General features: G+C 71.4%; 425 protein-coding genes, 1 tRNA gene, 2 rRNA genes and 9 pseudogenes (2 of these 437 cut by a window edge). 218 read left to right on the forward strand and 219 right to left on the reverse strand.

Features of this window, described 5'->3' with window-relative positions:
* From H4696_RS00010 to recN, 8 genes are all read left to right on the forward strand, one after another.
* A 23S ribosomal RNA gene (locus H4696_RS00010) occupies window positions 1-2,730 on the forward strand (it extends 390 nt beyond the left edge of the window).
* A 69-nt stretch (window positions 2,731-2,799) separates the two neighbouring features.
* Window positions 2,800-2,916: ribosomal RNA gene (gene rrf / locus H4696_RS00015) — 5S ribosomal RNA — on the forward strand.
* A gap of 1,393 nt (window positions 2,917-4,309) precedes the next feature.
* On the forward strand, window positions 4,310-5,089 hold the full coding sequence (locus H4696_RS49640; RefSeq protein WP_249026795.1) for a tetratricopeptide repeat protein: 780 nt from the start codon (window positions 4,310-4,312) through the stop codon (window positions 5,087-5,089).
* Window positions 5,082-6,047: an HAD-IIA family hydrolase gene (locus H4696_RS00025; protein WP_086855724.1), complete on the forward strand. Its 966-nt coding sequence runs from the start codon at window positions 5,082-5,084 to the stop codon at window positions 6,045-6,047. Before H4696_RS49640 ends, H4696_RS00025 begins: the two co-directional genes overlap by 8 nt.
* A 17-nt stretch (window positions 6,048-6,064) precedes the next feature.
* Complete coding sequence (locus tag H4696_RS00030; RefSeq protein WP_043774930.1) at window positions 6,065-6,262, forward strand: hypothetical protein; 198 nt, start codon at window positions 6,065-6,067, stop codon at window positions 6,260-6,262.
* A 5-nt stretch (window positions 6,263-6,267) separates the two neighbouring features.
* On the forward strand, window positions 6,268-7,095 hold the full coding sequence (locus H4696_RS00035; RefSeq protein WP_086855723.1) for a TlyA family RNA methyltransferase: 828 nt from the start codon (window positions 6,268-6,270) through the stop codon (window positions 7,093-7,095).
* Window positions 7,092-8,018 carry an NAD kinase gene (locus H4696_RS00040; RefSeq protein ID WP_086855722.1) on the forward strand — a complete coding sequence of 309 codons (927 nt, stop codon included), beginning with the start codon at window positions 7,092-7,094 and terminating at the stop codon, window positions 8,016-8,018. Before H4696_RS00035 ends, H4696_RS00040 begins: the two co-directional genes overlap by 4 nt.
* 90 nt (window positions 8,019-8,108) lie before the next feature.
* Window positions 8,109-9,890 (forward strand): DNA repair protein RecN, encoded by a 1,782-nt coding sequence (recN, locus tag H4696_RS00045; RefSeq protein WP_169734779.1) that lies wholly within the window; start codon window positions 8,109-8,111, stop codon window positions 9,888-9,890.
* Between the two features lie 78 nt (window positions 9,891-9,968).
* Here the strand turns inward: recN and H4696_RS00050 are convergent, their stop codons facing one another.
* Window positions 9,969-10,115, reverse strand: a complete 147-nt coding sequence (locus H4696_RS00050; RefSeq protein WP_225955548.1) for a helix-turn-helix domain-containing protein — start codon at window positions 10,113-10,115, stop codon at window positions 9,969-9,971.
* A 76-nt stretch (window positions 10,116-10,191) separates the two neighbouring features.
* On the opposite strand from H4696_RS00050, the gene H4696_RS00055 reads away from it, so the two are divergent.
* The 4 genes from H4696_RS00055 to H4696_RS00070 all read left to right on the forward strand — a co-directional run bounded on the left by H4696_RS00055 (window position 10,192) and on the right by H4696_RS00070 (window position 14,580).
* Window positions 10,192-11,178, forward strand: coding sequence for a zinc-binding alcohol dehydrogenase family protein (locus H4696_RS00055; protein ID WP_086855720.1), 987 nt, complete (start codon window positions 10,192-10,194; stop codon window positions 11,176-11,178).
* Complete coding sequence (locus H4696_RS00060) at window positions 11,175-12,350, forward strand: DUF1266 domain-containing protein (protein WP_086855719.1); 1,176 nt, start codon at window positions 11,175-11,177, stop codon at window positions 12,348-12,350. Before H4696_RS00055 ends, H4696_RS00060 begins: the two co-directional genes overlap by 4 nt.
* A 98-nt stretch (window positions 12,351-12,448) precedes the next feature.
* A complete protein-coding gene (steA, locus tag H4696_RS00065; protein ID WP_086855718.1) occupies window positions 12,449-13,633 on the forward strand; it encodes a putative cytokinetic ring protein SteA in 1,185 nt (394 codons plus the stop codon).
* The gene (locus H4696_RS00070) at window positions 13,630-14,580 is read left to right on the forward strand and encodes a copper transporter (RefSeq protein ID WP_192781957.1); all 951 of its coding nucleotides are present in this window, start codon (window positions 13,630-13,632) and stop codon (window positions 14,578-14,580) included. The genes steA and H4696_RS00070 overlap by 4 nt, the downstream gene beginning before the upstream one ends.
* Before the next feature lie 4 nt (window positions 14,581-14,584).
* Here H4696_RS00070 and H4696_RS00075 read toward each other — a convergent pair whose 3' ends face one another.
* The 4 genes from H4696_RS00075 to H4696_RS00090 all read right to left on the reverse strand — a co-directional run bounded on the left by H4696_RS00075 (window position 14,585) and on the right by H4696_RS00090 (window position 18,341).
* Window positions 14,585-14,836, reverse strand: coding sequence for a hypothetical protein (locus H4696_RS00075; protein ID WP_086864731.1), 252 nt, complete (start codon window positions 14,834-14,836; stop codon window positions 14,585-14,587).
* Between the two features lie 22 nt (window positions 14,837-14,858).
* Window positions 14,859-16,124 (reverse strand): alginate lyase family protein, encoded by a 1,266-nt coding sequence (locus H4696_RS00080; protein ID WP_249027231.1) that lies wholly within the window; start codon window positions 16,122-16,124, stop codon window positions 14,859-14,861.
* A gap of 91 nt (window positions 16,125-16,215) precedes the next feature.
* Window positions 16,216-16,923 carry an aspartate/glutamate racemase family protein gene (locus tag H4696_RS00085; protein WP_192781958.1) on the reverse strand — a complete coding sequence of 236 codons (708 nt, stop codon included), beginning with the start codon at window positions 16,921-16,923 and terminating at the stop codon, window positions 16,216-16,218.
* The gene (locus H4696_RS00090) at window positions 16,920-18,341 is read right to left on the reverse strand and encodes an NCS1 family nucleobase:cation symporter-1 (RefSeq protein WP_086864715.1); all 1,422 of its coding nucleotides are present in this window, start codon (window positions 18,339-18,341) and stop codon (window positions 16,920-16,922) included. The genes H4696_RS00085 and H4696_RS00090 overlap by 4 nt, the downstream gene beginning before the upstream one ends.
* 139 nt (window positions 18,342-18,480) lie before the next feature.
* Between H4696_RS00090 and H4696_RS00095 the strand changes: the two genes are divergently transcribed.
* From H4696_RS00095 to H4696_RS00115, 5 genes are all read left to right on the forward strand, one after another.
* Window positions 18,481-19,161 carry a GntR family transcriptional regulator gene (locus H4696_RS00095; RefSeq protein ID WP_086864716.1) on the forward strand — a complete coding sequence of 227 codons (681 nt, stop codon included), beginning with the start codon at window positions 18,481-18,483 and terminating at the stop codon, window positions 19,159-19,161.
* A gap of 184 nt (window positions 19,162-19,345) precedes the next feature.
* On the forward strand, window positions 19,346-20,536 hold the full coding sequence (locus H4696_RS00100) for a S53 family peptidase (protein WP_086864717.1): 1,191 nt from the start codon (window positions 19,346-19,348) through the stop codon (window positions 20,534-20,536).
* A gap of 235 nt (window positions 20,537-20,771) precedes the next feature.
* Window positions 20,772-21,923, forward strand: a complete 1,152-nt coding sequence (locus H4696_RS00105; RefSeq protein WP_086864718.1) for an acyltransferase — start codon at window positions 20,772-20,774, stop codon at window positions 21,921-21,923.
* A gap of 90 nt (window positions 21,924-22,013) precedes the next feature.
* Window positions 22,014-23,714, forward strand: coding sequence for a CTP synthase (locus H4696_RS00110; RefSeq protein WP_086864719.1), 1,701 nt, complete (start codon window positions 22,014-22,016; stop codon window positions 23,712-23,714).
* Complete coding sequence (locus H4696_RS00115; protein WP_086864720.1) at window positions 23,711-24,340, forward strand: NUDIX domain-containing protein; 630 nt, start codon at window positions 23,711-23,713, stop codon at window positions 24,338-24,340. The genes H4696_RS00110 and H4696_RS00115 overlap by 4 nt, the downstream gene beginning before the upstream one ends.
* Window positions 24,341-24,400: 60 nt before the next feature.
* Here the strand turns inward: H4696_RS00115 and H4696_RS00120 are convergent, their stop codons facing one another.
* Window positions 24,401-24,892, reverse strand: a complete 492-nt coding sequence (locus H4696_RS00120; RefSeq protein ID WP_086864721.1) for a DUF1707 domain-containing protein — start codon at window positions 24,890-24,892, stop codon at window positions 24,401-24,403.
* A gap of 106 nt (window positions 24,893-24,998) precedes the next feature.
* On the opposite strand from H4696_RS00120, the gene xerD reads away from it, so the two are divergent.
* From xerD to H4696_RS00150, 6 genes are all read left to right on the forward strand, one after another.
* A complete protein-coding gene (gene xerD, locus H4696_RS00125; protein WP_169735183.1) occupies window positions 24,999-25,901 on the forward strand; it encodes a site-specific tyrosine recombinase XerD in 903 nt (300 codons plus the stop codon).
* 147 nt (window positions 25,902-26,048) lie between these two features.
* Complete coding sequence (locus tag H4696_RS00130) at window positions 26,049-27,020, forward strand: ParA family protein (protein WP_086864723.1); 972 nt, start codon at window positions 26,049-26,051, stop codon at window positions 27,018-27,020.
* A complete protein-coding gene (locus H4696_RS00135) occupies window positions 27,017-27,430 on the forward strand; it encodes a cobyrinic acid a,c-diamide synthase (RefSeq protein WP_086864724.1) in 414 nt (137 codons plus the stop codon). The genes H4696_RS00130 and H4696_RS00135 overlap by 4 nt, the downstream gene beginning before the upstream one ends.
* Complete coding sequence (locus H4696_RS00140) at window positions 27,430-28,332, forward strand: segregation and condensation protein A (RefSeq protein ID WP_086864725.1); 903 nt, start codon at window positions 27,430-27,432, stop codon at window positions 28,330-28,332. The genes H4696_RS00135 and H4696_RS00140 overlap by 1 nt, the downstream gene beginning before the upstream one ends.
* Window positions 28,329-29,189, forward strand: a complete 861-nt coding sequence (scpB, locus tag H4696_RS00145; protein WP_086864726.1) for an SMC-Scp complex subunit ScpB — start codon at window positions 28,329-28,331, stop codon at window positions 29,187-29,189. Before H4696_RS00140 ends, scpB begins: the two co-directional genes overlap by 4 nt.
* Window positions 29,176-29,928: a pseudouridine synthase gene (locus tag H4696_RS00150; protein ID WP_086864727.1), complete on the forward strand. Its 753-nt coding sequence runs from the start codon at window positions 29,176-29,178 to the stop codon at window positions 29,926-29,928. Before scpB ends, H4696_RS00150 begins: the two co-directional genes overlap by 14 nt.
* Here H4696_RS00150 and H4696_RS00155 read toward each other — a convergent pair.
* A complete protein-coding gene (locus tag H4696_RS00155; RefSeq protein WP_338078641.1) occupies window positions 29,907-30,737 on the reverse strand; it encodes an SAM-dependent methyltransferase in 831 nt (276 codons plus the stop codon). The two genes, H4696_RS00150 and H4696_RS00155, sit on opposite strands and share 22 nt — an antisense overlap.
* Window positions 30,738-30,804: 67 nt before the next feature.
* Between H4696_RS00155 and H4696_RS00160 the strand changes: the two genes are divergently transcribed.
* Both H4696_RS00160 and H4696_RS00165 read left to right on the forward strand, forming a co-directional pair.
* Window positions 30,805-32,646, forward strand: a complete 1,842-nt coding sequence (locus H4696_RS00160; RefSeq protein WP_225955550.1) for a Xaa-Pro dipeptidyl-peptidase — start codon at window positions 30,805-30,807, stop codon at window positions 32,644-32,646.
* 49 nt (window positions 32,647-32,695) lie between these two features.
* On the forward strand, window positions 32,696-33,649 hold the full coding sequence (locus H4696_RS00165) for a GNAT family N-acetyltransferase (RefSeq protein ID WP_086864730.1): 954 nt from the start codon (window positions 32,696-32,698) through the stop codon (window positions 33,647-33,649).
* Window positions 33,650-33,657: 8 nt separating this feature from the next.
* Here the strand turns inward: H4696_RS00165 and H4696_RS00170 are convergent, their stop codons facing one another.
* The 6 genes from H4696_RS00170 to H4696_RS00195 all read right to left on the reverse strand — a co-directional run bounded on the left by H4696_RS00170 (window position 33,658) and on the right by H4696_RS00195 (window position 38,762).
* Window positions 33,658-35,118 carry an NF041680 family putative transposase gene (locus H4696_RS00170; RefSeq protein WP_338078642.1) on the reverse strand — a complete coding sequence of 487 codons (1,461 nt, stop codon included), beginning with the start codon at window positions 35,116-35,118 and terminating at the stop codon, window positions 33,658-33,660.
* Between the two features lie 141 nt (window positions 35,119-35,259).
* Window positions 35,260-36,140, reverse strand: a protein-coding gene (locus H4696_RS00175) for an IS5 family transposase (RefSeq protein WP_420831550.1) whose coding sequence is annotated in 2 segments (ribosomal slippage) — window positions 35,260-35,765 and window positions 35,765-36,140 — 882 coding nt in all. Because the reading frame shifts where the segments join, the coding sequence is not laid out codon by codon here.
* Window positions 36,141-36,286: 146 nt separating this feature from the next.
* Window positions 36,287-36,649 (reverse strand): nuclear transport factor 2 family protein, encoded by a 363-nt coding sequence (locus H4696_RS00180; protein ID WP_158104450.1) that lies wholly within the window; start codon window positions 36,647-36,649, stop codon window positions 36,287-36,289.
* 24 nt (window positions 36,650-36,673) lie between these two features.
* Window positions 36,674-37,867: a cation:proton antiporter gene (locus H4696_RS00185; protein WP_086865354.1), complete on the reverse strand. Its 1,194-nt coding sequence runs from the start codon at window positions 37,865-37,867 to the stop codon at window positions 36,674-36,676.
* 7 nt (window positions 37,868-37,874) lie between these two features.
* Window positions 37,875-38,357, reverse strand: coding sequence for a cation:proton antiporter regulatory subunit (locus H4696_RS00190; protein ID WP_169735232.1), 483 nt, complete (start codon window positions 38,355-38,357; stop codon window positions 37,875-37,877).
* A 36-nt stretch (window positions 38,358-38,393) separates the two neighbouring features.
* Window positions 38,394-38,762, reverse strand: a complete 369-nt coding sequence (locus tag H4696_RS00195) for a DUF4267 domain-containing protein (protein ID WP_086865352.1) — start codon at window positions 38,760-38,762, stop codon at window positions 38,394-38,396.
* Window positions 38,763-38,853: 91 nt separating this feature from the next.
* Between H4696_RS00195 and H4696_RS00200 the strand changes: the two genes are divergently transcribed.
* The 6 genes from H4696_RS00200 to H4696_RS00225 all read left to right on the forward strand — a co-directional run bounded on the left by H4696_RS00200 (window position 38,854) and on the right by H4696_RS00225 (window position 47,953).
* A complete protein-coding gene (locus H4696_RS00200) occupies window positions 38,854-39,420 on the forward strand; it encodes a TetR/AcrR family transcriptional regulator (protein ID WP_225955551.1) in 567 nt (188 codons plus the stop codon).
* A gap of 92 nt (window positions 39,421-39,512) precedes the next feature.
* Window positions 39,513-40,217 (forward strand): (d)CMP kinase, encoded by a 705-nt coding sequence (gene cmk, locus H4696_RS00205; RefSeq protein WP_192782983.1) that lies wholly within the window; start codon window positions 39,513-39,515, stop codon window positions 40,215-40,217.
* Window positions 40,214-40,873 (forward strand): lysophospholipid acyltransferase family protein, encoded by a 660-nt coding sequence (locus H4696_RS00210; protein WP_192781961.1) that lies wholly within the window; start codon window positions 40,214-40,216, stop codon window positions 40,871-40,873. The genes cmk and H4696_RS00210 overlap by 4 nt, the downstream gene beginning before the upstream one ends.
* 16 nt (window positions 40,874-40,889) lie before the next feature.
* Entirely contained in the window at window positions 40,890-42,350 is a 1,461-nt protein-coding gene (gene der / locus H4696_RS00215) for a ribosome biogenesis GTPase Der (RefSeq protein WP_169735125.1), read from the forward strand.
* Between the two features lie 209 nt (window positions 42,351-42,559).
* The gene (locus H4696_RS00220) at window positions 42,560-46,450 is read left to right on the forward strand and encodes a Pls/PosA family non-ribosomal peptide synthetase (protein ID WP_086863646.1); all 3,891 of its coding nucleotides are present in this window, start codon (window positions 42,560-42,562) and stop codon (window positions 46,448-46,450) included.
* A 90-nt stretch (window positions 46,451-46,540) separates the two neighbouring features.
* Window positions 46,541-47,953, forward strand: coding sequence for a M1 family metallopeptidase (locus H4696_RS00225; protein WP_086863645.1), 1,413 nt, complete (start codon window positions 46,541-46,543; stop codon window positions 47,951-47,953).
* On the opposite strand, the gene H4696_RS00230 is transcribed toward H4696_RS00225, so the two are convergent.
* Complete coding sequence (locus H4696_RS00230; RefSeq protein WP_192781962.1) at window positions 47,950-48,639, reverse strand: hypothetical protein; 690 nt, start codon at window positions 48,637-48,639, stop codon at window positions 47,950-47,952. The genes H4696_RS00225 and H4696_RS00230 overlap by 4 nt on opposite strands.
* A gap of 303 nt (window positions 48,640-48,942) precedes the next feature.
* Here H4696_RS00230 and H4696_RS00235 point away from each other — a divergent pair, with 303 nt between their 5' ends.
* From H4696_RS00235 to H4696_RS00245, 3 genes are all read left to right on the forward strand, one after another.
* A complete protein-coding gene (locus H4696_RS00235; RefSeq protein WP_086863643.1) occupies window positions 48,943-51,234 on the forward strand; it encodes a glycosyl hydrolase family 95 catalytic domain-containing protein in 2,292 nt (763 codons plus the stop codon).
* A gap of 25 nt (window positions 51,235-51,259) precedes the next feature.
* The gene (locus tag H4696_RS00240) at window positions 51,260-53,530 is read left to right on the forward strand and encodes a glycosyl hydrolase family 95 catalytic domain-containing protein (RefSeq protein WP_086863642.1); all 2,271 of its coding nucleotides are present in this window, start codon (window positions 51,260-51,262) and stop codon (window positions 53,528-53,530) included.
* 69 nt (window positions 53,531-53,599) lie between these two features.
* Window positions 53,600-54,496: a peptidylprolyl isomerase gene (locus tag H4696_RS00245; protein WP_086863641.1), complete on the forward strand. Its 897-nt coding sequence runs from the start codon at window positions 53,600-53,602 to the stop codon at window positions 54,494-54,496.
* Here H4696_RS00245 and H4696_RS00250 read toward each other — a convergent pair whose 3' ends face one another.
* The 6 genes from H4696_RS00250 to H4696_RS00275 all read right to left on the reverse strand — a co-directional run bounded on the left by H4696_RS00250 (window position 54,497) and on the right by H4696_RS00275 (window position 61,385).
* Window positions 54,497-56,239: an FAD-dependent monooxygenase gene (locus H4696_RS00250; RefSeq protein ID WP_086863640.1), complete on the reverse strand. Its 1,743-nt coding sequence runs from the start codon at window positions 56,237-56,239 to the stop codon at window positions 54,497-54,499.
* On the reverse strand, window positions 56,236-57,987 hold the full coding sequence (locus H4696_RS00255; protein WP_086863639.1) for a maleylacetate reductase and hydroxyquinol 1,2-dioxygenase domain-containing protein: 1,752 nt from the start codon (window positions 57,985-57,987) through the stop codon (window positions 56,236-56,238). The genes H4696_RS00250 and H4696_RS00255 overlap by 4 nt, the downstream gene beginning before the upstream one ends.
* A gap of 75 nt (window positions 57,988-58,062) precedes the next feature.
* Window positions 58,063-58,935, reverse strand: a complete 873-nt coding sequence (locus H4696_RS00260) for a helix-turn-helix domain-containing protein (protein WP_086863638.1) — start codon at window positions 58,933-58,935, stop codon at window positions 58,063-58,065.
* 148 nt (window positions 58,936-59,083) lie between these two features.
* Window positions 59,084-59,881 (reverse strand): siderophore-interacting protein, encoded by a 798-nt coding sequence (locus H4696_RS00265; RefSeq protein WP_086863637.1) that lies wholly within the window; start codon window positions 59,879-59,881, stop codon window positions 59,084-59,086.
* Entirely contained in the window at window positions 59,881-60,762 is an 882-nt protein-coding gene (locus H4696_RS00270) for a PDR/VanB family oxidoreductase (RefSeq protein WP_192781963.1), read from the reverse strand. Before H4696_RS00270 ends, H4696_RS00265 begins: the two co-directional genes overlap by 1 nt.
* A gap of 2 nt (window positions 60,763-60,764) precedes the next feature.
* Window positions 60,765-61,385, reverse strand: a complete 621-nt coding sequence (locus H4696_RS00275) for an MSMEG_1061 family FMN-dependent PPOX-type flavoprotein (RefSeq protein ID WP_169734964.1) — start codon at window positions 61,383-61,385, stop codon at window positions 60,765-60,767.
* Between the two features lie 67 nt (window positions 61,386-61,452).
* On the opposite strand from H4696_RS00275, the gene H4696_RS00280 reads away from it, so the two are divergent.
* Entirely contained in the window at window positions 61,453-62,070 is a 618-nt protein-coding gene (locus tag H4696_RS00280; protein ID WP_192781964.1) for a TetR family transcriptional regulator, read from the forward strand.
* On the opposite strand, the gene H4696_RS00285 is transcribed toward H4696_RS00280, so the two are convergent.
* Together H4696_RS00285 and H4696_RS00290 are read right to left on the reverse strand one after the other, a co-directional pair.
* Complete coding sequence (locus H4696_RS00285) at window positions 62,060-63,328, reverse strand: right-handed parallel beta-helix repeat-containing protein (protein ID WP_086859344.1); 1,269 nt, start codon at window positions 63,326-63,328, stop codon at window positions 62,060-62,062. The genes H4696_RS00280 and H4696_RS00285 overlap by 11 nt on opposite strands.
* A 54-nt stretch (window positions 63,329-63,382) precedes the next feature.
* Window positions 63,383-63,811 carry an iron chaperone gene (locus H4696_RS00290; protein WP_086859342.1) on the reverse strand — a complete coding sequence of 143 codons (429 nt, stop codon included), beginning with the start codon at window positions 63,809-63,811 and terminating at the stop codon, window positions 63,383-63,385.
* A gap of 108 nt (window positions 63,812-63,919) precedes the next feature.
* Between H4696_RS00290 and H4696_RS00295 the strand changes: the two genes are divergently transcribed.
* Window positions 63,920-64,492, forward strand: coding sequence for a TetR/AcrR family transcriptional regulator (locus tag H4696_RS00295; protein ID WP_211299668.1), 573 nt, complete (start codon window positions 63,920-63,922; stop codon window positions 64,490-64,492).
* A 794-nt stretch (window positions 64,493-65,286) separates the two neighbouring features.
* Here the strand turns inward: H4696_RS00295 and H4696_RS00300 are convergent.
* Window positions 65,287-65,865, reverse strand: coding sequence for a LuxR C-terminal-related transcriptional regulator (locus tag H4696_RS00300; RefSeq protein WP_086859346.1), 579 nt, complete (start codon window positions 65,863-65,865; stop codon window positions 65,287-65,289).
* Window positions 65,866-65,889: 24 nt separating this feature from the next.
* On the opposite strand from H4696_RS00300, the gene H4696_RS00305 reads away from it, so the two are divergent.
* Window positions 65,890-66,870, forward strand: coding sequence for a histidine kinase (locus H4696_RS00305; RefSeq protein WP_086859338.1), 981 nt, complete (start codon window positions 65,890-65,892; stop codon window positions 66,868-66,870).
* Here the strand turns inward: H4696_RS00305 and H4696_RS00310 are convergent.
* The 3 genes from H4696_RS00310 to H4696_RS00320 form a co-directional block, all read right to left on the reverse strand.
* On the reverse strand, window positions 66,812-67,543 hold the full coding sequence (locus H4696_RS00310) for a polysaccharide deacetylase family protein (protein WP_086859336.1): 732 nt from the start codon (window positions 67,541-67,543) through the stop codon (window positions 66,812-66,814). The two genes, H4696_RS00305 and H4696_RS00310, sit on opposite strands and share 59 nt — an antisense overlap.
* A gap of 797 nt (window positions 67,544-68,340) precedes the next feature.
* Entirely contained in the window at window positions 68,341-69,147 is an 807-nt protein-coding gene (locus H4696_RS00315; RefSeq protein WP_086859334.1) for an NAD-dependent epimerase/dehydratase family protein, read from the reverse strand.
* Window positions 69,148-69,173: 26 nt separating this feature from the next.
* Complete coding sequence (locus H4696_RS00320; protein WP_086859332.1) at window positions 69,174-69,974, reverse strand: IclR family transcriptional regulator; 801 nt, start codon at window positions 69,972-69,974, stop codon at window positions 69,174-69,176.
* A 159-nt stretch (window positions 69,975-70,133) separates the two neighbouring features.
* Here H4696_RS00320 and H4696_RS00325 point away from each other — a divergent pair, with 159 nt between their 5' ends.
* The 7 genes from H4696_RS00325 to H4696_RS00355 all read left to right on the forward strand — a co-directional run bounded on the left by H4696_RS00325 (window position 70,134) and on the right by H4696_RS00355 (window position 80,469).
* Window positions 70,134-71,639 (forward strand): sodium:solute symporter family protein, encoded by a 1,506-nt coding sequence (locus H4696_RS00325; protein WP_086859330.1) that lies wholly within the window; start codon window positions 70,134-70,136, stop codon window positions 71,637-71,639.
* A 52-nt stretch (window positions 71,640-71,691) separates the two neighbouring features.
* Complete coding sequence (locus tag H4696_RS00330) at window positions 71,692-72,627, forward strand: 5-dehydro-4-deoxyglucarate dehydratase (RefSeq protein WP_192781965.1); 936 nt, start codon at window positions 71,692-71,694, stop codon at window positions 72,625-72,627.
* The gene (locus H4696_RS00335; protein WP_192781966.1) at window positions 72,627-73,883 is read left to right on the forward strand and encodes a glucarate dehydratase family protein; all 1,257 of its coding nucleotides are present in this window, start codon (window positions 72,627-72,629) and stop codon (window positions 73,881-73,883) included. The genes H4696_RS00330 and H4696_RS00335 overlap by 1 nt, the downstream gene beginning before the upstream one ends.
* A 4-nt stretch (window positions 73,884-73,887) precedes the next feature.
* Window positions 73,888-75,015, forward strand: a complete 1,128-nt coding sequence (locus H4696_RS00340) for an alpha-amylase family protein (RefSeq protein WP_086859053.1) — start codon at window positions 73,888-73,890, stop codon at window positions 75,013-75,015.
* Between the two features lie 15 nt (window positions 75,016-75,030).
* Complete coding sequence (locus H4696_RS00345; protein ID WP_086859052.1) at window positions 75,031-76,482, forward strand: aldehyde dehydrogenase (NADP(+)); 1,452 nt, start codon at window positions 75,031-75,033, stop codon at window positions 76,480-76,482.
* Between the two features lie 137 nt (window positions 76,483-76,619).
* A complete protein-coding gene (locus H4696_RS00350; protein WP_086859051.1) occupies window positions 76,620-78,971 on the forward strand; it encodes a polysaccharide lyase 8 family protein in 2,352 nt (783 codons plus the stop codon).
* A gap of 22 nt (window positions 78,972-78,993) precedes the next feature.
* On the forward strand, window positions 78,994-80,469 hold the full coding sequence (locus tag H4696_RS00355) for a flavin-containing monooxygenase (RefSeq protein ID WP_086859050.1): 1,476 nt from the start codon (window positions 78,994-78,996) through the stop codon (window positions 80,467-80,469).
* Here H4696_RS00355 and H4696_RS00360 read toward each other — a convergent pair.
* From H4696_RS00360 to H4696_RS00385, 6 genes are all read right to left on the reverse strand, one after another.
* Window positions 80,460-80,582, reverse strand: coding sequence for a 50S ribosomal protein L36 (locus H4696_RS00360; protein WP_086859049.1), 123 nt, complete (start codon window positions 80,580-80,582; stop codon window positions 80,460-80,462). The genes H4696_RS00355 and H4696_RS00360 overlap by 10 nt on opposite strands.
* Before the next feature lie 72 nt (window positions 80,583-80,654).
* Complete coding sequence (locus H4696_RS00365) at window positions 80,655-81,827, reverse strand: VWA domain-containing protein (protein ID WP_086859048.1); 1,173 nt, start codon at window positions 81,825-81,827, stop codon at window positions 80,655-80,657.
* Window positions 81,824-84,007 (reverse strand): DUF5682 family protein, encoded by a 2,184-nt coding sequence (locus H4696_RS00370; RefSeq protein WP_192781967.1) that lies wholly within the window; start codon window positions 84,005-84,007, stop codon window positions 81,824-81,826. The genes H4696_RS00365 and H4696_RS00370 overlap by 4 nt, the downstream gene beginning before the upstream one ends.
* Window positions 84,004-85,092: an ATP-binding protein gene (locus H4696_RS00375; protein ID WP_192781968.1), complete on the reverse strand. Its 1,089-nt coding sequence runs from the start codon at window positions 85,090-85,092 to the stop codon at window positions 84,004-84,006. The genes H4696_RS00370 and H4696_RS00375 overlap by 4 nt, the downstream gene beginning before the upstream one ends.
* On the reverse strand, window positions 85,089-86,480 hold the full coding sequence (locus tag H4696_RS00380; protein ID WP_192781969.1) for a DUF5691 domain-containing protein: 1,392 nt from the start codon (window positions 86,478-86,480) through the stop codon (window positions 85,089-85,091). The genes H4696_RS00375 and H4696_RS00380 overlap by 4 nt, the downstream gene beginning before the upstream one ends.
* Before the next feature lie 46 nt (window positions 86,481-86,526).
* Complete coding sequence (locus H4696_RS00385) at window positions 86,527-87,846, reverse strand: SWIM zinc finger family protein (RefSeq protein ID WP_249027265.1); 1,320 nt, start codon at window positions 87,844-87,846, stop codon at window positions 86,527-86,529.
* A gap of 91 nt (window positions 87,847-87,937) precedes the next feature.
* Between H4696_RS00385 and H4696_RS00390 the strand changes: the two genes are divergently transcribed.
* Window positions 87,938-88,447, forward strand: a complete 510-nt coding sequence (locus H4696_RS00390; RefSeq protein ID WP_086865162.1) for a PadR family transcriptional regulator — start codon at window positions 87,938-87,940, stop codon at window positions 88,445-88,447.
* Complete coding sequence (locus H4696_RS00395; RefSeq protein ID WP_086865163.1) at window positions 88,447-89,046, forward strand: GyrI-like domain-containing protein; 600 nt, start codon at window positions 88,447-88,449, stop codon at window positions 89,044-89,046. Before H4696_RS00390 ends, H4696_RS00395 begins: the two co-directional genes overlap by 1 nt.
* 126 nt (window positions 89,047-89,172) lie before the next feature.
* Here H4696_RS00395 and H4696_RS00400 read toward each other — a convergent pair whose 3' ends face one another.
* Window positions 89,173-91,239: an AMP-binding protein gene (locus H4696_RS00400; RefSeq protein WP_086862060.1), complete on the reverse strand. Its 2,067-nt coding sequence runs from the start codon at window positions 91,237-91,239 to the stop codon at window positions 89,173-89,175.
* 264 nt (window positions 91,240-91,503) lie between these two features.
* Window positions 91,504-92,433, reverse strand: a complete 930-nt coding sequence (locus H4696_RS00405) for a helix-turn-helix transcriptional regulator (protein WP_086862061.1) — start codon at window positions 92,431-92,433, stop codon at window positions 91,504-91,506.
* Window positions 92,434-92,517: 84 nt separating this feature from the next.
* On the opposite strand from H4696_RS00405, the gene H4696_RS00410 reads away from it, so the two are divergent.
* From H4696_RS00410 to H4696_RS00435, 6 genes are all read left to right on the forward strand, one after another.
* Entirely contained in the window at window positions 92,518-92,904 is a 387-nt protein-coding gene (locus H4696_RS00410; RefSeq protein ID WP_086862062.1) for a VOC family protein, read from the forward strand.
* Window positions 92,905-92,993: 89 nt separating this feature from the next.
* Window positions 92,994-93,743 carry a 3-hydroxybutyrate dehydrogenase gene (locus tag H4696_RS00415; RefSeq protein WP_086862063.1) on the forward strand — a complete coding sequence of 250 codons (750 nt, stop codon included), beginning with the start codon at window positions 92,994-92,996 and terminating at the stop codon, window positions 93,741-93,743.
* A gap of 33 nt (window positions 93,744-93,776) precedes the next feature.
* The gene (locus H4696_RS00420; protein ID WP_086862064.1) at window positions 93,777-95,105 is read left to right on the forward strand and encodes an MFS transporter; all 1,329 of its coding nucleotides are present in this window, start codon (window positions 93,777-93,779) and stop codon (window positions 95,103-95,105) included.
* Window position 95,106: 1 nt separating this feature from the next.
* Entirely contained in the window at window positions 95,107-96,978 is a 1,872-nt protein-coding gene (locus H4696_RS00425) for a helix-turn-helix domain-containing protein (protein WP_086862065.1), read from the forward strand.
* 110 nt (window positions 96,979-97,088) lie between these two features.
* Window positions 97,089-97,259: a hypothetical protein gene (locus H4696_RS00430; protein WP_158104351.1), complete on the forward strand. Its 171-nt coding sequence runs from the start codon at window positions 97,089-97,091 to the stop codon at window positions 97,257-97,259.
* A complete protein-coding gene (locus H4696_RS00435; protein ID WP_192781970.1) occupies window positions 97,256-99,439 on the forward strand; it encodes a TOMM precursor leader peptide-binding protein in 2,184 nt (727 codons plus the stop codon). The genes H4696_RS00430 and H4696_RS00435 overlap by 4 nt, the downstream gene beginning before the upstream one ends.
* Here the strand turns inward: H4696_RS00435 and H4696_RS00440 are convergent.
* Window positions 99,436-100,638 carry an extracellular catalytic domain type 1 short-chain-length polyhydroxyalkanoate depolymerase gene (locus tag H4696_RS00440; protein ID WP_086864508.1) on the reverse strand — a complete coding sequence of 401 codons (1,203 nt, stop codon included), beginning with the start codon at window positions 100,636-100,638 and terminating at the stop codon, window positions 99,436-99,438. The genes H4696_RS00435 and H4696_RS00440 overlap by 4 nt on opposite strands.
* Before the next feature lie 193 nt (window positions 100,639-100,831).
* Here H4696_RS00440 and H4696_RS00445 point away from each other — a divergent pair, with 193 nt between their 5' ends.
* Window positions 100,832-102,169 carry a 3-hydroxybutyrate oligomer hydrolase family protein gene (locus tag H4696_RS00445; RefSeq protein ID WP_086864510.1) on the forward strand — a complete coding sequence of 446 codons (1,338 nt, stop codon included), beginning with the start codon at window positions 100,832-100,834 and terminating at the stop codon, window positions 102,167-102,169.
* On the opposite strand, the gene H4696_RS00450 is transcribed toward H4696_RS00445, so the two are convergent.
* Entirely contained in the window at window positions 102,156-103,112 is a 957-nt protein-coding gene (locus H4696_RS00450) for a glycoside hydrolase family 6 protein (RefSeq protein WP_086864509.1), read from the reverse strand. The two genes, H4696_RS00445 and H4696_RS00450, sit on opposite strands and share 14 nt — an antisense overlap.
* A gap of 309 nt (window positions 103,113-103,421) precedes the next feature.
* Between H4696_RS00450 and H4696_RS00455 the strand changes: the two genes are divergently transcribed.
* Complete coding sequence (locus tag H4696_RS00455; protein WP_192781971.1) at window positions 103,422-103,820, forward strand: hypothetical protein; 399 nt, start codon at window positions 103,422-103,424, stop codon at window positions 103,818-103,820.
* Window positions 103,821-103,823: 3 nt separating this feature from the next.
* On the opposite strand, the gene H4696_RS00460 is transcribed toward H4696_RS00455, so the two are convergent.
* Genes H4696_RS00460 through H4696_RS00470 form a run of 3 tightly spaced genes read right to left on the reverse strand, consistent with a single transcriptional unit; the run spans window position 103,824 to window position 106,923 of the window.
* Entirely contained in the window at window positions 103,824-104,804 is a 981-nt protein-coding gene (locus H4696_RS00460) for a TolB-like translocation protein (RefSeq protein WP_086863526.1), read from the reverse strand.
* The gene (locus H4696_RS00465) at window positions 104,801-106,045 is read right to left on the reverse strand and encodes an MFS transporter (protein WP_169735117.1); all 1,245 of its coding nucleotides are present in this window, start codon (window positions 106,043-106,045) and stop codon (window positions 104,801-104,803) included. Before H4696_RS00465 ends, H4696_RS00460 begins: the two co-directional genes overlap by 4 nt.
* 5 nt (window positions 106,046-106,050) lie before the next feature.
* Complete coding sequence (locus H4696_RS00470; RefSeq protein WP_086863527.1) at window positions 106,051-106,923, reverse strand: alkaline phosphatase family protein; 873 nt, start codon at window positions 106,921-106,923, stop codon at window positions 106,051-106,053.
* A gap of 237 nt (window positions 106,924-107,160) precedes the next feature.
* Between H4696_RS00470 and H4696_RS00475 the strand changes: the two genes are divergently transcribed.
* Genes H4696_RS00475 through H4696_RS00500 form a run of 6 tightly spaced genes read left to right on the forward strand, consistent with a single transcriptional unit; the run spans window position 107,161 to window position 111,001 of the window.
* Window positions 107,161-107,409, forward strand: a complete 249-nt coding sequence (locus tag H4696_RS00475) for a hypothetical protein (protein ID WP_086863528.1) — start codon at window positions 107,161-107,163, stop codon at window positions 107,407-107,409.
* Window positions 107,406-108,338, forward strand: a complete 933-nt coding sequence (locus tag H4696_RS00480; RefSeq protein ID WP_192781972.1) for an FAD:protein FMN transferase — start codon at window positions 107,406-107,408, stop codon at window positions 108,336-108,338. The genes H4696_RS00475 and H4696_RS00480 overlap by 4 nt, the downstream gene beginning before the upstream one ends.
* Window positions 108,335-108,904, forward strand: a complete 570-nt coding sequence (locus H4696_RS00485) for a ferric reductase-like transmembrane domain-containing protein (RefSeq protein WP_086864934.1) — start codon at window positions 108,335-108,337, stop codon at window positions 108,902-108,904. The genes H4696_RS00480 and H4696_RS00485 overlap by 4 nt, the downstream gene beginning before the upstream one ends.
* The gene (locus tag H4696_RS00490) at window positions 108,901-110,031 is read left to right on the forward strand and encodes an NADH-ubiquinone oxidoreductase-F iron-sulfur binding region domain-containing protein (RefSeq protein ID WP_086864933.1); all 1,131 of its coding nucleotides are present in this window, start codon (window positions 108,901-108,903) and stop codon (window positions 110,029-110,031) included. Before H4696_RS00485 ends, H4696_RS00490 begins: the two co-directional genes overlap by 4 nt.
* The gene (locus tag H4696_RS00495) at window positions 110,028-110,222 is read left to right on the forward strand and encodes a ferredoxin (RefSeq protein WP_249027246.1); all 195 of its coding nucleotides are present in this window, start codon (window positions 110,028-110,030) and stop codon (window positions 110,220-110,222) included. The genes H4696_RS00490 and H4696_RS00495 overlap by 4 nt, the downstream gene beginning before the upstream one ends.
* 41 nt (window positions 110,223-110,263) lie before the next feature.
* Window positions 110,264-111,001 (forward strand): SIR2 family NAD-dependent protein deacylase, encoded by a 738-nt coding sequence (locus H4696_RS00500; protein ID WP_086864931.1) that lies wholly within the window; start codon window positions 110,264-110,266, stop codon window positions 110,999-111,001.
* A gap of 10 nt (window positions 111,002-111,011) precedes the next feature.
* Here the strand turns inward: H4696_RS00500 and H4696_RS00505 are convergent, their stop codons facing one another.
* Both H4696_RS00505 and H4696_RS00510 read right to left on the reverse strand, forming a co-directional pair.
* Window positions 111,012-111,305 (reverse strand): putative quinol monooxygenase, encoded by a 294-nt coding sequence (locus tag H4696_RS00505; protein WP_086864930.1) that lies wholly within the window; start codon window positions 111,303-111,305, stop codon window positions 111,012-111,014.
* Window positions 111,306-111,370: 65 nt separating this feature from the next.
* Entirely contained in the window at window positions 111,371-112,579 is a 1,209-nt protein-coding gene (locus H4696_RS00510; protein ID WP_086864929.1) for a glycosyltransferase, read from the reverse strand.
* A gap of 251 nt (window positions 112,580-112,830) precedes the next feature.
* On the opposite strand from H4696_RS00510, the gene H4696_RS00515 reads away from it, so the two are divergent.
* Window positions 112,831-113,154, forward strand: a complete 324-nt coding sequence (locus H4696_RS00515; protein WP_158104432.1) for an STAS domain-containing protein — start codon at window positions 112,831-112,833, stop codon at window positions 113,152-113,154.
* On the opposite strand, the gene H4696_RS00520 is transcribed toward H4696_RS00515, so the two are convergent.
* From H4696_RS00520 to H4696_RS00540, 5 genes are all read right to left on the reverse strand, one after another.
* Window positions 113,151-113,459, reverse strand: a complete 309-nt coding sequence (locus H4696_RS00520; protein ID WP_086864927.1) for a protease inhibitor I42 family protein — start codon at window positions 113,457-113,459, stop codon at window positions 113,151-113,153. The two genes, H4696_RS00515 and H4696_RS00520, sit on opposite strands and share 4 nt — an antisense overlap.
* A gap of 4 nt (window positions 113,460-113,463) precedes the next feature.
* Window positions 113,464-113,877 carry a hypothetical protein gene (locus H4696_RS00525; protein ID WP_143265431.1) on the reverse strand — a complete coding sequence of 138 codons (414 nt, stop codon included), beginning with the start codon at window positions 113,875-113,877 and terminating at the stop codon, window positions 113,464-113,466.
* Between the two features lie 9 nt (window positions 113,878-113,886).
* Window positions 113,887-115,017, reverse strand: a complete 1,131-nt coding sequence (locus tag H4696_RS00530; protein WP_086864925.1) for a C1 family peptidase — start codon at window positions 115,015-115,017, stop codon at window positions 113,887-113,889.
* A 138-nt stretch (window positions 115,018-115,155) separates the two neighbouring features.
* Complete coding sequence (locus H4696_RS00535) at window positions 115,156-115,446, reverse strand: hypothetical protein (protein ID WP_192781973.1); 291 nt, start codon at window positions 115,444-115,446, stop codon at window positions 115,156-115,158.
* A gap of 215 nt (window positions 115,447-115,661) precedes the next feature.
* Window positions 115,662-117,071, reverse strand: a complete 1,410-nt coding sequence (locus tag H4696_RS00540) for a serine/threonine-protein kinase (RefSeq protein WP_338078644.1) — start codon at window positions 117,069-117,071, stop codon at window positions 115,662-115,664.
* Between the two features lie 140 nt (window positions 117,072-117,211).
* Between H4696_RS00540 and H4696_RS00545 the strand changes: the two genes are divergently transcribed.
* Window positions 117,212-117,754 carry a DUF6069 family protein gene (locus tag H4696_RS00545; protein WP_086865111.1) on the forward strand — a complete coding sequence of 181 codons (543 nt, stop codon included), beginning with the start codon at window positions 117,212-117,214 and terminating at the stop codon, window positions 117,752-117,754.
* Window positions 117,754-118,170, forward strand: a complete 417-nt coding sequence (locus H4696_RS00550) for a nitroreductase/quinone reductase family protein (RefSeq protein ID WP_086865110.1) — start codon at window positions 117,754-117,756, stop codon at window positions 118,168-118,170. The genes H4696_RS00545 and H4696_RS00550 overlap by 1 nt, the downstream gene beginning before the upstream one ends.
* 21 nt (window positions 118,171-118,191) lie before the next feature.
* Here the strand turns inward: H4696_RS00550 and H4696_RS00555 are convergent, their stop codons facing one another.
* The 5 genes from H4696_RS00555 to msrA all read right to left on the reverse strand — a co-directional run bounded on the left by H4696_RS00555 (window position 118,192) and on the right by msrA (window position 123,739).
* On the reverse strand, window positions 118,192-118,995 hold the full coding sequence (locus tag H4696_RS00555; RefSeq protein WP_086865109.1) for an ABC transporter permease: 804 nt from the start codon (window positions 118,993-118,995) through the stop codon (window positions 118,192-118,194).
* The gene (locus H4696_RS00560) at window positions 118,992-119,960 is read right to left on the reverse strand and encodes an ATP-binding cassette domain-containing protein (RefSeq protein WP_169735206.1); all 969 of its coding nucleotides are present in this window, start codon (window positions 119,958-119,960) and stop codon (window positions 118,992-118,994) included. Before H4696_RS00560 ends, H4696_RS00555 begins: the two co-directional genes overlap by 4 nt.
* Window positions 119,961-120,038: 78 nt before the next feature.
* Window positions 120,039-120,548 (reverse strand): OsmC family protein, encoded by a 510-nt coding sequence (locus tag H4696_RS00565; RefSeq protein ID WP_086865108.1) that lies wholly within the window; start codon window positions 120,546-120,548, stop codon window positions 120,039-120,041.
* An 82-nt stretch (window positions 120,549-120,630) separates the two neighbouring features.
* Window positions 120,631-122,907 (reverse strand): M4 family metallopeptidase, encoded by a 2,277-nt coding sequence (locus tag H4696_RS00570; RefSeq protein ID WP_225955552.1) that lies wholly within the window; start codon window positions 122,905-122,907, stop codon window positions 120,631-120,633.
* Window positions 122,908-123,223: 316 nt separating this feature from the next.
* Window positions 123,224-123,739 carry a peptide-methionine (S)-S-oxide reductase MsrA gene (gene msrA, locus H4696_RS00575; protein WP_086865107.1) on the reverse strand — a complete coding sequence of 172 codons (516 nt, stop codon included), beginning with the start codon at window positions 123,737-123,739 and terminating at the stop codon, window positions 123,224-123,226.
* A gap of 303 nt (window positions 123,740-124,042) precedes the next feature.
* Between msrA and H4696_RS00580 the strand changes: the two genes are divergently transcribed.
* Window positions 124,043-124,426: an STAS domain-containing protein gene (locus H4696_RS00580; protein WP_086865106.1), complete on the forward strand. Its 384-nt coding sequence runs from the start codon at window positions 124,043-124,045 to the stop codon at window positions 124,424-124,426.
* Window positions 124,427-124,517: 91 nt separating this feature from the next.
* Here the strand turns inward: H4696_RS00580 and H4696_RS00585 are convergent, their stop codons facing one another.
* A complete protein-coding gene (locus tag H4696_RS00585) occupies window positions 124,518-125,384 on the reverse strand; it encodes a LysR family transcriptional regulator (RefSeq protein WP_086865105.1) in 867 nt (288 codons plus the stop codon).
* 87 nt (window positions 125,385-125,471) lie between these two features.
* Here H4696_RS00585 and H4696_RS00590 point away from each other — a divergent pair, with 87 nt between their 5' ends.
* Entirely contained in the window at window positions 125,472-125,921 is a 450-nt protein-coding gene (locus H4696_RS00590; RefSeq protein WP_086865113.1) for a nuclear transport factor 2 family protein, read from the forward strand.
* A 3-nt stretch (window positions 125,922-125,924) separates the two neighbouring features.
* Here the strand turns inward: H4696_RS00590 and H4696_RS00595 are convergent, their stop codons facing one another.
* Entirely contained in the window at window positions 125,925-126,230 is a 306-nt protein-coding gene (locus H4696_RS00595; RefSeq protein WP_086865104.1) for a hypothetical protein, read from the reverse strand.
* Between the two features lie 124 nt (window positions 126,231-126,354).
* Between H4696_RS00595 and H4696_RS00600 the strand changes: the two genes are divergently transcribed.
* Complete coding sequence (locus tag H4696_RS00600; RefSeq protein WP_086865103.1) at window positions 126,355-127,269, forward strand: hypothetical protein; 915 nt, start codon at window positions 126,355-126,357, stop codon at window positions 127,267-127,269.
* 66 nt (window positions 127,270-127,335) lie between these two features.
* Window positions 127,336-127,773 carry a L,D-transpeptidase gene (locus tag H4696_RS00605; protein WP_086865102.1) on the forward strand — a complete coding sequence of 146 codons (438 nt, stop codon included), beginning with the start codon at window positions 127,336-127,338 and terminating at the stop codon, window positions 127,771-127,773.
* Here the strand turns inward: H4696_RS00605 and H4696_RS00610 are convergent.
* Window positions 127,728-128,186 carry a hypothetical protein gene (locus H4696_RS00610; RefSeq protein ID WP_225955553.1) on the reverse strand — a complete coding sequence of 153 codons (459 nt, stop codon included), beginning with the start codon at window positions 128,184-128,186 and terminating at the stop codon, window positions 127,728-127,730. The two genes, H4696_RS00605 and H4696_RS00610, sit on opposite strands and share 46 nt — an antisense overlap.
* A gap of 15 nt (window positions 128,187-128,201) precedes the next feature.
* On the reverse strand, window positions 128,202-128,624 hold the full coding sequence (locus tag H4696_RS00615) for a hypothetical protein (RefSeq protein WP_086865101.1): 423 nt from the start codon (window positions 128,622-128,624) through the stop codon (window positions 128,202-128,204).
* Between the two features lie 109 nt (window positions 128,625-128,733).
* Between H4696_RS00615 and H4696_RS00620 the strand changes: the two genes are divergently transcribed.
* A complete protein-coding gene (locus H4696_RS00620; protein ID WP_086865100.1) occupies window positions 128,734-130,095 on the forward strand; it encodes an NAD-dependent succinate-semialdehyde dehydrogenase in 1,362 nt (453 codons plus the stop codon).
* 27 nt (window positions 130,096-130,122) lie between these two features.
* On the opposite strand, the gene H4696_RS00625 is transcribed toward H4696_RS00620, so the two are convergent.
* A complete protein-coding gene (locus H4696_RS00625; RefSeq protein WP_249027261.1) occupies window positions 130,123-130,929 on the reverse strand; it encodes a tyrosine-type recombinase/integrase in 807 nt (268 codons plus the stop codon).
* A 1-nt stretch (window position 130,930) separates the two neighbouring features.
* Here H4696_RS00625 and H4696_RS00630 point away from each other — a divergent pair, with 1 nt between their 5' ends.
* Window positions 130,931-131,260 (forward strand): alpha/beta fold hydrolase, encoded by a 330-nt coding sequence (locus H4696_RS00630; RefSeq protein ID WP_338064963.1) that lies wholly within the window; start codon window positions 130,931-130,933, stop codon window positions 131,258-131,260.
* Window positions 131,261-131,269: 9 nt separating this feature from the next.
* On the opposite strand, the gene H4696_RS00635 is transcribed toward H4696_RS00630, so the two are convergent.
* Window positions 131,270-131,620 carry a VOC family protein gene (locus H4696_RS00635; protein WP_086865098.1) on the reverse strand — a complete coding sequence of 117 codons (351 nt, stop codon included), beginning with the start codon at window positions 131,618-131,620 and terminating at the stop codon, window positions 131,270-131,272.
* Window positions 131,621-131,671: 51 nt separating this feature from the next.
* Between H4696_RS00635 and H4696_RS00640 the strand changes: the two are divergent.
* Window positions 131,672-133,064: pseudogene (locus H4696_RS00640) on the forward strand (IS1634 family transposase); the annotation flags it as partial.
* Window positions 133,065-133,255: 191 nt separating this feature from the next.
* Here the strand turns inward: H4696_RS00640 and H4696_RS00645 are convergent.
* Entirely contained in the window at window positions 133,256-134,362 is a 1,107-nt protein-coding gene (locus H4696_RS00645; RefSeq protein WP_086865097.1) for an FAD-dependent oxidoreductase, read from the reverse strand.
* A gap of 66 nt (window positions 134,363-134,428) precedes the next feature.
* Here H4696_RS00645 and H4696_RS00650 point away from each other — a divergent pair, with 66 nt between their 5' ends.
* On the forward strand, window positions 134,429-135,118 hold the full coding sequence (locus H4696_RS00650; RefSeq protein WP_143265449.1) for a TetR/AcrR family transcriptional regulator: 690 nt from the start codon (window positions 134,429-134,431) through the stop codon (window positions 135,116-135,118).
* On the opposite strand, the gene H4696_RS00655 is transcribed toward H4696_RS00650, so the two are convergent.
* Complete coding sequence (locus tag H4696_RS00655) at window positions 135,108-136,394, reverse strand: ABC transporter substrate-binding protein (protein WP_192781974.1); 1,287 nt, start codon at window positions 136,392-136,394, stop codon at window positions 135,108-135,110. The genes H4696_RS00650 and H4696_RS00655 overlap by 11 nt on opposite strands.
* Before the next feature lie 129 nt (window positions 136,395-136,523).
* On the opposite strand from H4696_RS00655, the gene H4696_RS00660 reads away from it, so the two are divergent.
* The gene (locus tag H4696_RS00660) at window positions 136,524-137,546 is read left to right on the forward strand and encodes a LacI family DNA-binding transcriptional regulator (RefSeq protein ID WP_086860096.1); all 1,023 of its coding nucleotides are present in this window, start codon (window positions 136,524-136,526) and stop codon (window positions 137,544-137,546) included.
* 102 nt (window positions 137,547-137,648) lie between these two features.
* On the forward strand, window positions 137,649-138,017 hold the full coding sequence (locus H4696_RS00665; protein ID WP_143265069.1) for a DUF742 domain-containing protein: 369 nt from the start codon (window positions 137,649-137,651) through the stop codon (window positions 138,015-138,017).
* Between the two features lie 6 nt (window positions 138,018-138,023).
* Here the strand turns inward: H4696_RS00665 and H4696_RS00670 are convergent, their stop codons facing one another.
* Complete coding sequence (locus tag H4696_RS00670) at window positions 138,024-138,854, reverse strand: alpha/beta fold hydrolase (RefSeq protein ID WP_086860079.1); 831 nt, start codon at window positions 138,852-138,854, stop codon at window positions 138,024-138,026.
* A gap of 21 nt (window positions 138,855-138,875) precedes the next feature.
* Window positions 138,876-139,505 carry a TetR/AcrR family transcriptional regulator gene (locus H4696_RS00675; protein WP_086860081.1) on the reverse strand — a complete coding sequence of 210 codons (630 nt, stop codon included), beginning with the start codon at window positions 139,503-139,505 and terminating at the stop codon, window positions 138,876-138,878.
* 32 nt (window positions 139,506-139,537) lie between these two features.
* Between H4696_RS00675 and H4696_RS00680 the strand changes: the two genes are divergently transcribed.
* The 8 genes from H4696_RS00680 to H4696_RS00715 all read left to right on the forward strand — a co-directional run bounded on the left by H4696_RS00680 (window position 139,538) and on the right by H4696_RS00715 (window position 149,057).
* Window positions 139,538-140,401 (forward strand): SDR family NAD(P)-dependent oxidoreductase, encoded by an 864-nt coding sequence (locus H4696_RS00680; RefSeq protein WP_086860084.1) that lies wholly within the window; start codon window positions 139,538-139,540, stop codon window positions 140,399-140,401.
* Window positions 140,402-140,609: 208 nt separating this feature from the next.
* Window positions 140,610-141,935 (forward strand): purine-cytosine permease family protein, encoded by a 1,326-nt coding sequence (locus tag H4696_RS00685; protein ID WP_086860086.1) that lies wholly within the window; start codon window positions 140,610-140,612, stop codon window positions 141,933-141,935.
* Between the two features lie 20 nt (window positions 141,936-141,955).
* The gene (locus tag H4696_RS51070) at window positions 141,956-143,497 is read left to right on the forward strand and encodes a hydantoinase/oxoprolinase N-terminal domain-containing protein (protein ID WP_086860088.1); all 1,542 of its coding nucleotides are present in this window, start codon (window positions 141,956-141,958) and stop codon (window positions 143,495-143,497) included.
* The gene (locus H4696_RS00695) at window positions 143,497-144,567 is read left to right on the forward strand and encodes a DUF917 domain-containing protein (protein WP_086860090.1); all 1,071 of its coding nucleotides are present in this window, start codon (window positions 143,497-143,499) and stop codon (window positions 144,565-144,567) included. Before H4696_RS51070 ends, H4696_RS00695 begins: the two co-directional genes overlap by 1 nt.
* The gene (locus H4696_RS00700; protein ID WP_086860092.1) at window positions 144,564-145,655 is read left to right on the forward strand and encodes a DUF917 domain-containing protein; all 1,092 of its coding nucleotides are present in this window, start codon (window positions 144,564-144,566) and stop codon (window positions 145,653-145,655) included. Before H4696_RS00695 ends, H4696_RS00700 begins: the two co-directional genes overlap by 4 nt.
* Window positions 145,655-146,365, forward strand: a complete 711-nt coding sequence (locus tag H4696_RS00705) for an SDR family oxidoreductase (protein WP_086860094.1) — start codon at window positions 145,655-145,657, stop codon at window positions 146,363-146,365. The genes H4696_RS00700 and H4696_RS00705 overlap by 1 nt, the downstream gene beginning before the upstream one ends.
* Window positions 146,366-146,386: 21 nt before the next feature.
* Complete coding sequence (locus H4696_RS00710; protein ID WP_192781975.1) at window positions 146,387-147,457, forward strand: DUF917 domain-containing protein; 1,071 nt, start codon at window positions 146,387-146,389, stop codon at window positions 147,455-147,457.
* A 118-nt stretch (window positions 147,458-147,575) separates the two neighbouring features.
* Window positions 147,576-149,057, forward strand: coding sequence for a PucR family transcriptional regulator (locus H4696_RS00715; RefSeq protein ID WP_086865455.1), 1,482 nt, complete (start codon window positions 147,576-147,578; stop codon window positions 149,055-149,057).
* Here H4696_RS00715 and H4696_RS00720 read toward each other — a convergent pair.
* The 3 genes from H4696_RS00720 to H4696_RS00730 are packed head-to-tail and all read right to left on the reverse strand — an operon-like array spanning window position 149,054 to window position 151,583.
* Window positions 149,054-150,757, reverse strand: coding sequence for a WXG100 family type VII secretion target (locus H4696_RS00720; RefSeq protein WP_192781976.1), 1,704 nt, complete (start codon window positions 150,755-150,757; stop codon window positions 149,054-149,056). The two genes, H4696_RS00715 and H4696_RS00720, sit on opposite strands and share 4 nt — an antisense overlap.
* Entirely contained in the window at window positions 150,757-151,071 is a 315-nt protein-coding gene (locus H4696_RS00725) for a hypothetical protein (protein ID WP_338078645.1), read from the reverse strand. Before H4696_RS00725 ends, H4696_RS00720 begins: the two co-directional genes overlap by 1 nt.
* On the reverse strand, window positions 151,068-151,583 hold the full coding sequence (locus H4696_RS00730) for a YbaB/EbfC family nucleoid-associated protein (RefSeq protein WP_192781977.1): 516 nt from the start codon (window positions 151,581-151,583) through the stop codon (window positions 151,068-151,070). The genes H4696_RS00725 and H4696_RS00730 overlap by 4 nt, the downstream gene beginning before the upstream one ends.
* A gap of 177 nt (window positions 151,584-151,760) precedes the next feature.
* Between H4696_RS00730 and H4696_RS00735 the strand changes: the two genes are divergently transcribed.
* Window positions 151,761-152,777, forward strand: a complete 1,017-nt coding sequence (locus tag H4696_RS00735; protein WP_086864955.1) for an aldo/keto reductase — start codon at window positions 151,761-151,763, stop codon at window positions 152,775-152,777.
* Between the two features lie 47 nt (window positions 152,778-152,824).
* Here H4696_RS00735 and H4696_RS00740 read toward each other — a convergent pair whose 3' ends face one another.
* The gene (locus H4696_RS00740; RefSeq protein ID WP_143265438.1) at window positions 152,825-153,289 is read right to left on the reverse strand and encodes a septum formation initiator; all 465 of its coding nucleotides are present in this window, start codon (window positions 153,287-153,289) and stop codon (window positions 152,825-152,827) included.
* A gap of 101 nt (window positions 153,290-153,390) precedes the next feature.
* On the opposite strand from H4696_RS00740, the gene H4696_RS00745 reads away from it, so the two are divergent.
* The 3 genes from H4696_RS00745 to H4696_RS00755 all read left to right on the forward strand — a co-directional run bounded on the left by H4696_RS00745 (window position 153,391) and on the right by H4696_RS00755 (window position 155,744).
* Complete coding sequence (locus tag H4696_RS00745; protein WP_086864957.1) at window positions 153,391-154,080, forward strand: response regulator transcription factor; 690 nt, start codon at window positions 153,391-153,393, stop codon at window positions 154,078-154,080.
* Window positions 154,077-155,348: a HAMP domain-containing sensor histidine kinase gene (locus H4696_RS00750; RefSeq protein ID WP_086864958.1), complete on the forward strand. Its 1,272-nt coding sequence runs from the start codon at window positions 154,077-154,079 to the stop codon at window positions 155,346-155,348. Before H4696_RS00745 ends, H4696_RS00750 begins: the two co-directional genes overlap by 4 nt.
* Window positions 155,349-155,420: 72 nt before the next feature.
* Window positions 155,421-155,744, forward strand: a complete 324-nt coding sequence (locus H4696_RS00755; RefSeq protein ID WP_086864959.1) for a hypothetical protein — start codon at window positions 155,421-155,423, stop codon at window positions 155,742-155,744.
* Between the two features lie 61 nt (window positions 155,745-155,805).
* Here the strand turns inward: H4696_RS00755 and H4696_RS00760 are convergent, their stop codons facing one another.
* The gene (locus H4696_RS00760) at window positions 155,806-159,072 is read right to left on the reverse strand and encodes a glucodextranase DOMON-like domain-containing protein (protein WP_086864960.1); all 3,267 of its coding nucleotides are present in this window, start codon (window positions 159,070-159,072) and stop codon (window positions 155,806-155,808) included.
* Between the two features lie 124 nt (window positions 159,073-159,196).
* Here H4696_RS00760 and H4696_RS00765 point away from each other — a divergent pair, with 124 nt between their 5' ends.
* Entirely contained in the window at window positions 159,197-159,607 is a 411-nt protein-coding gene (locus tag H4696_RS00765; RefSeq protein ID WP_086864963.1) for an ATP-binding protein, read from the forward strand.
* A 5-nt stretch (window positions 159,608-159,612) separates the two neighbouring features.
* Here the strand turns inward: H4696_RS00765 and H4696_RS00770 are convergent, their stop codons facing one another.
* The 6 genes from H4696_RS00770 to H4696_RS00795 form a co-directional block, all read right to left on the reverse strand.
* Window positions 159,613-160,335 carry a GAF and ANTAR domain-containing protein gene (locus H4696_RS00770; protein ID WP_086864961.1) on the reverse strand — a complete coding sequence of 241 codons (723 nt, stop codon included), beginning with the start codon at window positions 160,333-160,335 and terminating at the stop codon, window positions 159,613-159,615.
* Between the two features lie 520 nt (window positions 160,336-160,855).
* Complete coding sequence (locus tag H4696_RS00775) at window positions 160,856-161,158, reverse strand: STAS domain-containing protein (RefSeq protein ID WP_086864962.1); 303 nt, start codon at window positions 161,156-161,158, stop codon at window positions 160,856-160,858.
* Window positions 161,155-165,234, reverse strand: coding sequence for a SpoIIE family protein phosphatase (locus tag H4696_RS00780; protein ID WP_192781978.1), 4,080 nt, complete (start codon window positions 165,232-165,234; stop codon window positions 161,155-161,157). Before H4696_RS00780 ends, H4696_RS00775 begins: the two co-directional genes overlap by 4 nt.
* A 145-nt stretch (window positions 165,235-165,379) precedes the next feature.
* A complete protein-coding gene (locus tag H4696_RS00785) occupies window positions 165,380-165,802 on the reverse strand; it encodes an ATP-binding protein (protein ID WP_192781979.1) in 423 nt (140 codons plus the stop codon).
* Window positions 165,799-167,370: a PP2C family protein-serine/threonine phosphatase gene (locus H4696_RS00790; RefSeq protein WP_192781980.1), complete on the reverse strand. Its 1,572-nt coding sequence runs from the start codon at window positions 167,368-167,370 to the stop codon at window positions 165,799-165,801. Before H4696_RS00790 ends, H4696_RS00785 begins: the two co-directional genes overlap by 4 nt.
* Window positions 167,370-167,750: an STAS domain-containing protein gene (locus H4696_RS00795; RefSeq protein WP_086861682.1), complete on the reverse strand. Its 381-nt coding sequence runs from the start codon at window positions 167,748-167,750 to the stop codon at window positions 167,370-167,372. The genes H4696_RS00790 and H4696_RS00795 overlap by 1 nt, the downstream gene beginning before the upstream one ends.
* Window positions 167,751-167,918: 168 nt before the next feature.
* Here H4696_RS00795 and H4696_RS00800 point away from each other — a divergent pair, with 168 nt between their 5' ends.
* Window positions 167,919-168,302, forward strand: coding sequence for an STAS domain-containing protein (locus tag H4696_RS00800; RefSeq protein WP_086861680.1), 384 nt, complete (start codon window positions 167,919-167,921; stop codon window positions 168,300-168,302).
* A gap of 22 nt (window positions 168,303-168,324) precedes the next feature.
* Here H4696_RS00800 and H4696_RS00805 read toward each other — a convergent pair whose 3' ends face one another.
* Window positions 168,325-169,545, reverse strand: a complete 1,221-nt coding sequence (locus tag H4696_RS00805; protein ID WP_086861679.1) for a PP2C family protein-serine/threonine phosphatase — start codon at window positions 169,543-169,545, stop codon at window positions 168,325-168,327.
* An 82-nt stretch (window positions 169,546-169,627) separates the two neighbouring features.
* Here H4696_RS00805 and H4696_RS00810 point away from each other — a divergent pair, with 82 nt between their 5' ends.
* Both H4696_RS00810 and H4696_RS00815 read left to right on the forward strand, forming a co-directional pair.
* Window positions 169,628-170,347, forward strand: coding sequence for a histidine phosphatase family protein (locus tag H4696_RS00810; RefSeq protein WP_086861678.1), 720 nt, complete (start codon window positions 169,628-169,630; stop codon window positions 170,345-170,347).
* Window positions 170,348-170,351: 4 nt separating this feature from the next.
* Window positions 170,352-171,194, forward strand: a complete 843-nt coding sequence (locus H4696_RS00815; RefSeq protein WP_249027047.1) for an NAD(P)H-hydrate dehydratase — start codon at window positions 170,352-170,354, stop codon at window positions 171,192-171,194.
* Here H4696_RS00815 and H4696_RS00820 read toward each other — a convergent pair whose 3' ends face one another.
* Genes H4696_RS00820 through H4696_RS00835 form a run of 4 tightly spaced genes read right to left on the reverse strand, consistent with a single transcriptional unit; the run spans window position 171,195 to window position 175,239 of the window.
* On the reverse strand, window positions 171,195-171,914 hold the full coding sequence (locus H4696_RS00820) for an SDR family oxidoreductase (protein ID WP_086861676.1): 720 nt from the start codon (window positions 171,912-171,914) through the stop codon (window positions 171,195-171,197).
* Window positions 171,911-172,762: an oxidoreductase gene (locus H4696_RS00825; RefSeq protein ID WP_086861675.1), complete on the reverse strand. Its 852-nt coding sequence runs from the start codon at window positions 172,760-172,762 to the stop codon at window positions 171,911-171,913. Before H4696_RS00825 ends, H4696_RS00820 begins: the two co-directional genes overlap by 4 nt.
* A gap of 41 nt (window positions 172,763-172,803) precedes the next feature.
* Entirely contained in the window at window positions 172,804-173,622 is an 819-nt protein-coding gene (locus H4696_RS00830; protein ID WP_086861674.1) for a helix-turn-helix transcriptional regulator, read from the reverse strand.
* Window positions 173,623-173,631: 9 nt separating this feature from the next.
* Window positions 173,632-175,239 carry an alkaline phosphatase D family protein gene (locus tag H4696_RS00835; RefSeq protein WP_086861673.1) on the reverse strand — a complete coding sequence of 536 codons (1,608 nt, stop codon included), beginning with the start codon at window positions 175,237-175,239 and terminating at the stop codon, window positions 173,632-173,634.
* Between the two features lie 136 nt (window positions 175,240-175,375).
* Between H4696_RS00835 and H4696_RS00840 the strand changes: the two genes are divergently transcribed.
* Window positions 175,376-177,604 (forward strand): extracellular catalytic domain type 1 short-chain-length polyhydroxyalkanoate depolymerase, encoded by a 2,229-nt coding sequence (locus H4696_RS00840; RefSeq protein ID WP_086861672.1) that lies wholly within the window; start codon window positions 175,376-175,378, stop codon window positions 177,602-177,604.
* Here the strand turns inward: H4696_RS00840 and H4696_RS00845 are convergent.
* Both H4696_RS00845 and H4696_RS00850 read right to left on the reverse strand, forming a co-directional pair.
* Window positions 177,601-178,095 (reverse strand): methylated-DNA--[protein]-cysteine S-methyltransferase, encoded by a 495-nt coding sequence (locus H4696_RS00845; protein ID WP_086861671.1) that lies wholly within the window; start codon window positions 178,093-178,095, stop codon window positions 177,601-177,603. The genes H4696_RS00840 and H4696_RS00845 overlap by 4 nt on opposite strands.
* Before the next feature lie 16 nt (window positions 178,096-178,111).
* Entirely contained in the window at window positions 178,112-179,008 is an 897-nt protein-coding gene (locus H4696_RS00850) for a glycoside hydrolase family 16 protein (RefSeq protein WP_086861670.1), read from the reverse strand.
* A 324-nt stretch (window positions 179,009-179,332) separates the two neighbouring features.
* Between H4696_RS00850 and H4696_RS00855 the strand changes: the two genes are divergently transcribed.
* Both H4696_RS00855 and H4696_RS00860 read left to right on the forward strand, forming a co-directional pair.
* Window positions 179,333-180,505 (forward strand): glycoside hydrolase family 64 protein, encoded by a 1,173-nt coding sequence (locus H4696_RS00855; RefSeq protein WP_086861669.1) that lies wholly within the window; start codon window positions 179,333-179,335, stop codon window positions 180,503-180,505.
* Window positions 180,506-180,547: 42 nt separating this feature from the next.
* The gene (locus H4696_RS00860; protein WP_192781981.1) at window positions 180,548-180,760 is read left to right on the forward strand and encodes a hypothetical protein; all 213 of its coding nucleotides are present in this window, start codon (window positions 180,548-180,550) and stop codon (window positions 180,758-180,760) included.
* A gap of 396 nt (window positions 180,761-181,156) precedes the next feature.
* Here H4696_RS00860 and H4696_RS00865 read toward each other — a convergent pair whose 3' ends face one another.
* Window positions 181,157-181,672, reverse strand: coding sequence for an ATP-binding protein (locus tag H4696_RS00865; protein ID WP_249027264.1), 516 nt, complete (start codon window positions 181,670-181,672; stop codon window positions 181,157-181,159).
* A 245-nt stretch (window positions 181,673-181,917) separates the two neighbouring features.
* Between H4696_RS00865 and rho the strand changes: the two genes are divergently transcribed.
* The gene (gene rho / locus H4696_RS00870) at window positions 181,918-182,979 is read left to right on the forward strand and encodes a transcription termination factor Rho (RefSeq protein ID WP_086865125.1); all 1,062 of its coding nucleotides are present in this window, start codon (window positions 181,918-181,920) and stop codon (window positions 182,977-182,979) included.
* A gap of 4 nt (window positions 182,980-182,983) precedes the next feature.
* Here the strand turns inward: rho and H4696_RS00875 are convergent, their stop codons facing one another.
* From H4696_RS00875 to H4696_RS00895, 5 genes are all read right to left on the reverse strand, one after another.
* On the reverse strand, window positions 182,984-183,160 hold the full coding sequence (locus H4696_RS00875) for a hypothetical protein (RefSeq protein ID WP_169735209.1): 177 nt from the start codon (window positions 183,158-183,160) through the stop codon (window positions 182,984-182,986).
* 14 nt (window positions 183,161-183,174) lie between these two features.
* Entirely contained in the window at window positions 183,175-183,453 is a 279-nt protein-coding gene (locus tag H4696_RS00880; RefSeq protein WP_086865126.1) for a hypothetical protein, read from the reverse strand.
* 103 nt (window positions 183,454-183,556) lie between these two features.
* Window positions 183,557-183,757 carry a DUF3072 domain-containing protein gene (locus H4696_RS00885; protein WP_086865127.1) on the reverse strand — a complete coding sequence of 67 codons (201 nt, stop codon included), beginning with the start codon at window positions 183,755-183,757 and terminating at the stop codon, window positions 183,557-183,559.
* Window positions 183,758-183,824: 67 nt separating this feature from the next.
* Window positions 183,825-184,247 carry a hypothetical protein gene (locus H4696_RS00890; protein ID WP_086865128.1) on the reverse strand — a complete coding sequence of 141 codons (423 nt, stop codon included), beginning with the start codon at window positions 184,245-184,247 and terminating at the stop codon, window positions 183,825-183,827.
* A gap of 63 nt (window positions 184,248-184,310) precedes the next feature.
* The gene (locus H4696_RS00895; protein ID WP_086865129.1) at window positions 184,311-185,363 is read right to left on the reverse strand and encodes a C40 family peptidase; all 1,053 of its coding nucleotides are present in this window, start codon (window positions 185,361-185,363) and stop codon (window positions 184,311-184,313) included.
* Between the two features lie 417 nt (window positions 185,364-185,780).
* On the opposite strand from H4696_RS00895, the gene H4696_RS00900 reads away from it, so the two are divergent.
* Together H4696_RS00900 and H4696_RS00905 are read left to right on the forward strand one after the other, a co-directional pair.
* Window positions 185,781-186,611, forward strand: coding sequence for a peptidoglycan-binding protein (locus H4696_RS00900; protein WP_086865130.1), 831 nt, complete (start codon window positions 185,781-185,783; stop codon window positions 186,609-186,611).
* A gap of 77 nt (window positions 186,612-186,688) precedes the next feature.
* Complete coding sequence (locus H4696_RS00905; RefSeq protein ID WP_086865131.1) at window positions 186,689-187,507, forward strand: LLM class flavin-dependent oxidoreductase; 819 nt, start codon at window positions 186,689-186,691, stop codon at window positions 187,505-187,507.
* Here H4696_RS00905 and H4696_RS00910 read toward each other — a convergent pair.
* The gene (locus H4696_RS00910; RefSeq protein WP_086865132.1) at window positions 187,461-188,405 is read right to left on the reverse strand and encodes a threonine/serine dehydratase; all 945 of its coding nucleotides are present in this window, start codon (window positions 188,403-188,405) and stop codon (window positions 187,461-187,463) included. The two genes, H4696_RS00905 and H4696_RS00910, sit on opposite strands and share 47 nt — an antisense overlap.
* Window positions 188,406-188,490: 85 nt before the next feature.
* Here H4696_RS00910 and H4696_RS00915 point away from each other — a divergent pair, with 85 nt between their 5' ends.
* Entirely contained in the window at window positions 188,491-189,375 is an 885-nt protein-coding gene (locus tag H4696_RS00915; protein ID WP_143265452.1) for a LysR family transcriptional regulator, read from the forward strand.
* Window positions 189,376-189,912: 537 nt separating this feature from the next.
* Here the strand turns inward: H4696_RS00915 and H4696_RS00920 are convergent.
* Window positions 189,913-190,830 carry a LysR substrate-binding domain-containing protein gene (locus H4696_RS00920; RefSeq protein WP_192781982.1) on the reverse strand — a complete coding sequence of 306 codons (918 nt, stop codon included), beginning with the start codon at window positions 190,828-190,830 and terminating at the stop codon, window positions 189,913-189,915.
* A 73-nt stretch (window positions 190,831-190,903) separates the two neighbouring features.
* Between H4696_RS00920 and H4696_RS00925 the strand changes: the two genes are divergently transcribed.
* From H4696_RS00925 to H4696_RS00945, 5 genes are all read left to right on the forward strand, one after another.
* A complete protein-coding gene (locus H4696_RS00925) occupies window positions 190,904-191,833 on the forward strand; it encodes a DMT family transporter (protein WP_169735168.1) in 930 nt (309 codons plus the stop codon).
* A gap of 10 nt (window positions 191,834-191,843) precedes the next feature.
* Window positions 191,844-192,740, forward strand: coding sequence for an NAD(P)H-binding protein (locus H4696_RS00930; protein WP_086864463.1), 897 nt, complete (start codon window positions 191,844-191,846; stop codon window positions 192,738-192,740).
* Window positions 192,737-193,315, forward strand: a complete 579-nt coding sequence (locus H4696_RS00935; RefSeq protein ID WP_086864462.1) for a CPBP family intramembrane glutamic endopeptidase — start codon at window positions 192,737-192,739, stop codon at window positions 193,313-193,315. The genes H4696_RS00930 and H4696_RS00935 overlap by 4 nt, the downstream gene beginning before the upstream one ends.
* A 93-nt stretch (window positions 193,316-193,408) precedes the next feature.
* A complete protein-coding gene (locus H4696_RS00940) occupies window positions 193,409-195,190 on the forward strand; it encodes a glycoside hydrolase family 76 protein (protein WP_086864467.1) in 1,782 nt (593 codons plus the stop codon).
* 14 nt (window positions 195,191-195,204) lie between these two features.
* Window positions 195,205-195,816 carry a SecDF P1 head subdomain-containing protein gene (locus H4696_RS00945; protein WP_169735167.1) on the forward strand — a complete coding sequence of 204 codons (612 nt, stop codon included), beginning with the start codon at window positions 195,205-195,207 and terminating at the stop codon, window positions 195,814-195,816.
* Window positions 195,817-195,819: 3 nt separating this feature from the next.
* On the opposite strand, the gene H4696_RS00950 is transcribed toward H4696_RS00945, so the two are convergent.
* On the reverse strand, window positions 195,820-196,293 hold the full coding sequence (locus H4696_RS00950) for a MarR family winged helix-turn-helix transcriptional regulator (RefSeq protein ID WP_086864461.1): 474 nt from the start codon (window positions 196,291-196,293) through the stop codon (window positions 195,820-195,822).
* Window positions 196,294-196,375: 82 nt separating this feature from the next.
* On the opposite strand from H4696_RS00950, the gene H4696_RS00955 reads away from it, so the two are divergent.
* From H4696_RS00955 to H4696_RS00965, 3 genes are all read left to right on the forward strand, one after another.
* Window positions 196,376-197,017 carry an FMN-dependent NADH-azoreductase gene (locus tag H4696_RS00955; protein WP_086864460.1) on the forward strand — a complete coding sequence of 214 codons (642 nt, stop codon included), beginning with the start codon at window positions 196,376-196,378 and terminating at the stop codon, window positions 197,015-197,017.
* A gap of 124 nt (window positions 197,018-197,141) precedes the next feature.
* A complete protein-coding gene (locus tag H4696_RS00960; protein ID WP_086864459.1) occupies window positions 197,142-197,648 on the forward strand; it encodes a histidine kinase in 507 nt (168 codons plus the stop codon).
* A gap of 79 nt (window positions 197,649-197,727) precedes the next feature.
* Window positions 197,728-198,354: a response regulator gene (locus H4696_RS00965; RefSeq protein ID WP_086864458.1), complete on the forward strand. Its 627-nt coding sequence runs from the start codon at window positions 197,728-197,730 to the stop codon at window positions 198,352-198,354.
* Here H4696_RS00965 and H4696_RS00970 read toward each other — a convergent pair.
* Window positions 198,335-201,727: an indolepyruvate ferredoxin oxidoreductase family protein gene (locus tag H4696_RS00970; RefSeq protein WP_249027209.1), complete on the reverse strand. Its 3,393-nt coding sequence runs from the start codon at window positions 201,725-201,727 to the stop codon at window positions 198,335-198,337. The genes H4696_RS00965 and H4696_RS00970 overlap by 20 nt on opposite strands.
* A 151-nt stretch (window positions 201,728-201,878) precedes the next feature.
* On the opposite strand from H4696_RS00970, the gene H4696_RS00975 reads away from it, so the two are divergent.
* Both H4696_RS00975 and H4696_RS00980 read left to right on the forward strand, forming a co-directional pair.
* Window positions 201,879-202,325 carry an Lrp/AsnC family transcriptional regulator gene (locus H4696_RS00975; protein WP_086864456.1) on the forward strand — a complete coding sequence of 149 codons (447 nt, stop codon included), beginning with the start codon at window positions 201,879-201,881 and terminating at the stop codon, window positions 202,323-202,325.
* Window position 202,326: 1 nt separating this feature from the next.
* The gene (locus H4696_RS00980; protein ID WP_086864455.1) at window positions 202,327-203,058 is read left to right on the forward strand and encodes an N-acetyltransferase; all 732 of its coding nucleotides are present in this window, start codon (window positions 202,327-202,329) and stop codon (window positions 203,056-203,058) included.
* Here the strand turns inward: H4696_RS00980 and H4696_RS00985 are convergent.
* From H4696_RS00985 to H4696_RS00995, 3 genes are all read right to left on the reverse strand, one after another.
* Window positions 203,055-204,044 (reverse strand): hypothetical protein, encoded by a 990-nt coding sequence (locus H4696_RS00985; RefSeq protein WP_086864454.1) that lies wholly within the window; start codon window positions 204,042-204,044, stop codon window positions 203,055-203,057. The two genes, H4696_RS00980 and H4696_RS00985, sit on opposite strands and share 4 nt — an antisense overlap.
* Window positions 204,045-204,135: 91 nt before the next feature.
* Window positions 204,136-205,755 carry a thiamine pyrophosphate-binding protein gene (locus tag H4696_RS00990; RefSeq protein ID WP_086864453.1) on the reverse strand — a complete coding sequence of 540 codons (1,620 nt, stop codon included), beginning with the start codon at window positions 205,753-205,755 and terminating at the stop codon, window positions 204,136-204,138.
* A complete protein-coding gene (locus tag H4696_RS00995) occupies window positions 205,752-206,525 on the reverse strand; it encodes a cyclase family protein (RefSeq protein ID WP_192781983.1) in 774 nt (257 codons plus the stop codon). Before H4696_RS00995 ends, H4696_RS00990 begins: the two co-directional genes overlap by 4 nt.
* Before the next feature lie 116 nt (window positions 206,526-206,641).
* On the opposite strand from H4696_RS00995, the gene H4696_RS01000 reads away from it, so the two are divergent.
* From H4696_RS01000 to H4696_RS01015, 4 genes are all read left to right on the forward strand, one after another.
* On the forward strand, window positions 206,642-207,031 hold the full coding sequence (locus H4696_RS01000; protein WP_086865281.1) for a GntR family transcriptional regulator: 390 nt from the start codon (window positions 206,642-206,644) through the stop codon (window positions 207,029-207,031).
* Between the two features lie 136 nt (window positions 207,032-207,167).
* Window positions 207,168-208,022, forward strand: a complete 855-nt coding sequence (locus H4696_RS01005; protein ID WP_086857941.1) for an ABC transporter ATP-binding protein — start codon at window positions 207,168-207,170, stop codon at window positions 208,020-208,022.
* A complete protein-coding gene (locus tag H4696_RS01010) occupies window positions 208,010-208,969 on the forward strand; it encodes an ABC transporter permease (RefSeq protein ID WP_086857942.1) in 960 nt (319 codons plus the stop codon). The genes H4696_RS01005 and H4696_RS01010 overlap by 13 nt, the downstream gene beginning before the upstream one ends.
* A 94-nt stretch (window positions 208,970-209,063) precedes the next feature.
* Complete coding sequence (locus tag H4696_RS01015) at window positions 209,064-211,919, forward strand: RICIN domain-containing protein (protein WP_086857943.1); 2,856 nt, start codon at window positions 209,064-209,066, stop codon at window positions 211,917-211,919.
* Here H4696_RS01015 and H4696_RS01020 read toward each other — a convergent pair.
* Both H4696_RS01020 and H4696_RS01025 read right to left on the reverse strand, forming a co-directional pair.
* The gene (locus H4696_RS01020; protein WP_086857953.1) at window positions 211,916-212,761 is read right to left on the reverse strand and encodes an SAM-dependent methyltransferase; all 846 of its coding nucleotides are present in this window, start codon (window positions 212,759-212,761) and stop codon (window positions 211,916-211,918) included. The genes H4696_RS01015 and H4696_RS01020 overlap by 4 nt on opposite strands.
* 77 nt (window positions 212,762-212,838) lie before the next feature.
* Window positions 212,839-213,033, reverse strand: coding sequence for a hypothetical protein (locus tag H4696_RS01025; RefSeq protein ID WP_086857944.1), 195 nt, complete (start codon window positions 213,031-213,033; stop codon window positions 212,839-212,841).
* Window positions 213,034-213,231: 198 nt separating this feature from the next.
* Between H4696_RS01025 and H4696_RS01030 the strand changes: the two genes are divergently transcribed.
* Window positions 213,232-213,966: a sugar phosphate isomerase/epimerase family protein gene (locus H4696_RS01030; protein WP_086857945.1), complete on the forward strand. Its 735-nt coding sequence runs from the start codon at window positions 213,232-213,234 to the stop codon at window positions 213,964-213,966.
* Window positions 213,963-215,063 (forward strand): Gfo/Idh/MocA family protein, encoded by a 1,101-nt coding sequence (locus tag H4696_RS01035; protein ID WP_086857946.1) that lies wholly within the window; start codon window positions 213,963-213,965, stop codon window positions 215,061-215,063. The genes H4696_RS01030 and H4696_RS01035 overlap by 4 nt, the downstream gene beginning before the upstream one ends.
* Here H4696_RS01035 and H4696_RS01040 read toward each other — a convergent pair.
* A complete protein-coding gene (locus H4696_RS01040; RefSeq protein ID WP_086857947.1) occupies window positions 215,060-215,647 on the reverse strand; it encodes a TetR/AcrR family transcriptional regulator in 588 nt (195 codons plus the stop codon). The genes H4696_RS01035 and H4696_RS01040 overlap by 4 nt on opposite strands.
* 123 nt (window positions 215,648-215,770) lie before the next feature.
* Between H4696_RS01040 and H4696_RS01045 the strand changes: the two genes are divergently transcribed.
* Both H4696_RS01045 and H4696_RS01050 read left to right on the forward strand, forming a co-directional pair.
* Window positions 215,771-216,553, forward strand: a complete 783-nt coding sequence (locus H4696_RS01045; RefSeq protein WP_192781984.1) for a DeoR/GlpR family DNA-binding transcription regulator — start codon at window positions 215,771-215,773, stop codon at window positions 216,551-216,553.
* On the forward strand, window positions 216,550-217,743 hold the full coding sequence (locus tag H4696_RS01050; RefSeq protein ID WP_086857948.1) for an MFS transporter: 1,194 nt from the start codon (window positions 216,550-216,552) through the stop codon (window positions 217,741-217,743). The genes H4696_RS01045 and H4696_RS01050 overlap by 4 nt, the downstream gene beginning before the upstream one ends.
* On the opposite strand, the gene H4696_RS01055 is transcribed toward H4696_RS01050, so the two are convergent.
* Window positions 217,740-218,720, reverse strand: a complete 981-nt coding sequence (locus tag H4696_RS01055; RefSeq protein WP_086857949.1) for a cation diffusion facilitator family transporter — start codon at window positions 218,718-218,720, stop codon at window positions 217,740-217,742. The two genes, H4696_RS01050 and H4696_RS01055, sit on opposite strands and share 4 nt — an antisense overlap.
* Before the next feature lie 54 nt (window positions 218,721-218,774).
* On the opposite strand from H4696_RS01055, the gene H4696_RS01060 reads away from it, so the two are divergent.
* Complete coding sequence (locus H4696_RS01060; protein ID WP_086857950.1) at window positions 218,775-219,131, forward strand: ArsR/SmtB family transcription factor; 357 nt, start codon at window positions 218,775-218,777, stop codon at window positions 219,129-219,131.
* On the opposite strand, the gene H4696_RS01065 is transcribed toward H4696_RS01060, so the two are convergent.
* The gene (locus tag H4696_RS01065; RefSeq protein WP_086857955.1) at window positions 219,128-219,919 is read right to left on the reverse strand and encodes a MerR family transcriptional regulator; all 792 of its coding nucleotides are present in this window, start codon (window positions 219,917-219,919) and stop codon (window positions 219,128-219,130) included. The two genes, H4696_RS01060 and H4696_RS01065, sit on opposite strands and share 4 nt — an antisense overlap.
* Window positions 219,920-219,926: 7 nt before the next feature.
* The gene (locus tag H4696_RS01070; protein WP_086857951.1) at window positions 219,927-221,177 is read right to left on the reverse strand and encodes an amidase family protein; all 1,251 of its coding nucleotides are present in this window, start codon (window positions 221,175-221,177) and stop codon (window positions 219,927-219,929) included.
* Between the two features lie 94 nt (window positions 221,178-221,271).
* Between H4696_RS01070 and H4696_RS01075 the strand changes: the two genes are divergently transcribed.
* Entirely contained in the window at window positions 221,272-221,718 is a 447-nt protein-coding gene (locus H4696_RS01075) for a nitroreductase family deazaflavin-dependent oxidoreductase (RefSeq protein WP_225955554.1), read from the forward strand.
* On the opposite strand, the gene H4696_RS01080 is transcribed toward H4696_RS01075, so the two are convergent.
* A complete protein-coding gene (locus H4696_RS01080; protein ID WP_192781985.1) occupies window positions 221,715-222,494 on the reverse strand; it encodes a GAF and ANTAR domain-containing protein in 780 nt (259 codons plus the stop codon). The two genes, H4696_RS01075 and H4696_RS01080, sit on opposite strands and share 4 nt — an antisense overlap.
* Window positions 222,495-222,589: 95 nt before the next feature.
* Between H4696_RS01080 and H4696_RS01085 the strand changes: the two genes are divergently transcribed.
* A complete protein-coding gene (locus tag H4696_RS01085; protein ID WP_086860583.1) occupies window positions 222,590-223,207 on the forward strand; it encodes an HSP18 transcriptional regulator in 618 nt (205 codons plus the stop codon).
* Between the two features lie 198 nt (window positions 223,208-223,405).
* Window positions 223,406-223,576, forward strand: coding sequence for a hypothetical protein (locus H4696_RS01090; RefSeq protein WP_192781986.1), 171 nt, complete (start codon window positions 223,406-223,408; stop codon window positions 223,574-223,576).
* Here the strand turns inward: H4696_RS01090 and H4696_RS01095 are convergent.
* From H4696_RS01095 to mdlC, 3 genes are read right to left on the reverse strand one after another with little or no spacing between them, the layout of a single operon-like run.
* Complete coding sequence (locus H4696_RS01095; protein WP_086860585.1) at window positions 223,573-224,784, reverse strand: MFS transporter; 1,212 nt, start codon at window positions 224,782-224,784, stop codon at window positions 223,573-223,575. The two genes, H4696_RS01090 and H4696_RS01095, sit on opposite strands and share 4 nt — an antisense overlap.
* An 11-nt stretch (window positions 224,785-224,795) precedes the next feature.
* Complete coding sequence (locus tag H4696_RS01100) at window positions 224,796-226,223, reverse strand: benzaldehyde dehydrogenase (protein WP_086860587.1); 1,428 nt, start codon at window positions 226,221-226,223, stop codon at window positions 224,796-224,798.
* Window positions 226,224-226,225: 2 nt separating this feature from the next.
* Window positions 226,226-227,800: a benzoylformate decarboxylase gene (gene mdlC / locus H4696_RS01105; RefSeq protein WP_086860589.1), complete on the reverse strand. Its 1,575-nt coding sequence runs from the start codon at window positions 227,798-227,800 to the stop codon at window positions 226,226-226,228.
* A gap of 100 nt (window positions 227,801-227,900) precedes the next feature.
* On the opposite strand from mdlC, the gene H4696_RS01110 reads away from it, so the two are divergent.
* The 3 genes from H4696_RS01110 (at window position 227,901) to H4696_RS01115 (ending at window position 230,110) form a co-directional block, all read left to right on the forward strand.
* On the forward strand, window positions 227,901-228,791 hold the full coding sequence (locus H4696_RS01110) for a LysR family transcriptional regulator (protein ID WP_086860635.1): 891 nt from the start codon (window positions 227,901-227,903) through the stop codon (window positions 228,789-228,791).
* 133 nt (window positions 228,792-228,924) lie between these two features.
* Complete coding sequence (locus H4696_RS51440; protein WP_360772027.1) at window positions 228,925-229,002, forward strand: tryptorubin family RiPP precursor; 78 nt, start codon at window positions 228,925-228,927, stop codon at window positions 229,000-229,002.
* A 55-nt stretch (window positions 229,003-229,057) separates the two neighbouring features.
* Window positions 229,058-230,110, forward strand: a complete 1,053-nt coding sequence (locus tag H4696_RS01115; RefSeq protein ID WP_086860591.1) for a cytochrome P450 — start codon at window positions 229,058-229,060, stop codon at window positions 230,108-230,110.
* On the opposite strand, the gene H4696_RS49655 is transcribed toward H4696_RS01115, so the two are convergent.
* Entirely contained in the window at window positions 230,082-230,858 is a 777-nt protein-coding gene (locus H4696_RS49655; protein ID WP_225955555.1) for a cellulose-binding domain-containing protein, read from the reverse strand. The two genes, H4696_RS01115 and H4696_RS49655, sit on opposite strands and share 29 nt — an antisense overlap.
* Window positions 230,859-231,015: 157 nt before the next feature.
* Here H4696_RS49655 and H4696_RS01125 point away from each other — a divergent pair, with 157 nt between their 5' ends.
* The 6 genes from H4696_RS01125 to H4696_RS01150 all read left to right on the forward strand — a co-directional run bounded on the left by H4696_RS01125 (window position 231,016) and on the right by H4696_RS01150 (window position 236,523).
* Window positions 231,016-231,960 (forward strand): NmrA/HSCARG family protein, encoded by a 945-nt coding sequence (locus H4696_RS01125; protein WP_086860593.1) that lies wholly within the window; start codon window positions 231,016-231,018, stop codon window positions 231,958-231,960.
* Window positions 231,960-232,976, forward strand: a complete 1,017-nt coding sequence (locus tag H4696_RS01130; RefSeq protein ID WP_086860595.1) for a CE1758 family FMN-dependent luciferase-like monooxygenase — start codon at window positions 231,960-231,962, stop codon at window positions 232,974-232,976. Before H4696_RS01125 ends, H4696_RS01130 begins: the two co-directional genes overlap by 1 nt.
* 39 nt (window positions 232,977-233,015) lie before the next feature.
* Entirely contained in the window at window positions 233,016-234,722 is a 1,707-nt protein-coding gene (locus tag H4696_RS50615; RefSeq protein ID WP_192781987.1) for an AfsR/SARP family transcriptional regulator, read from the forward strand.
* A gap of 63 nt (window positions 234,723-234,785) precedes the next feature.
* Window positions 234,786-234,869, forward strand: a tRNA-Leu gene (locus H4696_RS01140).
* 140 nt (window positions 234,870-235,009) lie between these two features.
* Window positions 235,010-235,480 carry a hypothetical protein gene (locus tag H4696_RS01145; RefSeq protein ID WP_225955556.1) on the forward strand — a complete coding sequence of 157 codons (471 nt, stop codon included), beginning with the start codon at window positions 235,010-235,012 and terminating at the stop codon, window positions 235,478-235,480.
* Window positions 235,477-236,523, forward strand: coding sequence for a tyrosine-type recombinase/integrase (locus tag H4696_RS01150; RefSeq protein WP_086860597.1), 1,047 nt, complete (start codon window positions 235,477-235,479; stop codon window positions 236,521-236,523). The genes H4696_RS01145 and H4696_RS01150 overlap by 4 nt, the downstream gene beginning before the upstream one ends.
* Before the next feature lie 67 nt (window positions 236,524-236,590).
* On the opposite strand, the gene H4696_RS01155 is transcribed toward H4696_RS01150, so the two are convergent.
* The 5 genes from H4696_RS01155 to H4696_RS01175 all read right to left on the reverse strand — a co-directional run bounded on the left by H4696_RS01155 (window position 236,591) and on the right by H4696_RS01175 (window position 244,789).
* A complete protein-coding gene (locus tag H4696_RS01155; RefSeq protein ID WP_143265097.1) occupies window positions 236,591-236,950 on the reverse strand; it encodes a hypothetical protein in 360 nt (119 codons plus the stop codon).
* 439 nt (window positions 236,951-237,389) lie between these two features.
* Complete coding sequence (locus tag H4696_RS01160; RefSeq protein WP_211299690.1) at window positions 237,390-239,072, reverse strand: ThiF family adenylyltransferase; 1,683 nt, start codon at window positions 239,070-239,072, stop codon at window positions 237,390-237,392.
* A gap of 70 nt (window positions 239,073-239,142) precedes the next feature.
* On the reverse strand, window positions 239,143-240,315 hold the full coding sequence (locus H4696_RS01165) for a nucleotidyltransferase domain-containing protein (RefSeq protein ID WP_086860600.1): 1,173 nt from the start codon (window positions 240,313-240,315) through the stop codon (window positions 239,143-239,145).
* Between the two features lie 58 nt (window positions 240,316-240,373).
* A complete protein-coding gene (locus H4696_RS01170; RefSeq protein WP_158104312.1) occupies window positions 240,374-241,537 on the reverse strand; it encodes an SAVED domain-containing protein in 1,164 nt (387 codons plus the stop codon).
* 936 nt (window positions 241,538-242,473) lie between these two features.
* The gene (locus tag H4696_RS01175; RefSeq protein WP_086860604.1) at window positions 242,474-244,789 is read right to left on the reverse strand and encodes a vWA domain-containing protein; all 2,316 of its coding nucleotides are present in this window, start codon (window positions 244,787-244,789) and stop codon (window positions 242,474-242,476) included.
* Window positions 244,790-244,973: 184 nt separating this feature from the next.
* On the opposite strand from H4696_RS01175, the gene H4696_RS01180 reads away from it, so the two are divergent.
* Together H4696_RS01180 and H4696_RS01185 are read left to right on the forward strand one after the other, a co-directional pair.
* Window positions 244,974-246,581: a lipase family protein gene (locus H4696_RS01180; protein ID WP_143265099.1), complete on the forward strand. Its 1,608-nt coding sequence runs from the start codon at window positions 244,974-244,976 to the stop codon at window positions 246,579-246,581.
* Between the two features lie 1,039 nt (window positions 246,582-247,620).
* A complete protein-coding gene (locus H4696_RS01185; RefSeq protein WP_158104313.1) occupies window positions 247,621-247,830 on the forward strand; it encodes a hypothetical protein in 210 nt (69 codons plus the stop codon).
* Window positions 247,831-247,900: 70 nt separating this feature from the next.
* On the opposite strand, the gene H4696_RS01190 is transcribed toward H4696_RS01185, so the two are convergent.
* From H4696_RS01190 to H4696_RS01235, 10 genes are all read right to left on the reverse strand, one after another.
* Window positions 247,901-248,521 (reverse strand): response regulator transcription factor, encoded by a 621-nt coding sequence (locus H4696_RS01190; RefSeq protein WP_086860608.1) that lies wholly within the window; start codon window positions 248,519-248,521, stop codon window positions 247,901-247,903.
* Window positions 248,518-249,594 (reverse strand): sensor histidine kinase, encoded by a 1,077-nt coding sequence (locus H4696_RS01195; protein ID WP_086860609.1) that lies wholly within the window; start codon window positions 249,592-249,594, stop codon window positions 248,518-248,520. Before H4696_RS01195 ends, H4696_RS01190 begins: the two co-directional genes overlap by 4 nt.
* Window positions 249,595-249,709: 115 nt before the next feature.
* Window positions 249,710-250,777, reverse strand: a complete 1,068-nt coding sequence (locus H4696_RS01200; protein WP_158104314.1) for an LLM class flavin-dependent oxidoreductase — start codon at window positions 250,775-250,777, stop codon at window positions 249,710-249,712.
* Window positions 250,778-250,796: 19 nt separating this feature from the next.
* Window positions 250,797-251,576, reverse strand: a complete 780-nt coding sequence (locus tag H4696_RS01205; RefSeq protein WP_143265101.1) for a CPBP family glutamic-type intramembrane protease — start codon at window positions 251,574-251,576, stop codon at window positions 250,797-250,799.
* Complete coding sequence (locus H4696_RS01210; protein WP_086860615.1) at window positions 251,573-252,400, reverse strand: CPBP family intramembrane glutamic endopeptidase; 828 nt, start codon at window positions 252,398-252,400, stop codon at window positions 251,573-251,575. The genes H4696_RS01205 and H4696_RS01210 overlap by 4 nt, the downstream gene beginning before the upstream one ends.
* Entirely contained in the window at window positions 252,378-253,730 is a 1,353-nt protein-coding gene (locus H4696_RS01215) for a YcaO-like family protein (protein ID WP_086860617.1), read from the reverse strand. Before H4696_RS01215 ends, H4696_RS01210 begins: the two co-directional genes overlap by 23 nt.
* Window positions 253,723-254,763 (reverse strand): TOMM precursor leader peptide-binding protein, encoded by a 1,041-nt coding sequence (locus H4696_RS51075; RefSeq protein ID WP_143265102.1) that lies wholly within the window; start codon window positions 254,761-254,763, stop codon window positions 253,723-253,725. The genes H4696_RS01215 and H4696_RS51075 overlap by 8 nt, the downstream gene beginning before the upstream one ends.
* A 21-nt stretch (window positions 254,764-254,784) precedes the next feature.
* Window positions 254,785-256,011 (reverse strand): coproporphyrinogen-III oxidase family protein, encoded by a 1,227-nt coding sequence (locus H4696_RS01225; protein WP_086860620.1) that lies wholly within the window; start codon window positions 256,009-256,011, stop codon window positions 254,785-254,787.
* Entirely contained in the window at window positions 256,008-256,934 is a 927-nt protein-coding gene (locus tag H4696_RS01230; RefSeq protein WP_158104315.1) for a SagB/ThcOx family dehydrogenase, read from the reverse strand. Before H4696_RS01230 ends, H4696_RS01225 begins: the two co-directional genes overlap by 4 nt.
* Window positions 256,935-256,936: 2 nt before the next feature.
* Entirely contained in the window at window positions 256,937-257,485 is a 549-nt protein-coding gene (locus H4696_RS01235) for a VOC family protein (protein ID WP_225956102.1), read from the reverse strand.
* On the opposite strand from H4696_RS01235, the gene H4696_RS01240 reads away from it, so the two are divergent.
* The 6 genes and pseudogenes from H4696_RS01240 (at window position 257,484) to H4696_RS01265 (ending at window position 262,337) form a co-directional block, all read left to right on the forward strand.
* Window positions 257,484-257,876, forward strand: a complete 393-nt coding sequence (locus H4696_RS01240) for a hypothetical protein (RefSeq protein ID WP_143265104.1) — start codon at window positions 257,484-257,486, stop codon at window positions 257,874-257,876. The genes H4696_RS01235 and H4696_RS01240 overlap by 2 nt on opposite strands.
* A gap of 243 nt (window positions 257,877-258,119) precedes the next feature.
* Entirely contained in the window at window positions 258,120-259,025 is a 906-nt protein-coding gene (locus H4696_RS01245; RefSeq protein WP_086860640.1) for an ABC transporter ATP-binding protein, read from the forward strand.
* A gap of 1 nt (window position 259,026) precedes the next feature.
* The gene (locus H4696_RS01250) at window positions 259,027-259,767 is read left to right on the forward strand and encodes an ABC transporter permease (RefSeq protein WP_158104316.1); all 741 of its coding nucleotides are present in this window, start codon (window positions 259,027-259,029) and stop codon (window positions 259,765-259,767) included.
* A gap of 58 nt (window positions 259,768-259,825) precedes the next feature.
* Window positions 259,826-260,462 (forward strand): annotated as a pseudogene (locus H4696_RS01255) (radical SAM protein); the annotation flags it as partial.
* A gap of 183 nt (window positions 260,463-260,645) precedes the next feature.
* A complete protein-coding gene (locus tag H4696_RS01260) occupies window positions 260,646-260,924 on the forward strand; it encodes a helix-turn-helix domain-containing protein (protein WP_225955557.1) in 279 nt (92 codons plus the stop codon).
* Window positions 260,925-261,980: 1,056 nt separating this feature from the next.
* Window positions 261,981-262,337 (forward strand): hypothetical protein, encoded by a 357-nt coding sequence (locus H4696_RS01265; protein WP_086860627.1) that lies wholly within the window; start codon window positions 261,981-261,983, stop codon window positions 262,335-262,337.
* A 63-nt stretch (window positions 262,338-262,400) separates the two neighbouring features.
* On the opposite strand, the gene H4696_RS01270 is transcribed toward H4696_RS01265, so the two are convergent.
* From H4696_RS01270 to H4696_RS01300, 7 genes are all read right to left on the reverse strand, one after another.
* Window positions 262,401-263,498 carry a 3-oxoacyl-[acyl-carrier-protein] synthase III C-terminal domain-containing protein gene (locus tag H4696_RS01270; protein ID WP_143265105.1) on the reverse strand — a complete coding sequence of 366 codons (1,098 nt, stop codon included), beginning with the start codon at window positions 263,496-263,498 and terminating at the stop codon, window positions 262,401-262,403.
* A 2-nt stretch (window positions 263,499-263,500) separates the two neighbouring features.
* Entirely contained in the window at window positions 263,501-263,698 is a 198-nt protein-coding gene (locus H4696_RS01275; protein ID WP_086860631.1) for a hypothetical protein, read from the reverse strand.
* A gap of 106 nt (window positions 263,699-263,804) precedes the next feature.
* Window positions 263,805-264,278 (reverse strand): cupin domain-containing protein, encoded by a 474-nt coding sequence (locus tag H4696_RS01280; protein ID WP_086860633.1) that lies wholly within the window; start codon window positions 264,276-264,278, stop codon window positions 263,805-263,807.
* Between the two features lie 23 nt (window positions 264,279-264,301).
* Window positions 264,302-265,408 (reverse strand): hypothetical protein, encoded by a 1,107-nt coding sequence (locus tag H4696_RS01285; RefSeq protein ID WP_192781988.1) that lies wholly within the window; start codon window positions 265,406-265,408, stop codon window positions 264,302-264,304.
* Between the two features lie 141 nt (window positions 265,409-265,549).
* Window positions 265,550-266,314 carry a hypothetical protein gene (locus H4696_RS01290; protein WP_192781989.1) on the reverse strand — a complete coding sequence of 255 codons (765 nt, stop codon included), beginning with the start codon at window positions 266,312-266,314 and terminating at the stop codon, window positions 265,550-265,552.
* Between the two features lie 35 nt (window positions 266,315-266,349).
* On the reverse strand, window positions 266,350-267,219 hold the full coding sequence (locus tag H4696_RS01295; protein ID WP_225955558.1) for a L,D-transpeptidase: 870 nt from the start codon (window positions 267,217-267,219) through the stop codon (window positions 266,350-266,352).
* 82 nt (window positions 267,220-267,301) lie between these two features.
* Window positions 267,302-269,230 carry a S53 family peptidase gene (locus tag H4696_RS01300; RefSeq protein ID WP_086863545.1) on the reverse strand — a complete coding sequence of 643 codons (1,929 nt, stop codon included), beginning with the start codon at window positions 269,228-269,230 and terminating at the stop codon, window positions 267,302-267,304.
* A gap of 873 nt (window positions 269,231-270,103) precedes the next feature.
* Here H4696_RS01300 and H4696_RS01305 point away from each other — a divergent pair.
* Window positions 270,104-272,386, forward strand: coding sequence for an ATP-binding protein (locus H4696_RS01305; protein ID WP_158104393.1), 2,283 nt, complete (start codon window positions 270,104-270,106; stop codon window positions 272,384-272,386).
* On the opposite strand, the gene H4696_RS01310 is transcribed toward H4696_RS01305, so the two are convergent.
* Window positions 272,340-273,488, reverse strand: a complete 1,149-nt coding sequence (locus H4696_RS01310; RefSeq protein ID WP_249027163.1) for a cytochrome P450 — start codon at window positions 273,486-273,488, stop codon at window positions 272,340-272,342. The two genes, H4696_RS01305 and H4696_RS01310, sit on opposite strands and share 47 nt — an antisense overlap.
* 373 nt (window positions 273,489-273,861) lie before the next feature.
* Here H4696_RS01310 and H4696_RS01315 point away from each other — a divergent pair, with 373 nt between their 5' ends.
* Window positions 273,862-274,344 carry a hypothetical protein gene (locus tag H4696_RS01315; protein ID WP_086863542.1) on the forward strand — a complete coding sequence of 161 codons (483 nt, stop codon included), beginning with the start codon at window positions 273,862-273,864 and terminating at the stop codon, window positions 274,342-274,344.
* Window positions 274,337-275,554 (forward strand): hypothetical protein, encoded by a 1,218-nt coding sequence (locus H4696_RS01320; protein ID WP_086863541.1) that lies wholly within the window; start codon window positions 274,337-274,339, stop codon window positions 275,552-275,554. The genes H4696_RS01315 and H4696_RS01320 overlap by 8 nt, the downstream gene beginning before the upstream one ends.
* Window positions 275,555-275,580: 26 nt before the next feature.
* On the opposite strand, the gene H4696_RS01325 is transcribed toward H4696_RS01320, so the two are convergent.
* Window positions 275,581-276,219 carry a hypothetical protein gene (locus tag H4696_RS01325; protein WP_086863540.1) on the reverse strand — a complete coding sequence of 213 codons (639 nt, stop codon included), beginning with the start codon at window positions 276,217-276,219 and terminating at the stop codon, window positions 275,581-275,583.
* A 234-nt stretch (window positions 276,220-276,453) separates the two neighbouring features.
* Between H4696_RS01325 and H4696_RS01330 the strand changes: the two genes are divergently transcribed.
* From H4696_RS01330 to H4696_RS01370, 9 genes are all read left to right on the forward strand, one after another.
* A complete protein-coding gene (locus H4696_RS01330) occupies window positions 276,454-277,377 on the forward strand; it encodes a hypothetical protein (RefSeq protein WP_086863539.1) in 924 nt (307 codons plus the stop codon).
* A gap of 89 nt (window positions 277,378-277,466) precedes the next feature.
* Complete coding sequence (locus H4696_RS01335) at window positions 277,467-277,757, forward strand: hypothetical protein (RefSeq protein WP_225955559.1); 291 nt, start codon at window positions 277,467-277,469, stop codon at window positions 277,755-277,757.
* A 3-nt stretch (window positions 277,758-277,760) separates the two neighbouring features.
* A complete protein-coding gene (locus H4696_RS01340) occupies window positions 277,761-278,573 on the forward strand; it encodes a hypothetical protein (protein ID WP_225955560.1) in 813 nt (270 codons plus the stop codon).
* Window positions 278,570-279,973, forward strand: a complete 1,404-nt coding sequence (locus H4696_RS01345; protein ID WP_086863537.1) for a hypothetical protein — start codon at window positions 278,570-278,572, stop codon at window positions 279,971-279,973. Before H4696_RS01340 ends, H4696_RS01345 begins: the two co-directional genes overlap by 4 nt.
* Window positions 279,970-281,478 (forward strand): SCO6880 family protein, encoded by a 1,509-nt coding sequence (locus H4696_RS01350; RefSeq protein WP_086863536.1) that lies wholly within the window; start codon window positions 279,970-279,972, stop codon window positions 281,476-281,478. The genes H4696_RS01345 and H4696_RS01350 overlap by 4 nt, the downstream gene beginning before the upstream one ends.
* Window positions 281,475-283,013, forward strand: coding sequence for an ATP-binding protein (locus H4696_RS01355; RefSeq protein ID WP_249027162.1), 1,539 nt, complete (start codon window positions 281,475-281,477; stop codon window positions 283,011-283,013). Before H4696_RS01350 ends, H4696_RS01355 begins: the two co-directional genes overlap by 4 nt.
* Before the next feature lie 11 nt (window positions 283,014-283,024).
* Window positions 283,025-284,134: a C40 family peptidase gene (locus tag H4696_RS01360; protein WP_225955561.1), complete on the forward strand. Its 1,110-nt coding sequence runs from the start codon at window positions 283,025-283,027 to the stop codon at window positions 284,132-284,134.
* Between the two features lie 45 nt (window positions 284,135-284,179).
* A complete protein-coding gene (locus H4696_RS01365) occupies window positions 284,180-286,036 on the forward strand; it encodes a type IV secretory system conjugative DNA transfer family protein (RefSeq protein ID WP_086863534.1) in 1,857 nt (618 codons plus the stop codon).
* The gene (locus tag H4696_RS01370) at window positions 286,033-286,674 is read left to right on the forward strand and encodes a hypothetical protein (protein WP_086863533.1); all 642 of its coding nucleotides are present in this window, start codon (window positions 286,033-286,035) and stop codon (window positions 286,672-286,674) included. Before H4696_RS01365 ends, H4696_RS01370 begins: the two co-directional genes overlap by 4 nt.
* A 317-nt stretch (window positions 286,675-286,991) precedes the next feature.
* Here H4696_RS01370 and H4696_RS01375 read toward each other — a convergent pair whose 3' ends face one another.
* Window positions 286,992-287,918, reverse strand: coding sequence for a phosphotransferase family protein (locus H4696_RS01375; protein WP_249027161.1), 927 nt, complete (start codon window positions 287,916-287,918; stop codon window positions 286,992-286,994).
* A gap of 15 nt (window positions 287,919-287,933) precedes the next feature.
* Between H4696_RS01375 and H4696_RS49670 the strand changes: the two genes are divergently transcribed.
* Both H4696_RS49670 and H4696_RS01385 read left to right on the forward strand, forming a co-directional pair.
* Window positions 287,934-288,470, forward strand: coding sequence for a hypothetical protein (locus H4696_RS49670; RefSeq protein ID WP_211299779.1), 537 nt, complete (start codon window positions 287,934-287,936; stop codon window positions 288,468-288,470).
* On the forward strand, window positions 288,467-289,012 hold the full coding sequence (locus H4696_RS01385; RefSeq protein ID WP_192781990.1) for a DUF6262 family protein: 546 nt from the start codon (window positions 288,467-288,469) through the stop codon (window positions 289,010-289,012). Before H4696_RS49670 ends, H4696_RS01385 begins: the two co-directional genes overlap by 4 nt.
* A gap of 41 nt (window positions 289,013-289,053) precedes the next feature.
* Here H4696_RS01385 and H4696_RS01390 read toward each other — a convergent pair whose 3' ends face one another.
* Complete coding sequence (locus H4696_RS01390) at window positions 289,054-289,656, reverse strand: hypothetical protein (protein ID WP_086863531.1); 603 nt, start codon at window positions 289,654-289,656, stop codon at window positions 289,054-289,056.
* 6 nt (window positions 289,657-289,662) lie between these two features.
* On the opposite strand from H4696_RS01390, the gene H4696_RS51445 reads away from it, so the two are divergent.
* The 3 genes from H4696_RS51445 (at window position 289,663) to H4696_RS01395 (ending at window position 290,704) form a co-directional block, all read left to right on the forward strand.
* On the forward strand, window positions 289,663-289,965 hold the full coding sequence (locus tag H4696_RS51445; RefSeq protein WP_420831551.1) for a deazapurine DNA modification protein DpdA family protein: 303 nt from the start codon (window positions 289,663-289,665) through the stop codon (window positions 289,963-289,965).
* A gap of 7 nt (window positions 289,966-289,972) precedes the next feature.
* Window positions 289,973-290,200, forward strand: coding sequence for a deazapurine DNA modification protein DpdA family protein (locus H4696_RS51450; protein WP_420831493.1), 228 nt, complete (start codon window positions 289,973-289,975; stop codon window positions 290,198-290,200).
* Between the two features lie 69 nt (window positions 290,201-290,269).
* A complete protein-coding gene (locus H4696_RS01395; RefSeq protein ID WP_086863530.1) occupies window positions 290,270-290,704 on the forward strand; it encodes a histone-like nucleoid-structuring protein Lsr2 in 435 nt (144 codons plus the stop codon).
* 121 nt (window positions 290,705-290,825) lie between these two features.
* Here H4696_RS01395 and mobF read toward each other — a convergent pair whose 3' ends face one another.
* The 3 genes from mobF to H4696_RS01410 form a co-directional block, all read right to left on the reverse strand.
* On the reverse strand, window positions 290,826-295,940 hold the full coding sequence (gene mobF / locus H4696_RS01400) for a MobF family relaxase (protein ID WP_192781991.1): 5,115 nt from the start codon (window positions 295,938-295,940) through the stop codon (window positions 290,826-290,828).
* Window positions 295,941-296,299: 359 nt separating this feature from the next.
* The gene (locus H4696_RS01405) at window positions 296,300-296,521 is read right to left on the reverse strand and encodes a hypothetical protein (RefSeq protein WP_086865283.1); all 222 of its coding nucleotides are present in this window, start codon (window positions 296,519-296,521) and stop codon (window positions 296,300-296,302) included.
* A gap of 64 nt (window positions 296,522-296,585) precedes the next feature.
* Window positions 296,586-297,788 (reverse strand): hypothetical protein, encoded by a 1,203-nt coding sequence (locus H4696_RS01410; RefSeq protein ID WP_086865284.1) that lies wholly within the window; start codon window positions 297,786-297,788, stop codon window positions 296,586-296,588.
* Window positions 297,789-298,710: 922 nt separating this feature from the next.
* Here H4696_RS01410 and H4696_RS01415 point away from each other — a divergent pair.
* Window positions 298,711-299,271 (forward strand): hypothetical protein, encoded by a 561-nt coding sequence (locus H4696_RS01415; RefSeq protein ID WP_086865285.1) that lies wholly within the window; start codon window positions 298,711-298,713, stop codon window positions 299,269-299,271.
* 80 nt (window positions 299,272-299,351) lie between these two features.
* Here the strand turns inward: H4696_RS01415 and H4696_RS01420 are convergent, their stop codons facing one another.
* The 17 genes and pseudogenes from H4696_RS01420 to H4696_RS01495 all read right to left on the reverse strand — a co-directional run bounded on the left by H4696_RS01420 (window position 299,352) and on the right by H4696_RS01495 (window position 313,678).
* Complete coding sequence (locus tag H4696_RS01420) at window positions 299,352-299,810, reverse strand: hypothetical protein (RefSeq protein ID WP_086865286.1); 459 nt, start codon at window positions 299,808-299,810, stop codon at window positions 299,352-299,354.
* Window positions 299,811-300,068: 258 nt separating this feature from the next.
* A complete protein-coding gene (locus H4696_RS01425; RefSeq protein ID WP_086865287.1) occupies window positions 300,069-300,581 on the reverse strand; it encodes a single-stranded DNA-binding protein in 513 nt (170 codons plus the stop codon).
* A gap of 400 nt (window positions 300,582-300,981) precedes the next feature.
* Entirely contained in the window at window positions 300,982-302,034 is a 1,053-nt protein-coding gene (locus H4696_RS01430; protein WP_192781992.1) for a DUF4192 domain-containing protein, read from the reverse strand.
* Between the two features lie 57 nt (window positions 302,035-302,091).
* Entirely contained in the window at window positions 302,092-302,334 is a 243-nt protein-coding gene (locus tag H4696_RS01435; protein ID WP_086864805.1) for a hypothetical protein, read from the reverse strand.
* Window positions 302,335-302,522: 188 nt separating this feature from the next.
* Window positions 302,523-302,939, reverse strand: a complete 417-nt coding sequence (locus tag H4696_RS01440; RefSeq protein WP_086864806.1) for a hypothetical protein — start codon at window positions 302,937-302,939, stop codon at window positions 302,523-302,525.
* Between the two features lie 173 nt (window positions 302,940-303,112).
* Entirely contained in the window at window positions 303,113-303,358 is a 246-nt protein-coding gene (locus tag H4696_RS01445; RefSeq protein ID WP_086864807.1) for a hypothetical protein, read from the reverse strand.
* Entirely contained in the window at window positions 303,351-303,953 is a 603-nt protein-coding gene (locus tag H4696_RS01450) for a hypothetical protein (protein WP_143265417.1), read from the reverse strand. The genes H4696_RS01445 and H4696_RS01450 overlap by 8 nt, the downstream gene beginning before the upstream one ends.
* Before the next feature lie 54 nt (window positions 303,954-304,007).
* Window positions 304,008-304,361 (reverse strand): hypothetical protein, encoded by a 354-nt coding sequence (locus H4696_RS01455; RefSeq protein WP_143265418.1) that lies wholly within the window; start codon window positions 304,359-304,361, stop codon window positions 304,008-304,010.
* Window positions 304,362-304,372: 11 nt separating this feature from the next.
* On the reverse strand, window positions 304,373-304,972 hold the full coding sequence (locus H4696_RS01460; RefSeq protein WP_143265419.1) for a hypothetical protein: 600 nt from the start codon (window positions 304,970-304,972) through the stop codon (window positions 304,373-304,375).
* Between the two features lie 193 nt (window positions 304,973-305,165).
* The gene (locus H4696_RS01465; RefSeq protein ID WP_086864811.1) at window positions 305,166-305,876 is read right to left on the reverse strand and encodes a hypothetical protein; all 711 of its coding nucleotides are present in this window, start codon (window positions 305,874-305,876) and stop codon (window positions 305,166-305,168) included.
* Between the two features lie 16 nt (window positions 305,877-305,892).
* Window positions 305,893-306,876, reverse strand: a complete 984-nt coding sequence (locus H4696_RS01470; RefSeq protein WP_086864812.1) for a bifunctional DNA primase/polymerase — start codon at window positions 306,874-306,876, stop codon at window positions 305,893-305,895.
* On the reverse strand, window positions 306,873-307,823 hold the full coding sequence (locus H4696_RS01475) for a PP2C family protein-serine/threonine phosphatase (protein WP_192781993.1): 951 nt from the start codon (window positions 307,821-307,823) through the stop codon (window positions 306,873-306,875). Before H4696_RS01475 ends, H4696_RS01470 begins: the two co-directional genes overlap by 4 nt.
* 154 nt (window positions 307,824-307,977) lie before the next feature.
* Window positions 307,978-310,008: a ParB/RepB/Spo0J family partition protein gene (locus tag H4696_RS01480; protein ID WP_192781994.1), complete on the reverse strand. Its 2,031-nt coding sequence runs from the start codon at window positions 310,006-310,008 to the stop codon at window positions 307,978-307,980.
* A gap of 187 nt (window positions 310,009-310,195) precedes the next feature.
* A pseudogene (locus tag H4696_RS51455) lies at window positions 310,196-310,288 on the reverse strand (MYXO-CTERM sorting domain-containing protein); the annotation flags it as partial.
* A 220-nt stretch (window positions 310,289-310,508) separates the two neighbouring features.
* Window positions 310,509-312,686, reverse strand: a complete 2,178-nt coding sequence (locus H4696_RS51080) for a tetratricopeptide repeat protein (RefSeq protein ID WP_192781995.1) — start codon at window positions 312,684-312,686, stop codon at window positions 310,509-310,511.
* Between the two features lie 181 nt (window positions 312,687-312,867).
* Window positions 312,868-313,284: a hypothetical protein gene (locus H4696_RS01490; protein ID WP_086864170.1), complete on the reverse strand. Its 417-nt coding sequence runs from the start codon at window positions 313,282-313,284 to the stop codon at window positions 312,868-312,870.
* Between the two features lie 220 nt (window positions 313,285-313,504).
* Entirely contained in the window at window positions 313,505-313,678 is a 174-nt protein-coding gene (locus tag H4696_RS01495; RefSeq protein WP_158104410.1) for a hypothetical protein, read from the reverse strand.
* A gap of 9 nt (window positions 313,679-313,687) precedes the next feature.
* Between H4696_RS01495 and H4696_RS01500 the strand changes: the two genes are divergently transcribed.
* The 3 genes from H4696_RS01500 to H4696_RS01510 all read left to right on the forward strand — a co-directional run bounded on the left by H4696_RS01500 (window position 313,688) and on the right by H4696_RS01510 (window position 316,566).
* On the forward strand, window positions 313,688-314,353 hold the full coding sequence (locus H4696_RS01500; RefSeq protein ID WP_143265354.1) for a hypothetical protein: 666 nt from the start codon (window positions 313,688-313,690) through the stop codon (window positions 314,351-314,353).
* Window positions 314,354-315,235: 882 nt separating this feature from the next.
* Window positions 315,236-315,910, forward strand: a complete 675-nt coding sequence (locus tag H4696_RS01505) for a hypothetical protein (RefSeq protein WP_086864167.1) — start codon at window positions 315,236-315,238, stop codon at window positions 315,908-315,910.
* A gap of 155 nt (window positions 315,911-316,065) precedes the next feature.
* A complete protein-coding gene (locus H4696_RS01510) occupies window positions 316,066-316,566 on the forward strand; it encodes a DUF1905 domain-containing protein (protein WP_086864166.1) in 501 nt (166 codons plus the stop codon).
* Here the strand turns inward: H4696_RS01510 and H4696_RS01515 are convergent.
* From H4696_RS01515 to H4696_RS01545, 8 genes are all read right to left on the reverse strand, one after another.
* Window positions 316,563-316,919: a hypothetical protein gene (locus H4696_RS01515; protein ID WP_086864165.1), complete on the reverse strand. Its 357-nt coding sequence runs from the start codon at window positions 316,917-316,919 to the stop codon at window positions 316,563-316,565. The genes H4696_RS01510 and H4696_RS01515 overlap by 4 nt on opposite strands.
* A 4-nt stretch (window positions 316,920-316,923) precedes the next feature.
* Entirely contained in the window at window positions 316,924-317,160 is a 237-nt protein-coding gene (locus H4696_RS01520) for a hypothetical protein (protein ID WP_086864164.1), read from the reverse strand.
* 496 nt (window positions 317,161-317,656) lie between these two features.
* The gene (locus H4696_RS51085; protein WP_086864163.1) at window positions 317,657-318,841 is read right to left on the reverse strand and encodes a hypothetical protein; all 1,185 of its coding nucleotides are present in this window, start codon (window positions 318,839-318,841) and stop codon (window positions 317,657-317,659) included.
* Between the two features lie 655 nt (window positions 318,842-319,496).
* Complete coding sequence (locus H4696_RS01530) at window positions 319,497-322,214, reverse strand: ATP-binding protein (RefSeq protein WP_086865641.1); 2,718 nt, start codon at window positions 322,212-322,214, stop codon at window positions 319,497-319,499.
* Window positions 322,215-322,693: 479 nt separating this feature from the next.
* Window positions 322,694-322,816, reverse strand: a complete 123-nt coding sequence (locus H4696_RS50620; RefSeq protein ID WP_264086308.1) for a hypothetical protein — start codon at window positions 322,814-322,816, stop codon at window positions 322,694-322,696.
* Window positions 322,817-323,170: 354 nt separating this feature from the next.
* Window positions 323,171-324,610, reverse strand: coding sequence for a hypothetical protein (locus H4696_RS01535; RefSeq protein ID WP_192781996.1), 1,440 nt, complete (start codon window positions 324,608-324,610; stop codon window positions 323,171-323,173).
* Between the two features lie 271 nt (window positions 324,611-324,881).
* A complete protein-coding gene (locus H4696_RS01540) occupies window positions 324,882-325,577 on the reverse strand; it encodes a GP88 family protein (protein WP_158104452.1) in 696 nt (231 codons plus the stop codon).
* Between the two features lie 8 nt (window positions 325,578-325,585).
* A complete protein-coding gene (locus tag H4696_RS01545; protein WP_192781997.1) occupies window positions 325,586-326,800 on the reverse strand; it encodes an FAD-dependent monooxygenase in 1,215 nt (404 codons plus the stop codon).
* Between the two features lie 388 nt (window positions 326,801-327,188).
* On the opposite strand from H4696_RS01545, the pseudogene H4696_RS01550 reads away from it, so the two are divergent.
* Window positions 327,189-327,662, forward strand: a pseudogene (locus H4696_RS01550) (transposase); the annotation flags it as partial.
* 54 nt (window positions 327,663-327,716) lie between these two features.
* On the opposite strand, the pseudogene H4696_RS01555 reads toward H4696_RS01550, so the two are convergent.
* From H4696_RS01555 to H4696_RS01570, 4 genes and pseudogenes are all read right to left on the reverse strand, one after another.
* Window positions 327,717-328,105: pseudogene (locus H4696_RS01555) on the reverse strand (hypothetical protein); the annotation flags it as partial.
* A 1,133-nt stretch (window positions 328,106-329,238) separates the two neighbouring features.
* Window positions 329,239-329,478, reverse strand: a complete 240-nt coding sequence (locus H4696_RS01560; RefSeq protein ID WP_143265270.1) for a hypothetical protein — start codon at window positions 329,476-329,478, stop codon at window positions 329,239-329,241.
* A gap of 119 nt (window positions 329,479-329,597) precedes the next feature.
* Window positions 329,598-330,665, reverse strand: coding sequence for a site-specific integrase (locus H4696_RS01565; protein ID WP_086863184.1), 1,068 nt, complete (start codon window positions 330,663-330,665; stop codon window positions 329,598-329,600).
* Window positions 330,662-330,946 carry a hypothetical protein gene (locus H4696_RS01570; protein ID WP_143265271.1) on the reverse strand — a complete coding sequence of 95 codons (285 nt, stop codon included), beginning with the start codon at window positions 330,944-330,946 and terminating at the stop codon, window positions 330,662-330,664. The genes H4696_RS01565 and H4696_RS01570 overlap by 4 nt, the downstream gene beginning before the upstream one ends.
* Before the next feature lie 538 nt (window positions 330,947-331,484).
* On the opposite strand from H4696_RS01570, the gene H4696_RS01575 reads away from it, so the two are divergent.
* Window positions 331,485-331,973, forward strand: a complete 489-nt coding sequence (locus tag H4696_RS01575) for a DUF2690 domain-containing protein (RefSeq protein WP_158104380.1) — start codon at window positions 331,485-331,487, stop codon at window positions 331,971-331,973.
* 169 nt (window positions 331,974-332,142) lie between these two features.
* On the opposite strand, the gene H4696_RS01580 is transcribed toward H4696_RS01575, so the two are convergent.
* Together H4696_RS01580 and H4696_RS01585 are read right to left on the reverse strand one after the other, a co-directional pair.
* The gene (locus H4696_RS01580; protein ID WP_158104381.1) at window positions 332,143-332,286 is read right to left on the reverse strand and encodes a hypothetical protein; all 144 of its coding nucleotides are present in this window, start codon (window positions 332,284-332,286) and stop codon (window positions 332,143-332,145) included.
* Between the two features lie 99 nt (window positions 332,287-332,385).
* A complete protein-coding gene (locus H4696_RS01585) occupies window positions 332,386-333,579 on the reverse strand; it encodes an oxygenase MpaB family protein (RefSeq protein ID WP_086863187.1) in 1,194 nt (397 codons plus the stop codon).
* 224 nt (window positions 333,580-333,803) lie between these two features.
* Between H4696_RS01585 and H4696_RS01590 the strand changes: the two genes are divergently transcribed.
* Window positions 333,804-334,967, forward strand: coding sequence for a TetR/AcrR family transcriptional regulator (locus H4696_RS01590; RefSeq protein ID WP_086863188.1), 1,164 nt, complete (start codon window positions 333,804-333,806; stop codon window positions 334,965-334,967).
* Between the two features lie 70 nt (window positions 334,968-335,037).
* Complete coding sequence (locus H4696_RS01595; RefSeq protein WP_192781998.1) at window positions 335,038-336,069, forward strand: hypothetical protein; 1,032 nt, start codon at window positions 335,038-335,040, stop codon at window positions 336,067-336,069.
* Here H4696_RS01595 and H4696_RS01600 read toward each other — a convergent pair.
* Entirely contained in the window at window positions 336,014-337,198 is a 1,185-nt protein-coding gene (locus H4696_RS01600) for an epoxide hydrolase family protein (protein WP_086863190.1), read from the reverse strand. The genes H4696_RS01595 and H4696_RS01600 overlap by 56 nt on opposite strands.
* An 82-nt stretch (window positions 337,199-337,280) precedes the next feature.
* On the opposite strand from H4696_RS01600, the gene H4696_RS01605 reads away from it, so the two are divergent.
* Entirely contained in the window at window positions 337,281-337,850 is a 570-nt protein-coding gene (locus H4696_RS01605) for a CGNR zinc finger domain-containing protein (protein WP_086863191.1), read from the forward strand.
* On the opposite strand, the gene H4696_RS01610 is transcribed toward H4696_RS01605, so the two are convergent.
* Window positions 337,840-339,054, reverse strand: coding sequence for an amidohydrolase family protein (locus H4696_RS01610; protein WP_086863192.1), 1,215 nt, complete (start codon window positions 339,052-339,054; stop codon window positions 337,840-337,842). The genes H4696_RS01605 and H4696_RS01610 overlap by 11 nt on opposite strands.
* A gap of 92 nt (window positions 339,055-339,146) precedes the next feature.
* Between H4696_RS01610 and H4696_RS01615 the strand changes: the two genes are divergently transcribed.
* From H4696_RS01615 to H4696_RS01625, 3 genes are all read left to right on the forward strand, one after another.
* Entirely contained in the window at window positions 339,147-339,587 is a 441-nt protein-coding gene (locus tag H4696_RS01615; RefSeq protein ID WP_211299769.1) for a MarR family winged helix-turn-helix transcriptional regulator, read from the forward strand.
* Window positions 339,588-339,669: 82 nt separating this feature from the next.
* Window positions 339,670-340,473, forward strand: coding sequence for an endo alpha-1,4 polygalactosaminidase (locus tag H4696_RS01620; protein WP_249027137.1), 804 nt, complete (start codon window positions 339,670-339,672; stop codon window positions 340,471-340,473).
* Between the two features lie 90 nt (window positions 340,474-340,563).
* Window positions 340,564-343,638 (forward strand): glycoside hydrolase family 2 TIM barrel-domain containing protein, encoded by a 3,075-nt coding sequence (locus H4696_RS01625; protein ID WP_225955562.1) that lies wholly within the window; start codon window positions 340,564-340,566, stop codon window positions 343,636-343,638.
* Between the two features lie 3 nt (window positions 343,639-343,641).
* On the opposite strand, the gene H4696_RS01630 is transcribed toward H4696_RS01625, so the two are convergent.
* A complete protein-coding gene (locus H4696_RS01630) occupies window positions 343,642-344,430 on the reverse strand; it encodes a hypothetical protein (protein WP_086863195.1) in 789 nt (262 codons plus the stop codon).
* Window positions 344,431-344,717: 287 nt separating this feature from the next.
* On the opposite strand from H4696_RS01630, the gene H4696_RS01635 reads away from it, so the two are divergent.
* Genes H4696_RS01635 through H4696_RS01650 form a run of 4 tightly spaced genes read left to right on the forward strand, consistent with a single transcriptional unit; the run spans window position 344,718 to window position 350,473 of the window.
* Window positions 344,718-346,367, forward strand: coding sequence for an AMP-binding protein (locus H4696_RS01635; RefSeq protein WP_086863196.1), 1,650 nt, complete (start codon window positions 344,718-344,720; stop codon window positions 346,365-346,367).
* Window positions 346,367-347,335 (forward strand): phosphotriesterase family protein, encoded by a 969-nt coding sequence (locus H4696_RS01640; RefSeq protein ID WP_086863197.1) that lies wholly within the window; start codon window positions 346,367-346,369, stop codon window positions 347,333-347,335. Before H4696_RS01635 ends, H4696_RS01640 begins: the two co-directional genes overlap by 1 nt.
* 43 nt (window positions 347,336-347,378) lie before the next feature.
* On the forward strand, window positions 347,379-348,002 hold the full coding sequence (locus H4696_RS01645) for a TetR/AcrR family transcriptional regulator (RefSeq protein ID WP_086863198.1): 624 nt from the start codon (window positions 347,379-347,381) through the stop codon (window positions 348,000-348,002).
* Window positions 348,003-348,010: 8 nt separating this feature from the next.
* A complete protein-coding gene (locus tag H4696_RS01650) occupies window positions 348,011-350,473 on the forward strand; it encodes a hypothetical protein (protein WP_086863199.1) in 2,463 nt (820 codons plus the stop codon).
* 160 nt (window positions 350,474-350,633) lie between these two features.
* Here H4696_RS01650 and H4696_RS01655 read toward each other — a convergent pair whose 3' ends face one another.
* A complete protein-coding gene (locus H4696_RS01655) occupies window positions 350,634-351,290 on the reverse strand; it encodes a TetR family transcriptional regulator (RefSeq protein ID WP_476693032.1) in 657 nt (218 codons plus the stop codon).
* A gap of 73 nt (window positions 351,291-351,363) precedes the next feature.
* On the opposite strand from H4696_RS01655, the gene H4696_RS01660 reads away from it, so the two are divergent.
* Window positions 351,364-351,843: an SRPBCC family protein gene (locus tag H4696_RS01660; RefSeq protein WP_086863200.1), complete on the forward strand. Its 480-nt coding sequence runs from the start codon at window positions 351,364-351,366 to the stop codon at window positions 351,841-351,843.
* On the opposite strand, the gene H4696_RS01665 is transcribed toward H4696_RS01660, so the two are convergent.
* The 11 genes from H4696_RS01665 to fabG form a co-directional block, all read right to left on the reverse strand.
* A complete protein-coding gene (locus tag H4696_RS01665; RefSeq protein ID WP_086863201.1) occupies window positions 351,806-352,693 on the reverse strand; it encodes an alpha/beta fold hydrolase in 888 nt (295 codons plus the stop codon). The two genes, H4696_RS01660 and H4696_RS01665, sit on opposite strands and share 38 nt — an antisense overlap.
* 135 nt (window positions 352,694-352,828) lie before the next feature.
* Window positions 352,829-353,449: a hypothetical protein gene (locus H4696_RS01670; protein ID WP_086863202.1), complete on the reverse strand. Its 621-nt coding sequence runs from the start codon at window positions 353,447-353,449 to the stop codon at window positions 352,829-352,831.
* A gap of 170 nt (window positions 353,450-353,619) precedes the next feature.
* A complete protein-coding gene (locus H4696_RS01675) occupies window positions 353,620-354,270 on the reverse strand; it encodes a response regulator transcription factor (RefSeq protein WP_192781999.1) in 651 nt (216 codons plus the stop codon).
* Window positions 354,255-355,361 (reverse strand): hypothetical protein, encoded by a 1,107-nt coding sequence (locus tag H4696_RS01680; RefSeq protein ID WP_086863204.1) that lies wholly within the window; start codon window positions 355,359-355,361, stop codon window positions 354,255-354,257. Before H4696_RS01680 ends, H4696_RS01675 begins: the two co-directional genes overlap by 16 nt.
* On the reverse strand, window positions 355,354-356,466 hold the full coding sequence (locus H4696_RS01685; protein WP_086863205.1) for a sensor histidine kinase: 1,113 nt from the start codon (window positions 356,464-356,466) through the stop codon (window positions 355,354-355,356). The genes H4696_RS01680 and H4696_RS01685 overlap by 8 nt, the downstream gene beginning before the upstream one ends.
* 94 nt (window positions 356,467-356,560) lie before the next feature.
* Entirely contained in the window at window positions 356,561-357,655 is a 1,095-nt protein-coding gene (locus tag H4696_RS01690; protein ID WP_192782000.1) for an acyl-CoA dehydrogenase family protein, read from the reverse strand.
* On the reverse strand, window positions 357,652-358,836 hold the full coding sequence (locus H4696_RS01695; protein WP_192782001.1) for an acyl-CoA dehydrogenase family protein: 1,185 nt from the start codon (window positions 358,834-358,836) through the stop codon (window positions 357,652-357,654). Before H4696_RS01695 ends, H4696_RS01690 begins: the two co-directional genes overlap by 4 nt.
* Window positions 358,833-360,056, reverse strand: a complete 1,224-nt coding sequence (locus tag H4696_RS01700) for an acyl-CoA dehydrogenase family protein (RefSeq protein WP_086864005.1) — start codon at window positions 360,054-360,056, stop codon at window positions 358,833-358,835. The genes H4696_RS01695 and H4696_RS01700 overlap by 4 nt, the downstream gene beginning before the upstream one ends.
* Window positions 360,057-361,082, reverse strand: a complete 1,026-nt coding sequence (locus H4696_RS01705; protein WP_086864006.1) for a phosphotransferase family protein — start codon at window positions 361,080-361,082, stop codon at window positions 360,057-360,059. It lies immediately after the preceding gene.
* A 105-nt stretch (window positions 361,083-361,187) separates the two neighbouring features.
* Window positions 361,188-361,640, reverse strand: a complete 453-nt coding sequence (locus H4696_RS01710) for a MaoC family dehydratase (protein ID WP_086864007.1) — start codon at window positions 361,638-361,640, stop codon at window positions 361,188-361,190.
* Window positions 361,641-361,645: 5 nt separating this feature from the next.
* Window positions 361,646-362,407: a 3-oxoacyl-ACP reductase FabG gene (gene fabG, locus H4696_RS01715; protein ID WP_086864008.1), complete on the reverse strand. Its 762-nt coding sequence runs from the start codon at window positions 362,405-362,407 to the stop codon at window positions 361,646-361,648.
* 232 nt (window positions 362,408-362,639) lie between these two features.
* Here fabG and H4696_RS01720 point away from each other — a divergent pair, with 232 nt between their 5' ends.
* Window positions 362,640-363,032: a hypothetical protein gene (locus H4696_RS01720; protein ID WP_086864031.1), complete on the forward strand. Its 393-nt coding sequence runs from the start codon at window positions 362,640-362,642 to the stop codon at window positions 363,030-363,032.
* Here the strand turns inward: H4696_RS01720 and H4696_RS01725 are convergent.
* Window positions 363,029-365,119 carry an ATP-binding protein gene (locus H4696_RS01725; protein ID WP_086864009.1) on the reverse strand — a complete coding sequence of 697 codons (2,091 nt, stop codon included), beginning with the start codon at window positions 365,117-365,119 and terminating at the stop codon, window positions 363,029-363,031. The genes H4696_RS01720 and H4696_RS01725 overlap by 4 nt on opposite strands.
* Window positions 365,120-365,258: 139 nt before the next feature.
* Here H4696_RS01725 and H4696_RS01730 point away from each other — a divergent pair, with 139 nt between their 5' ends.
* Complete coding sequence (locus H4696_RS01730; RefSeq protein WP_143265347.1) at window positions 365,259-369,095, forward strand: nSTAND1 domain-containing NTPase; 3,837 nt, start codon at window positions 365,259-365,261, stop codon at window positions 369,093-369,095.
* A 7-nt stretch (window positions 369,096-369,102) separates the two neighbouring features.
* On the opposite strand, the gene H4696_RS01735 is transcribed toward H4696_RS01730, so the two are convergent.
* Entirely contained in the window at window positions 369,103-369,801 is a 699-nt protein-coding gene (locus H4696_RS01735; RefSeq protein WP_086864011.1) for an SDR family NAD(P)-dependent oxidoreductase, read from the reverse strand.
* 114 nt (window positions 369,802-369,915) lie between these two features.
* Between H4696_RS01735 and H4696_RS01740 the strand changes: the two genes are divergently transcribed.
* The gene (locus tag H4696_RS01740) at window positions 369,916-370,827 is read left to right on the forward strand and encodes a helix-turn-helix transcriptional regulator (protein ID WP_086864012.1); all 912 of its coding nucleotides are present in this window, start codon (window positions 369,916-369,918) and stop codon (window positions 370,825-370,827) included.
* On the opposite strand, the gene H4696_RS01745 is transcribed toward H4696_RS01740, so the two are convergent.
* From H4696_RS01745 to H4696_RS01755, 3 genes are all read right to left on the reverse strand, one after another.
* Entirely contained in the window at window positions 370,758-371,447 is a 690-nt protein-coding gene (locus H4696_RS01745; RefSeq protein ID WP_086864013.1) for a type 1 glutamine amidotransferase domain-containing protein, read from the reverse strand. The two genes, H4696_RS01740 and H4696_RS01745, sit on opposite strands and share 70 nt — an antisense overlap.
* Window positions 371,448-371,515: 68 nt before the next feature.
* Window positions 371,516-372,109 (reverse strand): TetR/AcrR family transcriptional regulator, encoded by a 594-nt coding sequence (locus tag H4696_RS01750; protein WP_086864032.1) that lies wholly within the window; start codon window positions 372,107-372,109, stop codon window positions 371,516-371,518.
* Window positions 372,110-372,181: 72 nt separating this feature from the next.
* Window positions 372,182-372,670: a cupin domain-containing protein gene (locus tag H4696_RS01755; RefSeq protein ID WP_086864014.1), complete on the reverse strand. Its 489-nt coding sequence runs from the start codon at window positions 372,668-372,670 to the stop codon at window positions 372,182-372,184.
* A gap of 60 nt (window positions 372,671-372,730) precedes the next feature.
* On the opposite strand from H4696_RS01755, the gene H4696_RS01760 reads away from it, so the two are divergent.
* Window positions 372,731-373,375 carry a TetR/AcrR family transcriptional regulator gene (locus H4696_RS01760; protein ID WP_086864015.1) on the forward strand — a complete coding sequence of 215 codons (645 nt, stop codon included), beginning with the start codon at window positions 372,731-372,733 and terminating at the stop codon, window positions 373,373-373,375.
* Between the two features lie 35 nt (window positions 373,376-373,410).
* Complete coding sequence (locus H4696_RS01765; RefSeq protein ID WP_086864016.1) at window positions 373,411-373,983, forward strand: TetR/AcrR family transcriptional regulator; 573 nt, start codon at window positions 373,411-373,413, stop codon at window positions 373,981-373,983.
* A gap of 61 nt (window positions 373,984-374,044) precedes the next feature.
* Here the strand turns inward: H4696_RS01765 and H4696_RS51095 are convergent, their stop codons facing one another.
* Together H4696_RS51095 and H4696_RS01775 are read right to left on the reverse strand one after the other, a co-directional pair.
* Window positions 374,045-375,631, reverse strand: a complete 1,587-nt coding sequence (locus H4696_RS51095) for a response regulator transcription factor (protein WP_249027184.1) — start codon at window positions 375,629-375,631, stop codon at window positions 374,045-374,047.
* Window positions 375,624-376,040, reverse strand: a complete 417-nt coding sequence (locus H4696_RS01775; protein ID WP_086864017.1) for a helix-turn-helix domain-containing protein — start codon at window positions 376,038-376,040, stop codon at window positions 375,624-375,626. The genes H4696_RS51095 and H4696_RS01775 overlap by 8 nt, the downstream gene beginning before the upstream one ends.
* A 148-nt stretch (window positions 376,041-376,188) precedes the next feature.
* Here H4696_RS01775 and H4696_RS01780 point away from each other — a divergent pair, with 148 nt between their 5' ends.
* Window positions 376,189-376,359: a hypothetical protein gene (locus H4696_RS01780; protein ID WP_158104406.1), complete on the forward strand. Its 171-nt coding sequence runs from the start codon at window positions 376,189-376,191 to the stop codon at window positions 376,357-376,359.
* Window positions 376,360-376,363: 4 nt separating this feature from the next.
* Here the strand turns inward: H4696_RS01780 and H4696_RS01785 are convergent, their stop codons facing one another.
* Both H4696_RS01785 and ligA read right to left on the reverse strand, forming a co-directional pair.
* A complete protein-coding gene (locus H4696_RS01785) occupies window positions 376,364-376,801 on the reverse strand; it encodes a hypothetical protein (RefSeq protein WP_086864018.1) in 438 nt (145 codons plus the stop codon).
* A gap of 80 nt (window positions 376,802-376,881) precedes the next feature.
* The gene (ligA, locus tag H4696_RS01790; protein WP_086864034.1) at window positions 376,882-378,873 is read right to left on the reverse strand and encodes an NAD-dependent DNA ligase LigA; all 1,992 of its coding nucleotides are present in this window, start codon (window positions 378,871-378,873) and stop codon (window positions 376,882-376,884) included.
* Window positions 378,874-378,947: 74 nt separating this feature from the next.
* On the opposite strand from ligA, the gene H4696_RS01795 reads away from it, so the two are divergent.
* On the forward strand, window positions 378,948-379,787 hold the full coding sequence (locus tag H4696_RS01795) for an LLM class F420-dependent oxidoreductase (protein WP_169735147.1): 840 nt from the start codon (window positions 378,948-378,950) through the stop codon (window positions 379,785-379,787).
* Here the strand turns inward: H4696_RS01795 and H4696_RS01800 are convergent.
* Genes H4696_RS01800 through H4696_RS01810 form a run of 3 tightly spaced genes read right to left on the reverse strand, consistent with a single transcriptional unit; the run spans window position 379,784 to window position 381,724 of the window.
* Complete coding sequence (locus H4696_RS01800) at window positions 379,784-380,239, reverse strand: peroxiredoxin family protein (protein WP_086864020.1); 456 nt, start codon at window positions 380,237-380,239, stop codon at window positions 379,784-379,786. The genes H4696_RS01795 and H4696_RS01800 overlap by 4 nt on opposite strands.
* 17 nt (window positions 380,240-380,256) lie before the next feature.
* Window positions 380,257-380,769 (reverse strand): RNA polymerase sigma factor, encoded by a 513-nt coding sequence (locus H4696_RS01805; protein ID WP_086864021.1) that lies wholly within the window; start codon window positions 380,767-380,769, stop codon window positions 380,257-380,259.
* Between the two features lie 58 nt (window positions 380,770-380,827).
* A complete protein-coding gene (locus H4696_RS01810; protein ID WP_086864022.1) occupies window positions 380,828-381,724 on the reverse strand; it encodes an MBL fold metallo-hydrolase in 897 nt (298 codons plus the stop codon).
* Window positions 381,725-381,806: 82 nt separating this feature from the next.
* On the opposite strand from H4696_RS01810, the gene H4696_RS01815 reads away from it, so the two are divergent.
* The gene (locus H4696_RS01815) at window positions 381,807-382,676 is read left to right on the forward strand and encodes an AraC family transcriptional regulator (RefSeq protein WP_086864023.1); all 870 of its coding nucleotides are present in this window, start codon (window positions 381,807-381,809) and stop codon (window positions 382,674-382,676) included.
* On the opposite strand, the gene H4696_RS01820 is transcribed toward H4696_RS01815, so the two are convergent.
* Window positions 382,673-383,257 (reverse strand): TetR/AcrR family transcriptional regulator, encoded by a 585-nt coding sequence (locus H4696_RS01820; protein ID WP_086864024.1) that lies wholly within the window; start codon window positions 383,255-383,257, stop codon window positions 382,673-382,675. The two genes, H4696_RS01815 and H4696_RS01820, sit on opposite strands and share 4 nt — an antisense overlap.
* 113 nt (window positions 383,258-383,370) lie before the next feature.
* On the opposite strand from H4696_RS01820, the gene H4696_RS01825 reads away from it, so the two are divergent.
* The 5 genes from H4696_RS01825 to H4696_RS01845 all read left to right on the forward strand — a co-directional run bounded on the left by H4696_RS01825 (window position 383,371) and on the right by H4696_RS01845 (window position 387,294).
* Complete coding sequence (locus H4696_RS01825; RefSeq protein ID WP_086864025.1) at window positions 383,371-384,210, forward strand: SDR family oxidoreductase; 840 nt, start codon at window positions 383,371-383,373, stop codon at window positions 384,208-384,210.
* Between the two features lie 26 nt (window positions 384,211-384,236).
* A complete protein-coding gene (locus H4696_RS01830; RefSeq protein ID WP_086864026.1) occupies window positions 384,237-385,469 on the forward strand; it encodes an acetyl-CoA hydrolase/transferase family protein in 1,233 nt (410 codons plus the stop codon).
* 357 nt (window positions 385,470-385,826) lie between these two features.
* Window positions 385,827-386,195, forward strand: a complete 369-nt coding sequence (locus H4696_RS01835; protein ID WP_086864027.1) for a roadblock/LC7 domain-containing protein — start codon at window positions 385,827-385,829, stop codon at window positions 386,193-386,195.
* A 36-nt stretch (window positions 386,196-386,231) separates the two neighbouring features.
* Window positions 386,232-386,597: a hypothetical protein gene (locus H4696_RS01840; protein ID WP_169735148.1), complete on the forward strand. Its 366-nt coding sequence runs from the start codon at window positions 386,232-386,234 to the stop codon at window positions 386,595-386,597.
* Window positions 386,598-386,625: 28 nt separating this feature from the next.
* Window positions 386,626-387,294 (forward strand): hypothetical protein, encoded by a 669-nt coding sequence (locus tag H4696_RS01845; RefSeq protein WP_086864028.1) that lies wholly within the window; start codon window positions 386,626-386,628, stop codon window positions 387,292-387,294.
* A 13-nt stretch (window positions 387,295-387,307) separates the two neighbouring features.
* On the opposite strand, the gene H4696_RS01850 is transcribed toward H4696_RS01845, so the two are convergent.
* Entirely contained in the window at window positions 387,308-387,964 is a 657-nt protein-coding gene (locus H4696_RS01850) for an SGNH/GDSL hydrolase family protein (RefSeq protein WP_086864029.1), read from the reverse strand.
* Window positions 387,965-388,154: 190 nt separating this feature from the next.
* Here H4696_RS01850 and H4696_RS01855 point away from each other — a divergent pair, with 190 nt between their 5' ends.
* Window positions 388,155-388,331: a CsbD family protein gene (locus H4696_RS01855; RefSeq protein ID WP_086864036.1), complete on the forward strand. Its 177-nt coding sequence runs from the start codon at window positions 388,155-388,157 to the stop codon at window positions 388,329-388,331.
* Between the two features lie 46 nt (window positions 388,332-388,377).
* Here H4696_RS01855 and H4696_RS01860 read toward each other — a convergent pair whose 3' ends face one another.
* Window positions 388,378-390,012 (reverse strand): beta-1,3-glucanase family protein, encoded by a 1,635-nt coding sequence (locus H4696_RS01860; protein ID WP_086864030.1) that lies wholly within the window; start codon window positions 390,010-390,012, stop codon window positions 388,378-388,380.
* Between the two features lie 370 nt (window positions 390,013-390,382).
* Here H4696_RS01860 and H4696_RS01865 point away from each other — a divergent pair, with 370 nt between their 5' ends.
* A complete protein-coding gene (locus tag H4696_RS01865; protein WP_086863725.1) occupies window positions 390,383-390,772 on the forward strand; it encodes an STAS domain-containing protein in 390 nt (129 codons plus the stop codon).
* Window positions 390,769-391,224: an ATP-binding protein gene (locus tag H4696_RS01870; RefSeq protein WP_086863726.1), complete on the forward strand. Its 456-nt coding sequence runs from the start codon at window positions 390,769-390,771 to the stop codon at window positions 391,222-391,224. Before H4696_RS01865 ends, H4696_RS01870 begins: the two co-directional genes overlap by 4 nt.
* Before the next feature lie 13 nt (window positions 391,225-391,237).
* Here the strand turns inward: H4696_RS01870 and H4696_RS01875 are convergent, their stop codons facing one another.
* Window positions 391,238-391,990, reverse strand: coding sequence for an ATP-binding protein (locus H4696_RS01875; RefSeq protein ID WP_086863727.1), 753 nt, complete (start codon window positions 391,988-391,990; stop codon window positions 391,238-391,240).
* Window positions 391,991-392,155: 165 nt separating this feature from the next.
* On the opposite strand from H4696_RS01875, the gene H4696_RS01880 reads away from it, so the two are divergent.
* Complete coding sequence (locus tag H4696_RS01880) at window positions 392,156-393,466, forward strand: lipase family protein (RefSeq protein ID WP_086863728.1); 1,311 nt, start codon at window positions 392,156-392,158, stop codon at window positions 393,464-393,466.
* 53 nt (window positions 393,467-393,519) lie between these two features.
* Here H4696_RS01880 and H4696_RS01885 read toward each other — a convergent pair whose 3' ends face one another.
* The 6 genes from H4696_RS01885 to H4696_RS01910 form a co-directional block, all read right to left on the reverse strand.
* Entirely contained in the window at window positions 393,520-394,689 is a 1,170-nt protein-coding gene (locus tag H4696_RS01885; RefSeq protein ID WP_086863729.1) for a globin domain-containing protein, read from the reverse strand.
* Between the two features lie 124 nt (window positions 394,690-394,813).
* A complete protein-coding gene (locus tag H4696_RS01890) occupies window positions 394,814-395,623 on the reverse strand; it encodes a carboxymuconolactone decarboxylase family protein (protein WP_086863730.1) in 810 nt (269 codons plus the stop codon).
* A complete protein-coding gene (locus H4696_RS01895) occupies window positions 395,620-396,855 on the reverse strand; it encodes an RNA polymerase sigma factor (protein ID WP_086863731.1) in 1,236 nt (411 codons plus the stop codon). Before H4696_RS01895 ends, H4696_RS01890 begins: the two co-directional genes overlap by 4 nt.
* Window positions 396,852-397,205, reverse strand: coding sequence for a YciI family protein (locus tag H4696_RS01900; protein ID WP_225956122.1), 354 nt, complete (start codon window positions 397,203-397,205; stop codon window positions 396,852-396,854). The genes H4696_RS01895 and H4696_RS01900 overlap by 4 nt, the downstream gene beginning before the upstream one ends.
* Window positions 397,206-397,406: 201 nt before the next feature.
* Window positions 397,407-398,108 (reverse strand): AfsR/SARP family transcriptional regulator, encoded by a 702-nt coding sequence (locus tag H4696_RS01905; RefSeq protein WP_086863733.1) that lies wholly within the window; start codon window positions 398,106-398,108, stop codon window positions 397,407-397,409.
* A gap of 136 nt (window positions 398,109-398,244) precedes the next feature.
* The gene (locus H4696_RS01910) at window positions 398,245-398,451 is read right to left on the reverse strand and encodes a hypothetical protein (protein WP_143265320.1); all 207 of its coding nucleotides are present in this window, start codon (window positions 398,449-398,451) and stop codon (window positions 398,245-398,247) included.
* Window positions 398,452-398,617: 166 nt separating this feature from the next.
* Here H4696_RS01910 and H4696_RS01915 point away from each other — a divergent pair, with 166 nt between their 5' ends.
* From H4696_RS01915 to H4696_RS02015, 21 genes are all read left to right on the forward strand, one after another.
* On the forward strand, window positions 398,618-399,190 hold the full coding sequence (locus tag H4696_RS01915) for a Pvc16 family protein (RefSeq protein WP_086863734.1): 573 nt from the start codon (window positions 398,618-398,620) through the stop codon (window positions 399,188-399,190).
* Window positions 399,187-399,906 (forward strand): hypothetical protein, encoded by a 720-nt coding sequence (locus H4696_RS01920; RefSeq protein ID WP_086863735.1) that lies wholly within the window; start codon window positions 399,187-399,189, stop codon window positions 399,904-399,906. Before H4696_RS01915 ends, H4696_RS01920 begins: the two co-directional genes overlap by 4 nt.
* A 15-nt stretch (window positions 399,907-399,921) precedes the next feature.
* Window positions 399,922-402,186, forward strand: coding sequence for a phage tail sheath C-terminal domain-containing protein (locus H4696_RS01925; RefSeq protein ID WP_086863736.1), 2,265 nt, complete (start codon window positions 399,922-399,924; stop codon window positions 402,184-402,186).
* A 19-nt stretch (window positions 402,187-402,205) separates the two neighbouring features.
* Window positions 402,206-402,664 carry a phage tail protein gene (locus H4696_RS01930; RefSeq protein ID WP_086863737.1) on the forward strand — a complete coding sequence of 153 codons (459 nt, stop codon included), beginning with the start codon at window positions 402,206-402,208 and terminating at the stop codon, window positions 402,662-402,664.
* Between the two features lie 10 nt (window positions 402,665-402,674).
* Window positions 402,675-404,156 carry a phage tail sheath subtilisin-like domain-containing protein gene (locus H4696_RS01935; protein WP_086863738.1) on the forward strand — a complete coding sequence of 494 codons (1,482 nt, stop codon included), beginning with the start codon at window positions 402,675-402,677 and terminating at the stop codon, window positions 404,154-404,156.
* Complete coding sequence (locus tag H4696_RS01940) at window positions 404,153-404,653, forward strand: phage tail protein (protein WP_192782003.1); 501 nt, start codon at window positions 404,153-404,155, stop codon at window positions 404,651-404,653. The genes H4696_RS01935 and H4696_RS01940 overlap by 4 nt, the downstream gene beginning before the upstream one ends.
* 11 nt (window positions 404,654-404,664) lie before the next feature.
* The gene (locus tag H4696_RS01945) at window positions 404,665-404,853 is read left to right on the forward strand and encodes a putative phage tail protein (RefSeq protein WP_086863739.1); all 189 of its coding nucleotides are present in this window, start codon (window positions 404,665-404,667) and stop codon (window positions 404,851-404,853) included.
* Window positions 404,850-405,512, forward strand: coding sequence for a CIS tube protein (locus H4696_RS01950; protein ID WP_086863740.1), 663 nt, complete (start codon window positions 404,850-404,852; stop codon window positions 405,510-405,512). Before H4696_RS01945 ends, H4696_RS01950 begins: the two co-directional genes overlap by 4 nt.
* Window positions 405,513-405,525: 13 nt before the next feature.
* The gene (locus H4696_RS01955) at window positions 405,526-406,719 is read left to right on the forward strand and encodes a phage late control D family protein (RefSeq protein ID WP_086863741.1); all 1,194 of its coding nucleotides are present in this window, start codon (window positions 405,526-405,528) and stop codon (window positions 406,717-406,719) included.
* Window positions 406,716-407,345: a phage baseplate assembly protein V gene (locus H4696_RS01960; RefSeq protein WP_086863742.1), complete on the forward strand. Its 630-nt coding sequence runs from the start codon at window positions 406,716-406,718 to the stop codon at window positions 407,343-407,345. The genes H4696_RS01955 and H4696_RS01960 overlap by 4 nt, the downstream gene beginning before the upstream one ends.
* Complete coding sequence (locus H4696_RS01965; protein WP_086863743.1) at window positions 407,342-407,746, forward strand: GPW/gp25 family protein; 405 nt, start codon at window positions 407,342-407,344, stop codon at window positions 407,744-407,746. Before H4696_RS01960 ends, H4696_RS01965 begins: the two co-directional genes overlap by 4 nt.
* Window positions 407,743-409,644, forward strand: a complete 1,902-nt coding sequence (locus H4696_RS01970) for a putative baseplate assembly protein (RefSeq protein ID WP_086863744.1) — start codon at window positions 407,743-407,745, stop codon at window positions 409,642-409,644. Before H4696_RS01965 ends, H4696_RS01970 begins: the two co-directional genes overlap by 4 nt.
* 169 nt (window positions 409,645-409,813) lie before the next feature.
* Window positions 409,814-411,853, forward strand: coding sequence for a putative baseplate assembly protein (locus H4696_RS01975; RefSeq protein WP_086863745.1), 2,040 nt, complete (start codon window positions 409,814-409,816; stop codon window positions 411,851-411,853).
* On the forward strand, window positions 411,850-413,766 hold the full coding sequence (locus H4696_RS01980) for a phage tail protein (RefSeq protein WP_086863746.1): 1,917 nt from the start codon (window positions 411,850-411,852) through the stop codon (window positions 413,764-413,766). Before H4696_RS01975 ends, H4696_RS01980 begins: the two co-directional genes overlap by 4 nt.
* Before the next feature lie 15 nt (window positions 413,767-413,781).
* A complete protein-coding gene (locus tag H4696_RS01985) occupies window positions 413,782-414,993 on the forward strand; it encodes a hypothetical protein (protein WP_086863747.1) in 1,212 nt (403 codons plus the stop codon).
* A complete protein-coding gene (locus H4696_RS01990; RefSeq protein ID WP_192782004.1) occupies window positions 414,990-417,008 on the forward strand; it encodes a hypothetical protein in 2,019 nt (672 codons plus the stop codon). Before H4696_RS01985 ends, H4696_RS01990 begins: the two co-directional genes overlap by 4 nt.
* Window positions 417,005-418,132 (forward strand): hypothetical protein, encoded by a 1,128-nt coding sequence (locus H4696_RS01995; protein WP_192782005.1) that lies wholly within the window; start codon window positions 417,005-417,007, stop codon window positions 418,130-418,132. Before H4696_RS01990 ends, H4696_RS01995 begins: the two co-directional genes overlap by 4 nt.
* Before the next feature lie 2 nt (window positions 418,133-418,134).
* Complete coding sequence (locus H4696_RS02000; protein WP_192782006.1) at window positions 418,135-418,653, forward strand: hypothetical protein; 519 nt, start codon at window positions 418,135-418,137, stop codon at window positions 418,651-418,653.
* Window positions 418,650-420,350, forward strand: a complete 1,701-nt coding sequence (locus tag H4696_RS02005; protein ID WP_192782007.1) for a hypothetical protein — start codon at window positions 418,650-418,652, stop codon at window positions 420,348-420,350. The genes H4696_RS02000 and H4696_RS02005 overlap by 4 nt, the downstream gene beginning before the upstream one ends.
* Complete coding sequence (locus tag H4696_RS02010; protein ID WP_338078646.1) at window positions 420,343-422,430, forward strand: ATP-binding protein; 2,088 nt, start codon at window positions 420,343-420,345, stop codon at window positions 422,428-422,430. Before H4696_RS02005 ends, H4696_RS02010 begins: the two co-directional genes overlap by 8 nt.
* Entirely contained in the window at window positions 422,423-422,719 is a 297-nt protein-coding gene (locus H4696_RS02015; RefSeq protein WP_086865725.1) for a hypothetical protein, read from the forward strand. Before H4696_RS02010 ends, H4696_RS02015 begins: the two co-directional genes overlap by 8 nt.
* An 11-nt stretch (window positions 422,720-422,730) precedes the next feature.
* Here the strand turns inward: H4696_RS02015 and H4696_RS02020 are convergent, their stop codons facing one another.
* Complete coding sequence (locus H4696_RS02020) at window positions 422,731-423,648, reverse strand: LysR family transcriptional regulator (protein ID WP_192782008.1); 918 nt, start codon at window positions 423,646-423,648, stop codon at window positions 422,731-422,733.
* Window positions 423,649-423,812: 164 nt separating this feature from the next.
* Between H4696_RS02020 and H4696_RS02025 the strand changes: the two genes are divergently transcribed.
* Window positions 423,813-424,793, forward strand: coding sequence for an Acg family FMN-binding oxidoreductase (locus H4696_RS02025; RefSeq protein WP_086863707.1), 981 nt, complete (start codon window positions 423,813-423,815; stop codon window positions 424,791-424,793).
* Window positions 424,794-424,799: 6 nt separating this feature from the next.
* On the opposite strand, the gene H4696_RS02030 is transcribed toward H4696_RS02025, so the two are convergent.
* Together H4696_RS02030 and H4696_RS02035 are read right to left on the reverse strand one after the other, a co-directional pair.
* Window positions 424,800-426,014, reverse strand: coding sequence for a GNAT family N-acetyltransferase (locus H4696_RS02030; RefSeq protein WP_086863708.1), 1,215 nt, complete (start codon window positions 426,012-426,014; stop codon window positions 424,800-424,802).
* 40 nt (window positions 426,015-426,054) lie between these two features.
* Window positions 426,055-426,975, reverse strand: coding sequence for a TerC family protein (locus H4696_RS02035; protein ID WP_086863709.1), 921 nt, complete (start codon window positions 426,973-426,975; stop codon window positions 426,055-426,057).
* Window positions 426,976-427,162: 187 nt separating this feature from the next.
* On the opposite strand from H4696_RS02035, the gene H4696_RS02040 reads away from it, so the two are divergent.
* The gene (locus tag H4696_RS02040) at window positions 427,163-427,462 is read left to right on the forward strand and encodes a helix-turn-helix transcriptional regulator (protein ID WP_086863710.1); all 300 of its coding nucleotides are present in this window, start codon (window positions 427,163-427,165) and stop codon (window positions 427,460-427,462) included.
* Window positions 427,463-427,469: 7 nt separating this feature from the next.
* Here H4696_RS02040 and H4696_RS02045 read toward each other — a convergent pair whose 3' ends face one another.
* Complete coding sequence (locus tag H4696_RS02045) at window positions 427,470-428,447, reverse strand: LacI family DNA-binding transcriptional regulator (RefSeq protein WP_086863711.1); 978 nt, start codon at window positions 428,445-428,447, stop codon at window positions 427,470-427,472.
* Between the two features lie 206 nt (window positions 428,448-428,653).
* Here H4696_RS02045 and H4696_RS02050 point away from each other — a divergent pair.
* Window positions 428,654-429,697, forward strand: a pseudogene (locus H4696_RS02050) (MFS transporter); the annotation flags it as partial.
* 97 nt (window positions 429,698-429,794) lie between these two features.
* Here H4696_RS02050 and nrfD read toward each other — a convergent pair.
* The 6 genes and pseudogenes from nrfD to H4696_RS02085 all read right to left on the reverse strand — a co-directional run bounded on the left by nrfD (window position 429,795) and on the right by H4696_RS02085 (window position 438,313).
* A complete protein-coding gene (gene nrfD, locus H4696_RS02055; protein WP_192782009.1) occupies window positions 429,795-430,754 on the reverse strand; it encodes an NrfD/PsrC family molybdoenzyme membrane anchor subunit in 960 nt (319 codons plus the stop codon).
* Entirely contained in the window at window positions 430,751-431,653 is a 903-nt protein-coding gene (locus tag H4696_RS02060; protein ID WP_192782010.1) for a 4Fe-4S dicluster domain-containing protein, read from the reverse strand. Before H4696_RS02060 ends, nrfD begins: the two co-directional genes overlap by 4 nt.
* The gene (gene fdh / locus H4696_RS02065) at window positions 431,650-434,925 is read right to left on the reverse strand and encodes a formate dehydrogenase (protein WP_225955566.1); all 3,276 of its coding nucleotides are present in this window, start codon (window positions 434,923-434,925) and stop codon (window positions 431,650-431,652) included. The genes H4696_RS02060 and fdh overlap by 4 nt, the downstream gene beginning before the upstream one ends.
* A 90-nt stretch (window positions 434,926-435,015) precedes the next feature.
* Window positions 435,016-436,400: pseudogene (locus H4696_RS02075) on the reverse strand (MFS transporter).
* Between the two features lie 66 nt (window positions 436,401-436,466).
* A complete protein-coding gene (locus H4696_RS02080) occupies window positions 436,467-437,573 on the reverse strand; it encodes an acyl-CoA dehydrogenase family protein (RefSeq protein ID WP_086865358.1) in 1,107 nt (368 codons plus the stop codon).
* A gap of 68 nt (window positions 437,574-437,641) precedes the next feature.
* Window positions 437,642-438,313, reverse strand: a complete 672-nt coding sequence (locus H4696_RS02085) for a TetR/AcrR family transcriptional regulator (RefSeq protein ID WP_338064972.1) — start codon at window positions 438,311-438,313, stop codon at window positions 437,642-437,644.
* A 114-nt stretch (window positions 438,314-438,427) separates the two neighbouring features.
* On the opposite strand from H4696_RS02085, the gene H4696_RS02090 reads away from it, so the two are divergent.
* Window positions 438,428-439,645 carry an oxygenase MpaB family protein gene (locus H4696_RS02090; RefSeq protein WP_192782012.1) on the forward strand — a complete coding sequence of 406 codons (1,218 nt, stop codon included), beginning with the start codon at window positions 438,428-438,430 and terminating at the stop codon, window positions 439,643-439,645.
* 3 nt (window positions 439,646-439,648) lie between these two features.
* Here the strand turns inward: H4696_RS02090 and H4696_RS02095 are convergent, their stop codons facing one another.
* The gene (locus H4696_RS02095; protein WP_192782013.1) at window positions 439,649-440,209 is read right to left on the reverse strand and encodes a class F sortase; all 561 of its coding nucleotides are present in this window, start codon (window positions 440,207-440,209) and stop codon (window positions 439,649-439,651) included.
* Between the two features lie 4 nt (window positions 440,210-440,213).
* Window positions 440,214-440,966, reverse strand: a complete 753-nt coding sequence (locus H4696_RS02100) for a choice-of-anchor P family protein (RefSeq protein WP_086863323.1) — start codon at window positions 440,964-440,966, stop codon at window positions 440,214-440,216.
* Between the two features lie 366 nt (window positions 440,967-441,332).
* On the opposite strand from H4696_RS02100, the gene H4696_RS02105 reads away from it, so the two are divergent.
* Entirely contained in the window at window positions 441,333-442,280 is a 948-nt protein-coding gene (locus H4696_RS02105) for a LysR family transcriptional regulator (RefSeq protein ID WP_086863322.1), read from the forward strand.
* 200 nt (window positions 442,281-442,480) lie between these two features.
* Window positions 442,481-443,335 (forward strand): LLM class F420-dependent oxidoreductase, encoded by an 855-nt coding sequence (locus H4696_RS02110; protein WP_086863325.1) that lies wholly within the window; start codon window positions 442,481-442,483, stop codon window positions 443,333-443,335.
* Between the two features lie 26 nt (window positions 443,336-443,361).
* On the opposite strand, the pseudogene tnpC reads toward H4696_RS02110, so the two are convergent.
* Both tnpC and H4696_RS51460 read right to left on the reverse strand, forming a co-directional pair.
* A pseudogene (gene tnpC, locus H4696_RS49690) lies at window positions 443,362-444,351 on the reverse strand (IS66 family transposase); the annotation flags it as partial.
* Window positions 444,344-444,784, reverse strand: a pseudogene (locus H4696_RS51460) (DUF6444 domain-containing protein); the annotation flags it as partial. The pseudogenes tnpC and H4696_RS51460, both read right to left, overlap by 8 nt.
* Window positions 444,785-444,945: 161 nt before the next feature.
* Here H4696_RS51460 and H4696_RS02125 point away from each other — a divergent pair.
* The gene (locus tag H4696_RS02125) at window positions 444,946-446,088 is read left to right on the forward strand and encodes an HNH endonuclease signature motif containing protein (protein WP_086863324.1); all 1,143 of its coding nucleotides are present in this window, start codon (window positions 444,946-444,948) and stop codon (window positions 446,086-446,088) included.
* A 91-nt stretch (window positions 446,089-446,179) separates the two neighbouring features.
* Here the strand turns inward: H4696_RS02125 and H4696_RS02130 are convergent, their stop codons facing one another.
* On the reverse strand, window positions 446,180-447,142 hold the full coding sequence (locus H4696_RS02130) for a zinc-binding dehydrogenase (protein ID WP_086863320.1): 963 nt from the start codon (window positions 447,140-447,142) through the stop codon (window positions 446,180-446,182).
* Between the two features lie 55 nt (window positions 447,143-447,197).
* On the opposite strand from H4696_RS02130, the gene H4696_RS02135 reads away from it, so the two are divergent.
* On the forward strand, window positions 447,198-447,959 hold the full coding sequence (locus tag H4696_RS02135) for an AraC family transcriptional regulator (protein WP_086863319.1): 762 nt from the start codon (window positions 447,198-447,200) through the stop codon (window positions 447,957-447,959).
* On the opposite strand, the gene H4696_RS02140 is transcribed toward H4696_RS02135, so the two are convergent.
* Together H4696_RS02140 and H4696_RS02145 are read right to left on the reverse strand one after the other, a co-directional pair.
* Window positions 447,943-448,290: a hypothetical protein gene (locus H4696_RS02140; RefSeq protein WP_086863318.1), complete on the reverse strand. Its 348-nt coding sequence runs from the start codon at window positions 448,288-448,290 to the stop codon at window positions 447,943-447,945. The genes H4696_RS02135 and H4696_RS02140 overlap by 17 nt on opposite strands.
* Before the next feature lie 84 nt (window positions 448,291-448,374).
* Complete coding sequence (locus tag H4696_RS02145) at window positions 448,375-449,301, reverse strand: LysR family transcriptional regulator (protein WP_086863317.1); 927 nt, start codon at window positions 449,299-449,301, stop codon at window positions 448,375-448,377.
* A gap of 82 nt (window positions 449,302-449,383) precedes the next feature.
* On the opposite strand from H4696_RS02145, the gene H4696_RS02150 reads away from it, so the two are divergent.
* From H4696_RS02150 to H4696_RS02160, 3 genes are read left to right on the forward strand one after another with little or no spacing between them, the layout of a single operon-like run.
* Window positions 449,384-450,082: a succinate dehydrogenase cytochrome b subunit gene (locus H4696_RS02150; protein WP_086863316.1), complete on the forward strand. Its 699-nt coding sequence runs from the start codon at window positions 449,384-449,386 to the stop codon at window positions 450,080-450,082.
* Window positions 450,082-452,004 (forward strand): fumarate reductase/succinate dehydrogenase flavoprotein subunit, encoded by a 1,923-nt coding sequence (locus H4696_RS02155; protein ID WP_086863315.1) that lies wholly within the window; start codon window positions 450,082-450,084, stop codon window positions 452,002-452,004. Before H4696_RS02150 ends, H4696_RS02155 begins: the two co-directional genes overlap by 1 nt.
* Window positions 452,001-452,747, forward strand: coding sequence for a succinate dehydrogenase/fumarate reductase iron-sulfur subunit (locus H4696_RS02160; RefSeq protein WP_086863314.1), 747 nt, complete (start codon window positions 452,001-452,003; stop codon window positions 452,745-452,747). The genes H4696_RS02155 and H4696_RS02160 overlap by 4 nt, the downstream gene beginning before the upstream one ends.
* Here the strand turns inward: H4696_RS02160 and H4696_RS02165 are convergent.
* On the reverse strand, window positions 452,704-453,528 hold the full coding sequence (locus H4696_RS02165) for an SGNH/GDSL hydrolase family protein (protein WP_086863313.1): 825 nt from the start codon (window positions 453,526-453,528) through the stop codon (window positions 452,704-452,706). The two genes, H4696_RS02160 and H4696_RS02165, sit on opposite strands and share 44 nt — an antisense overlap.
* Window positions 453,525-454,075: the end of an MFS transporter gene (locus H4696_RS02170; protein ID WP_086863312.1), read on the reverse strand. It continues 784 nt past the right edge of the window; only the last 551 of its 1,335 coding nucleotides appear in the window; its start codon lies off the right edge, out of view — the gene reads right to left on this strand; it ends in the stop codon at window positions 453,525-453,527. The genes H4696_RS02165 and H4696_RS02170 overlap by 4 nt, the downstream gene beginning before the upstream one ends.

Genomic DNA, 454,075 nt, shown 5'->3' on the forward strand with positions numbered 1-454,075 from the left:
GGCCGGAGTGGGTGAGAGCCCCGTACGCGAAAACCAGTTTCACCGATCTTGGTGGTGTTCCCGAGTAGCAGCGAGCTCGTGGAATTTGCTGTGAATCTGCCGGGACCACCCGGTAAGCCTAAATACTTCCTGAAGACCGATAGCGGACGAGTACCGTGAGGGAAAGATGAAAAGTACCCCGGGAGGGGAGTGAAAGAGTACCTGAAACCGTGTGCCTACAAGCCGTCAGAGCCTTTTGGGGTGATGGCGTGCCTTTTGAAGAATGAGCCTGCGAGTTAGTGCTGCGTGGCGAGGTTAACCCGTGTGGGGTAGCCGTAGCGAAAGCGAGTCTGAATAGGGCGATCCAGTCGCGTGGTCTAGACCCGAAGCGGAGTGATCTACCCATGGCCAGGGTGAAGCGACGGTAAGACGTCGTGGAGGCCCGAACCCACTTAGGTTGAAAACTGAGGGGATGAGCTGTGGGTAGGGGTGAAAGGCCAATCAAACTCCGTGATAGCTGGTTCTCCCCGAAATGCATTTAGGTGCAGCGTCGTATGTTTCTCCACGGGGGTAGAGCTACTGGATGGTCTAGGGGCCTTACCGGGTTACCGAAATCAACCAAACTCCGAATACCGTGGTGTTAGAGTACGGCAGTGAGACGGCGGGGGATAAGCTTCGTCGTCGAGAGGGAAACAGCCCAGAACACCAGCTAAGGCCCCTAAGTGTGTGCTCAGTGGGAAAGGATGTGGGATTGCCCAGACAACCAGGAGGTTGGCTTAGAAGCAGCCACCCTTGAAAGAGTGCGTAATAGCTCACTGGTCAAGTGGTCCTGCGCCGACAATGTAGCGGGGCTTAAGCACACCGCCGAAGCTGTGTCATTGACACAATAGATCCGCTTTCTCCCTTGAGGAGATTGTGTAGTCGTGTTGATGGGTAGGGGAGCGTCCTGCATCCAGGGAAGCGGCGGCGGAAGCCAGTCGTGGAGGGTGTGGGAGTGAGAATGCAGGCATGAGTAGCGAATGCAGAGTGAGAAACTCTGCCGCCGGATGACCAAGGGTTCCTGGGCCAGGCTAATCCGCCCAGGGTAAGTCGGGACCTAAGGCGAGGCCGACAGGCGTAGTCGATGGACAACGGGTTGATATTCCCGTACCCGAGCATGTGCGCCCATGACGAGGCGTTTGATACTAACCACCCAAAGCCACGGACTGAAGTCTTCGGATGGAGGTTTGTGTGTGGAGCGTGGGACCTGATTTCGTAGTAGTCAAGCGATGGGGTGACGCAGGAAGGTAGCTCCGCCAGGCGATGGTTGTCCTGGTGTAAGCGTGTAGGCCGGAACATAGGCAAATCCGTGTTCCATATAGGCTGAGACGTGATGCGTAGCCGTTTGAGGCGAAGTAGAGTGATCCTATGCTGCCGAGAAAAGCCTCTAGTGAGTGCATGCACGGCCCGTACCCCAAACCAACACAGGTGGTCAGGTAGAGAATACCAAGGCGATCGGGTGAACTGTGGTTAAGGAACTCGGCAAAATGCCCCCGTAACTTCGGGAGAAGGGGGGCCAAACATCCTGAAGCTTCTTGCAGGCTAGGGGTGGGTGGCCGCAGAGACCAGCGGAAAGCGACTGTTTACTAAAAACACAGGTCCATGCGAAGTCGCAAGACGATGTATATGGACTGACGCCTGCCCGGTGCTGGAACGTTAAGAGGACCGGTTAGCCTTTCGGGGCGAAGCTGAGAATTTAAGCGCCAGTAAACGGCGGTGGTAACTATAACCATCCTAAGGTAGCGAAATTCCTTGTCGGGTAAGTTCCGACCTGCACGAATGGCGTAACGACTTTCCGGCTGTCTCAACCACAGGCCCGGCGAAATTGCACTACGAGTAAAGATGCTCGTTACGCGCGGCAGGACGGAAAGACCCCGGGACCTTTACTATAGTTTGGTATTGGTTTTCGGTTCGGCTTGTGTAGGATAGGTGGGAGACTGTGAAGCGGTGACGCTAGTTACTGTGGAGTCGTTGTTGAAATACCACTCTGGTCGAATTGGGAATCTGAACCTCGGGCCATGATCTGGTTCAGGGACAGTGCCTGATGGGTAGTTTAACTGGGGCGGTTGCCTCCTAAAGAGTAACGGAGGCGCCCAAAGGTTCCCTCAGCCTGGTTGGCAATCAGGTGTTGAGTGCAAGTGCACAAGGGAGCTTGACTGTGAGACAGACATGTCGAGCAGGGACGAAAGTCGGGACTAGTGATCCGGCACCTCCTGGTGGAAGGGGTGTCGCTCAACGGATAAAAGGTACCCCGGGGATAACAGGCTGATCTTGCCCAAGAGTCCATATCGACGGCATGGTTTGGCACCTCGATGTCGGCTCGTCGCATCCTGGGGCCGGAGTAGGTCCCAAGGGTTGGGCTGTTCGCCCATTAAAGCGGCACGCGAGCTGGGTTTAGAACGTCGTGAGACAGTTCGGTCCCTATCCGCCGCGCGCGTAGGATACTTGAGGAAGGCTGTCCCTAGTACGAGAGGACCGGGACGGACGAACCTCTGGTGTGCCAGTTGTTCTGCCAAGGGCATGGCTGGTTGGCCACGTTCGGAAGGGATAACCGCTGAAGGCATCTAAGCGGGAAGCCTGTTCCAAGATGAGGTATCCCACCCCTTTGTGGGTTAAGGCCCCCAAGAGACCATTGGGTTGATAGGCCAGATATGGAAGCACAGTAATGTGTTGTTGAGTTGACTGGTACTAATAGGCCGAGGACTTGTCTACGAAGATGTTGCGCATCCACTCTACGGTTCTGAAACACCACGCTAGGTGCGTGTGTTGTTTTAGAGATGTTTCGGTGGTTTTAGCGTCAGGGAAACGCCCGGTCCCATTCCGAACCCGGAAGCTAAGCTTGACAGCGCCGATGGTACTGCAACCGAAGGGTTGTGGGAGAGTAGGACACCGCCGAACTTACCTTCCGTACGGCCCGTTAGGATAGCCAGTTGGCTGCCCTAGCGGGCCGTACGCGTATGTCCAGAACAAGATTTTTTCCATGGCAGGAGGCCAGGTGTCCGAGTTCGGTCGACGAGACTCAGCGGATGATGGGTCCGGCCGATCGGCACGCCGGGACGAAGGCTCCCGGGACCGGTCGGACGCACCCCGAGGGGACCGGCGCGGTGCGCGCCAGGACCGCGGCGGCCGCGACGGCGGACACCAGGGTCGGCCTCGCCGTGACGACCGCGGAGTCCGCGGTGGCGGCAAGCCCTTCCGCGGCGGCGACGGTCCCCGTGACCGCGACCAGCGCGGAAGCGGCGCAGGTCAGAGCCGCGAAGGCGCCCGTAACTTCAGCGACCGCGACGACCGTCGCGGCAGCTCCGGCAGCCGGCCGAGCGGTGGCGGCTACGGCGGCAACCGCGACTCCGGTGGGCGTGACGACCGCCGGGGCGGTGGCTACAACCGGGACTCCGGCCGACCCAGCGGCGGTGGCTACGGCAACCGCAACGCCAGTGACCGGGACGACCGTCGCGGCGGTGGGTACGGCAACCGTGACTCGGGCAGCCGCGACGATCGCCGTGGTGGCGGGTCCGGCAGCCGCGATTCCGGTGGCCGCAGTGGCGGGTATGGCAGCCGTGATTCCGGTGGCCGTGACGACCGTCGCGGTGGCGGCTACAACCGCGCTTCCGGTGGCAGTGATGATCGCCGTGGTGGCTACAACCGCAACTCCGGTGGCAGCGATGACCGCCGCGGTGGCGGCTACAACCGTGATTCCGGTGGCCGCGATGACCGCCGTAGTGGTGGGTACGGCTCCCGTGATTCCGGTGGCAGTGATGATCGCCGTAGTGGCGGCTACAACCGTGACTCTGGTAGCCGGTCGGGCGGTGGCTACGGCTCCCGCGACTCCGGCCGGCCGAGCTACGGTGACCGTGACTCCGGTGGCCGTGGTGGGTACAACCGCGACTCCGGTCGGCCCAGCAGCGGCGGCTACAACCGCAACACCGGCGACCGCGACGACCGCCGAGGTGGCTACAACCGCGACTCCGACCGGCCGAGCTACGGCAACCGGGACTCCGACAGCCGCGACGAGCGGCGGGGCGCTGGCTCCGGCAGCCGTGACTCGGGCGGGCGTGGCGGAAGCTACGGGAACCGGGACTCCGGTCGCCCGACCAGCAGCGGCAGCCGGTATTCGGATGGGCCCGCTCGCTCCGGCGGCGACCGTTCCGAGAACCGCTCCGACAACCGCAGCTCAGAAAGCCGCAGCTCCGACAACCGTGCCGCGCGGCCGCAGGGCAAGGCGTCCTACGGCGATCGCAAGCCGCGGTCCGGTGGGGACTTCAAGCGCCGGGACGACCGGGATGACCGGCCCGTGCGGGGTCCGCGGCCCAAGTTCGGTGCCGCGCTCGATGACGAAGCTCTGGCCAAGGAACTCCTCGAGGCGCCCGAGCTGCCCGAAGACATCGAGTTCTCCGACCTCGACGAGGAAGCCCGCCGCGAGCTGAGGACGTTGCCGAAGGGGCTGGCCGAGACCGTCGGGAAGCACCTCGTCGCCGCCGGGGGGCTGATCGACAGCGATCCCGAGGCCGCGCTCGAACACGCCAAGTACGCCAAGGCGAAGGCCTCGCGCGTGCCGATCGTGCGCGAGGCGCTCGGGCTCGTCGCCTACCACGCCGGCAACTGGTCCGAAGCCCTCTCCGAGCTGCGGGCCGTCCGGCGGATGACGCGGACGGATGACCACATCGCCATCATCGCCGACGCCGAGCGGGCGCTCGGCCGGCCGGAGCGGGCGCTGGACCTGGCGAAGGAGGCCGACACGGCGAAGCTGCCGAAGGCCATTCAGGTCGAGCTCGCGATCGTCGCCGCCGGGGCGCGGCGGGATCTCGGGCAGCTCGACGCCGCCGTCGTCTCGCTGCAGGGCGACGACCTCAAGGCCGAGAAGCGCGATCCGTGGAGCGCGCGCCTCTTCTACGCCTACGCCGACAACCTCGCGGCGGCCGGGCGCGAAGAGGAAGCCGTGCGGTGGTTCCTCAACTCGGCCGAGGCCGACGAAGAAGACGAGACCGACGCCGCCGAGCGCGCCGCCGAGCTGGCGAACGGGCCGAAGGACCAGGCCGCCGAGGAAGAGGACACCGAAGACACCGATGAGTGACGCCCTGCTCGCGGCCTACGACGCCGTCCTGTTCGACCTCGACGGCACCGTCTACCACGGCACCCGGGTGATCCCGGGCGCCCCGGAGACGATCCAGGCGGCCCGCGAGCACGGCACCCCCGTCCGGTTCGTCACGAACAACGCCTCCAAGGCGCCCGACGAGGTCGTCGCGCACCTCACCGGCCTCGGCATGCCCGCCGACGTCGGTGAGGTGCACACCAGCGCTCAGGCCGGCGTCGTCCTGCTCAAGGACCGGCTCGAGCCCGGCGCCGAGGTGCTCGTCGTCGGCACCGAGTCGCTCGCCGCCGAGGTCACCGGGGCAGGGTTGAAGCCGGTGCGGGAGAACGGTGACGACGTCCGGGCGGTCGTCCAGGGGCACTCGCCCGACAACACCTGGGCCGCGCTCGCCGAGGCCTGCCTGGCCATCCGCGCGGGCGCGCTCTGGGTCGCCTGCAACGTCGACGCGACCCTGCCCAGCGAACGCGGCCTGCTGCCCGGCAACGGCTCGATGGTCGCCGCGCTGCGGACCGCCACCGATGTCGAACCGCTGGTCGCCGGGAAGCCGCAGCCGCTGTTGTTCGAGACCGCGGCGCGGTCGGCGGGTGCCGAAAAGCCGCTCGTCGTAGGCGACCGGCTCGACACCGACATCGCCGGCGCGGTCGCGGCGGGCATCGACTCGCTCGTCGTGCTCTCCGGGGTCGCGACGCCGGAGCAGCTGATCAAGGCCGTCCCGGCCGAGCGCGGGACGTACCTGGCCAAGGACCTCACCGCGCTCACCGAGTCGCCCGAAGACCTGAAGATCGGGCCGCGGCCCGGGTGGTCCGTGACCACCCGGAACGGTGTCCTGGAAGCGACCGGCGACGGCGACGGCCTGGACCTGCTCCGCGCGCTGTGCCACGTGGCCTGGGAGACCGGCGTCACCGAACTCGGCGAGGACACGCAGGCCCGGCTGCACTGACTGCTACCGTTTGTGACGTGCAGGATCATCCGTACCCCGTGCCGGGCCCCCCGCCCGGTTCGTTCTCGCAGCAGACCGACCCGCGGGCCGGCATCGACGAAGCCGTCGCCGGCTTGGACGACCTCGACGCGTTGCCGCTCGCGGAGCATGTCGAGCGTTTCGACGCCGTGCACACCGAGCTGACGGTCGCCCTCTCCAGCATCGACAAGGTCTGACCACGGTGCCCAAGCGGGCGCGCCTCGACGCGGAACTGGTTCGGCGCGGCCTCGCGCGGTCGCGCGAGCAGGCCTCGGCCCTGATCACCGGCGGCAAGGTCACCGTGCGCGGCATGGTGGCCAGCAAGCCCGCCACCGGCGTGGAGACCGACGCGCCCATCGTCGTCAAGGACGAGGACGACCCCGGCTGGGCTTCCCGCGGCGCGCACAAGCTGCTCGGCGCGCTGGAGGCGTTCACCGACCTCAGCGTCGAGGGCAAGCGCTGCCTCGATGCCGGCGCGTCCACCGGCGGCTTCACCGACGTCCTGCTCCGCAACGGCGCCGCGACCGTGATCGCCGCCGACGTCGGCCGCGGCCTGCTCGACTGGCGGATCCGCACTGACGAACGTGTAGTGGTCATGGACCGCACCAATGTTCGCAACCTCTCTCCCGACGACCTCGGTGGCCAGGTCGACGTCGTCGTCGGGGACCTCTCGTTCATCTCCCTGAAGCTCGTGCTGCCCGCGCTCGCCGCCTGCGCGCGCGAAGGCGCCGACCTGGTGCCGATGGTCAAGCCGCAGTTCGAAGTGGGCAAGGACCGGCTCGGCAGCGGCGGCGTCGTCCGCGACCCCGAACTGCGCGCCGAATCCGTGCTCACCGTCATCGACGAAGCCGCGAAGCTCGGGCTCGCGCTGCGCGGGGTGACCGCGAGCCCGCTGCCGGGGCCGTCCGGGAACGTCGAGTACTTCGTGTGGCTGAAGAAAGAACACGTGGCCGAGTCCACTGTGGACGCGGTAGACAGGTCTGAGGCCGAGCGGCTCGTCCGAACCGCCGTCGAGGAAGGGCCCGCATGACCACCGAACGTGAAGTGCTCCTCATGGTCCACCCCGATCGCGAGGCGACGGGCGAGGCCGCGCGCGAGGTTTCGGCGCGCTTCGCCAAGGCCGGCATCCGGATCCGGGTGATCGAGCACGACGTCTGCGCGCTGATCAATCCCGACGAGCACGGCGTCGGCGCGACGTGCACCGTCGTCGACCCGGACGACAACCCGGCCGAGGGCGTCGAGCTGGTCTTCGTCCTCGGCGGTGACGGCACGCTGCTGCGCGCGGCCGAGCTGGCCCGCCCCGCCGGCGTGCCGGTGCTGGGCGTGAACCTCGGGCGCGTCGGCTTCCTCGCCGAGGCCGACTCCGACGCGCTGGCCGACACTGTGCAGCGCGTCGTCGACGGCGACTACCAGGTCGAAGAGCGGATGACCATCGACGTCACGGTCACCCACGGCGGCGAAGAGGTCGCCCGCACCTGGGCGCTCAACGAAGCCAGCGTCGAGAAGAGCACCCGCGAGCGCGTCCTGGACGCGCTGATCGAGGTCGACGGCCGCCCGGTGTCGGCGTTCGGCTGCGACGGTGTGCTCTGCGCCACACCGACCGGTTCGACGGCGTACGCGTTTTCGGCGGGCGGCCCGATCATCTGGCCGGACGTCCAGGCGCTGCTGGTCGTGCCGAGCAACGCGCACGCCATGTTCGCGCGGCCGCTGGTCGTCTCGCGGGACTCGGTGATCACCGTCGGGATCGACCCGGACGGCTCGTCGGCGGTCTTGACCTGCGACGGGACCCGGCACGTCGACCTGCCGCCCGGCGTGCGGGTGCGCGTCACGTGCGGCACGACGCCGGTGCGGCTGGTCCGGCTGTGGGACGGGCCGTTCACGGATCGGCTGGTCCAGAAGTTCTCGCTGCCGGTGAAGAGCTGGCGAGAGCGGCACGCGCGCCCCTGCGACTGACCGCCGCTTAACGATTCATTCGAACATATCGGCGACTCGCCGGGGTCCCGGGCGCGCAGAGTGTCGGTGGTGGCCGCTACGGTAGGCGGCGTGCTGGCCGAGATGCGCATCCAGGGCCTCGGAGTCATCGAGGACGCCCTGCTGGAACTGCACGCGGGCTTCACCGTCGTGACCGGTGAGACGGGTGCCGGGAAGACCATGGTCGTCACCGGGCTGCACCTGCTGTCCGGGGGCCGGGCCGAGGTGTCCAAGGTCCGGACGGGGATGCTCAAGGCGTTCGTCGAAGGGCGGTTCACCTACGCCGGCGTCGAAGGCGCCGAGCGGATCGTCACCGATTCGGGTGCCGACGTGGACGAAGACGGCAGCGTGATCGCGCTGCGGGCGGTCGCTGTCGACGGGCGGTCGCGCGCCCACCTCGGCGGGCGGTCCGTGCCGGTCGGCGTGCTCGCGGAGCTGTCCGAACAGCTGATCGCGGTGCACGGGCAGAACGACCAGCTCCGGCTGCTGCGCCCGGCCGAGCAGCGCGCGGTGATCGACCGGTTCGCCGGGGACGCCGTGGCGAAGCCGCTGGCCGCCTACCAGGAGGTCCGGGCGGAGTGGCTGGCGGTGATCGCGGAGCTGACCGAGCGCTCGACGCGGTCGCGGGAGATGGCCCAGCAGGCCGACCTGCTCAAGCACGGGCTCACCGAGATCGACGCCGTCGCGCCCGAGCCGGGCGAGGACGTCGGGCTCACCGAGCAGATCAAGCGGCTCGCGGCGGTCGACGAGCTGCGCGCGACCGCGACCGAAGCGCACGTCGCCGTTTCCGGCTCCCCGGACGGTGATCCGGACGCCCCGGGCGCGGCCGGCCTGGTCTCCGAGGCGCTGCGGCGGTTGTCGACGTCCGAGGACGCTGTGCTGCGTGAGCTGGCGCCGCGGCTGGAAGAGGCGTCGGTGCTGCTCGCCGACGTCGGGGCCGAGCTGGGCAGCTACGTCGAGACGCTGGACGCCGACCCGGCGCTGCTGGAGAAGGTCCTGGCCCGCCAGGCCGACCTCAAGCGGCTGACCCGCAAGTACGCGGCGGACGTCGACGGCGTGCTCGCCTGGGCCGACGACGCCCGGCGCCGCCTGGAGTCGATGGACACCTCGGAGGAGGCGCTCGCCGGGCTGGCGCTGCGCCGCGACCAGCTCGGGATCCAGCTGGCCGCGCACGCCGCCGAAGTGTCGGCGGCGCGGGAAAAGGCCGCCGCCGAACTGGCGGCCGAGATCACCCGTGAACTGTCCGGCCTGGCGATGGGCCAGGCGGCGATCGAGGTGACGGTCGAGCAGCGTCCCGCTGAGCACGGCGACACGCACGCGCTGACCATCGACGGCCGCGCGGTGCACGCGGGCGCGGACGGCGTCGACGACGTCGAGCTGCTGCTGCGGGCCCACGACGGCGCCCCGCCGCTGCCGGTGCACAAGGCGGCGTCGGGCGGTGAGCTGTCGCGGGTGATGCTGGCGATCGAGGTCGTCCTGGCCCACGCCGACACGGTGCAGACGCTGGTGTTCGACGAGGTCGACGCGGGCGTCGGCGGCCGCGCGGCGGTCGAGATCGGCCGCCGGCTGGCGCGGCTGGCGCGCACCCACCAGGTCCTGGTGGTCACGCACCTGCCGCAGGTGGCCGCGTTCGCCGACCAGCACCTGGTGGTGGACAAGGGGCACAGCGGCGGCGTGACGCGCAGCGGCGTGAAGAACCTGAAGCAGGCCGAGCGGGTCAGCGAACTGGCCCGGATGCTCGCCGGGATGGACAACGAGACCGGGCGGGCGCACGCGGAGGAACTGCTGGCCACGGCGGAGAAGGACAAGGCCGAGTTCACGCCGAAGCGGAAGCGGGCGGCGAAGAAGAAGTAGCGGTCAGCCCGGCGGTCTTGAATGAGTCATTCAGGACCGCCGGTGACCTGAATGACTCATTCAAGACACCGCGGGCGGTCAGTCGAGGCCCGTGGTGATGCCGCGGAACACCTCCGCCCGCACGACCAGCGTGGACCGGCGGTTCGCCGGGTCCGGCTCGCGGCGGGCGTAACCCGAGGACTCGAGGTCGTCCAAGATCCGGGTCAACCCGCTCGCGCTGTGCACGAGCGCTCCGCCGGTAGTTCGGCGTCGAGCATGCGCGGCAGCAACGGACTGTTCGCAGGCGAAGAAAGGACCCAGGATGCGCGCGGTGGTACTCCGAGAACCCGGTCCCGTCGAGAACCTCGAGCTCAAGGAGCTTCCGCTGCCGGAGGTGAAACCCGGCTGGGTCCGGATCGCCGTGAAGGCGTTCGGGCTCAACCGGTCCGAGCTGCACACCCGCCTCGGGCTGGCCGAAGGCGTCACGTTCCCGCGCGTGCCCGGGATCGAGGCCGTCGGGATCGTCGACGCCGGCGACGGCTTCGCACCCGGGCAGCAGGTCGCCACGATGATGGGCGGGATGGGCCGGACGTTCGACGGCGGCTACGCCGAGTACACCCTGGTCCCGCGCGAGCAGGTCATCCCGTTCCGCTCCGACCTGCCGTGGGAGGTCCTCGGCCAGGTCCCCGAGACGCTCCAGACCGCGTACGGCTCGCTCACCACCGGGCTCGACCTCGGGCGTGGCCAGACCCTGCTGATCCGCGGCGGCACCTCGGCCCTCGGCTTCGCGACCGCCACCTTGGCGAAAGACCTCGGCGCCACCGTCTTCGCCACCACCCGGCAGGCCGACCGCCTCGACGCCCTGCGCGACCACGGCGTCGACCACCCGCTGCTGGACGACGGGAACGTCGCGGAACAGGTCCGGGAGATCGTCCCGGACGGCGTCGACGCGGCGCTCGAACTTGTCGGGACGCCGACTCTGCCGGACACCCTGAACGCCACCCGCGTGCACGGGACCGTCTGCTTCACCGGCATGCTTTCCAACCAGTGGACGGTCAAGAATTTTTATCCGATCGGCTACCTTCCCGCCGGGGTGCGGCTGACCGCTTATGGTGGTGAGGCGGACGACCTGCCCGCCTCCGTCCTCCAGCGGTACCTCGACCGGATCGCGGCCGGCGAAGCCAGTCTCGGCCCGGCGAAGGTCTACCCGATGGCGGAGATCCGGCAGGCGCACGACGACCTGGAGCACAACCGGACGGCGGGCAAGCTCGTCGTGCTGACCGGCCGATCGGAGGGAGCCGCCCCGTGATCCTGCCGCCGCCCGCCGACGTCGAAGCCCAGCTCGCCGCCTCGCGGCGGGACGGCGACCTCGACCGCTACCTCGGGCTCCTCGCCGGCGAGGAGCTGTTCGTGCCGATCCGGCGGGTGGACGCCCGCAGCATCCTCGACGAGCGGGCGGAGACCTTCCCGAACGTCTACTTCGAGACCGGCGGCGACGAGTTCCTCCAGGTCTTCACCCGCGGCGCGCTGCCCGACTTCGGCCCGGACGTCGTGGCCATGAGCGGCGCGCTGGACTGGGCGGTCGACGGCGTCGGGCGGCACGAGCGGGTCGTGTTCAACCGCGGCACCCGCGGCGAGTGGCGGCTGGCGGGCGCGACGCTGCAGCCGTGGCTCGACGCGCACCTCGACGACGTCACGCCGCTGGAGGAGCAGGTCGAGCGGCTGATCACGGCGCCGTACGGGCACCTCGAGGGGCCGATCGCGCACGGGCTCGCCTGCGGCGCGCACCTGGCGGTACTGGAAGCGACGCCGTGGAACGTCCTCGACGCGCGCTTCCACGACTACGTCGCCGAGGTCCGGAGCCTGCGGGACTGGTGGAGCGTGCCCGATCCGCCGGAGTGGCGCACGACCATGACCCGGCTGATCGGCGACGGCTACGCGCTGACGCCCGGCAACCTGGTGCTCATGCTGCGCCTGCGGTTCGCCGCCGAGTACGGGCTGCCGGGCGGCGAGTTCGACCCGCTGACCTGGGCCGGGCTGGTTGACCGGTGGTGTGCGGAGAACGACGCCGCCGACCAGGCCGACGAGCTGCGCCACACCGTCCGCCGGGTGTCCCGGTACGAGCAGCGGTTCCGCGCCGACGGCCTGGTCGACGCGGACGGGTTCGTCACGACGGCGCTGTCCTGGGACGTCGGCCGGGCGATCGCGATCGCCCGCGCCGGGCTGGCGGCCGGCTACTGCGACGCGCTCACCGCCGAGCTGATGGTGCTCGAAGCCGGCTCGCTGGCGCGCCGCTACCACCAGTCATGGGCCGACCTGTCGGCCGGGTACGTCATGGGCCGGGTGCTGCACGCGGACGGGGACGACTTCGGCGAGTGGTACCCGGCGGCCGTGCGGGTCCACCACCAGCTCCTTCAGGACCCGGCGAGCCCCTGGCTGAACCTCGACTTCGGGTCGCTGTCGGAGGAGTCCGAGGCCTGACCCGCGCGGGGGATGGCGACGGGGCTCACCACAACGAGTCACAGCGGCTACGGCGTGGCGTACCTCGTCCCACGAGCAAATTTGTCACCATCGGCCACATGAAGCTCACCGGCTTGCTCACGCGGAACCAAGAACCCCTCCCGGGGATCACCGGGGTCGCCCGGGTCGACCGCCGCACCCGGGAGCTCCTGCGCCGGATCAGTCCCGGCGACATCGTCGTGCTCGACCAGCTGGACCTCGACCGCGCGACGGCCGACGCCCTGGTCGAGGCCGAGGTCGCCGGCGTGGTCAACGCGTCGCCCTCGATTTCCGGCCGGTTCCCGAACATGGGCCCGGAAATCCTCGTCGCCGCCGGCATCCCGCTCGTCGACTCGGTCGGCGGCGAGCTGCTGCGCTCGATCAAGGACGGCACGAAGCTGCGCTTGCTCGACGGCGTCGTGTACATCGGCGAGCGGCAGGTCGCCTCCGGCATCGAGCAGACCACCGAGAGCGTCGCCGACCAGATGATCGAGGCCAAGGCCGGGATGTCGACGCAGCTCGAAGCGTTCTCGGCCAACACCATCGAGTTCCTGCGCCGCGAGCGCACGCTGATCCTCGACGGCGTCGGCGTGCCGGAGCTGAAGGCGCAGATCCGCGACCGGCACGTGCTGGTCGTCGCGGGCGGCAACGGGCACGCCGAAGACCTCAAGAAGCTCAAGAAGTACGTCGCCGAGCACCGCCCGGTGCTGGTCGGGGTCGACGCCGGCGCGGACACCCTGCGCGTGCAGGGCTATCAGCCGGACATCATCGTCGGCGACCCCACCGGCATCGGCACGGCCACGCTGCGCGGCGGCGCCGAGGTCGTGGTGCCCGCCCAGCCCGACGGGCACGCCCCCGGCGTCGAGCGGATCCAGGACCTCGGCATCGGCGCGGTGACGTTCCCCGCGTCCGGCAACGCCGAAGACCTCGCGCTGCTGCTGGCCGACGCGCACGGCGCGAGCCTGGTCGTCACCGTCGGGTTCCAGGCGACCCTGCGCGAATTCCTCGACCACGGCCGGTCCGGTTCGAACCCGTCGACGTTCCTGACCCGGCTGAAGCTCGGCACGAAGCTCGTCGACGGGAAAGCGGTGGCGACGCTGCACCGCAGCCGGGTCTCGATCGGCGCGGTCGTCCTGCTCGTGCTCGCCGCGGTCGTGGTGGTCGCCGCGGCTCTGCTGGTGTCCGACGTCGGTTCGGTCTACCTGGACTGGCTCCGCGACACCTGGAATTCGCTCTTCGCCTGGGTCAAGGGATTGTTCACGTGATTTCGCTGCGCTACCACGTCGTTTCCATCGCCGCCTGCTTCCTCGCGCTGGCCGTCGGCGTCGTGCTCGGCTCGACCGCGCTGAACGGCACGCTGCTGTCGGGGCTCGCGGGGGAGAAGAAGGACCTCGGCAGCCAGGTCTCCGACCTCGAGGCGCAGCGCAACGCGCTCAACGCCCGGCTCGCCGACGCCGACGCGTTCGCCGGCTCGATGGGCCCGAAGGTCGTCGCCGGCGCGCTCGACAAGCGCTCGGTGGTGCTGGTGACCACCGAGGACGCGCGCCCGGCCGACCGGGACGCGCTCAAGCAGCTGATCGGCCAGTCCGGCGCGTCGGTGACCGGCGAGGTCCAGCTGACGGCGGCGTTCGCCGACCCCGACAAGGCCGACCAGCTCCGCGACGTCGTCACGCGGCTGCAGCCGGCCGGGTCGAAGTTCCCGACCGCGGGCGACTCCGGCACGCTCGCCGGCGCGCTGCTCGGCTCGGTGCTGCTGCTGGACAAGACCACCGCGAAGCCGCAGTCCTCGGGTGAGGAGCTCGCGGCCGCGATCGGCGGCCTCACCGACGGCGGCTTCGTCAAGGCAGGCGGGGACGTGAAGCCGGCACAGCTGGCGATCGTGCTGACCGGCGCCCAGTCGACCGGCGACGGCGCGGGCGACCGCGCGGCGACGGTCGCCCGCTTCGCCACGCAGCTCGACCGCTCCGGCGCCGGCACGGTGCTCGCCGGCGACGCCGGTTCGGCCGACGGCACCGGCGCGCTCGGCGTCGTCCGCGCGGACACCTCGGCGACGTCGATCCTGTCCACTGTGGACAACGTCGATTCCTCGGCCGGGCGGGTGAGCACCGTGCTGGCGCTGAAGGAACAGCTCGACGGCGGGGCCGGCCGCTACGGCATCGCGGGCAACGCGACCGCCCCGGCCCCCGGCGTCGGCACCCCCAACGGCAACTGAGCGGTCAGCTGACGAGCTCGTAGTCGTGCGAGGCGTTCTCGGCGGCGAGGCTGCCCAGATCCCCCTCGCCGCCCGGGTTGTAGGTGAAGTTCGACCCGCCGTAGTAGCTGTTGTAGTACAGGCAGAACTCGCCCTTTTCGCAGATGCCGTTGCGGGCCGTGGCCGCGTTCGCCGCGGGCGCGGCGGTGGCGAGCAGGGCGACGGCACCCGCGGCGGCGAGCGATGCCCGGACCAGGCGCTTTCCGGTGGTTCCCAAGGTGATCACCCGAACGGCCGAATCACTTCAGCGGCGGGTCCAGAGGGAAGCAGGAAACGCGCACCGGCCACGTGTCCCCGCCCGCGGGCAAGGGCATCTGCTTGAGCGCCGCCGCCGCGTCGGTGTCGTGTGCTTCCTCGGCCGCGGCGTGGAAGATGTCCGCCGCAATCGACTGGTCGAACACGCCGATCTGCTGGTGCGGCCAGGCTTCCGCGCCGTGCAGCGCGCCCGGGATCAGCTGGTCGACGACCTTCCGCAGCGTGACGCCGTTCGGGGCCTGGTACTTCCAGACGTCGACGCCGAGGTTCTTCCCGACCTCCGCCAGCCGGCCCCACGCGGTGAGGTTGAAGTTGACGTAGTGCCACGACATCGTGCGCGAGAGTTCGAGCGGCTGGCTGCCGTCGGCGGCGAACTGCACCGGGAACCGCTTCTGCTCCGCGTCGAGGACGATCTTCCGCGCCGCTTCGCGATGACCCAGGTACGCCGAGATCGTCGCGTTCTGCATGTCGAGGAACGTGCCGTGGTTGTTGGTGGCGGCCAGTTCCAGCTTCGCCTGCGGGCTGGTCTGCATCCAGGTGAGGTACTGGCCCAGCCACGCCTTGATGCCTGAGCGGTCCTTGCCCGTCCAGCCCGGCGCGCCGCCGTCGAGCAGCGCGAACGCGTCCATCAGCTGGCTGAACGACTGGGTCGAGTCGATGATCCCGGTGCCGCTGACGGTGGTGCGGCACGGCACGATCTGCGAGTACGTCATGTTCGGGTTCATCCGCGTCGCCGGGTCGAGGAACCACGTCCGGATGTCCAGCGCCGCGCGCTTCGCGTACTTCGCGTCGCCGGTGTAGTACCAGGCCAGCGAGAGGTAGTACATCGCGTCCCAGGCCCACATCCGGTACGTGTGGTCGGTGATCGCGTCCGCCTCCGGGTTGCGCTGGCCGTCCTTGTTGACGTACGGGCAGCCCTGCGGGTTCTCCGGCGTCTTCGGCTGGCTCGCCCACCAGTACGGCGCCTGGCTCAGGTAGTCGTGCTTGTCGCCGCTCGGGGGCGCGGACGGCTTGTCCAGGACCGACCACGGGCCGGCCGTCAGCGCGGTGTCCGCCTTGGCCAGCACGGCTTTCAGCGCGTCCCGCTGGGCCGTGGTCGCATGGCCGCTGCGGATCGCGTGCCGGATGTTCGCGAGCTTGGCGCCGTCGGTGACGACCGTGTGCGGTGCCGCCGCCGCCACCGCCGTCCCGCTCACCGGGACCAGGAGCATGCTCGCCGACACCACCAGCGCGCCCAGGACTTTTCGCACGTCGACCGCCCTTCGGGGACGTCAAAATCCCCACGTCGTCACCGGGCGGCGGTACGGCTGCAGGGATTCTGACCGGGCGGAGCGGCGGGTGTCAATCGGGCCAGGTGCGGCGCTTGTCCAGCGGCCGCGCGTACGAACCCGCGCGGCTCGTCTTGAGTCCCAAAGCCACGAGCGACTCCGCGAGCCGGACCGCCGCCGCGACGCCGTCGATGACCGGGATGTCCAGCATCGTCGCGATCTTCCGGTCCAGCCCGGTCATCCCGGCGCAGCCGAGCACGAGCACCTCCGCGCCGGCGTCCCGCGCGCGGCGGCCCGCGGTCAGCAACGCCGATTCCGTGCGGCGCTCGTCCGTCAGCTCCAGCACGCCGAGCCCGGCACCGGTGACCGTGACGCAGTTCTGCGCGACGCCGGCCGCGTGCAGGCTGTCCTCGATCAGCCCGCACGTCCGGTCCAAAGTGGTCACCACACCGTAGCGGCGGCCGAGCAGGCAGGCCAGGTGCGCGGCGGCTTCGGTGATGTCGACGACCGGGACGTCGAGCAGCTCGCGCGCGCCCTCGCGGCCGTGCTCGCCGAACCCGGCGAGCACGACGGCGTCGAACGGTTCTTCCAAGCCCCGCAACAGGTCCAGCACGGCCGCGGCGGACAGGAAGCTGTCGAGCCACCCCTCGGCCGACTCCGGGCCCCAGCGCGGCGTCCTGGCGAGGATCTCGGTGCCGGGACTCGCGGCCGCGCGGGCCCCGGCACCGATCTCCTTCGTCATCGCCTCGGTGGTGTTGCAGTTGGTGACGACGATCCTCATCGGTGCTTCCTCGAAACCGCGAAGTACAGCAGTGCCGACGATCCCGTGCCGATGAACCACGAGTAGGGCGCGGCCGGGGCGAAGAACGGCACCAGCGCGATCACCGCGGCCAGTGCGGCGGTCGGGAAGAACGTGACCAGGGCGCGCGGGTTCACCCGCGGGTAGATCCCGCCGTCGACGAAGAGCTGTGCGACGTCGACCTTGCCCCGCCGGATCAGGTAGTAGTCGACGATCATGATCCCGAACAGCGGGCCGAGGAACGCGCCGAGCCCGCCGAGGAAGTAGTTGACCACCGCCGGCGACGAGTAGAGTTTCCACGGCAGCACGCAGAGCGCGGCCACCGCGCTGATCAGCCCGCCGACGGTGAACGAGATCCGCTTCGGCCAGATGTTGGCCAGGTCGTAGGCGGGGGAGACGAAGTTCGCGACGATGTTGACGCCCATGGTGGCGACGGCGAACGTCAGCGCGCCGACGATCAGCACCGGCGTGTTGTGCACTTTGGACAGCAGCTCGGCCGGGTCGGTGATGGCCTCGCCGAACACCTGCATGCTGCCCGCGGTGACGATCACCGACAGCAGCGCGAACGCCGTCGAGTTGATCGGCAGGCCCCAGAAGTTGCCGCGCTTCACCGTCTTCTGGTCCGGGGCGTTGCGGGAGAAGTCGCAGAAGTTCAGCATCAGCGTGCCGTAGGTGGCCAGGATCAGCCCGGCCGCGCCGAACCATTGCCGGATCTGCTCGCCCGTCGAGAGCTGTTTCGGGCTGCTGGTCAGGGAAATGTGCCAGTTTCCGGCGGCGAGGATCCAGACGGCGAGCGCGATCATCACGACCCAGATGGCCGGCCCGCACCAGTCCTGGAACTTGCGCACCGACTCCATGCCGCGGGTCAGGATCAGCGCCTGGACCGCCCACAGCGCGACGAAGCAGATCCAGCCGAGCGCGTGCAGGCCGAGGAAACCGTGCTCGGTCAGCGGTTTCAGGCCCGGGTCGATGGCGAGCACGAGCAGCGTGATGGCCACGCTCGCGAGGTAGGTCTGGATGCCGTACCAGAAGATCGCGATGATCGCGCGGATCAGCGCGGGCAGGTTGGCGCCGAACGTGCCGAAGCTGATCCGCGCCACCACCGGGAACGGCACGCCGGTGCGCTGGCCGATCCGGCCCATCAGGTTCATGCCGAAGTAGATGATCACGAAGCCGAACAGCAGGGCGGTGAACACCTGCCACGCCGACAGGCCGAGCACGAACAGCCCGGCGGCGAAGGTGTAGTTGCCGAGGTTGTGCACGTCGGACATCCACAGTGCGAAGATGTCGTAGACCTTCCACCGGCGTTCCTTCGCCGGCGCGAGGTCTTCGTTCCAGAGCCGGGGATCCGGCGGCGGGCTGGTCTCTTGCTGGGATTCGGTGAGCGGGGCGGCGGTCAAAGCGGGCCTCCGATCGACGTGCAGCGACGGCGATTTGGGATACCAAAATTTGGCATCCCAAATATCACCCCGATGTCCGCCGCCGTCAACCCTCCGGCCCGTAAACTCTTGTTACGGGCGTGTTGAGGAGAGGGGACCGGTGACGACGGCGAGTGAGCGGCAACCTCTCGCGGCCACCCGCCAGCGGGTGCGCGACGAGCTGCGCGAACGGATCCTGACCGGCCGGCTCCGCCCGGGTGACCGGCTGGTCGAGCGCGAGCTGGCCGAGGACTTCGGCGTGTCCCGCGTCCCGGTCCGCGAGGCCATCCGCGCGCTCGAAGCCGAGGGGTTCCTCGTCGAGCAGTCGGCGCGCCGGATCGTCGTCCGGCAGCTGGCGCGAGTCGACGTCGAGGAGCTGTTCGACGTCCGGGAAGCCCTCGAAGGGCTCGCGGCGGGGCGTGCCGCCGAACGGGCGGGCGCGGCGGAGCTGAAGCGGCTCGAGCGGGTGCTCGCCGACGCCGCCCGCGCGACCGCCCGCGGCGACGCGGCCCGGATCACCGTGCTCAACTCGCGCTTCCACGACGAGATCGTCGCCATCGCCGGCAACACGCTGCTCACCACGATGCTGCAGCCCCTGCAGGGCAGGCTCCGCTGGCTCACGAGCCAGAACGAGCACTGGGCCGAACTGCTCGACGAGCACCGCCGGCTTTACGATGCCATCGCGTCCGGCGACGCGGACCGGGCGCACGCCGAAGCCGTCGAGCACGTGCGCGTGAACCGCGAGGTGACGCTGAAGTCCCTCTTCGGCGCGGCCGAAGCGGGGGAGCGCCCGGCGGGCTGACCGCTACTGGGAGTAGAGCGGAGGCGAAGTCCGGTTTGGCGGGGATTGCCGCCGCGCGCCCGGATTTTCCACCATTGGGAGCAACCGAGACACGACTTTGGTCTGTGTCACACGGCTGAACGGCTGCTTATTGTCTTCGCTCACCGGTCCCGCTGACCGGGTCCCCACCTCCCGGAGGTTCACTGTGCGTAGAGCGACAGTATTCGCCGCAGCCTTCACCCTGGCCCTGACCGCCGCCGGCGTCGCCGAGGCGGCACCCGCGCAGCACGGCCACGTCCAGCGCGTCTGTTCGGCCGCACCGGCCGGGTACGCGTCCTGCAACGCCTGGATCGACACCGACCACGTCGCCGCCGCGGCCGCGACACCGTCCGGGCTCGGCCCGGCCGACCTGCTCTCCGCGTACAACCTCGGCTCGCTCGCGGGCAGCGCGGGCGCCGGCCGGACGATCGCGATCGTCGACGCCAACGACGACCCGACCGCCTTCGCCGACGTCAACGTCTACCGCGCCCAGTACGGCATCCCCGCCCTGGCGTCCTGCACGCCGTCGTCGGTCGACGCGAGCACCACGCCGTGCTTCGCCAAGTCCGACCAGAACGGCGGGACGTCGTACCCGCGCAAGGACGGCGGCTGGGCGCAGGAGATCTCCCTCGACGTCGACATGGCCTCGGCGATCTGCCCGAAGTGCAACATCCTGCTCGTCGAGGCGAGCTCGGCCAGCATGGCCAACCTCGGGACGGCGGTGAACACCGCGGTCCGGCTCGGCGCCGAGGTGGTCAGCAACTCCTACGGCGGCGGCGAGTACTCCGGCGAGACGACCGACGAGGGCAAGTACTTCAACCACCCCGGCGTCGCGATCACGGTCAGCTCCGGTGACTCGGGTTACGGCGTCGAGTTCCCGGCGGCGTCGCGCTACGTCACCGCGGTCGGCGGCACCAGCCTGAAGAAGGCGTCGACCACCCGCGGCTGGAGCGAGACCGCGTGGAGCGGCGCGGGCAGCGGCTGCTCGGCCTACGTCGCCAAGCCGTCGTGGCAGACCGACAGCGGCTGCGCCCGGCGCACCGTCGCCGACGTCAGCGCCGTCGCCGACCCGGCCACCGGTGTGGCGGTCTACGACAGCACGTCCTACCAGGGCCGCAGCGGCTGGATGGTGTTCGGCGGCACGAGCGTCGCGGCTCCGGTCGTCGGCAGCGTGTACGCCCTCGGCGGCGTGAGCGGGGTCAGCGGCGCGAACACCGCGTACTCGCACACCTCCTCGCTCTACGACGTGAGCGGCGGCAGCAACGGCTCGTGCGGTGGCACCTACCTCTGCACGGCCGTCGCCGGGTTCGACGGCCCGACCGGGCTCGGCACCCCGAACGGGGCCGGCGCGTTCTGATCGTTCTCCTCGAAGGGCCATCACGTGGGTGTCGTCACGCCCGCGTGGTGGCCCTTCACGCTGAGCACTAACATGGTCACAGGAACGACGCATCCCGAGCGGGAGTGGCATATCCGACAGCCCGGCAGGGGCCGCCCAACAGGCGCCGCCCAGTGCCTTCATGGGAAATTCACAGAATGGGTGGCAAGTCTGACAACGTGAACCACGCCGACGACGGTGCCGGAACGGCGGCACGATGACGACTGCCCAGGCCACTCTCGAAGCTCCCGCCCGGCTCACGAGACCGGGCGGTAGAGCGCCTTACCTCCACCAGATCGACCTGTTCCGGCTCATCACGTTCGCCTGCGTGATCCTCATCCACGTGGTGGGCGCGACGAACTTCGCGCAGGACGTCGGTGCGAACGCCGTCGAGACGCCGCTGCACTTCACGCGTGAGGCGTTCTTCGCGCTGACCGGGTTCGTGCTCGTCTTCCAGAACCGCGGCCGCGAGATCACGCCGTCCGACTTCTGGCGCCGCCGACTGCCGCTGGTCGCCACCCCGTACCTGGCGTGGACGATGTTCTTCTGGGCGTTCTCGCTGGTGACCGGCACGCAGCAGCCGGACTCGCTCGAGGCGTCGATGCGCCTGCTGCTCAAGGACCTCGTCACCGGCGGCGCCTGGTACCACCTGTACTTCCTGCTCGTGACGATGCAGGTGTACCTGCTGTTCCCGTGGATCATGAAGCTGCTGCGGGCGACCGAGGGCAAGCACAAGTGGCTGCTGCTCGGCAGCGGCGTGCTGCAGGTCGGCGTGACGCTGTTCATGACCTACCAGCCGTTCGGCGTCAGCTACGAGACGATCACCCACCTGTACGCCACCGTGCTGCCGTACCAGTTCTACACACTGTTCGGCGCCGTGGTGGCCATGCACTTCGAGACCGTGCACGCCTGGGTCGGCCGGCACCGGCTGCTACTCGGCGGCCTGCTCGTGGCGGTGCTGGCCGGCACCGAGTGGTGCTACCTGCACACCGTCCACAGTGGAACGTTCCCGCAGGTGGCCAGCGACCCGTTCCAGCCGTACCTGATCCCGTGGTGCGTCACCGTCATCGCCGCGATCTACGCGTTCACCACCCGGTGGTCGGGCCGCCGCCGCGAGGGCAGCCGGGGCGCCCGCCTGGTGTCCTGGGCGGCGAACCGGTCGTTCAGCATCTTCCTGGTCCACCCGCTCGCGCTGGCCCTGCTCGGCCCGGCGATCCCGCACGTGGCCGAACGCTTCGGCGCGCCATGGCTGAGCCTGATCATCTACCTGGCGACGATCGCGCTGACGATCGTGATCGTCGAGGTGCTGCGGCGGCTGCCGGGCAGCCGCGCGCTCACCGGCCGTCCCCGGCTGAAGGTCGCGGCCTGAGTTGGCCCGACCGGGTGGTCAGGGGCACAAAAGACAGTTCGGGCATGTCACAGCGAGCGGATCCGCGGGCTTGGGATATGCTGGCGGCCCGTGGGACTTCAGTCACGGGCAACCAAGTACGTCTTTGTCACCGGAGGCGTCGCCTCCTCTCTGGGTAAGGGACTAACGGCTTCCAGCCTCGGTCAGCTCCTTACCGCACGCGGGCTTCGCGTCACGATGCAGAAGCTCGACCCCTATCTCAACGTCGACCCCGGGACGATGAACCCGTTCCAGCACGGTGAGGTGTTCGTCACCGACGACGGCGCCGAGACCGACCTCGACATCGGGCACTACGAGCGGTTCCTCGACCGCGATCTCGACGGCAAGGCCAACGTCACGACCGGCCAGGTCTACTCCGAGGTGATCGCCAAGGAACGCCGCGGGGAGTACCTCGGCGACACGGTGCAGGTCATCCCGCACATCACCGACGAGATCAAGGCCCGGATCACCGCGGCCGCGGTGCCCGACGAGACCGGCCAGGCGCCGGACGTCGTCATCACCGAGGTCGGCGGCACGGTCGGCGACATCGAGTCCCTGCCGTTCCTGGAGGCCTGCCGCCAGGTCCGCCACGACGTCGGCCGCGACCACTGCTTCTTCCTGCACGTCTCGCTGGTGCCGTACCTGGCGCCGTCGGGCGAGCTCAAGACGAAGCCGACCCAGCACTCGGTCGCCGCGCTGCGCAACATCGGCATCCAGCCCGACGCGCTGGTCTGCCGGGCCGACCGCGAGATCCCCGAGGACCTCAAGCGCAAGATCGGCCTGATGTGCGACGTCGACACCGAGGCCGTCATCGCCTGCCCGGACGCGCGGTCGATCTACGACATCCCGAAGGTGCTGCACGGCGAGGCGCTCGACGCCTACGTCGTCCGCCGCCTCGGGCTGCCGTTCCGCGACGTCGACTGGACGGTGTGGGGCGACCTGCTCGACCGGGTGCACAACCCGAACGAGGTCGTGCGGATCGCGGTCGTCGGCAAGTACATCGATCTGCCGGACGCCTACCTGTCGGTCACCGAGGCCCTGCGCGCGGGCGGGTTCGCCCACCGCGCCAAGGTCGAGATCGTCTGGGTCGCCTCCGACGACGCGCAGACCGCGTCCGGCGCGGCCTCCGTGCTGTCCGATGTGGACGGTGTGCTGATCCCGGGCGGGTTCGGCATCCGCGGCATCGAGGGCAAGGTCGGCGCGATCGAGTACGCCCGCACCCGCGGCGTGCCGCTGCTCGGCCTGTGCCTGGGCCTGCAGTGCATGGTCATCGAGGCGGCCCGGAACCTGGCCGGCATCGAGGACGCGGGCTCGTCGGAGTTCGACGAAAACACCAAGCACCCGGTGATCTCGACCATGGCCGACCAGCGCGACGTCGTCGCGGGCGAGCGGGACATGGGCGGCACCATGCGCCTGGGCGCGTACCCGGCGAAGCTCAAGCCGGGCTCGCAGGCCGCGAAGGCGTACGGCACCACCGAGGTCTCCGAGCGGCACCGGCACCGCTACGAGGTCAACAACGCCTACCGCAAGCAGCTCTCGGACGCGGGGCTCGTGTTCTCGGGCACCTCGCCGGACGACCACCTGGTCGAGTTCGTCGAGCTGCCCGCCGACAAGCACCCGTTCTTCGTCGGCACGCAGGCGCACCCCGAGCTCAAGAGCCGCCCGACCCGGCCGCACCCGCTGTTCAGCGCGTTCGTCAAGGCCGTGGTGGACCGCAAGGTCGCCGAGCGGCTCCCGGTCGAGCTGCCCGAGGCCCCGGTGGCGGCCCGGTGACCGCGCCCGGCGAGCACGAGTTCAGCGTCGCGGCCAGCCGGGACGTCCACATCGGACGGGTCGTCGGCCTCCGGATCGACGAGGTCGTCATGCCCGGCGGCGACACCGCGACCCGCGAGGTGATCGAGCACCTCGGCGCGGTGGCGATCGTCGCGCTGGACGAAGATCAGCAGGTCACGCTCATCCACCAGTACCGGCACCCGATCGGGCACCGGCTGTGGGAGCTGCCGGCGGGGCTGATCGACCACGTCGGCGAGGACCCGGTGGACACCGCTCGCCGGGAACTGGTCGAGGAGGTCGGGCTGGCCGCGTCGGACTGGGTGACGCTGGTCGACGTCGCGGCGTCGCCCGGGTTCACCGACGAGGTCGTGCGGGTGTTCCTGGCCCGCGGGCTGTCCGATGTGGAGCGTGACGTGCTCGGCGAGGAGGAGGCGGACCTGGTGATCCGCAAGTTCCCGCTGGCCGAGGCGGTGCGGATGGCACTGGCGGGCGAGCTGGTCAACGGCGCCACGGTGTCCGGCGTCCTGGCCGCGCACGCGGTGCTGTCGAGCGCGGCCCCGGCCCGCCCGGCAGATGCGCCGTGGGAGGACCGCCCAACGGCGTTCGCCAAGCGCAAGGAGTCCTGAGGAAGTCCGTGAATGCCACATTGAGGGACCTAGTGTCCGTGAATGTGGCATTCACGGACATCAGGGGCGCAGCGGGCGGCCTTCGGCGTCCAGGCCGCCGTTGGCGAGCAGCATGATGCCGTCGATGATCGGCCAGATCGCGCCGAAGCCGAAGGTGATCATGCAGACGAACAGCTGCAGCACGCCCAGCCCGATCTGGCCGGTGTAGAACCGGCCGACGCCGAACGGCAGGACGATCTGCAGCACCCCGGCCACCGTCTTCGAGCGGTAGGAGTAGGGCACCGGCTGCTGGGCGTACGGCATCGGCATGGGGACGGGCGGCGGCGCGTAGACCGGCATGGGCGACGGCGGCAGGCCGAAGAACCCCGGGTGGGGCGGCGGCAGGTCGCGGAACAGCGGCCGCAGCTCGCCCAGCGTGGCCGCCGCGTAGGCGTCGGTCACCCGGGTCTCGTACTCGTCCGGCGTGATGCGGCCCATGCCGAAGTGGTCGGCGAGCAGCCTCGCCGCTTCCTCCCGCTCGGCGGTGCCGATGCGGAGCGCGTCCGACTCCATGGAATCCAAGGTAACCGCGTGAAGCTGAGAACGGGGTTTCTGCCGGGTCACGAGCCCCGGGCGGCCTAAGGTGTCCCCCGTGGCAGGCGCGGGAAGCACGGCCGACGTGATCGCCGCGTACCTCGACCACCTGGTCGTCGAACGCGGGACCGCGCGCAACACCCTGGACAGCTACGCCCGTGACCTGCGCCGGTACGCCGCGCACCTGGACGGCGCGGGCATCGCCAAGATCGCCGACGTCACGGCCGCGCACGTCACCGGCTTCGGGGCCGCCCTGCGGGAGGGCGACGGCGAGCACCAGCCGCTGGCCGCGTCGTCGGCCGCGCGGGCGCTGGTCGCCGTGCGGGGCCTGCACAAGTTCGCCCACGCGGAGGGCTTCACCGAGCACAACCCGGCCCGCGAGGTCCGCCCGCCGACGCCGGCGAAGCGGCTGCCCAAGGCCCTGCCGGTCGACGACGTGCTCCGGCTGCTGGAGACCCCGCCACCGGACGGCGAACGCCCGCTGCGCGACCGGGCGCTGTTGGAGCTGCTCTACTCCACCGGGGCCCGGATCTCCGAGGCGGTCGGCCTCGACCTCGACGACGTCGACGACGCCGAGCGCACGGTGCTGCTCGACGGCAAGGGCGGCAAGCAGCGGCTGGTCCCGATCGGGCGGCCCGCGCTCGCCGCGCTGCACGCCTACACCGTCCGCGCCCGGCCGGCGCTGGCCGCGCACGGCCGGGGTACCGCGGCGCTGTTCCTCAACGCCCGCGGCAGCCGCCTCTCGCGGCAGAGCGCGTGGCAGGTGCTCAAGGACACCGCCGGCCGCGCGGGGATCGTGGCCGCCGTCTCGCCGCACACGCTCCGCCACTCCTTCGCCACGCACCTGCTCGAGGGCGGCGCCGACGTCCGCGTCGTCCAGGAACTGCTCGGCCACGCGTCGGTGACGACGACACAGGTGTACACGCTGGTCACGGTCAACACCCTGCGCGAGGTGTACGCGACGGCGCACCCGCGGGCGTTGGGCTAGACGGCCCTATAAACCGCAAAGGGCCTTCCCAGCCTGCACCGACGGTCGAGTGACATTGCCCCGTCGAGTCCGGCGCGTTGCTTTGCCGGGGCTCCGACTCCGCGCATAGGCTGCGGCGGACGCTGACGAACAAGGAGCTTTCGCGCCATGTCGACACCGAACCAGCCGGCCCCTTCGGCCGAGTCCGCCGGGTCGGCGGCGGCGAACCTCAGCCAGGCCACCATCGCCACGCCCGCGGTCCACGAAGGCGACGAACCGCAGGAGCGCAACGGCAAGAAGGTCAAGCTCGAGGGCATCGGGCCGACCGGCCGCCCGATCCGCGAGCACCCCGATCCGGCGCCGCTGGACAAGCACGGCCCGGCCAAGATCATGGCGATGTGCAACCAGAAGGGCGGCGTCGGCAAGACGACGTCGACCATCAACCTGGGTGCCGCCCTCGCCGAGTACGGCCGCAAGGTGCTGCTCGTCGACTTCGACCCGCAGGGCGCGCTCGCCGTCGGCCTCGGCATCCAGCCGCACGAACTGGACCACACGGTCTACAACGCCATCATGGAGCGCTCGGTCAGCGCCACCGACGTGCTCATGAAAACCCGCGTGGACGGCGTTGACCTGCTGCCGAGCAACATCGACCTGTCCGCGGCGGAGGTCCAGCTCGTCGCTGAGGTAGGGCGCGAGCACACGTTGTTACGGGTCCTTCGTCCGGTCATGAACGACTACGACTATGTTCTTGTGGACTGCCAGCCCTCGCTCGGCCTGCTCACGGTGAACGCGCTGACCGCCGCGGACGGCGTGATCATCCCGCTGGAGTGCGAGTTCTTCAGTCTGCGAGGCGTCGCCCTCCTGATCGACACCATCGAGAAGGTCCAGGAACGCCTCAACCCCAAACTGGACATAGTCGGGATTCTCGCCACCATGTACGACCCGAGAACCCTGCATTCGAAGGAGGTCATGGCTCGCGTGGTGGAGGCATTCGGCGAGACCGTGTTCGACACGGTCATCAACCGCACCGTGCGGTTCCCCGAGACGACGGTCGCGGGTGAGCCGATCACGACCTGGGCGCCCAAGTCGGCCGGCGCGGCGGCGTACCGCCAGCTGGCCCGTGAGGTGATCGCTCGGTGAGCAGGCGCGCTTCCCTGCCCGGAGCGTCGGAACTCTTCAGGATCACCTCCAGTCCCGCCCTCGACCTCCCGCCCCAGGCGCCACCCGCGCCCGCGGAGCCGGCCGAGAAGGCCAAGCCCGCGGGCACCGGCCGGACGGAACAGCTGGCCCGGAGCGCGGCCCCGCACGGGTCCGGCCGGACCAAGCACGACGCGAAGATCACCGTGTACGTCTCCGGGGACGAGCTCGTGGCCATGGAGCAGGCCCGGCTGACGCTGCGCGCCAAGCACGAGCTGGTCGTCGACCGCGGCCGGCTGGTCCGCGAGGCGGTCGCGGTGCTGCTGGCCGACTTCGACGCGAACGGCGAGGAGTCGGTGCTGGTGCAGCGGCTGCGGGTGGTCGGCTCAGACGGCGGCGAAACCGAGGGCTGATGGACGAGCCGGCACCGGCTCCGGAGGAACAGGTCCCCGAAGAGCACCAGACGGTGCACGGCGGGATGATCCCCGAAGGCGTCAACACCGAAGAACTGAGCACGTCGAAGTTCAAGGTGCGGCTGGCCAACTTCGAAGGGCCGTTCGACCTGCTGCTGCAGCTCATCTCGCAGCACCAGCTCGACGTCACCGAGGTGGCGCTGCACCGGGTCACCGACGACTTCATCGCGTACACGCGCGCGCTGGGCACCGAGTGGAACCTCGACGAGACGACGGAGTTCCTGGTCATCGCGGCCACGCTCCTGGACTTGAAAGCGGCGCGCCTGCTGCCCGCGGCCGAGGTCGAGAGCGAAGACGACCTGGCGTTGCTGGAAGCCCGCGACCTGCTCTTCGCCCGGGTGCTGCAGTATCGCGCGTACAAGCAGGTGGCGGCGCTGTTCGGCGAGCTGGAACAGGGCGCGCTGCGGCGGTACCCGCGGTCGGTGGCGCTGGAGGACCGGTTCGTCGGGCTGCTGCCCGAGGTGATGCTGGGCGTCACGCCGCAGAAGTTCGCGGAGATCGCGGTGGCGGTGTTCCGGCCGAAGCCGCCGCCGACGGTGTCGATCGCGCACATCCACATGGGCCGCATCTCGGTGCGCGAGCACGCGGCGATCCTGCGGGTGATGCTGGCCGAGCGCGGCCAGGCGACGTTCGGCGAGCTGGTCGACGACTGCGAGCACACGGTGGAGGTCGTCGCGCGCTTCCTGGCGCTGCTGGAGCTCTACCGCGAGGCGACGGTCCAGTTCGAGCAGAGCGAGGCACTGGCGGAACTGCACGTCCGCTGGACGGGCGGCTCGAAGGAAGAAGCCTCCGCGGCGGCCGAGCTGGACCGCGCCGCCGGAGACGAAGAGGAGTACGGGTGAGCCCCGAGAACGACGAAGCACCGGTCACGCCGACGGGCGAACCGGCCGAAGCCGCGGCGGAGCTGGCACTGGAGGAGGCGCTGTCCGGCGAGCCCGTGGACGAGGACGGCACGCCGGTGGAGCCCGTGGCCGAGCCGTCACTTTCACGTGAAAGTGACGCGCCCGAGGCTGGAGAAGGGGCCGCCGAGGAGACTCAGGCCGAGCCGGAGGCGGAGCTTTCACGTGAAAGTGACGCGCCCGAGGACGAGCCCGCCCCCGACGATCCCGAGTCCGACCTGGTCGCCAGCGGGGACATCAGCTTGCTGCCCGACGTCACCTCCGACGAAGCCCTCGAAGCCGCCCTCGAGTCGCTGCTGCTCGTCGTCGACTCGCCGGCCAGTGAGGAGCTGCTCGCCGAAACCCTCGAGCAGCCGAAGGCGCGGATCGTCGTCGCGCTGCGGACCATGGGGCAGAAGTTCACCGACCGGACCTCCGGGATCGACCTGCGGCGCGTCGGTGAAGGGTGGCGGTTCTACACTAGGGACGTCTACGCCCCGTTCGTGGAGAAGCTCCTGCTGGACGGCCAGCGGTCGAAGCTGACCAGGGCCGCGCTGGAGAGCCTCGCCGTGATCGCGTACCGGCAGCCGGTGACCCGGGCCAGGGTCGCCGCGGTGCGCGGTGTGAACGTGGACGGCGTGATCCGGACGCTGCTCGCGCGCGGCCTCATCGAAGAGATGGGGACCGACCCCGACACGACCGGCACGCTGTACGTGACGACCGAGCTGTTCCTGGAGCGACTGGGGCTGTCGTCACTGAACGACCTGCCCGCGATCGCTCCGTTGCTACCCGAAGTGGACACCATCGATGACATCCAGTGAGCACCCCGACGGCATCCGCCTGCAGAAGGTGCTGTCGCAGGCCGGGGTCGCCTCCCGGCGCGCGGCGGAAGACCTCATCGTCGCCGGCCGGGTCGAGGTGGACGGCGAGGTCGTCACCGAGCTGGGCCGCCGGGTGCACCCGGACGAGGCGGTCATCCACGTCGACGGCACCCGGGTGAACCTGCGCGACGACCTGATCTACCTCGCCCTGAACAAGCCCAAGGGCGTGCACTCGACGATGTCGGACGACCGCGGCCGCCCGTGCGTCGGCGACTACCTCGCCGGCCGCTACGAGGAGACGCCCGGGGTCGTGCACGTCGGCCGGCTCGACGAGAACACCGAGGGCCTGCTGCTGCTGACCAACGACGGCGACCTCGGGCACCGGCTGATGCACCCGTCCTACCGGGTGCTCAAGACCTACCTCGCCGAGGTCGACGGCCTCGTGCCGCGCGGGCTCGGCAAGGAGCTGCGCAACGGCTGGGAGCTGCCGGACGGCATCATCAAGGTCGACCAGTTCCGGGTGAAGGACATGCACTCCGGCAAGTCGCTCGTCGAGCTGGTGATCCACGAGGGCAAGAAGCACATCGTGCGCCGCCTGCTCAAGGACACCGGCCACCCGGTGCTCAAGCTGGTCCGGACCGCGGTCGGCGACGTCCAGCTCGGCAACCAGCGCGTCGGCTCGATCCGGCGGCTGACGAAGGGCGAGGTCGGCGCGCTCTACCGCAACGTCGAGCTCTGAAACCGGGCGGTGACGAAGCCGTCGAGCGTCTCGTCGCCCGGGCGGTCGTACTTCGCGGCCAGCTCGGCGTGGGACACGACGGTGGGGGACCAGCCGTGGCCGCGTAGCCACTCCGGCGCCTTGCCGCCGAGACCGCCCTGCCACAGCCGGGTGACGCGCTCGGCGCCCGGGGTGGCCTTGGCGCGGGCCAGCAGGCCGTCCCGCGTTTCGGCCGACCGGTGTTCGAACGATACGTGGCTCCCCGGCGCCGACAGCTCGGTCACGGTCGAAAGCAGCTTTTCGGCATCGTCGCGTGACAGGTAGACCAGCAGGCCCTCGGCGAGCCACGCGGCCGGGACGCTCGGATCGAACCCGGCCGCCCGCAGCGCGGCCGCCCAGTCGCCGCGCAGGTCGGCCGGGACCACCACCCGCTCGCACGACGGCACGGCGTCCTGGCGGGAGAGAACCTCGTCCTTGAACGCGAGGACTTCGGGCAGGTCGAGCTCGAACAGCCGCACACCCGGCGCCCAGCCGAGCCGGAACGCGCGCGCGTCGAGGCCCGCGGCGAGTACCACGACCTGCGCGCACCCGGCGGCCAGCAGGTAATCGTCGTAGAACCGGGTGCGGATCGCCACCTGCCGGGCGAAGAGCGCGCCGAGGCCACCCTGCGGGGTCTCGCCCGGCGAGATGGGCAGCAGGGCGCGCCCCGCAGCGTGGAAGGCGGCCGCGTACGGGTCGTCGAACAGGCGGTCCGGGCGGCGGCTTTCGTACGCGCGCAGCGCGGCGACGCCGACGGCGGTGACGCTCACGGCGGGCAGGGACTCCGTCACGATCTCCAACGTACCTCCGACTTTCCGCCGTGGTGCGCGCGTTCCCCGGCTCGCTAGCGTGACGGGCATGCGACTCGGAGTGGTGTGCGGAATCCTCGCGGTGCTCCTGTCCGGCGCGGTGGCCCCGGCGGCCGCGGCTCCCGCGGGGAGCGAACCGGTCTACGACTACGCGTCGGCGATCCGGGAGACCGTCTGGGTCGACATCGGCCGCGACGGCGACGGCGACGGCCGCTCCGACCGCGTCGCCGCCGACATCGTGCGTCCGTCCGGCGCGACCTCGGGCGTGCCGGTGATCATGGACGCCAGCCCGTACTACTCGTGCTGCGGGCGCGGCAACGAGAGCGAGCTCAAGACCTACGACAGCGCCGGCAAGCCGGTGAAGTTCCCGTTGTTCTACGACAACTACTTCGTGCCGCGCGGCTACGCGGTGGTGCTCGTCGACCTGGCCGGGACGAACCGCTCGGCGGGTTGCGCGGACGTCGGCGGCGCTTCGGACGTCGGCTCGGCGCGCAAGGTCGTCGACTGGCTCAACGGCCGCGCCACCGGCTACAGCGCGAAGACCGGCGGCAGCGCGGTGACGGCGGCCTGGAGCACCGGGAACGTCGGGATGATCGGGAAGTCCTACGACGGGACGATCGCCAACGGCGTCGCGGCGACCGGCGTCGCCGGGCTCAAGACCATCGTGCCGATCTCGGCGATCAGCTCCTGGTACGACTACTACCGCTCCGACGGCGCCACCTTCGGGTTCAACCCGGCGGGTCTCGCCCAGACCGTCGAAGCCCGCAACTCCGGGCAGAACTGCTCGGCCCAGAACCAGGTCCTCACCCAGGGCGCGACGGCGAACGGCGACTACGGACCCCTGTGGGCCGACCGGGACTACGTCAAGAACGCGGGCAACGTGCGCGCCAGCGTGCTGCTTTCCCACGGCGTCAACGACCTGAACGTCAAGACCATCCACTTCGGACAGTGGTGGGCCGGGCTGAACGTCGAGAAGAAGATCTGGCTGTCGCAGACCGGGCACGTCGACCCCTTCGACTACCGGCGCGCGGACTGGGTCGACCTGCTGCACCGGTGGTTCGACCACTACCTGCTCGGCATCGACAACGGCGTCCAGAACGGCCCGCAGGCGAGCGTCGAGCGGCAGCCCGACCAGTGGGTGGACCAGAGCGCGTACCCGGCGGCGAACGCGGTCGCGACCACGTTGCGGCCGGGGGCGTCCGGAACGCTGGGCACGTCGCCCTCGTCCGGCACCGCGTCCTTCACCGACAACCCGAACCTGGGCGAGGACACCTGGGTGACGAACCCGGGCAGCGCCGCGCTCACCTACTCGACCGGGACGCTGACGTCGGACGTCCAGGTGTCCGGGACCACGACGCTCACCGTGACGGCGACGCCGAGCACGTCGTCGGCGCGGCTTTCGGCGCTGCTGGTCGACCTCGGCCCGGCGACGATCCGCAACTTCGCCGGCAGCGGCGAGGGGATCAAGACCGGCACGACCGAGAACTGCTGGGGATCGTCCACGACCGGGGACGACGCCTGCTACCGGATCGCGTCGGCGGACGTGAAGAAGGTGAACTACACGATCCTCAGCCGGGGCTGGGCGGACCTCGCGAACTACGCTTCCCTTTCCCAGGAACAGGTTTTGACCCCGGGTACGGCGTACCCGATGACGTTCCGGCTGGCTTCGACGGACCACGTCGTGCCGCGCGGGCACGCGCTGGCGCTGATCGTCGGCGGCACGGACGGCAGCTTCATCCGCGGCCCCGCTCAGCCGGGCCGGGTGACGCTGGACCTGGCGCGCACGTCGGCGTCGATCCCGCTGACGGGCCTCCCGGCGGCGGCGACCACGCACCCGGCCCCGGCCGGCGGCGAGCACGTGCCGTCGGCGGGCCCGGCGGACCTGCGGTAGGCGGGAAAACCGCACGACAGCCCGGCTCCGCCGTGGCTACGGTCGGCGCATGCGCGCACTCACGTGGCGGCCGCTGACCGGCGCGGACGCCAGGGCGTCGGCCGACCTGCTCAACGCCATCGAGACCGTGGACCGGATCGGGGAGCACTACACCGAGGAGGACACGCTCCAGGAACTGATCGACCCGTACGCGGACCTGGAGCGGGCGAGCCTCGCGGTGTTCGACGGCGAGGTCATGGTCGGCTACATGAAGGTCCGCCACAAGGCGTCCGCCGAGGAAGTCCACCGGGTCTTCCTGGACGGCGGGGTGCACCCGGCCTACCGCCGTCGCGGCATCGGGACGGCGCTGGTGGAAGCGGGGGTGGCGGCGGCGAAGGTCGTGCACGCCCGGCACCACCCGGCGCTGCGGCTCGTGGTCGACGTCCACAAGGCCGAGCACATCGCCGGGGTGCCCGAACTCGTGCGCTCGCAGGGGTTCGCGCCGGCCCGGTACTTCCAGCGCATGGAGCACCCCCTCGGCGCGGCGGGCGAAGTCGTGTTGCCGGCCGGGGTGCGGATCGAAGGGTGGTCGCCGTCGGCCGACGAGGACTTCCGGGCGGTGCGGAACGCGGCCTACCGCGACTTCTGGGGCGCCGCGCCGATGCCGGCGGACCAGTGGCGGAACAAGATCGTCAACCAGACCTTCCAGCCGGAAGTCAGTTTCCTGGCGCGGGACGGCGGGACCGCGGTCGGCGTGCTGGTGACGATGTCGTGGGCGGCCGACACAGCGGCCACCGGCGTCCGCGACGCGCACTTCATGGTCGTGGGGACGCTGCGGGAGCACCGGCGGCGAGGGGTGGCCGGCGCGCTGCTGGGGCACGCGCTGCGGGCCGCCGCCGGGCTCGGGTACGACCAGGCCAGCCTGAACGTCGACTCTGCGGACCCGGCCGGGGCGTCCGGCGTGTTCGCGAAGGCGGGCTTCACGCCGAAGCAGCGGTACGTGCGCTGGGCCCTGGAGGTCTAGCTTGAGTTTTAACCTGTTTGGCGGGGTCGTGGGTTGCTGGACTTGGTTTTCTTGCCGTGTTTGGGTTTTTGCTTGTTCGTGCCGGTGACGGTGTGGACGTCGTGGCGTGTGGCGGGCTGCTGGTTGGGCAGTCCCGCGGGTCGTCCGGGGCCGGGCCGGGAAGGTTTCGGGACACGGGCGGGACAGGCCAGTTGTGGACGCAGGTTGCGAAACCCCCGTCGGATCCGTGCCGGGCTGAGTCGCTGGGCGGGGCGGGGTTTCTCCCAGGGGCGGCGCAGATCCTCGGTGAGGTCGCGGGCGAGGCGGAGCTGGGTGTAGGCGATCAGAAGAAGCCAGGTCCAGCGGTCGGCGGCGTCGGCTGAGCGCAGTTTCGGGGTGGTCCAGCCGAGGGTTTGCTTGAGCATGCGGAAGGTGTGCTCGATGTCGAACCGGCGCAGGAAAGCCTGCCAGGCCAGATCGACCTCGGCGACCTCGAGGCCGGTGCGGGAATGCCAGAGCCACACGGGTTTCGGGATCGCGCCGGAAGGCAGCCGCTGGACCTGCAGAAGGATGACGGTGCCGTCGAGGATGGGCAGGTCTCCGGTGTGGCCGGTCCAGGCGGTGCGGGAGGTGAGCTTGGGGTGCAGCCGGTCCCAGGCCCGGATCAGTGCTGGGCCGTAGAGCCGGGTCGTGGTCTCGATGGTGATATCCGGCTCGCCCCAGGTGGCCGGGTCGCCGAAGGCGAACTCGGCGCCGTGGCGGGCGGGGCGGCCGGGGCTGGGGCCGGGCCGCAACGGCGGCGCGGGACGGCGCAGCACCCGGTCCGACCGCATCCGCACCAGCACGACGACCGGGAGATCGGCCAGCACGTGCGCGAGCCGGGGTCCGTCGTAGCCGGCGTCGGCCACGAGCAGGATTTCCGGATCCCCTGGTGACCAGTGTCCGGCGGTGATCAGCCGGTCCACGACGTCGCGGATCTGGCGGGCGGTCACGCTCGCGGTGTCGTCTCCGGGCGCGAGTCGGACCGCGTCCAGCGGCGCGGTCCACGAGTGCCGCCCGCTCTCCAGAGCGGCGACGATCGAGTAGGGCCAGCCCGGCACCATGATGTGCTGGTCCTTGCCCCGGCCATAGGTGTGACACAGGATCCGTTGCGGGCTCGTGTGTGCTTCCGGGCGCAGCCAGCAGGTGACGTCCACCGCCAGCACCAGCCGCCCGTCCGCGGCACGAGGCAGCGACACCGTGGTCAGGGCGGTGCGTAACCGGTGGAAGTCGACCCGGCCCTGGGCCAGCGCGGCATAACCGCTGCCATGCCCGCGGCGATGCTCACCGGTCAGTGACAACTCCGCGACCGAGCGGACCGGGCCGTCCACGCACAACACCGCGTCGGTCAGCTCGAACAACGCGTCCGCCCGCCGGGGCAGACAACGGTAGAACTCCTGCCGCAACGCCGACAGCTCCCCGGCCGCATCGACGTCCCCAGCATGGTGCACACTGATCAACTGAAGCCTTTGGTTCGATCTTCCATCTGTCGCAAGAGGAATGATCGACCAAGGGCTTCACTCATGATCAACCAGGGTCTCACCCAGCCACGCAAACGTTAAAACTCAAGCTAGGGCCTGTATCGAAGTCGGTCAGAGCCATTCGTCGATAGCTGCGATGTGGATGGTGGCTTCGTAGCGGACGGCGAGTTTGTCGTATCGGGTGGCCACGGCGCGGTGGCGTTTGAGGCGGTTGATGCCGCACTCCACGGCGTGACGCTGCTTGTAGGTTTCGGGGTCGAAGGCCGGTGGCCGGCCGCCCTTCGACCCCTTGGCCTTGCGGTGCGCGTCTTGATCAGCTTTGCTCGGAATTGTCGCCTTGATCCCACGTTTGCGCAGGTGAGCCCGATTGGCCTTGGAGGTGTAGGCCTTGTCCGCCAGCACCCGGTCCGGCCGTGTGCGTGGGCGCCCGCCACCGGTCAGCCGGGGCACCCGGATACCACGCAGGACGGGAATGAACTGCGGGCTGTCACCACGCTGCCCGGCGGTCAGCACGATCGACAACGGCTTCTGCCCCTGCTCACAGCCCAGATGCAGCTTCGTGGTCCACCCACCGCGGGACCGGCCCAACGCATGATCGTCCGGCTCGGCGGTCACCCCGCCCGGCGACTCAGCTTGCAGATCCCCCTTTTACGCGCACCTGCGGCATGCTGATGCGCCCGAGTGATCGTGGAGTCCACGCTCACGTCCCAGACGATCCGCCCCGCCGCCTCGGCCAACGCCTGCAATGCGGTCAATATCCGCCTCCAGGTGCCATCACGCTGCCACCGCCGAAACAGCCCATACGCCGCAGCCCACGAGCCATACCCAGCGGGGATGTCCCGCCACGGCGCACCGGCACGCACCCGCCACCGGATCGCGTCGATCAGCTGCCGCTTGGTCCACATCGACGGTCGCCCGGGCCGCTTCGGCTCGGGCAGCAACGGCTCCAGCGCTGCCCACTGAGCGTCGGTCAGGTCGAACCGCCCCGCCACCGCTAGGGTGTCCACGAGGTCTCCGGTGTTCAGGTTCTTCTTGGTCGACGAACCATCTACCGGAGACCTCACCCATTCCCGGCCACCGACACGCTCAACGGCGCCGACTCCAGCTCAACCTGCCCGAAACGACTTCGATACAGGCCCTAGGTCGCGGCCCGCGTCCCTTGGTGGTGGAAGATCCGCCACTGCCCGTCGTCCTCGCGACGCCACAGCGAAGTGCGGTGAGAGCGCCGCCCGGCGCGCTCGGAGGTGTACTTCACCATGACGACGCCGTCCGCGACGAGCTGGCCGCGCATGTCCCGGACCTCGATCGGCTCGCCGTCCGCGGCCGATTCCGCCACGACGCGGAGGGCCGCGGCGTAGTCGAGTTCGCGGCCGGACGTGCCGAACTCGTGGAAGTCCGGCGCGAGCAACCGCGCGAACCGAGGGGCGTCGGCCCGGCAGTCGCCGCGCAAGGACTCGCGTTCGGCGGCGATCGCCGCCGCGATCTGGGCTTTTTCGTTCACGGCGTCGATCGTGGCAGGGCGGCTTCAGTTCGCCTCGGCCGGAGCCGTCTTCGCGGCCGATTTGCGTTGCAGCGCACGGGCGATCGGCTCGACGACCCGCGCGGCCGTCGGGCCGAGGATCGCCATCAGCAGGACGTACGCCGTGGCCAGCGCGGCCAGCTCGCCGTCGACCGCGCCCGCGGTCACCGCCAGGCCCGCGATGACGATCGAGAACTCGCCGCGCGCCACCAGCGCCGCTCCCGCGCGAGCGCGGCCCATCTTCCCGATGCCCTGCCGGCGCGCCGCCCACCAGCCGGTGCCGACCTTGGTGGCCGTCGTCACCACCGCCAGCACCACCGCCCAGCCGAGGACCGGCGGGATCGACGCCGGGTTCGTGTTGAGGCCGAAGACCACGAAGAACACCGCGGCGAACAGGTCGCGCAGCGGCTCCAGCAGGTGCGTCGCGTTCTCGGCCGTCGACCCCGAGATCGCGATGCCGAGCAGGAACGCGCCGACCGCGGCCGACACCTGCATCGCCGACGCGAGCCCCGCCACCAGCAGCGCCGCGCCGAGGACCTTGAGCAGGAAGACCTCGCGGTCGGGGCTGTCGACGGCGGCCGAGACGTACCGGCCGAACTTCAGCGCGATCACCAGCACCACGGTGATCACCAGCAGCGAGATCCCGACGGCCTCCATGCCGCCGAGCAGCGACACCCCGCCCAGCACCGCCGTGAGGATCGGCAGGTAGAGCGCCATCACCAGGTCCTCGAACACGAGGATCGACAGCACGACCGGCGTTTCGCGGTTGCCGAGCCGGCCCAGGTCGCCGAGCACCTTGGCGACGATGCCGGACGACGAGATGTAGGTGACGCCCGCCATCACCATCGCGCCGACCGGGCCCCAGCCCAGCAGCAGCGCGACCGCCGCGCCCGGGGCGGCGTTGAGGACGATGTCGAGCAGGCCCGCGGTCCAGGAGCGGCGCAGGCCGGTGAACAGCTCGGCCGCGGAGTACTCCAGGCCCAGCAGCAGAAGCAGCAGCACGACGCCGATTTCGCTGGCCAGGTGGGTGAAGCCGCCGATGTCGGTCAGCGGGATCAGCCCGCCGGAGCCGAAGCAGAGGCCGCCGAGCAGGTAGAGCGGGATGGGGGAGAGGCCGATCTTCCCGGCCAGGCGCCCGAGCGCGCCCAGCACGAAGAAGACCGCCCCCAGTTCGATCAGGGACAGCGCGGTGTGGTCCATCGGCCGCTCAGCCGTACTTGAGGATCTTGGCGGCGGCTTCGAGGCCCTCGCTCGTGCCGACCGCGACCAGCAGATCGCCCCCGGTGAGGGCGAAGTCCGGCGCGGGCGAGGGGTGCACCTGGCCGGCCCGCGCCACCGCGACCACCGAGACCCCGGTGCGCGTGCGCATCGCCGTGTCGCCGAGCGTCCGGCCGTCGAACGGGCCGGACGGTTTGATCGGCAGCTGCTTGGTGCTGATCCCCGGCAGGTCCTGGTGCTCCTCGGTGAGCTGCGCGACCAGCTGCGGCGCGCCGAGGAGGTTGGCCAGCGTGCCCGCCTCGTCCGCGGTCAGCGGGATCGAGGCGGCACAGGCGTCGGGATCGTCCGATTTGGACACGATCAGCTCGGTGTGGCCGTCCCGCTGGCTGACGACGCCGATGCGCCGACCGGTACGGGTGGCGAAGTCCTTGCGGACCCCGATGCCGGGCAGGGGAGTTACTTCGACGTTCACCCGACCACCGTAACCCACGTGTCCGATTCGCGGAGTTCAGCCGAGCAGCAGGAGCAGGGCCGCGACGACCATCACGGCGGCGGTCAGGCCGTGGACCCCGAAGGCGATGGCCTTCTTCCCGCGGTGGCGCAGGACGATCAGCATGTCGAAGAGGGGCCAGGCGGCCGCGGTGAGGAAGACCCAGCCCAGCGCGTGCGGGTCGCCGTAGATCACCAGGGCCAGCGGGACGAGACCGGCGCCGATGTCGCGGCCGCCCTTGACGTTCAAGAAAGTCTCGGCGTTTTCGGGGACCTCGGTGAAGCCGAAGCCCGCGGCGATCTTCGCCGGCGCGAAGAGGTAGTTGAGGCCCACGTAGATGATCCCGAGCGAGACGATCGCGACGAGGACGTAGCCGGTGACGAGCATGGTGTTCCCTCCAGTTTTCTAGCATCGCTAGGATTGCTAGCAACGCTAATCTAGCGGCGCTAGTTTGTCTAGCGGTGCTAGCCTGTGACCCATGACCCAGCGACAGCGGCGTGTGCGCGACCGGACCGAGCGCGGGCGGCGGATCGTCGCCGCGGCCAGGGAACTGGCCGAGGCGGAGGGCTGGGACGCGGTCACCACCCGGCGGCTCGCGGCGCTGATCGAGTACAGCCAGCCGGTGCTCTACAGCCACTTCCCCGGCGGCAAGGACGCGATCATGGCGGCGGCCGCGCTGGAGGGCTTCGCCGAGCTGGCCACCGCACTGGCCGGAGCGCGCGACGGCGGTCTCGCCGGGATCGCGGGCGCGTACATCGAGTTCGCCGACGCGAAACCGGCGCTCTACGACGCGATGTTCACGCTCGCGTCCGAGCTGCGGTTCGCCCAGGACGACACCCCCGAGGTGATGAAAGCGAACTTCGCGGAACTCCTCGCGGTCATCGAGCCGGTGGCGGGGGAGCAGAACGCCGGCCCGCTGACCGAGGTGTTCTGGAGCACGTTGCACGGCCTGGTGACGCTGGACCGTGGCCACCGGCTGTCCCCGGCGCACCGCGACGAGCGCCTGGCACTGGTGGTCGCCCGCTTCGGGGCGCGGGGCGACTGATCTCCTCCGCACCCCGCCCGGCAGAATGGGCACCGAAGCCGATCGAGTGCGAGAACGCGAGGAGAGTGCTGGTGACGGGAGCCCTACGTGGTGTGGTCGCTCTGGACGGCCCGTCGGGGACCGGGAAGACCACCGTCGCCCGCAAGCTCGCCGACCGGCTCGGGGCCGGCTACCTCGACACCGGCGCGATGTACCGGATGGTCACCCTCGCCGTGCTGCGCGCCGGCGTGGACCCGGCCGACCCGGCCGCCGTCGCCGAAGTCGCCGACCAGGCGGACTTCAGCATCGGGACCAGTCCCGAGCGCCCCGAGATCCGGCTCGGAGGCGAAGACGTCGCCGCCGACATCCGGGGCCCCGAGGTCACCAAGGCCGTCTCGCCCGTCTCCGCCGTGCCGCACGTGCGCGAGCTGCTGGTCGGCCGGCAGCGGCAGATCATCGACGACGTCGTCGGGCACCGCGGCGGGATCGTCGTCGAGGGCCGGGACATCGGCACCGTGGTCGTGCCGGACTCGCCGCTCAAGGTCTTCCTGACCGCCTCGGCCGACGTCCGCGCCTCGCGCCGGAGCACCCAGGACACCGCCGCCGGGCGGACGTCGTCGGTCGCCGACGCGCTGGCCAGCGTCGAGCGCCGCGACCACCTCGACTCGACCCGCGCCGCCTCGCCGCTGCGCGCGGCCGACGACGCCGTGCACGTCGACACCTCGGAACTGTCGATCGACCAGGTGATCGTCGCGCTGAGCGAACTGGCCAGCCGTCGTGGGCTGCTGGCGGGGTGCAACGCCGAGGTGGCTCGATGAGCGCTGACGGACTCCCCGAGGGATCCGTCGGCGCACTCCACGACGCCGGGCGGGTCTTCGCCCGGTACCATCTGCGGTCGGCCTTCCGGATCCGGGTGCACGGCCGCGAGCGCATGCCCGCCACCGGGCCGGTGGTCGTGATCGCGAACCACAGCTCGATGATCGAACCGCAGCTGATCTTCGGAATGCTGCCGCGGCGTTCGGCGTTCCTGGTCAAGGCCGAGCTGTTCAAGGGACTGGCCGGGAAGTTCCTGCTGGCGATCGGGCAGATCCCGCTCAAGCGCGGCGAGATCGACCGCAAACCGCTGATGACCGCGGTCGGCGTGCTCAAGGACGGCGGCGTCGTCGGGATCTTCCCCGAGGGCACCCGCGGTGCCGGGGACGTCGGCGCGGCCGAACGCGGCGCGGCCTGGCTGGTCCGGGCCTCCGGCGCGACCGTGCTCCCGGTCGCGACGCGGGGCACGCGCAAGCCGGCAGACGGCAAGCGGCGCTGGCGCCCGCGCGTGGACATCCTCGTGGGGGAGCCGTTCACGCCGAAGGTCGGACCCGGGAAGACCGGGCTCGACCAGGGCACCGAAGAGCTCCGCGGCGAGCTCGCGGCGCTCGTGAAGACTTTGGACGATTGGCGCAGCGAAAACGGATTCGCTACGCCATAAGGGAAATTGGGTAGTGATGGAAGAGCTGGACAGCGTCGGCGAAGTCGACGGCACCTGGTCGGAAGAGACCGAGTTCGCCGCGCTCGACGCGCAGATCGAGGCGGCCGAGCTGGCCGAGGAGGCCGCGCTCGCGCAGCCGGTGCTTGCCGTCGTCGGCCGCCCGAACGTGGGCAAGTCGACGCTGGTCAACCGCATCCTCGGCCGCCGTGAAGCCGTCGTGCAGGACGTGCCGGGTGTCACCCGTGACCGCGTCGCCTACGACGCCTACTGGGGTGGCCGCCGGTTCACCCTGGTCGACACGGGCGGCTGGGAGCCGGACGCGACCGGGCTGCAGGCCTCCGTCGCCGCGCAGGCCGAGCTGGCCATGCAGACCGCGGACGCGGTGCTGCTGGTGATCGACGCCTCGGTCGGCGCCACGGCCACCGACGAAGCCGTCTCCAAGGTGCTGCGCCGCTCGAAGAAGCCGGTGCTGCTGGCCGCGAACAAGGTCGACGACGACCGCCTGCTCGCGGACACCGCGTCGCTGTGGTCGCTCGGCCTCGGCGAGCCGCACCCGGTCAGCGCGCTGCACGGCCGCAGCTCCGGCGACCTGCTCGACGCGATCCTCAAGGCCCTGCCCGAGTCGCCGCGCGAAGGCGGCGCCGTGACGTCGGGGCCGCGGCGCGTCGCGCTGGTCGGCAAGCCGAACGTCGGCAAGTCGAGCCTGCTCAACAAGCTTTCGGGCGAGGAGCGCTCGGTCGTCGACTCGGTCGCCGGCACCACCGTCGACCCGGTCGACTCGCTGGTCGAGCTGGACGGCGAGACCTGGCGGTTCGTCGACACGGCGGGCCTGCGCAAGCGCGTCAACTTCGCCGCCGGCGCCGAGTACTACGCCTCGCTGCGCACCAAGACCGCGATCGACGCGGCCGAGGTCGCGATCGTGCTGCTCGACGCGGCCGAGCCGCTGTCGGAGCAGGACCTGCGGGTGCTGACCATGGTCGTCGAGGCCGGGCGCGCCTGCGTGCTGGCGTTCAACAAGTGGGACCTGGTCGACGAGGACCGCCGGCACGCGATGGTCCGCGAGCTGGACCGCGGCCTGGTCCGGGTGCCGTGGGCGGAGAAGGTCAACATCTCCGCGCTGACCGGCCGTTCGGTGCGCAAGCTGGCGCCGGCGCTGCGGACCGCGCTGAAGTCGTGGGACCAGCGGGTGCCGACCGGCCAGCTCAACGCGTGGCTGTCCGACCTGATCGCGGCCACCCCGCCGCCGGTCCGCTCGGGCAAGCAGCCGAAGGTGCTCTTCGCGACGCAGGCCGGCATCCGGCCGCCGACGCTGGTGCTGTTCACCACCGGCTTCCTCGAGGCGGGCTACCGCCGGTTCATCGAGCGCAAGTTCCGCGAGCAGTTCGGCTTCACCGGCAGCCCCGTTCGGGTGAACGTCCGCGTCCGGGAGAAGAAGGCGAAGCCGAAGGTCGGCGGGAAGGCCGCCCGAACCCGGTGATTTCCCCACGTGGCGGGCCCGCGTGAGGTCCGACACTCCCCTGTGACCCTGTGGACACCTTTTCGTCATCCGCGGGTATGGTGAAAGGTCGTTGCGGGCGCCTCAACCAGGAGAGCGAGCCCGGTTGAGGCTCCCGGAAGGTGAGTGGTGGGCTTGCGCGCCCATGGTTTGTCCTTGCACGTCTTCGGCACGGCCGAGGTGAGCGGTCGATGACCGTCACGATCGAACCCACCGGTTCCGCCGCGGTCACCGCGGCGCCGGCCCCGGTCGCCGACCGCGCCCTGTTCTGGTCGGGGCTCGGCGCGAGCGAGCGCACGCTGCTCGACATCGTCGCGGCGACCGCCGAGCTCCACCCCAACGCCGCCGCGATCGACGACGGCAGCACCACCCTGACCTACCGGCGCCTGCTCGAGGAGATCGACGCCTACGGCCGCCGCCTGCGCGGCTACGGCGTCGGCCTGGGCGACCGCGTCGGCATCCGCATCTCCTCCGGCACCGCCGAGCTGTACATCGCGATCCTCGCCACCCTGTCCGTCGGCGCCGCCTACGTGCCGGTCGACGCGGACGACCCGGACGAGCGCGCCGAACTGGTCTTCGAAGAGGCCCAGGTGGCCGCGGTCGCGACCGACGGCAAGATCAACGTCCACTCCACGCCGGGCGGCCGCGACGGCGTCCCCGGCCCGGCCTACGACGCCTGGATCATCTTCACCTCCGGGTCCACCGGCAAGCCCAAGGGCGTCGCGGTCACCCACGCGAGTGCCGCCGCCTTCGTCGACGCCGAGGCCGAGCTGTTCCTCGCCGACGAGCCGATCGGCCCCGGCGACCGCGTCCTGGCCGGGCTGAGCGTCGCCTTCGACGCCTCCTGCGAAGAGATGTGGCTGGCCTGGCGCCACGGCGCCTGCCTGGTCCCGGCGCCCCGCGCGCTGGTCCGCACCGGCGTCGACCTGGGGCCCTGGCTGGTCGCGCAGGGCATCACCGTCGTCTCGACCGTGCCGACGCTGGCCGCGCTGTGGCCCGCCGACGCGCTCGAAGACGTCCGCCTGCTCATCTTCGGCGGCGAAGCCTGCCCGCCGGAGCTGGCCGAGCGCGTCGCCGTCGAAGGCCGCGAAGTCTGGAACACCTACGGCCCGACCGAGGCCACCGTCGTCGCCTGCGCCGCGCAGCTGACCGGCGAGGGCCCGGTGCGGATCGGCCTGCCGCTGTCCGGCTGGCAGCTCGCCGTCGTCAACGACGAGGGGCAGCCGGTCGCCATGGGCGAGACCGGCGAGCTGGTCATCGGCGGCGTCGGGCTGGCCCGCTACCTCGACGCGGAGAAGGACGCCGAAAAGTTCGCGCCGCTGCCGTCGCTGGGCTGGCAGCGCGCCTACCGCTCCGGCGACATGGTCCGCGCCGAAGAGGAAGGTCTGCTGTTCCTCGGCCGCCTCGACGAGCAGGTCAAGCTCGGCGGCCGCCGCATCGAGCTGGGCGAGGTCGACGCCGCGCTGCAGGCCCTGCCGGGCGTGCAGGGTGCGGCCGCCGCGATCCGCCGCACCAAGGCGGGCAACCAGGTCCTCGTCGGCTACGTCGTCCCGGCCGCCGGTGTCCCGTTCGATCAGGACGAGTCCGCGACCCGGCTGCGCGAGCAGCTGCCCGCCGCGCTGGTGCCGCTGCTCGCCGTCGTCGACGACCTGCCGACCCGCACTTCCGGCAAGGTCGACCGCAACGCTCTCCCATGGCCACTGTCCACAGTGGAGGCTTCCGGGCTGACCCCGACCGAGACGTGGCTCGCCGAAGGCTGGGCCGAGATCCTCGGCGTCTCGGTCGACAGCCCGAAGGCGGACTTCTTCACCCACGGCGGCGGCAGCCTGACGGCCGCGCAGGTCGTGGCGCGCATCCGCACCCGGCACCCGCAGGTGTCGGTCGCCGACGTCTACGCCTACCCGAAGCTCGGCGCGCTGGCCGCGATGCTGGACGCGCTGAGCGGCCAGGCCACCGAACGTCGCGAGATCGCGCCGACCCCGCGCCGTGCCGGCGTGCTCCAGACGCTGCTGACGGTCCCGCTGATGGGCCTGGTCGGCCTGCGCTGGGCGACGCTCGCCGCCGCGCTGTCGAACGTCCTGTCGCTGCTCGGGTTCGCCTGGGCGCCGACGCTGAGCTGGGCGTGGCTCGGCCTGGCGTGGGTGGTGCTGTTCAGCCCCGCGGGCCGGATCGCGATCGCCGCCGGCGGTGCGCGAGTGCTGCTTTCCGGTGTCCGCCCCGGAACGTACCCGCGCGGCGGGAGTGTCCACTTGCGACTGTGGACGGCCGAGAAGCTCGCCGAGTTCTCCGGTGCGGACAGCGTCGCCGGCGCGTCCTGGATGACGACGTACGCGAAGGCGCTCGGCGCGCGGATCGGCAAGGACGTCGACCTGCACTCGCCGCCGCCGGTCACCGGCTTCCTCAAGCTGGGCCGCGGCGCCGCGATCGAGCCCGAGGTCGACCTGACCGGCCACTGGGTCGACGGCGACGTCGTGCACATCGGCAAGGTCCGCGTCGGCGCGGAAGCCCGCATCGGCGCGCGCAGCACACTGTTCCCGGGGGTCCGGATCGGCAAGGGCGCGGAGATCGCGGCCGGCTCGACCGTCCGCGGCGCCGTCCCGGCCGGGCAGCGCTGGGCCGGCTCGCCCGCCGCCCGCGTGGCCAAGGACGAGCGTGACGCGCTGAAGTGGCCGTCGAGCCGCCCGCCGCGGTCGCACTTCTGGGCCACCGTCTACGGTGCGACCTCCCTGGCGCTCGGCTTCCTGCCCGGCGTGGCCGCCCTGGCCGGCGTCGCCGTACTCGGCTACGCGATCGCCGGTGCGCCGACGCTGCTCGACGCGTTCACCCGCGCGCTGATCTTCGTGCCGGCCGCGACGGCCGCGTACTTCCTGGCCTACATGCTGCTCGTGCTCGTCGGCGTCCGGTCGCTGAGCATCGGCATGGTCGAGGGCTACCACCCGGTGCACGGCCGCGTCGCGTGGCAGGTCTGGGCCACCGAACGCCTGATGAGCATGGCCCGCGAAGGCCTGTTCCCGTTGTACGCCAGCCTGTTCACGCCGGTGTGGCTGCGGCTGCTCGGCGCCAAGGTGGGCCGCAACGTCGAGGCGTCGACCGTCCTCGCGCTGCCGAAGATGACCAAGGTCGACAGCGGCGCGTTCCTGGCCGACGACACCATGGTCGCCACCTACGAGCTGGGCCACGGCTGGCTGCACGTCGCCCCGGCCCGGATCGGCAAGCAGGCGTTCCTCGGCAACTCGGGGATGACCGCGCCCGGCCGTTCGGTGCCGAAGCGCGGCCTGGTCGGCGTCCTGTCCTCGACGCCCCTGAAGGCGAAGAAGGGCTCGTCGTACCTCGGCATGCCGCCGCTGCCGGTGCGCCGCGCGATCGGCGACGCCGACACCAGCCGCACCTACACCCCGGCGCTGCACCTCAAGGCGGCGCGGTCGCTGGTCGAGCTGTGCCGGATCATCCCGGTCATGTGCGGGGTCGCGCTGACCGTCACGGTCGCCTTCGGGCTGCTGTGGGCGGCCTCCGCATACGGCTTCGGCGTCGCGCTGCTGCTGGCCGGGCCCGCGCTGCTGGCCGCCGGGGTCGTCGCGGCGCTGACCGCCACCGTGATGAAGTGGCTGCTGGTCGGCAAGTTCCGCGAGATCGACCACCCGCTGTGGAGCTCCTTCGTCTGGCGCAACGAGCTGGCCGACACCTTCGTCGAGGCCCTGGCGGTGCCGTGGCTGATCGGCTCGGTCGGCGGCACCCCGCTGCTGACCGCGTGGCTGCGCACGATGGGCGTCAAGATCGGCCGCGGCGTCTGGCTCGAGACGTACTGGCTGCCCGAGGCCGACCTCGTCGAGCTGGGCGACGGCGCGACCATCAACCGCGGCTGCGTCGTGCAGACGCACCTGTTCCACGACCGGATCATGAGCATGTCGCGGGTCGCGCTCGGCGAAGGCGCGACGCTCGGCCCACACGGCATCGTGCTGCCGGGCGCGGGCATCGGCGCGCGCACCACGGTCGGCCCGGGCTCGCTGGTGACCCGCGGCGACGAGGTGCCCGCCGACACGCGCTGGCTCGGCAACCCGATCTCCGCGTGGACGGGTAAGTAGAAGGTCACGAAGTACCCACCTGGCTCGCCGGACTCACCCGTCCGTGCGAGCCTGGTTTGGTACGTCGGCACGAGGAAAGGTTCGGCACGGGTGATTGCGAAGGCTCCTGCTCCGGCACCCGGCGCGGACACCTCCGGTGATCCCTACCTCCCCGCCCACGGCAACGGCGGTTACCGGGTCCGGCACTACGACCTCACGCTCGACTACAAGGTCGCGCCGAACCGGCTGTCGGCCTCGGCCGTGATCACCGCCGAGGCGACGCAGGCGCTTTCCCGTGCCAGCTTCGACTTCGGCGAGTTCCGGATCAACCGCGTGCTGGTCGACGGGAAGCCCGCGAAGTACGTGAAGCGCGGCGCGAAGCTGCACGTGAAGCCGGCGAAGTCGATCGCGGTGGGTGCCGCGTTCACCGTCGAGGTCCACTACGTCGGCAACCCGCGCCCGGTGGGCAGCCGCTGGGGTGACGTCGGCTGGGACGAGCTGACCGACGGCGCGCTGGTGGCGAGCCAGCCGGTCGGCGCGCCGTCCTGGTTCCCGTGCAACGACCATCCCTCGGACAAGGCGTCGTACCGGGTGAGCTTGACGACGGCGTCGCCGTACCTGGTCGCGGTCACCGGCACGCTCGTCGAGCGGTCCACCTCGGCCAGCACGACGAAGTGGGTGTTCGACCGGCCCGAGCCGACCGCGACGTACCTGATGAGCGTGCAGATCGGCCGCTACGACGACGTCGAGCTGACCGGCCGCGGCTGGTTCCCGCACACGGGCGTGGGCCTGCGCCGGCTGAGCCTCGGCATCGGGCGCGCCAGCGGGCAGGTGGAGTCGATCTTCGAGACCGTGCCGCAGCGGGCCGCCGTGCCGCCGCGGCTGCGCCGGGCGTTCGACCGCGACTTCGGCAGGCAGGGCCGGATGATGGAGTTCCTGCAGCGGCTGTTCGGCCCGTACCCGTTCGCCGAGTACGTCATCGTCGTCACCGACGACGACCTCGACGACCCGATCGAAGCCCAGGGCATGTCGATCTTCGGCGCCAACCACGTCGACGGCCGCCGCACGTACGAGCGGCTCGTCGTGCACGAGTTGTCGCACCAGTGGTTCGGCAACAGCCTGACGGTGGCGGACTGGCGCCACATCTGGCTGAACGAGGGCTTCGCGACCTACGCCGAGTGGCTGTGGTCGGAGGAGTCCGGCGGGCCGTCCGCGCAGGCGCTGGCCCGGGACTGGCACGCGCGCATGAAGCTCAAGCCGGCCGACGTCCGCATCGCCGACCCGGGCGTGGCGCGGATGTTCGACGAGCGCGTGTACAAGCGCGGCGGCCTGACCCTGCACGCGCTGCGCGGGGAGATCGGCGATCCGGCGTTCTTCGCACTGCTGAAGGCGTGGGCGGTCGAGCACCGGCACGGGCTGGTCACGACGGGCCAGTTCGTGACGACGGCGGAGGCGTACGCGGGCCGGTCGCTGACCGCGTTCTTCACCCGCTGGCTGGATTCGACCGCGCTCCCGCCGCTTTAGGTCTCGCAGCCGAAGACCGAGCGGCAGACCGCGCAGCGGGCCCGCACCGAACGTCCGGCGGGCAGCCGGGTGCCGTGACCGCAGGCGGGGCAGGCGAACGCGACCTTGCCGCCGGCGAAGTGGTAGTCCGCGGCCGATCGGCTCAGCTCGCGGTCCCGCCGGTATCGCGCGCGGGCCGCGCGGCCCGCGCCCGACAGCGGGGGACGGGCGTAGTCCGCCAGTGCGCGGGTGTGGCCGAGCCGGTACGCCTCCGCCGCGGCGCCGGAGAACGGCCGGACCTCCTCGCCGAACGCCAATGCGCGCTTCGCCAGCACGTAGCCCATCTCCGGCGGGGACAGGTAGCCGACCCGGGACGTCGTCCGGCGGCGCGTGTAGCGGCCCTGCGTGACGTCGACGCGGTACGCCGCCGGCATCGGGTGGCCGAGACCGAGGTAGAGGGCCGCCGTGTCGGTCAGGATCTCGTGGCGGGCGAGGTCGGCGTGGCGGAGCCCGTGGCGGTGCAGGAAGACGTGCGTCACCTCGTGCGCGAGCACGGCCGGGATGTCGCGCGGGTCGTCCTGGTAGTGCGCGCCGAGGGTCACGAAGTACTCCGGGCCCGGGCCCAGCTCGACCTCGCCGACGTGCCCGCCGAGCGCGCTGAAGCCGACGATCACCCGGGCGTCGCCGATGCCGACGTGGCGGGCCATCGCCGCGGCGATCCGCTGGGCGCCGGTGAGCGGGTCGTGCTCCGGGGAAAGGGGCGGCCGGGCACGCGCCCCAATGTGGCATTGGGTGCGTCAGACGCACCGAACGCCACATTGGGTGCGCTGGACGCACCGAACGCCACATTGGGGCGCTCACTGGCACCGGGTTCCGGCGACAGTATTCATCGGATGTCTCTGCCGCTTTCCGGGTGAACAACTCTGGCCTTTTGGGGCACCCTCTGCAAGTATGGCCGCACGCCGCCGCTTGAACGCACCGAAACGTAGTATGAATTCGGAGGATGCTTCATGGACTCGATGTCCCGGCGGACGGTGCTCCGTGCTGCCTCGGTCGCGGCCGGGGCCGCTGCCTTCGGGGGTCTGTGGGCCCGGGCGGCGCCACCCGCGCTGGCCGCGGCGAACCCGCACCGCGACGTCGCCGCGGACGCGCGGATGATCTGGAAGCGGCTGCCGAAGAACTGGCGGGAAGGCCCGTTCCTGGCCAACGGCTACCTCGGCGCGCAGGTCTACGCCGGCCAGGCGCCGCAGGTGCTCAAGGTGATGCTGAGCCACACCCAGGTGCAGGACCAGCGGATCCAGTGGGAGGCCGGCATCGGCCTGTCCCGGCTGCCGATCGGCTACCTCACGCTCACCTTCGCCGGCGCGATCACCGCCGTCGACTGGACGCTCGACCTCTACAACGCCGAGCTGGGCGGCACCATCACCACGACGCAGGGCTCGGTCGCCTTCTCCGCGGTGGTGCACAACGACCTCGGCGTGCTGCTCGTCTCGACGACCCCGAGCGCGGGCGAATCCGGTGCGGCCTGGGCGTTCCAGCCGCTGGAGTCCGCCACGACGCGGACGGTCCGCAAGCCGCCCGAGTACGTCGCGAACCCCGCGCCCGAGCTCGCGGACGGGTACTGCGCGCAGCCGATGCTCGCCGGGGGCGGGTACACGACGGCGTGGCGGGAACGCGCGATCGGGGCCCGCCGGCTCCTCGCCGCGACCGTCGCCTACAGCTTCCCGGGCACCACGCACACCGCCGACGCCGTCGCGTCGGTCCGGAAAGCGCTTGCCCTGAATCCGGACTTCCTCCTCGCGCGCCACCGCCACTGGTGGAACGACTACCACCGGCGCAGCTTCGTTTCGGTGCCGGACAAGCAGGTGCAGCGGTTCTACTGGATCCAGCTGTACAAGATCGCGTCCGCCACGCGCGCGGACGGGCCCGTGGTCTCGGAGTGGGGCCCGTGGTTCCCCGAGGTCGGCAACAGCTGGACCGCGGTCTGGTGGAACCTCAACGTCCAGGTCACCTACCCGATCGTCAACAGCAGCAACCACCCCGAACTCGACGCCGTCACCGAGACCTTCCGGCGCGACCGCGCGAACCTCGAGGCGTCCGTGCCGCCCGCGTACCGCGACGGCGACACCTACGCGCTTTCGCACCCGGGCGACTGGCGCCTGCGCCCCGGCGGCACACGCTCGGTCGGCGTACCCGGGACGACGTCCAAGACCGACCAGACCGGGAACCTGTTGTGGGGCCTGCACAACGTCTGGCTGGCCTACCGCCACCACCTGGACCGGCGCGTGCTCCGCGACGTCCTGTACCCGACGCTGGCGAAGGCGCTGAACTTCTACCGCCACTTCCTGGTCACCGGTCCCGACGGCGCCCTGCACCTGCCGCTGACCCGGTCGCCGGAGTACGCCGACGCTCCGGACTGCACCTACGACCTGTCGCTGATCCGGTGGGCGGCCCGCACCCTCGTCGACACGGCCCGGATCCTGCGCCTCGACGAGCCGCGCGTGCCGATCTGGCAGGAGATCAGCGCGAAACTGGTGCCCTACCACGAAGATCCCGTCAACGGCGTGCTCATCGGCGACGGCGTCCCGCTGGCCGCGTCGCACCGGCACTTCTCGCACCTGCTGTGGTTGTACCCGCTGCGGGAAAAGGTCTGGGACAACCCCGCCGACCGGGACATCATGACCCGCACCTTCGACCACTGGGCCGCCGACCAGTCCGCCTGGCACGGCTACAGCTACGCGGCCGCGTCCTCGATGAAGTCCGTGATGGACTCGCCGGAAGAAGCGTTGCGGTACCTGAAGTTCTTCCTCGACCGCAACATCGTCGCGGACACCGAGCTGACCGCGAACACGATGTACCGCGAGGGCTCGAACTTCGCCATCGAAAGCCCGATCACGGCCGCGCAGTCCGTGGTGGACATGGTGCTGCAGGGGTCCGGGGGCGTGCTCAAGATCTTCCCGTCGGTGTCGGCGACCTGGCGGGACGCCTCGATTTCGGGGCTGCGCGCGGAGGGCGCGTTCCTCGTGGACGCTTCCCGGCGCGCGGGCATCACGGAGTTCGTCCGCGTGCAAAGCGAAGCCGGGGAACCCCTGGTCCTGCAGCACGGCATCACCGGGGACGTCGACGTCCGCGACGAGCACGGCAGGCACCTGCCGTGGCGCGCCACCGGCCCGGGCCGGATCTCGATCGGGCTGCGGCGCGGCGGCACCGCCGTCGTCACCCCGCGGGGCGGGCGGCCGGACTGCGCGCCGCGAGACGTTCCCGCCCTCGGCTCGGCGCCCGCGTGGGGCCTGCCTGACTGACACCTGCTTCGACGAGGAGGCCGGAATGGACATCACCCGCAGGACTGTGCTCGGCGGCGCGCTCGCCGGGCTGGCCGCCGCCGGGATCACGCCCGCGTACGCGGACACCCCCGGCAGCGACGACTTCGGCTGGGCCGGGTTCCTGGGCACCGCGGACCTGTACTGGCGGCGGCTGCCGAAGACCTGGTACGAGGGCCCGTTCCTGGGCAACGGGTTCCTCGGCTCGGGCATTTACGCCGAGCCGGGGCAGAACGCGATCCGCTTCAACGTCCAGCACAGCCAGGTGCAGGACCACCGGCCGGAGTTCGGCTCGCTCTTCGGCCTGGCCCGGCTGCCCATCGGGTACTTCACGCTGGAGCCGGTCGGCGCGATCACCGCGATCGACTGGCGGCTGGACCTCTGGAACGCCGAGCTGACCGGCAGGATCACGACCGCGGCGGGCAGCCTGAGCCTGCGCGCGATCGTCCACACCGGACAGTCGCTGCTCGCGGTCGAAGTCCGGCCCAGCGAAGGCGAACGGGCGTTCAAGTGGGTGTTCCACCCGGCGGTGGCGGTCAGCCCGCGCGCCGATCCGGTGTGGAACAAGCCGCCGCCGGCCGGCTACACCGCGAACCCGCCGGTGAACGTGAGCACCAACGGCGATGCCCAGCTCGCCGTCCAGCCGCTGCTGGCCGGCGGCGAGCACGTGACGGCCTGGCGGGAGGTGCCGCGCGGGGCCGCGCGCACGCTGTACACGTCGGTCGCGTGGTCGCACCCGGAGAAGACGTCGGTGGCGCGGGCGCTCGGCACGGTCCGCCGGGCGGGCGCGTTCCCCGAGCTGACCCGCGACCACCGGCGCTGGTGGCACGACTTCTACCGCGGCAGCTTCCTGTCCATTCCGGACACCCGGCTGCAGAGCTTCTACTGGATCCAGCTGTACAAGGTCGCGTCGGCGGCCCGGCGCGAGGCACCGGTGATGGCGACGTCCGGGCCGTGGCTGGAGAACACGCCGTGGCCGGCCACGTGGTGGAACCTCAACGTCCAGCTCGAGTACTGGCTGATCCACGGCTCCAACCACCTGGAACTCGACGCCGTCAGCCACACACTGGACAAGTACCGGGCGAACCTGACGAGCCAGGTGGCCGAGCCGTACCAGGCCGACTCCGCCGGCATCCCGCGCACGACCGACATGACCCTGCTCAACGGCGTCTCGAACGCCACCAGCGGGTTCCCCGTCGGCATCCCGGGGAAGGACACGCCGACGCCGGAGGTCGGCAACCTGACCTGGGCGCTGCACAACGTGTGGCTGTCCTACCGGCACACGATGGACCGCGAGCTGCTCGCCGGCACGCTGTTCCCGTTGCTGCGCAAGGCGATCAACTACTACCTGCACTTCCTCGCCCCGGGCCCGGACGGGAAGCTGCACCTGCCGCCGACGTTCTCGCCCGAGTACGGCGTCAACGCGCCGGACTGCAACTACGACCTCTCGCTCATCCGGTGGGGCTGCAAGACCCTCCTGCAGATCGCGCCCGGCGACCCGCTCGCGACGAAGTGGCGGGACGTCCTCGCGAACCTCGTGGCCTACCCGGCCGACGCGAACGGCTACATGATCGGCGCCGGGGTGCCGTTCGCGAAGTCGCACCGGCACTACTCGCACCTGCTGCAGATCTACCCGCTCTACGACGTCACCTGGGAGCAGCCGGAGCACCGGCAGATCATCGAGACGTCGCTGAACCACTGGGTGGGCTTCGAAGGCGCCCTGCAGGGCTACACGTTCACCGGGGCCGCGTCGATCTCGGCGCAGATGCTGCGCGGCGACCAGGCCGCGTTCTACCTCGGCGAGCTGCAACGCCGCTACATCCAGCCGAACACCATGTACAAGGAGTCCGGGCCGGTCATCGAAACGCCGCTCTCGGCGGCGAAGTCCCTGCAGGACATGCTGGTGCAGAGCTGGGGCGGCGTGCTCCGGCTGTTCCCCGCGGTGCCGTCGGCGTGGGGCGACATCGCGCTGCGGGACTTCCGCACCGAGGGCGCGTTCCTGCTCAGCGCGTCGCGGGCCGGCGGCAAGACGCGCTGGCTGAAGGTGCACAGCGAGGCCGGGGCGCCGTGCGTGCTGCGGCCGGGCATCGACGGCGAGCTCGCCGTGACGGACGCGCGCGGCCGGGCCCGCCGGTGGCGGCGGCTGGCCACGGGGGACGTCCAAGTCGAACTCGGGCGCGGCGAGGACGCCTTCGTTTACCGGAAGGGGGACAAGCCGGACTTCGGCGTCCGGCCGGTCACCCCCGGCGGGCCGAGTTCGCCCTGGGGCCTGCCGTGATCGCGCGTTCTCGCCCGGAAGGCGGCCCGTAGCGGCAGAATGGTGCTCTCGACGAGGGGAGCAGCGGGCATGAGCGAGCCGGGGGAGCGGTCCCAGCCGCACGGGCAGTGGCAGCCGCCGGTGCCGCCGAAGCAGTCGTCGGCGACGGCGATCGCGCTGGTCACGGGGTCCGTTGTGGTCGTCGTCGTGATGGTGCTGGCGTTCCTGGCCTGGGGCTACCCCGGCTTCCTGCGCAAGCCGGACGCCCAGGCCGGCGGTGGTTTCTTCACCGCACCGGCGTCGACGACGGCGTCGTCAACGCCGCCGGTCGCGGTCACTTCGCCGGTCTCGATCCCGGGCGGCCGGGCCGCGATGCCGAAGCGGACGAAACCGCTCGCCGACCCGGTGACCTGCGCGTTCACCCCTGACCCGGGCGCACCGGCCCCGAAGAAGGTCGCGCTCCCGCCGGACGGCCCGGCGCCGTCCTCCGGGACCGCCGACGTGCGGCTCGCCACGAGCGCGGGTGCCATCGGGCTGACGCTGGACCGCGCGCTGGCGCCGTGCACGGTGGTCAACTTCCTGAGCCTGGCGAAACAGGGCTTCTACGACGGCACGTCGTGCCACCGGCTCTCGGTGACGTCCGGGCTGCAGATGCTCCAGTGCGGCGACCCGGTCGGCGACGGGACCGGCGGCCCCGGCTACACGATCCGCGACGAGGTGTTCCCCGAGCTGACCTACGGCCGCGGCGTCCTGGCCATGGCGAAGACGACCCAGCCGGACACTGGCGGCTCCCAGTTCTTCCTGGTCTTCGGCGAGACGCGGATCCCGCCGGAGTACACGGTGTTCGGCAGCATCGACGACGCCGGCCTCGCCGTCCTGGACCGGGTCGCCCGCGGCGGCATCGACCCCGCGAAGCCGGGCATCGGCGACGGCAGCGGGCCCCCGAAGACCCCGGTGACGTTCACCGGGGTCACCACCACGCCGTGATCAGGGCCGGTCGAGGACCGTCCGCACCGCGCTGAGCAGGGTTTTCGCGGCGTCGGGCGACGCGGCCGCGTGGCGCCAGGCGACGTAACCGTCCGGGCGGACCAGCAGGCAGCCGTCCTCGTCGATACCGCTCAGCCGGGACCAGTCGCCGTAGGCGTCGCGGGCGCCGGGGTCGCCGATCCGGACGGCGCGCAGGTCGAAGCCCAGCTCGGCGCCCACCTTGGCCGCCGCGTCGCGCCATGGCGTGCCGGTCAGGCCGGTCAGCACCGTACACCGGCCGCCGCCGACGAGGTCCAAAGTGGACACCCGGCGGCCGTGGGAGCCCACCAGCCACGCGTGCGGCAGCTTCGCGCCCGGCTCGGTGCTCGGCCGGTGGAACAGCTCGGGGTCCCGCTCCGGTTCCGCCGCGACGCCGTCGGGCAGCACCGCGCCGGAGACGTACCGCTGGTCCAGCTCGACGCCGTGCGCGTTGAACTCGTAGTGCTTCAGCTCGATCGCTTTTTCCAGCTCACGACGTTTGCGCGCGCCTTCGGCCGTGGCCGCCAGGCAGGTCTCGAGCCCGGCCATGATGCCGTCGGCGTCGGTGTCGCCGGTGATGCCCAGCGCGGCGAAGATCGGCCCGAACTGCTCGCGGCTGAGATTGGCCCGGTCGACGATCTGCTTGCCCACTGGCGCCCGTTCGGCGCTGTAGCTGTCCAGCAGTCCTTCGCCGGCCTCGCCGCGCAGGACCATCGCGAGCTTCCAGGCCAGGTTGTAGGAGTCCTGGATCGACGTGTTCGAGCCGAGCCCGTTGGACGGCGGGTGCCGGTGCACGGCGTCCCCGGCGCAGAACACCCGGCCGGACCGGTACTCGGTGGCGTAGTTGTGGTTGACCGTCCACAGCGACGTCGAGGTGATCTCGACCTCGAGCTCCGGGTCGCCGACCAGGTCGCGCACCAGCCGCGTCGCCTCCTCGACGTCGACCTCCGGCGGGGCCTGCTCGATGTCGTAGCCCCAGGTCAGCAGCCATTCGCGCCACGGCCGGACCATCCGGACCAGACCCATCCCGATCCCGCCGAGGTGCGCGCCCGGCCGCATCACCCAGTACAGGACGCTCGGCCGGTGGGCCACGTACGGCGCGAGGTCGGCGGTGAACGTGATGTTCATGCTGCCCGCCTTGCCGGTCTGCCCGGCGATCGGCAGGCCGGCCTGCTCGGCGACGCGGCTGCGGGCGCCGTCCGCGCCGATCAGGTACTTGGCGCGCAACGTGAACTCGTCACCGCGGACGCGGTCGCGGAACCGGGCCGTGACACCGTCGCCGTCCTGGGTGAAGTCGAGGAACTCGGTGTCCAGCCGCAGTTTCGCGCCGCGCGCGGCGGCCTCGCTCACCAGGATCGGTTCGAGGTAGGTCTGCGGCAGGTCGATCATGTGGCACGGGCTGGCCGCGGCGTACTCCGCCGCCGACCGGTCGCCGGTGCCCCAGCTGGCGATCCGGCCGATCTCCGGCCCGGTCAGCGAGGTGCAGAGCACGGTGTCGCCCATCAGCTCCGGCGGGGTGCCGGCGGCGAGGGCCTTGTCCTCGACGCCGAGGTCGCGCAGCACCTCCATGGTGCGCTGGTTGGTGATGTGCGCGCGGGGCGTGTTCGCCGTCCAGCCGTACTTGGTGGCCAGCACCGTGGGTACGCCGTAGGTGGCGAGCAGCAGGGCCGCCGAGCCGCCGGCCGGGCCGCTGCCGACCACGATGACGTCGGTGTCGTAGCTCATTCGGTGCTCCCCTGGATCCGGAAGGTGAAGTCGAGCCGCTGCCGGGAGAAGTCGACGATCAGGCCGTCCTTGACGCCGAACACGGTGTCGGAGTCGAGGTAGTCGCCGCCCGCGACGAACAGCTGCGTGATCAGCGTGCGGTAGCCGGGCTTGGCGATCATGAAGTGCACGTGCGGCGCGCGGTAGGGGTGCCGCCCGACGGCGTTCAGCATCTCGCCGACCGGGCCGTCGGCCGGGATCGGGTACGCGCTCGGCACGATGGTCCGGAAGTTCAGCCTGCCATCGGCGTCGGTCCGGAACCGGGCGCGCAGCACCGGACCCTCCACTTCGGGCAGCTGGACGTCGTAGAAGCCGTCCTCATTGGACTGCCAGACGTCGACGATCGCTTCGGGCACGGGCCGGTCTTCGGTGTCGGTGACCCGGATGTCGGTCCACAGTGGAGTGCCGGGGAGGCCGTCCGCGATGTCGGCGCCCTGCGGCGTCTCCGGCGGGCCCTCGACGTAGAACGGTCCCAGCACGGCCGACGGCGTCGTGTCCGGCGTGCGCGAGTTGGTCAGGACGTCGACGACGCTGGAGACGCCGAGGGTGTCCGACAGCAGGATGAACTCCTGCCGGGTGTCGGTCGTGATGTGCCCGGCGCGGGTCAGGAAGCCGATCGCGTACTCCCACTCGTCCTGGGTGAGATCGGTGCGGATGGCGTAGCCGTGCAGGGTCTCGACGAGGTCGGTGAGGAGGGTGCGGACGCGGTCCGGCGCGCCGGCGAAGCTGGCGACGACCTGTTTCGTGAGCGCCTTGAGGCTCGGGCGCGCGGCCGGGCGGGTGCCGTGCAGGGCCTGGCGGAGGAGGTCGGCTTCGGGCTCGTCCTCGATGTCCGCTTCGGTGAGCCCGAGTTCGGCCAGCGAGTGCGGGATGGGGAGGCTCGCGGTGAGTTCGAAGACGTCGTCCGCGTCGTCGAGACCCTGGTGCGCCATGACGTACGGGAGGAGGACGGCGTGGGTTTCGGCGTGCGGCAGGCCGAACTTGCCGCCGAGGCGGTGGCAGAGCCGGTGGTGCAGTCCCATCTCGACGGCGTCGAGGCAGCTGCCCGCCAGCCAGGCGCCGCGGAGGGCGTCGGTCCGGGCGTCCACATCGGACGGATCGGCGGCGATGCGCGGCAGGGCGCTCGTGAGCAGCCTGGTCGCCTCCGCGGCGAGCAGGTCGGTCATCGGGTTGGCGTCGGGGGCGTAGCGGGCTTCGACGGCGTGGGCGAGCGCGTTGAGGCCGCTGGCCGCGGAGACGCTCACCGGCAGGTCGAGGGTCAGGCCGACGTCGTAGAGGACGGCTTCGGGCCGGACCTTCGGGGTCTTCTGCGTGGTCTTGCGGCCGTCGGTGGTCTGGCCGAGCACGGAGGTCAGCTCGGAGCCCGCGTACGTCGTGGGGACGATCAGCTGCGGCAGGTCGGTGTGGAGGGCGATCGCCTTGGCCAGCCCGGTGGCCGAGCCGCCGCCGATCGCGACGACGCCGTCGACGTCGTGCTCGGCGACGAGCTTGAGCGCGCGCTCGGTGACGTCGACGGGGGTGTGCATGGCGGGCTCTTCGAAGCGCGCGGCGAGCCGGGAGCCGAGCGCTTCGGCGGCGCGGTCGCCGTGCCGCGGCCGCCCGATCAGCAGGACGCGGGTGAGCCCGAGCCGGCCGGCTTCGGCGCCGAGGGTGTCGAGCGAGCCGAAGACCACCCGGACGGGGTTCGCGGCGTAGCTGAACGAGGTCATGCGGGGAGTATCGGACGTCCTGGGGGACGTGGTCCTGCACGTTCGTGCTGCCGGGCGGCACGAAACGCGCGTGTGTCAGCCCGCCCGGCGCAGGGCGGCTGGGGTCGTGCCGAGCTGGGCACGCAGGACCCGCGTCAGGTGTTCCTGGTGCGAGAACCCGCAGCGGACGGCGATCTCCGCGATCGGGGCGTCGCCGGTACGCAGCAGCAACCCCGCCTGTTCCACGCGCAGCCGCAGCAGGAAGCGGTGCGGGGGCAGGCCGGTGCGGGCCTTGAAGCGGCGGGAGAACTGGCTGACGCTCAACCCCGCGAGCGCCGCCAGCTCGGCCAGCGGGACCGGCTCGGCCAGCCGGTCCGCCATGAAGTCCCGGACCGTCGCGAACTGCCGGTCCGAGAGCCCGCGGCCGACGGCTTCCGGCACGGTCCCGGCACCGTGGCGGCGGACGAGCTGGGCCGCGACGAGCGCCCCCAGCTGGTCGGCGTAGGTGCGGGCGCTGGGTTCCCAGTCGCGAACGACGCCGTCGAGGCTCAGCACGAGCTGTTCGAGCAGGGGATCGGTGCTGCCCAGCTCCTCGGCGAGCCGGACCGGCGCGTTCTCCCCGGCGGCTTCCTGCACGGCGTCGTCGGCGAGGTAGACGTGCACGGTGTCGAGCTCGCCGCCCAGCTCGACGGACAGCTCCGCGTGCGAGGGCTGCAGGAAGAGCCCGCCGACGGGCATCCGCTTGCTCTGCTCGCGCGCGGTCCCGACGCCGCGGCGTACGGTCACCGGGCCGTCGAGGTGCAGGATCAGCTGGTGGCTGCGCGCGGCCCCGAACTCGGCGCGGTAGGGGCGTTCGCGCTGCCGGGAGACGTAGACGCGGTCCCAGCCGAGGCCCGCGCTGGTCCGGTCCGGGCGCACCCAGGGCAGGGCGAGGATGCCGTTGGTGTCGGCCAGCCCGAGTTCGCCCACGCCCGTCTCCTCGTCGTCGAGGCTGCTCGCGATGGTACGCCCGCCCTACTGCCAACGTCTTGAATGAGTCATTCAGGACCTCCGAAGACCTGAATGACTCATTCAAGACGTTCGGCGAGCCGATCACCGGCGGCCAACGCACCGCGGCTCACCCCGGCGCGGCCCGCCCCTGTCGCCAGTAGCCCAGGAACGCGATGTCCCCCTTCGCCCAGCCCCGCTCCCGCACCAGGTGACGGCGCGCCCCGGTGGCCAGCGCCGCCTCCCCGGCCACCCACGCATAAGCCGGTCCGGGCGGAAGGTCCGCAGCCACGAGCGCCGACAGAGCCAGCTCGCCCGGCCGGTCCTCCGCCCGCGCCCGGGGCAGCCACCGCACACGCACCCCCGCAGGCACCTCGACCTCCCGGACATCGGCCGCCGAAGGCACCTCCAGGAACACCTCCGCCACCAGCCCGGCAGGCGCGTGGTCGAGGATCGCCAGGATCGCGGGCACCGCGCTCTCGTCCCCGGCCAGCAGCTGCCACGGAACCCCGGGCGGCGGCAGGTAACTGACACCGAGGTCGAACACCCCGGCCGGATCGCCCGGGCGCGCCCGCCGGGCCCAGGAAGCCGCCGGGGCGTCGCCGTCGTGCAACGCGAACTCGATGTCGATCTCGCCGGGACGGGCTCGGCGGATCGTGTAGTTGCGGACCCAGGGGCGGCGGCTCTTCGGCAGCATCAGCACCTCGGCCATCCAGCCCTCGTTGTCCGGCGTCGGCATCCGCAGCCGGTCCTGGCCCGCGCGCGGGAAGAACAGCCGCACGGCCTGGTCGTGGCCCGCCGGTTCGAGGTCGGCGAGGTCCGGGCCGCCGAGGGTGATCGTGCGGAACGACGGGCTCGGCGCCGTGTTCGCGCGGACTTCGAGGGTGAGCATCCGCCGCGTCTTCGGGCGGCGCACCTTGGGGATCATCAGACGTCCAGCACGAGCCGGGGCGAGCGCGCCCGTGACACGCAGGCGTACATCCGGCCCTCGGGTGCGCCGATGTCGTCGCGGTGCTCGGGTTCGCCGTCCAGCACGGAAAGCTCGCAGCTGCCGCAAACCCCTTCGCGGCAGCCCGACGGCACCGGACGGCCGGCGTGGTTCAGCGCGTCGAGCAGGGATTCGTCGGCGGGGACGCGGATCGTGCCGCCGGACCGCGCGCACTCCACTTCGAACGGCGTATCGGGCCCGAACTCCCGCCGCGTGGGCTGGAAGCGTTCGGTGTGCACGCGCGGGAACAGCGCTTCGGCCGCGTCCACCATGGACGCCGGGCCGCAGCAGTAGACCTCCGCCGCCGGGAACTCCGCCGCCAGTGCCGCGAGGTCCGGGCGGCCGTGGCCGAACAGCCGCACGCGGTCGCCGAACTCGGCGCGGAGGTCCGCCGCGAACGGCATCGTGCTGGGCGAACGACCGGCGTACACCAGCGTCGCCGCGGGCCCGGCGGCGCGCAGCATCGGCAGGATCGGCGTGATCCCGATGCCGCCCGCCAGGAACAGGTATTCCGGCGCCGGCACGAGCGGGAAGTGGTTGCGCGGCGCGGAAACTTCGAGCGTCCGGCCCGGTTGCAGGAACAGGTGGACGTACTCCGAGCCACCGCGGCTGAGCGGGTCGTGCCGGACCGCGATCCGGTACGCCGAGAGGTCGGCCGGGTCCCCGCACAGGGAATACTGCCGGGTCAGCCAGTTCGGCAGCGCGAGGTCGATGTGCGCGCCCGGTTCCCACGCTTCGAGCGGCCCTTCGTCGCCGCGCAGGACGAGGGAAACGACGTCGTCGGCGACGCGCTCGACGCGGTCGAGGATCGTTTTCTGCATGGTCAGTACAGCTTCCGGTAGCCCTCTTCGAGCAGCTGCTCGAGGAGTTCGGGATCGGCACCCATCGCCTCGGCGGCGACCTCGCCCGCCGACGGCAGCTCCGCCGCCAGCGCCTGGCTCGCCGGATCCCACAGCCGCGAGCGGATCAGCGCGCGGCCGCAGTGGAAGTACACCTGCTCGACCTCGATGATGATGGCGAGCATCGGCTCCTTCGCTTCAGTGCGCATGCGGGCCAGGACGTCGGGCTCGTCGGTGACGTACGCGCGGCCGTTGACACGCAGGGTTTCCCGCGTGCCGGGGACGAAGAACAGCAGGCCGACGCCGTCGTTCTCGGCGATGTTGCGGAAGGAGTCCGCGATCTTGTTGCCGGTGCGGTCGGGCATGGCGAGGGTGCGTTCGTCGAGGACCTTCACGAACCCGGGGTAGTCGCCCCGGGGCGAGCAGTCGGCGCGGCCCGCGGCGTCGGCGGTGGCCAGCGTCAGGAACGGCGAATGGGCGATGAAGCGGCGGGCGTGCCGGTCGATGCGGTCGCCGATCTTGGCTTCGATCATCGCTTCGGGCTCGCCCAGCCGGGCGCGCACCTCGGCCATGGTGACTCGGCTCAGCGTGTTTTTGCTGGTCATGGCACAATTATGAGCAAATACTCAGATCCTGCGCTACTCGCTTTCGAGCAGCGCGCGAGGAGGGGCCGTGAGTTCGGCCGAGCGCCGCATCCAGCCACGTAAACAGCCGCGTCAGGTCCGCGCCGAGCTGACCCGGGAGCGGATCCTGACCGCGGCTGCTCACGTTTTCGGCGAGTTCGGCTACGCCGCGGGCACCACGAACCGCATCGCCGAGCACGCCGGCATCTCCATCGGCTCGCTGTACCAGTACTTCCCGAACAAGGACGCGATCCTGGCCGAGCTGCTGGTCCGCCACCTCGATAAAGGCACCGCCGCCACGGAACGGATCCAGCACGGGGAACTGCCCGCCTCGATCGAGGAGATCTTCCGCGTGTTCGTCCGCGGCGCGATCGAAACCCACCTCGGCGACCCGCAGCTGCTGCGCCTGCTCATCGAACAGGCGCCGCGGTCGAAGGAGCTGCTCGACAAGGTCGAGCGGCTGAAGCAGTCCCTGGTCTCCTACGTCCAGGAGCTGTTCGACCACCACCCCGAGGTCCGGGTCGCCGACACCGAGACGGCGGCCCGGCTCTGCGTCACCACGACCGAGCTCGTCGTCCACCAGCTCGTGGCCGACCGCGAGCCGGTGGACGCCGGGAAGCTGGAGAACGAGATGGTCGCGATGCTGACCCGGTACGTCACGGGGTGAACTGGTAGGCGCCCGCGTCGATCCGCGTGCCGATCGCGTTTCCGTCGACGTCGACGTCCGCGTACTTCGTCGTGCCGAGGCCGATCGCCGGGCTCGTCGGCTGCAGGATCAGGTTAGTGGCCGAGGTGAACTTCGGGTCGGCGACCTTGTCCGTGGTGCCCGGTGTGAACTGCCGCTGGCCGCCGTAGAAGACGTTGTGGTCGGTGGCGGTCCAGCCGGTGTCGGCGTACCCGACCTTCATGGCGGCCTGGACGACGTTCTGGGTGAGCTTCAGGGTCTGGTTCGTGCAGCCGCCGTAGCAGACGAAACCCTCGGATTCGGCGTTGCTCAGCCGGACCGAGTTGTTGCGGAAGACGGTGCCGGTCACCGGGCCGTTCTGGTCGTCGGCGCCGCGCGTCACGATGCCGCCGCGGGTCTTGGCGCCGAAGACGGCGTTGTATTCGTAGACGTTGTCGCGGGACACGCCGTCCGGGTCGCCGGCGTCGGTGCCGAGCTCGGTGAAGGACTCGTTGTCCTCGGAGATGTTGTGGTGGATGACGTTGCCGGAGCCGTAGAAGATCTCGACCGCGGCGCCGTCGAGGCCGCCGAAGTCGTCGCTCACCGCGATCGAGCCGCTGATCCGGTTCCAGCCGATGTCGGATCCGTTGCCCTGCACCAGGATCGCGAACGCGCCCGAGTCGTCGCTGCCGCCCGGCGTCACGACGGTCATGTGGTTGTTGTCGACGAGGTCGTTCTGCGTGACTTCGGTGCCGTCGGCGCTGGGGGCGATGTAGACGCCCGCGCCGGCGCCGGTGATGTAGTTCGAGAGCACCTTGTCGTGGTCCCCGCCGACTTCGACGCCCGCCCAGGAGCAGCGCCCGGCGTCCGCCGCGACGCCGACCTGCAGGTCCTGCACCGTGAGGTAGCTCCCCGGCAGGTCGACGCAGGCTTCTTCGTTCCCCTGGACGATCGGGCGCGCGCCGGTGCCGTAGGCGCCGATGGTCACCGGCGCGGCCGCGCTGCCGGAGCCGCGGACGGCGAGCCCGCCGCTCCAGGTCCGGCCGCGGCGCAGCAGCACGGTGTCCCCGGGGGCCAGGGTGGTCGCGGCGACCTTGGCGAGGGACTTCCACGGCGCCGACTGCGACGTCCCGGCCGCGGTGTCACTGCCGGCGGCCTGGTCGACGTAGTAGGTCTTCGGCGCGGCGGCCGCGTCGGTGGCGGTGAAGGCGGTGGCCGCGAGTGCGGCGAACACGCCCAGCGAAAGCAGCTTCTTCGACATGGCGCGCGACGCTAGGGCGGGCTTGTACACGCGGCGTACAAGCCCGGGCCCGGATCAGGCCACCGCGCGCGTCACCAGCTCGGCGATTCTCTGCTCCACCGCCGGGGTCACCGCGGTGAGCGCGAAGCCCGCCGCCCACATCTCGCCGTCGTCGAGGTTCGCCTGGTCGCTGAAGCCGAGCGTCGCGTAGCGGGCTTTGAACTTCTCCGCGCTCTGGAAGAAGCAGACGATCTTGCCGTCGCGCGCGTAGGACGGCATGCCGTACCACAGCTTCGGCTCGAGCACCGGCGCGTTCGCCGTGACGACGGCGTGGACGCGCTCGGCCAGGATCCGGTCCGCCGGCGCCATTTCCGCGATCTTCGCGAGCACGTCCCGTTCCGCCTGCGCCGCTTTGTCCGCCTGCGACGCGCGGCGCGCCGCGGTCTTGAGCTCTTTGGCGTGCTCCTTCATCGCGGCGCGCTCTTCGGCCGTGAACGTGGTCATGGCGGTACTCCTTCGCGTTATCGGCACGGATCGTGCCGTTGGGCGCCATCATGGACGCGGCCGCGCCGGGCTGTCAATGGCACGGCGCGTGCCGTTATGCTCCGGGGCATGGCCGAACCGCGACGCCGGGGCGCCGCCCGGACCGCCGAACTCCTCGACGTGACCCTCGAACTCGCCGCCGAGGCCGGCTACGCGGGCTTGAGCATCGAGGCGGTCGCCCGCCGGGCCGGGGTCGGGAAGCACACCATCTACCGGCGCTGGCCGTCCATGGCGGCGCTGCTGCTGGACGCGCTCGCCCGGGTCTGGACCACCGACCTGGACTACCACGACACCGGCGACGTCCGGGCCGACCTGCGCGAGCAGTTCCTGCGTTCGGCACCCGCGCTGGCCGCACCGCCGATCGGACCGGTGTACCGCGCGGTGATCGCCGAGGCACAGGCCGACGAAACGCTGCGGGCCACGCTGCACGAGCGGTTCTTGCGCACGGTCGAGGAAAGCACGCTGGCCCGGATCACCCGGGCGCAGGAAGCGGGGGAGCTCGTCGACGGCGTCGACCTGGCGTTCCCCGCGGAAGTCCTCTGCGGCACGCTCTACTACCGCTACCTGCTCTCCACCCGCGTCGCCGACGAGCAGACCGTCGACGCCCTGCTGGACATGTTCATGGCCGCGTACGCGCGTTAGCCAGCCGCTCGGCGGCCTGCGCGCGGACCGCCTCGCCGCACGCTCCTCCGCGGTGAACCGCCGGCCGCGGAAGTCCTGGTACGCCGCCAGGAAAGCCGCGGAGCTCGCGACCGGAGCCAGTGTCGTCGGCGAGTCGCTGGAGAACGTTCCGGAGGCCGCGCCCACGAGTGCCGCTTCCGGCTGCCACGCCAGGCTGTCCCAGTCGTGCACGGACCGGACCTCCTCGTCCCAGCGGAGGTTCTGGGCTTCGAAGTCGGCGTGGCCCAGCACGCACGGCAGGTCCGTGGCCAGCAACCGGGCGCGGGTCCGCGCCGCAGTTTCGACGACGTAGCCGGGCACCGCGCGCTGGGCCCGCTCGTCCAGGAAGCCGATCGGCGGCCACAAGCCCGGGCCGTCGTGGTCCCACCGCGCCCAGCGCGGGTTCGGCAGCGGCGGCGGGACGCGGACCTCGGCCAGCTCGGTCATCAGCCACGCGAACACCGCCGCGTAGCGCACCGCGATGTCCGGCGAGTCGCCGCGGAGCACCTCACCGCCGGGCCGGTACTCCTCGGCGTGCACGGCCAGCCCGTCCGCGAAGGTCACCGCGGTGAGCGGCCGGGGACACGGGAACCCTTGCGCGGCCAGGTGTTCCTGCGCGGCCACGCAGGACGCGGCCCGGCCGTCGTCCGCACGGGCCTTCACCACGACTTCCCGGCCGTCGGCCAGCCGGAGCCCGACGACGTCCGACAAGGACCGGCGCTCGAACAGCACCTCGGCCGGGGTGCTTCCCAGGCGCTCCGCGCACCACGACCCGATCACCGGTCCCTCGCCAGCAGCGCCGCCTGGGTGCGGCTCGTGACGCCCAGCTTGGCCAGCACGTTGCCGACGTGCACCTTCACCGTCCGCTCGGCGAGCCGCAGCCGGGCCGCGATGTCCCGATTGGACAGTCCTTCGCCGAGCAGCGCCAGCACGTCCCGCTCGCGCGGGGTCAGCGCACCGCCCGCGCTCAGCGCCGACGCCACCGCCGGGCTCAGCGCGGCCACGCCGTGGTGGGCGGCCCGGACGGCGGCCGCCAGCTCGTCGCCGGAGGAGTCCTTGAGCACGAACCCGGCCGCGCCCGCGTTGAGCGCTTCCCGGATTTCGCGGGGCCGCCCGACCGTGGTCAGCATCAGCACCCGCGGTGCCGTGGCCGGGAGCCGGCGCAGGACTTCGAGGCCGTCCATGCCGGGCAGGTACAGATCGAGCAGCACGACGTCGGCCTCGACGGCGGAGGCGAGCAGCTCCGGGCCGCTCCCGTACTGCGCGACGACGTCGAGATCCGGTTGCGCGCCGAGGATCAGCGCGATGCCCTCGCGCACGAGCGCGTGGTCGTCGACGACCTGGACCCGGATCATCCCGTTCACTCTACTGTCGGCCGCATGCGTCAGTCTTTCGTCACGACGGCGGCGGTCGCCGCGGTGTTCTTCGCCAGCGGGGCGTGGACGCCGCAGCAGGGGTGGCTCGCGGCCGGGCTCAGCGCGGTGCAGCTCGTCCCGCTGCTGTGGTCGCGCCGCGCGCCCGCGGCCGTGCTTGTGCTCGTCACCCTCGCCACGGCCGGGCACCTGCTGCTCGACCACCCGCGCAACACGATGTACGTGCCGGTGCTGCTCGCGCTCCACAGCACGCCCCAGCGGTGGCTCGCGGCGTCCGCGGCGCTCGCCGTCGGGGCCGCGGTGTTCCCGGCGAAGGGGCCGGTCGACGGCACGGTCCTCGCGGTGACGATCTGCGCCGTGGCGTGGCTGCTCGGCGCCGAACGCCGTCGTGCGCTGGCCGAGCGGGCCGAGCGTGCGGCCCGGCGGCTGCACGACACCCTCGCCCAGACCACGGCCGTCATGCTGGTGCAGGCGGAGACCCTGCGCGCGGTCGGCGACCTCACCGACGCCGACCGCGAGCGCCTCGACACCCTCCTGGCCGCCGGGCGCGGCGCGCTCACGCTGGTCCGCCGCACGCTCGACGACCTGCGCGACGACGCCGAACGAGCGCCCGACTTCGCCGAGGTGCTGGCCACGCTGCGCACCGCGGGGCTGGTCCTCGACCGCGACCCGGTACTGCCCGCGCTGCCGCGCCCGGTGCGTGAGCTGGCCGAGCGGTTCGTCGCGGAGGTCGCGGTGAACGCGTTGCGGCACAACGGTCCCGGCGTCCGGCTGCGGCTGGACGTCGAAGCGGGCGACCCGGTGAAGATCACCGCGCGCAACGCGCTCAAGGGAACACCGCGCCCGGGCGGCGGGTACGGGCTGGCCGGCCTCGCGCAACAGGCCGGCGGCGCGTTGTCCTTCGGCCCGCGCGACGGCGAGTGGGTCGTCAGCGTCGAGCTGCCAGCAACTCCGTCACGGTCACGAACCGGTAGCCGCGCTGCTTGAGCCGGTCGAGGATCGGCCCGATCGCCTGCCGGGTCTGCCCGCGCGCGGCGTACATGGCGTGCAGCAGCACGATCGACCCGGGCCGGACCTGGTCGACGGTCGTCCGCTCGACGGTCGCGGCGTCCGGCGTCCCGTCGGAATCCGGTTCGACGTCCCAGGTGACGGTCGTCCGGTCGTGCTCGGCGAGGTAGTGGGGGAGGGCGAAGAGCTTCTTGCCGTTCGGCGGCCGGAAGAGGATTTCGCCCGTGTAGCCGGTGGTGCGGATGAGGGCGTCGGTGGCTTCGACCTCGTCGGCGACCCAGGCCGGTGTCACGCCGATCATGCGTTCGTGGCTGAAGCTGTGGTTGCCGATCTCGTGACCGGCCGCGGCGATGGCGTGCGCGAGTTCCGGGTGGGCGGCGATGTCGCGGCCGATGAGGAAGAAGGTGGCCGGGACCTCGCGCTCGCGAAGCGTGTCGAGGATCGCCTGGGTACCGGCGGGATCGGGCCCGTCGTCGAAGGTGAGCGCGACGATCTTCTCGGTGGTTTCGACGCGGTTCACGAGAGTGCCGAAGAACTGGAAGGTCCGCGACTTCGACACCTCGAACAGCGTGACCGCGGCGGCGACGACGAGCACCAGCGCGCTCGCGACGACGACGGCCCACTTCCGCGCGCGGCGGGATCTCAAGATCATGAGTGCCACCCTGGCCCCGGCACCGGCCCCGGGGAAGCCGCCAAGGTACTAGTACCAAAGTCAGGTCAGCCCGGCCGATCCGGCTGCCCGCACGTCATGAACGGGTCGTTCACCTCGCCAGACGACATGAACGACCCGTTCATGTCGTCGGGTGCCGGGGCTCCGGCAAAGTCAGGCCGGAGGAGGCTGGCGATTCGCCCCAATGTGGCGTTCGGTGCGTTGAACGCACCGAACGCCACATTGGGTGCATCCGGGACCAGCACACCAGACCCAGCAGCCACATCGGTCACCGGCCGTACGTCATGAACGGGTCGTTCATGTCGTCGAGTGCCAGGGTCCCGGCAAAGTCGGATCAGCACGGCCGATCCGGCTGCCCGCATGTCATGAGCGGGTCGTTCACCTCACCAGACGACATGAACGAGTCGTTCACGACATCACGGCCGGGGTCCCGGCAAAGTCACGCGGCTGGGCCGCTCTGCCGTCGGTGACCAGCTCGCGCGACGTCTTGAATGACTCATTCAGGTCTTCGGAGGTCCTGAATGAGTCATTCAAGACGCTGGTGCAACGCTGCGGGCTGCAACGACGCGACTTTGCCGGAGCCCTGTCGTCGAGTGCGGTGAAAGGGTCGTTCATGATCTCGAGCCCGAGATCACGGGGGACCGCCCGCCCGAAGCCGGCCGGTCCGGCGACTTTGCCGGGACCCTGTCGCCAGACGACATGAACGGGTCGTTCATGACATCCCCGCGACGCCGGGCCGACCGCGGCCGCTCTGCCGCCGTGACCCGCACGCTGGAACGTCAGAGCGGGTTGAAGACGCCCAGGGGAGCGGTGCAGAACGGGCCGCCGACGTACTCCGCCGCCGCACCCGTCGGGGCGGGGCGGGAGGCGAGCTGGTCCGCGTACACCTCGGCGTCGTCCAGCGACTTGTAGCCCAGCGCCTCCGCCTCGGCCAGCGAGTAGATCCGGCGCGTGTTGTCCGAGACGCCCCAGATCAGCCGGTACCCGGGCGACGGCGCCGCCAGGCAGGCCTCGAACAGCCGGGCCCCGTCATCCGGGGACAGCCACGTCGTCAGGCCGCGCGGGCCCAGCGGCAACGGCGTCTCGAAGCACGAGCCGATCCGGATCACGATGACGTCCATGCCGAAGCGCGAGTGGTACAGGCTGCCCAGCGCTTCGATCGCCGCCTTGGAGACGCCGTAGTACGTGTCCGGGCGCGGGGACGAGTCCGCCGGGAGGTCCTCGTCGTTGCGGCGGAAGCCGACCGCGTGGTTGCTCGACGCCAGGATGACGCGGCTGATCCCGGCGGACCGCGCCGCCTCCAGCACCGTGTGCGTGCCGTTGATGTTGACGTCGAGCGTCGCTTCCCACGAGTTCTCGCGGCTGTGCCCGCCCAGGTGGATAAGCGCGTCGACGCCTTCGCACGCCGAAGCCATCGCCGCCGCGTCGGTCACCGAGGCCGTCACGATCTCCTCGGAGGCGTCCGACGCCGTCTGCGGGGCGACGTCGAGCAGGCGCAGCACCCGGCCTTCGCGCTTCAAGCGGGGGCGCATCAGGGTGCCGACGACACCCGCCGACCCGGTGATGAGCACACGCTGGTCCGTCATGGGGTTCCTCTCGGTAAGGGCGGCGGTCAGCGAATTCCGGCCCGGCGCAGCTGCTGCCCGAGCTCGGCGGTGGTTTCGGCGAGCAGCTCGCCGACGCGCCGCGCGTCGGCGTCGGTCACCTGGGAGATCGGCATCGAGCAGCTGATCGCGTCCGTGCCCGGGATCCGGTACGGGATCACCGCGGCGACGCAGCGGACGCCCAGCGTGCCCTCCTCGACCTCGGCGGCGTACCCGCGCTCGCGCGTCGCGGCGCACTCGGCGTGCAGGCCTTCGAGCGTGGTGATGGTGTTCGGGGTCAGCGCGGCCAGCGACGCCGGCATCAGCGCCTCGATCTCGTCGTGCGTCAGCTCGGCCAGCAGCGCCTTGCCCAGCGCGGTCGCGTGCGTGGGCAGCGTGCGCCCGACGCGGGAGACGAGGTGCGTGGAGCGCTGCGATTCGCGCGTCTCCAGGTAGACGACCTCGGTGCCGTTGCGGCGCGCGAAGTGTGCGGTGAAGCCGGTCTTCTCGCGGATGCGCTCCAGGGCTTCGGTGGCGAACGGGACGACGGCGTCGCGGTCGAGGTACGCCGTGCCGCAGATCAGCGCGCGGACGCCGAGGCGGTAGCGCGCGGTGTTGGTGTCCGCTTCCAGCCAGCCCGCTTCCAGCAGCGTCCGCAGCAGCCCGTGCAGCGACGAGCGCGGAAAGCCCGTGCGCGCGTGCAGGTCGGACAGCGACAGCCAGACGTCGTTCGCCGCGAACGTCTCGATGAGGTCGACGGCCCGGCGCGCGGACTTCACCCCCGACGATTCGGCGGGAGCACCCTCGGCCGTGTCCACCTTCTGCGGCATTTGTGCTCCTCCGTCCGGCCGTTGACTTGTGACTCCGGCCATATTAGCGTCCCGAACAACGTTCTTATGGATGAACATAATCACTATAACAGACTCCGTTCATGGATGTGAACATCTCCTTCGAGACCGCATCGACGTGGACGCGGAAAGGAGCCTGCGGTGCACGCACTCGACTGGACGATGGTCTGCGCGTACTTCGCGCTGATGATCGTGATCGGCTGGTGGTCGCACAAACGGGTCAGTGACGTGAAGGACTTCTTCACGGCCGGCGGCAAGATGCCGTGGTGGCTGGCCGGCATCTCGCACCACATGTCCGGCTACAGCGCCGTGCTCTTCGTCGCGTACGCGGGCGTCGCGTACACCAGCGGCGTCACCGTGTACTTCTGGGGCTTCGCCAGCATCGGCATCGGCGTGGGCATCGGCAGCTGGCTGTTCGCCGCGCGCTGGAACCGGTTGCGCTCGAAGCTCGGCGTCGCCTCGCCGCTGGAGTACCTGGCCAAGCGGTACAACGTGCCGACGCAGCAGGCCCTCGCCTGGAGCGGCAGCCTGCTGAAGATCTTCGACATCGCCGCCAAGTGGTTCGCCGTCGCGACCCTGCTGCACGTCTTCGCCGGGCTGGACTACAACCTCGGCATCCTCATCACCGGCGCGGTCACCCTGGTCTACTGCACCATCGGCGGCCTGTGGGCCGACGCGCTCACCGACTTCGGCCAGTTCGTCATCCAGGCCATCGCGGCGATCGTGATGATCGTCGTCGTCCTCGGCAAGCTGGGCGGGATCTCCGCGCTCTGGACGATGTGGGACAAGCTGCCCGAGAACCACGTCAACCCCGTCACGGCCAAGTACACCACCATCTTCCTGCTCGTCTACGTGCTGGTGAAGACGCTGGAGTACAACGGAGGCATGTGGAACCTGGCGCAGCGGTACATGGCCGCGCCGAACACCCACGAGGCCAAGCGCGGCGCGCGGCTTTCGTCGGCGCTGTACCTTTTGTGGCCGCTGGTGCTGATGTTCCCGATGTTCGCGGCGCCGCTGCTGATCCCGGGCATCAAGGACCCGACGCAGTCCTACGCCATCATGACGACGACGTTCCTGCCGCCGGGCCTGGTCGGCCTGGTGCTGGCCGGCATCTTCTCGCACACCATGGCGATGGTTTCCTCCGACGCCAACGCGATCTCCGCGGTGATCACCCGCGACATGATCCCGGCGATGTTCCGCCGCACCCGGCAGTGGACCGACGTCCAGGGCCTGAAGGCGGCCCGGATCACCACGGTCATCTTCGTCGCGCTGACCATGCTCGTGGCCACGCAGGCGCAGAACCTCGGCGGCGTGCTGCAGATCGTCGTCAACTGGGTCGCCGCGCTGATGGGCCCGATCTCGATCCCGCTGCTGCTGGGCATGCTGCCGTGGTTCCGCAAGTGCGGCCCGCGCGCGGCGCTGGTCTCCTGGGCGGGCGGCCTGATCGACTACGCCCTCTGCTACTACGTCTTCAACGCGAACCAGACCGTGCTGATCGCCACGCCGATCCTGGTCTCGCTGGCCCTGTACGTCGGTCTCGGCCTGCTCGCGCCCGAGCGCAGCGCGGCCGCCGATGAGATCGTCGACACCGTGAACGCCGACGACGACGTCGACCGCACGAAGGCGGGCACGGCCGTGCCCGCCTGACCGACGCCGGTCCACCCCCGGCCGCACCCGACAAACGGAGAGCAGAAAACAGATGGCACAGACCGAGATCGCGCTGGACGGCCTGCTGGCCTTCCCCCTCACCCCGTTCACCGAGGACCTCGAGGTCAACCTCGACGCGCTCGCGGAGAACGTGGAGAGCCACATCGCGGCGGGCGCCGGCGCCCTGTTCGTCGCGTGCGGCACGGGTGAATTCAGCTCCCTGTCGCCGGCCGAGCACGCCGCTGTGCTCGCGAAGACCCGTGAGGTCGCCGCGGGCCGGGTGCCGGTCTGGGTGGGTGCGGGCGGGGGTGCCGCCTCGGCGCGGGCGGGCGTCGCCCTCGCCGAGGCCGGGGGTGCCGACGGTGTCCTGCTGCTGCCGCCGTACCTGGTCACCGGGCCGCCGGCGGGCCTGGTCGACTTCGTCCGGTACGCCGTCGGCGACTCGTCGGTGCCGGTGATCGTCTACCACCGCGGCACCGGCGTGTACACCGCGCAGACGGCGGCGGCGCTGCTCGACATCCCCTCGATCGTGGGCCTGAAGGACGGCTACGGCGACGTCGAGGTGATGACCCGGATCGTCACCACCATCCGCGCGCTGGACACCGAGCGGGCCCGGAAGTTCTTGTTCTTCAACGGGTTGCCGACCGCGGAGGTCTCGGCCAAGGCGTACGCCTCGATCGGCGTCGCCCGGTACTCCTCGGCGGTGCACTGCTTCGCGCCGGAGATCGCGCACCGCTTCCACCGCGCGCTCGGCGAGGGCGACACCCGCGTGATGGACGCGCTGCTGACCGGCTTCTACCTGCCGCTGGTGGCGCTGCGGGACGAGACGCCCGGGTTCGCCGTGTCCATGGTCAAGGCCGCCGCCCGGCTGCGCGGCGACAAGGTCGGCCCGGTCCGGCCGCCGCTGGTCGAGCCGACGCCCGAGCAGGTCCGCCGGCTCGAGAAGATCGTGGAGGACGGCTTCGTCACGCTGAAGGCGCTGGGCTGATGAAGATCCTCGATGTGGTGCTGACGCCGGTCGCGTTCGCCGACCCGCCGCTGCTCAACGTCATGGGCGTGCACGAGCCGTTCGCGCTGCGCAGCGTCGTGCAGGTCAAGTGCGAGGACGGGATCGTCGGGCTCGGCGAGTCCTACGGCGACTCCGCGTTCCTCGGCGAGGTGCGCAAAGTGCTGCCGCAGCTGCGCGGCCACGACGTCTTCGACCTGCCCGGCCTGCAGCGGCTGGTCGCGCAGGCGTTGTCGGGCACGGTGCTGACCGACGCGCACGGGCTGATCGGCGGGTTCTCCATCCGCAAAACCGTGGCCAGCGTGTATTCGCTGTTCGAGGTCGCCTGCATGGACGCGCAGGGCCAGTACCTCGGCCGGTCGATCACCGACCTGCTGGGTGGCAAAGCGCGTGACGCCGTCGAGTTCTCGGCGTACCTGTTCTACAAGTACGGCAAGCACGTCGACGGCCGCGAGGACTCGTGGGGCGAGATCACCACGCCGGAAACCCTGGTGGGCTCGGCGAAGCGGATGATCGACGAGTACGGCTTCCGGTCGATCAAGCTCAAGGGCGGGGTCTACGAGCCGGCGCAGGAGGTCGAGGGCATCCGCGCGCTGGCCGAGGCGTTCCCCGGGCACCCGCTGCGAATCGACCCGAACGGCGCGTGGACGGTGGAGACCGGCATCCGGGTGGCCTCGGAACTCGACGGCGTCCTGGAGTACCTCGAAGACCCGACGCCGGGCATCGAGGGCATGGCGCGGGTGGCCGCGGAAGCGTCGATGCCGTTGGCCACCAACATGTGCGTGGTCAACTTCGGCGACATCGAGCCGGGCTTCCGGGCGCGCGCGATCGGCGTCCTGTTGTCGGACCACCACTTCTGGGGTGGTCTGCGGGCGACGCAGTCGCTGTCGACGACGTGCGAGAGCTTCGGCGTCGGCCTGTCGATGCACTCCAACAGCCACCTCGGGATCAGCCTGGCGGCGATGGTCCAGGTCGCCGCGGCGACCCCGCACCTGACCTACGCCTGCGACACGCACTGGCCGTGGAAGGTCGAGGACGTCATCGAGCCGGGCGTGCTGGAGTTCCGCGAGGGCGCCGTGGCGGTGCCGACGACCCCGGGACTCGGTGTGCGGCTGGACGAGGACGCGCTGGCGCGGCTGCACGAGAACTACGTCCGATGTGGACTGACCAAGCGGGACGACGTGACCTACATGCGCAAGTACGTCGCCGGGTTCGAGCCCAACACGGCGAGGTGGTGACCCGGTGAAGGTGACGGGATACGCCTACCCCTGGGACGTCCTGGAGCCCGGGTTCGCTTCGCGCGTCCAGGATCTGGGCGTCGACGAGGTGGCGGTGGCGCTGTCGTACCACAGCGCCCGCGCGGCGACGCCGTGGTCGGCTTCGCGGACGGCTGTGGTGGCGCGGCACGCGGCTTTCTACCGCCCGGTTTCGGACGGGTGGGGCGCACTGCGTCCGTCCACTCCGGACTGGGTGACTTCGGCGGACTCCGGGGGCGACGCCGTCCGGCTGCTCAACGAGGCCGGGATCCCGGCGGCTGCCTGGATCGTGCTGACCCACAACTCCCAGCTCGGCTACGAGCACCCGGACGTCGTGGTCCGCAACTGCTTCGGCGAGCCGTACCCGTGGGCGCTGTGCCCGTCGCAGCCCGCGGTGCGCGAGTACGCGGCGACGCTGACCGCGGAAGCCGTCGCCGGGCTGGAACTGTCTTCGGTGATCCTCGAAGCCTGCGGCCCGCTCGGCGCGGTGCACCAGCACCAGCACGAGAAGACCGACGGCGTCTGGGCGCCCGCGGTGGCCCGGCTGCTGTCGATCTGCTGTTGCGACGCCTGTGCGTCGTCATGGGACCTCGACGCCGACGCCGTCCGGGCGCAGCTCGTCGAGGAGGTCCGGCGCTTGATCGCGACCGGTGACCTCGGCGTCACGGCCGACGGTCTGCCGCCATCGCTGACCTCGATGCTCCTGCGGGTTCGGCAGGAAGCCACCGACGCCCTGCGGGCCGCGGTTTTGGCGACGCTGCCGGCGGGGATCCGGATCGTGTTGCACGGTGCCCTCGACCCGTGGGTCACCGGCGCGCTGCCCGGGCTGACGCCGTCCGCTGCGGACGACGTCGACGCGGTCGTATTGTTCGGCTGGGCGCCCGCCACGGGTGCCGAAGCCGTCGCCGCGGCTCGCGAGGCGTTGCCCGAGCGGGTCGCGATCGGCAGCTACATCACCGCGGTCGCCGCCGCCCCGGTGCCGGACATCGCCGCGTACGCCGGCGAGCTGGCCAAGGTGGGCGCCGCGGAGCTGCACCTGTACCACCTCGGACTGGCCGGTCCGGGTCGCTGGGGCGACCTGGACCAGGCCACCGCTGCCGCCCATGAGAACTGAGGAGCTGTTCCACCCATGAGCCAGGCCACCGACGCCGCCACGCTCGAGAAGATCCTGGCGGGGGCCGCCGCGGCCGCCCGTCCCGCCGCCGAGGCGACCCCGGCCGAGCGCGCCCGCTGGCTGGTCGCGGCTGCCGACGCCCTCGACGCCGCCGACGACCTCGTCCCGCTCGCCCACGACGAGACCCACCTGCCCGCCACCCCGCGGCTGGCCGGCGAGCTGAAGCGCACGACGTTCCAGCTGCGCCTGTTCGGCGAGGTGCTCACCGACGGCGAGTTCCTCGGCGCGACCGTCGACCACGCCGACCCGGACTGGCCGATGGGCCCGCGCCCGGACATCCGCCGCGTGAAGACGGCGATCGGCCCGGTGCTGGTGTTCGCGGCCAGCAACTTCCCGTTCGCCTTCAGCGTCGCGGGCGGCGACACGGCGTCCGCGCTCGCCGCGGGCTGCCCGGTGATCCTCAAGGCGCACCCCGGGCACCCGGAGCTGTCCGCGCTGACCGGCCGGATCGTGCGCGAAGCCCTGATCGGCGCCGGCGCGCCCGAAGGAATCTTCGACGTCATCTTCGGCCAGGAGGAAGGCGTCACGGCGCTGAAGGACCCGCGCATTTCCGCGGCGTCGTTCACCGGGTCCATCCCGGGCGGCCGGGCGTTGTTCGACATCGCGAACGCGCGGCCGCGGCCGATCCCGTTCTACGGCGAGCTGGGCAGCGTCAACCCGGTCGTCGTCACCGAGGCCGCGATCGCCGCGCGCGGGGAAGCCGTCGCGAAGGGGTACGCCGGGTCGTTCACCCTCGGCGCCGGGCAGTTCTGCACCAAGCCCGGACTGCTGTTCCTGCCGGAGGACCACGGCCTGACGTCGACTTTGCATGCGGCGCTGGACGGTGCCGCGGCCCAGCCGATGCTCAACGACCGCATCGCCGCCGGGTACGAGGCGAAGCTCGCCGCCCTGCGCGAGGTGCCGGGCGTCGACGTCGTGTCTTCGTCGGCTTCTTCGTCACCCGCGTTCACCCCGACGTTGCTGGCCACGACCGGCAAGCAGTTCCTCGAGGGCGGCCCCGCGGTGCACGAGGAGTGCTTCGGGCCGGCGTCGCTGATCGTCACCTACGCCGACCAGGCCGAGCTGCTGAGCCTGCTCGACGTCGTCGAACCGGGGCTCACCGCCACGATCCACGGCGAAGAGTCCGATGTGGACTGGTTGCGGCCGGTGCTGCCGGCGCTGGCCCGCATCGCCGGCCGGCTGCTGTGGAACGACTGGCCCACCGGCGTGACGGTGAGCTGGGCCCAGCAGCACGGCGGCCCGTACCCGGCCACGACCGCCCCGACCACGACATCCGTCGGCACGGCGGCGATCGAGCGCTTCCTGCGCCCGATCGCGTGGCAGGGTTTCCCGGACGCGCTGCTGCCCGAACCCCTGCAGGAGGCCAACCCCTGGCAGCTGCCCCGCCGCACCGACGGCTCCCGCTGACCCGCACTTTCACGTGAAAGTGCCGACCTGGCCCGTAGCTTTCACGTGAAAGCTACGGGTTGCTGCTCCACCACGCCGCCGCACAACTGAATCCCCGTTCCCCGTAAGCCGGAGATGTCTTCCTGGGAGGCATTGTCATGCCCTTGAACCGGAGAAACGCGCTGCGCGGCGGCGCGCTGGCGGCCGCTTCGACCGTTTTCCTGACCCGTCCCGCCTTCGCCGCGGCGGCCACCACTGCGCCCGCCACGAGTGGAGTCCCGGCGTCGACCGCGCCGATCGTCGCCGCCTACCGGCAGCTGCAGACCGGCATCAACCGGCCGTCGCCGGAACGTGCGGAGGCGCTGGCCAACCTCGGCCGCGTCGCGAAGGCGTACAACGCGAGCCTGTCGGTCGCCGGCGGTGGCGCTCCACTGTGGACGGACCTGCCGCTCGGCCCGGGCAGCGACTACACGACGTCGATGTACGCCCGGCTGCGCGCGATCGCCGTCGACTGGGGCACCCCGGGCGGTGCGCTGGCCGGCGACCCGGCGGTACTGGACCGGATCAAGGCCGCGCTCGAGCTGATCTACGCCAGCCAGTACAACGAAAACGTCGGTGAAATCGGCAACTGGTACACCTACGAGATCGGCATCCCGTACTACCTGCTGCACACACTGTCGGTGGTCGCCGACCAGCTGACGGCGGAGCAGCTGGCCCGCTACCTCGCGCCCGTGAAGCGGTTCGTCGGGAACCCGAACCGGCGCGCCAACAACGCGTCGGTCATCGAGACCGGCGCCAACCGCGCGGACAAGGCGCTGATCTCCATCGTGTCCGGCGCGATGCTCGGCGACACGGCGTGGATCAAAACCGGCATCGACGCGCTCACCGACGTCGCGGGCGGGGGCGCGGCGAGCGTCGTGGCGAAGCTGGACCGCGCGGCCGGTGACGGTTTCCACGTCGACGGCTCGTTCATCCAGCACGACACGATCCCGTACCCCGGCCACTACGGCATCGTGCTGCTCACCGCGCTCGCCGGCGCCATCCACGTCACGCAAGGCACCGAGTACGCGCTCCCGCAGCCGTTGAAGGACAAGATCTACGCGCTGGTCGCGGACAGCTTCGCGCCGTTCGTCTACGCGGGCGCGCTGATGGAGCCGGTGCGCGGGCGGATGCTGTCGCGGCAGGGGGAGACCGGTCACGACATCGGCCACCAGCTCACCGTCGCGACCCTGGTGCTGGCGCGGACGGCGTCCGGCAAGACGAAGACGGACCTGAACGCGCTGGCCGCGAAGTGGATCAAGGAAGGCGCGTACGCCCCGTTCCTGAAGATCCCCGACCCCGAGCGGTTCGCGCCCGGGCCGGACCTCGTGGCGACGCCGGGCATCGAGTTCGCGCAGGACATGCTGGCCTCGGGCGCGCGCCCGGCGCGGGTCGTCGCCACGCACCGGATCTTCGGCCAGCAGGACCGCATGGTGCACGTCACCGACGGCTGGTCGGCCTCCCTCGGCGTCAGCTCGACGCGGATCTCCCGCTACGAAGCCATCAACGGCCAGAACCTCAAGGGCTACCACGTCGGCGACGGCGTGCTCTACACGTTCCTCCCGAACGCCAAGGGGCACTACACCGACGCCTACTGGCCGACGGTCGACCCGCTGTTGCTGCCGGGCACGACCGAGAACGACGGCCCGGTCGACCCGAAGTTCGGCGGCGTGCCGGTCGGGCCGAACCCGCACACCGGCGGAGTCCGCTGGGACGCGCGCACCGGCGCCTACGCGTTCGACTTCACGTCCTGGGACGGCTCGCTGGTCGCGAAGAAGTCGTGGTTCTTCACCCCGGCCGGGATCCTGTGCCTCGGCGCCGGGATCACGAGTACGAGCGAACACGCCGTGCGCACGACGATTGAGAACCGCAACCTCGGCGAAGGCGGGCACGGGATCCTGCTGGCGGACGGCCGGCGCGTGGCCACCGACCTCGGCCAGGCGGCCGCACTGCGCGAACCGCGCTGGCTGCACCTGGAAGACGTCGGCGGGTACGTGGTCCTGGACGGCGCTTCGGTGACGGCGTTGCGCGAGGACCGGACCGGCGCGTGGCGCGACATCGACACCGGTGCCAACACCAAGGGCACCGCGACCCCCAACACGCGCCGGTACCAGAAGCTGGTGCTGGAGCACGGCGTGAAGCCGGCGGGCGCGACGTACGCGTACGCGGTGCTGCCGGGCGCGTCGGCGATCGGCACGCTGGCGGCGTCGTGGGCGTGGCGCGTGCGGGCGAACACCGCGACGGTGCAGGCCGTCCGGACCGGCGAGGTGCTGCTGGCGAACTTCTTCGCGGCCGGTTCGGCCGACGGCGTCAGCGTGTCCGGGCCCGCGTCGGTGGCGGCCGGGCGGGGGCAGCTGGCGGTGGCGGACCCGACGCAGACGCAGGACAGCGTCACGGTGACGGTGCACGGCAAGGCCGTGACGGTGCCGCTCCAGGGCACGTTCGGCGCGACGCGGGTCGTGCGGTTGTAGGGGCCCGGTTACGCTGCGAACCATGACCGGTGCCGAACACGTCGACGTCCTGATCGTGGGGGCCGGCCTGTCCGGCATCGGCGCGGCGTGCCGGCTCCAGGAGCGGCTGCCGGGCAAGACGTACGCGGTGCTCGAGGCGCGCGACACCATCGGCGGCACCTGGGACCTCTTCCGCTATCCGGGAATCCGGTCCGATTCGGACATGTTCACCCTCGGCTACCCGTTCCGGCCGTGGAAGGACCCGAAGGCGATCGCGGACGGGCCGTCGATCCTCGCCTACATCCGCGAAACAGCCGACGCGTTCGGAGTGAGTTCACGGATCCGGTTCGGGCACCGGGTGGTGCGGGCGTCCTGGTCGTCTTCGACGGCGAGGTGGACGGTCTCGACGGCGCACGGCGCCACGTTCACGTGCCGGTTCCTGTACCTGTGCAGTGGTTACTACTCCTACGACTCCGGGCACGTCGTCGACTTCCCGGGACGTGACGAGTTCGCGGGCGAGATCGTCCACCCGCAGCACTGGCCCGCGGCGCTGGACTACACGGGCAAGCAGGTCGTGGTGATCGGCAGCGGCGCGACGGCGGTGACACTCGTCCCGGCGCTCGCTGCCCGCGCTTCGCGGGTGACGATGCTGCAGCGGTCGCCGTCCTACATCGTGGCGCGCCCGGGCCGGGACGCGCTCGCCGACCGGATCCGCGCGCTGCTGCCGGAGAAGCTCGCGCACCGGGTGGTCCGCGGCAAGAACGTGGTCATGGGGACGCTGTTCTTCCAGCTGATGCGCCGCCTCCCGGACCGGGCGTCGCTGGCGCTGCGCAAGCGCGTGGCGGCGCAGCTGCCGGCGTCGATCCCGGTGGACCCGCACTTCGTCCCGTCGTACGACCCGTGGGACCAGCGGCTGTGCCTGGTCCCGGACGCGGACCTGTTCAAGGCGCTGCGGTCGGGCAAGGCGGACATCGTGACCGACGGGATCGCGCGGTTCACCGCGTCCGGGGTCGAGCTGACGTCGGGGCGCTCGTTGCCGGCGGACGTCATCGTGACGGCGACCGGCCTGCGCTTGGTGGCCTTCGGCGGGATCGCGCTGGACGTCGACGGCCGGGCGATCGATCCGGGGGAGCAGCGGGCGTACAAGGGGATGATGTTCGGCGGCGTCCCGAACCTGGCGTGGTGCGTGGGCTACACGAACAACTCGTGGACGCTGCGGGCGGATTTGACGTCCCAGTACGTGTGCCGGCTGCTCGCGCACCTGGACCGCCGGGGGTACGCGTACTGCGTGCCGGACGCGGCTTCGGCTTCTTCGGCGGGCCGGCCACGCCCGATCGTGGACCTGCAGTCCGGGTACATCAAACGGGCCGCCTCCGGCCTGCCGAAGCAGGGTGGGAGGCGGCCCTGGATGATGCGCCAGAACTACCTGCTGGATCTGGCTGACATGCGCTTGAACCGGCTCGACGACGGCGTGCTGCGGTTCGGCTCACGCACGACGGCGAGCGCGGCTCAGCCCTGACGCGCCTTCGAGCGCGGGTTGTCCTTGTTGATCACGAACACCCGGCTGCCGCGGCGGATGACCTGGGCGCCCTGCTGGCGGGCCAGCGAGCGGAGCGAGCTGCGGACCTTCATGGTGACCGTCCTTCCCGTGGGAACCGTCCCACACCCGGCTCAACACCGCCCGCGTCGGTTTGATTCCGCGACTCAGCTGGTCTCGCGCGCCACCCACCCCTGCAGGTCGTCGCCGCGGATGGCGGCGGCCATCAGCTCCGGGAACTGGTCCGGGGTGCACGCGAACGCCGGGACGCCCAGCTCGGCCAGCGCCGCCGCGTTCTCGTGGTCGTACGACGGCGCACCCGAGTCGGACAGCGCGAGCAGCGTCACCACCTGGACCCCCGCGTTCACCAGCTCGCCGACGCGGTGCAGCAGCTCGTCCTCGTCGCCGCCCTCGTAGAGGTCGCTGATCAGCACCAGCAGCGTGCGCTCCGGGCGCTCGACCAGGCCCTCGCAGTACGCGATCGCCCGGTTGATGTCGGTGCCGCCGCCCAGCTGGGTGCCGAACAGGACGTCGACCGGGTCGGCCAGGTGCTCGGTCAGGTCCGCCACCTCGGTGTCGAACGCGACGAACGACGTCCGCAGCGCCCGCATCGAGGCCAGCACCGCGCCGAACAGCCCGGAGTACACCACCGACTCCGCCATCGAGCCCGACTGGTCGACGGCCAGGATCACGTCCCGCTGCACCGCCTGCTGCCGCCGTCCGAAGCCGATCAGGCGCTCCGGCACGATCGTGCGCAGCTCGGGGGAGTAGTGCTTGAGGTTCGCGTGGATCGTGCGCGCCCAGTCGACGTCGCCCGGGCGGGGCCGGTGGGTGCGCGAGGCCTTGTCCAGCGCGCCCTTGATCGCCGCGCGGGTGCGCTCGGCGAGCCGCTCCTCCAGCTCCTGGACCACCTTGCGGACGACCTCGCGTGCGGTCTCCTTCGTCTCCTCGGGCAGCACGCCGTTCAGCGACAGCAGCGTGCCGACCAGGTGCACGTCCGGTTCGACCGCCGACAGCAGCTCCTTCTCCAGCAACATTCGGGTCAGCCCGAGCCGGTCCACGGCGTCGCGCTGCATCACCTGCACCACCGTGCTCGGGAAGTAGCGGCGGATGTCGCCCAGCCAGCGCGCGACCCGGGGTGCCGACGCGCCCAGGTTCGCCCCGCGCGGCCCGCCCGCGGCCTCCTCGTCCGGCTTGTCGTAGAGGGCGGCCAGCACCTGGTCGACCCCACTGTCCTCATCGGACAGCTGCGTGTCGGCCAGCCCCGAGCCGGGCCCGGCGCCCTCGCCGCCCAGCACCAGCCGCCAGCGCCGCAGCCGGTCATCGGTCTCCGCGCTCACGCGCCCACCCCCAGCAGTGCGGCGAGGACGGGCAGCACGCGCTCCGCCCGGTCCTCGTCCAGTTCGTCGGCCACCGGCGCGAGCCGGGCGGGACCGGTCAGGCCGGCCGCCCGGTGCCCGATCGCCCGTTTCTCGGGCCCGCTGAACGCGCCGAACGTCCGGCGCAGCAACGGAAGCACCTCGGTGAAGACCTCCGGCGGGATCGCCGCGAGCCACGCGTCGATCACCCGCAGCAGGCCTTCGTCGTGCACCAGCAGCAGCGCGCCGCCGTCGAAGAAGCCTTCGACGTACGCCGCCCCCGCCGACGGCGTGATGCCCGGCGTCAGCGCCCGGCCCAGCCGCAGCTCGATGTCGAGCGCGTCGAGGAGGCCGCTGTCGTGCAGGATCCGGGTGAGCCGCCCGGCCAGCAACGGCGGCAGCGACGGCCGTTCCGCGAGCCGGGCCAGCGCCGCCAGCCAGCGGTCCTTGGCGTCGTCGCCCAGCAGCGAGGTCGCGTCGTGCACGCCGTCGACCAGCGCGGCCAGCCGGGCTGCCGCGTCGTCGTCGATGCCGTGCGCCGCCGGGGGCAGGCCCGCGCAGATCCGGTCGAGCATGCGGTCGGCGACCGCGCGCAGCGCCGCGGTGTCCGTACCGCGCACGTTCCCGTAGCGGGTCGCCCTGGCCAGCGCGGGCAGCGCCGACATCAGCCGCGCGACGTCCGCGTCGGCCGCCGCCCGGGCGTCGAGCGCCGCGAGCGCCTCGGGCAACGCGTCCGGCAGGTCGGCGAGCAGGCAGTTCTCGACGGCCGCGGTGACCTCGTCCAGCGGTGGCGTGCCCTCGACGGTGCCGCGGACCGCCGCCGTGGCCGCCGAAGGCACGGTGGTGCCGTACACCGCCGCCGCGACCAGGTCGACCTCGAACGACGGTTCCCAGGCCAGCGCCCACGTCTCCCGGAACGTGCCCTTGTTCCGCCGTGCCGATGCTTCCCGGCTGCCCCACTCGATGCCGAGGATCCGCAGCCGGTGCAGCAGCTTCGACCGCTCGAGCCCGCCGGGCGTGCGCAGGTCGAGGTCGAGCTCCTTGACGATCGGATCCTTCTTGAGCCGCAAGCGTTTCGCCGTCGCGGTCAGGTCCGCGGCCAGCGGCGGCTGCGGCACCCGCTCGGGGACCTCGCCGAGCCGTTCGCCGACCACCAGCCGCCGGGTGACCAGCTCGACCTGCACCTCGTCCCCACCGCACAGCACCGACCGGGTGGCTTCGGTGACCTCGGCGAGCCCGGCCGACGACCGCCCGCGCAGCGCCGCGAGCGCCTCGGCCAGCCGGACGGCTTCGATGACGTGCGCGGTCGAGACCGGCAGGTCTTCTTCCCGCAGCACCCCGGCGACGCCGGTCAGCCAGCGGGTGGTGACGTCCTCGGCCGTCGTGAACAGGTGGTGGTACCAGCCCGGCGACCGCACGCCGGCGCCGTACCCGCTCGCGGTGGCCAGGCGCCCGTGCGTCCACGGCACCCAGGTGCACGCGACCTTCCGCTTCGGCAGTCCTTTGAGGACGGCCTGGTCGTGCGACGCCGGCGGCAGCGGGTCGGCCAGCGCGGGCACGTGCCACGCGCCGCAGACGACGGCGATGTTGTCGTAGCCGTCCTTGCGCGTGCGGCGCAGCACTGAGCGCATGTACGCCTCGCGCCGTGCTTCGTTGCCCTGCGGGGGTGCCTCGTCCTCCCGCACCGCGGTCATCGCCTCGGCGATCACGTCGAACGGGTTTTCGGTGTCGCGCCGGGACTCGACGACGTCGTCCCACCAGCGTTCCGGGTCGTCGTAGCCCCCGGCCGAAGCCAGCAGCGCCAGCGGGTCGACCGGCGGGCCGGCGTGCTCGTCCGGCCCCGCGGCGAACGTGTGCGCCGCCGGGAGGTCGCAGAACCGCACCGGGATCCCGGCTTCGCGAGCGTAGGCGAGCGCTTGCCATTCCGGGCTGAAGACGGCGAACGGCCAGAAGGCGGCGCGCGAGACGTCGTCGGTCGCGTACGCCAGCAGCGCGACCGGCGGGGCCATCGCCGGGTCTTCGGTCAGCTCGACCAGGACGTCGGCTTCGGGCGGCCCCTCGATCAGCACGATGTCGGGCTCGAGTTCGGCGAGCCGCGCCGCCACGGCCCGGGCGGACCCCGGGCCGTGGTGGCGGATGCCGAGCAGGTGGGTCGCCGTCACGAAATCTCCTGGCCGGCCCGGTAGAAGTCGGCCCAGCCGTCGCGCTCGCGGACCACCGTCTCCAGGTATTCGATCCAGATCGCGCGGTCGGCCACCGGGTCCTTGACCACCGCGCCGTGGATGCCGGCCGCGACGTCGTGCGGCCGGAGCACGCCGTCGCCGAAGTGCGCCGCCAGCGCGAGGCCGCCGGTGAGCACGCTGATCGCCTCCGCAGTCGAGAGCGTGCCGGACGGCGACTTAACCGCCGTGCGGCCGTCTTCGGTGCGGCCCGAGCGCAGCTCGCGGAACACCGTCACGACCCGGCGGATCTCGGCCAATTCGGCGGCTTCGACGGGCAGCTGCAGCGACTTGCCCAGCTCCGCGACCCGCCTGCTGACGATCTCGACCTCGGCGTCGGCGCTGTCCGGCAGCGGCAGCACGACCGTGTTGAACCGCCGCCGCAGCGCGCTCGACAGCTCGTTGACGCCCTTGTCGCGGTTGTTGGCCGTCGCGATCAGGTTGAAGCCGGGCCGCGCCTGCACCTCGGTGCCCAGCTCCGGGATCGGCAGCGTTTTCTCGGACAGGATCGTGATCAGCGAGTCCTGGACGTCGGCCGGGATGCGGGTCAGCTCCTCGAGCCGGGCCAGCTTCCCGTCCCGCATCGCGTGCAGCAGCGGGCTTTCGACGAGCGCGGCCGGGCTCGGGCCCTCGGCGATCAGCCGGGCGTAGTTCCAGCCGTAGCGGATCGACTCCTCGGACGTGCCCGCCGTGCCCTGCACCAGCAGCGTGGAGTCGCCGCTGATCGCGGCGGACAGGTGCTCGGACACCCACGTCTTCGCCGTGCCCGGCACGCCGAGCAGAAGCAGCGCGCGGTCGGTGGCGAGCGTGGCGACGGCGACCTCGATCAGCCGCCGCGGGCCGACGTACTTCGGCGTGATGACGGTGCCGTCCGGCAGGGTGCCGCCGAGCAGGTACTCGACGACGGCCCACGGCGACAGGTTCCAGCTGGGCGGCTTCACCCGGTCGTCGGCGGCGGCCAGCGCGGCCAGCTCGGCGGCGTGGTCCTGCTCGGCGTGCGGCCGGAGGACGGTGGCGGGGGCGGTCATGCGAGCTCCTCGTACATTTCGCGGCGGAAGTTCAGCGTCTCGGTGAGATTTCGGCGCCACGGCCCGGCGTCCATGGTCAGGCGGGTGGTGGCCAGCGGGTGGCGCAGGCACTGCGGCGGGACCGCCCGCGCGATCACGACGGCGGCGTGCGAAACCAGGCGGTGGTCGTCCTGGCGGGCGATCCAGTCGAGCAGGGCGGTGCCGAGCTCCTTGGTCCACGGCCGGGGCAGCTCGTGCACCAGCCGCGCGAACGACTCGACGGGCAGCCGGCTGATCAGGTGCCCGACCGTGGCGGCCTGACCCGCCGGGCTCAGCACGCCCAGCAGCGGCGGGGTGGCGCGCCCGCCGGGGTCGGCGCCGATCAGCGCCTTCGCCCAGGTCTCGTCGCCTTGCCGGACGGCCGCGGTGGCCCAGGATTCGCGCAGCACGGTGGCCGGGCACCCCTCGACGCTCATCCGCACCACCTCGGCCGGTGGCCCGAACTCGGCCCAGAAGGCCAGGGGAGCGGCCGCGACGAGGGTGCGCAGCCGGACGGTGCCCTCACCGCGTTCGCCTTGCGGCAGCGCGATTTCGAGCGCCCGGTTCCGGCGGCGGACCAGCGGGCGCAGCCGTTCGGCCATGCTTTCGCCGTACCGGGTGCCGGGCAGCCGCCCGAGCAGCTCGGCGGCGCGTTCCCGGACCGCGGCCGCCCGGTCGCTCAGCGCGGCTTCGAGGAAGGCTTCGTCCTCGGGCCGCACGTGCGCGGCGAGCACGCCGAGGAAGTCCGAGCGGACGTCGGCGGGCTCGCTCTTCCACGAACCGGTGAGGGCGGCACGGGCTTCTTCGGGGTCTTCGGTCAGCTTGGCGGCCAGCCAGCGGCGGCGCTGGGCGAGGCTGCCGTACTGCCAGACGTCTTGTGTGCCGGCGGTTTCCGCCGGAGCGGCCAGGAAGGACCAGTCCGGGTTCCGCTGCCCGAGCCAGGCCCCGACCGGCCCGGCGACCGCGACGAGCGGCCCCCGCAGCGCGGCTTTCGTCCGGGCGGCTTCGGCGAGCAGCGGGAGGGTTTCGGGCGGGACGCGGTAGTTCGTGCCGGCGACGATGCCGAGCCATTCGAGCAGCAGGTCGGGGTGACTGGCGGCGAGCAGCCGGGCCAGCCGTTCCCGGGCGAGCGGCGGCACGAAGGGCCGTTCGTCTTCGGCGGCGACCGGGAGCGGCCGCACGTCGTGGAGCGGCTGCCGCCCGGCGCGCCGGAAGGTGGTGAGGACGGCCGCGGCCGCGAGGAGTTGTTCCGCCGGGTCGGTGCGGGCTTCGGCGAGTGGCCGCACGGCGGGGGGCTGGCTCGACAGGTCGAGGGTGCGGCGGCGGGTGCCGAGGAGGGCGGTGCCGACGAGGTCTTCCCAAGCTTTCACGGTTTCACCGCCTTCCGGTGTGGGTGGGTTCGGGCCGGGGAAAGGTTCACAGCCGCACCGCCCGGTTTTCGTGCCAGCACGTCAACGGGCGCAAGCCCGCCTGGCTCCACTCGCCTGCCACCGTCAGGGGGTTGCCCGCCGACATCGCCAGCAGTGGCCACGGGAACGCGGACGGGACCAGGGGCAGCGCGGTTCCGTCCTTTTCGGACAGACACCAGCCACCCGCGTGTTCGGCGGGGGTCACCGAGGACAGCAGGACCGGCCAGCGCTCCAGCCAGGGGTCGGCGGCCATCGCCTCCGCGTACGCCGCCAGTGCGGCCGGGATCGAACCGCCCTCGGCGGCCGGGGCCGCGAGTGGGATGCCGCGCTCCACCACCATCGCGCGCAGCGGTGCCGCGCCCGGGTAGAACGCCAGTTCCGCCGTGAGCAGGTGACCCGGTGGCAGCGACGCGTCCAGCGGGCGGCCCGGCGGGGCGAACGACAACACCAGCGCGTCCCGGCCCGTGCCGCGGCCGCGCAGCCACGTGCGGCGGGTGAGCAGCCGGTCGTTCTCCTCGTCGGCCGCGCCGGTGATCAGCCATTCGTCCGACACGCGCTCGCCGGTCTCCAGGACGCGGGCCGTCTCCACCGAGAAGCCGAGCCGGGTGCGGACCGTCTCCGCCAACGGTGGCGGCAGCGAATCCAGCCGGCCGGCCGCGTCCGCCAGCAAGTACAACAGCGACAGCTCGGAGAGCAGTGCCTCCGGCCAGTCGCGGCGCCCGACGGTGCCGGCCGCCCGGCGCAGGCCGCCCGCGAGGCCGGACGCCTGTGCGTCGACCATCCGGGCCGCGACCGTGCGCAGCTCGTCGCCGCCGTTGCGGTCGAAGCCCGCGAAACCGGCGCCGATCCGGTCGGTCAGCCAGACCTTCAGCTCGGCCACGCCGCCTTCGACGCGCGCGGCACGTTCCCCCGCGCGGCGAGCGGCGGCCTCTTCGTCCTTCGGCCCGGCCGCTTCCGCGCGTTTCTCCGCCCGCCGGGCGCGATCGGCTCGCTCGGCCAGCCACGTGTGCACCCACTCCGGCGCGGGCCCGGTGTCGATCTTCCCGGCCGCCCACAGCATCAGCAGCCCCAGCGCGTGCTTGCACGGGAACTTCCGGCTGGGACAGGAACACCGGAACGCGGGCTCGGCGAGCTCGACGCACGTCTGGTACGGCTTCTTGCCACTGCCCTGGCAGAAGCCCCACACGGCGTCTTCGGACGCGCCCGCGCCCGACCACTTCGCCGGCGCCGCGAGCGCCCGGCCCGCCTTCTCCGACGCGGGATCCGGCGCCAGCCCGGCCACGCGTTCCGCGGTCCACGGCACCGCCGTCACCACCTGTCCCCCCACTGTTCTCCCTCGCTTTCCGGTACTCGCTGAAGCATGCCAGCACCCACCGACAATTTCCGGAAGCCGAGTATTCTAGTGCTAGGATAAGAGTGTGCTGACGGACGCGGAACTGACGGTGCTCGGCCTGGTGGTCGAGCGGCCGAGGCACGGCTACGAACTGGACGAAGTCGTCTCCGAACGCGGCATGCGCGAGTGGACGGCGCTCGGGTTCAGCTCGATCTACTACGTGCTCGGCAAACTCCGCGACCGCGGCCTGGTCGCCGAAGTCGAGCAGGACCGCGCGCACGCCAAGGCGAAGAAGACGTACACGGCCACGGACGCGGGGCGGCAGGCGTGCGCGGCCGCCGCGGAAGCCGCCATCGCCGAACTGCGGCCGGTGCACCCGCCGGTGCTCGTCGGGCTGGCGAACAGCCCGGCCGTGGCGCCCGGCCGGGTCGCCGCGGCGCTGGCCCGGCGGGCCGAAGCGGTCGGGGAGCGGCTGGCCGAAGTGCGGCGCGCGGCCGCGGCCCAGCCGGACGCGCCGCCGTTCGTCCGGGCGATCTTCGACTACTCGATCGCGCAGCTCGAAGCGGAAGCCACCTGGCTGGAGGGGATGTCCTGATGTCGTACGACCTCAAGAAAGAGCTGAAGCAGCTCTACGCGCCCAAGAACACCGACTGGGCCCTGCTCGACGTGCCCGAACAGCAGTTCCTCGCGCTCGACGGCCGCGGCAACCCGAACACGGCGGAGGCCTACAAAAAGGCCGTCGAAGCGCTCTACGCTTTCGCCTACACGATCAAGATGACGGCGAAGAGCGCCGGCGAAGACTTCGTCGTCGGCCCGCTGGAAGGGCTGTGGTGGGCGGACGACTACGCCGCCTTCACCGTGCGGGCCAAGGACTCCTGGCAGTGGACGATGCTCATCGCGCTGCCGCCGTGGATCGGTGAGGACGCCGTCGAGGAAGCCCGGGAAACCGTGCGGCGCAAGAAGAAGATCGACGCGCCGGTCCGCCTCGAAAAGCTGCACGAGGGCCGGTGCGCGCAGGCGCTGCACATCGGCTCGTACGACGACGAAGGCCCGCTGCTGGCCCGCCTGCACGGGGAATTCCTGGAGCGGCAAGGACTCGAGCCCGCCGGGCTGCACCACGAGGTCTACCTCGGCGATCCGCGCCGGGTGGCGCCCGCGAAGCTCAAGACCGTGCTGCGTCAGCCGGTGGGCTGACCGGCCGGTCCCCAAGCGCCCCAATGTGGCGTTCGGTGCGTCCAACGCACCGAACGCCACATTGGGTGCGTCTGACGCACCCAACGCCACATTGGGGTGTTCGGTGGGGCCTGGGGAGCCACGGCATCAGTACTCGGAGGTCGCCGGCCAGGTGTCGTCGTGCAGGAGGCGCTTGAGGATCTTGCCCGTCGCGTTGCGGGGGAGGTCCGGTACGAAGTAGACGTCCCGCGGCACGGCGAACCGGGCCAGCCGCTGGTGGATGTACGCGCGGATGTCCTCGGCGTGCAGCGAAGCGCCGCGCCGGGGCACGACGTACGCGGCCAGGCGCTGACCCCACTCCGCGTCCGCCACCCCGACCACCGCCGCGTCGTGGACGCCGGGCAGCGCGACCAGTGCCTCCTCGACCGGGCGCGGGAAGACGTTCTCACCACCGGAAACGATCATCTCGTCGGCCCGGCCGGTGACGAACAGGCGGCCCGCCGCGTCGAGGTAGCCGACGTCGCCGGTGGCCATCAGGTCCGCCGCGCGCGCCGGATCCGTGCCGTTCGTGTAGCCGTCGAAGAGCATGTCGTTGCCGACGAAGATCTGGCCCTCGCCGCCGGGCGGCACCGGCTTGCGGTCCTCGTCGAGGATGGCCAGGCGGGTGCCGAGCAGGCAGCGCCCGGCCGTCGTCGGGGCCGCGCGCAGGTCGGCGGGGTCGGCGATGCTCGCCCAGGACACCTCGGTCGAGCCGTAGAAGTTGTAGAGGACGTCCCCGAAGGTGTCCATGAACGACGTGACGAACGCGCCCGACATCGCCGAGCCGCTGCTCGCCACGATCCGCAGCGACGACAGGTCGTAGCGCGCGCGGACCCGTTCGGGCAGGTCCATGATCCGCTGCAGCATGATCGGCACGACGAACAGCGCGTCGCACTTCTGCTCGGCGATCGTCCGCAGCGTCTCTTCGGCGTCGAACTTGCGGGTCAGCGCCAGCGACGCCCGCAGCGCCATGCCGAGCTGCATCGCGGCGAGACCCCAGCTGTGGAACAGCGGCGCCGCCACGAGGATCCGGTCCGAGGCGCGCAGCGGGATGCGGTCGAGGATCGCCGCGGCGGAGCCCAGGCCCTTCGGCGTGGGACGGCGGGCGCCCTTCGGCGTCCCGGTGGTGCCGGAGGTGAGCACGACCAGCCGGCCCGGCCGCTCGACCGGCTTCGGCGGGTCGGCGGGCGCGGCGTGGATCAGCTCGTCGACGGTCGGGTAGCCGGCGTCGGCGTCCGGCCAAGTGCTGATCCGGGCGAAGTCGCCGGGGACGTTCGCGATGGTCTGCGCGAATTCGTCGTCGGCCAGCACGGCGGACGGCTTGTGCTCGGCGAGCACGTCCTTGACCGAAGCCGCGGACAGGCCGGTGTTCAGCAGGACGACGTCGGCGCCGAGCTTGCTGGCCGCTACGAACGACTCGACCATCGCGGAGTGGTTGCGGCACATCAGCGCGATCCGGTCGCGTTCGGCGACGCCGAGCTCGCTCAGCGCGTTGGCGAGCCGGTTGCTGCGCTCCTGGACCTGGCGGAAGGTGCGGAGGTTGCGCTCGTCGTGCAGAGCGGGCTCGTCGGGGACGCGGCCGGCCGCGGCCTGGTAGCCGCCCGCGACGGTGGCGCCCCACTGCGCGAGGGATTGGAGCTGGCGGGCCAGCTTGTCCGGCCGGGCGGGGCTGAGCACGCCGGCGCGCAGCAGCACGCTCGTGGTGCGCAGCTTGGTCGCCTTGTTGCCGTCGCGGTCGGCGTCGGGGTCGTACTGCCCGGCCAGGTGCAGGTCGAGCCGCCGGGCCAGCGCGCGGACGTCCTTCTTGATCGACGAGACCAGATCCAGGTACGCCGGCGGCAGCATCATCCGGACGAACAGCTCGGTCTTGCCGCCCGCCAGGGGTCTCAGCTCCAGGGAGACCCACGTGCCGTCGTCCGGGACGCCGCACCACACCACGTGCTCGCCCGGCCGGTACACGACGGCCTGCACCTGAGCCTCCAGCATCGGTCCCCGCTCGGGGACGATCCGGATCACGCCTTTCGGCCCCCGGCCGCGCGAGGCCGGTTCCTGGACCTCGCACCAGCTGATCTCCGGCACGAACCGCGCGTACCACTCCGGCGATCCGACGATCTGCCACACCACGTCCGGCGTGTGCCCGACCACCGCACTCGCCTCGACCACATCGTCACGCATCGTCTGCCCTCACCGCAGTGTCACCGAACACACGTTCAGGTCACGGAGGCGTCACAGTAACAGCAAACGGGTGATCACGGATACTCCGAACGGCCAGATACCGGTGAGTAACGGACACTCGTAGTAGGTCTTCCTAATGTCCATAGTGGACCGATTAACGGCGTTCACCGAGCATAGCGGGCAAACGGCGTTCAAGGGCGGGGTTCCGGCGCCGGCAACGGCGTGAGCAGGCCCGATACGGGCCGTGTCGGCGGCCTGCCGGAGTTATCGGGCATAACGGGCAACCAGCTCGGCGCCCAGGCGCGCCAGCTCCGCCCGCACCGGCTCCGGGCCCTCGACGTCGACGAGCGCGCCCCAGCCCGCCAGCTCCTGCGCGATCATGATCGGCGCGGGTGCCGCGACCCGCACCCGCACGCGGTCGTCCGGCAGCTCGGCCACCAGCTCGCAGTGCCGTCCGAACCGGTCCCGCATGACGCCGAGGTGGCGCCGGGCCAGCACCACGTCCGCGGTGAGCAGCGAACGGCGTGTCTCGACCTCCTCGACGACCTCCTGCCAGACCTTCGCCAGCTCCAGGTCCGTCGGCCGGTCCGCGGCCTCCTCGGTGGGGGTGGCCGCGGCGATCCGGTCGACGCGGAACGTCCGGCGGCCCTTGTCCGTGCCCGCGACCAGGTACCAGACGTCGTCCTTGTCGACCAGGCCCCACGGGTCGACCACGCGGTCGCGGCCGGTGTAGGTGAAGCGGACGCGGCGGCGGGCGATGACCGCGTCCCGCAGCAGCTCGACCATCGGCGGCCGCTCCTTCGGGCGCTCGCCCCAGCCCGCCTGGTCGACGACGACCGCGTCCGCCGCCGCCTCGGCGTCCGCCCGGAACGTGCCCGGCAGCGCGCCCATGAGCTTCCGCAGCGCCGACTTGACCTCCGGCGCGGTGGCCGCGGCCGGGCCGGCCAGGAGGAACAGGGCCTGCGCTTCGCGGGCGCTCAAGCCGGAGAGGTCGGTGCGCGCGCCGCCGACGAGCTGCCAGCCGCCACCGCGGCCGGGCTGCGGGTAGACGGGCACGCCGGCGGCTGACAGGGCTTCGAGGTCGCGGCGGGCGGTGGCGACGGAGATCTCCAGCTCGGCGGCCAGTTCGCCCGCGGTGACGCGGCCGCGGGTTTGCATCAGCAGGAGGGTGGCCACGAGGCGGTCGGCACGCACGGGGGAAGTGTCGCAGGAAAAGTGCTCACTCCGTGCGCACTTTCACTCCGCATGATGGCGCCACACCGCTTGAGAGGAGCAGTCATGCTGCGAGGAATGGCCACCGTTTCGTACTTCGCCGACGACCACGAGGCCGCGAAGGAGTGGTACGCGGAGTTCCTCGGCATCGAGCCGTACTTCCAGCGGCCCGGGTACGCCGAGTTCCGCGTCGGCGACCACCAGCACGAACTCGGGCTGATCGACCGGAAGTACGTCCCGGAGAGCCGGGGCGGGGCGAGCGGCGAGATCGTCTACTGGCACGTCGACGACCTCGAGGCGGCCGTCGCGCGCCTCCACGAGCTGGGCGCGAAGGAGCACGAGCCGATCACCGAGCGCGGGCCCGGCTTCGTGACGGCGTCGGTCGTCGACCCGTTCGGCAACGTCCTCGGCGTGATGAGCAACGCGCACTACCTGGCGATGCTGGCGCGCTGACAGGTGTGCGGCGGCACCATGGGATCTTCCCGGCTTGTAGCCGCCGCGCACATGGCCCGCGACGCGGGTCACGCTTACCGTTCCCGTCCATGACCAGCGATCTGGACGGACGCACCGCCCTCGTGACCGGCGGGGCCGGGGGCATCGGCCTCGCCTGCGTCCGCGCTCTCGCGGCGGCCGGGGCCAAGGTGCACGTCGTCGACGTGGACGCCGAACGCGCCGAAGCCGCCGCCACCGAAGCCGGGGGCTGGGCGCACGCCGCCGACCTGACCGACCCCGCCGCCATCGGCGCGCTGCCCGCCGAGGTCGACATCCTCGTCAACAACGCCGGCATCCAGCACGTCGCGCCGATCGAGGATTTCCCGCCGGACGTCTTCGCGCGCATCCAGGCGCTGATGGTCACCGCGCCCTTCCTGCTGATCCGCCACGTCCTCCCGGCGATGTACGCGCACGGCCGGGGCCGGATCGTCAACATGTCGAGCGTCCACGGGCTGCGCGCCTCCCCGTACAAGGCCGCCTACGTCGCCGCCAAGCACGGGCTCGAAGGGCTCTCCAAGGTCGCCGCCCTCGAAGGGGCCGCGCACGGGGTCACCAGCAACTGCGTGAACCCCGGGTACGTCCGGACCCCGCTGGTCGACGGCCAGATCGACGCACAGGCCGCGGAGCACGACATCCCGCGCGAGGACGTCGTCGCCGAGGTCCTCCTCCGGCGCGCCGCGATCAAGAAGCTCATCGAACCCGACGACGTCGCTTCCCTGGTGGTGTGGCTGTGCTCCCCGCGCGCCGGCCACATCACCGGGGCGTCCATCCCGCTCGACGGCGGCTGGACCGCCGCCTAGATCCCGCCCGACCACAAGGAAGTGGAGCCCGCAGTGAGCCAACCCCACCGATCGGCGATCGCCAAGATCGTCGGCGCGAGCCTGATCGGCACCACCATCGAGTGGTACGACTTCTTCCTCTACACCTCGGCCGCCGCGCTGGTGTTCAACAAGCTGTTCTTCCCGACCGCGGACCCGCTCACCGGCACGCTGCTGGCGTTCCTGACCTACGCGGTCGGGTTCCTCGCCCGCCCGATCGGCGGCCTGGTCTTCGGGCACTTCGGCGACCGGCTCGGGCGGAAGAAGCTGCTCATCGTCAGCCTGACGCTGATGGGTGGCTCGACCGCGCTCATGGGCGTGCTGCCGACGTACGCCTCGGCGGGCGTCGCGGCTCCCTTGCTGCTGACGCTGCTCCGTCTCGTCCAAGGCTTCGCGCTCGGCGGGGAATGGGGTGGCGCGGTCCTGATCGTCTCCGAGCACGGTGACGACCGCCGCCGCGGGTTCTGGGCGAGCTGGCCGCAGTGCGGCGCGCCGGGCGGCAACCTGCTGGCCACCGCCGTCCTGGCGATCCTGTCCGCGACGCAGTCCGACGCGACGTTCCTGTCCTGGGGCTGGCGGGTGCCGTTCCTGCTCTCGGCGGTGCTGCTGCTGATCGGGCTGTGGATCCGGCTGGCCGTCTCCGAGTCGCCGGTGTTCCTCGCCGCCCAGCAGCGGGCCGAGGAGCGCGACGAGAAGCACGTCCCCGTCGTCGAAGTCTTCCGCAACAACTGGCGCGAGGTGCTGATCACCATCGGCGCCCGGATGGCCGAAAACGTGTCGTACTACGTGATCACCGCGTTCATCCTGGTGTACGTCACGACCGGGCTGCACCTGCCGAAGGGCATGGGCCTGACCGCGGTCCTGATCGGCTCGGCCGTGCACTTCGTGACCATCCCGGTCTGGGGCGCGCTGTCCGACCGCGTCGGGCGCCGCCCGGTCTACCTGTTCGGCGCGATCGGGATGGCCGTGTGGGCCTTCGCGTTCTTCGCGCTGCTGGACACGAAGTCGTCGGCGGTGATCGTCCTGGCCACCACCGTCGGGCTGGTGCTGCACGGCGCGATGTACGGCCCGCAGGCGGCCTTCTTCGCCGAGCAGTTCCCGACCCGTGTCCGCTACACCGGGCTGTCGGTCGGCGGCCAGCTCTCCTCGATCGCGGCCGGGGCCGTCGCGCCGCTGATCGCCGTGGCGCTGTTCTCGGCCTGGCGCAGCACCGTGCCGGTGTCGCTGTACGTCGCGGGGATGTGCCTGCTCACCGTGATCGCGCTGCTGGCGGCCCGCGAGACCCGCGGCCAGTCGCTGCACGACGGCAGTGTCGAGGCGGAACAGGCGACCGTTTCGCCCTAGCATGACCGCCGTGACCGCACCTTCCGACGCGTTGCGCCGGCTGCTCGACCTGCTCGCCTCCGGGGCGAGCACCGAGCAGCTGGCGCACGTCGTCGTGGCGGCCCGCGCCGAAGGCACCCTCGGCGCGGGCGACCTGGCCGCGCTGGCCAGCGCGGGCGAGCTGGCCCTGCGGATCCGGGAGACGCTCGCCGAGCACCGGCGGCGCGAGGCCCAGCTGACCGCGTTGTTCGAGACCGCGAGCGAGCTCGCCGCACTGTCCGATCCGGACACCGTGCTGCGCTCGATCGTCCGCCGCGCGCGGGCCCTGCTCGGCGTCGACGTCTCCTACCTTTCGCTGAACCGCGAATCCGAGAACAAGACTTACGTCCGGGTCAGCGACGGCTCGGTGTCGGCGGAGTTCCAGCAGATCGTGCTCGGCATGGGGGAGGGCCTCGGCGGGCTGGTCGCGCAAACCGCGCGGCCGTACGCGACTTCGGACTACTTCAACGACGAGCGGTTCAAGCACACCCGCCACATCGACTCCGGCGTCAAGGACGAAGGCCTGACCGCGATCCTCGGCGTCCCGCTCGCGATCGGCCCCAAGGTGCTCGGCGTGCTGTTCGCCTCCGACCGCGCCACGCGGGAGTTCACCGCGGACGAAGTGGCCCTGCTGTCATCGCTGGCCGACCACGCGGCCATCGCGCTGGACAGCGCGAACCTCCTCGACCAGACGCGCCGCGCGGTCGCCGAGCTCAACGAGGCCAACGCGACGATCCGCGCGCAGAACGAGGCGATGGAACGCGCCGAGGACGCCCACGACCGGCTCACCGACCTGGTGCTGCGCGGCGGCGACCTGCCCGACGTCGCCGACGCCGTCGCCGGCGTGCTGCACGGCGACCTCACGGTGTACGACGCCGACGGCACGCTGCTGGCCAGTTCGGCGGCCCCGGCCGCGCTCGACCCGGCCGCGCTCGCCGCGGCCCGCACCGCCGGGCGCGCGGTGTCCACGAAGGACTGCTGGGTCTGCGCGGTGCAGGCCGGTCCCGAGCTGCTCGGCAGCCTGGTGCTGACCGGCCGCGCCGGGCTCACCGGCCCCGACCGGCGGCTGTTCGAACGCGCCGGCGTCGTGACGGCGCTGCTGCTGATGCTCCGCCGGTCGGTGGTGCGGGCCGAGGACGAGGTCCGCGGCGAGCTGCTCACCGACCTCCTGACCGCGCCGGACCGCAACCCCCGCGCGCTGCTGGCCCGCGGCCGCCGGCTGGGCATCGACCTGTCGGCGCCGCACGCGGTCCTGGTCGCGCACGCCGACGGCGGCTCGCGGCGGCGGGTGGCGAGCGCGGCCGCCCGGCACGCGACCTTGGTCGGCGTGCACGCGGAGGAGGTCGTGCTGCTCGGCGCGGGCGATCCGGACGAACTGGCCCGGCGCGTGGCCGCCGACCTCGGCGCGGCGACCGGCCGCCCGGTCACGGTGGGCGCGGCCGGCCCGGCGAGCGGCCCGTCGGCCATCGCGGACGCCCACGCCGAAGCCGCCCGCTGCGTCCGCGCCCTGCTCGCGCTCGGCCGCACCGGCGAAGGCGCGGCGATGGCCGGGCTCGGGTTCCTCGGCCAGCTGCTCGGCGACCGAGCGGACCTCGACGCGTTCGTCCGCCAGACCCTCGGGCCGGTCCTCGACTACGACGGGCGCCGCGGCACCGAGCTGGTCGCGACGCTGCGGGCGTACTTCGCGAACGGGGCGCAGCTCGCGCGCACGAAGGACGTCCTGCACGTCCACGTGAACACCGTCGTGCAGCGGCTGGAGCGGGTGGCCTCGCTGCTGGGCGAGGACTGGCAGACGCCGGACCGCGCGCTGGAGATCCAGCTGGCCCTGCGCCTGCACCGCCTCGGCTCGCGGTGATTTCTTCCAGCGTGCCGCGGACCAGTGCCATTGCGCCGGGCGGCCCTAGCGGGACGCGCCGCCACCGGGCACGGTGGAAGCCGACGGATGCCGAAACGATGGGGGTTCTCGTGAAGGAATTCGAAAGCGCGCTCGCGGCGGCGTTCGACGTCGTCCCGGCGGAAGCGACCGGACTGGCGATCGACCGGCTCGACGGCAGCCGGTCCACCGGGTCCCAGGCGCGGCTGTGCTACACCTGGGTGGCGGACCCGGTTCGTCCGTCGGTCAGCCCTTGTAGGTGACCGAACCCACCCCGCCGGTCGTCGGGTTCAAGCGGCACCTCAGTACCGCGGTGGTGCCCGGCGACGCGGTGTACGTGCTTTCCGAAGAAGGCGCGACAGCCCTGCGCGGGCCGCACCTGGAGTCCCTGGTCCCGTTGCTCGACGGCACCAGGGACTTCGCGGCCCTGCGCCGGGAACTGCCCGCCGGCGTCCCCGCCGACGAGGCCTCCGGGGTGCTGACGCGGCTCGCCGAAGCCGGGCTGATCGGTCTGCGGCCCGCGGTCTCCGACGCCGAATCGGCTTACTGGGACGCCGTGGACGGCGAAGCCGCGCACGGCCGGATCGCGCTGCGCGGCGCGGATCCCGCGACGGTGGACGTCCTGCGCGCGGCCGGGCTCACGGTGGCCGAAGACGCCGACCTCTCCCTCGTGCTGTGCGACGACTACCTGGCCGAGCATCTGTCCGATGTGGACGCCGAGCACCGGGCGTCCGGGCGGCCGTGGCTGCTGGCCAAGACCGTCGGGGCGCGGGTGTGGCTCGGCCCGTTCTTCACTCCCGGCGAGGGCCCGTGCTGGCACTGCCTGGCCGCCCGGCTCTGGGGCAACCGGCCCGCCGAAGCCCACGTGCGGGACGCGCTCGGCCTGCCCGGTCCGGTGCCGCGCCCGCGGGTTTCCCTCGCCCCGCTGACCGCGGTCGCGCTCAACCTGGTCGCGCTCGAAGCGGTGAAGTGGCTGGCCGGGCAGCGGTACCCGGACCAACGGGCGCTGTGGACGTTCGACAGCCGCGACCTGACCGGCGAACGGCACGCGGTGCGCGCCCGTCCGCAGTGCGTGTCCTGCGGAGACCCCGGCCTGGTGCGCGAACGGACGCGCCGGCCCGTGGTGTTCGAGTCCCGGCCGAAGTCCCGCACCGACGGCGGCGGGCACCGCGTGCTGCCGCCGGAACAGGTGCTCGACACCTACCGGCACCTGGTCAGCCCGCTGACCGGCGTCGTCACGGAACTGCGCCGCGACACGCGTGGCCCGGCCCTGTTCGCGTCCTACCGCTCCGGGCCGAACACCGCGCTGGGAAGGCGTGGGGCGGAGCGGCTGCGCACGGCGTTGCGCAGCGAGAACGGCGGTAAGGGCGTCACCCCGATCCAGGCCGAAGTCGGTGCGCTGTGCGAGGCCCTCGAGCGGCACAGCGGGCACTACGACGGCGACGAAGAACGGGTGCGCGCCAGTTTCCGTTCGCTGGGCGACAAAGCGGTGCACCCCGATACGTGCCAGCTGTTCCACGAACGGCAGTTCGCCGACCGGGCGCGCGGCAACGCGGCGCACGGGCCGTTCCAGTTCGTCGCCGAGCCGTTCGACGAGGACGCCGAGCTCGACTGGACGCCGGTGTGGTCGCTGACCCGCGGCGAGCACCGGCTGTTCCCCACCGCGCTGCTGTACTTCGGCGCGCCCGGGCCGCCGTCCGTGCTCGCCGACTCCAACGGCAACGCCGCGGGCGGCACCCTGGAAGACGCCACGCTGCAAGGGATGCTCGAAGTCGTGGAGCGCGACGCCGTCGCACTGTGGTGGTACAACCGCACCCGGCAGCCGGCGGTCGACCTGGACGCGGCAGCGGACCCCTGGGTCGCGGAGCTGCGCGAGGCGTACGCCGGGCTGGGCCGCGAGCTCTGGGTCCTCGACGTCACCTCCGACCTCGGGATACCCGTGTACACCGCGATCTCCCGCCACATCGGCGGGCCCCGCGAGGCGATCATGCTGGGCTTCGGCGCGCACCTCGACCCGGCGGTCGCCCTGCGGCGCGCGCTGACCGAGCTGAACCAGATGGTGCCCGCGATCCTCGACGGCTGGGACGGCGGCGACGACCCGGACGCGGTGCGGTGGCTGCGGGACGCGACCGTGGCCACCGAGCCGTACCTGCTGCCCGGCCCGGAGTGCGCCGCACCCGCGGCCGACGTCTCCTCGCCCGACCTGCTGGCGGACCTGAACCTGGTGCGGGGCAGGCTGGAGGACGCCGGGCTCGAGGTGTTCGTGCTCGACCAGACGCGTCCCGACATCGGCCTGCCCGTGGTCAAGGTGATCGTGCCCGGCCTGCGCGGGTTCTGGGGCCGGTTCGCGCCCGGCCGGCTCTACGACGTGCCCGTGCGGCTCGGCCGGCTGACCGAGCCGCACGGCTACGACGACCTCAACCCGATGCGGATCTTCCTCTAGCACTGCCCGTCGGCGATGACCCAGTAGCCCGGTGACGTCTCCTTCAGCGCGTGCGTAGTGAAGGTGTTCCACAGCCCCATGGCCTGGTTCGAGCCGTTCGCGTACGTCTGGCCGCCGCTCTGGTGCGCGCGCCCGGCCTGCGTGTGGGCGTAGTTGCTGGCGTTCACGCACGTCCCCGACGGCGCGGTGCTCGTCGTGGTGGTGGTCGGCGGCGCGGCCGTCGTCGTGGACCCGGATCCCTTGTCCAGCCCCCAGAACACGCCGGTGTAGTAGCTGGAGCAGATCCCGGCGAGGAAGTACGCGCCGGTGCTGCCGCACTGCGTCGTGCCGGTGCCCGGGTCGACGGCGGTGCCGTGGCCCATGCCCGCGATGGAGTACAGCTGGACCTTGTCCCCGTAGTTCGTCAGCGTCGTGCCGCCGGGCAGGGACTGGGTGCTCGTGGGCGTCTGGGAAACGCCGTGCACCGCCGTCCACTGGTCACGCAGCTCGGTGCCGTTGACCGGGTAGACGGTGTAGTCGCCGGTGCCCTGCCAGATCGCGACGCGCGGCCACGGCCCGCCGTAGCCGGGGTACTGCGCGGTGGCCTTCGCCGCCCACTGGGCCGGGCTCAGGTGCTGGTCGTTCTGCTGGCAGTTCGTCGCTTCGGTGACGCTCGTGGCGCACTGGGCCGGCAAGCCCGCGTTGATGCCGCCGCCGGCGAAGACGTCCGGGTAGGCCGCGAGCAGGTCCGCGGTCATCCCGCCGCCCGCCGACAGCCCGGTCACGAAGACGCGCGAGGTGTCCGAGCCGTGGTCGGCGACCGCCTTGTCCACCATGGACTTCACGGACGCGGCCTCGCCGTTGCCGCGGGTGTCGTCGGCGGTGGAGAACCAGTTGAAGCACTTCAGCGAGTTGTTCGCGGTCGACTGCTGCGGGAACACCACTTCGAACCGCCACCGGTCGGCCAGCGCGGGCCAGCCCGAGTGGGCGTAGTAGTCCGCCGCGCTCTGCGTGCAGCCGTGCAGGGCGACGACGACCGGGCGGCCGGTTTCGAGCCCGGCGGGCGTGTAGGTGTACATCGCCAGCGCACCGGGATTGGCGCCGAAGTTCGTCACCTGGACCAGGGACGCGGCGGGTGGATCGGCAGCGGAGGCCAGTCCGGTCGTGGTGAGGGCGGCGGCCGCGATCGCGGCCAGTCCGGCGAAGGCGAGCTTGCGCATGGTGAAGTCCTTCTCGTCGTTGAGAGGGTTTCCGACGACGCTAAGCCGGTCCGGGAGGTTCGGACCATGTGGCCGTCCACCACATCGCCCCGCGGATTCATGGTGACCGGCGGGGTGGCTCTCCGGCGGGGCACGCGCTTGAGTTCTGTCCCATCGACGAGACCGGAGGTGGGCCGTGCGGGGTTGGCTGAGCTTGGTGGTGGCGGGTGCGCTCGTGGCGGCGCTGCCCGCCCCGGCGTCGGCTTCGGCCGGGCGCTGCCGGGTCGACGTGCCGGGCGCGGAGAAGTCCGTGGCCGAGTGCCTCGACGACCTGACGACGACGGGCACGCTCGAGTCGGGCCACACCGTCGTGGCCGACTGGGCCGGGCTGACGTCGGCGGGGCTGCCGGTGCCGGGCCGCGTCCCCGGCGTCCAGGTCGACGGGTACTTCCCGGACTCCTCGACGTCGAACGCGAACCACGGCTGGAACCACGACTCCCAGTTCGTGCTGCGGCTGCCCGACCGCTGGAACGGCGGCCTCGTCGTCGCCGGCGCGCCCGGCGTGCGCCGCCAGTACGCGAACGACCGCGCGATCGGCGACCAGGCGCTGGCCGAGGGCTACGCCTTCGCCGCGACCGACAAGGGCAACACGGGCGCGGCGTTCTACACCGACGGCGGCCGGCCGGGCGACGCGCTGGCGGAGTGGAACACGCGCGTCACGCAGCTGACGGTGGCCGCGAAGGGCGCGCTGACGCGCCACTACGGGCGCCCGCCGGCGCGGACCCTCGCCGCCGGCCTGTCCAACGGCGGGTACCTGGTGCGGTGGCAGCTGGAGAACCGGCCGTGGCTCTACGACGGGGGCGTCGACTGGGAGGGAACGCTGTGGCGTGCCGATGGACCGAACTTGTTCACGTTCCTGCCGCCGGCGCTCCGGGCGTACCCGGCGTACGCGGCGGGTTCCGCCTCGGCCCACCAGTCCATTTTGGACGCGGGGTTCGCACCGGGGTCGGAATTCCTGTGGGACTACCACTACCGCGTCTACTGGGACCTGACCCAGCGGATCTACCGCGAGGAGGTCGACCCGTCGTTCGACGGCGCGCTGGAAGCCGGAACCCCGTTCTGCACCTCGGGAACGCCGTCGTGTGACGCGGACTACGCGTACTCTTCCCGGCCCGCGTCCGTGGCCCGGGCGGTGGAGCGGATCTCGCTGACGGGCCGGATCGGCAAGCCGCTGCTGACGCTGCACGGCACGCTGGACACGCTGCTGCCGATCACCCGCGACTCCGACGTCTACGACCGGATGATCACCGACGCGGGCCGCGGCGCGCTGCACCGCTACTACCGCGTCGAGGGCGGCAACCACGTCGACGGCCTGGTGGACCAATACCCGGACCGCCTGCGGCCGCTGGGCCCGTGCTTCCGGACGGCGTTCGACGCGCTGGCGGGCTGGCTGCGCGGGGTGCGCCCGCCGGCGTCGGCGACGATCGCCCGCCCCGCCGGAGCGACCCCGGCGGAGCTGGCGACCTCGTGCGACCTGGTCAATCGCCCTTGATCAGGTGGTCGGCCAGCACCGGGCTGAACGTTCCCGCCGGGATGCCCGTGCCGTACCCGCAGCTGCCGTCGGAGTCGCCCGGGACCTTGATCCACAGCTGCATCTCCGGGCCGCCGCCGAGCTGGGACGTCGCGCCCAGCTTGCGCTTCGGCGGGTTGCACCACTCGGAGTCCGTGCCGTGGCCGTTGCCGTTGCGGCTGGAGTCGACCACGAACGGCGCCGCGTAGCCGAGGGCCGAGCCGACCGCCTTGCCGTAGGTGGTCGACTCGGCCGTGGTGTAGAAGTTGGACACGTTGAGCACGAAGCCGTGGATGGACTGGACGCCCACCTCCTTCAGCCGCGAGGCCATCGTCGCCGCCGGGATCCAGGTGGCGTTGCCGCCGTCCATATAGGCCCAGGTGTTGGGCGCCTTCTGGGCGAACTGCGTCGCGGCGAACTTCAGCAGGTCGACGCGGTCCGTGCGGGCGGTGCCGGTCAGGCAGTCGAGCTGGGCGAGCGCGTCCGGCTCGAGGACGACGATCGCCGGCTTGCCGCCGATGCCGTCGGCGAACGCCGAGATCCAGTCGCGGTAGGCCTGCGGGCTGCCCGCGCCGCCGGTCGACTCGCCGCCGCAGTCGCGGCCGGGGATGTTGTAGGCGACCAGGACCGGCAGCTTGTCGGCGACGTCGGCGGCGTAGGTGTACTTGTCGACCGCGGTGCGGATGTCGCCGCTCCAGTTGCCGAACCAGCGGGCGCCGGGCTTGGTCGCGATCGACGTCTTGATCGGGCCCGCGAGGCTGTCGGCCGGGTGGTCGCGGACCCACACCGCCGGGTTGGAGTCCGGGTCGACGTAGAAGCCGTTGGTCTTCTCGAGGGGGTTGCCGTCCGCGGCGAGGGCCGGGGACGCGGGTGCGAGGCCGGTGAGCGCGAGCGTGGCGGCCACGAGCCAGGTCGAAATGCGCATTCCGCGAGTTTGCCGCGCGGGTGTACACGAGCTGTACAAAACAAAACTGAACCGGCTGTCCCGCGCGTCCGTACTACTGGGTGAGGGGCTGTTTCCGGCTACCCCGAAACCGGCCCTGACCTGCGGTTCCACTGCCGGATGGGTGACCGTCGTCCGGCCGCTTGCGGCAGTGTCGCCGCCTCGTTCATGATGGGGCTCCGGGGTCCGCGAAATCCGTTCACATCGAATAGCCAGGTGCCGGCCATGCTTCGGAATAACCGTCCGTCCGGAAGTGAACGCCATGCTGTTACCCGTCGCCGGGGCCGCCTGATGGCCGCCGACCTGCCCAGCCTCGCCATCGTGGCCGGCCTGCTGCTCCCGGCCCTGGCCGCCGCGGCCTGGGCGATCACCCTCGAGCGGCGCCCGCGCCGCGTCCCCGCCGAGCCGGACGACGAGCCGGACTGGACGGTGGCCGGCATCCAGGCCCGCCTGCGCTTCGAGCAGTCGGCGCGGCGGCTGGCGGAGGCGGGCACGATCGCGCTGCCGACCCTGCCGATCCCGCGGCAGACGGGCCGCGAGTCGTCGCTGGACGGCCTGCCCTGGCGGGTGCCCCGGACCCTGCCGCCCCCGCGCCCGGCCGGCCGCGTGCTCGCGCCGCAGTTCGCGTTCGCGGCCCCGGACAACGACCTCATGCGCCGCATCCTGGACGGCCTCCGCAAGCTGGACTGACCGCTACGACCCGAGCGCGGCCGGCGATTCCGCCTCCGGGATCAGCAGCCGGGGCGCGCCGGTGCCGTCGGCCGGCACCGACCAGACGTCGGCGTGGCCCGGCCCGCGCGCCACGCCGTAGCCGATCGTGTGGTCGTCGAGCCAGGCCGGCTGGTCGTCCACGCTGCGGGTCTCCGCCAGCGGCGTCACCTTCGAGGCCGCCAGGTCCAGCACCGACAGCCGCCAGCCGCGGGCCGGGTCGCCGTCCACCGCGGCCTTGAACGCCACCCGCGTGCCGTCCGGGGACAGCGACGGGCATTCGACGTTTTCCCGGATCGTGCGGATCGTGTGCGCGGCGAAGTCGCCCGCGACGAGGTACCGGTGACCCGCGGACGACATCGTCGCGTAGAAGTGGCGGTCGTCGGCGGTGAACGTGACGCCCCAGAAGTTGAGGTCGGCCGCCTGGTACGGCTTGCCGTCGAGGGTCACCGCGTAGTCCTCGAGCGTGCCGGCCAGGTCGCCGGTCGCGGTGTCCAGGATGCCGGCGCGGGTGGAGAACATGCCGCCGTTGTAGGAATCCCCGGTCACGAACACCGTCCACGCGAGCATCCGCCCGTCCGCCGACACGCGCGCCCGGTTTGGCAGCCCGACGAGCGGGATCTCGCGCTTGGACGTCAGTTGCGCGTCCAGCACCGCCAGCTGGTAGGTGGTCAGGTCGCCGTCCGGGCGCAGGCAGAGCCCGGTGCCGCCGGCGGCGTACACCCGGCTGCAGGACAGCGGCGAGACCGTCCGTGGGCCGCCCGGATCGGTGGTGGACACCGTCGCGATGTGCCCGCGGTCGGCGTCGGCCGTGCTGCGGAACAGCAGCCGCGGGCCGGGGGAGAGGCTGATCGCGCCGGTCGCGGTGACGTCGTGGCCGCGCGCGCTCGCGAACCCGACGTACGCGACCGCCGCACCGGCCAGCACGAGCACGCCGGCGACGGCGATCAGGATCCGGACCTTCATGCGGCAGCCTTCCGAGGGGAGAGGACGGCGAACGTCACGCCGATCGCGACGACCGCCGCGCCCGCGGCGACGCCGATCGCGAGCTCGGCGCCCCAGAACTGCCAGGCCAGTCCGAAGAGGACGGACGAGGTGAAGTACGCGAGCGCCTGGACGGTCTGCACGAGCGAAATCCCCGTGGTGCGCAACGACTCCGGCAGCAGCGGACCGGCCAGTGCCATCAGCACGCCGTCCGTCGCCGCGTAGAAGGTGCCGTACAACGCCAGCGCCAGCGCGAACAACGGCCACCCTGACACCGGCCCGGCCAGCAGCAGGTAGACGACGGCCAGCGCGCCGTACCCGCCGAGCACCACGGGCAGCCGCCCGATCCGGTCGGCCAGCGCGCCCAGCGGCGCGGCGAGCAGGAGGTAGCTGAGGTTGGTGCCCACCGCCAGCAGCGGGAACCAGCCGGTGGCGATGTCTTCCTTGTGCTGCAGCAGCAGGTAGACGAACCCGTCGCCGACCGTGGCCAGCCCGAGCACGCACGCCGCCACCAGCAGCCGTCGCACGCCGCTGCCGCGCAACAGGGCCGCCGCCGCGCGCGGGGAGACCGTCTTCGGATCACTGCGCGGGGTCCGGTGGTCGCGGACGAACAGCACCAGCAGCAGCACGCCGATCGCGGCGACGCAGAAGCTGACGACGAACACGGCGTCGAAGGCGTCGGGCTCGGCGGCGCCGACCGCGGCGAGCACGGCGAGCGCGACCAGCGGGCCGGCGAACGCGCCGACGCTGTCCATCGCGCGGTGCACGCCGAACGCCCGGCCGAGCAGCGGTTCGGGCGCGGACAACGTGATCAGCGCGTCGCGCGGCGCCGTCCGCAGGCCTTTGCCGGTGCGGTCGAGCGTGATGACCGCGCCGATCGCGGCGGCCGACGCCCCGGCGGCGAGCAGGCCGAGCTTCGCGACCGCGGACAGCGCGTACCCCGCGCCGGCCACGACCTTGCGCCGCCGGACCCGGTCGGCGACGTACCCGCCGACGATCCGCAGCAACGCCGTCGCGCCGGTGTAGAGGCCGTCGACCAGCCCGTACGCGGCGGGGCTGAGGTGCAGGCCGAGCACCAGGTAGACCGGCAGGATCGCGGTGACCATCTCCGAGGAGACGTCGGTGACCAGGCTGACCGCGCCGAGCGCGAAGACGTTCGCGCCGACCGCCGAGAGCTTGCCCTTCGCGGCGTGCTCTCGGCGGCCGATGGTGGAGAGGTACACGCGGGTTACTGCCAGACGTCGAGGATCGGCGACTTGCTCGCGGCGCCGCCGATGCCCGGCAGGCCGTAGGACGCCTCGATCGTGCGCAGCACGGTGTAGTGGTTGATCGATTCGCTGTAGCTGCCGACCTTGACGTTCGCACCGGTGAACGTGGTGAAGATCTGGTTCACCGACGTGCCGCTGTCCTCGTCGAAGGTGGTGATCAGCAGGCTGTTGTGGGTCTTGGCCCACTGCGCGTAGGCGTCGAGGTGGTTCTTCAGCCAGGTGTCGCCGGTGCTGATGCTGCAGTCGTGCATGTCGTTGCACATATCGGGCGTGACGAACGAAACGGTCGGGAGCTGGGTGAAGTCCGACGGGAAGCTCGAGAACCGGACATTGCTGGCGGCCGGGACGTTCGAGAAGTCGACCCAGCTGTTGTGCTTCCGGCGGTAGGTGCCGCTGGAGCAGCCGGTGTAGCCGTCGGACGGCATGGCTTCGGAGTAGCCGGTGAACGTCTTGCCCGCGCCGATCAGCTGCTGGCCGAGGTTGGCCTTCGCGCCGAGGTTCGCGGGGCAGCTGTCGTCGGTGACGCCCTGCGTCGCGCCCGAAAAGAGGGCGACGTAGTTGGGCTGGCTCGGGTGGGTGATCGCGAAGGAGTTCGTGAACTTCGCGCTCTGCGAGGCGAGGGTGTTGAAGTAGGGCGCGCTGGAACTGCCGTTGATCGAGGAGTACTTCTTGTTCTCGAACATCACCAGGACGATGTGGTCGAACGCCGGGACGGCCGCCGCGGCCGGCTGCACGGCGGGCTCCCCCTCCCGGGTGACGACCGCGGCCGTGACCGCGCCCGCCGTGACGAGCGCGGCGGCGGTGAACACGGCGGCGATCCGCTTGCGGATCATGGGGTCCTCCAGCGTGTGGTGGGTGCGGGCGCCTCATGATGCTCACGCCGGAGGACGGGTGCGTGCCGTGTCGTGGTCCGGTTGGTGAACACCAGGAAACCTTCGGCGGACAACGGAAAGAGTGGGTTAATGGCTTTCCGGTGTCAACCTCCTTTGGTAGGTGTCCACAATGGCCGGTCAGGGAGTTGACAGGTCGCTCCCAGCTCGTTCAAAGGAACGGCGCCGAAACTCGGTCACATGGACCACACGACGGCAAGCAGGACCGCTCACCGGGAACGGGGTCGCCGCAAGGCCGCCCTGGCCACGGCCGTGGCCGCCCTGCTGGGCGCGGCCGCCGCCGGCGCGATCGGCTTCGGCCTGTCGTCGGCGAACGCGGACACAGTGCAGAACACGACGACTTCGGGTGACCAGGAACAGCTGCAGGCCCCGGACAGCGGCCTCGGCGCCGGTTCCGGCTCCGCGCACACGGGCTCGGGTGCCTCGTGACGACCGCGGCGACGGCGTTCCGCGCCCTGGGCACGACGGCGGAGGTGGTGGTCACGGACCCGGCCCGGCTGAGCGTCGCGGCCGAGCTGCTGCACGAGGAGCTGGCCGCGATCGATCGGGCGTGCAGCCGGTTCCGGGCGGATTCGGAGATCTCGCGGCTGCACGAGCAGGCGGGGAAGCAGGTCCGGGTGGGGCCGTTGCTGGCGGAGGCACTGAGAGTCGCGCTGCGGGCGGCTCGGGTGAGTGAGGGGCTGGTCGACCCCACGGTCGGGTCGGCCGTGCGGGAGTTGGGGTACGACCGCGACTTCGCCGAGGTGGCGGCTCGTGAGTCCCGCTCGGCGCCGGGTCGGGACGATTTCGCCGCGCCGACACCCGCGCCCGGCTGGCACCGTGTCCTCTTCGATCCCGGGCAGCGCTTCGTCGTCCTGCCCCGTGGCATCCGCCTGGACCTCGGCGCCACCGCGAAAGCCCTCGCCGCCGACCGGGCCGCGCGGCGGATCCACTCCGTCGTCGGGTGCGGCACCCTCGTCAACCTCGGCGGGGACCTGCGGGCCGCCGGGCGCGGGCCGGTCGGCGGTTGGCAAGTCGCGCTGGCCGACGACCACGCCGGTGCCGTCGCCTCACCCGATGCCACCGTCGCGCTCCACCGAGACTTCGCCTTGGCCACCTCCGGGATCACCCGGCGGCGCTGGCGCCACGGCGGCCGGACGGTGCACCACATCGTCGACCCGCGGACCGGCGACGTGCCGGAATCCCGCTGGCGCACCGTGTCCGTCGCGGCAAAGTCCACTGTGGACGCCAACACCGCGGCGACCGCGGCGATCGTGCTCGGGACCACCGCACCGGACTGGCTGGCGCGGCGACGGCTCCCCGCGCGGCTCGTCGGGGTCGGCGGCGACGTCGTCACCACCGCGGGGTGGCCGTCGTGAGCGCCGCCGTCTGGTACTTCAGCCGCGCGACCGGGCTCGTCTCGCTCGTGCTGTTCACCGGCGTCGTCGTGCTCGGCGCGCTCGGCGCCGGCCGGTTCGCGACGCCCGGGTGGCCGCGGTTCACGATCGCCGCGGTGCACCGGAACCTCGCGCTGACCAGTCTCGCCTTCCTCGCCGCGCACATCGCGACGGCGGTGCTCGACGGCTACGTCCCGCTGGGCTGGCTCGACATCGTGCTCCCGTTCGGCGCGGGCTACCGGCCGTTCTGGGTGGGCCTCGGCGCCGTCGCGATCGACCTGCTGCTCGCGATCGTCGTGACCAGCCTGGTGCGGACCCGCTTGCCCGCGCGGGTGTGGCGCGCCGTGCACTGGCTGGCCTACCTCTGCTGGCCGGTCGCGCTGGTGCACGGCATCGGCCTGGCCGAGGACGACGCCGCGCGCGGCTGGATCGTCGCGCTCGACGTGCTGTGCGCGGTGGCCGTGCTCGGCGCCGTCGCCTACCGCGCCGGCGTGCAGCACGCCGATACCGAAACCCGCAAGCTCTCGCCGCTGGGAGGCACCCGATGAGCGTCCTGCCCCCGCACCGGCTCGACCTGGCCGGGCACCGGCGCCGCAACGGCGTCGTGCCCTGGGTTGCCTACCACGGCGACGACGGCCGCGACCGGCTGGTGGAAGCCGTCGAGGCGGCCGGCCTGCGCGGCCGGGGCGGCGGTGGCTTCCCGACGGCGGTGAAGCTGCGCGCGGCCCGGTCGCGGCGCTCGATCGTCGTCGCGAACGGCTGCGAAGGCGACCCGCTCAGCCGGAAGGACGCGGCGCTGCTGACGCTGGCCCCGCACCTCGTGCTGGACGGCCTGCAGCTCGCCGCGCACGCCATCGGCGCCGGCGAAACCGTGCTGTGCGTGCACGCGGGGAGTCCGGTGCTGCCGAGCGTCGCCGCGGCGCTGGCCGAGCGCGACGACCGCGTGCCGGTGCGGATCGCGGAGGTCCCGCGCCGGTACGTCGCCAGCGAGGAGAGCGCGCTCGTCCACTACCTGACGGCCGGCGACGCGCGGCCGCTGGGCAAGGAGCCGCGGCCCGCCGAACGGGGGGTGCGCGGCCGTCCGACGCTGGTGGACAACGTCGAGACCCTGGCGCAGCTCGCTTCGGTGGTGCTGCTCGGCCCGAGCCACTACCGCGCTGCCCGCACGGACCTGGTCACGGTGACCGGCGCGGTCCGCAACCCGGGCGTCTTCGAGCTGCCGTCGGGGCCGTCCCTGACGGCGGTGCTGGCCGCGGCCGGCGGCGAAACCGAGCCGGTGCAGGCGGTGCTCGTCGGCGGCTACGGCGGGACCTGGACGACCGACCTGCGGCTCGGGCTGTCAGGGATCCCGGCGGTGTACGCGCTGCCCGCGAGCGCGTGCGGGCTCGAGTACACGGCGAAGGTGCTGGCGTTCCTCGCGGCCGAGTCGGCCCGGCAGTGCGGCCCGTGCATGTTCGGCCTGCCCGCGATCGCGGCGGACTTCGCGGAGCTGGTGCGGGGCGGCCCGTCGGTGCCCCGGCTGGCCCACCGCCTCCCGCTGCTCACCGGCCGCGGCGCGTGCGCCCACCCGGACGGCGCGGCCCGCCTGGCGTCGAGCGCGTTGCGCACGTTCGGCGCGGACGTGGCCACCCACCAGGCCGGCGGCCGGTGCCGGGTGCTGGAGGGAGTGGCGTGAACCTCTCGGTGGACCCGATCGGCTGCCGCGGGCACGGCTTGTGCGCGGACCTGCTGCCGGAGCTCGTCCGGCTCGACGAATGGGGTTACCCGGTGCTGAAGCCGGGACCGGTGCCCCCGGAACTGACGGCGGACGCCCGCCGCGCGGCGAACGCCTGCCCCGCATTGGCTTTGCGGCTGAGGAAGGCGTAATCCGCTCGTCCGACGACGACGTACTGGCTAACCTCCGGACCATGGACCTCTACGACCGGATCCGCGGCGCCCGGCTCGTCGGTGTGCTCACCGGCGCCGGGATCTCGACCGCGTCGGGCATCCCCGACTACCGCGGGCCCGACGGCGTCTGGACTCGCTCGCCGAGTGCCGTCGACGCCTTCACGCTGACGAACTTCATGGCCGACGCCGCGGTGCGCGCGGAATTCTGGCGCACCTACACCGGCCACGCCGCCTGGCGGGCCGAGCCGAACGCGGCGCACCGCGCGCTGGCGGACCTCGACCGCTCGGGCACCGCCGTGCGCGTGCTCACCCAGAACGTCGACGGCCTGCACCAGCGGGCCGGGCTCGCCGCGCGCAAGGTCCTCGAACTCCACGGCAGCATGCACACCACGCGCTGCACCCGCTGCCCGGAGCGGCTGCCGACCCCCGAAGTGCTGGCCCGCGGCGAGGCCGACCCGCGCTGTTCCCGCTGTGGCGGGATCCTGCAGCCGGACATAGTCCTTTTCGGACAGATGCTGGACGGCGACCTGCTCGACCGCGCACGCGCCGTCGCGGCGGCGAGCGAGGTCTTCCTGGCCGTGGGCAGCTCGCTCCAGGTGGAGCCCGCCGCGTCGCTGTGCGCGGTGGCCGAGCAAGCCGGGGCGACGCTGGTGATCGTCAACCGCGACCCGACGCCGTACGACGAGACCGCCGACTTCGTGCTGCGCGGGGACATCGAGGTCGTCGTGCCGGAGTTGTGCGCCGCCCTGGTGCCCTGAGCACCCGCGCTCAGTCGAACGGGCCACCGGTCCGGGCGATGACGTGCTTGCGGACCCCGCCGCCCTCGAACGGCAGCCGTACCGAGGGTGGCGGGGCCGACGCCCGCCACTCGGCGAGGACCTCCTCCGACTCCCAGTACTCGAAGATGTTCACCCGCCCCGGCTCGACCGGGTCCGGTGAGATCGAGACGTCGAGGCAGCCGGGGTGCCGGCGCGCCTCCTCGACGATGCGCTGGTGGCCGCGGACGAAGCGGTCGCGGTCGGCCGGGGCGACGTGCACCGGTCCGGCGATGATCACGGTCATGCGGGCTCCTTTCCCGGAGTGCCGGTCGTCCGGCCGATGAACGGCGCCCCGGGAAACCGACACCCTCAGGCGGACGTGAGCGGCGCCGTCGTCAGCAGGTGACCCGCCGCCACGCTCGCCCCGTCCGCGCGGACCTCGCCCGCGAACACCCGCGCGCGCGTGGCCACCGAAGGACGCAACGCGACCTCCAGCGCCGAAGTCAGCGCCGCGGCGGTCGGCACGCCCGGCTCCGTCGCGGCGCCGATGCCCAGGGATCGGACGCGGCCGGCGAAGTAGTGCTGGTCGTACATCTGCGGCACCACCACCTGGGGCGCGCCCGCGCGGGCCGCCGTCGTCGTCGTGCCCGCGCCGCCGTGGTGGACGACCGCCGCCACGCGGCGGAAGAGGGCCTGCTGGTTGACCTCGCCGACACTGAAGCAGTCCGGGTGCGTGGCGGCCGTGGCGAGGTCCGCCCAGCCGCGGGCGATGACCGCGCGGCGGCCGTGCGCGCGGGCCGAGGCCAGCATCGCCTCGGCGAGCTCGCCCGGGGCGCGCATGCTGCCGAAGCCGAAGTACACCGGCGGCTCGCCCGCGTCGAGGAACTCCGCCAGCCCGGGCGGCAGCGGCCGCTCGTCCGGCCACAGCCACGCACCCGTCTGGACGACGTGGGCGTCGCCCGGTTCGGGCCACGGGGCCAGCGCCGCGTCGGCCGCCAGCCAGGGGCGGCCGGAGAACACGTGCTCCGGCAGGTCCGTGACGGGTGGCTGGCCGGCCGCCGCGCGGTGTTCGTTGACCCGCACGCCGAAGAATGTGTTCCAGCGGTCCGCGTCTTCGGCCCAACGGGCGCGGTTTTCCGCTTTTCCGGGCGACCGCCACGGCATCGGGGGCGGCGCGTGCAAATCCGATGGCAGGGTGATCGGGCAGAAACTCGCGTACACGTAGGCGGCGCCGCGCCGCTCGGCGATCGAGCGGGTGGCGAACTGCAGGGCACCGGCGGCGACGAGGACGTCGCAGCCCTCGGCCGCCACTGCGATCGTCTCGAACTGGGTCGTCACGGTGTCCTCGGCCGCCTTGCGGATCTGGTCCGGCGTAGGCGGAACCCGGTGCGCCGACGCGGTTCCGCGCAGGTGCGGGCCGATCGGCACGACGTCGAACCCGAGCTCGTCGAGCCAGTCCCGGAAGTCCGGCGGCACGCACAGCCGGACGTCCTGCCCGAGCGCTCTCAGTTCCGAGGCCAGCGCCACCACCGGCTGAACTTCGCCCCGCGAGCCGATCGTGGACAGCAGCACGCGCATGGAGAATTCCCCTCACTGGAAAATGGTGAGCCCGGATTGTGGACCCGCTCCCGGGCCTTGCCGCAAGCCCCGGGGTGCGCTATACAGTGAAATGGGGAGAGGGACGCGCGTGTCCTCTTCGAGTTCCGATCGTGCTGCTTCCGGTGTGCTCTCCCGGCCCGCTCAGCCTGCGCCCGCCCGGGCTCCTGACGTAACCTTTGATGACCGAACCCGGACCCGGTGAGGAAAAACCCGGTCGGCAGGAGGTCAGGATGACACTTCGCAGCGTGCTCCTCGGAGACGAGGTCATCTTGTCCGTCGACGGGGTCTTCGACGGCGGGTTGGCCCCCACCTACCACCAGGCGATCGAAGACGCCTTCGCCGCGGACGTCCGCCGGGTGGTGGTGGACCTCGTGCAGGCGACGGCGGTCGACGGCGGCGGCATCGCGGTCCTGGCCGCGACGGCGGCGGGCTGCGCCGCCCGCGAGACCCAGCTGATCATCGCGATGCCGCAGGGCGTCGAAGCCGTCATCACCGATCCGGCGCAGGTCAGGCTGCTCTTGCGCAGCTTCGAGCCCTGGCAGGACGCCGGTTAGCGGACCCGGACGGTGAGCCGGAAGCGGCGCAGTTCGCTGTCCGGCGCCCACGGCCGCGCGTGCCGGGCCACCAGCGTCGTCTCACCCGGCCCGTCCGCGTGCAGGACGAACCGGTGTTCGCCGGTGCCGCTGGCCCGGTCCGCCACCGGGTGGAGGGTCTCTTCGACCACTCGCAGCGGCGGTTCCGGGCCGTCGAGCACCCACTGGTAGCCGGTGCCCGCGTTCTCGGGCAGGCGCAGCTCCAGCCGCTCGCCGGGCGCGACGTCCGCCGCCGCGCCGTCGGCTTCGAGCGTGATCACCCGCACGGGTTCACCAGAGGTAGATCTCGTGGATCAGGCCGTCGGCGGCCTCCGGGTAGGTGACCGAGCCGGCGAGTTTCGCCGACGTGGCGAGCATCAACAGCGCTTCGTGCACGCTGTCGCTGTTCGTCGCGATGCGCCGCCAGCCGACGGCGTCGACGAAGGCGTACCCGTTGCGGTCGGCGTTGTTCGTCCAGAGGGCGAGCACCTTCTTGTTCGACTGCCAGGCCGCGGCGGTGGTGACCGCGGCGGCGGCCTGCGGGGCACCCGGCGGGCTCAGGACGGGTTCGGCGGCCGGCTCGGCGACGACAGCGGCCGTCGCCGCGTGCAGCTGGTCGGGGGTGAGGGGCTGGGGCGCGTTGTCCGGGCTGGCGGCCGGAGCCACTGCCGTCGGCGCGCTGGACGGGCTGGTCGATGCGGCCATCGCGGGCTCCTAGAAGACGTAGGTCTCGATGATCGTGCCGTTGTTGTTGAACGCGTTGACCGGACGGCCACCCTGCTTCGCGGCGATCAGCTCGATCAGCATCGCCTTGTTGATCACTTCGTCGTCGGCGGCCAGGTGCAGCCAGCCCATGTTCTGCAGGTACGCCCAGGTGTTGCGGTCCTGGTCGTTGCTCCACAGGCCGAGCACCGACGTCGAGCCGGTCCACGAGCGCAGGTTCACCGAGCCGACCTGCTCGACCTGCCAGGTCTCGATGCCGCATTCGCCGTAGGCGATCCGGAAGAAGCCGCCGTCGCCCCAGTTGGTGCTCCAGCTGTTCTTCGCGATCCAGCAGCCCTGGCTGTCGTCGTAGCCGACGAGCGACACGCAGTGGCCGCCGGCGAGCGCGCCGGTCACGTGCCGGTAGACGCCGGTCTTGTAGGAGAAGAAGTCCTGGTACACCAGGAAGCACGCGATGAGCGAGCCGCGCGCGGCCAGCTGTTCCTTCATCGCCGCGGGGTTGCCGGTCAGCGCCGTGTACGACGGCGTGGTCGCGAGCCGGTTCGGCCAGTCGGCGTTCAGCTTGGCGCCGGCGCGGTTGCGCGGGCTGTACGGGAAGTAGTCCTCGTAGGTGATGCCGACGTCGTGGCAGAACTTCAGCGCGCGCTCGGGCATCCAGCCGGTGTCGCAGGTCGCGCCGTCGTTCGCGCCGTGGGTGTAGAACAGGTGCGCTTCGGAGAGGTCCAGCTGCAGGCCGGGCTGGCCGCGGGTGAACGCGGCGACCGTCTCGATCGTGGCGGCGGTGCCGAAGGAAACGCAGGAACCGCAGTCGCCCTGGTCCTTGACCGGGGTGACGTAGTTGCCGCCGCCCGCGTTGCGGCTGTCGAACTGCGCGGCGGCGCCGGCCCCGGAAACGGCGGTGGCGCGGGCGGCTTCACCCTGGGCGAGGGATTTCGCCGTCGATTCCAGTTCCTGCCGTTCGGATTCCGGCGGGAGGGGAACACCCAGCCGGTGGCGGCGCTGGTCTTCTTCGAGGATGGTCATGGAGTTCTCGCCGGTGACCCAGGGATGGCCCTGCGCGGCGAGTTCGGTGCGGACCCGGTCGAGATCGACCGGTGACGCGGGGGTTCCGGGATCGGCCATGATGACTCCCCAATCTTCGACGCCTCACGCGGCGGTGGCCGTGCCCGACCGGTTCTACTCCCGCCGCGGCGGTGTCCACCAGGGAGGTCATCCTTTTGCCGAGGAGCAGTTTTGTGGCGACCGGAAAATGGGGACCGGTCAAGAAATCTCGACCGGATCGTCGTTTTTCGAAACCCATTCCCGGGTGATCAGTTCTTCGGCGAAGATGGTGTCGATCTTCCGGCTCGCGGTCCGCAGTTTCGCGACGCCCGCGCCGAGCGGCACGAGGGCGGCCAGCGCCGCCGGCGGCCAGACGACCCCGGCGATGATCAGGGCCGACGCCGCGAAAACCGCCCGGAGGGTGACCCGGTGCCACGCGGGACGGGGCTTGGCGTGCCGTCCTCGCGAGGGGTGGGGAACGGGCCGCGCGAGGGCAGCGTGGACACTCATCCAGACCTCCGGAATTCCGTGGAACCGGCCGGGCGGGGGATTCCCGGCGGTGGTGCCCGCTCGTTCGGCACACGGTGTGTGTCGAGGTGGGAGGCCTTCCGGTTACCGGTCGTTATTGCTTCGAGTCCGAATTCGGGAAATGTGGCTCACCGTTGTTTCGGACGCTTTTCGGCACCAGGGCCGTTCGGCCCGGATCCGCCCGCCGGACGTCCCGCTCAGGCGTTGTCGTGCCCGCCGGGCCCCTTGCCCTTGCCCCGGGTTTCGCCCTTCCCGGTCTTGCCCGGCTTGGTGGGCGGCGGGGCCGCGGGGGTGGGGGTCTCCTGGGTGACGGCGGCGGGTTCGAGCGACGGCGGGGTGACCGGCGGCGGCTGCGGGTCGGGGGTGCCGCGGTCGGCGAGCGGCGCGGAGGTGACGGACGGCGAGGTGGTCGCCGGCGTGGGTGGCTGGGCGGGGGTGGTGGTCCCGGTGTCCGGTTCGGTGACCAGGGTGGCGGCGAGCACGGCCACGGCGGCCACGGCGAGCGCCCCGCCGACGGCCATCCGGCGCCGGGCGGGCCGCGGGTCGGCCGGGGGCGCGGCGAGCGCGGCGGTCTCGGGGGGTGCGGAGTGCTCCGCCGAGGTGACGTCGAGTTGCTCGGGGGAGGCCGTGACCGCACCGGCCGGAAGGCGCTCGACCGCCTCGAGCCTGCGTCGCCACAACGGGCGGCGGACCAGGGCGGTCACCGGCGCCGGGGCGTGCAGCAGCCGCCGCACCTCCTCCGCCGTCGGGCGATCGCCCGGCTCCCGGCGGGTCATCCGGCGCAGCGCGTGCGCCAGCGAGCTGGGCACCTCCGCCGGGATGCGCGGCGGCCGGCTGAGCCGGGCCATCGCCGCTTCGACCATCGTGCCCGCGTACTCGCGCTCGCCAGTCAGGCACTCCAGGAGGATCAGCCCCAGCGCGTACACGTCCGCCGGCGGGCCCGCCGGCTCACCGCTGACCTGCTCCGGGGCCAGGTACGCCGCGGTGCCCGGAACGACGCCCGTGCCCGTGATGTGCGTCGTGTCCAGTGCGTGCGCGATGCCGAAGTCGCCGATCAGCGGGCCGTCCGCGGACAGGAAAACATTCGCCGGCTTCAGGTCGCGGTGGACGACGCGGCGGGCGTGGACGTGGGCCAGGGCCTCGGCGAGGCCGTCGGCCAGCGCCGTCACCTCCGCCGCCGGCATCGGCCCGCCGAGGAGGCGCTCCGCCAGGTTTTCGCCCTCCACCAGCTGCATCACCAGGTAGGTGCGGCCCTTCTCGCTCCCGCTGTCGAGCAGCGCGACCACGCCGGGGTGGCTGATGCCGGCCTGGATGGTCGTCTCGCGCAGCCGCCGCCGCTGGTCAACCGGCAGCGCGTCCCGGTCGTAGATCTTGACGGCGACCTCGCGGTCCAGCCGCAGGTCGTAGGCCCGGTAGACGCGGGCCGTGCCGCCGCTGCCGATCAGCCTGCCGACCTCGTAGCGCCCGGCCAGCAGGCCCGGCGGCCGTTCGTCGTCCGGCGCCCGGCGCGGGGTGGTGGTGAAATCGCCCAGCACGTAGCGGGCGCACGTGACGTCGTCCGAGTCGCCCGCCGTCGGGCGCCCCGTCATCCCGGCTTCGTCGGCCACGGGCGGCAAGTACCCCGATCCCGTGAACGGCAAACGTCGGAAGATCACGAAATCCCCGGACGTTCCGGCGCGGATCGCGGTGGGGGCCGAAACGGGGGACAATCGGGGGCGAGAGGCGCAGCCGACCTAGGAAGGCTCTGATGGCCGACTACTACGGGAACCAGCCCCAGGACGTCCGCCCGGGGATCGACGCGCGCCGGCTGTGGGCGGGTGGCGTCGCGACGGCGGTGGTCGCGGCCCTGCTCGCGGTGGTCGGGCTGCTGATCGCGCGCGGCATCTTCGAGGTCGAAGTGCTCGCCCCAAAAGGCGAGGGCGTCTGGGGCAACGCGAGCACCACGACGTACGCGCTGGTCGCCGCCGCGGTGGCCCTGCTCGCCACCGGGCTGATGCACCTGCTGAGCGTGGCGACACCGGCGCCGTCCCAGTTCTTCGGCTGGATCATGGTGCTCGTCACGCTGATCGCCGTGGTGCTGCCGCTGACCCTCACGGTCGCCCCGAGCGCGAAGATCGCGACGGCCGTGATCAACCTGGTGCTCGGCCTGGCCATCGCCGCGGTGGTGAACAGCATGGCGGCCAGCGCCCGGACCCTGCACCGGCGCCGCAGGCAGCAGAGCGCGGCCCCGCCGCCGACCCGGCAGCAGTGGACGCAGCAGGAGCCGCCGACCCAGTACTACGACCGCTGATGGACGTCCGGGAGACGAACCGCCGCGTGATCCGGCAGTTCCGCGCGGGCGGCGAGGTGGAGGGCATGCACCGCGAGCGCCTGGTGCTGCTGACCACGACGGGCCGCCGCACGGGCGAGCCCCGCACGGTCCCGATGATGGTCCACCACGACGGCGCCCGGCTGCTGGTGGTGGCTTCGAACATCGGCGCGCCGAAGCACCCGGACTGGTACCTGAACCTCGCCGACGACCCGCGGGTGAAGGTCGAGGCCGACGGCCACGAGTTCGAGGGCGAGGCGCTGCCGCTGCTGGGCGCGGACTACGTGCGGGCGTGGACGGAGCTGGAGCGGCACTACCCGTTCCTGGCCGAGCACCGGGAAAAGGCCCGGCAGGCCGGCCGGGTCATCCCGATCGTGGAACTGTCCGAAGAGGACTGAAGCAGTCCTCTTCGGACGGTCCTACTTGCTCGCCACCCGCCGGTAGCGGGCCGTGGCCAGCGGGGCGAAGACCGCGATGATCGCCACGCAGCACAGGATCGAATACAACGCCGCGTGCTCGGCCGGCCAGCCCGTCGGCGCCGGGCCGAACCGGTTGCCGAACAGGTCCCTGGTCGCGTTGATCACCGCCGTGAACGGGTTCCAGTCCGCGATCGCCTTGAGGAACGCCGGGAGGGTCTGGGTCGGGACGAACGCCGAGGAGATGAAGCTCAGCGGGAACATCCAGATCAGCCCGGCGCTCTGCGCGACCTCGACGCTGCGCGCCGCCAGGCCGATCAGCGCGCCGACCCACGACAGCGCCCAGGCGAACATCAGCATCACCAGGTAGCCGAGCAGCGCGTCCCAGAAGCTGCCGCGGATGCGCCAGCCGACGATCAGGCCGCACAGCGACATCACCACGAGCGCCACGACGCTGACCACGAGGTCCGACGTCGTGCGGCCGAGGATCACCGCGATCCGGGACATCGGCAGCGAGCGGAACCGGTCGATGATGCCCTTCTGCAGGTCGTTGGCGAAGCCGATGACGGTGAACGCCGAGTTGAACGCCACCGTCTGGGCGAAGATCCCCGCGATGAGGAACTCGCGGTACGCCGCGCCACCCGACTCGCCGCCGATCGCGTTGCCGAAGACGTAGGCGAACAGCAGCACGAACATGATCGGCTGCAAGGTCGCGGCCATCAGCCAGTCCGGGTTGCGGCGGACGTTCACCAGGTTGCGCCAGGTGATGACGCCGCCGTCCGAGATGCCCTTCGCGAGCGCGTTCACTTCGCGGCCTCCTCGGCGCCGTGACCGGTCAGGGACAGGAAGACGTCGTCCAGCGTCGGCCGGTGCAGGCCGACGTCCTGGACGGCGATGCCCTGGGCGTCGAGCCGCCGCAGGGCCTCGATGAGGGCCTTGGGGCCGGTGTCGACGAGGATCTCCGCGCGCCGCGTGTGGTCGTCGCCCGAGGGGTCGCCGGTGCCCACTTCGCGCAGCACCTCCAGCGTGGCGGGCAGGTCCGCGGGGGAGGCGATGACGAGTTCCAGGCGTTCGCCGCCGGTCTGCGCCTTGAGCTCGTCGGCCGTGCCGCGGGCGATCACCTTGCCGTGGTCGATCACCACGATCGAGTCGGCGAGCTGGTCGGCTTCTTCGAGGTACTGGGTGGTCAGCAGCACGGTCGTGCCGTCGGCGACCAGCTCCTTGATGACGCCCCAGGTGTCGAGGCGCCCGCCCGGGTCGAGGCCGGTGGTCGGCTCGTCGAGGACGACGACGGTCGGCTCGGCGACCAGCGCGCCGGCGAGGTCGAGCCGCCGCCGCATGCCGCCGGAATAGCCCTTGGCCGGCCGGTCGGCGGCCTCTTCGAGGGCGAACCGCGCGAGCAGCTCCCGGGCGCGGGAGCGGGCCGCCGCCTTGCGCCTGCCGTAGAGCCGCCCGACCATGTACAGGTTTTCGTAGCCGGTCAGGTTCTCGTCGACGGCCGCGTACTGCCCGGACAGCCCGATCCGGCGGCGCACCTGGTCCGGCTCGGCCAGGACGTCGTACCCGGCCACGTGCGCTTCGCCGGAGTCCGGGCGCAGCAACGTCGTCAGGATGCGGACGGTGGTGGTCTTCCCGGCGCCGTTCGGGCCGAGCAGGCCGAGCACGCGCCCGGCCGGGATGTCGAGGTCGACGCCGTCGAGCGCGCGCGTCGAACCGTAGGTCTTCACGAGCCCGCGTACCTGGACGGCGACGTCCGGTTCCGGCTGTGGCATGTCGGCTCCCCTTCCGGTGACACCGACAAGCTAGGCCACACTGTCCGCTTTGTCCTCCGGGTTTCTCCCGGAGAAGAGTCAGTTCGCCGAAAGCGTTACCGCGAATTCCGGCGGCGTCCGCAGGGACTGGAACACCACGCAATAGCGCTCGGTCAGCTTCTTGAGCGTGGCGAGCTGTTCTTCGGAAGCGTCCGTGTCGAGGTCGAACGACAGCCGGATCGCGCGGAAGCCCACCGGGGCGTCCTTCGCGACGGCCAGCGTGCCGCGGAAGTCGAGGTCGCCCTCGGCGCGGACGCGGCCACCGCGGACCTCGAGGCCCAGCGACGTCGCCACCGCCCGCAGCGTCACCCCGGCGCACGCGACGAGCGCCTCGAGCAGCATGTCCCCCGAACAGGCGAGGGTGCCGTCGCCGCCGGTCGCCGGGTGCAGCCCGGCTTCGACGACCGCGCGGCCGGTTTCGACCTTGCAGGAGATGCCGAGACCGTCCAGTTCGGCGTCGGCGTGCAGTGTCACGACCGCGCTTTCCGGGTTTTCGCGGTACTTGTCCTTGAGCGGGGCCTGGGTCGCGCGCAGTTCCTCGGTGTCCATGGGCCGATTCTGCTCCGGAAAACGCGGAAGCGGGGAGACCGGTCGCCCGATCTCCCCGCTTCGGCGGTTCAGTGTTTCAGTGTCAGCTCAGGGTCACGGCCACGTCGTCGATGACGAACGAGGTCTGCAGCGAGCTGTCTTCGGTGCCGGTGAACTTCAGCGCGAGGGTGCTGCCGGCGGCCGACGAGACGTCGATCGTCTTGAGCGCGTACCCGGACGCCTTGTTCAGGTTGGAGTAGCTGCCCAGCGTCGTGCTGCCGTTGGCGACGGTCAGCTTGTCGTAGGCGGTCGTGGTGGTGGTCTCCGCGGTGTCGATGTGCAGGTAGAACGTCAGGCTGGCGTGGCAGCCCGCCGGGATGCTCACCGACTGCGCGATCGACTCCGTGGTGGTGGAGCCGTAGCCGTCGAGCCAGGACGAGTAGGTGCCGCCGTGCGCGGCCTCACCCTGCGAGCCCCACTGGCCGATGGAGCCGGTGGTGCCGGTCCAGCTGCCGCTGCCCGATTCGAAGCCGCCGTTGACGATCTTCTGGCCGGAGCAGCCGCCGGTGGTGCCGACGGTCCAGGTGAACGACGCCGTGCCGGTCTTGCTCGCCGCGTCCGTCGCCGTCACCGTGACGTTCGAGGTGCCCGCGGTGGTCGCGGTGCCCGAGATCGTGCCGGTGGAGGAGTTGATCGACAGGCCGGCCGGGAGGCCGGTGGCCGACCAGGTGTACGGCGCGGTGCCACCGCTGGCCGACAGCGGCAGGTTCACCGAACCGCCGGTCGTGGTGGACTGGTTGCCCGGGTTGGACACGGTGACCGTGCCGGTCGCCGAGCAGGTCGGGTCGGCCGACTGGGCCGGCACGCTGATCGCGTCCCACGCCGCCTTGACGGTGTTGAACTCGGTGCAGCTGCCCGGGAAGAGGTTCTTCGCCGCGGTCAGCGTCCAGGTGCGGTACTTCAGGTACGAGCTGCTGGTGGTCTTGAGCAGCATCGCGTTGTAGAAGATCTTCATCGCGTTCTGGACGCCGATGCCGGTGATCGAGGTGTTGTTGCACGTGGTGCTGGTCGGCTGGCCGTTGGTCGGGTTGGTGCCTTCGGCCAGCAGGTAGAACCAGTGGTTGCCGGGGCCGGCGGACGCGTGCACCTCACCGTTGGGGACGGAGCTGTCGTAGCAGTTCTTGTCGCCCAGCGCCGAGGGGTTGTACATGTTGCGGATCGGGCCGGAGCCGACCAGGTTGACCGTCTCGCCGACGAGGAAGTCCGGCACGTCGCCGCCCGAGGGCTCGTTGGCGAACCACTCGGTCGAGGCGCCGAAGACGTCCGCGACGAACTCCTGGGTGCCCGCACCCGAGATACCGCCCGGGGTGTGGTCGTCGATGCCGTGGCCGTGCTCGTGCGCCACGACGTCGATCGAGCTGATCCACTGGCCGTTGGTGTTCTTGCCGATCTGGACCTGGCTGCCGTCGTAGTAGGCGTTCTGGTCGTTCAGGCCGACGCGGACCGGCCAGCCGCCGCCGTTGCCGTCGAAGCTGTTGCGGCCCAGCCACTGCGAGAGCATCTTGTTCTCGGTCTGGAGGGCGAAGAGCGCGTCGACGCAGCCGGTCTCGCGGCTGGTGGCGTTGCCGTTGCCCCACGCGTCGTCGGGGCCGCTGAACGTGGTGTTGTTGGCCGCGTCCTGGCAGGACTCGGTGGGGTGGTTCGGGTCCTTCATCGAGTACGTGCTGCCGGACACCGACGTGTCGAGGTGCACCGGGTTCGGGCGGTTGTACGCGCTGGTGCCGTCACCGTTCATGACGTGTTCTTGGGTCTTGAGCACCTTGCCGGTGGCGGCGTCGACGATGACGTCGAGCCGGCTCGGGCCTTCGGCGTCGCGGCCGACGACGGTGCTCTTCCACGCGAGGGTGGGCGTGCCGAGCGCGAAGACGACCTGCTGCGCCGGGCTCACGCTGTCCACCGCGGACAGCTGCTGCCGCGCGGTCGCCTCGGCCGCGGCCTTCGACACCTTGGCGGTGGTGGAGGCGAGGTTGATGGTCTGGTCCTGCGCGACGGAGGTGCCCAGCACCTGGCCCGTCGAGTCGGTCGCCACGACGAAGTCGCCGCCGACGACCGGCAGGCCCTTGTAGCTGCGCTCGTACGGGACGTACTTGAGCCCGTTGGTCGAGGAAATCGCTTTCTGGGCGAGGAAAACGTCGTCCGCGCTGGCGTGCAGCGCGGCCGGCTTGCTCGCGACCAGGCCGGCCGCCGCGTTGACGGCCAGGGTCTGGGCGTCGGCGGTGGCGTTCGGGGTGGCGGGCTGGGCCTGGGCGGCGGTGGTCGTGCACATCGCGGCTATCAGCGCGCCGCTCGCGGCCAAGACGATGGGACGTCTCAGGTGCATCGAAGGATCTCCTCCGGGCAGGGCGAACCGGCCCGGTACAGGCCGGGCCGAGAACGGGGGACGGGAAAAACGGTGCTGCTTGGCGGAAATCAGGATCCGGTGAAGAAGGCTCGCGAACAAGCGACTAACGTACGGTCTTATCTACGAGAGGCAATACTTCCCAAAAGGGACATTTGCCACCATTGGGATCTCTGGTCTTGACCGTCCACTCAGGACTGAAGGCGGATCACCGCCGTTCGGGTGATCTTTCCCGCGCCCGGGACGGCGAAAGGCCCCTCCGCCGGATCGGCGAAGGGGCCTTCGGCACCGCGGACCGTCAGGCGGTCTTCTCGCGCTTCGGGAGCTTCCAACCCGGGCGCACGAAGTGGCAGGTGTACCCGTTCGGAATGCGCTGCAGGTAGTCCTGGTGCTCCGGCTCGGCCTCCCAGAAGTCGCCGGCCGGGCTGACTTCGGTGACGACCTTGCCCGGCCACAGCCCCGACGCGTCGACGTCGGCGATGGTGTCCTCGGCGACGCGCCGCTGCTCGTCGTTCTCGAAGAAGATCGCCGAGCGGTAGCTCAGGCCGATGTCGTTGCCCTGGCGGTTCTTCGTCGTCGGGTCGTGCACCTGGAAGAAGAACTCGAGCAGGTCGCGGAACGTCGTCTGCGAGGGGTCGTAGACCACCTCGATGGCCTCGGCGTGCGTGCCGTGGTTGCGGTAGGTGGCGTTGGGGACGTCGCCACCGCTGTAACCGACCCGGGTCGAAACCACCCCGGGCTGACGGCGGAACAGCTCCTGCATGCCCCAGAAGCAGCCGCCGGCCAGGACGGCCCTTTCGGTTGACGTGGTCACGGCGTCACTCCTTCTCTTCGTGCGGTGCTTCCGGCTGGTACAACTTCCGCCGGTCACCGATGATTCCACGCCGGCATTACGGAAGCCTGACGTCCCCGGAGCGGTGATATCGACTGGTTGATATCGATGATATTTTCTGACGCTCCACAATGGACACTAGACCGGACGGCGGCGGCGGATTCGGCCGTCCGCCAGGGAAAGTCCAAGTGTGTACCGTTCGCCCGCTTCAGCGCGCCGCGACCGCGCCGCGGGTGGGACGATGAGCCGGGGCCGGCCTCCGACACGGCCCTGAGGAGGCGCGCGATGCGCGACCAAAACGGGATCGCCCCCGAACGGACCAGCGGTGTGCTGGTCGTCGAGGTGCGTGGCCAGCTCGACATCGACACGGTGCTGCAGTGGACGACCGTGATCGAAGCCACCATCTGCGAGCTGCCGGGGCCGCACCTGCTGGTGCTCGACCTCGGTGAGCTGGAATTCCTTTCCGTCCGCGGGATCCGCGGCCTGCTGCGGGCGTTCGAGCTGTGCTGGGAGCGCGGGATTTCGGGCTGCCTGATCGCCACCCCGGGCGGCGCGGTCGAGCGGGTGATCCGGCTTACCGGGCTGGCCGGACGGGTGCCGCTGTTCCCGCACCGCGTGGCGGCGATCGCCGCGTACCAGCCGACGGAGATGCGGTGGCTGCCCGGCTGAGGAGGGCGTGACTTCGTGGCGCCGGGCGGGTTTCCGCCCGGCGTCGGCGGCGCTTTGCCCGGTGGCGACGCGAGAGCACGCGCCACCCGCGTCAAGCGGGTTCGCGCACCAGTTCGGCCGCCGCCTCCGCGAACCCGCGTACCCGGGCCGTCGCCGTGGCGGCCGGCCAGATCAAGGCCCACTCGAGGCGCGGTGCGTCGGCCACCGGCACGTAAGCCAGGTCGGGCCGCGGGTAGTACCGCCGGATGTGGGCCCCGACCGGCAGCACTCCCGCACCCGCACCGGCCAGGGTGAGCAGCTCCTGCAGGCCTGCGCGCGCGTGGGTCACGGCATCCGGGGCGTGCTCGTCGAGCCACGGGTCCGGCAGCGCGCACCGCAGCACCGGCACGCGCGCCAGGTCCGCGACCGGCACCGAGTCCCGCCGGGCGAACGGGTGACCCGCCGCGACCGCCAGGAAACGCGTCTCCCGCACCAGCACCGGGCCGGTGACCAGGTCCGGCGCCGCCAGCGGGAGCCCGGCCAGCACGACGTCCACCTCGCCCTCGCGCAGCCAGGGCAGCACCTCGGCCGGCCGTACTTCGCGGAACTCGACGCGGCAGCCGGGCTCGCGCTGCCGGAAGCGCTCGGCCACACCGGCCAGGAGCTGCCCGCCGGCGGCGTCGCCGAACGCGACCCGCAGGGTGCCGGTGACCCCGCGGCCGGTCTCGATCGCCCGGTCCAGCGCCGCGCCGACCGCCGCGAAGGGCGGGGTGAGGTCGGCGACGAGCTGCCGGCCCACCGGCGTCAGTGCCACGCGGCGGCTGGTCCGGGTGAACAGCGGCACGCCGATCCGCCGTTCGAGCTTGCGGATCGTCTGGCTGACCTGCGCGGTCGAGACGTGCAGCCGCTCCGCCGTGCGGCCGAAGTGCAGCTCCCCGGCCAGCGTCAGGAACGTCTCGAGCTCGCGCCACTCCGGCATGCCCGCCCCCGATCGTGAAGTTTCGCTTCACGATCGTGGCACACAAGCGCGTTGATCGGTTCCGCGGGGCGGGCCAGCCTCGAGGGCATGACCACGGAAAACGACCGGCACGAGATCGTCGACGCGCTCTACCGCTTCGGCCTCGGCCAAGACCTCAAGGACCGCGCGTTGTTCGCGTCCTCGTTCGCCGCCGACGCGGAGCTGGACTTCCGGCCCGCGGCCGCCAAGTGGGGCGCGCGGCCGCCGCTGATGACCGGCCGGGACGCGATCGTCGACACGATCCTGGCGCTGTTCGAGGGGCGCGTCGACACGACCCACCAGGTGACCAACCCGCGTGTCACCGTCGACGGCGACACCGCGCGCCTCACGGCCCTGGTCGAGGCCCAGCACCTGCTGAGCGCCGACCACTCGACGCACGCGCTGCTCAAGAACCGCTACGACACCGACCTGGTCCGCGACGGCGACCGCTGGGTGCTGCGCCGGGTGGTGATCGAGAACGCCTGGTACACCGGCGACCCGGTGGCCATCTTCGGCTGAGCGCTACTCGCCGCGCATCGATCGGCGGATCTCGGCCAGCCGGTCCTTGGCCGCCTGGTCGCGGTCGGCGATCTGCTTGTCGAGGGCGTCCGCCGTGTGCTCGGTGCCGAGCCCGGCGACCTCGGTGGCACCGACGGACGTCGTGTACCGGTTCTCGATCTTGTCGCGCACGAAGTCGAAGCTGGGCACGCCGCCCTCGCTGTAGTCCGGCTCCGGCAGGGGCGGCGAGGGCACCGCGATCGCCGCGGTGGGGGTCTCGTCGACGATCTCGCCGTCCAGGACGTTCGGGTCGCCGTCGGGTGTGGTCATCTGCCGACTCTAGCGCCGGAGTGGGCACTCCCGCCGGTAGCGCAGTGGGTAATTCGGCCGTTGGGCGGCGCCGCGCGGTGCGCGATCGTCGACCCGCACAGCCGGTGTCCGGAGGGAGCAGACCATGAGTGCCGGGGCCTACCGCGCCGAAACCACGGAAATGGGGACGGTCGCCAAGGCGGTCGAGGAAGTCGGGTCGAGCTTCCATTCGGTGACCCGTGACCTGGAGGGCCTGGTGCTCGACGCGTTGTCGTTCGCCGGGATCGGGAGCGCGGTGGCCGCCGCGAACTCGGCGCTGCACTCGTCGCTGGGCAGCGCGCTGCAGAAGTTCCTGAGCCTGATCACGAACGTCAACCAGAACGTCCAGACGGCCGCGAACCGCTACAACGCGGCCGACTCCGACGTCGCGCAGGCCTACGGCGGCGGCCAGGCCCAGGCCGGCGGCGGGGGAGCGGCGGCCGCGGCGGCGCCGCAGCAGCTGGACCCGCGCGTGGTCGATTCGATCATGCGCTCGGAAGGCGCGACGGGCGAGCAGGGCGGCGTGCCCGAGGCGTACGGCTTCCGGCAGAACATGCACAACGGCTACGACCGGATCATCGCGGCGCGCGAGCAGTACGGCATCGGCAGTGCCGAGGAACGCGCGGTCGTCTCGGACCTGATGACGGCGAACGCGCGCACGGCCGGCGCGCTCAACTTCACCGACCCGGGCACCCAGGCCGCGATCATGTCCGGCGCGCACATGCGCGGCGCCGGCGGCGTGCGGGCGATCCTCAACCACATGGGCGGCGACGACATCGTGCGCAGCTCGCGGACGCTGAGCGACGCGACGATCCAGCACGTGCAGGGCCTGACGCCGGAGCAGTTCCAGCAGGAGTTCCGCGACGCCCGCGTCGAATACGACCGCCAGATCTACGGCGACACCACCACCCGCCAGGGCGGGCACACGCAAAACTGGTGGGACCGCTACGGAAACGGATTGACCCAGCGGTACGACCGCGAACAACAGGAATTCCTCCGGCTTTCGCAGCCGGCGAACTGATCGGTTCGAAGATCGGAAAACGGGGAACCCTACCTCCTGTAGCCGAACGACAACGGGAGGCACGCGATGAACCGGAGGATGATCGCACTACTGGGCGGGGTCGCCGCGATGGCGGGGACCGTGGCGTTCGCGGGAACGGCCGAAGCGGCGTCGACGCCGTGCGACGCCGACGCGAAGGCCTGCGTCCAGCGCAGTTCGAATACGGCGTGGTTGACCGACGGCGCCGGGAACGTCACCTACGGCGGCGTCCCGATCACCGTGGGGCTGGCGAAGTACCCGACCCCGCTGGGGAAGTTCCACGTGCAGTACAAGGACATCGACCACTACAGCAAGCAGTACAACGGGCCGATGCCGTACTCGGTGTTCTTCACCACCACCGGGGTCGCTTTCCACCAGGGCAGCCTGAAGGTGAAGTCCCACGGGTGCGTGCACCTTTCGCACGCGGCCGCGGTGACGTTCTACAACACCTTGCACCCGGGTGACGTCGTCCAGGTCGTGCCCTGATCCGTCGCTTGTGGACGGTTGAGGAGCGCACCCAGGACAGCACCGAACACCAGGTGATCGGCCAGCTGCGGCGCGCGGGGAAGCGCCCGCACGGCGGGGTAGGCCCGAGCGGCGACGCCTAGATCGAGCACGGCGATCGCCAGCCCGGCCACCGCACCGCGGGTGACGCCGCGGCAGCCGGCCGAGGCGAGCACGCCGGTCCACCCGGCGGCGACGAGAACGTGCGCGACCAGCCCGGCGGCGACGCCGGGCCGGTCGCGCCGGCCCGGGATGAGGGTGCCCGCGACGCGCGTGGCGGCGAGGAGGTCGCCGCCGGTGAGCAGCGCGTGCGCGGTCGACGGTATACCGCTGACCACGGCGGCGACGGCTCCGGCACGCACGACCCGGCGGATTGCTGCCTTGAACTCGTTCATGTCATCGGCCCGGCGTCAGCCGGCAGCGAGGTACGCCGCCACCCGGATCCGCAGCCCGCGGACGTGGGGGAGCGCGATGGCGAACGCCCGCGCCGGCCGGTATCCCGGCCACGGGTCGCCGTGCGTGCACGGACCCAGGAAGTACACGAAGCCGTCTTCGTCGTCGTAGCGGCCGGGCGACCAACGCTGGACCGCGCCCGGCACCCTGGCCTCCCAGTACGCGGGGTGCTTCAGCACGCGGCCGAGTTGCCGGGCGAAGCGGGGCAACTCGGCTTCCGCCAGGCCGAGGCCGCGGCCGCTCCAGACCCGAGGGGTGCGTTCCGGCGTGCGCGCGGGGCAGCCGAAGGTGACCTCGCCGCCCGCGTAGTGGCGGGTCCAGCGAGCACTTTCCGTTGCCAATGCGTCGAATTCGGGGCCGCCGGTGATCTCCAGCGTCATGGGAAAACGATAGGCGATCAAGCGCTCGAGAGTACCGCCGCGCGGGTGTCGATCACTGGTCCAATAGTGTATACAGTATGCAGTAGTCACGTCGGACCCGGAGGCCGCCATGTACTCAGTCACCGACCCCGCGACGGGTGAGCGGGTCGAGGAGATCCTGAACGCGACCGACGAGGAGGTCCGCGCCGCCATCGGCCGGGTGCACCGCGGGTACGCGGGCTGGCGGGCCCGGCACGTCGCCGAGCGGGCCGCGATCGTGCGCCGCGCCGGCGAGCTGTTCGCCGAACGCGCCGACGAGCTCGCCGCGATCATGACCCTCGAAATGGGGAAGCGGATCAACGAAGGCCGCGGCGAAGTCGGCGTCGTCGTCGACATCTTCCGCTACTACGGGGAGCGCGGCCCGGAACTGCTGGCCGACGAGCCGCTGCCGATCCGCGGCGGCGAGGCGGTGCTGACGAAGGAGCCGATCGGGCCGCTGCTCGGCGTCATGCCGTGGAACTTCCCGTGCTACCAGGTCGCCCGGTTCGTCGCGCCGAACCTGGTGCTGGGCAACACGATCCTGCTCAAGCACGCGTCGATCTGCCCGCGTTCGGCGGTGGCGATCGAGCGCGTGCTGCGCGACGCCGGCGTGCCCGAAGACGCGTACGTGAACGTCTTCGCGTCCAGCCGGCAGGTCCCGTGGATCCTCGCCGACCCGCGCATCCAGGGCGTCTCGCTGACCGGCAGCGAGCAGGCGGGCATCTCCGTCGCGGCCGAAGCCGGGCGGAACCTCAAGAAGAGCGTCCTCGAGCTCGGCGGCTCCGACCCGTTGATCGTGCTGGACACCGATGACCTGGACGAGACGGTCAAGATCACCGCGACGGCCCGGATGCGCAACTGCGGCCAGTCGTGCAACGCGCCGAAGCGCATCATCGTGCTGGGCGAGCTCTACGACGAGTTCACCGACCGCTTCGCCAAGCGCGTCGCGGCGTACTACGTCCCGGGCGACCCGGCGGACCCGGCGACCACGCTGCCGCCCCTGGCTTCCCCATCCGCCGCGGACGAGGTAGCCGCCCAGATCGACCGCGCGATCCGCGACGGCGCGACCTTGCGTGCGGGCGGCCACCGCATCCCCGGCCCGGGCGCCTACCTGGAGGCGACGGTCCTCACCGACGTGACCCCGGAAATGGCGGCGTACCACGAGGAAATCTTCGGCCCGGTGGCGTTGCTGTTCCGCGCGGAGACGGAGGAGGAGGCGATCGCACTGGCCAACGACACCCCGTTCGGCCTCGGCGCAAGCGTCTTCAGCACGAACCGCGAACGCGCGGCCCGTGTGGCGCGGAGAATCGAGGCGGGGATGGTGTACATCAACAAGTCCGGCGGGTCGGAGGCGGATCTTCCCTTCGGTGGCATCAAGCGGTCGGGGATCGGCCGGGAGCTGGGGCCGCTGGGGATCGAGGAGTTTATGAACAAGAAGCCCATCCGCCTCTGACCTGCTGCTTTGTTGCGTTCGGCCTCGTCAGGCTGTCTCGGAATCCTGGGCCGTCTGCTGCGGTCGGCGGGGCTTGAACACCCGGTTCGTGGCCGCCTGAGCCCGCTTGTGGCTCGATGGGACGAGGTGGGTGTAGATCCGGAGCGTGTATCCGGGGTCGTGGTGACCGAGGTACTCGGCGACTTCCTTGATCGACACGCCGTTGGCGAGCATCGTGGAGGCGAAGAAGTGCCTCATGGCGTGCATCCCGTCCCGGCGTTCGACGTAGTCGAGCCCCGCACTCGCGAAGGCCGGCCGCCAGACGTGGTACGCGAAGTTGGAGCCCTTGATCACGTTCCCGATCGGCTGCCCCGCGTAGACGCTGCGCTTGGTCGTCCGGGCGATCAGAACGCGCACGGTTTCGGGCCGGCCACCTGGTTCGAGCCAGGGGAGCGTCAGCGTGACCGGCTCGAAGGTGGCCATGTAGTCGTCGATGTCATCGAGCACGCCTTGCCCGAGCGGCACCACACGCGTCTTGCCGCCCTTGGGCGGAGAGAACACCGGCTGAGTGCCGATCCACCGGATCTGGCGCTGAACGTTGACGATCATCTCGTCCCGGTCGACGTCGTCCGGGCTGAATCCGAAGATCTCCATCTGTCGTAGGCCGAGCCCGGCCCCGAGCGGCACCGTGACGGTGTACTCGACGGGCAAGGCAAGCCGGACGGCGCGGACCCGGCTGTCCGGCCACGGGATGACCTTCCGCTGGACGGGCTTGGGCCGCTTGACGCTCTTCGCCCGGCACGGGTTCGCCCGGATCTTCTTGTCGTCGTAGGCCGCCTGGAGGATGGCGGACACGGTGTCGAACAGAACCGCGGATGAGCTGCTCGACAACCTGATGCTCTACTGGCTGCCCGGCACCGGTGCCTCATCCGCCCGGCTGTACTGGGAAAGCCTCCGGCAGGTCAACGAATGGATCTCCGGGTCGGCCGGCGCGCCGGTGACCGTACCCACCGGCTGTTCGGTCTTCCCCAAGGAGCTGCAGCGCCCGTCTCGGCGGTGGGCGGAGCGCCGGTTCCCGAACATCCGGTACTGGAACGAGCCCGGCAAGGGCGGCCACTTCGCGGCGTTCGAGCAGCCGGCGTTGTTCGTCGACGAGGTCCGGTCATTCTTCCGGCTGGTCCGCTGATGGTCACCCCTACTCGGTAAGCGGCTGGCTGAAGATCAACAAGTGCCCATCGGGTGTCCGTACGTTGAAGTCGCGCATCCCGTAGGGCCGGTCAGCCAGTGGCTCGACGATGTCGGCGCCGCGGGCGCGCAGCTCGTCGTGGCAGGAATCGACGTCGTCGACGACAACCGTCACCCTGGCCGGGCCGACGCTGCTTTCGGCGTACAGGTGGAACTCGGCGGTGTCGCGGATCACGGCCGCGTAGCTAGGCGGGGTCTCCCAGGTGAATATGGTGTCGAATCCGAGCGCGTCCGTGAAGTACGACCGCGCTGCCTGCACATCTCGGCACGGCAGCACGGGAATCGCCACCCGCATGACCATTCCGTCACCTTACCTGACTTTGGCTCAAGATCGCTGATCTTGGGTAGGGTGCTGGCTGTTGAGCTGCGGTTTCGTCGTGTGAACGGCGAAAATCTGCGCACTATCGTGCACTCCTCGCGTCGCGGGTCGCGGGACTCGAGCACATCGGCTCGGCGCATGACGATGCGGCGTTGGAGGCGCTCAAGGCGGTGGCGAGGCAGCGTCTGGCTGTTGGGCAGCCCGAGCTCGACTTTGGCCCGGACTTCGCGGCGTTGCAGGCCGGCAGTGGTGCTGGCACGGATCGTCGAGCCGACCAGCAAGCTGGACAGTCTGCGAGTGGTCGAGGAGGCAGGTTTCGACCCGCCGGCGTACGCGACCCTCAAGCGGCGTCTGCCCGCGTTCGCGAAAGAGTCCTGGCGGCAGAAGTCGGCCGCGGCGTGCGCCCGCACCGCTGATCCGGGGCCGGCGTCACTGGTTCTCCACGATGTGTCCACCTTGTACTTCGAGACCGATGCCGGGGACGGGTTCCGTGAGCCCGGGTTCTCCAAAGAACGCCGCCTGGAGCCGCAGATCACGATCGGGCTGCTCACCGACGCAAGCGGGTTTCCGTTGCTGGTCAACGCGTTCGAGGGCAACCGGGGCGAGACCACTACGATGCTGCCGACCAATCCGTGCGTTCATGGATGCCCACCAGCCGGCTGATGTCACGGTCGTGGCCGACGCCGGCATGATCTCTGCGGCCAACCAGCAGGCCATCGAGGCCGCGGGGTTGTCGTTCATGCTCGGCGCGCGGATACCCGACGTGCCGTACGTGGTCCAGGCGTGGCGCCACGAGCACCCGGATGAGCAGATCCCCGACGGGCACATCTTCACCCAGCCCTGGCCTGCCGGCCCCAAGGACCAGCGCCGCGACCAGATCATCCACTACCAGTACCGGGCGGACCGGGCTCGGCGCACCCTGCACGGCATCGACGAACAGGTCGCCAAGGCCGAGCAGACCGTCGCCGGCAAGACCGCGGTCAAACGCAACCGGTTCATCCAGCTCACCGGCGCCACCAAGAGTGTCAACCGGACCCTGGAAGCCAAGGCACGCGCCCTTGCCGGCCTCAAAGGCTACGTCACCAACCTCCCGGACGTCACCGCCGAGTTCGTGATCGACGCCTACCACCGACTGTTCCACATCGAGAAGTCGTTCCGAATGTCCAAACACGACCTACGTGCGCGGCCGATCTACCACCACAAGCGCGAGTCGATCGACGCGCACCTGACGGTCGTGTTCGCCGCCCTGGCCGTCAGCAGGTGGATCGAGCAGACCACCGGCTGGTCGATCAAGAAGTTCGTGCGCACCACCCGCCGCTACCGCACCATCAACATCCAGGCCGGCGAGCACACCCTCACCGCCGTCGACCCGCTACCCGACGACCTCCGCGATGCGGGGACGAGGAAGACGGGGGAGGGCTGCCACCAGGCCAGACAGACACAGCGGCGGCAGAAAGCCAGGCCGTCCACAGGCCGTCAGACGTCCAGACAGGCCCGGACGCGACCGGACCCAACAGACACAAAAGAGCAGGTCAGAGGCGGTGTGCCCAAGAACGTCCCCAGGCCCGTCGACCGCCTGGATAGTTCATGAACAAGAAGCCCATCCGCCTCTGACCCTCAGCTCGGCTGAAAGAACTCGAGCAGCCGCCGGCTGGCGTCGGGTGACATCAGCAGCTCCTGCATCTTCGCCGACATCCGCGCGGCCGCCCCCGTCCGCTCGTACATCTCCCGCTCGTACTCCCCGATCGCCGAAGGGAAGTCCGGCTGCGAAGCCAGCGCGAGACCCAACACAGCGCCGTCCAGCATCGCCATGTTCGCCCCCTCACCCACCGGCGGCATCAGGTGCGCCGCATCTCCGATCAGCGTCACGTCCGGCTTCGAAGGCCACGTGAGGCCGGGCGGAAGGGTCGTGATCGCGCGGGGAACAACCGTGTCGTCGCAAGCCTCGATCAGCGCCGTGATGCCGGGATCCCACCCGGGCAAGAGGTCGATCAACCGCGCGCGAGCCGCCGCCGGGTCGTCGAACGGGATGTCGCTCGTGGTGAACCAGTCCTCGCCGGTGTTGTAGAAGCTGATGCCGATGCGGACGCGGCCGTCGCCGTTGCGCTGGGCGGCGAGGGAGATTCCCTTGCCGAACACCCAGTAGTTGCCGCGGCCGACCATCGCCGCGAGGTCCGGGTGCGTCCGGTCGATGTCGGGGATGCCGAGCTCGACGACGTTCTGGCCGATGTGCACCGGGCGGGCGTCGGTGAGCAGGGCCCGCACCCGTGACTGCGCGCCGTCCGCGCCGACCAGCAGGTCGTACTCCGCGCTGCTCCCGTCGGTGAAGTGCACGACGCCGTCGCTCGCCGACGCGTACGCGTGGCCCCAGCGGACGACGCCGTCGGGGAGGGAGTCCAGGAACAGGTCGCGCAGGTCGGCGCGGTCGACCTCGGGGCGCAGCATCGGCGCGTCGTCGGGCGTGTCCTCCTGGAGCAGCAGGGTGCCGTCCGGTTCGAGGAGGCGCATGTCCTGGCCTTCGCCGCGGGCGATCTCGAAGAAGCGGTCGAGCAGGCCGGCTTCGCGCAGCGCTCGCTGGCCGGAATGGATGTCCAGCATGCCGCCCTGGCCGCGGGCCTCGCGCGACGGCTCCCGCTCGTACACGACGGCCTCGATGCCCTTGACGTGCAGCACGCGGGCCAGGGCCAAGCCGCCCAAGCCGGCTCCGACGATGGCGATGGTCATGGCTTCCTCCGATTCACCGTATCGATCGATACACTGTATCGCAGAGGGCGTTGTATTGTCCGCGGCATGGTGGTGTGGGAGCGGCCGGAGCCGCCGGAACGGCCGGTGCCGGCCCCGCTGAGCAGGGAATTGATCGTCCAGGCCGCGGTGCGGCTGGCGGACGCGGACGGCCTGGCGGCGGTGTCGCTGCGCAAGGTCGCCGCGGCGCTGGACGTCGGGCCGATGCGGCTGTACGGCTACATCGCCACCAAGGAGGAGCTGCTCGACCTGATGGCCGACGCGGTGCACGCCGGGATCCGGCCTACCGGGGACGGCTGGCGCGAGGTGCTGTGCTCGCTCGCCGAAACCACCCGGCAGGCCGTCCGGCGGCACGAATGGTTCGCCGACCTGATCGGCGGGCGGCCGTCGCTCGGGCCGAACGCGCTGGCCAGGGGAGAGGCGGTGATCGCCGCGATGGACGGCGTCGACGTGGACGACGTCATGCCGATCGTCTCCGCGGTCGACGCCTACGTGATCGGCGCGGTGCGGCGCGAGACCGCCGAACGCCGGGCCGAGCGCACCTCCGGGCTGGACACCGAGCAGTGGCAGCGGGCCTACGGGCCGTACCTGCAGCGGACCTTCGCCACCGGCCGGTTCCCCGCGCTGGCCACGGTCATCCGCGACGCCGCCCACCTGGACGCCGACGAGACCTTCCGGATGGGCCTCGGCTTCCTCCTCGACGGCATCGAGGCGCGCCTGGCGCGGGCTAAGGGATGATCCCCCGCGAGGCCAGGGCATCGGCCAGGCGCTCGCGCAGTTCCTGAGCCGTGGCCTGGACGTCGATCTCGGCCGGGGGTGACAGGACCTTCGACATCACCGTCGAGAGGTTCTGGTACGCCGGCGTCAGCGGGCGGACCGCCGCGTCCGTCAGTGCCGCCTGGATGTCGTCCTTCATCGGGTACTGCTGGGCCATCGTCGGGTTTTCCTTGGCGTCGGCCGGTTTCGCCGCGTCGAGGGGACTGGTGTCGCGGTAGATCGACGCGATGCTCGGCGGGATACCGTCGACCAGTGCCTGGTACTTCTGGCTCGCCGTGTTCCGCAGGCACAGCGCCGCCTCGAACGCCTCAGGCTTGTGCCGGGAGTACGTGCTGACCGCGAGGTTGAAGCCGCCGATGGTCACCCGGCTCGGCTGCCCCGGGGTCACCGAGGGGTAGCGCGTCCACTTGAAGTGCGCCAGCTCCTGCGGCTTTTCCTTGGCGTAGGAGGCGTAGACGAACGGCCAGTTCAGCTCGGTCGCCGCGTGGCCGCGCTGGAAGGCCTGGCGGACGTCGTCCTCCTTCTGGTTCGTCAGCGACGGGTCGGTGACCCCCGCCGTGGTGAGCCGCTTGAGGAGTTCCAGCGCGCGCACCGCGCCGTCGTCCATCACGACCGAACGGCCGTCGTCGGACAGGATGTGCCCGCCCGCCGAGGCGACCAGCGTGTTGTAGAAGACGACCAGGCCCTCGTACTGCGCGCCGGTGAACACCACCTGGTACGGCTTTCCGGCCGCTTTCAGTTGCTGCGCCTGCGTAATCAGCTCGTCGAAACTCTTCGGCGGCGACGGCGTGATCCGGTCGTCGTACCAGAGCAGCTGGGCGTTGGTGTTCTTCGTGGCGCCGTAGAGCTTTCCGTTCCACTTGGCCGTGGCCAGCGGGCCGGGCAGCACGTCCCGGGTGGCCGCGGCCGCGTTCGCGCCGGTCCATTCCTCGGCCCAGCCCGCTTCGGCGAATTCCGGCACCCACGTGACGTCGAGGCCGAGCACGTCCAGCGAAGCGTCGCCCGCGGCGAGCCGGCGGACCATCTGCTCGCGCTGGCCGTCCGCGCCGCGCGGCAGTTTGTTGTAGACGATCTTGTACTTGCCGCCGGCCGCCGCGGTGCAGCGGTCGACCACCGTCTGCAGGTGGTCCTCCGGCGAGATGTACAGGTTGATCGTCAGGCCCGCGGCCGAGGAGCACGCGGCGAGCGCGGTGCCGGCCAGCACGGCCGCGCCCGCGAGGGGGAGGAGCTGGCGCATGTCGGCCTCCTAGCCGGGCAGCGACGCGCGATTGCAAGCGCTTGCATCGATGATTAGCCTTGATCAAGGCAGGTGTCAATGCCGGCAACACGGATGGTTGCAAGCGCTTGCAACGGAGGGGCGGTGCCGATGCCGGAGAAGCTCGACGACGTCGCCCGGCTCGCCGGGGTCTCGGCGGCCACCGTGTCTCGGGCGCTGCGCGGGGTTCCGGGCGTCGCCGAACGCACGCGGATCCGGGTGCGGGCGGCCGCCGCGCAGCTGGGCTACGCGATCTCGCCCGCCGCGTCGAGCCTGGCGACCGGCCGCACCGGGACGGTCGGCGTGCTCGTCCCCTACGTCGACCGCTGGTACTTCTCGCGCCTCATCTCCGGCGTCGAGCGGGTGCTGCGCGAGGCCGGGATCAGCCTGCTGCTCTACAACCTCGGCGACGACGCGGGCCGCGCGCGGTTCTTCGCCGACCTGCCGCTGCGCCGCCGGGTCGACGCGGTGCTCGTGCTTTCCCTGCCCCTTTCGGCGGCCGAACGCGAGCTGCTGCTGGGGCTCGGCGCCCCGCTCGTCACGGTCGGCACCGAGGAGCCCGGCGCGGACTCGGTCGGCATCGACGACCACGCCGCGGCGGTGAGCGCGATGCGGCACCTGGTCCAGCTCGGGCACCACGAGATCGCGTTCATCGGCGAGGACGACCCGGTCCCGCTCGGGTTCACGACGCCGGTGCGGCGGCTCGCGGCCTATCGCGAGGTCTACCGCGCGGTGTGCCGGGAGGACGGCCGCGAGCCGGACCCCGCGTTCGAGACCGGCGGCGGCTTCACCGTCGCGGGCGGCGAGCGGGCGATGGGTGTGTTGCTGGGCCTGCCCCGCCGGCCGACCGCGGTGTTCGCCGCGTCCGACGAGATGGCGTTCGGGGCGCTGCGGACGCTGCACCGCGCCGGGTTGCGGGTGCCGTCGGACGTCTCGGTGGTCGGTTTCGACGACCACGACCTCGCCGACCTGCTCGAGCTGAGCACCGTGGCGCAGCCGGTGGCGGAGCTCGGGGAGCGGGCCGGCCGCATCCTGCTCGCCAGATTGTCCGGCGGAAAAATCGCGACATCGCCCGCGATTGTCGCGACGCACCTGGTCCTTCGGGGTAGTACTGCGCCGCCGCCAGGCCGTTGATCAGCGGTTTTTCCGGCACTACTCTGTTCGGTCGATTGCGGGAGAGTGGATCACCCGGTCAAATAATCGCCGACAAGGATTAATCGCCGTGAGGAGCTGGCTGTGCACTGGGGGTCCGTGCTCGAAGAAGGCGGAGCGGGGATGGTCCGTCCGTACTTCCGCACCCATGGCCGCACCCGCCCGACCCGCGACCTGCCGGTGGAGACGCTCGTCTCGATCACGCAGCGGGGGCGGGCGGTGGTACGGGGGAGCACGCAGGAGGAGACGGAGATCTGCGCGCTGCTGCGGACTTCGCAGTCGGTCGCGGAGGTCGCCGCGCGGCGCCGGATCCCGCTGGGGGTGGCGCGGGTCCTGCTCTCGGACCTGGCGGACCGGGGGATCGTCGCCGTGCACACCGCCCGGAAGGGGTCGGGGAACCGGCCGAGCCTCGAACTGATGGAGCGCATCCTCCACGGCCTGAGCCGGTTGTAAGCGCTCTCAGGCGGTCGTGAACTCCCGCACCAGGCGGGCGAACTCCTCGGGCCGGTCGAGCGGGAGCAACGTGTAGCTGTCCTCGACCAGTGCCAGCTTTCCCTTGGGCAGCAAGGCGGTCAGCCGTTCGCCGTGCTCCGGCGGCATCACGCGGTCCTCGCGGGCCCACACCACCAGCACCGGCCGGTCGAATGCCGGCAGCCGCTCGGCCACGTCCACCAGGATCCCCGGTGCCGCGGCGAACTCCCGCAGGACGCGAACCGTGTCGCGGCGGATGCCGGCGTCGGCGAGCAGTGGCCGGATCCAGCGTGCGGCAACGGCGTCACCGCGTTTGGTGAGCCGGCCGAACGCGATCGGCAGCCGGCGCACCGCACGCAGCCGCAGCTGCTGCATGAACACCCCGAACAACCCCGGCGACAGCTTTCCGGCCAGGAACAACGTCTTTCCGGTCAGTCCCGGCGGGAAGTTGTCGAACGCGTCGCACGACGCCAGCACCACCCGGCTGACGCGCGGAACCCCGTCGGCCATCAGCAGTTGCACCAGCGCGCCGCCGGTGTCGACGCCGACCAGGGTCACCTCGCGCAGGTCGAGGCCATCGAGGAAGTCCGCCAGCAGCCCGGCGATCCCGGGCAGCGACAGGTCCGCGCCGGAACGCATCGGCTTCCGGTGCGCGCCCAGCGGCAACGTCGGGACCACGCACCGGTGACCGGGCAGCGAAGCGACCGGGCCGTCCCACAGCGAGCCGTCCATCAGCAGGCCGTGGACGAACACCACGACCGGGCCCGGCCCGCCCGTGTCGGTGTACTCGACGGTGCCCGCCGCCAGCTCGATCCGCATGCCAAAAGTGAACCACGCGGTTCACAACGTGTCGAGGGGTGCCGCTTCTTCCCGTTCGACCGCGCGCAGCAGCGCCTCGAACCCCGCGGCCGCGCCCGCGCCGTCCGAGCTGGTCAGCAGGTCGACGAGGAACCCGCGCAGGGTCGCGAGGATCATCGACGCGACCTCGTGCTTGCGCCGCTCGGGCCAGCCCGCCGGGCAGAACGAGATCAGTGTCGGGAGGTACTGCTGGGACGCGCCGTGCCCGAGCGCCGCGTACCGGCCCGGGTCGTACATCGCCAGGCCCATCGCCTGATCGAGCACGCGCCGCAACTGCGTCTCCTCGTCGCGCAGGCTCACCCAGGCGGCCCGGACGCGGTCGCTCAGCGTCGCCGGTTCCGCCGCGATCGCCGCCAGCGCGTTGCCGATCCTTCGCTCGCGCAAGGCGAAAACCGCCTGCCGGAGCAGGTCCTCGGCGCTTTCGAAGTGGTAGAGCAGCACCTTGTGGGTCGTGCCGGCCGCCCGTGCGGCGCGCCGCAGCGAGAAGTCCACCAGCCCGTTCTCGGCGACGTCGTCGGTGATCTTCGCCAGCAGCTCCCGGCGGCGCGCCTCGCCGCGGGGCGACCCCGCCGATCGCCGGTAGCCGGCCCGTTCCCCGGTAGCGTTCTCCACGGAGGACAGCTTGGCACGGGGAGGGGACGTCGATGCGGGTGCTGGTGACCGGGGGCAACGCGGGGATCGGGTATTTCGCCGCGGAGCAGCTGGCCTCGGCCGGCGCGGAAGTCGTGCTCGGCAGCCGTGACGCGGCGAAGGCCGCGGCCGCGATCACGTCGATCCGCTCGCGCGTCGCCGGGGCGCGTGTCACGCACCTCCGGCTGGACCTCGCCGACCTGGCCCAGGTCGCCACCGCCGACCCCGGCGAGCTGGACGCCGTCGTCGCCAACGCGGGGGTCATGCTCGACCACCCGCCCCGCCGCGAGACCGCCGCCGGCCACGAGCTGATGTTCGGCACCAACCACCTCGGCCACTTCGCGCTGATCGCCCGGCTGATGCCTGTGCTGGCGCCGGACGCACGCATAGTCACCACCGGCAGCTTCGCCGCGAAGTCCGCGAAGCTCGACTTCGCCGACCTCCAGAGCGAACGTGGCTACGTCCCGAAGCGCGCCTACGAACGGTCCAAGCTGGCCCAGATGCTCTTCGCCCTCGAACTCGACCGGCGGCTGCGGGCGGCGGGCTCGAAGCGGCTCAGCGTGCTCGCCCACCCCGGTGGCGCGCTCGACTCGCTGACGCCGTCGCGGCCGCCGGTGCACACGCGCACCGCGGGCCAGTGGCTGCGCGGCCGGCCGGCGGGAGTGCTGCTGCAGGGCAAGGACGCCGGTGCGCGGCCCGCCGTCCGCGCGGTGCTCGGCCCGGACGTCGCCGGTGGGCAGCTGTGGGGCCCGCGGGTGTTCGGCCTCCGTGGCCGGCCGAAGCTCGAAGAGCGCTGGGCGAACCTGACCGACGACGCGGCCGCCGGGCGGCTCTGGGCGGAAAGTGTCACGCTGACCGGACTGGACCCGCTGGCCTGAGTGCACAGCTCTGAGGCTCAGGCTGTGCACATCGCACGGTGACGCCGTCGGGACCGCTGCTTACGGTGCGGGGAACCGTTCCCCTTCCGCCAGTTGCCAATCCGACCGGAAGTAGGCCGACCGTCGAGCGGCACGTAACCGTTGCTGCGAAAGTCATCGGCCGTGGCTGTAGTCGGATTGGCAACCAACAACACAGTAGGAGGTCGGCGTGGCCTCAACAGTCGGTGTCGATGACTATGCCCTCACCAGAGTGCCGGACCACGCCCGGTACTCGTGGTGGTCGGTCGCCGTCCAGCGGTTCGGCCAGGTGTCCGCCCTGTCCCAGTTCCTGCTCGGAGCCACCGTCGGCTTCGGGATGAGCTTCTGGAACGCGGTGCTGGCCTTCACGCTCGGCTCGGTCATCCTGGAGCTCATCACCATCCTCGTCGGCGTCATCGGCGTCCGCGAGGGCCTCTCGACGTCCATGATCGCCCGCTGGACCGGCTTCGGCCGCGGCGGCTCGGCGCTCATCGGGCTCGCCATCGGAATCAGCCTCATCGGCTGGTTCGGTATCCAGTCGGCAGTATCCGCGCAGGGGCTCGTCGCGCTCATCGGCGGCCTGCCGGAGTGGGGCTGGGCGCTGCTGTTCGGCCTGCTCGTCACCGCGATCGTCGTGCGCGGCTTCCATTCCATGGCCTGGACGGCCTACCTCACCGTGCCGGCGTTCCTGATCCTCGTCGGCTGGTCGATCATCTCCGAACTGACCCGCCACGACCTCGGCTCGCTCGTGTCCTCGGCCCCGCCCGGCCCGGCGCTGAGCCTGCTGCAGGGCACCACGCTGGTCGCCGGCGGCTTCATCGTCGGCGCCGTCATCACCCCGGACATGACCCGCTTCAACCGGTCCACTTCGGACGTCGTCAAGCAGACGCTCGTCGGCATCACCCTCGGCGAGTACGTCATCGGCCTGTCCGGCGTCCTGCTCGCCCACGCCGTCGGCAGCGCCGGCATCACCACCATCGTGACGTCGTCGGTCGGCTGGATCGGCCTGCTCATCGTCATCGCCGGCACGATGAAGATCAACGACTGGAACCTGTACTCGTCGGGACTCGGCGTCGTGAACTTCATCGGCACGGTGTCCGGGCGCAAGGCCCACCGCGGCTTGGTGACCGCCGTGCTCGGCGTCGCGGGCAGCCTGCTCGCCGCGGCCGGGATCCTGGCGAAGTTCACCGACTTCCTCACCGTGCTGGGCGTCGCGTTCCCGCCGATCGCCGGGATCATGGTCGCCGAGTACTTCGTCGTGAAGAAGTGGCGCGGAGACCTGGAAGCCGCGCGGGCGCGGGGAACCGTGCCCGAGGACGCGCCGGTGTGGGTGCCCGCCACCCTCGTCGTCTGGATCGCCGCCGCGCTGTTCGGCGAGTTCGTCGACTGGGGCCTGCCGAGCATCAACTCGCTCGTCGTGGCCTTCGTCCTCTACGTCGTCGCCGGGAAGCTCGGGCTCGTGCGGGGGATCGGCAGCAGCCGGACCGCCGACGCCGAACCCGCTCCCGCCGTCTAGTCCACAAAGGAGAAAGATTCGTGCGCATCGGCATCGACGTCGGCGGCACCAACACCGACGCTGTCCTGCTCGACGGCCGTCAGGTGCTCGCCTCGGTCAAGACCAGCACGACCGCGGACGTCACTTCGGGCATCGTCGCCGCGATCGACGGCCTGCAGCGGCAACGCGCGTTCGACCCGGCGGCGGTGCGGGCGGTGATGATCGGCACCACGCACTTCATCAACGCCCTCGTCGAGGCCCACCGGCTCGCGCCGACCGCGGCCGTGCGGCTGAGCCTGCCGGCCGGGGCGTCGCTGCCGCCGATGGTCGACTGGCCGCAGCGGCTCGTCGACGCGGTGTCTGGGCGCAGCTACCTGGTCCACGGTGGACACGAGTTCGACGGGCGGCACATCGCGGAGCTCGACGAGAGCGAGCTGCGCAAGGCCGCCGACGACATGGGGGAGGCCGGGGTGCGCAGCGTCGCCATCACCTCGGTCTTCTCCCCGGTCAACGCCGAGTTCGAGGCCCGCGCGGCCGAGATCATCGCCGCGCAGCTGCCGGACGTCGCGATCTCGCTGTCCCACGAGATCGGCCGGATCGGGTTGCTGGAGCGGGAAAACGCGACGGTGATCAACGCGGCGCTGCGCGAGCTGGCCGCGCACATCGTCGACGGGCTGGCCGCGTCGGTCACCGGCGCGGGCATCACCGCGCCGCTCTACCTGAGCCAGAACGACGGCACGCTGATGGACGTCGACTTCGCCCGCCGCTACCCGGTGGCGACGTTCGCGTCCGGGCCGACGAACTCGATGCGCGGCGCGGCCGTGCTGTCCGGTTTGGACACCTGTGCGGTGGTCGACGTCGGTGGCACCACTTCGGACGTCGGCGTGCTGCGGCAAGGCTTTCCGCGTGAGGCGACCACCGACGTCAGCGTCGCGGGCATCCGGACCAACTTCCGGATGCCGGACGTGCTGTCGATCGGCATCGGTGGCGGCAGCCGGGTGCGCGGGAACGTCACCGTGGGCCCGGACTCGGTCGGCTACGAACTGACGTCGAAGGCACTGGTCTTCGGCGGGGACACGCTCACCGCGACCGACATCGCGGTCGCCGCGGGTCGCGCGGAGATCGGTGATCCGTCGCTGGTGTCGCATTTGGACCGTTCACTGGTGCGGGCCGCGCTGGACAGGATCGCCGCGGACGTGTCCGATGTGGTCGAACGGATGCGGACGTCGGCCGAGCCGCTGCCGGTGGTGGCGGTCGGCGGTGGCTCGGTGCTGCTGCCGGACGAGCTGGCCGGCTGCGGCGAGGTGCACCGGCCGGAGAACTACGCGGTGGCCAACGCGATCGGCGCGGCCATCGCGCAGATCGGCGGCGAAGTCGACCGCGTCTACGTGATCGAGCCCGGCCGGCGGGAAGCCGTGGTCGACGAGGCGAAGCAGGAGGCAGTCGACCGCGCGGTCGCCGCCGGTGCGTCGCCGGCGTCGGTCGGCATCGTCGACTTCGACGAGGTGCCCATCCCGTACCTGCCCGGCAACGCCACGCGCATCCGCGTCAAGGCCGTCGGCGACCTGCAGCTGGGGGCGTGATGCGCGAGATCACCGAACACGACCTCGACGACATCGCCCGCGGTGCCGCCATCCTCGGCACCGGCGGCGGTGGCGACCCGTACATCGGCAGGCTGCTGGCGCTGTCGGCGGTCCGCTCGCACGGTCCGGTGCCGCTGGTCCCGCTGGCCGAGGTGGGGGACGACGCCGTCGTGCTGCCGGTGGCGATGATGGGCGCGCCCACGGTGATGGTGGAGAAGCTGCCCTCGGCCGAGCAGGTGGGCCTGGCCGCGCGCACGCTCGCCGGCTACCTCGGCAAGGAGCTGACGCACATCGCGTGCGCCGAAGCCGGTGGAGTCAACTCGCTCATCCCGGTCGTCGCGGCCGCGCAGCTCGGCCTGCCGCTGGTCGACGCCGACGGCATGGGCCGCGCGTTCCCCGAGCTGCAGATGGTACTTCCCACACTGTATGGAATCCGCGCGACTCCGATGTCGATTGCCGACGAAAAGGGCAACCGCGGAGTATTGGATACCATCGACAACCGGTGGGCGGAGCGCCTGGCGCGGTCGGCGACGATCGACATGGGCTGCTCGGCGATGATCAGCAACTACGCGATGTCCGGCGGGCAGGCGCGGGAGTCCCTGGTGCCGGGCACGCTGAGCCTGTGCGCGGAGCTGGGCGCGCTGGTCCGCGCCGCGCGCGCTTCGCACGAGGATCCCGTCGCCCGGGTCGTCGAGCGGCTCGGCGGGCGGCGGCTGTTCACCGGCAAGGTCGTCGACGTCGCCCGCCGGACGGTCACCGGTTTCGCCCGCGGCGAGGCGAAACTGTCCGGAATGGACGGCGACAGTGGTGCGGAACTGGTGCTGCGCTTCCAGAACGAGCACCTGGTGGCCGAGCGCGACGGCGTCGTCCAAGCGTCGGTGCCCGACCTGATCTGCACGCTGGAGCGTGAATCCGGCGAGGCCGTGACGACCGAAGGGCTGCGGTACGGCCAGCGCGTCACCGTGATCGCCGCGCCCGCCGACCCGCGCTGGCACACGCCGGAGGGCATCGCGCTCGCCGGGCCGCGGTACTTCGGCTACGACATCGACCCGATCGGGGTGGCCGGGTGAGCTGGATCCTGACCGAGGACGACCTGCCCGACCTCGCCCGCGGCGCCGCCGTGCTCGGCACCGGCGGTGGCGGCGACCCGTACGTCGGGCGGCTGCTCGTGCGCGAGGCCATCCGGGAGCACGGGCCGATCACCGTCCTCGACCCGTCCGAAGTGGACGACGACGCCCTGGTGATTCCGACCGCGCAGATGGGCGCGCCGACGGTGGTGCACGAGAAGCTGCCCAACGGCGCCGAGCCCGTGCTGGCCTTGCGGACGCTGGAAAAGCACCTCGGGAAGCGCGCGGACGCGACCATGCCGATCGAGTGCGGGGGCATCAACTCGATGATCCCGCTGATCGTCGGCGCCCGGCTCGGGCTGCCGGTGGTCGACGCCGACGGCATGGGCCGGGCGTTCCCGGAGCTGCAGATGGAAACGTTCGGTGTATACGGTATCCCGGGCTCGCCGATGGCGATCGGCGGCGAACGCGGCGAGACGACCGTGATCGACACCGGCGCGGACAACAAGCGGATGGAATGGCTGGCCCGCGGGATCACCATCCGGCTCGGCGGGGTCGCGCACATCGCCGAGTACGCGATGAGCGGCGCCGACGTGAAGCGGACCGCCGTGCCGCAAACGCTTTCGCTGGCGCTGACCGTGGGTCGGACGATCCGGGAAGCGCGTGAGCGCAACGAGGACCCGGTCGAGCGGTTGGCGTCGGCGTTGCGCTCGACGCCATACCAGCACCTGCGGGTGCTGTTCCGCGGCAAGGTGTCCGATGTGGAGCGCCGCACCGAGGCGGGCTTCGCGCGCGGCCGGGCGGCGGCGGTGTCGTTCGACGGTGCGAGCAAGCTGGAGATCCTGTTCCAGAACGAGAACCTGCTGGCCACTGTGGACGGAACCGTGCGGTGCGTGGTGCCGGACCTGATCTGCGTCCTCGAGTCGGCCACGGCCGAGCCGATCACCACCGAAACGCTGCGCTACGGCCAGCGCGTCACCGTGGTCGGCATCTCGACCCCGCCGCTGATGCGGACGCCGGAAGCGCTGGCCACCTTCGGCCCGGGTGCGTTCGGGCTGCCACACGAGTTCGTCCCCGTGGAGGAGATCTGATGAGCTTGGCCGGGAAGCACGTCGTGATCATCGGCGGCGGCTCGGGCATCGGGCGGGAGGTGGCCCGGCGGTCCGCCGCGGCCGGGGCTTCGGTCCACCTCGGCGGGCGGACCGCGGAGAAGCTGTCGGCGGCGGCCGAGGACATCGGCGGGACCTGGCAGGTCGTCGACAACACCGATCAGGACTCGCTGGCCGCGTTCTTCGGTGCGCTCGACCGCGTCGACCACCTCTTCACGCCCGGCGCGTCCTACACCGTCGGGCCGCTGCGGGAGCTGAGCGATTCCGACGCGGCCAGCCCGTTCGTGATGAAGTTCTGGGGCCAGTACCACGCCGTCAAGCACGCGGTCCCGAAGCTGGCGCCCGATGCGTCGATCGTGCTGATGTCCGGCGCGGCGAGCGTCCGGCCGCCCGGCGCCGCGCCCGCGTACGTCGCCTGCAACGCCGCCGTCGAAGGGCTCGGGCGGGGGCTCGCGGTCGAGCTGGCGCCGGTCCGGGTGAACGTCGTCGCGCCGGGGACCATCGACGGCGACCTGTGGGCCGGGCGGCCCGCGGACGTCCGGGAGGCGAGCTTCGACCAGTACTCGCGTGACACGCTGCTGCACCGCGTGGGGAAGGAGTCCGAAGTGGCCGACGCGGTGCTGTACCTGTTCGGCAGCACGTACACCACCGGGTCGACGCTCTACCCCGACGGTGGGTACGCGCTGCGCTGAGCTCGTCTACTGTGGTCAGTCATGCGCATCGCCGCCGGTGACGTGGCCGCCCTCGAACGCGGGGTGGCCCTGCTCGGGTCCGGGGGTGGCGGGGACACCGTCACCGCCGCCGTGCTGCTGCGCCGGCTGGTCGAGGGCGGTCGCTCGCTCGGTGTTTCACCGGTGGCCGAGCTGTCCCCGTCAGCCCGGGTGGTGCCGGTCGGCGTCGTCGGCGCGACGGCGGCGTTCACCGAGAAGCTGCCCGGCGGCGACGAGTTCGCGGCCGCGGTGGCTGCCGTCGAACGCTGGACCGGCGAGCGCGCCGACGCGCTGATGTCCATCGAGATCGGCGGCCTCAACGGGCTGCTGCCGCTGGTGGTGGCCGAGCAGCTCGGGCTCGCCTACGCCGACGCCGACCTCTCCGGCCGCGGCCTGCCCCGGCTCGACCAGTTCTCCGTCGCCGCTACCGGCCGCGGGATCGCGCCGGCCGCGCTGGCCGAACCCGGCGGTCAGGTGGTGGTGCTGGCGGCCGGGTCCGACGCCGTCATCGAGCGGGGGACCCGCGCGTTCCTGGCCGGCTCCGGCGGCTGGGCGGCGTTCGCCCTCGCGCCCATCCCGGCCGGGGAACTGGCCGGGTGCGCCGTATTGGGCACGACGAGCGGCGCGCTGGCACTCGGCCGCCGCGTGCTGGCCGCGGGGGAGAGCCCGGCGCGCGAGGCGCTCGAAGCGGCGTTGGACGGCTCGGTGCTGGCCCGCGGCCGGGTCCTCGAAGTCGCGCGGCACGTCGGGCCGGGGCAGCACGGCAGCCCGGGTTTCGGCCGCGGCAGCGTCACACTGGCCGACCACCGCGACGGCGCGCTGCTGCGGCTGGAAATGGAGAACGAATACCTGCTGGCGCTGCGAGACGGCGCACCGGTGGCGTCCACCCCGGACGTGCTGTCGGTGCTCGACCACCGCACCGGCGTGCCGGTGTCGTGCGACGCGATCCGCGCCGGCGTGGAGGTCGACGTGGTGCGCCTGGCGGCGGCGCCGTTCTGGACCGACCCGCGCTGGCTGCCGGTGGTGCGCCCGCGCGCGTACGGCATCGACTGCGACCCGGTGGGCCTCCCGTGACCGGCCACCCCCGAGCGCCCCAATGTGGCCTTCGGTGCGTCAGACGCACCGAAGGCCACCTTGGGTGCGTCAGACGCAACCAAGGCCACCTTGGGGCGCTTGAGAACGGAGGGCTCCCGTGAGCTTGCGGCGGGTGCTCGCGTTGCCGGGCTGGGCGGAGCACGTCCGGGTGGTCGCCGGCGCGGCCGGGCTCGACCGTCCACTCGCGACGGTTCAGGCCACTTTGGACGCTTCGCGCGTGCCGGCGGCGGGGGAGCTGACCGTCGTCGTCCGGCCGGTCGCCGGGACGGACTGGCGGATCGACGCCCTCCTGCGCCGCTGTGCCGACGCCGGGGCGGCCGCCGTGCTGCTGCCCGGCGCCGCTCCGCTCACCGCGTCGCGCCTGCTCGCCGATCGCCTGGCCGTGCCGCTGCTGGGCACGGAAGCCTCGCCGCTGGACCTGCTCGTCGAAGCCCGGCTGCTGCTCGCGGCACCCGAACTGGACCGCGCCGGCCTGCTGCTGGCCACCCACCGCGCGCTCGGCGACCGGCTGCGGCCGCCCGAAGAGGTCGTCGCGGTGCTGCGGCGGCTGCTACGGTCCCCGGTCGCGGTGCTGGACGACCGCGGGGCGCCGCTGGCCGGCGAAGTCACCGGGCGCGTCCGGCTCGACGAGCCGGTTCCGCAGCGCACCGAGCTCGACGACGGCGTGCTGGTGGCCCACCCCGTGCTGCTGCAGCGGCCGGCGCTGTGGCTGGCGGCCGAGCTGCGGGGGACCGAAGCCGCCCGCGCCGACGTCGTCCCGCCCGCGCTCGCGGTGGCCGCCGGCGTGCTCCAGCGCTGGCTGCTGGCCAACCGGCTGGAGCTGGAGCGGGACGCGCGGTCGCGCACGGCGTTGCTCGGCGACCTGCTGCGCCTGGACACCGAGCCCGGCGCGGACCTGCGCCGCCGGGTCGCGGACGCCGGGTGGCGGCTCGGCGGCTGGCACGTCGGGCTGCACATCGGCGTCCCCGCGGCGGTCGACACGGTGGCCCGCACCCAGGACGTGGTGCGGGCGCTGCGGGCGGAGGACGTCGAGGCGGTGGTCGTCGAGCACGACGACGGCTGGACCGGCTGGGTCACCTTCGACCACGAGCCGACCGCGGCCCGGGTGCGGTCGCTGGCGACCCGGCTGCAGGCCGCGCACCGGACGCTCCGCCTGGGCGCGCACATGGGCGTCGGCCGTCCGCACGCGCGCCCGGAAGGCCTCGCGGCGACGCTCGCGGAAGCCCGCGACGCGGCCCGGCTCGCCGCGACCCGGCCGGAAACCGGGCACTTCCTGCACGTCGACCAGCTCGGCATGGCCCAGCTGCTGCTCGAGTGGACCCGCACGGACACGTTCGAGCCGGCCGCGCGGGCGCTTATCGCCCCGCTGCTGGACGCCCCGGGCGACCTGGTCCGCACCCTGGCGGCCTACCTGGACGCGGAGTCGTCGCTCGCCGAGACGGCCACGGTGCTGGGCGTGCACCGCAACACCGTGGCCGCGCGGGTGGCGCGGATTTCGCAGCTGCTCGGCGTGGACCTGTCCCGCCCGGACGAGAGGCTGGCCCTGCACCTCGCGTCCCGGGCGGTGACGCTCGACTAGTCATCGTCCCCGCCGCCGGTGACGTTGCCGATGCTGGCCGGCACGCCCTTGATCATGTCGACGACGGTCTTGCCCGCCAGGCCCGACTTGCCGAACCACGGGTCGGTCATGACCTTGATGGCCGACTCGAACTTTTCGGCGCCTTCCTTGCCGAAGAGCTTCCCCAGCTCGTGCACGGAGAAGTTGCTGATCTTGTCGAACTTTTGCATGATCTCGGGCGTCACACCGTCCACTTGGGACAGCTTGTTCTTGATGACGTCGGTCATCTGATCGGTGAACGGCTTGTGCGGCTTGGGATCCGGGGTCGGAGTCGGGTCCGGTGTGGACGACGAGGGCGCGGGTTCCGGCTTGGGCTCGGGAGTGGTGTCGGGCTTCGGCTCGGGCTTGGGTTCCGGTGTGGCCGAGGACGGCGCGGGTTCCGGCTTCGGCTCGGGGGTGGTGTCCGGCTTGGGTTCGGGCTTGGGGTCCGGGGTGGCCGACGATGACGAGGGCGCGGGTTCCGGTTTCGGTTCGGGCTTGGGCTCGGGAGTGGTGTCGGGCTTCGGCTCGGGCTTGGGTTCCGGTGTGGCCGACGACGGCGCGGGTTCGGGCTTCGGGTCCGGTTTCGGTTCCGGTGTGGTGTCCGGCTTGGGCTCGGGCTTGGGTTCCGGCGTGGCCGAGGACGGTGTGGTCTCGGGCTTCGGCTCGGGCTTGGGTTCCGGTGTGGTGTCCGGCTTGGGCTCGGGCTTGGGCTCCGGCGTGGCCGACGACGGCGCGGGTTCCGGCTTCGGCTCAGGTTTGGGGTCCGGCTTGGGCTCGGGTTTGGGCTCCGGTTTCGGCTCCGGCGTCGCCGAAGACGGCTTGGGCTCGGGCTTCGGGTCCGGCTTCGGCGCCGGGGTGGGGTCCGGCTTCGGGGTGGGCGTCGGGGTGAGGCTGCTCGACGGGGGCTTGACGGCCGCCAGGTCGTCGCCCGCCTTGCCCATCTTCGTCAACGCCTGCAGCAGGTCGCCGAGCTTCTTGGCGAGCTGGGCCAGCTTCGCGCCGATCTTGCCGAGCGCCGTGGCCACCGTGCCGATGGTCGTGCCGATGAAGATGGCGATCGACGCGCCGAACGTCACCGGGGCCAGTGCCGCCGCGATCAGGGCGCCCTTGATGATCGTCGCGAGGAGCATCGCGATCAGGTCGCGGAGGATGCCGCGGAAGGCGCCGACGATGCCGCCCGCGATCTTCATGTTCTTGCCGGCCTGGTCGAGGTACCAGCCGAGGGAACCGAGCTGCTCGGTGACCGCGTCCATGTCCTTCTTGAACTGGTCCGCGGCGTTGCCGCTCCACTCCTTCAGCAGCGTGTCGAGCGCCTGCTGGTGCTGCGCCGACCACTCCTCGAGCTTCTTCTTCTCCGCGGTAAGCGCTTCACTGGCCGCCGCGATGCCGATCGGGTCGCCCATCAGGATGTCCAGCGGCCAGCGCAGGATCGTGATGTGCTCGATGAGCCAGCCGATCCCGGCCGTGAGCAGGCTGCCGATCGGGTCGAGCACGAGGCCGATCGTCTCCAGCGCCATGCCCGCCGAGCCGATGCCGATCGCGACCTTGTCGTTTTCCTTGACGGCCTTGTCGAGGCCGATCGCCGCTTCGAAGAAGCCCGCGCCGGCCGACGCGTTGTCGCTGTTGAACAGTTCGGAGCCGTGGAGGCTGACGTCCTTGCCCTGGTAGTCGTCGCCCACTAGTCGAACCTCACGATCGAGTTCACGGCGTCCTCTTCACCCGACTGGTAGCGCTTCGCGGCCTCGGTGACCTTGTCGGCGAACTCGCCGATGGTCTTCGAGTAGGCGTCGAACTGGTGCCGTGCCTTGTCCGTCCAGGTGCTCGCGCCCGCGGCCATCAGCTGGCACGCCGGGTTGATGCCGAACATGCCGGGGTCGCAGACCATGCCGCCGACGAGGTCCGACGTGCTCTTCAGGTTGCTCTGCAGCTCGTCCAGGTGCTTGCCGAAGTTGGCCAGGGGCTCCGAAGAGACCTTGAAGCCGCCGCCGCTCACCAGGGGTTCGATTCGTCGTCGAGGTGGTCGTCGGCCGGGGGACGGCGACGCGGGGCGGACGGCGGTGCGGGCGGGGCGGCCGGGCGCGGCGGCGCGGGCGGCGGGGTCCGCTCGGGCTCGGCCGCGTTCTCGGGCGCCGCGAAGTCGCCGTCCGGCGGCGGGTCGGGCGGCAGGAAGGACCGGACCATGTCGGTCGACTCGCCGTCGCCGTTGATGGTGGCGAAGGAGTCGGCGACGGCGCGGGCGGTCTGGCGCTGGGCGTCGCGCACCGCGCCCATGATCGCCTTCGTCAGCCGCGCCGGGCCCAGTTCGCACGCGCGGTGCCCGAGCTCGAGGTTCGTCAGGGCGCCGTTCGGGGCGAGCGTCACGGTGACCGCGCCGTCCCGGGTGCGGACCGTGGCCCCGGCCGCGGAAATCGCTTCGTTCAGCGCCGCGGCCTTCGACTGCATTTCCCGGACCTGCCGCTCGAGCAGCAGCTGGAAGTCTTCACCTGGCCCCAAGTTCGGTTGCACGAATTCGACTCCTCGAGGAAGGGGTGCGGGCCGGCGCCCTTGATCCGGCCAGGCTAGCGCACACCGGACGTTCATCCGGTGCTAGCCGGGGATATGCCTGGATGACTCCCCGAAGTTGCCCGCGAATGCCCCCGATCGGGTTGACCCGGACCGCGCTCCGGGTTGCACGATCGAGTCATGACCGAACTGGACGACTACCGGCCGCTGGGCCGTTCCGGGCTGCGCGTCTCGCCGCTGGCGCTGGGCACGCTGACCTTCGGCACCGGCCCGCTCTGCGCCGATGACGACACCGCCCGCAAGGTCTTCCGCGCCTACACCGAGCGCGGTGGCAACTTCGTCGACACCGCCGACAACTACAGCGCCGGCCGCAGCGAGGAACTGGTCGGCGAGTTCCTCCGCGACGTCGTTCGCGACGACGTCGTGCTCGCGACCAAGTACTCCGGCCCCGACTTCCGCGACGGACGGCCGCACTCCGACCCGCGCCGCCGCAGCAACGGCCGCAAGAACATGGTCGCCTCGCTGGAAGCGTCGCTGCGCCGGCTCGGCGTCGACCACGTCGACCTGTACTGGCTGCACATCTGGGACGGCTGCACCCCGGCCGAAGAGGTCGTGGCGGCGTTCGACGACCTCGTGCGCGCCGGCAAGATCCGCGCGGCCGGCCTCAGCGACGTCCCGGCGTGGTACGCGACGAAGGCCGCGATGCTCGGCGGGCCGCCGGTGACGGCGCTGCAGCTGGAGTACTCCCTGATCGAGCGCGCGATCGAGGCCGAGTTCGTGCCGCTGGCGCGGGAGTTCGGCATCGCCGTCCAGCCGTGGGGCGCGATCGGCGGCGGCTTCCTCACCGGCAAGTACACCCGCGACGGCGACGGCACCGGCCGGCTCGCCGTCCCGGGCGACGCCGGTTTCCGCGCCCTGCCCGAGACCCGCTGGGCGGTGCTGGACGCGGTCCGCGCGCTCGCGGCCGAGGTCGGCGCGACCCCGGCCCAGGTGGCGCTGCACTGGGTGACGCGCCGCCCGTCGATGCCCGCCCCGCTGATCGGCGCGCGGTCACCCGAGCAGCTGGCCGAAACCCTGGGCGCGCTGACGCTCGAGGTGACCGACGCCCAGCTCGACCGGCTGACCGAGGTGAGCGCGCCGGAACTGCCGTTCCCGCACGGCATCCTGGCCCGGCTCAACGCCGGCCTGCCGGGTTGAGATCGCGCGTCGCATGCCCGGCCGGCGGCGAACTTAGGCGCGTTGCGCTAGCCGCGGCCGTGGTGGCCGTCGTCGGCGACTGTTTCGGCGTGCGGCTCGCCGTCGCGGCAGGACACGAGCACCACGTTCTCGGTCCCGTCGTTCTTGAACTTCACCGACGCGGTGGCGGCCGGGCCGCGGGCGACGTCGTCGGCGCGGAAGCCGGGCGCCGGGCTCCACGACAGCAGCTCGACCCGGTTCTCGGTGCACTTCGCGACGAGGCTGCCGCCGGGGACGGTCAGGCCACGCGGTTCCGGTGCGCCCGGCGAGGTCGTCGTGGCCGGCGGGACCGGTGCGGAGGTGCTCGCGGGCAGCGTTTGCAGGGCGCGGGCCACGTCGTCGGCCGAGAGCGGCTGGTTCTGGGGGCCGAGGATGCCCGCGCCGACGACGTCGAGGGCCACCGTGCCGACGCCCGCGGTCGCGGCGGCGGCCAGCAGCCAGCCCGCCGCTATCAGCACCCCACGCCGCTTCATCCGTCCACTGTGCCATCCGGGCGGGTTAAAGCGCGGCTAAGCCGCCCTTAGCGTTCGCCTGGAGCCCGGCGAAGCGGCTTCGCGTGTGTAGCCTCCCGAAGATGGCGACCGTGCTGCTCGTCGAGGACGACCCGACCATCCGCACGGCCGTGCTGCGCGCGCTGACCGAACGCGGGCACGCCGTGACGTCCGCGCCGACCGCGATGGCCGGGCTCCAGGCCGCCGTCACCGACCGGCCCGACGTCGTGCTGCTCGACCTGGGCCTGCCCGACCTCGACGGCCGCGAGGTGCTGCGGATGGTCCGGGCGGTCAGCGCCGTGCCGATCATCGTGGTCACCGCCCGCGGCGCCGAGGAGGAGATCGTCCGGCTGCTCGACGCGGGCGCCGACGACTACGTGGTCAAGCCCTTCGGCGGTGCCCAGCTCGACGCCCGGATCCGCGCCGTGCTGCGGCGCAGCGAGCCGGAGGAGCCGACGGCGCCGGTGGTGGTCGGCGGCTTGAGCGTGGACGCGCGGACCCGGCAGGCGTTCCTCGAGGGCGAACCGCTCGACCTCACCCCGCGCGAATTCGACCTCCTGCACTACCTCGCGAGCCGGGCGGGGACCGTGGTGAGCAAGCGCGAACTGCTCACCGACGTCTGGAAGCTGCCCTACGCCGGCGCCGACAAGACCGTCGACGTCCACCTTTCGTGGCTGCGGCGCAAGCTCGGCGAGACCGCGCAGGAACCGCGGTACCTGCACACCGTGCGGCGGGTCGGCGTCCGGCTGGCCGAGCCGGGGGCCGGCGCGTGAGGAAGCGGCTCGCCGTTCTCGTCGCCGCCGCGATGAGCCTGGTGCTGGTGGCGTTCCTGGTGCCGCTGGCGATCCTGCTGAAGTCGGTCACCGCGGACCGCGCGGTCACGGCCGCCACGGCGAAGGCCCAGTCGCTCACGTCGCTGGTGGCGACGGCGAGCACCGCGGCGCTGAGGCCGGCGGTCGACCAGCTCAACACGGCCGCGGGCCACCCGGTGACCGTGTTCCTGCCCGACGGCACGGTGCTCGGCGCGCCCGGCCCGCGCACGCCCGGGGTCACGCTGGCCGCGGCCCAGGGCAGCAGCCTGACCGTCGAAGGTGACGACGGCCGGGAGATCCTGGTCGCCGTCCAGGGACTGCCGCGGGGGACCGCGGTCGTGCGGGCCTTTGTGGACCGGGCGGAGCTGACCCGCGGACTGGGCGCGGCCTGGCTGGTCCTGGCCGGGCTGGGGGTGCTGCTGCTGGCGCTCGGGGTGTTCGTCGCCGACCGGCTGGCGCGTTCGATCGTGCGCCCGGTCCACGAGCTCGCGGCGGTTTCGCGCCGGCTCGCCGACGGCGACCTCGACGCCCGCGCGCGGCCCGGCGGCCCGGGGGAGGTGCGGTCGGTCGCGGCCGCGTTGAACCTCCTGGCCGCCCGGATCCGCGACCTGGTCCGGCAGGAACGCGAAGCGGTGGCCGATATCTCGCACCGCCTGCGGACGCCGTTGACCGTGCTGCGGCTGGACGCCGAGACGCTGCGCGACCCCGAGGAAGCGGACCGGATCACCGGCCACGCCGAAAGCCTGGAGCGCCAGGTGACCGCGCTCATCGACCAGGCGCGGGCGCGGGACGCGGCGCCGGGGGCGTGCGACGCGGCGCTGGTCGTCCGCGAACGGGCGGACTTCTGGGCGGTGCTGGCCCAGGACCAGGAGCGCGCGGTGACGGTGGCGGTCGACCCGGGGCCACTGCCGGTGGCGGTCGGGGAGCCCGAGCTGGCGGCGTGCCTGGACGCGTTGCTGGGCAACGTTTTCGCGCACACCCCCGAGGGAACGGCCTATGCGATCCGGCTGTCGGCGACGCCCGCGGGCGCCCGCCTGGAGGTCTCGGACGAGGGCCCGGGCTTCGACGAGGTCCCGCGCGGCGAGAGCGGCGCCGGCTCGACCGGGCTCGGGCTCGACATCGCCCGCCAGACGGCGCGCGCGTCCGGCGGCACGTTCAGCGTGACCCGCGCGCGGCCGCACGGCGCCCGGATCGCGCTGGAGCTCGGTGCGGCGTTAGGGATGCCTTAAGGTGCGGGCAGCGCGCCGCTAGCGTCCGGTGCGTGAAGCTCTTTTCGTTGACAGGAAACGAAAGGAACGCACATGCGCAAGATCCTGGTGATCGCCGCGGCCGGTGCCGCGCTCGCGGTGGGCGGCACGACGGCGGCCTTGGCCCAGTCCGGTGCCGACGACGGGCGTCCCACGACCACCAGCCCGTCAGCGGTGGCGTCGATGACCTCGACTTCCGCGACCACCACAGAATCCCGGCCCGCACCGAGCACGTACCCGACCCGCGCGCACGACTTGGGCGACGACCACGGCGGGCGGACCGCTGAGCCCGGCGACGATCGCGGCCGGGGCGCGGAAGCGGGTGACGACCACGGTGGTCACGGCGACGACCACGGGCGCCACGGCCGCGACCACTGACCCGAATACGCGCGCCCGGCCGGTCCACAGTGGACCGGCCGGGCGCGCGTCCGCGAAACCCTCAGCCGACCGGCACTCCGCGGATGGCGACCGGGCCGCGGGTCGGATCGAGCTCCGCCGCCTGCTCCACCCCGGCCGGCGTGAGCACGTCGAACGCCTTCGGGGCCGTGGCCGGGTCCGCCGCGCACACCGGGGCCGTGCCGCCCGCCGGGCAGAGACCGAACGTGTACTGCCCGGCCGTCGGCGTGAACGGGCGCGCCTGGTCGGGGGAGTTGCCGTCCTGGCCGGTGAGCACGACCGCGAACGTCCACCCGGCCGACGGCGTCCCGAACGCGGACTTCGCCACGCTGACCGTGATGTACCGCGTCGCCTGCGAAGCCTGCACGGACGGCGAAGCGAGCGAAGCGCCCGAAGCGTCGACGAGCGCCGGTTCGGCGAAGCCCTGGACCTCGAGGCGCCGGCTCCACGCGTCCTGCGGCGCGATCGTGTACGCCCGGCTCGGGAACGGCGGCGCGGTCGACGTCGCCGTCGCGGCCGGGTCGTGCGCGTAGATCGTCAGCAGCTGCGCGCCCAGTGGTGAGCCGAACGTCGGCGACAGGTCGCGGAGCTGGGCGCGGAACACCAGGTTCGCTCCCGAGTCGATGACCTGGAAGCGCTGCAGGTCGAACGCGCCGGCGTGGAAGTCGCCCGCCGTCGGGTAGGTGTACGTGCCCGGGCCGTTGTCGTCGCCGTCCGGGTCGGCGGTGTCGAGCAGGACCGTGCCGGTGACGAAGTCGGAGCTGATCGTCTTCTGCGCGTACCCGGTGCCCGCGCCGGTCGCGGCCGCCGTGACGACGTTCGCGCCGAGCGGGGTCGGCACGGTCGCGCCGAACGTCCCGGCCGCCGACGCCCGGACCGACACCACCGAAGTCGTCCCGGCGTCGGTGGCCGACACCGCGAGGTCGACCCGGCTGCCCGCCGGTGCGGTCCCGGTGACCTCGGCGGTCGCGGTCGACACGGACGCGGGCGCGTCGAGCGTCACCGGCAGCGCCGCGGGCGGCGCGTGCGTGACGTACCGGGCGCGGACGTCGGCGGGCTGCTCGGGCAGCCGCCCGTCGTCGAGCGCCCTGGCCAGCCGCACCGACTGCGACTGCGCCCAGCTCAGCGGCGCCACCGAACCGACCGACTGGCCCGGGGTGAAGCCGATCGACGCCGTCCGCGGGTCCGTGCCGTACGGCGACGCGGGCAGCGCCGGGTTCTCCCAGATCTGCTCGGGGATCAGCCCGGTGCCCCCGGTCTGCGCCCGCATCGCGCGCAGCAGCGCCGCCGCGCCCGCCCGGTCGCCGGTCTGCACGGCGTGCTCGCCGCGCTCCCCGGCCAGCACCGGCCACAGGTGCCCGGACCCGGTGTTCGTCGAGGGCCACGGCGCCCCGGTCGGGCCGCAGTTCGTCGGATCCGGTTCGTAGCAGTCGCCGTAGCCGTCTTCGCTGCCCGCCGCCGACGTGCCGTAGCGGTACCAGCCCGGCCCGGCGGGGGTGTCCTTCTTGATCACGCGGTCCACGACGGCGAGCGACGCGGCGATGTCCGGGTCGTTCGCGGGCAGCACGCCGAGGCGCGGCAGCTCGAGGAACCCGGCGTCGACGACCGCGCGCTGGTCGGCGTCCACCGAGCCGTTGCCGAGGTTGTAGATCCACTCGGAGTTTGGGTCGCCGTTCTTGGTCAGCCGCAGGAAGTACCGGCCGCCGTACGGGCCGTTCGACGTCACGGTCCAGCCCTTGATGCTGCGCTGGAAGTGGTCGGCGGTGGCCCGGTAGACGTTCGCGCGCGCCGGGTCACCGTTGCGGTCGGCGATGACGCCCGCGGCGACGAGCCCGGCGATCTCGGCGGCGATGGTCGAGGGGGAGTACCCGCCCTGTTCTTCCCAGCGCTCCGAACCGAACGCCGGCCCGTGCGCGACGACGAAGTCCGCGGCCGCGCGGATGTGATCGGTGTGCAGCGTCCGGTCGCGGTCCAGTCCGGCCTGTAGCGCCATCAGGATCGGGTACGCGCTCTCGTCGAGCTGGTCGCCACCGGAGTCGGGCGCCTTCTTGCCGTTGAGCAGGGAGTTGCGCGGGAACCGGCCGTCCGGCTGCTGCTGGCGGGTGAACAGCCAGCGCACGCTCGCCCGCGCCGTTTCGCGGTCGCCGGCCGCGAGCAGGCCGGAGAAGCTCTCGTAGAGGTCGCGGGCGAAGATCTCGCGGTAGGACCCGAAGTACACCGGCTTGCCGCCGGGCGCGTCGCCCGCGGAGACCGCTTGCCCCCACGGGCTGCCGAGCGACGCGACCACCGCGCCGGGGAACGTCTTGTCCTCACTGGCTTTCAGCACGTTGACCGACTGCAAGTACGCGTCGGAATCCCGGCCGCGCACCGGGATCAGCCCGTTGTCGTAGTCGCGCCACTCGCGCGCGTACTGGCGGTAGCTCTGGTCGAACGGCGTGCGCAGGCTCGCCCCGGCCGTGGCGACGGCGGTCCGCGCGTCCGCGCCGAACCCGAGCACCAGCACGGCGGGCCGGTACGGCTGAAGGTCCAGCTGCGCGGTCTGCACGACGTTCCCGTTCACCGCTGACGGCGTCGTATCGGTGAGCCGGTGGTCGCGGTCCAGCTGCGCCAGCCCGTCGCCGGTGGTGCCGGCGAACCCGCTGGACGTCGCCAGGAACCGGCGGTCGGCGCGCAGCGCGGCGGCCAGCGGCGTGCCGTAGTCGCGGGCCGGGGCGCTGGAGACGGTGTTCGCGTCCGCGCTGACCAGCGCGCTCGTCGCCGCGTCGACGGTGGCGGTGTCCCCGCCGCCGTTGGCCGGGCCGCCCCCGCCGTTGCCGTTGATGCTCGCGTCGTACCGGACGTAGACCTTGAGGTCGTTGCCGGAACCCCGCAGCGGTTCGAGGCGGGTGCGGATCAGGACGCCGGTGCGGGCCGGGTCGGCCAGGTACTCGGTGACCAGCCGGTACCGGCCGCTGCGCGGGGTCGACGTCACCTCGCAGGCCATCCCGCCCGCGGTGGTGCGGACCGTGTAGGTCATGTCGCGCGCCTGCAGATCGGTGAAGCTGCGCCCGTCGGTGACGGCGAACTGCAGCGACTCGACGTTCGTGTTGTCGATCACCGGGGCGTAGACATCGGACAGCACGCCGCCCGCCACCGTGAACCACGCCTTGCTCGCCGTGTTCCGCGCGGTGCCGAGGCAGTCCTTGCGGGCCAGGCCGAAGTGCGAAACCGCACCCGGCCCCGGCGCGGGGGCCGCGGCGGCCACCGGGGCGGACAGCAGGGGCGCGGCCAGCGCCGCGCACAGCACCACGGACCACGTCGACCGAGTCATCCGCCCATCCGATCACGGCGGGCGCACCACGCACCAGGGCCGAACGCAGCAGCGAAAACCGTTACCCGTGATTGAGATACCGAACCGGTGGGTAGCAAACCCACAGTCCCCCGGGGAGGTGAACGTGGAAGAGCTGGGATCGGACGGCTGGCGGTACCGCGGCACTATTTCGCCACGGACGTTGCCGAGCCTGCGCCGGCACCTGGTCTCGTGGTTGCGGCGGCGGGCCGGCGAGGAGGTCGGCAGGCAGGCCGACGACGTCGTGCTGGCGTGCTGGGAAGCGATGGCCAACGTGCTCGACCACGCCTACGGCGGCCGGCCGGGACTGATCGACGTCCGCGCCAGAGTCGACGAGGAGGTGCTCGTCATCACCGTCGCCGACCAGGGCCGCTGGGAGTCGATCACCGAGCGTGACGATGGCGGCCGGGGCTTGCGCCTGATCCAGGCGCTCGTCGACGGGCTCGACCTCCGCTCCACCGACGACGGCACCGTGATCACGCTGACCTGGCCGTTCCCGGTGCGCCGCACCGCCTGAGCGGCTCAGCCGGCGGACAGCTCTTCGACGAACCGGGCCGCGACGTCCCGCAGCTTCACGTTGGTGTGCTGGGATTCCGTGACCAGCCGCTTCATCGCGTCGTCGGCGCCGATCCGGTGCACGGCCATCAGGATGCCCTTGGCCTGCTCGATCACCGCCCGCGTGCGCATCGCCGCTTCCAGCTCGATCGCCTGTCTTCGGGCTTGGCGGTACCGCCGGGTGGTGCGCAGCCCGAACGAAACGATCGTGGTGTAGAGCTGCAGCAACCGCGAGTCGGTCTCGGCGAACCCGTGATCGCCGTAGCCGAAGAGGTTGAGCGCGCCGGAGAGGTTCTCGTCCACCCGCAGCGGCGCGGCGAGGTAGCTGCCGACGCCGAGCGCGCGGGCGTGCGTGGTGAACGACGGCCACACGACGTCCGCGGCGACCAGCGGCAGCCGCACGATCTCCCCGGTCGCCGCGGCCCGCAGGCACGGGCCTTCGCCAGCGGCGTACTGGAACCGGTCGATCTCGACGGCGCGGTCGTCGGTGGACGCCACGGTCGCCGGCTCGCCGTCCCTGATCGCGGTGATGCTGGCCATGTCGGCACCGGGCACGGCGCGGACGGCTTCCGCGCAGACGGCGTCGAGTATTTCGGCTTCGGCGGGTTCGGACTCCAGCGCGCCGGTGAGCCCGGCCATGGCGGCGGTCAGTTCGTCGAGGTGCTCCGGCGGGAGCGGTTCACCGGTCACGCGATCATCTCCCGTCCCGGACGGCGGTGGGTCGAGCGCACCGCTGCTGCTTCAACGGAACGGCGAAACCTTACCCGCGGGCGGTGCGCCTTCCGCAACACCCGGCGCGCGGCGATGCCGTGAACGGGTCTTTCCTGACGTGGGAGGCCAGGGCCGCGGCAAAGTCGCGCGGCCAGGTCACTCCGCCGCCGGCGACCCGCTCGCCCACGTCTTGAATGACTCATTCAGGTCTTCGGAGGTCCTGAATGAGTCATTCAAGACGCCGGCGCACCGCTGCGGGCCGCACCGACGCGACTTTGCCGGGCCCCTGACGTGGGAGGCGGTGAACGGGTCGTTCACGGCGTGGGACCGCGGAGACCGGCCCGCGGGGAGAAGTGCGGTGAAGCGGTGGTTCCGGCCCGGCGCTCGCTGCTGAACGTCGTGGGTTGGCGCCGGGAACCACCTCACGCCGGCCGGCGTGACAACCCACCCCGCGACCGTCGCTTCGAGTCACGTACCCCGTGCGGAGCGGGTCAACCCTTCAGCGGACAGTCACCTTCGCGACCTGGCCGAGACCGGACACCCGCAGCACGCGTTCGAGCAGCCGCGGGGCGATCAGGCGCAGGTCGTGCGCCTCGGTCCGGTCGAACAGCACCGCGATGCCCGCGCTGTCGAGGTAGGTCACCCCGGTGAGGTCCACGGTGATCGCGGTCCCCTCCGCCAGCTCGCGGTCCAGGGCCGCGCCGAACTCGGCGGCGTTGCTCATGTCGATTTCGCCGGTGACGCTCAACGTCCGGTCGCCGTCGTCGCCCCGACCGGCGACCAGGGTGAGAGCCGTCGTCACGAACCGATTCTCCATTCCAGCGTGACGGTGGTGCCTTCGGAATCGTGCCGGACGGTGACCGCGTCGGCCAGTGCTTCCATCATCGGCATGCCGCGGCCGCGCAGCACCTGGTTGTCCGGTGGTGGCTGCTTCCAGCGGCCGTCGTCGGTGACCACGACGACCAGGTGGGAGCCGGTGAAGCGGGCGGTGAGGTGCGCGATGCCGCCCGTCGCGCCGGGGTAGGCGTGCTCGGCGGCGTTGGCGCACGCCTCGCCCGCCGCGACGAGGACGTCCTGGGCGAGTTCGGTCTCCAGCTCCGTGGTGGCGAGCCACGCGCGCAGCCAGGTGCGGGTCGAGGCGAGGCTGTCCGGGTGCGCCTCGAAGTCGAGCGTCAGCGGGGGCACCGACCGGCGGTAGAGCAGCAGGGCGACGTCGTCTTCGTAGCCGTCGTCGGGCCGGAGCCGGCCCATCAGGGTGGCCGCGAGGTCGGTCAAGTCGGCCTCTCGCACGTCGTGGGCCACTTCGGTGGCCCGGGTGATGCCGTCGTCGAGGGATTCGCGGCGGCGTTCGACGAGCCCGTCGGTGTAGAGCATCAGCAGCGAGCCGACCGGGACGACCGCGGTCGCTTCCGGCCGCTCCGCCTCGACGCGCACGGCGAGCGGCACGCTGCCACCCGCGTCGAGGAACTCCGACGAGCCGTCGCCGTGCACGAGGGTCGCGGGCGGGTGCCCGGCGCTGCTGTAGGTCAGCGCGCCGGTGGCCGGGTCGAGGACCCCGCAGAAAACGGTGGTGCACAAGGCACCCGGCAGCCGGTCGGCGAAGCGGTCGAGGGTGTTCAGGGTGTGCGCCGGGCCGTTGGCCTCCAGCAGCAGCGCCCGGCAGGCGCTGCGCAACTGCCCCATCACCGCGGCCGCCGTGAGTCCCCGGCCGACGCAGTCGCCGACGACGATGCCGATCCGGTCGCCGCCCAGCGCGATGACGTCGTACCAGTCGCCGCCGACCTCCAGGGGCGGGGTCGCCGGCTCGTAGCGCACCGCGAAGCCGTCGGGGAGCCGGGCCGGGCCGAGGATCGAGCGCTGCAGCGCGATCGCGACCTCCCGCTGCCGGTCGTCGCGGTGCGCGCGGCGCAGGGCGTGCGCGAGCGTCCCGGCCAGCAGCGCCAGCAGCGTCCGGTCTTCGGTGCCGAGGATGCGGCCCCGCGCGGGCTCGACCCAGAGCGTCAGCCGGCCGCCGGGGTGGTCGACGGAGGTGCCGGCCCCGCCGTCCACCGCCGTCGTGTGCAGCGCCGGGAGCGAGCGGAGCCGGTCGAGCGTCTCGCGCAGCGGCGCGGCGAGACCGGTCCAGCCGTGGTCGCGGGGGTCGGTCGAGGTGAGCTCCGGGACGCCGTCCCGCGGCCAGGTCACCGTGAGGACTCGCTCGGCCGACCACAGCTCGCGCACCAGCTCGAGCGCGACGCGGAGCACCTCCGGCACCCCGCTGACCCCGGTGAGGCGCTGGTTCATCGCGGCGAGCGCGTTCTCGCGCTGCACGGCGTAGCGCTCGGCCGTGACGTCCCGGACCGTGCCGACGAGCCGGCGTCGGCCCTCGTCGTCGTGCAGCGCGTTGTAGGCGATCGCGGCCCACACCCGGTGCCCGTCGCTGTGCCGCAGCGGCGCGACGAAGCTGCCCGCCGGCGAGTCCCGGACCCCGGCGAAGGCTTCGGCGACCTGGCGGTGGGCTTCGGGATCGGCGTCGGGGTCCGGCCACCACGGGAACGGCTCGCGGTAGGGCAGTCCCTCCGGGCCGGCGCCCAGCACTTCGGTGAACGCCGCGTTGATCTCGACGATCCGCCCCTCGGCGTCGCTGACGAAGAAACCCTCCTGCAGGGACTCGATCAGCGCCGCGCGCCACCGGGCGTGCTGCGACCGCAGCCGCGCCAGCTGGATGGTCGTGCGGACGCGGGCGAGCAGCTCCCGCGCCGAGAACGGCTTCACGAGGTAGTCGTCGGCCCCGGCGGCCAGCCCGTCGACGGCGGCCTCCTGCCCGGCCCTCGCCGAGAGCAGCAGCACCGGCACGGCGGCGGTGCGCGGATCGCCCCGCAGCTCGGCGAGCAGGCCGAGGCCGTCCAGCCGGGGCATCATCACGTCGCTGATGATCAGCTCGGGCGGCTCGGCGGACGCGGCTTCGAACGCCTCGACGCCGTCCCGCACGGACGTGACCGCGTAGTCGTCCCGCAGCAGCCGCACGAGGTAGTCGCGCATGTCGGCGTTGTCGTCGGCGATCAGCACGCGGGCGCCGGTCGCCGCGGCCGGCGCGGGCGTCGCGCTCCGGTCCGCGTCGGGCAGCCACCGCAGCGCTTCCTGCACGTACGGTTCCGCGGTCTCGGTGGCGATACCGGCCACCATCTGTTCCGCGGCGAGCTGGTCGGCAGGCAGGTGCCGGGTGCCCAGCGGCAGCCGGATCCGGAACGTCGTCCCGGCGCCGGGCTCGCTCTCGACGTCGATGGTGCCGCCGTGCATGCCGATCAGCTCGCGCACCAGCGCCAAGCCGATCCCGCTGCCCTCGTTCGAGCGGGCCCGCGCCGACGGGATCCGGTGGAACCGCTCGAACAGGCGCGGCAGCTCGGCGGCGTCGATGCCGGTCCCGGTGTCGGACACGGCGACCACGGCGTGCTCGCCGTCGAGGGCGGCCGTCATGCGGATCGCGCCCTCGAAGGTGAACTTGACCGCGTTGGACAGCAGGTTGAAGACGACCTTCTCCCACATCCCGCGGTCGACGTGCACCGGCTCGCCGATCGGGCGGCAGTCCACTTCGAACGCGAGCCCCGCCCGTTCGGCCGCGGCGCGGAAGAGGCTCGCCAGCTCCGCGGTGAACGCCGCCAGGTCCACCGGCTCGAACCGGGCCTGCATCCGGCCGGCCTCGATCCGGGAGAAGTCGAGCAGGTTGTTCACCAGCCGGCCCAGCCGCAGCGCGTTGCGGTGGATGACGGCCACCTCTTCGCGGATCCGCTCGTCGGCTTCGTCCAGCGCGTCCCGCAGTTCGGCGGCCGGGCTCAGGATCAGCGTGAGCGGGGTGCGGAACTCGTGGCTGATGTTGGCGAAGAACGTCGTCTTCGCCGCGTCCAGCGCGGTCAGCTCCTCGGCCCGCTGCTGCTGCAGCCGGTAGGCGATCGCGCCGTTGATCAGGGCCGCCGTCTGCTGGGCGACCAGGCCCAGGAACGTCCGGTAGGACTCGTCGAGCGCGCGCCCGGCGCTCGCCGCGAGCACGATCACCCCGATCGCGGCGTTCCCGTGGTCGCCCAGCAGCGGCAGCACCACGGCCTCGGTCGGCGGCGTGGACCAGCCGCCGGACGGCAGCTCGCCGACTGCCGCGTCCGACACCGTCCGCGGCACCCCGTCGGCGAGCACTTCCTCGAGCGGCCAGTCGGCCGGACGGCCCGTTCCCCCACCGCCGTCGGTGACCGCGATCCGCTCGAGCTCGCCGTCTTCGCCGCGGACGTGAACGGCGGCGTACGGGACGTCGGCGCCGGCCCGCCCCAGCACGGTGGCGACCAGCGCGCAGGCCTCACCGACGGTGCGGACGCCCCCGGCCTGGGCGCCCAGCTCGCGCAGCGTCGCCATCCGGCGCTCGCCGATCACGCGCTCGGTCGTCTCGGTGACCGCGGTGAAGACCCCGCGGACCGCGCCCTCGTCGTCGTGCACCGGGCTGTAGGAGTACGTCCAGTACGTCTCTTCCCAGTAGCCGTGCCGGTTCATCGGCAGCAGCAGGTCTTCGGACCAGGTCGCCTCGCCGGTGGTCATCACGCTGTCGAGCATCGGGCCGATGATGTGCCAGATCTCGTCCCAGACCCGCGCGCCGGGCTTGTCGAGCGCGGGGTGCTTGGTGCCGAGCAGCGGCAGGTAGGCGTCGTTGTAGAGGAACCGCAGCTCCGGTCCCCACCAGACGATCATGGGGAAGCGCGAGGTGAGGCAGATGCGGACCGCCGTCGTCAGGCTCGCCGGCCAGCCCGCCGGGTCGCCCAGCGGGGAGGAGGCCCAGCCGAAGTCCCGCATCCGGGCGGCCATCCGGCTGGTCCCGGGAAACACGGCGCGGTGGCCGGATTCTTCACCGACGCTCATCACTCTCCCGGTTCACGCGGCCCTGGACGAGCCTACTCGACCGGGGTATGCCCAGCTGGGTACGAGTTGACGCGTCCGGGTGGGCCGGTCGCGGGTGAGGTGGGTCGCAGCGTGGCCGACGGGGCTTCGGCCGGCCGGTGCCCCCTCAGCCCCCGTCGAGCAACCAGGTCATCGTGACCGTCGTGCCGTCCTCCCGGTGCACCTTCGCGCTCTGGTCGGCGAGCGAGTCGATCAGCAGCAGGCCACGGCCCCGCAGCCCGTTCGTCGCCGCCGGTGGCCGCCAGGTGCCGTAGTCCGTGACCGTCACCGTCAGCCGCCCGGCCAGTGCTTCGGCCCAGACGTCGATCGGGCCCAGCTCGCGGTCGCGGTAGGCGTGTTCGGCCGAGTTGGCCATCGCCTCGTACCCGGCCAGCACGATGTCCTCCTGCCGTTCCTCGCTCAGGCCGAGCGCGCGCAGCCACTCGGTCAGCGCCTCGCGCAGGTCCGGCAGGCGGCCGGCGATCGCGGGGGTTCGCCGGTGGAACGACGCCGCGGGGGCGGGGGCTCCCGGGGGGAGGGGGTCCGTCACGGGGTGTCCTCTCCGCGGTGGCGCACGTGGACGACCGCGATGTCGTCGTCGTGCCGTCCGCGCGTCAGTTCCTGGACGAGCTTGTCCCACGCCGTTTGGAGGTCGGCCGCGGCCAGCAGGGCGGGGATACCCGCCAGCAGCCATTCGATGCCGAGCGTGAGGTCGCGGGTGCGGCTCTCGACGAGGCCGTCGGTGTAGAGCACCAGATCCGCGCCGGGCGGGAACCCGGTGGAGCGCTGGGGGAAGGCCGACCCGACGCCGAGCGGCTGCGCCAGTGCCTCGCCGATCTGCTCGGGCGGCTCGCCCGGGCGGATCAGGATCGCGGGCAGGTGGCCGGCGTTCGCGTAGGTCAGCGTGCCGTCGGCCGGCCGGTGGACCGCGTAGAAACAAGTCACGAAGCTCTCGCCGAACAGCCCGGCGGTGAGGTCGGAGACGTGGCGCAGGACCTCCGACGGCGGCAGCTCGAGCCGGGCGTAGCAGCGGATCGCGGTCCGGACCTGGCCCATCACCGTCGCGGCCGTGATGCCGTGGCCGACGACGTCGCCGATGACGAACGCCGTCCCGCCGGAGGGCAGCCGGATCACGTCGAACCAGTCGCCGCCCACCTTGGTGCCGGTGACCGCCGGCAGGTAGCGGGTGAACACGTCGAGTCCCGGCGTGGGCGGGGCGACCGGCAGCATGCTGCGGGACAGCTCGGTGGCCAGCGTGCGCTCGCGTTCGTAGAGGCGGGCGTTGTCGAGCGCGATGGCCGCGTACGCGGCGATGCCTTCGGCGAGGTACTCGTGCCGGGCGGTGAACCGGTCCGGTTCGGGGTGGCCGAAGAAGAACCCGCCCAGCACCTCGCCGGTGGTCGGGCTGAGCGCCGGAACCGCCAGGTAGCTGCACACGGGCAGGTGCCCCGCCGGCATCCCGTGGTACGGCGCGTTCTTCCCGAACCGCGCGTCCTTCGTGATGTCGGGGCTGCGCACGGTGCCGGCGCCGTCGAACGTCGGCGCGAAGACTTCGGTGTTGCGCGGCATCGGGAAGCGCGTGAACTTCTCCCGCGGCACGCCCGAAATCGTGTACAGCGTGTAGGACTCGCCGAACTCGTCGACCAGGTTGTAGAAGAACGCGCCGAAGCCGGCTCCGGTCGCCTTCGTGGCGGCGTCGGTCGCGTCCTGCACGATGCGGTCGATGTCGAGCTGGGCGGTGAGCTCGCGGCCGGTGGAGTGCAGCGCGTCGAGCACCACGGCTTCACCCCGCAGCCGCCGGACGGTGGCGGCCAGGTCCGCGGTGGCGGCTTCGACGGCGGCGGCGACGAGCGCGGGCAGGTCCCCGACGCGCTCGGTGGTATAGACCACTGTGCCGTGGTCGCCGTCGGCGACGGCGATCGCCCGCGTGATCTCTTCGCCGGGCAGCAGATCCGCCAGCACCGCGCGGTCGGTCACGGCCACCGCGGCCCGGCCGCCCAGCACCGCGCGCGCTTCGGCGGGGCAGAGCGGCCGGATCCCGGTGGCGGCCGGGGAGCCGCCGACGAACGCGCGGCGCACGGCTTCCAGCACGGCTTCGGACCGCGCACCGGACGGCATCAGCGCGCCAGTGCTTCGGACAGTGAGGGGTAGATGACGAGTTCGTCGGTCAGCCGGGTCAGTTCGAGCGGGCGCAAGGTGATGCGGCCGCTGGCGACCACCCGCAGCGGGGCGGCCGCGGTCTGCCCGCGGTGCGCGCGGACGAGCTCGGCCATGCCCGCCGACGCCAGGAAGGTGACGCCGGTGAGGTCGATGACGAGCAGCGCGGGGCGCGACCGGGTCGCACGTTCGGCCAATTGGCGGAGTTTCGGTGCCAGCGCGAGGTCGAGCGCGCCTTCGACGCGCAGCACCGCGGTGCCTTCGCGGTCCTCCAGCACCACCGATCCCGCCGGACCGATCGTGTCGCCGAGTGCGTCCCCGGTCACGTCTCTTTCGGCCATGGCGCCCATCTTGCCTGTTCGCGGGCTTGCCCGAAAGCCGACCGGGCACTGGCGCGGCGGAGTGGCGCGCGGACGGGCATGATTGACACCGGTTGAGCAGACAGCCTTCGTGATCACGCACGCCCGCCGGACACCCCGGTGGCGTTGCCGAAGGCAGGAGTACGTCCCATGACGGAGCACACCCATACCGGAACCGCGTCGGCCGCCGTGTCGTTCGGGGAATTCGGCATCGCCCGGACGGACCAGGATGGTGCCGTCGTCCTCGAGGTCTCCGGGGACGTGGACACGACCACGGCGCCCGCGCTCGTGACGGCCGCGGACGAGGTGCTGGCGGCGGGACCGCCGGTGTTCGTGGTCGACCTGACCCGCGTCGAATTCCTCGCTTCCCCGGGCTTGACGGCCTTGCTGATGATCCACCGCAACGCCGCCGCGGGTACTTCGGTGCGGATCGTCGCGTCCGGCCGGGCCACCCTGCGCCCGATCCAGCTGACCGGACTCGAGGACAGCCTCTCGCTGTTCCCGACCCGGGAAGCGGCACTGGCCGGGTCCTGACCCGCGTCGTCCCGGTCGCGCTTCAGCCGGCCGGGACGGCCACGCGCTGGATGGCCAGCAGGGCGACGTCGTCCTGGGCCGCCTGGCCGCCGATCAGCACGGCCATGACCTGCGCGCAGAGCCGCTCGGGCTCCCCGGCCCGCACGGTGTCCGCCAGCACCCGCATGCCGGTGTCCACCGGCCGGTCCCGGCGTTCCACCAACCCGTCGGTGTAGAACGCCAGCACGCTGCCCGGCGGCAGGCCGATCACGGCTGTCCGCCGTTCGGGCTCGCCGATCGTCAGCCCGATCGGGGGGTCTGGCGGCACGTCCACCAGCCGGCCCGGTTCACCCGGTACGGCCAGCACCGGGGGCAGGTGCCCGGCCAGCGACAGCGTCACGGCTTCGCGGCCGGGGCCGATGATCCCGTAGGCCACCGTGGCCATCGCCCCGTGCTCGAAGTGGTTGGCCTTGCGGTCGAGCTTGGCGAGCACCTCGGCCGGGCTCTCGCAGTCGAGGGCGTAGGCGCGCAGGGCGCTGCGCAGCCGTCCCATGATCACGGCCGCGTCGAGGCCGTGGCCCGAGACGTCACCCATCACGACGCCGATCCGGTCGCCCGGGAGGGTGAACAGGTCGTACCAGTCGCCGCCGAGGCCGGTTTCCGCGCCGGGGACGTACCGGGCGCCGAAGGCGAGGCCCGGCACCTCGGGCAGGGTGCTCGGCAGCAGGCTGCGCTGCAGCGCCATGGTCGCGCTGCGGTTCTCTTCCCGGGCTTCCACCTGGATCGCCGTCGCGAGGCGGTCGGCGAGCAGCTGCATCATGGCCACTTCGGGCTCGCCGAACTGCCGTTGCCCGACCGATCCGACGTGCAGCACCCCGACGAGCTCGCTGCCGGCGAGCATGGGCACGCCGAGCATCGACTGCAGTCCCCGTTCCCACAGCAGGGAGTTCACGACGGTGGTTTCGTCGATGTGGTCGAGGAGCACCGGGACCCGCTCGAGCGCGACCCGGCCGGCGAACCCCTGCCCCACCGGCACACGCACACCCTGGTGGACCTCCTCTTCGATGCCGGCCGCCGCGAACGCCACGAGCTGACGGCCGCTGGGCTGGTAGCGCAGCACGGTCGCCGTGTCGACGGCCAGGACCTCGCGCAAGCGCTGCAACGTCTCGGTGATCACCTCGGCCAGCGCGAGGTGGGCGGCCGGAGCGCCGATGATCGTCTCCAGCTGCTGCAGCCGATCGTGGGCGTCGAGACTTCGCGACATGGAAGGACCCTATCCGTCACCCCTTCGCGGGCCTAACCATCCCGGGTTTCGGCGGCGGGTTTCCCGGGGTAGTCATCCGGTCGTGAGCGTCGACTTGGAGTGGGTGGCCGTGCTGCGGCACGGGCAGAGCACCGGGAACGTGGCCCGGGAAGAAGCGGAGTCGGCCGGGGCGGACGTGATCGACATCGCCGAGCGCGACGCCGACGTCCCGCTGACGGAACTGGGCCGGGAACAGGCCGGGGCCGCGGGGGAGTTCTTCGCCGAGCGCCCACCGGATCTCGTGGTCACGTCCACTTACCGCCGCGCGTGGGACACCGCCCGGCTGGCCACGCCCCACGGGATCCCGATCGTGCCCGACGAACGGCTGCGCGACCGCGAACTGGGCGTCCTGGATCTGCTGACTTCCCACGGCGTCCGCGAGCGGTGGCCCGACGAACTGCGGCGCAAGCGGCGGCTGGGCAAGTTCTACTACCGCCCGCCGGGCGGTGAGTCCTGGGCCGACGTCGTGCTGCGGCTGCGTTCCCTGCTGAACGAGCTGAGCGCGGAGCACGCCGGAAAGCGCGTTCTGCTGGCGGCGCACGAGATGACCGTCTTCGGGCTGCGCTACCTCCTCGAAGGCCTGCCGGAGCCCGACCTGCTCCGCGCCGCCGACGCGACCGAAGTCCCCAACGGCTCGGTGACGTCCTGGGAGCGCGACCGCGACGGCGGGTTCACCATGGTGCTCGCCCAGGAGGTCGGCCACCTGCACGCCACCGACACCCCGCCGACGGCGGACGACGATGCCGCGCGACAGCTTTCCTGAGCCGGTGCCGATCAGCCCGGCCCTGGTGCGGGACCGGCGGATCGGCACCGGCGACCGCGGCACGGTGCTCGTCGTCGGCGGTGCACGGACCGTGCCGGGCGCGCCCGGGTTGTCCGGCACCGCCGCCCTGCGCGCCGGGGCGGGCACGCTCCAGCTGGCGGTCGCCGAACGCCACGCGAGCGCGCTCGGCGTCGCGGTGCCCGAGGCTTCGGTGATCGGGCTGCCCGAAACCGCTTCGGGCGCGATCGCCGCCGACGCGGCCGAGCAGCTGGCCGACGTCCTCCCGGGCGCCGGGTCCGTCGTGGTCGGACCCGGCCTGACCGGCGCCGAGGAGACCGAACAGCTGCTGCGGCGGCTGGTTCCCGCCATCGCCCCGGACGCGCGGGTGGTGCTCGACGCGTTCGCGCTCGGCGCGCTGAGCCGGGCGCCGGAGCTGGCCGAGCCGCTGGCGGACCGGCTTCTCCTCACGCCGAACCGGGTCGAAGCGGCCTTCCTGGACGGCTGCGAGGAAAAGGACGTCGACGACCTGGAGACGGCGGTGCGGATCGCCCGCCGCTACCGCGGGGTGGTGCTGCTCATGGGTGTGGTCGCCGCTCCCGACGGCCGCACCTGGCGGGACGGCAGCGGCCACGTCGGGCTCGCGACGTCCGGCAGCGGGGACGTGCTGGCCGGGCTGACCGGCGGGTTCCTCGCCCGGGGCGCCGGCCTCGACCAGGCCGCCTGCTGGGCGACGCACGTCCACGCCGTGGCCGGCCAGCGGCTGATCCCGGCCACCGGCAGCACCGGCCTGCTGGCGCGGGAGCTCGTCGCGGAGATCCCGCGGGTCATCGCCGAGCTGGAGCGCTGATCACCGCTGCGCGGTCGGCCGCACGACGATCTCGTTGACGTCGACGCCGTCCGGCTGCCCGATCGCGTAGGAGATCGCGCCGGCGATGGTGTCCGGCGCCATCGTCACCGCGCGGTAGGTGCGCATCGCCTCCCGCGCGCCCGGTTCGGTGATGGTGTCGGCCAGTTCGGACCCGACGACGCCGGGGGAGACCGTCGTGACGCGGATGCCGGGATCGGCTTCGAGGCGCAGGCCTTCGGTGATCGCCCGTGCCGCGTACTTGGTGCCGCAGTAGACCGCGGCCGTCGGCACCACTTCGTGCGCGCCGGTGGAGGCGATTGTCACGAAGTGCCCGCCGCCTTGGCGCCGGAAGTGCGGCAGGGCCGCCGCGATCCCGTGCAGCAGGCCCCGGATGTTCACGTCGATCATCCGGTCCCACTCCTCGACGTGCAGGGAGTCCAACCGCGACAACGGCATCACGCCCGCGTTGGCGACGAAGACGTCGAGCCGTCCGTGCGCTTCGACGGCGGCGTCGGCGAACGCGGCGACCTCGGCGCGGTCGGTGACGTCCAGGCGGTGCACGTCGGCGGTGCCGCCGGCGTCGTGGATCTCCTTCGCCAGCGCGGTCAAGCGGTCTTCGCGCCGGGCGCCGAGTACGACGTGGTGGCCTTCGCGGGCCAGGCGCAGCGCGGTGGCGTGCCCGATGCCGCTGCTGGCTCCGGTGATGAGCACGGTCTTCATGCGGTTTCCTCTCCGGGGAAGTCGGCGCCGAGGGTGGTCTCGCGCCAGGTGTCGAAAGTGGACTTGAGGGTTTCGAGCCGGGCCGTCGCGATGGTGTAGGCGGCTTCGCCGAGCAGGAGCCGCAGCGGGGGTTCGGCGGCGCCGACGGCGGTGAGGATCGCTTCGGCCGCGCGGACCGGGTCGCCCGGCTGGTGGCCGTACGTCGCCGTGGTCGCCGCCCGGCGCGCCCCGGCCGTCTCGGCGTAGTCGTCGATGCGGATCGCCGACTGCCGCATCGACGGGCCGGACCAGTTGGTGCGGAACGCCGCGGGCTCCACGATGGTCACCTTGATGCCCAGTGGCGCCACTTCCGCGGCCAGCGACTCCGACAACCCCTCCACGGCGAACTTCGTCGCGTGGTAGTAACCGGTGGCGCCGAAGGCGGCCAGGCCGCCGAGCGACGACACGGTCACGACGTGCCCGCTGCGGCGGGCCCGCATGCCGGGCAGCACCGCGCGGGTGACGTCGGCGAGGCCGAACACGTTGGTGTCGAACAGCTTCCGGATCTCCTCGTCTTCGCCTTCTTCGACCGCGGCGAGGTAGCCGTAGCCGGCGTTGTTCACGAGGACGTCGATCCGGCCGAACGTCGCTTCGGCCCGCTCGACGGCGGCGGTGACCTGGGCGTGGTCGGTGACGTCGAGCGGCAGGGCCAGCGCGCGGTCGCCGTGGGCCGCGACGAGGTCGGCGACGCTCGCCGGGTCGCGGGCGGTGACGACGGCCGGTCGGCCGCGGTTGAGCACGGCTTCGGCCAGGGCGCGGCCGAGGCCGCTGGAGCAGCCGGTGATGAACCAGACCGGGTTTTCGGGCACGACGAAGTACTCCGTCCATTGTGGATTTCGGAAAGGGTGTTTCAGGAAGCGGCGAGGCTGCCCAGGAGGGCGAGTGCCGCTTCCGACGGGCTGCCCGGCTCGGCCTGGTAGACGACCAGCTGCTGGCCGGGCGCGCTGTTGACGGTCAGCGCCTCGTAGCTCAGCACGAGCTCGCCGACCAGCCGGTGGTGGAACCGCTTGGTTTCGCGCGTCTTCTGCCGGATGTCGTGGCGGGCCCACAACCGGCGGAAGTCCGCGCTCTTGACCGACAGCTCGCCGACCGTTTCGATCAGCCGCGGGTCGTCCGGGTCGATCCCGGCCGCCACCCGCAGGCCGCCGACCGTGTTGACGGCGACGCGCTCCCAGTCCGGGTAGAACTCGCGTGCGTCCGGGTCGAGGAACACCAGCCGGACCAGGTCGCCGCTGTGCGTGTGCCCGGCGAACAGCGCCTGGCCCAGCGCGTTGTGCGCGAGCACCTCCAGGCAGCGGCCGAGCACCAGCGCGGGCGTGTCCGGCCAGCCGTCCAGCAGGCGCAGCAGGTTCGGGCTGACCTGCTCCCGCCGCTGCGGGCGCCGGCGTTTCGGCGCCGGCTGAGCCAGCCGGTGCAGGTGGGCGGTGGCGTCCTCGTCGAGGGCCAGCCCGTGCGCGAGCGCGTCGAGGACCTGCGCCGACGGGTTGCGCTCCCGGCCCTGTTCGAGCCGGATGTAGTAGTCGGTGCTGACCCCGGCGAGCACCGCGACCTCTTCGCGGCGCAGCCCCGCGACCCGGCGCGGCCCGCCCGCGGGCAGGCCGAGCTGCTCGGGGCCCACCTGTTCGCGGCGGGCCCGGAGGAATTCTCCGAGCGGGTTCTCACCGGGCATGATCCGAGGCTAACGCCGATCGGCGGGACCTGGGTGGCCGCGCCGCACCCACCCTCGGGTGAGCGGGACGGGCTTCCCCTCCGCCTCGGGCCGCAGCAGCGTGGCGGTGGCTTCGCGCCCGTCGACGTCGAGGGTCATCACGGCGTTGCCGAAGTGCGGTCCCGACACGCAGCTCCAGGTCAGCGGCGCGGGCGGAACACCGATGCGGCGGGCCAGCCCATCGCTCAGCCGGGTCAGCCCGCGTGCCCAGCCGGCGCGGAACAGCCGGTTCATGTACCAGGGCACGGTGTTGTGCACCGGCGAGCAGGTCAGCTGGTGCACCGGCGCCCCCGGCAGGTCGGCCCGCGCGACGTACGCGTGGTGGACGTCGCCCGAGAGCACGTTCACCGACGCGACGCCCCGGTCCGCGACGCCGGTGATGAGCGTCGCCAGCCGGTCGAACGAGTCGCGGAACGCCGGCCAGTGCTCCAGGTCGGCGAGCTGCCGGAACCACTCGCTGACCCGGCCGACCACCCCCGGCCGGGCGCAGAGCCGCTCGTTGACCGACTGCGCGGCCGACAGCGCGGTCGGCAGCAGCCACGGCAGCGACGTGCCGATCAGCAGGTGCTCGAAGTCGCCGGAGGCCTGCTCCTCGATCCAGCGGAACTCGTCCTCACCGACCATCGAGCGGGTGCCCCCGGCGAGGATCCGCCCGGCCCGCGAGTCGATGACCAGCAGCCGGACCGGGCCGAAGTCGCGCCGGTAGGACCACCGCGTGCCCTTGGCGCCGTCGGCTTCGGCGTCGGCGCGGTCGGCGAACTCGCGCAGCAGCCCGGCGTTGTCCTCGCCCGAATCGATCACCTGCTGGTAGACGTCGTCCTCGGCGAGCTCGTCCGGGCCGAGGTTGCCCAGGTGCTGGTAGACCCAGTAGGAGACCAGCGCCCCGCGGATCCGCTCCGGCCACCACGACGTCGCGGCCATCTCCTCGCGCCAGGCCTGCGAGGTGTTCCAGTCGTCGCGGACGTCGTGGTCGTCGAAGATCATCGACGTCGGCACGGTCGAGAGCAGCCAGCGCACCGCCGGGTCGCACCAGGCTTCGGAGTACAGGTGGCAGTACTCCTCGAAGTCGGCGACCTCGTTCCCCGGCGGCTTGCCGGTGTCGCGCCGCTTCGCGAGCCATTCCCGCGTCGCGTCGGTGGTTTCGTCGGCGTAGACCTGATCGCCCAGCAGGAGCAGCGATTCCGGCCATTCGGCCTCGTCGAGCCCGGCCATCCGGTGGGCGTACGCGGCGAGCGCGTCCGGGCCCAATGCGTCCTGCTCCCGCGGCTTGCGGCAGGAGCCGAAGACCAAGCGGAACCGCGGATCGCCGGGTCTCAGCGTCCGGATCCGGCTGGGTGGCAGCGTGCTGTCGGGTTCGGGCCAGACGAGTTCGCCGTCGAGCCGCACTTCGTACGGTGTGCTCCGCCCCGGTTCCAGGCCGGTCAGCACGACGAGGGCGTAGTGGTGCCCGGCGACCTCGAACGTCCGCGCGGCCGCCTCGGCGACCCCGACTTCGCACGGGCCGTCCGTCTCCACCCAGATCGTCGCGGAGTCGGCGTTCACGTGCCGCAGCAGCGGTCCCAGGAGCAGCTCGGTCATGCCGGAATCCTCGCAGCAGTCCCGCTCTCCGGCAGTTCGAAAGACCGCGAAACATTCCGATAATCGTTGACCGGTCCCGGACGGCGAACGAACGATCGTCACAGCTGCGCCCCGTCCCCCGGAAAGGATTCGTCGAGTGCGAAGACTCTTCACCGCCCTCCTCGCCGCCGCGCTGTCGATCGCCGCCGCCATCGTGCTGGTGATCTCGGCGCAGCCCGCGTCGGCGGCCACCTTGACGCGCGTCACCGATTTCGGCAGCAATCCCAGCAACCTCAACATGTACACCTACGTCCCGGACCGGCTGGCGGCCAAGCCGGCGCTGCTGGTCGCGGTCCACTACTGCACCGGCTCGGCGTCCGCGGTGTTCAACGGCTACGCCCGCGACTACGTCACCGCGGCCGACCAGTACGGGTACGTCATCGTCTTCCCGGAAGCCACCCGCAGCGGCCAGTGCTTCGACGTCTCGTCGCCGCAGGCGCTGACCCGGGGCGGTGGCAGCGACCCGGTCGGCATCCTGTCGATGGTGAACTGGGCCAAGCAGCGCTACAACGTCGACCCCGCCCGGGTCTTCGTCACCGGGTTCTCCTCGGGCGCGATGATGACGAACGTGCTCGCCGCGGAGTACCCGGACGTGTTCGCGGCCGGCTCGGCGTTCATGGGCGTGCCCGCCGGCTGCTTCGCCACCACCGACGGGTCGAGCTGGAACAGCCAGTGCGCGAACGGCCAGCTCAGCAAGACCGCGCAGCAGTGGGGCGATCAGGCCCGGCAGATGAGCGGCGGGCGCAGCGGCCCGTTCCCGCGGATGCAGCTGTGGCACGGCACCGCCGACGACACCTTGCGCTACCCGAACTTCGGCGAGGAGATCAAGCAGTGGACGAACCTGCAGGGCGTGAGCCAGACGCCGTCGTCGAGTGACGCCCCGCAGTCCGGCTGGACGCGCACGCGCTACGGCGGCACCGGCGTCCAGGCGCCGGTCGAGGGCATCAGCGTGCAGGGCGCCGGGCATTCGCTGCCGCAGAACGGGATGGTGGCGTACGCGATCGCGTTCCTCGGCCTGAACAGCGGCGGTACCTCGACGACGACGACCACCTCTCCGCCGCCGGCGGGCAGCACGCTCGGCAGCGCGGCGAGCGGGACCGGCCGGTACTTCGGCACCGCGGTCTCGGCGGGCAAGCTCTCGGACAGCGTCTACACCGGAATCCTGAGCCGCGAGTTCTCCATGATCACGCCGGAGAACGAGATGAAGATCGACGCGACCGAGCCCGCGCAGGGCCAGTTCTCGTACGGCAACGCCGACCGGATCGTCAGCCAGGCGACGAGCCAGGGCGCCCGGATGCGCGGGCACACGCTGGCGTGGTACAGCCAGCAGCCGGGCTGGATGCAGGGCATGGAGGGATCCGCGCTGCGCTCGGCGATCCTGAACCACATCACCCAGGTCGCGACCCACTACCGCGGCAAGATCTACGCCTGGGACGTCGTCAACGAGGCCTTCGCGGACGGCGGTTCGGGTGCCCGGCGCGATTCGAACCTGCAGCGCACCGGGGACGACTGGATCGAGGCGGCGTTCCGCGCCGCGCGGGCGGCCGACCCGGGCGCGAAGCTCTGCTACAACGACTACAACACCGACGACTGGACCCAGGCGAAGACCCAGGCCGTGTACCGGATGGTGCAGGACTTCAAGTCCCGCGGCGTCCCGATCGACTGCGTCGGCTTCCAGTCGCACTTCAACCCGAACAGCCCGGTGCCGTCGAACTACCGGACGACGCTGCAGAACTTCGCCGACCTCGGCGTCGAGGTGCAGATAACCGAGCTGGACATCGAAGGGTCGGGCACCACGCAGGCGGACAACTACCGCACGGTCACGAACGCCTGCCTCGCGGTGACGCGGTGCGCCGGGATGACCGTGTGGGGCATCCGGGACACCGACTCGTGGCGGGCGTCCGGCACGCCGCTGCTGTTCGACGGCAACGGCCAGAAGAAGGCCGCCTACACCGCGGTGCTCGACGCGCTGAACGGCGGCACCACCCCGCCGCCGACCACCACGCCGACCACGCCCACCACCACGCCGCCGCCGACGACCACGACCCCGCCGCCGGGCGGGTGCACCGGGACGTACCTCAAGACGGCGGAGTGGAACGTCGGCTTCAACGGCCAGGTGACGGTGACCGGCTCGAACAACTGGGTCCTCACGATCACCTTCCAGGCGCCCCAGAAGGTCATCGGCAGCTGGAACTACACGGGCACCTGGGACAGCACCGGGTACGTGCTGACCGCCCGGCCCAACGGCAGCGGCAACGTCATCGGGTTCACCGTGCAGCACGGCGGGAACCTGACGGCGCCGACCGTGACCTGCGCCGTCGGCTAGAACAACCGGCCGACCTCGGCCGCGGGCGGTTCTTCCAGGCTCAGGAGGAACCGCTTGCGGTCGAGGCCGCCGGCGTACCCGGTCAGGCCGCCGCTCGTGCCGACCACGCGGTGGCAGGGCACGACGACGCTGATCGGGTTCCAGCCGTTGGCGTTCCCGACCGCCTGCGCGGCGCCGGGATCGCCCAGCTCGGCGGCCAATTGCCCGTACGTGCGGGTCTCGCCGTACGGGATCTTGGTGAGCAGGGCCCAGACCTGCTTCTCGAACGCGGAGCCGCGCGGCGCGAGCTCGAGGTCGAACTCGCGCCGCGTGCCCGCGAAGTATTCGCCGAGCTGCCGCCCGGCGTGCTCGAAGCCGTGGTCGTCCCGGGGACCGAGGTCGGTGATCCGGGGCGTGCGCAGGTGGCCGTCGAAGTACAGGCCGATCAGCGCGGCGCCGTCGCCGACCAGGGTCAGCGGTCCGATCGGTGACGCGAGGACGGCGTGCTTCATGGCGCCCAGCCTACTGTCAGCCCTGGCTGGTCCGGACCGACAGGGAGTCGACGCTCATCTCGGCGCCCGGCGTGATGTCGGCGGACGGGCTCGTGCAGCCGCAGACCTTGTTCGGGTACGAGCCGCCGATGGCGACGTCGAAGATGACGAAGAACCCGTGGTCGACGGCGGCCTTCCAGGTCTCGGCGGACACCTGGTTCTGCTTCACCGCGAACGTCTGCGTGCCGTCGAGGGCGAAGCGCAGCTCTTCGGCGTTCGCGTCCCGGCGGTCCACGACGACGGAGTAGGTGTGGTAGCCGTCCTGGCAGCCGGGGCAGTCCTGCAGGTCGCTGGTGATGCCGTCGGGGTCGTGGCACTCGCCCTGCCATTGTCCACAGTGGAATGTCGTGGAGTGCTTGCTCAGCGCGTTGACGTCCTCCATGATGTCGAGCTCGCCGATGCTCGGCCAGTTCGTCGCGCCGACCGGGCGGGCGTCCGCGCCCATCGCCCAGAACGCGGGCCAGTAGCCGAGCCCGCTGGCGGGGGAGGGCTGCTTCAGCGTCGCGCTGATCTCGAGCTGACCGCCTTCGGGGGCGGCGAAGTCGGTGCGCTGGGTCTCGATGCGGCCGGAGGTCCAGTTGCCGGCGGCGTCGCGCAGCGGCTTGATCGCCAGGTGACCCTGTCCGTCGTGGTAGACGTTCTCGGTCGAGTCGGTCGCGGTCTCGATTTCGCCGGTGCCCCAGTTCGCCGCGCCGCCCGGGTAACCGGTTCCCTTGTCGTAGAGCCAGTCCTGGGTGTTCAGCCCGGTGCCGGCGGCGCCGTCGAAGTCGTCTTGGAAGACGGTGGTCCAGGTCTCCTCGGCGTGCGCCGGAGCGGCCGAGGCGAGGAATGACAACGTTGCCAGCACGGCGGTGAGCCGCTTGACGGTGCGCATGGGATCTCGCTTCCTGAGGGGAACGGGGCCGTCCACGACCTGCGAGGCCGTCCACTGTCGCCGCCGGTCCGCGACCGCGTCAAGGGGTGTGCCCGGAAGTACCCGGCACCCGGTACCCGCGGGCACACCCGCGCGAGTCGCGTTTGGAATTCGCGGCGGCCGGGCACCGCGCGGGCCCGGTGACACGGTGGTCTGGACCTTCTTTCGAAGGGTTGCCAGGTAACGAAACCGGGGTCATAGTTTGTTTACGTCCACAACGAATCCTGCGCACCGCCCTCGGATGTCCTTTATGGACTCCGCCGTCTCCTCAACGTGGAGGACACCATGATCTCCCGGCGCTCGTTCCTCGGTCTTTCGGCGGCCACGCTCGCCACGGCCACGGTGCTGCCCCTCGCGCGGTCAGCCTACGCCGCGACGCCCGACACGTTCAGCCTCAAGCTCGTCAACAACTCGGGTTCCGGCACCGCGTACGCCTACGTCACGGGCACGACCCCGGACGGCAAGCTGGTGCTGCTGCGCGCCGACGGCACGCCGTACTACCCGGCGTCGCCGAGCGCGCCGACGACCCCGCTGCCCGAAGACTGCGCGATCCCGATCGGCTCGGGCGCGCAGGTGACGGTGCCCAAGATGGGCGGCGCGCGCATCTACGTCGTCACGGACGCGAAGCTGGACTTCTTCCTCGACCCGGGCCCGAACCTGGTCCACCCGAGCTTCCTGAACTCCGGCGACGCCAACTACGGCAAGAACTGGTCGTTCAGCGAGTTCACGTTCAACGACACGCAGCTGTTCGCGAACATCAGCTACGTCGACTTCGTGGGCATCCCGATGGGACTGTCCTTGACCACGACCGGCTCCGGAACCTCGACGGTCCAAGGCTTGCCGGCGGGTTCGGTGGACCAGATCGCTTCCGCGCTGACCGCACTGGGCGGCGAGTGGCCGGGCCTGGTCCAGACCGGCGGCGGCGGAAACCTGCGCGTGCTGTCGCCGCACCACCACGCCTCCCAGTTCGGCGGTTACCTCGACGCCTACATCGACCAGGTGTGGGCGAAGTACGAGGGCACGGACCTCGTCGTGGACTCCCAGAACCCGGCCGTCGGCAAGTTCACCGGCCGCGTCTCGGGCGGCCAGCTGGTCTTCGGCACCGAGTCCTTCGCCAAACCGGCGACGGCGGACGTGTGGAGCTGCGACAGCGGCCCGTTCGCCCTGGCCGCTGGCGCGAGCGACGCGCGCAAGGCCATCGTCCCCCGCCTGGCGGCCGCCCTGAACCGCACGACGTTGCTGGCCAACCCCAACCAGCCGACCGACGAGGACCCGGCGAAGTTCTACGCAGGAGACACGACGAACCACTACGCGCGGATCGTCCACTCGAAACTCCCGGACAACCGCGGCTACGCGTTCCCGTACGACGACGTGAGCCCGGGCCCGGACTTCAGCGGAGCGGTCTTCGCGGGCGACCCGGACGTGCTGACGATCACAGTGGGTGCCACGCATGGCTGAGGCAGTGCGAAAACTGTCGGTCGTGGCGGCTAGCCTCACTGCATGAACACGGACGACGCGACGGTCCCGGCGCACCAGCTGACCAAGGGCCAGTGGTTCTGGCACGAGCCGGCGCCGGGACTGCCCGCGTGGCAACTGCAGGTGACGTCGGCGGAGCTGGTGGAGGATTCCGTCGAGATCTTCACGACGGATGATGAGCGCGAGCTGGTGTTGTACCCGAGGAACCGCCTGGTCCGGCTCGCTAGGGCGGCTTGAGGGAGGTTTTAGGGGGAGGGGGCTCCTGGGGGAGGGAAGCCTGGCCGCGCCCGTAGGGTCGGTTGGCCGGGTTTCGCGCCGAACCGCGCTGGTGAAGCGGTCGGTGCAGGGGGAGCTGTGCTTGCCCGCTGCTGGCCGTGCGCCAATGGCAGCGCCAACTCACTTGCCGCGAGCGGCGGAGTTCTTCACTGAGCTGGGGATGTGCCGGAGCCTGGGTGCCGACTCGCCCAGTCGGGTGCGCGCGCCGCTGTAATCGCGAGGTTTCAGCCAAGTCTCGCTGAGTGAGCCGGGCCTCGGCGCCACTTAATGCGCTCCCAGCCCTCCGGATACAAGCTCGCCGGCCCGCCTCGGTGTCGGGGTCTTCCCCCACCTCGGCGAGCCGGCGATGAGCCCTGCTCAGCTTGCGTCGCGCAGCGAGACCGGGCGCCACGTCATCCGGACCGTCGTTCCCGTGTCTCCCGTGTCGATGTCGGACTGGTCCGTCACCTTGTCGATCAGCACCAGCCCGCGGCCGCCGGAGGTGCGCAGGCCCGCGGTGCGGGGGCGGGTCGCCGGGATTCCGCAGCCCGTGTCGGTCACTGTCACCGTCACCGTGTCGCCGGTGCGGGTGGCCTGGAGGCGGGCCCAGCCGTGGCCGCCCGGGTAGGCGTGGGCCGCGACGTTCGCCAGTGCTTCGTACGTGGCCAGGATGATGTCGTGCGTGCTCTCCGCATCGAGCGGGAGCTCGCCGAGCCAGCGGGTCAGCTTGCGGCGCAAGTCGGCCATCTCGTTCGGCAAGGCCGGCGCCAGCTCTTCGAACGGCGGGACGACCACGGCTTCGGCGCCACCGCGCGCAGGGGCCGTGGTCCCGGTTTGGTCGGCGTCGGCGCTCTCGCCGGTATCGACGCCGGTGTGCGGGGTATGTCGATACACGATCCACTCCCATCGTCAGCCGCTTTCCCCCATGTCGGCGGGCTTCTCTTCAGAGCTACCCACCGCGACGGGGTCTTACCCGTTGTGCTTCGTGAAATGTCTCGCTACAGTGAAGTCGCACCTCGCGGATGCCGGCCCCCAGGCCGCCCGGAGGAAGCTCCCGGATCCAGGCCGCTCGGCCTCTTTCCTCATTCCCGGCCCGCGCCGTTCCGCGCGTCGGGCCTGCACCTCATCAGGAGACAACCATGCCTTTTCACGGAATCCTTGACCTGTCCGGAAAAACCCCGCTCGTCCGCCGCGGCTACCGCCATGCGCCCGACGATGTCGCGATCCCGCTTTCCTTGGTGAGCAAGCACAAGCTGCGCGCCGGCGACGAAATCACCGGTACCGCCGAAGAAATCATCAGCGTCGACGGCGTCAGCCCGGACGAGCCGCGTCCGCACTTCGCCGATCTCGTGCCGCTGCACCCGGAAGAGCGGCTGCTGCTCGAAACCACGCCGTCGCGGCTGCTGCCGCGCGTGATCGACCTCGTCACCCCGCTCGGCAAGGGGCAGCGCGCGCTCGTTGTTTCGCCGCCGAAAGCCGGGAAAACCACTGTGCTGCAAGAGATCGGGCACGGCATCGCGACCAACCACCCGGACTGCCGGCTGCTCGTGCTGCTCGCCGACGAACGCCCGGAGGAGGTCACCGAGCTGAGCCGGACCGTGCGCGGCGAAGTGATCGCCTCCACCTTCGACCGGCCGCCCGCCGAGCACGTCGCGGTGGCGGAACTCACCGTCGAGCGGGCGAAACGCCTGGTGGAGCGCGGCGAAGACGTCGTGCTGCTGCTCGACTCCCTCACCCGGCTCGGCCGCGCGTACAACCTTTCGGCCCGGCCCTCCGGTCGCACCCTTTCCGGCGGCGTCGACGCGGCCGCGCTGCAGCCGATGAAGCGCCTCCTCGGCGCCGCCCGCAACGTCGAAGGTGGCGGCTCCCTCACAGTCGTCGCGACCGCCCTGGTGGAAACCGGTTCGCTGGCCGACACGGTGTTCTTCGAGGAGCTTAAGAGCACCGGCAACGCCGAACTCAGGCTCGACCGCAAGGCCGCCGAGCGCCGGGTTTTCCCGGCGGTCTACATCCCCGCGTCCGGCACCCGGCGCGAAGAACTCCTAGTCACCCCGGGCGAACTCGCCGCGATGCGCGAAGTGCGCCGGGCGCTGTCCGGCCCGCACGGGATCGAGCAGCTGCTGGAGCAGCTCCGCAAGACGGGCTCCAACGCCGAGTTCCTGCTCCGCGTGATGGGCGCGGCCGCGCCCAAAGCGGCCTGACCGCTCAGCTTTCGCGCCGCTCCCGCAGTTCGCCGATCACTTTCTGCCCGACGCCACGGGCTTCCTCCGCGCTGTCCGCCGGTTCACCTTCCCCTGACTCGTAGAGATCATCGTCCGCCCGGCCGGGGTCTTCGGTTTCCGGTCGCGCGATTTCGGGTTGCTGCTCGTTCGGCTGGGACATCGGTGAACCCCCGCTCATCGAGGTGGCTGATAGGGAGTGGCGGGCGGGTAGGACGGCCGTTCGGGCCCGCGGTTCAGGGTGGCGACGAGAAAACCGAACCCGACGACGCTCACGACGAGCGCCGCGGCCCCCGGCGCCGCAACCCACCACCCGACGCCGGTGGCGGCCACGAGCCACGCCGCGACGAGGGTGCGCTTGGCGGTGAGGGGATACGGCTTCGGCAGCTCTCGTACGGCTGCCACGCCGAGCACCAGCAGCCCGGCCAGAGCGACGATCAGCACGATGGCGTACACGGGGATGTCCTCCTTCGGGGTGGTCGGGCATCTGCATGGAGAAATACCCGCGAAGGGGCACGGCACGCCGTGTCGTCCGGCACACGAAGCCCGAGCCGGGAGCTCAGCTGCCCCGGCCCGTGGCCTGCTGCAACGCGTCGATCCGGGCCGAAGCCTCCGCCTTCGTCAGGTTCTCCGGCACTTCTTCGCCCGCTTCCTGGGCCAGCGTCTGCAGGTACGACTTCTGCGGCCCGGTCATCGGCTCGTCGCCCGTCGTCCAGTCGCTCGGGTCCTTCTCCGGGTTGGGTTCGACCTGATCCGTCATGACTCCTCCGATTCGAACACTTGTTCGTCTTGGTTCGACTGTAGCGCGGGGGTCCGACAATCGCCGCTCACAGGGCGGCCGGCGGGGTGCTCGGGGCGCCCGCTTCGTGACCCGGCCTGCCATGGGTCCGGCGGTCGTCCTTCATCTGCTGTTCGTGCAGGTGGCGGCGGCCTCCGGTCAACGACTCCAGCAGCGAACGCTCGAGGTCGCGGCAGGCCGTGTAGTACCCGTCGTCGTACTCCTCGACGATCTGGAAAGTCCACCGATCGGGTAACACGTTGAGCCCGATGAGCTCCTCGGAGATCCGCCGCGCCCAGTCCTCGTGGCCGGCCTTCTCGAGCTGCTTCACGGCGTCGCCGAGGGCCAAGTCCGCGCTGCCCGTCAGCTGGTGGAACGAATAGAGGTGCCCGCGGGCGCGCTCGATCGTCTCGAGGGCCTCGGTGACCTTGCCGACGGCTTCGACGGTGGCGGCGTCAGGGTTCTCGACCATGACGCGAAAGTGCCCCGTTCCGGGATTTCTACACTTCCCGGAACGGGGCACCCCGCCGCAAACTCAGGCCGTCGGCCGCGTGGCTCCCGCGTACTGGCTCATCAGCGGCGAGATCTTGACGACGTCGCCGCTCGTCGGCGCGTGGACCATCTTGCCGTCGCCGATGTACATCCCGATGTGGGACACCGGCGAGTAGTACGCGACCAGGTCGCCCGGCTGCAGCTGGCTGCGCGACACCGGGGTGCCGAAGCCCGCCTGGGCCGAAGACGTCCGGGGCAGGCTGATCCCGGCCTGCTTGTACGCCCACTGCATCAGGCCCGAGCAGTCGAACGTGCTCGGCCCGGTGGCGCCCCAGACGTACGCGCTGCCGAGCTTGCTCAGCGCCGCGTTGACCGCGGCCTGCGCCGCCGCGGTGGGGGCCTTGACGTTGGGCGCGGAACCGCCGGTGTCCTTCTGGGCGGCCTTGTCGGCGCTGCTCAGGCTCCGGCTCTGCGCCTCGATCTGGTCGATCTGCGCCTGCAGGTTCTTCTTCTTGCCCTCGATGTCCGCCGCCAGCTTGGCGGCGGCGTCACGGGCGTCCTGCGCGCGCTTCGCGGCGTCGGTCGCCGCCTTCTCGGCCGCGGTGGCCTTTTCCGCCGCGCCGCTGAGGTTGTCCATCGCGGCGTTCTTGTCGGTCGCGATGACCTCGAGCGCGGCCGAGCGGTCCAGGAAGTCCTGGGTGGACGTGCCGGCCAGCAGCGCCGACAGCTTGTTCAGCTGGGCACCGCTGGTGAACGACGCGCCGGCGAACTTGTCCACCTGCGTCTGGTACTTCTGCTTGGCCTCGATCGCCTGGGCGCCGGCGTCCTTCGCGGCCGTGACGTCGGCGTTGGCCTTGTCGAGCTGGCCCTGCTTGGCGGTCAGGTCGTCCTGGGCCTTGAGCAGGTCCTCGTTGAGCTTCTCGGCCTGTGCCGCGAGTTCGCGGTACTTGGCCAGCGCGTCCGAACCCGCGGGCGGGGCCTGGAGGACGGGGATCGGGGCGGCGGTGGCCGGGGGCTGGGCCATGGTGACGACAGTGATCACCGAGGCCGCGGCGAGGGCACCTGACACCACGCGCTTTACGGGATGCGTACGCATTCTCGCGCGGGTCTCCTTTGCTGTTCGGCCGCCGTCGGGTCCGGACGGGCGAGTCGGGGGCCTCGCCCGGGCGCGCTCTGCCGCAACAGGGAGAGCGCGCGGTGGGTGTCCGGTACCCGGCAGGGGGTATCGGCGGCGATCTCGCGTCGCCGTCCATCGACGACCGGGGGCCGCGAGATCTCGAACAGGTTACGAAAGGAACACGGCAGCGTCCAGAGGGGCCCCCTCAAAACTCTCCGTGACGACGTGAAACACGGCTGGACCAGTGGGTCTGGAACACCGTGTGGCGGGGATTACACGTCGTGACCGCGATTTCTTACCCTACCCCCCCAAGGGTATGAGCCCGATTTGTACGTCCCTTGTACCGGCGAGGGTGATCCTCCTGGCCGAAGAGATTCCGACCAGTGGAGGACAGGGATGTTCACGAAGGCCGCCGTGTTGACGGCGCTCACCGCCGCGGCGTTCGCCGTGGCCGCACCGGCTCAGGCCGAGACCGCGGTCACGACGGCGCTACCCACGGCGAACATGGAGGCCGTGCTCAAGGCGGCCCAGATCGACCCGCGCCGGGCCGACGACACCCAGACGCCGGGCGCGCACGACAGCGTCCTGCTCGTCGAGCAGGCGCTGCAGGCGAAGGGGCTCCTGGCGAGCACCTACGTCGACGGCTACTTCGGCACCACCACGATCACGGCGTACTCGCAGTACCAGAAGTCATTGGGCTACACCGGGATCGACGCCTCCGGCCTGCCGGGCAAGACGTCGCTGGAGACGCTGGGCGAAGGCCGGTACACGGTCACCAACCCGGTTTCGGCGGGCAGCCACGTCACCTACCACGGCGTCACGCTCAACACCCGCACCAAGGCGATGCTCGTGGCCGCCGAAGGCCTCTTCGGTTCGTCGGTCAGCCTGACACAGGGCTCGTACAACCCGGGTGGCGTCGACGCTTCGGCCGGGACGCACGACGGCGGCGGCGCGATGGACATCTCGGTGTCCAACCTGTCGTCCACGAGCCGGACGAACCTGCTGAAGGCGCTGCGCAAGGTCGGGTTCGCGGCCTGGCTGCGCACCCCGGACCAGGGCTTCGCCTACCACATCCACGCCATGGCGATCTCCGACCCGGACCTGTCGTCGGGTGCCCAGCACCAGACCGGCGACTACTACCTGGGCATGAACGGCCTCGCCGGCCGCGGCGCCGACGACGGCCCGGCGGTCACCAAGGTCACGTGGGAGGAATACCAGCGCGGCTGACGCCGGGCGCCCGGTCGTGGTGGCACGGCCGGGCGCACTGGTGGTTTGATCGGAAGGACCGACACAGGGGGTTTCCGATGGCAGGCAAGGCGTTCCGGTTCGGCGTGGTCGCGGCGGCTCAGGAAGGCGGCGCGAAGTGGCGCGAGACCGCCCTGCGTGCCGAAGCGCTCGGCTATTCGACGCTGCTCTCGCCCGACAACCTGAACCTGCCGACCCCGACCGCGGCGCTCGCGGCCGCCGCGGCGGTGACGACCGACCTGCGTGTCGGGTCCTTCGTGCTGGCCAGCCCGCTGCGCACCGCGCGGGCGGCGGCTTGGGAAGCGCACAGCCTGACTGCCATCACCGAAGGCCGGTTCGAACTCGGCCTCGGCACCGGGCTCCCGTCGATGCGGCAGCAGGCGGAGGAACTGGGCCTGCCCTACGGCTCGGGCCAGGAGCGGCTCGACTCGATCTCCGAGACCGTCGACCACGTGCGGCGGCTCGACGGCGACGCGCACACGCCGGTGATGATCGCCGCGGGCGGGCCGAAAGCGCGGGTGCTCGCCGCGAAGAAGGCCGACATCGTCACGCTCGCCGGCGGTCCGCTGACCACCCGCGAAGAAATGGCCGGCCAGATCACGGAAATCCGCGCGGCGGCCGGTGAGCGCGACCTCGAGATCGCGATGAACATCTGGGTGGTCGGCGAAGAAGTGCCGCCGTGGATCCGCGGGTTCATCGGGGTCGACGCCGAAACGCTGATCGCGCACGACTCGCTCGCCATGCTCCGCGGCAGCGCCGACGCGATGGTCGAAGAGCTCGAACGGCGCCGCGAAGAACTCGGCGTCTCCTACTTCAGCGTCAACGGGGCGTTCACCGAGCAGTTCGCGCCGCTGGTTGCGCGGCTGGCGGGGAAGTGAGCGTCGCGGGGTCGGTGTTGGCCCCGCAGAGCAGGACGGCGACCCGCTCGCCCGGCGCCGGCCGGTAGGCCCCGGTGCGCAGGGCGGCGAACGCCGTCGCCCCGCCGGGTTCGACGGCGAGCCGGTAGCGGTCCCACAGCGCCGCGCGGGCGTCGAGGATCGCGGCGTCGTCGACCAGCACCGAGCCCACGTCCGAGCGGGTGGCGACCGCGAACGCGATGTCGCCCAGCCGCGAAGCGCCGAGGGAGTCGGCGGCGACGCCGGACACCTCGACCGCGACCGGTTCGCCCGCGGCCAGCGCCGCGTTCAGCGTCGGGGCCGTCCGCGGTTCGACGCCGACCACCCGCGCCCGGCCCTCGACCGCGGCGGCGATGCCCGCCAGCAGCCCGCCGCCGCCGACCGCGACCAGGATCGTGTCCAGCCCGTCGACGTCTTCCAGCAGTTCCAGGCCGATCGTCCCCTGCCCGGCGCAGATCTCCGGCTGGTCGTAGGCGTGGCAGAAGAGCCCGCCGGAGTCCGCCGCGTGCTTCACGGCGGCGTCGTAAGCGTCGGCGTACTTGTCGCCGACCAGCTCGACGGCCGCGCCCAGCTCACGCAGCTTCGCGACCTTCACCGCGGGCGCGTTCCTGGGGACGTAGACCCGGGCGGCCACCCCGAATTCGCGGGCGGCGTGGGCGACGGCGAGCCCGGCGTTGCCGCCCGAGGCGGCCACCACCCCGGCCGCCGAGAGCTCGCCCGCCGCGATGATCCGGTTGAAGGCGCCCCGCGCCTTGAACGACCCGGTGTGCTGCAGCTGCTCCAGCTTGAACCACACGCCGTCGTCGGCGAGGACCGGCGTCCGGCGGACCCGGCCCCGGATCCGCGTGGCCGCCACTTCGACATCCGCAGTGCTGATCATGGGTCCAGCATGCGCGCCGGCCCGCCGTAAGCACCAGCGACGTCTCCTATGCTGGCATCAGCGGAGCTGATGGCTGGAGGTCGCGGTGCTCGACGCCCATCGCCTGGCCGTGCTGGCCGAGGTCGCGCGGGCCGGCTCGATCGCCAGAGCGGCCCAGCGGCTCTCCTTCACGCCGTCGGCCGTCTCGCAGCAGCTGGCCAAGCTCGAGCGCGACGTCGGGGCCCGCCTGCTGCACCGGCACGCCCGCGGCGTCACCCTGACGCCGGTCGGGGAGGCGCTGCTCGGGCACGCGGAGACGATCGTCGGCGAGCTGCGCACCGCCGAGCGGACCGTCCGCGCCCTGCTCGACGAGCAGCCCGCGCAGCTCGCCGTGGGCACGTTCGCGAGCGCGGGCAGCACGCTCGTGCCCGCCGCGCTCGCGGACTTCCGCCGCGACCACCCGGCGGTGGCGCTGCGGCTGCTGGACCTGGAGCCGCCCGACGGGTACGGCCTGGTCAGCTCGCGCGACCTCGACCTGCTGATCACCCACCGCTATCCCGGGGCGCCGCTGCCCGATCCCCGCGGGCTCACGCGGACGCTGCTGCGTTCCGAGCGGTTCCGCCTGATCCTCCCGGCCGGCCACCCGAAGGCGAAGGCCAGCCGGCTCACCCTGCGCGCGCTGGCCGGCGAGGACTGGATTTCCGGCAGCCCCGGCGTGCCCAACCGCGTCTGCCTGGACCAGCTGGCCGACGCCGCCGGGGTCGTGCTGCGGGTGGCCTACGAAACCCGGGACTACCAGGTCGTCCTGGCACTGGTGGAGGCCGGGCTCGGGATCGCGTTCGTGCCGGAGGGCGTGCTCGGCAGGCTGGGCCCGGCGCGGATCGAGGTGCGCGACGCCGCCGACGCGCGGCCGACCCGCGAGATCTTCCTGGTGCACCACCGGCGTCCCGGCCCGCTGGTGACCGAGATGGTGGCGCTGCTCGGCCGTTAGGGGGCGGCGCGCGGTTCCGGATGCCCCCAATGTGGCGTTGGGTGCGTTGGACGCACCGAACGCCACATTGGGGGCGTACCCGCTGGTCACCCTCGCCTGACTTTGCCGGGCCCTAACGCCGGATGCCAGGGCCCCGGCAAAGTCGGGTCAGCACGGCGGATCCGGCGGTCTTGCACGTCATGAAAGGGTCGTTCACCTCGCCTCACGTCAGGGTCCCGGCAAAGTCCCGTCGGTGCACTCCGCAGCGTTGCCCCAGCGTCTTGAATGAGTCATTCAGGTCTTCAGAAGACCTGAATGACTCATTCAAGACGTGGATCGAGCGGGTCACGGCGGCAGGGTGGCCGCGGGCGGCTCGGCGTCGCGGGATGTCATGAACGGGTCGTTCATGTCGTCTGGCGAGGTGAACGACCCGTTCATGACATCCCCACGACGCCCGGCAGACCGCTCGACCGCGACTTTGCCGGGCCCCTGCGCCGGATGCGATGAACGGGGTCGTTCATGACGTCCGGACCGGGATCACGGCGAAACTCTCGGTCGTTAGGGGCGGCCGGTGGGCTCGAAGCGCGCCGATGCCGCCCGCAGCGCGTCCAGACAAGCCCGCACCGCGCCGCGGTCCTCCTCGCCCGCGCGGCAGATCGCGAAGATCGTCCGGTTCAGCGCCGGGCGCGTGGTCAGGATGCGGACACCGTCGGGAAGCCGGTCGCGGGCGAGGCGGGGCACCAGCGCCGCGCCGATGTTGCCCGCCACCAGGGCCAGCTGCGTCGGGTAGCTGCCGACCGTGCAGCTGATCCGGGGCTCCAGGTGCTGGGCGCGCAGCACCTGCGTCAGCCACTCGTGGCAGCCGGACCCGGCGCTCCAGGCGATCCACGGCACGTCGTCCAGCTCGGCCAGGTCGACGGCCTTGCGGTGGGCCAGCCGGTGCCCGGCGGGCAGCGCGAGGTCGGCGACGTCGGCGAACAGCGGGATGGCGGTCGCCGACGGCGGGATCTCCGTCGGGCGGTCCGCCCAGCTCTCCACCACGGCGACGTCGAGGTCGCCGGACACCACGCGCGGGATCGTCTGCTCGGCCTCGCCTTCGTGCAGCGTCACCACCAGCCCCGGGTGCTGGGTGGAGAGCGTGGTCAGCGCGGGCGGCAGCAACGCGTGCACGGTCGTCGGGATCGCGCCGATCCGCAGCGGCCCGAAGACGTCCTCGCGCAGCAGCTCCAGGTCCGCCTTCGCCTCGGCGACCTGCGCGAGGATCCGTTCGGCGTGCCCGGCCAGCACCTGGCCCGCCTTCGTCAGCCGCACACCGCGGCCGTGGGGTTCCAGCAGGGTCTGGCCCGCCTCCCGTTCCAGCTTCGCCAGCTGCTGCGACACCCCCGACGGCGTGACGTGCAACGTCGCGGCCGCCGCGGCGACCGAGCCCTGAAGTGCGACAGCGTGCAGCGCGCGCATCCGCTCGAGTCCGAACACGGTAGTGATGCTACCGAATTCCGCGAAGGAACATTCGCTTGTCCTTGACAGTCGTGACCCGCACGCTGGAGGGGTGACCACGACCGCGTCCCGCCCCACGACCACCGCACCGGCGTTCACCAGCCGGTTCGACCCGCGGCTGCTGGCCGCGCTCGGCAGCTTCTGCATCTCGCTGTCGTCGGTCTTCATCAAGGTCTCGCACACCAGCGGCAGCACGAGCGCGTTCTGGCGCTGCCTGCTGGCCCTGCCCGTGCTGGTGCTGCTCGCCGCCCGCGAACGGCGGAAGGCGGGCACGGTGAACCGCCGCGTGCTCCTGCCGCTGCTGGCCGGCACCGGGCTCGGCCTCGACTTCGTGCTGTGGGGCGAGGCCATCCCGCGGGTCGGCGCCGGCATCGCCACCGTGCTGCTGGCCGTCCAGGTGATCATCGTGCCGCTGCTGGCGCTCGTCTTCCTGCGTGAACGGCCGTCGAAGCGCTTCCTCGTCGTGGCGCCGGTCCTGCTGGCCGGCGTGGTGCTGGCCGGTGGCTTCGCCGGTTCCGGCTCGTTCGGCCCGGACCCGGTGACCGGCGCGGTCTTCGCGTTGCTGGCCGGCGCGGGCTACGCGGTCTACCTGTTCCTGATCCGGCTCAGCGGCGCCAAGGGCACCCAAGCGAACTCACTCGCGCTGGCGACGGTTTCGGCGGGCCTGGTGGCCTTCGTGGCCGGCGTCCCGACCGGCACGCTCGACCTGACCCCGCCCCCGGCGGCGTTCGGCTGGCTGGTCGCGCTCGCCGTCGTCGGCCAGCTGATCGGGTGGATCCTGATCTCCGCCGCGCTGCCCCGGATGTCGGCCACCACCGGCGCGACGCTGATGCTGCTGCAGCCGGTCGGCGCGGTGCTGCTGGGCATCGTCCTGCTGGGTGAGGCGCCGAGCGTGCTGCAGCTGATCGGCTGCGCGGGCGTGGTCGCGGCGGTGTGCATCGCCGGTAGCGGACGATCTGCGCGCGAACGGCGTCCCGGCTAACGTCGCGGGCATGCGGATACTGGTGGCCGGTGCGTCCGGTTTCGTGGGCGGCAAGCTCTGCCCGGCGCTGGAAGCGGCCGGGCACGAGGTGCTCGCGATGACCCGCCACCCCGCGAAGTACCAAGGGGCCGGGAAAGCCGTGCGCGGCGACGTCGCCGACGTCGGTTCCCTGCGGGACGCGCTCAAGGACGTCGAAGCCGCCTACTACCTGGTGCATTCACTCGACAGCGCGGACTTCAAGCGCCGCGACGCCGACGCCGCCCGCGCCTTCGCCCGTGCCGCGGGCGACGCGGGGGTCCGCCGGATCGTCTACCTCGGCGGGCTCGGGGACGACGACGACACGCTCTCGGAACACCTGGCCAGCCGCCGCGAGGTCGAACGGCTGCTGGGGGAGACCGGCGTGCCGGTCACCGTGCTGCGCGCCGGGATCGTGATCGGCCACGGCGGGACGTCGTGGGAGCTGACCCGCCAGCTGGTCGAGCACCTGCCGGCGATGGTCACCCCGCGCTGGGTGAGCACGCGCACCCAGCCGATCGCGATCGCCGACGTCGTGCGCTACCTGGCCGGCGTCCTCGAGCACCCGGAGGCCGAAGGGAAGACCTTCGAAATCGGCGGCCCGGAAGTGCTGGCCTACCGGGACATGCTGCAGCGCGTCGCGGCGATCGAAGGCAGGCCGCTGCTGATCCTGCCGGTGCCGCTACTGTCTCCGCGCCTGTCGTCGTACTGGCTGTCGCTGGTCACCGACATCGACGTGCCGACCGGGCGGGCGCTGATCGACTCGATGACCAACGAGGTCGTCGTCCGCGACGACGCGATCCGCCGGATCGTCGAGTTCGAGCCGCTGGGCTACGACGAGGCCGTGCTGCAAGCGCTGGGCGAACGCGCGAAGAGCAGGCGGACCGCGTGAGACGGGGGTTCCTGGCCGCCGTCACGGCCGCCGGGTCCGGGCTGCTCGGCGCGTCACTGGCCAGCCGCCCCGGTTCGCGCCGGTTCCACACGCTGACGGCGTCGGTCGCGGCGACCTGGTTCGCCGGGGCGGGCCGGGTGCCGCGCGGCCGCCCGGACGTCGTCCAGCCGCTGGTGGTGGGTGCCGGCGCGTTCGGCGTCTTCTACGGCTGCGCGCTGGTGGCCCGGCACATCCCGCCGCTGCGCCGCGCGATCACCGGCGTGCTCGACCACGCCCACCGCGGTTCGACGCCGTCGGTGGCGGTGACGGCGCTGGTCACCGGCGTGGCCGAGGAAGCCTTCTTCCGCGGTGCGCTCTACGACGCGTTCGGGGCGCGTGGCGCCACCGCGGCGTACGTCCTGTCGACCACGGCGACGCGGAACCCCGCGCTGGTGCTGGCCTCCGCCGTGATGGGGGCGCTTTTCGCCGCGCAGCGCCACCGCGCGGGTGGCGTGCAGGCCCCGATGCTGACCCACGTGGCCTGGTCGGCGCTGATGCTCGCGGCGATGCCGCGGCTGTTCCCGCCGGAGGACTAGACCACCGTTGTCCGGAACCGGACAGAATCCTTCGCCGATCGGCCCCGGTGTTCTTATCCTGAAAAGAACTCCGGTGCGTGGAGAGGGATGTCGATGCGGACATTGCTCGTGCTGCTGCTCGTGTTCGGTTCCCTGTCCCCGATACCCGCGACCGCGGCGATGACGGCCGCCGCCGTGTGCGTCACCTCGTGCGACACCCTCGACCCGTCCCGGGCCGCGCGGGAGAGTTTTCCCTTGCCGGACAAGGTGCTCAACGGGCGCGTGCTGCGGCTGCACGCGTCCGACCCGGACGGCATGGCCTGGGCGAGCATCGACAACGGCGTCGCCGGCGACGCCGTCTGGCTCGACCGCTCGTGGGACGGTGGCGCCACCTGGGAAGGCTTGCTGGGCAAGGCGAGCATCCCCGGTTCGTGGACCGGCACCCGCACCCTGATGTACAACCTCACCGATCCGGCGCACCACCGCCGCGGCCTGGTCCGCGCGTGCGGCGACGCGCAAGGCGTCGGCTGCACGGCCTGGATCTACCCGGACGTCTGCGACAGCGCGTGCGACCGGAGCGCCCCGGCGTCCGGGGACAGCCAGCCGGTCGCGCCGGCGACGCTCTTCGGCCGCACGATCCGGCTCCACTTCGACGGCCGCGGGATGGCGTGGGCCGGGATCGAAGCTGGCGGCGCGGGGGACGAGATCTGGCTCGACCGCTCCTGGGACGCCGGCGCGAGCTGGCCGGACGGCTCGTCGCTGGGCCGCACGAGCACCCCCGCGGGCGCGGCCGGCACGCACACCACGGCGTTCGCTACCCGCGATCCCCGCGGCCGGCTCTACGGCGGCGCGGTGCGGGCGTGCGGCCGGGAAGCCACGCACGCACAGGGCAGCTGCACGGCCTGGGCGCGCCCGGCGACGACCCGCGCGGCCGGCGCGCTCGACGCGCTGATGTGGTCCTACGAGCCCTACACCGCGTGGTGGCCGTCGAGCTGGTGGAACTCCGCGGTCGCGGTGACGGCGGTGGCCGACGCGGGCGGGTTCGACACCGCGCTGGCCCGCACCTTCGACGTCAACCGGGTCGCTTTCCCTGCCGGGGCAAGGAGTTCGGACCCGATCGACGGGCACTTCGTCAGCCGGGCGATCGACGACAGCGCGTGGTGGGGCCTGGCCTGGATCGCCGCCTACGACCGCACCCACGACCCGCGGTACCTCACCGAGGCGACGACGATCGCGGACTACGTCCACGGGTTCTGGGACACCGGCACCTGCGGCGGCGGGGTGTGGTGGGACCGCGAGCGGACGTACAAGAACGCCGTCACCGCGGGGTTGTACCTGCGGCTGACCGCGTCCCTGCACCTGCGGATCGCCGGGGACACGGTGTGGGGCCAGCGGGCGAGGACGGCGGGGGACTGGTACCTCGGCAGCGGGCTGGTCAACGCGTCCGGCCTGGTGAACGACGGCTTGACGGCGTCGTGCGCGAACAACGGCCAGACGGTCTGGACGTACAACCAGGGCCTCGGGATCGGCGGGCTGCTGGAGCTGTGGCGCGGCACCGGCGTCCAGTCCTATTTGGACGCGGCGAAGCGGCTCGCGGACGCGGCGATGACGCGGCTGACGTCCGGCGGCGTGCTCGTCGAGTCCTGCGAGACGGGTTCCTGCGACGACAACCAGAAGCAGTTCAAGGGCGTCTTCATGCGCTACTTCGGCGACCTCGCCGCGGCGACGGGCTCGGCGGCCTACCGGGCGTTCGCGCGGAAGCAGGCCGACGCGCTGTGGGCGGGCGACCGGGACCCGCTGAACCGGATCGGGCTGCGCTGGACCGGGGCCACGCCGAACGCGGCCGACTGGCGCACGCAGGCGGCCGGGCTGGAAGCGGTGCTGGCGGCCGGGTAGCCCGGCACGCCAGAATGAGCGGCGTGCGGAACCTCCTGCTCGCGGCCGTCGCCGTGCTCGCCACCGGGTGCTCGCCCGAGGTCGCCGGGCACGCCGCGCCCACCGGCTTCGTCGTCAAGGACGGGACGGTGCTGCGGTTCCGGCCGGTGCTGGCCGAGGCGCCACCGGGACCGGCGGCCGGTCCGGCCGCCGGGCGGCAGAGCACCGATCCCGCCGCCCAGCAGGCCGCCGTGCAGGGGTTCGACTGCGCCCAGGGCAAGCCGGATCCGCTGGACGGCCGGGACGATCCGGCGCTGCCGCTGGTCAGCTGCGACCGCGTGCAGGGCACCAAGTACCTCCTCGGCCCCGGCTTCCTCAGCGGTGCGGACGTGAGCCGGGTGGACGCCGCGCTCGACCCGGCGACGGGCAGCTCGGTCATCAACCTCAGCTTCACCGCCAAGGGCGCGCAGACCTGGGCCGACTGGACCGCCCAGAACGTCGGCAAGCAGGTCGCGATGGTGCTCAAGAGCCGCGTCCTGACCGCGCCGACCGTCCAGTCGGCCATCGCCGGCGGGGAAACGCAGATCAGCGGGAAGTTCACCCTGCCGGAGGCCCGGCAGCTGGCGAAGGACATCGCCGGCGGCTGAGCCTCAGCAGGTCGCGATGTTTTCGGTGCAGGCCTGCGTCTCGGACTTGTTCGTCGCCTGGTGGAGCAGTTCGTAGAGCTGCTCGCGCTGGTCGTCGCTCAGCGCGTGGAACACCTCGTCCTCGACCGCGGCGAGCGCGAACTCGGCACGGACGAGCAGCTTCGCGCCGACGTCGGTGAGCTCGACGACGTGCCGGCGCCGGTCGACGGGGGAGCGGCGCCGCTCGATCAGGTTCTCGGCTTCGAGGTCGTTGAGCAGCCCGACGACGTTCGTGCTGTCCATTTCCAGGATCTTCGCCAGGTCCTGCTGCGAGCTGCCGCCCAGGTCGCGCAGGACGGTCAGGGCGATCAGGTGACGCGGCCGCAGGCCGAGGGGCTTGAGCACGGAATCGCTGCGGGTCTGCAGCCGCCGAGTCAGCTGGCCGAGCAGCGCCCCGCAGCGGTGGGGCGGCTGGTTCACGACCGGCAGCGACGTCATGCGCCCAGTATATGGCCGGTTCAACGGTCGGTGTGCTATTAATGGTTTGTCTTACACCAACGATCTATGGGCGGCTAACGACATGGCGCATCTCCTCCACATCGACTCGAGCATCCAGGGCGAGCGCTCGGTGAGCCGCCGGCTCAGCGCGCGGGCCGCGGCGGCGTGGCGCGCGGCGCACCCGGACGGCACCGTCACCTACCGCGACCTGGGCGCGCACCCGTTGCCCCACATCGATTCCGCGAGCGGCATGGCCGGCATGGTGCCGCCGGAGCAGCGCACGCCCGAGCAGGCGGCCGCGTGGGCGCGGACCACCGAGCTGGTCGGCGAGATCAAGGCGGCCGACACGGTCCTGCTGGGCCTGCCGCTGTACAACTTCGGCGCGCCGAGCAGCGTCAAGGCCTGGGTCGACCACCTGATCGCCCCGGGACTCTCGGTCGACCACGAAACGCAGACCGGCCTCCTCGGCGGCCGCGAGTTCATCGTGCTGGCGTCCCGGGGCGGCGGGTACGGCGAGGGCACGCCCCGCGAAGGCTGGGACCACGCCGAGCGGTGGCTCCCGCACGGCGTCTCGCTGACCGGCCTGGAGCCGCGCTTCATCACCGCGGAGCTGACGCTGGCCCACGTCAACCCGGCGATGGCGGAGCTCATCCCGCTGGCCGACGCGAGCCTGGCGACGGCGGAGCGCGCGATCGACGAGCTCTGGCTCCCGGCCCGCGTCTGACCGCCCCCGCTCACCTGGGGACCCGGCGGCGGCGACGCCGGAGGCGGGCGGTACCGTGCCGCCGCGGGCGGGTTGGCATGTTGCGGCACCCGCGGAGGCCGCACCTGGGTGAGGAAGGTCAGGTTTGAGCGCGCACACCTCCCAGATGGACGACATCCGGCTCGTCGCGCAGCCCAGCGCGCTGCCGGTCACCGAGCTGTTCGTCCGCCTGATTCTCACCGACTGGTCCCTCCGGCCCATGCTGGAGCAGACCACCGCGGCCGCCAGACGGCTGGTCGAGGCCGTGATCGAAGCCGGCAACCCGAAGGCGCCGCCCTTCGTGACGCTGCGGCTGCGGCTGAGCGCCGAGGTGCTGCTCGTCGAGGTCGACGACGACGTCCCCGGCCTGCCGGAACCGAAGGCGGGCCCGGGCGAACGCGTCGGCGTCGAACACGGTGTCGGCGGCGCCCGCACGACCTGGTGCGAGCTGGCCCTCCCCGGCGGGATGAACGCGCGGCAGGTGCGCCTGCCGCGGCGGCAGGACCGCCGGACCCTGGTCGACGAGCCCGTCTCCGGCGACCCGGTGGCCGCGGACCCGCAGGTCCTCGAGCGCCTGCTGACCCGGCTGAGCGGCTGGTCCGCCGACAGCTGACCGGCATCGCCTGAACACTTCGGGCCGCCCATCCGTGCATCAAGGCAGGGGAGGGCGTGAACCGGAGGAGGCTGCCGCCGTGCGCATCGTGATCGCGGAGGACGACGCCCTGCTGCGGGAGGGGCTCGTGCTGCTCCTGCGCAGCGAGGGTTTCGAGGTGGTCGAGGCCGTCGACCACCCGGGCGACCTGGTGGCGTCGGTCGTGGCGGCGGCGCCGGACCTCGCCGTCGTCGACGTCCGCCTGCCGCCGACGTTCACCGACGAAGGGCTTCGCGCCGCCCTCGAAGCGCGCCGCCGCGTACCGGGGCTCGCGATCCTCGCGTTGTCCGCCTTCGTCGAGGACGGCTACGCGGGCGACCTCCTGGCCGCCGGCGGTGGCGGGGCCGGGTACCTGCTCAAGGAGCGCGTCGGCCGGCCCGACGAGTTCCTCGACGCACTCCGGCGCGTCGCGGCCGGCGGCACCGTGCTGGACCGGGACGTCGTAGCGGTCCAGCTGGCCCGGCACCGTCCCGGCGATCCGGTGGCCGCGCTGACCGACCGCGAACGCGAGGTCGTCGCGCTGCTGGCCGAAGGACACTCGGTGCCCACGATCGGGCGCCTGCTGGGCATCGGCACCACCGCCGCTCGGCAGCACGCCGGGGACGTCAGCGCGAAGCTGCGCGTCCCCGGTCAGGCCACCGCGATGCTCAGCTATTTACGAGCGTGAGCAGTTCCGCCTGCTTCTCCCGGTACCGGGCCACGTTGGCCAGCTTGACGTCTTCGTAGCCCCGCACCAGATCGGGCAGCTCCGCCAGCGCGAGCACCCGGGAACGGTCCACATCGGACGCGCGGAACGCGGTCAGGATCGTGGCGCGGTAGTCCTCGACCAGCTCGCGCTCCACCCGCCGCACCTGGGCGCGGCCGAACGGGTCGAGCCGGGTGCCGCGCAGCTTGCGCAGCGCGTGCAGCAGCCGGAACGCCGGGCGGAACCACGGGCCCAGGCTGATCTTGCGCTTCATGCCGAGCGCGCGCAGCACCGGCGGGTGCAGCCGGTAGGCGTACTTGGTGCCGTCGCCGAACTGCTCGGCCAGGCCGTCGGTGAACGCCGGGTCGAGCGACAGCCGGGCGACCTCGTACTCGTCCTTGTACGCCATCAGCTTGTACAGGTGCTTCGCGACGGCCTCGGTGATCTCCGTCGGCCCGTCCTCCAGCACCCGCACCCGCTCGACGAACTCGGCGTACGCGCGGGCGTACCGCTCGTCCTGGTAGGCGACCAGGTCCGGGATCCGGACGTCCAGCAGCCGCGCCAGCTCCGAGCCGGGCTCGGCGTGCACCAGCTTGCGCGCGGACGGCTGCGCGACCGGGCGCGCCGGCGCCGGGGCCGTCGTGAGCGCCTCGGGCTCGGCCACGAGCTGACGGCCGCGGCGGAACGCCTGCAGGTTCGCCTTCACCGCGGTGCCGTTCAGCTCGATCGCGCGCTCGATCACCGCCGCGGGCAGCGGGATCGCGCCGGTCTGGTAGGCGGCGCCCAGCTGGAGCACGTTGGCGAACTGGTCGTCGTCGAAGAGCTCCTCGGCGAGGCCGCGGGCGTCGAGCGAAACCGTCCGCGCGGCCGCGGCTTCCAGCGGCGCGAGGACACTGCCGGGGGAGGGGAAGGAGACCGTCGTGTCGACGACCATCCGCCCGGTCGGGACCTCGGTGGTCGACACGACCGCGGTGGTCCGCTCGGCGTCGGCCACGGCGAGGTTCACCGCGTCCGCGCCGACGAGCGCGTCGCACGCCAGGTAGAGGTCGCACTCGCCGGCGGCGAGCTTCGGGGCCTGCTCGACCGGTTCCGCCGTCACCTTGAGGTCGGAGACGACGGCGCCGCCCTTCTGCGCGAGCCCGGTCTGGTCGAGCGTGCGGACGTGCCGCCCGTCGATTACCGCGGCCGTCGCGAGGATCTGCGTCACGGTGACCACGCCGGTGCCGCCGATGCCGGTGATCCGCACGGTGAAGTCCGTTGTGGACACCGGGGGCGCGGGCACGGCGTCGGCGGCCAGCTCGGTCAGCTTGCGCCGCTGCTTCTTCCCGGTCGGCACGACGGTGACGAACGACGGGCAGTCCCCGGCCAGGCAGGAGTAGTCGACGTTGCACGAGGACTGGTGGATCGTGGTCTTGCGGCCGAACTCCGTCGCCACCGGCTGCACGGACAGGCAGTTCGACTTCGTCCCGCAGTCGCCGCAGCCTTCGCAGACGCGCTCGTTGATGACCACGCGGGTCGTCGGGGTCGTCTGCTTGCCACGGCGGCGCTTCCGGCGCTTCTCGGCCGCGCACTCCTGCTCGTGGATCAGCACGGTGACGCCCTTGACGGCGGCGAGTTCTTCTTGCGTAGTCAGGAGTTCCGCGCGGTCGCGCACCTCGACACCGGCGGGGAGCTTGCGGCGCCGCAGCTTCGCCGGCGCGTCGCTGGTGATCACGACCCGCTTCGCGCCCTCGACGAGCAGCAGCTCGGCGACCTTCTCGACGGGCAGCCCGCCGACCGCGTCCTGGCCGCCGGTCATCGCCACGGCGGAGTTGTAGAGCAGCTTGTAGGTGATGTTGACGCCGGCCGCGACCGCCGCGCGCACCGCGAGGCTGCCGGAGTGGGTGAAGGTGCCGTCGCCGATGTTCTGCACGAAGTGCTCGGCCTCGACGAACGGCGCCATGCCGATCCACTGCGTGCCCTCGCCGCCCATCTGCGTCACGCCGAGGACGGTGCCGACCTGGTCGGGCTCCATGAACAGCGCCATGGTGTGGCAGCCGATGCCGCCGCCGACGAGCGTGCCCTCCGGGACCTTCGTCGACGAGTTGTGCGGGCAGCCCGAGCAGAAGTACGGCGTCCGCGCGAGCAGCGGCACCGAGATGCGCTCGCGACGGCGGCGGGTTTTGAAGGCGTCGACCGAAGGAATGCCCCCGGGCAGCCGCCGGGCCAGCCCGGCGGCGATGCCGTCCGGGTCCAGCTCGCCGAGCTCGGTGAACAGGGTCCGGCCGTCGCGGTCCTTCTTGCCGGTGACCGCGGGGGCGCCGGGAACGCCGTAGAGGACCTCCTTGAGGGCGGTCTCGACGAACGAGCGCTTCTCCTCGACGACGACGATTTCCTCGAGCCCGTCGGCGAATTCGCGGACGATCGCGGGTTCGAGCGGGTGGATCGCGCCGAGCTTGAGCACGCGGATGCCGTACTTCGCCAGTGCGTCCGCGTCGAGGCCGAGCGCGCGCAGCGCCTGCTGGAGGTCCAGGTAGGACTTGCCGGCGGAGACGATGCCGATCCGGTCGGCGGAGCCGCGCGCGGTGATGCGGTTGACGCCGCTCGCGCGCAGGTACTCGGTGACCAGCGGCAGCCGGACGGTGAAGAGGCTGCGCTCCAGCTCGGCGAGGCTGGTGCCGAGCAGCCGGGACGTCGGCGTGTGCCGGTAGGCCCGCTCGATCTCCGGAGCCGTCCACTGCGGACTGACGGTGGCCGTGCCGGACGCGTCGGCGACGTTCGCGACGACCTTCAGCGACGTCCACACGCCGGCCGCGCGGGACAGCTCCACCGCGTGCATGCCGAGGTCGAGGACGTCCTGGGAGTCGATGGGGTAGAAGATCGGGATCGCCAGGTCGGCGAGGGCGAGCTCGGACGCGCAGGGGACGGTCGAGGACTTCGCGTTCGGGTCGTCGCCGACGAGTGCCACGGCGCCGCCGCGCGGGTCGGTCCCGGCCAGGTTGGCGTGGCGGAGGGCGTCGGAGGCCCGGTCCAGGCCGGGGGCCTTGCCGTACCAGAAGCCGGTGACGCCACGCTGCCCACCGGCGCCGGCGACGAGCTGGCTGCCCATCACCGAGGTCGCGGCCAGCTCCTCGTTGAGCCCGGGCCGGTGCACGACGTCGTGCTTCTCCAGCAGCGTCGAGCGGCGGCCGAGCTCGAGGTCGTACCCGGCCAGCGGGGAGCCCTCGTACCCCGAGACGAAGACGGCGGGGTCGCCGCCCTGGGCGCGGTCGTGCCGGACGCGGTCGAACAGCAGCCGGACCAGGGCCTGCACCCCGGTCAGGTGCACGGTTCCCGCCTCCCGCAGATAGCGGTCCTCAAGCGTGAACGTCTCCACGGCGCGGCTCCTCTCGATGTGCTTCCGGGCACAGTGCGACGCCGGCCACAGCGACGCAACAGGCGTTGGCGTTTCGCGACTCTATACGCAAACTTCGAGGCCTCCACGCGCCGGCTGGCTCGGATTTTTGCGCGGAGTTACGCTCCTGCGCATGCCCGAAGAGCTGCTCGACGCGACCGACCACGAGATCCTCGGCCTGCTGCGCGAAGACGCCCGCCGCACGCTGTCCGACATCGCCGGCCGCGTCACCCTCTCCACGGCCGCGGTCAAGCGCCGCATCGACCGGCTGCGCGAGACCGGCGTTATCACGGGCTTCACGGTCCAGGTCGACCACGCGAAGCTGGGCTGGGGCATCGAGGCGTTCACCGAACTGCGCTTCGTCGGCAACACGAAGGTCGCGGAGATCCTGCGCACGACGACCCGCATGCCCGAGGCCCAGGCGGTGTTCACGATCGCGGGCGACCCGGACGCGCTGGTGTGGCTGCGGGTGCGCGACATGGCCCACCTGCAGAAAACGATCGACGAGATCCGGCGGCACCACCAGGTGACCGGGACGAAGACGCTGATCGCGCTGGAATCGTGGTCGCGGGGGAACTGACGTGCTCGTGACACTGGCGCGGCGGCCGGACCTCGCCGAGGCCGTCTACGCCATCCCGTACCCGCCGGGCTCGCCGTCGTTCATGGCGGGCAGCCTCGCGAGCCTGCTGGTGCGCGGCCGGCGGGTGGCGCGCCGCTGGCCGCACCTCGTCGTGGCGCTGCTGGACGGCGACCGGCCGATCGCGCGCGGCGTCATGGTGCCGTTCCGCGGCCGCGGCCCGCTGCCCGCCCGCGGCTGGGACGAGGTCGCGGTGTGGGCCGCGGAGGACGCGCTCGACGACGTCGTGCCGGACACCGCGTGCGCGCTGGAGATCGCCGTCCACCCGGAGCACCAGGGCCGCGGCCACGCCGGCACGGTGCTCGTCGCGATGCGTGAAGCCGTCGCGGCGGCCGGACTGGGGTCGCTGGTGATCCCGGTCCGGCCGCCGGACAAGGCGGCGGTGCCGTCCAAGCCGATGCGCGAGTACGCGGCCGAGACCCGTGCGGACGGCCTGCCCGCCGACCGCTGGCTGCGCACCCACGTCCGGGCCGGCGGCCGTATCGAGGGCGTCGCGCCCTGTTCGGCGACGGTCCAGGCGCCGCTCGAGGACTGGCGGCGCTGGACCGGGCTGCCGTTCGACCGAGACGGCGTCGTGCCGGTCTCGGGCGCGCTCGCCCCGGTGTTCGTCTCAGTGGCCCAGGACATCGCGGTCTACGTCGAGCCGAACGTCTGGGTGTCGCACCCGGTCGGTTAGCCCCGCAGCAGCACGCCGGACGTGCGCTCCCGCTCGAAGAAGAACTCCGGCCACTCCAGCCCGTCCGGCGGCGCCTGGATCGCGGCCGCCCGCCGCCGCAGTTCGTTCAGGTAGCCCGTGTCCAGGATCGCCCGCGCCGACAGCGGTTCACGCAGCAAGGTGTCCGCCGGTCCTTCGTACAGATACGCGTCCACGCCCGGATATCCCCGGGTGCCCGGCGGGTAGTCCCGGTTCACCGGGAAGTACGTCGTCTCGAGCCCGCCCAGCCAGGAACCCCGCAGCGGCACCAGCGCGGGCCACGATCCCAGCCGCTGTTCGAGCCGGGCGTTGTCCGCGGTGAACCCGCGGTGATCCGCGACGACGTACGCCGCGCCGGGGTGCGCGCGCTCCAGCCGGGCGACCGCGCCGCTGCCGCCGTCGTGCGTCAGGTGCCCGAGGCCGAACAGCATCAGGGCCTTCCGGTTCTTCTGCAGCACCTGCGTTTCCACCACCGAAGCGATCGTCGCGTCGCGGTCGAGGAACGGCTCCAGGTCCGCGGGAGCCTGGACGCGGCTCCAGTCCACCGGCGGGTCGCACGCCAGCACGCGGATCTTCCGCGCGGCGGGCAGCGTCGTGTTGACCTGCCGCACCAGCGCGAAAAGCTGCTCGTAGAACGTCGAGAACCCACAGCTCGGCTGGGTCGTGTCGCGCCAGACCCGGCTCACGTCGGGGATGTCGCCGCCCGCGATGTAGTCGTCCAGCAACGGCTGCAGCCGCGAGTTGCCGCATTCCACGGCGATGTCGTTCACGCGGCCGGGGAAGCGCGGGTCGCGGACGAGGTCGAACAGAAACGTCCCGACGTCCGGGCTGGACTTCGCGACGATCGCGTGGTCGTCGAACGCGGCGAGGAAGGCGCCCGCGGCGTCGGCGGGCGGCCGGGACTGGCCCGCGTCCGCCGGCGCGGCGAACAGGGTGACGGCCGCCAGGACGGCCAGGAAGAGTCGCATCAAGGCTCCATGACTAGTTCCCCCACTGTCCTACGACTGTAGGACAACTCGGCCAGCATTCAGTCAGGGCCGGGCCGTTGTCAAGGCCGGGTCAGTGCCGGAACGCCTCCGCGAGCCACCACGAACCGCCGTCGTCGGCGATCTTCGCGTCGATCACCAGCGGCGCGGTCCGCGGTCCGGCCAGCCAGTCACGCACCGCGGACAGGTCCCCGGCCGACCGGACCGTGACCCCCGTGCAGCCGAAGCCGCGACCGATGGCGGCGAGGTCGGAGTCGGGGAAGCGGACCGTCGTCATGTCGGCGTCGCCGAAGTGGTGGATCTCCGCGCCGTAGGCCGCGTCGTGGTAGACGACGACCACCAGCGGCAGCCCCAGCCGGACCGCCGTGTCCAGTTCGGACAGTGCCATGTGGAACCCGCCGTCACCGGTGCCCAAAACCGGCAGCCGGTCCGGGCGGGCGAGCGCCGCGCCGATCGCGGTGCCCAGGCCCAGCCCGATGCTCTGGAACGCCTGTGTGAAGCAGAATCCCTGCTCGTCGGGCACCGAGAGGTAGGCGCTCGGGTAGCCCATGAAGTTGCCCGAGTCGATCGAGACGATCCGCTCCGCCGGCAGCAGCTCGTCGAGGAGCTTGCTCAGCGTCCGGGGGTCGATGCGCCCGTCGCCGGACAGGTCCTCGTGCTCGACGTCGTTCCAGCGCCCGGCCGCGATCCGAGCGGCGACCTCTTCGGTGCGATAGCCCTGGCGCTCCTTCGCCGCGGCCAGCACCTCCACCGCGGTGGCCGCGACGTCACCGACGACGCCGAGGTCGACCGGCCGGTGCGCGCCGAGGGCCGCCTGCTCGACGTCGACCTGGACGAGCTTCGCGTGCGGGCTGAGCAGCTTGCCGTGCCGGGTCGTCCACATGTTCAGCGCGCAGCCCCAGCCGACGACGAGGTCGGCGCCCAGGATCAGCTCGGCGGTGGTCGGCGACGCGAACCCGCCCGAGATGCCCAGCGCGAACTCGTCACCGTGGAAGAGCCCGTGCGCGACGGCGGACGTCGCCAGCAGCGCGCCGCACCGCGAAGCCAGTTCCCGCAACGGTTCCCGGCTGCCGCGGGCGCCGCGGCCGGCGATGAAGACCGGCCGTTCGGCGGCCGCGAGGAGGTCCGCGAACGCGGCCACCGAAGCGGCGTCCGGCCGCACCGCCGCGGGCCCCGGGATTTCCGGCAACGACGGCGAAGGAGGCGCGGGCTCGGCCTGGACGTCGAGCGGGAGGTTCAGCACGACCGTCCGGCGCTGCTGCCGCGCGGTCCGGAACGCCCGCACGGTGTCGGCGACCGCGCTCGCGGCCGAGTGCACGCGCTCCGGCACCGCGCCGACCGCCGCGGCCAGGCCGTCCTGATCCACGCGGAAGTTCGACAGCACCGACGCCCCCGCGGAGTCGGCGGTCAGCACGAGCATCGGCGTCCGGCTCTTGGCGGCTTCGGTGATCCCGGTGACGGCGTTGGTCAGCCCGCAGCCCTGGTGCAGCGACAGCACCGAGACCTTCCCGCTCATCCGCGCGTAGGCGTCGGCCATGCTCGCCGCACCACCCTCGTGGCGGGCGGCGACGAACCGGACGCCGCCCGCGCGCAGCGCGTTGGTCACCTCGAAGTTGCCGCTGCCCACCACGCCGAACGCGGTGCCGGCGCCGAGTTCCGCGAGGGTCCGGCCGACGAGTTCGGCGACGTTCACCGCTCCACCAGCGCCAGCACGCGGGCCGGGCTCCCGGAGCCGCCGACGATCGGCAGCGGCGAGACCACCAGCAGCGTCCCGGTCGGCGGCAGCGTGGCCAGGTTCTGCAGCTGCGTCAGGCCGTGCTTCCCCGCGCCCAGCAGGAGTTCGTGGCACGGGAACATCGGCTCGAGCCCGGGCGCCTGTCCCGCGTCGGTCCCGACGGTCTCGACGCCGAGCCCGGTGATCGGCGTTTCCTCGGCGAGCCACCGCGCGCACTCGGGCGAGACGCCGGGGGAGTGCGACCCGGCCTCGTCGGCGTTGAGGAAGCGGTCCTGGTCGTCGCTGCGGGTGTCCCAGCCGGTGCGGTAGAGCAGCCAGCCGCCGTCGGGCAGCGGCCCGTGCTCGGCCGTCCACGCGCGGACGTCGTCGATCGAGAGCAGGAAGTCCGGGTCCTGCGCCGCCTGAGCCGAGAAGTCGAGGACGACCGCGGGCGCGACCAGCGTTTTCAGCGGGACCTGGGAGACGTCGTGACCGTCCTTTCCGGACACCCAGTGCACCGGGACGTCGAGGTGCGTGCCGGTGTGCTCGCCGGTGTGGATGTCGTTCCAGTACCAGCGCGGCCCGCGCTCGTCGTAGCGGCTGATCTCTTCGAGGCGGAAGGGGATGGTGTTGGCGAACGGCTCCGGCAACTGCAGGATCGGCGTGCTCGAGCTCAGGGGCGCGGTGAGGTCGACGATTTCGACCGCCCCCGAGGTGATCGCCTTGCTCAGCCCGTCCAACAACGACATGCCTGCCTCCCGGTGCCGGTGTGCCTCTCGATCGAGACCCTATGCCCGCGCGGGCCGCCTTGACAGCGCCGCGCTTCCCGGTGTTGTCTTACTGCCGTAGGACAGTAGGAGGTCCGGTGATCGAGTTCGTCCTGGACGGCCGTTCCCGGGTCGCCACGTACATGCAGCTCGTCGTGCAGGTGAAGCAGGCACTGCGGGTCGGCCTGCTGCGCCCCGGCGACCAGCTGCCGAAGGTCCGCGACGTGGCGCAGGAGCTGGCGATCAACCCGAACACGGTGCTCAAGGCCTACCGCGAGCTGGTCCTGGAGGGCCTCGCCGACGGACGGCCGGGGGTGGGCACGTTCGTCACGGGCGACCTGGCCGGGCCGTCCCTGGGGGCGCAGGCGCACCTGCGGGACGAGCTGGTCGCTTGGCTGGAGCGCGCCGAAGCGGCGGGGATGACGCCGGACGACATCGCGGCGCTGATCGAGACGACGATGCGCGGGACAGCGCTGCCGCGCGGGTAGCAAGCGCCCCAATGTGGCGTTGGTTGCGTCCAGCGCACCCAATGTGGCGTTCGGTGCGTCAGACGCACCGAACGCCACATTGGGGCGCATAGCTGGCCGTCGACGACACTGGGACGCGCGACACTAGGGGAGCCGGATGGAACTTGCGATCGAGACCCGCGCACTGGGCAAGCGGTACCGGCGCACCTGGGCCCTCCGGGACTGCGACCTGACCGTCCCCGCCGGGCGGATCGTCGCCCTCGTCGGGCCGAACGGCGCGGGTAAGACCACCCTCCTCCACCTGGCCGCCGGGCTGCTGCGGCCGGATTCGGGCGACGTCCGCGTGTTCGGCCACCCACCCGCCGCCGCGCTGCCCGACATCGGGTTCGTCGCCCAGGACACCCCGCTCTACCGGGACTTCACCGCCGCCGAGCTGATCACCATGGGCGGCAAGCTGAACCGCCGCTGGGACGCCGCCGCGGCGTGGGAACGGCTCGCCAGTGTGCCGCCGGACCGGCCCGCGGGCAAGCTCTCGGGCGGGCAGCGCGCGCAGGTCGCGCTGGCGCTCGCGCTGGCCAAGCGGCCACGGCTGCTCCTGCTCGACGAGCCCATCGCGAGCCTGGATCCGCTGGCCCGCCGCGAGTTCCTCCGGACGCTCATGGGCGCGGTGGCCGAGGACGGGACCACCGTGCTGCTCTCGTCGCACCTGCTGACCGACCTCGAACGCACCTGCGATCACCTGATCGTGCTGCAGGACGCCCGCGTCCGGCTGGCCGGGCCGGTCGACGAACTGCTCGACGCGCACCGCACGGTCGTCGGCCCGCGGGCCGGCAGCGACGAGATCGCGGGCGTCGCGCAGATCATCCGCGCCCACCACTCCGCCCGCCAGGCGACGCTGCTGGTGCGCCGCGCGGGGCCGATCGATCCACTGTGGACAGAGCACGAAGTGGGCCTGGAAGACCTGGTGCTCGGGCACCTCGGCGCGGCGGAGGTGCCCGCGTGTTCTGGCTGACCTGGCGCCGCCACCGCAGGCCCGCGCTGTTCACGCTCGCCGTGCTCGGCCTGCTCGCCGCGGTCGTGGTGCCGACGGGACTGGCGATGCGCGCGAAGTTCGACGGCTACGGCCTCGGGTCGTGCCGCGCGGCGCTCGGCACCGCGTCGATGATCACGCAGACCGAAGCGGTGGCGCAGTGCGAGAGCCTGAGTCACCAGTTCCAGCGGGAGTTCGGGAACCTGCAGTTCGTCGCCGTCCTGTTCGTGGTCCTGCCGGCGCTGATCGGCGTGTTCTTCGGCGCACCATTGGTGGCCCGCGAGGTCGAGCAGGGCACGCACCGCCTGGTGTGGACCCAGGGCGTGAGCCGGCTGCGGTGGGCGCTCACGACGTTCGGCCTGACCGGCGCGATCACGGCGGTATTGGCGGCCGGGTACGCGCTGGGCGTGTCGTGGTGGTTCGAGCCGCTGGTCACCGCGAGCACCGGACGGCTCGCGTTCCTCGCGTTCGACGTCCAGGGGATCGTGCCGGTCGCGTACACGCTCTTCGCGCTCGCGCTCGGGATCTTCGCGGGGACGTACTGGCGGCGCGTGGTGCCGGCGATGGCGCTCGCGCTGGCCGGGTACGCGGTGGTCCGCGTCGCGGTCGAGGTCCTCGCGCGGCCGCGCTACCTGCCGGCGCAGGTGCGGACGTTCTCGCCGGCAGGCACGCAGACGCCGAACCCGGCGTCGGGCGACTGGATCCTGGCCCAGAGCGTCCGCGACGAGGTGGGGCGGGTCGTGCTCCCGAAGGCCCAGCTCGGCCCGTGCCCGGCCGGGCAGTGCGCCGCACCGGACACGGCCAACTGGCTGGAATTCCAGCCGGGGGACCGGTTCTGGGCGTTCCAGGGCATCGAAGCCGGCATCTTCGCGGTGCTGACGGCGGCGCTGGTCTACTTCGCGATCCGCCGCGTCCGCACCATCGCCTGATCCGCCGGCACCGACGAACGGCGGATTTACAACGTTGTATCAACGGGGTAAGAACTACTTTTACAACGTTGTAACGACGAGCGGAGGCCGTCCCGTGTCGCTGAGCCGCAGGCAGTTCGTCACCGGAGCCGTCGCCGCCACCCTGCTGACCGGCGCGAACGCGCCGAACGCCGTCGCCGGGGCGCTGCGCTGCCGGAAGGTCGCCCCGGCGAAGGGTGGTCTGTACACGCCGAACGCCGCACCCCTGCGGCCCGCCGCCTTCCTCAAGCTCCCGCCCGGCGCCGTCACCGCCCGCGGCTGGCTCGCCGGGCAGCTGCGGCTCCAGCTCGACGGCCTCTGCGGGCACTATGCCGAGACGTCGCACTTCCTCGACTTCGCGACCAGCGGCTGGGTCCACCCGGAGCGCGGCGGCTGGGAGGAAGTGCCCTACTGGCTGCGCGGTTACGTCGACCTCGCCGCGGTCACCGGGGACGCCACCGCGAAAGCCACCGCCGCCCGGTGGATCGGCGCCATCCTCGCCACCCAGCAGCCCGACGGCTTCTTCGGCCCGGCCGCCCTGCGCACCGCGCTGAACAACGGCCCGGACTTCTGGCCGTACCTGCCGCTGCTGCAGGCGCTGCGGTCCTGGCAGGAGTACACCGGCGACGCGCGGATCGTCCCGTTCCTGACCCGCTTCTTCCGCTACATGAACGCCCAGGGCAAGAGCGCGTTCGACTCCAGCTGGGTGTCCGTGCGCTGGGGCGACGGCCTCGACAGCGTGTTTTGGCTGTTCAACCGCACCGGCGACACCTTCCTGCTCGACCTCGCCGACAAGATCCACGGCTACGGCGCGAGCTGGGTGAACCACCTCCCGAGCCTGCACAACGTCAACATCGCCCAGGGCTTCCGCGAACCGGCCCAGTACGCGCTGCGGTCCGGCGACGCGAGCCTGACCCAGGCCACCTACGCGGACTACGACACGGTGATGGCCACCTACGGCCAGTTCCCCGGCGGTGGCTTCGCCGGCGACGAGAACGCCCGGCCCGGCTTCGGCGACCCGCGGCAGGGCTTCGAAACCTGCGGGATCGTCGAGTTCATGGCCAGCCACCAGCTGCTCACCCGGCTGACCGGCGACCCGGTGTGGGCCGACCGCTGCGAGGACCTGGCCTTCAACTCGCTGCCCGCCGCGCTCGACCCGGACGGGCGCGCGGTGCACTACATCACCAGCGCGAACAGCGTCGACCTCGACAACGTGCCCAAGAGCGAAGGCCAGTTCCAGAACGGCTTCGCGATGCAGGCCTACCTGCCGGGGGTCGACCAGTACCGCTGCTGCCCGCACAACTACGGCATGGGCTGGCCGTACTTCACCGAAGAACTCTGGCTCGCCACCCCGGACAACGGGCTCGCCGCGGCGATGTACTCCGCCAGCAGCGTTACGGCGAAGGTCGGCGACGGCACCGCCGTGACCATCACCGAAGACACCACCTACCCGTTCTCCGAGCAGGTCACCTTCACGGTCCGGACGCCGAAGCGGCTGGCGTTCCCGCTCTACTTCCGGATCCCGGCCTGGTGTGCGGCACCGCGGCTCACCGTCGCGGGCGCGCCGGTCGCCGCGGCGGCCGGGCCGGCGTTCGTCAAGGTCGACCGGACCTGGGCGAACGGCGACGTCGTCACGCTGACGCTCCCGCAGCGCACGACCCTGCGGACCTGGCAGGCGAACCACGGGTCGGTGTCGGTCGACCACGGGCCGCTGACGTACTCGCTGAAGATCGGCGAAAGCTACGAGCGGCTCGGCGGGACCACCCAGTTCCCGGAGTACGCGGTGCACGCGACGACGCCGTGGAACTACGGTCTGGCCCCGGACGCGGCGCTGACCTTCGCCGCGGCCGGCGGCGCGCTCCCGGCCAACCCGTTCACGCCGGACGCGGCGCCGGTCAAGATCACCGCGTCCGCGCGGAAGATCGCCGAGTGGACCGCGGACGACCAGGACGTCGTCACGCCGCTGCAGGCGTCACCGGCCCGCAGCGAGGCCCCGGTGGAGACGGTCACGCTGATCCCGATGGGCGCGGCACGGCTGCGGATCACGGCGTTCCCGACCGCTTCGCCGGACGGCCACCCGTGGCTGCCCGGCGGCGGGGGAGCGGGCTTCCGGATCGTCAACCGCAACTCCGGCAAGGTGCTCGGCGTCGATCAGATGTCCACAGCGGACAGTGCGCGGGTCGTCCAGTTCGCCGACAACGGCACCGACGACCACGTCTGGCACCTGGTCGCGAACGGCGACGGCTGGTACCGGATCCGCAACCACCACTCGGGCAAGGTGCTCGGCGTGGACCAGATGTCCACAGCGGACAGTGCGATCGTCGTGCAGTTCACCGACAACGGCACGCTCGACCACCTGTGGCAGCCGATCGACAACGGCGACGGCTGGTGGCGGCTGAAGAACCGCAACTCGGGCAAGGTGCTCGGCGTCGATCAGCTGTCCACGGCGGACAGCGCGCAGGTGGTGCAGTTCGCCGACACGGGGACCGCGGACCACCTCTGGCGGCTGGTACCGGACGGACAGGTGCGGATCGAGAACCGCAACTCCGCCAAGGTGCTCGGGGTCGACCGGATGTCCACGGCGGACAGCGCGCGGGTGGTGCAGTTCGCCGACAACGGCACGGCGGACCACCTGTGGACGTTCGAACCCACGGCGGCCGGCTGGTTCCTGATCCGCAACGTCAACTCGGGCAAGGTGCTGGGTGTGGATCAGATGTCCACAGCGGACAGTGCGATCGTCGTGCAGTTCACCGACAACGGCACGCCCGACCACGAGTGGCGCCTGCGCGACGACGGCAGCGGCTGGTTCCGGATCGTCAACCGCAACTCCGGCAAGGTGCTCGGCGTCGACGTGATGTCGACGGCGGACAGCGCGCAGGTGGTGCAGTTCGGCGACACCGGGACCGCCGACCACCTGTGGCGGCTGCGTTAGCGCTTGACGCCGACGATCCCCGCCACGCACTTCGCCGAACCCGACAGCGGGGTGAGGCGGGGCCCGTCCGGCCACCACTCGTCGCACACGGCCAGGCCCGGCTCCGACGTGGCGTTGGGCTGGACCAGCTCCAGGCCGGGCAGCATCGCTTCGATCTCGGCGCGGGTGCGGAACCGGCCGGCGCCGAGCGGGCCCTGGACGAGGATCTGCTCGATGCGCTTGGCGATCTCGGTCAGCTCCGGCACCTCGGGGTCGAAGAAGTGCGAGAGGACCACGTAGGAGCCCGGGGCGAGCGCGTCGATGTACTCGCGCATGACGTCGACGGCGCCGTCGCCCTCGAAGTGGTGCATCGTGCCGACGTGCAGCAGCGCGACCGGCTCGGAGAAGTCGATGTGCCGCCGCACGTCCTCGTTTTCGAGCACGGCTTCCGGCTTGAAGATGTCCGCTTCGACCATGTGCGTGAAGTCGTTCTCGACGAGCAGCGCGCGGCCGTGCGCGAGGACCACCGGGTCGTTGTCGACGTAGACGACCGTGTGGTCCTTGTCGATGCGCTGGACGATCTGGTGGGTGTTCTCCGCCGTCGGCAGGCCGGACCCGCAGTCGAGGTACTGCCGGATGCCGGTCTGCGCGGCCAGCATCCGCAGCGCGCGGTTGTGGAAACCGCGGTTGCCGCGGGCGATGTCGACGGCTTCCGGGACCGCGGTGCGGATCTTCTCCATCACCACGCGGTCGACCTCGTAGTAGTTGTTGCCGCCGAGGAACCCGTCGTAGATCCGCGCGATGCTCGGCCGGTCGGGGTCGACTCCCACCGGCTTCTGGCTCGGGGACAGGGTCTCGGACATGGCGACCTCGCAGGACTTCGGCGGGTGGCGGTGCGCCACCCAGCGTAGTAGGTCGCGTCCAGGGGGTGAAGACGAGGTCAGCCGCTCGGGCGGAGCCGCTGGTCCGGGATGTCGTCGCGGGCGCGCTCGGTGCGTTCCCGGCGCAGCCGCGCGAGGTGCTGCTCGATCCGGCGGTCGAGGTCGCGCGCGGCCTCGGACAGTTCCGTCAGGTCGCGACGGGACCACGGGTGGCCGATCGCCCCCGTGTCCACTTCGTCCCCTGCCCTGTCCACTTCCGGTACCTCCCGCGTCGGTTCGTTCCGCCCGCTCACCGGCGTTACTGCCCCAAGTGAGGCAGGTCAAAACACGGGCCGCAGTGACGTCGGGCACGCCGTGCCGCCGTCCGGTGGACCGCGGGCCGATTTTCTGGTGCCAATTCTGACCAGGTGGTAGAAATTGGGCAGAGCCCACCGTGACTTCAGGAGCTGGGGATGAGCGACCTTTCCGTGCAGCTTTATTCGGTCCGCGACGCCTTCGCGGCCGATCCCGCCGACACCCTGCGGCGGCTCGCCGCGATCGGCTTCACGCAGGTGGAGCCGTACGGAGTCGTCGAAAACGCCGAAGCCCTGCGAGCCGGGCTACCCGCCAACGGCCTGACCGCGCCGACCGCGCACGCGCGCCTGCTGGGCGCCGACCAGGCCGCCGTCTTCGCCGCGGCCGCCGAGCTGGGCATCGGCCTGGTCATCGACCCGCTGGTCAAGCCCGAGCAGTGGCAGGACCCGGCCGACATCGCGGCGACGGCGGACGCGCTCAACGCCGCGGCCAAGCTCGCGGCCGAGCACGGCGTGCGCGTGGGCTACCACAACCACTGGTGGGAGCTGGAATCCCGGATCGGCGGCCGCAGCGCGTTCGAGGTCTTCGCCGACCAGCTCGACCCGGCCGTCGCGCTGGAGGTCGACACCTACTGGGCCACCGCCGGCGGCGAGGACGCCCCCGCCCTGCTGCGGCGGCTCGGCGACCGGGTCCGCGCGATCCACGTCAAGGACGGCGGCCTCGCCACCGACGCCACCGGCCAGGTCCCGGCCGGGCAGGGCCGGATACCGATCGCCGACGTGCTGGCCGCGGCGCCGGACGCGCTGCGCGTGATCGAGTTCGACGCCTACGACGGCGACCTGTTCGAAGCCGTCGCCGCCAGCCACGCCTTCCTGACCGGCGCTGGCCGGTGACCGGCGGCCCAGTCGGCGTCGGGTTCGTCGGCGCCGGCGTCATCAGCGGTACCTACCTCGAAAACCTCACCGGTTTCCCGGACGTCCGCGTGCTGCGGATCGCCGACCTCGACACCGGGCGCGCGGCCGCCCGCGCGGCCGAGTACGGCGTGCCGCGGTCGGGCACGGTGGCCGAGCTGCTCGCCGACCCGGACGTCGAGCTGGTGGTCAACCTGACCGTGCCGGTCGCGCACGTCGAGGTCGGGCTCGCCGCCCTCGAAGCGGGCAAGCACGTCTGGGCGGAGAAGCCCCTCGCCCTGGACCGCGAGACCGGCCGCAAGCTCCTCGATCGGGCACGGGAGAAGAACCTGCGCGTCGCCAGCGCGCCCGACACCGTCCTCGGCGCCGCGCTGCAGACCGCGCGCCGGGCCGTCGACGCGGGCCGGATCGGCCGTCCCCTGACCGCGCTGGCGCTGTTCCAGGTGCCGGGCCCGGAACTGTGGCACCCGGCGCCGGAGTTCTACTACCAGCCGGGTGGCGGGCCGCTGCTCGACATGGGCCCGTACTACCTGACGGCGCTGGTTCACCTGCTGGGCCCGGTCCGGCGCGTCACCGGGGCCGGCGGGCGGGCGCGCGACACCCGGGTCGTCGGGTCCGGGCCGCGGGCGGGGACGGAGTTCCCGGTGCTGGTGCCGACCACGGTCACCGCGCTCGTCGAGTTCGAGCGCGGGTCCGCCCAGCTGGTGCTGAGCTTCGACTCGGCGCTCAAGCGGGCCGGGGTGGTCGAGCTGACCGGCACGCTCGGCACGGCCGTGCTGCCCGACCCCAACCGCTTCGACGAGCCGACCCGGCTGCACCTGCTCGGGCACGAGGAACCGGAAGAGCTGGCGGCGGCCGGGCACCCGGCGTCCCGCGGCACCGGCGCGCTGGAGCTGGCGCGGGCGATCCGGGCCGGGGTGCCCGAACGCGCGTCCGGCGAGCTGGCCTACCACGTGCTCGACACGATGCTGGCCATCGACGAGTCCATGACCCGCGGGCAGAGCGTGGAAGTCGGAAGCAGCGTCGAGGTCCCGCCGCTGCTGCCGCCGGGCTGGGACCCGTACGCGAAGACCCTCTAGAACGGGACGGTGAGCAGGTTCCGCAGGTAGAAGCGCAGCGAGCCGACCAGGTCGACGTCGCCGGGCACGGTCAGCCACTGCACCTGGAGGCCGTCCATCAGCGCGATGAACGTCAGCGCGGCCAGTCCGGGGTCGACGCCCGCCCGCAGCTGGCCGCGGGCCGCCAGCACCTCGAACGACTCTTGCACGCCTTCGCGGGCGGCCCGGTAGTGGCGCTGGAAGTAGCCGTGCGCGGGGTGGTCCGGCGCGACCGCTTCGGCGGCCAGCCGCGAGTAGAGGTCGACGATCCCGGGGTGGCGGACGTTGTGCTCGGCGAGGGCGACGAAGTGGCGCAGGACTTCCAGCCCGGGCGGGACCTGCAGCTGCTCGCGCTCGGAGTCGTCGGCGTCCCGGCGTTCGAGCACGGCGGCGAGCAGGGCTTCCTTGGTGGGGAAGTGGTAGAGGAGGCCGGCGTGGGAAATGCCGACGCGCTTGGCGATCTCGCGCAGCGAGGAGCCGTGGTAGCCGAGTTCGCCGTACGCCGCGGCGGCCGCCGTGATGATGTCCTCGCGGCGGATCCGGCCCTTCAGGTAGCCCCCGGTCACGGGGTCGCGGTGGTCTCGGCGGCGTGCACGGCACCATCATGCCGCAGCGGTGTTTCGCACAACCGGCGTGCGCGTCCGAACAAATCGATGGTGCGAACGAATGGGACTTGCGAGCATCGCGAGGTGAAGAGCGCGGAACGGCACCGGGTGATCGTGGAGCGGCTGCGCGACGCCGACCAAGTGGGCGTCGCCGAGCTGGCCGCGGCCACCGGCGCGTCGGAGATGACCGTGCGCCGCGACCTGGACAACCTGGCTTCGCATGGGGTGCTGCGCCGGGTGCACGGTGGCGCGGTCCCGGCGTCCCCGTCCGGCGTCGAGCCCCCGTTCGCGGCCCGGGCCACGGCCGCCGTCGCGGCGAAGCGGGCCATCGCGGCCGCGGCCGCGGAGCTGATCCGCGACGGCGAGACGATCGTCCTCGACAGCGGCACGACAGCGCTGGAAGTCGCGCGCCTGCTGCGTGACCGGCCGGTGACGGTGCTGCCGCTGTCCCTGCACGCGGCCCGCGAGCTGGCCGACGCACCCGGCGTCCGCCTGCTGCTGCCCGGCGGCGAACCGCGGCCGGGGGAGCAGGCCCTGGTCGGCCCGCTGACGCTGGCTTCGCTGCGCGCGTTGCGGTTCGACGTGGCGGTGCTGAGCCCCTGCGCGTTCGGCATCGAGGACGGGCTGACGGCGTTCGACCTCGCCGACGCGGAGGTCAAGCGGCAGGCACTGGCGGTGTCGGCGCGGGCGATCGTGCTCGCCGACGGCGCCAAGTGGGGCCGCGCCGCGCTCGCCCACGTCTGCCCCGCCGAGCGCCCGGACGTCGTGATCACCGACCCGGGCGCCCCCGAAGACCAGCGCGCGGCGCTGACCGAACGCGGCGTGCTGGTGCACGTCGCCGTCCCCACGACCACGGAGGGCCGATGACGACCGCCCCGCCCCGCCCACGCGCCGCCCGGTTCGCGACGTTCATGTTCTTCGGCCTCAACGGGTTCGGGATGGGCATGTGGGTGGTGCACATCCCGAACGTCGAGCGCGCGACCGGCATCTCGCACACCACCCTGGGCGCGCTGCTGCTCGTGCTCGGCGGCGCCGCCTTCGCCGGCATGCAGGTGTCCGGCCCGCTCGTCGACCGGCTCGGCCACCGGCGGCTCGTGCCCGCCGCGGGGGTGTTCCTCGGCCTCGCGCTCTGCACGCCCGGGTTCGCGGGCTCCTGGTGGACGCTCGGGCTCGCCCTCGCGCTGTTCGGCTTCGGCAACGGCGCCATCGACGTCGGCATGAACGCGCACGCGGTCGTCGTCGAGCGCGCCTACCCGCGGCCGATCATGGCGGCGTTCCACGCGATGTGGTCGATCGGCGGCGCGATCGCCGCGGTCATCGGCGCCGCGACGCTCGGCGCGGGCGTGCCCACCGGCGTCACGCTCACCGCCACCGGCGTGCTGTGCGTCGTGCTTTCCGTGGTGTCCGCGCGGTTCCTGATGGAGCCGTCCGACGCGCCGGCCGCCGTCGCGGAATCCGAAGCGGAGCCGGTCGCGCGCCGCCGGCCCCCGGGTCGCGTGGTCTGGCTGCTCGGCCTGCTGGCGCTCGCGCTGATGCTGTCCGAGGGCGTCGCGAACGACTGGGCCGCACTGCACATGGAAAAGGTGCTCGGCACCTCGGCGTCCACGGCGGCGTTCGCGTACGGCGCCTTCGCGGTGGCCATGACGACCGGCCGGTTCCTCACCGACCGCGTCGCGGCCTGGGCGGGACCGGCGGCGATCGTCCGCTACGGCGCCACGCTCGCCGCGGTCGGCCTGACGATCGCCGCTGCGGCCCCGTGGGTTCCGGTGTCCCTGGTCGGCTGGGCGCTGTTCGGCCTCGGTCTGTCGGGCGGCGTCCCGCAGCTGTTCACGGCGGCGGGCAACCTGGACACCCGTGCGTCGGGCGCGCTGATGGCCCGGGTGGTCGGCCTCGGCTACGTCGGCCTGCTGGCCGGCCCGGCGGTGATCGGCGGCCTGACCCACTGGCTGCCGCTGAACGTGACGTTCGCGCTGCCGGTGATCCTCTGCGTGCTGGCGGCGCTGTTCGCCGGGGTGCTCAGCCCGGAACCGGAGCCCGCGGAGCAGCCCGTCGGCTAGTGGTGGTGGGCGACGGCGTCGTGCGCCCGCTCGGCCCCCGCGCTCGGCTCGGTGTGGATCACCACCGCGGCCAGCCGCGGGATCGTGTGCACCAGCCGGTGTTCCACCCGGTGCGCCAGCGCGTGGGCGGCTTCGACGGTCAGGTCCGCCGCCACCGTCACCGCCAGCTCGGCCCGCAGCTGGTGCCCGATCCACCGCATCCGCAGGTCCCGGGTACCGAGCACGCCCTCGACGTCGCGGGCGGTGCGCTCGGCCAGCTCGACCGACGCGGGGTCGACCGCGTCCAGGAGCCGCCGGAACACCTCCTTCGCCGCGTCGCGCAGGACGAACAGGATCGCGACGGTGATGCCGAGCCCGACGATCGGGTCCGCGATCGGGAACCCGAGCGCCACCCCGGCCGCGCCCGCGACGACCGCGAGCGACGTGAAGCCGTCCGTGCGCGCGTGCAACCCGTCGGCGACCAGCGCGGCCGACCCGATCTCGCGGCCGACCTTGATCCGGTAGCGCGCCACGATCTCGTTGCCCGCGAACCCGATCACCCCGGCCGCGGCGACCACCCAGGGGTGCCCGACCGGCTCGGGCTGGAGCAGCCGCACGACGGATTCGTACCCGGCGATCGCCGCCGAAGCCGCGACGACCAGCACGACGACCACTCCGGCGAGGTCCTCGGCCCGCCCGAGGCCGTAGGTGTAGCGCCGGGTCGCGGCCCGGCGCCCGAGCAGGAACGCGATGCCGAGCGGCACGGCGGTCAGCGCGTCGGCGAAGTTGTGGATGGTGTCGCCCAGCAGCGCCACCGACCCGGTGACCAGCACGAGCCCGAGCTGCGCGACGGCGGTGACGAACAGCGCGGCGAAGGACCACACGAGCGTCCGCACCCCGCGCCGGCTCGTCTCGAGGGCGTGGTCGACGCGATCGCTGCTGTCGTGGCTGTGCGGGCGCCACCGCGAGTGGCGGTGGCCGTGGCCATGTCCGGTCATGGTGGCAGTCTATCTGCGCAGGCACGCAGATACGCAAGTAGTAGGGTTACCGCCATGCACGCGTCGCTGCCGGAGTTCGACATGCCCACCGAAGAGCAGGTCCACCTGGCCGCGGAGTCGTTCCGCCTGCTCGCCGACCCGACCCGCATCAAGGTCCTGTGGGCGCTGCTGCAGGGCGAGTCCTCGGTGGCCTGCCTGGCCGAACTGGCGGGCGCGGCCCCGACGGCGGTGAGCCAGCACCTGGCGAAGCTGAGGCTGGCGGGCCTGGTGAAGGGCCGCCGCGAGGGCACGTTCGTCTACTACTCGGCGGCGGACAACCACGTCCGCGGGCTTCTCGCGCAGGCGCTGCACCACGCGGACCACGTGGACCGAGACATCACGACCGGCGACCACGCCCACCACCCGGCCTAGCCGATCGGCTCCTGCAGCTCCGTCACCCAGCCCGCGGGGTCCTCCGGGCAGTCCAGGTACAGCTCCCGCTGCGCCCCCGCCGAAGCGAAACCGTGCTCGGCGGTCCACCGGACCACCGCCTGCCAGCTCGGCAGCACGCCGTCGATCGCGCCGCGGTGCACGAGCGTCGCCGCGCGCGTGGCCGGCAGGTCCGCCACCGTCAAGCCGTTGAGGTCGCCTGTGCCGATCGACGCCGGAATGGCCGCGTGCACCACGACCTCGTCCTCCGCGCGCTGCTCGTAGTAGCACGTCAACCGACCGGCCGGGGTCACGTCCGCGGTGGCCAGCCGGCGGCCGAGTTCCGCGCACAGCGGGCGGACCACCGGGCCGATCGACTCCGGCGCGAACCCCGCCGCGGTCCCGGTCAGCTCGACCACCCGCATCGCCGGCAGCTGCTTGACCACGACGTCGGGCGCGTCGATCGTCCGCAACCGCGCTTCGACCCGCGCGAGCCGCGCCGCCCCTTCCGCCAGCGAGGCTTCCAGCTCCGCCCGGCGCAGCTTGAGCATGCCGCGGACCTGGTCGGCCGTGACCTCGTCGGCCAGCAGCGTCGCCACCTGCTCGAGCGTGAAGCCGAGGTCCTTCAGCGCGACGATCCGGTTCAGCCGCGCCAGCTGGCCGGCGGTGTAGCTGCGGTACCCGGTCGCGGGGTCGACGCGGGCCGGGCGCAGCAGCCCGAGCGCGTCGTAGTGGCGCAGCATCCGCACCGAAACCCGGCCGTGGCGGGCGAAGTCGCCGATCGAGAACACCACCCGATCATTCCCCAGGCGGGGTGAAGCCGCCGACGACCGCCGCGGCGAGGTCCGCGAACGTGATCGCGGTGTCGTCCTCGTGCGCGGGGCCGACGACCTGCAGGCCCACCGGCAGCTCGCCGCCGGCCGGCGCGCTCACCGCCGGCAGCCCGGGCAGCGACGCCTGCGCGATCCAGAACGGCTGGTCGGCGTAGCGGTCGCCGAGGTCCCGGAACGCCGTCGTGAAAACCGCCGGGCAGAGGAAGACGTCGACGTCCCGGAAGTACCGGTCCCACGCCGCCGTGAACGCCAGCCGCCGCCGCTCCTGCTCGCCGGCGCCGTCGAGGCCGCCGTTCGCGAAGAACAGCTCGACCTGGAAGCCGAACGCTTCGGCCTGGCCGACGGGATCCACGCTCTCCGGCCAGCCTTCGCGGATCTCGACGCCCGCGCGGGCGAGCGCGTCGACGGCGTCCGACAGGGCCTTGCCGACGTCGGCGGTCACCGGGCAGGCCGGGTCGTCGAGGACCACGCCGGCGCGGAAGTCCGCGAGCCGGGTCCGGCGGGACGGTTCGAGCTTTCGGGACGCCGTCACGCCCAGCGCGAGCCGGAGGTCCGCGGCCGACCTTGCGAGCGGCCCGACGGCGGATGGGAACTCCCGAGTCGGCGCCGGCGCGCCCGGTGGCTGGAACCCTTGCAGGGAAACGGTTCCCGGGGTCGGCTTGAGGCCGTAGACGCCGCAGTACGCCGCCGGGATCCGGATCGAGCCCGCCAGGTCCGAGCCGTAGTCCAAAAAGGACAATCCGGCGGCGAGGGCGGCCGCGGCGCCGCCACTGGAACCGCCGGGCGTCCGGGTGCGGTCCCTCGGGTTGAGCGTCCGCCCGTAGAGCGGGTTGGCGGTCTGCCCGAAGTCGGCGAGCAGGTGGTGCGCGTTCGTCTTCCCGACGACGATCGCGCCCGCGGCCCGCAGCCGTTCGACGACCACGGCGTCCCGGTCCGCGCGGTGCCCGGCGAACGCGGGCTCGCCCCACGTCGTCGGCAGCCCGGCCACGTCGAAGGCCTCCTTGACGGTGATCGGCACGCCGTGCAGCGGCCCGGTGGCGGCACCCCGATCGGCCGCCGCGGCCGCTTCCAGCGCGGCTTCGCGATCGGTGACGACGACGGCGTTGAGGTCGTCGGCGTCGATCCGCGCGAGCAGCCCCTCGGTGAGTTCGCGGGACGAAAGCGCGCCGCGGCGGATGCCGGCGGCCACCTCGGTGGCGGTGCGGAAGAACGTCATGCCTCCGGAGTACGACCTGACACGGTGTCAGGGTCAACCACTGTATGAGTATCAGATCATATGATACTCGTATGAAATCGTGTACGGTCGGAGCATGACAACAGCGCAGAGCTACCGCCGGATGGTCAACGCCGGCAACAAGATCGTGGTCGGGCTGCAGCGGCTCGGCGTCGCCTTCGGCCCGATGCAGCTGCTCACCGTGCCCGGGCGGCGCACCGGCGTCCCGCGCACGTTCCCCATCGCGGTGCTCCCCATCGACGGGCACCGCTACATCGTCCAGGCGTACCCGAAGGCGGCCTGGGTGGCGAACGTCCGGGCCGCGGCGGCGGTCACGCTCACCCGGGGCCGCCGGACGTCCACCGTGCGGCTGGCCGAGCTGCCCGTCGAGGAGCGGCGGCCGATCCTGCGGAAACTGGTCGAAACGAGCCCGCCGAGCGTGGGCAAGCGGTTCGTGACGACCGGGCTCGCCGACGCGTCGACGCCGGAAGGGGTCGCGGCGGCGGCGGACCGCATCGCCGTCTTCCGCGTAGAGGCGGCCTAACCGCGTTCCAGGACGCGCAGTAGCCGTTCGGCGGCCTCACGGGCGGCCGCGCCCGGGCGGATCGTGCGCTCGCCGTCCGGCTGCGGCGCCGGTGCCCCGGCGAGCAGTTCCACCAGTGCGACGGCGAGTTCGCGCACCTTGACGTTCGACTCCTGGCTCGCCCGGCGCAGGGTGGTCCAGGCTTCTTCGGGTTCGCAGCGCCGCAGGGCGATGACGATCCCCTTGGCCTCCTCCAGCGCGGCGCGCGACTGGAGGAGGTCCAGCATCTGGTTCATCCGGTCCGGGTGGGCGGCTTCGGTGACGACGAAGGCCACGGCGGCGAGCCGCTGGTGGCGCCGCAGGACGTCCAGCGTCTGCTCGGTGGCCGGGCGGTCGAGCGCCACGGACAGCACCAAGGTGCCTTCGGCGTCCCAGGCCACGGGCAGCGCCGCTACCCCGCGCACGCGCGGCCAGTCCGCGGCCGAGCCGGGGTGGTGCTCGAGCAGCCCGCTCAGCGTGAGCGACGGCCAGCGCTCGTCGGCGCAGACGTCGGCGGTCACGACCGGCCGGCCGGTGCGCCCGGCGGTCGCGACCGGGCCGCCGAACCCGTTCAGCTGCGCGGGCACGAAGACGGCCGCCAGCCCGTGGGTGGCGGCCACCCGCGGGAGTTCGTGGTCGTGGTGCACCGACACCGCGGCGCCGAGCGTGCCGGGCACGTCGGCGGCGATCCGTTCCAGCAGCTCTTCGAGCAGAGCGGTCGCCCGGACCTGCTCGCCCGTCGTCGTTCGGGGACGCAACGCTACCCTCCGTGAAGGGGTCGAACCTTGCCTTCCTCTGTTCTAGCATGTCGTCTTAATGACGACAAGAAGAGCGTCGTCGAAAGGATGACGAGATGGACGCGCCCGATCCCGCAGACGCGGTACGCCGGATCCACGACGTGGTCGCGGCCGCCCGCGCCGGCACCGCGAGCCAGGACCGGCTGCTGGAGGCGTTGACGGGGCTGCGCCTGCTGCGGGAGGAACTGGCCGGCTGGGAACCGGAGCTGATCACGGCGGCCAGGGGAGCGGGCGCGAGCTGGGTGGCGCTGGCGCCGGCACTGGGCGTCGCGAGCCGACAAGCCGCGGAACGGCGCTACCTGCGGCTGCAGCCGTCGGACACGGGTGAGCGGACGGGCGAGGCCCGGGTCGGCGCGGAACGCGACCGCCGCGCGGGCGACCGCGCGGTGGCCGACTGGGCCCGCCGCAACTCGGCCGACCTGCGCCGCCTGGCGGGCCAGGTCAGCGCCCTCGGCGGCCTGGGCCCGGCGGCTCAGGAAAGCGCGGACCGCGTCGGCGCCGCCCTCGGCGACGACGACCCGGCGACGCTGCTCCCGCCCCTGGCCGCGGCCCAGGCTCACTTGGCCGACGAGCACGCCGGGCTGGCGGAGCGGGTGGGGGAGATCACGGAGCACACCGACCGGCTACGCCGCGACGCCGCTGGCAACCGCCGGTCCCGCGGAGGTCTTGAATGAGTCATTCAGGACCTCCGAAGACCTGAATGACTCATTCAAGACGTCGGCGAAGCCGCTGCCGAGCGAGCCGCCGCACCTCCCCGGGGCCGAGGCGCACGCCCGTCCGGCGCTTCGCCGGGTTTGTCCGACCACCCGCCCGGCGAACGACGGCTGGCTCGGCGGTGTCTGAGACCGCGCCCGAGCGGGTACCAGCGACGCATGGACGACACTCCCGACCGCACGGAAACCCGCGCCGAGCTGCTGCCCGAAGAACAGGCCGTCGAGAGCGAGGACCCCGAGGGCCAGGCCCGCGAGGTCCTGCGCGACTCCGACCGCCGGACCGAGCACCCCGAACCCACCATGCGCCGCCGCCCGGAAGAAACGGCTTAGACCGGGACCGGCTCCGCGGCTCGTGACTCCCCGCGCAGCGCCAGCACCGCACCCAAGCCGAGCGCGGCCACCACGGCGAAGAAGTAGAACCCCCACGGGTACGCCACGCCCGCGGTGACCAGCGCACCGGTCACGAACGGGCCTAGGATCGACCCGAGCCGCCCGATCGCCGACGTCAGGCCCAGCGCCGTGCCGCGCAGCCGCGCCGGGAACACCTGGGCGACGTACCCGTAGATCAGCACCTGCGCGGAGAACACGAACACGCCGGTCAGCAGCACGACCGTGTTCAGCAGGAACGCGTTCGCGATGCGCAGGCTCAGCGCCGCCAGCAGCACCGCGCCGGCGCCGAACCAGATGCGGGCGATCGGGCGGATGCCGAAGCGGTCGGCGATCGTGCCCGCCAGCACCAGCCCGAGCACCGCGCCGATGTTCAGCACCAGCAGCAGCGTGATCGACGTCGAGATCGGGTAGCCCGCGGTCCGCATCAGCTGCGGCAGCCACGTGTTGAGCCCGTAGACCAGCAGCAGTCCCATGAACGAGCCCGTCCACACCGCGATGCTGACCCGCCGGAAGCGCGCGCCCAGCAGGTCGCGCAGCCCGACGCGCTCGGCCGCGGGGTCCTCCCGCGAAGCCAGGTAGGCCGCGGATTCCGGCAGCTTCACCCACATCAGCGGCACCACCAGCAGGCCGACGGCCCCGCCGCCGTAGAACAGCCAGTGCCAGTCGCCGGCCACCACCAGCGCGAGGACCGACGTCAGCACCGCGCCGACGTGGTAGCCGGTCATCGTGAACGTGCTCGCGCTGGCACGCCGCCGGGCGGGCAGGTTCTCCGACATCACCGTGAGCGCCACCGGCATGCACGCGCCGAGGCCGAGACCGGCGATGAACCGGAAGATCCCGAACATCGCCACGTTCGGGGCCAGCGGCGTCAGCAGCGTGAACAACGAGAACAGCAGCACCGAGCCGATGAGCATGCCGCGGCGGCCGAAGCGGTCGGTGAGCGGGCCGAGGCAGGCCGCGCCGACGGCCACGCCGATCAGCGACACCGTCGCGACCAGCGTCGCACCGGCCGCGGTGAAGCCGAGGTAGCCGCTCTTGAGCAGCGTCGGGATGGTGGCGCCGAGCGCGACCAGGTCGTAGCCCTCGAGCAGGACGGTCAGCCAGCAGAGGACCGCCGTCCACACGGGACGGACGGGAGACGTCGTCATTGCCGTTCTCCTTAGAAGGGGTAACCCGCGATGTCCGCGCGGACGGTCAGCCACTGGGTTTCGGTAAAGGCCTCGATGTTGGCCTTCGCGCCGCCGAAGCGGGAGCCATTGCCGGAGTCGCCGACGCCGCCGAACGGGGCGGTGGGCTCGTCGCCGACGGTTTGCTCGTTGATGTGCACCTTGCCCGAGCGGACTTCCTCGGCCAGCTTCATCGCGGTGCCGACGTCGCCGAGGATGCCGACCGACAGGCCGTACTCGGAATCGTTGACCAGCCGCGCCGCCTCGTCGAGGTCGCGGTAGGCGCGCACCGGCGCGACCGGGCCGAAGATCTCTTCGCGCCACGCCGGGGTGTCGTCGTCGAGTCCGAAGAGGACGGTCGGCGGGTAGTACGGCGCGTCCGGCTTGCCGCCGGCCAGGACGCGGGCGCCCGCCGCGACACTCCGGTCGACGACGTCGGCGACGTGCGCGAGCTGCCGGTCGTCGATGATCGGGCCGAGCGCCACCTCGCCGGTGGCCGGGTTCCCGACCGGCAGCCGCCGCGCCTTCTCCGCCAGCGCTTCGACGTATTCGTCCACTTGGGACTCGTGGACCAGGTGCCGTCCGGTGGTCATGCAGATCTGGCCCTGGTGCAGGAACGAGCCGAACGCGCCGGCGGAGGCGGCCTTGGCGACGTCGGCGCCCGGCAGCACGACGAGCGCGTTGTTCCCGCCCAGCTCCAGGTGCACGCGCTTGAGCGAGCGGGCGGCGGCCTCGCCGACCTTCCGCCCGGCCGCGGTGGACCCGGTGAACGACACGACCGACACCTCGGGCGCGTCGACCACCGCGGCGCCGACGGCGGCGTCCCCGGGCAGCAGGTGCAGCAAGCCTTCCGGGAGGCCGGCCGCCTCGAAGACGCGCACGATGCTGACCCCGCCGGACACCGCGGTCCGCAGGTCCGGCTTGAGCAGCACGGCGTTGCCGAGCGCCAACGCGGGCGCGACCGAGCGGATCGCCAGGATCAGCGGGAAGTTGAACGGCGAGATCACCGAGACGACACCGCACGGCTGGCGCCGCGCCAGCGACCAGCGGGGCTCGCCGGTGCTCAGCACCTCGCCGAGCGGATGCGTGGGCAGGGCCGCGGCCTCGAAGCAGATCCCGGCCGCCATCTCCGTTTCGATCCCGGCTTTGGGGCGCGTTGAACCGGCCTCGCGGACGATCCAGTCCTGCACCTCGGCGGCGTGCGCCTCCCACAGCTCGCCGGCCCGGCGCAGCACCGCGGCGCGCTCGGCAGGCTTGCGCCGCGCCCAGTCGCGTTGCGCCTTCGCCGCAGCCGCCGCCGCTTCGGCGACGTCCTCCGGTGTCGCGATGCCCACGCCGCCCAGGGTTTCCCCGGTGGCCGGTTCGACGACCGCGTGGGTCCCGCCGCTGCCGCGCACGAACTCGTTGTCCAGCAAGGTCATGATCACTCCGGTGTGGTCGGTTCGGTGTCGACCTGGATCAGCCGCGGGCCGTCCGGGGTCGACTTGAGCTGGTCGAGCAGGTCGCCGGCATCGGTGACGGTGGTGGCCGGGACGCCGTAGCCGGCGGCGATGGCGGTGAAGTCCAGCCCCGGGATCTCCGTGCCCGGCACGTCCGGCGTGCCGAGCAGCTCGCCGAACCACCGCAGGGCGCCGTAGACGCCGTTGCGCAGGATCACGAACGTGACCGGGACGCGGTAGTGCGCGGCGCTCCACAACGCCGTGATGCCGTAGTTCGCCGAGCCGTCGCCGATGACGCCGACGACCGGGCGGTCCGGGCTGCCCATGGCGACGCCGACCGCGGCGGGCAGGCCGAACCCGAGCCCGCCGGCGGCCGGGAAGAAGTACGAACCCTCGCGGCGCAGGTCCATTTGCCGCCACCACGCCGAGTTCGTCGACGTCGATTCGACGACGTACCGGGTGTCGTCGGTCTGGGTCTCGCGCAGCGCGGCGAAAACCTGTTCCGGGTGCAGCGCTTTCGCGCCGGTCTTGGGCTCCGGGTTCGCGGCGAACTCGCCGGCCGGGGGCCGGGCGGGCAGCTTCGCGAGCAGCGCCTCGATGACCGGGGCCGGGTCGGCCACGAGCGCTTCGCCCATCGGGGCGCGGGCCGCGGCGCCGAAGTCGTCGGTCACCTGGATCAGGCGCGTGCCCTCCGGCAGGTACTCGCCGGGGACGTGCTGGTGGTAGCGGAACACCGGCGCGCCGAGCACCAGCACGAGGTCGTGCCCGGTGAACGCGGCCGAGATCGGCGCGATGCCGGCGGGCAGCACGCCGCGGAACAGCGGGTGCCGGTTCGGGAAGGGCAGCCGGTGCGGCGACGGTGCCACCCAGGTCGGCAGGCCGAGGTGCTCGGCCAATGCGACGGCGCGGTCGAACAGGCCGGTCGCGTCGACGTCGCCGCCCAGCACCAGCGCGGGGTTCTGCGCCCCGGCCAGTGCCGCGGCGAGCTCATCGAGCTGGGCCGGGCTGGGCGCGAGTCCCCTTTGGACGTTCCGGTTCAGCGTCGCGGCGGCGTTGGCGGGCAGTTCGGCGGCCCAGTCGTCGTAGGGGACCGACAGGTAGGTCGGGCGCCGGTGCAGCTCGGCCTCGAACACCGCCTGCGCGAGCGACCGCGGGACGTCTTCCGCGCAGCTCGGCTCGCCGGCCCAGCCGACCAGCGGCCGCATCAGCTGCGTGGCGTCGACGTTGGCGAGCATCGCCTCGAGCCCGATGGCCGACCGCACCTGCTGGCCGGCGGTCAGCACCAGGGGCGAGCGCGAGTAGACGGCGTTGGTCAGCGCGCCCATCGCGTTGCCCGACCCGGCGGCGGCGTGCAGGTTGACCAGCACCGGGCGGCCGGTCGCCTGGGCGTAGCCGTCGGCCATCCCGACGACGGCGCCTTCGTGCAGGCCGAGCACGTACCGGAAGTGCGACGGCAGCTCGGCCAGGAACGGCAGCTCGTTGGAGCCGGGGTTGCCGAAGATCGTGGTCAGGCCACGGCGGTCCAGGAACTCGTGGGCGAGCCGGCGGGCGGTGGGCATGGCGCGGGTCCTCCTCGGGCGGGTTGGACCAGACCCTAGGGAGGCCACCGGGTTGTGCTCCAATAAATGTTGCCGTGGTCGTTCATAGATGGGATCGATGATGCGGGACTTCGACCTGAACCTGGTCCGGACGTTCGTGCTGCTCTATGAGACCCGCAGCGTGACCGCCACGGCCGAGTCCCTGCACGTCACGCAGCCGACGATCAGCTACAGCCTGCAGAAGCTGCGGCGCCGGTTCTCCGACGAGCTGTTCCGCCGCAGCGGCAGCGGCCTGGTGCCCACGACGACCGCCCGGGCGCTGTACGAGCCGCTGCACAGCGCGCTGTCCGGGATCGAAACGGCGGTCAGCGGCGCCTGGTCGTTCGACCCGGCTTCGGCGCGGGCCGCGTTCACGCTCTGCCTGTCGGACCTGGGGGAGATCTCGCTGCTGCCGCGGCTGATGGCCGCGCTGCCGTCGCGCGCTCCCGGCGTGACGCTGACGGTCCGTCCCCTCGACGTCGACCGCGCCGCGGACCAGCTCGGCCGCGGCGAGATCGACGCGTTCATCGCGTCCCCGCTGATCAGCTCGCAGCGCGTGGCCCGGATCCCGCTGTTCTCCGAGGGCTACCTGGGGATGGTCGCGTTCGACCACCCGCGTCTGCAGTCGCGGGTCGACTTCGCGTCGCTCGCCGCCGAGCGCCACGTGACGGTGTTCGGCCCGACCGGCCACGACGGCCCCCGCCGGGCCCTGGAGGCGCACGGCCTGCTCGACCGGGTGGTGCTGGAGGTGACCCGGTTCGCCGCCTTGCCGTACCTCGTCCAGGACGGCGAGCTGGTGGCGATGGTCCCGCGCCTGGTGGCGGAGATGTTCGCGGCCGAGCACCGGGTCCGCCTGTTCGACCTGCCGATGGACGTCGAGCCGGCGCAGGTTTCGGTGTACACGCGGCACACGCACGCGCGCAGCCCGGCCCAGCACTGGCTTGTGACATTCATGCGCGAAGTGCTCAGCTGATTTAACACGCATTTTTCTTGGCGCCCATTTCCCGCCGAAAGATCTGGGCCGAACGTGTACTGCTTGGTGCGGAACCGATCCAGCGCTGCCTAGGGTCGATCACGGTCCTGGAACCGAACTAGGGAGGAATCCGGTGAAGCTCGTCCGGCTGGTCAAGAAAGCGCTTCCCAAGAAGAGCCTGAAGTCGTACGCCTGGTACGGCTGGATCTGATCACCCGGCCGGTCCCGGTCACCGGGACCGGCCCCTTCCCGAGGAGTCCCGGAACGTGGTCATCGCCCGCGCGTCCCGCACGGTCGTCTTCGCCCCTCGTCTCGAGCAACTGCTCGCCACGCACATCGGTGACGGCGTTTTCCGGCTCGAACCGGACACCATCGGGATCGCGGACCCGGAAACGATGGACGGCGTGCTCCGGGCTCGTCCGGCCAACGCCGAGGAACGGCCCACCTTCAAACCGGTGCTGGGCCGCGGCGTCACCCGCACCGAGTCCGCCTCGCTGATGCAGGCGCTGGGCGCCGACGTCCGTGCGGCGTTGAAGCGTCCCGCCGACCGGCCCGATCTCACCGGCACCTGGCCGGACGTCCCGCACGACTACCTGCGCCGGTTCGTCTTCGGACCCGAACTGCGCCGCTTCCGCGTGCTCGTGGACCGCCGCCTGGAGCTGACGCCGAAGCTGACGTGGTCGGCGGTCACCGCGGGCGCCGCGCTGGTCCGCCCGCCGGCGCCCGGCACCCCGCTTTCCACGCTCGCGCGCCAGGTCGTGGCCGCCGAGAGCCTGGCCGAGCGGCGCTTCCGGATGTACCTCTACCGCCGGGTCGCCGGGCCGATCTGCTTCACGGTGGCGGCCCTGGTCACCAGCGCGGTGTGGCTCGGCGCGCCGTTCGACGACGACGTCCCGAACGAGTACGTCATCCACGAGGCGCTGCGGCTGCTCCCGCCGTCGTGGAACATCCTGCGCGTCCGCTCGCCGGAGTTCGCCGCCGTCGACCCGCGGATCGGGGCCGGGGACGACGTCCTGCTGCTGCCGCTGCTGAGCCACCGGTCCCCGGAGCTCTGGGAGGCTCCGGCCGAGTTCCGGCCCCGGCGCTGGGCCGGGCTCGACCCGGACACCCACCCGGGGTACCTGCCGTTCGGGCACGCGAACGAACGCTGCTGGGGCCGGCACCTGGTGCTGCCGCTGGCGAGCAGGCTGCTCGACGTCGTCCGCGCCGAAGGCCTGGTCCCGGACCCGCGCCGGACCCGGGCCCGCGTCGAGCTCGACGGCCTGCTGGAGCCGTCGGGCGTGCGGGTCGTCAGGCCGGGGAGCAGCGGGCGCCGTTGAGGGCGAACGCGGCGGGCGCCGGGTTGCCCTGGCCGGAGGCGCCGTTGAAGCCGAAGCCGACGGTCGCGCCCGGGGCGAGGGTGGCGTTGTAGGACGCGGCGGTGATGGTGACCCGGTCACCGTTCTGGGCGAAGTCGCCGTCCCAGCTGTGGGTGACGTGCTGGCCGGCGGTGAACGTCCAGGTCAGCGTCCACGGCGAGCGCGTTTCGCCGCTCTTGTTGGTGACGGTGACGTTCGCGGTGAAGCCGTCGTTCCACTGGTCCGTGACGGAGTAGCGCACGGTGCACAGCACGGGCGTGGCGGTCGGGGTCGGAGTCGTGGACGGCGGCGCCGTGGTGGCGGACGCGGTCTGCCGCAGCACGGTGGGGATCGGCGTCGGAGCCGGCTTCGGCACCGGTGTCGTTGAGCGCGGGGTGGTCGTCGCGGGAGCGAGCGAGTCCGCCACCGTCGCCGTCTGCCGTCCCGGTGCGCTTTCGGACGTCACCGCGATGAGCACCAGGCTGCCGACCACCACGGCGGCGCCGCCGAGCGCGGAGATCCACCGGATCCGCCGCCCGGCCCGCTGCTGGTGCGCCGCGGCCTCGCGCGCCCGCTGCTCGAGGCGCTCGCGGTAGCCGTCACCGGTGTCTTCCTCGCGCGCGGCCGAGGTTCCGGGCGCCTCGCCGAGTGATCGCGGGGTCGCCCCGGTTTCCCGGAGCAGCTCGGCGACGGAGATCTCCTCGTCGCGTCGACGGCCGGTGCGCGCCATACCCGGAACCTCCCGTTCTGCGGCCCGACCGGCGAATCCTAGGAAGCCGGAGCGGCCTTGTAAACCACGTGCACGCCGCGTGCACGAGACGGTGACACGGCGGGAGTTCCCTGGGGTCGTGGCCGGATCAGCCGGCCGGGATCCCAGGAGGTTTCCGATGTCCGAGAAGAAGATCATCGCTGTCGTCGGCGCGACCGGGCAGCAGGGTGGCGGGCTGGCCCGCGCCATCCTCGACGACCCGGAGCAGCGGTTCGCGCTGCGTGCCCTCACCCGCAACCCGGACTCCGACGCCGCCCGCGCGCTCGCCGCGCGCGGAGCCGAGGTCGTCGCCGCCGACCTCGACGACGAAGCGAGCCTGACCAAGGCGTTCGAAGGCGCGTACGGCGCCTACCTCGTCACCGCGTTCTGGGAGTACAACTCCGTGGAGCGCGAACAGCGGCAGGCCCGCGCGATGGCCGGCGCCGCGAAGGCGGCCGGGCTGCGGCACGTGATCTGGTCGACCCTGCCCGACACCCGCCTCCACCTGCGCGACGAGGACCGCACGCCGACGCTGCACGGGCGCTACAAGGTGCCGCACTTCGACGGCAAGGCCGAGGCCGAGGCGTTCTTCGTCGAAGCGGGCGTGCCCACGACGTTCCTCTCGACGACGTTCTACTTCGAGGCCTTCGTGGACTTCTTCCGCCCGGTCCGCGACCCCGACGGCGTCCTTGCGCTGCACCTGCCGATGGCTAGCGGGCGGCTGCCGGGCATCGCGGCCGAGGACATCGGGCGCACCGCGTTCGGCGTCTTCGCCCGCGGGCCGGAACTCGCGGGGGAGACGATCAGCATCTCCGGCGAGAACCTGACCGGCGAGGAGTACGCGGCGGCGTTCGCGAAGCAGCTCGGCACCGACGTCGCCTACCGGCCGATGGCCGTCGAAGACCTGCGCGCTTCGGGCGCGCCCGGCGCCGACGACCTCGCGAACATGTTCTTCTACTACGCCGAGCACGAAAACGTGTTCGCCGGCGCGCGCGACCCGGAGGCGGTGCGGCGGCTGAACCCGCGGCTGCAGGACTTCGCCGGCTGGCTCGCCGACCACCGCGACGCTTTCGGAGAGCTGTGATGGAGTTCGGGATCTTCGGGGTCGGGGACATCGCCCCCGACCCCCGGACCGGCCGGGCGCCCACCGAGCACGAGCGGATCAAGCGGATGGTCGAGCTGGCCGTCCGCGCCGAGGAGGCCGGCCTCGACGTCTACGCGACGGGGGAGCACCACAACCCGCCGTTCGTGCCGTCGTCGCCGACCACGCTGCTCGGCTTCATCGCGGCGCGCACCAGCCGGATCACGCTGTCGACGTCGACGACGCTGATCACCACGAACGACCCGGTCAAGATCGCCGAGGACTACGCGATGCTGCAGCACCTCGCCGACGGGCGCCTCGACCTGATGCTCGGCCGCGGCAACACCGGCCCGGTCTACCCGTGGTTCGGCAAGGACATCCGCGACGGCATCGCACTGGCCGTGGAGAACTACGCGCTGCTGCGGCGGCTCTGGCGGGAGGAGGTCGTGGACTGGTCCGGGCGGTTCCGGACGCCGTTGCAGGGCTTCACGTCGACGCCCCGGCCGCTCGACGGACGGCCGCCGTTCGTCTGGCACGGGTCGATCCGCAGCCCCCAGATCGCCGAGCAGGCGGCGTACTACGGCGACGGTTTCTTCCACAACAACATCTTTTGGCCGGTCGACCACACCCGCCGCATGGTCGAGTTCTATCGGGAGCGCTTCGAGCACCACGGCCACGGCTCAGCTGACCAGGCGATCGTCGGCCTCGGCGGCCAGGTGTTCATGCGCCGCCGCTCCCAGGACGCGATCGAGGAGTTCCGCCCGTACTTCGACCACTCGCCGATCTACGGCCACGGCCCGTCGCTCGAGGAGACGATGGTCCAGACACCCTTGGCCGTGGGCAGCCCGCAGCAGGTCATCGACCGGACCATGCGGTTCCGCGAGGACTTCGGCGACTACCGGCGGCAGCTGTTCAACATCGACGGCATGGGCCTGCCCCACGAGGTGGCGCTGGAGCAGATCGACCTGCTGGGCGCGGAGGTGGTCCCGGCCCTGCGGTCGCCGTCGCGGGCCGCGTGACGGGAATACCGGTCCGTCGCCAGGGGTTCACCCGGCGTGATGCGGTACGAGCTGCTGGGCCCGGTCCGAGCGTGGCGCGACGACGTCGAGGTGGAGCTGGGCCCGCCCCAGCAGCGAGCGGCGCTGGCGGTGCTGCTCCTGCAAGGCGGCACCCCGCTGTCCCCGTCCCAGCTGGTCTCGGCCCTCTGGAGCGGCGCCGAGCCAAGGGCCGCGATCGGCATGGTCCGCTCGTACGTCTCCCGCCTGCGCCACGCGGGAGTCCCGATCGTGTCGTCGGCGGGCGGCTACGCGCTGACCGCCCCGGCCCTGGACCTGACGGAGTTCCAGCGCCTGCTCGCCGCGGCCCGCGCCGGCGCCCCCGCGGCTCCGACCTTGCGCCAGGCCCTCGCACTCTGGCACGGAACCCCGCTGTCCGGCCTGAACGGCGACTACGCGGAGGCGGAGCGCGTACGCCTGGCGGAGCTCCGCCTGACGGCCCGCGAAGACCTGGCGGCGGCCGACATCGCCGAGGGCAGGCACGCGGAGGCGGCGGTGGACCTGGCCGACCTGATCGCCGAGCAGCCGTTGCGCGAGCGTCCCCGCGAGCTGCAGATGCTGGCGCTGTACCGCTCGGGCCGTCAGGCGGAGGCGCTGGCGGTGTTCACCCGCACGCAGCAGCTCCTGGAGTCCGAACTGGGCTTGTATCCGGGGCCGGAGCTGAAGGAGATGCAGCGCCGGATCCTGGCGGCGGACCCGTCGCTGGCTTTGGTATCGACGGGCCCTTCCCAGCTACCCCCGCCACTCCCGGAGTTCACCGGCCGCACCGGCGAGCTGGCGACGCTGGTCGCGAGCCTGAAGCCGTCGTCGTCCTCGGTCCCGGTCCTCGGCATCGAAGGCCTGGCGGCGATCGGCAAGACAACACTGGCGGTCCACGCGGCGCACGAGGTAGCCGAGTCCTTCCCGGACGGCCGCCTGTTCGTGGACCTGTCGGCGTCCGAGGACCCGCTGGCGGAGCTGCTGCGCGGCATCGGAGTCTTCTCGCTGCCACCGTCCCCCAGCGAACGCGCGGCTCTATGGCGAGCCCGGACGACCGGCCTGAAGGTGCTGGTCGTCCTGGACGACGCCCGCACGGAGGAGGAGATCCGCCCCCTCACCCCAGGCCCAGCCGGCCCGGCCCTGATCATCACGGCCCGCCGACGCCTGTACGGCCTGCCCCACACCCACTGGACCAAACTGGGCGGCTTGACCCCGGCCGATTCCCTGGCGCTGCTCGAGCGCCTGATCGGCCACGAGCGCGTCGCCCACGACCTCCCGGCGTCACAAACGCTGGCCGCCCGAACGGCGGGCTTCCCCCAGGTGATCCAGGCGGTGGCAGCGAGACTGGCCGCCCGCCCGGCGTGGACGATGGCGGAGGCCCTGACCCGCCTGGGCCGCCCGGCCCCAGGAGCCCCGGTGACGCCCCCGGAGTGCTGGGCGATCGAGAAGCCGTACGAGTCGGCCCTGTCCCAACTGACCCCGGCCCAATCCCGGGCGTTCAGCTTGCTGGCGTCTCCGACCCCGCTCTCGGTCGCCACGGCTGCCTCGGTCTTGGAACTGCCTTTGGCTGACGCCGCGGTATTGCTGGAGTCCCTGGTGGACGCCCACTTGCTGGAGCCGTTCGGCACGGACCGCTACCGGTACGAGGAACCCCTGCTGACGTTCGCCCTGGCCCGATGGGCTGAATCGATGCAGGCGGCTGAAACTTGCCGATCTTGCCAGAGGGGGTGAGGTGGTGGATGTGCACCCCCCTGAACGAGGGGGCGGGGTGGCCGTATACTCTTTCTTCAGCAGGTCCGAGTGGCGGAATGGCAGACGCGCTAGCTTGAGGTGCTAGTGCCCTTAACGGGCGTGGGGGTTCAAGTCCCCCCTCGGACACAAAAATACGGGATATCTCCCGCACCGCAGAGTAACAGGCCCGCCACGGCGGGTCTTTCTGGCGTTCAGCCCCAGCCGGTCTCGGCTACGCTGATCTTGACCGTGCCCTCCCCGCACGACCGCTGCCGGGGAGGTGTGTCATGACCGGCCTCGTGCAGCCGCTCGCCCTCCCAGCCCGCACCCGAGCAGCTGAGCCGAGCCCGGGACCGGCCAGAGCGCTCATCCCACTGCCGGTCCCCGCGCTGCCGGATCTGGCAGCCACGGGGCAGCGGCGGTTCTCCACCGCGCTGCTGGACACCTCCGGCCGGATCCAGGACCGAAGCATCGTGACCGCCCTGGACTGGAAACCGGGGGACCGGCTGCTGATCACCCAGATCCGCTCGTCCGCGGTGATCTGCCGGCGCGGCGACGGGATCTTCCGGATGACCACCAAACCCTATGTCGTGCTGCCCGCCCCGGTCCGCCACGGCTGCGGCGTGCTCGCCGGCAGCCGGGTCCTGCTTGTGGCCGACCTGGCCCAGGACGTCCTGGTCGTGCACCCCGAACACGTGGTCCACGCGATGCTGCGCGACTTCCACGCCTCCCTCGCCGCTGGGGAGGCGGACCGATGACCGAGACCACGACTACGAACCCCGCTGACCTCGAGGCCGCGCGGCTGCTGCTTGAGCGCCTGGGTGTCAACCCCGCCGACCTGCTCACCGAACCGGCCGAGGACAGCGACCACGAGCCCGTCCCGACGATCAACGAATGGATCCCCGTCGTCGCCGGCCTCGTCTCGGCCAGCACCGCCGCCTCCTACGGCTCCTACTGGAACAAGGCCGAAGCCGCGTGGGACGGGCGCCGGATGGACACCATCACCGCCAGCGAGATCAAGACCCAGGCCGAGATCGTGCGCCGCACCGCCCGGGTCCGCCGCAACTCCCGCGGCGGCCGCAACGCCGCCGAGAACTTCATTGCCGCCATCCGCTGCCTCTACAAGCACCTGGTCAACGACAAACGCATGGATGACCGTGACAACCCGGCCACGCGCGTCACCAAACCACGGCGCAACCCCTCCACCCGCCGCGGCCTGGCCGCCGCCCGGCTGGCCGAGCTCTCCGACGTCGTCGCCAGCACCGGCAACGACCCGGAGCTCGACGCCCTGATCTGCCGGTTGCACGTCGAGACAGCCTGCCGCCGCGGCGGCGCACTGAGCCTGCGGCCGCGAGACCTCGACCAGCAGCAGTGCCTCATCCTCCTGCGCGAGAAAGGGGAGACCGAACGCTGGCAGCCTGTCTCACCCACCCTGATGCGGCACCTGGTCGCCCACAGCGACGAACGCGGCGACGGCGACCGCAACGGGCAGCTGCTGCGCTATGCCAGTGGCAAGCCGATCACCGGCCGCCGCTACGACTACATCTTCAATCGCGTCCAGAACGCACTCGACTGGGCCAGGGCCATGGGCGTGTCCGTGCACTGGCTTCGCCACACCACCCTGAAGTGGGTCGAACGCCGCTTCGGCATCGGTGTCGCCCGCGCCTACGCCGGTCACGCCGAAAGTGGTAGTGACTCGAGCACCACGACCTACATCAAGGCCGACATCACCGAAGTCGCTGCCGCCCTGTCGGCCCTGACCGGCGAGCCACACCCACTCGCACTCGATACCGCAACTTGAGCAGAACTGCGGGGTGTTCACGCCGTCGTCCTGACGTGAACACCCCGCAGCTTGGGGGCCTCGGAGGTCAGGGGAGTGAGCTCGGTTCCGGCTGCAGCGTGGCGTGGTAGGCAACCACCATGTCGTAGAGCCGCCGCTGCGAGTAAATGACCAGGAGTTGATGCTCGACCAGTGCAGCGAGGAGCACCTGTTCCCCCGCGCGTACTCGGCACTGAGACCGGATCCGCGCAGGCAAAACCAAGTTCAACTTCGTCGGCACACGCCGCTCGGCGCCAGGATCCGCACTCACCACGATCAAACCAGAGCGCACGTCGTAGCGAACTGGCGTGCCTGCAGGCCATCCCAACTGAAAGACTGCAGGTTTCGACGCCACGGCGCCCGAGGCATCCACCCGCGTCAAGGCGAACCCTACGGTCGAGGAGTCCATCAACGGCTCAAGTCGAGGAACGGGGAGCGGTCTGACCTGTGAACCCGGTCGCCGCAGCGGGGGTATCGCAAGTGTCTCGACGATTCGCTCGGCGGGCTTGACTACGTCACAGGTCGTTGTGAGGGCGATCTCCGAGAGTGGTAATGCGCTTTTAGAAGGCGCAGGAAGGCCGGTGGCTTCCGATGATGTTGACATGAACCCTCCACGCACTTACGGGGGAGGGGCTTTGGTGTGTTTCGGACCTGCACCTTGTCCAATTGTGCAGGATGAATAGATGACCGGCAACATAGGCCGTCTCGGCTCGGAGCAGACTGGAGGTGTCGAGTGTTCGAGCTGTGGAGTGCCCTAGATTGCAGGCGCTCACCGAAGCTGCCGTGCTCCTCGCCGTCGCGCTGCCCTGCCTCACGCAGAGCTGCTTAAGTGACCTTGTGTAGAGGCCTCACCACGCGGCCAGGTATACGTGGCTTGGAGCCGTGCCAGCTGTGTGCGGAAGCCTGATGAGGTGAATGCCGGACTCGGTAGTTCCGATGTGACGAGCGAGCAGGTTGAGGAGTGTCGCCGCTGTCGCGGCCAGGTCCGTGGCCGATCCGTGAAATGTGGGCACCGAGCATCCTCGCGTCGGAACCAATTCTTCGCCCGGAGCCGGGTCGCGCCAGAAGACCTCGTATTCCTGAAGATCATTCCGCTTTGCGACTTGCGCGCCGGCCGCGGTGTCGAGGTCGGTGAAGGTACGCGGTGAGCCAGGGGCGCGAACGATCATCAGCCCTCGTGTCGCGGAGGCGTTGTCGGTGGCGACCTGACAAATGAGCGGCTGACTCGTGTCCGTGACGCACCGGATCAGACTGTCGAGGAACGTCGCCACCGTGTTGGATACCGTCGCGTCGATGAGCACGTCGCAATCGGGGTGGGTGTGATCCATGCCGTAAGGGACGAGGCTGCTGTGCGGGGTCACGATGAGCTCGTCCGAGATGAGGCGAAGGCGGTCGGCGAGCTTTTGGGCTTTGTTGCCGCCAACGTCGTTCTCAACGTAGTTCTGGCGGACCAGTAGTCCGCCGGTGATGTCTCCGTTGTCGCGCAGGGTGATTCTCTTTGCGCCGGCGCGTGCGACGAACTCGGCGATCCAGCTGCCCAGGCCGCCGCAGCCCCAGATCTCGACGCTCAGATCCTGGAACGCGGCCATGGGGCGCGTGGAGTCCCTGCGGGTGACTACTTCCGGCCGTTCGTCGGAGATCATGCACCACTCCATTCGGTCGTCGCTGGGTATGCGGCTGATCAGGTCGGTGACGAGTGGTCCGTGCTTCCTGACTTCGCTTCTGAACTGATCGGCCAGGTGGGTTGGCACGCGACCTCCAATGAGGTGGTACCGACCGCCGTCGTCTCGCCGCTCGGGAGCGGCGATGATCAGGTACTGCGGAGTGCCCGGCTTGTTCCTGGCGGCGGTGTGGGCCAGCGCGGTGGCGACGGTGTCGGCATAAACGTGTGCGGTGCAGGCAATCGCATCGAGGACTTCCGACACGGTATGTCCGGCTCCGTACACGAGGTGGTTGTCCAACACAACGACCAGCGCCAGGTGATCGGCGCCGTGGAGGAGCTTCCAACCCGCTAGGTCCAGTCTGTCCTGCGTCCGCGCGGATAGGCCCGCGTGAAGCATCCTGCGGCCGATCGGATTGAAGCTCTGGCGCGCCACAATCATAGGAGTACCGGGCGTATGGTGCAGCACGCCACCGACCGGGTGGTACATGGCATCGTTGGCGTCGAACGCACCACCGGCGGCGTTGACGAACCAGTCCCACAGCCGATTGAGAAAGCCGCGTACCCCGATGTCCGGATGCCACTCACGGGTGGGGTCGAGGTAGACGCACAACCGTCGGCCCTCGAGCACGTGTGCGTGGCCAACGAACCGATCATGATCGACCCATACGTCTGGAGGAATGATGGGAAATCCCGGGCCGAACCTCATGATCAGCTCTTCGTGGTCGCGCGAGACCGGCATACCACCCGGCCGGGTCGTCAACTCGTTGACGGCCAAGCGGATGCGGACCCCCAGTGCGCCGTCCCCGGCGGGCGGATAGGTCTCTGCGATCTTGAGTAGGGACCGGTGCTCAGCCGCGACCTGGCGCAACTCTCGGAGGGCATCCTGCTGGCCCCGGGTGTAGGTAGTCCGATCTCCTTTCCGGCGACTCATGGCGCGGTCAGCCGGCGCGGCCCGAGCGTGTGCGTACGGCAGGAACCTCGCCGAACCGGCCGGTCGACTTGCCTGATGCGGCAGTCGTCACTGCCAGTCCGGCGGATGCGGTGCGCGCTGCCGCAATGACGTTCGGATTCTTGTTCTCGAGTCCCATGCGCTGCGCGGACTTCAGCAACAGTCCTTCATCGAAGGCGCCGCCGAGGCTGCCGATAACGCTGGCTGTGTCGCGTCGGGTTGATCGCGTGGCTTCGGTAAGAGTTTGGCGCAGGCTGCCCAGCCACGAGTGGAACTTCTCCCGTCGCTCGTTGGGCTCGTTCCACTTGTCGGCAAAGTTCTCGAGCCTGTGCGCTGGGTTAGGAACCCACCACTTGCCGTCGCGATTCTCGATGTGCGCCGGCATGTCATTCACCGCGTTGATGGCCGCCGTGAAGAGATCCTCTTCTCCTTGGTAGGCCCACGCGGCCAACGTGGTGATCAGAACCGAGGGCGGGCGGTCACCGATGTCCTTGGCGAAGTAGCGGTAGCAGTGCCACTTGAACACCTGCACCATCCGCTGCAGCGTGGACCTTTCCGTCCACATCGGTACCATCGCGACACCTGCGGCGCGGGCCTTGACCTGCAGTTTCCGGTGCAGCTCCTCCGAGCGTCCCTGGAACCAGTCGGAGTAGCCTTTGGGGTTGCTGTACTGCCAGAAGTGGCTGTTCGTGTCAGTGAGCCTGATACTGGTCGGCGGCCGCTCGTCGTCCGGAATTGCCGGGAGCACGTCTAGGTGAAAGCCCAGGTCGGGGTAGGTCAACGTCCATGCGCGGCGGCCTGCAACGCACAATGCCGGGCCGTCCCCATTGCCTTCTTCCGTCTTAAAGCCGTCGTAGGCTTGGAGCAGTTCCCCGACCTCGGTCTTCAGCTCATCTTTCGTGGTGTCGTCCTTCGAGACGTCCTTGTGACACACCAGGTCGATGTCGTACTCGGTGTTCGACGTGGGCGGCTTGATAACGGTCCCGATCCGGAAGGAACCTTGCGGATACACGGACCACTCCGCGCCGCCGCTGAGCACCAGGAAGTTGCCGACGTCCTCGTACCGCTCGACCGCAACGGAATGGAGTTTCGGCGGGATGTCGAGGATGTCAGCGGCGCCGGTGAAGAGTAGGGAGATCGTCTCCTCGACGGGAGGCGGCATGGCGATTGCTCCGTTCGGACAAAGGGATGAAGTGGGGACGCTCAGGACCCCGAAAGGTTCAGCTGGGACCGCGGCCGTCAGCTGATCGGGTGGTGATCGTGTACTGATATGTGCCGTCTCCGAGCCGGTCGAAGATCCGCAGCGGGGGATGAGCCGCATGCATCAGGTGTCTGCCGATGGACACCGCCGCCGTCGCGGGTACGGCCGGGAAGATCGAAATCTCGGACGCGCCAGGATGATCAGCCTCGATTGTGGACAACAGGTGGCGCCAGCACTGGGAAAAGTCGTCCAGGCATCGTTGGGTCTTGATTAGCTCCACGACGGGAAGCTCGACCGGCCGGAGCTCGTACACTGTGTACGCCTCGTCGATTTCCGCCGGGAGACGGTCGAAGTCGATCGACCCCGACACCGAGAACACGACGGCGACCTTCGCCATGACGGTGCCAGTGCATTTGGCCGTGTAGGTGAACTCCACCGGGTCCGCCGTGTCGTCCCAGCCCCAGGACTCCACACCGTCGCGGCGCTTCGGGTACAGCTCGGTCTTCACAGTCTCGTCGAGCATCGTGCCCAGGACCACTAGGATCGGGATCCGCGCGACGGCGAACACGGACACGCTGTCCACGGCCTCGCGGTGAACGTGGTTGCGCAGGGAAGCGAGCTGATGCTCCAGCTGCGCACGCGCCATGATCCAGAACTCGGGCGCGCTCTCCACCTCGCCAGGTAGTCGGCGGAGGTCGACCTCGAACTCGTCCGCGCCATTGAGCAGCGTCCAGTCTGGAAACTTATCCCTGGCCAGGAGCGCCTTGTTGATGCTCTGCCTGCTGACTTCGACGGCTTTGCCGTGCAAGGTGCTGACGACACGCAGCACCGTCGTCCGGTTGCTCTCACGGAGCCCGGTCAGGCTCTTGATTTGACGCTCGTGCGTGCGCTTGAGCCTGCGCAAGGTCTCGGTGTCGTAGATGTCCCACAGGCTCAGAGTGTCGACGACGTGGTGCTGGTCATAGCAGAGCAACATCAGGTTTTCGGGGGTGTTCCGCTGGTTCGGAGGTAGGTCGGCGTCACCGCGTGGAGAACCCGACGCGGTCGACCAGCCGACAATATGCGCTAGCTGGCCGACGGACACGTCCTGTCCGGTCCACTCCTCGGCCAGCAGGTAGCGGTTGCAGATTGTGCACCGACCGCCCGCGGCCGTCCACACATAGCGAGCAATGGCCTCGCTCACGGTGCGGGTCTCGCCGTGGGGGCCTACAACGCGCGTCGACGAGGAGCGCTTCCGGGGCCGGGCGGTCATCATGTCGGCCTCCAAGCGCTACTTGCCTTTACTGTCGGCACAAGTCTGCACGACACCACCGACAATTTCGGACGCGACCGGCCGGCTGCCCGATGGAACGAGGTCGGTATAGGTAACTGTGTAGGGCGGATGGCGTTGCGGGCGTGCGGCGATACGATGGCGGAGGTGTCGCTGACAGCCGAGTGAACAGCGGCCCGGCCTCGGCGAGGATCAGCACGTAGACGGTGATGACAGGCGCGATCCCCGCCCTCGCGGTACCGGCGGAGGCCGTGGAATCGTCCCTGGATCAGGGCGTGCCCGCGCGGAGGTGCCCACGCAGGGCGGCTACAGCCAGTACACGATGAACTGCGACATCGCGGTCGTCGACACCAGTGCGAACGGTCTCTGTGCCCAGGTGAAGGTCCTCGCCAACATCCGGACCCACCATCCCTCGTGTCCGGTTACCCTGCGATAGCTGGAAATAGTTGGTCAACTGTGTGTCCCCAGGCAGGATTCGAACCTGCAACACCGACCTGAGGAGGGTGGTCGGCGGCAGCGACTATGGCCTCTACCTGCAACTATGTCCTCATGAGTGTCGCTGCGCGCACCTGTAGCCCCGCTAGTTGACCCTGTTTCGCGTCACGTCTGACGTCACAGAAAAATCGGTCGAGGGCCCGTGCGTGTCGTGCTCGTCGCGCACGCGACGGGCACGAGTAAACGGCTACTTACTGGGACTTGGGGGTGTCGTCGTTCCCAACGTGTATCGGTTGCGGCTCGCCCAGGTTGCTGAGGTCGGCGGCGAGGTTGTTGGCGGAGAGGAGGGTGGGCCGGCCCGGTGAGTGCCACACACAGAAGCCGTCCGGCGATCACTCGCCGGACGGCCCGGGTTCAGGTGGGTCTCGGCCGGGTCTGTGCCACGATCGAGGCCAACGGCAGCAGGGCGAACTCGGGGACTCTGGCCCAGCCCGGATCAGTCCGCGTCAGCCAGTCGTCGGCGACGAGTACGCGGCAGCCGAGGTCGAGCAGGGCCTGCGTCTCCTGCTGTGCGTCGATACGGTATGGGCAATCTCGAGCGGCGTGCGCCGGAGCGTCCGTCAGCACAAGGACCGATTGCGGGCCGATGTCGGTGACGAGCTCCCGACAACGCCGCATCGCGTCTTCGAGAGCTTCTTCGATGTCCCAGCCGTTCCCCAGCGGCAGGTCCTCCGCAGCGTTGAGAGCATCGGCGAGGGCGGGAAACGGTCCGAGCGAACAGAGGAGGAAGGGTTCGTTACCGGCGTGGTCGGCGTAGGCGATGACACGAAATTCGTCGTAGGCAGCGTCGAGCACGCCGTCGAGCAGTGATTCCTGCGCCCGAAGGAGCCGGCCTGCCATGCTCTTCGTCCGATCCACGACAAGGACGAGGCCGGGGGGCGGTGCGTGCATGGTGCGGCCCGGCGGGGTGATCACTTCCCGGATGGTGTTCGAGAAAGCCTCGGGAACGTTGCCCGGCCGGAACTGCTCGGCGAGGCGGACTCGCGCCCACGCGTTGCCGTATTCGGAGTCGGGATCACTTTCCTGGCGGTAGTCGCAGTGGTTGACGACCCAGGTCACCTCCGGTCGCAGGCCCGTCGCATAGCGGTCGGCGACGCCCAGGGCGGTCGAAGAGCGGGTCTCACCAGGGTGGCTGCCGTGCGGCATCTTGATGCGGTCCTTGGCCTCGACGACGACCAGTTCCCGGCGGTGCGGCCGCGGGGTCGACACGGTGACGTCCGGTGTCAGCTCGCCGTCCGCAGTGCGGCACCGGGGCTCGTGCCACACGTCCAAGGTCAGGCGCGGCTCCCTTCGGTGCTTTAGGCGGCAGGCCGGTTCGTCCGCGGCTCCTTGCGACAGCACCCACACCCCGTCTGGTCCGGGAGCACCGACCAGGTGCGGCACCCAGCCACCTTGTTCGCAAACGTCGATGGTGGTGCAGAGCACCCATACCTCGTAGAGCAGGTCCCTCTGGCGCCAAAGCGGGAGATTGAGGAATTCTTCGAAGGACTCCAGGAATTCAGTTACGTCAGCGGTTCCGGTCGGGCGGAAGACCTCCGAAGCCAGCCAGTCGGCTGCTTCGCGGGCCGCGTCGGCCAGCGTGGCAAGCCAGGCGGTGAGAGCAGCCGGATCGGCGAACTCAGGCTCGAGCTGTTGACGAGAGCGGGGTCTCGACCGGCCGCGGTGCCATTGCGCGACGAAGCCGGCCAGGGCACCCACCGCCGTCCCATGACGATTTGTTGCCTCCAGGGCAACCGGCTGCAAGTCATAATCGAGGCCCAGGTCGAGGCGGCTTTCGACGTCCGTGACCGAGGCCGGCTCCGCTTCGGTGGTGATCACCCGCGAGGTCCGGTAGCGCTCGACCTCCAATTCGACCCGTCGGGCAACGTCGTCCGGCCGATCGGTGAGGAACAGTTCGTTGGTAAGGTTGGGGGTGTCCGTCGGCAGGAGATCGATGTGGGCAAGGTGGATTCGGACGACCCACCGGGCGACCGAGACCAGCCGTTCCCCGGCCGCGGTGGCGGCTGCCAGGGCATCGGCAGCGCTTTCCCAGCCCGCTGGGGCGAGGGCAGGTTCAAGGTGGGCGTCGTCACCGGCCATGCGAGAGGCGACCTCGGGCCGGATCCAGGCAAGTGCTAGCAGACCATCCAGGAGCCGGATTCCGCTACTCGAACTGATCGGCCAGCTTCCGTAGAAGGCACCGTTGTCGACCACGGTGAACGATCGCAGCGCATCGTGGTCGATGCGGCCGATTTCGAAAGTCGTGAGGCGTTGCTCAAGTTTTCGTATCCGCTCGATGAACTCCGGGCTGATGACCAGTTGTTGCTCGTCCACGTCGGCTCGCTGGAGCCGGAAGGTTTCATTCGTCCCGCTGGTCGTCGCGGAATAGCGAGTCAGGTAACGGTAGATCTCGTCGATCATGGCGACGAAGCGGCCACCGCAGCGCATGACTTCGTTGAGCAGAGCGCCCGCTGTAGGTGCGGCGTCGGCCAACTGTTCCGCGGCCGCCTTCCGGAGAAAAGCGGCCCGGTTGGGCGTTTGCCGTGGGACCCTGCGGTCCAGGGCGGCGAACGTCATCCCGAACGCCGAGAACAGGTCGTCAATAACGTCCCGTTCGTTCTTGCCGGTGCCTAATTCCAGAGCCTCGACGACTAAAATGGCCAATTCTTCGCGAATCTGTTCGTCGCTCATGGAGCGATGATAGCCTTGTTTTTGTCCTCGGTACCGGTGAGTGCAGCTGGAGGGCCGCATGGTGGCGGATGAAGGGGCGTACGTCGCGCGCCGCGGACTCGACGTCCCAGCGGAGGCGGCGTGGCAGGTGCTGAGCACCCGAGTTGGAATGCGACGCTGGCTCGCTGATCCGTCCCATCCAGGCATGGAAGTCGGTGCGCCTTTTCCCCGCAAAGGGAGTGTGTCGGGGCGAATCGAGGGTGTCGGGCCGGGTGCCGTCTTCCAGGTATGTTTCCCCGGAGGTGAACGGGCCTCTCTGGCAATCCGAGCCGACCGCAAAGGCAGCGAACTCGTCGTGACCGCTCAGGGTGGCGACGGCGCCGCGGCCGAGGGGTGGTCCGCCGTCCTGACCGGAGCCGAATACCTGATCGACGAGGTGCGCAAGCGTCGCCGTGCGAGACAGGCCGTTGTGGTCGTCCACGGGATCGGGAGCCAGCGACCGATGGCGACCCTCAGGCGGTTCACGGACGCGCTAGTCAGCCCCGGTGAGATGTGGAGCAAACCGGACCGGGTTTCCCGGTCGTACGAACTGCGGCGACATCAGTTGCGGCGCACGCACCATCGACCTCGCACGGACATCTTCGAGCTCTACTGGGCGGACAAGGTTCCCGGGACGAAGCTTAGGCACATTACCGCGTGGCTCCGTTCGTTGATGCTGCGCCGGCCGGCCGACATCAGCCGTCGGCTGCGCCCGGTTTTCTACCTCTCCTACGGTGTGCTCCTCACGTTGGTGATCGCCGCTGTGCTGCTGGTCATCGCTGTGGGTGTCGACGGGGTGAGCCGGCTTTTTTCCGATGTGGCGGGTCTCGCGAAGATCGGCTGGGTCGGCCTTCTGTTGTCGGTCGGCGGCGCCGCGGTGAACGCGGTGATCATCTCGACTCTCGGTGACGCGGCCCGGTATTTCGACGACGCACCTGACAACATCGCCGTCCGTCAGTCCATCCGCGACAGTGGGATGTCGTTGCTGCGCAGGCTGCACACGGAAGGGAGGTACGATCGGATCGTCATCGTGGGACATTCCTTGGGCAGTGTGATCGGCTATGACCTGATCTGCCGGTACTGGCTGGAGGTGCACCGGTCCCACGGTCGGCCGCTGGTTGTCCGGCAAGCTGCTCGGAAGGAGTTCACCGGTTGGCTCGGCAAACCGATCGCCACGCAGGGCGAGTCGGACGGCTACCGGAAGGCGCAACGTGATCTCTGGTGCGAGTACCGCCGGTTGGGTCAACCTTGGCTCATCACGGATCTAGTCACCGTGGGCAGTCCGTTGACCTATGCGGATACGTTGATGGCCCGGTCGCCGTATGAGCTACGTACTCGAATCGCCCAGTTCGAACTGCCGGTGTGCCCGCCTCGGTGCGCTGGCGACGAGCTCACCATGGACGAGAAGTACCTCGTGGACGGGCACGTGCGGTCGATCAAGGTGCTGACATCCGGAGCGCCATTCGCGGTGGTGCGCTGGACGAACCTGTACTTTCCGGCGCGATGGCTGGTCTTCGGGGATCCGATCGGTGGTCCGCTGGCGTCGGTTCTGGGCTGCGGGATCAAGGACGTCTCGGTGACGACGTCACCCTGGGTCCGCCGCCGGACACCGTTGGCGCACACGGCCTATTGGCGCCGACCGGCAGGCGACGAGAAGGCCGGGGCCACGCGAGCACTGCTCGAAGCGATCGGTCTGGATTCGGGCCGATGGCTCGATGAGCACGTGAACCGGATGCCGTGGGAGTACTCAGTCGCAGAGGAGACCGGTCCGTGATGTCAGGCGTAGTGACAGTCGTGATCCGGAGAGCGGCAATCAGGCCGGGGCGTCTAGAGCAATTAGCGTGCAGGGCCGCGAACTCCGTGAGCCAGTGCGTGACCAGCAGTGCCGGCCGACCTTTCGCCGTCTCCACGACGTCGGCCACCAACGCCGACGAAGGGAACGGGCATCGCGCCGTGCTGCGGTGCAAGAGGTGGCTGCGTACCTTGCTGACGAGGACGCGGATGACTAGAACTTCACCGACGCCGCCGTCCGTGGGACGTGGTGATGGCAGCGTGGAGCCTGGCCGCGCTGGCGGCATCAGCTGTCACGGCCCTGGGGGAGGCAACGGGTCGTACGCCATTCGAGGCGTTGCGCTCGATCGATGGCGGTAACGTCGACGAGGATTCACGCCGACTACAGCGATCACGAGCATGCCGACTGATCGCGCCGTTGTCCCTCAACTGCGACAGTGAGCATCCGTACGTCGCTTCGGCCATCCGCTTCTCGGCGTGAGCGGACGTTCGCCGCGCTGCTTGCCTGGCTGGCCGTGGGGCCTGGAGGGGACGGCTTGGTGCCGCGTAATGACTCTTATGCGCTACTGCTGAAAGCGGTCCAGGTCAGACCGGACTGGTAGTGGGTACCATTGTGGTATTGAGGAGTCGGTGCTGGCGTAGTGCGGTCATCGTAGGCGCCCTCGACCCGGGCAGTTTCGAACTTGGGACACCTACTTTAGGAGAGTGGGTGACGGTGCCGACTAAGGCCTCTACCAGCAACTATAGCCTCAGGGTTGTGTCGCATGACGCCACAATTCACACGGCTGAACACGGTTTCGGGTCACGAAATGGGTCACGCGAGGGACGCCCTAAGTGTGTTGTAGAGCACAGAGTGCGAGGGCGTGTCGGTGTCAGTACGTGATCGGTTTGGGCGCCGGGACCGTGGAGCTTCTCCCGGTCTGGTCCTGGGCCCCGGTGATGCGCGACGCGATGGTCGGATAAGGGCCGGTAGGCCGTTCCCCAGCCGATGCATCGGCCATGCTCAGCCACGGGAGGAGGTCTTGGTCGCCCTCGTGCTTGCCGACACCGTGCTTGTACGGCCGGTGCGTCGGCTCCGGGACGGAGACCTCGCGGTCGAGGCGGGCGATGAGGAATGCGCGCTTGCGGATCTGGGGTACGCCGTACTGCTCGGCGGAGGTCTTGCCGGTCGCGACGTGATAGCCCTCGCGCCGGAAGATCTCAGCTCTGCGGCGGCTGGAAGTTGCGGGTGACGGTTGAAGGTCGGCCGGGGTCTGCCCGTCGCCGGCGCTTGAGACCGCGGCGGTCGCGCGAGCCGGCGGCTCAGATCCAGCCGCGGTCGCGCGCCAGCTTGGCCGCCAGGTGCCGGTTGCTGGTTCCGGTCTTGGCGATGGCCCTGGACAGGTAGTTGCGCACCGTGCCGGGCGACAGCGCCATCGACGAAGCCATCTCGGCCACGCTCGCAAAGCGCAGCGTTGCGGTGAGCACGTGCGCCTCCCGAGGGGTGAGCGGACTGCGCTCGTGAACCAGCGCGAGCACGGACAAATCGTGGTCGAGGGCAGGTTCCCCGCGCATGACGGAAACGATGGCGTCACGCAGTTGTTCGACCGTGACCGACTTTTGCAGGAACCCGGCCGCTCCGGCGTCGAGCGCCCGGCGCAGTTGCGCCGCATCACCCTGCGCGGTGAGCACTATCGCCTTGACGTCCGGATGGGTCCGCGTGACGTGCCGGATCACCTCGATCCCGTCGGCGAAGGCCGGGGTGGGCGACAGCACCCGGTCCACGAGCAGCACGTCCGGGCGCAGCCTGGCGGTCTCGGTCACCGCTTCGGCGCAGGTGGCCACCGACCCGACGATGTGGAGTTCGGGCTGCAGGCCGAGAAGCATGGTGAACGCATCCCGGACGAGCGCGTCGTCTTCCGCCAAGAGGATCCGGACGCTCATGCCGGCAGCCGCACAGTCAGTGTGGTGCCCGAACGGCGAGAGCCGAAGTCGAGGGAGCCACCCGCGGACTCGACCCTGCGGCGCAACCCCGTCAGTCCCGCGCCTTCGGAAGGGACGGAGCCGCCGGTACCGTTATCCTCGATGCGCACCTCATGGTGGCTCGCTGTGTTCGCGAACCGTATCTGGCAGAGGTGCGCACCGACGGAGTGCTTCACCACGTTGGTGAGCCCCTCACGGACCACCCACCGCAGCACCTCGACGCCGGCTGGCGGCTGGCCGAGCAGCACCATCTCGATCCCCCTGGCGTGCAGCAGCCCCGCTCCCGCACGCAGTTCGTCGTGGATGTCGGCGCGCTGGTCGCCGTTGATCACCTCACGAACTCCGCGCAGGGCGTCGCGTGCGTCGGCGGACGCAGCAGCCAGTGCCGAGCGCACGTCCCCGTCCGCCTCGGCCGGCAGCCGGGCGGCAGCGACGTCGCAGTTCAGCGCGATGCGCACCAGGTCGTGGCTGAGGCTATCGTGCAGTTCGGCGGCCAACCGCAGCCGCTCTGCGTCGCCGGCGAGCCGTCGTACGTCGTCCTGGGCCGTATGCAGGTCGACGTAGACGCGGAGCACGCCGATCACTCCGGTCAGGACGACCGCGAACCCGGCGAGCATCAGCGCGAATTCACCCGTCCTGGGCAGGTCGTGCCCCTGCACCCGGGCAGCGACGAACACGCCGGCGAACACGGCGGCGGCGGCCGCCGGCCTGGCCGGACCACGCAACGAGAGCAGCAGTCCGGACAGCAGGAAGAACGGAGCGGTGTACAGCCACCTGTCGGTCAGCACCGGGGTCAGCGCGATCGATCCGATCACCACGCCGCCGAGGGCCACCGGGGCCGCGGCCCGCTGTGGCGGCGGGATGGAGACCCAGCAGACGCTCGCGGTGCACGCCGCGACCACCAGCGCCAGCGGCACTCCGACCAGAGTCCGCGGAGACGACCAGCCCAAGGAGGTGATCGCCCCGATCACCGGGTCCGCCACGGTCGCGGTGGACAGCACGGCGGCCAGCCTTGCGGCGGCCAGCCACCGCAACGGCCGGTCTCCGTTCCCCGCGCTCCCCACACCGGAAACGATACGCAGCGCAGGAGGAGGTAGTACAGGTCAGCAAGGTGACAAGGCGTGGTCACCTGCGTAGATGGGGTCTCGTTCAGGGCACCGGCACCCCCGCGACCGACGGGAGGACCTGTTCGCAGAACCGGACCACGCTGCCGCGTGCGGTGACCGGGTCCACCGCGCCGAAGTCCACCTGCCACAGGAAGCCGTCGACGTCGAGCACCTCGGCGATCGCGTGTACCCGGTCCACCACCTCCGCGGGGTCGCCGACAACGGCGCTGCCGGTAGTCCGGAACCGCTCCGGGGTCATCGCCCGGATGGCGCGTTCCATCCCGGTGTACCCCCGGTAGTCGGTGGAAACGGTCGTGCCCCACGCCGCCGCCGATGCTGCCCACACGGCGAGGTAGTGGCGCAACAGCGGATCCGCGACTTCGCGGGCACGAGCCGTCGTATCAGCCACGAAGAGCGGAAGGCTGGCCAGCACCCGAGGCCGGTGGTCGTGCCCGGCGGCCAGGTGGCTCTCCCGGTAGACCGCGATGTGGTCGGCCATCTCCTCGAGCGGAGTCAGCGCCGGGGTGACCAGCAGGCCGAAGCCCCGTTCGCCGGCCCAGGCGAAGCTCGACCGCGACCGGACCGCCGCTATCCACACCGGTGGGTGCGGTCGCTGTACCGGCCGTGGCAGGGTCGTGGCGTCGCGGAAGGCGAAGTGCGGGGTGGCGGCGCTGACCCCCTCTCGGGTCCACAGCTCGCACACGGCGGTGACGGTGTCGACGAAGCGGTTGCGGCTGCCGTCCATGGGCACGCCGAAGGTCTCGAACTCGTAGGGCAGGTAGGCGCGGGCGAAACCGACGTCGAGCCGGCCGCCGCTCATCGCGTCGACCATCGCCGTCTCCGAGGCCAGCTGGACTGGGTGGTGGAAGACGGGCAGCAGGCAGCCGGTCAGCAGCCGGATCCGGTCCGTGCGGGCGGCGACCGCCGAAAGGAAGGCCAGCGGGCTCGGGCAGTACCCACCGTAGTGACGCAGGTAGTGCTCGGTGATCTTGACGTGGCTCAGCCCGGCCTGGTCGCCCAGGGCGCTGAGCTCCAGGAGCATCCGGAAGTAGTCCGGGGCGGGCAGGTCCGTTTCCCGAGCGTCCGGCAGGTACGACAGCCCGTGTTGCATGGCACACCTCCGCGAGCGGTCAGAGGACCGCGAAGAAGAAAAACACGACATGAGCGACCACCAGCGGCGCGACCGCCGGGACCGCCCAGAACACCAATCCGTGCACGATCCCCATGACGACGCCCCCGACGACCGGGAACAGTGCTGCCTGCCAGGAGGACATGAAGAAGGCCTGCATCACCACGAACAGGGCGATGGAGGTGCTCAGGGCGACGGCGGGCCCGGCGTCGCGCAGCCAGGTCAGCGCAATCGCCCGGAACACCGTCTCCTCGGAGGCCACCTGGGTGCCGGTGAGCAGGACGGCCACCGGCAACGGCAGCACCTTGAGCGTGACCAGGTGGTGGCGGATCCACCCGCCACGGGAACGGCCGAGCCATGAGCGCAGCCCGGTGCCCTGCTCGTCCTCGGTGCTCCCGAGGTGTGCTCCGGTCCGCGCCGGGAGCCTGGCGGCTAGGGACACTTCGATGACCGCCCGGCAGAGCAGCGACCCGAGCGCCAGCTCTCCGACGCCCAACAGGGCGCCGAGAGCCAGCAGGTCCGGCCGATCGGCTCCGGAGAGGACGACACCCGGGCCGACCCCGGTCACCAGGACCAGTAGCACGACCAGCAGCACATGGCTGAGGCCGGCGGCGGCCAACTCCAGCACGGCGGTCCGCTGCGCGACGTCCAGTTTCCCGGCCTTCGCCCGTGTCCGCTTGGCCAGGGTGCCCGCTGCCTTGAACAGCGCGGTCTTGCCCAGCCAGTAGTAGCCGATGACCACCGCGACGAGCACGAGGACCCGGACCGCCACCGGAGTCACGCCGCCCACCTCCCCTGGCCGGCGGGGGTCACCCGCGGTGTGGCGCGGTGGTAGCGCCAGACGGAGACGTTGAACAGGACGTGGGCAACGACGGCGGGGAGCACCGTCCCGGTCGCCAGGACCGCGATCGTCGTCAGTGCGGCCAAAGGCAGCTTCGCCAGCACCTGTCCCCACCCGAAGAACACGTGAGACACCGCGAACGCCAGCTGTGCTCCCAGAACGCACAGCACCACGAGGAACGTCCCCGTGGCTTGCCGGCCGAGCGCCACCAGCACCCCGCGGAACATCAGCTCTTCTACGACCGCGACAGCCACCAGCAGCCACAGCTGCACCCGCAGGTCCGACGCGGTGGGGGCGAAGTCGTTGCGAGCCTCGATGAGGCCGGTGCGACGAGTGCGGGCGGCGGCCGAACCGGCCGCGATCCCGGCCGGGCGAGCCTTGGCCGAGCGCAGCTCCAGCGACCGCCGTTCCCGGACCGTGTGTTCGGACCGCACGCCCCACCAGGCCGTGATCCGCCGATCCACCGGCACGATCAGCAGACCCAGCCCGGGGCCGAGCACCGCCCCGAGCGCCAACCGCCACCAGGACAGGCCGGCCGGCGCGAGGATCGACGGTCCGGTCAGGGCCAACCCGCCGAGCACCACCACCGACCCGGCCGTGCAGTGCAGTCCCAGCATCGGGAACCGGCGCAGAGCCGGCCAGCGGGTGTGCACGTGTGCGGCCAGGGTGACGCCCGCACTCCCGAGCACCACGACCGTCGCCAGCAGGAGAACGCGGGTGTCGGCCGGGATCGGCAGGCCGTCAGGGGAAGGGATGCGGGTCATGGCGGGCGAAGCCCCTGTAGGCGGCGAACCGCGGGTGCGCCGCGGCCGGGGCGCTCGGCAGCGGCAGGGTGAGCAGGTCCGGACTCCAGAACCGGCTCACCACGAACCCGAGGCAGGCGATGTCCGTCGTGGTGAGGTCCGCGGCGAACAGGCGCTTGCCGGTCGCGTGGAACGCACTTACCAGAGCCCGGGCTTGTTCGCCGGGGGACGCCTCGGCGTCCGGCGGCAAGTCGCCGGGAGCGGCTTCGTCGGAGTCGCCGTACCGGGCTTCGACGGCCTCCGAGCCGCGCGGGGTGGCGGCCAGGACGACATTGCTTTCGAGATCGAAGATCCCGTCCTCGGCCGCCGCCCGGCCGTCCACGCCATCCCGCACCGCCGCCCAGGTGGCGAGCGCGCGCACTCCCGCCGCCTCCAGGAAAGCCTTGTACATGGCCGGCTCCAGCGCTCCGTCCACACCGAGGCCGACGACGACGGCCGGTAGCCGTCGCTCGGGTTCGCGGAGCAGGCAGGCGATGGTGAACCCGGGCAGGTCCGGGCTGGGCAGCAGGTGGAATTCCGGCTGACCGCCCAGCGGGTGGCAATGCCTGCCGACCAGCCGCCACAGCGCCGCCGTGCGGGTGTCGCGACGCAGCCGCACCGAACGGGTGCGGCCGTACCAGTGGCCGATCGCCGCGTCGATCTGCGCCATCTCCTGTAGTGAGCCCAGCGCCGCCCGGTCGGGGTCGGTGTGGGCGGCGGTTCCAGTGGTGACCGCCGGCTGCAGCCACCGCTCGCCTTCGACGTCACGCACGACGTAGCCGACAGTGGTGAGCTGGGCGGGCACCCACGTGTCCGCCCCGGTGCGCAGATCCACCATCCGCGACCAGCCGAGCGGCGAACTCCGGTCGGCGGGGGAGAAGGGGAACGCACCCGACGCGAACTGCTCCGCGGTGTAGAGGCGGTGGGTTTCGACCGGGAAGTGCGGTTCGCCGCCGAGGTCGGCTGCGGTGCAGAAGCGCACCGGGTGGCGGCCGCTCACCGGCGCGACGAATCCGGCGTAGCGCTCGCAGACTTCGCCCAAGGTGCGGATGTACGACTCGAAGGGCCGGACTCCGTACCCGCCGATGTGGTAGCTGCCCAGTTGGGGTTTGGGCTGGTCACGCAGGACGTGCACGCCGGTCAGGTCGCCACCGGAGACGATCATCCGCGGCGCCAGCGGAGCACGGGCCAGGAATCCGAGCTGGGGCATCAGCCCGCACAGGGGGGAGTGCATCCGGGCGCGCAGCCGGGCGGTCTGCGCGTCGGGCGGCTCGACCAGCCGCAGCCCGGACTCGGTGCGCGTCTCAGGCATCGACCCACCGCCGCACGTCGAAGTACAGCTCCGTGCCGTCGCGCTCCGGCACGGCGCCGCAGGACGGGCAGCCGGGCAGGCGCAGCACTTCGGAGTAGGCCACCTCCATCGAGGGCAGGTAGATCCCGAGCACCTTGCCGACGGTGCTGGTCGATCCGGTGACTGCGAAGTTCACCGCCTCCAGTGCGGTGTGGCTCGCCACCAGCGAGGTCAGCACACCGAGGCCTTCGGCCGCGGTCCCGGTGACCTCCTGCGCCTTGGCCAGTGCCTGCTTGTACCGCTGGTAGCTGGCCGCTTCGCGCAGGTTCATCACCACGCGGGTCTCGAAGCAGGTGAAGCAGGCCGAACTGTCCGGGACGAAGGTTGGGCCGACCAGGAGTAGCGGACCGTCCACCGCGGACTGCAGCCACGGCGTGCCCAGCGCCAGTGCGAGCCGGTTGAGCACCGCGAGCCGCAGGGGGTGCACCGCTTCGGTGGCGTGGACCACCATGGAACCGCGCCAGTCCTCGAACCGCTCGACCAGCCGCTCGAAGGCAAGCCCGTCCTCCAGAACCTCCAGTGAGACCCGGTCGAGCAGCTCCAGCTGTTCGGTGTGCGCGCCCGGCCCGGTGATGGACAGCTGTTCGTGCCCGCCCAGCAGGGTGGTGACCTGACCGGCCACGGATGTGTCACCGAGCACCCGCACCTCGCGGAAGGCGGGAGCCTCGACCGTCGTTCCCACCGTGCGTTCCAGGTAGGCGTCGAGCGCGGTCGAGGGGCGGCGTTCGAGCACGGAGAGCTGGTCGAGGTGGTCGATGAGCGCCTCCAGCTCGGTGCGCGTGACTCCGGCTTCCTTGGCCAGCTCCGCGCGCTCGCGGGTGCCGTCGAGACCACGGACCAGCGTGGCCAGTCGGCCCCCGCCGCTGTGGTCGACCAAGGTGAAGGACTGCGGGTTCCACACCCCGGAGCGCAGCTCCACGGTGTTGGCGTCGTGCGGGATCACTGAAAACGTCGGCTTGATCCGGACGGTGCGACTATTGCGACGGCCGAACACGGCTTTCCTCCTTGCTCTGGTTCAGCCCATGAGGGCCGCGGCGGTGGCGGACAGCTGGGCCCGGCCCTGTTTGGGTGCGTTGAGGTACTGCAGATCGATGAAGGCGTCCGCGATCTCGGTGCTGGGGAGCCGGATCCCGCGCTCGTCACGGACGACGGTGGTGACGGACTCGAAGAACTCCAGCAGCGAGCGGCACGCCGGTTCGGCCATGATCTCGTCGAAGTCCCGGCCGGTGCGTGCCTGCCACCGGGCCCGTTCGGCGCCCTCGAAAGTGGTCAGCGACTGGTAGAGCAAGCGCGGGGCGATCGCCGCGGAGGACAGCTCGTAGTCCTCTTCGAACGACAGTGGATCCCGGTTGTAGTCCAGCAGTCTGCCCCGTGCGTGTGACAGGTAGCGGCCGCCGACCACGGACGTGGCTCCGGATCCGAAGCCGGCCCAGTCCGAGCGCAGCTGGAAGTAGGTCAGGTCGGAGAAGCACTGCCGGGAGCCGAAGTGGCTCATGGCGTATTCCGGGAACCCGGCGCCGACCAGCAGTTCGGCTCCGGCGGCGTAGCCGCGGCGCTGCTCGTCCCGATCGATGGTGCGCCCGCCGCGCCCGAGCTGGCGGCGCATCACGGTGCCGTGCGCGGGCCGATACGGGTAGAGCGCGACGTGGGTGATCGGCAGGTCCAGCGCGGCCCGCACCGACTCGGCCACCTCGTGCGCGGACTGCCCGGGGAAGCCGCAGATCAGGTCGATGCTGATGTCGTCGAACCCGGCCTCCGCCGCCCAGCGGACCGCAGTGCGGGCCTGGCCGGCGTCGTGGCTGCGGCCCAGGGTGCGTAGGCGCGCCGGGTCGAACGACTGCACCCCGCTGGAGAGGCGGGTGAAGCCGGCATCGCGGAAGGCCGCCAGCTTGGCCGGGCTCAGAGAGTCCGGACTGCACTCGATGGTGGATTCCTGGAGATCGCGGAACGTGAAGACCTCGCGCAGCGCCGCCCCGAGCCGGGCGATCTCGTCGGTGGTGAGGATGCTCGCGGTGCCACCGCCCCAGTACTGGATCGAAGGGGTGTAGCCCTGTTCGCCCAGCGCGCCACCGCGCTCGGCGATCTCCCAGCACAACGCGTCGAGGTGGCGGATGCGCGGCTGGTCGGTCTCGCGCAGCAGCAGCTCCGAGGTGGGCACCTCGGTCACCCAGTCGCAGAAGTGGCACTTCGACCGGCAGAACGGGATGTGCAGGTAGACCAGCAGGTCCGCGTGGGCGCTCATTCCGGCCGCCCTACTATCACCGAGTGGACGGCGGCGCGCATCGTGCCGTCCACGCCGAGGGCCGTGTGCAGCGGGTCGTCGAGGAAGCTGGCGCAGTCGCTCGACCCCAGCCCCAATGCGGTGACGGCGAGGTGCATGTTCTGGGCGATCGCGCCGGCTTCGTGCAGGGCGAACCGCAACCCGCGCGGCCCGTACTTGCGCATGCTGCGCCACGGGGTGGCCACCATGACCACCAGCGCGGCGGCGGTGTCGAGGCCGATGGCGGTGCCCGGGTGGTCGAACGCCTCCAGCACTCGGTCCATTTGCCCTCGGTCACCCTCGCGGACGAGCAGGTCGCGCACCGGCTGGTAGCGGTAGAGGCCGGCGGGCAGCCCGGTCACGTCGAGCGCGGCGACGTGCAGGGCGATCGGGTACAGCCCGCCGCCGCTGGGGGCGGTGCGGAACCGGAAGGTTTCATGCCCGCCACGCAGCAGCTCGACGTCCGCCTCGGCGGTGACCCCGTCGGCGATGCGCAGCAGGGTGCCCAGCTCGGCCAGCGACACGGGGTCGCCGCTGAACCCGCGGACGCTGCGCCGCCGCAGTGCGGCTTCGTCGAGCTGCATCGTGACCGGTAGCCGCTCGGGCAGATCCACGGTGCGGCCCGGCGGTACCGGGTCGTCGTCGAGCTGGGCCAGCACGGTGACCATCATGTCGCCGAAGTAGTCCGAAGTGGACAGTTGACCGTCCCGGTCGTGCGCCCGCAACCTGCTTGCCAGCAGGAACTCCTCGGCGATGCGTTGGGCGGTCGCGTTCTGGTCGACGCCGAGGTTGTCGAAGCGCAGCTGGTGGGTGCGCACGCCCACGGCGCGCAGGTCCGGCGTGACCGGCCGGTAGGCGTTGAGGCCCAGGCTCACCTGGGCGAAGCCGGTTTCGTGTTCGGTCATGGTCATCTCTCGAACAGCTGTGTCGTGGCGGGGATCCGGCGGCCGAGCGCGATCTGCTGGTCCCTGAGCTGATCGGCTGTCACCGGCCGGGCGTATTCGCCGAGCGCGAAGGTCGCGTGCGCCCACCGGTTGAACTCCACCACCCCGAGCCGGTTGCCCTCCGGGTCGTTCAGGCTGGCCCCGCGGCCCATGCTGTCTCCCGCTTCGCCCCGGTAGAACGGGCTGTCGCGGAACTGGTCGCGGAACTCCTCGCGGATCCGGTGGGGCAGCGGAAGGTCGTAGGGACCGGCCACGACGGTGCCCCCGGCGGCCTTCCAGTCCTCGAGCGCCCGGTCGAGGTCCTCGACGTGGAACATGACGGTGACGCCCTCGCCCGGAAAATGCCTTTTGTTCACCGTGAGCAGGATTCCATCGCTCGAAACCGGTGCGTGGAATGACACCTCATAGGACAGCGAACGAGCCATCGTGAGTCCGAGGAATTGTTCGTAGAATTTGATGCCCGTGTCGACGTCGTCGACCGGGACGTTTATGATCACAGGTTTGGGAATCATGGATTTCACCCCTTGGGAGCGCCGGCGCCTGGTCTGCTCGCGCGGGCGTGCTCGGATAGAATCGGCGCCGCGGCCGCTGTCCGGGCGGGTGCTCTCCGCCCGGACAGCGACCGCGTCACCTCAGACCGGTCAGGCGACCGGTCGCACCACCGCGCCGCAGGACGACGACGTGCAGCCTGCGCAGCAGGAGGATGCACCCGGCACCACGACGCCGAACGCGCTCGCGTCGGCCGAGGCCACCAGGCCCGGCTGGAGTGCGGAGCTTCTGTGCTCCACGACCGCCACGCTCTCGATCTTCATGGTTGATCAGCCTTCCTTTCCGGTATGTCGAAATTGCGAAATTGATCGCGTGCAAGAGCGGATATCAGGTTGCGGGTTGGAATTTTTCTGACCCCCATGTCATGCTTTTGACTGCATGGCGCCGAAGTTCGCCCGTGAACGCCCTAGAAGCATCTTCGCGTCCGAAGTCGGGGTCAATACTCCACGCAGCTGAAGATTTGTCCGAGGTCACGGCCCCAATGGTGACAAGTGTCATCGTATCTTGGTGACACGCCCGCACTATCGGATGGAATCCGCTGTTCCTAGGCTGGACGTCGTCATCGGAGAACCCACTGGGGCGAAGGTGGAGCAGCTGATGTCCTACTCCGGCGCGGCCCTGCGCGTACGCGACATCCACGTGACCTACGATCGCGGCCGTGTCACCGCGCTGCGGGGCGTGAACCTGGACGTGCGGCACGGCGAACGGGTCGCCCTGCTCGGCCCCAACGGGGCGGGCAAGTCGACGCTCACCCACGTGATGCTGGGCCTGCTGGCTCCCACCGCGGGTGAGGTGCAGGTGCTCGGAAAGCGGCCGCGCGCAGCCGTCGACGCCGGGGAGATCGGTGCGATGCTGCAGGAAACCGGGCTGATGCGCGAAATCCGGGTCGGTGAACTGGTCAAGCTCGTCACCGGCCTCTACGGCGGGCAGCGCAAGCCCGCCGACGTGCTCGCCGAGGTCGGGCTCGAGGACCTGCCCAAGCGCTCGGTGTCCGCGCTGTCCGGGGGGCAGCGCCAGCGCCTTAAGCTGGCCTTGGCGCTGGCGGGCGACCCGAAGTTTCTGTTCCTCGACGAGCCGACCGTCGCACTCGACGTCGAGGCCCGCCGCCGCTTCTGGTCGGTGTTGGCCACGCGCGCCGGGATCGGCATCACAGTCCTGTTCACCACGCACTACCTTGAAGAGGCCGAACAGAACGCCGACCGGGTCGTGGTCCTGCGCGAGGGACTGGTTGTCGCCGACGGCACCGTCAACGCCGTCCGGTCCACAATGGCCGGTCAGCGGATCACGTTCCACGCGAACCCGGTTCCCGACCAGGAAGTGCTGGAGGGCCTGCCCGGCGTCCGGACCGCGGAGGTGCACGACGACAAGGTCGTGCTCAACTCCACGAACAGTGATGCCACCCTTCCCGCGCTCTACCAGGCCATCGCCGACGTCCGTGATCTCTCGGTCACCGCCGCCTCGCTGGAGGATGCGCTGGTCGAGCTGTTCCAGAAGGAGTCCTGACGTGCTGCGCTACGCCCGAACAGATGCGCTGTGCTTGGTCCGCAGCGTTTATTTCCTGGTGTTTTCGGTGGTGTTTTCGGCGGCGTTCTACCTGATGTTCACCGTGGTCGTCCGCGACGCCCTTTCCAGCAGTCCCGGTTTCGCGCGCGACTACATGCTCGCCATGTCGGTCTCCGGTGCTTTCTTCGGCGCGCTCAACGGCGCCGGCATCCGGCTGGGCATGGAACGCGGCGACGGGTGGAGCAGGCAGGTGCTGCTCACCCCGCTCACCAGCCGGTCCTACCTGGCCGCCAAGGCGATCACCGCGTGGCTGCTCACGCTGCCCGCAATGGCTTGCGTGTTCCTCATCGGCGCCATGGTCAACGACGTCTCGCTGGCACCCGTTCGCTGGCTGGCCGCCGCCGGCACGCTCTGGCTGGCCAGCTTGGTCTTCGTCGCCGCCGGGCTCGTCGTCGGCCTGCTGGCGGCCGGCGAGAAGGCACAGTTCCTGGCGCTCGCCGTGTTCTTCCCCTTGGCGATGCTCGGTGGCCTCTGGTTCCCGATCGACTCGTTCCCCGGCGTGCTGAAGGCCATCGCCGACTACCTGCCCACCCGGGCGATCTACCAGCTGGTCGAGCTGGCCTCCGGGGCCGTCTCCGGCTCGCCGGCCACCCCCCTCCTGGTCCTGGCCCTCTGGCTGGCGGCGCTCTCGGCACTGGCGTTGTCCCGCTCCCGCCCGGCGACGCTGCTGGCCGTTGGCTGACCCGTCGTGCGGTGGTCGGCGGCCTGACCTGGTCAGGCGAGGCTAGCCCTGAGGGACGATGACCGAGAACCAGGCACCCAGGGCGTACCAGATCCGCACCTTCGGCTGCCAGATGAACGTGCACGACTCCGAGCGCCTCGCCGGGCAGCTTGAGGACGCCGGGTACGTCCCGGTGAGCGCCGGGTGCAAGCCCGACCTCATCGTGTTCAACACCTGCGCCGTGCGGGAGAACGCCGACAAGAAGCTGTACGGCACCCTCGGGCACCTGCGTCCCGACAAGGTCGCCAACCCCGGCCTGCAGATCGCCGTCGGGGGTGTCTCGCGCAGAAGGACCGCGGGGAGATCGTCAAGCGGGCGTCGCGGGTAGATCGTCTTCGGGACGCACAGCATCGGGTCGCTGCCGACGCTGCTCGAACGCGCTCGGCACAACGCCGAGGCCGAGGTCGAAAACCTCGAGTCGCTCGAGACCTTCCCCTCGACGCTGCCCGCGAAGCGTGAGTCGTCCCACGCGAGCTTGGGTGTCCGTTTCGGTCGGGTGCAACAACACCTGCACCTTCTGCATCGTGCCCGCGCTGCGCGGCAAGGAACGCGACCGCCGGCACGGCGAGATCCTCGCCGAGGTCGAGGCCCTCGTCGCCGAGGGCGTGCTCGAAGTCACGCTGCTCGGCCAGAACGTGAACTCCTACGGCATTAAGCCCGCCCGATTGTCAGTGACTTCTGCGGAGGATTTCGTCGTGACCTGTCGGGCGAGCGAGACGTGTCGATGTCGCCGCGGTCGTCGGGCCAGTTGACGAGTTGATGTTTCTGGCGGATGCTGGAGCTAGTGGTGTCGATGCCGGGCGGTCACCTGGACCGCCGTCACCAGCCTCTCCCTTGCCATGAAGCACCGGAGGTTTGTGATGTCCGAATCTACTGCGAGCGCGCCGCGTTTCTTGACTGTTGGCCAGGCGGCAACGCTGCTGGGCGTTTCTGCCATGACCATCTACCGCGCTATAGATGAAGGGGCTTTCCCGGCGATTCGAACGCGAGGGCGCATCTCGATACCCGCGAAGGCAATCGACGCGATGGAAGAAGTCGCAGTCTCGGAAATGAGGGCGGTCGACGCCAGTGAGTTCACACTGCCGGTGATGAGCGGCGTCGATGCTGCCGGCAAGTGAAGGCTCTTCTTTGGGGCGCTGGCAGCCGATCTTAGTGGCCGCAGTTCTCAGGTTGCGGTTAAGCGCGAATTGGTTCCTGTCGCGCTGATGCTGGGTTCGCAGCCTGAGGGTGTCGGCCTGGCCGTGGGTGGGGGTGTACAGAGTGGGGGAAGTTAATTCCCTGTCACGAGCGACAGCTGCGCCTTCGCCCATAACGAACGCGTCACAATCCATTTCTCCTCCGGCGTAGTGGTGTACCCGTTTAAGGATGCCCAATTTGAGTGCGGCGTCTCGTGCTCGGCGAACGGTCTTAGGATCGAGACCGGCGCGCTCGGCCCAGTGGCGAATCGAGATGGAACCCCGTGTCGCGAGGACTGCGTACGCGAACGCATCGAGAACCGCACGCAAGCTACTGATCCGGACGCCGGCGATCGTGTTGGTCCGCACTATCGTGCTGCTTCCGTACGACAACTGCTTGTCCAATGCTGAATGAAGCACGGCGCGGACGTGTCGTAGCTGACGAGGTGACGGGTCGTTTTGGTGGTCACCGGCCTGACCTGGTTCAAGGCGTCGTCGTCGCGGCCTGCTTTCGGTCGCCTCGCGAAGTGCGGGTAACCAGCGGCTGCGGCGCCAGACGTCTCTTCCGACGTGGGCGGCCTGCGTTGGGGATGCTTGGCGGAAAAGGTCCCAGGCCTGCTGCTCGGTGAGGCGGCCTTCGGCGGCGGCAATCGTGGTGGCGGGCGCCCAGAACCAGCGCCGCCAGGCTTGCCGCCCGATCTCGCGGGCCTTGGTGCCGGCGAGGTTGGCGAATGCCCAAGCGTGCGCCGTAGCGTGGCCGGCGCGGGCGAGCGCGAGGGCGTGGCCGTACTCGCGTTCGGACCTGCTGCCACCGGATGCGCCCCGTCGACGCGCTGGTCTTGGAGCCCGCGGGGCCCTGGCCGGGACGAGATCCGGCACGTCGCTGGTCGTCAACGTGCAGCTCAGTATCGGGCTGGGCAACGCGTGTCGATGTGGTGAGGAGGTGAGCCGGAGGGTTGAGCGGACGGTGGCGGAGACGTTCTGCCAGGTGGCAACCGCGTGGACGACGCGCTGCAGTTCCTCGCGGAGGCACGGCGGCGCCTTAATCACGAGGTGGGTGTGGCCCGGGCGACCGGAGGAGCGCCGGAGCCAGGGCAGCCCATGGCGGTCGACCCAGAGGAGCAGCTGTTCGGCGACGACCTCGCCCGCGTCGGCACCAGCGCCGGTGTCTTCGGGGTCGATGTCGATGGCAATGAGGGGCTGGCGGAGCGTGCCGACGATGGCTCGCGCGGCGCCGTCGGTGTTGAGGATGGCGGCTGCGGCGTCGAGGCGGTGGGTGATCGTGTGCGCGCGGTTGTCGGCGTCGATGACGATGAACGGCGCTCGGAAGAGTGCCTGGTCGAGGCGCGACGGTAGGTAGGTGTCGGGCATGGGAGTCCTCGGGAGTTCGGCCTGGACGGGGCCAGGCGCTGGCGCTGGTTAGCGCGGGACGTCGGCCGGAGTGCGCCAGGGCCAGCGCAGGGGCGGGGCGAGGACGGCGAGGCCTGGTGCCGCGGTGTCGATGCGGAGGATGGCGGCGGTCCAGGTCATCCCGATGCCGATGCCGAGGAGGGCGACGTGGTCGCCGGGGGCGACGGCGCTGCGGGTCAGGAGGTGGGTGAGGCCGATGATCTGGTCGTTGGGTCCGATGTGGCCCCATTGGTCGCCAGCGTGGCAGAGGGTGCGGTCGGCGGTGATGCCGAGCGGTTGCAGGCACTGGGTGTCGAGCAGGTGTCGACCGTAGTGCGGCAGCAGAATCCAACGCAGCTGGTCGAGGTCGAGCTGGGCGTCGCGGAGCGCTTCGTCGACGACGGCGCGGACGCCCTCGTGGTTGCGGCGGATGACGGAGGCCGCGCCGACGAGGGCGGTGTATTGGCGTTTGCGTTCGCGGATGCGTTCGATGCCGAGCTCGGTGGTGCCGGCGGGGGCGAAGTGGTGGTTGCCGCGGTGGAGTTGTTCGAGGGTGGGGTCGGTGTAGGAGCTGGTGGCGAGTACGCGGGCGAGGCCGGGCTGGCGGCCGAGGATGATGGCGGAGCCGCCGTCGCCGTAGGCGATGCCGTGGTCGGCGGTGAGGTGGTCGAAGGCGGGTGGGCCGAAGGTTTCGCCGCCGGTGAGCAGGACGGTGGCGAAGTCGGGGCTGCCGGCGAGGACGCGGGCGGAGATGTCGATGCCGCCGACGAGGCTGTTGCTCATGGCGTTGAGCTCGCTGGCGATCCCGCGGCAGGCGGGCAGGCCGAGGCGGCTGCGGACGTAGGCGGCGCGGGACCAGAAGTCGATGCCGCGGCTGCCGCGCCAGATTGCTGTGTGGAAGTGCAGGTCGGGCACCGGGAGCGGGCCGGTGGTGGTCATGGCCATGGAGGCGAGGGCGTTGCAGCCGGCGCGGACGGCGAGGTCCATGCCGGTGCTGTCGCGGGCGATCGAGACGGCGCGTTGGCTGGTCGCTCCGTGCGGTGTCTGGCTGGACTCGAGGTCGTCGACGGCGACGATTTCGCCGAGCGCAGCGCCGACGCCGCGCAGATGCAGGTTTCGCCAGCGCATCGTCAGCACCGGCCCAGCTGGTTCGAGTGTGCCGGGATGTCGGCGTGGTCGGCGACGATGGCCTCGACCGAGCAGTAGTAGGCCCGCAGGTGCTGGCGGGTGATGCCGGCGCAGGCGGCGATTTCGTCGAGCGTGAGCGGCCCGCCGGGTGGCGGGTCGGCGAGTAGGTCGCGGGCGGTGTCGGTGATCCAGGTTCGCATGACGTCTTCCTGATCGAGCCGGTCGTGTGGCACGCCAGGTGACGGGAGGCGCCGAACGGGTCTGGTCGGCGGGTGGCGTGATGCTGGATGGAGGGCGAGTGCAGGGTCAGGTGCGGCGGGCGCGGCCGCTGCGCCGGGTGAGCAGGGCCTCGTGGTGGGCGCGGCGCAGGTCGGGGATCTGGTCGCGGACCGCGTGGTCGAGTTCTGGTATCCGGTGGACGTCGGTGTCGAAGCCTGGGTCGGTGCGGAACACGAGGGCGAGGACGGAGGCGTTGTTGCTGAGGTTGACCACCGCGTACGGCAGGGTGGCGGGGATGTAGACGATGTCGCCGGCCTGCGGGTGGAAGGGTTGCATGGCGTTGCCGGAGAGGACGGCGACGTGGCCGCTGATGATCGCGATCGCGCTCTCGGTGGCATCGTGACGTTGCGGGGCGAGGGTGGTGGCGCTCGGTAGATGCATCCGGCCACCGGAGAGCGCGCGGGTGGGCACGGTTCCGGTGCGCAGGATCGGGGTGAGGGTTTCGGCTTCGCCGGCCAGATTCCCGGCCGTGGACGGTATCGGTGTCGTCGTGGCGTCCATCTCGACAGTCCTTCCAGGCGGCTTTAGCGGGCGGGGGTGTCGGTGGTGTGGTGGGCGAGTTCGCAGGCGAGTTCCGCGTTGGCGACGGCGTCGGGGACGAGCCGGCGGCCGTGCCCGCACGCGGCGGCCACTGCGAGGACGGGCCGGTCCAGTTCGGTCTCGACCAGCCGGAGCGCGGTGCGGGAGTTTTTGGGGTGGGTTTCGTCGACAAGGCCGGCGATGACGTCGATGTCGCGGCGCAGGTGCTGCAGCGCCCGGTAGAACCGCGGATCCGTCGACGGGGCCTGGGTGCCAGTGCACATCGGGATGTGCGCGGCGGGCATCGGGATCCGCAGCCGGTGTAGCTGTTTGTGCAGCGCGTTGAGGAACTGCACCGCGGGCACGAGGTCGGTCAGCGCGAACAGGGGTTGGTGGCCGAGGTCGCCGTGGCAGAGGTGGATCCGCCACGTCGCCTCGCGCGGGCCGTCGGCGAAGACCCGGGCGACCTGCTTGGCCAGCGCGCGCACGGCGGCCGGCCACAGGGGCCGCGGGGTGCGGTCCAGCGTGGCGAGCACGGCGGGGGTCTCGAGTTGGAAGACGACCTGGCTGCCGTGCTGGCGGTGGATGGTGTGGACGTCGTCGAGCACGGCCTGGCGGAACACCGGCAGGTGCGTGACCGCGGCGCCGGGGCTGCCGAAGGTGAACAGTGCCAGGTCGTAGGGGTTCGGGATCGACACCTGATGCGGCGGGAGATCGCGGTCGTCGTGGAGCTGGGCGCGGGCGGCCATGACGGCGTCGGTGTGGACGGCGCGGCCGAGGGACAGGTCGTCGGATTCGAGCCAGCGGCCGTGCTTGAGGCGGTAGGTCGGCATGTCGTCGTAGTCGGCGGAGGCGCCGGTGCGGACGGGTTCGAGGGCGTCGACGGCGGCGAGGCCGTCGAGCCAGTCGATGATCCACCGCGGGTCCGGGTCGCATGGCAGCCCGCTCAACGTCGTGTCGGGGGTGTGGTCGAGGAACCACTGCATCGTCGCGCGGTGGTCGCCGGTCAGGACGGCGGGCAGCGATCCGACGAAGTGCACGGCCCGCACGTCCTCGCGTGTGGCCGAGTCGAGCTGGTCGGTGCTGGGGTGGCTGAAAACGAGCGTGGACATGGAGCTCTCCCCTGTTCGGCGAGTGGGTGTGTGGTGGTGCGGGCGTGGGGAGGGCGCCCGGCGGGGACATGGGAGTGGGAGGTGCGCGGGCCCGCGATCGAGGGTTGAGATGGGGCGCGGGCCCGCGCGGTCTGGTGGTGATCAGCCGGTGACGGCGACGTGGCCGGGCTTGGGCTGCGGCTTGGGCGCGGTCCGGTCACCCGGGTTGTCGCCCTGCTGGTGCCGATCACCCGGCTGGCCAGGCTTGCCCGGCCGGGACGTCCCGGGTGCGCCGGGCTTGTGCGTCGGGGCCGGGCGGGTGCCGGTGGGCGGGTTGCCGGTCGGCGGCGGCGGGGTTCCGGCGCCGCAGCTGACCGTCGCCACCGTCACCGTGATCGCCGTGCCGGGGGTCGGCTTGGCCGAGGTCGGTCCGCCCGATCCGCCCGTGCGGGTGGGGGCGGTGCTGGTGGTGACGGTAATGACCCCGGCGGTGCCGTGCCCGCCGCCGGTGACCTTGAGGTTGCCGCTGCCCGCCTTGGGGGCGCTGGTGGTGATCGAGCCGTTGCGGCAGGTCGCGGTGAACGGCCCGACCGTGGTCCCGCCGACCCGCACCGACGCGACGTGGGCCTCGGCGAACCCGGCGCCGGCTTGCAGACTGATGCCGCTGGCCACGACCGCGCCGCTCGGGGTGGACACCGAGCCGCCAGCGGTCTTGATCGCGCCGCTGCTGGACACGCTCGGCCGGGCGGTGAGGTGTTCGCCGCCGGAGACGGAGATCCCGCTCGCCATCGACGTCGCCGCCGCGGCAGCGGCGAGAGCGGGTGGCGCGGCGGTCGCCGGGGTGCAGCTGGAGACGAGGGTGGTGAAGGTGCCGATGAGCAGCGCGCCGGCTCCGGCAGCGATGAGGGCAGTACGAGCGGTATTCATGACTGATCTCTCCACAAAGTGTTGGCGCGATGGGATTAGCGGATGGCGACCGGAGTCCCGATGGGCACCGGGTCGATGGGATTGGTTAAGGTGGCGAGGGCGTCGGCGGGGACGCGGATGCATCCGTCGCTGGACGGGCGGCCGAACACGTCGGTGGTGGGCCAGCCGTGGATGCCGGTGGTGCCGGGCCCGCCGCCGTAGGTCGAAAAGGTCGCCGAGTGGATTCCGAGCGGGAAGATCACCGGGCTGAACTTCTGCTTTGCATCCGTCATCGAGGCCAGGACGAACGTCCGCCCCGCCGGGGTCGGTGCCGCCGCGGTGCCGACGCCCACGCTCCAGGTGCCGATCTGCTGGTGGTCGCGGTAGAGCGTGAGCTGGAAGGCGGCCCGGTCGATCACGATGCGGTCGGTTGTCGACTTGATGGTGAGCGTGCTGTCCTGAGTGGACAGCCAGCCGGTGGAGCCGTTGGGTCGTGACGGCAGCAGCACCTGCACCCAGCCGGGCTCGTCGGCGATGACCGGCACCCAGGTGTCGGATCCCAGTTGCGTAGTCGGCAGGACGGCGATGGCCGCTCCGCCGGGCTGGTCATACACCGGCACCGGCACGGTCGGATTCACGAGCTGCCCGTCCGGGACCTCATCGGCGGTCACGTCTTGCGGAGCGGCCGGGATGGTGCTGAAGGTGCTGGCCTCCGGCAGCCCCGCGAGATTCGGGATCGCCCTGGCGGCCACGACCGGGGCGTGCAGTTCGACGCCCAGCTCGACCGGGTCGGCGCCGCGAGCGCCGTCGAGCGCGGGCTGCGATGGTGCGAGCAGCGCGCCCGCGGTGGCGACCAGCGCGATCCCGGCGAGCCAGAGCGCGAGCACCCGCCACCGGTTCGGCGCCGGCTGTGGCATCTCGGACATGAAACGGTCCTTCCTCAAGGTCGATGGAGGCCGCGGCGATCCCGCCCGCGCTCGAGCGGGACCGCCACGAAAAGAGCTGGGGCTACTGGGAAAGCGCGTCGATGAACCCGCCGGCGGGTGTGCCGAGGCCGGTGACGTTGTCCCAGCCGGGGCCGCTGCGCAGGTGCTGCGGGCGGGCGTCGAAGTCGATCAGGTAGCTGCCCTGCCCGCCGGGGACGGCGACGCCGCCGAAGGCGTGCATCATCGGCGTCCACACCCCGGCCTTCTGGGGCATGACGTCGGCGATCGCGCTCGACCCGCGGAGGCTGTAGAGGACGGGGGTGAGCAGCCCGGCCCGCGCGGTGCCGGAGCGGGCCTGCTGGGCGTCGACGACGAGCCCGGCGATCAGCGGTGAGGCCAGTGAGGTACCGCCGTAGGAGCCGATCCCGAACTGGCCCTTGACGGTCTGCCCGACGAGCATCCCGGTGTAGGAGTCGGCCAGCGCCGCGATGTCCGGCACCGCCCGCTTCCCACCTGCGCCGGGGACGGCGCCGGCCTGCCAGTCCGGCGCGTCGTAGAGGGCGGAGCTGCCACCGCCTGAGCCGGATGCGAACGGACCATCCGCATCCTTCTGCGGCGCCCAGCTGTTGCCGGACTGGGTGTTGCCGCTGTTCTCCCATCCGGTCAGCACCTTCGGCTGGTTGTTCTGGTCCAGGCCGACGCTGGTCCCGCCGACCGCGACGACCCAGGGGCTGGAGGAGGGGAAGCTGGTGGTGGGGTGGCCGACGGGGCCGGAGTTGTTGCCGGCGTCGCCGGTGGACACGGTGATGGTCTGGCCCTGGATCGATGCCTGCAGCGCCATGCTGTTGAACTGGTCTCGCGCCGCCTGGGGCAGGGAGCGTTCGCCGTCGGCGTTGCCGTAGCTGTTGCTGATCACGTCCACGGCGTTGTCGGTGACGGCCTGGTTGAACGCGTCGTAGATACCGGTCCCTTTGCAGGTTTTCCCGGCGTAGTAGCGGATCTTCGCGCTCGGGGCGATGGTGTGGGAGGCCTGCACGTCGAGGGTTTGCTCGGCGTTCCAGCCCTCGGCGCCGCATTCCTGCGCGTCGGTGAATCCGCCCTGCGGTAGCACGGCACTGTACTGCCCGGCCGCCAGCGGCGGGACGCCGAGTTGGGCGGCGGCGTTGTTGGTGTCGGCGACGATGGTGTCGGAGTTGTAGGCGCCGACGACACCGATCGTCGTACCGGCACCGGTTTTTCCGTTGTCCAGCTTGTACATGGCGCGGACCTGCGTGCCGGTGTAACCGCACAGCGAGTTGGACTGGAAGCCGGCCGGGTATTTCTGCGGGACGTCGGTGTTGTTCTGCTCGCCCCACCAGCGCGCACAATGCTGCTCCGCTGCCGCGGCTGCCGTAGCGGTGGGGCGGGTGTGCTGGGGCTTGAGCAGGGCGGCGCTGTCGTCCAGGCCGAGCACCGCGGTGATCGAGGAGCGCAGGGAGGCCGGCACGGTGACTGGCGATGCCGGGGCCGTGAGAGTGCGGATCGCGCCGTCGACGCGGGTCCGGAACGCGGCGATCCTCGTCCCGAACGCGGCTTCCAGCGCGGTGGTCGGGGCTTCGGCGTCGACGAAGTGCCGGTTGGCGCTGACCCCGGTCACACGCAGCCCCTGCGTGCCCAGCCACTGCGACACCTGGTCGACGGCATCCTGCGTCGGGGCGAATCGGTCCAGGAACGCCTGTGAGGACAGGAACTTGCCATGCTCGGCGCTGCCCGGTGTCGCCAGCTGTGCGGCGAGGCGTTCGGCGCCGGGCTGGTCGCGCAGCGCCAGGGCGACCTGGATGTGCCGGACGGTGTTTCCGTTGCTGCGGGCGACTTCGGTGTGTGGGGTCGCCCAGGACGGGGTGCTCCCGGCGATCGGCGCACGGCCGCCGGTGTCGCTCGCGGGGGTGTCGGGTGCCGCGACGGCGGTGGCCGCGGTGGAGGCGAGTAGGGCCGCGGACGCGGCGAGGGCATGCCAAAGACGGCTGTGCATCGAGGTTTCTCCTTGTATTAAAAGGGAAACGCCATCCAGCGGTCTGCCCGTCGAGTGACGGGGTGCTGGGGCGTGCCTCGTGCCGCAGCCAGGAATACGCGAGGTGGGCTGAGCGGAGACTTCGGATGATGTGGACCGGCCGTGCGGGCCTGGTCATCGTGACGGTCGCGGTGCGACCGGAGAGGGATCTACTTCGGAGGTTGTCGTCGGATCGACACGCCACGGCGGTCCGCGGGCCATAACGTGGAATGATGATGATCTGAGCACGTGTCAGTCCTAACGTGTCAGCCGACCGTGCCTGCACCACGCCTCGCCCGGCGTGAACACGATCCGCCTTGCTGAAACGAACAATAACCAGTTCTCGGCAAAAGTCAACGTGTGTGTCTGTCGATCGGACGTCTTTGTACGCCTAACTGGACTTCTCTCGACTCATGTTGCAGAACGTGTGTAATTAGGTGCTTCTGGTGATCTTCGCTGTGTAGCTGTTTTCGGCCGATCGACCGAAACACACATAGCTACTGAGCGTAGTCGGAGTGCTGCGACCTGGTTGTTGACGATTAACCCGATTGAGTGTTCCCTCGGTTAACGCTTGAGGGGCGCGGTGCTGCCCGTGGTACGAAACATGACACGGAGCGCGGCATGCCTAGGGTGAACGCGTTTCTCGCCGGCGAGGGGCTGGTGCGGGCGCTGATCGGTGCCCGTGACGAGCAGGGACGGTACGAGGAGGAGCAATGCTGGAGGCGCAAGTCGCGGCGGCAAGCATCACGATCACCACCGGCGTGACGCGCTTGCATCATGGCGCGTAGACCATCACCGAGTACCGGTTTGCCGGGCGCGGCCTATCCCACGACACTCATCGGCCAGTCACGCAAGGTGATCGAGGTTGAGGGCTATCTCGACGAAGGCATCCCTGTCGTGACGATGACGGGCAGTGGCGGAGTCGGAAAAACGCGCATGGCCGGAGAAGTCTTCTGGCGGCGACGCGATAGCTACGACGCGGCGGCCTTCGTTCGCCTCGCCGAAATGAGCGACGAGGCAGAAGGCGAACCCGCGATCGAGCGAATCTGCAACTTGCTACTCGCAGACTTACGCGTCGCGAATCACCAGCCTGACGCTCAACCCTTGGACGTCCTGATCGGGTTCCTGCGTGACCGACGCGTCTTGCTCGTGCTGGACAACTGCGAACAACTACTCGGTCCTGTCCAAGAACTCGTGGACCTGCTGATCAACCAGGCGCCACAGCTGCAGATCCTCGCGACCAGCCGCGCCTGGCTGCAAATTCACGGCGCGCGGATCGTGCACATCAATCCACTTCGCGTCCCGGAGGAGAACGCCGACCGCGCCGAAGCCGAGGACTGCGACGCGGTCCGGTTGCTGCAAGACCGCGCCGCCCTGGCTGGGCGGCCGCTGACCGCGGACGACGACTGGTCGGTCATCGTCGGGCTCGTGCGCTGGTCCGACGGGATTCCGCTGATCCTCGAACTCGTCGCGGCCCAGCTGAGCACCGGACGGTCTCCCCGCGTGGTGTTCCAACGGCTGGAGGGTGGGTTGTCCCTGCGGTATGCCCCGGGCACCCGCGGAGTCCAGACGCATCATCTGGCCCTGGACGTGGCGATCGGCGAGTCCTGGAAGCTGTGCTCGGAGGTGCAGCGGCGGGTGTGGGCCCGGTTGACGGTGTTCACCGGTGGCTTCACCCTCGAGGCGGCCGAGCAGGTCTGCGCCGACGCCGCCGTCGATCGTGCCGAGATCCTCCCGACCCTGGACTACCTGGTCCAGCACTCGATCATCGAAGGCGCGTCCGCGGAGGGTCGGTACCGGCAGCACAACTATCTGCGAGAGTACGGCCGGCGGTGCTTGCGGCATTTCGGCGACCAGGACGCGATCGAGGAACGCCTCTGCGCGTGGGTCGCCCAGCTGGCGCGGGACGCGGCTGACGGCTGGTTCGGCCCGGACGAAATGTGCTGGCTGACCGGGGTCAACGCCGAGTCCGGCAACATCGCCACGGCGGTGACGTGGTGCGCCGAACGCGGGCAGGTGGAGCGCGGGCTGACGATCATGGTCGACCTGCTGCGCACCGGCGCGCCGTACTTCTTCGCCACCGAGATTCCCGTCTGCCGCCAGATCGAAAAGCTCCTGCGGGCGAGGCCCGCGAAGCCGTCACCGGTGCGAGTCTCTGCGCTGGCGATGGTCGGCTGGATCTGGATCGCACTCGGCGCTCGCGACCGCGGCAAAGCCCACCGCGACGAATGCCTCGATCTTGCCCGGCAGCTCGGCATGGAGAACGCGCCAGCGGTGCAATTCGTCGACGGCACCTACGACGCGCTGGCCCTGGGACGGCGCAGCGGCTACGCGAAGCTGGACGCGGCCCGGGAAGGATTCCGCGCGGCCGGAGCGCACGGCTCGGAATACATGGCGGGGCTGTTCCACGCCCTCACCGCCGGCTTGCTCGGCCCTGGCGAGGAAGCCGACCGGATGTCGCAGTGGTGCCTCGATGAGGCCCACGCCAGCGGCGCGGAATGGGCGATCACTTGGGCGGAATGGACCCGCGGACTGCCCGAAGGATCCCGGCCGCAGGCCAGCGCCCGCAACGCACTGCGCGCGCAGGTGAAACTCGGCGACCTGTGGGGACCCGCGTGGGGCGTGGAAGAAGAAGCCCGCAAGCGGGTACTGGCCGGTGACTACCTCGGCGCGGCGTACCTGTATGGCGGGTCGGACAGCCTGCAGTCCCGCCACGGCGTCCGGTTCAACGGCCTACCCGGGTTACGCCATCACCGCGACATCGCGATCGACGCGATCATCCACGGCACCGCAGGAGAGGCAGGCATCGGCGAAGAGGCATTCGAGGCGGCACGAGCTGCCGGCGGCCGGTGGCGCGACGACCGCATCGTGGCCTTCGCCCTCGGCGACACCGACCCCGCCTCGCCGCCGCTGACCGAGCGGCAGTGGCAGATCACCCGCCTGGTCAGCGACGGGAAGTCGAATATCGAGATCGGCGCGGTCCTGCACAATTCGGCGCGCACGGTCGAAGGCGACCTGACGAAGATCTACCGGCAACTGAACCTGCGCGGCCGTACCGAGCTCGCCGAGTGGTATCAGGCGTACGTGGCGGCTAGCGACGGCTCCACTGCACCGGAAGCGCTTCCACACCGCGAATGACCCCGAAGGTACGCCGCACGGCGGCGTGTGGCTGAAGCTGGACATCGGGGAGCGCGCGCAGCAGCTCCTCCAGCATGACCCGCAGCTCGACCCGAGCCAAGTGGCGGCCGAGACAGCGGTGCTCACCGGCACCCCACCCCAGGTGCGGCGTCCGACCGCGCGCGCGGTCGAGCCGGAACGCGTCCCCCTGGTCGAAGTGGCGTTCGTCGCGGTTGGCGCTACCCCAGGCCAGCAGCAGCCGATCCCCAGGTGAGAGCGGCATCCCGCCCAAGTGAGTGTCGGCGGTGACGGTGCGGCCGGTGGCCGCGACGGCCGGCTCGTAGCGGACCAGCTCCTCGACGAACGCCTCCAGCAGCCCGAAGTCGGCCACGATGCGCTCGCGCAGCGCGGGATCCTCCAGGAGCTGCAAGATTGCAGTGGCGCAGGCGTCAGCGGTGGTCAGGTGCCCGGCCGCGACCATCAGCATGGTCATCTTGACCAGCTCGTCCTCGCCGGCGGCGTGTCCATCGGCCTCGGTCATGACCATGCGCGAGAGCAGGTCATCGCCGGAGTAGGCACGGCGTTCGCGGATCTGCCCGAGCAGGAAGTCGGCGTACACCCGGCCGATCTGCTGGGCCTCGGTCAAGGTGCCGGTGCCGTAGAGCGCGCGGACGTGCTCCGAGAGCCACGCCCGCTCCATCTCGGCCAGCCCGAGGACGCGCCCGATGACCAGGGGCGGCACCTGCTGGGTGAAGGCGGCGACCACGTCCGCCGCCCCGTGCGGGATCAGTTCCTGCAGCGTCTCACGGCAGATCGCCCGCACGTACTGCTCCTGAGCCGCAGCGGCCGCCGGGGTGAAGAAGTTCGCCAGCGCGCGCCGCCACCGGTGATGGTGCTCCTCGTCGGTCTCGAACATCGGTGCCACCGCCTCCCGCATCTCGGTGACCACCGCCGCCGCGCCCAGCCCGTCGACGTAGGCGCTGAACCGTGCCGGGGCCTGTGCGGCCTCGCGGATCTCGTCGTACCCGGTAACCAATACGAACCCACCCAGCTCACCGCTGCGCGCGACCGGACACCGCCGCCGGATCGCGCCCAGCGTCTCGTACGCCGTCGCGGCTGTCACGGGATCGAGATGGTTGAACCCCCGTGCTAACGCCGTCGGATCGGTGACAGTCCCGCGCGTCGGCGCGTCCCCCGAATTCAGCACCATGACTTCCTGACTAGTCGTTCGCAGACCGCGAAATCAACCCTCCACCAGGAAGGAATACGGCCCGTGCGGGAAATGTGCGGACCCGCAACGACCGCAAACACCCCCGCATGACCCCCGCAATCGAAGACTGCGGGATCCGGCGGGCGCATCCGGGCGTCTGAGGTCTATCGCGTCCGTCAGGATGGCGGCAACGCGCTGACCTGCTGTGATGAAGATCCATCGCGGCAAGGGCTGACCAGGGGGCCGGTGGGGACCGGCTGGATCGACAACATCCAGGGGAGAAAAGTTGAATTACACAAGAAACGAGGACGAGGAGTTCCGCCGGCGCTGCGAGAGCCTCATCGCCACGCTGCCGATTCGGTACCCGTTCGAGCTACGCGCCTTCCTGAAGGCCGTCGGGAAACAACGAGAAATGACCGTGGTCCTGGGGCGGATGCTGACCGGGCGCAGCGGGACCAGCGGCCTGCTGGTGCGCATGCGGACAGAGTGCCTGCTCGGGGTCGCGGCTGCTGCCGTCCCGACGCACGTCTACCACATCGTCTTCCACGAGGTCGGGCACTGGGTGCTGGAGCACCCGGGCGACTACGTGTGCAGCCGCCGCACGGGCACCGGCAGCCAGCGGGAGCTCGAAGCCGAGCAGTTCGCCCACCAGCTGCAGGCGCACGTGCGGGCCGGGACCGCACGTCACCGCGACCGCCAGCTCCCGCCAGGCCGGACGGCCCTGCGCGCCGCCTTCGGGGCCCGTCGCCACCTGTGTGCCGATGGCTGACGCGGTCACCGTCCTCTGGTACGGCGCCGCCGCTGCGGGCGTAGCGGAATCGGCTCGGAAGATGTTGGTCAACCGCGGTGTCGGCTACACCCTCAGCCGCCATCTGTTGACGGCCGGCACCTCGTGCATGGCGCTGTCGATGGCGGCCGGTGACCCGATGACCTTGGACTGGGCGGACGCCCTGACTGGGCTGCACAATGTCGCGATCGTCGTTCACCACGTGCTCGGGATGCTGGCGATGGTCTTCGTCGCCGCGTTCCTGCATACGCTCGGGCGGCTGCGCCTTCCCATACCCGGCGTGGTCTCGATCTTCGTGGTCTGCGCCGCGGCGATGGTCACCTTGTACGTGCTGGCCGGCGCGCACACGTCCTTCTTCGCCTCGCCCCGCAACCCGGCGCTGCCTTCCCAGCTCTACAGCGCGATCTACCTGGGCTACATGGTCGGCTGGCTGGCGCTGCTGCTGCTCGGGCTGACCGTGGTGGCCGCGGGCGAGGTGGCCGGGGTCCGCGGCGGCGTTGCCTTGGCCCAGCTGGGTATCGCGGTGTCGCTCGTTGGATTGTGCTGGCGCTTCGGTGGCGCTATCCGGTTGCTGGCTACCCCGGACCATCTGCCCCGGGGCAGCCACTTCGGGGTATTCACTGACGCCGCTGGGCTGCTGCTGTTCATTCTGGGCTCGCTCTTCGCCGCGGCGACCCGCTCGGTGTTCGACCGGCGCGACCGGCGCCGCACAGCACGCCAGGACGCCGCGATCGAACGCCTGTGGCGACGGACGCGGATTCTGCTGGCCAGCCGCCGCCGGCCCCCGTTGACTCAGCCCCAGAAGCTGGTCGAAATCGAAGACGCGCTGCTCGTCGTGGACCAGCTGATCGACTCTGCGACGCGCCGCGCGATACGGCGCGACCTTCAGGACCTCGCACCTGTCTGCGGCATGGACATCGAACCGATGGCCACCGCTGTCGAGATCGAGGTCGCGATCGCCACCCTCGTCGCGCACTTGTCGCACCCGTCGAGGAGGCACCTCCGCGAGGGCAGCACCGACGATGCCGAGGATGCGGAGGTGTGGTGGCCGGAAACCGAGCGGCTGCACGTCGACGACGGCGCGCGACTGGTCTGGTTGGCTGCTGCCGGTGACTCGTTGAGCGACTGCTGGGTGCAACGGCTGGCGACGAAGGTGAGACCGAGTCAGTCCGCCGCCCGCAGCCGGGCGTGATGGCGGGGTGCAGGGCCACCGGACCGTCAGCCAGGCCGACCATGGCGGGCGGTACGAGCGATCCGCTCCAGCACCTTCAGCAACTGCTGCTTGTCCGCCTCCTGGGCGCCGTCGAGGTAACTGGTGATGCTCCGGGCGTTGACACCGATCCCGCCGAACTCGGTCATCAGCTCATGGGCCCTGCGGTCGGTCTCGTCGTAGGGCAGCGCAAACTCAGCAGCCGCAACGTTGGCGTAGAGCAGCTTGTGATGGATTCGCCAGAACTCGGCCAAGGCATCGTTAATCTGCGGGCGTGCGTTCTCCCGGATTCCACCCTTGAAGTTGTGGAGGGCTTGCTTGGTCAAGGTCAACCCGCTGCGGGCCTGCACCCATCGTGCGACCAACGGGACCCGGGCAACGAAGCTACGGAATCCGGGCGTCTCGTCGGCGGCCAGGCGGGCGATCTCGTCGGTCTCGACAATGGGCTCACCGTCGAGCACGTAGTAGGTCGACTCATGGTCGAACAGGTACGTCAACCGCTCGGCGAAGGTGTCCAGAGTCAGCAGGTCGAGGGTGAGTTGCTGCTGGGCGGCGTAGGAGCGGTGCGGGATCGGCGAGTCCAGGTACTCGGGCGAGGTCGATTCCCAGCTGTCGAAGACCGGCTCATCCTCATACCGTCGTCCCACACCGCACCCCACCCATTTTCGTGACCATCTGGGTCAGACTTCGCCGCGATGGACCGTGTTTGACACATCGCAAGTTCCGTCTACCATCGAATGCAAAGAGCCACACTCGTTGCGAGTATCTTCGGTTTACTGAGGGAAAGCAACCCACGCCACCCCGTACAGGGGGTTGGAGCACGGTCCCGCTGTGACCGCCGCACCCTTCACCGGCGCACCACCGCTGAGGGGAGGCCCGTCATGATCACATCCGAGAACCTACCCGTGGACGTTCGCTCCGGTGTGGACGCGCCGGAGACCGAGCCGCGGGCCACGCCCGCGGAGGACGCGGTCGAGGTGCTCGACTGGTCGCCATTCGGCCGGATCGTGCCGATCCTGGCCGCGTCGCCCGGGGCCGGAGCCACGAGCACCGCTGTCGCGATCGCCGATGCGCTCCAGCTGGCGGGCCGCTCGGTCCTGCTCGTCGACGCGGGCGATCCGGTCCGCTCGGGACTCGGACGTGCTGCGCGGGCCGACGGGCCGCGCAGGGACGGGCCCGGTTCCGCGGCCGGCGTCCGGTTCTCCCGGCGGGCGCGGGCGATCCTGGCGCGACTCGATGTCGCGGAGACCGCCGGAGAGCCGGTGTTGTTCCCGCCGCCGCCGTACTGGCATCCCGGCGGCGGCCGGGGTGTGGACGTGACTGTGGTCGACGTCGGCCACGACCCGTGGCGGCTGGCCTCCGATCCGACGCTCGGGCCAAGGCAGTGGCTGCGGGTCGGCAGCCCGTCACCGATTCCGGCATTGGTGGTGCGGCCCACCGTGCCCGGACTCGCGCACGCCGAACAAGTCCTGGCCCGCTTGGCGCCGTGGGTGCGCGCGGGCGCAGTCACCCCGCCCACGCAACTGCTCGTCGTCGGGGCTCGCCGCTGGCCGAAGGGAGTTGCGGGTACCGCGGGGCGCCGCACCAGCGTTCTGCTACCTGACGCGGTGTTCTTTCCCCACAATCGCGAGATCGCCACCCATGGCATCACCGAGGACGTGACACCCTCTTCGCTGCGGACGCCTGCCGACCGCCTCCTCCGTTACTGGCGGGTGCTGCCGCCGCGGACACGCCGCCTAAGCCCTCGATGGCCATCTCCTGCCGGCGGGCGTGATGGCCGTATCGCCGAGCGCGACACCGGCTGAGACCAGCCCGCCGCGCAACTAAAGAACTTCAACGCCCTCCCACTTGACCCGCCTGACGTGACGTCGGGCGGTGCGATGTGGAGGGCGCGATGTCCGCGCACATTGTCATCGACTGGCTCGTCCAGATCCCCAATCCGACACCGGTGCCGCCCCCGGTCGGCGGCGACAAGATCCTGGGGCTGCTCAACAACGTCAAGTGGGGCGCGGCCGTCGCGCTGATCCTGGGGTTCTTCGTCGGGCTGATCGTCTGGGTCGGCGGCCGCTGGGTCGATCACCACCGTGCCGGGAAAGTCGGCGTCGTCATGATGCTCTGCGCCGTCGCCGGCGCGATCCTCTACGGCATCGGCTGGTCGCTGATCAACTCGTTCGCGGGCGGCTGAGCCATGTTCACCACCACCGAATCGTCGCGCGCCCGCAGGCGAACGCGCCGCCTGATCATCGTCGTCCTGCTCGTCGCCGCGGTCGCCGTGGTGCTGGTTGCCCGGCGGGCAACGGCACCACCGTCGTCCCCGCCGGCAAGAACTTCGCCCGGCGCCGCGCCGTCGCCGACACCCACGGCGCCGGTCGACGAGGCGACGGCGCTAGCCACCCGCCCCATGCTGACCCTGCCGCCCGAAGCGGCCCTCCCGCACGAACTGACCGCCGCCACGGCCGGGCCGCCGATCACCGTCGCGCGACCGGCGCCGATCGCGAACCGCCTGATCTCCGACGGCTTCCCGGCGACTGCGGAAGGCGCGTTGGGCTGGCTGACCGACTTCAACGAGACGGCGCTGCGCGGCGGTGACCCGGCCACCTACCTGCGGGCCTACGGCGAGTCCGCGCTCCCGCACGCCCCGTCCCCGCAAGGCAACGGCCTGCTCGCGCTGCTCACGTCCTTCCGTGACGAAGCCGGCATTCGCGCTGGTGAACTCGAGCCTGGCCTGACCGTGACCTACGAGGTCACGCAGGGACTGATCAAGGGCACCGCCGACGAGGGCCGGTTCGCGGTCGTCTGCACGCTCGGGCAGCTGAGCTTCGACTACCAGGGTCAGAGCACGAGCATGGGCATCGGCGACTGCCAGGCCTTGCGCTGGACCGGGTCCGCCTGGCGCATCGCTCCCGGCGCCCGCGCGGCCTACGCCGCCTGCGCGTGGCCGGGCAGCACCGAATCGGTCGCAGCCGGCTACCGTCCCCTGACCCGGGAAGGTGCCCGGTGAGCCCGCTGGATCTGCTCGACACGCTGGGCGGCCTCGCCGGCAAGGCGGTCAGTGCGACCGCTGCGGGAATCTTCGAGCCGCTCATGAAGGCCACCTGGGCCTCGGCCTTGTTCATCCTGCGTACCGCCTTCGAGCTCGTCGACCAGTTCTCCCTCTTCACCGTGTCCACCACGGACGGACCGGTGTCGATCCTGTGGCCGATGACGCTGTGGATCTCCGGTGCCATCGCGCTGGGCATGTTCTTCTGGCAGATCATCACCACCGTCCTGCATGGCGGCCGCGGCTTCGTCCGCCTCATCACCGGGCCGATCCAGTACGGGATCGCCCTCGCGGTGACCGTCGGCGTGGTCGCGGCGTTCCTCGCCGCCGCCGACGGCCTGACCGAAGCGGTCCTGTCCACGGGGCTGCAGGTAGGGAACTTTCGTGACGCGCTGACCATGACCGGGTTCACCGACGCGCTGTCCGATGAGGTCAAGAACATCGTGCTCGGCTTGGCCGGAGCTTTCGGGGTGATCCCCGCCGGGCTGGGGTTTGCGGTCGAGGCGGTGTTCCGCGAGGCCACGATCTACGTCGTTGTCGCCACGGTCCCGATCGCCGCGGCCGGCCTGGTGGCCGAGGTGACCGCACGGTGGTACTGGAAACTCGTCCGCTGGGGCCTGGTCGCCATCGTGATGAAGCCCGCGCTGGCGTTCGTGCTCGTGCTGGCCGTCGCGATCGTCGGCGGCGCACAAGGGCTGTCCGGGCTGCTGGCCGGCATCGGGGTGCTGTTCCTCGCGCTGTGTGTCCCGTTGGTGCTGTTCAAGCTGTTCGCCTTCGTCGACCCCGACTCCGACCCGCAAGGCGCGTTCCGGGACAAGCTATCCGATGCGGGTCTGGACTCGTATGGCGCCAACAGCGTCGCCGGGCGCATCGCCGGGGCGTTTGCGAACAAGGCCCGCACCGAGCGCGCTGACGACAGCGGCGACGGCGGAGGCGAGGACGGTGGCGATGGCCAGGAGCAGGCTAACGTCGACCGCTTCGACCAGGCTGCGGCCGAGGACGACACGACCGCCGGGCCGATCGACGCGACCGGTGACGAGCACACCTCCGGCGACGCGGCGGGGGCCGGCACCGCTTCCGGTTCCGGTGGGGCGGAAGTCGGCGTGTCCAGCGGCGGTGACGGAGACTCAGGAACTGATCCGGCAGAGCCGTCTGTCCCCGAGACTGGCGGTCCTGGCGCGGCGAGCGTGACGGGGGCCGTCGACGACGGCGATGGCGATATCGGCCAGTCACCACCTCCGGACCCGCCCGGCGATACCGGACCGCCGACCCCGCCGACCCCGAAGCCCGACAATGGGCCGCGACCGGACGACGGCGGGGCCGCGGCCGGCGAAGCCGAGGAAGCGGCGGTGCTGCTGTGAGCGCGGCCGCCCGGATCTACAAAGGACTCTCGCGAAAGGAGCGCGCGGGCTGGATCATCGGCTTGACGCCCGTGCAGGCGTTCGTCTGCGTCGGACTCGCCGTCCCGGTGATCCTCGCGCTGGCCGCTGGACGTTTCGGCCAGGCGCTGGTCCTGGGCGGGCTGTGCGGCACGGCCGCAGCGCTGGTGGTCGTGCCCGTGCGCGGGCGTCCGGCGCTGCGCTGGCTTGGGCATCTGCTGCTCTACCGCACGGGTATTGCGCTGGGGTGGTCGCGGTGGCAGTCGCGGGCGGTCGCCGGGCAGGTCGAGGACCTGGATGAGCCGGATCTGCCCGGGGTGCTGGCTCGGCTGCGGTTCCCGGACGGTCCGCCGCTGCGGGATGTGGGCCGGGTGTGCCTGATCCACGACACCGGCGACGGCCGGTGGGGCACCACCGCCCGGCTCACCCACGCTGGGGTCGGGTTGCTGTCGGACGCCCAGTGCGAGCGGCTGGCCAACCGGCTCGGGAACCTGCTGCTGTCGATCGGGCATCGCGAGGTCATCGACCGGATGAGCCTGCTGGTGCGGACCGTCCCCGACGACGGCGCTGACTACCAGGCATGGCGCGCCGCCCACGACGTCCCAGGTGCTCCCGCGCTCGCGCGGCAGGCGAGTGAGGAGCTGGATCGGCTGGTCGGGGCAGTGTCGGTGCGGCACGAGGTGTTCGTGACCCTGTCCGGCACGGAAGGCGCCCTCCGTCGCCCGGCTGCCGCGGCTGGTGGCGGGGTCGCTGGCCGGGCCGCGGTGCTCTACCGCGTCCTGGACGGGCTCGAGGACAAACTCAAATCCCTCGGCGCCACAGGGGTGAAGTGGCTCTCGGGTCCGGAGCTGGCGGTCGCGGTCCGCACCGGGTTCAACCCGGCCAGCGCCGCCGGCCTCGCCGCGCGCCGCCATCGCGCGGGCACCGAGGCGGGAGTTCGGTGGGCGACCGCGGGCCCGGTGCATGCACCAGCACCCTCGGCGCGGGCGTACTACCACGACGGCTTCGCCACCGTGTCCTACTCGGTGCTGATGCCCGAGGCCGGGACGATATTCGGGTCACTGGGCGGGCTGCTGGCGGTCAAGACGGCCGGGGAGCGCCGTAGCCTGGCCATCCACTACGAAACGCTGTCCCAGCATCGGTCCCGCAAGGCTGTGCGCCGGTTGCGGTTCCGCACCGGCGCCATGCGGGACTGGAAGTCCTCCAAAGGCTTCAACTCCGGCGCCGCCGAAGCCCGCGAAGCCGGCGGCGCGCGGGCGCAGGAGCACGCGGTCGCGGCCGGGCACGGCATCGTCCGCTTCGCCGTCGCCGCGGCCGTCACGATCCCCGACACGTGGAACGTCGAGGACCACGCGGCCAAGCTGGAGAACGACATCGCCGGCCGCTTCCAGCTGCTGCGGATGGAGCTGGCCCAGGACGCCGGGTTTGTTGCTGCTGTCCTGCCGGTCGGTGTGGGACTGCCTCGGCTTCGGGGTGGGTCATCGTGAGCCACCGCACCGACGAGCGGACCGCTGCGGAACTGCTTGCGAGTTTCGGGCCTGCGCTCAGCACGCGACCGACGGGCCGTCGACGTCCGGACGGCCGTTGCGCGCGCGTGAACCGGCGAGTTGCGCCGCGGCGGGGGTTCGCCCGGCCCGGGTGCGGCTGGTCGCCGGTGGCGGCGCCGCTGCAGGTCTATCAGGCCGGCACGCACGTGCTCGGCGGGTTGTTTCCGTTGCTGGCGGCGAGTCCGCTGCCGGCGGTTGGAGCGCGTATGGGCTACGACGTCCACTCCGGCGGCGCGTTCTACCTGCATCCGGTCGAGTTCGTTCTGCGCTCGATCTGCACCAACCCGAACGTGGTCTTGTTCGGCGAGCCCGGCCGCGGAAAGTCCTCCACGGTGGTGGCGTTCCTGCTGCGGATGATGCTCACCGGCGTCCGCACCCTGATCTCCGGCGACGTCAAAGGCGAATACACCCCGCTGCTGCACGCCCTCGGGGTCACGCCGATCATGCTCGGCCGCGGCAGCAGCGCCCGCCTCAACGCCCTCGACCTCGGCCCCCTGGCCGCCTGCTGGGACGCCTGGTCGACCGAGCGGCAGCGCGACGAGCTCGACGGCGTGCTGGGCCGGTGGGTGCAGCTGCTGGTCGCGCTCGCCGAAGCCCAGGGCTACCGGCCCACCGTCACCGACGAAGCCGCGCTCTCGGCGGTGCTGCGGCAGCTCCTCGGTGTCAGCGACGGCTACACCCACCTCAAGCCCATCACGATCCCCGATGTCCACCGGATGCTGTCGGACCCGGATGACCAGCTGTGGCAGGAACTGCGCTTCGCCGGCCGCCGCCAGTTCCTCGACCACCTCCGGTCAATCACCGACGCACTGGCCAACCTGATCAGCGGCCCACTGGCCGGTCTGTTCGACGCCCCCACGAACTTCACCGTCGACTGGAACGCCCCCATCCAAAGCCTCGACCTCTCGCAGCTACGCACCCGCGGCGACCAAGCCGTCGCCGTCGCACTGACCTGCCTGGGCTCGTGGTCGTCGCTGGCCACGGATCTGCAGGAGGACGGGGAGCTGCGGATCGTCGTCCGGGACGAGATCTGGCGGCAACTGCGCCTCGGCCTGCGCGCGGTACAGGCGGTGGACAGCGAACTGCGGCTCTCGCGCGCGGAACGCAAGATCCAGGTGTTGGTCAGCCACAAGCCCGGTGACTTCCTCTCCGTCGGTGCCACCGGCTCACAAGAGGTCGCCATCGCCCGCGACCTGCTGGCCCTGTGCTCGATTCGTGTCCTGCTTGGACAGTCGACTCGCGTGGCGAGTGAACTGGCTGATGTTCTTGCACTGTCGGATAAGGAACACGAAGCCACCACGGGCTGGGCCAACGACCGGCAAGGCCGCGCGCTCTGGAAGATCGAAAACCGGACCGGGCTCAAAGTCCAGACGGTGCTCAGCCGGATCGAGCGGCAGGTCTTCGACACCAATTCCCAGTTGGTCCGGCGGCCGAATCCGCCGGCGCACAGCGATCTCGTGGAGATGTCGTCGTGAGGCCACACGGGATGGTTGCTGCAGTTGCCGGTGCGCTGGTCGGCCTGGTGATGCTGCCGATTCTCGCCCTGGCCCTGATTGTTGTGCCCGCGGTGACCGCGACGGTCGTGCAACTGAGCGGCTGCGAACAGGGCGGTCCCGGCGGCGGCTCGGTCGTGGTCGACCGTCAGCAGCTGGGTGCCGGCGAGATGGACGTCGCGCGCACCATCGTCGACGTCGTGCAGCAGCGCCGGCTGCTGCGGCGGGCCGCGGTCCTCGCGATCGCGACGGGGATGGTGGAGTCGGGGTTGCGCAACCTTGACTACGGTGACCGCGACTCGCTCGGGGTGTTCCAGCAACGCCCGAGCCAGGGCTGGGGCACCCGCGAGCAGATCCTCAACCCCGTCTACGCCACCGGCCGGTTCCTCGACGCCCTGATCGCCCTGCCCGGCTGGGACACCATGGCCCCGGGCCGAGCCGAGCAGGCGGTGCAGCACAGCGGCTTCCCGGACCGCTACGCCCCGCGCGAACCGGCCGCGGCAGCGATCGTGGATCGCTTCTGGACCGGGCCCGACAACCCCGCCCCGCCGGCGCCACCTGGCGGCGCTGACGTCGTCCAGGCGAAGACCCTGTGCCCGGACCAGGGCGGATCGGATGTCCCTCGCGACCCGGGCCAGGTCGATCCGACGAAGCTGCCGCCAGGGTTCACCTTGCCGGACGATGTCCGCCAGCGCGCTGCGGTCGGGTTCGCCCTGGGCCAGCTCGGCAAGCCCTACGTGTGGGGCGCGAAAGGCCCGGACGCCTACGACTGCTCCGGGCTGATGCTCGCCTCCTGGGCCGCGGCCGGTGTCGGGATTCCCGCCGGGACGGTCAGCCAGGTCCACGCCGGGCACGCCGTCTCCTCGCTGGATCAGGTGCAGCCCGGGGATCTGCTGTTCATCCCTGGCTCGCTGGGCACCGCGCAGGTACCGCGGCATGTCGGGATGTACGCCGGACACGGGCTGATCGTCAACGCCTACGACACCGGCACCGGCGTCATCCTCGAACCGCTATCGGCCTGGACTTCGAAGATCGTCGCGATCCGCCGGATCGCCGACCCGAGTTCGCCCTCCCCGCCACCGGGAGGGAGCCCACTCCGATGAACGTCGCTGTGTTGCTGCTCTCCCGCTGCCCGGGAGGAGCGGCCGATGCCGCGCACACGCACCGACACCCTCAATCTCGACCGCGACGTCGCCCTGATGGGCCTCGCGGTCGCCGCCTTGACGATCCTCTGCGCGCTCGGCGCGATCGTCGTCATCGCCGCTGTCCTGGTCACCGGCTTCCACGCCGGCACCTGGAGGTGGCCGCCAGTCACCACGTGGCCTGGCTTCGCGCTGACGGCCGCCTTCCACGCCGCTGATCCGGGGCCGGCGTTGCCGGTCCCGTGGTCGGCCGCAGTCAGCGACCACCAGTTGGCGTTCTACATCTGGTTCACCACGGTCACTGTGCTCACCGCCGGCTTCACCGTCGGTACGGCGATCCCGGTCTGGAGACGGGTCGCACCGACGGATGCCGGACACGCCACCCGCCGGGAGCTGGCGAGGAACCTGTCGGTCGCCGCTGCGCGCGCGACGGCGGTGTGGACTCGGGGAGACCTCAGCGACGAGCAACGCCGGACCGCGCCGGTCGAGGAGATCGCGGTGCCGCTGCACCGCGGGCCCCTGCGCCAGCAACTGGTCACATCGCTGGAAACCCCGACCGGCACGATCGCCCCGACCCGCTCGGGCAAGTCGAGGACCGACCTGGTGCACAAGGTTCTCGCCGCCCCGGGTGCGTTGGTCGCTTCCACGACGAAGAACGATCTCGCCGAGTGGTGTCTGCTGGCCCGCACCCGCCGCCCTGCTGCCGGGCCGGTGCTGGTGATCGACGCCACCGGAACGCTGTCCTGGCCCGCACACGCGCGCTGGTCCCCGGTCACCGGCTGCGCCGACCCCGCCGTCGCGCTGCGGCGGGCGGAGACGCTGATCGAAGCGTCCTCGCTTGGGCTGGAGAACGTCGGCGGCAACGACAAGGTCTTCCGCGGCCGCGCCACGATCGTCATGCAGGCGTACCTGCTCGCCGCAGCCATGTACTACCGGACCGTCGATCACCTCGTGCGGTGGTCGATTGCGAAACCCGCAGACCGGGAGCCGGTCGAGCTGCTGGAGCAGCAGTATCCGCAGCTGGCGCAGAACCTGGAATCGGAGATCGGGATGGTCGCCGAGACCTCCGACGCGGTCTGGATGAGCGTGAGGCGTGCGATCGAGCCGTTCATGAACCCCGCGGTCCGCTACTTCGCCACCCCCAGCCCTAGCGAGGAACTCGACATCGACGAGTTCCTGCGCCGCCGCGGCAGCCTGTTCATCATCGCCGGGGAACACCAGGCGCCGCAGGCCCGGCCGGTGTTGACCGCGCTGGTTGAGCAGATCCTCACCACCGCTCAGGACACCGCTCTGCGCTGCGATCGCCGTCGGCTGGAACCACCGGCGACGGCGATCCTGGATGAGTTGTTCGCGGGGACGCCGGTGCCGCGGTTGCCGGCGATCATCGCCGACTCCGCCGGTCGTGGCGTGCTGATCCACTGGTCCGCGCAGTCACGCTCGCAGCTGGATGAGCTCTATGGCGAGCCGGGCCGGCTGCAGCTGATCGACAACACGCTCACCTTGACCGCTTTTCCGGGGTTGAAGGACGATAAGACGCTGGAGTGGCTGTCCACGCTGTCCGGACAGCATCGCCGCCGGACCCATCAGCACCACAGCGACGGACTGTTCAGCGTGGGCCGCGGCGCCAGCGGCGAGGAGACCGTCCCGACGTTGCGCGCCGGCGACATCCGCACGCTCGACCGCGGCCGGGTGCTGATCCTGCACGGCAACCTCCGCCCCATCCTCGGCCGCACCGTCGACGTCGAACACCGCCCGGACTGGCCCCAGCTGCAAGCCGACGTCGCCGCGATCCGCTCCGGGAACGCCGCCATCGCTCCTGACGGCCTCCCGCTGGTGCTGCCGGGTGTGGGGGATCTGCGATGAGCGACGACGACATCGCCGAACGCCCCGACGACGAGAATCGGCAGCAGCCGCGGTCGCTGGATGACCTCGACGAGGTCGTCGCCGGGTTGGAGACGCTGGCACAGGCCCTGGGCCGGCAGATCGAACAGCTGACGAAGAAACTCGCGGAGCTGACCGATGAGCCGGAGAGCGATCCGCGACTCGCACGGTGGCTGACGTTCCGGCCGCCGGACGCGGCCGAGGACAAGCAGCACCGCGAGGAAACACCGCTGTTCACGATCGCGCACTTCGTGCAGTACTACAACGAGACCTACGTCGGCAATCCCGGCACCCGCGCGGTCGCCATCCCCGATTGCTGGCTTGACCATCCCGGACTGGTGGCCGAGATCGCCACCCTCGCCTACACCTGGCGAGAAGCCCACCTGGGCAAGAAGGCCACCGCCCGCGATGCGCAGTACTGGCACGACCATTGGCGCCCCGGCTTCGCTGAGCGCATGGCTACCGAATGGGTCCATCAACGCTGCCGCTCCGACGGCCACAAGACCGCCGGCGCACCGGCTCGCCCCGATCGCTTCACCCTCGAACATCGCGAACGGGAGGCACGGGCAGCGGCAGAGGTCGGCGTCGACGACCCGCTGACCGTGCCCGGCCGGCCATGATCGCTTACGCGCCTCCGGTTGCGGACGCGCGAATCGAGCCCCCGGTTCGTACGTGTGTCGGTGGTTGCGCTGTACATCGCGTGCGTCGTCAGCGCGAACTGGCTGATTTCGGCAAGTCCAGTGGGCCCCGGTTCGGCACTCTGATTGGCCCCACTTCGTTCGCGTACTTCTGCTGGTAGAGCTGTGCGCCGGGGATGGCGACATGGTGGGCGAGACCGTGGGATGAACCGACAGCCGTCGTGGGGACCGTTCGTGCTGCGCTGACACCCCAGGATGGTCGGGCCATCAGGCGCAGCGCGGGGGTCTCGGGCTGTCGGCTACTGATCCTCGGCGTCGAGCTGGCGCAGTGCGGTGCTGAGGAATGCGTCCCGCCGTTGTCCGAGGAGGTCAGCGTCAAGGTCTGTTCTGCCCTGGTCGTGGAGAGCCGGAACGCAGAACGCCATGTCGGCCAGGGTGCCTAACGCCGCGACGACGTCCCAGTAGGCGACCCGCTCGGCTCGTCGGCCGGCTGCGCGCTGCCAGCCCTCCAGGACCTGCTCGGCGGCGGGTAGCCCGAACATCAGCGCAGCGTCGAAGCGTGCACCGCTGAGGTCGATTCCGGGCGATCCGGCGCCGGCGCAGTCCCAGTCGACCAGGCCGGTGCAGCGGTCACCGGACCAGAGAGTGTTGCCGAACCACAGGTCGCCATGCACGAAGACTGTCGGGCCGCCGGGCGCGGGCAGCTGTTCGAGGCGTTCTTCCGCAGCCGTCAGCAGCGCGGTGGTGCCCTTTTCGCGGCGTTGGGTCGCGAAGTCGACGTCCGCGATCGAGCGGGTCCGCAGCGGCAGCGCAGCCCGGGGCGCCAACGGAACCGCCTGCAGTGCGGCGGCTGTGGCTCCGAGGTCCTGGAGCCGCTGAGTGGAGGCGACTGTCGGGATCCGGCTGTGTCCGGGCAGGACGGTGGTCAGCACTGCTAGGGCGCCTGTTGCGGAACCGTCGAGATCGGTGGCGATCAGCCTGGCCGCGGGCAGCTGGTGGCTGCCGGCGACCTGCAGTGCCGCGACCTCGGTGGCGAACCGCTCGCGATGGTCGGGATCAGCGGGGTCCCCGAGTCGCAGCACGGCCGCCTCGACCCGACCAGCCGGTTCGAACGTCAACAGCCAAGGATTGGCTCCCTGGCGTAGGCCGGTGACTGCGGTCGCTTGTGCGCCGCCTCCCACCGCGTCGCTCACCCAGCGCCGGACCTGCTCGGGCAGTTCGTGCACCGTGATCACACCCCCGTGTCGCACCTGATACCGAGCGACCACGATGACACGGGCACCGCCGACGATCTCGTATGCCGGGCCGTGGGCATGGCATACGGCTCGTCGAAGATCAGTTCGACGGTATCAGCTGGCGCGGTTGGTGCGTCGGCGCTTGGTGGTGCGCAGCCGGAAGGACTCGGTACTCGTTCCGGCGGCGGCTCCTGCCCCTACCGGTTCCGGTGCGTCGTCTGCGACCATTTCCGCACCGACGTCTCCTACCTGCCCGATCTCAAGGCATACCTGCACGACCTGCTCCAAGATCGCGAGCGAGTGCTCGCCGCGGTCGACCTGGAGCAGTGGGCCAAGACCGAGGCCATGCCTTCCCATGCCGAGATCCGTCGGTTGCAGGACCTCATCCACCGTGTCGAGCAGCACCTCGGCGAGCTTGCCCCCGAGCAGCGAGCCGAGATCGACAACGCCACCGCCGTGGTTCGGCGAGCCCGGCAAGTCGTCAACCTCGGCGTCCCCCGTGTCCGGCCCAGCAACCCCGACCTCCGATTGGAGAGGCCATGACCGCCTCCGCCCTCGGCACAGCCCGACAAACCCACAGTGCCCGCTGCCGCCAGCGAGTCATCAAGGCGCTCAACGAGGCCGTCACGGCTGGCGAGGAGATCAGCATCTCGGCTATCGCCCGCCGAGCTGGTGTCAACCGCAGCTTCCTTTACAACCACCAGGATCTGCACGCCACTGTCCTTGCCAAAGCCGCCGAACCACCCGCCACCACCGCCGGTGGCCCAGGGGTCAGCAGGACTTCCCTCATCGCCGACCTGGGCAACGCCCACGACCGCATCGCTCGGCTCACCACCGAAAACCAGCACCTGCGGAACCGGCTGTCGGAAGCCCTCGGCGAGCAGGTCTGGAAAGAGACCGGCCTCGGCGGTCCCACCGACATCCAGCAACTCCAACGTCGGATCACTGAACTCGAACAGCACGCTGTCGAACTACGCCGCCAACTGTCCGACCGCGACGACGAACTCGGCGCCGCCCGCGCCGCCAACCGCAATCTGATGATTCGTCTCAACAGGAGCACTGCGGACACGGGAGGCAATCCGTGACACAAGAATCCCACCCGAGCGGAGGTCTGGATGCGAGCGCCTCAGCACACACATTCGAAGGTGAGCTCGCTGTTCACCGGAGTCGCGGTCCACAGGGCACGGCCGAGTGGCTGTCGTTGCACCTGGGCATGCACCTCAGCCAACGCCGCAGCTCGCAGCGGGCCGATTGGGTCGAACCTAAACCCTGTGTCAGCATCTCCCCGTTCGAGCTCAAGGGCGATCAGTGCAGGCTCGTCGTCAACGGCAATTGCCAACTCGACTTGCCAGAGTTCCGGCTGCCAGTCCGGACTCCTCCGGTCGTCGACGTCGGCCACGGCAAGTTGCCTGGTCAGCGCTACGTGGAGACGATTGTCGCCCCAGGATCGTCGACCCCATTGAACGATGAAACCATCACCGTCTTCGTCGGCCGGCGCGACCCCGACGATCTCCGTTTGCGCGAAGTCGACGAACGCGCGCCACGCAGCCTCGACATCGGTTGCCGCTGTCGGCTCGACACCGTGCTTCCGCAGGATCTGCTCAAACGCCTCAGACGCAGTTCGCCATGCAATCGGCATAGCGAACAGTACCAACGGCACCTCAGATACAGCCGGGATCACCCGCACCTTCAACCAACAGCTCACTCTGAGCCGCAACACCACGTTCACTTGCTCATGAGGCACGCACCGCCAACGCACCCCTCCAATGACTTGAACCACACATGTTGGTCAACTACCGTCTCACGTCGACGGCCTCTGAACTGGCACGACGCAACGGGTGATCTTCGCCGATCGAGCGGGACCCCCAGGGAACCGGTCTTGCAAGGTCAGTCCATCGCGGACTATCACCGCTGCGCCGACCTCTCCGGGCGCCGAGGCGTCGACTTCGCCGCAGCTGCGCTGGTGGGAGTGGGCAGCATCTGCAGGCGCCAACACCGCCGGAGTCGAGTCGATCCTTCGTTCGCTGGCGCAGCGTGACTATCGGTTGCGCGCCTTCGGCGCAAAAACGCTGGGCTTGGCACGCTATGCCGGCGTCATCGCCAGCAGTGACTCGCTCGCGTGGTCTTTCGCCGCGCGATGGCAGCCACCGCTGTCGGAATGCCACGGTCACCCTCGATGCAACAGCTGTGTAAAGTTCGCGCTCCGCTGGCGAAGCAAGGTTCTGGAAACGGCCGGCGCTCCCGACAAATTCGTTGGCGGAGGCTTCAGTTAATGTTGCTGAGTTATAGTGGCTAGGCCCGGCGTATCCCGTTCGCGGCTGGAGCTACTGGAGGTCCCCGATATGGCGCAGAAAGTTCTCGTGGAAATGGTCGACGACCTCGACGGTGAGGTGGCCAACCAGACGGTCCCGTTCAGCCTCGACGGCGTGAGCTACGAGATCGACCTGTCCGACGCCAACGCGGCCGCGCTACGCGACGAACTCGCCCGCTACATCGCAGCGGGGCGACGCATCGGCGGCCGCAAGGTGCGGCTTGCCGCTGGGGAGTCCACCCGCGTGAAGAAGCCTGGCACTGCGGCCGAGGATCGCGAGCGGTCACGCCAGATCCGTGCGTGGGCCAACGCCAACGGCTACACAGTCTCCGAGCGCGGCCGTCTGTCGGCCGAGATCATCGAGGCATTCGACGCCAACGACGGCCAGCCCATCGCCGTCGAGGAGCCCGCACCGGTAGCGCGGAAGCGGGCTCCGCGCAAGAAGGTCGCGGCCGCGAAGAAGTAACTGTCGGCCAGCCGACGACGCTGAACTTGAACCCGGAGAAGAATTCCGGGAGAACGACGTCCGGCGAAGACGGCCACGTGCTCGATTCGTGGCTGCCTTCGCCGGACCGTCTGTCGGTGGCTCAGTAGCTCAGTCCGTGGTGAGAGCTTTCGCCGTAGCTGTGGTCGTGGCCGTCGACCAGTTCGTCTTCCAGTTCGGTGCGCCGTGTGGCAGCGGCGGCGTCTGCTTCGCCTTCCTCGTCCTCTTCCTTTTCGGCGGCGAGTTCGGCGTAGAACCGTGCGGCATAGGCGTCGGCGGCGTCGCGCCGCGATTCGCGGGTCAGCATCACGTCTGATGCGGCGTCTTCGTGGTCGGGTGTGGTCATGAGGTGCCTCCACTGCTGGGTGATGTCCCGCCATGCGTCGGCGCGAAGGTCGTTGCCGGCGGGTTGGTTGCCGAGCGGGGAGGTAGCATCCGCGGTCGTGATGCCGTAAGTCTCACGGTACGCCGCGGCGAGCCCAACGACCTGATCCCACTGCTGCGCGAGCGCAGCATCGTCGGGGCGGGCACCGAAGCGTGCGAGCCACGGCGGTTGTTCACGCACGACTTGATCCCGCAGCTGGTCGGTTCGCGCGGTGATCTCTGCGTTCATGGTCGCCAGCCGCTCCAGCGACCCGCGGTAGTTCGCCGTGTGCGCGAGATCAGGTCGGGCCTGCCACGGTAGGGCGGAGTGGTGCCCGGTGCCTGCGTCGTGCTGGCGCACGAGCGCGCTGACGAGCGCAATACCGGTCTTGCGGGGGGCGGTGTGTTCGGCGCCGGTCGTTGTCGCGGCGGTCTGGCGGGCGGCGTCGGTGAGTGCGGTGTCGGGGTCGAGTCCCCGGGTGGCGCCGCCGGCGGCGTGGCGCCACACGACGCCCCACTGCTCCTCGGTGACTACCGCGTCCGGCAGGTGCGCGGCGACGATCTGCTGCCAGCGGCCGATCTGCTCGTGGGTTGCCGGGGCGATCCGGGCGGGCGCATCGTGTGTCCGGACATGGTCGTTGATCCGCTTGGCCAACACCGCGGCCGGGTCCTCGGCCCAGCTGAATCCCCGGTCGTCGACCAGGTCACGAACGAGCCGGTCGGCTTGCCACCCGCGGTCCTGGGCGTTGGCGAGCGCGTTCAGCGCGGCCGGTTCGGCACCGGCGTTGACGGCGTCGGGGACGTAGCGGGCGAGGACGTCGAGGTAGCGGTCCTCATCACCATCACGAGCCAGCAGCTCGTAGCGGCGAAGCAGCACGTTCAGGGGCTCGAGGACGACGCGTTCCTCGACCTGCTCGAACTCGGCGAACACCTCGTCCAGCTCGGTCGTTTGAGCCGCGGTGCGAGGCTGCGTGGGTGCGGATGGCGCTGGCACATGCGATTGGCCGAAGGATTCCCAGCGTTCTGTGAGGGTGCGCCAGGCGTGTGCCCTCGCCCCGCGGCTGTCGGGCTTGGCGCCCAGCGGAGCCTCGCCGTCGATGCGGAACGTCTCGCGGTACGCGGCGGCCAGGCCGACCAGGTCGTCCCAGGCCTCGGCGGCGATCGGGTTGTCCGGTCGCGGCCCGAGCCCCGAGACCCATTCCGGCTGCTCGCGGATCACTGCGGAGCGCAGGTGCTCGACGCGGTCGGCGATCGCGCGGTTCATCTCGTGCAGGTACTGGGCGTGTCCGGGATGGTGGCGAACGTGGGCGAAGTCGGGGCGAGACAGCCATGGAACAGCGCGCACATGGGCCTCTCCGCGCTCGCCCCGGCGGTCCAGTTCGGCAGCGAGTGCGGCGTCGGCGTAGCGGTCATCCGGCATTGGATCCGGCACTGCCGGGCGTGCGGCCAGCTGGTGTGCGACGACGGTCAGGGCGGCGTCGATGTTGAATCCGACGGCCAGCGCACCGGCGGCGCGGTGCCAGATCGTGTCCCATGCCGGGTCTTCGACGGCCACGTGCGGGGCGATCGCGTCGACGATGCCGCGCCAGCGAGTGATATCCGCGGGTAGCGGCGGTGCAGTTGGTGAGGGTGGCTTGCGGTGTTCAAGGTGCTTTCTGATCCGGTCTTGCAGTGCGGCGCCCGGGTTGTCGGCGTCGTCGAGGGACTGGCGCCAGCGCATCACGGCAGAGACGAGCGGGTCGGGTTCCCAGCCGAGGTCGTGGGCGTTACGCAGCGTCTGGATCAGCGCCGGCTCACTGTCGAGATCCAACGTGGACGGAGCCCGGTGGGCGAGGATGGCGCGGTAGCGGTCCTCGTCGCGGTAGGTGGCGGTGTAGTTGTAGCGCAGCACCAGCGTCCCCATCGACACCGCCTCGTCCTGCGCCTCCCGCATCGTCTCGGTCGCCGAAACCTCGGCGCCGGAATGGTTCAGCACCCCGGTCAGCACCGACCGCGGGGACACCGGTTCGGGGGTTTCGCGGTGCTGGTCGATGACGTGGTGGTGGGTGACGACGTACAGGTAGTTGCCGAGCATGGCGCGGGTGATGCCGGGGTAGAACTGCTCCCGGGTCATCGTCGGTGGAACCAGCAGGTGGGCGTTGCCAGTGCTGGTCATGCCCTGCACCCTGTTGATGGTGGCGGCGTAGGCGAGTTCGACGTGCGCCTGGACGTACCCGGCCGGCAACGTGATCGCGGCCTTGTGCACCCGGTGCTGAACCGTGATCTTGCCGCTGGCGTGGACCGCGGTGACGGTCCAGACGTCACCGTTCTTGACAAAGTCCTTCCCCCCGAACAGCGACAACAGCCGCTGGTTGTGGCGGGTGACGACCCAGTCCCCGACGCTCGCGGTGGTGGCGTCGTGTAGCTCCACCTCACAGCCACGGTCGACGGCGCCCTGATTCAGGCGCCGTTCGCGGGCGTCGATGTTCAGCGCGACGGTGTCTTCGTTGGTCGGCACGATCAGCAGCGACTGCACGCCGGCGTCGAGATCGGCCTGCCAGTTGGCGCGGGCGGCGTCGCGCATCCTTTCCAGCGACCCGTCACTGACCCGGCCCGACTCGAAGTAGTACTTGAGCCCCTTGGGGTTCCAGGCCCGGATCTGCAACGACGCCGCGGCTTGTTCCTTCCGGTCGTCGCCGCGGAACCGCACGATCTCCCGGAACCGCACCGCGCCGACGTCGTGGGCGATCAGCCGGATCGCGCCCCCGGCTTCAACCGCGGCCAGCTGCGCGTCGTCCCCGATCAGCCGCACGTCCGCGCCGTTCTTGAGCGCGTATTTCACGGCTTTGTGCAGGGTGTGGGTGCCGGCCATCGCAGCTTCGTCGACGATCACCAGGTCCCCGGCTTCCATCGGGAACGCGCGGTGGGCGAACCCGATCCTCAGTGCGGTGGTCAGCTGGTGCAGCGTGTGCGGCTTCGCTCCGATCGATGCACCGAGCTCTTGCGCCGCGCGGGCTGACGGGCCGAAGGCGTAGACGCGGTGGCCGGTGCGCCGCCACGCGGTGGCCAGGACCTTCATCGCCGAGGTCTTCCCAGCGCCTGCCGGGGCCAAGGCGAGCTGCAGGCGCCGTCCGGAGCGGGCGAACTGGCGCACCATCTCCGTCTGGCCAGCATTGAGCTTCTGGCCGGCGAGGGCCTTCTCGACGGTGTCGACGCGGAGTCGGTGCCCGCCGCCGCGGTGGGCCCAGGCGACCAGGTCGCCTTCGGCGGCGAGGGTGGCGGTGGTGGTGTAGCGGGTGGAGCGGTGTTCGACGAACACTGACTCGCCGTCGCGGCGCCGCAGGGAGGCGGGTTCGTTGACGACGGTCGGGCCGACGACGGCGAGGGTGTCGGGCTGGGCGAGGATGGTGTCGACGACGTCGTCGACGAGTTGTTCGCGCTTGTCGACCGGCACCGTGAGGTGCGCGGTCTGGCGGTGGGCTTCGGCGGCGAGGTTCCACCACGAGAAGTGGCTGTAGTTGTCCGACACGACATCCCGTGTCGCCTGGGCGATTTTGGCGATGTCGAATGCGTCCGGCTCCGCGCGTCCGCTGAGGAATACGCGGTCGGCGAGCGTGTCCAGAACTTTCGCGGGCACGATGCTCAGCGCGTGCTCGCGCCACGCCTTGAGATGTTCCGGCAGCGTCTTGGGTGGCTGTTTGCCGGGCCGGTTGTCGTACTGGGCCGCGCGGTCGATGGCGAAGATGTCCTTCGGTGTCGGCTCCTTCCCGTGCTTGGCGGTGAACTCGACGATGCGCTTGGCCCGGGCGGCTTCGAACTGGCGGTGGCGCTGGGAGAACAGCTTCACCAGCTCGACCGGGACGGCCTCGAGCTGCCAGACCGGGCGCTTCATGTCGACGCCTTCGGCGCCGCGCTGCACCCAGTTGGCTCCTTGTTCGCGGAACAGGTCGCGTAGGCGGTTGTCGAAGTACTCCGACGAGGTGACCGTCGCGGCGAACATGGTGCGCAGGTCGAGAGCAGTCCATTCCCCGTCGTCGCTGCGTTGCACCTTCGAGGAGATCAGCACGTGGAAGTGCAGGTGTGGGTCGCCGGCGCGGGAGTCCCAGTGCTCGAACATCGCCGCGGTGATCCCGTTGACGTCGACCTGGGCCTCGCCTATGTTCCCGCGGCGGGTGTAGGCGATGTTGCGTTCCATGTAGGTCACGGTGTCCAGGGCTGCTTGGCGGGCCATGCCGACGATGCGCTTCCGTCCGTCCGGTGACGCCGCCGCCCATGCGATGGAGAGGGTCTTGTCGTAGCTGAACACGGCCTCGACTCCGGAGACCGCGGACTTGAGGTTTCGTTTCTGCTCGGACAACCATCCGTTCAGCTCTTTGTCGTCGGCGGGACTGTCGCCGTCGTGGGCTGTGCGGTAGGCCTGCAACTGCACGCCGCGGCGGATCTCGGCGCGTGTGGCCGCGGAGATCGGCGCACCGATCGGCCGCCCCTGCAGCCGGTTGTGGTCCTTGTACGCCTGCGATACCTGCGAGCGCAGGTGATCCAGCGCGGAGTACTGCGGGAATCGCCGGCCCAGCCGGGTCGCGTTCAGCGCTTCCTCTGCGGTGGCGCCGCCGGTGATCATCTCGGCTTCGATGGCGTCGGCGTTCGGATGTCGGCCTTCGCCGAAGAGGGCGTTCATCTGGGCAGGGGTGACTGCGCCGGAGAGTCCTAAGTGCTCTGCTCCGGCGCCGAACCATTGGCCTGCCGGGTAACCACGGGAGAGGTAGTAGTCACTTAACAGCTCGCCGGGTGCGAGCTCACGGCTGCGATCGGCGCACGCCACCGTGTTCGTGAGGTACTCATGACCACCAGGGCTCAGCTTCCGCAAGCCCATCATGTCCACACCAGACTACGCCGAAAAGGCGAAGGCGCCCACCTGGTTCAGAACGTCTGCAAGACGTGCTGTGTGCGGGGTAGGGGGCAGGTTGGGTGAGGTGGCGGCGGTGGCGTGGTCGGCGGGGTGAGTGGGCGGCGGGGTGGTGTGGGGCTGGGGTGTGGTGGTGGGCGGGGTGCGGTAGGCGGGTGGTGTTGGTGGTGCGTGAGGGGTGGTGACCGATTTTTGGGTCGAGCGCGGGCGCCTGCACTAAGGCGCCCCGGGCGCCGTCTGCCGGCGCCCGCGCGGTCCATAGGTTGTGCCGACACAGCAAAGCGGCCGCCGATCGTAAGATCGGCGGCCGCGCCGTGTGTGGACGGTCGCTAGCTCGGGCTCGATCGCGAGAGGTGGTCCAGCTCGCGGCGGATGGCAGCGGCAGACACGACCTCGACCACGTCGCCCTTCGCGGTCGTGAGGGGCCGGACGTCGCGCGCGAGTAGCGCGCGCAGGAATGCGGCGACGGCGGCGGGCTCGTCGGTCGGGATCATGTCGGCGGCGGCTAGCTCGCGGTCGAGGTCGGCAAGGAAGTCGTGAAAGGTGCGCACGGTGGCGGCTCCTAGTCTTGGCGTGGACGGGGGCACCCGGTCCGGGTGCCCCCCCCGCTGGTGGTCAGGCGACGGCGGCGAGTTCGCGCGACGGCGCGAACGTGCACAGCGGCGGCATGTCCCGGTCCCGGCACATCTCGCACCGGTCATCGGTGCTGTGGGCGCGCTGTTCACTGGGGGTGCGTTCGAGGTTGCACGCCACGCACAACCCGCCGGGCGTGACCGGGAGCAACGCAAGCGCGTAATAGTCCTCGTCGGTCATCGGCTTGCCGCTCAGCTCGCCGAGGATCTCGCTGGTGTCGTCGATGTCGCCGTGCCGCCGCCGCTCGCCTTCGTAGGCGTCGACGGTGCTTTCGTTCTTGCGGACCAGACCGGCGGACGGGATCGCCTGCTCCACCTCGCGCCACTGCTCGTCGTAGTCGGGCTCCGCCGCGCTGTCGACGTAGCGGCGCGCGGCGCGCTGCTCGATCGGCTCGTGTCGGGCGGCAATCCGGTGGGCGGGCACGGTCGTGGTGTGCTCGCCTTCGGCCGGGCGCTCGGCGGCTTCGGCTTCCTTGCGGCAAGCGTCGGAGCAGTACCGCAGTTCGGGGAGTCCGGCGAGGTTGCCGTCACAGTTGCCGCACCGGCGGATGTCGCCGGACTCGGCTTCGGCGGCCTGCTGCCGGGCAGCGGTGCGGGCGCGCGCGTGGGCGGCGCGGGCCTTGCTCGCGTACACGCACGTCATCACCAGGGTGCGCATGTCCTCGGCGAGGATGGGCCACAGCTGGTGTGCGGTGTGGATGGCTTCGACGATGGCGGGGTGGGTAGCGCTGGGGTTCTTGAGCAGCGTGGCGCACGTGGTGAACGCGTGCTGCTGGGTGCCGCCGGTGGCGGCGTTGAGCCACCGCAACCCGTTGAGCGCGTCGGCGATCCGCTTGGGCTGCTCGCGCAGCATTGCCGTGACGTCGTTGACCTCGGTCACGGCGACGGCGCGGCGGGTCTGGCTGGACCAGACGCACTGGTGGAACAGTTCGCGCTCGGTCTCGCCGTAGCTGTCCCACTCGGCGTGAGCCGTGCGCACGGCGGCGAGAACGTCCCCACTGAGCGCAGCGTCGGTGTTGAGCAGTGTGGCGCACGCGGCGAGGATCGCGGGCGGGTTCTCGCCGCTGTCGGTGAACACCTTCCGCAACTCTTTCAGCGCGGACCGGACGCGCGGCGGTCGCGCCTGCAACGCCTCTGCGGCGCGGGTGAGGCTCGGACGGTGCTTGGGGTGAATGGTCGAAACCATGATATCCAACTTTCGTGTATTTGATTTGCGGAGGTGTTCGGGTTTGCCGTCCCGATCACCTTGCGATTTCGATATTACCCGGTTCCTGTGGTCTATTCCACTCGAAATAGCGTTTCTGGCCGAGTATTTAAGCGAGTTCTAGCGATGGACTGAGTCGTCTAATCTTATTTGCTTGCTGGATGCCTGTATGTCGTGCACGCGGCTTGCTGGCGGTGTCTGTGCACCTACTGAGGCTGCTGCTTGGTGTAGTAGAAGCCGCTGCGTGCTGAGTGGGTGGTGGGTGGCCCCGAAGTGACCAGGGCAGGCCCCCGGCCTGCCCTTAATGCCTGACCTAGGGAGTAGGGGCCCCAAATACAAGGGTGGGGCCTCAAGCTATTTTTGGCCACGCTTTTCGGTCAAAAATAGCTTGGGGTGCCCTTGTATTTGGGGGGACGACCGATACAATTTCGGGGCCACCCACCACCCGCGGACGCAACGAGAACACGGAAAGGTTCCCACTGCCGGTGTGCTGTCGGCGCGGACACCTGACCGGCTGTGACGGCGCGTCCTGCGGGTGCGCAGTGTGGCCCGTGGCCTGCGGGTATGCTCCTCGTAGCGCTCTGTGGGCTCGTGTATGCCCTGCGGTGGAGCGTCAGCGGGCCGCCGCGAGTTTTGCCGCTCGCCACTTCGGTGGCGTGGCCCTTCGGGGCTGCTGCGGCGGTACCGCGCCCTCCTCTTCGCCGGCCGGTCGTCGTCGTCAACGCGGCACACGCGGCCGGTCGGTTCGTCGGCGGCGTGAGCGCTGCGTCGCCGATGCGGCGCGGTGGCGGCGCGGCCGCAGGTAGCCTGGTGAGCAGTACCGCTGCCCTCCCCGCGCGGGAGGTGAGTCATGGTTGAACGTCAAACAAGAGGCTCGAGGCGGAGGCGTCGCTCGTCGGCGACGTTGGAGCGGCTGGAGGCGGCGCGGCGCCGCCGCGCCGAGCAGCTGGAGCGCGAACGCCAGAACGAGGCGCGAGTGGATGCGGCGCTGGGGCCGTTCGCGGAAGCAGTGACGGCGATCGAGGCGGTGGAGCGCCGGCGCGAGGACCGGATCGCCGCGCTGGGGGCTCAGCTGGATCGGAAGGTAGCGGAGCTGGACCAGCAGCGCGCGGTGAAGGTCGCGGAGTTCGAGCGGTCGGCTGAGCAGGTCCGTGCTGATGCTGAGATGGAGATCGGCGAGTGGCGTGCGGTGATGGCGACGTCGGTGGCGGAGATCCGCGCGGCGGATGTCGGGGCGGCGGAGACGGCGGCACTGCTGGGAATCTCGACGAAGGCGGTCACTGCGTTGTCGCGTAGTGCGGCAGCAGCGTCGAACGCCGGCGGCCAGAAGAGTGACGCGGACCCCACGCGCGCCGCAGCAGTGGACGCGGCAACCTCGGGTGACGAGCAGGCTGTTGAGGCCCCCGTGGACGAGCAGGCCGAGCCGCCCAAACGAGATTCAGAGGCAGACGTTCCGGCAGATTGATTCGGGCTGGTCCGGCCGGGCACGAGAAGAGGGGCGGTGGCACCGTCAGGTGCCAGCGCCCCTCGTGTGGTGTCGGCTGGTCAACGCGTCACGGTCGGCAGGTCGGCCTGCTGTTGGGCGACGCGCCGGGCCTGGCGGGCGAGGACGAGGCGCTTGCGTCGCTGGTAGTAGACGATCACCGCGGCGACGCCGCTGCAGAACGCGATTCCGAAGGCCCATTGGCTGGCGGTGCTGCCCTGTTCGGCACCGGGGAAGTGCCCGATGAACAGGAAGCCAGGCAGGGTGAGGGCGCCGACGATGGCGCCGAGGCGGTAGCGGTGGGCGAGTTTCGGCTTGATGCGGTTGCGGCTGAGGTAGGCGACGCCGCACCCGAGGAGCGCACCGAACAGCACGGCGCCGGGAAGAGCGAGCAGACCGGCGGGGTCGGTGAAGGGCGTGACGAGGAGTCCGATGTAGCCGAAGGGCTCGATGCCGAGGTAGAAGCCGGTGCCTCCGGCGAGGACGAGCCCGGGGATCGTGACGCCGTAACGATTGCTCATTCTCCGAGCGTAAAGCGATCCCAGGCCCCGACAGGGTGATTTCCGACCCCGGGTATGCAGCCGCCGCTCGCGCGCGACACGGCGCCGTGTCGTCGTCCCGGGTTTGGTGGGCGACGTCGTGTTGTGGGTGACGGGCATGGCGACCTCCGGGGCGCGGTTTTGTGGCATGGGAAAGGCTGGGGCGAGCCGTCAGGCTTGCCCCAGCCTCCCGGGGTGGTGCCCGGCCGGAGGGGAAGGTCCGGCCGGACACCGGGTTCATCAGAACGGCGGCACGTCGCTGAACCCGCCGCCCGCGGTCGCGCCGACCAGCTGTCGCCCGGCGTCCGCGCTCCACGGGTCACCGGCCGGGGGTGCGCCGGTGGGCGTGCTGGTCGCCAGGTCCGGGTTGACCTTGCCCGACCCGTTCTTCGCGTTCTTGGTGACCTCGGCGGTGGCGTAGCGCAGCGACGGGCCGATCTCGTCGACGGTCAGCTCGACGACGGTGCGCTTCTCGCCTTCCTTCGTCTGGAAGGAGCGCTGCTTGAGGCGGCCCTGGACGACGACGCGGGCGCCGCGGGTCAAGGACTCGGCGACGTTCTCGGCGGCCTGCTGCCAGATGGTGCAGCGCATGAACAGCGCCTCGCCGTCTTCCCACTCGCCGGTGGCGCGGTTGAAGGTGCGCGGGGTGGAGGCGACGGTGAAGTTCGCGACGGGTGTGCCGGCCTCGGTGAAGCGCAGCTCGGGGTCGGCGGTGAGGTTGCCGCAGAGGGTGATGGTGGTGTCGCCGGCCATGGTGGCCTCCTTGGGCTTGTTGGGGTGTGGAACGCGGCGCAGCCTGAGCACGCGGCGGCCGGGGGTCGCCGTGAGGCGACGTCCCCGGCCCTGGCTCATCCGCCCGGCGTGAACCAGCCGACAGCTCGGCCGGCGACGGGGTTGGGCAGGTGGAGGGGCTGGTTCGCCCGGGCGGATCGGGTCGGGCTTCGGGGACGCACTGCCCCCGGCCGGGGTGTGCTTACCTTCGGGCGATCCACGACCCGGCGAGCCTGGCGAGGCCACCGTCGGTGATCCCCACCCGCCGTCGTGCCACAGCCCGCGGCGACCCCCGAGCACGTGCGGCAGGAGTTCGGTCTTCGGGCTGCTGCCGCAACCGGCGCACTACGGGAGCGGCGCGATCGGAGTGGCGGGGTGGGCGTCATGTCTGGTCGATCGCGGGCTCGCTGAGCAGGGTGCGGCGAGCGTCGGCGCTGCCGTTGTGGATCACCTCGTGGACTTCCGACGGCGGGACTGCGAGGTTGAGCAGGTGTGTGAGCAGCCTCATCAGGGGCTGCCGGGGGTCGGCGTGCTCGAGCGCGATCCGCGCCCCGGTCCCGTCACCCCGGAGGTAGGCGTGCACCGCGACGACGGTGGCCAGCTTCCCCGCGAGGGGAACGCAGCTGTGACGCCACAGGTGCAGGACCAGGTTCTCGGCGGCCAGGCGTGCCGCGTCGTCGGGAACGGCGAGCAAGGCGTCGCGGAACGGCAGCGTGGCGAAGGTCGCGGCGAGATCGACGATGTCGGCGTCGTCGGCGGGCAGCTCGCCGCGGATAGCGGCGCGGATCGCGGTGTCCGCGCGGGTGAGCCGGGCAGCCGCGGTAGTGGGGTGCTGTTCGTCGAGGGCCACGTTGGTGGTGGCGGCGGCGATGCGGGAGCCAAGACGTGCGCGGAGGGGTTCGGGTGCGGGGGTGAACCGGGCCGCGACGTCGTCCCGGCTGGCGGCGATGGTGTTCCCGGCGGCGACGGCGGCCGCCGCGGCCGCCGCGGCGGCTGTGGTCGCGGGGTCAGGCAGGACGCCGGTGCGGTCTGCGTCGAGGTAGGAGCGCCAGCGGGCGCCTTCGGCGATCGCCGGTACGTGCACGACGTCGACGTCGGTGAAGCCGTGTTCGGCCAGCTGCTCGATCACGCTGTCGACGTCGGTGCGCTCCGGAAGCGACCCGTCGTCGGCGTTGTCCTCGTCGACGGTGCGGACGACGATGCCGATGACGCAGGAAACGGTCAGGTTGCCGCATTGCCGGTTGAAGTGCCGCGCGCAGTCGTCGGCGTGTCCGGTGAGGCGGGTGAGGTCGATCCGGGCGAGCGGGCCGGTGGTGACCGACCCATCGTCGTTGGCGAGTGCGGTGATCAGCACCAGGGAGTCGTCGGGGAAGAAGCCGAGCAGCGCCGGGAGGCTGGCGACGACGGTCGTGGTGCTGGCGATCGTGAGGGACATGAACGTCCTTTCTGAAAAGAAGGGAGCGAGGGCTGCAAGCGGGGACCGGGGCGTGGATCAGCGGCCGAGTTCGGCGCGCAGCGTCTGTGCGGCGGTGTGGGCGATCCAGGGCGGCGACGGTCGCCGCACGTCCCGGCCGGAGGCCGGGATGAATCCGTTGACCGCGACGCTCCAGAACTCCGGCCAGGGTGCGGCGTCGGTGCGTTCGCTGCGGTAGATCACGCGCACGTCCTGGCCGTCGCCGCAGCGGGCGTGCGCGGTGATCCGGATCGCGACCCGCATCCGGTTGCGGCGCTGCACGGGCTCGTCGTAGATCAGCGAGACCGGTGTCGCGGGTAACGCGCGGCAGAGCTCGACGAGGACGCCGCGCGCGAGGTTCCAGGCGCCGTAGTCGTCGAGGCTGCCGCGGTGGGGGGATGTTGCAGGTGACCGACTCGGGCAGCACGTAGGAGCGGCTCCAGTTCTACGGGGTGAACCACAACTGAGGCTCAGGCATGGTCGGTCACCGCCGTGTTCGCCTCGGCGAGTGCGCGGTTGAGGCACGTGCCGGTGAGGCGGCGCCGCTGTTCCTGCAGCTGTTCGGGCCAGGTGTGGGCGTCGGGTTCGAGGACGTTCCAGGCGGCGGTGAGGGCGGCGTCGGTGCAGAGCCCGTCGGGACCGAGGTAGGGGTAGACGGCTTCGACGACCCGGCAGGCTTCCACGACACCGGAGGGGAAGCAGGTGTTCCAGACCGCGGTGATGAGCGCGGTCTTGTGCCGCCGGGTGCGAGCGAGGCCGTCGAGCCAGGTCCGGGGTTCCGGCGGGAGCCGGCGGCCGCCGAGTTCTGTTTCGATCAGTCGGCAGGCCTGCTCGAATGCCGAGTCGCGGTTGTCCGACGGTGCGGTGTGGACGGTCGATGTGGTCACTGGGTGCCTCCGGGTCGGGTGCGGGTGAACCCGTCCTTCCCGAGCACGCCCGCGGTCCTCGGGCGCCTACTTACGCACGCGACGTGGCGGGAGAAGCCGGCGCCCGAGGGCTCGGGTGTGCTGTGCTGTCGGTGGTCGTCCGCACAGACCGGAGTGCCTGGCCGCAGCAACGATCAGGGGCCCGCCGACCGGCCGCCGTCGCCGAGATCCACCTGGTGTTCCAGCGCCTGGTCAGCCCGGCGCACGAAGGCGAGCAGTTCGGCCGGAGTGCCCTCGACGGTGACCACCGTGTCGTTGTCGTGATCGGTCAGGACGAGGGCGAAGTCGCCGTCGGCGAGCACTTCGAGGCCGGCCTCCTCACCTGGGCGCGCCAGCGTGACGTCGCATTCCGCCGGGATCCCGGCATAGTCGTTACTCATCGTGGGTCTCCTCGGAGTCGCTGTTGTGGGCCGGTGCTGCGGACGGATCCGCGAGTGCCCGGTGCTGGGCGCGGATGTCCCGCAGCGCCTGCGGATCGGGTGTGGGACAGGCGTTGGCGACCACGTAACGGATCACGGTGTCGACCTGCAGCGGATCGTCGGTCGCCAGAAGGGCCAGCGCGGCGTGCGTGGTGTCGTCGAGGTATCCGGCGGCAGCGTCGTGCACCTGCCACACCCACGTTTGGAAGGTGTACCGGCCGTCGGCGTCGGGCCGGATGCGTTCGACGGCGGGGCCGCTCGCCGGATCGCGGTCGTCGTCGAGTGCGTCATCGTCGATGACGATCAGGTCGTCGCCGTCCCAGCGGAAGCGCAGATGGTCGGAGGTGGCTTCGACGGTGATGGCGACCCATTCGGCGACGACACGGCGAAACCGCGGTGTCACTGCGTAGTAGCGGCGGCCGGTTTCGTCGGTGGCCGCCAACTGCGGCTCGCAAAATTGTGCCGGGAAGTAGGGCTGGTCGTCGCCGCACACCAGTCCTTCATCGATGCGAAGAACGTCGGTGGGGAGGCCGTGCGGCGGGACGTCGTCGGGCATCGGGTTCACCTGCCTATGTCTCAAGTAGACGTAACGGAGCTCGTTTCGCGGGTGTCAGGTGCAGTCCAGGCCGCATCGGCGGCACAGCAGCGCGACACCGTCGGACGCCGTGCGGTCGTCAGGGTCAGGCTGTGGGGTGCCGGTGGCGTCGAACCAGAGCCCGGCGGAGGTCCGCTCGTCGCAGTCCTCCGGGCGCCCGATCGGCCAGGGCCGGTTCGGCACCTCGATCACGGTGCGGCCCGGGTGGACGTACTCGCGGGCCATCTCGTCGCGTCCGTGCCAGCGGACCGGTTCGCCGCGGCGGCGCAGGACACCGAGTGCGCGATCTGCTGTGGCGTCCGCGGCCCGGTGAGAAAGGGCGGACTCGGCAGTGCGGCCAAGGGCATCGGGCAGCAAAGCTGGAAACATCAGATTTCCTTTCAGCGGGCGCAGAATGCGCGGTGGACGGCGCGGACGAGCGCGAACCGAGAACGGCACCACCGGCAGAAGACCGTGGTGGGGTAGCGCAGTTCCGGCGGTGCCGGAGCCGGACCGGGCAGGCGCGCCGGGATGGATGTGCTGTCGCAGCGGGGATCCCATGGGGTGTGGTGGGTGCCGCGTTCGCCGCTGGCCCAGCGCGCGGTGATTGACCAGGTCGGTGCGGTCAGGTCGCCGTCGCGGAAGCGGATCTCGATGGATTCGACGAGGTACCAGCGATGCCAGTACCCGCACCAGTAGGTGTCGCCGACCCGGCGCGGGCCGATCGCGTCGAAGACCTCGCGCATCCGCTCGCGGTGACGCTGTAGGCGGGCGTGCGCGGCGTCGAGCGTGCGCAGGTCCTCCGGCGGCGGTGACCACAGGCAGTCACACGGCTGCGGGTACCACACTGCGGAATCGTTGGAATCCCACGGCTGGTCAGTGTCGTCGCTGACCGGGTACTCGCCGTTGCCGCCGCACTCGCGGCAGCCGGCGAGGGCCCATAGCCTGCGCAGGTGGGTTGTGCGGTATCCCTCGGGAACGTGGATTGTCGGCTCCGTCATGCGCGCCTCCGTGAACGCTCGGTCCCCGGCGGGCGAGGCCGCGGGGGAGTGAACGGGGCCTCGCGAGCACGGCGTGGCCCGGGCCGACGACCGCCTGACGGTGGATCGGCACCTCGGCGAGGCCCGGGCCGCGCTGTGCTTTTCTGGTGACCGGGCGCGCCGCGCGGCGTTCCCGGCCCCAGTCGAGCGCCGGCTACTTCTCCTGTATGGCGGCCAGGATCGGGACGAAGTGGGCGCAGACCACCGGTTGGCGTTGCCCGGCCGCGGCGATCACGATGTCGATGGCGTCGCGCAGGCAGGTGCGCACGGCGTGGTGACTGGGGCGGCGCGTCGGGTGGTGATGGACCACGACCGGGTCGAGGGGCCGTAGGCGTTCGCGGTGTCGGCCGGCCCGGTCGAGTTCTTCGACGCTGGAGAGGGTGGCGACGAACCCGATGTCGGGCTGGAAGGCGATGTGCAGCCTCGCCCAGGGCAGCCAGCCGTCGACGGAGGGACGGCCGAGGTTCCAGTGCACGGTCGCGGTGTGGCCGTCCCGGTGAACAACAGGGTGGGGGTCCGGGTCGATCGCCGAGACGATGACCGGGTCAGCCGGCGCGGCTGGTTCGGCGTCCTGCGGGCGAACGTCGGTTTTGTGGATGGTGAAGCCCGAACCGGGGCGCTCGCCGATGATGGCCAGGTACATGCCCTGGTCTTGCACGACCGTGCCCGGCTGGTGCTTTCCGTCCCAGGCGAAGTCGACGCGGTCGCCTTCGGCGTAGCGGTGCTGAAGCGACGGCAGCCAGCCCGCAGGGATCAGGTGGGTGGGGATGAGGGCCTTTTCCAGGTCGGTGCTGTCGGGTTTCCGTTGCCAGAGCCAGGTGAGGGTCGGTGTGGTGTCCGGGGTGGACGGTGCGGTGGCGGGCATGGCGGGGTTCCTTCGGTCAGCGGCTACCGGGCTGCGGGTGGAGTGCGAGGCGATCGGTGAGTACGCGGGGGTGTTCTCGGCCGGCGGCGATGCCGTCGCGGATGGTGGTGGCCAGCTCGGCGGCGTCGAAGTCGGCGACGCCGAGGTGCCGCCGGGCGGCGTTGGTGAGGTGGTGGGTGATCGCGGCTGCGGTGATCCAGCCGTTGCCCAGGAGTTCGCCGAGTGCTGCTGCGGCGGCGTAGACGGTGATGTGGCGGTGGCCTTCGGTGGCGGTGGTGACGTTGCGGCACTCGGCGGTGAGGGCGGCCTGGACGTAGGCGGTGACCCGGCGGCTGGTCGCGGGCAGCGGTGACGGCGGATGCGTATCGGGCAGCGGTGCCGGTGGTGGGGTGAGGGCGGTGACGAGCCAGCCGGGCAGGACCGCGACCGGAAGGTCCCAGGCGATGGCGTAGGGCACCAGGCCGCCGTGGACGACGGCGAGGGATCCCGGGGCGGCGACGAGCGCGCCGGGGCCGCGGGTGTCGACGTGCCAGCCGAGCCCGCGCCCGCGGGCGCCGACAGTGCTGCGCAGCCGCGACCCGGGCGGCCGGGCGAAAAACCTGTGCTCACCGCCGCGCGGGGTCGCGACGGTGAACGTGTCCACCGGGTCGGGTTCGCCGGCCTGCTGGGCGAGCAGGGCGAGGACGTCGCGGCCGTGGGCGATGCCGCGGCGAGCCCAGTGCATGGGGATCGGTCCGTGGGCGGCGTCGAGATCGAGCACGAGCAGACCTGCTGGTCCGCAGGCGATGCCGACGTTGTGGATCGGGTGGCGGAGCCACCACCGGCGGATGCGGTCGGGATCGCAGGTGGCTCGCTGCTGCCAGTCGGCAATGGCGGGCCGCTTGCTACGCGGGGCGAGCGGGAACACCGGCCACCCGCGCCCGGCGGCGCCCAACGCGGCCGCCAGCAGTTTGTTGGTGGCGGGGATGAGCGCCGGCGTCGGCGGAGTCGTGGTGGTCATGGCATCAGCTCAACCGGGGCCGGGATGGGGTCGATGACCATGGCGGCGGCGTTGTCGGTGCCGCCGAAGTACCGCGCGGCGAGCGTCAGCCGGTTCGCGCACGCGGCCGGATCGCTGAACGTGCGGCACGCGCGGACGAGGGAGGCGTGCGGGACGGGTTTGTGGACGCCGTCGCTGGTCAGCAGCAACCGACGGCGCGGCCCGGTCGTGGTGACGCGGCCGAGGGAGTACTGGTCGGCGGTGGCCACGGAGCTGGTGACGACGTTGTCCCGCCGGGCGGCCAGCTCCTCGAGGTGCTGCGGCCGGTCCTGGTAGCGGTCGGCGAGGTTGGTGCGCAACTCCTGTCCTTGGGTGTGGTCGATGGTGAGCTGAGTGAGGACGTCGGTGTCGGGGTCGTATTCATAGGCGCGGCAGTCTCCGACCCACGCGATGTCCCAGCCGGCGCCGCGCTCGGGCGGGAGCGGGGCGGCGACGACCATGACGGTGTCGCCGGGGTGGACGGCCGCGAGGGTGCCGGTGGCGGCGAGCAGCCCGACGACGGCACCGCTGCCGGCGGCGGCGTAGGCGGCGGTGGCCGCTGCGCTTGCGGCGGCGTGGGCGGCGAGCAGGTGGTCGCCGATGCCGTCGGCCAGGGCCCAGCCCTGGCGGGCTCCGGCGAGGGAGACGTGGGTGCCGGTGGCGTCGGCCTGGTGGGCGCGGCCGCCGATGCGCAGCGCCGTCCCGGGCAGGAAGGTGGGGTGGTCGGCGGCGAAGCGGCGGTGGTGGCGGGCCAGGGCGCGGGCGTCTCGGTGGGATTCGGCGATCTCGGCCCAGCCACATCGGCAGGTGGCGTGCGTCCAGCACGGGCCGGGCGGCAGCGGGGCGTGGGGCCAGACGGGGTGGTGCCCGGCGGCGTAGGTGCTGGTGCGGTGGATGTGGTCGAAGACCGGCGGAAGGTGCGGATGCATCGAAGGAACTCCGTTCACGCGCGGGGGCTCGCGGCGAGCCCGGCGGGAAGCGAGGACAACGGGACGGGGCGGGAAGCTGGGGCGGGCCCGGCGGCGGCAGCGCGCGGGCCCGCCCCCGGCGAGGAACCGGATGCGGCGAGGCGAGGGGGCCGGGCTAGACCGCGGCGCCGATCAGCTCCGCCTCGGCCTCGGTGCCCTGCTCGACCGGCTCCTGAACGGTCCCGGCGGAGTCGTCGTCATCGGTGGGACCGGTCGCGATGTCGCTCTGGCCGTCCGTGACCGCGGGGTCGACGTCGCCGACCACGGCGGTGAGGTCGTCGGCGGGGTCCTCGACGTCGGCGTGCTCGGAGCCGTCGCCGTCCGGGGCCCCGGCACCGTCGGCCTCGTCACCCCCGGCGGTCGTGCCGCCGTCGCTCGTGGGGTCGGTGGCGAGGTCGCCGAGCTGCGCGGCGATGACCTCCTGCTCGGTGTCCGGGTTGATCACCTTCCGCTCCACGTCGGAGGCGGGGTAGCCCCAGCTGATGATCGCGGCCATGTACGCCTGCGCGGAGCCCCACGGGCTGCGCCAGGTGTTGCGGGAGAGGTCCGCCTCGATCGCGCAGAGGGTGAGGAACAGGTCGTAGAGGGTGGCTTTCCCCGCTGTGGGGGCCTTGGCGACCTTGTCGGTCAGGTCGGCGAGCGTGGCCCCGTCCTGCAGACCGAACAGCGTCCTGGCCAGCGGGTGGTTGCGTTCGAACGCGCGCCGCAGCGCGTAGCCGCCGTGGGCTTTCTGCAGCGCGAGGAACAGTTGCGCGCCCTTGGGTGCGGTGCTGCGCTGCACCAGCGCGGCCAGCCATTGCCGGCGCGGTCCTGCGGAGGCGTCCCAGTTCTTGTTGTTCTGGATCACCCACTTGCGAATGATCCGCGCCTTCTGGCGCTCGAGTTCGGCGGCGGCGTGGGCGGCACGGGCTGACGCGACCCCGTCGGCCTGCTCGGCTGCCTCCTCGTCGTCGGACGATTCGTGGTCGTCGGATGTGCCGGTGCCGGTGGGCACGAGGGTGAAGTCCGCGCGGCCGGCCGGGGCGTGGCTGAGGGCGTGGCCGTGGGCGAGGAAGTCGGCGCAGCCGTAGACGGCCACCGGGATCTGGTTGCCCTGCTCGTCGTAGTGGTCGGTCTCGATCCAGGCGCCGTGCCCCGGGCAGGACGCGTGGTCTTCGGCGGTCAGCTCGGTGTGGGGCTCGTGTTCGGGGGTGGGGCGCAGCCGGTCCAGCGAGCGGGCGTCCCCGGTGTTGTCGGGCAGGCTCTGGTCGAAGATCGTGACGCCCGCGGTGGTCAGTTCCTCGGTGAGGTCCTCGGTCAGGGCCGCGAGCCGCTGCTTGTCCGCGCGTTCGGTGCGCTTGCGCGCGGCGAGCTGGGCGAAGTTGTTCGGCGCCGTACGCGCGGTGAGGATGAGCTCGTTCGCCGTGTCGGTGTCGCCGGCCTCGTCGAACTCGGCGATCACCGCGGCCTGCAGCAGGTCGAGGTCGTAGCGTTCGGTGGCTTCGAGCGCCAGCTCGCTCTGCCCGGCCTGCAGGACCTTCTCGACGTAGGCTTTGCCCTGCTTGCCCAGCGCGAGCTTGCGGGCGATTCCGGCGGGCTTGAGGTTGAACGCGGCGAGCTGCTGGAAACCGCGGGCCTTGTCGGCCAGGGTGAGCCCGCGGCGGACGTCGTTCTCGATCAACTGGCGGACGATCCGCTCGATGGTGGCCTTGCGTTCGTCGGCCGGCGGCGGGGTCTTCATCCAGATCGGCAGCTTGATGCCCGCTGCACGGCAGTTGTTGCGGCGGCGCTGGCCTTCGGTGATCATGATGATGCCGGTGTCGTAGTCGCGGTAGCCGTTGACCGCCATCACGATGCCGTGGGCCCTGACGTTCGCCGTCGTTTCCTCGTCGGCCTCGGCGTTGTCGGTGCGCACGTTCTCTGCGTTGAGCACCTCGTCCGGGTCGACCCAGACGATGGTGTCGATCTCGGCGTCCCACTGCGCGTGCAGCGCCGCGCGGTCGGTGTCGGACAGCTCGTCGAGCGGCGTCTCCTCGACGTCGGTCGAGGACGTGTCGTTGTCGGCGGTGGGGACACCGTCCAAGTCGGACGGGTGGAGGTCGGTGTCCGGTGTGGCCGTCAGCTTGTTGGTGTCGCGCTGGGTGGGCAGATCCATCGTGCTGGTCACGAACGGGCTCCTTCACACGGCCGGCCGGTCACCGGAGATGAATCCGGTGACCGGCCGCGAACCCCGCACCGCCTTCTTCTCCATCACCGCGTCGCGGTGGAGAAGAAGCGGAGTGCGGGTGTCCCGGTCGGGACGCACTCGCCCGAGCGGGGCCGCCCGCGTCGGCGGCAAGCCCGCCCCGTCCTGCTCATCCGCGCCAATGTCGTGATCGGGCGGGCTTCCGCCGATGCCAGGCTCCGCTAGAGTGCGTCGGCCCGACCGAACACCCACACCCGCCTTCTCACCGCAGTAAGACTCTTGTGATTGAGCGCTTAAGTTAGCCAGTGGAGAACGGTTGTTGGCCAGTCGGGTGGTCAAGCTGCCCCGGTGCTTCCTGCCATCCAACGCTCTGTCATGCCGATGAGCGGACCACATCTGACGCAACTCTATGGCATCTTTTCGGCTATTGGCCGACTGAAGAATATGACCAGGTTCCTGCTGCGTTTAACTCTTTGCGCTGTTTAGACCAGACGTGCGAGCCACCCACGGGTCGCTTCCTGGGAGTACCGGTCTCCGATACGTTGATAAAGGGTCAACGCCCGACCGAACAACTCCCGTGCGCGATCGTTGTCCGACTCGCGAAACTCCAGCTCGCCGAGGCTGTGCAGGCAGTTGGCCTCACCCAACACGGAGCCGACACGCTGGTAGAGCGGTAGCGCCTCACCGAACAGCTCCCGTGCGCGATCGTTGTCCGACTCGTGAAACTCCAGCTCGCCGAGGCTGTGCAGGCAGTTGGCCTCACCCAGCACATCTCCGACACGCCGGAAGAGCGGTAGCGCCTCACCGAACAGCTCCCGTGCGCGATCGTTGTCCGACTCGCGAAACTCCAGGCTGCCGAGGTTGCGCAGGCAGTTGGCCTCACCCAGCACGGAGCCGACACGCTGGTAGAGCGGTAGCGCCTCACCGAACAGCTCCCGTGCACGGTCGTTGTCCGACTCGTGAAACTCCAGGCTGCCGAGGTTGCGCAGGCAGTTGGCCTCACCCAGCACGTCGCCGACACGCCGGTAGAGCGGTAGCGCCTCACCGAACAGCTCCCGTGCGCGATCGTTCTTCCCCCGTGTGGTGTACAGCGTCCCAAGGGCTGAGGCGGTGTCGGCTCGGGTGCGTGGCTCGAGGTCGGAGCCAAGAGCCTCCCGGGCGAGCTGGTCATCGCCGAGACCGGTGAATCGTTGAAATACCAGCAGCCCTCGCACCAACGATGCAAGGTCAGGATCGTGGGGCAGCCTGGCTTGGACCACCTCCACGAGGTTGGTGAACTCAGGCACCACCGTATCCACTGTCCGAGCACCGGCCGGGCCGCCAACCCCGCCGGCCAGCTCGGCAAGGGCCTGCACACGCGCGACGAGCTGAGCCAGCGCTGCCGGCTCCGGCGGGTGGTGCACGGCTATGTGGCGGCGGATCGGGGCCAGGCAACGCTGCCGCGGAGGATCACTGTGCAGCAGTGCCCGGCTGCCCAGTTCGACCACGCCCGCAGCGAGTTCGTCGGGCAGGTAAAGGCCCGGCCGGTCTCGTGGCCAGCCGTCGGGCAGCAGCGCCGCCAGCGACAGCGCGGTGCGGGCGTCCGGGCCGAGCCGGTCCCAGGACAGTTCGATCGACACCGGCAAGCTGGAAGTCCGGTCCGGATGGCTGGCGTGGGCGATCAGGTCCGTGCGTTTGGTCCGCCAAGCCGACATCAGCGTGCCCAAGCCGACTTCGGTGCGAGCCAGGGTGGCCAGCAGCGTGATCGCCAGCGGCACCCCGTCCAGCTCCGCCACCAGCAGCTCGACCATCGAATCGCCGCGATGCCGGTCGCCGGCGACCGCGGCGAACACCTCGAGTGCGGCGGCGGAGGAAAGCGGCCCCAGCACGATCTCGGCCATGCCGGTCAGACCGACCGGGGCGCCCCCACCGCGGTAGCCGACGCCCAACACCGCGGCGTCGGCGCGCACCTGCACGACCAGCTCGGCCGCGCCCGCAGGGTCGGCGTCCGAAAGTGTCTCGAAATTGTCCAGTACCAGCACACAGGGCGTCTCACGCAGGAACGACAACACCCGATTCCGCAGGTGCTCACCCGGAACGACGCCGAGCGCAAGAGCCATCTTGTCCACCACGGCACTGGCCGACTCGGCGCCGTCGCAAGACACCACGAACCGGCGTGCCCCGTAGGAGGTGATGATCGCCGGGTCAGTGATCGCGCGGCCGAGCACCGTGGACTTCCCGATTCCGGGCCCGCCGGCGATCACCACCGACCGGCCCGCGGTCCACGCGGCCACCACGTCCGCCACCTGGGTGTCACGGCCGACGCACAGCTCGACCGTCGGTGGTGGCAGAGGCTCAGCAGGCGAAGCCAGCGCAGGTAACCACACATTTGCGCCCGGTCCGGCGACGATTCCGCCAGGCCTGGCCACCAGATTGTGGTCCCCGACGACGTTGCCGTCGCCGGCTGTGACCGCGCCGCCGATGCTCCCGGCTTGCAGCACCAGCTCGGTGTTCGCCAAGTCGGTAATGGAGTTCGTCACCGGCGCGGCTCCTGCCGCGGGCGGAGGCTCCGCGTGCCCGGCTCGCAGCAGGCCATAGGCCGACAACCCCAGCCCCAGCACACCGCACACGGCCCCGACCACGCTGCCGATCTTGTCCGCGGTCTCCAACCCGACCCACACGGCGCCACCACCGGCCGCAGCCGTCGCAGCGCCCGCAGCAACCCAGGGAACCCAGCGACGGTGAGACACACCGACATCATCGTCCATCACTTCCCCGACGTAACGCCCCTACACCCCGAAAGCCAAGAAACCACCAGCATCCACCCCAACGCACTCTCATACCGCCGAGCGTGGGCTCCAGTCAGTCCCAGTAGTTGAAGAGCACCTCACCCACATCGGCCGGAGCCCAGTACTTTAGGTCGGCCGGGTCATACCCCGGCCACGTCCGCGCGTCGAACGGTCCGGCCAGATCGGCGGGCGTCAGTACCCGGAGCGCCGAGAACTCCGCCAGCACGGCGACCAGTTCAGGAGCGTCGACGAACGTCAGCGGCCCCGCGTCGACCGCCGTCTCATCGATAGCCCGTGGCTCGGCAACCGCCACGACCGGCTCGATCCGGTCCCTGGTGCACACAATCGACAGGCGGTAGCCGCCGTACTCGAGGACGCCCTGGTGGAAGTTCGGCGTAACACCGTCGGCAATCCGGAACTCGACGACCCGGCCGCCGGTGCGCCGGGCCGCTTCGTGGCACGCCCGGCGGAACTCGCGGAGGTAGATCATCGCGCGACCGTACCGGCTCAACGAAAGTGCACATGACGAATTTTCGGGCCGCCGGCCCCGTGCCGAGCGTGGAACCGCGTAGCCAGCGACGCACGCACATGCCGATGATCGGACGGCGCCGCGTCGCGGGGGATCGGTGCTGCTCGCCGCTACGGGACGACCGGCTTGTGGTTGCCAGGTCACGACCGCCGGAAAAGTGGGGCGTGCCACCTCGGACGGTTCATTGTCCGGTGATCGCGAAACTGCCGTCGAGCTTGGCCACCAGGTTCACCGCCAAGCCGGGGGCGAGGTCGTGTGCCCATCGGGTGGCCGCGTCCAGGAAGCCAAGGAGGTCCGGGCGACGCACCCACGCCGGAGACTCTCCCCGCGGCGCGCGACGGAGCTCGATCAACACTTCCGGAGCATGCCCGATCACAAGCCCGGTTCACCAGCAAGACAGGTCCAGTACGGTCGGTTCGAGCGGACCCTGATCACACCTGTTGATCACCAAAAGCGCCGAGAACGACGACCATCCGCGGTCAGCTGGCACCACCAAAGCCAACTGACCGAGCCGCGATCGCTCACGCCGCTGCATAATGGCGCAATGCTGACGACGTTTCGGCCACGATGGGTGTTGGCCTGGTTCTCCGCTGTCGTGAGCGGGGTCGCCGGAGGCGTCGTGGCGTTCGCGGCCCGCTTCGCGATGGGGTTGGTGTGGTCCGACGATCGGGTAGCCGGTCCCGTGGGTGCCATGGTGGTGGCGGCGGGCCTAATCGTGCTGCTCGTCTTGGTGCGGGTTCGCCGGCGACGGCTCAGCGTCACCGAGAGCGGCCTTGTCGCGCATCGAGATGGATACCGAGTCAGCGTGCGCTGGGACGATTTCGAGCAGGTCGTCACTAAACGGATGGGACCGTTCACGATCGACGTGCTGACCTTCCGCGCCGGTCACGTCGAACCGTCGTCGCGGCACCCGGTTCCGCGGAAGGTGTTCGCGGTTGGCGCGGACCGCATGATTCAGATCGGTGCTTACGACGTGCGTTGGCGTGACGGCCTGGTCGGACAGATGACGGCGCGGGTGACCGATCGGTAGTCGCCTGACGCAGGGCTGCCGAAGGCAGAGTGCCGGCCGCGCAATGAGGACGGCTACAAGCCCGACGGTTTCGCGCCGGCGGTCTTGACGAGCGGTACTCCGCACCGGTAGCTCCCCGGGCCGGCAGGCCAACACGAGACAAGGCGGCGTCTCCCCTCGCCCCTCCTGCACCGCTCTGCCCGGCGGCACCGACGCTGTTTACCGGCCAAGGGCGCCAACAGCCGCGGCCGGGGCGTCATCACCGGTTCCAGCGGGGCGGACCAGCGGGCGAGCACGATCAGTAGCGCCAGTTCGAAGACTGCCATCACTCGCTCCACCAGCCCGGTCGCCACGGCCGGCAGGTGCTCGCTGAGCAGGACGTTGGCGTCTACTCCGAACTGATCACCTGGCCACCACGCAGAAGGCAACCCGGACAACAAGATCAACCTCTTCGATAACGCCGGATTCGTGGCGCCGGTGGCATGGTCGGCCTGTGCGGCGCGCCGTGTCGATGCGTCAGCTCTCACACGAGAGCACCGTCTTCGGGGCGATTGCAGTCGACATAAGTACCAGGACCCACCGCTGATTCTGACCGGTGCCAACGGACTGACACCTTGCGCGGCCACCCGATCGCCGCGCCGAGGCACAACAAAGACCGCGCCAGCCGCGCGTCGTACGCAAGAACTGGCCGATGCGAACCGAGAATGCTCCTCGGCGCCAGCGAGCCCGCAGGCCTCACTTCGCCGGCTTGACCGCGACGCCGACGTGGGCTCAACGCCTGTTGCCGCACCCATCACGTCCGAGAAAGAGCACTCGATGACCAGCCCTGACAGCACTCCCCGACTCGCCCACACGGACCCCGGAACCTCGACAGGGACGAGGTCGGCCAGTACCCACTCCACGATGTGGCGCCGGGCCAGTCTCGGGCTGGTCACAGTCGTGATACTGGCCGCGACCGCGGGCTGCAACCTCGGCCACGCAGCCACCACCGCACCCACGAACTCCGCGAACCCCTCGACCGTGCCCGGGTCCGGATTGCCGGCCGGGGACGAGTCCGCGTCGATGCCCGCGCCGGGCGCCTGCAAGCTGGGCAGCCGGGACGGCCAGCCACTACCCGACCCGAACTGCACCCCCGGCGCGGTAAACCCCACAGTCAACCAAGCCAACATCGACGACACCATCTGCAAGTCCGGCTGGACCAAAACCGTGCGGCCCCCGACGTCGAGGACGAACCCGATGAAGGCCGCCTCCGCCCGTTCCTACAACGTCCCGCCCGGCGAGAAAGGCGAATACGATCACCTGGTCAGCCTCGAACTCGGCGGCGCCCCCGATGACCCACGCAACCTCTGGGTCGAACCCGGAACCATCCCCAACCCCAAGGACGCCGTGGAGAACAAGCTCAACCAGGCCGTCTGCTCCGGCCTGATCTCGCTGGTGACCGCACAGAAGGCGATCGCCGCGGACTGGGTGACCGCCTTCGACGACACCGGCCTGCGCGTAGCCGGCGGCAAAGTATGCCTGCGCGACAACCCAGCCAAATGCGTCACCAGCCGACACGGCGACCAGGACGGCAACTAAGACAACAGCGACACCAACCCACAACCCCCGGTCCGGTCAGGGCAATCGAACGTCCGAAATTGCCGATGAGAAGCCGTTCACCGATTCACGTGCACAGAACCTTCTTGGGTGCACCGAACCACTCGCGTGGCTGCGATCGAGACGACCATGCGACGATGACGGCCGTGAACCCGCAGCAGTTCCGCGCCGTCATCGCCGCCGGTCCGCGCAACCACGCGGTCATCGCTGTGCCATTCGCCCCGGACAAGACGTGGGGCGCCAAGGCCGACCATCCCGTGGGCGGCACGATCGAGGGTAGGCGGGTCCGCGGGAGACTGTCGCCGATCGGCGGCGGATGGCAGTTGACCATCACGCCGATGTGGCTGCGCGACACAGGCGTCACGATCGGCACCGAGGTGACCGTCGAGCTGGCCCCGGAAGGTCCCCAGCGGGAGGACCTCGCCGACGACATCGCCGACGCACTGTCCGGCAACCCCGCCGCCGCTGCCTTCTTCGACACGCTGGCGCAGTTCTACCGCAAGGCCTACCTCAGCTGGATCGATGCGACCACCCGCCGTGATTTCGGCAAGTCGAACTGGCCCCGGTTCGGCACTCTGATTTGGCCCCACCGCGGGCGACACGTTCAGACGCGTTCGCTGCCCGCTGCGACCGTCTAATGTGCGGTATCTCCCGAGGCAGGGGGCAACAGTTCGCGCCAGCGGCGCTCCAGCTCCTGCCGCGCTGGGGCGGCGATCTCGTCGTCGCCCGACAGATGCCAGTAGTTGGCTCGACGTTCGGACAGCTCGGCTAGCCGGAACCGGGTGAAGAACTCCTCGCCCTCCCCGGTGAGGAAAACCGTGGATGCCTCCGGACCGGCTGGATCGGAGGGCTGCTCGGAGACCAATCCGAGCCTCAGTGCGGCGTCGAGGTGTTCAGAGAGTCCGAGCAAGCTCCCGAAGTGCGCTGTGATGTCCCCATCGGGGCGTGCGGCGCCCTTGATGATCGCCAGGACGTGGGTCGGGCTCAACACGTCGTCACTCTCCGGGGTCCATCGCAGCAGCCGCAGAGCGGGCCGCTGAGGTTAGAAGCGGGGGGCAGGCGGTTGGTGCGGGGCCGAGCGATGACTCGAGGCTGGTGAAGACGCGGCCGTCGGCGAGCTGGAACTCGATGTAGTCAGGTTCGTGGAAGGCGGTCACCGTGGCTGGACTGCCTTCGGGCAGATTGAGCTCAGGTTCGTCGTCGAGGAACACGACCTGGTCGCCAACGTTCATGCGCTCATGATGCCAGGCTGGCGGGCTGTGCTGGGCGGGAGTCAGCTCGCTCGTGGGGTGCGGCGGCGTTTGGTGGTGCGCAGCCGGAACGACTCGGTGCCGGTCTCGATGATCGAGGCGTCGAACGTCAAGCGATCGACTCAGCTAGTGCCCGAACCGACAGGCCTTCCACCCGGGCATCCCGCCGGATCAGCGCGAACAACTCCACCCTGGACACCATCCCGGCTCCCACGCGGACGGCCCCTCACCGGCACTGTCCACCCAGGACCCTCAACTCGACCCACCGACTCGCACGTCACGAGCAGGAATTCGCCCGATCGGTGGGGCCCGCCGCTGTGCAACGTGAAGGGGTTGCACCCCGCGGGTGGAGTTCGTCGCAACACAGGTCAGCACGCAGACCGGCACCCACATATCTGGGCGCGCGCCTACCAAGATGCCCGGTCGTCATCAGTTCTCCCGCACTCGATGCGTGCGGACGTCGAGCCGACGGGCACGGCTACCAGCGGCGCCACTCGACCGCGCGGCCGGCCCACGTCTGCGGGTCCTGGGCGAGGCCGACCACTACGTCGTGGTCGTTCATGCCGATCGCCGCGCTGTAGTCGGCTCCCGGAATCGCGCCCAGGTCGGACACCCGCCCGGCCGGATCCCAGAACGCGGCGTGCTCTGCGCGGCCGGCGGTTTCGGCCTGGCCGATAATCGCGCCATGATCGTTGATGGCACGGGCCAGGCTCCGGCTTCCGCCGGGCAAGGTCCCCAGGTCCGTGGGATGGTCGTGGCGATCCCAACGGATCACGTGCGTCACTGTGCTGGGCACCTCGAACGCCGCAGTAGCGACGATCACCCCGGCTGCGTTCATTCCGGCGGGAACCGTGGATTTTGTGCCGAACGGCTGCCCGAGATCGGTCAGCTGCCCTGACCGGTTCCAGTAGACGGTGTTGTGGCAGTCGCATGAGGCTTGGTCGGGGCGGTCAGCGATGCCCAGGATCTTGCCCGATCGCGAGATCGTCTCAGCCCAGTTCAGCCGGCCACCGAGATCGGGTAACACGGTGATGCGGCCGTGCCGATCCCAGGTCACTGCGCGGCTCTGCCCGGGTTCGAGATCGGCGCCACCGGTCACCAGTCCAGTGTCGTCGATGTCCGAGGCTGAGCTGGAGACCGATCCTGGCAGCGAATCCAGTTCGGTGATCCGGCCCGGGCGTTCCCAGCGAACAGCACGGCTCTTGCCATCGAGATCAGCACTGGCACCGACATGGGTTCCGGCCCGGTTGGCCGCTCCGACGAAGCTGAACCTGCCGCCGAGGGAGGGCAGGACGACGACGCGTTCTCGGTCCCACAGAACAGCACGTGTGACCCCGTCGGTGTCGACCGCTTGCCCCACCACCGTCCCGTTCTCGTCGATCCCCGCCACCGTGGTCGTGGTATCCGATACCGTCGGCAGTTCGACAATCCCACCTCCGGGCGGCCACTTGACCGGCAGTGCCTCCGGCCCGCCGCCCGGCCGGTTACCGAAGTAAACATTGCCAAAAGCGGTGCCGTCGTCGGCGACCACCAGCGCGGCGCTGCTCGTGGTGCCGGGCAACTCCGGTAACTCGAGCAGCCGCCACGCCGGGATCGCCCCGGCATCGGCGCTGCCGCTGCTCAGCCCGCTGACGGCCGCAGCTGCAACGACAGCAACAGCCACCCGGACACGGACCCTCCATGCGCACGTACGTTGTCGTACGGACACGATCCCTCCCTACGTCTGGGCACCTTTCTCCAAGCTGACAGAAAATTCAGGCTCAGGAATAGGGAACAAAGTCCCTTTCCGGCAAGGGCGTCGCTGCCGCCTCGAACCTTGGACACAGCCGTACGCCAGTCTCGGGCACCGCGATACGCTTGGCCGGAATCGCAACTGCGCAGTTGCGTCTGGATCCCTTCCTTGATCGCGTTGACCTTGTCAGCTAGTCAGAAGTGCGGTCATTTTGAACAGCACCAAGAGTCGTGTTTTGCGACCCGGGCGCATCATGCAGCTGCCGATCGTCGACCTTGACTCGATCCCGGTGTTCGAGCCCTCGGTCGCGGCGAACATCGTTGTGATCTCCACCCGTGGACCGGCTCTGCGACGAGGCCAGCACGATCCCGGACCGCCGTAGCTGCGCCCGATCCCCGGGCCGACCTCGCGATATTGCCCAGTCGCTGCGCTTCAACGGGCTCCAACGGCCGCGCAAACACCCAGGCGCAGGTGCCATGACTCACCTGCAGCGGCAAGCCTCGCGGTCACCAGCCCAAATGTCCACGCGACACGATTACAACGTCAACCTTCCTTGCCAAGGCGCTAGGTTCGCGTGCAGGTCAAGTCAGGGCTTGACTTGGACGTCCTGGAGGCGCTGGCGAACCTCGGCGCCCCGGTAGGGATAGCCGGTCTCGTCATAGACAGCGGCCGCTTCCTGCCATGAAACGATCGCCTCTGCGGTGTGGCCAAGGTCGTACAGGCAGGCGGCGAGGATGACCAGCGGTTCCGCGACGGTCTCATCGCGGTGAAGCGGTATGCTTCGACCGATGGCAATTGCATCCCGGCACAACGCAACGGCCTGCTCCAGGTCTCCTAGTTCTTGCCGGATGCGCGCCAATTGTGTTAATGCCCACGCCTCGCCATCGAAGTCGTCGGCTTGGCGACGCAAGCGAAGATTCCGTTCGGCGTACTTGAGCGCGAGGCGAAGATGACCAAGGCCGAGGTGGGCTGTACTGAGCGCGCCGTTCACCAAGGCTTCCATGCGGGTAGTCCCGACCTCCCTGGTGAGAGGCAACGTCCGATTGAGCCACCGCAAGGCTTCGGCAAACTTTCCCTGCTGGACCAGCAGATTACTGTGTCCGTGCAGAGCTTTGGCAAGCAATCCGCGGTCGTCCAGTTGCTCGGCCAGTGTGACCGCTCGATCGAAGTCGATCCGGCTCTTCTCCCACCGCCCTGAATACGTCTCCGCTTCTCCGCGGATGAGGAGTAGAACCGCTTCTTGAACACGGTTACCGACTCGTTGTGCAGCGGCGATCCCGGCGGTGTAGCAGTCTATTTTTCTATCCCCAGCGCCTGAAGCGAGGAAGCGGCAGGCGTGGGCCAGGGGGACGGTGTGGTGATCGAGCTGGCGATCGGCGGCGTGCTGCAATGCGGCCAAGATGTTGGTGCGTTCGCTGGTGAGCCAGGCCCAGGCCTCATCGTGGCTTGAGAAGCTGTGCGGGTGGCTGGGTTCGGCCACAACCGCCGGCATCTGTGTTCGCAGGTGGAAAAAGTACTGGTCGGCGGTGCAGACGGTGTGGGTGTACCAAGCCAGAAGGGATTCAAGCGCCTGATGCCGGTCGCCGGAAGTGTCGTGGTGGTGGGCTTGGCTGGCGGCGTAGGCACGCAGTAGGTCGTGGAATCGGTACCGTCCACCCGCGGCGGGTTCGATCAGGTGAGCACTCACGAGAGCGGCCAGTAGCGGGCGAGTCTCGGCGGGAGACCGTTTGGCTACCGCCGCAGCTGCAGGGAGGGTCAGGTCAGGGCCGGGATGGAGTCCAAGGCGCCGGAACAACCGTGCTTGTTCGGCAGGGAGTTGTTCGTAGGACCAGTCGAACACGGCGCGGACCGCGGCGCGCTCGTCGCCGGTTTCGCTCAGGATTTCGAGGCGGGTGTGGTCGTCCGCCAGTTCGGCGACCACGTCGGCGACGCTCAGGTGAGGATGGGCGGCGGCGCGGGTAGCAGCGATCCGCAGCGCCAGCGGCAGCCGTGCGCAGAGCCTGATCAGCTCCCTGACGGCGTCGGGTTCGGCGGCGGCTCGCTGGTCGCCGAGTATGCCTGTGACCAGGGTGAGTGCCTCGGGCAGGTCAAGCAGGTCGAGGGTAAGTCGGTGGGCGGCGTCGGTGATGACCAGCCCGGTGAGGCTGTCGCGGCTGGTCACTACGACCATGCAGCCGGGAGAGCCAGGCAGCAGCGGCCGGATCTGCTCTGGGCTGCGGGCGTTGTCCAGCACCATCAACACCCGCTTGCCCGCCAGCAGTGACCGCAGCAACGCCGATTGGTCCTCCAGCTCACTGGGGATGGCGCGGGCTGCAATCCCGAGCGCGCGCAGGAATCCACTGAGTGCGTCGCTTGGGGTGACGGGAGCTCCGGGGCCGTAGCCGCGCAGGTTGACGTGCAGCGTCCCATCCTGGAATCGGTCCTGGATCCGGTGGGCCCAATGCAAGGCGAGGGTTGTCTTGCCGATCCCGCCGGCTCCATCGACGGCGGTGATCACGACCGCCTGGGCATCCAGCCTGTCGCGCTCGAGGCGGCTTTCCGAGTCGTTCCAGTCGAGGGCGGTTGGGATCAAGGCGTCGAGGGCGGTCAGGTGCACGGCCCGGCCCGTGAAGTCCCGTACTGCCGCCGGCAGCTGTCGCGGCACGACCCTTCCCGGGCTGGGGAAGGGATGATCGACAACTGGCCTGACACCGCGCACCGGTGGGTCAGGTGGGTAGGGATGGTCCGGCAGGGTGAGCCAGCCCGTGGTGTCGACTTCTTTCACTGCGATGGGGACGGGGCGCCAGGTGGCGGGCGCGGCGGCCGGCGTGTGGCGGATGACGTCGTCGAACAGCACGTCCGAGGCGATCACCGCTAGAACGCCCGGCGACCTGGCCAGTGCTGTCTTCAGCGCCGGGGCGTCGCACAGCCGGAATGTCCGGATCAGTGAGGCGGAGGAGACACCGTGGATGTCGTAGCCGACCTCTCCGGCGTGCAGGGCCAGCCGCAGCCGGATCCGCTGTGCCTCGGGGTGGGTGTCGTTGTGCACTCGCAGACGCATCACCAGCGTCGGCAACGCCATCTCAAGGAATGCCGTTTTGTCCGCCTCGGCTGGCGCAAGCGCGACGACGGCGTCTCCTCGCATTTCGCGATAGCAATCATCCCATTGAAGTCCTGCCGCGACGAAAGCCGCTCGCATGACCGCATCGAGCCCGATGCGTACTGCCTGTAGATGCGGACCCGTCCGCCGCTGGTCCCCGAACCCCTCGATGTCGGCCACCACGATCAAGTGATGCCGCGAACCCAACCCCAGTTCCGCTGCCATCACCCACACTCCATCCCCGTTTACGCACCGTATGACCACCATCCCAGTTACGGAACACGTGGGATAGGGCTAAGTGGGGCAGCGGTGGCAAGCCGCAAATAGACGTCCTGCAATGCCGACTGGCGGATGGCAGCATGAAATGGCGTCCGGAGTAGGTCGAGGTGTCCGATCAGGTCTTCTCTTCAACCCGCCGCACGTCGGTGACTGGGCCCGAGAGACGGGCCACCGCGTACGAGAACCCTGTCGGATCCAGCTCTCCGTACCGCACGACGGGCAGCGCAGCCGGTACTCGCCGCTCCCGCTGGTGGGATGCGGAAACCATTCCACTTCCAGGAAGCGCTGTGCTCGCCGCCGGTCCGCGCAGGCGCCGGGTCAGCTCGGCCGCCGGCTTGTCGAGGGCCTCGGCGTGCTCGACTGTGTGCAGGGCCCGGTGAGGTGCGGGGGAGTTCATGCCTGGCGGCTACCCCGTCCGCTGCGGGTCAACCCGCGTCCCAGGTCGCTCTCGCGTGGCTCACGAACTCGGCTCGGCCGCCCGCCGTGATCCGCGTGCGGTAGCAGTCCAGTACCGCCTCGAACCCGGTCGCGTGCAAGACGTCGCGCATCGTGGGCCGATCACCCGTCACCACCCGCAGGCGCGCGGCCGCTGCGCGGTGGTGGGCCGCCCGCACTTCGCGGGCGGCCCACCACCGGGAGGAACGACAGCTGCGACAGGTCCAGCACCAGCACGTTGGGTTCGCTCGCCAGTTCCTCGCCGCGCCGGCCTGACCGAGCTTCGGCGCGGTGCCCAGCGTCCAGTTCACCGGAGAGGACGAGGACGACGACGCCGGGCTCGGCCCGCGTCCGCGTGACCTGGAGCCGCTCCGGCTGGAAGGAGCCGGTCCTGGGGCAGGCACCGTCCTCGGACGAGGATACGACGTACCGGAGCGGCCACCCCGGTGCCGGAACGGCACACCGGTTCAGGCTCGCATCAGGATGAAGTCGCCGTGGCCGCCGTAGCCGAGGACATCCTCGGCGTACTGCGTGCCGTCGAACGTGGGCAGCCACCACCGGTTGCCGATTCGCACGAGCATCGGGTGCGGGATGTTCGTGCCGTACGGCGCGTTCAGTGTGCCCAGCTTGCGCAACTGCAGGTCGTAGACGGGGTATTCGCGGGCGTCGCCGTCGCTGGCGAACAAGTACCACCGGCCGCCTACCCGCTGCAGGATCGTGCCTTCGGTCTGGTCGACTGATGTGTCGGCGCCCAGCAGCGTCAGGTCGTGGTCGTAGTCGGCGCCGCGCGGCGCGGCCGCGAGCGCGGGGTGGAACACAAACGATGGCTGCTGTGCGGGGCTTTCGACGAACGCGATGTGCCACCGCCCGTTGATCCGGGTCAGCGCGGGGTCCCATGAACTGACCGTGGTCGGCAGCGGGAGCTGCCGTGTCGGCAGGACGTGCACGCCGGAGAGCACGTTCTCGCGGGTGACGGTGTGCCGGACGTGGACGCCGGTGAAGGAGAAGTCGCCCCAGGAACTCATCAGCAGGATGAACCGGTCGTCGTCGACGACGATCTGCCCGGCGTGGTCGCCGAGCACGACGCCGTCGCGGGCGAAAAACAGCGTCGCGACCTGTTCCAGCTTCGTCGGGTCCGCCAGGTCGAGCGTCCACACTGCCCAGTGCGCCTGCTGGAAGAAGCCGAGCCCGGCGTTGGTCATGGTCAGGTAGAGCTTGCCGTCGCGGAGGTAGGGGCGGCCGTCGGCGTACTGCACGACGTGCGGGTCGCGCACGCCGGCCTGGCCGAAGTAGCCGGCCCGCACCCGGCCCAACTGCGCCGGGCCGCGGCTGCCGTAGGCGTAGCCAAGCTTGCCCAGCACCGCCGGGTCGCGCAGGTCGATCCGCGCGCGGACCTGGTCTCGTTCGGTGAGCAGCGGCCGCCAGCCGGTGCCGGTGTCGGCCAGCACCGTCACGGCGTTTTCGTTGATGACAACAGCGAAGCCGAACGCTCGCGGCAGGGCCGCCGCCGCGGTCTTGACGACGGCGGTGCCGTTCACGGTGGTGATTTCGATGCCGGCCTGCCCGGCCGCGGGGTCGTAGGTGCCGAGCACCGAGACGCCGTTCCCGGCCAGCCCGGCGACCACGGGCGCGCCCGCGTCGAGCACGTCGACGGTCACCGTCCCGTAGGGCGCTTTCGGCCGGACACCGGTCTTGATGAGGGCGCCGGGCCGGGCCGCGGTGTCGACCTGGACGAACTTCGGGGCGATCAGGGCGAAAGGTCGGAACTGTTCCGTGACGGAGAACTTCAGGGAGAGCGGGTCGGTGCCGGCGGCTTCGGCGGTCCCGCCGAGCAGGCTCGTGGTCACCCCCGTCACCCCCAGTGCGGTGAGGGCACGCAGCACGTCGCGTCGATCGAAGTCGGTCACCTGTGACCTCCGAGTGGGGACGGGTCGGGTACCCCAGTTTGCGACGTGGCATGCCACGTTGCAACCGGTGCTGGAACTCGGCTCGGGCCTGCTGGGCGCGCCGTTCCGGCAAAAGAAGGCACCGGTGAGCGGACGGACGGCCGAAGTGGCGTGCCCCCGGCCGTCCGGCCTGGCGACCGGGTCGATGTGCGCCGGTGCCGCGATAGCGTCGGGCTGGCGGGAGGGCACGGCGTGGAGTCGGTGACAGCGCGGAGCGGGGCTACGGGCGGCGCTAGCGTGGGCTTCCGGATGGGCTCGACCGGTTCGCGCCGGATGCGGTTGACCTGGCGCTCGCGCGGCGGGCTGCGCGGGCGGCATCGACGCCGGCCTGCCAGCGGCTCCACCGGCGCCCGGCCTGGCGGGCTTTGAAGTGCGCGATGTTGTTCGCAGGGATGCCGACCGGTGCCGGGCCCAGGACCGCGAGCAGGTCGGACTCTTCCTGGGAGTGCCAGCCCGCGGCGGCAATGGGCTGCTCGTCAGGGATGACGTCCGCGACCCGGTCCACGGCCGGGTCCAATGTGGATTCCTGGGTGCCGCCGTAAGAATAGATCCACCAGAAGTTCCGCGGCGGATTCGGCTCGACCAGCTCCCGGAACGCCGCGACTTCTTTGGTGTAGGCATAGAACCGGGTTCGCTGCCGGGCGCGCATGACATCCAGCCACGCGGACAGGTAGGCACGGGAGTAGAAGTCGCCGCTGTCGTGGATCCGCACCCACGCGTCGATAAAACGCTTGTGCGACAACTCGTCCAGCATCGCGTGTTTCCAACCGGGCAGGTCGTCCAGAGTCCAGCGCAGGTTTTCCTGGTGCCGGGCCTTCACCTGAGGGAAGAGGTAGGTGCCGTTGTACTGGTAACCCCGGGAATTGGAGGTTGCGGAGTTGGTCGGGAGCAGGGCAGATGCCGGGTGCCGGCACCTGCCCTGGACCATCGCTCGGACTACTCGGGCAGCGGGAGGTGGCCGACCACCTTCTGACCGACGAATGCTGACTTCCGCAGCGCCTGGTAGGCGTACTCGCGCATCGATTGCTCGTAGGCAGCGATCGCGTCGAGCAGCGTCGCGTCGCCGTCGGCCGCGGCCAACAGGTGGTTGCCGAGGACGTGGGCGTCACGCAGTGCTGTGTTGGCGCCGATGCCCAGTGCCGGGCTCATCGCGTGGATGGCGTCACCCATGACGGTCACGGTCGACGATTCCCATGGGGCGATCGGCACGCAGCTGCGGACGGCGAGGGCTTGCACTGTGGCGGTGTCCCAGAGCCGGGCGATTTCCACCAGGGCGGGGTGCCAAGTGCTCAGCCGTTGCAGCACGTAGGCTTTTAGCTTGTCCGGTCCGGCGCTGAACAGATCGGCGTCGGGGAGCATGTGTTCCGCCGTCGAGTTGAAGATGCTCAGCGCGTAGTTCTCGCGTGCTTCCTGCTGGAACTCGGGGTCCTGCTGGGTGACCAGAGGTGAGCGCGGGTTGGTGCGTTCCAGGGGGCCCAGGGTGAGGCCGGTGTAGTCGCTGTCGTAGGCCATGGAGAACGCGTTGTACAGCTGAGCCGGGAGCTTCGCCTTGGTCTCTTCGGTGAGGGGGATCTTGGCGGCGATCGATCGGGCACCGAGATCGGCGACCCGGACCTGCGGCAGCCGTTGGGCTCGCACGGCGGAATTGATGCCGTCCGCGGCGATGAGCACGTCGGCCTCGGCCGTGCCGCCGTCCTCCAGCAGCACGGTGACCGTCGAGCCCGGGTTGCTCCGGTAGCCGGTGACCTTCGCGCCGAAGTGCACGACCTCTTCGAGGCCGAGGAAAAGGATTCGGCGCAGGGTGGAGCGGCACACCGCGAGGTGTTCCGGGATCTCGGTGGGTACTCCGGTACCTGTGGACGCGGCCTTGTCGCGGGGTGGGCGCAGGTTGAGTTGTTCGTCGAAGAGCAGCATGTCATCGTCGGGCATGCCGCAGGTCGCCAGGAACAACTCCCACAACCGCGGTTCCAGGGCGGCGTGCAAGGCAGAGGTACCGGTCGAATTGATGTGCACGCGGTACCCGGCCTCGCGTGCCGAGAGGCCGTTGTCGCGCTCGTAGACGGCGACCTGAATGCCGTGACGGTGCAGATAGTGGGCCAAAGTCAAGCCGGCCAACCCGGCGCCGGCGATGACGATACGTGCTTTGGACACAGTGCTCCCAGTGCATAGTCGCGTACTCGGAACACACCGGGCCCTACCAACAAGCAGGGAGGTTGCGCGGCCAGGGAACTTGCCACCGGGCAGCGACCCGGACTACCAACCGGGTTGCAGTTTCGTGTGCGTCTCCATTCTAGCTACTGATCCGCACGGTGCGCAGTGTGAGGATCCACTCTGACCGTACTTGTTGACAAGCGCGCTGACTTCTGGTCGGCGCAGCCTCCGAGCATTGATGCCGACAATCAACGCGGGTGACGGAGTCGCTGATTATCGAACTAGCATCTGCAATTTGTCGCCATATCTGGTTGCCGGACGGGAACCGCGAAGTTCCGCGGAGACCGTAAATCGAGCGGTGTAACTCCCGATCATGGAAGTGCACCTGATGACCGAAATGATGTCCGGCGTGGAGAACGCTGAGGACTCGAAGCCCGAGACCGGCCTGGACGAGCAGCTCGTGGCGCAGCTGGTGAGCGGCGCCAGGGCCGGAGGGCTGGCGCTGATCGGCGACGGCGGGTGCTGGCGAAGCTGACCAAGCGGCTGCTGGAGTCGGCGCTCGAGGGCGAGATCACCGACCACCTCGGCTATGACAAGCACGACCCGGCCGGCTGCGGGACCGGCAACTCGCGCAGGCGGCACCCGCTCCAAGACCGTGCTCACCGACGTCGGTCCGGTCCGGATCGACGTGCCGCGGGACCGGGATGCCAGCTTCGAGCCGAAGATCGTGGCCAAGCGGCAGAAACGCCTGGGCGGCGTGGACGAGGTGGTGATCTCCCGGGCCGCGAAGGGCCTGACGACCGGGGAGATCTCGGCGCATCCGGCCGAGGTCTATGGCGCCGAAGTATCCCGACAAACTCTCTTCGTGGCCGTTGCTGCCGCTTTGCCACGGGAACAACGCCCCCGCGCCGCCGACCTCGCGAGCCAGCCGCCGGGCCTGGGGCAGCCTGCGGTAGCGGTACAGCAGCAGCGCGCGGGTCAGTTCGGGGACGCGCGGGTTCGGCAGGGGAAGACGTGCAGCTCGTCCCAGAAGACGTGCCCGCGGTAGCCCTCGCCGTGCAGGCCGCGGGCGGGCACTCCGGCGTCGAGGTCGGCGGTGTGCTGGGACAGGGTCTGCGCGAGGTGGAACAGGTGCACGTTGACCGCGCGGCGCGCATTGTGTTCTTGTCCGTCACGGGAGTCGAGGCCGGCCGACAGGTGCAGTCGCTGCCACACGTGCCGCCAGGCCTGCCTCCACGTCGACTGACTGATCACCCGCACGTGCTTCAGTTGCCCGGAGACGCTTCCGGCGGAGGTTGCCCTCATTGACTGAACACCCTCACTGGACGCGTCTCAGCTGGTCGTTGTCAGGACTTCCCGTTCTTCTGTCGTCTGGCTCGACGGGCGATCGTCGCCGGGTCCTCGATCCTGGTTGTGTCGTCCCATGGCGAAATGGTCGGCATCGTCAGCAATGCGTCCGTAGCTCGTTGTGCGGCGAGCGCCTTGATCAGCTCTGCGGTCGCCGCGTCCGGCCGGCCGGCTCCTCACGCTCGCGCCGCCCGAGTCAACCGCAGGCGACTTCAAGCAGTGAGCTTCCGGACAACCGGGGGAAGCTCAATGCCCAGCGGATCTGAGCTGTCGGTGAGGTTGACGTCTGGGTGCGGGCGACGGCGGGGCCGCGAGACTCGATCAGGTTCAGCTACGCCCGCCTGAAGAACTTCTCGACCAGCGCGGCTGATCGCTTCTGCAGCTGAGTTCCTGCCGAGGCGCACATCCGCCGCTGCAGTTGATCCGATGTTGATCAAGTCGGGTTCGCGCGGCTGTGAACGACGGTGCTGTATAACGACCTGCACGGCCAGGCTCTTGGACGCTATCAGTGCTGACCTGGAGAAAGCATCGCGTCGAACGCGTGTTCTATTCTCTGTTAGGTTGTGTTCGTCCGATGGCCAGGAAAACAGGGAGACGCGGTGGCTTGGTTGGTGCGCGAGTGAGCCAGCGGCCGCGAGTGGAGAGTGGGCGACAGCGACCTCGCCTGGGAGATCGGCGGCTACGACACTGCTCGGTTCGAACTTCATGTCCTGGATGAGGGAGTCCTCCGAATACCGGACGGGAAGCCGAACCTGGCGTCGAACGAGATACCGTCACCGGATCCTGTGGGAGTCCGCTCGCGGCTTGATCGCTGATTTCAGCACGCTGTTTCCTCAGGACGTCGTGGGTGCGGCACCTGCGCTGCCGCACCCACGACGCAATGTCAACTCGTGCTCTCCGGCTCGCTGTTCATAGCCGGAGCGGACTTGCTGCTCAGCAGCGCAAATCCGCTGATCGTCATCAAGCCGTCGAGCACGAGCGGCCCGATCGCCGCAGCGATCGGATCGTAGTGCCAGGCGGTCGTCCTTGACGACGTGCCTGGTCGAGGTGGACGCGGATCTGTTCGACGGCATCTGCCTGCGGTGTGATCGTCATCGGCGCCTCGCCGCCGGGGCGGTGAGCAGGCTGGTGATGGCGTCGGTTGGCGGACTGTGCAGCGATGCTTCGCCCCAGCCGAGCTTGAGCGCGTTGAGCGCGCCTTTGACCGCGTATTGGGTGAGGCCGGTGGTATGGGCGAGCGCGCGCTGGGTCGGGCGTCGCCGTCCGTCCTGGTGGGCTTGCTCCAGCTCGTGGCGGACCAATCGGATGGCGGCGAGGTGCTCGTAGCTCACCGGGTCGCCGTGCGCCTGGATCTTGGCGGCGGGTGTCGAGCGAGATGGGACGTCAGCCGGCCCGCCGGCATCGCCAAGCGTGAAGAACGGCAGATCGTCCGGCTCTCGAAGACGCAGGATTAGCTTGCTGTCGTCGGTGGGGGGTAGCCGGGGAGTGCCAGCGGGTGTGCTTCGCACACCAGGACCGCCAGCGCCGTCGCCACTTCCGCCAGCGTCGCTTCGACGTATGTGAGGGTGTCCCCCGCTCGGCTGCCTCCCGGGGCGTGTCCGGCAAAAGCCGCAGCGACGGCGTAGCCGAAGTTGCGTTCGACCCAGTTCAAGGTGGTGTAGCGGATCCAGTGCGCGCTGACGCCCCGCTGGGCGACCCAGTTCAAGTGCTTGCCCAACCGCTGCCAGAGCCACTGGTAGTAGTTGTTGGTGAGGGGGCGTCCGTCGAGGCGCCGCAGAACCTGGTCGTGCGGCGCGCCGTGTGGGTTGCGCCGGTGCGAGTGGTCGAGCAGTTCGTACATCAGCGTCCGGGACACCGGCTGCTCGCGCACGGTGCCCTTTTCCCTGATCCAGATCGTGCAGTCCGCTACGTTGAGGTCGATGTTGCGGAGGTTCACCACGCCGCTGCGCCGGCAGGCGGTCTCGGTGTGGTGGCGCAGGACAAGGGTGTCGAGTACGGGGTCCCCTCCGGTCGTCCCGGCGACCTCGGTGATCTCGGCCAACTGCATCGGGGCTAGCGCACGTCGCCGGCTACGCAGCTGCGTGGGTCGTCGCAATCCGGCTGCGGGGTTGCTGTCCGCGGCGACGTACTTGTCCCTGACCGCCAGACGGTAGAACCGCTTCACCGCGTCGGTGAAGTTCGATCGCGCGCCGGTGCCGCCCCGGGATCCGCTGCGTGCGGCCGCACGCTCTTGGACCTTGAGGGAAAGCTCTTCGAGGTCTGACGCGGTCGGTTCGGTAATCCGTCGGTCGCCCCATTCTCGCTCGAGGATGCGCCAGTAGCTGATCCACAAGCCGCGGCTGCTCGGCGGCGTGGCCGCGGCGACCTCGGGCACGTACTCCGTGAACGTGGGAACGAACTTCGGCTCGGACGCCTTGTGCTCGACGAGGTCCTCAAGCGACACGCCCAGCGAGCTGAGCACCAGCTGGGCCGCGACGATCGGGTCCGCCAAGGTCGCGTCCTTGGGGTCGGCGGTCATCGATCGGCCTCCGCGTCCGCCTTGTGCATGGCGAGCAGGGCTTCTTCGAGCCCTGCCTTGGTGTAGATGACCAAGACGTCGAGTTCGCGGTTGGCCGCGAGGAGGACCCGGTCGCGTGCGTGGATGCCGCACCGCCTGCGGAGGCTCGCAGGGATGCGGATCCGCCCGTTCCGAATCAGAGCTTCGTGTGCGCGGTCGTCACGGCGGAAGATGATCACGCGGATCCCGTCGGCGGCGATGGCGACGGAATCTCCGGCTTCCCAGCCGAGGGTCGTTTGCACGGAACGGTCCGAGATCCGGCCCGAGGGATCCACCTTGCTGAAGGCGTACGTCCAGCTCGAGGTCTTCGGTTGTGTGAGAAGGCTGGCCAGAGGTGGTCGCTGCGTGAACCCGGGGAACAGGTGGGTGATCCGAGGGGCCCCGACGGTCGTCGGAGAGGTGGGAGCGACGGGTCGGTCAGGCACGCCGCCCCCACGCTGACCAGGTGCGGACTTACCGTCACGAACTGATGCCGGAGAGGGAGCTTTCAGGGCTGTCGGCAGGGGATAGGTCCCGCAAAACTGCAGGAAAGCGGTCGCTTCGTGGGTGGCCAGGCGTCGGCGTCTGGACTTGGCCTCTCGGGCGGCCTGAATGGCCGGCTGCCGAGCGTGGTCATGCGTCGCAGGTCTTCGAGCTGGTGATCGAATCGAGCCTCGTGAAGCTCGTGGCCGACAGTTAAACCTTTTTGGCGCTCCGGGCGTGTACGGCGGGACGAGGAAGGTTCGAGGTGGTGGAAGGACCGGCGAGGCCGGTGACCCGCGACTCACGGATTGGTTGATCATGAGACGAAATTTGCCTGCTCTGATATTGGTTGCATTACTATCCTGCACGCTGTCCGTTGCGTTGGGGACCAATGCGAGTGCTGCACCGTCGTACGAACAAAAATCGCCCTACGCCGACTTCGGCGGCTATCGGTGCGGAGACAGCTACATCACGCTGGACCGGCGGGAGATAATCGGCTACGACACGGTGTGGGGTGTCGTGTATCTCCGGTACAGTACTCGATGTGCCACTATCTTCGCCTATGTCAACTTTGGCGGACCGCTCAATTCCACTGAATACGGAAATGCGCACGTCCGAGGATGGAACGGCGAGAACTACACGTGCGACACGCCGGGTGGCAACGGGCGAGTGGTGACCGGGCAGACTAGCTGCTACACCCCCATGACGACTGATTTCAATGGATGGGCGGAGGGTTATTACTATTCGAAGAACAGTTCGGGTGGCTGGGTCATGAAGGGCTTCGGGACGACGAAACCGCCTGCCTGAGTAAAGCTGTATCAGCAGGTGGGGCGCGTCGAGGGGGCGGAACCTTTCGGTCCCGACCCCCTCCCGGGTCCTTCCTGAAACCATGCACTCCTCGCCGGCAGGGAGGGTCACTACGCCGGCATTCGCGCCGTCTTTCGGTTATGCCGACGCCGCCTGCTGCAAGCCTTGTTCAGTCGCACGACAACCGTTCACCCCGGTTCACGACCGGCGGGCTGACCGGAGCGGGCAGCGGTGGTGCGTGCAGGTGTATGCCGTCGTGCACGTCCCCGGCCTGCACCACCGTGCCGGTGGGACCGGACACGGTGTTGTGCACGCGGGGACCGGCTGCGCCGGTTCGGCGTTCCACCGCGCCGTCACGACGACAGCAGGCGACTGCGGAGTTCACCCGACCGGACCGATCGGCTCGAGGCGGTCAGGCTCCCGGCCGGTTGCCCGTCGGGATCGTGATCGGGGTGGACGTCGGGGAGCTGACCTTGTTCAGGAACAGCATCGCGATCGCGCGGATGAACTGGTCGAACAGGTAGAACCCGGCGGGCGCGATCGGCAGGAGGCCTTCCCGGAACGCGATGTAGGCCGGCCACCCGGTGCGGACCAGGGTGGCCGCCGCGTAGTCGCGGGGGAGGCCGAGCCAATCGCCGACCGCGTCGCTCAAGACGTAGCGGACGAATTCGTTCAGGAAGCCGCGGGTGACGCCCAGGTCGATCTGCGCGGTCAGGCCGAGCAGGTCCTCCGCCAGTTCCTTGCCCTCCGTCGTCGGGGACAGCAGCGGGGTGAGCACCCGCGTCGACTGCGCGTCGGCCTCGGCCCAGGTCTTGGGGATGAACTCGTCCCGGACGCCGAGCAGGTGGATCGCGACCTGCCACTGGTGCAGGAAGGCCTCTTCGTCCGCCGCCGACATCGGGACGCGCCATTCGAGCAGCTTCCGGTGCACGTAGGTGCCGAGGCTGTGGAAGGTCACCAGGATGTCGCCGTTGCTGATCGGGATCTGCTCGTCGGCGACCGCCCGCCAGTGCGACGACTGCGGCAGCAGGTGGCGGACCGCGGCGTGCACCAGGCGCGTCTTGTTGGCCGTGACCACGAACTGGCCGGTCGGCTCGAACGCGTTCAGGTCGCTCAGGTCGTAGCCGAAGGTGAACGTCTTCGCGGCGCGGTCCTGCATGTTCGCCCCGCCCGCGGACCAGTAGACCGACTTGGCCTCGCGCGGGATGACCGTGCTCATGATGCCGCTGCCCAGGCCGTAGAGCATGAACAGGTAGGTGTCCTTGCGCCGGTTGAAGTCGGCGGCGCGGCGCAGCTTGGCGGGGTCGGCCCAGGACGGGAGCCCGTTGACCCGCTGGAGGTAGCCGGCGAGGTCGGTGGGCAGGCCGGTGGGCAGCGCGTCGCTGTTGTTCACCCACGACTTCAGGGCGGTGTTGACTGCGGGGACCTGGCCGGTGTCGAGGATGCCAGCCATCAGGCGGTCCACCTCGTCGTCCCACGTCCACCACGGGTCCGTGCCCGCGGCGGCGGCGCCGGTCGACGCCCAGGCCGGGACGGCGCTCGCCGCGCTCACCAACCCCAGTGCGACACCGAGCGAAAGGACGTTCCTCCGGCTGAGATTGCTCATTTACTTACCTAGCTTCCTCGGTAGGCAGTACCTGCGTAGAGCTTCGACGAACGAGCTGAGACGGGGGCGTGCAAGACGAGATTCTCCATTAACATAGCGACGCGGGTCGGCGGTCGGCAAGAGCCGTGCCGACCTGAATCGGTCCGTCGCCGGGCACGCGGTCCGGTTCGTGGTTGACTGGCACGCATGGCCCCGCTCCCGCGCACCCCCGCCCGGTGGCCGCGGTGACCGCCGGGCCGGCCGCGGCGGCCCGGCCGCGCAACCGCAAGCAGCTCATCGTCGAGGCGGCCGGCGCGGTGTTCAGCGAGCGCGGCTACCACTCGGCGTCCATGGAGGAGATCGCGGCGGCCGTCGGCATCACCGCCGCGGCCCTGTACCGCCACTTCCCGAACAAGTACGCGCTGTTCGCCGAGTGCGCGAACGTCATGGTGGACCGGCTCGTCGCGGCGCTCGACGAAGTGCCGGAAGACGGGGCCTTGGCGGACGTCCTGGCCGCCGCCACCCGCGTCACCGTCGCCCACCGCGCGGCCGGCGGGGTGTACCGGTGGGAGGCCCGCTACCTCGACCGCGACGACCGCCGCGTGCTCAAGGGGAAGTTCGCGCACGTCGTCGGCCGGGTGGCGGCGGCGGTCCGGCGCGAGCACCCGCGGCCCGACGAGCAGCTGCGGGCGGTGGCGGCGCTGGGCGCGATCGGCTCCATCACGATGCACCACAACACCTTCGCCCGGCGGCGCGTCGAAGACCTCTTGCTGGCCGCCGCGCTGCGCATCGCCGCGACCGACACCCGGCGGGCGCTCGCGGGCGGCCCGCTCGTCGAACTGCCCGCCGTACCCCAGCCCCGCACGCGGCGTTCGGAGATCCTCGCCGCCGCCATCCCGCTGTTCGAACGGGCCGGGTTCGCCGCCGTCACCAACGGCATGATCGCCGAAGCCGTGGGCCTGGTGCCCTCCGGGCTCTACCGGTACTTCCCCGGCAAGGCCGACATCCTGGCGGCGGCGTGCCTGCAGGCGGCCGGCCTGCTGGCCCAGGCGGTCGAACACAACCTGCGCGGGGTGACCGGCGCCCACGACGCCCTGAGCGTGCTGACCGCGACCTACGTGGCGTACAGCTTCGAGCACCACGCCCTCACCAGCGTGGCCGACGCCGAGATCGTCGGTCTGCCGGACGGTTTGCGCCGTCCCTTGGTGGCCGCGCAGCGCGAGCACATCGCCGTCTGGGAGCAGCACCTGCGCCAGGCCCGCCCCGACCTCGACGCGCGCCAGGCACGGGTGCTGGTGCACGCCGGGTTCGGCGTGGTGGTCGAGGCCGGGCGCCGCCTGCGGTGGGCGGACAGCCCCGAGCACCGGGCCGCCGTGGCCGCGTTGTTCATGAGCGCGCTGGGGCTGTGAGAGTCACCGGCTAAACCTCCTGAGCCCGCCGGGCGTGGTGCCGGTGTCGGCCGAACTTCCGGGGGGAACCATGCTCAAGCGAACTCTCACATCGGTGGCGCTGCTCGCCGCCGCCTGCCTGCCGGGCCTGCCGCCCGCGGCCGCCGCGGGCTGCACCTGGGCGATGACGCCGCTGGCGCTGCCGGCGCCGTACACCAGCAGCGACGTCTTCGCGGCGGCGGAGGGCGGGTGGTTCCTCGGGCAAGCGCGCAGCGCCACCGCGACGCCGACCGTGCGGTGGCACGGCGGTCAGCTGGAGAACATCGACTCGTCGTCCCGCTTGGTCGAAGCGCGCGACATCAACTCCGCCGGCGACGTCGTGGGGGACGGGGGGACCGGTGACTGGTGGGCGGCGAAACCCGTCGTGTACCGCGGTGGCCAGTACGTGAACCTGCCCATGCCGCAAGGGTTCCGGTCCGCCAAGGCCACGCACATCAACAACGCGGGGGACGTCGTCGGCGTCGCCTACGGCGATTTCGGCGGCGACGTCCACCCGGTGCTCTGGGCCGCCGCGCGGCCGGGCACGGCCGAGGTCCTGAACCCGGATCCGCAGCACCTCTACGACACCTACCCGGTCGACGTCGACGAGCAGGGCCGCGTCCTGCTCTACACCGACGTCGGCGAGCGCTCGGGCGAGGTGTTCATCCGCGCCGCCGACGGGGGCTACCGGCAGCTCCCGCCGTTGTACCCCGGCGGTTCCGTCCTGCTGGAGGCTTTCCACGGCGGCCGCATCGCCGCTTCGGTCGTCACGCCCGAGCTGACCATGGTCGCCGTCGAAGCCGACCTGGACGGCCACGTGGTGCACACGACCACCGAAGCCGCCGACACCCTGTTCGTCGACGCCGGCACGACGATGGCCGGCGTGGCACACACCTTCGACCCCGGGCACTACGAACTCCGCGTCTGGGAGAACGGCGAACCCGCCGCCGACCTGGCCGGCGACGCCGATTTCAACGCGGCACCGCGGCCGGCGGGCCTCACCGACGACGGGGCGCTGGCGGCGACCATCACCTGGCCGGACACCGGCCTGCCGCGGGCAGTGACGTACCACCGCGGCTGCTGACGGCCAGCACGGCGGCGAGACCTTCCCGCAGGTCTTCGACGAAGTACTCGGGCACCTCCAGCGACGGGAAATGCCCGCCTTTCGCGGGCGCGTTCCACCGGACGATGCGCCGGTACCGCTCCTGGGCCCACGGGCGCGGGTACTTCTCGATGTCGCGCGGGTAGGTGGTGATCGCCGCCGGGACGTCGACCCGCAGCTCGGGGTCCAGGGAGTTGTGGCTTTCGTAGTAGATGCGGGCCGCCGACGCGCCGGTCCGCGTCAGCCAGTACAGGGTGACGTCGTCGAGGATCCGGTCCCGGGAAATCGTTTCGAACGGGCTGTCTTCGGTGTCGGACCATTCGGCGAACTTGTCGAGGATCCAGGCGAGCAGCCCGACCGGGGAGTCGACGAGCGAGTAGCCGATGGTCTGCGGCCGGGTCGCCTGCTGCTTGGCGTACGCCGCGCGGTGGCGCCAGAAGTGGCGGGTTTCCTCGGCCCACTCGCGCTCGGTCGCCGTCAGCCCGTCCGTGGACAGCCCGGGCGGGCCCTCCGCGAAAGTCGTGTGGATGCCGAGGACGTGCTCCGGGAACCGGCCGCCGAGGACCGTGGTGATGTTGCCGCCCCAGTCGCCGCCGTGGGCGGTGAACTCGCGGTAGCCGAGCCGTCCCATCAGCTCCACCCAGGCGGCCGCGATCTTTTCGGTGCCCCAGCCGGTGGTGGCCGGCTTGTCGCTGTAGCCGAAGCCCGGCAGTGACGGGGCCACGACGTGGAACGCCGGCTTGCTCGCGTCTTCCGGGGCCGCCAGCTCGTCCACGACGTCGGCGAACTCGGCGACGCTGCCCGGCCAGCCGTGCGTCAGGAGCAGGGGAGTGGCGTCCGCGCGCGCGGAGCGGCGGTGCAGGAAGTGGATGCCCAGCCCGTCGATGGTCGTGCGGAACTGGCCGATGTGGTTGAGCCGGTCCTCGAACGACCGCCAGTCGTACCCGGTGCGCCAGTACTCGACGACGTCGGCGAGGTCGGCGAGCGGAACGCCCTGCCCCCAGCGCTCCTCGACCGTCTCGGCTTCCGGGAGCCGGGCGGCGGCGAGCCGCGCGCGCAGCTCGTCGAGGTCGGCGTCGGGCGCGTGGGCTTCGAACGCGTGCACGGACATGGGAACCTCCTGCCATTGAAGAACCGGCTTAGACGGTTCTAACATGGCGGCACCCGAGCGGGCAACCGGCTAAGGTGGTTCCATGCCTGCCGGATTCCCCGACTTCCGCCTCGGTAGCGTGCTCGCGACCAGCTTCACGGCGACGTTGACCGAGCGCCGCGGCGACGCTTTGGAGCGCATCCCCGTGCCGCAGCGGCTCGTCGACTGGCTGGCCGTGAGCGGCCTCGACGTCGGCTCGTGCACCGACGCCCAGCTCGAGCTCGCCCGGGAGCTGCGGGAGTCGATCCACGCCGCCGCGACCGCGGCCGCGACGGGGGAGGCGCTCCCCGCCGCGGCGGTCCGGGTCATCAACGACCGCAGTGCCCAGGGCCGGGCCGCCGCCGTCCTGACGCCCGAAGGCGAGCGGCGGTGGCGGCTCGGCCCGGATTCCGGCTTGGAAGACGCCCTCGGCGTGATCGCGGCCGACGCGATCGACATCCTCTCCGGCGAACGCGACGGGAAGCTGGCCCTGTGCGCGTCGCCGACCTGCCAAGCCGCCTTCTTCGACACCAGCCGGAGCCGCACTCGCCGCTGGTGCGACATGGGCACCTGCGGGAACCGGGAGAAGAAAGCCCGCTTCCAGCGCAAGAACGCCGGGGTGGTCAGTCCTTGAGCCGGCTGCCCCGCCGCCAGATCGCCCGGATGTCGAGCGTGGCGCCGACGTCCGTCGTGGGGTCGCCGTCGACGAGCAGCAGGTCGGCGCGGAGCCCTTCGGCGATGCGGCCGCGGTCGCCGAGGCCGAAGCGGCGGGCCGTCGTCGCCGTCGCGGCGCGCAGTGCCTGGGCCGGGGTCAGGCCGGCGGCCACGAGGTACCGCAGCTCCTGGTGCAGGCTGGCGCCGTGGGCCAGGCCGCCGAAAAACGTCTCCGCCATGGAGGCGTCGGTGCCGGCCAGGACGTCCACGCCCGCCGCGGCCAGTGCCCCGACGGTCGCCAGCACGTCCTCGAGCTTGCCCTGCGGGTAGCGGTCGTAGCTGGACCGCAGGGTTTCCTCCCACTTGCCGTCGAGGCGGCGGGCGACGCGCGGGTCGTCGGCGAGGTCGCTGCCGGTGATGCCCATCATCGACGCGTTCAGGCACACGCACGGCACGACGAACATGTCCGCGCCGGCGATCAGGTCCACGATCTCCGCGGTGTGCGGCCGGTCCATGAACACGTGGACGACCCCGTCGACGCCGGCCTCGGCGGCCATCCGGGTGGCGTCGAGGGTCAGTGTGTGGGCCACGGTGAGGGCGCCGTGCTTCTTGGCCTCGGCGACCCCGGCGTTCAGCGTGGCCTGGTCGAGCATCGGCAGCCCGGGGTGCCCCTCGACGCTGCCGTCGTCGATCATGAACTTGATGTAGTCGGAGCCGCGGGCGAGCAGTCGCGGGACGAACGCGGCCGCCTCTTCCGGCGTGGTGGAGAACGGCATCAGCGGCATCACCGGCGGCAGGTCGCCGGCCGGCCGGAAGCCTTCGGGCATCAGCTCGCTGGGGTGCCCGCCGGGCGGGGTGATGGCGAACCCGGACGACCGGATGTCGGCCACCGTGTCGTCCTCGGTGATGTGCGCCCGGTTTTCGCGGGTGTTCAGGCCCTGCATCTCCAGCTCGGTGGTGACGCCGAACCGCAGGGCCAGCGCCTGGGAGCCGGGCGCGGAGTGGACGTGCGCGTCGATCAGCCCGGGCAGCAGGGTCGCGCCCCGGCCGTCGACGACCTCGGCGCCGTCGGGCACGTCGCCGCCGACCTGGCGGATCTTCCGGCCGTCGAGGACGACGGTCCGCACTCCCAGCGGCTTCTCGCCGTCGAAGACCTGGGCGCCGGTGATGGCGGTGGTGGCCATGGTGGCCTCGCTTCCTCGTTTCGCAGTTACATACCCAATGCTATGCAATTAGCAGCTGGCATGCAAATGCGGGAGGTACTACGATCCCGGGGGTGAGCACCGCGCGTTCCGCCGAGGACCTGCTGCTGGACCGGATCGGCCCGGCGCTGTCCCGGCTGCGCCGCCGCACCCCGGCCACGGGCCGGGACCTCTCCCGCAACCTCGTGCTGAACGTGGTCGCCGACGCCCCCGGCGAGATGACCGTCGGCGGGCTCGCCGCCGAGATGGGCGTCGCGCAGCCGGTGGCCAGCCGGACGGTCGCGGCCTGCATCGCCGACGGCCTGGTGCGGCGCGCGGCGTCCCAGGCCGATGGCCGCCGGACCGTGCTGGAGCTGACCGAACAAGGCGAAGCGGAGCGAGCGCGGTTCGCCGCGGAGCAGCGTGAGGCGTTTGAAGCCATCACGGCGGACTGGGCGCCGGAGGACCGCGTCCGGTTCGCGCGGCTGCTCGTGCGGTACACCGACGACGCCGGCGCCTGGTCCCGCGACCGCTGACGTCGTGTCCACAGTGGACATCGATCGCCCCCGCGGGGCCGCGCTGCCCGGCCGGAACCGGGCGGCTCCTAGAGTCGTGGTGGTGAGAACTCTCTTCGTCGCGCTCGGCCTGGCCGCGGCCGTCGGCACCGCGTGCTCGCCTCCCGCGGTCACGGCCGGCGCGTCCGCACCTGCGGCCGCCGTGCGCTTGCCGCCGGCGCACGCGGGCTTCGACTACCAGCTCGGCGGCGCCTACGCCCCGCCGGCCGGGGTCGAGGTCGTCAGCCGGGACCACACCGCCGCGCCCGCCGCCGGGCTCTACGACATCTGCTACGTCAACGCCTTCCAGGCCCAGCCGGGTGCCGAGGGGGAGTGGGGCGACCTGGTGCTCCGGGACGCGAACGGCGAGCCGGTGATCGACGAGGACTGGCACGAGGCACTGCTCGACCTTCGGACGCCGGACAAGCGCCAGCGGGTCGCCGCGAAGGTCAACGCGTGGGTCGACGACTGCGCGGCCAAGGGGTTCCAGGCGGTCGAACCCGACAACTACGACAGCTACACGCGCTCGCACGGCCTCCTCTTCGACAGTGACGCCCAGGCTTTCGTGCGCCTGCTGTCCGCGCACGCGCACGAGAAGGGTCTGGCGATCGGGCAGAAGAACACGTCCGAACTCGCCGGGCGGCGCCAGGAAAACGGGCTCGACTTCGCCGTCGCCGAAGAATGCGGTGAGCAGGAGAACTGCGACGAATACACGGCGGCCTTCGGCGACCACGTCGTCGTGATCGAGTACACCGACGAAGGCCTGGCGACCGCCTGCGCCCGCTGGGGCGGCTCGCTCAGCATCGTCCGCCGCGACCGCGACGTCGTGCCCGAAGGGGCGCCCGGGTACGTCCGGCGGACGTGCTGAGGTCGAAATGATCGAAGCCTTTGATCGATCGGAAACCCTTGTGCGATAGTGCTTTCCGCCGCCAGCGCCGCCGCCGGAAGGGACACCCCGATGCCGAACTCGCCGCGACCGAGCCGACGCCTGGTGCTGGGGGGAGCCGGCGCCGCCGTCGTCACCTCCGCGTTGGCGCCGGTCGCCAGGGCCGCCGACGCGCTCACCCGGCCGGACCTCGCGGTCACCGGGCGGAGCACCGACCTCGGCACCGGCTGGCGGTTCGCCCTCGCCAACCCCGACGGCCGCACCACGGACTCCGGCGGCCGGTTCGCCCACGCCCCGGAGCCCGGCTTCGACGACTCGGCGTGGCAGGCCGTCGACGTCCCGCACGACTGGAGCATCGAGCTCCCGCCGACTCCGCAGGGCGGCACGAACAGCGCGTCCGGCTTCTTCCGCGGCGGCCTCGGCTGGTACCGCAAGACGTTCACCCTGCCGCCTTCGCTCGCCGGGAAGCGCGTCTCCGTCGAATTCGACGGCGTCTATTCGGACGCGCACGTGTACCTGAACGGCGAGCTGCTCGGCAACCACCCGTACGCCTACACCGGGTTCGCCTTCGACCTCACCGGCCGGGCGCACGCCGATGGGCGGACGCCGAACCTCCTTGCCGTGCGGGCGGTGAACCCGCTGCCCAGCAGCCGCTGGTACTCCGGCAGCGGTATCTTCCGCCGCGTCCGCTTGGTCGTCACCGAGCCGGTGCACGTGGCCCGGCACGGCACGTTCGTCACCACGCCCGGCATCGCGGCGGGTGACGGGACCGTGCGGGTGGCCACGAACGTCGCGAACGACTCCGCCGCCACGGTGGTGGCCGAGGTGCGCACGACGGTCACCGACCCGGCGGGCCGGGTCGCGGCCACCGGTTCGGCGACCGTGGCCGTCCCCGCCGGCCGGACGGCGACGGCGGTGACCACGCCGAAGGTCGCCGCGCCGCGGCTGTGGTCGACCGGACAGCCCCGGCTGTACCGGGTGCGCACCGACGTCGTCGTGGCCGGGCGCGTGGCCGACACGACGAGCACGGACTTCGGGTTCCGCCACTTCGAGTTCCACCCGGACAACGGGTTCTCGCTCAACGGCGAGCCGATGAAGCTGCGCGGGGTCAACCTGCACGCGACGCAGGGCGCGCTCGGCGCGGTGGTCGACGCCGCCGCGCTGGAGCACCAGATGCGGCTGATGCTCTCGATGGGCGCCAACGCCCTGCGGACCGCCCACAACCCGCCCGACCCACAGCTGGTGGCGGTCTGCGACCGGCTCGGGATCCTCCTGATGGTCGAGGCGTTCGACTGCTGGCGGACCGGGAAGGTCGAGTACGACTACCACCGCGACTTCGACGCGTGGAGCGGGCGCGACATCGCGGAAATGGTGCACGCGGCCAAGAACTCGCCGTCGGTCGTGCTGTGGTCGATCGGCAACGAGGTGCCGGACGCGTCGATGGCGGGCGGCCCGGCCATCGCGGCGGACCTGATCGCCGCGGTCCGGGCGATCGACCCGACCCGGCCGGTGGTCATGGGGTCCGACCGCTACCGGAGCGTCCCCGCGCCGGGTTCGCCGCAGGACCTGATCCTGCGGCAGCTCGACGGCCTCGGCGTCAACTACAACACCGCCCAGTCGATCGACGGGCTGCACGCGAAGTACCCGGACAAGTTCTTCTTCGAGTCGGAGTCGTCGTCGGCGACCTCGACGCGCGGGGTGTATCAGGAACCGGACCTGCTCAACACGGGGGAGAACCACACGCCGGGCAAGCGGGCGACGTCGTCCTACGACAACAACCTGGCCTCGTGGACCTTCAGCGGCGAGTACTCGCTGAAGAAGGACCGGGACCGGAAGTTCTGCCAGGGCCAGTTCCTCTGGGCCGGGCAGGACTACCTCGGCGAGCCGACGCCGTACGACGTCTTCCCGGTCAAGACGTCGTTCTTCGGCGCGATCGACAGCGCCGGCCTGCCGAAGGACGCCTTCCACCTCTTCCGCAGCCAGTGGACGGCCGCGCCGATGGTGCACCTGAGTCCGGTGGACTGGACCGACCACCGGCCGGGCGAACCGGTCGTGGTGTGGGTCTACTCCACTGTGGACACCGTCGAGCTGGTGCTCAACGGACGTTCGCTGGGGAGCAGGAGTTTCGACCGGAAGACCACCGTGGACGGACGGCCGTACCTGGAGACGACCGAACCCTCCGGCGACGACAAGAACGACCCCTCCGGCAGCTACACCAGCCCGAACGGCAGCTCCGGCAAGCTGCACCTGACGTGGACGGTGCCGTTCGAACCCGGCACCCTGACCGCGATCGCGCGGGACGGCGGCCGCGAGGTGGCCCGCGACCGGGTCGTCACGGCCGGGCCCGCGCACGCGATCACGCTGACCGCGCCGGAGCGGGGCGAAGGCGGGGCGATGACGTTCGTGACGGCGTCCGTTGTGGACGCACGGGGCGTGGTCGTGCCCGTCGGCGAACCGGTGCTGCGGTTCGCCGTCAGCGGCCCGGGTCGGGTGGCCGGGGTGGACAACGGCCGGCAGGAACTGGCGCAGAGCTACCAGCAGCCGGCGATCCCGGCGTTCAAGGGCCAGGCGGTCGCGGTGATCGCGGCGACCGGCGGCCGCGGCCCGATCACGGTGACGGCGACCGCGCCCGGACTGGCGCCCGGCCGGATCACCTTGCCGGGCACGAACCTCGGGCAGCGCAACGGGCCCGGGGCGCGGGCGGTGGAGCTGCCCACGCCGGTGGTGGCGCCGGCCGCGGACGCGAGTTACTCCGGTGCGCCGGACACATTGCCGGCGGCGATGCTGGACGGCGACCCGGCGACCGGCTGGTCGAACTTCTACCTGAAGCCGGCGACCGCCACGCTGGCCGCGGTGAGCCGGCCGCGGCCGCGGGACTGGGTGTCGCTGGCCTGGCCCGCGGCGCGGCGGATCGGCGTGGTCACCGCCCGGTTCGTCGTCGACGCTGAGCACGCGTTGCCGTCGGCGGCCGAGGTCACCGTCCGCACCGCGCGGGGGTGGGAGCCGGTGCGGAACCTCCGGATCACCTGGGGGAGCGGCTCGGACGACCCGACGACGCTCGAGTTCGATCCCGTGGTGACCGCGGAGGTGCGGGTGACGTTGTCCGCGAAGGGATTCCTGCGGATCAGCGCACTGGCCGCGAGCTGACGATCAGCGGCTGCAGGGCGCCAGCGCGTCCAGGCCCTGCGGTTTCTCGGCGTTGCGGCCGATCGCCGTGGCGATGCGGTTGATCGTCGCGACGCGCTTGTCCTCGAGCGGGCCGAGGATCGCGTTCTGGACGAAGTTCGCGCCGCCTTCCCCGGCACTCGTGACGAGGCGGTTGTTCGCCTCGGCGATCTGCGTGTTCAGCAGGTCCAGGTTCCGCTGGACTTCGGCCTGGGCCTGCGCGGGGATCGCCGGGAGCCGGCTTTCCACGTCGGGGCAGGTGATCTGCCCGGCGGCCGCGGTGTTCTGCGCGGGCGCGGGTGCCGGGGCCGGTGCCTGCGACGACGCCGCCCCGGAGCCGGACTGGCCGCCCAGCGAGCACGCCGCGAGACCGCCGAGGTTCTGCGGTTTCTCGCCCTGGCGGCCGATCGCGATGGCGATCCGGTTGATCGTCGACGTGCGCTTGTCCTGCAGTGGCCCGAGAATCGCGTTCTGAACGAAGTTCGGGCCGCCCTGGCCTTGGGTCGTGACGAGCCGATTGTTGGCTTCCGCGATCTGGGTGTCCAGCAGTTGCAGGTTGCGCTGGACTTCGGCTTGCGCCTGGGCCGGGATCGCGGGGAGCCGGCTCGCCACGTCGGGGCAGCTGATCTGCCCGCCCGAGGCCGCGTTGGCGGCGCCGGGGTCGCCGACGGTCGTCGCGATCACCAGTGCTCCCGCCGCGATGGCGAGGCCGAGGGCCGCCGTCGCGATCTTCGTCCGCCGCGAGAGGCGGTGCCGTCCACCGGTAGCAGGCATGAATCACTCCAAGTTAGCGTGAACAGAGAGGGTCCACACGGGCAGCGCGCGGTTGTTCCGAATGGCGCGGCCGACTGGGCCGCGAAGGTCATCGTGGCGGCTCCAGCAGGGATTTGTCCAGTGTGAAAAGGAAAACGGGGAGATGCTGAACCATTTCGAACCGGGGTACGTGTGAATCGGTGAAAGGCGGCTTGTGCGATTCGGAGCGAAAGCCGGGTCTTGACGTGGCCGCCGTCGCCTCCTAGCGTCGGCATACCGACCGGTCGGTGTCCAAAGGAGGTCACTGGATGAGCTGGTACGACGCGAAGCCCTGGCTCGCGAGCTACGACGAACGGGTGCGGGACGCGGGACCGGCCGAGCCGACGACGCTGCCCGAGTCGTTCCGCCGCGCCGCGGACCACGTCCCCGACCGGGCGGCCATCGCGTACTTCGACGCGCGGCTGAGCTACCGGGACCTCGACCGGCTTTCCGACGGCGTCGCGCGCTACCTGACCCGCAACGGCTTCGCGCGCGGCGACCGGCTCGCCCTGGTGCTGCAGAACATCCCGCAGTTCGTCATCGCGCTGCTCGGCGCGTGGAAGGCCGGCGGGATCGTCGTCCCGGTCAACCCGATGTACCGCGAGCGCGAGCTCACCCACGTGCTCACCGACGCCGGCGTCAAGGCGATCGTCTGCTCGCAGCGCGGCTGGAACGCCTACATCGCGAAGACCGTCGAAGGCAGCTCCGTCGAAATCTCGCTCACCACCAGCGAACTCGAGTTCCAGACCCGCGACGACGAGCGCGTGCTGGCCAAGGTCGAGAAGGAAGAGACGCCGGGCGCTGTCGAACTCCTCGAAGCCGCGAACACGCCGGGGGAGAAGCCGCCGGAGCCCGCGTTCGCGCTCGACGACACCGCCCTGATCAGCTACACCTCCGGCACCAGCGGCACGCCGAAGGGCGCCACCAACACCCACGGCAACCTCGGCACCAATGCCGCCGGGCTCGGCTCCTTCTCCGGCCTGCCCGCCGGTTCGACGCTGTTCGGGCTCGCCCCGCTGTTCCACATCACCGGCATGGTCTGCGAACTCGGCTCCGCGATCGACATCGAGGGCACCCTCGCGCTGGCCTACCGCTTCGAGCCCGGCGTCGTGCTCGACGCCTTCCTGGAACACCGGCCGTCGTACACGGTCGGGCCGTCCACGGCCTACATGGCGCTGATGGCCCACCCGTCCTTCAGCCGCGAGCACTTCGAGTCGTTCGCGCTGCTGTACTCCGGCGGCGCCGCGCTGCCGCCCGCCGTCGTCGAGGCGTTCCGCGAGAAGACCGGGCACTACATCCACAACGGCTACGGCCTCACCGAGACCAGCGCGGGCTGCGTCGTCGTCCCGGGAACCCTCGAAGCGCCGATCGACCCGGAGTCGGGCACCATCTCGATCGGCCTGCCGGTGCCGGACACGATCGTCCGGATCCTCGGCGAGAACGGCGAAGAGCTGCCGTTCGGGCAGCCCGGGGAGATCGCCGTCGAGGGCCCGATGGTCGTCCCGGGCTACTGGAACCGGCCGGACGCCACCGCCGAGGCCCTGCCCGGCGGGCGCCTGCTCACCGGCGACATCGGGTTCATGGACGAGCGCGGCTGGGTCTACGTCGTCGACCGCAAGAAGGACATGATCAACGCGTCCGGCTTCAAGGTCTGGCCGCGCGAGGTCGAAGACGTCCTCTACACGCACCCGGCCGTCCGCGAAGCCGCCGTCGGGATCGCCGACGAGTACCGCGGCGAGACCGTCAAGGCCTACGTCAGCCCCGCGCCGGGAGCCGACGCCGATCCGGCGGAACTCGTGGCGTGGTGCAAGGAACGGCTCGCGGCCTACAAGTACCCGCGCACCGTCGTGGTGCTCGACGAACTGCCGAAGACCACCAGCGGCAAGATCCTCCGCCGCGAACTGCGGGCGAGGGGCTGATGGTCGAGACCGTCCGCGGCGCGATCGCGCCGGAAGCGCTGGGCCGCGTGCTGATGCACGAACACCTCTTCGTGCTCAGCCCCGAATTCGCCGAGAACTACCCGGAGCACGAAGGGTTCCGCGAGGACGAGCACGTCCCCGAGGCGATCCGGCGGCTCAAGGAGCTGAAGGAAGCCGGGATCGACACGATCGTCGACCCGACGGTGATCGGGCTCGGCCGGTACATCCCGCGCGTGCAGCGGGTCGCCGCCGAGGCCGAGGTCAACATCGTCGTCGCGACCGGGCTCTACACCTACAACGACGTGCCGCACTACCTGCACTTCCGCGGACCCGGCACGCTGCTGCAGGGTGAGGACCCGCTCGTCGGGATGTTCGTCGGGGACATCCGGGACGGGATCGCCGGCACCGGCGTCAAGGCCGGGCTCCTCAAGTGCGCCACCGACGAACCCGGCGTCACGCCCGGCGTCGAACGCGTGCTGCGCGCGGTGGCGAAGGCGCACGCCGAGACCGGCACGCCGATCATGACGCACACGCACGCCGGCACGCGGCGCGGGCTGGAGCAGCAGAACATCTTCGAGGAAGAGGGCGTCGACCTGACCCGGGTGCTCGTCGGGCACTCCGGGGACTCGACGGACCTCGGGTACCTCACCGAGCTCGCCGACCGCGGGTCGCTGCTCGGGATGGACCGGTTCGGCCTCGACCTGCTGCTGCCGTTCGAGGAGCGGGTGGCCACCGTCGCGGCGATGTGCGAACGCGGGTACGCGGGCAGCATGGTGCTCTCGCACGACGCGTCCTGCTACATCGACTGGCTGCCCGCCGAGCAGCTGCCCGTGCTGACGCCGAACTGGCACTACCTGCACATCACCCGGGACGTGCTGCCCGCGCTGCGGGAGCGCGGGGTGTCCGAAACGGACATCACGACGATGCTCGTGGACAATCCCCGGCGGTTCCTGGCCGGGGAGTCCTGAGCCGTTATCCTGTGCGTTCGACTGCGGAGAGGGGGTACTTGCCGTGACCCGAGCAAGCACCCGGAAACCGGGCGAGGCGACCGGTGACGACCAGGCCGCCGTGCCCCGGCGGCTGCTGGAGCACGCCACGAAGCTGTTCGCCAAGAAGGGCTTCGACCGCACGTCGGTCCAGGAGATCGTCGAGGCCGCGGGCGTCACCAAGGGCGCGATGTACCACTACTTCGACTCCAAGGACGACCTGCTCTACGAGATCTACGCCCGCGTCCTGCGCGAGCAGACCCGGCAGCTGGAGAGCGTCGCCGACTCCGGCGCGCCGCTGCGGGAACGGCTCGCCGCCGCCGCGTCCGACGTCGTCGTGTCCAGCATCGACAACCTCGACGACAACACGATCTTCCTGCAGTCCATGCACCAGCTGTCCCCGGACAAGCGCAAGGCGGTGCGCGCCGAGCGCCGCAAGTACCACGAGCGCTTCCGCGCGCTGGTCGAAGAGGGCCAGGCGACGGGGGAGTTCCGCACGGACAAGCCGGCCGACGTCGTCGTCGACTTCTTCTTCGGCTCGGTGCACCACCTGGGTTCGTGGTACCGGCGCGGCGGCTCGCTGACCGCCCGCCAGATCGGCGACCACTACTCGGACCTGCTGCTGGACGCGCTGCGCCCGCCTGGTTGATTGGTGCGGTGACCGATTTCCCGCCGCTGCCCGTGCTCGACCAGCTGACGTCGGCCGAGCGCGAGCTGATCGAGCACGCCCGTCGCGGGCGCGTCGCGACGCCGGACGCGCCCCTGCGCGCCGAAGTGCTGCGGGAGCTGCTGCTCGGCCGCCGCGGTCCGCTGGACCCGCTGGGCGTCCGCGTCGAAGGCGCCCGGATCGCCGGGACGCTGAACCTCGACCACGTCGAGGCCGAGGTCGGCCTCGCGCTGACCGGCTGCGTGGTCGTCAACCCGGTCAGCGTGCGGCGCGCCCGGCTCCCGTGGTTCGACCTGTCCGGCAGCCGGATCGCCGGGTTCGACGGCGACGGCGTCCGGGTCGAGCACGACCTCCGCCTCACCGGCGTGCGCGCGACCGGCTCCGGCGAGTACGGCGCGATCTGCCTGCGCGACGCCCGGATCGGCGGCCGCGTGCACCTCGGCGACGCGGAGGTCACCGGCGAGGACGGGCCCGCGGTGTACCTCGACGGGCTGGCGAGCGCCGGCCTGCGGTGCGCGGGCCTGCACGCGGCCGGCGACGGCGAGCTGGGCACGGTCCGGCTGCTCAACGCGCAGGTCACCGGCGAGGTCACCTTCGACGACGCCGTGCTCACCAACACCGGCGGTCCCGCGCTGCACGCCGACGGCCTCGTCGCGGCCGGCGACGTCTGGCTGACCTCGGCGAAGGTCACCGGCGCCGGCGAAGACGGGGCACTCCGCCTGATCGCCGCCCGGATCGGCGGCGAAGCCGATCTCACCGACGCCGTGCTGACCAACGAAACCGGCCCCGCGCTCGAGGCCGACCGCCTGCACGCCGGCGACCTGCGGCTCGACGGCGCCACCGCGCTCGCCGCCGCCGAAGACGCGGCGATCAGCCTGCTCGGGGCGCGGATCGAGGGCCAGTTCAACGCCGGCGCCGCGGTGGTCGTCAACCGCCGCGGCCGGGGACTGAGCGCCGACGGCATGCAGGTCCTCGACAGCTTCCACGCCGACGGCTTGAAGGCACGGGCGTCGGGGGAGTACGGCGCGCTGTGCCTGCTCGGCGCGCAGGTGGCCGGCAACCTCTACCTCGACGGCGCCGAGCTGGCCAACGACACCGGGGCGGCGCTGAGCGGCGACCGGCTCGGCGTCGGCGGCAACTTCCGCGCCAACGAGCTGATCGCGGACGGCTCCGGCGAACCGGGCACGATCCGCCTGCTCGGCGCCCGGATCGGCGGCCGGGTGGACCTCGAGGGCGCGCGGCTCACCAACGACGCGAGCCCGGCGCTGTACGCCGACGGCGTGCACGTCGGCGGCAACCTCGCCCTGTCGGGCGCGAAGATCACCGGCGCGGGCGAGGAGGGCGCGATCCGGCTGCACGGCGCCGAGATCACCGGCCAGTTGCTCGCCGACGGCGTCGAACTGGCCAACGAGTCCGGCCCGGCGTTCGTCGCGGACGCCTCGCGAGTGGGCAACTACCTCGACTTCACCGGACTGAAGGCGACTTGCACGGCTCCTTGGGCCGCGGTGAGCCTGTCCGGCGTGCGGATCGACGGCCAGGTCAGCTTCGACGACGCCGTGCTCACGAACGACGCGGGGCCGGCACTGCACACCGACCGCTGTCACGTGGCGGAAAGCCTGTCGCTGAGGGGAATCCGGGCCACCGGCGGCGGCGAGGAGGCCACCCTCCGGCTGCTCGGCGCGCACGTCACCGGCCAGCTGAACCTCCTCGGCGCCACGATCGCCCACACCGCCGGAGGAACCCTCCTGAACCTGGAGGACGCCGTGGTCGAAGGCGCGATCTTCCTCGCCGCGGACGTCGTGTGCCCGGAACCCGCGCGCGGCCCGCACCCGGGCACGATCGAACTCGACGGCTTCCGCTTCGGCGCGCTCGGCGCGGCCACCTGGCCGGAGTGGCTGCACCTGGTCCGGTCGCACACCGCCGTCTACCGGCCCGGCCCGTACCAGCGGCTGGCCGCGGTCGAACGGGCCTCGGGGCACGACGGCAACGCCCGGCACGTCCTCATCGCCCAGCAGCGCGACCTCCAGCGCCGGGCCCCCGAGGGCATCGGCGGCTGGCCCGCCCGCCGGTTCCACTGGCTGTGGGGAGCCCTCGCGGGCTACGGCTACCGCGCCCGCCGCACGGCGGCGGCGTTGCTGCTCGCGGTGATCGCCGCAGGTGGTCTCGGACTGTGGGCCGGACAGGTGGGCGAGGGTGGTCATCACGCCGCCGAACGCGTCGCGGACTTCACGGCGGCGACTGGCACGCGGTGCACGACTGTGGAGCTGATCGGCGTCGGGCTGGATCGGGGGCTGCCGCTGTCGCCCGGGGTGCGTGGGCGGTGCGATCTCAACACCGGCCTCGACGCGGGGCAGGTGTTCACCGTGGCGATCTGGGCGGTGCAGGCGGCGATCTGGGCTCTGGCGACGCTCGCGTTGGTGGGTTACACCGGGCTGGTGCGCAAGACCGGATAACACTGTGGGGTCTCGCCGGCGTTCGACCTCCTGGACGCCTGAGCCCGCGCCAAGTCCGTGAATGCCACATCGAGGGACCAAGTGTCCGTGAATGTGGCATTCACGGACTTCACGCCACCACTGTCGGCGTCGGCCGTCCTGGGCAGGTGCGTAGGGGCGGTCAGGGCTGTCCGAAGCCCGCCAGGCCGGTCTCGGCGAGCCGGGCCGCGCGGCGGACCTCCTCCGTCACCGCGTCGATCGCTTCCGACAGCGAGCGCCCGGGGCGCAAGTGGGTTCGCAGGGCGCGGAACTGAACCCGCCACAGGCCCACCAGGGTGGCCGCGGCGAGCTGCGGTTCAGGGTCGTCAGGACGCTGCCCGGTCCGCGTCGCGAGCACCTCGGCCGCGACGTCGGCGAACCTGTCGGCGGCGTCGCTGCGGTACGCGCGCAGCGAAGGGGTGCTCCGGATCAGGTCGCCGAACTGCCGGTACCGCGCCAGCGCGCGGTCGGTGTCGGCGTCCGCCGCGAGGTTCTCGACGAGGCCGTCCAGCTCCTGGTCGAGCACCGCCAGCATCGCGGTGACCGGGGGGAGCGCCGGGTCCGCGAGGTGCGCGCGCACCGCGTCGGCCGTCGCCTCGAGCCGGTCCAGGAGCAGGGCTTCCTTGCTCGGGAAGTAGTTGAAGACGGTCTTCTCGGACACCCCGCACGCCGCGCCGACGTCGGCCACCCGGACGGCGTCGAAGCCGCGTTCGACGAACATCCGCGTGGCGGTGTCGGACAGCTGTCGGCGCATCGCCTGCTTCTTGCGTTCGCGCAGCCCGGCTTCGGTAGTCGTCACGCGGCCAGCTTACTTCAGCCACCTGAAAAGTTCTGCTACTGTAAATTTACAGTCACTGAACCAGGAGGCCATCGTGTCCGAGATCCGCATCGTCCGCGACTACCCGCACTCGCCCCTGAAGGTCTGGCGGGCGCTGACCGACCCCGACCTGATCCCGCGCTGGACCTCGACCGGGAAGGGGGCTCGCGCCGTCGGGTTCCGGCCGGTGGCCGGCACCCGGTTCCAGTTCGTCGCCAAGCCGATGCCCGGCTGGCGGGGGATCGTCGACTGCGAGGTGCTGGAGGTCCGCGAGCGGGAACTGCTCCGCTACACCTGGGTCGGCGCGGAAGGGGAGACGCCCAGCGAGGTCCGCTACCTGCTGGAGCCCACCGACGCGGGGACCCGCTTCACCTACCACCACACCGGGTTCACCGGCGTCGGCGGCTTCGCCATGGCCAGGGTGCTCGGCGCGGTCCGGCGCCGGATGCTCACCACCGGGCTGCCCGCCCTGCTCGCCGAACTCGACGAAAACGGCGTCAGTACCGGCCGAGGTGGTCCAGCAGCAGGGCGATGACCTCGTCGGGGGCCTCCATCGCCATCCACTGGCTGGCGCCCTCGAGGATCTGGAACCGGTACTCGGCGTCGATGTGGTGCACGGTCAGCTCGGCGGCGCTCTGGCCGAGGTAGGGGTCCTCGCGGCCCCAGAGGTAGAGCGTCGGCACCGTGATCCGGCCCGCCGGGATGTCGAAATCGTCATCGGTGGCGCCGCGGTACCAATTCAGTGTCGCGGTCAGCGCGCCCGGTTCGGAAAGGCGCGCGACGGAACGTTCGACGATTTCGACCGGAATCCGCCCGCTGTAAACAGCGCGTAATTGCGCGGCTTCGTCGCGTAAGAGGTATTTCTCGGCTTTGCCGACGCCACGCCGGAAGAACCGGATGTAGCCGAGGTCGTGGAACTGCCCGTCGTCCGTCGCGGCCGCGCGCCGCAGCGCCGCCGGGTGCGGGGTGGAGAGCACGGTCAGCGACCGCAGCCGCTCCGGGTGCGCGGTCGCGAGCGCCCAGGCGATCATGCCGCCCCAGTCGCGGGCGACCAGGTGGAACCGGTCCGCGCCCTGGCTGCCGGCGAACGCGAGCGCGTCGCCGACCAGCTGGTCGAGCGTGTAGTGCTCGACGCCGTCCGGCCGCGCGCCCGCCGCGTACCCGCGCTGGTCGACGGCCACCGCGCGGTAACCGGCCTCGCCGAGGGCGTGCAGCTGCTCGGTCCAGGCGTCGGCGAACTCGGGCCAGCCGTGCAGGAACAGCACGAACTCACCGCTCTCCGGCCCGGCCGCGAGCGCGCTGTGCCGACGCCCGCCGACGGCGATCGTCAATTCTTCCAGCGCGCCGGGTGCACCGGCATCCGTCGGCGCGACGGCGAATTCCATGGCGCCAAGGTTAGATCGGGACCGCCGCGAGAGCTACGGGGAGAAGGGCACTTTTGCCACCCTTTTGCCTCCGGCGTGGCCTGGCTCACAGAATTTTCGCTCGACTGAGCGAAAATTCCGTGACCGGGTGGTGACTCAGTTCTTCCAGACCACCGGGGACTTGTCGTAGCCGTCGCCCTTGTCGAACGTCGCCGCGGCCACCGCGGAGCCTTCGCGGGCGCCCTGCAGCGTGCAGGTCTCGAACTTCGCGCCCGCCGTCGTGAAGTCCTTGCCCGCGGTGGCGGACTTGCAGCCGTCGGTGCTGCCGGTGATGATCACGCCGGTCGAGCGGCCGTCGGCGCCGAGGGCGCGCAGGCTCACCGAGGCGTAGGACAGGTCGGCGCCGTCGACGTTCTCGACCGTCGCGCGCAGGTAGTACGGCGTGATGCCCTTGGCCTTGTCGCCGTACTTCGCCAGGTCGGCGTTCTCGCCCTTGTCGATCGCCGTCACGGTGATCGCGATGGTGCCGGACTTGGTCGTGCCGTACTTGAACGGGACCACCGCGCGTTCGCCGAGCTTGAGTTCCGTGCCCGGCTCGGTGACGTCGCCCGCCGGGGCGGCCGCGGCCGTCGACGACGCAGGGGAGTCCGACGCGGGGGCCGCCGGGGGCGCGGACGGCGCGGCGGGCGTGGCCTGGCCGGACTCGCCACCGCAGGCGGAAAGCAGGAAAGCGGCGCCGATCGCGGCGAGCAGGGCGGTGGTGCGGACGTGCTTCATGGATCTCCTCGTACAGCCCGCCGGACGGGTTCCGGCGGGGCGGAGCCGGAGCGCCGCGGCCGCCCCCAGGACAGTCGCGGCAACCCGGCGGGGCGCCCTCGCGGCTCCGTCAGCGGGACGCTAACCCGCGCGCCGCACCGGCGGTGTGGGCTGTTCGCACCACACGCGGGTCACAGATCGTCGACGCCGATCAGGCCGTCCTGGATGGCGCGCGCGACGAGCGCGGCCTTGGTCGGCGCCTCACGGCCGATGCGCGCGTACTTGACCCGGATCCGCTCCAGGTGGGAGTTGACCGTGCTGGCCGAGATCCCGAGCCGGAGCGCGACGAACTCCTTCGACTCGGACTGGAACCACTCGACGAGCACCTCGGCTTCACGCGCCGAAAGCGCGGGACGCGTCTCCGACCGGTCCCCGGCGAGCGCCCCGGCCAGCGACGGCGGCGTGTAGGGCCGGTCCTGCGCCGCGGCCCGCGTCGCCTCCACCAGGTGGTCGGCGCCTTCGGCCTTCGTCAGGTAGCAGAGCGCGCCGAGTTCGAGGCACTGCAGGGCGACGTCGTCGTCCGCGCGCATCGAGTAGACGACGACCCGGCGCCCGGCCTCGGCGAGCCGCCGCAGGTCCCCGAACGCCGGCGCGGGGCCGCCCAGGTGCAGGTCGAAGATGACCACGTCCGCGGTCGCGCCCGCGCCCAGCCAGGCGGCCTTGACGTCCTCGCCTTCCGCGACGACGTCGATCGGCGGGTCGCCGGCGGCCAGCCAGTACGCCACGCCGGCGCGCACCGCCGGGTGGTCGTCGACCACGACGGCCGTCACTCGGGTCGCCACCGCGCCTCCATCCAGGTCTGTCCGTCCCGTGAGTGGGACGCGACGGGGACCGCCGCCGATCCGCCGATTTCGGTGGTGCCGTCCGCGACGACCGCGACGCGGACGAGTTCGGGCGTGCGCAGGACGCTCACCCGGGCGCGCGTGCGGGCGGCGGCCAGCGCGGTGAGCACGGGCCCGGTCAGCTCGCGGCGCACCGGAGCCGGGACGTCCACCGGATCACCGCTGACGGCGAGCGCCACCGCCACCCCGCGCCGCTCGGCGACGTCGAGGCAGGCGCTGACCTCGTGCACGAGCGGATCGGGCACGTCGTCGTTCTCCGCGAAGAGCCGCCGCAGCTGCGCGGCGGCCAGCCCGCACCGAGCGCGCGCCTCGGCCGTGCGGGGATCGACGGTCCCATCGGCGAGCCCGGCCAGCAGCGGCAGGGTGGCCCCGAGCTGCTCGGCGAACCCGGTCCGCAGCGCCTCCCCGGCCTGCGCGGCGACGGCGGCCCGGGTGGCGAGCCGCTCCCGCTCGGCCCCCGCGGCGGCGGCTTCCCCCGCCCGCCGGTCGAGCAGCTCGATCAGCCCGGCGACGGCGAGCTGGAAGACGGTCACGCCGAACACCACGATGGCGGCATCCCCGAGTTCGGTCCGCGCGACGGGCCCGGCGACCAGGAATTGCCCGACGCTGGCGGCGGCGTGCACGGCGAGCGCGGTGAGGAGTGCGGGCACGCGGTCGGCGAGCAGGACCAGGAGGTGCCAGCCGACGAGCCCGAAGGACCAGTGGGGTTCGCGGAAGAAGGAGTCGGGCGGGAGAGCGGCGGTCGCCACGGAGGAAGCGGCGAGCACGACCAGGGTCCCGACGGCGGCGACGACGAGGGGGAGCGGCTTGCGGCGGAGCACCCACCAGGCGCAGGTGGCGGTGACGGCGGCGAGGACGGCGAAGGCGAGGTCGGCGGCGAGGGGTGGGCGGTAGGCGGCCTGGTGGTGGAGGAGGGGAGCGAGACCGAGCGCGGGCTGGATGACGGCGGTGACGCCGAGCAGCAGGATCCGGATGGCCGCGGCAAGCCGAACGGCGGGTTCGGTGGCGGCGCTTACGGCCGACTCACGCATTCGACTGCTCCAAAGCCACAGCGGCCTCGCGGCACCACCGCAACGTCACCGTCGTCCCCGCCCCAGGCCGGGACGCCACTTCCGCCGTCCCTCCGGCCGCCCGCATCCGCTCCACCACCGAGCCCCGCACCCCGCGGCGGGACAACGGCACGTCCCCCGGCTCGAAGCCGACCCCGCCGTCCGCCACCGTCACCTCGACCCCGCCGGGCACCGGAGCCAACCGCACCATGACTGACTTAGCGCCCGAGTGGCGCTCGGCGTTGCGCAGCGCCTCCTCCGCCGCCCGCACCAGCGCGAGGGCCGCCGCGGCCGGGATCTGCGGGACCGGCTCCCACACCGTCTCGACCGGCAAGGCACGCCCCGCCGACACCATGCGCAGCCCCGCTTCGAGGTCGACCGGGCCCTCCCCGCCGGTGAGGATCGCGAGGTCGTGGGCCGCGTAGCCGGCGACCGCCGCCGGGTCGGTCGTGGCGCCCGAGGCGACCGCCAGGAACGTCGCCGACGCCGTGTCGTGCAGGAGCGCCAGGTACTCGCGCTCGCGGCGGCGGCGGTCCCGGCTGAGGGCCGCCGCCTGCTCGACCGCCGCCTGTTCGGCGCGCGCGGTGTCGGTCCGGGCGGCCGCGCGGCCCAGGAACACGTACGCGAGGCGCGCGAGCACCGTCTCCACCACCACCCGCGCCACCACCGGCAGCCACGGGCCGAGGCCGGCGACGGCTCCGGTGGCGAGCAGCGCCACCAGCGCGGGCACGGTGAGCCGCGGCGGGTGTTCCCACTGCCACGTGATCGCGGTGATCGTCAGGACGTTGACCGCCCACAGGCTCGCTTCGCCGGGCACCGAGGTGATCCACGGCTGAGCCGCGCACACCGCCCCGGCGCGCAGCACGGACAGCGCGAACGACGTGCGCCGCCCGGCGAAGACGTCAGCGATGCCCGCGCCGAACGTCAGGGCGAGCAGGGCGAACGCGAGGGGGAGCGCGCCGCCGGGGGTGGCGACGACGCCGAAGACGCCGATGATGCCGGTCGCGACCGCGCGGGCCGGGCCGGCGAACTGGGCGACCGAAGCGCGGAGCTGGGATTCCACCGAGCCGGCCGGGCTGGTGGTCATCGCGCTCCCGGGAACGGCGGAAATCGGTCAGCCCGTTTCTACCACGCCGTGAAGGCCACCTCGCGGAACGCAAGGTGGCCTTCACGATCGGGGGTCAGGCGGGCAGGTTCACCAGGTCCGCCAGGCGGGCGCGGTGCTTGCCGGGCGTGCCCAGCGCCAGCTCGTCCGCCTTGGCGCGCTTGAGGTACAGGTGCGCCGGGTGCTCCCACGTCATCCCGATGCCGCCGTGCAGCTGGATCGCCTCTTCGACGGCGCGCACCGCGATCGGCGCGTTGCGGGCCTGCGCGACCGCGACCGAGATCGGCACGTCGGTGGCCGTGGCCAGGGCGTCCGCCGCGTTGCGGGCCGCCGCGCGGGCGAGGACCAGGTCCGTGTACAGGTTGGCCAGGCGGTGCTTCAGCGACTGGAACCCGCCGACCGGGCGGCCGAACTGGTAGCGGCCCTTCAGGTACGCCACCGTTTCGGTCAGGGCCCACTCCGCGACGCCCGTCTGCTCCGACGCGAGGATGCCCGCCCCGAACAGCAAGGCCTGCTCCAAAGCCGCGGCCGCTTCCGGGCCCGACGCGACCAGCGTGGCCGGTGCGTCCGAAAGCGACACATCCGCCACGCGCCGGGTCAGGTCGAACGAGACCAGCTCCGACACCGTCGCGTCCGCCGCGGAGACCACGTACAGCGCGGGGCCGTCCGGTCCCGCGGCCGGAACGACCAGCAGGTCCGCCACCGACGCGTCGGCGACCGTCCCGATCCGCCCGCTCAGCGTGCCCTCGGGTGACGCGGTCACCGACGACGGGAAACCCGCGCCCGGCGCCGTCGTCAGCGGCACGGCCAGCGCGCCGATCGCCTGCCCCGCCGCGAGCTTCCCGACGAAGTCGCGGGCACCGGCGGCCACCAGCGCCGTCGTCGCCAGCACGACGCTGCCCAGGAACGGCACCGGTGCCACGCTGCGGCCCAGCTCCTCGGCCACCACGGCGACCTCCCGGGCCGACGCGCCGTGCCCGCCCAGGTCCTCGGGCACCGCGAGCCCGGCCACGCCGACCTCGTCGGCCAGCGTGTGCCACAGCTTCAGGTCGTAACCCTCGGCCGTTTCGACGCGGGCCAGCAGCGCCTCGGCGGAAGCCTTGTCCTTCAACAGGTCCCGGACCGAAGCCCGCAGGTCTTCCTCGACGTCCGAATACAGCAGGTCAGTCATCGGGGGAGGTCCTTCCAGGCGACGTCCTTGTCGACACGCGGCTCCGAGGGCAGCCCCAGCACGCGCTCGGCGATGATGTTGCGCAGGACCTCCGAGGTGCCGCCCTCGATGGAGTTGCCCTTCGCGCGCAGGTAGCGGTAGCCGGCTTCGCGGCCGGTGAAGTCGACGATCGCCGGGCGCCGGAACGACCAGTCGTCGTAGGCCAGGCCCTCCTCGCCGAGCAGCTCGACCTCCAGGCCGGTGAGCGCCTGGTTCAGCTCGGAGAACGCGACCTTCATGGCCGAGCCTTCCGGCCCGGGCGCGCCCGCCGTCAGCTGCTGGCGCAGCCGGGTGCCGGCCAGCCGCAGCGTTTCCGCCTCGACCCAGCGCTGCACCAGCCGGTCACGCAGCTCGGGCGTGCGCAGCTCGGGCCGCTCGCGCCAGGTCTTCGCGACGATCCCGATCAGCCCGCCTTCGCGCGGCTGGACGTGCCCGCCGATCGCGACGCGCTCGTTCATCAGCGTCGTCTGCGCGACCTTCCAGCCTTCGCCGACCGCGCCGAGGCGCTGGCTGTCCGGGATCCGGACCTCGGTCAGGAAGACCTCGTTGAACTCGGCCTCGCCGGTGATCTGGCGCAGCGGCCGGACTTCGACGCCGGGCGCGGTCATGTCGCACAGGAAGTACGTCATGCCCTGGTGCTTCGGGACGTCCGGGTCGGTGCGGGTGACCAGGATCGCCCACTGCGACTCGTGCGCGCCCGACGTCCACACCTTCTGGCCGGTGACGATCCAGTCGTCGCCGTCGCGGACGGCCCGCGTGCCCAGCGCGGCGAGGTCGGAGCCGGCGCCCGGCTCGGAGAACAGCTGGCACCACACCTCCTCGCCGGTCCACAGTGGACGCAGGTAGCGCTCGCGCTGCTCCGGCGTGCCGAAGGCGAGGATGGTCGGTGCGGCCATGCCGAGGCCGATGCCGATCCGGCGCGGGTTGTTGTCCGGGGCGCCCGCGTCCGCGAACACACCGTCCACAACGGACTGCAGCGCGCGCGGCGCGTTCTGCCCGCCGAGGCCGGCGGGGAAGTGGATCCAGGCGAGGCCGGCGTCGAACCGGGCGCGCAGGAAGTCCATCCGGTCCGTCGTCTTGGGGTCGTGCGCGGCCAGGAACTCGGTCGCCTGGCGGGTCAGGTCTTCGGCGGTGACAGTCACTTCGCGCCCTCCGAGAGGTACTTCTTCAGCTCACGCCGGGCGAGTGAGCGCTTGTGGACCTCGTCCGGCCCGTCGGCCAGCCGCAGCGTGCGGTTCCCGGCCCACATCGCGGCCAGCGGGAAGTCCTGGCTGACGCCACCGGCGCCGTGCACCTGAACGGCCTTGTCGAGGATCCACTCGACGGTGATCGGCGTGGAGATCTTGATCGCCTGGATCTCGGTGTGCGCGCCCTGGTTGCCGACGGTGTCCATCAGCCACGCGGTCTTGAGCACCAGCAGCCGCTGCTGCTCGATCTTCACGCGGGATTCGGCGATCCAGTCCTGCACGACGCCCTGCTGCGCGATCGGCTTGCCGAACGCCTCGCGCGAAATCGCGCGGCGGCACATGAGTTCCAGCGCGCGCTCGGCCATCCCGATGGCGCGCATGCAGTGGTGGATGCGGCCCGGCCCGAGGCGCGCCTGGGCGATCGCGAAGCCGTCGCCCTCACCGGCGATGAGGTTCTCGACCGGCACACGGACGTCTTCGAACAGGACTTCGGCGTGGCCGCCGTGGTCGCTGTCGTCGTAGCCGAAGACGTGCATGCCGCGCTTGACCGTCAGGCCCGGCGTGTCGCGGGGGACCAGGATCATGCTCTGCTGCTTGTGCGGCGCGGCGTCCGGGTCGGTCTTGCCCATCACGATGAAGATCTGGCACGCGGGGTTCATCGCCCCGGAGATGTACCACTTGCGGCCGTTGATGACGTACTCGTCGCCGTCGCGCCGGATCGCGGTCTCGATGTTGCGGGCGTCGGAGGAGGCGACGTCCGGCTCGGTCATCGCGAACGCGGAGCGGATCTCCCCGGCCAGCAACGGTTCCAGCCACTGCTTCTGCTGCTGTTCGTTGCCGAACATGGCCAGCACTTCCATGTTCCCGGTGTCCGGGGCGGCGCAGTTGAGCGCGGTCGGCGCCAGCCGGATGCTGCGGCCGGTGATCTCCGCCAGCGGCGCGTACTGCAGGTTCGTCAAGCCCGCGCCGTGGTCGCCGGGGAGGAAGAAGTTCCACAGGCCGCGCTTGCGGGCCTCGGCCTTCAGCTCGTCCATGACCGGCGGGATGGCCCACGGGTCGTCGCGTTCGGCGAGCTGCCGCTCGAACACGGGCTCGGCGGGGTAGATGTGCGAGTCCATGAACTCGAGGAGCTTCCCGCGCAGCTCCTCGGTCTTCTCGTCGAACGCGAAGTCCATTTACTTCTCCTCTTTGAGAATCTCGTTGCCGTGCGAGATGAGCAGCGGGACACCGGCCCCGACGCCTTCGAAGCCCGCGCCGACCGTCTTGCCCTGCGTGTAGCGGTAGTGGATGCCTTCCAGGATCACGGCCAGCTTGAAGAACGCGAAGCTGACGTACCAGTTCAGCTGCGAGACGTCCCGCCCCGAACGTTCGGCGTAGCGCCGCACGACCTCGTCGGTGGTCGGGTAGCCCGGCGCGGAGCTGGCGTTGGAGACGAACTGCAGCGACACCTTGTCGCGCTCGGCGTAGGCCACCAGCAGCGCGAGGTCGGTCAGCGGATCGCCGAGCGTCGACATCTCCCAGTCGAGCACCGCGGAGATCTCGTCGTCGGAGTCGACCAGGACGTTGTCGAGGCGGTAGTCGCCGTGGATGATCGACGGCTTCCCGGACACCGGCACCGCCGCGGCGAGCCGGTCGTGCAGCTCCTCGATGCCGTCGAGGTCGCGGCTGCGCGAGGCGTCGAGCTGCTTCTTCCACCGCCGCAGCTGCCGCTCGAGGAAGCCTTCCGGCCGGCCGAAGTCGCCGAGCCCGACCGTGGCCGGGTCGACGGCGTGCAGGTCGACGAGCGTGTCGACCAGCGCGTCGGCGATGGCCCGGGTGCGCTCTTCCCCGAGTTCCGCGAGTTCTTCGGCGGTCCGGTAGGGGGTGCCCTCGACGAAGCTCATGACGTAGAACTGCGCGCCGATGACGTCCGCGTCCTCGCACAGCAGGATCGCCTCGGGCACCGGCACGGCGGTGTCGCGCAGGCCGGAGATCACCCGGAACTCGCGGGTCATGTCGTGCGCGGTGGGCAGCACGTGCCCGAGCGGCGGGCGGCGCACCACCCAGCGCGACCGGCCGTCGCCGACCACGTAGGTGAGGTTCGACCGGCCGCCTTCCACGACGTCCGCGGTCAGCTCCCCGGCGACCAGGCCGGGCCGGTGCGCGTCCAGGTGGGCGCGCAGGCGGCCCAGGTCAAGGCCCGGCGGGTCGGTCGGGTTCATCCAGCCTCCTCAAGCTCCGTGGGGGCGAGCATACCGACTAGTCGGTATGACGTACAGAGAGGTTAGGGTGCGGAGCTTTCACGTGAAAGCTCCGCACCCGGGACGTCACGCGAGGAACCGCGTCACCCATTCGGCGACGCAAGCGGGCTTCGCTTCGCCGTCGATCTCGACCGTCCACTTCGACACCGCCTGCTTGCCGCCCGGGATGTCGGTGACCTCCACCAGCTCGGCCCCGGCGCGCACCTTCGAGCCGACCTTCACCGGCTGCGGGAAGCGGACCTTGTTGAGGCCGTAGTTGATGCCCATCTTGATGCCGTTGACCTTGTAGATCTTCGGGCCGAACGCGGAGAGCAGCGACAGCGTCAGGAAGCCGTGGGCGATGGTCCCGCCGAACGGGCCCGCGGTCGCCATCGGCTCGTCGACGTGGATCCACTGGTGGTCGTCGGTGGCGTCGGCGAACTGGTTCACCCGCTCCTGGGTGACCGTCAGCCACTCGCTGTACCCGAGGTGCTCGCCGACCGCGGCGGCGAAGGCGTCGAGGTTGTCGAATTCGCGCACGATGCTCAGTCCTTCGGTCCGCCGGCGACGTAGATGACCTGGCCGGACACGAACCCGGCACCCTCACTGACCAGGAACGACGCCAGGTTGGCGATGTCGTCTGGCGTACCGACGCGCTGCACCGGGATCTGCGACGCGGCCGCGGCCTTGAAGTCCTCGAAGCTCATGCCGAGCCGTTCGGCGGTCGCCGCGGTCATGTCGGTGGCGATGAAGCCCGGCGCGATCGCGTTCGCGGTGACGTTGAACTTGCCCAGCTCGATGGCGAGGGTCTTGGTGAAGCCCTGCATGCCGGCCTTGGCGGCGGAGTAGTTGACCTGGCCGCGGTTGCCCAGCGCCGACGTGCTCGACAGGTTGACGATCCGGCCGTACTTCTCCTGAGTCATGTACTTCTGCACCGCGCGGGTCATCAGGAAGGAGCCCTTGAGGTGCACGCCGAGCACGGAATCCCACTCCTGCTCGGTCATCTTGAAGATCAGGTTGTCGCGGGTGATCCCGGCGTTGTTGACCAGCACGACGGGCGGGCCGAGCTCGTCGGCGACCCGGCCGACGGCCGCCTCGACCTGCTCGGCGTCACTGACGTCCAGCGCGACACCGACGGCCTTGCCACCCTTCGCGACGATCGCCTCTGCGCCCTGCTTGACGCCGGCCTCGTCCAGGTCCAGCAGTCCGACGGCGAAACCGTCCTCGGCCAGCCGCGCGGCCACGGCGGCACCGATACCGCGGCCGGCACCGGTGACCACGGCGACACGGGAAGGGGAATCGGTCACGGGGGACCTCCTCGTCGTTGAAGAAGCGGGCTCGTGCCCGCGAGCCTACTAAGCGGTTGCTTTTTTGACGATACGCGGGAGGGGACCCCGGTGGGGTGTGGGCACGCGCAGATCATAGCCACGGGTTTGGGCGGACCCGGGCACCTGACACGGTGAACCGTCGCCGTCCGGGTGACCGCCGCGCCATCGGTGCTCCTCGACGGCTGGGTAGCCTCAACGGGGGGTGATCATTGTGGGCTTGATCGATCTGGCTGATCCGGACTTTCGTGTTTGCCGGATCTCCTTTGATCTGCTGCTGACGATCCAAAGGGAAGCGGAGGAGCGGGGCTGGGCCACCAGGTGGACTTCGGTGGGTGCCCTGCGCAGCCAAGTCAAGGACGGTGACCTGCTGCTCAGGTCGCTGATGCGTGAGCATGACGGAGAAGGCGCTGTTCGCGCCTACCGCTGCCAGGTTCTGTTTTCGGCGGTGGAAGACGGGAAGGGCGGCGGGGTCGTCACGGTCGACCTGGATCCGGAGCGGTTTGGATCTCTGGCGCGGCTCGATCGCGATTCGGACGTCCGCCAAGCTTTCGCGCGGGTGTTTTCCCTTGCCATGGACGGGATCGCACTGGTTCCGAAGCTTTAGTCCAGCCGCTCGAGTTGCTCCCGGACGGCGGCCGCTTCCGCATGGCCGAGCCGGTCGAGGATGGCCAGCGCGTGGCGCAGTGCCGAGCGCTCGGCGTCGCCGTCGCCGGTGACGTGGTGGACGGTGGCGATGTGGCGCAGGGTGGTCGCCTGCGTGTAGTGGTTCCGGTGCTGTTCCCGGATGTGCAGGGCCTCCAGGTAGCAGGCCAACGCTCGACGGGGGTCGCCGGCGCCCAGGTAGGCACTGCCCAGGCAACCCAGCGTGTGGGCCTGGCCGTCGGGGTCGGCGTCGAGGCGGCGGAACAGAGCGAGGGCTTGCCGGCTGTAGGGCAGAGCCTGGGCGTGGTGCCCGGCTCCGAGCAGGCACCAGCCGATGTTGTTCAGTGCCTTGGCCTCCCAGACCCCGGCGCCGCTCGCGCGGGCGAGCGCGAAGGCGTGCCTGGTGTGCTCGAGGGCGCGGGCGGTGTCGCCGGTGCAGACGTCGAGGTAGCCGAGCGCGTAGTTCGTGTGTGCCTGACCGGCGATGTCGTCTTGGAAGAGTTCGAGCGCGCGATCGAGGTGGCCGCGGGCTTCGGCGAACTCGTCGCGGCGGATGAGCGCGCGGGCCAGCAGGCGGTGGGCGTAGGCCCGCTCGGTGGGGCCGGCGACTTGGCGCACCGCTTCGAGTGCGGCGCGCTGGGTGCTGACGAAGTCGCGCCAGTGGCCGTGCCGGTCGAGGTGGGTGACGAGGCAGCGGGCCAGCCGCCAGGTGTGCGAGCTGGACCAGGCCGTGTCTTCGATCAGGGTGACCAGGACGGCGTGGTCGGCGGCGAACCACGCGGCGGCCTGGTCGGCGTCGGCGATCGCCTCGGGGCGGGTGCCGGGCTGCGGGGCTTCGAGCGCGACGGGCTCCCAGGGCGAACCCAGGTGCGCGTCGGCGGCGGCGCCGGTGTGCAGGTAGTGGTCGAGCATCCGGAGGATCGCCGCGTCCTGCTCCGGTGGCGGGTCCTCGTGCGCGCGGCGCCGCGCGTAGAGGCGGGTCAGGTCGTGAAAGCCGTATCGGTCGCCGGGGCGGGTCTCCAGCAGGTGGACGCGGGTCAATTCGTCGAGCAGGCGGTCGGCGTCCCGTGCCGCGATCGAGGTCGCGGCGGCCGCGCTGAAGTCGGGGCCGGGATGCAGGCTCAGCAGCCGGAACAGCGTCGCGGCGGCCGGGCTGAGCGCGTCGTAGGACCAGGAGAACACGGTACTGATGTTCACGCCCGGCTCGCCGGAATCCATGGTGTCGAGCCGGGCGTCGCGCAGCCGCTGGGCCAGCATGCGAAACGCCAGGTCGGGCCGGTCGGCGAGGCGGGCGCCCAGGATCGTCAGCGCGAGCGGCATCCGCGCGCACTGCTCGACGAGCTCTCCGGTGGCGCCGGGTTCGGCGGCCACCCGGCCGTCCCCGACGAGCGCGCCCAGCAACGCGGCGCATTCGCCGGTGTCCAGGCCGTCCATCCGGATGGCGCGTGCACCGGCTTGGGCGACGAGGCCGGTCAGCCGCTGCCTGCTGGTGACGATGACGTAGCAGGCGCCGTTGCCCGGCAGCAGGTGCTGGACCTGGTCGCTGTCGCGGGCGTTGTCCAGGACGATCAGCATCCGGCGGCCGGCCAGCATGCTGCGGTACAACGCGGCTTGGGCGTCGAGGTCGAGTGAAGGCGTGTCGTGCGGTGCGCCGAGTGCGTGCAGGAAGCCCCACAGCGCCTCGCCGGGTTGCATGGCCGCGGCGGGGGAGAAGCCGCGCAGGTTGACGTAGAGCTGGCCGTCGGGAAATCGATTCGTGTGCTGCCAGGCCCAGTGGATCGCCAGCGCCGACTTGCCGATCCCGGCCATGCCCTCGATCGTCGAGATCGCGACCGGATCCGGGCTCGCCGCGGCCTGTTCGACGTGCGCGGTCAAGGCGGCCAGTTGCCCGCGGCGGCCGACGAAGTGCCGCACGGTGCCGGGCAGCTGCCGGGGCACGCAGCGGGGCGGCTCGGCATGCAGGTGGACGTCACCGTGCACTTCGGCGGTTTGCAGGACGTGGCCGGCGGTCGTACCTGTGACGATGTAGCGCGGCTCGTCTCGGCTCACAGCCGGCAACGGTAGCGGACGACCGGGTCGGAAGCCGCGATCGCCTGCTGTGTACGCTGGCGCAATTGAAAACAGCGCACCAAGATCCAATTCCGGTCGACTCGAAGATCCGCCACTAGTATTCACTTGGTGAACGAACTTGACTTCAGAGCAGGATCGCGAACAATCGGATGAACGGCGGACGAGCAACCGGATCGATGGCGAAGTGCACGGTGCCGCGTTCCAGGCGCGTGATATCGAGGGGGACGTTTACCTCGCCGGTCACGATCTGTCTGTCGAGCTGCACGAACACTACGGTGCTGGCTTCACCGGTGCGAGACGAGCATGCGCGGATACCGCGGCGGACGTGTGCCCCTACCCGACGGGGATGGCGCCGTTCCGGGCCGAGCAGCACGACTGGTTTTTCGGCCGGGACTGCCTGACGGCGGAGCTCGTCGACCGCCTGGATCGACGGTTGCAAGGTGCCGGCGGTCTGCTCATGGTCGTGGCTCCCTCGGGCGCGGGGAAGTCCTCGCTGTTGCAGGCCGGCTTGGTTTCCCGGCTCGAAGCCGGCGCGCTAACCGGTTCCCGGAACTGGCCCCGCTGGTTTCTCACACCTTCTTCCCGGCCGATGACGGCGTTGGCCGCGGAAATCGCCGATTTCCTGGACGTCACCCACGAAGAGGCCTCGAGGATTGCCCGGGAACCAGACCACTGCCGGCACCGGATACACCAGGTTGTCCAGCGACGAGCCGCCGCCGGTGACCCGGAAAGCGCCCGGCTGGTACTCATTGTCGATCAGCTCGAAGAACTGTTCACGATGTGCCGGGATCAAACCGAACGGGAGCTGTTCGTCGACCTGATCTCCCGCCTGGCCCAGCGCGGCCCCGGCGCACAGCCCGCGGCCGCGCTGGTGGTCTGCGGCCTGCGGGCGGATTTCTACGCCCGGTGCGCCGACTACCCGCAGTTGTGCCGGGCTCTGCAGGACGACCAGATATTCGTGGGACCCCTGTCGCGAGACGGGCTGCGCGACGCGATCGTCAACCCGTTGGCGCGCGCCAAGCTGCGCATCGAGCCCGGACTGGTCGACCTGCTGCTGCGCGACCTCGGTGCGACTTCGGCCACCGACGCCGGTGCGGGGTACGAAGCGGGCCGGCTGCCGCTGTTGGCTCACGCACTTCGGGCGACCTGGCGCGAACGACACGGCCGGACCCTGACCGTCGAGGGCTATCGCGCCACCGGCGGGATCGAGCACGCCGTCGCGACGAGCGCCGATCGCGTCTTCACCGCCTTGGGCGTCGACGAGCGGCGCATCGCCCGCACGGTGTTCCTGCGCCTGATCAAGATCGGCGACGGCATGGAGGACACCCGCCTGCGTGTGCCGCGTACCGAAATTCACGCGCACGTCGGTGATTCGCAGCCGGTCGCCACGGTAGTGGACGCGTTCACCCGAGCCCGTCTCCTGACGCAGACCGAGCACACCGTCGAGATCACGCACGAAGCACTCCTCCGTGCGTGGCCTCTGCTGCACGGCTGGGTCGACGCCGACCGGGCCGGCAATCTCCGGCGCCAGGAACTGGAGGAAGCCGCCACGCGGTGGGAAAGCGACGGCCGTGACGCGGAAGTCCTCCTGGCCGGCAACCGGCTCGACGGCTTGCTCGAGTGGCGACGCGACTACACCGACGACGTCAGTCCGCTCGCGCACGAGTTCCTCGAGGCATCGAGCCGGTACCAGCGGCGCAGGGAAAGGAAGCGCCGCGGCCTCCTCGCGTTGCTGGCCGCCGTCGCGCTGTTCGCATCGGGCGCAGTGGGCTTTGCCTACCAGCAAAAAGACCAAGCGGCAGCACTGCGCGAGGCCGCGACCTTCGGCCACGTCGTGGCGCAAGCCGACCGCATCCGCGGCGCCGACGCGTCACTGGCCGCGCAACTGGATCTCGCCGCCTACCGCATGCAGCCCGGCAACCACGCTCTCGCCACGAACCTGCTCGCCACGGAGAACCTTGCGCTGTCCACGCCGCTCACCGGCCACACCGGTGCTGTCCACGCCACGGCGTTCAGCCCGACCCGCCCGGTGGTGGCCAGTGGCAGCAGCGACGGGACCGTGCGGCTGTGGGACATCAGCGACCTGACCCGGCCCGTGCCGATCGGGCCACCGCTGCTCGGGCACACCAAGGCCGTCAACTCCGTGGCGTTCAGCCCGGACGGTCACACGCTGGCCAGCGCGGGCAGCGACGGAAGCGTCCGGCTGTGGAAGGTCGGGGATCCGGCGCACCCGGTCGCCGTTCCGCACAACGGCTCGGACCACCCGGGGATCATCTATTCGGTGGCGTTCAGCCCCGGCGGCGACACCTTGGCCTCCGCCAACGACGACGGCACCGTCCGGCTTTGGGACATCACCGGCGACACCCGCCTGATCCCGGTCAATCCGGTCCTGCCCGGCCCCGTCGGAATCGCCTATTCGGTGACCTTCAGCCCGGACGGTCACACCCTGGCCACCGCCAACAGCGACGGGACCCTCCGGCTCTGGAAGTTCACCCGATCAAGCGGTCCCGTGCGGCTGGGCAAGCCGATCCCCGCGCACACCGATTTCGCGCAGGCCGTCACCTTCAGTCCCGACGGCCATCTGCTCGTCAGTGCCGGCCGCGACCGCACAGTCCGGTTGTGGGATGTCACCGATCCCGTCCACCCCACCCCCGTCGGCGGCGCTTTGACCGGCCACACCGGCGCCGTGTACTCGGTGACGACCAGTCCGGACGGCCGGCTGCTGGCCAGCGCTTCCGGCGACGGCACCGTCCGGCTCTGGAACATCACCAACCCCGCCCACCCCGTTGCACTGGGCCGGCCGCTGAGCGGCCACACCGGAGCGGTCGGATCGGTGGTTTTCAGCCCCGACAACCGCACCTTGGCCACAGCGGGAGACGACCACACCGTCCGGCTCTGGACCCTGCCCGACACCACCTTGGTCGGGCACACCGAGCCGGTCACCGCCGTGGTCGTCAGCCCGACCGGCCACTTCGCGGCCAGCGCCGGCGGCGACGGGACGGTCCGGCTGTGGGATCTCGCCAACCCGGTGCGTCCCGGGCACCTCGGTGACCCCTGGGACGTGTCGGCCAAGCCGGTGAACGCGCTGGCTTTCCGGCCCGACGGTCAGGTGCTCGCGACCGCCGGCGGCGACGGAAAGGTCCGGTTGTGGGATCTCACCGACCCGGTGCACCCCGTCCGGCTCGGGCGCCCGCTCACGGTGTCCGTCAAGCAAGTCGATTCGGTCGACTTCAGTCCGGACGGCACGATGCTGGCCACCACCGGCGGCAACGACACCGTGCGCCTCTGGAACGTTGCCACCCCGGGACGTCCCGTCCCTCTCGGGCGCCCGTTCGCGGGCCACGCGGCGACGTTCAGTCCCGACGGTCGCGTCCTCGCCAGCGCGGGTACCGACCAGACAGTTCAGCTCTGGGACATCGCGAACCCCGCTCAGCCCGTACTCGACGGTGCACCGCTGATCGGGCACACCAACGAGATCCTCGCCGTCACCTTCAGCCCCGACGGTCGTACCCTCGCGACCAGCGGAGCCGACCAGACCGTGCGTCTGTGGAACGTCGCCGACCCCCGACGTGCGACGGAGTGGGGTCCGCCCCTCGTCGGCCACACCGATTCGGTGCGCTCTCTCACGTTCAGCCTCGACAGCCGCACGCTGGCCAGCGCCAGCAGCGACCAGACCATCCAGCTGTGGGACCTCACCGATCCCGCCCACGCCACCACCGACCAGGCCCTCACCGGACCGGCACTCGAGAACACCAGTGTCGAGTTCGGCCGCGGCAACATCCTCCTCAGCGGCAGCGCGGACGAAACGCTGAGGGTTTGGACCCTCGACGTCGGGCAAGCCATCGCGCGGCTGTGCGCTGCCACCCGCAACGTACTGACCCCACAACGGTGGCGTCAGTACGTTTCCGCCGAAACCCCGTACGAGGAACCCTGTCCGCACAAGCTCGATCCATGACCCGCTTTCAGGACCAGGCGATCTCGCCGGTGCGGGAGACGAAGCGCCCGGAACTGGCGCCGGGTTTCTCGGTGGCCAGGGCGACGATGGCGTCCGTGCCCTCGGTGACGGTCTGCGGGCCGCTGTGGCCGTTGAGGTCCGTTGCCGTGTAGCCGGGGTCCGCGGCGTTGACGCGGATGTCGGGAAACGCCTTCGCGTACTGCGTGGTCAGCATTGTCAGCGCCGCCTTCGAAGCGGTGTAGAGCGGTGCGACGACCTTGGACTCGGGGCGCGACGGGTCGTGGGTGAGGGCGAGGGAGCCCATTCCGCTGCTGACGTTGATGATCACCGGGTCCGCCGAGCGGCGCAGCAGCGGGAGGAACGCGGTGGTCGTGCGGACCACGCCGGCGAGGTTGACGTCGAAGACAGCCAGGGCGTCGGCGCCGGTCAGTGCGGAGGGGTCGCCGGCTGGGCCGTGGATGCCGGCGTTGTTGATCAGCACGTCGATCGTGCCCTCGTGCTCGGCGACGTCGGCGGCCGCGGCGGCGACGGATGCCTCGTCGGTCACGTCGATGGGCACGAACCGCGCGCCGACCGCGGCGGCGGCTTTCGCGCCAGCCTCCGGGTCGCGGGCGCCGACCAGCACGGTGTGGCCGGCTTCGACGAGACGGCGGGCGGTCTCGCGGCCGAGACCCTTGTTCGCTCCGGTGATGAAGGTGATCGTCATGCCTTCGATCTTCGGCCCGCCGGGGCGCGGGCGGCCAGGGATGCCTCGACGGTAGGACCAGCGGTACCACCCTCGATCCGTGCCCGGCGGCCGTGGCCGGGGGAAGATGGGCGCATGAGCACGACGTCCGGGGCCGGGCTGGGCGCGATGATCCGCACCTGGCGGGATCGGCTGCCGCCCTCGGCCGCGGCGTTGCCGGTGGGCCGCAACCGCCGCACGGCGGGGCTGCGCCGGGAGGAGCTCGCCGACCTCGCGGGCTTGTCGGTCGACTACGTCGTCCGCCTGGAGCAGGGCCGGGCCATCACGCCTTCCGTGCAGGTGGTCGCCTCCCTCGCGCGGGCGTTGCAGCTTTCGGGCCCCGAACGGGATCACCTGTACCGGCTCGCCGGGCTCACCCCGCCCGCCGACGGCACGATCTCCGACCACATCCCGCCCGGGGTCCACCGCGTGCTTTCCCGGCTCGGCGACGTCGCGGTCGCGGTGTTCGCGGCCGATTGGCAGCTGGTCTGGTGGAACCGCAGCTGGGCCGCGCTGCTGGGCGACCCTTCGGCCGCGGAGCCGCGCCTGCGCAACTTCGCCCGCGACCGGTTCCCGCTGGGCTCGGGTCCCGCTCGCCTGGCCCAGTGGCCCGTGACCGAGCTCGACGCCGAGACCACGGACCTCGCCGTCGTCGCCGACCTGCGCCGCGCCACCGGACGTTTTCCGCGGGACGCCCGTCTCGCCGGGCTGATCCGGGAGCTGACCGCGGGCAACCGGCGGTTCGCGCGGCTGTGGGCCACCGGTGCCGTCGGCGGCCACCGTGAGGACGAGAAGACGATCCACCACCCTTCGGTGGGACCGGTCGAGGTGAACTGCGACGTGCTGGGGGACGGCGACACCGAGCTGAAGATCGTGATCATGACCGCCGTCCCCGGCAGCACCGCCGAGACCAAGCTGCAGCTGGCCGCGGCCGGTGGTCAGCCGGCGCGCTCGCCGAGCAGCGCGATGAGCGCGTCGGCGGCGGGGGCCGACGAGGCCGGGTTCTGACCGGTGATCAGCAGTCCGTCCCGCACGACGTAGGGCTGCCAGTCGTCGGACTTGGCGTAGTGGCCGCCCAGCTTGGTGAGCTCGTCCTCGACGAGGAACGGGACGACGTCGGTGAGCTGCACCGCGGCCTCCTCGGCGTTGGAGAAGCCGGTGACGTTCTTGCCCTGGACCAACGGCGTGCCGTCTCCGTTCGTGGTGTGGCGCAACACACCGGGCGCGTGGCACACCAGCGTGACCGGCTTGCCCGCACGCAGGGTGCTTTCGATCAACCGGGCGGAGTCCTTGTCTTCGGCGAGGTCCCACAGCGGGCCGTGCCCGCCGGGGTAGAAGACGGCGTCGAAGCCGTCGGCGGCGACGGAATCCAGGCGCACGGTGTTCGCCAGCGCCGCGGTCGCGTCGGGGTCGGCCTCGAAGCGGCGCGTGTCGTCGGTCTGGGAGTCCGGCTGGTTGCTCACCGGGTCGAGCGGCGGCTGACCGCCCGCCGGCGAGGCGAGCACGATCTCCCAGCCCGCGTCCTTGAAGCGGTAGTAGGGCGCGGCCAGTTCTTCGAGCCAGAAGCCGGTCTTGCGCCCGGTGCCACCGAGTTCGTCGTGCGACGTGAGAACCACGAGTACCTTCATTTTTCCTCCATCTAGTAGACCAGTCGTCTCCACCTGGGCAAAAGCCTCTGCCGGAGACGTCGTGCGTTTTATTGACCCAGGAGCCGGCGGGTCGCCGCCATCGTCGTGTCCAGCGAGGCCCGGCTGCGGTGGATCTTGGCCAGGACACTGGCGCCCAGCCACATGTTGTAGAGAACCTCCGCGGTCGCGTGGGGTTCCCCGTCGACGGTGAGCGAACCGTCCTGCCGGCCCTGCTCGATCGTTCGCTCGAGCCGATCGACGATCGCGGTCGTGCCTTCCTTGAGCGCGAGGCGCATGGCTTCGGACAGGTCGGCCACCTCGGCGCCCAGCTTCACCGCGAGACACCGGCCATGGCATTCGTCGAGGCTCTGCGTCTCGTACCACTGCTGCCAGTAGTCCATCAGCCGCGCGGCGGCCGACCGGTCACTCCGCCCCAAGATGCGGTCCATGTCGGCGAGGTACTCCTGGAAGTAGCTCTTCATCATGGCCTCGCCGAAGGCGTCCTTCGAGGCGAAGTAGTGGTAGAAGGAGCCCTTCGGCACGCCCGCTTCGGCGAGCACCTCGTTGATGCCGACCGCGGCGTACCCCTTGTGGGCCATGATCCGCTGGGCGGAATCGAGAATGGCCCGGCGGGTGTCCGTGGCTCCTGGTGCGGTGGGCATGGTGGCCACGATAGCACCGGATTAGACCGGTCGTCTAGCGGCGTCGCCTCGGAGAAAACCCGGGCGGCTCGGTCAGCGGGTCGGCGGTGGGCCGAGGATCTCGATGCCGTTCAACGCGGCCGCGTGGCCGAGCGCGGCGGGGTCGATCGGCCCGGGATCGGGCAGCCGCCGCTCGCGTGCGGGCTCGCCGGCGGCCGCGGCGAACTTCTCGAAGCCGCCCGGCGTGGTGATCTGCAGGGTGTGCAGCGGTTCGTCGGGGCCGACCAGGAAGGTGTGCGCGGAGCCGACCGGGAACAGCACGAAGTCGCCGGGGCCGGCGTGGAACACCTCGTCGTCGCAGTGGAAGCGGCCGGTGCCGGAGATGATGTGGAACATCTCGTCCTCGTGCAGGTGGCGGTGCAGCGGCGGCGCGAAGCCCGGGGGATTGAGGAACTCGACCACCGTGAGGTTGCCGCGCGTCTCGGCGCCGGTGACCTTGACCGTCATCAGGTTGCCCAGGAACCAGAACGCCTCTCCCTCGTCGGGTCTGCGGACGTAAGGCCGGGTCTCGGTTCCGGTCATGGCACTCGCCCCATTTCGATAGACACTGTCTAGTGACTAGTGTTGTAGTCTCCTCAATTGATGGGAGATGTCAAGGGGGGCAAGACCACCCGGCGGTACAGCTCGGCGGTCCGCGAGGAGAGCGCCCGCCGCACCCGGCGGGCGATCACGGCCGCGGCGGCGGAGCTGTTCGTCGCCCGCGGCTACGACGCCACCTCGCTGGCGGACATCGCGTCGGCCGCGGGGGTCGCCCGGCCCACCGTGTTCGCCGCGTTCGGCTCGAAGGCCGCCCTGCTGAAGTGGCTGGTGGACCAGGCGCTCGCGGGCGACGACGAACCGGTGGCGGTCGCCGACCGGCCGTGGTTCCAGCCGGTGTGGCAGGCGAAAACCCAGCGCGCGGTCCTCGACGCCTACGCCGAGGTGTGCACGCTCATCGGCGAGCGCGCCTGGCCGCTGTTCGAGGTGGTCCGCCGCGCCGCCGACCCGGCTTCGGACGTCGCGGACCTGTGGGCGACGCTGGTCGCCAACCGCCGCGCGGGCGCGGCCATGGTCATCGACCGGCTATTGGAATTCGGCCCGCTGGACGATTCGCGCGACCGGTCCGTGGACGCGCTGTGGGTGCTCAACGACCCCGCCCACTACGGTTCGCTGGTCAGCCGGTGCGGCTGGACGGCCCCGGAATTCCGCGCCTGGCTGTCCGGTCAGATGGCCGCCGCGATCCTTTAGCCGGCCTTCGGCAAAAGCGGACTATGCTCCGTTTGATGAACGAGCCCACGACGATGCGCGCGGACGCGACCCGCAACCGCGACCAGGTGCTCGAGGTGGCGACCCGGCTGTTCATGGCAGCCGAAGGCGAGCCGTCGATGCGGGCGATCGCCCGCGAGGCCGGAGTCGGCATCGCCACGCTCTACCGCCACTTCCCAACCCGCGAATCCCTGGTCGACGCGGTCTACCGCGACCAGGTCAGCCGGCTGACGACCGGCGCCCACGACCTGCTCGCCCAGCTACCCCCAGCCGCGGCGATGCGACGCTGGATGAACTTGTTCGGCGACTGGATCGCGGCCAAGAACGGCATGCTCGACACGCTCCTGGCCATGATCGAGTCAGGCGAGATCGCCCACGCCGAAACCCGAACCGAGCTCCTGACAGCCATCACAACAATCCTCGACGCCGGCGCCGAAGCAGGCGACATCCGCACCGACATCACGCCGGAAGACATCGCGGCCGCCCTGATCGGCATCTTCACGGTGGCCCCCCACCCCAACCACAAAGCCCAGGCAACCCGCCTGCTGAACCTCCTGATGGACGGCCTCCGCCCCACGCAGGCTGAGTGACAGGAACTCACCAGAGCCTGCCCGTCCGGCGAGGACACACCCCGAAAGAGCAACCGGAAACTCACGACGTCGGCGGAGCCCCCGCATCAAGCCGATACCCGACACCACGAACCGTCCGAATGAGCTGAGGCCGCCCCAGCTTCGTGCGCGCAGTGGCAATGTGCACGTCAAGCGAACGCGAAGCGGCCGCGTCGCCAATGCCCCAGACCTCGGCAAGGATCTCCCCGCGCGAAAGCGTCTGCCCCGGCTTACGGGCCAGCAGCGCCAAAATGGCGAATTCCTTGCGAGACAAAGCGACCACGTTCCCAGCGACCCGAGCTTCGTGCCGGTCGAGGTCAACCTCGACATCGCCGAACCGCAGAACGTGAGCCCCTCCAGCGGCCGGTGGCGGGGCCCCCCGACGGCCCACCGCGAGGACCCGAGCCCGCAGTTCTTCCGCAGCGAACGGCTTGACCAGGTAATCGTCCGCACCGCCGGTCACCGCCGCGACGCGGTCATCGAGGGTGTTCTGCACGAGGAGAAGCACAGCGGTCCCAATCCGCCGCTGCCGCAGCGTCCCAGCCTCGACGGGGGTCAAATAGTCGTGGTCGAGAACCACAATCCGGGCAGCCCCGAGCGACTCGCAGACGTCTTCGCCCGAATCCGCCCGCCGGACCGTGAGTCCGGACCGGCTGAGCGTCCCGGTGATCGCGACGGCGAGGTCGTCGTCGGCCGTCGCGACGAGCACGTCGACCGGAGGCTCGGCCGGCGTCGGGCGTTCGGCGGGGGTTTCCCCGGAGACCGCGTACCGGGTGCGCAGGAAGGCGAGGCCGGCCGCGACAGCGGCGTACTCCGGCGCGTCCGGCGGAGTTCCGGCCAGCGCGTCCCGGGCGAAGGACACGGCCTGGTCGAGATCGCGCCGGTCCCCGCCGCGGTCGTACCGCAAGCGATGTGCGGCCGAAAGGTTCGCCAGCACCTGCGCGCGTTGGGGCCGGTCGCCGGGCATGCGGTCCACGGCCTGGTTGAGGACGTCGATCGCCTCGTCGGCGCCGGCGGCGTCGTCCCGGTACCCCGCCCAGGTCAGCTGGAGAGCGCCGAGGTTGGCCAGCGCCTCGGCGTTGGGGGCCTCGGCGGGGGCCGCGTCGATCGCCTCCCGCAGCACCATCAGGGCTTCCTCGAGATCGGCCTCGGCGCCCGAACGCTCGTACGTGGCGGTCAAGGCGGACGCGAGCCCGGAGAGGAGCTGCGGCCGTTGCGGCGAATCCGGTGGTGATCCGGCGAGCGCGCGGCGCAGGGTTGCGGCCGCTTCGGCGAGCGTGGCCGGGTCGTCGTGCCGTCGCGACCACATGAGCAGCGCGCCGCCGAGCTCGGAGAGCAGGGCTGTCCGGCTGGGCCCGTCGGTGACGACCGAGGCGCCCGCGCGTAGCGCCTCGACCGCGTCTTCGAGGTTCGCGAGCTTGCCGCCGTAGGCGTACTCCAGGCGCAGCGCGATCCCGAGGCTCGCCAGCACGACGGGCTCGACCTGCGCGGCGCCGCCGAGGCGTTCGGCCAGTTCGAGGCAGCTGCGCGCGCCTCGCTCGGCCAGCCGCAGCGCCTCGCCGGTGTTCCCGGCTTCGGCCGCACGCAGGGCCGCGTCGACCCAGGCGGCCGCGTCGATCGGCTCAGTCACCGGTGTCCTCCGTGGCGGGGAAGAAGGATTCGAGCACCTGCCGGGCGAGGTTCGGGTCGTAGATCCACAGCACCTCCGAGCGCGGGCCGACCGAGCGGTCCAGTTTCATCAGGGGCCGCGGCACCGGCTCGTCGCCGATGCCGTCCGCCTCGGGCAGGGGGTCGCTCAGGTCGCGGACCGCCACCCAGAGCTTCTTGAACCGGACCGGGTCGCCGCCGAGGTGCCCGACGATCCGGGACACCACCTCCCACGACGGGCAGCTCGCGCCGTTCAGCAGGTTCCCGATCGTGGTGTGGGACGCGCCGGTCGCTTTCGCGATGGTCCGCAGGCTCGGATCGCCGGAGCTCCGGCGCAGCACCCGCAGCTCGGTGCACAGCCGCTCGAGCGGCCCGGCCGACGGGTCCGGCACCCGCTGTCCTCCCCCGTCGTCCGGCAAATACTGGCACGCACTGTACCGGGTTCGTCAGGACGTGTCCCTCGTGTGGCAAGACCTCTTCCCGGGGACCGGCGCCCCGGGCCATGGTCGGGGTGGATCACCGGACGAGGGGAGAACGCCCATGCCGTACAACGTCCTTTACGTCGGGCTGGCCGCGGCCGCGGTGCCCGCGGTTTCGGCGCTGACGTGGCTCATCGGCCTGGCGATGACCCTTCGCGGCAGCGAACCGCGGGAGCGGCCGGCCTTGTTGCGCGCGTACGCCGGCGCCGAGCGGCGCAGGGGGCGGCGGTGACGGGTCAGCCGGCGCAGGGACCGAAGTACAGGCACTCGACCGCCGCGCGGGGGTCGAGGGACTCCGCCCGGGGTTCCAGTTCGTCGAGCAGGCTCGCGATGCGGTCGAGGTCGGCCTCGCCGCCGGGGGTGAAGGGGACGAAGCGCTCGGCCGTGCCGTGGACCGGGCAGCCGTTGGTGTGGAGGTTTCCCGCCGCTACCACGGCGAAGACCTCGGTGCCGTTGTCGTCGAAGGTGAAGTAGCTCTGGAGGCGGACCGGGGTCGTCGTCGCGACCTCGTTGATGTGCTGCCCGCCGAAGCTGGCGGGGTAGTGCCAGCCGGCCGTGGGGTCGTCGGCGAAGCGGTCGTGGCCCGGGTCGCGCCCGCCCGCCAGGTGCCAGCCGCGCGCGAGGAGGAACTCGTGCACGGCGAGCTGGCGGGCGAACAGCGGGTCGGTCGTCATCGTGGGTCCCTCCCGAACGCGGCGATGTACCCGCCCAGTGTCGTCCCCGCCGGCCCGCCACGGACGGGTGACCACCCCCGCTACACGATGCCCGCGCCGATCAACTGCTCCCAGATGACGCTCTGGTCGACGACCTCGACGCCGAGTTTCTCCGCCTTGGTCAGCTTGCTCGCCCCGACGTCGGCGCCGGTGATGAGGAAGTCCGTGCTCGCCGAAACCGACGAAGCCGTTGTGGCGCCCGCCTTTTCGCAGTGACGCTGGAACGTCGGGCGGGGCACCTTCTCGCCCGACCGCGGGTCGCTGATCGCGCCCGTCACCACGACCGTCTTGCCCGCCAAGGGCGCGCCGGCCGCGACGACCGGGGGCAGGTCCTCTTCGCGGACGTCCAGGGAGACACCCGCTTTCCGCAGCCGTTCGAGTTCGGGACGCAGCCGGGTGAGGTGCTCGATCAGCGACGCCGCCACCTTCGGGCCGATGTCCTCGACCGCCACGAGCCCTTCCTCGCCCGCGTCGGCGACGTCTTCCAGCGAACCGAAACCCGCGCGGCACAGGCGGGCCGCGGTGCCTTCGGACGCCATCGGGATCGCCAGCCCGATCAGCGCGCGGCGGAGGCCGACCGCGCGGCTCGCGTCGATCGACTCGATCATCCGCGTGGCCGAGACCTCGCCGACGCGGTCGAACTCCAGCAGCCTTTCCTTGGTCAGCCCGTAGAAGTCCGACGGGTGCTCCAGGATTCCCGCCTCCGCCAGGCGTTCGATCCAGACCCCGCCGATGGCGTCGATGTCCGCCGCCGCGCGCGACGCCCAGTGGATCAGCCGGCGGACGGTCTGCGCGGGGCAGGAAACGTTGGTGCAGAACAGTTCGCGGCTGTTGCCCTGCTCGGTCAGCGGCTGCCCGCACGACGGGCAGGCATCCGGCGGGATGATCTCCCGCTCGGCGCCCGTGCGCTTCGACGCGTCGAGCACGCCGGCGACGAACGGGATGACGTCCCCGGCGCGGCGCACCAGCACGGTGTCGCCGATCTTGATACCGCGGGCGCGGATCACCTCCTGGTTCGCCAGTGTCGCGCGGGTGACCGTGGTGCCGCCCACGAACACCGGCTCCAGCCAGGCCACCGGCGCGATCTTGCCGGTCTTGCCGACGTCCCAGACCACATCGGCCAGCACGGTGGTCTTCTCCTCGGCGGCGAACTTGAACGCCAGCGCGCCGCGCGGCGAGCTCGACCGGGTGCCCGCCGCGGCGTACGCGTCACGATCCGCCAGCCGCAGCACGGCGCCGTCGAGGTCGTAGTCCAGCTCGTTGCGCTGCTGCTCGATGGTGGTGATCGCGGCCTGCGCGGCTTCCGCGTCGGCGCAGTGGCGCATGTCGGCCGCGGTGAACCCGAGCGCCACCAGCGCCCGCTCGAGGTCGGTGGCCGCGCTGTCGGGATCGGTGTGCAGGTCGAAGGCGAAGAACCGCAGCCGCCGCTCGGCGACCGTCGCGGGATCCTTGGCGCGCAGCGTGCCCGCGGCCGCGTTGCGCGGGTTGATCAGCGGCTTGTCCGGGTGCGCGGTGTTGTACGCGGCGAACGTCGACCGCAGCATGACGGCCTCGCCGCGGACCTCGACCCGGCCCGGCGCGGCCACCCGGTCGGGGATCCCGTCGGTCAGCGCCCGCACCAGCCTCGTGACGTCGTCACCCGTCGTGCCGTCGCCGCGGGTGACCGCGCGCGCCAGCCTGCCGTTCTCGTAGACGACGGCCAGCGAAAGCCCGTCCAGCTTCGGCATGACCACGACCGGCTGGCCGGGGAAGCGGTCGAAGAACGCGGCGACCTGCTCGGGCTTGGTCGCCTTCTCCAGCGACAGCATCGGGCGCGAGTGCCGGATCGGCGCGTGCAGCACCGCGGGCGCGCCGACCTGCTCCAGGGGGTTCGGGTCGGGCGCGAGCTCCGGGTTCGCCTCGATCAGGCTCCGCAGCTCGTCCTCGATCGCGTCGTACTCCGCGTCCGCCACCGACGGCGAACCGCGGTAGTAGGCGTCGCGCAGCGCCACGACGCGGTCGGCGAGTTCCTGGATGCGTTCCTGAGCGTTCACGGGGAGGACGTTACCGGGCACCACCGACAAAACCGGGACCGTGCTGGAGGAGCTCCAGGCTTACGATGACGATCATGCGATTCGCCATCAAGACTTCGCCGCAGAACACCGAATGGGCGGACATGCTCGCCGTGTGGCAGGCCGCCGACGAGATCGAGCTGTTCGAATCCGGCTGGACCTTCGACCACTTCTACCCGATCTTCTCCGACTCGACCGGGCCGTGCCTGGAAGGCTGGGTGACGCTCACCGCGCTCGCGCAGGCCACGAAGCGGTTGCGGGTGGGCACCCTGGTCAGCGGCATCCACTACCGCCACCCCGCGCTGCTGGCGAACATGGCCGCGACGCTCGACATCGTCTCCGGCGGCCGGCTCGAGATCGGCATCGGCGCGGGCTGGAACGAAGAGGAGTCCGGCGCCTACGGCATGCAGCTCGGCACGGTCAAGGAGCGCAGCGACCGGTTCGAGGAGGCGTGCGAGGTCCTCGTCGGGCTGCTGACGCAGGAGACCACGACGTTCCGGGGTGAGCACTACCAGCTCAAGGACGCCCGCTGCGAGCCGAAGGCCGTGCAGACGCCGCACCCGCCGATCTGCATCGGCGGCAGCGGCGAGAAGCGCACCCTGCGCACGACCGCGAAGTACGCCCAGCACTGGAACTTCGTCGGCGGCACGCCCGAAGAATTCGCCCGAAAGCGTGACGTCCTGCACGCCCACTGCGCGGACATCGGGCGCGACCCCGGCGAGATCATGCTGTCCTCGCACGTCCGGCTCGGCCCCGACGGCGACTACGCGAAGGTCGCCGCCGAGGCGGAGGCGCTCGGCGAGGTCGGGCTGGACCTGGCGATCGTGTACCTGCCGCCGCCGCACACCCCGGCGGTGCTCGAGCCGCTGGCGAAGGCGCTCGAGCCGCTGCGCTAAGCCGGGGTGCGCAGCGCCGCGACGGCCGCGGCGATGCCCCGCTCGTCGTAGCTGCCGGTCGGCAGGGTCGCGCTGTGGGCGTGGCGGACGATGCCGTCGGCGTCGACGAGGACGCTGCCCGACCGCTGCAGCGCGCCGAAGACCGCCTTGCCCAGGCCCACCGCTTCGTGGGGCGTGCCGTGGCGGCCGGTGACGACCGGGAACGGGACGTCGTGCTTCGCCCGCCACGCGGCCGCCGTCTCGCGGTCTTCGGGGACGGCGATGAGGACGCGGACGCCGTCGGCCGCGAGCGTCTCCGCGTTCGCGGCGAGGTCGCGGACGTGCCGTCGGCAGACCGGGCAGGTCGTCGACCGCATGAAGTAGAGCAGGACCGCGTGGCCGCCGAGGTCGACGGCGCGCCCCGCGGTGTCTTCGAGGTCCAGGGGCGGGACAGGGGTTCCGGGTTCGAGCACGTGCTGTCCTTTCGAGGTCACAGCCGGGCCCGGACGGCGGTCCGGGCCCGGTGCAGGTGGGACTTCATCGCCGCCGTGCTGAGGCCGAGCGCGTCCGCGACCGTCCGGCCGGGCCGGCCCAGGACGTCGCGCAGCACGAGCACCCGGCGCTGCACGTCCGGCAGCGCCTGGATCGCCCGTGCGACGCGCTCGGCTTCGAGCCGCTTGAGCGCTTCGTCCTCGGCCGATTCCGTGAGCCCGGGATCGGGTTCGGCATCGGTGTCGAGGAGCCGCCGGGCGCGGCGCAGGCACTCGTTCCGGACGATCCGGAACATCCAGGAGGCGAGCGCCGCCGTCGCGCGCAGGGAGCCGATCTTGCGGTAGAGGACGATCAACGCCTCCTGGGCCGCGTCCTCGGCGTCCTGCGGCGACGCGCAGAGGTGGTCGGCGAAGCGCCGCACATGCGGGTGCGCCCCGTGCACCACCGCGGTGAGCGACTCGAGGTCACCCCCTTGCGCAGCCTCCACGAGCTGCTCGCTGACCCACCCCATCCGGCACTCCCTCCCGGTACGACGACACCCATAAGAGGGCGCGTCCCGCCGAAAGGATTCACCCCGCCCAGTGGTGGATCGCGAACCGGCCGCCGTCGCGGCGGACCTCGGCCGCGCCCGGGCCCGCGAAGTGCGCCGGGACGACGAGTTCCCGGTGGTCCGCCGCCCGTTCGAGGATGGCGCGCCGGGTGACGGCGGCTTGCCGCGGGTCTTCGCAGAAGCAGCTGCTGTGCTCCGGTTCGAGGATCTGCACCGGGCTGTGCAGCAGGTCGCCGACGAACACCGCGCGGTCCGTGCCGGACGCGACGCGCAGCACCGACGACCCTGGCGTGTGGCCGGGCGCGGCCTCCAGGGTCAGGTTGCGGTCGATGCGGTGGCTGCCTTCCCACAGCACCGCGCGGCCGAGCACGGGCGCGACGCTGTCGGCGTAGACGAGCAGGCTGCCCTCGCGGCGCACCTGGTCGTGCTCGGTCTTCGGCGCGGGACGGCGGTGGGCGTTGCGCGGGTCGAAGTACACCTGGTCGGGGCGGGGGATCAGGTAGGTCGCCCGCGGGAACGCCGGCACCCAGTCGCCGTCGCGCAGCTCGGTGTTCCAGCCGACGTGGTCGTAGTGGATGTGCGTGTTGACGACGACGTCCACGTCCCCGGGCCGGACGCCGGCTTCGGCGAGGCGGTCGAGGAACGGCGTCGCCAGGTGGTCGAACAGCGGGATCTGCGGGCGGTCCCGGCCGTTGCCGACGCCGGTGTCGACCAGGATCACGCGGCCTTCGCTGCGGAGCACCCAGGTCTGGACCGCGCCGCGGTAGCCGCCGGTTTCCGGGTTCCAGTGGTCGGGCGCGAGCCAGCCGGCGTTGTCCGTCCAGAGTTCGGGCGGGCTGGGGACGATGGTCCGCGCCGGCGCGATCTCGCCCGCCCACTCGACGACCTTCACGACTTCGACTTCACCGATGTGCATACCACGACGTTAGGTCGTCGCTGTGAGCGTTCCAATGCGTGAAAAGCTCGATTCGATACGAGATCGGCTCTACGCTGAGCCGGTGGACCTCCTCAGCGACGCGATCGCCGCCGTGCGGATCGGGCAGCCGACGTCGAACCGGCTCAGTGCCGGGGCGGCGTGGTGCTACCGCTTCGCGCCCTATGACGGCGCCGGGTTCCACGTGCTGCTGCGCGGCAGCGGCTGGCTCGTCCCGGACGACGGCCCGCCGGTGCCGCTCGGGGCCGGCGACGCGGTGCTGGTCCCGCACGGGAGCCCGCACACGCTGTCGGCCACCCCGGACGCGACCGGCGCGGTGCCGTTCGAGACGGCGGTCGGCGAGCCGGGCGGCCGGACGGAGTTCCTGTGCGGCAAGTACCGGCTGGCGCGCGGGCGGCGCCACCCCGTGCTCGCGAGCCTGCCGGAGGTCGTCCACCTGCCCGCCGAGCCCGGCCGCCACCCCGAGCTGCGCGCGGCGATCGACCTGCTCGGCGCCGAGCTCACCGCGCGGCGCCCGGGCTCGGCCGCGGTCCTGACCGGGCTGCTGGACCTGCTGCTCGTCTACCTCGTCCGCGCCTGGCTGGCCGGTCGGCCGGAGGAGGGCTGGCCGCAGGCGCTGCGCGACCCCGAGATCGCGGCCGCGCTGGAGGCCCTGCACGCGGAACCGGCGGCGCCGTGGCGGATCGAGGACCTGGCCGCCCGCGTCGGGCTGTCCCGCGCGACGCTGGCCCGCCGGTTCACGGCGCTGACCGGGCAGCCACCGATGGCGTACCTGACGTGGTGGCGCCTGACGACGGCGGCCCGCCTGCTGCAGGACACGGAGCTGCCGCTGCCGTCGATCGCGGCGAAGGTCGGGTACGGCTCGCCGTTCGCGTTCTCGCACGCGTTCAAGCGGCAGTTCGGGATCGCGCCGGGCGGGTTCCGGTCGCGTTAGCGGGGACGCAGGCCGCGCAGCGCGGTGTCGACCACTCGGTCGGTGTACTCCGGCGTCAGCGGGCCGGTGCGCTGGAGCCAGCGGGTGAGCACCGGGCCCCACACCAGGTCGACGGCCACGTCGAGGTCGAGGTCCGCGGCCAGTTCCCCCGCCTCCTGGGCGCTGCGGAGCCGGGCCTTCTTCAGGTCGCGCATCGGGCCGTCCAGGCGCTTCGCGTAGTCCGCCGCCAGTGCCGGGTCGTGGACGATTTCGGTGTGCAAGGCGCGCATCGGCTGGTCGTAGCGCGGATCGTCGAGCTCGGTGATCGTGGCGCGCAGGACCAGTTTCAGGTCGGCGGCCAGGTCGCCGGTGTCCGGCAAGGCCGCGTCCTCGCCTTCGCCCGCGAGCGTCAGGAAGGCGTCGAACAGTAACGCGCCCTTCGACGGCCACCAGCGGTAGATCGTCTGCTTGCCGACTCCGGCGGCCTGGGCGATGCCTTCGATGCTGAGCTTCGCGTACCCCAGCTTCCCGGCGAGGTCCAGCGCGGCGGTGAGGATGGCGCGCCGCGCGGTTTCGCTGCGGCGGCTGGGGTCGGGGGCCACGCGCTCAACCTAGCACTCCGGCAAGACGAGACGGACCGTCTTGCCGATGTGCGCGAGTCGTGGCACTCTCGGTGAGTCGAGACGGGACGGTCCGTCTCGTGAGAGGAGATCCGATGGAAACCGCACGCGTCTGGTTCGTCACCGGGGCCGGCCGGGGGCTCGGCCGCGCTTTCACCGAAGCCGCGCTCGCCGCCGGTGACCGGGTGATCGGCGTGGCGCGCGACGTCTCGCCGCTGGCGGAAACCGCTGCCGCGCATCCGGACCGGCTGCTCGCGTTCCCGCTCGACGTCACCGATCGAGCGGCGGTCTTCGCCGCTGTCGACCGCGCCGCCGCGCACTTCGGGCGGCTCGACGTCGTTGTCAACAACGCCGGAGCGCTCTACGCCGGGATGATCGAGGAGTTCACCGAGGAGCAGGCCCGCGCGCAGCTGGACGTCAACTTCTTCGGTGCGCTCTGGGTGAGCCAGGCCGTCGTGCCGCACCTGCGGGCCCAGGGGAGCGGGCACATCCTGCAGATCTCGAGCATCGCCGCGCTCGGCGGCTTCGCCGGCACCGGGCTCTACAGCGCGAGCAAGTTCGCGCTGGAAGGGATGAGCGAGGCGCTGGCGGCGGAGGTCGCCGGGTTCGGGGTCAAGGTGACCATCGTCCAGCCCGGCGGTTACTGGACGGACCTCTACACCAGCAGCAGGGCGACCACGCCGGAACCGCGGTACGACGGGCTGAGGGAGGAACTCGCGAAGCAGTGGGCCGAAGGTTCGGTCGACAGCGAGCCGCGGCTGGCCGCCGAAGCGGTGTCGAAGCTGGTCGGGAGCGACGATCCGCCGCTGCGGCTGCTGCTCGGCAGCATGGTCTACGACCTCGCGTTCGACATCTCGCGGCGGCGCATGGACACCTGGGCGGGCTGGGAGGAGGTGAGCCGGGCGGCGGAGAAAGCGGTCCCGATGCCGGGCTGAAGCCCGGACCATGATCGGATGGCGGCATGCGGGTTCTCTCGGAAGAGCAGCTGGGTGCGGTGCTGGCGGGGGTGCCCGCGCCGGTGCCGCGGGCGGTGGTCAGCGGGAACTTCGCGACGCCCGCGCGGGCGCTGGGCGTCGTCGACGCGGCGCTCGCGGAGTACCGGCTGTTCGCGCTGAACGCGCAGGACGGCCTGCCGGACCGGCCGGGCGTGGTGCTCGAAACCCCGTTCGTCGGGCCGGGGATGCGCGGGCGCGCCGGGCTGCGGTACTTCCCGTCGCGGCTGTCGCTGGTGCCGCAGCTGCTCAAGCAGGCGCTGCCGCCCGACGTCGTGCTGGTGCACACGTCGGTGCCGGTCGACGGCGTGGTGTCGCTGGGCACCGAGGTCAACATCCTGCCCGCGGCGATCGAAGCCGCCCGGGCCCGTGGTGGCCTGGTGATCGCGCAGCTCAACCCGAACATGCCGTTCACGCACGGCGACGGCGTGCTGCCGCTCGACGAAATCGACTACGCGCTCGAGGCCGAAGAGCCGCTCCGGTCGCCGGTGCCTCGCCCTCAAGGCAGCACGGCCCGGGAGATCGGCGAGCGGGTGGCCGGCCTGGTCGCCGACGGCGCGACGCTGCAGCTGGGCATCGGCGGGATCCCGGACGCCACGCTGGCCGCGCTGACCGGCCGCCGCGGGCTGGCCGTGTGGTCGGAGATGTTCAGCGACGGCGTGCTCGCCCTCGACCGCGCCGGTGCCCTCGATCCGGCCGAGCCGGTGACGGCGTCGTTCGTGTTCGGCGGCACGGAGCTGTACAAGTGGATCGACCGCAACCCGCGGGTCCGGTTGCTGCGCACGGAAAAGACGAACGACCCCGCGGTGATCGCCCGCCAGCGCCGGCTGGTGTCGGTCAACAGCGCGCTGGAGATCGACCTGTACGCGCAGGCCAACGCGAGCCGGGTGCGCGGAGCGATCTATTCGGGCTTCGGCGGGCAGACCGATTTCGTGGTCGGTGCCCTGCATTCCCCGGGCGGCCGGGCGATCATCGCGCTGCCGTCGTGGCACCCCAGGGCGGACGTCTCGACCGTGGTGCCGCGGCTGGCCGGGCCGGTGACTTCGTTCCAGCACAGCTTTTTCGTGAGCGAGCACGGCGTCGCGGCGGTCTGGGGGCACGACGCCGGGGAACAGGCCCGGCAGATCGTGGCGCGGGTCGCGCACCCGGACGCGCGCGCGGAGCTGCGTGAGCGCGGGCGGGAACTGGGTTTCGCGCTGTAGCAGGGCCTTCGGGCTCCGTCGCGGAGGGTGGCCGGGCCTCGGCCGCACCCGGCCGGACGTCGGGGGCGGCCGGCCCGGGCCGGGGGCACCGGTGATCGGCCGCCGTCCCGGCCGGACCGCGTCGCGGCATTTCACGCGGCCGCGCGGGAATGGTGAACCTCGATTCCCCGATTCCGGTGATCAATGACCGGGGATTTCCGACGGTTACTCGATTCCGTTACGAACCCGGTCTCGTTTCACTCGATCGTGTAGTAGTGCTGCGAGCGTTGTCGTGCTTATTGGCGCGCAGTAGTGGGGAAGGTAGGGTCGCTCGGCGGAACGAACCCGAATGGCTGATGAACCAGAAAGAAATGACTTTTGGATTTCGAAGCATTGGCCACCCAACTGCGCGAACTCCGGGAAAACGTCGCCGGGGTGACCGGCACGGTGCTCGCCGCGGTCGACGGGATACCGATCATCGCCGACGCGGACGACCACCTCGATCCGGCGAAGATCTCCGCGCTCGCCGCCGCCGACCTGGGTATCGCGCGCCAGGCGGCCGAAATGACCGGGAAGGGCACGCTCAGCCAGACCGTCGTGTTCGGCAGCGAGGGCTACATGGCGGTCTACGCCGTGGGGCGGCTGGCGTTGATGGTCGTGCTGGGGGACAAGGGTCTCAACGTCGGGCGCCTGCTGTTCGAGGCCCGGCCCGTCATCGAGCGCATCGGCACCATCCTGGCCGCGTAGCGGAGAAGCCGCACAATGGAAGGAAGAAGCATGATGATGAACATCGACACCGCCCTCAAGGAAGCCATGTCCATCGCCGGCGCCGTCGGCGTCGCGCTGGTCGACTACGAAAGCGGGATGTCGCTCGGCACCAGCGGCGGCGGCGAGTGGCTCGACCTCGACGTCGCCGCCGCCGGCAACACCGAGGTCGTCCGGTCGAAACTGCGGGTCATGTCCTCGCTGGCGCTCAACGACACCATCGAGGACATGCTGATCACGTTGCACCGCCAGTACCACCTGATCCGGCTGATGAACTCCTCGCGGAATTCGCTGTTCCTCTACCTGGTGCTGGACCGGGAGCGGGCGAACCTGGCGCTGGCCCGGCACTACCTCAAACGGATCGAAGCCGACCTGCAGGTGTAGCCCGCGCACGCACGGGGAGGAGGCGGCGATGACCGGAGGCGGCTCTCGCGCCGCACTCGTCATCGGCTCGGCGTTCATGCACGACCTCGGTTCCCTGTTCCCGGTGACGATGAGCCTCGCCGGCGACGACCTGGCGTTCACCTTCGTGTCGTCCTGCCCCTCACCCGACGCCGTCGGGGAGTGGATCGGGCTGCGCTCGGGTGCCGTCGTGGCCGGCCGGGTCCTGCACTTCTTCGTCGACGCGAACGGGCGGCGGATCCGCGTCGAGCTGGCCGGAACCGCGGTCCGGGCCCTGATCGTGCTGGCGGACGAGGTGACCGCGGCGACGGTGCACGCGCCGTGGCTCGGCCGCTGGCAGGACCAGATGCCCTGCCTGGTGCAGGTCGCGATCGACGAGCTCGCCCGCCGGCTTTCGCGCTGCCGGCACCGGGCGGGCGGCGCCGACCCGCTGATCGACCTGCAGCTCGCCTACCGGCCCGACCAGGACTACCAGGCCCGGCTCGCCGGCGCGCACGAACGGGTGCGCGGCTTCATCGCGCCGGTCCGCCCGGTGCTGGCGATGCGCTGGCGCACGGCGACTTCGGCGCAGCGCAAGGCGTTCCTGGAGGAGCTCCCGGACGCGGTCCCCAACCGCAACTGGCTGCGCCGCCGCCGCACGGTGCGGTTGATGGGGCTGGAGGTGGAGGTGGCGTACTGAGCGGGCGGCGGGGTCAGGACGCCGGGAGCCCGGCGGCCGCGCGCACGGGGGCTTCGAAGATGTCCGCCATCCGGGCGTAGCCGACGTCGTTCGGGTGGAACCAGTCACCGGCGAGGCTGCCGCGCACCGGACCCAGCGCCGGGCCGCGCAGTTCGGCGAGGTGGACCTGCCCGCGGGCCGCGGCCGTCTCGACGAGGGCGTTGATCGCGCGGGCCTGGGTGTTGCCCCGGGGCAGGGTGGCGACCACCGAACACCCCGCCGGCAGCCGGGCGAGCAGTTCGGCGAACCGGGCCGGGGTGCCGCGGCGGCGGGCCGGGGTCAGCATGTCGTTCGCGCCCACCAGCAACGTCACCAGGGCCGGTGCCGACGGGAGCGCGAGCAGCCGGGGCAGCTGGCCGTCGAGGACGTCGGCGATCCGGGCGCCGGACGCGGACAGGTTGACCACCGCGAACGGCTCGCCGAGGCGGTCGTTCAGGCGGGGCACCCAGCCGCCGGTGACCGTCTCGGCGCCGATGCCCTGTGTCATCGAGTCGCCGAGCGCGGCCCACAGCGGCCGGCCGGAACCGACGGCCGTGCGCCCCGCCTCCGCCCAGGCCCGCGCGTACGGTTCTTTCTGCGCGCGGACCCGGCGGACACCGGGCAGCACGGCGGCGGCTACGTCGAGCAACACGGGACGTCCCTCCTCATCGCGGTCACCGGGATTCGGAGCCGGCCGCGCGTTGGATGGGACTCAGACGGGTCTGGCGGGCACGTCGGGTTCTCCGCCGCGGCGCTGGTACCCGGTCGGGCGACCCGGCAAACGGATTCGGCCGGAGCGCCGCGGGGTACTGACACCGTGACCCGAGACGGCGGAGGCAGTGGTGAACGACAAGCTGGAAAACAAGGCCGAAGAGCTCAAGGGCAAGGCGAAGGAAGCCCTCGGCAACGCCACCGACAACGAGCAGTGGCAGGCCGAGGGCCGGGCCGAGCAGGGCAAGGCCAACCTCAAGCAGGCCGGTGAGAAGGTCAAGGACGCGGTCAAGGGCGCCCTCGACTGACCACCGGGTCCGGCCACGGCCGTCGTGGCCGGACCCGCGGACCGGGCTACCGGGTGAACGTGAACCAGTTGATGTTGACGAAGTCCGACGCGCTGCCGGAGAACGTCAGGTACAGGTCGTGCACCCCGGTGGCGGCGGCGACGATGTTGGCCGGCACCGTCTGCCAGTTCTGCCAGCCGCCGTTGTTCGCGAAGTCGATCTCGGCGAGGACCGGGCCCGTGACGCTGTCCAGCCGGGCCTTGATCGCGCCGCTGACCCCCGCCGCCGCGCCGGAGGCGAGGCGGGCGACGAACTGGTTCGGCGAGCTCGAGCCGAAGTCGACGCGGGCGTACTTCAGCCAGTCGCCGTTCGCGATCCAGCCGACGTCGACCCCGCCTTCGCTGCACGACTCGTTCTGCGTGCCGCTCTGGGCGTTGTAGGCCTCCGCCTGGATGGTCGAGTACGCGCTCGTGCCGCCGCTGCCGGGCGGGGTCGTGCCGCCGCCCGCGCCCGGGCCGAGGGAGACCGTCCACGACGTCGGTGCCGGGTCCTGCAGGTGGCCGTCGACGGGCTGGGCGCCGGTCGGGCCCACGTCGTCGTACGGGAAGGCGTAGCCGATCGACGCGTACTGGTGCACCAGGCGGGCGTAGTGGTTGGTGGTGGCGTCCTTGTAGTAGTCGGCCGGCGCGACACCGTCGGGCTGGTTGTTGCCGCCGGACACCAGCAGGCTGCTGCGGTTCAGCGCCGCGGCGAGGCGGGCGGCGACCGCGCCGCGCGCGTCCGCGCCGGAGTTGTAGAGCGGCCCGCTCGCGCAGCCGAAGATGTCGACGGCACTCGGCTTGGTGAACGGCACGCCGTTGGTGTTCAGGCCGGCGAACACGATCGCGTCGCCGCTGACCGTGCCGGTGTAGGAGCCGATCCCGCCCTGTCCGTTGATGGTCAGCGGCGTCGAGCGGTAGTGGTCCCAGACGGCGTTGAGGTAGTTGGTCCAGTAACCGCCGAAGTCGACGGGGGAGTGGCCCGGCGCGAGCACCCGCACCACCTTGCCGGAACTGTCGGTGACGACCAGCCGGTCCCACGGCGCGCCGTCCGCGTTGTGCTGGGCGCGCAGCCCGTCCGCGATGCTCCCGAGTGCGCCGTTCGGCAGCGGGCTGACCGACTGCGAGCCCGCCGCGCCGGTGGTGGCCATCGACACCGGCAGCGCGACCATGTCGACGTAGCTGATGTTCGCGTAGAGGTTCGCGCTGTTGTAGGTGAACTCGCAGAACGTCCAGTTCGTCTGCCAGTTCGGGTCCGAGCTGGTGAAGCCGGGCTGGACGAGGCCGGGGCCCGGGTTGACGAAGAACTGGATCTTCTTGTCGACCGAGAACCAGACCCGGCCGCCGATGAGGTAGTCGGTCAGCGTCACCGTGAGTTGCGAACCCGAGCCGCCGAGCGGGATCGAGTAGTCCGGGATCGGCGTCACCGGCGACGACGGGTTTGACAGCGCCTGGAACCGGCCGTCGGCGGTGACGAAGCCGGGGCGGCCCGAGGTGTCCGCGCCGCTGATGTAGGCGTAGACGGTGCCGCTGCCCGAATTGTTCTTCAGCGTCAACGGCAAGGCCGCGGCGGCTCGGGCGCGGGGCGCGGTGGCAGCGGACCACAGCGGCGTGCTCGCCGCGGCGACCAGGCCCGCGGTGACGAAGGTACGCCTCGACAGCATGGCACCTCCTCGGGAAGGGCGGGGTTCGCGGGGCAGGGCGCCGCGCGTCCGCCGGACAGAGTGACCGGACCGTAGGTACGGGGTTCGGGGCCGGTCAATATCCGGTGGGGGCGGTTGGGTACTGACGGCCCTCGACGCTGCCCTTTCGCCGCCCGGACCAGTGATCCCGGTGGTCCGGTCTTTGTCCACTGTGGACGCTGACCGACCGCCTTCGTGCCCGGACGCCGTGACCACAGTGGACACTCCACCGGCAGGCTGAGCGGCTCCCGGGCCGGCAGGAGCGAAATCCTTCGCGTGCTCGTGCGCCCCCGGCGTGCTTGACTGGGGGGTGACGGGCCGGCCGCCCGGCCCGGGACAGGAGGAGGGCGTCATGTCCTCGGACCGGCACGGGCCGTCCGCTGTCCGGCGGCAGGCGGCGAAGGAGATCCTCGCGGTCGAACGCTCGGAGCCGCGGCCGGGCTGGCTGGTCGTCACCGCGGTCGGGGAGATCGACGCGGTGTCCGTGCGGTTGCTGCAGCGCGCGACGTGGCAGGAGGCGGCCACGGTCACGGTGGTGGACCTGTCCGGGGTGACCCTGCTCGGTGCGGCCGGGTTGCGGGCGCTGGCCCAGGCCGACCGGCGGGCGCGGGCGGATGGCGGCCGGTTGTGGCTGGTCGTGCCGCCGCACCCGGTTTCGGTCGCCTTGTCGATGTTCTGGCCCGGTGCGCGCGTCCGCGGGTTCGCGACGCTGGCGGAGGCACTGCGGGCGGACCCCGGATGAGCACGGGGCCGGACGACCGGGCGGTGTTCGTGATCGAGCCGGACGGCGTGCCGCCGCTCAGCGCGCTCCGGTGGTGGACCGCGCGGGTGCTGCCGCTGCTGGGCGCGGACCACCTGTGGGCGGTGCACATGGTCGTGACCGAGCTCGCCACGAACGCCCACGAACACGGCACCGGCCGGGTCACGGTCACCGCTTCGGCCGAGCAGGTCCCGTGCTCGGCGTTGCTGGAGGTGCACGACGACGGCGGCGAGCGCCCGGTGGCCGCCGAGCCCGGGCCCGGCACCGCGCACGGCCGGGGATTGGTCCTGGTGCGCGGCCTTTCGCGGGCGTGGGGCGTGCGCGGCACCGGGGTCGGGAAGACGGTGTGGGCGCGGATCGACTGCGGGAGCGGGACGATCGGGCCGTGCCCGGTGCGGCCGGAGCCGATCGCGATGGATCCGGAGCCCTGCTGACCCGCGGGGCCGGTCAGCTGGGTGCGTCGGTGCGGCGTTCGGTGGTCAGGACCGCCCAGACCGCCTTCCCGCCGGACCACCGCGGGCTGCTTCCCCACCGCTGCGCCGAATGCGCGACGAGGTGCAGGCCCAGCCCGGCGGAACCCGGGCGGGGCCGCGGGGACAGCACGGCCGGGTGCGGGTCGTCGTCGAGCACCGCGATGGTCAGCCGTCCGTGGCGCAGGTCCAGCCGGAGCGTGGCGGCGGACGTCGTGTGCTGGATCGCGTTCGTCGCGAGCTCGCCGGCGACGAGGATGCCGTCGTAGACGAAGTGCGTGACGTCCCACTCCGCGCACGCCCGGCGCACGGCGGCCCGCGCGACCGCCGGGGCTTCGCCGCCGCGGGGCAGGACCAGCTCCGCCTGGCGCCGGGCCGGTTTGCCCAGCGCGCGTTCCGCGCTGCGGACGTCCTCGCCGAGCGCGGCTTCGCGGTGGATCCCGTGCTCCCGCAACGCTCGCGCGTGATCTGCGGTGCCGGTGGCCAGCGCGAGCGGAATCCCCGGCCAGATCCGGATCCGCCGGGCGACGTGCGCGAACACCCCGACCGGCGCCACCTCGCTGAAGTCGAGTTCGCCGACGCCGGCGATCACCGCGTCCGGGCCGTCGGCCGCGATTTCCAGCAGGCCGTCGCGCAACCGCCGGTAGCTGCCGAGGTGCAGGCCGCCCGTGACGGTGACCAGGGTGTAGTGCGGCCGGGGAGCGACCTCGAGGTCGAGCGTCCCGTGCATCGTCTCTCCTCCGCCGAGAACCCGGTACCACAACGCTAGGACCGGACCGGCGCCCGCGGAAGGCCCCACAGGTGGGTGAGGTTCGGGCACGCGGGTGGACCCCGAACCTACTCGCTGGTAGGTTACCGCCGTCGAGTGATCCACTTCATGATTCAAAGGGGAGTCATGATCCGCAAGCACGCCCGTTTCCCGGCCCTCGCCGCCGCGCTCGCGCTGGTCTTCACCGCCGCGCCGGCGACCGCGGCCGACGCCCGGTCGTCCGATTCCTTCTACTCCTACGACGGCAGCGCACCGCTGTCGTCGTACGCGCCGGGGACAGTGCTCAAGACCCGGACACTGGCCTACCACGTCGTCGGCCTCGCCACGCCGGTGCAGGCCGTGCAGCTGCTCTACCGCACCACCGACGCGCAGGGCCGGCCGTCGGCCAACGTCACCTCGGTGGTCCGCAGCATCACCGGCGACCGCACGAAAGCCGTTTCGTACCAGTCGGCCTACGACTCGCTCGACCCCGCCGACTCGCCGTCGCGCGCGATCGCCGGCGACGTCACGCTCGGCGGGCTCCTGCCCAACGGCGAGTCGCTGCTGCTGCTCCCGTCGCTCCTGCTGGGCTACAACGTCGTCGTGCCCGACACCGAAGGGCAGACCGCCGACTTCGCCGCGGGGCCGGAGTACGGCACCACCACCCTCGACTCGATCCGCGCCGCGACGAGCTCGGCCGCCACCGGGATGGACGACCACACGAAGTTCGGCCTCCTCGGCTACTCGGGCGGGGCCATCGCGACCGGCTGGGCGGCGGCGCTCGCGCCGAGCTATGCCCCTGACGTCAACAAGAACCTCGTCGGCTTCACCGAAGGCGGGGTGCTCGTCGACCCCGCGCACAACCTCAAGTACGTCGGCGGCAGCCCGGTGTGGTCCGGGGTCATCCCGATGGCGCTGATCGGGGTCGCGCGCGGGTTCGGCATCGACCTGCGGCCGTACGCGAGCGAGTACGGGCTCAAGGTGCTCGACGAGCTGGAGCACGCGTCGATCATCACCGCGCTGGGCCGGTACCCGGGCCTGACGTGGCAGAAGCTGGTGAAGCCGGAGTACGCCGACCCGAATTCGGTGCCGCCGTTCGTCGCCGCGGTGAACCAGGTCAACATCGGTTCGGCGCCGACGCCGTCGGTCCCCGGTTTCATCGCACAGGGCAACGCCGGGTTCCTCGAAGGGACCACGAGCAACGTGCCGGGCATCGGCACCGGGGACGGCGTGATGGTCGCCGGTGACGTGCGGGCGCTGGCCCGCCAGTACTGCGCGACGGGCAACGACTCCATCAAGTACGTGCAATACGACGCGCTCAGCCACGTCGGCGGCGCGGCGGCGTGGGCGCCCGCGGCGATCGGCTGGCTCGCCGACCGGTTCGCCGGCAAGGCCGCGCCGTCGAGCTGCGGGCACATTCCGGCGGGGAACTCGCTCGCGCCGGAAGAGCCGGCCTGACCCGCTCGCCGTACCCGGCCGGACGACCGGTCCGGCCGGGTACGGCGCCGCGGTCAGTCCCGGTCGAGCCCGCCCGGGCCGAACACCTCGTAGCGGATGCGGTCCGCGGGCATTCCCCGCCGCAGCAGGCCCGCGCGGATGCCGTGCATGAACGGCAGGGGGCCGCACAGGTAGGCGGTGGCGTCCGCGGGCAGCGGCAGCGCGTCGACGTCCATGCGGCCCGGCCGTGAATTCCCGTCGTGGCCGGATTCGTACCAGTACAGCTCTTCGGCGCCGGCCAGCCCGGTCGCGATCTGGGCGCATTCGCGGCGCAGCGCGTGGTGGGCGGGGGAGCGGTCGGCGTGGGCGAGGACGACCCGCCGGGTCGGCTGGGTCCTGGCCAGGTGGTCGAGCAGCGCGGCCATCGGGGTGATCCCGATGCCGGCGCTGACGAGCAGCACCGGTCCGTCGCCCTCCTCCAGCGTCGTCTCGCCCGCGGGCGGCCCGAGCCGCAGGACGTCGTCCTCGGTCACCTCGTCGTGCAGGTAGCCGGACACCGCGCCGCCGTCGGCCCGGCGGACCGTGATCCGCAGCGAACCGCGCCCGGGGCCCTGGGACAGCGAGTACTGGCGGGGCTGGCGGTGCCCGCCGGGAAGGTCGACCAAGACCGAGACGTACTGGCCGGGAGCGAACTCCGGCACGGGCCCGCCGTCGTCGGGCACCAGGGTGAACGAGACCGCGTCGACGGCCTCGTCGAGGCGCTTGGCCACCCGCCAGCGCCGCCAGACGTCGGCGGGGTCGAGGTCCCCGCGCTCGTAGAGCCGGGCTTCGGCGGCGATCAGCCGGCAGGCGAGCAGCCAGTAGACCTCCTGCCAGGCGCCCGCGACCTCGGCCGTGACCGCGTCCCCGAGCACCGTGCCGACGGCGGTGAGCAGGTGGTGCCCCACCAGCGGGTACTGCTCGGCCCGGATACCCAGCGAAACGTGCTTGTGGGCGATCCGCTCGGCGATCCGGTCGAACGGCGCCGCGTCCTCGCCGAGCAGGTGGCCGGCGAACTCGACGACGGCGGAGGCCAGCGCGAGCTTCTGCCTGCCGTCGGCCTGGTTGCCCTGGTTGAACAGGTCGAGCAGGTCCGGGTGCGCGGCGAACATCGAGGAGTAGAACTCGCCGGTGATCGCCACGGCGTTGGCGCGCACGACGGGCAGGGTGGCGCGAACCACCGCGGCGGATGCGGGGGACAGCAAGGAGATCTCCTTCGGGGCAGCGGGAGTGCTGTCCCCGATCGTGCCCGGCCGTCCCGAGCCGCCCTAGGGATCTTCGGGCCCGGGAGTGAGGACCTTGGTCATCGGCGGGATTCGGCCGATCGGCTCAGTCCGCCGCGATCGCGCGGCGCCCGGCGTCGAAGCTCCGCAACGCCGACCCGACCGCCGCGGCGACGGTCGCCTCGAAGATCTCGTCTTCGCGGTAGCCGGCGGCCTTCAGCGCTTCGACGTCGGCGTCGGTCACCCGGTAGGACGCCTCCCGGACGGTCGTGACGTAGGAGTGCAGCGGCTCCGGGACGTCGTCGCCGAGCCGGGCGGCCGCGGCGGCGAGGTCCGTGCGGGGGCCGTCGGCGAGCAGGAACCCCGGGAAGCGGTAGCCGAACCGGTGCAGCGACCGCGTTCCCGTCTCGAGCTGGCCCTCCCGCAGGACGAAGCCGAACGCGTTGGCGAGCCGGTTGACGACGTTCCACACGAGGTTCACCCGCAGGGCCTCTTCGACGGCGTGCGGCGGCAGCCCGGCGACGGCGGCCGCGTCGACGTGCTCCGGGTCGCGGCTGACGCGCTCCAGGAAGGCGCGGACGGCCCGCAGCTCCGGCCGGGCCGACGCCGGGTCGTCCGGGTCGAGCTCCCCGGTGCCCGCGATCCGGACCAGCTCGGCGTGCGTGACCACGCAGAACGGGCACTCGTGCACCTGAGCGGTGGCCATGGCGAGGTATTCGCGTTCGGCCGCGGTCCAGTACGACGGGCCGCGCATCGCCGGCGCGGTGAGCTCCAGCAGCGCGCGGGCGAACACGCCCGGCCGGTAGAGCAGCAGCTTGACGATGTCGGGGGTGGCCACGCCCGACCGTTTCGCGGTGAGGCCCATGAACAGCTTCGCGCGGCGGCGGTGGCCGTGGTCGAGAATGGACAGTCTCATGTGGACTCCGTGGGGTCGGTGGCGCGCAGCCGGCCGGCGAGGTAGCGCCGGTCGGCGGGCGTGGTGGCCAGGTCGTGGGCGCGCCGGTACGCGGCCGCCGCGTCGGCGGTGCGGCCGAGACGGCGCAGGAGGTCCGCGCGGGCGGCGTGCAGCAGGTGGTAGTGGCCGAGGCCCTCGATCCGGTCGACGAGCGCGAGCCCCTCGGCCGGGGTGGTGGCCATGGCGACGGCGACGGCGTGGTTCAGCGCGACCACCGGGGACGGGGCGAGCGCCAGCAGCTGTTCGTACAGGCCCGCGATGCCCGCCCAGTCCGTCCGGTCCGCCGACGGCGCCTGCGCGTGCAGCACGGCGATGGCGGCCTGCAGCTGGTACGGCCCGGGTGCGCCGAGGCGCAGCGCCCGGTCGAGCAGCACGACGGCTTCGGCGATCCCGGCGCGGTCCCACCGCGTCCGGTCCTGGTCTTCGAGCAGGACGACGTCGCCGTGCTCGTCGTAGCGCGCGGACGCCCGCGAGTCCTGCAGGAGCAGCAGCGCGGCCAGGCCGAGCGCCTCCGGTTCGTCCGGCATCAGGGCCGCGACGAGCTTGGCCAGCCGGACCGCCTCCCGCTGCAGCTCCCGGTACTCCGGCCGGCCGCCGCCCGCGGTGTAGCCGTGGGTGAAGATCAGGTAGACGACCGCGAGGACGCCGTTGAGCCGTTCGGGCAGGAGGTGGTCGGCGGGGACGGCGAGGCTGATCCCGGCGTCGCGGATCTTGCGCTTGGCCCGGACCAGCCGCTGGGCCAGCGCCGCTTCGCCGACCAGGAAGGTCCGGGCGAGCTGCCCCGCGGTCAGCCCGGCCACGGCGTGCAGCGTCAGCGCGATCCGCGCTTCTTCGGACAGCGCCGGGTGGCAGCAGGTGAAGATCAGGCTGAGCCGCTCGTCGCCGACGGCGAGCAGGCTGCTCTCCCCGGTGTCCATCGACGTCACCTCCGGCCCCGGGCCGAGTTCGGCGAGCTTCTCCCGGCCCCGGCGGGCCCGCCGGAGCCGGTCGATCGCGCTGTTGCGGGCCGCCGTCAGCAGCCAGGCGACCGGGTCGTCCGGTCCGCGCCCGTCCCACTTGCGCAGGGCGAGCGCGCACGCGTCCTGCAGCGCGTCCTCGGCGAGTTCGAAGTCGCCCAGGACGCGGACCAGCGCCGCGAGCATCCGGGACCGGTGCTCGCGGTAGGTCGCCCGGAGGAGGGAAGCCGGGGTCATCCGCGGTGGTCGAGCCCCGGCACGCCGGCGATCGGGCGGACCTCGATCGAGCCGTCCGCGGCCATCGGGCACAGCGCGGCCAGCTCCAGGGCCTCGTCGAGGTCGCGGCAGTCGAGGACGTAGGTGCCGCCGAGGTGCTCGTGGGTCTCGGGGTACGGGCCGTCGGTGATCAGCGTCCTGCCCTCGCGGACGGCGACGGTGGTCGCGGTGTGCTCGCGCTGCAGCGGGTGCCCCGCGACGAACACCCCGCGCCGGCGGCACTCGTCGGCGAAGGCGTTCACCCGGGCGAGCGCCTCCGGGAAGCGCGGGTCGCCGGGCTCCGGGCGGTCGCAGTCGTAGATCAGCAGCATGTACTGCACGGGGTCCTCCAGCCGGTCGCGGTGCTCTCGTCATAGAGGATGACGAACGGCCTCGCCGCAACTCGACGGGCGCGCCCGGCGGATCCCGTCGGCCCGGCCGCCCGGAGGTGCCGAAATCGTCGTCGCCCGATCGGAAAATGCGTCTGTGCGGAATTGCCCGAAAGGGCAATCACCAATTTTTCCGCGCCGGAACTAATGCGCGGTCGTGTGCGGGAGGAGGTCGCGGAGCGTATCGGAAGGCTCGAGTCCCAGTTCCTCGAGCAGCGTGCAACGGCACTGCTCGTACTGGTGCTGCGCCGCCGCCCGGTTGCCCGCCGCGAGGTGCGCGTCGATGAGCACGCGGTGGGCGCTCTCCCGCAACGGCTCCGCGCGCACCGCCGCCAGCCCGGCCGCCACCGCTTCGCCGTGGCGGCCGGCCGTGGTGAGGCGCTTGGCCATGGCTTCCAAGGCGTAGAGCCGCAACTGGTGGTACTGCTCCTGCTCGATCAGCACCCACTCGTTGTCCGACCACTCGGGCAGCAGGTCGGCCGACAGCTCGTCGCGGGTCTGGCGGGTCAGGATGTCGTCGCACAGGCACGTCTTGTCGAGCAGGCAGTGCGCGCGGGCGACGGCGTCGTGGATGTCGACGGTGATGTTGCCCGCCAGCGCCATTTCCTGCGTGGACGCGTCGATGACGCGGTGCCCGGTGCGGGACGCGCGCCACAGCGACGAGCGCAGGTTCGCGTTGGCGCGGGGCGTCGTCGCCTCCGGCCACAGCGTTCTCGCCACGTACGTCCTCGTCCGCGGACGGTCCTGCAGCGCGAGGAAGGCGAGCAGCCGCTGCGCGCTGTAGGACAGCACGACGGGGTCGTCGCCCACCAGCAGCGTGAACCCCTTCAGCAGCCGCAGTGTCACGATCTGTGTTGCTTCAATGCGCATCGGCTCCCCAACCTACGCCCGCACCGATCGGATCGACCCCACCGTGGGGCAATTCGCGACCCGACTGTAAAACGTTACGGGGAATTATCGTCGATGCGGCGTCAACGGGGCGTCACGAAAACGTCATCGGGCCTGCTCCGAGCTCGTCCAGCCAGCTCTGCACGGCCGCGTGCACCGCCGCCCGGGACGTCACCGCCACGGGTTTGGCCTCGTCGGTGCCGACCGTGGAGAGGATGCGGACCCGCAGGGCGCCGGGTTCGCCGCCTTCCAGCCACGCACGCAGGACCATGCTGCCGGACCGTTCCTCGGGGACCTCCACCGACGCAGGATGCGCGCAGCCCTGTCACCACGGCGTCGCCGCCGCGTGTGCGGGCACGTCAACGCCCGGACCGGGAACGCCGTCGTGACGCTCGCGCGACGCGCGGGTCGCGGCCCCGCCACGCCACCCCTGCGATGCTGCCGCGGCAGAACAGGGGAGGACTGGCATGGGCGATTTCGGCGTTGTCGCCGACGTGTCGACGATCATCGTCGACCGGCTCACCGCGGCGTTGCGCGGACTCGATCCGAACGACCCGCCGACGGCGATGCTGAGCGACCTCGAGGACCGGCCGAGCCGGGCCACGCTCACGGTCTTCCTGTACGAGATCGCCGAAGACCCCACCTCGCGCAACCGGCCGCCGGTGCGGTCGCTGCCGCCGGCCGCGCCGACCAGCCGCAAACCGCCGATGGCGCTGCTGCTGCGGTACCTGATCACGCCGTGGGGCGGCAGCCAGGCCACGCAGCACCAGATGATCGGCCGCGCGCTCCAGGTCTTCTACGACGACGCGATCTGGACCGGCGAGGAGCTGACCGGCAGCCTGGCCGGCACCACGGAGGCGCTGCAGTTCACGCTGACGCCGCTGACGCTCGATCAGAAGTCGTGGATCTGGTACGCGATCCAGAAGCCCTACCGGCTGTCCCTCAACTACGAGGTCCGGGTCGTCAACCTCGACTCGCTCGACGTTTCCGAGCTGCGGCTGGTCCGCAGCCGCACGATCAACGGGACACCGGTGCCATGACCCGCTTCTACCCCCTCGAAAGCTCCGTCCTGCACAGCCCGGCGTGGTTCGTGCCGTTCGACGAGTTCACCCAGCGCGCGCGGGCCGCCGACGTGAGCACCGAACTGGAGCGCTTCGACCCGGCCGACAACGTCTGGGTGCTCCAGGACACCCCGGCGATCCGCACCCCGAGCGCGGTGATCGCCTACCCGGAGCTCGGCCGGCGCCGGGGCCCGGGCGCGCAGCCGGAGCTGTTCCGCGTCCGGTTCAGCGCCATCGGGCTCGCGCCGCTGTACCCGGCGGACGGCGAGGCCTTCGACGCGAGCCTGGCCGGCGTCGAGTTCACCGCCTACCCGTACGACGACACCACCCCGCCCGCCACGGCCGGCGACCCGCGTGTGGTCCGGCTGCTGCCGGGCGTCGCGTACCCGTACGGGGCCGGCGTCCGCACGGTGTACGGCGTCGTCCGCGCAGCCGGGGTACCGGTGGCCAGCGCGCTGGTCGAGGCGCGGGGGATCACGAGCCGGGACGGCGCCCCGTGGCAGGAGCGGACGCTGACCAGTGCGGCCGGCGCGTTCCGGCTCGCGCTGCGGTGGGAAGGCGAGCCCGTCACCGGGCTGCCGGAGCAGGTCTTCCACCTGACGGCCACCGAACGGCCGGGACGGACCGGCGCGCTGGACGTCCGGCTGCCCTCCGGCCGCAACACCAGGCACGTCATCGAGATCGTCGAGCAGTAGAGAAGGAGCTGAACCATGCCCGAGTACCTGAGCCCCGGCGTCTACGTCGAGGAGGTCGACGCGGGGCCGCGGCCGATCGCGGGGGTGAGCACCAGCACGGCGGGCATGGTCGGGGTCACCCAGCGCGGCCCGACCGACGGGAAGCCCAAGCTGGTGACGAACTTCCTGGAGTTCCAGACGACCTTCGGCGGGTTCCTGCCCGAGCCGGACCCGTCGCTCCGGGACGCCTGGGCCGAAAACCCGACCGAGGGCGGCCGCTGGTGGCTGTTCCCGCTGGCGGTCAAGGGGTTCTTCGACAACGGCGGCCAGCGCCTCTACGTCAAGCGGGTCGCCAGCGCCACCGCGCAGGCCGCGTCCGGCACGTTCGGCACCGGCCTGGTCAGCGCGATCACCCGGGACGCCGCGGCCGGGTCGAAGGTGCTGGAGCTGGCCCACCTGGTCGGGTTCACCGGAACCGACGAGGTCAAGGTCTTCCGCGGCAGCGACGACGTCGAGATCGGCCCGGTGACGATCACCGGGTACGACGCCGGCAAGGGGCGGGTCACGCTCGGCACCGGGCTGGCGGCGGAGGTCAAGGCGGCCCGCGGCGACTACGTGCTGAAGGCTCCCCGGGCGACCACGCCGAGCCTGCGGTTCGCCGCCTCGAGCCCCGGTTCCTGGGGGAAGGCCGTCCAGGTGCGGATCTCGCCGTCGGTGAGCGCGTCGCTGCCGGTGCTGCCCGAGCCGAACGAGGGACCGCTGTTCATCACCGCGCTCGCCGCCGACGCGGACCGCGACACCGGGTCGATCCAGGTGAACGCGGTGCCCGGGCTCGACCCCGACGACCTGCCCGACGACGTCTGGATCCTGATCAACAACCGGCGTTTCAAGGTCACCGTGGCGCAGCCGGAAGCGGGCAAGGTGACGCTCACCTTCCCCGACGGCACCACGCACGCGGCGTGGAAGAACGGCCTCACCGTGCGCCGGGTGCGCCGGGCCAACGCCGCCGCCGGCCCGAAGCTGCGGATCAGCGGCTCGAGCCGGCTGTACGAGGGCGCGGTGACCCAGCTCGACACCGGCGACCAGCTGAGCACCCTGAACGTCGTGGCGATCGAGCCGGACGACGTCGTCACGTTCGGCGCCGACACCCCCGAGCTGGTCTTCGAGACCGCCCGGCTGCTGCTGGTCGAGTCCACAGTGGACACCCGGTTCTCGGACCCCGGCGGCGGCTCGGTGACCGAGACGTTCCGCAACCTCCGCCTGACCGGCACGGAGCCCGGCACCGTGACGGGCACGCTGGCGACCCAGTCGCGGCTGGTGCGGGCGACCGCGCTGGACCTGAGCACCGATCCCGCCGAGTTCCCCACGCCCGCCACCGGTTCGTGGCTCAGCCTCGCCGACGACGGCGACGACGCGTTCGGCGGCCTCGACGTCGGGGACTTCGTCGGCACGGACGGCGGGAGCGGCAAGCGCACCGGCATCGTGGCGCTGGAGGACATCGACGAGATCGCGATCTGCGCGGTGCCCGGCATGTGGGCGGGTACGGTCGAATCGGCGCTGGTGACCCACTGCGAACAGCTCAAGGACCGGTTCGCCGTCCTCGATCCGCGCGACGGCCTCGACATCGAGGGCATCCAGGAGTTCCGGGAACCGTTCGACACCAAGTACGCCGCGCTGTACTACCCGTGGCTCGTCGTCAACGACCCCTCGACCAACCAGTTCGTCGAGGTGCCGCCGTCGGGGCACATCATCGGGATCTACGCCCGCACCGACGTCGAGCGGGGGGTGCACAAGGCGCCGGCCAACGCCGTCGTCCGCGGCATCCGGCTGACCGACGGCATCGCCCAGGACGTCACCAAGCGGCACCAGGACCTGCTGAACCCCCGTGGCATCAACGCGCTGCGGTTCTTCCCCGGCCTCGGCCAGCGGGTGTGGGGCGCGCGCACGCTGTCCTCGGACACCTCCTGGAAGTACGTCAACGTGCGCCGGCTCTTCCTGTTCCTCGAGGAGTCGATCGACGAGGGCACGCAGTGGGTCGTGTTCGAACCGAACGACGAATCCCTGTGGGCGCTGGTGCGGCAGACGGTCGCGAACTTCCTCACCACCGTCTGGCGCAGCGGGGCGCTCGCCGGCACCACCGCGGACGAGGCGTTCTTCGTCCACTGCGACCGCTCCACGATGACCGACGACGACATCGCCAACGGCCGGCTCATCTGCGTGATCGGGGTGGCGCCCGTGTTCCCGGCGGAGTTCGTGATCTTCCGGATCCAGCAGAAGACCCGCGAGCCCCAGCTCGTCTGACCACTGAAAGGCAACGGACATGCCACCTGTGACGCGCGACGATCCGTACGCCGCGTATAACTTCCTGGTCATCGTGACCAACGTCAGCGACGACGGCGTCGCGGTGAGCGGGTCGTTCACCGAAGCCAGCGGGCTCGACGTGGAGCTGCCGGTGATCGAGTACCGCACCGGCAGCGAGGACATCACGGTCCGCAAGCTCGTGGGCCTCAAGAAGTTCCCGAGCGCGCTGACGTTCAAGCGCGGGGTCACCGGCCACGTCGGGTTCTGGAACTGGGTGAAGGAGGCGCTCGACGGCCGGGTGCGGCGCACGTCCGGCTCGATCGTGATGCTCGACGAGAACCGCCAGGAAGTCATGCGCTGGAACTTCAACCGGGGCTGGCCGACGAAGTACACCGGGCCGTCGTTCAACGCGACCAAGAACGAGATCGCCATGGAGACGCTCGTGCTGGCCGTCGAGGAATTCGTGATCGACGCGTGAGCGGGCAGAGATGACCAGCGCGGCGCTTCCCGGCGTTTCCCTGACCTTCGAGCGAGCGGCCTCCGACGACGAGCCGCTGCGCACGGACGTGGCCGTGTTCCTCGGCCGCACCCGGCGCGGCCCGGTCGGCGTGCCCGTGCGCGTCGAGAGCTGGAACGACGTCGTGGGCGCGTTCGGCCCGCCCGACGGCACGTCGGCGACGCCGTACGCGCTGCGCGGGTTCTTCGAAAACCAGGGCCGGACGGCGTGGGTGCTGCGGGTGTCCGGGCCCGCCGCACCCGCCAGCGCGCCGTGGACGGACGACTTCCTCGTGGTGGCCGCGAGTCCCGGCGCGTGGGCGAACGGCGGCCGGGTCGCCGTGCGGTACCGGGCGAGCAGCGTCGCGGGCCCGCCGACGGTGACCGTGCGGGTGCTCGTGCCCGGCGAGCCGCCGGAAACCTTCGCGGGCATGGCGCCCGGCGAAGTCGGCGACCGGCTCGCCGCGTCGCGGCTGATCCGGGTGGTGGCACTGCACCCGGACCGGCCGGGGAGCCCGATCCCGCCGGGCGCGCCGATCTCGCTGGCGTGGGACCTCACGCTCACCGGCGGCACGGACAGCCCGCCGGGGCGCAACGACTACTCCGACGCGGTGGCGGCGCAGGCCGACCTGCCGGAGCCGGCGCTGGTGGCCCTCCCGGACCTCGGCGCCGACCTCACCGGCGCCGACCACACGAACCTGGTGCTGGAACTGCTCGGGGTCGTGGCACCGCTGCTGGACCGGCTGGTGCTGCTGGACGTGCCGCCGGAACTGTCCACGGTGGACGAAGTGGCCGGCTGGGCCGGCACGCTGGCCGGGTTCGGCGACGACGTGCTGCTCGCCGCGGCGGCGGTGTACCACCCGCCGCTGCGGGCGCCCGCGCTCGTGGGCACCGGGCTGCGGACCGTGCCGGCGTCCGGGCACGTGGCCGGGCTGGTGGCCCGGCTCGACGCCGAGCGGGGCGCCGCCCACACCCCGGCCAACGCCACGCTGCTGGACGCGGTCGACCTCGAGGTGGAATACCCGGAAGCGCAGCAGGTCCGGTTGTTCGACGCGGGCATCGACCTGGTGCGGTGCCTGCGGGGCCGCGGGCTCGTGGTGTGGGGCGGGCGGACGCTGTCGCAAGACCCGCGCCGGGTGTACGTCGCCCACCGCCGGCTGCTGCACCTGCTGGTGCGGGCCATCCGGCGGGCCGCCGCGCCGCTGGTGTTCGAGGTGAACTCGGCGGAGCTGCGGCTGTCGCTGGTCCGCGCGATCACGTCGGTGCTGCTGGAGGCGTTCCGCACCGGCGCGCTCGCCGGCTCCCGGCCGGACGAGGCCTTCCGCGTCGTGTGCGACGAAACCAACAACCCGCCCGAGCAGGACCCCGGGCAGGTCGTGTGCGAGGTCGAAGTCGCGCCGGCCGTGCCGATGGAGTTCATCGCGCTGCGGCTCGTGCTGGGCCAGGACCGCGGTCTGGAGGTGATCGAGCAGTGACGACACCGGTGGAGCAGCTGCTCGCGCTCAACGAGCCGCTGCCCAAGTTCCGCTTCCTCGTCACGCTGTCGGCGGCGGACGTCTACCTGCCGCCGGCGCAGGCCCTGCTGCTGCAGGTGGTGGCGTCCGGGGCCTTCCAGGAGGTCACCGGGCTGGGCGCGCAGCTGGAGGTGGTCAACTACCCCGAAGGCGGGCGCAACGACGCGGTGCACAAGCTGCCGCTGCGCCACTCGTGGAACCCGATCACGCTCAAGCGCGGTGTGGTCCGCGACCGCCTGCTGTGGTCCTGGTACGAAACCGGCCTGCACGACTCGCTGGGGGCCCGCCGCGACGGCGCCCTGATCATGCTCGACGAGGCGGGGCTGCCCGCGAAGTCGTGGCTCTTCCACGGCGGCCTGGCCGCCAAGTGGACCGGCCCGGACCTGCACGCCGAGCAGAACGCGGTCGCGATCGAGTCCTTGGAAATCGCCCACGAGGGCCTGACGGCCGTCCTCTAGGAGAAGAAACCGTGCCCAGGAACGTGACTTTCCACAACGTCGAGGTGCACTTCGCGGTGGACGGCGACGACTCCGCCGTGTTCACCAAGCTGTTCACCAAGCACATCCAGGCGTGGGCACGGCGGTACGAAGAAGAGTGCGCCCGGGCCGAACGCAGCGGGAACGACCGCAGGATCGGGGATTCGGGGGGCCGCCGGTGATCACCACACCGTTCTCGTCGGTGAGCCAGGGTGCCGACGCGCACCTGGAGATCGAGCGGCCGCCGAACCGGACGCCGCAGGTGATCCCGCTGCGGTTCAACCCGACCGAGTACAAGCTGAGCAAGAGCAACACGTTCGCCGAGATCACCATCCCCGGGCTGGAGACGCCGCCGATCCAGTTCATCCGCGGCGGCACCGAAACGCTGACGCTGCAGGCGCTGGTCGACACCTCCGACACGCTCAACGACGTCCGGACGTCCTATGTGGACGCCGTGCGCGACCTGATGCGGATCGACGGCACCGAGCACGCGCCGCCGATCGTCCGGTTCCACTGGAACGGGCCGGTGTTCAAGGGCGTGCTGGAGAAGCTGGACGTGAACTACGTGCTGTTCGCCAAGAACGGCGTCCCGCTGCGGGCCCAGCTGGACATCACGCTCAAGGAGTACCGCCTGGCGAAGGACCAGGCCGTGGACCCGCCGCGGTCCTCGCCCACGGTGGAGAAGAGCTACGTCGTGCGCCGCGGCGACACCTGGGACCGCATCTCCGCCGCTGTGTACCGGCGGCCGGACGCGTGGCGGGAACTGGCGCGCGCCAACGGCATCTCCGATCCACGCGACCTGCGGCCGGGGCTGGTGCTGACCGTGCCCCGGCTGCCGTGAGAGGGGGCCGCCGATGACCGCGCCCGCGGGCACCCAGCCCGAACTCGCCGATCCGGACGGCTACGCCCCGGAGTTCGAAGTGGTCGTCGAGGGACTGACACTGGACCCGGAGACGAAGAACGACATCCTCGACGTCAAGGTGCACCGCGACCTCGACGAGATGTCGGGCTTCGACCTCGAGCTGAACAACTGGGACGACGTCACGCTGAAGTTCAAGTACAGCGATTCGAAAGACCTGCGGATCGGCGCCCACGTCTCCGTCCGGCTCGGCTACGCGGGCCGGCTGCTGACCGTCGCCACCGGGAAGATCAGCACGCTCGCGCCGAAGTTCCCGGATTCCGCGTCGCCGACCATCTCCATCACCTGCGTGGACGGGCTGCTCGACCTCAAGGACCGCAAGCCCACCAAGGAAGAGGACAAGAACTTCGTCAACAAGACCGACTGGGAGATCGCCGAGCAGATCGCACGGCGCAACCACCTGGCGTTCGAGACGACGCACGAGGGCCCGCGGCACGACCTCGTGGTGCAGAAGAACCAGTCCGACGCGCAGTTCCTGATGGAGCGGGCGAAGCGGATCGACTTCGACTGCTACCTCCTGCCGGACTCGCGCACGGGCGTGCAGACGCTGTACTTCATCAAGCCCACCGACGGGCGCGACTCGCGGCCGATCCGGTTGTTCCGCCTGGCCTACGCGCCCGGGCTGGCCACCGGGCCGAGCGGGCAGCCGCCCGGCCTGGTGCCCAACCTCCTCGACTTCACCCCGACGATGACCGTGTCCGACCAGGTCAGCAAGCTCACCGTGCACGGCTGGGACCCGGTCAAGGCGGAGCCGATCGAGTACGTCGCGACCAAGGACGACCTGCCGGGCGGGCAGAACTCCGCCGACGGGCAGAGCGGGCCCGAGGCGGCGGCGAGCGCGGCCGGCGACCGGCAGGAGGTGGTCGTCGACGCGCCGGTGCTCAACCAGGAGGAAGCCAAGGAGCTGGCCATCTCGCTGCTGCGGGAGCGGGCCTACGAGTTCATCACCGCGACCGGCAGGCTGGCCGGGCTGCCGGAGCTGCGTCCGGGGGACAACCTGGAGATCTTCGGCCTCGGCAACCGGTTCTCCGGCACCTACTTCGTCAAGCGCGTGGAGCACGCCCTCAACACGAGCGGCTTCTTCACCACCTTCACCGCCCGGCGGATCTTCCAGGGGGACAAGCAATGACCGTGCCACGGGCCATGGCGACCGACCAGCGCTTCTACGGCGTCGCGCCGGCGGAGGTCGTGGAGAACGACGGGGACGACGAGGGCCGCGTCCGGGTCAAGTACTACTGGCTGGACGGCGGTGCGTCGATCAGTCCCTGGATCCGGGTCAGCCAGCTGTACGCGGGCGCCGGCTACGGCTCGGTGTTCGTGCCCGAGGTCGGCGACGAGGTGCTGGTCGCGTTCTTCCAGGGCGACATGCGCCAGCCGTACGTGCTGGGCGGGCTCTACAACGGCAAGAAGAAGCCTCCCGTCGCGCACAAGGACGGGGTCGACCAGAAGATCATCCGGACCAAGGCCGGGCACCGGATCCTGTTCGACGACAAGGAAAAGGAGATCACCATCAGCACCGCGTCGGGGGCGAAGGTGGTGCTCAAGGACAGCGGCGAGATCACCCTCGAAGCCAAGAGCGTGACGGTGCAGGCGGCCGAAATCGACCTCGGCGGCGGCTCGTCCGAGCCCGTCGTGCTCGGCAACGCGCTGATGCAGGCCTTCGTGCAGCACACCCATCCGGTGGCGGGCGCGGCCACCGGGCCCGCGACGCCGCTGCCGCCGACCGTGCTCGCGAAGAAGGTGAAGGCGACGTGACCGAACCTTTCCTCGGCACCGGCTGGCGGTTCCCGATCCTGCCCGACGAGGCCGGCCGGCTGTCCTACGCCGTCGGCGAGACGAGCATCGAGCACTGCCTGCGCGCGCTGCTGCTCACCGCCACGGGCGAGCGCGTGATGCGCCCGGACCTCGGCACCACCGTGCAGGAGTCGGTGTTCGCGCCGGGCAGCGTGCAGAACCTGCGGAGCCTCGAACGGTCGATCGCCGACGCGGTCAAGAAGTTCGAGCCGCGGGTGGAGCTGGCGAGCGTCCTCGCCGAGGCCGACCCGGCCGACGAGTCCCGCGTGACGATCTCCGTCGAGTACCGGATCCGGCGCACCAACACCAAGGCCAACCTGGTGTTCCCGTTCTACCTCGGCCTGACGGGGACGACGCCATGACGCTGCCCGTGCCGAAGCTGGACGACCTCACCTGGGCCGACATGATGGCGGCCATCACCCGCCGCATCCCGGCGGAGTCGGACGGCACGTGGACGCTGCACGCGCCCGTCGACCCCGGTGTCACGCTGCTGGAACTGTTCGCCTACGTGCTGGAGCAGCGGCTCTACTGGCTGGACCAGGCCCCCGACGAGCTCGTCGTCGCGATCCTGAAGCTGCTGGGGCTCGAGCCGCCGCGCGCGGCGCGGGCGGCGGCCACGGTCCTCGCGCTCACCGGTGCGGAAACGCCGATGGTGGTGCCCGCGGGCACCGTCCTGGCCCGTGACCCGGCCGCGGCCATCCGCTTCACCCTCGACGACGAGGTGACCGTCTTCCCGGTGGCAGGCGAGGCGACGGTGTTCACCGACCGCGACCGCACCGCCGATCTGCTGGCCGGGCACGGGGTTCCGCTGCTGGCGAGCGACGGGTCCGCCGCCTCGGCCCGGTTCACCCTGCCGCTCGCCGGGGCGCACCCCGCGACCGGCTGGCTGTCGCTGCTGGTCGAGCTCGACTCGCCGCTGCCGCCGTCGTGGGCGCCGCCCCCGCTCCCCGTCGTCCGCCCGCCGGCCGAGCTGACGTGGTCGTGGTTCCGCCCCAGCGGCGACGCTTCGGGCGAGTTCGAGGAGGTCGAGGACGGCACCGGCGGGCTGCGGCGCTCCGGCGTGGTGCGGCTGCGGCCGCCGGCCGAATGGTCCACAGTGGACCGCGGGCTGGTGGTGGCCACCCCGGCCGCGACCTACTCGTCGCCGCCACGGCTGCGGCGGCTGGCGGTCAACGCGTCGGGCGCCCGGCACGCCGAGCACCGCACGGTGACCGGGCTCGAAGACCAGACCCGTGCGTGGCTGAAGCTGCCGGGCCAGCGGCTCGAGCTGCCGGACGCGGCCGGCCGGCTGCTCACCGCGGTCCTGCACCTGGCCGGCGAGCGGTGGGACCCGGCGGCCGACTTCGCGTTCGGCTCCGGCCGGGACCGGATCTTCCTGCTCGACCGGCACGACGGCGCGCTGGTGTTCGGCGACGGCCTCACCGGGCGGATCCCGCGTCCCGGCGGGGAAGTCCGCGTCGACTACACGATCGGCGGCGGCCGCGACGGCAACGGCGGCCTGACGGACAACTGGCTGCCGGTCGACCTCGCGCTGCCGGTGCGGGCGGCGAACCCGGTCCAGGCCGCCGGCGGGGCGGACCCGGAAACGGTGGCGCAGGCCCGCGACCGGGCCTCGGGCGCGCTCGGCGAAGTGACCAGGGCGGTCACCGCGGAGGACTACGTCACGCTGGCCGTCACGACGCCCGGCGTGGCGGTCGGCCGCGCCCACGCCGCAGTCGGCGAGCACCCCGGCTTCCCGTGCGCGCGGGTCCCCGGCGCGGTGACCGTCCACATCGTCCCGGCGGTGCCGCGCGACGGCGACGACGCCGTGCCCGCTCCGGAACCGGACCCCGGCATGCTGTGCGCGGTCGCGGACCGGCTCGCCGAAGCGCGGTTGCTCACGGCCGAAGTGTTCGTGCGGCCCGCGGTGTACCGGGACGTCCGGCTGCGGGTGGACCTCTCCGGCGCGCCGGCCGACCGGGTCCGGGTGTCCACTGTGGCCGGTACGGCGCTGCGCCGGTTCCTCGACCCCTTGGCGGGCGGCGACGACGGGACGGGCTGGCCGTTCGGCGAGCCCCTGCGCCCTTCGGCGCTGCTGCGGGCCGCGCAGGAAGCGCTCGGCGACCTGGCGGCGGTCACCGCCGTCGCGATCGGCGTCGACGGCGCGGAACCGGCGGAGACGTGCGACGACGTACCACTGCGGCCCGGCGAGCTCCCGGCCGTGCGCGAGGTCCGCACGCGCGTGGTGCCCGCGGTGGAGCCGGGGGAGGGATTGCTGTGACGTTCCGCGCGAGGGTCGCGAGCGAGCAGGACGTCTTGAATGACTCATTCAGGACCTCCCAAGACCTGAATGAGTCATTCAAGACATCGGCGGTGCGCCGGTCTCGCCGGAGTCCGTTGTCGGGCTCGGCGCATGTGGCCTCGGGAGCGCGAACCGGGGGTGGGGTGCGATGACCGACGTCTGGTGGGCGCGCGATTCGGACGAAGAAGCGCGCATCGTCCCCGGCCCCGGGCCGTCCGGGGTGCAGCCGGAGCTCGTCGACGCGACGCGGGAAGCGGTGCGGGGCGCCGTGCGCGACCGCATCCCCGGCTACACCCCGGATTGGACCAGCTTCGACCGGCAGGACGCCGGGGTCGCGCTCGTGCGGCTCTTCGGCACCCAGGCCGAACCCGTGCTCCTGCGGGTCAACCGGCTGCCGGAGAAGATCCTCGCCGAGCACCTGAACACCGCGGGCGTGCGCCGCCGTCCCGCGACCGCGGCGGCCGCGCTGCTCGAGTTCACCGTGAAGCCGCCGGACGGCGCTTCGGTGCTCGTCCCCGCCGGGTTCCAGGCGGCCGCCACCGGGACCGGCGGCGACGTCGTCTACGAGACCGACCAGGACCTCTACGCCACCCCCGCCACCCTGAGCGTGCTCGCGGTGCAGCGGGGCGGGGCGCTGGAGCCGGTGCCGCTCGGCCCGAACGGGCCGGGTCGGCCGTTCGCGCCGTTCGGCACCGAACCCCAACCGGGCAACGCGCTGTGGCTGGGCCTCGACGGCACCGCGAGCCCGTTCCCCTCGCTGTCGCTGGGGTTCGTGATCGCGGCCGCGCCGCCGGTGCCCGCGGCCGCCGGCGGGCTCACCCCGCTGCCGCTGGCACCGCAGCCGCTGCTGCGCTGGGACGTGCTGGACGGCGGCCGGTTCCGGCCCGCCGAAGTCGTCCGCGACGGGACGCAGGGACTGCGCGCCAGCGGCGTGGTGGAGCTGCGGCTGCCCCGCACCTGGGCACCCGGGCAACCGCCGGCCGCGCGCCCGAGCCCGCCGCTGCGCTGGCTGCGGCTGCAGGTCGCGCAGGGCATGTTCACGGTCGCGCCGCCGCTCGTGTCGGGACTGCGGCTGAACACCGTCGCCGCCACCGCCGCCCGCACGATCTTCGACGAGCCCCTGGAGCCCATCCAGGACCCGGCGAACCCGTCCGAACGGCGCCGGCTGCGGCTGAGCCAGGTCCCGATCCTGGCCGGCACCGTGGTGATCGAGGTCGACGACGATCCCGGCATGGACCTCTTCGGCACCACCGACGAAGGTGTGTCGCAGTGGCAGGAGGTGCCGAGCCTCGCCGCCTACGGCCCCGACGACCACGTGTTCACCGTCGACTACGACACCGGCGTGGTCACCTTCGGCGACGGCGTCAACGGCGCGCCGGTGCCGCCGGGCTTCCGCAACGTCCGCGCGGTGCGCTACCGCGTCGGCGGCGGCGCGGCGGGCGCGGTGGGCGCCGGTGCCGTCAACGGCGTCGTCACCGCGCGGCCGTTCGTGACCGGCGTGACCAACCCGTTCCCCGCCACCGGCGGCGCCGACGCCGAGCCCGACGCGGACGTCATGCGGCGCGGGGTGGGGGAGCTGCGGTCCCGCGGCCGGGCCGTCGCCCCCGCCGACTACGGCCTGCTGGCGCTGCGCGCGCCGGGCGCTTCGATCGCCCGCGCGAACGGGGTGCCGGGCCTGCACCCGGACTTCGCCGGCACGCCCATCCCCGGTGTCGTCGGTGTCCTCGTGGTGCCGCCGTTCGAAGCGGGCGGCACCGAGCCGCCGGTACCGACCGCCGCGACCCTGCGCGCGGTGGCCGACTTCCTCTCGCGCGAGGTCGCGCCCGCCGGCATCACGGTGGTCACCGGACCGGTCGCGTACCGGCGGATCGGCGTCGAAGCCCGGGTCGTGCTCGACACCGGCCAGGACCGGGCCGCCGTCCTCGCCCGCGCGGCGGACGCCGTGACCACCTACCTGGACCCGGTGCGGGGCGGGGAAAACGGTGGCGGCTGGCCGTTCGGCGGCGCGGTGCGGCACACCGCGCTCGTGCGCCGGCTGCTGGCGGTGGACGGCGTCCTCGCGGTGTCCGGGCTTTCGCTCACCGCCGACGGGCTGCGGCTGCCGCCGTGCACCGACCACCCGATCCCGCCGGACGACCTGGTGTGGCCGGAACGCCCGCTGCTGATCCCGGTGGAGGAGACCGCATGACGTGCACACCCACGGCCGTGACGTTCCGGCTCCTCGACGACGTCGTCGGGTGGGACCAGGACGCCGTGGCGAACCTGACCGGGTTCGGGGACGAGACCGGCGTCCGGCTCGCCCACCCCGGCGCGGCCCCGGACGGCCCGACGCGGACGCAGCTGCTGCCCTGGTTCCCCGATCCGCGGCTCGCCCCCGGCTGCGCGCCGTGCGGCTGGTACTTGCTCTCGGGCAAGCGGTTGCTGCGCCGGGACACCTGCACCGGCGGCTGGCGGCCCGTCTGGGCCCCCTACCGCGACCCCCGGCTGCTGCACGCGCCGACGGCCGTGGCCGCGCGCGGGCACCGGATCGCCGTGGTCGACTCCGGCCGGGTCTTCGTGTGGCGCAACGAAGGCGACCACCTGGTCGCGGTGATCGGGCTCCGGCACGCGAAGGTCGTCGCGCTCGCGCAGGACGAGCAGGTGCTCGTCGCCCGCGAGGGCAGCAGCCGGTTGTGGCGCTACGGCGCCGACGGGCGGCTGTGCGAGGTCATCCGCACGCACGTCCGGGGCGAGATCATCGGCATCCGCACCGGGCCCGGCCGCACGATCTGGCTGCTCACCGAGGAAGCCGGCCGGTTCCGGATCTACCGCGACCACTGCGAGTCCACAATGGACAAGCTGGCTGCCGAGGTCCCGCCCAGCGGTCTCGTCCGCGCCGACGACGACGGCTTCTGCCTGCGCGAGCGGGGCCCCGACGGCGAGGTGACCTCCTGCTACGACTGGGAAGGGCAGCCGCGGGAGGAGCCGGCGCCCGAGGCCGGGCAGTTCGTCACCGAGGGCGAGTTCACCACCTTCCGGATCGACAGCGGGATCTCGCGCTGCCGGTGGCACCGGGTGCGGGTCGACGCGGACGTGCCGGCGGGTACCGCGGTGTCGGTGTCGATCGTGGTGTCCGAGAACGAGGAATTCGCCGACAGCGACTGGCAGACCGCGCCCGCGGGCGTCACCGACTTCCTCGTCGACCAGCCGCCCGGCCGCTACCTCACGGCCCGCGTGCGGCTGTCCGGCGACTCGTCGGCGACGCCGGTCCTGCACCGGATCCGGCTCGACTTCCCGCGGTCCACCAGCGCGGACCTGCTGCCCGCCGCGTTCCGGCAGGACCCGGCGGCCGACGACTTCACCGAGCGGTTCCTGTCCCTGTTCGACGCGACCACGGCCGAGATCGACCGGGTCGTCGAGCGCTACCCGGCGCTGCTCGACCCGGCCGGCGTGCCGGATGGCGCGCTGCCGTGGCTGGCCGGGCTGCTCGGCCTGTCGTTCGAAGCGGGCTGGGACGCGGAAACGCGCCGGAAGCTGATCACCGCCGCACCCGGGCTGTACCGGCGGCGCGGCACGCCCGGCGCGCTGAAGGACGCGATCGGGATCGTCTTCGGCGCCGAGCCGGTCATCGACGAACTGGCCGGCGACCGCCACTGGGCGCAGGTCCGCGCGACCGCGGCGCCGCCGACCGCCCGCGGGCTCGGTTCGGTGCGGCTGTTCGGCCGGTCGTCGTCGCGGCTGCGGCTGGACACTTCAACGCTGGGCGCGACGCCACTGCGGGCGTTCGGCGACCCGGACACCGACCCCCTCACCGAGCACGCCCACCGGTTCCGGGTCCTGCTGCCCGCCGGCGCGGCCGACGAGGAGGCGGTGCGGCGCCTGGTGGTCCGGCAGGCGCCCGCGCACACGAAGGGGGCGGTGCGCGTCGGCGGAACGGGGTTCGTGGTCGGCACGCGGTCGGCGGTCGGGGTCGACACCGCGTTCGTCCCGCTGCCGCCGCCGGTGGTGGGCGGTGCGCGCCTGAACCACGACGGAGTACTGCGGCCCGGACCACGGGGCGCCCGCCACGGGGTGAGCGTCGGCGTGGTGTCCGCGGTCGGGGTCCACACGCGAGTGTCTTGAGAGGACAGGGAAGAGATGACCGAGGCAACGACGACAGAGGAACAGCCCTTCCGCCGGTTGCGGTACTTCCACGGCCAGCTGCTCACCGCCCGCGACTTCCAGCGGGAGCAGGAGTACTTCCGCGAGAAGCTGAAGCTGCGGATGCGCTGCCTGCTCGGCTACGGCGTGGTGTGCGGGCTGTTCGTGGAACCCGCGCCGCCGTCGGACGACAAGGAGAAGCACGAGCACCAGGCCAGGGTGCACATCACCAGCGGGCTCGGCGTCGACTGCGACGGGAACGAAGTGCTCGTGCCCGGCAGCTGCGCGATCGACCTGTGGGACGCGCTGCACGAGGACGAGCGCACCGGGACGACGGTGTGGGTCGGCGTCGAGTACACCGAACGCGCGGTCGAACCGACCCGGACGGTGTTCAACTCCGCCTGCGCGGACACCTCGGACTGCGACTTCGGCTACACCGAGGAGAGCTACTGCGTCCGCGTCACCACCAAGACGCCGCCGAAGGACGAGCGCTGCGAGACCTGCTGCACCCGGTGCGAGCACAAGGTCCTGTGGCTGGCCAGGATCGACGACGTCGACTTCGCGAAGCCGGTCCGCGAGGAGCAGATCCACCTGGACGTCCGCCGGTTCTTCGGCCGCCGCGTGCCGACGGTGATCACCGGCGTCAACTGGAAGCACGGCCACACGTACACGGTCGACGAGGCCAGGGAACTGCTCGGCACCCAGAAGAACTCGGGCGGCCTGGTCGTCGAGTTCTCCGACGGCGTCCGCGTCGACAGCCTGCGCCGCGGTGTGGTGGAGGTCCAGGTGATCGAAGGCGGCGCCGGCCGCAACGCCGACACCTGGTACATGGGCGGCACGTTCGAGGAGCCCACGCCCAAGGACGGCGAGTTCACCGACCACTTCCGCTACCGGCAGACGACCCGGGAGACCCTGCAGGACGGCGACCGGGTGCTGATCACCGTCCGCGCCGCGTTCATCCTCGACCGCTGCTGCCGTCCCGTCGACGGCACCAACGTCGGCGGCCGGGTGCCCTTCATCGGCCACGCGAAGGCCGACGACGACGTCGAAACCGAGACCGGTCACGGCCACGACCCCCACCCCCACCCCGAGCCCGACCCGACCGGCTGCCTGGTGCCGCCCACCGGCATCGGGCCGTGGACGTCCGGCACCGGCGCGGGCGGCGACGTCTTCGAGAGCTGGTTCTTCATCACCGAGGAGCGTTCATGAGCAAGACCGATTGCGGGTGCGGGTGCGGCGGGGCGCCGGCCTTCCCCGCCGCGTTCGTCCGGCCGCGGTTCTTCGCGGGTCAGCTGCTCACCGAGGACGACCTCACGCTGCTGACCGACTACGTGGCCGGGAAGGACCGGCTGCACAACCGGATGCTGTCCGGCCCGGGCGTCGTGTGCGGGCTCGAGGTGTCCTGCGACTCGTGCGCGGGCGGGACGGTGCTCGTGCACCCCGGGCACGCACTGGACTGCTGCGGCAACGACATCGTGCTGTCCTGCAAGGAGAAGGTCGACGTGCAGGCGCTCGTGCGCGAGCTGCGGGTGTCCTCGCCGGGCATCGAGTGCGGCGACCCGTGCGACGACGACCAGCGGCACTTCGGGCTCTTCGTGCGGTACGAGGAGAGCATGGTCGGCCCGGTCGCGCCGTTCGCCACCGAGGAGCCGTGCCCGGCGCCGGGGTGCGTGCCCTCCCGCGTCGAGGAGGGCTTCCGGTTCGTCGTCAAGTGCGACACCACCGACGACCACCGGTACAACCCGGCCACCAAGCTGCTGGCGCAGATCGGGGACAAGGACGCCTACGAGCACGTCCGCCTGCTGAGCCTGCGGCTCGAGCACTACCTGGACCCGATGGCGGTTGCCGGCGGCTCGTCGACGCGCGTGTTCCGGTTCGACGACGCGGACTACGTCCGGTACACCGACAACCTCGGCTTCCTGCGGGACGGCGGTCAGGATCCGCCGCAGCCGGCGGTGGCGCGGCAGCAGACGGAGTACGTGCGGGCGCTGGCCAGTGCGATCGCCCGGTTCGACACCTACGACGCGGCCGGGCAGCAGGAGCTGCGGGCCAAGTACGAGACCCTCGGGCAGATCGACGATGCCCGGAAGGTGCTGGGCGCGGCCTGCGACCGGCTGGCCGGGACCAAGCCCGAAGAGGTCTGGCCCGACCCCGCGCACCGCGAGGTCGCGCTGGCCGTCGTGGCGGAGGCGAAGCACCGGGTGGCCACGCCCGATCCCGACGCGCCCATCGAGCTGCGCCTGCTGGCGCAGGGCACGCCGCTGGACAACGTGCTGGAGGCCGAATTCCGGGCCGACCTCGTCCGGATCCGGGAGTGGCTGCTCGGCCGGCTGGACCGGGTGGCCGGCGTCGCGGACTGCAAGCTGCACGACGACGTGCGCAAGGTCGCCATCCCGCAGCCGCTGCCGATCCCGGAACCGGACCAGATGCAGCGGCTGACCGTCGCCGACCTGGGCCTGCTCACCGACGCGGCCGGGAAGCTGACGACGTACGTGCGCCGGTTCGTCACCGACGCGGCCTGCTCGACGCTGAACCCGCCGTGCACCGACTGCGCGGACAACGACGTGCTGCTTGCGCACCTGGAGCTGGACGGCTGCGACGTGGTGCGCGTCTGCTCGGCGACCCGGGAGCAGGTGCTGCCGGGCGGCTCGGCCTACGGCGAGTGGCTGCCGAAGCTGTACCAGCTACGCCACTTCGCCGAACAGGTGTGCTGCCGGCCGACCCCGGTGTACCGGCCGCCGACCGTGCCGGAAACCGGGCCGGTCCCGCGGCCGTACGTGCCGGGGCTGCTCGAGGAATGGCGGCCGCGGGGGCCGCTGGAGCGGATGTGGGAGCTCCTGGTGACCCCGGCGCCGGGGGAGACCGTGCCGAAGCCCGTGCGCGAGCAGGTGTACACCGTGCCGGCCGAGGTGACCGACAGCCTGCAGGAGATGAACGCGCTGCGCGGGCAGGTGAGCGACCTGGTCGCGACCGTGGATGCGCTGCGGGGACAGCTGGACGCCGCGCGGCAGCAGGTCTCGCAGGTGCGGGACGAGCTGCCGGAACGGCTGTCCGACCGGCTTTCGGAGCTGGAGAACGCCCCGGAGGCGGAGGCCGCCGACGCCGAAGCGGAGGAAGACGAGGAGCAGGCCGCGAAGCCGAAGCAGCCGCCGCGCCGTGGCCGGTCGTCGACGACCCGCGGCGGTGGTACCGCCCGCAAGCCGCGGTCGGGTGAGACGTCGTGACCGGTCCACTGCGCCCGGAGTTCCACGAGGGGCAGGTGCTCGCCGCCGCGGACCTCGCGGCGACCGTCGCCTACGCCCGCTCGACGGCCGTCCGGCACGCGCGCCTCTCGCACGACTGGGGTATCGCCGACGGGCTCGGCATGACGACCGAGAACCGGACCGACCCGGTGTCGGGCGACCGGTTCGTCGAAGTGACGGTGCAGGCCGGGCTCGCCATCGACGGGACCGGCCGGGAGATCGTGGTGCCGGCGCCGGTCGTGCTCTCGGAGGCGGACTTCGAGGCGGTCAACGGCGCCGGCGGGAAGACGACCGAGCCGTACCCGGTGTTCCTCACCGCCGCCGACCGGGCCCAGCCCTCGACCGGCCCGGCGTCGTGCGCCGGCGCCGGCGGGCCGACCCGGGTGGAGGAGTCCTACCAGATCGTCTTCCGGCGGCTCGGCGACGAGCGGCTGGTGGCCGACCAGCAGCCGCCTGCGGTGGCCGCCGCCCCGGCCGCCCCGCCCGCGCAGTGGCTGGTGCTGCTGGGCTTCGTCCAGTGGAGCACCGGGCACTTCACGGCCGTGGTCCCGGTGGCGCGCGGGGTCGGGCCGCGGTACGTCGGGGTGCGCGCGGACACCGTGTCGGCCCGGTCGGGTTCGCTGGCGCTGCGCACCCAGCCCGCGGTCCAGGAGGGCAAGCCCGCGCTGGTGCTGTCCGGTGCGGCCGAGCCGACGCTGGTCTACGGGCTGTACAAGGGAACCGGCGAGGTCGACCCGCTGCTGACGGTGACGTCCAACGGCAACCTGACCATCGCGGGGAGCTTCTCCGGCCAGATCTCGGCGGGCAGCGTGCTGGCGACGTCCGGCAGCGCGACCGACGGCATGGTGCTGCCGCTGCCGTCCGGGGTCACGCCGGCGGAGATCGCCGACGGCCGCGTGTCGCTGCACGTCTACGTGACCCCGAAGATCCCGCCGTCCGACTCGGGGCTGACCGTGCCCGCCGAGGCCACAGTGGACGGTGACCGGCGGGTCCGGTGCCGCCTGCGGTCCTACGACCCGGGCGTGGGTCCCACGGTCACCGAGACCCCGGGCTCGGTCGACTTCCTGGTACTGGCAACGGTCGCGGCGACGAGCGGGGGTGGCTGAAGGTGAGCGTGTTCGCGGTGTACGAGTCGAGCACCGGCAACGTGGTCGGTGCGGTCAAGGCGATCGGCACGCCGCTGCCGGCCGCGGACGCCCTGGTCGGCGCCGCGCTGCCGGTGCGGTTGTCGCTGAAGTCGGGTGAGGTGGTGACCCTTTCGCTGGCGGGGCGCGAACTCGCCGTGCACGAGGCCGACGACCAGCCGGCGGTGTTCGTCGAACCGCTCGCCTACGGCGTCACGCGCGTGACCGGCCAGCCGGTGAAGCCGGCGCTGGCGAAACTGGCGGAGCTGCCCGCGCCGGCGTTCGACGGCGCGGGGCTGCTGGTCACCGTCCCGGAGAAGACGTCCGAGCCGCTCGCGGTGTTCGCGCTGGTCTCCGAGGGCGGGGACACGTTGCCGCTGCGCGGGACCATCAAGGAGGGCGCGGACCGCGTTTCGCTCCCGGTCACCGTGAGCGCGGGCGCGCACGCCGTGCTGGTGCTGGTGGCGGGCCGGGCGGGCCGGCTGGAGGAGGTCGGCAAGTGAGCGCACCCACCGGCGGCGGGATCACCGTGCACCACTGCGTGGTGCGGGTGGTCCGGCGCGGCGGGTGGAGCTGGGGTCCCGATCCCCGCGGCCTCGTCCGGCGGGTCCTCGACGCGCTGCCGGAGCTGCTCGCCGAGCGGTTCGGCGACCTCGTCGAGGGCGACGGCCCGGACCTGGAGATCACCGAGCCGGTGCGGCTGTCCGTCCGGCTGTCCGGGTCCGGGACGGGCGGAACCGGCGCGCTGCCTTCGGGTTTCGTCCTCGAAGCCGTGACGCCCGATGGTGGGACGCTGCCGGAACTGGTCCCGCTGCCCGTCCCGGTTCCCGCGGGTGCGTCCCCGGATCCGTCCACTGTGGACACCGGTGCCGAGCTGCCGTCCTTCGCCCCGGTCGCGGCCTCGGCCTCGGCCGGACTGACGGTGGCGGCGTTGTTCGAAGAGCTGGCCGCGCGGGACGAACTCGCCGCGTTGCTCGCCCTGCTCCCCGAGGAGACCGTGCGGTGGTACCTGGCGGCGCTGCTTTCCGAGTCCGCCGGCGCACTCCCGGGCGAACCCGGCTCGTCCGCCGTCGCGGGCCTTCCCGGACCGGCCGGCGAACTGGCCGCGGAGCTGGCCCGGCGGCTGTCCCTCCCGTCCCCGCCCGAAACCCGCGCGGAGCTCGCCGAGCTGCTGGGTTCGCCGGGGGAAGGGGCCACACCGGACGGCGAGACCGTGTCCGGCGGTGTGCTGACCACGCCGAGGCCGGCCGGGGAGACGAGGGTCGGCTCCGTGCTCCCGTTCCTGCTGGCCGGCCCGCTGGCCAGGACCGGGTACCTGGACGCGATCGGCCCGGCACTGGCCGAAGACGCCCCGCTGTTCGCCGCGGCACTGGCCTACAAGATGCTCGGCGCGCCGCAGCGGGGCTGGCGGCGGGCACCCGGGGACGACGTTTCGGCGGCGACGTTCGCCGGCCTGGAGTCGGTGCCGGACCTGACCGCGTTCGCCGCGGACGCCGGCCCGGCGCTGCCGGTCCTGGACGGCGTGCTGGCGCTTTCGCTGTGCCGCGGCCACGATCCGGCCGATCCGCTGCTGATCGCGGGCGTGGACGACGGCCTGCTGCTGGTCGACGCGCAAGGCCTCTTCCCGGTCGCCTGGGCGGCCACCGCGGCCGGGCTGGTGCCGCACTGGGTGACGTGCGGCCGGCCGCCGGTGCTGGTCCGCGACGGCCCGCTCCCGCCGTCGGCCCTGCGCGACCTGGCGGCGGCCGGCGTCCGGTTCCTCACCGACGCGCGCCCGCTGCGCGACGACCCGCTGACCCGGCTGCGCTGGCGCACTCCACTGTGGACGACCGGCGGCGTCGAACCCCGGCTCGCCGCGGGGTTCCCCGCCGAGCGGCTGGACGAACTGGTCCGGGTGCTGTTCGTCGAGCACCGGGCCGTGCCGCTGGCGGGCGACCGCGCCCTGGAGCACAGCGTCTCGCTGGCGGCGTCGCTCGCGCTGGGCATGATCGCGTGGCAGCTGTGGGAAGGGGATTCACCGGTGCGGGCCCTGACGACGTTCGCCGACCTGGAAGCCACGGTCCGGTTCACCCGGGACGCGGTGCGCGTGAAGATCCCCTTGGGGCGCCGCCACACGGACCTGTGGCGCGGCGGCGCCCTCACCGACGTACCCGACGTGGTCTGGCTGGGCGGCCGGACCCTGACCTTCTCCGGTGGCTGACGTGAACGGGCCCGCGGTCGAGCACCTCCGGGTGCGCCTGGCCGAACTGCACCACGCGCTGCGGGGCGCCGTCGCCCGCCAAGCCGCGGCCGCGGCGCTGCTGACGCGCCCGGACCTGACCCCGTTCTGCGTGACCGACGAGCAGGTGGACGCGCTGCTCGACCGCGTGGACGCCTTCGCCGAGGGGATGACCGAGCCGCCGTCCCCGGCCCGGCCGGCCCCGGAGTCCGAGCAGCACCTCCGGCGGCTGGCCGCGGCGCGCGGTGTCACGCTCCCGCTGGACGCCCTCGCGACCCGCTACGGCCTGTCCCGGGACGAGCAGGACGCGCTGCTGCTGGTGGCCGCGCCGGAGCTGGATCCCGGCTACGAGCGCGTCTACGCCTACATCGTCGACAACCTCAACCGGCGGGCGCCGTGCGTGGAACTGCTGGTCACGGTGATCGCGGAAACCCCGGCGGACCGGCTGGCCCTGCGCCGCGCGCTCGGCTCCGCGGGCCGGCTGCGCCGCTACGGCCTGGTGCGGGCGGCCGGCGAGGCGCCGACCGAGCTGGCCCGCGAGCTGGCCCTCGGCGGCGGCGTGTTCGAGTACCTGATGGGCTGGGGCGGCGACGTCGGGATCCTCGGTAACGACCCCGGCGAGGTGACCCGGCCGGAGCGCTGGGTGGCGTCGCCGTACCTGGAGTCGGAGCGGCTCACCACGCTCGGGCGCGCGCTGGCCACCGGCGACGTCGACGTGGTCGGCCTGTGGGGCTGTCCCGCCGACAGCCAGCTCGACGTCGCCCAGGCCCTCGCGGCCGCGGCCGGCCGTCCCCTGCGCCGGGTGACCGCGGACGCGGCGGAAGACCTGCGGACCGCGGCGGCCCTGAACGCGATCCTGTGGCTCCCGACGGACGGGCGCGAGGCACAGGCCGACGAGCCGTGGGTGAGCTCGGGCGTGCCGCTGTGCCTGACCGGCGCGACGCCGTGGCGCCCGCCCCGGCTGCTGGCCGCGCGCACCTACGCGGAACTGACGATCCCGGCCCCCGGCTTCCCGGAGCGGCGCGCGATGTGGTCGTCGGCGTTCCCGGTGCTGGGCGAGGACGTCCTGGCGGACCTGGCCGCCCGCTACCGCATGAGCGGCGGCGAACTCCGCGCGGTGGCCGCGGTCGCCGACACCGGCGCGCGCCTGTCCGGCACCGGCCACCCGATCACCGACCACGTCGAGCCCGCGATCGCCACGGTGACCCGGGGGCGCTCCAGCGGCGCGGTGCAGTCGATCATCCCGCGCCGGGGGTTGCCGGACCTGGTCTTGCCGGACGCACAGCTGGCCCAGATCGAGGAGATCGCGTCGGCGTTCCGCGCGTGGCCCCGCATCGCGGAGACGTGGGGCTTCGCCCGCAAGACGACGACCGGCGGCGTCAAGGCGATGTTCACCGGCGAACCGGGCACGGGCAAGACGATGTCGGCGGAGGTCGTCACCGGGATCCTGGGCCTGGAGCTGCTGAAGGTGGACCTGGCGCAGGTGGTCTCGAAGTGGGTGGGGGAGACCGAGAAGAACATGGAGGAGGTCTTCCGCCAGGCGGAGGACAGCCACGCGGTCCTGCTGTTCGACGAGGCCGACGCCCTGTTCGGCAAGCGCGGCGAGGTCAAGCAGGGCACCGACCGGTACGCCAACCTGGAGGTCGGCTACCTGTTGCAGCGCCTGGAAGCGAGCAACGGCCTCATTATTTTGACGAGCAACCTCAAGGAGAACATCGACCCGGCCTTCACCCGGCGGTTCCACTTCGTGGTCCACTTCCCCCGCCCGGGCGTGGCGGAGCGCCGCCGCCTGTGGCACCTGGCGTTCCCGCCGGAGGCCCCGCTGGCACCGGACGTCGACGTCGATGTGTTGTGCCGCCTGGACATGACGGGCGCGGGCATCACGGCGGCGGCCCGCACGGCGGCACTGGCGGCCGCCGACGCGGGGAGCGGCGCCATCGGAATGCGCCACGTGGTGCGGGGCGTCTCCCGCCAGTTCCAGCGCGAGGCGCGGTTGTTCCGCCCGGCGGAGCTGGGCCGGTATGCTGAACTCTTGACGGACAACGGGAGTGCGCATGCCTGAACTGATGCCCCCGGAGACGAAACCCGCCGTCCCGGTGACGGCCCACGAGCTTCGGACGGCCGCCGCTTCGGACCGCGGGAAGCAGAAGCTCGTCCTGGTGCCCGCGGTGATCGGCAACGCACAGGCCGCGAAGACGGCGATGGACGGCAGCTCGAAGACGGTGCCGTCCCACCTGGCCTCGACGATGGCGGCGGGCCAGGATCGAGTGGGGAACGCGGCGATGGCCGGTGCGGCGATGAGGGTGGTGCCGATGGCGCTCCCGAAGAAGGAAGCCTGCCCCGGCTGCTGACCCGCGCCTGCCTACACCCCGGCATCCGTGTCCACCGCGGCCGCGCGCAAAGCGGCGGTCACGCGGGTCACGGCGTCCGGCAGCGTCCGCGGCAGGTGCGCGAGCAGCACGCGCCGCTGCTCCCCGGGCCCGCCCCGCACCGGCAGCACGCGCACCCCCGCCGGCGCCACCCGGCCGATCCCGCCCGGCACCGTCGTGATGCCGCACCCGGCGGCCACCAGGTGCAGCTTGGCCAGCCAGTCGCGGGCGGTGTGCGCGATTTCGGGCCGCTCGTCCAGGCCCGGCCACACGCCCATCACCCGGTCGTCGCCCGAGCCCGCGATCCAGCGGCGGCCGCGCAGGTCGGCCACGTCGAGGTAGTCGCGGCGCGCGAGCGGGTCGTCGGCGGGCACGGCGACGCGCAGGCTGCGTTCGGCCAGCGTGTGCACGGTCAGCGCCGGGGTTTCGGTGTCGGGCGGGCGGAACGGCGGCGCCGAGGCCAGCAGGGCGACGTCCAGCGTGCCGGCGCGCAGCGCGCGGACCAGCGCCGGCGTGCCGCCTTCCCGGCTGAGCACGGTGATCGCCGGGTCGGTGCGCCGCAGCGCCGCCAGTGCCCGGGGGAGCAGGTCGGCGCCGGCGGTCGGGAACCAGCCCAGCCGGACCGTGGCCCGTTCGGCGGGCAGCCCGGCGAGTTCGCGCGCGGTGGCGTCGAGCTGGTCGACGACGCCGGTGACGCGGCGCAGCACGATCTGCCCGGCCGCGGTGAGCCGCACCCCGTCGTGGCGGCGTTCCAGCAGCGGCGCGCCGGCCGCGCGTTCCAGCGCCGCGATCTGCCGCGAGACCGCGGACTGGGTGTAGCCCAGTGCGGCGGCCGCGGCCGTGAGCGTCCCCCGCTCGGCGACCTCGCGGAACACCCGCAGCGCGGTCAGGGAAGCGTCGGTGAAGGCCATGACGTCCAGGCATACCAGAGGTGCGCAGCTTCTGCTTTTCGCATGCCTCGGCTCCGCCGATTGGGGTCTTTGGTCCTCACCGCTCGTGACGCGCGGCCATCGCGGGCAGGCCCGGCCCGCGGTGACGCTGGAGGCGTCCGCAGCCCAGGAACCGGAGCCCGACGATGAGCCGACCACTGCCGAGCGTGTTCGACCAGGCCCTCGCCTCGGCCGTGCGCGCGCCCTCGCCGCACAACACCCAGCCGTGGCGGTTCGCCGTCGGGCACGAGGTGGTCGAGGTGTGGCTCGACCGTGAGCGGGTCCTCGCCGTCGCGGACCCGGCCGGGCGGGAGGCCCGGCTCGCCTGCGGGGCCGCGGCGTTCAACCTGCAGATCTGCTTGCGGGCCAACGGCTTGGCCACGGTCGTGCGGATGCTGCCGGACCCCGCCGAGCCCGGCCTGGTCGCGACGATCCGGCTCGACGGGAACCAGAAGTCGACGGCGGTCGAGCGCAGGCTCGCCGAGGCCGTCTTCCGGCGGCACACCAACCGCCGTCCGCTGCTGGACAAGGCGGTGCCGCCCGCGCTGCGCTCGGCGCTCGAAGCGGCTGCCCAGGACGAAGGCGGGCAGCTCGTGTACCTCGACGCGGCGGGCCACTACACCCCGGTGGCGACCCTGGTCCGCCAAGCCGAAGCGCTCCAGGCGGACGACCCGGAGTTCCGCCGCGAGGCGGCCTTCTGGACCCAGCGCGACGCCACGAGCCCCGACGGAGTTCCGAAAAGCGCGGCCGGGCCGCCGGCGCGCGGCCACGGTGTCGTGTCGCTGCGTGCCTCGCACGAGAACCGCGATCTGCCCGAGCGCGAGTACGAGCAAGAACCGCTGCTCGGCCTCCTGCTGACTCGCGACCAGGGCCCGCACGCGGAGGTCCGGGCCGGGATGGCGATGCAGCGGGTGCTGCTCACCGCGACCGCCGAGGGCCTGGCGACGTCGTTCCTCTCCCAGCCGTTCGAGACCCCGCGCACCCGGGAGGCGCTCGCCGGCCTGTTCGCCGGGCACGGCCAGCCGCACACCCTCCTGCGCATCGGCTACGGCTACCCGGCCCGCCTGACGGCCCGCCGCCCGATCGAGGACGTGCTGACCCACCACGGCGACGTCCCGGCCGGGTAGCCGCGGTCAGAACCAGTGCAGGCAGTGCGGCGCGCGCTCGGCCCGGAAGAGGGCGTCCGCGACGGCGGCCGCCCCGGGGTGGTGCGCCTCGACGTGGCCGGCACGCACCAGCGTGCTCGGTGTCGTGCCGCCGAGGTAGATCGAGCCCAGGTCGCTCACGTCCAGGGACAGGTCGGGCTCGCGGTCCGACGGCACGCACTCCGCCTTGCCGTCGCGGACGGTCAGCAGGTAGCGGCCCCGCTCGGCGAGGAACGGGTCGGTGACGTCGAGGACCAGCTCGCCGTCGGCGGACCAGCCGCGGGCGGTCAGCGCGCGGGGCACGTCCAACAGCCGGACCCAGAGCCAGTCCGTGTCGTTGCCGACCTGGCCGGCGCGGAAGTCGCCGAGCTGCCAGCGCAGCGGGTGCCCGGGCGGGACGTGCTTGAACACGACGTCGGTCACCAGGTCGTGCTCGAGCGCGAACCGGGCCAGCGCGGTGAAGACGGCGTCGTCGGCGGTGATGGTTTCGTCGACGGTCAAGGTGCGCGGCTCGCCGATCGCGTAGCTGGCGTAGCCGTCCGCGACCCCGTCGGCGTCGCGGTGGACGGCGACGTACCGCGGCGCCGGCGAGATCGGGGGCTGCCCCGCGCCCGAGCTCCACCAGCGCCGCGGCCGCGACAGCGCGCCGGGCTGCGCGCGGCGGTAGCGGTCGTAGACCTCTGCCATGGTCCCGACGCAGTCGGCCCGCGGCCGCACCTCGACCGAGCCGGGCGCCGCGGCGGCGGTGCGGGCCCGGGGGAGGGCCAGCCCGGCCTGGTGGCGCGGCACGGTCAGCTGCTGCGTGTAGGTCGCCGGCCCGTAGCCGAACCGGCGGTAGATGACGGCTTCGGACGCCAGCAGCACGCCGAGGAACTCCCCGCGGGCGCGCAGGTCGGCGAGCTGGCGCCGCATCATCGCGCTGAGCACGCCCCGCCGCCGGTGCGAGGGCAGCACCCCGACCGCGGTCACCCCGGCGGCCGGCGCGAGGATTTCCCCGGGCAGGGTGAGCTCGAAGGAGTACGCGCCGGCCGTGCCGACGGGCTGCCCGTCCGGCGTGACGGCCAGCAGGTTCCGGTCCATTTCGAGCGCCGACCACCAGACGCCGCCGTCCTGGCCGGGGGGTTGCGGGAAGCGTCCCAGCGCGATGTGGAACGTGGTGACGAAGGCGTCGAGGTCCTGGTCGGTGGTCGGGCGGATCTCCATCGGGACAGTCCATCGGCGGGCCGGGAGCGGGGCAAGCGAATTACGGCTCGGCCTTCTCGCGTGTCTTCAGGAGGCTGGCCCCCACCGCGGTCGCGAGGATCGCGGCCACCACGCCCAGCGACAGCGCCGTCGGGATCTTCCAGACGTCCAGCAGCAGCATCTTCACGCCCACCCAGACCAGCACGAGGGACAGCCCGATCTTGAGGTAGACGAACCGGTGCATGACGTCGGCCAGCAGGAAGTACATCGCCCGCAGGCCGAGGACCGCGAAGGCGTTCGACGTGAAGACGAGGAACGGCTCCTGCGTGACGGCGAAGATGGCCGGGATCGAGTCGACCGCGAAGACGACGTCGACGACCTCGATCAGCACCAGGACCGCGAGCAGCGGCGTCGCCACCCAGCGGCCGCCTTCGCGGACGAGGAACCGGGCGCCGTGGTGGCGGTCGGTCGACGGGACGACCCGGCGGAACGCGCGCAGCACGATGTTGCGCTCGTAGTCGACCTCCTGCTCGCGGTGCAGCGCCATGCGGAACCCGGTGAGGACCAGGAAAGCCCCGAAGACGTACAGGATCCACGCGAAGCTCGCGATCAGCGCCGACCCCGCCGCGATGAACACCGCGCGGAACACGAGCGCGCCGATGACGCCGTAGAACAGGATGCGGTGCTGGTGCTCCCGCGGGACGGCGAAGTACCCGAAGATGATCGCGAACACGAAGACGTTGTCGACCGCCAGCGACTTTTCGATGACGTAGCCGGCGAAGTACTGGCCCGCGAACTCCGCGCCCCAGACCCACCAGACGACCGCGCCGAAAGCCAGCCCCAGCGTCACCCACACCCCGGACCAGGCCAGCGCTTCGCGGACGCCGACCACGTGCGCGCGGCGGTGGGCGGCCAGGTCGACGGCGAGCATCGCCAGGATGACGCCGAGCACGGCGAGCCAGGCCCAGAACGGAACGGTCATGCGCACACTCCTCCGGTTCGATGCCGAACCAGAGGTCTCCCCGGTCACACGTGGTGTGACGCCGGCACCGGACTGCGCTCGGGCAGCCGGATTGACGATGCCGGACCGGGCGGGTACTCCCCTCCGCTGAGTCCAGAATGACGAACTGCACTTCGTCTGTCAAGTTCGGACGTCTACTGTGGCCGGTATGGCTTCGTGGACGTTCCTGAGCAACCACGCGCACGTTCTGCTGTGCGTGGCCGCGGATCCCGACCGGACCCTGCACGACATCGCTGCCCGGGTGGGCATCACGGAGCGCGGGGTGCAGCTCATCCTCCGCGACCTGATCGAGGAGGGCTACCTCGAGCGCGAGCGGGTCGGCCGGCGCAACCACTACAAGATCCACCCGGAAGGCCGGCTGCGCCACCCGCTGGAAGCCCACCACCGGGTGGCCGACCTGGTCGCGGCGCTCGGGCTGGACGAGCGAGCGGCACCGCCTGGCCGCTGAACCTGGCTCAGCCCCCTGGTGGGCCGGTCGTTTCACCGACTACGAGCGGCACCACCACCGGCTCCGGCCCCTCGGCCACCGGCATCCCATCGAGCAGGCACACCGCCAGCTCGACCGCCCGCACGCCCAGCTCACGCGCCGGAACGACCACCGCCGTGGGGTGGAGCCGCTGGTGGTCCGCCACGGTGGCCGAGCACACCGCCACGACCGACACGTCCCCCGGCACCCGCAGCCCACGCCGCCCCAACTCGGCCAGTACCGACGGGAGCACGGCTTCGTCGTGGACCACCAGCGCCGTCGGCCCGCCCCGGGTGAGCAGCTCGTCCAGACATCGCGGGACATCCTCCGGAGCACACGGCAAAGAAAGCGCTTCCAGACGCCGGTGAGCGACGGCTTCGCGGAAGCCCGCCAGGTACCGGAGCCGGTTCGGGTCAGACGGCATCAAGTGAGCGATCGAGCGGTGGCCGAGGTCCGCGAGGTGGGTGGCGCAGGCCTGCCCGGCCGGTGCGAAATCCAGCGGGACGGCCGACGGTCCGCGGTGCCGGCCGACCAGCACCGCCGGGCGGCCCGAGGCGAGCAGGACCGGTACGCGCGGGTCGTCGTCGCCGGCGTCCAGCACGATCACCGCGTCGGCCAGTGCCGCCGACGTCACCCGGTGCAGGCCCGCCGTGCCCGTGTCGTCGGTGACCAGGAGCAGGTCGGTGCCGAGTTCGCGGGCGGTGCAGGCGGCCGCGGTGAAGAACTCCATCGCCACGCCCAGGTGCCGGTCCGGCGGGACCGAAACCGCGAGCACGCCGGCCCGGGTCGCGGCCGGGGCGGTGCCGCGACGGCGGTAGCCGAGCGTGCGGATGGTCTCCTCCACCCGCCGCCGCGTCGCCGCGGAGATGGTCCGCTTGCCGGTGATCACGTACGACACCGTGCTCGCCGAAACCCCGGCCGCGTTCGCCACGTCGGTGATCGTCACCGCGCCGCGGGGGTTCGTCATGGTCGGGGACCTTCACTTGAGTTAGCGCTAACATCGAGCGGGGACGCCGACCATAATCGCGGGTGGAGCCGCTGGTCAAGCAACGTTCGCCGGACGGTCCCGCCGGCTGCGGGTTCAACCGGCGGGACCTGGCCGCGGCGCCGCCGGCCCGGATGTCCTTTATGGACCATTGACCTCAAGCAAGGTCGAGCTTCTACGCTCGTCGCATGACCGAGACGACGATCCTGCGGCGGCCGCCGAAATCCCTGCTGGCGACGCTGCTGGCGGTCAGCACGATGACGATCATGGCCAGTGCCACGATCACCCCGGCCCTGCCGGGCATGGAGCGGTACTTCGCCGCCGAGCCGCACGCCGCGCTGCTGGTGCGCCTGGTGCTGACCCTGCCGGGACTGGCGATCATGGTGGCCGCGCCGCTGCTGGCCCGGCTCAGCGACCGGATCGGCCGGGTGCGGGTGCTGGTCGCGTGCCTGCTGCTCTACATCGCGGGCGGCGGCTCCGGCCTGGTCCTGGACTCCCTGCCCGCGCTGCTCGCCGGCCGCGCCCTCCTCGGCGTCGGGATCGCCGGCGTCATGACCACCGCGACCGCCTTGCTCGCCGAGCACCACCCCGCCAGCGACCACGGCCGGGTGCTGGGCTTGCAAGGTGCCGCGATGGGCTTCGGCGGGGTCGTCGCGCTGCTGCTGGGCGGCCTGCTGGCCGCGGTGAGCTGGCGCGGCCCGTTCGCCGTCTACCTGCTCGCGGTCCCGGTGCTGGTGCTGGTGCTCCGGTTCGTCCCCGAAGCGGCCGAACAGCCGGCGGCGCCCGAAGACGCCCCGGCCGCGTCGCCGTGGACACCGCGGCTGCTCGGGCTGTACGCGGTCATGTTCCTCGGCGTGATCGTCTTCTACACCGTGCCGACGCAGGCGCCGTTCTGGCTCGACCGGGTCGGCGGCGCGGGCCCGGCCGTCGCCGGCGCGCTCATCGCCGCGGTCAACCTCGTGATGACCGTGGTCGGCCTCAACTTCCGGCGGCTGCGGGCCCGCTGGGACTTCCCGGTGCTCGCGGCCGCGATGTTCGCGGCGTTCGCGGCCGGGCTGGCCGTCCTCGGCTCGGCGGGCGGGCTGGGCACGGCCGCGGCCGGGATGGTGGTGGTCGGACTGGGGATCGGCCTGCTGAACCCGGTGGTCAACGGCTGGGTGGTCGCCTCGGTCGCCCCCGGCACCCGGACCAAGGCCCTCGGCCTGCTCACGTCGGCGCTGTTCCTCGGCCAGTTCGCCTCCCCGCTGCTCGCACAACCGGTGATCGACGCGGCCGGGCTCGGGTGGACGTTCGGCTACGCCGGGATCCTCGCCGCCGTGGTCGCGGGCGTCATGGCCGGGGCGCGGCTGCTGCGGCGCGCCGGCGCTGGGGCACGACGACGTACTTGGGGTCCCTGGTCGACTCGACCCCGGCCTCGAACGTCCCGAACCGCTGCAGCGCGCTCCCGGCGAACAGCGCCGCGCCGGCGGCCGCGGACACCGCGCGGCTGCGGTGCCCGATGAGCGTGCCCAGCAGGCCCGCCGCGGTCAGCCGCTCGGACCACTTCCGCAGCCGGTGCGCCTTGCCCGTCGTGTACGCCTCCGCTGTCAGGCCGAGCCGCTTCTCCAGCAGCTTCGACGCCGCCAGCTCGGTCACCGCGCCCATCGCGGCCAGCGCGCGGGCCGGGCCCGCCTCCTCGACCGGGACCAGCACCATCGCGAAGCCGCCGGAGCTCGCCGCCGCCGAGCCGGCGAAGACGAACGGCAGCCGCGGGTGGGCTTCGTGCCAGGCCGGGACCGCCGTCTGCGACAGCAGCACCGCCGTGTAGGTCGCGACGGCCGGGGCGACAGCGGCCGACGCGAGCCCGGCCGGGCGGGCCACCGCGCGCGCGAGCTTGCCCGGCCACCACCCGGCGGGCAGCACCTCGGCGACGGCCGCGACGCCCATCCCGGGCCCGAACGCGCTGAGGAGCCAGGTGCCCACGCTCATCGGCGACGTCGGTTTCGCGACGCGCAGCATGTGGTGGAACCGTTCCGGCCGGCCGAGGTCGGCGACCAGCAGGTAGACGCTGGCCAGCAGCGCCGCCACCGACCCGGTGCGGCCCACCCGGCGCAGCCGCGGCCGCCCGGTCAGGTCGGCGCCCGCGGCCAGCAGCGACGTGCCCGCCGCGAGCCCGCCGGTGAACAGGTACGCCGGCACCTTCCACTCCCACACCGGCGGCTTGAGCACCGGCCGCCCGTAATACGACCGGAACTCGGCCTCCGGCACCATCAGCTCTTCGCGGGAGCGGCGGGACTTGCGGTCGGTCATCGGCGGCGTCCTCCGAACGCGGCGACGGCGGCGGCGAGCAACGCCGACGCCGCCACCCCGGCGTACTTCCACATCGCGGGCAGTTCCCGGGTCGGCACCACCGGGTCCGGTGGCAGGCCGTAGACCTCGGGTTCGTCCAGCAGCAGGAAGAACGCGCCGGCGCCGCCGACCCCGTCGGCCGGGTCGTGCCCGTAGAGCCGGGCTTCGGGGACACCGCGCTCGTGCAGCTGCTCGACGCGGCGGGCGGCCCGCTCGCGCAGCTCGTCGAGCTCGCCGAACTGGATGGAGTCGGTCGGGCACGCCTTGGCGCAGGCGGGTTCGAGGCCGTCGTGCAGCCGGTCGTAGCAGAGCGTGCACTTCTGCGCGCGCCCGTCGTCCGGCCGCCGGTCGATGACGCCGTACGGGCAGCCGGAAACGCAGTAGCCGCAGCCGTTGCAGATGTCCTGCTGCACCACGACCGTGCCGAACTCGGTGCGGAACAGCGCGCCGGTCGGGCAGACGTCGAGGCAGCCGGCGTGGGTGCAGTGCTTGCACACGTCGGACGACATCAGCCAGCGGAAGTCGGTCCGGCCGTCGGCCCCGGTCTTCGCGCCCGGCAGGTCGAACGACGGCATGCCGAGGTCCTCGGTGGCGTGCGGCGGGGGAGCGGTGGGCGGGCGCGGCTGCTCGACGAAAGCCACGTGCCGCCAGGAGTTCGCGCCGAGCGCGCCGGTGTTGTCGAACGACATCCCGAGCAGGTCGAGCCCGTCTTCGGGGACGGCGTTCCACTCCTTGCAGGCCACTTCGCAGGCCTTGCAGCCGATGCACACCGACGTGTCGGTGAAGAACCCGACGCGCGGCGGGTGCCCGGCGTGCCCGGCTTCCCCGGCGACGTCGGGCAGCCGGTCCTCGACGCTCATGTGCCGTCCTCCTCGTGGCCGGGTTCGACGTGCCGGGTTTCGTGCGCCGTCGACACCCGCGTACCCGTTTCCGGCGTGATGCCCGCACGCTCCCGGTACTCGGCCAGGTACGCGGTCAGCGCGGCCCCGCGCGGCCGCTTGCCGGGCCGGACGTCGCAGGTGGCGACCTTGCTCTCCTGGATGAACACGTTCGGGTCCAGCACGACGCCGAACAGGTCGTTCACGACGTCGCCGGGCACCAGCCCGGAACCGCCCCAGTGGTAGGGCATCCACACCTGGTGCACGACCCGGTCCTGCACGCGCAGCGGCCGCATGCGGTCGGTCACGAAGACGCGCGCTTCGACGGCCGCCCGCGACGTGACGACGTGCGCCCAGCCCAGGTGCGCCAGCCCGCGCAGCTCCGCGAGTTCGGGGGAGACTTCGACGAACAGGTCCGGCTGCAGCTCCGACAGGTACGGCAGGGTCCGGCTCATCCCGCCCGCGGTGTGGTGCTCGGTCAGCCGGGCGGCGGTGAAGACGAACGGGAACACCTCGCCGTGCGCCTCGGGCGGCGACGGGTTCGACGGGTTGTCCCGGCGGCCGTAGACCTTCCGCGCCGGGTTGCCCTGCTGGCCGTAGAAGGGGTTGCGGAACGGCGACTCGTGCGGCTCGTAGTGCGTCGGCAGCGGGCCGTCGGCCAGCCCGGACGGCGCGAACAGCCACGCCTTCCCGTCGGCCTGCATGATGAACGGGTCGTCGCCGCGCAGCGCGGCCGGGCCCACGGCGTCCGGCGGCGGGATGTGGTCCGGCGGCTTGGTTTTCTCGAAGTCGGGCACGTCGTGGCCGGTCCACTCGCCGGCGTCGGCGTCCCACCAGATCAGCGCTTTGCGTTGGCTCCAGGGCCGCCCTTGCGGATCGGCCGACGCGCGGTTGTAGAGCACCCGCCGGTTCATCGGCCAGACCCAGCCCCACTCGAGGGCGGTGTGGTCCTGCTCGAACCGGGGCTTGCGGCGGGCGGCCTGGTTGACGCCGTCGGCGTAGACGCCGCAGTAGATCCAGCACCCGCTGGAGGTGCTGCCGTCGGCCTTGAGCTCGAGGTACCCGTTGAGCTCCTTGCCGGTGGTGAGGTCCTGGCCGTTGATCCGCCGCAGCACGTCCTCGGCCGACGGCTCGTCGCCGTGCACCTCGTAGTCCCAGGCGAGGTCCAGCAGCGGCCGGTCGCGCTCGTCGGCGGACCCGGCCAGCCGCTCCCGCAGCTTGCGGCCGAGGTGGTAGAAGAACCACAGGTCCGAACGCTGGTCCCCGGCCGGTTCGACGGCTTTTTCCCGCCACTGCAGCATGCGCTGGGTCTGGGTGAACGTCCCTTCCTTCTCGACGTGCGAGGCGGCGGGGAAGAAGAACACCTCGGTGCGGCAGCCCTCAGGCGTGATCTCGCCGGTCTCGATCTCCGGCGCGTCCTTCCAGAAGGTGGCGCTTTCGATCATCGTCAGGTCGCGCACGACCAGCCAGTCGAGGTTGGCCATGCCGAGCCGCTGCAGCCGGCCGTGCGCCGACCCGACGGCCGGGTTCTGCCCGAGCAGGAAGTAGCCGGACACCTTGCCGTCGACCATGTCCATGACCGTGCGGTAGGTACCGTGGTCGCCGTTGATCCGCGGCAGGTAGTCGTAGCAGAAGTCGTTGTCCGCCGTGGCTTTCCCGCCCCAGTACTCCTTGAGCAGCGACACGGTGTAGGCGTCGGCGTTGCGCCAGAAGCCCTTCTGCTTGTCGCCGGCGACTTTCTCGAGGTAGTCGCCGAGCGTGCGCTGCTCGGGGGTGGGCATCGGCAGGTAGCCGGGCAGCAGGTTGAACAGCGTCGGGATGTCGGTCGAGCCCTGGATGCTGGCGTGCCCGCGCAGCGCGAACACCCCGCCGCCGGGCCGGCCGATGTTGCCCAGCAGCAACTGGACGATCGAGCCCGCGCGGATGTACTGCGCGCCGACGCTGTGGTGGGTCCAGCCGACGCTGTAGACGAGCGCGGCGGTCCGGTCGCGGCCAGAGTTGCCCGTCCAGGCGTCGCAGACCCGCCGGAAGAGCTCCTTCGGCGTCCCGCAGGTCGCCTCGACCATTTCCGGGGTGTAGCGGGCGAAGTGGCGTTTGAGGATCTGGAACACGCAGCGCGGGTGCTGCAGCGTCGGGTCGGCGGCGATCTCCTCGCTGCCGCCTTCGACCACCGGGCCGCCGGAGCCGTGCTGGTCCGGCGCCGACGTCTCCTTGCCGTGCCCGGTGTCCTGCGGCCGGACGTCCTCGTAATGCCAGGTCGCCGGGTCGTAGGCGGCTTTGGCTTCGTCGTAGCCGCTGAAGAGGCCGTCGAGGTCCTCGGTGTCCCGGTAGTCCTCGTGCACCAGGAAGGACGCGTTGGTGTAGGCGACGACGTACTCGCGGAAGTCCAGGTCGTTGCTCAGGATGTGGTTGATCACCCCGCCGAGGAACGCGATGTCCGTCCCGGCGCGCAGCGGCACGTGGGCGTCCGCGAGCGCGCTCGTGCGGGTGAAGCGCGGGTCGATGTGCAGCACCTGCGCGCCGCGCGCCTTCGCCTCCATCACCCACTGGAACCCGACCGGGTGCGCCTCGGCCATGTTCGAGCCCATGATGATGACGCAGTCGGCGTTCTGCAGGTCCTGCTGGTAATCCGTCGCGCCACCGCGACCGAAGGAAGTCCCCAGACCGGGAACGGTGGCGGAGTGTCAAATACGCGCCTGGTTTTCGATCTGGATCGCGCCGAGCGCGGTGAAGAGCTTCTTGATCAGGTAGTTCTCTTCGTTGTCCAGGGTGGCGCCGCCGAGGCTGGCGATCCCCATGGTCCGGCGCAGCGGGGCGCCGTGCTCGTCGGTGTCCTGCCAGCCCTTGCGCCGGGCGTCGAGCACCCGGTCGGCGACCATGTCGAGCGCGGTCTCGAGGTCGAGATCGGTCCACTCGGTGGCGTAGGGCGCGCGGTAGCGGACCTTCTGCTCCCGCTGCGGCCCGGTCACCAGCTGCTTGCTGGCCGACCCCTTCGGGCAGAGCCGCCCGCGTGAGATGGGGCTGTCCGGATCGCCTTCGATCTGGACGACCTTCTCGTCCTTGACGAACACCTGCTGCCCGCACCCGACAGCGCAGTAGGGGCAAACGGACTTCGCCACGCGGTCGGCGCTCGCGGTCCGCGGCGCGAGGGCTTCCGACCGCGCGGACTCCGCGGCCTTGCCCCGGCCGAGCGGATCGGTGCCGGTCAGCTGGCGGTACACGGGCCAGGATTCGAGCCACCGCCGTGGTCCCATGTCACCTCCCGCTCGCGTCCGCTGCCGGGCTACCCCGGGCCAGCCGAGCGTAAACCGGCTCGGCGGGACCGGCGACCGGACGACGTCCGGTCAGGTCGAAAACGGCGAAGATGCGCCCTCTGCCCGGGTTCGTCCCCGCCGGGCGGCCAGCGGCTGGGCGACGTCCTCCAGGGACTTCCCCTCCGCGTCCACGGCGAGGAACCGCGCGATCACGCCGCCCACCACCATGACCGCCGCGCCGAGCAGGTAGCCGATGAAGAGGCGGACCGGGTGCTCGCCGGTGCCGATGAGGGCGCCGTAGATGACCGGGCCCAGCGCGCCGAAGCACTGGGCGATCGCGAAGAACACCGCGATCGCCTTCGCCCGGACTTCGAGGGGGAAGATCTCGCTCACCGTCAGGTAGCCCGCGCTGGCCCCCGCCGAGGCGAAGAAGAAGATCACGCACCAGGCGATCGTCTGCGTGATCGCGTTGAGCGCGCCGGCGTAGAACAGCACCGCGGTGCCGGCCAGCAGCACGCCCGAAAGGACGTACGTGCCCGAGATCATCCGGCGTCGGCCGAGAGTGTCGAACAGGTGCCCGATGGTGAACGGCCCGACCAGGTTGCCCACCGCGAACGCGATCAGGTAGATCGGCGTGGCCGCCGAGGACACGCCGTAGAACTTGCCGAGCACCAGCGTGTAGGTGAAGAAGATCGCGTTGTAGAGAAACGACTGGCTGATCATCAGCGACGCGCCGAGGACCGCGCGGGACGGGTACTCGCGGAACAGCACCCTGGCCAGTGCGACGTAGCCGATCTGCTCGGCGGGCGTCACCTCGATCGCCTTCTTCTCGTCGACCGGCGGCAGGTCCCGGCCCGCGTGTTCGACCTCGCGTTCGATCTGCGCGATCGACTCCTCGGCGGCCTCGGCCTTGCCGTGCATGATCTGCCAGCGCGGGCTTTCCGGCAGGTGGCGGCGCACCAGCAGGATCACCAGCCCGAGCACCGGGCCGATCAGGAAGCCGAGCCGCCAGCCGAGCGACAGGTCCACCTGGTTGAGCAGGATGTACGTGCCGACGGTCCCGAGCACGGCCCCGGCCCAGTACGTGCCGTTGACGGCGATGTCGACCCGGCCGCGCCGTTGCCGAGGGTCAGCGCGGTCAGGCCGCTGCCGACCAGGTAGACGGCGAGGGTGAGCATGAACAGGTTCCGGCGGCCCAGCTTGTCGGAGAGACTGCCGAAGAACAGCGCCCCGACCACCTCGCCGGCCAGGTAGATCGTCGCGAGCAGCCCGACCGCCGTCGACGACATGTGCAGCGTCTCGGGTCTGGTCAGGGTGTCGGCGACCGCACTGGCCACGGTGATCTCGAGGCCGTCGAGGATCCACGCCACCCCGAGTGCGACGACCATCCGGGTGTGGAACCGCGACCAGGGCAGCCGGTCGATGCGTGCCGGGATCAGCGTCCGCACGCCGGACGACGCCGGTGTTGCCGCCATGACGACCTCCTCGAGCGCCGGTGCCCGGCGGGGCTTCCTCGGGCCGTCACTCGCGAAACACGCGTCTCAGAGGCCGTACGTCTTCCCGATCACGTCCCGCTGGATCTCGCTCGTCCCGCCGTAGACGGTGGACACCACGGTCGCCCGGACCAGCCGTTCCATCCCGTACTCCGTGCTGTACCCGTACCCGCCGAGCATCTGCATGCCGTCGAGCGCCATCGCCTTCGCGAACTCCGTCGCCTTCAGCTTCGCCATCGACGCCTCCCGCGGGAGCGGTTCCCCGCCCGAGGCGTCGATCTTGCGGGCGACGTCGTGGACCAGCAGGCGGGTGCACTCCAGTTCCGTCGCGTGGTCGGCGAGGCGGTGCCGCAACGCCTGGAACGAGCCCACCGGCCGGCCGAACTGACGGCGTTCGCGCACGTACGACACGGTGTCTTCGAACGCGCGGCGCGCGGTGCCGAGCATCAGCGCCGCGAGGATCATCCGCTCGAGGTTCAGTCCCGCCATCAGCTGGCGCCAGCCCTGCCCGACCTCGCCGACCACGGCGTCGCCGGGCAGCGCGCAGCCGGTGAAGTACAGGTCGTTGACCTCGCGGCCGCCCATCGTGTCGATGCCGTGGATCGCCAGCCCGTCGACGCCGGCCGGGACCGAGAACATCGTCAGGCCGTCGTGCTTGCCGCCGTCGGCCGAAGTGCGGGCGACCAGCAGGATGTGGCGGGCCAGGTGGGCGTTGGAGCACCACGTCTTCTGGCCGTCGACGACCCAGCCGCCGTCCTGCCGCACCGCCTTGCACGCCAGCGCGCCGACGTCGGAGCCCGCGCCGGGCTCGGACATCGAGACGGCGAGCACCTCGCCGCGCAGGAAGTCGCCCAGCACCTCGCGCTTGCGCTCCTCGCTCGCGAACTTCGCGTAGGACGCGGCCGTGATCACGGAGGTGGCGAACCCGCCGATCGGCGCCTGCCGGTAGGCGATGGTTTCCAGGAACAGCACCAGGTCCAGCATCCCCTGGCCGGCGCCGCCGTACTCCTGCGGGACGTTGATGCCGAGCCAGCCCAGCCCGGCCATCTTGCGGTACAGCGCGTCGTCGTGCGGGGTGTCGCGGGCGCCCACCTCGCGCCGGCAGAAGTCGTCGACGGCGGAGACGAAGTCGCGCTGTTCGGTGGTGAGGTCCACGAAGGCTCCCGGCGCTCGGAGATACAAGATTACGTGCTCTGTATCTTTATCTCTCGAACGGCCGGAACTCAAGCTTCGAGCATCGGCACCAGGTAGCGCCGGGCCAGCGCGGCGAGCTGCTCGTCGTCGTCGAGGTCGACGACGTGGCTGGGAATGGCCAGGAACGAGGCGGACAGGCGGACCATCAGCTCGGCCACGACCTCGACGTCCAGCCCGGCGGCCACGGTGCCGGCGCGCTGCTCGCGCCGCAGCTGGCCGGCCACGAACTCCCGCACGGTGGCCAGCGTCCGGCCGTCGTCGGTGATCATGGACGACGCCAGCAGGCCCGGTTCGGCGGCGATCAGGCCGCCGATGAGCGGGTTGCCGCGGATGGCGCGCAGTGAGCTCACGAAGCCGAGCACGACCCGGTCGGCGACCGTTTCGGCCTGCTTGATCTCGCCGAGGAAGCGGTCGAAGTAGCGGCGGTACTCCCGGCGCACGACGTGCTCGACCAGCGTGTCCTTCGTGGCGAACCGCCGGTAGACGGTGATCCGGGACAGCCCGGCGCGCTTGGCGACGTCCTCCATCGTGGAGCGCTGGATGCCCAGCCGGCAGAACTGCTCGAGGGCGGCGTCGAGCACGCGCACCCGGATCGGGTCGGTGTCGTCGACCTGCGCCAGCGCGTCGGCGTAGGCGCGCTCCAGCAGCGATTCCGCGCCGGACGCGGAGGTGAACGGCGATGCCGCGGGTTCCACAGCCACCTCCTGATCCTGCCACCCGGGGTCTTGTCAGTGCGGTCGCGTCATGCTCTGATACAAGGAGGCAAGTCGCGTATCAGAGTATCAATTCGTGATCTCGGCTCCGGAGGAGTAGCGATGGCCAAGGACGAAGTCAGCAGGCGGCTCGCGTTGAAACGCGGGGGGACGCTGGGCATCCTGGGCGCGGTGACGGTGGCGTCGCCGTCGTTGTGGTCTTGGCCGGCGGAGGCGTCGGTCGCCGGCACCGGGGCGGGCGCGGATCCCCGCTGGGTGTGGGACGCCGAAGCCGATCCGCTGCTCGCCGCCGTCATCGACCGCGGCGACGTGCCCCGCGTCAACGAACTGTTGCGGACGTGGAAGAAGAACGGCCAGCCGCTGCCCGACGGGCTGCCCGCGGACGTGCGCGACTTCGTCGAGCGGGCCCGGCAGCTCCCGTCCTGGGCCGACTGGGGCAAGCTCGAGACGTCGTTCCGGTTCACCGAGAAGCGCGGCCTCTACCTCGGGCTGCTGTACGGCCTGGCGAGCGGGATGGTCAGCACGGTGATCCCGCACGAAGCCCGCGCGGTGTACCACTCCAAGGGCGGCGCGGACATGAAGGACCGCGTCTCCAAGACCGCCAAGCTCGGCTACGACGTCATGACGCGCAACGCCTTCGCCGCCGACGGCGAGATGATCGTGACGTGCGTCAAGACGCGCCTGGTGCACGCCGCCGTGCGCCACCTGCTGCCGCAGTCCCCGCAGTGGCAGCAGGGTTCCGACCAGGCGATCCCGATCAGCCAGCGCGACATGATGGTCACGTGGCACAGCCTGCCCACCACCGTCATGAAGAAGCTGACGGCGTGGGAGGTGCCGATCCCGCGCGCGGAGTCCGAGGGGTTCCTGCACTCCTGGCAGCTCACCGCACACCTGCTCGGGATCCTCGACGAGTACATCCCGGCGTCGTGGGCCGAGGCCAACGCCCAGGCCGACCAGGTGCTGACGCCGGTGCTCGCGCCGACCGACGAGGGGATCGAGCTGGCCGATATCCTGCTCAACCTCGGCTCGTCGGTCGACGGCGGCGTCCTCAGCACGCACGTCCTCGGCGCGATGACCCGGTTCATGCTCGGCGACCAGGTCGCCGGCTGGCTGCGCATCCCGCGCGAACCGGTCTGGGACCCGTTGCTGCGCACGGCCTGGGGGCCGTTCATCGCCGTCCGCGAAGGGTTGCTGCCGTTCCCGCTCGCCCCGGCGGCCTACTGGACCTTCGACGAGTTCCTCCGCCAGGCGGCGCTGCTGTTCCTGTCGGAGGGGCGGCCGATCAGCATCGAAATTCCGACGGGCAACCGGCCGTCGTGACGGTCAGCGCTTGAGCTTCGCGTACACGATGACGTTGTCGAGGTAGTTGCGGTTCGCCGCGTCGTACCGGCCGCCGCAGGTGATCAGGCGCAGTTCCGGGTCCGGCGTGTTGCCGTAGACGGCTTCGGTCGGGAACTCCTTCTTGGCGATCTGCTCGACCTTCGTCACCGCGAACGTCAGCCGTCCGCCGTCTTCCCGGTCGACGTGCACCTCTTCGCCCGGCTTGAGTTCGTGCAGCCGCCAGAAGATGCCCTTCCGGTGGCCGCCGTCGATGTGCCCGAGGATGACCGCCGGCCCGGCTTCGCCCGGCGTGGGGCCGTATTCGTACCAGCCGGCCTGCAGCGGCTGGTCGACCGGCGGCACCTCGACGGTCCGGTCGGGGTTGAGCCCGAGCGACACCAGCGACGACTTCGCCTCGATGGCCGGGACGTCGAGCGCGGTCGGCAGCGACCGGGCGACCGTGGTGGCGGGTGCCGGGCTCGGGGGAGTGGCGGGGGTCGCCTGGGCCCCGCATCCCGCCAGCAGCAGGGAAAGGAGGCCGGTCAGCAGTGCGCGGCGGGGCATCGGCTCAGCCCTCCGCGGCGAGGCTGCCGTCACCGGTCTGCGGGGCACCGGCGGGCACGACGACGGTCTGACCCGGCGCCGGCCGTGACGGCGCCTGCTCCTTGGACGGGCCGCAGGTGACCGACGCGAGCTTGATGTCGCCGCTGCCGAGCTTCTTGGCGTCGCCGTCGAGGAGCTTGACGTGCAGCGCGGTCACTTCGAGGCTGCCGTCGTAGCGCTGGACCTGCTCGTTGACGATCACTTCGGCCACCCCGGGGATCCCGAGCCGCTGGTTCGGCCCGGTGGCGGCGGGCAGCGTCCCGAGCCGGCCGAGGTTGACCCCGGCGAGGTCACTGCTGCCGGTGACGTGCCCGTCGGCGGACGCGCACCGCGCGCTGATCACCCGGATCGACGGCACCCGCCCGGCGACCGGCGCCAGCAGCGGCAGGGTCGCCTCGGCGACGCTCGCCTTGGCGGCCACGGTGCCGTCGCCGTCCACCACGGAGCTGCTGATCGCTTTCGCGGTGACGAGGCCCTCGAGCGGCACGTCGGCGACGCTCGCCGAAGCGGGCCCGGTGCTGCTCGACGCGGCGAGCGGCCCGGTCTCGACGGTGATCCCCTTGCCGCCGGCGAGCACGCCGGGCAGCACGGAAACCGTGGCGGAGGCCCCGAAAGCGGATCCGGTGACGGTGCCGGCAGTCGAGACACCGGCGGATCCCGCGAGGAGGGCGGCCGTCACCCCGGCCAGGCTCCCGGCTCGGAGCAGGGTGGTGCGCATGAAGAAGTCCTTTCACCGCAAAGGAAAACGTGGGGAAGCGGCGCCGGTCAGAGTTCGGCCCGCGAGGGAAGCCCGGCCACGCTATCAAAATCGCTACGCGGGGCAAGGATTTCGTCGAGTCGCCGTTGTCGTGGCACTGCGCGAAAAGTGATCATCCTCGGGGCGGCCACCTTGTCGTGGTTCTCGGGTCGGGGGATTCGGCGCGAATCGAGGACGGGCAGTAGTGCGCGTTGCGACATTCGAGGCCGTCCGCCCCCGGATTCGACACGGACGAGTGATTACCTGGACGAGTGCCGACGAGCACGGACGGTGATGTGACCACCACGGCCCTGGGTGATCGCGCCGAGCGCGTCCTAAGGTCGGTGGATGGAGCTGCGGCAGGTCGAGCACTTCCTCGCGGTGGTGCGGTACGGGAGTTTCACTGCCGCGGCGCAAGAGGTGCACGTGGTGCAGTCGGCGCTGAGCGCGTCGGTCCGGAAGCTCGAGCGGGAGCTGGGCGCCCCGCTGTTCGACCGCACCACCCGCCGCGTCACGCTGACCGAAGCGGGCCGGGCGCTGCTCCCGGCGGCCCACCGCGTCGTCGCGGACGTCGCCGCCGCCCGCGGCGAGGTGGCGGCGGTGACCGGCCTGACGCGCGGGCGGGTGTCGATCGGCACGATCCAGACGCTGACGGTCGTGGACCTGCCGGGCAAGCTCGGCGAGTTCCGGCTCCGCTACCCGGGCGTCCGCATCCACGTGCGTGAGAGCACGGTCTTCGACCTGACGGCGGGCATCGCCGACGGCGAGCTGGACCTGAGCTTCCTGGCCGCGCCGGAGCCGCTGGCGGCCGACCTGTTCAGCTTCGCGAGCTGGAGCCAGGACCTGGTCCTGCTGTGCCGCCCGGGCCACCCGCTCGCGGGCCGCGACCGGATCCGGCTGCCCGAACTGGCCGACGAGCCGTTCGTCGACTTCAGCGGCAGCGGCATCGAGGTGATGGTCGCCCGCCGGTTCGCGGACGCGGGCGTCCGCCGCGACCGCGTCTGCGAGGCGACCCACATGCCCCTGCTCGTCGACCTGGTGGCGGCGGGCCTCGGCGTTTCCATCGTCCCGCGCCCGGTGGCCGAGAAGTCGGGACTCCCGTACGCCGCGATCGCGGAGCCGGGCTTCAGCCGCGCAATCCACCTGGCCGGCCGCGGCCCCCAGCCGGCGAACCCGGCCGCCCGGGCCCTGCTGGCGCACCTGCTGGAGCGGCCGTCAGCGCTCGCGGACGGGCACGAAGAGCAACCCGAACCCGGCGAGGACGAGGGCCATCGCGACGGTGGTCAGCCCGGTTAGGGCGGTCACCGCGCCGAGTACGAGGGCCCGGAGCGCGAAGCGTCTCAGCAGGCGGGTCAGGTCGGTGGCTTCGGAACGCTGCACGGTCCGAGTGTTCGCCGGGTGGGCGTGCTGGTCCAGCGCACAGGATCGCTGGGACCCAGCTGCGGAATCGATGGGTGGTTGCCTTGACGTTCACGGCAAGGTCTACTTTCGCGGACGTGAAGTTCGGGATCAGTTACAGCACACCCTTTTTCGGCGCCGACCCGGAAACGCTCCTGGGGTTCGCCCGGGACGCGGAGGAGTTCGGCTTCGAGTCGTTCTACCTGCCGGAGCACGTCGCGCTGTACCCCGGCGCGAAGATCGGGACGATGGAGCTGCCACCGTCGCTGCCGTTCGCGGATCCGCTGGAGTGCTTGAGCTTCGTGGCCGCCGGGACGCGGCGGATCCTGCTGGGCACCGGCGTCCTGCTGCTGCCGTACCACCACCCGGTGACCCTGGCCAAGCGCCTCGCGACGATCGACGTCCTGTCCGCCGGCCGCATGCGCTTGCTGACGGTGGGCGTGGGCGCGCTCCCGGGCGAGGCGAAGGCGGTCGGCGTCGATTTCACCAGCCGCGGGCGGCGGGCGGACGAGGCGATCGACGTCCTGCGCGCACTGTGGGCTGGTGACGAGTCAGGGGTCGACTTCTCCGGGGAGTTCTACCGCTTCGAGAGCGCCTGCGTGTACCCGAAACCGTTGGCGGACCTGCCAATCCATGTGGGCGGTTCGAGCACGGCCGCGGCGCGGCGGGCCGGGTTGCGTGGGGATGGGTACTTTCCCGGTGGGATGGTGACGGCGGAGGAGCGTCGGCGGCAGTTTGCCTTGGCCCGGACGACGGCGGTCGCGGCGGGGCGTGATCCGGATCTTCTGGAGTACACGCGGTGGGGTTCTCTCGACATGTCGCCTTTGGATGTCGAAGTCCTTGCGGCGGAGGGGGTTACGCGGGTTGTCATCAGCCCGGGCGAGGCTGATCCCGAGCGGCGGCGGGCTGCGCTGGGTGCGTTCGCCGCGCGTCACGATGTCTCCGTGCGTTGATCATCGACCACCTGATCGGTAACTGTTCAGGCCGTTTCGATTGTTGTTGGTAGCCAGGGGTTTCCGGTGATGGCGTCGCGTAGTGCGGTGATGACGTGGCCGTTCTTGCGGGCGGTGGAGATGTAGCTGCGGACGCGTAGCCAGGCGTGGGCGCCGTGTGGGGTGCGCCAGCCACCGGAGATCTTCAGTTGTGCCTTGATCATGCGCAGGTCGCGTTCGGCTTGGTTGTTGGTGAAGGGGACGGTGAGGTCGCGGGCGAAGAGCAGCACTTGGTGCTGGTAGTCGCGCAGGCGCACCAGCAGGTTCCGGGTCTTGCTTTGCTTGCGCCCCCGATCCGGTGGGTGCAGCAGCAGGCCGACGTTGATCGTGCGGACGAACCTCGAGAGCAACGGATCGACGACGTGGGCGGGGATCGCAGCCAAGCCGGCCTCGCGCGCGGTGTGGGCGGCGGTGTTGAGCTGTTCGAGGGTGGTGATGGCGATCTTGGGCCAGGAGTGCTCGGGGTGGGCTTCGCCGGCTGCGACGAGTACGCGGAGATGGTGGGCGTTGCAGCGGGCGTGTTTGCGCCCGAAGTCTTGGTAGGACATCAGGCCGTCGTAAACCGCGACACCACGGAACCGGGTGAGGATCCCGAACTCGTCCATTGCCTCACCTCCGCGCTGGGGATGGGGCAAGTAGGCGGTGAGCTGGGGTGTGCAGGCGACGTGCAGCCACCAGTTCTTGCCTTCGACTCGGATGCCGGTCTCGTCGAAGTGTGCCACCGACGCTGCTCGCAACGCGTCCTCGACCTGCTGGGCGAATCCGTCGAGCTGGGTGGCGACCGGGGTGAGGACGCCGGCGACCCAGCCGGTCGACACCGGCAGCCCGAGCAGGTCTTCCACCAGTTGTGCTGTTCTGGCGACAGGGATGTGCTGGTAGGTCAGCAGATAGACCGCCAACGCGGTCACGTTCGGTCCGTAGCAGGCGGGCGCGGTCGCCTCGGCCGGCGCCGGCGCGGCATCCGCGGCACCGCAGCCGGTGCAGACGGTGCTCGGTCACCGCCGGGCGCACCTCGGGCAGGTCCACCACCTGCCGGCGTGTCACCCCGACCTCGTCGCGCCGGCGCAGCCCGGTGCCGCATCCCGAACACGACGACGGCACATGATCCACGATCTGGTCGGGGTCGGTGACCAGCGACAGGCTCGACCCCGGCGCGCCCGGCTGCTTGCCCTGCTTGCGGTTGGTCTTGTCCCGCAACGACTCCGGGGCGGGTTTGCTGAACCGGTCCGATGACGGCGGCATCGACGAGTTCCCCGAATTCATTCCGAGGAGGCGTTTCAGCTGGGCGACCTCGTCCCGCAACGCGGTGATCTCCTCCCGCGCACGAGCGAGCTCTACCGCCTGCGTTGCGACCAGCGCGGCCAGCTCGTCATACGACGGACGAACACCTTTCCCCCACAACAAGATCATTCCACAAGCCAGATCGCAGCCCGAAACGACCTGAACAGTTACCCTGATCGTGTGATGAACGTCTGTTCGTACACCGGTAATCTTGGTGTGTGGACAGAGAAGCGGTGTGGCAAGCAGACGCGGAGGCCTTGGCCGACCGCATCGTTTCGCTGCTCACCGTCATGCGCTCCGCCGAAGCCGAGATCGGTGCGCTGCTCGTGGAGATCGAATCCCGCGGCGTGCAGGAACTGTTCGGCTATCGCTCTGCCGCCCGACTCTTAGAGCATCTCGCCGACCTCCCCCGCACCGCCGCCGACAAGATGGTCAAACGAGCCCACGCCCTGCACCCCAGCCACTCTCTCAACGCCACCCCCGCCGTCGCCCCCGCCACCGGTATCGCCGCCCTTGCTGGTCGGTTGAGCACCCCGATGATCGACACCATCATCGATGCGGTCACCCGGATCCCCGCCTCCCATCGCGACACCGCCGAGGCAGATCTGCTGGCCTTCGCCGCCGACGCGGGCCACAAACAGGTCGCCGCCCTCGGCGCCCGGATCTTGGCGCACCTCGACCCCGACGGCACCGCCCCCGACGACACCGAACCCACCACACCGGTGCGGGAACTGTCGCTGCGTCGCAAACGCACCGGCACCTGGGAACTCTCTGGCCGCTTCGACGACGAGACCGGCACCCGCGCCAGCGTCCTCCTCGACTCCCTCGCCGAACGCCGCGGTGCCGATGATTTCCGGTCCCCGCAGGAACGCTATGGCGACGCCTTCTCCGACGCCCTCGACCTGGCCCTCAACTCCCCAGAGCTGCCGACCCAGGCCGGGGAACGCACCCACGTGATGGTCGCGGTCTCCCTCACCGACCTGCGCTCCGGACTCGGCACGGCGACCCTGGGTGACACCGGCCTGATCTCGGCCGCCGAGGCCCGCGTCCACGCCTGCGACTGCACCCTGATCCCCGCGGTCCTGGGCACCGCCAGCGAACCATTGAACCTCGGCCGGGCCCGCCGCCTGATCTCACCCGGGTTGCGCCGGGCGTTGTTCCTGCGCGACCGTGGCTGCGCGTTCCCGGGCTGTCACCGCCCACCCCGCCACTGCCAGGGGCACCACATCCACCACTGGTCCGAGGGCGGCCTGACCGACCTGGCGAACCTGGTCCTGCTCTGCGGCCACCATCATCGGTTGCTGCACCGGTCGGGCTGGGAGGTCCGCATCGCCACCGACGGCCACCCCGAATTCCTCCCGCCCCGGTTCTTGGACAAACGCCGAAAACCCAGGCGCAACAACATCCATCAGCTTCTGCCATTCGCAGCCTGAAGATGGGAAAGGCCCGCAGCCACCGGCGACGGGCCTATCCCCACGTGGTTGAACTGCCTATCAGGTAGCTATCCCGGTGGCAGCATCACCGCTACGGAATCACAACGAACTTGCCAGCGCCCTCATCATCCTCCATAGCGCGGTGCGCCGCGACAATGTCGTCCAACGCGAACACCCGGTCCAAATGAGACGGACACACCCCGCCCTCCACCGCATCGACGATTCGCTGCAGCACGGACGCATTCCCCTTGAGCGTGTCGCTATGAAAGGCAGTGAGCTTCGTACCGGACGGAATCATCGCGATCGGCTCCAGCTCCGGAATCACCCACCCGCTCAACGACCCCGCCACACACACGGTGCCCCCACGACGCACCAGGCTCAACGACTCCAGAGCCGTCCTCGCACCAACCAGGTCGAGAACGTAATCCGGTCCCGAAGGCCAGATCGAGCGCACCCCGCCCGCCAACGACGAGCCATCATCGATCAAGGCGTAATCCGCAGTCAGCGCCGCCGCTTTGCTTTCCCGGCGGGTAGTGGCGGCGGTCTCGACACCGTACGCGGCCGCGAGCGACGCAGCCGCCATGCCCACCGATGACGTACCGCCCCGGATCAGCAGCCGCGAGCCGGGCTCCATGCCGAGAGTGTCCAAGGCGCCCTGGGCGGTCATGAACGTCTCGGGCAGCGCGGCCAGCACCGGCCACGGCAACGTCGTCTTGACCGGCATCAGCAAAGCGTTCGGCACCAGCGCGTATTCCGCGTAGCCGCCGTCGAACCGCCGACCCAGCTCGCCCATCACCGCGGCGACGGTGGTGCCCTCGGCGAGGGCGGGGTCGGTCGATTCGGCCAGGACGCCCACGCATTCGATCCCCAGCACGCGCGGGAAGGTCACCGTCGGGGAGTGGCCCTGGCGGGTCCGCAGCTCCGAACGGTTCAGGCCCGCGCCCCGGACGTGGACCAGGCTCCAGCCGGGCCGGACCGCGGGGACCGGGACCTCGCGGACCTCCAGGACTTCCGGGCCGCCGGGGCGGACGCAGACCGCTGCTCTCATCTTCATGTCCGCCACTCTCGGCCCGCGACGCCCTGGCCGACCACCGGTAGAATGCCAAGTCATGCCCATCGGACGCCAAGCTTCGCGGATCTGGCCCTCCGGCGGGGCGCACCTGTGGGCTCCGGGGGCGAGCAGCCAGGCGCACGCCCACGACCGCGGGCACCTGGTGTACGCGGCTCGCGGGGTGCTGTCGGTGCACTCCGGGCGGGGGACGTCGGTGGTGCCCGCCAACCGGGTCGCCTGGATCCCCGCCGGGTTCCGCCACCACCACCGGGCGCACGGCCACACCGACATGCGGATCGTCTTCCTGCCGGCGTCCCTGGCCCGGCTCGTTCCCGTGCACCCCGCGGTCTTCGCCGCGTCCGGGCTCGCCCGTGAGGTCCTGCTCGCGCTGACCGGCACCCGCGAGTACGACCGCGCGGCCAGTTCCCGCCTGCGCCGGGTGCTCGTCGAGGAACTCCGGGAAGCGCCGGAGCAGCCGCTGCAGCTGCCGGAACCCCGTGACGACCGGCTGCGGGCCGTCGCGCGGGTGCTGTACGACGACCCCGCCGACACCACTCCGCTCGCCGAGCTGGGCCGCCGCAGCGGGGCGAGCGCCCGCACGCTGAGCCGGCTGTTCCGCGACGAACTCGGCATGACGTTCTACGAGTGGCGCACCCAGCTGCGCGTCCACCACGCGCTCGTCCTGCTCGCGGAGGGCCACGACACGACCCGGGTGGCCCACGCCTGCGGCTGGGCGAACCCGAGCGGCTTCATCACGGCGTTCACGGCGATCGTCGGGACGACCCCGGGCCGCCACCGGCAGCTCACCAGACCAGTTTGATGCCCATGGACATCGCGGTGAAACAAAGGATCCACAGGACGATCGGTCCGGCGGCGCCGTGGAACTCGACGAGTGTGCCCAGCCGCATCTTGATCCGGTCGAAGCGCGCTTCGAAGGCGGCGATGATCAGGAACGAGGCCAGGGCCGCCGACGGGAGGCCGACGATGGCGGGGAAGTGGCCGGCCACCAGGTCCCGGACCCAGGGTTCCCGCCGCCAGGACGCTTCGGCCACGGGGAAGGTGAACACTGAGATCTGGACGAGGGCCGCCAGGCCGCCGATCCAGACGACGGCGCGTCGGACGCGGTGGGAGTGCTCGGGCTGCTCGGTCACGCCAACAGAGGCGCGAACCGGGCACCCGGTGTAACGGATTCCCGCCACGGTTCACCTGGACGGCGCAACGAAGCACCGGCCGGCTCAGTCTGCCGTCCGACCGTCCACAAGCGACACCAGGCCCACCGGGAGGCGCTTCCGGTCCGCGACGAAACCGACGATCGCGTCGCGCAGGGCGCGCACCGCGCGGGTCGGGTCCACCTCACGGCGGACCGCGAGCTGGACCACCCGCGTCATCCCCGCTTCCGGGGCGAACCGCGTCATCCGGAACCGGTCGCCCGCCACCGTGCTCGGGACCACCGCCGCGCCCAGGCCCGCGCGGACCAGCTCCAGGACCGCGTCCATTTCGCCGCCCTCGATCGCGAACGACGGCTCGAAACCCGCGGCGCGGCAGGCGTTCACCGTCGCTTCGCGGACGTCGTAGCCGCGGCGGAACATCACCAGCGGGACGTCGGCCAGGTCGCGGATGCCGAGGCGGGTACTCGCGAGCGGGGCGTCGACCGGGGAGACGACCACCAGTTCCTCCAGCAGCAACGGCGTCGCCGCCAGGTGCGGGTCCGCCGGGGCGCTCGCCAGCAGGGCCAGGTCCAGCGCGCCTTCGGACAGGCGCTGCCGCAGGTCGCCCGAGCCGCTTTCGTGCAGCTCCAGCTGGATGCCCGGGTAGCGGCGGCGGAACGCGGCCAGCATCGCGGGCAGCAGGCCCGTGCACAGGCTGGGCGGCGCGCCCAGCCGGACGCGGCCGCGGTCGAGCTCGTCCAGTTCCCGGATGGCCCGCTGGGCGGTTTCGGTCTCGGCGAGGATGCGCCGCGCGATCGGGAGCAGGGTTTCGCCCGCTTCGGTGAGGGTGACGTTGCCGCGGATCCGGTGGAACAGCGGCGCGCCCAGGTCGTGTTCGAGCGCGCGGATCTGCTGCGACAGCGAGGGCTGGGCGACGCGCACCTGTTCGGCGGCGCGGGTGAAGTGCCGGTGTTCGGCGACGGCCACGAAGTAGGCGAGCTGCTGGAACTGCACCCCGCCATGATAGCCGCTGGCTATGAAGAGCAGAGTTTTCATGTCTTTGACCTCTCAAGAAGGCCCACCTAACGTCGAGCGGGTGGTGAACGACCTCGCAACCCGGCGGCCCGTCCGGGACTTCTGGGCCTCGACGATCGGCAAGAAGATCGTCATGGCGGTCAGCGGCGCGCTGCTGCTCGCGTTCGTGGTGGCGCACATGGTCGGCAACCTCAAGACGTTCCTCGGGGCCGGCGACCTCAACCACTACGCCCACTGGCTGCGCACGCTCGGCGAGCCGGTGCTGCGCTACGAGTGGTTCCTCTGGATCCAGCGGGTGGTCCTGCTCGCCGCGCTGGTCCTGCACGTCACCGCGGCGGTGCAGCTGGCCCGGCGCGACCTGCGCGCGCGGCCGGTGCGCTACGTCCACCGGCGGCCGGTGCGCGCCACCTTCGCGGTGCGCACCATGCGCTGGGGTGGTGCCACGCTGGCGCTGTTCATCATCTGGCACATCCTCGACTTCACCGTCGGCGCGGTGAACCGGGACTTCGTGCCCGGCGACCCGTACCACAACCTCGTCGCGGACTTCCAGGTCTGGTGGGTCAACCTGATCTACCTCGCCGCGCTCGCGATGCTGGGCCTGCACATCCACCACGGCTTCGCCAGCGCCGCGCGGACGCTGGGCGTCACCAGCGCCCGGCGGGAACGCGCGATCAAACTCCTCGGCAGCACGACCGCGGTCGTGGTCGCGGGCGGTTACGCCCTCGTCCCGGTCGCGATCATGACCGGACTGGTGCGCTGATGACCGACTACCTGACCGGCGACCCGATCGCCGACACCAAGGCACCCGCCGTCCCGCTCGAAAAGCGCTGGGACCAAAGGAAGTTCGCGGCCAAGCTGGTGAACCCGGCCAACCGGCGCAAGCACCGCGTGATCGTGGTCGGCACCGGGCTGGCCGGGGGTTCGGCGGGCGCGACGCTGGCCGAGCAGGGCTACCACGTCGTGCAGTTCTGCTTCCAGGACTCGCCGCGGCGCGCGCACTCGGTCGCGGCGCAGGGCGGGATCAACGCCGCGAAGAACTACCGCAACGACGGCGACTCCGTCCACCGGCTGTTCCACGACACGGTGAAGGGCGGCGACTTCCGGTCGCGGGAGTCCAATGTGTACCGGCTCGCGCAGGTGTCGGCGCAGATCATCGACCAGGCCGTGGCCCAGGGCGTGCCGTTCGCCCGCGAGTACGGCGGCCTGCTCGACACCCGCTCGTTCGGCGGGGTGCAGGTGCAGCGCACGTTCTACGCGCGCGGCCAGACCGGCCAGCAGCTGCTGATCGGCGCTTACCAGGCGCTGTCGCGGCAGATCGACGCCGGGAACGTCGAGCTGCACCCGCGGACCGAGATGCTCGACCTGGTCGTCGTCGACGGCCGGGCCCGCGGGATCGTCGCGCGGGACCTCGTCACCGGGGAGATCGAGACGCACCTCGCGGACGCCGTCGTCCTGGCGACCGGCGGCTACGGCAACGTCTTCTACCTGTCCACCAACGCGAAGGGCTCCAACGCCACCGCGATCTGGCGTGCGCACAAGCGCGGGGCGTACTTCGCGAACCCGTGCTTCACCCAGATCCACCCGACGTGCATCCCGCGTTCGGGCGAGCACCAGTCGAAGCTGACGCTGATGAGCGAGTCGCTGCGCAACGACGGCCGGATCTGGGTCCCGAAGGAAAAGGGCGACACCCGGCCACCGGCGGAGATCCCGGAAGACGAGCGCGACTACTACCTCGAACGCCAGTACCCGAGCTTCGGCAACCTCGTGCCGCGGGACATCGCTTCGCGGGCGGCGAAGAACGTCTGCGACGCCGGGTTCGGCGTCGGGCCCGGCGGCCTCGGCGTCTACCTGGACTTCGCCGACGCGATCGCGCGCCTCGGCCGCCCGGCGATCGAAGCCCGCTACGGCAACCTCTTCGACATGTACCAGCGCATCACGGCGGAAGACCCGTACACCGTGCCGATGCGGATCTACCCGGCCATCCACTACACGATGGGCGGGCTCTGGGTGGACTACGACCTGCAGAGCACGATCCCCGGGCTGTTCGTGATCGGGGAGGCGAACTTCTCCGACCACGGCGCGAACCGGCTCGGCGCGTCGGCGCTGATGCAGGGCCTCGCCGACGGCTACTTCGTGCTGCCCGCCACGCTGAACGACTACCTCGGCTCGACCCGGCTCGACGAGGTCCGGCCCGAGGCCGCCGCGCCGGTGGAAACCGAAGTGCGCGAACGGATCGAGCGGCTGCTGGCGGTCAAGGGCACGCGGTCGGTCGACTCGTTCCACCGCGAGCTCGGCGTGCTGATGTGGGACCACTGCGGGATGTCCCGCACCCGCGAAGGCCTGCGCAAGGCCCTGGAACGGGTGCCGGAGCTGCGTGCCGAGTTCTGGCGCGACGTCCGCATCCCCGGCAGTGGCGCGGAACTCAACCAGGAGCTGGAAAAGGCGAACCGGGTGGCGGACTTCCTCGAGCTGGCCGAACTCCTGCTCGTCGACGCGCTCGCCCGCGAAGAGTCCTGTGGCGGGCACTTCCGCGAAGAACACCAGACCCCGGACGGCGAAGCCCGGCGCGACGACGAGAACTTCGCGTACGTCGCCGCGTGGGAGTACGGCGAGAAACCCGTGCTGCACCGCGAAGAACTGACCTTCGAGCACGTCCACCCGACCCAGCGGAGCTACACGTGAAACTCACCGTCCGCATCTGGCGCCAGGCCGGCCCGGCGACCGAGGGCAGGCTGGTCTCCTACCCGGTCGACGGGATCAGCCCGGACATGTCCTTCCTCGAAATGCTGGACGTGCTGAACCAGGAACTGATCGCCGCCGGCGAGGAACCCGTCGCGTTCGACCACGACTGCCGCGAAGGCATCTGCGGCTCCTGCGGCGTCGTGATCAACGGGCAGGCCCACGGGCCCGAGCGCACGACGTCGTGCCAGCTGCACATGCGCTCGTTCGCCGACGGCGACGTGATCGACGTCGAACCGTGGCGCGCCAAGGGTTTCCCGGTGATCAAGGACCTGGTCGTCGACCGGTCGGCGCTCGACCGGATCGTCCAGGCCGGCGGTTACGTCAGCGCCCCCACCGGCAGCGCCCCGGACGCCCACGCGACGCCCGTGCCCAAACCGGACGCCGACCTCGCGTTCGACAACGCGACCTGCATCGGCTGCGGCGCCTGCGTGGCGGCCTGCCCCAACGGCTCGGCCACCCTGTTCACCGCGGCCAAGGTGACGCACCTTTCGCTGCTGCCGCAGGGGCAGCCCGAACGCGCGCAACGGGTCCTGGACATGGTCGACGCGATGGACGCGGAGGGCTTCGGCGGCTGCACGAACACGGGGGAGTGCGTGGCGTCGTGCCCGAAGGGGATCCCGTTCGCGAGCATCTCGGCCCTCAACCGCGAGTTCCGGAAGGCGAGCCGAGCCGGGCGCCGATGACCGCGGCGGCAGCTGCCATGCCCGCGGCGTTCGGGTGGTACGGGTACGCCGGCGACGCCGGGACCGCGCCCTCCAGCCAGCGCTGGGCCGGTGCGGTGCACAGGCCGTGCGAGGCGCTCGGCCCCCGGATGTCCACATAGGACGCGCCGTGCCGCCGGGACTGGTCGGCGAGCATCGTCATCAGGCGGTCGAACGTCGCCTGGATGAAGCCGGCGTCGGCGGCGGTGAACGGGTCGGCCGGGTAGCAGCCGCCCGGGCGCCAGTACGTCAGGTAGCCGGTGACGACCACGCGCGCGGCGGGGGAGCGGCGGTGGATCTCCTCGAGCGCGGCGGCGATCTTCGGTGCAGTGGCGGCGATCCGCGCGGGGAACACCGTGCCGTACTGCTCTTCGCACGACGGCGTGACCGGCTCGTCCGGGCTCGCGCACGTCACGAACGCCGACCCGAGCGCGATGTCGTTGGCGCCGATCGCCAGCGTCACCAGGCCGGTGTCGCGCCGCAGCGCGGCGAACTGCGGCGCGACCACCCCCGCCTGCCGCCCGGTGAGATCGGCGGTGGTCGCGCCGGAACAGGTGACGTCGGTGAGCGCCGCGCCGAGCCGTGCCGCGAGCAGGTGCGGCCAGTCGTGGTCGGAGCGCAGGCACGGCGCGTCGATCTGCACCGGGATCCCCGGCCCGGCGGCCGAAGAGTCGCCGAGCGCCACGTACCGCAGCGGCCCGGCGGCCGCGGCCGGGGCGGCGAGCACCCCGGCCAGCAGCGCCACCACGAGCGCGATCCTCATTGGACCGGAAGTTCCGCGCTCGGCGCCGGGGCCTGGTCTTTGCGCGCGTCGCGCCGGATCGCGGCCGCCAGCACCGGGACCAGCGCGACCGCGACGACGGCCGCCGCGGCGAAGACGTAGTAGGGGACGACCAGGCTGTGGGTGCTGCTTTCCACCAAGCCGTAGACGTACGGGCCGATGAAGCCGCCGGTGATCCCGAGCATGTTGATGAACGCCAGCCCCGCCGCGGCCACCAGGCCGGACAGGCGCGCCATCGCGACCGACCAGAACAGCGGGAGCGTGCCGAAGGCGAAGAAGTTCGAGATGAACAGCAGGCTGACGCTCCACACGGGATTGCGCGAGACGAGGAAACCCAGCAGCACCAGGAGAACCGCGCTCGCGCACACGCCGATGAGCGCGACCTCGTGGCCGTGGCGGCGTTTGAACCACGGGAAGAACAGCACGCCGGCCAGCGCCGAGATGCCGCCGCTGCCCGCCACCAGCCCGATCAGGAACGGGCTGTTCAGGCCCAGTGATTGGATGTACGCGGGGAAGTTGAAGCCGATGC

The organism is Amycolatopsis lexingtonensis, assembly GCF_014873755.1.
Classification (GTDB): domain Bacteria; phylum Actinomycetota; class Actinomycetes; order Mycobacteriales; family Pseudonocardiaceae; genus Amycolatopsis; species Amycolatopsis lexingtonensis.

Bases quoted from the DNA above. Each gene is read 5' to 3' on its own strand.
- H4696_RS00755 (WP_086864959.1), top strand. From the start codon at position 155,421: ATGCGCAAGATCCTGGTGATCGCCGCGGCCGGTGCCGCGCTCGCGGTG.
- H4696_RS00570 (WP_225955552.1), bottom strand. From the start codon at position 122,907: ATGCACCTGAGACGTCCCATCGTCTTGGCCGCGAGCGGCGCGCTGATA.
- H4696_RS01330 (WP_086863539.1), top strand. From the start codon at position 276,454: ATGATCACATCCGAGAACCTACCCGTGGACGTTCGCTCCGGTGTGGAC.
- H4696_RS01410 (WP_086865284.1), bottom strand. From the start codon at position 297,788: ATGGTTTCGACCATTCACCCCAAGCACCGTCCGAGCCTCACCCGCGCC.
- H4696_RS00655 (WP_192781974.1), bottom strand. From the start codon at position 136,394: ATGCGCCAGCTCCTCCCCCTCGCGGGCGCGGCCGTGCTGGCCGGCACC.
- H4696_RS00300 (WP_086859346.1), bottom strand. From the start codon at position 65,865: ATGATCCGGGTCCAGGTCGTCGACGACCACGCGCTCGTGCGCGAGGGC.
- H4696_RS01505 (WP_086864167.1), top strand. From the start codon at position 315,236: ATGTGGCGCCGGGCCAGTCTCGGGCTGGTCACAGTCGTGATACTGGCC.
- H4696_RS01200 (WP_158104314.1), bottom strand. From the start codon at position 250,777: ATGCAACACGGGCTGTCGTACCTGCCGGACGCTCGGGAAACGGACCTG.
- H4696_RS01150 (WP_086860597.1), top strand. From the start codon at position 235,477: ATGACCGAGACCACGACTACGAACCCCGCTGACCTCGAGGCCGCGCGG.
- der (WP_169735125.1), top strand. From the start codon at position 40,890: ATGGAAGAGCTGGACAGCGTCGGCGAAGTCGACGGCACCTGGTCGGAA.
- H4696_RS00460 (WP_086863526.1), bottom strand. From the start codon at position 104,804: ATGAAGGTCCGGATCCTGATCGCCGTCGCCGGCGTGCTCGTGCTGGCC.
- H4696_RS01295 (WP_225955558.1), bottom strand. From the start codon at position 267,219: ATGTCCGAGATGCCACAGCCGGCGCCGAACCGGTGGCGGGTGCTCGCG.
- H4696_RS02095 (WP_192782013.1), bottom strand. From the start codon at position 440,209: ATGCCCCGCCGCGCACTGCTGACCGGCCTCCTTTCCCTGCTGCTGGCG.
- H4696_RS01685 (WP_086863205.1), bottom strand. From the start codon at position 356,466: ATGACCACCAGCCCGGCCGGCTCGGTGGAATCCCAGCTCCGCGCTTCG.
- H4696_RS00680 (WP_086860084.1), top strand. From the start codon at position 139,538: ATGCGGGTGCTGGTGACCGGGGGCAACGCGGGGATCGGGTATTTCGCC.
- H4696_RS01370 (WP_086863533.1), top strand. From the start codon at position 286,033: ATGAGCGACGACGACATCGCCGAACGCCCCGACGACGAGAATCGGCAG.
- H4696_RS01925 (WP_086863736.1), top strand. From the start codon at position 399,922: ATGCCCGAGTACCTGAGCCCCGGCGTCTACGTCGAGGAGGTCGACGCG.
- H4696_RS00475 (WP_086863528.1), top strand. From the start codon at position 107,161: ATGGACCACACGACGGCAAGCAGGACCGCTCACCGGGAACGGGGTCGC.
- H4696_RS00500 (WP_086864931.1), top strand. From the start codon at position 110,264: ATGGACCTCTACGACCGGATCCGCGGCGCCCGGCTCGTCGGTGTGCTC.
- H4696_RS00615 (WP_086865101.1), bottom strand. From the start codon at position 128,624: ATGACGCTGGAGATCACCGGCGGCCCCGAATTCGACGCATTGGCAACG.
- H4696_RS02130 (WP_086863320.1), bottom strand. From the start codon at position 447,142: ATGAAGATGAGAGCAGCGGTCTGCGTCCGCCCCGGCGGCCCGGAAGTC.
- H4696_RS00055 (WP_086855720.1), top strand. From the start codon at position 10,192: ATGCGCGCGGTGGTACTCCGAGAACCCGGTCCCGTCGAGAACCTCGAG.
- H4696_RS01165 (WP_086860600.1), bottom strand. From the start codon at position 240,315: ATGCCGCCTCCCGTCGAGGAGACGATCTCCCTACTCTTCACCGGCGCC.
- H4696_RS01300 (WP_086863545.1), bottom strand. From the start codon at position 269,230: ATGCACAGCCGTCTTTGGCATGCCCTCGCCGCGTCCGCGGCCCTACTC.
- H4696_RS02040 (WP_086863710.1), top strand. From the start codon at position 427,163: ATGGCTTCGTGGACGTTCCTGAGCAACCACGCGCACGTTCTGCTGTGC.
- H4696_RS01750 (WP_086864032.1), bottom strand. From the start codon at position 372,109: ATGCCCACCGCACCAGGAGCCACGGACACCCGCCGGGCCATTCTCGAT.
- H4696_RS01285 (WP_192781988.1), bottom strand. From the start codon at position 265,408: ATGTCCACGCTCGTTTTCAGCCACCCCAGCACCGACCAGCTCGACTCG.
- H4696_RS01605 (WP_086863191.1), top strand. From the start codon at position 337,281: ATGCCTGCCGGATTCCCCGACTTCCGCCTCGGTAGCGTGCTCGCGACC.
- H4696_RS00470 (WP_086863527.1), bottom strand. From the start codon at position 106,923: ATGATCCGCAAGCGGATCGCCGCCGTGTTCACCGCCGCCGCGCTCGTC.
- H4696_RS01260 (WP_225955557.1), top strand. From the start codon at position 260,646: ATGAAGCACCGGAGGTTTGTGATGTCCGAATCTACTGCGAGCGCGCCG.
- H4696_RS01810 (WP_086864022.1), bottom strand. From the start codon at position 381,724: ATGCACATCGGTGAAGTCGAAGTCGTGAAGGTCGTCGAGTGGGCGGGC.
- H4696_RS01090 (WP_192781986.1), top strand. From the start codon at position 223,406: ATGGACGACACTCCCGACCGCACGGAAACCCGCGCCGAGCTGCTGCCC.
- H4696_RS00650 (WP_143265449.1), top strand. From the start codon at position 134,429: ATGGTGGTGTGGGAGCGGCCGGAGCCGCCGGAACGGCCGGTGCCGGCC.
- H4696_RS01920 (WP_086863735.1), top strand. From the start codon at position 399,187: ATGACCCGCTTCTACCCCCTCGAAAGCTCCGTCCTGCACAGCCCGGCG.
- H4696_RS01280 (WP_086860633.1), bottom strand. From the start codon at position 264,278: ATGGACGCCACGACGACACCGATACCGTCCACGGCCGGGAATCTGGCC.
- H4696_RS01830 (WP_086864026.1), top strand. From the start codon at position 384,237: ATGCGGGTTCTCTCGGAAGAGCAGCTGGGTGCGGTGCTGGCGGGGGTG.
- H4696_RS00395 (WP_086865163.1), top strand. From the start codon at position 88,447: ATGTCGTACGACCTCAAGAAAGAGCTGAAGCAGCTCTACGCGCCCAAG.
- H4696_RS02035 (WP_086863709.1), bottom strand. From the start codon at position 426,975: ATGACCGTTCCGTTCTGGGCCTGGCTCGCCGTGCTCGGCGTCATCCTG.
- H4696_RS01125 (WP_086860593.1), top strand. From the start codon at position 231,016: ATGTCCGAGAAGAAGATCATCGCTGTCGTCGGCGCGACCGGGCAGCAG.
- H4696_RS00820 (WP_086861676.1), bottom strand. From the start codon at position 171,914: ATGAAGACCGTGCTCATCACCGGAGCCAGCAGCGGCATCGGGCACGCC.
- H4696_RS01870 (WP_086863726.1), top strand. From the start codon at position 390,769: ATGAGCACGGGGCCGGACGACCGGGCGGTGTTCGTGATCGAGCCGGAC.
- H4696_RS00955 (WP_086864460.1), top strand. From the start codon at position 196,376: ATGGCGCATCTCCTCCACATCGACTCGAGCATCCAGGGCGAGCGCTCG.
- H4696_RS01625 (WP_225955562.1), top strand. From the start codon at position 340,564: ATGCCGAACTCGCCGCGACCGAGCCGACGCCTGGTGCTGGGGGGAGCC.
- H4696_RS00710 (WP_192781975.1), top strand. From the start codon at position 146,387: ATGCGCATCGCCGCCGGTGACGTGGCCGCCCTCGAACGCGGGGTGGCC.
- H4696_RS01840 (WP_169735148.1), top strand. From the start codon at position 386,232: ATGAACATCGACACCGCCCTCAAGGAAGCCATGTCCATCGCCGGCGCC.
- H4696_RS00995 (WP_192781983.1), bottom strand. From the start codon at position 206,525: ATGTCGTTGTTGGACGGGCTGAGCAAGGCGATCACCTCGGGGGCGGTC.
- H4696_RS01735 (WP_086864011.1), bottom strand. From the start codon at position 369,801: ATGACGATCACCTTCATCACCGGAGCGAACAAGGGTCTCGGCCGCGAG.
- H4696_RS00360 (WP_086859049.1), bottom strand. From the start codon at position 80,582: ATGAAGGTCCGCAGCTCGCTCCGCTCGCTGGCCCGCCAGCAGGGCGCC.
- H4696_RS01085 (WP_086860583.1), top strand. From the start codon at position 222,590: ATGGACGCGCCCGATCCCGCAGACGCGGTACGCCGGATCCACGACGTG.
- H4696_RS00130 (WP_086864723.1), top strand. From the start codon at position 26,049: ATGTCGACACCGAACCAGCCGGCCCCTTCGGCCGAGTCCGCCGGGTCG.
- H4696_RS00185 (WP_086865354.1), bottom strand. From the start codon at position 37,867: ATGGACCACACCGCGCTGTCCCTGATCGAACTGGGGGCGGTCTTCTTC.
- H4696_RS01395 (WP_086863530.1), top strand. From the start codon at position 290,270: ATGGCGCAGAAAGTTCTCGTGGAAATGGTCGACGACCTCGACGGTGAG.
- H4696_RS01450 (WP_143265417.1), bottom strand. From the start codon at position 303,953: ATGCCCGACGACGTCCCGCCGCACGGCCTCCCCACCGACGTTCTTCGC.
- H4696_RS00350 (WP_086859051.1), top strand. From the start codon at position 76,620: ATGCCCTTGAACCGGAGAAACGCGCTGCGCGGCGGCGCGCTGGCGGCC.
- H4696_RS01740 (WP_086864012.1), top strand. From the start codon at position 369,916: ATGAGCACGACGTCCGGGGCCGGGCTGGGCGCGATGATCCGCACCTGG.
- H4696_RS01980 (WP_086863746.1), top strand. From the start codon at position 411,850: ATGACGTGCACACCCACGGCCGTGACGTTCCGGCTCCTCGACGACGTC.
- H4696_RS00780 (WP_192781978.1), bottom strand. From the start codon at position 165,234: ATGAGCGTCGGTGAAGAATCCGGCCACCGCGCCGTGTTTCCCGGGACC.
- H4696_RS00620 (WP_086865100.1), top strand. From the start codon at position 128,734: ATGTACTCAGTCACCGACCCCGCGACGGGTGAGCGGGTCGAGGAGATC.
- H4696_RS01755 (WP_086864014.1), bottom strand. From the start codon at position 372,670: ATGACCGGAACCGAGACCCGGCCTTACGTCCGCAGACCCGACGAGGGA.
- H4696_RS00285 (WP_086859344.1), bottom strand. From the start codon at position 63,328: ATGTCGAAGAAGCTGCTTTCGCTGGGCGTGTTCGCCGCACTCGCGGCC.
- H4696_RS01975 (WP_086863745.1), top strand. From the start codon at position 409,814: ATGACCGACGTCTGGTGGGCGCGCGATTCGGACGAAGAAGCGCGCATC.
- H4696_RS00275 (WP_169734964.1), bottom strand. From the start codon at position 61,385: ATGACCAGCAAAAACACGCTGAGCCGAGTCACCATGGCCGAGGTGCGC.
- H4696_RS00790 (WP_192781980.1), bottom strand. From the start codon at position 167,370: ATGCCGTCCGGTGCGCGGTCCGAAGCCGTGCTGGAAGCCGTGCGCCGC.
- H4696_RS01055 (WP_086857949.1), bottom strand. From the start codon at position 218,720: ATGACCGGACATGGCCACGGCCACCGCCACTCGCGGTGGCGCCCGCAC.
- H4696_RS01860 (WP_086864030.1), bottom strand. From the start codon at position 390,012: ATGCTGTCGAGGCGTACCTTCGTCACCGCGGGCCTGGTCGCCGCGGCG.
- H4696_RS00910 (WP_086865132.1), bottom strand. From the start codon at position 188,405: ATGATCAGCACTGCGGATGTCGAAGTGGCGGCCACGCGGATCCGGGGC.
- H4696_RS00410 (WP_086862062.1), top strand. From the start codon at position 92,518: ATGCTGCGAGGAATGGCCACCGTTTCGTACTTCGCCGACGACCACGAG.
- H4696_RS02030 (WP_086863708.1), bottom strand. From the start codon at position 426,014: ATGGAGATCCGCCCGACCACCGACCAGGACCTCGACGCCTTCGTCACC.
- H4696_RS00320 (WP_086859332.1), bottom strand. From the start codon at position 69,974: ATGCCGCAGAAGGTGGACACGGCCGAGGGTGCTCCCGCCGAATCGTCG.
- H4696_RS00940 (WP_086864467.1), top strand. From the start codon at position 193,409: ATGCGGACATTGCTCGTGCTGCTGCTCGTGTTCGGTTCCCTGTCCCCG.
- H4696_RS00905 (WP_086865131.1), top strand. From the start codon at position 186,689: ATGGCAGGCAAGGCGTTCCGGTTCGGCGTGGTCGCGGCGGCTCAGGAA.
- H4696_RS01670 (WP_086863202.1), bottom strand. From the start codon at position 353,449: ATGAAGCACGTCCGCACCACCGCCCTGCTCGCCGCGATCGGCGCCGCT.
- H4696_RS00800 (WP_086861680.1), top strand. From the start codon at position 167,919: ATGACGGAGCACACCCATACCGGAACCGCGTCGGCCGCCGTGTCGTTC.
- H4696_RS01865 (WP_086863725.1), top strand. From the start codon at position 390,383: ATGTCCTCGGACCGGCACGGGCCGTCCGCTGTCCGGCGGCAGGCGGCG.
- H4696_RS02025 (WP_086863707.1), top strand. From the start codon at position 423,813: ATGAGCCGACCACTGCCGAGCGTGTTCGACCAGGCCCTCGCCTCGGCC.
- H4696_RS02100 (WP_086863323.1), bottom strand. From the start codon at position 440,966: ATGCGCACCACCCTGCTCCGAGCCGGGAGCCTGGCCGGGGTGACGGCC.
- H4696_RS01960 (WP_086863742.1), top strand. From the start codon at position 406,716: ATGACCGTGCCACGGGCCATGGCGACCGACCAGCGCTTCTACGGCGTC.
- H4696_RS01215 (WP_086860617.1), bottom strand. From the start codon at position 253,730: ATGCCTGAGACGCGCACCGAGTCCGGGCTGCGGCTGGTCGAGCCGCCC.
- H4696_RS01425 (WP_086865287.1), bottom strand. From the start codon at position 300,581: ATGGCCGGCGACACCACCATCACCCTCTGCGGCAACCTCACCGCCGAC.
- H4696_RS00660 (WP_086860096.1), top strand. From the start codon at position 136,524: ATGCCGGAGAAGCTCGACGACGTCGCCCGGCTCGCCGGGGTCTCGGCG.
- H4696_RS00240 (WP_086863642.1), top strand. From the start codon at position 51,260: ATGGACATCACCCGCAGGACTGTGCTCGGCGGCGCGCTCGCCGGGCTG.
- H4696_RS01235 (WP_225956102.1), bottom strand. From the start codon at position 257,485: ATGATTCCCAAACCTGTGATCATAAACGTCCCGGTCGACGACGTCGAC.
- H4696_RS00595 (WP_086865104.1), bottom strand. From the start codon at position 126,230: ATGACCACACCCGACGGCGACCCGAACGTCCTGGACGGCGAGATCGTC.
- H4696_RS01575 (WP_158104380.1), top strand. From the start codon at position 331,485: ATGAGACGAAATTTGCCTGCTCTGATATTGGTTGCATTACTATCCTGC.
- H4696_RS01825 (WP_086864025.1), top strand. From the start codon at position 383,371: ATGGAAACCGCACGCGTCTGGTTCGTCACCGGGGCCGGCCGGGGGCTC.
- H4696_RS01875 (WP_086863727.1), bottom strand. From the start codon at position 391,990: ATGCACGGGACGCTCGACCTCGAGGTCGCTCCCCGGCCGCACTACACC.
- H4696_RS01585 (WP_086863187.1), bottom strand. From the start codon at position 333,579: ATGAGCAATCTCAGCCGGAGGAACGTCCTTTCGCTCGGTGTCGCACTG.
- H4696_RS50615 (WP_192781987.1), top strand. From the start codon at position 233,016: ATGCGGTACGAGCTGCTGGGCCCGGTCCGAGCGTGGCGCGACGACGTC.
- H4696_RS00975 (WP_086864456.1), top strand. From the start codon at position 201,879: ATGCCCGAAGAGCTGCTCGACGCGACCGACCACGAGATCCTCGGCCTG.
- H4696_RS00085 (WP_192781958.1), bottom strand. From the start codon at position 16,923: ATGAGGATCGTCGTCACCAACTGCAACACCACCGAGGCGATGACGAAG.
- H4696_RS00805 (WP_086861679.1), bottom strand. From the start codon at position 169,545: ATGTCGCGAAGTCTCGACGCCCACGATCGGCTGCAGCAGCTGGAGACG.
- H4696_RS01990 (WP_192782004.1), top strand. From the start codon at position 414,990: ATGAGCAAGACCGATTGCGGGTGCGGGTGCGGCGGGGCGCCGGCCTTC.
- H4696_RS01005 (WP_086857941.1), top strand. From the start codon at position 207,168: ATGGAACTTGCGATCGAGACCCGCGCACTGGGCAAGCGGTACCGGCGC.
- H4696_RS00635 (WP_086865098.1), bottom strand. From the start codon at position 131,620: ATGGTCATGCGGGTGGCGATTCCCGTGCTGCCGTGCCGAGATGTGCAG.
- H4696_RS00605 (WP_086865102.1), top strand. From the start codon at position 127,336: ATGAACCGGAGGATGATCGCACTACTGGGCGGGGTCGCCGCGATGGCG.
- H4696_RS01360 (WP_225955561.1), top strand. From the start codon at position 283,025: ATGGTTGCTGCAGTTGCCGGTGCGCTGGTCGGCCTGGTGATGCTGCCG.
- H4696_RS01780 (WP_158104406.1), top strand. From the start codon at position 376,189: ATGCCGTACAACGTCCTTTACGTCGGGCTGGCCGCGGCCGCGGTGCCC.
- nrfD (WP_192782009.1), bottom strand. From the start codon at position 430,754: ATGACCGACCGCAAGTCCCGCCGCTCCCGCGAAGAGCTGATGGTGCCG.
- H4696_RS01210 (WP_086860615.1), bottom strand. From the start codon at position 252,400: ATGACCCGCATCCCTTCCCCTGACGGCCTGCCGATCCCGGCCGACACC.
- H4696_RS01880 (WP_086863728.1), top strand. From the start codon at position 392,156: ATGATCCGCAAGCACGCCCGTTTCCCGGCCCTCGCCGCCGCGCTCGCG.
- H4696_RS00305 (WP_086859338.1), top strand. From the start codon at position 65,890: ATGCGTCAGTCTTTCGTCACGACGGCGGCGGTCGCCGCGGTGTTCTTC.
- H4696_RS00270 (WP_192781963.1), bottom strand. From the start codon at position 60,762: ATGCAGAAAACGATCCTCGACCGCGTCGAGCGCGTCGCCGACGACGTC.
- H4696_RS01890 (WP_086863730.1), bottom strand. From the start codon at position 395,623: ATGAGACTGTCCATTCTCGACCACGGCCACCGCCGCCGCGCGAAGCTG.
- H4696_RS00530 (WP_086864925.1), bottom strand. From the start codon at position 115,017: ATGGCCGATCCCGGAACCCCCGCGTCACCGGTCGATCTCGACCGGGTC.
- H4696_RS01915 (WP_086863734.1), top strand. From the start codon at position 398,618: ATGGGCGATTTCGGCGTTGTCGCCGACGTGTCGACGATCATCGTCGAC.
- H4696_RS00740 (WP_143265438.1), bottom strand. From the start codon at position 153,289: ATGAAGCGGCGTGGGGTGCTGATAGCGGCGGGCTGGCTGCTGGCCGCC.
- H4696_RS01145 (WP_225955556.1), top strand. From the start codon at position 235,010: ATGACCGGCCTCGTGCAGCCGCTCGCCCTCCCAGCCCGCACCCGAGCA.
- H4696_RS01245 (WP_086860640.1), top strand. From the start codon at position 258,120: ATGTCCTACTCCGGCGCGGCCCTGCGCGTACGCGACATCCACGTGACC.
- H4696_RS00505 (WP_086864930.1), bottom strand. From the start codon at position 111,305: ATGACCGTGATCATCGCCGGACCGGTGCACGTCGCCCCGGCCGACCGC.
- H4696_RS01665 (WP_086863201.1), bottom strand. From the start codon at position 352,693: ATGGAATTCGCCGTCGCGCCGACGGATGCCGGTGCACCCGGCGCGCTG.
- H4696_RS00120 (WP_086864721.1), bottom strand. From the start codon at position 24,892: ATGGAGTCGGACGCGCTCCGCATCGGCACCGCCGAGCGGGAGGAAGCG.
- H4696_RS00025 (WP_086855724.1), top strand. From the start codon at position 5,082: ATGAGTGACGCCCTGCTCGCGGCCTACGACGCCGTCCTGTTCGACCTC.
- H4696_RS02020 (WP_192782008.1), bottom strand. From the start codon at position 423,648: ATGGCCTTCACCGACGCTTCCCTGACCGCGCTGCGGGTGTTCCGCGAG.
- H4696_RS00235 (WP_086863643.1), top strand. From the start codon at position 48,943: ATGGACTCGATGTCCCGGCGGACGGTGCTCCGTGCTGCCTCGGTCGCG.
- H4696_RS00735 (WP_086864955.1), top strand. From the start codon at position 151,761: ATGACCGAACTGGACGACTACCGGCCGCTGGGCCGTTCCGGGCTGCGC.
- H4696_RS01845 (WP_086864028.1), top strand. From the start codon at position 386,626: ATGACCGGAGGCGGCTCTCGCGCCGCACTCGTCATCGGCTCGGCGTTC.
- H4696_RS00440 (WP_086864508.1), bottom strand. From the start codon at position 100,638: ATGCGCAAGCTCGCCTTCGCCGGACTGGCCGCGATCGCGGCCGCCGCC.
- H4696_RS00985 (WP_086864454.1), bottom strand. From the start codon at position 204,044: ATGCGACTCTTCCTGGCCGTCCTGGCGGCCGTCACCCTGTTCGCCGCG.
- H4696_RS00545 (WP_086865111.1), top strand. From the start codon at position 117,212: ATGGCCGACTACTACGGGAACCAGCCCCAGGACGTCCGCCCGGGGATC.
- H4696_RS02090 (WP_192782012.1), top strand. From the start codon at position 438,428: ATGGCCAAGGACGAAGTCAGCAGGCGGCTCGCGTTGAAACGCGGGGGG.
- H4696_RS00425 (WP_086862065.1), top strand. From the start codon at position 95,107: ATGACCGCCGTGACCGCACCTTCCGACGCGTTGCGCCGGCTGCTCGAC.
- H4696_RS00200 (WP_225955551.1), top strand. From the start codon at position 38,854: ATGACCCAGCGACAGCGGCGTGTGCGCGACCGGACCGAGCGCGGGCGG.
- H4696_RS00860 (WP_192781981.1), top strand. From the start codon at position 180,548: ATGAACACGGACGACGCGACGGTCCCGGCGCACCAGCTGACCAAGGGC.
- H4696_RS00670 (WP_086860079.1), bottom strand. From the start codon at position 138,854: ATGCGGATCGAGCTGGCGGCGGGCACCGTCGAGTACACCGACACGGGC.
- H4696_RS00310 (WP_086859336.1), bottom strand. From the start codon at position 67,543: ATGATCTTGAGATCCCGCCGCGCGCGGAAGTGGGCCGTCGTCGTCGCG.
- H4696_RS00950 (WP_086864461.1), bottom strand. From the start codon at position 196,293: ATGACGTCGCTGCCGGTCGTGAACCAGCCGCCCCACCGCTGCGGGGCG.
- H4696_RS50620 (WP_264086308.1), bottom strand. From the start codon at position 322,816: ATGCGCGACGTCTTGCACGCGACCGGGTTCGAGGCGGTACTGGACTGC.
- H4696_RS01240 (WP_143265104.1), top strand. From the start codon at position 257,484: ATGGATTTCACCCCTTGGGAGCGCCGGCGCCTGGTCTGCTCGCGCGGG.
- H4696_RS00855 (WP_086861669.1), top strand. From the start codon at position 179,333: ATGATCTCCCGGCGCTCGTTCCTCGGTCTTTCGGCGGCCACGCTCGCC.
- H4696_RS00255 (WP_086863639.1), bottom strand. From the start codon at position 57,987: ATGACCTCGTTCAGCTACGCCGCGAACCCCGTCCGGGTGGTCTTCGGC.
- H4696_RS01225 (WP_086860620.1), bottom strand. From the start codon at position 256,011: ATGAGCGCCCACGCGGACCTGCTGGTCTACCTGCACATCCCGTTCTGC.
- H4696_RS02125 (WP_086863324.1), top strand. From the start codon at position 444,946: ATGCGCTCCGCCGAAGCCGAGATCGGTGCGCTGCTCGTGGAGATCGAA.
- H4696_RS00040 (WP_086855722.1), top strand. From the start codon at position 7,092: ATGACCACCGAACGTGAAGTGCTCCTCATGGTCCACCCCGATCGCGAG.
- H4696_RS01110 (WP_086860635.1), top strand. From the start codon at position 227,901: ATGCGGGACTTCGACCTGAACCTGGTCCGGACGTTCGTGCTGCTCTAT.
- H4696_RS00335 (WP_192781966.1), top strand. From the start codon at position 72,627: ATGAAGATCCTCGATGTGGTGCTGACGCCGGTCGCGTTCGCCGACCCG.
- H4696_RS01705 (WP_086864006.1), bottom strand. From the start codon at position 361,082: ATGAACCCGACCGACCCGCCGGGCCTTGACCTGGGCCGCCTGCGCGCC.
- H4696_RS01230 (WP_158104315.1), bottom strand. From the start codon at position 256,934: ATGACCGAACACGAAACCGGCTTCGCCCAGGTGAGCCTGGGCCTCAAC.
- H4696_RS00645 (WP_086865097.1), bottom strand. From the start codon at position 134,362: ATGACCATCGCCATCGTCGGAGCCGGCTTGGGCGGCTTGGCCCTGGCC.
- H4696_RS01460 (WP_143265419.1), bottom strand. From the start codon at position 304,972: ATGACGGAGCCGACAATCCACGTTCCCGAGGGATACCGCACAACCCAC.
- H4696_RS00490 (WP_086864933.1), top strand. From the start codon at position 108,901: ATGAGCGTCCTGCCCCCGCACCGGCTCGACCTGGCCGGGCACCGGCGC.
- H4696_RS00875 (WP_169735209.1), bottom strand. From the start codon at position 183,160: ATGTCCCAGCCGAACGAGCAGCAACCCGAAATCGCGCGACCGGAAACC.
- H4696_RS00850 (WP_086861670.1), bottom strand. From the start codon at position 179,008: ATGCGCACCGTCAAGCGGCTCACCGCCGTGCTGGCAACGTTGTCATTC.
- H4696_RS02015 (WP_086865725.1), top strand. From the start codon at position 422,423: ATGCCTGAACTGATGCCCCCGGAGACGAAACCCGCCGTCCCGGTGACG.
- H4696_RS00890 (WP_086865128.1), bottom strand. From the start codon at position 184,247: ATGGTCGAGAACCCTGACGCCGCCACCGTCGAAGCCGTCGGCAAGGTC.
- H4696_RS01935 (WP_086863738.1), top strand. From the start codon at position 402,675: ATGACCAGCGCGGCGCTTCCCGGCGTTTCCCTGACCTTCGAGCGAGCG.
- H4696_RS00535 (WP_192781973.1), bottom strand. From the start codon at position 115,446: ATGAGTGTCCACGCTGCCCTCGCGCGGCCCGTTCCCCACCCCTCGCGA.
- H4696_RS00830 (WP_086861674.1), bottom strand. From the start codon at position 173,622: ATGCCCGGTGAGAACCCGCTCGGAGAATTCCTCCGGGCCCGCCGCGAA.
- H4696_RS01340 (WP_225955560.1), top strand. From the start codon at position 277,761: ATGTTCACCACCACCGAATCGTCGCGCGCCCGCAGGCGAACGCGCCGC.
- H4696_RS01095 (WP_086860585.1), bottom strand. From the start codon at position 224,784: ATGACGACGTCTCCCGTCCGTCCCGTGTGGACGGCGGTCCTCTGCTGG.
- H4696_RS00900 (WP_086865130.1), top strand. From the start codon at position 185,781: ATGTTCACGAAGGCCGCCGTGTTGACGGCGCTCACCGCCGCGGCGTTC.
- H4696_RS01745 (WP_086864013.1), bottom strand. From the start codon at position 371,447: ATGAAGGTACTCGTGGTTCTCACGTCGCACGACGAACTCGGTGGCACC.
- H4696_RS01930 (WP_086863737.1), top strand. From the start codon at position 402,206: ATGCCACCTGTGACGCGCGACGATCCGTACGCCGCGTATAACTTCCTG.
- H4696_RS00140 (WP_086864725.1), top strand. From the start codon at position 27,430: ATGGACGAGCCGGCACCGGCTCCGGAGGAACAGGTCCCCGAAGAGCAC.
- H4696_RS00835 (WP_086861673.1), bottom strand. From the start codon at position 175,239: ATGACCGAGCTGCTCCTGGGACCGCTGCTGCGGCACGTGAACGCCGAC.
- H4696_RS00745 (WP_086864957.1), top strand. From the start codon at position 153,391: ATGGCGACCGTGCTGCTCGTCGAGGACGACCCGACCATCCGCACGGCC.
- H4696_RS00565 (WP_086865108.1), bottom strand. From the start codon at position 120,548: ATGGACACCGAGGAACTGCGCGCGACCCAGGCCCCGCTCAAGGACAAG.
- H4696_RS01690 (WP_192782000.1), bottom strand. From the start codon at position 357,655: ATGACTGACCTGCTGTATTCGGACGTCGAGGAAGACCTGCGGGCTTCG.
- H4696_RS01365 (WP_086863534.1), top strand. From the start codon at position 284,180: ATGCCGCGCACACGCACCGACACCCTCAATCTCGACCGCGACGTCGCC.
- steA (WP_086855718.1), top strand. From the start codon at position 12,449: ATGAAGCTCACCGGCTTGCTCACGCGGAACCAAGAACCCCTCCCGGGG.
- H4696_RS02060 (WP_192782010.1), bottom strand. From the start codon at position 431,653: ATGAGCGTCGAGGACCGGCTGCCCGACGTCGCCGGGGAAGCCGGGCAC.
- H4696_RS01765 (WP_086864016.1), top strand. From the start codon at position 373,411: ATGAACGAGCCCACGACGATGCGCGCGGACGCGACCCGCAACCGCGAC.
- H4696_RS00220 (WP_086863646.1), top strand. From the start codon at position 42,560: ATGACCGTCACGATCGAACCCACCGGTTCCGCCGCGGTCACCGCGGCG.
- H4696_RS01600 (WP_086863190.1), bottom strand. From the start codon at position 337,198: ATGTCCGTGCACGCGTTCGAAGCCCACGCGCCCGACGCCGACCTCGAC.
- H4696_RS00245 (WP_086863641.1), top strand. From the start codon at position 53,600: ATGAGCGAGCCGGGGGAGCGGTCCCAGCCGCACGGGCAGTGGCAGCCG.
- H4696_RS00295 (WP_211299668.1), top strand. From the start codon at position 63,920: ATGGCCGAACCGCGACGCCGGGGCGCCGCCCGGACCGCCGAACTCCTC.
- H4696_RS01020 (WP_086857953.1), bottom strand. From the start codon at position 212,761: ATGTCCGAGACCCTGTCCCCGAGCCAGAAGCCGGTGGGAGTCGACCCC.
- H4696_RS00450 (WP_086864509.1), bottom strand. From the start codon at position 103,112: ATGCGCATTTCGACCTGGCTCGTGGCCGCCACGCTCGCGCTCACCGGC.
- H4696_RS00585 (WP_086865105.1), bottom strand. From the start codon at position 125,384: ATGCCGGAGTGGCGCGAGCTCGAGACGTTCCTGACGCTGGCCGGGGAG.
- H4696_RS00415 (WP_086862063.1), top strand. From the start codon at position 92,994: ATGACCAGCGATCTGGACGGACGCACCGCCCTCGTGACCGGCGGGGCC.
- H4696_RS01595 (WP_192781998.1), top strand. From the start codon at position 335,038: ATGCTCAAGCGAACTCTCACATCGGTGGCGCTGCTCGCCGCCGCCTGC.
- H4696_RS00160 (WP_225955550.1), top strand. From the start codon at position 30,805: ATGCGACTCGGAGTGGTGTGCGGAATCCTCGCGGTGCTCCTGTCCGGC.
- H4696_RS00290 (WP_086859342.1), bottom strand. From the start codon at position 63,811: ATGACCACGTTCACGGCCGAAGAGCGCGCCGCGATGAAGGAGCACGCC.
- H4696_RS00705 (WP_086860094.1), top strand. From the start codon at position 145,655: ATGAGCTTGGCCGGGAAGCACGTCGTGATCATCGGCGGCGGCTCGGGC.
- H4696_RS00315 (WP_086859334.1), bottom strand. From the start codon at position 69,147: ATGACGGACCAGCGTGTGCTCATCACCGGGTCGGCGGGTGTCGTCGGC.
- H4696_RS51445 (WP_420831551.1), top strand. From the start codon at position 289,663: ATGAGGCACGCACCGCCAACGCACCCCTCCAATGACTTGAACCACACA.
- H4696_RS00250 (WP_086863640.1), bottom strand. From the start codon at position 56,239: ATGAGCTACGACACCGACGTCATCGTGGTCGGCAGCGGCCCGGCCGGC.
- H4696_RS02045 (WP_086863711.1), bottom strand. From the start codon at position 428,447: ATGACGAACCCCCGCGGCGCGGTGACGATCACCGACGTGGCGAACGCG.
- H4696_RS00455 (WP_192781971.1), top strand. From the start codon at position 103,422: ATGGCCGCCGACCTGCCCAGCCTCGCCATCGTGGCCGGCCTGCTGCTC.
- H4696_RS01795 (WP_169735147.1), top strand. From the start codon at position 378,948: ATGCGATTCGCCATCAAGACTTCGCCGCAGAACACCGAATGGGCGGAC.
- H4696_RS01030 (WP_086857945.1), top strand. From the start codon at position 213,232: ATGAGCGACCTTTCCGTGCAGCTTTATTCGGTCCGCGACGCCTTCGCG.
- H4696_RS01700 (WP_086864005.1), bottom strand. From the start codon at position 360,056: ATGGACTTCGCGTTCGACGAGAAGACCGAGGAGCTGCGCGGGAAGCTC.
- H4696_RS00345 (WP_086859052.1), top strand. From the start codon at position 75,031: ATGAGCCAGGCCACCGACGCCGCCACGCTCGAGAAGATCCTGGCGGGG.
- H4696_RS01635 (WP_086863196.1), top strand. From the start codon at position 344,718: ATGAGCTGGTACGACGCGAAGCCCTGGCTCGCGAGCTACGACGAACGG.
- H4696_RS01805 (WP_086864021.1), bottom strand. From the start codon at position 380,769: ATGGGGTGGGTCAGCGAGCAGCTCGTGGAGGCTGCGCAAGGGGGTGAC.
- H4696_RS01540 (WP_158104452.1), bottom strand. From the start codon at position 325,577: ATGGTCCAGGGCAGGTGCCGGCACCCGGCATCTGCCCTGCTCCCGACC.
- mdlC (WP_086860589.1), bottom strand. From the start codon at position 227,800: ATGCCCACCGCCCGCCGGCTCGCCCACGAGTTCCTGGACCGCCGTGGC.
- H4696_RS00525 (WP_143265431.1), bottom strand. From the start codon at position 113,877: ATGGCCGCATCGACCAGCCCGTCCAGCGCGCCGACGGCAGTGGCTCCG.
- H4696_RS01785 (WP_086864018.1), bottom strand. From the start codon at position 376,801: ATGACGACCGACCCGCTGTTCGCCCGCCAGCTCGCCGTGCACGAGTTC.
- H4696_RS01895 (WP_086863731.1), bottom strand. From the start codon at position 396,855: ATGACCCCGGCTTCCCTCCTCCGGGCGACCTACCGCGAGCACCGGTCC.
- H4696_RS01970 (WP_086863744.1), top strand. From the start codon at position 407,743: ATGACGCTGCCCGTGCCGAAGCTGGACGACCTCACCTGGGCCGACATG.
- H4696_RS01520 (WP_086864164.1), bottom strand. From the start codon at position 317,160: ATGAACGTTGGCGACCAGGTCGTGTTCCTCGACGACGAACCTGAGCTC.
- H4696_RS01465 (WP_086864811.1), bottom strand. From the start codon at position 305,876: ATGCCCGCCACCGCACCGTCCACCCCGGACACCACACCGACCCTCACC.
- H4696_RS01565 (WP_086863184.1), bottom strand. From the start codon at position 330,665: ATGACCGCCGACCCCAAGGACGCGACCTTGGCGGACCCGATCGTCGCG.
- rho (WP_086865125.1), top strand. From the start codon at position 181,918: ATGCCTTTTCACGGAATCCTTGACCTGTCCGGAAAAACCCCGCTCGTC.
- mobF (WP_192781991.1), bottom strand. From the start codon at position 295,940: ATGATGGGCTTGCGGAAGCTGAGCCCTGGTGGTCATGAGTACCTCACG.
- H4696_RS01290 (WP_192781989.1), bottom strand. From the start codon at position 266,314: ATGAATACCGCTCGTACTGCCCTCATCGCTGCCGGAGCCGGCGCGCTG.
- H4696_RS01060 (WP_086857950.1), top strand. From the start codon at position 218,775: ATGCACGCGTCGCTGCCGGAGTTCGACATGCCCACCGAAGAGCAGGTC.
- H4696_RS01420 (WP_086865286.1), bottom strand. From the start codon at position 299,810: ATGAGCAATCGTTACGGCGTCACGATCCCCGGGCTCGTCCTCGCCGGA.
- H4696_RS00895 (WP_086865129.1), bottom strand. From the start codon at position 185,363: ATGCGTACGCATCCCGTAAAGCGCGTGGTGTCAGGTGCCCTCGCCGCG.
- H4696_RS00945 (WP_169735167.1), top strand. From the start codon at position 195,205: ATGAGCGGCGTGCGGAACCTCCTGCTCGCGGCCGTCGCCGTGCTCGCC.
- H4696_RS02165 (WP_086863313.1), bottom strand. From the start codon at position 453,528: ATGAGGATCGCGCTCGTGGTGGCGCTGCTGGCCGGGGTGCTCGCCGCC.
- H4696_RS01100 (WP_086860587.1), bottom strand. From the start codon at position 226,223: ATGACCTTGCTGGACAACGAGTTCGTGCGCGGCAGCGGCGGGACCCAC.
- H4696_RS01760 (WP_086864015.1), top strand. From the start codon at position 372,731: ATGGGAGATGTCAAGGGGGGCAAGACCACCCGGCGGTACAGCTCGGCG.
- H4696_RS02105 (WP_086863322.1), top strand. From the start codon at position 441,333: ATGGAGCTGCGGCAGGTCGAGCACTTCCTCGCGGTGGTGCGGTACGGG.
- H4696_RS00550 (WP_086865110.1), top strand. From the start codon at position 117,754: ATGGACGTCCGGGAGACGAACCGCCGCGTGATCCGGCAGTTCCGCGCG.
- H4696_RS00150 (WP_086864727.1), top strand. From the start codon at position 29,176: ATGACATCCAGTGAGCACCCCGACGGCATCCGCCTGCAGAAGGTGCTG.
- H4696_RS01640 (WP_086863197.1), top strand. From the start codon at position 346,367: ATGGTCGAGACCGTCCGCGGCGCGATCGCGCCGGAAGCGCTGGGCCGC.
- H4696_RS49655 (WP_225955555.1), bottom strand. From the start codon at position 230,858: ATGGCGCGCACCGGCCGTCGACGCGACGAGGAGATCTCCGTCGCCGAG.
- H4696_RS00330 (WP_192781965.1), top strand. From the start codon at position 71,692: ATGGCACAGACCGAGATCGCGCTGGACGGCCTGCTGGCCTTCCCCCTC.
- H4696_RS00210 (WP_192781961.1), top strand. From the start codon at position 40,214: ATGAGCGCTGACGGACTCCCCGAGGGATCCGTCGGCGCACTCCACGAC.
- H4696_RS01070 (WP_086857951.1), bottom strand. From the start codon at position 221,177: ATGACGTTCTTCCGCACCGCCACCGAGGTGGCCGCCGGCATCCGCCGC.
- H4696_RS00845 (WP_086861671.1), bottom strand. From the start codon at position 178,095: ATGAAGCACGCCGTCCTCGCGTCACCGATCGGACCGCTGACCCTGGTC.
- H4696_RS00590 (WP_086865113.1), top strand. From the start codon at position 125,472: ATGACCACGGAAAACGACCGGCACGAGATCGTCGACGCGCTCTACCGC.
- H4696_RS00400 (WP_086862060.1), bottom strand. From the start codon at position 91,239: ATGCGTGACGATGTGGTCGAGGCGAGTGCGGTGGTCGGGCACACGCCG.
- H4696_RS01270 (WP_143265105.1), bottom strand. From the start codon at position 263,498: ATGCGCTGGCGAAACCTGCATCTGCGCGGCGTCGGCGCTGCGCTCGGC.
- H4696_RS01500 (WP_143265354.1), top strand. From the start codon at position 313,688: ATGCCCGATCACAAGCCCGGTTCACCAGCAAGACAGGTCCAGTACGGT.
- H4696_RS00195 (WP_086865352.1), bottom strand. From the start codon at position 38,762: ATGCTCGTCACCGGCTACGTCCTCGTCGCGATCGTCTCGCTCGGGATC.
- H4696_RS01130 (WP_086860595.1), top strand. From the start codon at position 231,960: ATGGAGTTCGGGATCTTCGGGGTCGGGGACATCGCCCCCGACCCCCGG.
- H4696_RS01335 (WP_225955559.1), top strand. From the start codon at position 277,467: ATGTCCGCGCACATTGTCATCGACTGGCTCGTCCAGATCCCCAATCCG.
- H4696_RS01190 (WP_086860608.1), bottom strand. From the start codon at position 248,521: ATGAGCGTCCGGATCCTCTTGGCGGAAGACGACGCGCTCGTCCGGGAT.
- H4696_RS01320 (WP_086863541.1), top strand. From the start codon at position 274,337: ATGGCTGACGCGGTCACCGTCCTCTGGTACGGCGCCGCCGCTGCGGGC.
- H4696_RS01445 (WP_086864807.1), bottom strand. From the start codon at position 303,358: ATGAGTAACGACTATGCCGGGATCCCGGCGGAATGCGACGTCACGCTG.
- H4696_RS01900 (WP_225956122.1), bottom strand. From the start codon at position 397,205: ATGCTGCTGATCTACGACTGCGACCGCCCGGAGCCCGGCGACCCGCGC.
- H4696_RS00265 (WP_086863637.1), bottom strand. From the start codon at position 59,881: ATGATCCCCAAGGTGCGCCGCCCGAAGACGCGGCGGATGCTCACCCTC.
- H4696_RS00885 (WP_086865127.1), bottom strand. From the start codon at position 183,757: ATGACGGATCAGGTCGAACCCAACCCGGAGAAGGACCCGAGCGACTGG.
- H4696_RS01470 (WP_086864812.1), bottom strand. From the start codon at position 306,876: ATGACCACCACGACTCCGCCGACGCCGGCGCTCATCCCCGCCACCAAC.
- H4696_RS01530 (WP_086865641.1), bottom strand. From the start codon at position 322,214: ATGGCAGCGGAACTGGGGTTGGGTTCGCGGCATCACTTGATCGTGGTG.
- H4696_RS01155 (WP_143265097.1), bottom strand. From the start codon at position 236,950: ATGGACTCCTCGACCGTAGGGTTCGCCTTGACGCGGGTGGATGCCTCG.
- H4696_RS00515 (WP_158104432.1), top strand. From the start codon at position 112,831: ATGACACTTCGCAGCGTGCTCCTCGGAGACGAGGTCATCTTGTCCGTC.
- H4696_RS01955 (WP_086863741.1), top strand. From the start codon at position 405,526: ATGACCGCGCCCGCGGGCACCCAGCCCGAACTCGCCGATCCGGACGGC.
- H4696_RS01510 (WP_086864166.1), top strand. From the start codon at position 316,066: ATGACGGCCGTGAACCCGCAGCAGTTCCGCGCCGTCATCGCCGCCGGT.
- H4696_RS00375 (WP_192781968.1), bottom strand. From the start codon at position 85,092: ATGACCGCCCCCGCCACCGTCCTCCGGCCGCACGCCGAGCAGGACCAC.
- H4696_RS00610 (WP_225955553.1), bottom strand. From the start codon at position 128,186: ATGAACGAGTTCAAGGCAGCAATCCGCCGGGTCGTGCGTGCCGGAGCC.
- H4696_RS01430 (WP_192781992.1), bottom strand. From the start codon at position 302,034: ATGTCCCTCACGATCGCCAGCACCACGACCGTCGTCGCCAGCCTCCCG.
- H4696_RS01630 (WP_086863195.1), bottom strand. From the start codon at position 344,430: ATGCCTGCTACCGGTGGACGGCACCGCCTCTCGCGGCGGACGAAGATC.
- H4696_RS00510 (WP_086864929.1), bottom strand. From the start codon at position 112,579: ATGCGCGTGCTGCTGTCCACGATCGGCTCGCGGGGCGAAGTTCAGCCG.
- H4696_RS00695 (WP_086860090.1), top strand. From the start codon at position 143,497: ATGCGCGAGATCACCGAACACGACCTCGACGACATCGCCCGCGGTGCC.
- H4696_RS00230 (WP_192781962.1), bottom strand. From the start codon at position 48,639: ATGGCCCGCCACGTCGGCATCGGCGACGCCCGGGTGATCGTCGGCTTC.
- H4696_RS02155 (WP_086863315.1), top strand. From the start codon at position 450,082: ATGACCGACTACCTGACCGGCGACCCGATCGCCGACACCAAGGCACCC.
- H4696_RS00600 (WP_086865103.1), top strand. From the start codon at position 126,355: ATGAGTGCCGGGGCCTACCGCGCCGAAACCACGGAAATGGGGACGGTC.
- H4696_RS01490 (WP_086864170.1), bottom strand. From the start codon at position 313,284: ATGATCTACCTCCGCGAGTTCCGCCGGGCGTGCCACGAAGCGGCCCGG.
- H4696_RS01455 (WP_143265418.1), bottom strand. From the start codon at position 304,361: ATGTTTCCAGCTTTGCTGCCCGATGCCCTTGGCCGCACTGCCGAGTCC.
- H4696_RS00760 (WP_086864960.1), bottom strand. From the start codon at position 159,072: ATGACTCGGTCGACGTGGTCCGTGGTGCTGTGCGCGGCGCTGGCCGCG.
- H4696_RS01610 (WP_086863192.1), bottom strand. From the start codon at position 339,054: ATGGCCACCACCGCCATCACCGGCGCCCAGGTCTTCGACGGCGAGAAG.
- H4696_RS01475 (WP_192781993.1), bottom strand. From the start codon at position 307,823: ATGCATCCGCACCTTCCGCCGGTCTTCGACCACATCCACCGCACCAGC.
- H4696_RS01175 (WP_086860604.1), bottom strand. From the start codon at position 244,789: ATGAGCGACGAACAGATTCGCGAAGAATTGGCCATTTTAGTCGTCGAG.
- H4696_RS01385 (WP_192781990.1), top strand. From the start codon at position 288,467: ATGACCGCCTCCGCCCTCGGCACAGCCCGACAAACCCACAGTGCCCGC.
- H4696_RS00580 (WP_086865106.1), top strand. From the start codon at position 124,043: ATGCGCGACCAAAACGGGATCGCCCCCGAACGGACCAGCGGTGTGCTG.
- H4696_RS00560 (WP_169735206.1), bottom strand. From the start codon at position 119,960: ATGCCACAGCCGGAACCGGACGTCGCCGTCCAGGTACGCGGGCTCGTG.
- H4696_RS01075 (WP_225955554.1), top strand. From the start codon at position 221,272: ATGACAACAGCGCAGAGCTACCGCCGGATGGTCAACGCCGGCAACAAG.
- H4696_RS01180 (WP_143265099.1), top strand. From the start codon at position 244,974: ATGGAAGTCGGTGCGCCTTTTCCCCGCAAAGGGAGTGTGTCGGGGCGA.
- H4696_RS00930 (WP_086864463.1), top strand. From the start codon at position 191,844: ATGCGGATACTGGTGGCCGGTGCGTCCGGTTTCGTGGGCGGCAAGCTC.
- H4696_RS00165 (WP_086864730.1), top strand. From the start codon at position 32,696: ATGCGCGCACTCACGTGGCGGCCGCTGACCGGCGCGGACGCCAGGGCG.
- H4696_RS01275 (WP_086860631.1), bottom strand. From the start codon at position 263,698: ATGCGAACCTGGATCACCGACACCGCCCGCGACCTACTCGCCGACCCG.
- H4696_RS01680 (WP_086863204.1), bottom strand. From the start codon at position 355,361: ATGCGTGAGTCGGCCGTAAGCGCCGCCACCGAACCCGCCGTTCGGCTT.
- H4696_RS00795 (WP_086861682.1), bottom strand. From the start codon at position 167,750: ATGGCCGAAAGAGACGTGACCGGGGACGCACTCGGCGACACGATCGGT.
- H4696_RS00355 (WP_086859050.1), top strand. From the start codon at position 78,994: ATGACCGGTGCCGAACACGTCGACGTCCTGATCGTGGGGGCCGGCCTG.
- H4696_RS00105 (WP_086864718.1), top strand. From the start codon at position 20,772: ATGACGACTGCCCAGGCCACTCTCGAAGCTCCCGCCCGGCTCACGAGA.
- H4696_RS01050 (WP_086857948.1), top strand. From the start codon at position 216,550: ATGACGACCGCCCCGCCCCGCCCACGCGCCGCCCGGTTCGCGACGTTC.
- H4696_RS02135 (WP_086863319.1), top strand. From the start codon at position 447,198: ATGCCCATCGGACGCCAAGCTTCGCGGATCTGGCCCTCCGGCGGGGCG.
- H4696_RS01985 (WP_086863747.1), top strand. From the start codon at position 413,782: ATGACCGAGGCAACGACGACAGAGGAACAGCCCTTCCGCCGGTTGCGG.